This is a genomic window from uncultured Pseudokineococcus sp. (assembly GCF_947499845.1).
Lineage (GTDB): Bacteria > Actinomycetota > Actinomycetes > Actinomycetales > Quadrisphaeraceae > Pseudokineococcus.
This window is the reverse complement of record NZ_CANMPM010000001.1, coordinates 1-437029: the sequence shown is the minus strand read 5'-3', so window position 1 is coordinate 437029 and position 437029 is coordinate 1. Positions and strand designations below refer to the sequence as shown.

At 77.2% G+C, this 437029-nt stretch carries 402 protein-coding genes, 6 tRNA genes, 1 rRNA gene and 5 pseudogenes; 110 read left to right on the top strand and 304 right to left on the bottom strand.

Annotation, left to right across the window (positions count from 1 at the left end; all coding sequences use genetic code 11):
* The 17 genes and pseudogenes from Q0789_RS02065 to infC form a co-directional block, all read right to left on the bottom strand.
* A 16S ribosomal RNA gene (locus Q0789_RS02065) occupies positions 1-268 on the bottom strand; the annotation flags it as partial.
* Between the two features lie 598 nt (positions 269-866).
* On the bottom strand, positions 867-2132 hold the full coding sequence (gene tyrS / locus Q0789_RS02060; RefSeq protein ID WP_298801602.1) for a tyrosine--tRNA ligase: 1266 nt from the start codon (positions 2130-2132) through the stop codon (positions 867-869).
* Positions 2133-2265: 133 nt separating this feature from the next.
* A pseudogene (locus Q0789_RS02055) lies at positions 2266-2898 on the bottom strand (DNA-3-methyladenine glycosylase); the annotation flags it as partial.
* 53 nt (positions 2899-2951) lie between these two features.
* Positions 2952-4412, bottom strand: coding sequence for an argininosuccinate lyase (gene argH / locus Q0789_RS02050; RefSeq protein ID WP_298801598.1), 1461 nt, complete (start codon positions 4410-4412; stop codon positions 2952-2954).
* On the bottom strand, positions 4405-5607 hold the full coding sequence (locus Q0789_RS02045) for an argininosuccinate synthase (protein ID WP_171202099.1): 1203 nt from the start codon (positions 5605-5607) through the stop codon (positions 4405-4407). Before Q0789_RS02045 ends, argH begins: the two co-directional genes overlap by 8 nt.
* Before the next feature lie 77 nt (positions 5608-5684).
* Complete coding sequence (locus Q0789_RS02040; protein ID WP_298801595.1) at positions 5685-6251, bottom strand: arginine repressor; 567 nt, start codon at positions 6249-6251, stop codon at positions 5685-5687.
* Positions 6248-7450: an acetylornithine transaminase gene (locus Q0789_RS02035; RefSeq protein WP_366917605.1), complete on the bottom strand. Its 1203-nt coding sequence runs from the start codon at positions 7448-7450 to the stop codon at positions 6248-6250. Before Q0789_RS02035 ends, Q0789_RS02040 begins: the two co-directional genes overlap by 4 nt.
* A 53-nt stretch (positions 7451-7503) precedes the next feature.
* Positions 7504-8364, bottom strand: coding sequence for an acetylglutamate kinase (gene argB, locus Q0789_RS02030; RefSeq protein ID WP_344554034.1), 861 nt, complete (start codon positions 8362-8364; stop codon positions 7504-7506).
* Positions 8365-8465: 101 nt separating this feature from the next.
* Complete coding sequence (gene argJ / locus Q0789_RS02025) at positions 8466-9617, bottom strand: bifunctional glutamate N-acetyltransferase/amino-acid acetyltransferase ArgJ (protein ID WP_298801589.1); 1152 nt, start codon at positions 9615-9617, stop codon at positions 8466-8468.
* Positions 9618-9684: 67 nt separating this feature from the next.
* The gene (gene argC, locus Q0789_RS02020; protein WP_298801586.1) at positions 9685-10728 is read right to left on the bottom strand and encodes an N-acetyl-gamma-glutamyl-phosphate reductase; all 1044 of its coding nucleotides are present in this window, start codon (positions 10726-10728) and stop codon (positions 9685-9687) included.
* Positions 10729-10858: 130 nt separating this feature from the next.
* Positions 10859-13477, bottom strand: a complete 2619-nt coding sequence (gene pheT, locus Q0789_RS02015; RefSeq protein ID WP_298801584.1) for a phenylalanine--tRNA ligase subunit beta — start codon at positions 13475-13477, stop codon at positions 10859-10861.
* Positions 13477-14667 (bottom strand): phenylalanine--tRNA ligase subunit alpha, encoded by a 1191-nt coding sequence (pheS, locus tag Q0789_RS02010; RefSeq protein ID WP_298801583.1) that lies wholly within the window; start codon positions 14665-14667, stop codon positions 13477-13479. The genes pheT and pheS overlap by 1 nt, the downstream gene beginning before the upstream one ends.
* Before the next feature lie 83 nt (positions 14668-14750).
* Entirely contained in the window at positions 14751-15845 is a 1095-nt protein-coding gene (locus Q0789_RS02005; protein WP_366917604.1) for an ATP-binding protein, read from the bottom strand.
* Between the two features lie 8 nt (positions 15846-15853).
* Positions 15854-16762: an RNA methyltransferase gene (locus tag Q0789_RS02000; protein ID WP_298801579.1), complete on the bottom strand. Its 909-nt coding sequence runs from the start codon at positions 16760-16762 to the stop codon at positions 15854-15856.
* A 29-nt stretch (positions 16763-16791) separates the two neighbouring features.
* Positions 16792-17169, bottom strand: coding sequence for a 50S ribosomal protein L20 (gene rplT / locus Q0789_RS01995; protein WP_171202091.1), 378 nt, complete (start codon positions 17167-17169; stop codon positions 16792-16794).
* A 170-nt stretch (positions 17170-17339) separates the two neighbouring features.
* On the bottom strand, positions 17340-17534 hold the full coding sequence (rpmI, locus tag Q0789_RS01990) for a 50S ribosomal protein L35 (RefSeq protein WP_171202090.1): 195 nt from the start codon (positions 17532-17534) through the stop codon (positions 17340-17342).
* A gap of 88 nt (positions 17535-17622) precedes the next feature.
* On the bottom strand, positions 17623-18228 hold the full coding sequence (infC, locus tag Q0789_RS01985) for a translation initiation factor IF-3 (RefSeq protein WP_171202103.1): 606 nt from the start codon (positions 18226-18228) through the stop codon (positions 17623-17625).
* A 306-nt stretch (positions 18229-18534) separates the two neighbouring features.
* On the opposite strand from infC, the gene Q0789_RS01980 reads away from it, so the two are divergent.
* The 3 genes from Q0789_RS01980 (at position 18535) to Q0789_RS01970 (ending at position 21096) form a co-directional block, all read left to right on the top strand.
* Entirely contained in the window at positions 18535-18903 is a 369-nt protein-coding gene (locus Q0789_RS01980; RefSeq protein ID WP_298801575.1) for a DUF1844 domain-containing protein, read from the top strand.
* Between the two features lie 65 nt (positions 18904-18968).
* Positions 18969-19445, top strand: coding sequence for a Fur family transcriptional regulator (locus Q0789_RS01975; protein WP_298801573.1), 477 nt, complete (start codon positions 18969-18971; stop codon positions 19443-19445).
* 127 nt (positions 19446-19572) lie between these two features.
* A complete protein-coding gene (locus Q0789_RS01970) occupies positions 19573-21096 on the top strand; it encodes a catalase (RefSeq protein WP_298801571.1) in 1524 nt (507 codons plus the stop codon).
* Positions 21097-21187: 91 nt separating this feature from the next.
* Here the strand turns inward: Q0789_RS01970 and Q0789_RS01965 are convergent, their stop codons facing one another.
* The 3 genes from Q0789_RS01965 to Q0789_RS01955 are packed head-to-tail and all read right to left on the bottom strand — an operon-like array spanning position 21188 to position 23156.
* Positions 21188-21712 carry an isoprenylcysteine carboxylmethyltransferase family protein gene (locus Q0789_RS01965; protein ID WP_298801569.1) on the bottom strand — a complete coding sequence of 175 codons (525 nt, stop codon included), beginning with the start codon at positions 21710-21712 and terminating at the stop codon, positions 21188-21190.
* Complete coding sequence (locus tag Q0789_RS01960) at positions 21709-22962, bottom strand: 3-oxoacyl-[acyl-carrier-protein] synthase III C-terminal domain-containing protein (RefSeq protein WP_298801626.1); 1254 nt, start codon at positions 22960-22962, stop codon at positions 21709-21711. The genes Q0789_RS01965 and Q0789_RS01960 overlap by 4 nt, the downstream gene beginning before the upstream one ends.
* Positions 22959-23156 carry an RNA-binding S4 domain-containing protein gene (locus Q0789_RS01955; protein WP_363325969.1) on the bottom strand — a complete coding sequence of 66 codons (198 nt, stop codon included), beginning with the start codon at positions 23154-23156 and terminating at the stop codon, positions 22959-22961. The genes Q0789_RS01960 and Q0789_RS01955 overlap by 4 nt, the downstream gene beginning before the upstream one ends.
* Before the next feature lie 174 nt (positions 23157-23330).
* Between Q0789_RS01955 and Q0789_RS01950 the strand changes: the two genes are divergently transcribed.
* Entirely contained in the window at positions 23331-24392 is a 1062-nt protein-coding gene (locus Q0789_RS01950; RefSeq protein ID WP_298801568.1) for an MsnO8 family LLM class oxidoreductase, read from the top strand.
* A gap of 3 nt (positions 24393-24395) precedes the next feature.
* Here the strand turns inward: Q0789_RS01950 and Q0789_RS01945 are convergent, their stop codons facing one another.
* From Q0789_RS01945 to priA, 3 genes are all read right to left on the bottom strand, one after another.
* Positions 24396-25061 (bottom strand): SDR family oxidoreductase, encoded by a 666-nt coding sequence (locus Q0789_RS01945; RefSeq protein ID WP_298801566.1) that lies wholly within the window; start codon positions 25059-25061, stop codon positions 24396-24398.
* Positions 25062-25124: 63 nt separating this feature from the next.
* Positions 25125-25910, bottom strand: coding sequence for an SseB family protein (locus Q0789_RS01940; protein ID WP_298801564.1), 786 nt, complete (start codon positions 25908-25910; stop codon positions 25125-25127).
* Positions 25907-26680, bottom strand: a complete 774-nt coding sequence (gene priA / locus Q0789_RS01935; RefSeq protein ID WP_298801562.1) for a bifunctional 1-(5-phosphoribosyl)-5-((5-phosphoribosylamino)methylideneamino)imidazole-4-carboxamide isomerase/phosphoribosylanthranilate isomerase PriA — start codon at positions 26678-26680, stop codon at positions 25907-25909. The genes Q0789_RS01940 and priA overlap by 4 nt, the downstream gene beginning before the upstream one ends.
* Before the next feature lie 49 nt (positions 26681-26729).
* Here priA and Q0789_RS01930 point away from each other — a divergent pair, with 49 nt between their 5' ends.
* Positions 26730-27170 carry a VOC family protein gene (locus tag Q0789_RS01930; protein WP_298801560.1) on the top strand — a complete coding sequence of 147 codons (441 nt, stop codon included), beginning with the start codon at positions 26730-26732 and terminating at the stop codon, positions 27168-27170.
* Positions 27171-27210: 40 nt separating this feature from the next.
* Here Q0789_RS01930 and Q0789_RS01925 read toward each other — a convergent pair whose 3' ends face one another.
* Together Q0789_RS01925 and hisH are read right to left on the bottom strand one after the other, a co-directional pair.
* A complete protein-coding gene (locus Q0789_RS01925; protein WP_298801558.1) occupies positions 27211-27387 on the bottom strand; it encodes a hypothetical protein in 177 nt (58 codons plus the stop codon).
* Entirely contained in the window at positions 27384-28037 is a 654-nt protein-coding gene (gene hisH, locus Q0789_RS01920; protein ID WP_298801556.1) for an imidazole glycerol phosphate synthase subunit HisH, read from the bottom strand. The genes Q0789_RS01925 and hisH overlap by 4 nt, the downstream gene beginning before the upstream one ends.
* A 120-nt stretch (positions 28038-28157) precedes the next feature.
* On the opposite strand from hisH, the gene Q0789_RS01915 reads away from it, so the two are divergent.
* Complete coding sequence (locus tag Q0789_RS01915) at positions 28158-30584, top strand: excinuclease ABC subunit UvrA (RefSeq protein WP_298801554.1); 2427 nt, start codon at positions 28158-28160, stop codon at positions 30582-30584.
* Between the two features lie 50 nt (positions 30585-30634).
* Here the strand turns inward: Q0789_RS01915 and Q0789_RS01910 are convergent, their stop codons facing one another.
* The 4 genes from Q0789_RS01910 to hisD form a co-directional block, all read right to left on the bottom strand.
* Complete coding sequence (locus Q0789_RS01910) at positions 30635-31288, bottom strand: hypothetical protein (protein ID WP_298801552.1); 654 nt, start codon at positions 31286-31288, stop codon at positions 30635-30637.
* A gap of 110 nt (positions 31289-31398) precedes the next feature.
* A complete protein-coding gene (hisB, locus tag Q0789_RS01905) occupies positions 31399-32058 on the bottom strand; it encodes an imidazoleglycerol-phosphate dehydratase HisB (RefSeq protein ID WP_298801550.1) in 660 nt (219 codons plus the stop codon).
* On the bottom strand, positions 32055-33299 hold the full coding sequence (locus Q0789_RS01900; protein ID WP_298801548.1) for a histidinol-phosphate transaminase: 1245 nt from the start codon (positions 33297-33299) through the stop codon (positions 32055-32057). Before Q0789_RS01900 ends, hisB begins: the two co-directional genes overlap by 4 nt.
* A complete protein-coding gene (hisD, locus tag Q0789_RS01895; RefSeq protein ID WP_298801546.1) occupies positions 33296-34624 on the bottom strand; it encodes a histidinol dehydrogenase in 1329 nt (442 codons plus the stop codon). The genes Q0789_RS01900 and hisD overlap by 4 nt, the downstream gene beginning before the upstream one ends.
* Positions 34625-34784: 160 nt before the next feature.
* On the opposite strand from hisD, the gene Q0789_RS01890 reads away from it, so the two are divergent.
* Both Q0789_RS01890 and Q0789_RS01885 read left to right on the top strand, forming a co-directional pair.
* Positions 34785-35441, top strand: a complete 657-nt coding sequence (locus Q0789_RS01890; RefSeq protein WP_298801545.1) for an LON peptidase substrate-binding domain-containing protein — start codon at positions 34785-34787, stop codon at positions 35439-35441.
* Positions 35442-35578: 137 nt separating this feature from the next.
* Positions 35579-36016: an aminoacyl-tRNA deacylase gene (locus tag Q0789_RS01885; RefSeq protein WP_366917603.1), complete on the top strand. Its 438-nt coding sequence runs from the start codon at positions 35579-35581 to the stop codon at positions 36014-36016.
* Here Q0789_RS01885 and Q0789_RS01880 read toward each other — a convergent pair.
* Entirely contained in the window at positions 35983-36585 is a 603-nt protein-coding gene (locus Q0789_RS01880) for a hypothetical protein (RefSeq protein ID WP_298801540.1), read from the bottom strand. The two genes, Q0789_RS01885 and Q0789_RS01880, sit on opposite strands and share 34 nt — an antisense overlap.
* Before the next feature lie 22 nt (positions 36586-36607).
* Positions 36608-40174: a DNA polymerase III subunit alpha gene (gene dnaE / locus Q0789_RS01875; protein ID WP_298801538.1), complete on the bottom strand. Its 3567-nt coding sequence runs from the start codon at positions 40172-40174 to the stop codon at positions 36608-36610.
* Between the two features lie 300 nt (positions 40175-40474).
* On the opposite strand from dnaE, the gene Q0789_RS01870 reads away from it, so the two are divergent.
* Positions 40475-42142 carry an SLC13 family permease gene (locus Q0789_RS01870; protein ID WP_298801536.1) on the top strand — a complete coding sequence of 556 codons (1668 nt, stop codon included), beginning with the start codon at positions 40475-40477 and terminating at the stop codon, positions 42140-42142.
* 44 nt (positions 42143-42186) lie between these two features.
* Here the strand turns inward: Q0789_RS01870 and Q0789_RS01865 are convergent, their stop codons facing one another.
* From Q0789_RS01865 to mraZ, 20 genes are all read right to left on the bottom strand, one after another.
* A complete protein-coding gene (locus Q0789_RS01865; RefSeq protein WP_366917602.1) occupies positions 42187-43092 on the bottom strand; it encodes an RluA family pseudouridine synthase in 906 nt (301 codons plus the stop codon).
* A 10-nt stretch (positions 43093-43102) separates the two neighbouring features.
* Positions 43103-43681 carry a signal peptidase II gene (gene lspA, locus Q0789_RS01860; RefSeq protein ID WP_298801532.1) on the bottom strand — a complete coding sequence of 193 codons (579 nt, stop codon included), beginning with the start codon at positions 43679-43681 and terminating at the stop codon, positions 43103-43105.
* Between the two features lie 146 nt (positions 43682-43827).
* Entirely contained in the window at positions 43828-44529 is a 702-nt protein-coding gene (locus tag Q0789_RS01855) for a DivIVA domain-containing protein (protein WP_298801530.1), read from the bottom strand.
* Positions 44530-44627: 98 nt separating this feature from the next.
* Positions 44628-44927, bottom strand: a complete 300-nt coding sequence (locus Q0789_RS01850) for a YggT family protein (RefSeq protein ID WP_298801528.1) — start codon at positions 44925-44927, stop codon at positions 44628-44630.
* A gap of 7 nt (positions 44928-44934) precedes the next feature.
* On the bottom strand, positions 44935-45492 hold the full coding sequence (gene sepF / locus Q0789_RS01845) for a cell division protein SepF (RefSeq protein WP_298801526.1): 558 nt from the start codon (positions 45490-45492) through the stop codon (positions 44935-44937).
* A gap of 99 nt (positions 45493-45591) precedes the next feature.
* A complete protein-coding gene (locus tag Q0789_RS01840; protein ID WP_366917601.1) occupies positions 45592-46332 on the bottom strand; it encodes a YggS family pyridoxal phosphate-dependent enzyme in 741 nt (246 codons plus the stop codon).
* A gap of 41 nt (positions 46333-46373) precedes the next feature.
* Entirely contained in the window at positions 46374-47273 is a 900-nt protein-coding gene (locus Q0789_RS01835; protein ID WP_298801522.1) for a polyphenol oxidase family protein, read from the bottom strand.
* A gap of 2 nt (positions 47274-47275) precedes the next feature.
* Entirely contained in the window at positions 47276-48559 is a 1284-nt protein-coding gene (gene ftsZ, locus Q0789_RS01830) for a cell division protein FtsZ (protein WP_298801520.1), read from the bottom strand.
* Positions 48560-48822: 263 nt separating this feature from the next.
* Positions 48823-49638, bottom strand: a complete 816-nt coding sequence (locus Q0789_RS01825) for an FtsQ-type POTRA domain-containing protein (protein WP_298801518.1) — start codon at positions 49636-49638, stop codon at positions 48823-48825.
* A 356-nt stretch (positions 49639-49994) separates the two neighbouring features.
* Positions 49995-51545, bottom strand: coding sequence for a UDP-N-acetylmuramate--L-alanine ligase (gene murC, locus Q0789_RS01820; protein ID WP_298801516.1), 1551 nt, complete (start codon positions 51543-51545; stop codon positions 49995-49997).
* Positions 51542-52585, bottom strand: coding sequence for a UDP-N-acetylglucosamine--N-acetylmuramyl-(pentapeptide) pyrophosphoryl-undecaprenol N-acetylglucosamine transferase (locus Q0789_RS01815; protein WP_366917600.1), 1044 nt, complete (start codon positions 52583-52585; stop codon positions 51542-51544). The genes murC and Q0789_RS01815 overlap by 4 nt, the downstream gene beginning before the upstream one ends.
* A gap of 143 nt (positions 52586-52728) precedes the next feature.
* Positions 52729-54162 carry a putative lipid II flippase FtsW gene (ftsW, locus tag Q0789_RS01810; protein ID WP_298801512.1) on the bottom strand — a complete coding sequence of 478 codons (1434 nt, stop codon included), beginning with the start codon at positions 54160-54162 and terminating at the stop codon, positions 52729-52731.
* 2 nt (positions 54163-54164) lie between these two features.
* Positions 54165-55778: a UDP-N-acetylmuramoyl-L-alanine--D-glutamate ligase gene (gene murD, locus Q0789_RS01805; protein WP_298801510.1), complete on the bottom strand. Its 1614-nt coding sequence runs from the start codon at positions 55776-55778 to the stop codon at positions 54165-54167.
* Positions 55775-56866, bottom strand: coding sequence for a phospho-N-acetylmuramoyl-pentapeptide-transferase (gene mraY, locus Q0789_RS01800; RefSeq protein ID WP_171203780.1), 1092 nt, complete (start codon positions 56864-56866; stop codon positions 55775-55777). Before mraY ends, murD begins: the two co-directional genes overlap by 4 nt.
* Positions 56860-58479: a Mur ligase family protein gene (locus Q0789_RS01795; protein WP_298801505.1), complete on the bottom strand. Its 1620-nt coding sequence runs from the start codon at positions 58477-58479 to the stop codon at positions 56860-56862. Before Q0789_RS01795 ends, mraY begins: the two co-directional genes overlap by 7 nt.
* Positions 58476-60056 carry a UDP-N-acetylmuramoyl-L-alanyl-D-glutamate--2,6-diaminopimelate ligase gene (locus tag Q0789_RS01790; RefSeq protein ID WP_366917599.1) on the bottom strand — a complete coding sequence of 527 codons (1581 nt, stop codon included), beginning with the start codon at positions 60054-60056 and terminating at the stop codon, positions 58476-58478. Before Q0789_RS01790 ends, Q0789_RS01795 begins: the two co-directional genes overlap by 4 nt.
* A 277-nt stretch (positions 60057-60333) precedes the next feature.
* Positions 60334-62148, bottom strand: coding sequence for a penicillin-binding protein 2 (locus Q0789_RS01785; RefSeq protein ID WP_298801501.1), 1815 nt, complete (start codon positions 62146-62148; stop codon positions 60334-60336).
* Complete coding sequence (locus Q0789_RS01780) at positions 62148-62972, bottom strand: hypothetical protein (RefSeq protein ID WP_298801499.1); 825 nt, start codon at positions 62970-62972, stop codon at positions 62148-62150. The genes Q0789_RS01785 and Q0789_RS01780 overlap by 1 nt, the downstream gene beginning before the upstream one ends.
* On the bottom strand, positions 62969-64024 hold the full coding sequence (rsmH, locus tag Q0789_RS01775; RefSeq protein WP_298801497.1) for a 16S rRNA (cytosine(1402)-N(4))-methyltransferase RsmH: 1056 nt from the start codon (positions 64022-64024) through the stop codon (positions 62969-62971). The genes Q0789_RS01780 and rsmH overlap by 4 nt, the downstream gene beginning before the upstream one ends.
* Before the next feature lie 330 nt (positions 64025-64354).
* Positions 64355-64786, bottom strand: a complete 432-nt coding sequence (gene mraZ, locus Q0789_RS01770; RefSeq protein ID WP_171204286.1) for a division/cell wall cluster transcriptional repressor MraZ — start codon at positions 64784-64786, stop codon at positions 64355-64357.
* A 717-nt stretch (positions 64787-65503) separates the two neighbouring features.
* On the opposite strand from mraZ, the gene Q0789_RS01765 reads away from it, so the two are divergent.
* The 3 genes from Q0789_RS01765 to Q0789_RS01755 are packed head-to-tail and all read left to right on the top strand — an operon-like array spanning position 65504 to position 70500.
* A complete protein-coding gene (locus Q0789_RS01765; protein ID WP_363325974.1) occupies positions 65504-66424 on the top strand; it encodes an AAA family ATPase in 921 nt (306 codons plus the stop codon).
* A 6-nt stretch (positions 66425-66430) separates the two neighbouring features.
* Positions 66431-67936, top strand: a complete 1506-nt coding sequence (locus tag Q0789_RS01760) for a DUF58 domain-containing protein (protein WP_298801491.1) — start codon at positions 66431-66433, stop codon at positions 67934-67936.
* The gene (locus tag Q0789_RS01755) at positions 67933-70500 is read left to right on the top strand and encodes a transglutaminase domain-containing protein (RefSeq protein WP_298801488.1); all 2568 of its coding nucleotides are present in this window, start codon (positions 67933-67935) and stop codon (positions 70498-70500) included. The genes Q0789_RS01760 and Q0789_RS01755 overlap by 4 nt, the downstream gene beginning before the upstream one ends.
* Positions 70501-70845: 345 nt before the next feature.
* Here Q0789_RS01755 and Q0789_RS01750 read toward each other — a convergent pair whose 3' ends face one another.
* The 6 genes from Q0789_RS01750 to Q0789_RS01725 form a co-directional block, all read right to left on the bottom strand.
* Positions 70846-71274, bottom strand: coding sequence for a DUF3040 domain-containing protein (locus Q0789_RS01750; protein WP_298801486.1), 429 nt, complete (start codon positions 71272-71274; stop codon positions 70846-70848).
* A gap of 245 nt (positions 71275-71519) precedes the next feature.
* Positions 71520-72698 carry a DNA polymerase IV gene (dinB, locus tag Q0789_RS01745; protein ID WP_366917598.1) on the bottom strand — a complete coding sequence of 393 codons (1179 nt, stop codon included), beginning with the start codon at positions 72696-72698 and terminating at the stop codon, positions 71520-71522.
* A 286-nt stretch (positions 72699-72984) separates the two neighbouring features.
* The gene (locus Q0789_RS01740) at positions 72985-73866 is read right to left on the bottom strand and encodes a class I SAM-dependent methyltransferase (RefSeq protein WP_298801482.1); all 882 of its coding nucleotides are present in this window, start codon (positions 73864-73866) and stop codon (positions 72985-72987) included.
* Between the two features lie 164 nt (positions 73867-74030).
* Entirely contained in the window at positions 74031-78665 is a 4635-nt protein-coding gene (locus Q0789_RS01735) for a PHP domain-containing protein (protein ID WP_298801479.1), read from the bottom strand.
* Between the two features lie 3 nt (positions 78666-78668).
* Positions 78669-79130 carry an SAV_6107 family HEPN domain-containing protein gene (locus tag Q0789_RS01730; RefSeq protein ID WP_363325975.1) on the bottom strand — a complete coding sequence of 154 codons (462 nt, stop codon included), beginning with the start codon at positions 79128-79130 and terminating at the stop codon, positions 78669-78671.
* A gap of 132 nt (positions 79131-79262) precedes the next feature.
* Positions 79263-79658, bottom strand: coding sequence for a DUF6504 family protein (locus Q0789_RS01725; RefSeq protein WP_298801474.1), 396 nt, complete (start codon positions 79656-79658; stop codon positions 79263-79265).
* Positions 79659-79937: 279 nt separating this feature from the next.
* On the opposite strand from Q0789_RS01725, the gene Q0789_RS01720 reads away from it, so the two are divergent.
* Positions 79938-80687, top strand: coding sequence for a YbaK/EbsC family protein (locus Q0789_RS01720; protein ID WP_298801472.1), 750 nt, complete (start codon positions 79938-79940; stop codon positions 80685-80687).
* Positions 80688-80723: 36 nt separating this feature from the next.
* Here Q0789_RS01720 and Q0789_RS01715 read toward each other — a convergent pair whose 3' ends face one another.
* Both Q0789_RS01715 and Q0789_RS01710 read right to left on the bottom strand, forming a co-directional pair.
* On the bottom strand, positions 80724-81044 hold the full coding sequence (locus Q0789_RS01715; protein WP_298801470.1) for a hypothetical protein: 321 nt from the start codon (positions 81042-81044) through the stop codon (positions 80724-80726).
* Between the two features lie 153 nt (positions 81045-81197).
* Positions 81198-82532, bottom strand: a complete 1335-nt coding sequence (locus tag Q0789_RS01710; protein WP_298801468.1) for a thymidine phosphorylase — start codon at positions 82530-82532, stop codon at positions 81198-81200.
* Positions 82533-83044: 512 nt separating this feature from the next.
* On the opposite strand from Q0789_RS01710, the gene Q0789_RS01705 reads away from it, so the two are divergent.
* A complete protein-coding gene (locus Q0789_RS01705; RefSeq protein ID WP_298801466.1) occupies positions 83045-83626 on the top strand; it encodes a hypothetical protein in 582 nt (193 codons plus the stop codon).
* A 736-nt stretch (positions 83627-84362) separates the two neighbouring features.
* Positions 84363-84851, top strand: coding sequence for a hypothetical protein (locus tag Q0789_RS01700; protein ID WP_298801463.1), 489 nt, complete (start codon positions 84363-84365; stop codon positions 84849-84851).
* A gap of 101 nt (positions 84852-84952) precedes the next feature.
* Here the strand turns inward: Q0789_RS01700 and Q0789_RS01695 are convergent, their stop codons facing one another.
* Complete coding sequence (locus Q0789_RS01695; RefSeq protein ID WP_298801461.1) at positions 84953-86347, bottom strand: Cpe/LpqF family protein; 1395 nt, start codon at positions 86345-86347, stop codon at positions 84953-84955.
* Between the two features lie 123 nt (positions 86348-86470).
* Here Q0789_RS01695 and Q0789_RS01690 point away from each other — a divergent pair, with 123 nt between their 5' ends.
* On the top strand, positions 86471-87118 hold the full coding sequence (locus Q0789_RS01690; RefSeq protein WP_298801459.1) for a Mut7-C RNAse domain-containing protein: 648 nt from the start codon (positions 86471-86473) through the stop codon (positions 87116-87118).
* 68 nt (positions 87119-87186) lie between these two features.
* Here Q0789_RS01690 and Q0789_RS01685 read toward each other — a convergent pair whose 3' ends face one another.
* The 9 genes from Q0789_RS01685 to Q0789_RS01645 form a co-directional block, all read right to left on the bottom strand.
* The gene (locus Q0789_RS01685) at positions 87187-87615 is read right to left on the bottom strand and encodes a cytidine deaminase (protein ID WP_298801457.1); all 429 of its coding nucleotides are present in this window, start codon (positions 87613-87615) and stop codon (positions 87187-87189) included.
* Positions 87612-88907 (bottom strand): ABC transporter permease, encoded by a 1296-nt coding sequence (locus tag Q0789_RS01680; RefSeq protein ID WP_298801455.1) that lies wholly within the window; start codon positions 88905-88907, stop codon positions 87612-87614. Before Q0789_RS01680 ends, Q0789_RS01685 begins: the two co-directional genes overlap by 4 nt.
* The gene (locus Q0789_RS01675) at positions 88904-90142 is read right to left on the bottom strand and encodes an ABC transporter permease (RefSeq protein ID WP_298801454.1); all 1239 of its coding nucleotides are present in this window, start codon (positions 90140-90142) and stop codon (positions 88904-88906) included. The genes Q0789_RS01680 and Q0789_RS01675 overlap by 4 nt, the downstream gene beginning before the upstream one ends.
* Positions 90143-90176: 34 nt before the next feature.
* Positions 90177-91808: an ABC transporter ATP-binding protein gene (locus Q0789_RS01670; protein WP_298801453.1), complete on the bottom strand. Its 1632-nt coding sequence runs from the start codon at positions 91806-91808 to the stop codon at positions 90177-90179.
* 167 nt (positions 91809-91975) lie between these two features.
* The gene (locus Q0789_RS01665) at positions 91976-93070 is read right to left on the bottom strand and encodes a BMP family ABC transporter substrate-binding protein (RefSeq protein WP_298801451.1); all 1095 of its coding nucleotides are present in this window, start codon (positions 93068-93070) and stop codon (positions 91976-91978) included.
* A 157-nt stretch (positions 93071-93227) separates the two neighbouring features.
* Complete coding sequence (locus Q0789_RS01660; protein ID WP_298801450.1) at positions 93228-94532, bottom strand: amidohydrolase; 1305 nt, start codon at positions 94530-94532, stop codon at positions 93228-93230.
* Between the two features lie 77 nt (positions 94533-94609).
* On the bottom strand, positions 94610-95587 hold the full coding sequence (gene meaB, locus Q0789_RS01655) for a methylmalonyl Co-A mutase-associated GTPase MeaB (protein ID WP_363325976.1): 978 nt from the start codon (positions 95585-95587) through the stop codon (positions 94610-94612).
* A gap of 77 nt (positions 95588-95664) precedes the next feature.
* A complete protein-coding gene (scpA, locus tag Q0789_RS01650; protein WP_298801447.1) occupies positions 95665-99888 on the bottom strand; it encodes a methylmalonyl-CoA mutase in 4224 nt (1407 codons plus the stop codon).
* Positions 99889-99955: 67 nt separating this feature from the next.
* Positions 99956-101098 (bottom strand): mannose-1-phosphate guanylyltransferase, encoded by a 1143-nt coding sequence (locus Q0789_RS01645; RefSeq protein ID WP_298801444.1) that lies wholly within the window; start codon positions 101096-101098, stop codon positions 99956-99958.
* A 189-nt stretch (positions 101099-101287) separates the two neighbouring features.
* Between Q0789_RS01645 and sdhC the strand changes: the two genes are divergently transcribed.
* Genes sdhC through Q0789_RS01630 form a run of 3 tightly spaced genes read left to right on the top strand, consistent with a single transcriptional unit; the run spans position 101288 to position 103042 of the window.
* Positions 101288-101686 (top strand): succinate dehydrogenase, cytochrome b556 subunit, encoded by a 399-nt coding sequence (gene sdhC / locus Q0789_RS01640; RefSeq protein WP_298801442.1) that lies wholly within the window; start codon positions 101288-101290, stop codon positions 101684-101686.
* Positions 101683-102150, top strand: coding sequence for a succinate dehydrogenase, hydrophobic membrane anchor protein (gene sdhD / locus Q0789_RS01635; protein WP_363325978.1), 468 nt, complete (start codon positions 101683-101685; stop codon positions 102148-102150). The genes sdhC and sdhD overlap by 4 nt, the downstream gene beginning before the upstream one ends.
* A gap of 34 nt (positions 102151-102184) precedes the next feature.
* Positions 102185-103042, top strand: a complete 858-nt coding sequence (locus Q0789_RS01630) for a succinate dehydrogenase iron-sulfur subunit (RefSeq protein WP_171203526.1) — start codon at positions 102185-102187, stop codon at positions 103040-103042.
* A gap of 148 nt (positions 103043-103190) precedes the next feature.
* Here the strand turns inward: Q0789_RS01630 and Q0789_RS01625 are convergent, their stop codons facing one another.
* From Q0789_RS01625 to trpS, 3 genes are read right to left on the bottom strand one after another with little or no spacing between them, the layout of a single operon-like run.
* The gene (locus tag Q0789_RS01625; RefSeq protein ID WP_298801436.1) at positions 103191-104309 is read right to left on the bottom strand and encodes a YihY/virulence factor BrkB family protein; all 1119 of its coding nucleotides are present in this window, start codon (positions 104307-104309) and stop codon (positions 103191-103193) included.
* Positions 104306-104947 carry a 2'-5' RNA ligase family protein gene (locus Q0789_RS01620; protein WP_298801435.1) on the bottom strand — a complete coding sequence of 214 codons (642 nt, stop codon included), beginning with the start codon at positions 104945-104947 and terminating at the stop codon, positions 104306-104308. Before Q0789_RS01620 ends, Q0789_RS01625 begins: the two co-directional genes overlap by 4 nt.
* Positions 104944-106056 carry a tryptophan--tRNA ligase gene (gene trpS / locus Q0789_RS01615; protein WP_298801434.1) on the bottom strand — a complete coding sequence of 371 codons (1113 nt, stop codon included), beginning with the start codon at positions 106054-106056 and terminating at the stop codon, positions 104944-104946. The genes Q0789_RS01620 and trpS overlap by 4 nt, the downstream gene beginning before the upstream one ends.
* A gap of 189 nt (positions 106057-106245) precedes the next feature.
* Between trpS and Q0789_RS01610 the strand changes: the two genes are divergently transcribed.
* On the top strand, positions 106246-107763 hold the full coding sequence (locus Q0789_RS01610; RefSeq protein ID WP_298801433.1) for an NAD(P)/FAD-dependent oxidoreductase: 1518 nt from the start codon (positions 106246-106248) through the stop codon (positions 107761-107763).
* 43 nt (positions 107764-107806) lie between these two features.
* Here Q0789_RS01610 and Q0789_RS01605 read toward each other — a convergent pair whose 3' ends face one another.
* Positions 107807-108829 carry an endonuclease/exonuclease/phosphatase family protein gene (locus tag Q0789_RS01605; protein WP_298801432.1) on the bottom strand — a complete coding sequence of 341 codons (1023 nt, stop codon included), beginning with the start codon at positions 108827-108829 and terminating at the stop codon, positions 107807-107809.
* A gap of 22 nt (positions 108830-108851) precedes the next feature.
* Here Q0789_RS01605 and Q0789_RS01600 point away from each other — a divergent pair, with 22 nt between their 5' ends.
* Positions 108852-109682, top strand: a complete 831-nt coding sequence (locus tag Q0789_RS01600) for an SDR family oxidoreductase (RefSeq protein WP_298801431.1) — start codon at positions 108852-108854, stop codon at positions 109680-109682.
* A 131-nt stretch (positions 109683-109813) separates the two neighbouring features.
* On the opposite strand, the gene Q0789_RS01595 is transcribed toward Q0789_RS01600, so the two are convergent.
* Positions 109814-110716 carry a bifunctional methylenetetrahydrofolate dehydrogenase/methenyltetrahydrofolate cyclohydrolase gene (locus Q0789_RS01595; protein WP_298801430.1) on the bottom strand — a complete coding sequence of 301 codons (903 nt, stop codon included), beginning with the start codon at positions 110714-110716 and terminating at the stop codon, positions 109814-109816.
* On the bottom strand, positions 110713-112080 hold the full coding sequence (gene glyA, locus Q0789_RS01590; protein ID WP_298801429.1) for a serine hydroxymethyltransferase: 1368 nt from the start codon (positions 112078-112080) through the stop codon (positions 110713-110715). The genes Q0789_RS01595 and glyA overlap by 4 nt, the downstream gene beginning before the upstream one ends.
* A gap of 316 nt (positions 112081-112396) precedes the next feature.
* Here glyA and purU point away from each other — a divergent pair, with 316 nt between their 5' ends.
* Positions 112397-113269: a formyltetrahydrofolate deformylase gene (purU, locus tag Q0789_RS01585; protein WP_366917597.1), complete on the top strand. Its 873-nt coding sequence runs from the start codon at positions 112397-112399 to the stop codon at positions 113267-113269.
* A 98-nt stretch (positions 113270-113367) separates the two neighbouring features.
* Here purU and Q0789_RS01580 read toward each other — a convergent pair whose 3' ends face one another.
* Entirely contained in the window at positions 113368-114156 is a 789-nt protein-coding gene (locus Q0789_RS01580) for an SDR family oxidoreductase (protein WP_298801425.1), read from the bottom strand.
* A gap of 82 nt (positions 114157-114238) precedes the next feature.
* Between Q0789_RS01580 and Q0789_RS01575 the strand changes: the two genes are divergently transcribed.
* Entirely contained in the window at positions 114239-114880 is a 642-nt protein-coding gene (locus Q0789_RS01575) for a hypothetical protein (RefSeq protein WP_298801424.1), read from the top strand.
* Between the two features lie 48 nt (positions 114881-114928).
* Entirely contained in the window at positions 114929-115978 is a 1050-nt protein-coding gene (locus Q0789_RS01570) for a cation diffusion facilitator family transporter (RefSeq protein ID WP_298801422.1), read from the top strand.
* Positions 115979-116096: 118 nt separating this feature from the next.
* Here Q0789_RS01570 and Q0789_RS01565 read toward each other — a convergent pair whose 3' ends face one another.
* On the bottom strand, positions 116097-117311 hold the full coding sequence (locus tag Q0789_RS01565) for an NADP-dependent isocitrate dehydrogenase (RefSeq protein WP_298801420.1): 1215 nt from the start codon (positions 117309-117311) through the stop codon (positions 116097-116099).
* 182 nt (positions 117312-117493) lie between these two features.
* Here Q0789_RS01565 and Q0789_RS01560 point away from each other — a divergent pair, with 182 nt between their 5' ends.
* Positions 117494-118507 carry a malate dehydrogenase gene (locus Q0789_RS01560; protein ID WP_298801419.1) on the top strand — a complete coding sequence of 338 codons (1014 nt, stop codon included), beginning with the start codon at positions 117494-117496 and terminating at the stop codon, positions 118505-118507.
* 109 nt (positions 118508-118616) lie between these two features.
* Here the strand turns inward: Q0789_RS01560 and Q0789_RS01555 are convergent, their stop codons facing one another.
* From Q0789_RS01555 to purN, 3 genes are all read right to left on the bottom strand, one after another.
* Positions 118617-118979: a DUF3017 domain-containing protein gene (locus tag Q0789_RS01555; protein WP_298801418.1), complete on the bottom strand. Its 363-nt coding sequence runs from the start codon at positions 118977-118979 to the stop codon at positions 118617-118619.
* A gap of 5 nt (positions 118980-118984) precedes the next feature.
* Positions 118985-120613, bottom strand: coding sequence for a bifunctional phosphoribosylaminoimidazolecarboxamide formyltransferase/IMP cyclohydrolase (gene purH, locus Q0789_RS01550; RefSeq protein WP_366917596.1), 1629 nt, complete (start codon positions 120611-120613; stop codon positions 118985-118987).
* Between the two features lie 71 nt (positions 120614-120684).
* A complete protein-coding gene (purN, locus tag Q0789_RS01545) occupies positions 120685-121398 on the bottom strand; it encodes a phosphoribosylglycinamide formyltransferase (RefSeq protein ID WP_298801416.1) in 714 nt (237 codons plus the stop codon).
* A gap of 51 nt (positions 121399-121449) precedes the next feature.
* Between purN and Q0789_RS01540 the strand changes: the two genes are divergently transcribed.
* Positions 121450-121962, top strand: coding sequence for a hypothetical protein (locus tag Q0789_RS01540; protein WP_298801415.1), 513 nt, complete (start codon positions 121450-121452; stop codon positions 121960-121962).
* A 67-nt stretch (positions 121963-122029) separates the two neighbouring features.
* Here Q0789_RS01540 and Q0789_RS01535 read toward each other — a convergent pair whose 3' ends face one another.
* The 8 genes from Q0789_RS01535 to Q0789_RS01500 form a co-directional block, all read right to left on the bottom strand.
* Entirely contained in the window at positions 122030-123628 is a 1599-nt protein-coding gene (locus Q0789_RS01535) for a DUF6350 family protein (protein WP_298801414.1), read from the bottom strand.
* Between the two features lie 124 nt (positions 123629-123752).
* Positions 123753-124661: a succinate--CoA ligase subunit alpha gene (sucD, locus tag Q0789_RS01530; protein ID WP_298801413.1), complete on the bottom strand. Its 909-nt coding sequence runs from the start codon at positions 124659-124661 to the stop codon at positions 123753-123755.
* 13 nt (positions 124662-124674) lie between these two features.
* Positions 124675-125841 (bottom strand): ADP-forming succinate--CoA ligase subunit beta, encoded by a 1167-nt coding sequence (gene sucC, locus Q0789_RS01525; RefSeq protein WP_171203267.1) that lies wholly within the window; start codon positions 125839-125841, stop codon positions 124675-124677.
* A gap of 276 nt (positions 125842-126117) precedes the next feature.
* On the bottom strand, positions 126118-126285 hold the full coding sequence (locus Q0789_RS01520; RefSeq protein ID WP_298801412.1) for a hypothetical protein: 168 nt from the start codon (positions 126283-126285) through the stop codon (positions 126118-126120).
* Positions 126286-126310: 25 nt separating this feature from the next.
* Entirely contained in the window at positions 126311-127702 is a 1392-nt protein-coding gene (locus Q0789_RS01515; protein WP_298801411.1) for an OFA family MFS transporter, read from the bottom strand.
* 562 nt (positions 127703-128264) lie between these two features.
* Positions 128265-129146, bottom strand: a complete 882-nt coding sequence (locus tag Q0789_RS01510) for an endonuclease domain-containing protein (protein ID WP_298801410.1) — start codon at positions 129144-129146, stop codon at positions 128265-128267.
* Positions 129147-129470: 324 nt separating this feature from the next.
* The gene (gene pcrA / locus Q0789_RS01505; protein ID WP_298801409.1) at positions 129471-131978 is read right to left on the bottom strand and encodes a DNA helicase PcrA; all 2508 of its coding nucleotides are present in this window, start codon (positions 131976-131978) and stop codon (positions 129471-129473) included.
* Between the two features lie 57 nt (positions 131979-132035).
* Positions 132036-132500, bottom strand: a complete 465-nt coding sequence (locus Q0789_RS01500) for an NUDIX domain-containing protein (RefSeq protein ID WP_298801408.1) — start codon at positions 132498-132500, stop codon at positions 132036-132038.
* 56 nt (positions 132501-132556) lie between these two features.
* Between Q0789_RS01500 and Q0789_RS01495 the strand changes: the two genes are divergently transcribed.
* From Q0789_RS01495 to Q0789_RS01480, 4 genes are all read left to right on the top strand, one after another.
* Positions 132557-133120 carry an NUDIX domain-containing protein gene (locus Q0789_RS01495; RefSeq protein WP_298801407.1) on the top strand — a complete coding sequence of 188 codons (564 nt, stop codon included), beginning with the start codon at positions 132557-132559 and terminating at the stop codon, positions 133118-133120.
* A 5-nt stretch (positions 133121-133125) separates the two neighbouring features.
* Positions 133126-133986, top strand: coding sequence for a sugar phosphate nucleotidyltransferase (locus tag Q0789_RS01490; protein ID WP_298801406.1), 861 nt, complete (start codon positions 133126-133128; stop codon positions 133984-133986).
* 131 nt (positions 133987-134117) lie between these two features.
* Complete coding sequence (gene pta / locus Q0789_RS01485; RefSeq protein WP_298801405.1) at positions 134118-136286, top strand: phosphate acetyltransferase; 2169 nt, start codon at positions 134118-134120, stop codon at positions 136284-136286.
* Complete coding sequence (locus Q0789_RS01480; protein ID WP_298801404.1) at positions 136283-137485, top strand: acetate/propionate family kinase; 1203 nt, start codon at positions 136283-136285, stop codon at positions 137483-137485. Before pta ends, Q0789_RS01480 begins: the two co-directional genes overlap by 4 nt.
* A gap of 33 nt (positions 137486-137518) precedes the next feature.
* Here Q0789_RS01480 and Q0789_RS01475 read toward each other — a convergent pair whose 3' ends face one another.
* The 3 genes from Q0789_RS01475 to Q0789_RS01465 form a co-directional block, all read right to left on the bottom strand.
* The gene (locus Q0789_RS01475) at positions 137519-139000 is read right to left on the bottom strand and encodes a carboxyl transferase domain-containing protein (RefSeq protein WP_366917595.1); all 1482 of its coding nucleotides are present in this window, start codon (positions 138998-139000) and stop codon (positions 137519-137521) included.
* 77 nt (positions 139001-139077) lie between these two features.
* Positions 139078-140310 carry a CaiB/BaiF CoA-transferase family protein gene (locus tag Q0789_RS01470; protein WP_298801402.1) on the bottom strand — a complete coding sequence of 411 codons (1233 nt, stop codon included), beginning with the start codon at positions 140308-140310 and terminating at the stop codon, positions 139078-139080.
* A gap of 29 nt (positions 140311-140339) precedes the next feature.
* Positions 140340-141728, bottom strand: a complete 1389-nt coding sequence (locus Q0789_RS01465) for an SLC13 family permease (RefSeq protein ID WP_298801401.1) — start codon at positions 141726-141728, stop codon at positions 140340-140342.
* Between the two features lie 127 nt (positions 141729-141855).
* Here Q0789_RS01465 and Q0789_RS01460 point away from each other — a divergent pair, with 127 nt between their 5' ends.
* Positions 141856-142554: a FadR/GntR family transcriptional regulator gene (locus Q0789_RS01460; protein WP_298801400.1), complete on the top strand. Its 699-nt coding sequence runs from the start codon at positions 141856-141858 to the stop codon at positions 142552-142554.
* Between the two features lie 20 nt (positions 142555-142574).
* On the opposite strand, the gene Q0789_RS01455 is transcribed toward Q0789_RS01460, so the two are convergent.
* From Q0789_RS01455 to Q0789_RS01415, 9 genes are all read right to left on the bottom strand, one after another.
* Entirely contained in the window at positions 142575-143336 is a 762-nt protein-coding gene (locus tag Q0789_RS01455; RefSeq protein ID WP_298801399.1) for a mechanosensitive ion channel family protein, read from the bottom strand.
* Between the two features lie 72 nt (positions 143337-143408).
* Entirely contained in the window at positions 143409-145022 is a 1614-nt protein-coding gene (guaA, locus tag Q0789_RS01450; RefSeq protein ID WP_363325982.1) for a glutamine-hydrolyzing GMP synthase, read from the bottom strand.
* Between the two features lie 219 nt (positions 145023-145241).
* Positions 145242-145637 carry a DUF3817 domain-containing protein gene (locus Q0789_RS01445; RefSeq protein ID WP_298801397.1) on the bottom strand — a complete coding sequence of 132 codons (396 nt, stop codon included), beginning with the start codon at positions 145635-145637 and terminating at the stop codon, positions 145242-145244.
* A complete protein-coding gene (locus Q0789_RS01440) occupies positions 145634-146677 on the bottom strand; it encodes an SURF1 family protein (protein ID WP_298801396.1) in 1044 nt (347 codons plus the stop codon). Before Q0789_RS01440 ends, Q0789_RS01445 begins: the two co-directional genes overlap by 4 nt.
* An 89-nt stretch (positions 146678-146766) precedes the next feature.
* Positions 146767-147768: an oxidoreductase gene (locus tag Q0789_RS01435; protein ID WP_298801395.1), complete on the bottom strand. Its 1002-nt coding sequence runs from the start codon at positions 147766-147768 to the stop codon at positions 146767-146769.
* Positions 147769-147805: 37 nt separating this feature from the next.
* Complete coding sequence (locus tag Q0789_RS01430) at positions 147806-148927, bottom strand: GuaB3 family IMP dehydrogenase-related protein (protein ID WP_298801394.1); 1122 nt, start codon at positions 148925-148927, stop codon at positions 147806-147808.
* 91 nt (positions 148928-149018) lie between these two features.
* Positions 149019-150509, bottom strand: a complete 1491-nt coding sequence (gene guaB, locus Q0789_RS01425) for an IMP dehydrogenase (RefSeq protein ID WP_298801393.1) — start codon at positions 150507-150509, stop codon at positions 149019-149021.
* A gap of 216 nt (positions 150510-150725) precedes the next feature.
* Entirely contained in the window at positions 150726-151325 is a 600-nt protein-coding gene (locus tag Q0789_RS01420) for a response regulator transcription factor (protein ID WP_298801392.1), read from the bottom strand.
* A gap of 198 nt (positions 151326-151523) precedes the next feature.
* A complete protein-coding gene (locus Q0789_RS01415; protein ID WP_298801391.1) occupies positions 151524-152624 on the bottom strand; it encodes a MerR family transcriptional regulator in 1101 nt (366 codons plus the stop codon).
* Between the two features lie 364 nt (positions 152625-152988).
* Between Q0789_RS01415 and Q0789_RS01410 the strand changes: the two genes are divergently transcribed.
* Positions 152989-153297, top strand: a complete 309-nt coding sequence (locus tag Q0789_RS01410; RefSeq protein ID WP_171204460.1) for a WhiB family transcriptional regulator — start codon at positions 152989-152991, stop codon at positions 153295-153297.
* 277 nt (positions 153298-153574) lie between these two features.
* Here Q0789_RS01410 and groL read toward each other — a convergent pair whose 3' ends face one another.
* Both groL and groES read right to left on the bottom strand, forming a co-directional pair.
* A complete protein-coding gene (groL, locus tag Q0789_RS01405) occupies positions 153575-155191 on the bottom strand; it encodes a chaperonin GroEL (protein WP_298801390.1) in 1617 nt (538 codons plus the stop codon).
* A gap of 211 nt (positions 155192-155402) precedes the next feature.
* Positions 155403-155696: a co-chaperone GroES gene (gene groES / locus Q0789_RS01400; RefSeq protein WP_171203546.1), complete on the bottom strand. Its 294-nt coding sequence runs from the start codon at positions 155694-155696 to the stop codon at positions 155403-155405.
* Between the two features lie 257 nt (positions 155697-155953).
* Here groES and Q0789_RS01395 point away from each other — a divergent pair, with 257 nt between their 5' ends.
* On the top strand, positions 155954-157216 hold the full coding sequence (locus Q0789_RS01395) for a class I SAM-dependent methyltransferase (protein WP_298801389.1): 1263 nt from the start codon (positions 155954-155956) through the stop codon (positions 157214-157216).
* A 51-nt stretch (positions 157217-157267) separates the two neighbouring features.
* Here the strand turns inward: Q0789_RS01395 and tsaD are convergent, their stop codons facing one another.
* The 4 genes from tsaD to tsaB all read right to left on the bottom strand — a co-directional run bounded on the left by tsaD (position 157268) and on the right by tsaB (position 160486).
* Positions 157268-158314, bottom strand: a complete 1047-nt coding sequence (gene tsaD, locus Q0789_RS01390; protein ID WP_363325983.1) for a tRNA (adenosine(37)-N6)-threonylcarbamoyltransferase complex transferase subunit TsaD — start codon at positions 158312-158314, stop codon at positions 157268-157270.
* A 158-nt stretch (positions 158315-158472) separates the two neighbouring features.
* Positions 158473-159174 carry a DedA family protein gene (locus Q0789_RS01385; RefSeq protein WP_298801387.1) on the bottom strand — a complete coding sequence of 234 codons (702 nt, stop codon included), beginning with the start codon at positions 159172-159174 and terminating at the stop codon, positions 158473-158475.
* The gene (locus tag Q0789_RS01380; protein WP_298801386.1) at positions 159171-159734 is read right to left on the bottom strand and encodes an N-acetyltransferase; all 564 of its coding nucleotides are present in this window, start codon (positions 159732-159734) and stop codon (positions 159171-159173) included. Before Q0789_RS01380 ends, Q0789_RS01385 begins: the two co-directional genes overlap by 4 nt.
* Positions 159731-160486, bottom strand: a complete 756-nt coding sequence (gene tsaB / locus Q0789_RS01375; RefSeq protein ID WP_298801385.1) for a tRNA (adenosine(37)-N6)-threonylcarbamoyltransferase complex dimerization subunit type 1 TsaB — start codon at positions 160484-160486, stop codon at positions 159731-159733. Before tsaB ends, Q0789_RS01380 begins: the two co-directional genes overlap by 4 nt.
* 153 nt (positions 160487-160639) lie before the next feature.
* Between tsaB and Q0789_RS01370 the strand changes: the two genes are divergently transcribed.
* Entirely contained in the window at positions 160640-161569 is a 930-nt protein-coding gene (locus Q0789_RS01370) for a RibD family protein (RefSeq protein ID WP_298801384.1), read from the top strand.
* Here Q0789_RS01370 and Q0789_RS01365 read toward each other — a convergent pair.
* The 5 genes from Q0789_RS01365 to Q0789_RS01345 all read right to left on the bottom strand — a co-directional run bounded on the left by Q0789_RS01365 (position 161566) and on the right by Q0789_RS01345 (position 166345).
* Positions 161566-162525 (bottom strand): lysylphosphatidylglycerol synthase domain-containing protein, encoded by a 960-nt coding sequence (locus tag Q0789_RS01365; RefSeq protein WP_298801383.1) that lies wholly within the window; start codon positions 162523-162525, stop codon positions 161566-161568. The two genes, Q0789_RS01370 and Q0789_RS01365, sit on opposite strands and share 4 nt — an antisense overlap.
* A gap of 118 nt (positions 162526-162643) precedes the next feature.
* Positions 162644-163651 (bottom strand): class I SAM-dependent methyltransferase, encoded by a 1008-nt coding sequence (locus tag Q0789_RS01360; RefSeq protein WP_298801382.1) that lies wholly within the window; start codon positions 163649-163651, stop codon positions 162644-162646.
* On the bottom strand, positions 163648-164787 hold the full coding sequence (locus Q0789_RS01355; protein ID WP_298801381.1) for a glycosyltransferase: 1140 nt from the start codon (positions 164785-164787) through the stop codon (positions 163648-163650). Before Q0789_RS01355 ends, Q0789_RS01360 begins: the two co-directional genes overlap by 4 nt.
* Complete coding sequence (locus Q0789_RS01350) at positions 164784-165230, bottom strand: 6-carboxytetrahydropterin synthase (protein WP_298801380.1); 447 nt, start codon at positions 165228-165230, stop codon at positions 164784-164786. The genes Q0789_RS01355 and Q0789_RS01350 overlap by 4 nt, the downstream gene beginning before the upstream one ends.
* Entirely contained in the window at positions 165227-166345 is a 1119-nt protein-coding gene (locus Q0789_RS01345; protein WP_298801379.1) for a zinc-binding alcohol dehydrogenase, read from the bottom strand. Before Q0789_RS01345 ends, Q0789_RS01350 begins: the two co-directional genes overlap by 4 nt.
* Positions 166346-166414: 69 nt before the next feature.
* On the opposite strand from Q0789_RS01345, the gene Q0789_RS01340 reads away from it, so the two are divergent.
* Entirely contained in the window at positions 166415-167197 is a 783-nt protein-coding gene (locus Q0789_RS01340) for a CDP-alcohol phosphatidyltransferase family protein (protein WP_298801378.1), read from the top strand.
* A gap of 50 nt (positions 167198-167247) precedes the next feature.
* Here the strand turns inward: Q0789_RS01340 and tsaE are convergent, their stop codons facing one another.
* The 6 genes and pseudogenes from tsaE to glmS form a co-directional block, all read right to left on the bottom strand.
* Positions 167248-167817 carry a tRNA (adenosine(37)-N6)-threonylcarbamoyltransferase complex ATPase subunit type 1 TsaE gene (tsaE, locus tag Q0789_RS01335; RefSeq protein WP_298801377.1) on the bottom strand — a complete coding sequence of 190 codons (570 nt, stop codon included), beginning with the start codon at positions 167815-167817 and terminating at the stop codon, positions 167248-167250.
* Entirely contained in the window at positions 167814-168983 is a 1170-nt protein-coding gene (locus tag Q0789_RS01330) for an alpha/beta hydrolase (protein WP_298801376.1), read from the bottom strand. Before Q0789_RS01330 ends, tsaE begins: the two co-directional genes overlap by 4 nt.
* Positions 168980-170200 (bottom strand): alanine racemase, encoded by a 1221-nt coding sequence (gene alr / locus Q0789_RS01325; RefSeq protein ID WP_298801375.1) that lies wholly within the window; start codon positions 170198-170200, stop codon positions 168980-168982. The genes Q0789_RS01330 and alr overlap by 4 nt, the downstream gene beginning before the upstream one ends.
* Positions 170201-170332: 132 nt before the next feature.
* Entirely contained in the window at positions 170333-171946 is a 1614-nt protein-coding gene (locus tag Q0789_RS01320; protein ID WP_298801374.1) for a bifunctional ADP-dependent NAD(P)H-hydrate dehydratase/NAD(P)H-hydrate epimerase, read from the bottom strand.
* Between the two features lie 323 nt (positions 171947-172269).
* Positions 172270-172629: pseudogene (locus tag Q0789_RS16685) on the bottom strand (holo-ACP synthase); the annotation flags it as partial.
* A 55-nt stretch (positions 172630-172684) separates the two neighbouring features.
* Positions 172685-174571 (bottom strand): glutamine--fructose-6-phosphate transaminase (isomerizing), encoded by a 1887-nt coding sequence (glmS, locus tag Q0789_RS01310; protein WP_298801372.1) that lies wholly within the window; start codon positions 174569-174571, stop codon positions 172685-172687.
* 105 nt (positions 174572-174676) lie between these two features.
* Between glmS and coaA the strand changes: the two genes are divergently transcribed.
* Positions 174677-175618 (top strand): type I pantothenate kinase, encoded by a 942-nt coding sequence (gene coaA, locus Q0789_RS01305; protein ID WP_298801371.1) that lies wholly within the window; start codon positions 174677-174679, stop codon positions 175616-175618.
* A 153-nt stretch (positions 175619-175771) separates the two neighbouring features.
* On the opposite strand, the gene Q0789_RS01300 is transcribed toward coaA, so the two are convergent.
* The 52 genes from Q0789_RS01300 to Q0789_RS01045 all read right to left on the bottom strand — a co-directional run bounded on the left by Q0789_RS01300 (position 175772) and on the right by Q0789_RS01045 (position 220766).
* Positions 175772-177988: an HNH endonuclease signature motif containing protein gene (locus Q0789_RS01300; RefSeq protein ID WP_298801622.1), complete on the bottom strand. Its 2217-nt coding sequence runs from the start codon at positions 177986-177988 to the stop codon at positions 175772-175774.
* A gap of 159 nt (positions 177989-178147) precedes the next feature.
* Positions 178148-179287: a GNAT family N-acetyltransferase gene (locus Q0789_RS01295; protein WP_298801370.1), complete on the bottom strand. Its 1140-nt coding sequence runs from the start codon at positions 179285-179287 to the stop codon at positions 178148-178150.
* A 122-nt stretch (positions 179288-179409) separates the two neighbouring features.
* On the bottom strand, positions 179410-180765 hold the full coding sequence (gene glmM, locus Q0789_RS01290; RefSeq protein WP_298801369.1) for a phosphoglucosamine mutase: 1356 nt from the start codon (positions 180763-180765) through the stop codon (positions 179410-179412).
* 172 nt (positions 180766-180937) lie between these two features.
* A complete protein-coding gene (gene rpsI, locus Q0789_RS01285; RefSeq protein WP_366917579.1) occupies positions 180938-181450 on the bottom strand; it encodes a 30S ribosomal protein S9 in 513 nt (170 codons plus the stop codon).
* Positions 181451-181493: 43 nt separating this feature from the next.
* Entirely contained in the window at positions 181494-181937 is a 444-nt protein-coding gene (rplM, locus tag Q0789_RS01280) for a 50S ribosomal protein L13 (RefSeq protein WP_298801368.1), read from the bottom strand.
* A 198-nt stretch (positions 181938-182135) separates the two neighbouring features.
* A complete protein-coding gene (locus Q0789_RS01275) occupies positions 182136-183926 on the bottom strand; it encodes an ABC-F family ATP-binding cassette domain-containing protein (protein WP_298801367.1) in 1791 nt (596 codons plus the stop codon).
* Positions 183927-184028: 102 nt separating this feature from the next.
* Positions 184029-184607: a DUF5709 domain-containing protein gene (locus tag Q0789_RS01270; protein WP_298801366.1), complete on the bottom strand. Its 579-nt coding sequence runs from the start codon at positions 184605-184607 to the stop codon at positions 184029-184031.
* Positions 184591-185514: a tRNA pseudouridine synthase A gene (locus tag Q0789_RS01265; protein ID WP_363326065.1), complete on the bottom strand. Its 924-nt coding sequence runs from the start codon at positions 185512-185514 to the stop codon at positions 184591-184593. The genes Q0789_RS01270 and Q0789_RS01265 overlap by 17 nt, the downstream gene beginning before the upstream one ends.
* A gap of 71 nt (positions 185515-185585) precedes the next feature.
* Positions 185586-186311 carry a 50S ribosomal protein L17 gene (gene rplQ, locus Q0789_RS01260; protein WP_298801364.1) on the bottom strand — a complete coding sequence of 242 codons (726 nt, stop codon included), beginning with the start codon at positions 186309-186311 and terminating at the stop codon, positions 185586-185588.
* 66 nt (positions 186312-186377) lie between these two features.
* A complete protein-coding gene (locus tag Q0789_RS01255; protein WP_171201678.1) occupies positions 186378-187397 on the bottom strand; it encodes a DNA-directed RNA polymerase subunit alpha in 1020 nt (339 codons plus the stop codon).
* A gap of 175 nt (positions 187398-187572) precedes the next feature.
* On the bottom strand, positions 187573-188199 hold the full coding sequence (gene rpsD, locus Q0789_RS01250) for a 30S ribosomal protein S4 (RefSeq protein ID WP_298801362.1): 627 nt from the start codon (positions 188197-188199) through the stop codon (positions 187573-187575).
* A gap of 37 nt (positions 188200-188236) precedes the next feature.
* Positions 188237-188644 (bottom strand): 30S ribosomal protein S11, encoded by a 408-nt coding sequence (gene rpsK / locus Q0789_RS01245; protein WP_171201676.1) that lies wholly within the window; start codon positions 188642-188644, stop codon positions 188237-188239.
* A gap of 156 nt (positions 188645-188800) precedes the next feature.
* Positions 188801-189181 (bottom strand): 30S ribosomal protein S13, encoded by a 381-nt coding sequence (gene rpsM, locus Q0789_RS01240; protein WP_171201675.1) that lies wholly within the window; start codon positions 189179-189181, stop codon positions 188801-188803.
* Between the two features lie 173 nt (positions 189182-189354).
* Entirely contained in the window at positions 189355-189468 is a 114-nt protein-coding gene (rpmJ, locus tag Q0789_RS01235; RefSeq protein ID WP_030903823.1) for a 50S ribosomal protein L36, read from the bottom strand.
* Between the two features lie 175 nt (positions 189469-189643).
* Positions 189644-189865 carry a translation initiation factor IF-1 gene (gene infA, locus Q0789_RS01230; protein ID WP_123379890.1) on the bottom strand — a complete coding sequence of 74 codons (222 nt, stop codon included), beginning with the start codon at positions 189863-189865 and terminating at the stop codon, positions 189644-189646.
* A 236-nt stretch (positions 189866-190101) separates the two neighbouring features.
* A complete protein-coding gene (map, locus tag Q0789_RS01225) occupies positions 190102-190932 on the bottom strand; it encodes a type I methionyl aminopeptidase (RefSeq protein WP_298801359.1) in 831 nt (276 codons plus the stop codon).
* A gap of 3 nt (positions 190933-190935) precedes the next feature.
* Positions 190936-191505: an adenylate kinase gene (locus tag Q0789_RS01220; RefSeq protein WP_298801358.1), complete on the bottom strand. Its 570-nt coding sequence runs from the start codon at positions 191503-191505 to the stop codon at positions 190936-190938.
* The gene (gene secY, locus Q0789_RS01215; protein ID WP_298801357.1) at positions 191502-192797 is read right to left on the bottom strand and encodes a preprotein translocase subunit SecY; all 1296 of its coding nucleotides are present in this window, start codon (positions 192795-192797) and stop codon (positions 191502-191504) included. The genes Q0789_RS01220 and secY overlap by 4 nt, the downstream gene beginning before the upstream one ends.
* A gap of 258 nt (positions 192798-193055) precedes the next feature.
* On the bottom strand, positions 193056-193526 hold the full coding sequence (gene rplO, locus Q0789_RS01210) for a 50S ribosomal protein L15 (protein ID WP_171201672.1): 471 nt from the start codon (positions 193524-193526) through the stop codon (positions 193056-193058).
* A gap of 2 nt (positions 193527-193528) precedes the next feature.
* Positions 193529-193711: a 50S ribosomal protein L30 gene (rpmD, locus tag Q0789_RS01205; RefSeq protein WP_298801356.1), complete on the bottom strand. Its 183-nt coding sequence runs from the start codon at positions 193709-193711 to the stop codon at positions 193529-193531.
* Positions 193711-194328: a 30S ribosomal protein S5 gene (gene rpsE / locus Q0789_RS01200; protein ID WP_298801355.1), complete on the bottom strand. Its 618-nt coding sequence runs from the start codon at positions 194326-194328 to the stop codon at positions 193711-193713. Before rpsE ends, rpmD begins: the two co-directional genes overlap by 1 nt.
* Positions 194329-194391: 63 nt before the next feature.
* A complete protein-coding gene (rplR, locus tag Q0789_RS01195) occupies positions 194392-194787 on the bottom strand; it encodes a 50S ribosomal protein L18 (RefSeq protein ID WP_171201669.1) in 396 nt (131 codons plus the stop codon).
* Entirely contained in the window at positions 194787-195326 is a 540-nt protein-coding gene (gene rplF / locus Q0789_RS01190; protein ID WP_171201668.1) for a 50S ribosomal protein L6, read from the bottom strand. The genes rplR and rplF overlap by 1 nt, the downstream gene beginning before the upstream one ends.
* Before the next feature lie 16 nt (positions 195327-195342).
* Positions 195343-195741 carry a 30S ribosomal protein S8 gene (gene rpsH, locus Q0789_RS01185; protein ID WP_171201667.1) on the bottom strand — a complete coding sequence of 133 codons (399 nt, stop codon included), beginning with the start codon at positions 195739-195741 and terminating at the stop codon, positions 195343-195345.
* Between the two features lie 166 nt (positions 195742-195907).
* A complete protein-coding gene (locus Q0789_RS01180; protein WP_171201666.1) occupies positions 195908-196093 on the bottom strand; it encodes a type Z 30S ribosomal protein S14 in 186 nt (61 codons plus the stop codon).
* A 1-nt stretch (position 196094) separates the two neighbouring features.
* Entirely contained in the window at positions 196095-196691 is a 597-nt protein-coding gene (gene rplE / locus Q0789_RS01175; protein ID WP_171201665.1) for a 50S ribosomal protein L5, read from the bottom strand.
* Positions 196688-197050 carry a 50S ribosomal protein L24 gene (gene rplX, locus Q0789_RS01170; protein ID WP_298801354.1) on the bottom strand — a complete coding sequence of 121 codons (363 nt, stop codon included), beginning with the start codon at positions 197048-197050 and terminating at the stop codon, positions 196688-196690. The genes rplE and rplX overlap by 4 nt, the downstream gene beginning before the upstream one ends.
* 1 nt (position 197051) lies before the next feature.
* The gene (rplN, locus tag Q0789_RS01165; RefSeq protein WP_171201664.1) at positions 197052-197420 is read right to left on the bottom strand and encodes a 50S ribosomal protein L14; all 369 of its coding nucleotides are present in this window, start codon (positions 197418-197420) and stop codon (positions 197052-197054) included.
* Between the two features lie 124 nt (positions 197421-197544).
* Positions 197545-197841: a 30S ribosomal protein S17 gene (rpsQ, locus tag Q0789_RS01160; RefSeq protein ID WP_171201663.1), complete on the bottom strand. Its 297-nt coding sequence runs from the start codon at positions 197839-197841 to the stop codon at positions 197545-197547.
* Positions 197838-198086 carry a 50S ribosomal protein L29 gene (gene rpmC, locus Q0789_RS01155; protein WP_298801353.1) on the bottom strand — a complete coding sequence of 83 codons (249 nt, stop codon included), beginning with the start codon at positions 198084-198086 and terminating at the stop codon, positions 197838-197840. Before rpmC ends, rpsQ begins: the two co-directional genes overlap by 4 nt.
* Positions 198086-198505, bottom strand: coding sequence for a 50S ribosomal protein L16 (gene rplP, locus Q0789_RS01150; protein ID WP_171201661.1), 420 nt, complete (start codon positions 198503-198505; stop codon positions 198086-198088). The genes rpmC and rplP overlap by 1 nt, the downstream gene beginning before the upstream one ends.
* A gap of 3 nt (positions 198506-198508) precedes the next feature.
* The gene (gene rpsC, locus Q0789_RS01145) at positions 198509-199318 is read right to left on the bottom strand and encodes a 30S ribosomal protein S3 (RefSeq protein ID WP_171201660.1); all 810 of its coding nucleotides are present in this window, start codon (positions 199316-199318) and stop codon (positions 198509-198511) included.
* Complete coding sequence (gene rplV / locus Q0789_RS01140; RefSeq protein ID WP_171201659.1) at positions 199318-199710, bottom strand: 50S ribosomal protein L22; 393 nt, start codon at positions 199708-199710, stop codon at positions 199318-199320. The genes rpsC and rplV overlap by 1 nt, the downstream gene beginning before the upstream one ends.
* A 60-nt stretch (positions 199711-199770) precedes the next feature.
* Complete coding sequence (gene rpsS, locus Q0789_RS01135) at positions 199771-200052, bottom strand: 30S ribosomal protein S19 (RefSeq protein ID WP_119139906.1); 282 nt, start codon at positions 200050-200052, stop codon at positions 199771-199773.
* Between the two features lie 11 nt (positions 200053-200063).
* On the bottom strand, positions 200064-200900 hold the full coding sequence (gene rplB / locus Q0789_RS01130) for a 50S ribosomal protein L2 (protein ID WP_171201658.1): 837 nt from the start codon (positions 200898-200900) through the stop codon (positions 200064-200066).
* A 28-nt stretch (positions 200901-200928) separates the two neighbouring features.
* On the bottom strand, positions 200929-201252 hold the full coding sequence (rplW, locus tag Q0789_RS01125; RefSeq protein WP_171201680.1) for a 50S ribosomal protein L23: 324 nt from the start codon (positions 201250-201252) through the stop codon (positions 200929-200931).
* Positions 201253-201296: 44 nt separating this feature from the next.
* Entirely contained in the window at positions 201297-201995 is a 699-nt protein-coding gene (gene rplD, locus Q0789_RS01120; RefSeq protein WP_298801352.1) for a 50S ribosomal protein L4, read from the bottom strand.
* Between the two features lie 5 nt (positions 201996-202000).
* Positions 202001-202675, bottom strand: a complete 675-nt coding sequence (gene rplC / locus Q0789_RS01115) for a 50S ribosomal protein L3 (RefSeq protein ID WP_298801351.1) — start codon at positions 202673-202675, stop codon at positions 202001-202003.
* 14 nt (positions 202676-202689) lie between these two features.
* Positions 202690-202998: a 30S ribosomal protein S10 gene (gene rpsJ, locus Q0789_RS01110; RefSeq protein WP_123379910.1), complete on the bottom strand. Its 309-nt coding sequence runs from the start codon at positions 202996-202998 to the stop codon at positions 202690-202692.
* A 546-nt stretch (positions 202999-203544) separates the two neighbouring features.
* Entirely contained in the window at positions 203545-204738 is a 1194-nt protein-coding gene (gene tuf, locus Q0789_RS01105) for an elongation factor Tu (RefSeq protein WP_171201655.1), read from the bottom strand.
* A 123-nt stretch (positions 204739-204861) separates the two neighbouring features.
* Positions 204862-206970, bottom strand: coding sequence for an elongation factor G (fusA, locus tag Q0789_RS01100; RefSeq protein WP_298801350.1), 2109 nt, complete (start codon positions 206968-206970; stop codon positions 204862-204864).
* 114 nt (positions 206971-207084) lie between these two features.
* Positions 207085-207555 (bottom strand): 30S ribosomal protein S7, encoded by a 471-nt coding sequence (rpsG, locus tag Q0789_RS01095; RefSeq protein ID WP_171201653.1) that lies wholly within the window; start codon positions 207553-207555, stop codon positions 207085-207087.
* Entirely contained in the window at positions 207555-207929 is a 375-nt protein-coding gene (gene rpsL, locus Q0789_RS01090; RefSeq protein ID WP_123379914.1) for a 30S ribosomal protein S12, read from the bottom strand. Before rpsL ends, rpsG begins: the two co-directional genes overlap by 1 nt.
* Positions 207930-208322: 393 nt before the next feature.
* The gene (locus Q0789_RS01085; RefSeq protein ID WP_298801349.1) at positions 208323-212228 is read right to left on the bottom strand and encodes a DNA-directed RNA polymerase subunit beta'; all 3906 of its coding nucleotides are present in this window, start codon (positions 212226-212228) and stop codon (positions 208323-208325) included.
* A gap of 145 nt (positions 212229-212373) precedes the next feature.
* On the bottom strand, positions 212374-215859 hold the full coding sequence (gene rpoB, locus Q0789_RS01080) for a DNA-directed RNA polymerase subunit beta (RefSeq protein ID WP_298801348.1): 3486 nt from the start codon (positions 215857-215859) through the stop codon (positions 212374-212376).
* A gap of 439 nt (positions 215860-216298) precedes the next feature.
* Entirely contained in the window at positions 216299-216688 is a 390-nt protein-coding gene (gene rplL, locus Q0789_RS01075; protein ID WP_298801347.1) for a 50S ribosomal protein L7/L12, read from the bottom strand.
* A 171-nt stretch (positions 216689-216859) separates the two neighbouring features.
* Positions 216860-217432 (bottom strand): 50S ribosomal protein L10, encoded by a 573-nt coding sequence (rplJ, locus tag Q0789_RS01070; protein ID WP_171201649.1) that lies wholly within the window; start codon positions 217430-217432, stop codon positions 216860-216862.
* Positions 217433-217839: 407 nt separating this feature from the next.
* Entirely contained in the window at positions 217840-218553 is a 714-nt protein-coding gene (gene rplA / locus Q0789_RS01065) for a 50S ribosomal protein L1 (RefSeq protein ID WP_298801346.1), read from the bottom strand.
* Positions 218554-218713: 160 nt separating this feature from the next.
* The gene (gene rplK / locus Q0789_RS01060) at positions 218714-219145 is read right to left on the bottom strand and encodes a 50S ribosomal protein L11 (protein WP_298801345.1); all 432 of its coding nucleotides are present in this window, start codon (positions 219143-219145) and stop codon (positions 218714-218716) included.
* 153 nt (positions 219146-219298) lie between these two features.
* Positions 219299-220165 (bottom strand): transcription termination/antitermination protein NusG, encoded by an 867-nt coding sequence (gene nusG, locus Q0789_RS01055; RefSeq protein ID WP_298801344.1) that lies wholly within the window; start codon positions 220163-220165, stop codon positions 219299-219301.
* 82 nt (positions 220166-220247) lie between these two features.
* Entirely contained in the window at positions 220248-220550 is a 303-nt protein-coding gene (gene secE / locus Q0789_RS01050) for a preprotein translocase subunit SecE (protein WP_298801343.1), read from the bottom strand.
* Between the two features lie 143 nt (positions 220551-220693).
* A tRNA-Trp gene (locus Q0789_RS01045) sits at positions 220694-220766 on the bottom strand.
* A 227-nt stretch (positions 220767-220993) separates the two neighbouring features.
* On the opposite strand from Q0789_RS01045, the gene Q0789_RS01040 reads away from it, so the two are divergent.
* The gene (locus tag Q0789_RS01040) at positions 220994-222232 is read left to right on the top strand and encodes a pyridoxal phosphate-dependent aminotransferase (RefSeq protein ID WP_298801342.1); all 1239 of its coding nucleotides are present in this window, start codon (positions 220994-220996) and stop codon (positions 222230-222232) included.
* A gap of 46 nt (positions 222233-222278) precedes the next feature.
* Here the strand turns inward: Q0789_RS01040 and Q0789_RS01035 are convergent, their stop codons facing one another.
* Entirely contained in the window at positions 222279-223004 is a 726-nt protein-coding gene (locus Q0789_RS01035; protein ID WP_298801341.1) for a hypothetical protein, read from the bottom strand.
* A 205-nt stretch (positions 223005-223209) separates the two neighbouring features.
* Positions 223210-223800, bottom strand: a complete 591-nt coding sequence (locus tag Q0789_RS01030; RefSeq protein WP_298801340.1) for a hypothetical protein — start codon at positions 223798-223800, stop codon at positions 223210-223212.
* A 202-nt stretch (positions 223801-224002) separates the two neighbouring features.
* Between Q0789_RS01030 and Q0789_RS01025 the strand changes: the two genes are divergently transcribed.
* Entirely contained in the window at positions 224003-224809 is an 807-nt protein-coding gene (locus Q0789_RS01025) for a sirohydrochlorin chelatase (RefSeq protein WP_298801339.1), read from the top strand.
* Positions 224810-224828: 19 nt separating this feature from the next.
* Here Q0789_RS01025 and Q0789_RS01020 read toward each other — a convergent pair whose 3' ends face one another.
* Positions 224829-225962, bottom strand: coding sequence for a UDP-N-acetylmuramate dehydrogenase (locus Q0789_RS01020; RefSeq protein ID WP_298801338.1), 1134 nt, complete (start codon positions 225960-225962; stop codon positions 224829-224831).
* Between the two features lie 119 nt (positions 225963-226081).
* On the opposite strand from Q0789_RS01020, the gene Q0789_RS01015 reads away from it, so the two are divergent.
* Positions 226082-226681 carry a helix-turn-helix domain-containing protein gene (locus tag Q0789_RS01015; protein WP_298801337.1) on the top strand — a complete coding sequence of 200 codons (600 nt, stop codon included), beginning with the start codon at positions 226082-226084 and terminating at the stop codon, positions 226679-226681.
* Positions 226678-228084, top strand: coding sequence for an MFS transporter (locus Q0789_RS01010; protein WP_298801336.1), 1407 nt, complete (start codon positions 226678-226680; stop codon positions 228082-228084). The genes Q0789_RS01015 and Q0789_RS01010 overlap by 4 nt, the downstream gene beginning before the upstream one ends.
* Here Q0789_RS01010 and Q0789_RS01005 read toward each other — a convergent pair.
* The 6 genes from Q0789_RS01005 to Q0789_RS00980 form a co-directional block, all read right to left on the bottom strand.
* On the bottom strand, positions 228053-228514 hold the full coding sequence (locus tag Q0789_RS01005) for a MaoC/PaaZ C-terminal domain-containing protein (protein WP_366917594.1): 462 nt from the start codon (positions 228512-228514) through the stop codon (positions 228053-228055). The two genes, Q0789_RS01010 and Q0789_RS01005, sit on opposite strands and share 32 nt — an antisense overlap.
* A gap of 8 nt (positions 228515-228522) precedes the next feature.
* Positions 228523-229047: a MaoC family dehydratase N-terminal domain-containing protein gene (locus Q0789_RS01000; protein ID WP_298801334.1), complete on the bottom strand. Its 525-nt coding sequence runs from the start codon at positions 229045-229047 to the stop codon at positions 228523-228525.
* A 189-nt stretch (positions 229048-229236) separates the two neighbouring features.
* Positions 229237-229407 (bottom strand): 50S ribosomal protein L33, encoded by a 171-nt coding sequence (gene rpmG, locus Q0789_RS00995; RefSeq protein ID WP_171202547.1) that lies wholly within the window; start codon positions 229405-229407, stop codon positions 229237-229239.
* A gap of 151 nt (positions 229408-229558) precedes the next feature.
* Positions 229559-229630, bottom strand: a tRNA-Met gene (locus Q0789_RS00990).
* A 47-nt stretch (positions 229631-229677) separates the two neighbouring features.
* Positions 229678-229750: transfer RNA gene (locus tag Q0789_RS00985), tRNA-Thr, on the bottom strand.
* A 142-nt stretch (positions 229751-229892) separates the two neighbouring features.
* Positions 229893-229974 (bottom strand) — tRNA-Tyr (locus Q0789_RS00980).
* Positions 229975-230151: 177 nt separating this feature from the next.
* Here Q0789_RS00980 and Q0789_RS00975 point away from each other — a divergent pair.
* The 3 genes from Q0789_RS00975 to Q0789_RS00965 all read left to right on the top strand — a co-directional run bounded on the left by Q0789_RS00975 (position 230152) and on the right by Q0789_RS00965 (position 232584).
* A complete protein-coding gene (locus Q0789_RS00975; protein WP_298801333.1) occupies positions 230152-230643 on the top strand; it encodes a YajQ family cyclic di-GMP-binding protein in 492 nt (163 codons plus the stop codon).
* Positions 230640-231494 carry an alpha/beta hydrolase gene (locus Q0789_RS00970; RefSeq protein WP_298801332.1) on the top strand — a complete coding sequence of 285 codons (855 nt, stop codon included), beginning with the start codon at positions 230640-230642 and terminating at the stop codon, positions 231492-231494. The genes Q0789_RS00975 and Q0789_RS00970 overlap by 4 nt, the downstream gene beginning before the upstream one ends.
* 202 nt (positions 231495-231696) lie before the next feature.
* Positions 231697-232584: a hypothetical protein gene (locus Q0789_RS00965; protein ID WP_298801331.1), complete on the top strand. Its 888-nt coding sequence runs from the start codon at positions 231697-231699 to the stop codon at positions 232582-232584.
* Positions 232585-232744: 160 nt separating this feature from the next.
* Here the strand turns inward: Q0789_RS00965 and htpX are convergent, their stop codons facing one another.
* Positions 232745-233614: a zinc metalloprotease HtpX gene (gene htpX / locus Q0789_RS00960; protein ID WP_298801330.1), complete on the bottom strand. Its 870-nt coding sequence runs from the start codon at positions 233612-233614 to the stop codon at positions 232745-232747.
* 189 nt (positions 233615-233803) lie between these two features.
* On the opposite strand from htpX, the gene Q0789_RS00955 reads away from it, so the two are divergent.
* From Q0789_RS00955 to Q0789_RS00940, 4 genes are all read left to right on the top strand, one after another.
* Complete coding sequence (locus Q0789_RS00955) at positions 233804-235858, top strand: 2-oxoacid:acceptor oxidoreductase subunit alpha (protein ID WP_298801329.1); 2055 nt, start codon at positions 233804-233806, stop codon at positions 235856-235858.
* Positions 235855-236952, top strand: coding sequence for a 2-oxoacid:ferredoxin oxidoreductase subunit beta (locus Q0789_RS00950; RefSeq protein WP_298801328.1), 1098 nt, complete (start codon positions 235855-235857; stop codon positions 236950-236952). Before Q0789_RS00955 ends, Q0789_RS00950 begins: the two co-directional genes overlap by 4 nt.
* A gap of 83 nt (positions 236953-237035) precedes the next feature.
* The gene (gene rarD / locus Q0789_RS00945) at positions 237036-237932 is read left to right on the top strand and encodes an EamA family transporter RarD (protein ID WP_298801327.1); all 897 of its coding nucleotides are present in this window, start codon (positions 237036-237038) and stop codon (positions 237930-237932) included.
* Between the two features lie 23 nt (positions 237933-237955).
* The gene (locus Q0789_RS00940) at positions 237956-239356 is read left to right on the top strand and encodes a DUF2252 family protein (RefSeq protein WP_298801326.1); all 1401 of its coding nucleotides are present in this window, start codon (positions 237956-237958) and stop codon (positions 239354-239356) included.
* Positions 239357-239427: 71 nt separating this feature from the next.
* Here Q0789_RS00940 and Q0789_RS00935 read toward each other — a convergent pair whose 3' ends face one another.
* The 7 genes from Q0789_RS00935 to menD all read right to left on the bottom strand — a co-directional run bounded on the left by Q0789_RS00935 (position 239428) and on the right by menD (position 247378).
* Positions 239428-240534 (bottom strand): hypothetical protein, encoded by a 1107-nt coding sequence (locus Q0789_RS00935; RefSeq protein ID WP_298801325.1) that lies wholly within the window; start codon positions 240532-240534, stop codon positions 239428-239430.
* Between the two features lie 295 nt (positions 240535-240829).
* Positions 240830-241762 carry a polyprenyl synthetase family protein gene (locus Q0789_RS00930; protein ID WP_366917593.1) on the bottom strand — a complete coding sequence of 311 codons (933 nt, stop codon included), beginning with the start codon at positions 241760-241762 and terminating at the stop codon, positions 240830-240832.
* A gap of 145 nt (positions 241763-241907) precedes the next feature.
* A complete protein-coding gene (locus Q0789_RS00925) occupies positions 241908-243206 on the bottom strand; it encodes a geranylgeranyl reductase family protein (RefSeq protein ID WP_298801323.1) in 1299 nt (432 codons plus the stop codon).
* A gap of 215 nt (positions 243207-243421) precedes the next feature.
* Entirely contained in the window at positions 243422-243595 is a 174-nt protein-coding gene (locus Q0789_RS00920) for a CsbD family protein (RefSeq protein ID WP_298801322.1), read from the bottom strand.
* Positions 243596-243741: 146 nt separating this feature from the next.
* A complete protein-coding gene (locus Q0789_RS00915; RefSeq protein ID WP_298801321.1) occupies positions 243742-244443 on the bottom strand; it encodes a demethylmenaquinone methyltransferase in 702 nt (233 codons plus the stop codon).
* 39 nt (positions 244444-244482) lie between these two features.
* Complete coding sequence (locus Q0789_RS00910) at positions 244483-245361, bottom strand: formate/nitrite transporter family protein (RefSeq protein WP_298801320.1); 879 nt, start codon at positions 245359-245361, stop codon at positions 244483-244485.
* A gap of 121 nt (positions 245362-245482) precedes the next feature.
* A complete protein-coding gene (menD, locus tag Q0789_RS00905; RefSeq protein WP_298801319.1) occupies positions 245483-247378 on the bottom strand; it encodes a 2-succinyl-5-enolpyruvyl-6-hydroxy-3-cyclohexene-1-carboxylic-acid synthase in 1896 nt (631 codons plus the stop codon).
* Positions 247379-247407: 29 nt separating this feature from the next.
* Here menD and Q0789_RS00900 point away from each other — a divergent pair.
* Positions 247408-248574 (top strand): annotated as a pseudogene (locus Q0789_RS00900) (AbrB family transcriptional regulator); the annotation flags it as partial.
* 52 nt (positions 248575-248626) lie between these two features.
* Here the strand turns inward: Q0789_RS00900 and Q0789_RS00895 are convergent.
* Together Q0789_RS00895 and Q0789_RS00890 are read right to left on the bottom strand one after the other, a co-directional pair.
* Positions 248627-249652: an o-succinylbenzoate synthase gene (locus Q0789_RS00895; protein ID WP_366917592.1), complete on the bottom strand. Its 1026-nt coding sequence runs from the start codon at positions 249650-249652 to the stop codon at positions 248627-248629.
* Between the two features lie 94 nt (positions 249653-249746).
* Positions 249747-251198 carry a hemolysin family protein gene (locus Q0789_RS00890; RefSeq protein WP_298801317.1) on the bottom strand — a complete coding sequence of 484 codons (1452 nt, stop codon included), beginning with the start codon at positions 251196-251198 and terminating at the stop codon, positions 249747-249749.
* 81 nt (positions 251199-251279) lie between these two features.
* On the opposite strand from Q0789_RS00890, the gene Q0789_RS00885 reads away from it, so the two are divergent.
* Entirely contained in the window at positions 251280-252233 is a 954-nt protein-coding gene (locus tag Q0789_RS00885; protein ID WP_298801316.1) for a 1,4-dihydroxy-2-naphthoyl-CoA synthase, read from the top strand.
* A gap of 138 nt (positions 252234-252371) precedes the next feature.
* Here Q0789_RS00885 and Q0789_RS00880 read toward each other — a convergent pair whose 3' ends face one another.
* A complete protein-coding gene (locus Q0789_RS00880; RefSeq protein WP_298801315.1) occupies positions 252372-253736 on the bottom strand; it encodes an MFS transporter in 1365 nt (454 codons plus the stop codon).
* Between the two features lie 129 nt (positions 253737-253865).
* On the opposite strand from Q0789_RS00880, the gene Q0789_RS00875 reads away from it, so the two are divergent.
* The 3 genes from Q0789_RS00875 (at position 253866) to Q0789_RS00865 (ending at position 256679) form a co-directional block, all read left to right on the top strand.
* A complete protein-coding gene (locus Q0789_RS00875) occupies positions 253866-255386 on the top strand; it encodes an AMP-binding protein (RefSeq protein WP_298801314.1) in 1521 nt (506 codons plus the stop codon).
* Between the two features lie 11 nt (positions 255387-255397).
* The gene (locus Q0789_RS00870) at positions 255398-256279 is read left to right on the top strand and encodes a 1,4-dihydroxy-2-naphthoate polyprenyltransferase (protein ID WP_298801313.1); all 882 of its coding nucleotides are present in this window, start codon (positions 255398-255400) and stop codon (positions 256277-256279) included.
* Between the two features lie 82 nt (positions 256280-256361).
* Positions 256362-256679 carry a hypothetical protein gene (locus Q0789_RS00865; protein WP_298801312.1) on the top strand — a complete coding sequence of 106 codons (318 nt, stop codon included), beginning with the start codon at positions 256362-256364 and terminating at the stop codon, positions 256677-256679.
* Between the two features lie 25 nt (positions 256680-256704).
* Here the strand turns inward: Q0789_RS00865 and Q0789_RS00860 are convergent, their stop codons facing one another.
* Complete coding sequence (locus tag Q0789_RS00860; RefSeq protein ID WP_298801311.1) at positions 256705-257016, bottom strand: DUF4229 domain-containing protein; 312 nt, start codon at positions 257014-257016, stop codon at positions 256705-256707.
* Positions 257017-257141: 125 nt separating this feature from the next.
* Between Q0789_RS00860 and Q0789_RS00855 the strand changes: the two genes are divergently transcribed.
* Positions 257142-257429, top strand: a complete 288-nt coding sequence (locus Q0789_RS00855; RefSeq protein WP_171203000.1) for a PLD nuclease N-terminal domain-containing protein — start codon at positions 257142-257144, stop codon at positions 257427-257429.
* 98 nt (positions 257430-257527) lie between these two features.
* On the opposite strand, the gene ccsB is transcribed toward Q0789_RS00855, so the two are convergent.
* The 19 genes and pseudogenes from ccsB to Q0789_RS00760 form a co-directional block, all read right to left on the bottom strand.
* Positions 257528-258505, bottom strand: coding sequence for a c-type cytochrome biogenesis protein CcsB (ccsB, locus tag Q0789_RS00850; protein ID WP_298801310.1), 978 nt, complete (start codon positions 258503-258505; stop codon positions 257528-257530).
* A gap of 4 nt (positions 258506-258509) precedes the next feature.
* Positions 258510-260312, bottom strand: coding sequence for a cytochrome c biogenesis protein ResB (locus Q0789_RS00845; RefSeq protein WP_298801309.1), 1803 nt, complete (start codon positions 260310-260312; stop codon positions 258510-258512).
* Complete coding sequence (locus tag Q0789_RS00840; RefSeq protein WP_366917591.1) at positions 260309-261079, bottom strand: cytochrome c biogenesis protein CcdA; 771 nt, start codon at positions 261077-261079, stop codon at positions 260309-260311. Before Q0789_RS00840 ends, Q0789_RS00845 begins: the two co-directional genes overlap by 4 nt.
* Before the next feature lie 28 nt (positions 261080-261107).
* On the bottom strand, positions 261108-261728 hold the full coding sequence (locus tag Q0789_RS00835) for a TlpA disulfide reductase family protein (protein WP_298801307.1): 621 nt from the start codon (positions 261726-261728) through the stop codon (positions 261108-261110).
* Positions 261729-261806: 78 nt separating this feature from the next.
* Entirely contained in the window at positions 261807-262520 is a 714-nt protein-coding gene (locus Q0789_RS00830; protein WP_298801306.1) for a histidine phosphatase family protein, read from the bottom strand.
* A gap of 73 nt (positions 262521-262593) precedes the next feature.
* Positions 262594-263355, bottom strand: a complete 762-nt coding sequence (locus Q0789_RS00825; RefSeq protein WP_298801305.1) for an AAA family ATPase — start codon at positions 263353-263355, stop codon at positions 262594-262596.
* Positions 263356-263395: 40 nt separating this feature from the next.
* Positions 263396-264814, bottom strand: a complete 1419-nt coding sequence (gene hemL, locus Q0789_RS00820; protein WP_298801304.1) for a glutamate-1-semialdehyde 2,1-aminomutase — start codon at positions 264812-264814, stop codon at positions 263396-263398.
* A 94-nt stretch (positions 264815-264908) separates the two neighbouring features.
* Positions 264909-265412 carry a MarR family transcriptional regulator gene (locus tag Q0789_RS00815; protein WP_298801303.1) on the bottom strand — a complete coding sequence of 168 codons (504 nt, stop codon included), beginning with the start codon at positions 265410-265412 and terminating at the stop codon, positions 264909-264911.
* A 71-nt stretch (positions 265413-265483) separates the two neighbouring features.
* Complete coding sequence (gene hemB, locus Q0789_RS00810; RefSeq protein WP_298801302.1) at positions 265484-266476, bottom strand: porphobilinogen synthase; 993 nt, start codon at positions 266474-266476, stop codon at positions 265484-265486.
* Between the two features lie 103 nt (positions 266477-266579).
* Positions 266580-268181, bottom strand: coding sequence for a uroporphyrinogen-III synthase (locus Q0789_RS00805; protein ID WP_366917590.1), 1602 nt, complete (start codon positions 268179-268181; stop codon positions 266580-266582).
* Positions 268182-268753: 572 nt separating this feature from the next.
* Positions 268754-269689: pseudogene (hemC, locus tag Q0789_RS00800) on the bottom strand (hydroxymethylbilane synthase); the annotation flags it as partial.
* The gene (locus tag Q0789_RS00795; RefSeq protein ID WP_298801299.1) at positions 269686-271212 is read right to left on the bottom strand and encodes a glutamyl-tRNA reductase; all 1527 of its coding nucleotides are present in this window, start codon (positions 271210-271212) and stop codon (positions 269686-269688) included. The gene Q0789_RS00795 and the pseudogene hemC, both read right to left, overlap by 4 nt.
* Positions 271209-271925, bottom strand: coding sequence for a redox-sensing transcriptional repressor Rex (locus tag Q0789_RS00790; protein ID WP_363326070.1), 717 nt, complete (start codon positions 271923-271925; stop codon positions 271209-271211). Before Q0789_RS00790 ends, Q0789_RS00795 begins: the two co-directional genes overlap by 4 nt.
* A gap of 277 nt (positions 271926-272202) precedes the next feature.
* A complete protein-coding gene (locus Q0789_RS00785; protein WP_298801297.1) occupies positions 272203-272586 on the bottom strand; it encodes a glutaredoxin family protein in 384 nt (127 codons plus the stop codon).
* On the bottom strand, positions 272583-273656 hold the full coding sequence (locus Q0789_RS00780) for a lysophospholipid acyltransferase family protein (RefSeq protein WP_298801296.1): 1074 nt from the start codon (positions 273654-273656) through the stop codon (positions 272583-272585). The genes Q0789_RS00785 and Q0789_RS00780 overlap by 4 nt, the downstream gene beginning before the upstream one ends.
* 136 nt (positions 273657-273792) lie before the next feature.
* Positions 273793-274896, bottom strand: coding sequence for an NAD-dependent epimerase/dehydratase family protein (locus tag Q0789_RS00775; RefSeq protein WP_298801295.1), 1104 nt, complete (start codon positions 274894-274896; stop codon positions 273793-273795).
* 143 nt (positions 274897-275039) lie between these two features.
* Complete coding sequence (locus tag Q0789_RS00770; RefSeq protein ID WP_003792170.1) at positions 275040-275138, bottom strand: AURKAIP1/COX24 domain-containing protein; 99 nt, start codon at positions 275136-275138, stop codon at positions 275040-275042.
* Positions 275139-275224: 86 nt separating this feature from the next.
* Positions 275225-275527 (bottom strand): helix-turn-helix domain-containing protein, encoded by a 303-nt coding sequence (locus Q0789_RS00765; protein ID WP_298801294.1) that lies wholly within the window; start codon positions 275525-275527, stop codon positions 275225-275227.
* Between the two features lie 175 nt (positions 275528-275702).
* Complete coding sequence (locus Q0789_RS00760; RefSeq protein ID WP_171203654.1) at positions 275703-276911, bottom strand: acetoin utilization protein AcuC; 1209 nt, start codon at positions 276909-276911, stop codon at positions 275703-275705.
* Positions 276912-277047: 136 nt separating this feature from the next.
* On the opposite strand from Q0789_RS00760, the gene Q0789_RS00755 reads away from it, so the two are divergent.
* The 9 genes from Q0789_RS00755 (at position 277048) to Q0789_RS00715 (ending at position 285073) form a co-directional block, all read left to right on the top strand.
* The gene (locus tag Q0789_RS00755) at positions 277048-278436 is read left to right on the top strand and encodes a potassium transporter TrkG (protein ID WP_366917589.1); all 1389 of its coding nucleotides are present in this window, start codon (positions 277048-277050) and stop codon (positions 278434-278436) included.
* Positions 278429-279094, top strand: a complete 666-nt coding sequence (locus tag Q0789_RS00750; RefSeq protein ID WP_171203653.1) for a TrkA family potassium uptake protein — start codon at positions 278429-278431, stop codon at positions 279092-279094. Before Q0789_RS00755 ends, Q0789_RS00750 begins: the two co-directional genes overlap by 8 nt.
* Positions 279091-279402, top strand: a complete 312-nt coding sequence (locus Q0789_RS00745) for a hypothetical protein (protein ID WP_298801292.1) — start codon at positions 279091-279093, stop codon at positions 279400-279402. Before Q0789_RS00750 ends, Q0789_RS00745 begins: the two co-directional genes overlap by 4 nt.
* An 88-nt stretch (positions 279403-279490) precedes the next feature.
* On the top strand, positions 279491-280960 hold the full coding sequence (locus tag Q0789_RS00740; protein ID WP_298801291.1) for a phosphatase PAP2 family protein: 1470 nt from the start codon (positions 279491-279493) through the stop codon (positions 280958-280960).
* Positions 280961-280970: 10 nt separating this feature from the next.
* The gene (locus Q0789_RS00735; RefSeq protein ID WP_298801290.1) at positions 280971-281444 is read left to right on the top strand and encodes a hypothetical protein; all 474 of its coding nucleotides are present in this window, start codon (positions 280971-280973) and stop codon (positions 281442-281444) included.
* A 196-nt stretch (positions 281445-281640) separates the two neighbouring features.
* A complete protein-coding gene (locus tag Q0789_RS00730) occupies positions 281641-281910 on the top strand; it encodes a metal-sensitive transcriptional regulator (protein WP_298801289.1) in 270 nt (89 codons plus the stop codon).
* Between the two features lie 120 nt (positions 281911-282030).
* Positions 282031-283422, top strand: coding sequence for an MBL fold metallo-hydrolase (locus Q0789_RS00725; protein ID WP_366917588.1), 1392 nt, complete (start codon positions 282031-282033; stop codon positions 283420-283422).
* A gap of 138 nt (positions 283423-283560) precedes the next feature.
* A complete protein-coding gene (locus Q0789_RS00720; RefSeq protein ID WP_298801287.1) occupies positions 283561-284226 on the top strand; it encodes a rhodanese-like domain-containing protein in 666 nt (221 codons plus the stop codon).
* Between the two features lie 70 nt (positions 284227-284296).
* A complete protein-coding gene (locus tag Q0789_RS00715) occupies positions 284297-285073 on the top strand; it encodes a sulfite exporter TauE/SafE family protein (protein WP_298801286.1) in 777 nt (258 codons plus the stop codon).
* A 60-nt stretch (positions 285074-285133) separates the two neighbouring features.
* On the opposite strand, the gene proC is transcribed toward Q0789_RS00715, so the two are convergent.
* From proC to Q0789_RS00700, 3 genes are all read right to left on the bottom strand, one after another.
* On the bottom strand, positions 285134-285949 hold the full coding sequence (gene proC / locus Q0789_RS00710; protein WP_298801285.1) for a pyrroline-5-carboxylate reductase: 816 nt from the start codon (positions 285947-285949) through the stop codon (positions 285134-285136).
* A gap of 81 nt (positions 285950-286030) precedes the next feature.
* Complete coding sequence (locus Q0789_RS00705) at positions 286031-286837, bottom strand: sugar phosphate isomerase/epimerase (protein WP_298801284.1); 807 nt, start codon at positions 286835-286837, stop codon at positions 286031-286033.
* Positions 286838-286933: 96 nt separating this feature from the next.
* Positions 286934-287875 (bottom strand): Ppx/GppA family phosphatase, encoded by a 942-nt coding sequence (locus Q0789_RS00700; RefSeq protein WP_298801283.1) that lies wholly within the window; start codon positions 287873-287875, stop codon positions 286934-286936.
* A 35-nt stretch (positions 287876-287910) separates the two neighbouring features.
* On the opposite strand from Q0789_RS00700, the gene Q0789_RS00695 reads away from it, so the two are divergent.
* From Q0789_RS00695 to Q0789_RS00680, 4 genes are all read left to right on the top strand, one after another.
* Positions 287911-288828, top strand: coding sequence for a class I SAM-dependent methyltransferase (locus tag Q0789_RS00695; RefSeq protein WP_298801282.1), 918 nt, complete (start codon positions 287911-287913; stop codon positions 288826-288828).
* Between the two features lie 10 nt (positions 288829-288838).
* Complete coding sequence (radA, locus tag Q0789_RS00690; RefSeq protein ID WP_298801281.1) at positions 288839-290284, top strand: DNA repair protein RadA; 1446 nt, start codon at positions 288839-288841, stop codon at positions 290282-290284.
* A 246-nt stretch (positions 290285-290530) separates the two neighbouring features.
* Entirely contained in the window at positions 290531-291613 is a 1083-nt protein-coding gene (disA, locus tag Q0789_RS00685; RefSeq protein ID WP_298801280.1) for a DNA integrity scanning diadenylate cyclase DisA, read from the top strand.
* A 77-nt stretch (positions 291614-291690) separates the two neighbouring features.
* Positions 291691-292632, top strand: coding sequence for an A/G-specific adenine glycosylase (locus tag Q0789_RS00680; protein WP_298801279.1), 942 nt, complete (start codon positions 291691-291693; stop codon positions 292630-292632).
* On the opposite strand, the gene Q0789_RS00675 is transcribed toward Q0789_RS00680, so the two are convergent.
* The 3 genes from Q0789_RS00675 to Q0789_RS00665 all read right to left on the bottom strand — a co-directional run bounded on the left by Q0789_RS00675 (position 292548) and on the right by Q0789_RS00665 (position 295156).
* A complete protein-coding gene (locus Q0789_RS00675; protein WP_366917577.1) occupies positions 292548-293147 on the bottom strand; it encodes an amino-acid N-acetyltransferase in 600 nt (199 codons plus the stop codon). The genes Q0789_RS00680 and Q0789_RS00675 overlap by 85 nt on opposite strands.
* Entirely contained in the window at positions 293144-293473 is a 330-nt protein-coding gene (locus Q0789_RS00670; RefSeq protein ID WP_171203427.1) for a DUF2218 domain-containing protein, read from the bottom strand. Before Q0789_RS00670 ends, Q0789_RS00675 begins: the two co-directional genes overlap by 4 nt.
* Positions 293474-293635: 162 nt before the next feature.
* A complete protein-coding gene (locus tag Q0789_RS00665; RefSeq protein WP_298801277.1) occupies positions 293636-295156 on the bottom strand; it encodes a hypothetical protein in 1521 nt (506 codons plus the stop codon).
* Between the two features lie 190 nt (positions 295157-295346).
* On the opposite strand from Q0789_RS00665, the gene Q0789_RS00660 reads away from it, so the two are divergent.
* A complete protein-coding gene (locus Q0789_RS00660; protein ID WP_298801276.1) occupies positions 295347-296090 on the top strand; it encodes a DUF305 domain-containing protein in 744 nt (247 codons plus the stop codon).
* Positions 296091-296242: 152 nt separating this feature from the next.
* Here the strand turns inward: Q0789_RS00660 and Q0789_RS00655 are convergent, their stop codons facing one another.
* The 3 genes from Q0789_RS00655 to Q0789_RS00645 all read right to left on the bottom strand — a co-directional run bounded on the left by Q0789_RS00655 (position 296243) and on the right by Q0789_RS00645 (position 299608).
* Positions 296243-298741 (bottom strand): ATP-dependent Clp protease ATP-binding subunit, encoded by a 2499-nt coding sequence (locus Q0789_RS00655; protein WP_298801275.1) that lies wholly within the window; start codon positions 298739-298741, stop codon positions 296243-296245.
* 232 nt (positions 298742-298973) lie between these two features.
* Positions 298974-299249 (bottom strand): hypothetical protein, encoded by a 276-nt coding sequence (locus Q0789_RS00650; RefSeq protein WP_298801274.1) that lies wholly within the window; start codon positions 299247-299249, stop codon positions 298974-298976.
* Between the two features lie 5 nt (positions 299250-299254).
* Entirely contained in the window at positions 299255-299608 is a 354-nt protein-coding gene (locus Q0789_RS00645; protein WP_298801273.1) for a PRC-barrel domain-containing protein, read from the bottom strand.
* Positions 299609-299767: 159 nt separating this feature from the next.
* On the opposite strand from Q0789_RS00645, the gene Q0789_RS00640 reads away from it, so the two are divergent.
* Both Q0789_RS00640 and Q0789_RS00635 read left to right on the top strand, forming a co-directional pair.
* The gene (locus Q0789_RS00640) at positions 299768-300718 is read left to right on the top strand and encodes an aldose 1-epimerase family protein (protein WP_298801272.1); all 951 of its coding nucleotides are present in this window, start codon (positions 299768-299770) and stop codon (positions 300716-300718) included.
* Positions 300715-301593, top strand: a complete 879-nt coding sequence (locus Q0789_RS00635) for a hypothetical protein (RefSeq protein ID WP_298801271.1) — start codon at positions 300715-300717, stop codon at positions 301591-301593. Before Q0789_RS00640 ends, Q0789_RS00635 begins: the two co-directional genes overlap by 4 nt.
* A 91-nt stretch (positions 301594-301684) precedes the next feature.
* Here the strand turns inward: Q0789_RS00635 and Q0789_RS00630 are convergent, their stop codons facing one another.
* The 5 genes from Q0789_RS00630 to Q0789_RS00610 all read right to left on the bottom strand — a co-directional run bounded on the left by Q0789_RS00630 (position 301685) and on the right by Q0789_RS00610 (position 306192).
* Complete coding sequence (locus Q0789_RS00630) at positions 301685-302047, bottom strand: Lsr2 family protein (protein ID WP_298801270.1); 363 nt, start codon at positions 302045-302047, stop codon at positions 301685-301687.
* Positions 302048-302250: 203 nt separating this feature from the next.
* Positions 302251-302463 (bottom strand): hypothetical protein, encoded by a 213-nt coding sequence (locus Q0789_RS00625; protein WP_298801269.1) that lies wholly within the window; start codon positions 302461-302463, stop codon positions 302251-302253.
* A 61-nt stretch (positions 302464-302524) separates the two neighbouring features.
* Positions 302525-304102: a lysine--tRNA ligase gene (gene lysS, locus Q0789_RS00620; protein WP_298801268.1), complete on the bottom strand. Its 1578-nt coding sequence runs from the start codon at positions 304100-304102 to the stop codon at positions 302525-302527.
* 9 nt (positions 304103-304111) lie between these two features.
* Positions 304112-305089: a pantoate--beta-alanine ligase gene (gene panC, locus Q0789_RS00615; RefSeq protein ID WP_298801267.1), complete on the bottom strand. Its 978-nt coding sequence runs from the start codon at positions 305087-305089 to the stop codon at positions 304112-304114.
* A 104-nt stretch (positions 305090-305193) separates the two neighbouring features.
* Positions 305194-306192, bottom strand: a complete 999-nt coding sequence (locus Q0789_RS00610; RefSeq protein ID WP_298801266.1) for a DUF2520 domain-containing protein — start codon at positions 306190-306192, stop codon at positions 305194-305196.
* Between the two features lie 69 nt (positions 306193-306261).
* Between Q0789_RS00610 and Q0789_RS00605 the strand changes: the two genes are divergently transcribed.
* Positions 306262-306993 carry a methyltransferase domain-containing protein gene (locus Q0789_RS00605; RefSeq protein WP_298801265.1) on the top strand — a complete coding sequence of 244 codons (732 nt, stop codon included), beginning with the start codon at positions 306262-306264 and terminating at the stop codon, positions 306991-306993.
* Positions 306994-307028: 35 nt separating this feature from the next.
* On the opposite strand, the gene Q0789_RS00600 is transcribed toward Q0789_RS00605, so the two are convergent.
* The 8 genes from Q0789_RS00600 to Q0789_RS00565 form a co-directional block, all read right to left on the bottom strand.
* Complete coding sequence (locus tag Q0789_RS00600; RefSeq protein WP_298801264.1) at positions 307029-307520, bottom strand: SRPBCC family protein; 492 nt, start codon at positions 307518-307520, stop codon at positions 307029-307031.
* Complete coding sequence (locus Q0789_RS00595) at positions 307517-309289, bottom strand: PH domain-containing protein (protein ID WP_298801263.1); 1773 nt, start codon at positions 309287-309289, stop codon at positions 307517-307519. The genes Q0789_RS00600 and Q0789_RS00595 overlap by 4 nt, the downstream gene beginning before the upstream one ends.
* Positions 309286-309786, bottom strand: coding sequence for a PH domain-containing protein (locus tag Q0789_RS00590; RefSeq protein ID WP_298801262.1), 501 nt, complete (start codon positions 309784-309786; stop codon positions 309286-309288). The genes Q0789_RS00595 and Q0789_RS00590 overlap by 4 nt, the downstream gene beginning before the upstream one ends.
* Positions 309787-309931: 145 nt before the next feature.
* Positions 309932-311023 carry a hypothetical protein gene (locus tag Q0789_RS00585; protein ID WP_298801261.1) on the bottom strand — a complete coding sequence of 364 codons (1092 nt, stop codon included), beginning with the start codon at positions 311021-311023 and terminating at the stop codon, positions 309932-309934.
* A gap of 136 nt (positions 311024-311159) precedes the next feature.
* Entirely contained in the window at positions 311160-311831 is a 672-nt protein-coding gene (locus Q0789_RS00580) for a hypothetical protein (protein ID WP_298801260.1), read from the bottom strand.
* Positions 311828-312838: a glycine betaine ABC transporter substrate-binding protein gene (locus Q0789_RS00575; RefSeq protein ID WP_298801259.1), complete on the bottom strand. Its 1011-nt coding sequence runs from the start codon at positions 312836-312838 to the stop codon at positions 311828-311830. The genes Q0789_RS00580 and Q0789_RS00575 overlap by 4 nt, the downstream gene beginning before the upstream one ends.
* A gap of 173 nt (positions 312839-313011) precedes the next feature.
* Positions 313012-313743 carry an ABC transporter permease gene (locus Q0789_RS00570; protein ID WP_298801258.1) on the bottom strand — a complete coding sequence of 244 codons (732 nt, stop codon included), beginning with the start codon at positions 313741-313743 and terminating at the stop codon, positions 313012-313014.
* On the bottom strand, positions 313740-314444 hold the full coding sequence (locus tag Q0789_RS00565) for an ABC transporter permease (RefSeq protein WP_298801257.1): 705 nt from the start codon (positions 314442-314444) through the stop codon (positions 313740-313742). Before Q0789_RS00565 ends, Q0789_RS00570 begins: the two co-directional genes overlap by 4 nt.
* A gap of 24 nt (positions 314445-314468) precedes the next feature.
* Between Q0789_RS00565 and Q0789_RS00560 the strand changes: the two genes are divergently transcribed.
* The 4 genes from Q0789_RS00560 (at position 314469) to Q0789_RS00545 (ending at position 318300) form a co-directional block, all read left to right on the top strand.
* Complete coding sequence (locus Q0789_RS00560; RefSeq protein WP_298801256.1) at positions 314469-315629, top strand: ABC transporter ATP-binding protein; 1161 nt, start codon at positions 314469-314471, stop codon at positions 315627-315629.
* Between the two features lie 53 nt (positions 315630-315682).
* Positions 315683-316594, top strand: a complete 912-nt coding sequence (locus tag Q0789_RS00555) for a cation diffusion facilitator family transporter (protein ID WP_298801255.1) — start codon at positions 315683-315685, stop codon at positions 316592-316594.
* A 43-nt stretch (positions 316595-316637) separates the two neighbouring features.
* Complete coding sequence (locus Q0789_RS00550) at positions 316638-317513, top strand: NAD(P)-dependent oxidoreductase (protein ID WP_298801254.1); 876 nt, start codon at positions 316638-316640, stop codon at positions 317511-317513.
* 79 nt (positions 317514-317592) lie between these two features.
* Positions 317593-318300: a methyltransferase domain-containing protein gene (locus tag Q0789_RS00545; RefSeq protein WP_298801253.1), complete on the top strand. Its 708-nt coding sequence runs from the start codon at positions 317593-317595 to the stop codon at positions 318298-318300.
* Between the two features lie 30 nt (positions 318301-318330).
* Here the strand turns inward: Q0789_RS00545 and Q0789_RS00540 are convergent, their stop codons facing one another.
* Positions 318331-318681 carry a VOC family protein gene (locus Q0789_RS00540; RefSeq protein WP_298801252.1) on the bottom strand — a complete coding sequence of 117 codons (351 nt, stop codon included), beginning with the start codon at positions 318679-318681 and terminating at the stop codon, positions 318331-318333.
* Positions 318682-318834: 153 nt separating this feature from the next.
* On the opposite strand from Q0789_RS00540, the gene Q0789_RS00535 reads away from it, so the two are divergent.
* A complete protein-coding gene (locus Q0789_RS00535; RefSeq protein ID WP_298801251.1) occupies positions 318835-319227 on the top strand; it encodes a hypothetical protein in 393 nt (130 codons plus the stop codon).
* On the opposite strand, the gene Q0789_RS00530 is transcribed toward Q0789_RS00535, so the two are convergent.
* The 3 genes from Q0789_RS00530 to Q0789_RS00520 form a co-directional block, all read right to left on the bottom strand.
* Positions 319224-321146 carry a PP2C family protein-serine/threonine phosphatase gene (locus Q0789_RS00530; RefSeq protein WP_298801250.1) on the bottom strand — a complete coding sequence of 641 codons (1923 nt, stop codon included), beginning with the start codon at positions 321144-321146 and terminating at the stop codon, positions 319224-319226. The two genes, Q0789_RS00535 and Q0789_RS00530, sit on opposite strands and share 4 nt — an antisense overlap.
* Before the next feature lie 33 nt (positions 321147-321179).
* The gene (locus Q0789_RS00525) at positions 321180-321635 is read right to left on the bottom strand and encodes a MaoC family dehydratase (protein WP_298801249.1); all 456 of its coding nucleotides are present in this window, start codon (positions 321633-321635) and stop codon (positions 321180-321182) included.
* A gap of 129 nt (positions 321636-321764) precedes the next feature.
* On the bottom strand, positions 321765-322319 hold the full coding sequence (locus tag Q0789_RS00520) for a carbonic anhydrase (protein WP_363326036.1): 555 nt from the start codon (positions 322317-322319) through the stop codon (positions 321765-321767).
* A 45-nt stretch (positions 322320-322364) separates the two neighbouring features.
* On the opposite strand from Q0789_RS00520, the gene Q0789_RS00515 reads away from it, so the two are divergent.
* On the top strand, positions 322365-323069 hold the full coding sequence (locus Q0789_RS00515) for an HAD family hydrolase (protein ID WP_298801247.1): 705 nt from the start codon (positions 322365-322367) through the stop codon (positions 323067-323069).
* Between the two features lie 55 nt (positions 323070-323124).
* Here the strand turns inward: Q0789_RS00515 and Q0789_RS00510 are convergent, their stop codons facing one another.
* Together Q0789_RS00510 and Q0789_RS00505 are read right to left on the bottom strand one after the other, a co-directional pair.
* Positions 323125-324381, bottom strand: a complete 1257-nt coding sequence (locus Q0789_RS00510; RefSeq protein WP_298801246.1) for an acetyl-CoA C-acetyltransferase — start codon at positions 324379-324381, stop codon at positions 323125-323127.
* 72 nt (positions 324382-324453) lie between these two features.
* Positions 324454-324843, bottom strand: coding sequence for a hypothetical protein (locus Q0789_RS00505; protein ID WP_298801245.1), 390 nt, complete (start codon positions 324841-324843; stop codon positions 324454-324456).
* 120 nt (positions 324844-324963) lie between these two features.
* On the opposite strand from Q0789_RS00505, the gene Q0789_RS00500 reads away from it, so the two are divergent.
* On the top strand, positions 324964-325662 hold the full coding sequence (locus tag Q0789_RS00500; RefSeq protein ID WP_298801244.1) for a TRIC cation channel family protein: 699 nt from the start codon (positions 324964-324966) through the stop codon (positions 325660-325662).
* On the opposite strand, the gene Q0789_RS00495 is transcribed toward Q0789_RS00500, so the two are convergent.
* The 9 genes from Q0789_RS00495 to Q0789_RS00455 form a co-directional block, all read right to left on the bottom strand.
* The gene (locus tag Q0789_RS00495; protein ID WP_298801243.1) at positions 325635-326159 is read right to left on the bottom strand and encodes a DUF664 domain-containing protein; all 525 of its coding nucleotides are present in this window, start codon (positions 326157-326159) and stop codon (positions 325635-325637) included. The two genes, Q0789_RS00500 and Q0789_RS00495, sit on opposite strands and share 28 nt — an antisense overlap.
* 63 nt (positions 326160-326222) lie before the next feature.
* On the bottom strand, positions 326223-326399 hold the full coding sequence (locus tag Q0789_RS00490; protein WP_298801242.1) for a hypothetical protein: 177 nt from the start codon (positions 326397-326399) through the stop codon (positions 326223-326225).
* A gap of 180 nt (positions 326400-326579) precedes the next feature.
* On the bottom strand, positions 326580-327638 hold the full coding sequence (locus tag Q0789_RS00485) for a hypothetical protein (RefSeq protein WP_298801241.1): 1059 nt from the start codon (positions 327636-327638) through the stop codon (positions 326580-326582).
* A gap of 123 nt (positions 327639-327761) precedes the next feature.
* Positions 327762-329606, bottom strand: a complete 1845-nt coding sequence (locus tag Q0789_RS00480) for an alpha-glucosidase (protein ID WP_298801240.1) — start codon at positions 329604-329606, stop codon at positions 327762-327764.
* A 91-nt stretch (positions 329607-329697) separates the two neighbouring features.
* A complete protein-coding gene (locus Q0789_RS00475; RefSeq protein ID WP_298801239.1) occupies positions 329698-330642 on the bottom strand; it encodes an exopolyphosphatase in 945 nt (314 codons plus the stop codon).
* Positions 330643-330827: 185 nt separating this feature from the next.
* Entirely contained in the window at positions 330828-331721 is an 894-nt protein-coding gene (locus Q0789_RS00470; RefSeq protein ID WP_298801238.1) for an alpha/beta fold hydrolase, read from the bottom strand.
* Between the two features lie 58 nt (positions 331722-331779).
* Positions 331780-332541 (bottom strand): SDR family oxidoreductase, encoded by a 762-nt coding sequence (locus tag Q0789_RS00465; protein ID WP_298801237.1) that lies wholly within the window; start codon positions 332539-332541, stop codon positions 331780-331782.
* Positions 332538-333977 carry an FAD-dependent oxidoreductase gene (locus Q0789_RS00460; RefSeq protein ID WP_298801236.1) on the bottom strand — a complete coding sequence of 480 codons (1440 nt, stop codon included), beginning with the start codon at positions 333975-333977 and terminating at the stop codon, positions 332538-332540. Before Q0789_RS00460 ends, Q0789_RS00465 begins: the two co-directional genes overlap by 4 nt.
* Before the next feature lie 40 nt (positions 333978-334017).
* Positions 334018-334143, bottom strand: coding sequence for a hypothetical protein (locus Q0789_RS00455; RefSeq protein WP_281359492.1), 126 nt, complete (start codon positions 334141-334143; stop codon positions 334018-334020).
* Positions 334144-334461: 318 nt separating this feature from the next.
* On the opposite strand from Q0789_RS00455, the gene Q0789_RS00450 reads away from it, so the two are divergent.
* The 4 genes from Q0789_RS00450 to Q0789_RS00435 all read left to right on the top strand — a co-directional run bounded on the left by Q0789_RS00450 (position 334462) and on the right by Q0789_RS00435 (position 337644).
* Positions 334462-334677, top strand: coding sequence for a hypothetical protein (locus tag Q0789_RS00450; RefSeq protein ID WP_171204310.1), 216 nt, complete (start codon positions 334462-334464; stop codon positions 334675-334677).
* 136 nt (positions 334678-334813) lie between these two features.
* Positions 334814-335230, top strand: a complete 417-nt coding sequence (locus tag Q0789_RS00445) for an ATP-binding protein (RefSeq protein WP_298801235.1) — start codon at positions 334814-334816, stop codon at positions 335228-335230.
* 67 nt (positions 335231-335297) lie between these two features.
* The gene (locus Q0789_RS00440) at positions 335298-336575 is read left to right on the top strand and encodes an MFS transporter (RefSeq protein ID WP_298801234.1); all 1278 of its coding nucleotides are present in this window, start codon (positions 335298-335300) and stop codon (positions 336573-336575) included.
* Between the two features lie 124 nt (positions 336576-336699).
* The gene (locus Q0789_RS00435) at positions 336700-337644 is read left to right on the top strand and encodes a hypothetical protein (protein ID WP_298801233.1); all 945 of its coding nucleotides are present in this window, start codon (positions 336700-336702) and stop codon (positions 337642-337644) included.
* A 44-nt stretch (positions 337645-337688) separates the two neighbouring features.
* On the opposite strand, the gene Q0789_RS00430 is transcribed toward Q0789_RS00435, so the two are convergent.
* On the bottom strand, positions 337689-338822 hold the full coding sequence (locus tag Q0789_RS00430) for an alkene reductase (RefSeq protein ID WP_298801232.1): 1134 nt from the start codon (positions 338820-338822) through the stop codon (positions 337689-337691).
* A gap of 175 nt (positions 338823-338997) precedes the next feature.
* Between Q0789_RS00430 and Q0789_RS00425 the strand changes: the two genes are divergently transcribed.
* The 3 genes from Q0789_RS00425 (at position 338998) to Q0789_RS00415 (ending at position 342245) form a co-directional block, all read left to right on the top strand.
* Positions 338998-339783, top strand: coding sequence for an SDR family oxidoreductase (locus tag Q0789_RS00425; RefSeq protein WP_298801231.1), 786 nt, complete (start codon positions 338998-339000; stop codon positions 339781-339783).
* 31 nt (positions 339784-339814) lie between these two features.
* The gene (locus tag Q0789_RS00420) at positions 339815-340885 is read left to right on the top strand and encodes a Gfo/Idh/MocA family oxidoreductase (RefSeq protein ID WP_298801230.1); all 1071 of its coding nucleotides are present in this window, start codon (positions 339815-339817) and stop codon (positions 340883-340885) included.
* Between the two features lie 142 nt (positions 340886-341027).
* Complete coding sequence (locus tag Q0789_RS00415; protein ID WP_298801229.1) at positions 341028-342245, top strand: phytanoyl-CoA dioxygenase family protein; 1218 nt, start codon at positions 341028-341030, stop codon at positions 342243-342245.
* A gap of 7 nt (positions 342246-342252) precedes the next feature.
* Here the strand turns inward: Q0789_RS00415 and Q0789_RS00410 are convergent, their stop codons facing one another.
* The 6 genes from Q0789_RS00410 to Q0789_RS00385 all read right to left on the bottom strand — a co-directional run bounded on the left by Q0789_RS00410 (position 342253) and on the right by Q0789_RS00385 (position 350696).
* Positions 342253-343461: a uroporphyrinogen-III synthase gene (locus tag Q0789_RS00410; protein ID WP_298801228.1), complete on the bottom strand. Its 1209-nt coding sequence runs from the start codon at positions 343459-343461 to the stop codon at positions 342253-342255.
* A 78-nt stretch (positions 343462-343539) separates the two neighbouring features.
* Positions 343540-343941 carry a Rieske 2Fe-2S domain-containing protein gene (locus Q0789_RS00405; RefSeq protein WP_298801227.1) on the bottom strand — a complete coding sequence of 134 codons (402 nt, stop codon included), beginning with the start codon at positions 343939-343941 and terminating at the stop codon, positions 343540-343542.
* Complete coding sequence (gene nirB, locus Q0789_RS00400; RefSeq protein WP_298801226.1) at positions 343938-346634, bottom strand: nitrite reductase large subunit NirB; 2697 nt, start codon at positions 346632-346634, stop codon at positions 343938-343940. Before nirB ends, Q0789_RS00405 begins: the two co-directional genes overlap by 4 nt.
* Positions 346634-346981 (bottom strand): molybdopterin oxidoreductase, encoded by a 348-nt coding sequence (locus Q0789_RS00395; RefSeq protein ID WP_298801225.1) that lies wholly within the window; start codon positions 346979-346981, stop codon positions 346634-346636. Before Q0789_RS00395 ends, nirB begins: the two co-directional genes overlap by 1 nt.
* Positions 346978-349185: a molybdopterin oxidoreductase family protein gene (locus Q0789_RS00390; protein ID WP_366917587.1), complete on the bottom strand. Its 2208-nt coding sequence runs from the start codon at positions 349183-349185 to the stop codon at positions 346978-346980. Before Q0789_RS00390 ends, Q0789_RS00395 begins: the two co-directional genes overlap by 4 nt.
* A gap of 143 nt (positions 349186-349328) precedes the next feature.
* Positions 349329-350696 (bottom strand): MFS transporter, encoded by a 1368-nt coding sequence (locus tag Q0789_RS00385; protein ID WP_298801223.1) that lies wholly within the window; start codon positions 350694-350696, stop codon positions 349329-349331.
* A 211-nt stretch (positions 350697-350907) separates the two neighbouring features.
* On the opposite strand from Q0789_RS00385, the gene Q0789_RS00380 reads away from it, so the two are divergent.
* Both Q0789_RS00380 and Q0789_RS00375 read left to right on the top strand, forming a co-directional pair.
* Entirely contained in the window at positions 350908-351537 is a 630-nt protein-coding gene (locus Q0789_RS00380) for a hypothetical protein (RefSeq protein ID WP_298801222.1), read from the top strand.
* A 130-nt stretch (positions 351538-351667) separates the two neighbouring features.
* Positions 351668-353956, top strand: coding sequence for an HNH endonuclease signature motif containing protein (locus tag Q0789_RS00375; RefSeq protein WP_298801221.1), 2289 nt, complete (start codon positions 351668-351670; stop codon positions 353954-353956).
* A 46-nt stretch (positions 353957-354002) separates the two neighbouring features.
* Here Q0789_RS00375 and Q0789_RS00370 read toward each other — a convergent pair whose 3' ends face one another.
* The 6 genes from Q0789_RS00370 to Q0789_RS00345 all read right to left on the bottom strand — a co-directional run bounded on the left by Q0789_RS00370 (position 354003) and on the right by Q0789_RS00345 (position 359812).
* On the bottom strand, positions 354003-354872 hold the full coding sequence (locus Q0789_RS00370) for a carbohydrate ABC transporter permease (protein ID WP_298801220.1): 870 nt from the start codon (positions 354870-354872) through the stop codon (positions 354003-354005).
* Positions 354869-355834 carry a carbohydrate ABC transporter permease gene (locus tag Q0789_RS00365; RefSeq protein WP_298801219.1) on the bottom strand — a complete coding sequence of 322 codons (966 nt, stop codon included), beginning with the start codon at positions 355832-355834 and terminating at the stop codon, positions 354869-354871. Before Q0789_RS00365 ends, Q0789_RS00370 begins: the two co-directional genes overlap by 4 nt.
* Positions 355831-357135, bottom strand: coding sequence for a sugar ABC transporter substrate-binding protein (locus tag Q0789_RS00360; RefSeq protein ID WP_298801218.1), 1305 nt, complete (start codon positions 357133-357135; stop codon positions 355831-355833). The genes Q0789_RS00365 and Q0789_RS00360 overlap by 4 nt, the downstream gene beginning before the upstream one ends.
* A 185-nt stretch (positions 357136-357320) precedes the next feature.
* Entirely contained in the window at positions 357321-358253 is a 933-nt protein-coding gene (locus Q0789_RS00355) for an aldo/keto reductase family oxidoreductase (RefSeq protein ID WP_298801217.1), read from the bottom strand.
* 3 nt (positions 358254-358256) lie between these two features.
* Positions 358257-359117, bottom strand: a complete 861-nt coding sequence (locus tag Q0789_RS00350; RefSeq protein WP_298801216.1) for an aldo/keto reductase — start codon at positions 359115-359117, stop codon at positions 358257-358259.
* A gap of 68 nt (positions 359118-359185) precedes the next feature.
* On the bottom strand, positions 359186-359812 hold the full coding sequence (locus tag Q0789_RS00345; protein WP_298801215.1) for a TetR/AcrR family transcriptional regulator: 627 nt from the start codon (positions 359810-359812) through the stop codon (positions 359186-359188).
* A 96-nt stretch (positions 359813-359908) separates the two neighbouring features.
* Between Q0789_RS00345 and Q0789_RS00340 the strand changes: the two genes are divergently transcribed.
* From Q0789_RS00340 to Q0789_RS00330, 3 genes are all read left to right on the top strand, one after another.
* On the top strand, positions 359909-361516 hold the full coding sequence (locus Q0789_RS00340; protein ID WP_298801214.1) for an NAD(P)/FAD-dependent oxidoreductase: 1608 nt from the start codon (positions 359909-359911) through the stop codon (positions 361514-361516).
* Between the two features lie 80 nt (positions 361517-361596).
* Complete coding sequence (locus Q0789_RS00335) at positions 361597-362463, top strand: 3-hydroxyacyl-CoA dehydrogenase (RefSeq protein ID WP_298801213.1); 867 nt, start codon at positions 361597-361599, stop codon at positions 362461-362463.
* Positions 362464-362553: 90 nt separating this feature from the next.
* Complete coding sequence (locus Q0789_RS00330) at positions 362554-363513, top strand: alpha/beta hydrolase (protein ID WP_298801212.1); 960 nt, start codon at positions 362554-362556, stop codon at positions 363511-363513.
* Positions 363514-363916: 403 nt separating this feature from the next.
* On the opposite strand, the gene Q0789_RS00325 is transcribed toward Q0789_RS00330, so the two are convergent.
* Positions 363917-363989: transfer RNA gene (locus Q0789_RS00325), tRNA-Thr, on the bottom strand.
* Positions 363990-364036: 47 nt separating this feature from the next.
* On the opposite strand from Q0789_RS00325, the gene Q0789_RS00320 reads away from it, so the two are divergent.
* Positions 364037-364489 (top strand): HIT family protein, encoded by a 453-nt coding sequence (locus tag Q0789_RS00320; protein ID WP_298801211.1) that lies wholly within the window; start codon positions 364037-364039, stop codon positions 364487-364489.
* Positions 364490-364595: 106 nt separating this feature from the next.
* On the opposite strand, the gene Q0789_RS00315 is transcribed toward Q0789_RS00320, so the two are convergent.
* Positions 364596-365264 carry a hypothetical protein gene (locus Q0789_RS00315; protein WP_298801210.1) on the bottom strand — a complete coding sequence of 223 codons (669 nt, stop codon included), beginning with the start codon at positions 365262-365264 and terminating at the stop codon, positions 364596-364598.
* Between the two features lie 234 nt (positions 365265-365498).
* Here Q0789_RS00315 and Q0789_RS00310 point away from each other — a divergent pair, with 234 nt between their 5' ends.
* Together Q0789_RS00310 and cynS are read left to right on the top strand one after the other, a co-directional pair.
* Positions 365499-366443, top strand: coding sequence for a formate/nitrite transporter family protein (locus tag Q0789_RS00310; RefSeq protein WP_298801209.1), 945 nt, complete (start codon positions 365499-365501; stop codon positions 366441-366443).
* A gap of 102 nt (positions 366444-366545) precedes the next feature.
* Positions 366546-366983: a cyanase gene (cynS, locus tag Q0789_RS00305; RefSeq protein WP_366917586.1), complete on the top strand. Its 438-nt coding sequence runs from the start codon at positions 366546-366548 to the stop codon at positions 366981-366983.
* A gap of 31 nt (positions 366984-367014) precedes the next feature.
* Here the strand turns inward: cynS and Q0789_RS00300 are convergent, their stop codons facing one another.
* Positions 367015-368529, bottom strand: a complete 1515-nt coding sequence (locus tag Q0789_RS00300; protein WP_298801207.1) for a GntP family permease — start codon at positions 368527-368529, stop codon at positions 367015-367017.
* Between the two features lie 277 nt (positions 368530-368806).
* On the opposite strand from Q0789_RS00300, the gene Q0789_RS00295 reads away from it, so the two are divergent.
* A complete protein-coding gene (locus tag Q0789_RS00295; RefSeq protein ID WP_298801206.1) occupies positions 368807-369577 on the top strand; it encodes an SDR family oxidoreductase in 771 nt (256 codons plus the stop codon).
* Positions 369578-369653: 76 nt separating this feature from the next.
* Here the strand turns inward: Q0789_RS00295 and Q0789_RS16680 are convergent, their stop codons facing one another.
* From Q0789_RS16680 to Q0789_RS00270, 6 genes and pseudogenes are all read right to left on the bottom strand, one after another.
* A complete protein-coding gene (locus Q0789_RS16680; protein ID WP_366917585.1) occupies positions 369654-370691 on the bottom strand; it encodes a glycoside hydrolase family 76 protein in 1038 nt (345 codons plus the stop codon).
* 999 nt (positions 370692-371690) lie between these two features.
* Positions 371691-374006 (bottom strand): annotated as a pseudogene (locus Q0789_RS16675) (GH92 family glycosyl hydrolase); the annotation flags it as partial.
* 193 nt (positions 374007-374199) lie between these two features.
* Complete coding sequence (locus Q0789_RS00285; protein ID WP_298801204.1) at positions 374200-375120, bottom strand: NADP-dependent oxidoreductase; 921 nt, start codon at positions 375118-375120, stop codon at positions 374200-374202.
* Between the two features lie 112 nt (positions 375121-375232).
* Complete coding sequence (locus tag Q0789_RS00280; RefSeq protein ID WP_298801203.1) at positions 375233-376030, bottom strand: thioredoxin domain-containing protein; 798 nt, start codon at positions 376028-376030, stop codon at positions 375233-375235.
* A 110-nt stretch (positions 376031-376140) separates the two neighbouring features.
* Positions 376141-376485 carry a hypothetical protein gene (locus tag Q0789_RS00275; protein ID WP_298801202.1) on the bottom strand — a complete coding sequence of 115 codons (345 nt, stop codon included), beginning with the start codon at positions 376483-376485 and terminating at the stop codon, positions 376141-376143.
* 127 nt (positions 376486-376612) lie between these two features.
* On the bottom strand, positions 376613-378820 hold the full coding sequence (locus Q0789_RS00270; RefSeq protein ID WP_298801201.1) for a serine/threonine-protein kinase: 2208 nt from the start codon (positions 378818-378820) through the stop codon (positions 376613-376615).
* Between the two features lie 348 nt (positions 378821-379168).
* Between Q0789_RS00270 and Q0789_RS00265 the strand changes: the two genes are divergently transcribed.
* The 5 genes from Q0789_RS00265 to Q0789_RS00245 all read left to right on the top strand — a co-directional run bounded on the left by Q0789_RS00265 (position 379169) and on the right by Q0789_RS00245 (position 385256).
* Positions 379169-380668, top strand: a complete 1500-nt coding sequence (locus tag Q0789_RS00265) for a trehalose-6-phosphate synthase (protein ID WP_366917584.1) — start codon at positions 379169-379171, stop codon at positions 380666-380668.
* Positions 380665-381468 (top strand): trehalose-phosphatase, encoded by an 804-nt coding sequence (gene otsB / locus Q0789_RS00260; RefSeq protein ID WP_298801199.1) that lies wholly within the window; start codon positions 380665-380667, stop codon positions 381466-381468. The genes Q0789_RS00265 and otsB overlap by 4 nt, the downstream gene beginning before the upstream one ends.
* Positions 381469-381618: 150 nt before the next feature.
* The gene (locus tag Q0789_RS00255; RefSeq protein WP_298801198.1) at positions 381619-382458 is read left to right on the top strand and encodes an SDR family oxidoreductase; all 840 of its coding nucleotides are present in this window, start codon (positions 381619-381621) and stop codon (positions 382456-382458) included.
* Positions 382459-382777: 319 nt separating this feature from the next.
* Positions 382778-383851 (top strand): ABC transporter ATP-binding protein, encoded by a 1074-nt coding sequence (gene ugpC / locus Q0789_RS00250; protein WP_298801197.1) that lies wholly within the window; start codon positions 382778-382780, stop codon positions 383849-383851.
* 160 nt (positions 383852-384011) lie between these two features.
* On the top strand, positions 384012-385256 hold the full coding sequence (locus tag Q0789_RS00245) for a DUF4032 domain-containing protein (RefSeq protein ID WP_171202693.1): 1245 nt from the start codon (positions 384012-384014) through the stop codon (positions 385254-385256).
* A 70-nt stretch (positions 385257-385326) separates the two neighbouring features.
* Here the strand turns inward: Q0789_RS00245 and rlmB are convergent, their stop codons facing one another.
* Entirely contained in the window at positions 385327-386295 is a 969-nt protein-coding gene (gene rlmB / locus Q0789_RS00240; RefSeq protein WP_298801196.1) for a 23S rRNA (guanosine(2251)-2'-O)-methyltransferase RlmB, read from the bottom strand.
* Positions 386296-386417: 122 nt separating this feature from the next.
* Positions 386418-387842, bottom strand: a complete 1425-nt coding sequence (gene cysS / locus Q0789_RS00235; protein ID WP_298801195.1) for a cysteine--tRNA ligase — start codon at positions 387840-387842, stop codon at positions 386418-386420.
* A gap of 206 nt (positions 387843-388048) precedes the next feature.
* On the opposite strand from cysS, the gene Q0789_RS00230 reads away from it, so the two are divergent.
* From Q0789_RS00230 to Q0789_RS00210, 5 genes are all read left to right on the top strand, one after another.
* Positions 388049-389134 carry an S-(hydroxymethyl)mycothiol dehydrogenase gene (locus Q0789_RS00230; protein WP_363326037.1) on the top strand — a complete coding sequence of 362 codons (1086 nt, stop codon included), beginning with the start codon at positions 388049-388051 and terminating at the stop codon, positions 389132-389134.
* Positions 389134-389781, top strand: a complete 648-nt coding sequence (locus Q0789_RS00225; protein ID WP_298801193.1) for an MBL fold metallo-hydrolase — start codon at positions 389134-389136, stop codon at positions 389779-389781. The genes Q0789_RS00230 and Q0789_RS00225 overlap by 1 nt, the downstream gene beginning before the upstream one ends.
* A 170-nt stretch (positions 389782-389951) precedes the next feature.
* Positions 389952-390221: a hypothetical protein gene (locus Q0789_RS00220; protein ID WP_298801192.1), complete on the top strand. Its 270-nt coding sequence runs from the start codon at positions 389952-389954 to the stop codon at positions 390219-390221.
* Between the two features lie 115 nt (positions 390222-390336).
* Positions 390337-391563 (top strand): cupin domain-containing protein, encoded by a 1227-nt coding sequence (locus Q0789_RS00215; RefSeq protein ID WP_366917583.1) that lies wholly within the window; start codon positions 390337-390339, stop codon positions 391561-391563.
* Positions 391560-392636 (top strand): sucrase ferredoxin, encoded by a 1077-nt coding sequence (locus Q0789_RS00210; protein ID WP_298801190.1) that lies wholly within the window; start codon positions 391560-391562, stop codon positions 392634-392636. The genes Q0789_RS00215 and Q0789_RS00210 overlap by 4 nt, the downstream gene beginning before the upstream one ends.
* 67 nt (positions 392637-392703) lie before the next feature.
* Here Q0789_RS00210 and ispF read toward each other — a convergent pair whose 3' ends face one another.
* From ispF to Q0789_RS00195, 3 genes are all read right to left on the bottom strand, one after another.
* The gene (gene ispF / locus Q0789_RS00205; RefSeq protein ID WP_366917582.1) at positions 392704-393180 is read right to left on the bottom strand and encodes a 2-C-methyl-D-erythritol 2,4-cyclodiphosphate synthase; all 477 of its coding nucleotides are present in this window, start codon (positions 393178-393180) and stop codon (positions 392704-392706) included.
* Positions 393181-393278: 98 nt separating this feature from the next.
* Positions 393279-394097 (bottom strand): 2-C-methyl-D-erythritol 4-phosphate cytidylyltransferase, encoded by an 819-nt coding sequence (gene ispD / locus Q0789_RS00200; protein WP_298801188.1) that lies wholly within the window; start codon positions 394095-394097, stop codon positions 393279-393281.
* Between the two features lie 50 nt (positions 394098-394147).
* A complete protein-coding gene (locus Q0789_RS00195) occupies positions 394148-394630 on the bottom strand; it encodes a CarD family transcriptional regulator (protein ID WP_298801187.1) in 483 nt (160 codons plus the stop codon).
* A 250-nt stretch (positions 394631-394880) separates the two neighbouring features.
* On the opposite strand from Q0789_RS00195, the gene Q0789_RS00190 reads away from it, so the two are divergent.
* Entirely contained in the window at positions 394881-395606 is a 726-nt protein-coding gene (locus tag Q0789_RS00190) for a hypothetical protein (RefSeq protein WP_298801186.1), read from the top strand.
* Positions 395607-395691: 85 nt separating this feature from the next.
* Here the strand turns inward: Q0789_RS00190 and Q0789_RS00185 are convergent, their stop codons facing one another.
* The 4 genes from Q0789_RS00185 to Q0789_RS00170 all read right to left on the bottom strand — a co-directional run bounded on the left by Q0789_RS00185 (position 395692) and on the right by Q0789_RS00170 (position 398194).
* Complete coding sequence (locus Q0789_RS00185) at positions 395692-395985, bottom strand: hypothetical protein (protein ID WP_298801185.1); 294 nt, start codon at positions 395983-395985, stop codon at positions 395692-395694.
* A gap of 12 nt (positions 395986-395997) precedes the next feature.
* Positions 395998-396120: a hypothetical protein gene (locus Q0789_RS00180; RefSeq protein ID WP_298801184.1), complete on the bottom strand. Its 123-nt coding sequence runs from the start codon at positions 396118-396120 to the stop codon at positions 395998-396000.
* Between the two features lie 132 nt (positions 396121-396252).
* Positions 396253-396936: a response regulator transcription factor gene (locus tag Q0789_RS00175; RefSeq protein WP_171203483.1), complete on the bottom strand. Its 684-nt coding sequence runs from the start codon at positions 396934-396936 to the stop codon at positions 396253-396255.
* Between the two features lie 64 nt (positions 396937-397000).
* Positions 397001-398194, bottom strand: coding sequence for an ATP-binding protein (locus tag Q0789_RS00170; protein ID WP_298801183.1), 1194 nt, complete (start codon positions 398192-398194; stop codon positions 397001-397003).
* A gap of 122 nt (positions 398195-398316) precedes the next feature.
* Between Q0789_RS00170 and phoU the strand changes: the two genes are divergently transcribed.
* On the top strand, positions 398317-398982 hold the full coding sequence (gene phoU / locus Q0789_RS00165) for a phosphate signaling complex protein PhoU (protein WP_171203484.1): 666 nt from the start codon (positions 398317-398319) through the stop codon (positions 398980-398982).
* 90 nt (positions 398983-399072) lie between these two features.
* Here phoU and Q0789_RS00160 read toward each other — a convergent pair whose 3' ends face one another.
* Together Q0789_RS00160 and mshA are read right to left on the bottom strand one after the other, a co-directional pair.
* On the bottom strand, positions 399073-399849 hold the full coding sequence (locus Q0789_RS00160) for a phosphoglyceromutase (RefSeq protein WP_366917576.1): 777 nt from the start codon (positions 399847-399849) through the stop codon (positions 399073-399075).
* Between the two features lie 28 nt (positions 399850-399877).
* Positions 399878-401221, bottom strand: a complete 1344-nt coding sequence (mshA, locus tag Q0789_RS00155) for a D-inositol-3-phosphate glycosyltransferase (protein WP_298801182.1) — start codon at positions 401219-401221, stop codon at positions 399878-399880.
* Positions 401222-401274: 53 nt separating this feature from the next.
* Between mshA and Q0789_RS00150 the strand changes: the two genes are divergently transcribed.
* Positions 401275-402159, top strand: a complete 885-nt coding sequence (locus tag Q0789_RS00150) for a class I SAM-dependent methyltransferase (protein WP_298801181.1) — start codon at positions 401275-401277, stop codon at positions 402157-402159.
* Positions 402160-402337: 178 nt separating this feature from the next.
* Here the strand turns inward: Q0789_RS00150 and Q0789_RS00145 are convergent, their stop codons facing one another.
* The 3 genes from Q0789_RS00145 to Q0789_RS00135 form a co-directional block, all read right to left on the bottom strand.
* A complete protein-coding gene (locus tag Q0789_RS00145) occupies positions 402338-402649 on the bottom strand; it encodes a DUF2516 family protein (protein WP_298801180.1) in 312 nt (103 codons plus the stop codon).
* Between the two features lie 91 nt (positions 402650-402740).
* Complete coding sequence (gene dtd / locus Q0789_RS00140) at positions 402741-403175, bottom strand: D-aminoacyl-tRNA deacylase (RefSeq protein WP_366917575.1); 435 nt, start codon at positions 403173-403175, stop codon at positions 402741-402743.
* On the bottom strand, positions 403172-404188 hold the full coding sequence (locus Q0789_RS00135) for an asparaginase (RefSeq protein ID WP_298801178.1): 1017 nt from the start codon (positions 404186-404188) through the stop codon (positions 403172-403174). The genes dtd and Q0789_RS00135 overlap by 4 nt, the downstream gene beginning before the upstream one ends.
* 139 nt (positions 404189-404327) lie before the next feature.
* Between Q0789_RS00135 and Q0789_RS00130 the strand changes: the two genes are divergently transcribed.
* Positions 404328-405164, top strand: a complete 837-nt coding sequence (locus tag Q0789_RS00130; RefSeq protein ID WP_298801177.1) for an MOSC domain-containing protein — start codon at positions 404328-404330, stop codon at positions 405162-405164.
* 25 nt (positions 405165-405189) lie between these two features.
* Here Q0789_RS00130 and hrpA read toward each other — a convergent pair whose 3' ends face one another.
* The 13 genes from hrpA to dacB form a co-directional block, all read right to left on the bottom strand.
* Positions 405190-409614 (bottom strand): ATP-dependent RNA helicase HrpA, encoded by a 4425-nt coding sequence (hrpA, locus tag Q0789_RS00125; protein ID WP_298801176.1) that lies wholly within the window; start codon positions 409612-409614, stop codon positions 405190-405192.
* A 38-nt stretch (positions 409615-409652) separates the two neighbouring features.
* A complete protein-coding gene (locus tag Q0789_RS00120) occupies positions 409653-410108 on the bottom strand; it encodes a hypothetical protein (RefSeq protein ID WP_298801175.1) in 456 nt (151 codons plus the stop codon).
* Between the two features lie 64 nt (positions 410109-410172).
* Positions 410173-410991 (bottom strand): hypothetical protein, encoded by an 819-nt coding sequence (locus tag Q0789_RS00115; protein ID WP_298801174.1) that lies wholly within the window; start codon positions 410989-410991, stop codon positions 410173-410175.
* Positions 410992-411048: 57 nt separating this feature from the next.
* The gene (locus Q0789_RS00110) at positions 411049-411528 is read right to left on the bottom strand and encodes a DUF3180 family protein (protein WP_298801173.1); all 480 of its coding nucleotides are present in this window, start codon (positions 411526-411528) and stop codon (positions 411049-411051) included.
* Positions 411525-412538 carry a dihydroneopterin aldolase gene (folB, locus tag Q0789_RS00105; protein ID WP_298801172.1) on the bottom strand — a complete coding sequence of 338 codons (1014 nt, stop codon included), beginning with the start codon at positions 412536-412538 and terminating at the stop codon, positions 411525-411527. Before folB ends, Q0789_RS00110 begins: the two co-directional genes overlap by 4 nt.
* Complete coding sequence (gene folP, locus Q0789_RS00100) at positions 412535-413365, bottom strand: dihydropteroate synthase (RefSeq protein WP_363326046.1); 831 nt, start codon at positions 413363-413365, stop codon at positions 412535-412537. Before folP ends, folB begins: the two co-directional genes overlap by 4 nt.
* A 146-nt stretch (positions 413366-413511) precedes the next feature.
* Positions 413512-414096 (bottom strand): GTP cyclohydrolase I FolE, encoded by a 585-nt coding sequence (folE, locus tag Q0789_RS00095; RefSeq protein WP_212770902.1) that lies wholly within the window; start codon positions 414094-414096, stop codon positions 413512-413514.
* A gap of 68 nt (positions 414097-414164) precedes the next feature.
* Positions 414165-416258 (bottom strand): ATP-dependent zinc metalloprotease FtsH, encoded by a 2094-nt coding sequence (gene ftsH / locus Q0789_RS00090; protein ID WP_298801170.1) that lies wholly within the window; start codon positions 416256-416258, stop codon positions 414165-414167.
* Positions 416259-416418: 160 nt separating this feature from the next.
* Positions 416419-419538 carry an FAD-linked oxidase C-terminal domain-containing protein gene (locus tag Q0789_RS00085; protein ID WP_366917581.1) on the bottom strand — a complete coding sequence of 1040 codons (3120 nt, stop codon included), beginning with the start codon at positions 419536-419538 and terminating at the stop codon, positions 416419-416421.
* A gap of 137 nt (positions 419539-419675) precedes the next feature.
* Positions 419676-420230, bottom strand: a complete 555-nt coding sequence (hpt, locus tag Q0789_RS00080) for a hypoxanthine phosphoribosyltransferase (protein WP_298801168.1) — start codon at positions 420228-420230, stop codon at positions 419676-419678.
* Positions 420231-420343: 113 nt separating this feature from the next.
* Complete coding sequence (gene tilS / locus Q0789_RS00075; protein ID WP_366917580.1) at positions 420344-421480, bottom strand: tRNA lysidine(34) synthetase TilS; 1137 nt, start codon at positions 421478-421480, stop codon at positions 420344-420346.
* Between the two features lie 121 nt (positions 421481-421601).
* The gene (locus tag Q0789_RS00070) at positions 421602-422789 is read right to left on the bottom strand and encodes a zinc-dependent metalloprotease (protein WP_298801166.1); all 1188 of its coding nucleotides are present in this window, start codon (positions 422787-422789) and stop codon (positions 421602-421604) included.
* Between the two features lie 269 nt (positions 422790-423058).
* Positions 423059-424552: a D-alanyl-D-alanine carboxypeptidase/D-alanyl-D-alanine-endopeptidase gene (gene dacB, locus Q0789_RS00065; RefSeq protein WP_298801165.1), complete on the bottom strand. Its 1494-nt coding sequence runs from the start codon at positions 424550-424552 to the stop codon at positions 423059-423061.
* Positions 424553-424929: 377 nt separating this feature from the next.
* Between dacB and Q0789_RS00060 the strand changes: the two genes are divergently transcribed.
* Positions 424930-425421 (top strand): inorganic diphosphatase, encoded by a 492-nt coding sequence (locus Q0789_RS00060; RefSeq protein WP_171203933.1) that lies wholly within the window; start codon positions 424930-424932, stop codon positions 425419-425421.
* 100 nt (positions 425422-425521) lie between these two features.
* Here the strand turns inward: Q0789_RS00060 and Q0789_RS00055 are convergent, their stop codons facing one another.
* Complete coding sequence (locus tag Q0789_RS00055) at positions 425522-426010, bottom strand: MarR family transcriptional regulator (protein WP_298801164.1); 489 nt, start codon at positions 426008-426010, stop codon at positions 425522-425524.
* Positions 426011-426090: 80 nt separating this feature from the next.
* Complete coding sequence (locus Q0789_RS00050) at positions 426091-428403, bottom strand: HAD-IB family hydrolase (protein WP_298801163.1); 2313 nt, start codon at positions 428401-428403, stop codon at positions 426091-426093.
* Positions 428404-428676: 273 nt separating this feature from the next.
* Here Q0789_RS00050 and Q0789_RS00045 point away from each other — a divergent pair, with 273 nt between their 5' ends.
* Positions 428677-429231, top strand: coding sequence for a type 1 glutamine amidotransferase domain-containing protein (locus Q0789_RS00045; RefSeq protein ID WP_298801162.1), 555 nt, complete (start codon positions 428677-428679; stop codon positions 429229-429231).
* 98 nt (positions 429232-429329) lie between these two features.
* Here Q0789_RS00045 and Q0789_RS00040 read toward each other — a convergent pair whose 3' ends face one another.
* From Q0789_RS00040 to Q0789_RS00025, 4 genes are all read right to left on the bottom strand, one after another.
* A complete protein-coding gene (locus tag Q0789_RS00040) occupies positions 429330-429974 on the bottom strand; it encodes a hypothetical protein (RefSeq protein ID WP_298801161.1) in 645 nt (214 codons plus the stop codon).
* Positions 429971-431257, bottom strand: coding sequence for an MFS transporter (locus Q0789_RS00035; protein ID WP_298801160.1), 1287 nt, complete (start codon positions 431255-431257; stop codon positions 429971-429973). Before Q0789_RS00035 ends, Q0789_RS00040 begins: the two co-directional genes overlap by 4 nt.
* Positions 431258-431342: 85 nt before the next feature.
* The gene (locus Q0789_RS00030; protein WP_298801159.1) at positions 431343-431765 is read right to left on the bottom strand and encodes a hypothetical protein; all 423 of its coding nucleotides are present in this window, start codon (positions 431763-431765) and stop codon (positions 431343-431345) included.
* On the bottom strand, positions 431762-432571 hold the full coding sequence (locus Q0789_RS00025; protein WP_298801158.1) for an SOS response-associated peptidase: 810 nt from the start codon (positions 432569-432571) through the stop codon (positions 431762-431764). The genes Q0789_RS00030 and Q0789_RS00025 overlap by 4 nt, the downstream gene beginning before the upstream one ends.
* Positions 432572-432723: 152 nt before the next feature.
* On the opposite strand from Q0789_RS00025, the gene Q0789_RS00020 reads away from it, so the two are divergent.
* Positions 432724-433401, top strand: coding sequence for a PilZ domain-containing protein (locus Q0789_RS00020; protein WP_298801157.1), 678 nt, complete (start codon positions 432724-432726; stop codon positions 433399-433401).
* Between the two features lie 104 nt (positions 433402-433505).
* On the opposite strand, the gene Q0789_RS00015 is transcribed toward Q0789_RS00020, so the two are convergent.
* The 3 genes from Q0789_RS00015 to Q0789_RS00005 all read right to left on the bottom strand — a co-directional run bounded on the left by Q0789_RS00015 (position 433506) and on the right by Q0789_RS00005 (position 436702).
* Positions 433506-433579: transfer RNA gene (locus tag Q0789_RS00015), tRNA-Thr, on the bottom strand.
* 119 nt (positions 433580-433698) lie between these two features.
* Positions 433699-434175 carry a glutathione peroxidase gene (locus Q0789_RS00010; RefSeq protein WP_363326048.1) on the bottom strand — a complete coding sequence of 159 codons (477 nt, stop codon included), beginning with the start codon at positions 434173-434175 and terminating at the stop codon, positions 433699-433701.
* A gap of 79 nt (positions 434176-434254) precedes the next feature.
* Complete coding sequence (locus tag Q0789_RS00005; protein ID WP_298801155.1) at positions 434255-436702, bottom strand: EAL domain-containing protein; 2448 nt, start codon at positions 436700-436702, stop codon at positions 434255-434257.
* Positions 436703-437029: the final 327 nt, after the last annotated feature.

The following is a 437029-nucleotide window of genomic DNA, read 5'->3' as shown; positions in this document are numbered from 1 at the left end:
AGGCCATCACCCCACCAACAAGCTGATAGGCCGCGAGCCCATCCCCGACCGAAAAACTTTCCACCCCCCACCATGCGACAAGGGGTCATATCCGGTATTAGCCACCGTTTCCGGTGGTTATCCCAGAGTCAGGGGCAGGTTGCTCACGTGTTACTCACCCGTTCGCCACTGATCCGCACCCGGCAAGCCGGGCACATCACCGTTCGACTTGCATGTGTTAAGCACGCCGCCAGCGTTCGTCCTGAGCCAGGATCAAACTCTCCATCAATGCACAACAACCAACCACCAGATCCCGAAGAACCCCGCAGCCGGTCCTAATACACCTGGAACAACAGCACCCCACCCACTGGCGAGCAAGGCACCCGTTCGCCCCCCACCACCCCACACAGGGCAACAGGACACTTGACCAGCACCAGACAACACCGAGCCCACCACAACGGCAGACCCAGCACCACCAGCCCAGCCCACAAAAACGGCATTCGACTTCGGTACGCTGTTGAGTTCTCAAGAAGCAGACCCGCACACCAGACCACCCTGTGAAGGCGGCCCCCGCGTGAGGCGCTCCGCACCGTTCCCGGCGCGGCTCCGAAACACTAACCCAGATCCGCAGGCCCTCCGACCAACCCGATCCGGGCCCCACGCACACCCGACAGACCAGAACTCCCGAAAGGAGCACCGGCCTGACGCCCACGCGAGGTTGCCTCTCCCAGCGGGGACCGGCCACCGAGCTGGTGTCCGTTCCTCCCTCCCGGGCGGCGAGGAAGAACGTTAGGCCACCCCGGCGGCGCGCGCAAGCCCGCCCCCCGGCCGGCCCCGCGGGCGGTCGCCCGACGCCGGACGAGGCCGCGGGACGAGCGCCGGTCCGCTCAGCGCGGGCGGGCGTCCACCGCCGCCAGGGTGCGCTTGCCGCGGCGCAGGACCGCCCACCGCCCGTGCAGCAGCTGGGCGGGCGCGAGCTCGGCGTCCCCGTCGCGGACCGCGACGTTGTTGACGTACGCCCCGCCGTCAGCCACCGCACGACGGGCCGCCGAGCGGCTCGGGCTGAGGCCGCTGGCCGTCAGCAGCTCGACGACGGTCCGGGCCCCCTCCCCCACCGCCGTCTGCGGGAGCTCGGCGAGCGCCGCCGTCAGCGCCGGCTCGTCGAGGGCCTCGAGGTCCCCCCGCCCGAAGAGGGCGGCGGCGGCGGCCTCGGCGGACGCGACGGCGGCCTCCCCGTGCACGAGCGCCGTCACGTCGTGGGCCAGGGCGCGCTGCGCCTCCCGGGCGCCGGGGCGCTCCGCCGTCGCCGTGGCGAGCTGCTCGAGCTCCTCCCGGCTCCGGTCGGTGAACACCCTCAGGTACCCGTCCACCGTGGCGTCCTCGGCGCGCAGCCAGAACTGGTGGAAGGCGTACGGCGACGTCAGGGCGGGGTCGAGCCAGACCGTCCCGCTCTCGGTCTTGCCGAACTTCGTCCCGTCGGCCTTGGTCACCAGCGGCACCGTGAAGGCGTGCACCTGCGCCTGGGCCGCACGGTGCACGAGGTCCACGCCGGCGGTGATGTTGCCCCACTGGTCGCTCCCCCCGAACTGCAGCGTGCACCCGTGGCGCCGCCAGAGCTCGAGGTAGTCCATGCCCTGCAGCACCTGGTAGCTGAACTCGGTGAAGCTGATGCCCTCGTCGCTCGCCATCCGCGCGGCCACGGCGTCCTTGGCGAGCATCCGCCCCACGCGGAAGTGGCGGCCGACGTCGCGCAGGAGGTCGACGGCCGACAGGCGCGAGGTCCACTCCATGTTGTCGACCATGCGGGCCGGGTTCGGCCCGTCGAGGTCGACGAAGGGCTCGATCTGCCGCCGGACGCTGTCCACCCACCCGGCGACGACGTCGGCGTCGTTGAGCTGCCGCTCGGCCGTGGGCTTCGGGTCGCCGATGAGGCCCGTGGCCCCGCCGACGAGCAGGAGCGGGTGGTGCCCGGCCCGCTGCAGGCGCCGGGCGACGAGGATCTGCACGAGGCTGCCGATGTGCAGGCTGGGCGCCGTGGGGTCGAAGCCGACGTAGAAGGTGCACGGGCGGGCCAGCGCGGCCCGCAGGGCCTCCTCGTCCGTGGACTGGGCCACCAGCCCGCGCCAGCGCAGGTCCTCGAGCACGTCGCTCACGCCACACCTCTCACGACAGCCGCCGTCCCGGCGGGCCGTCCGGGGCGGGCGGCCGCTCCAGCCTGCCAGAGGCCGCCCCCTCGTCCCCGGCGCCGCCGCCCCCCGGACCGTCGAGCCCCGGACCGTCGAGCCCCCGTGACCGGCGCGGCGCGGCCCGCCGGTAGGGCGACACCGACGGCTCGCCGTCGAGGTGCAGCCGCCAGGGGAAGCGGGTCCCGTCGCCGCCCTCCCCCGAGACACCGGTCCGGGGACCGCGGCGGACGCGCCCGGGGTGGACCTCGTCGCCGCGACGGCGCCCGAGGAGCCACGGGGAGGCCCCCGAGAGCAGGTCGTGGCCGTCGGAGGCGCCGTCGAGGCCGAGGGCGACGGTCAGGCGGGCGGGGCCGCGGGCCAGGTCGCGGTCCTGGCGGGCCGTGGGGCGTCGGGCCCGGGCCAGCGCGCCGCCCGCGACGACCTCGCCGCCGCGCAGCAGCACCGCGGACGCCGTCCCGTCCGGACCGCAGACGACGTTGGCGCACCAGTGCAGGCCGTACGAGCGGTAGACGTAGAGGTGCCCGGGCGGCCCGAACATCACCGCGGTCCGCGGCGTGCGCCCCCGGGCGGCGTGGGACCCCGGGTCCCCCGGCCCCGCGTAGGCCTCCACCTCCGTGAGCCGGACGACGACCGCGCCGTCCGGCGTCGCGTGGACGACGTGGCAGCCGAGCAGGTCGGCGGCCACGTCGAGCACGGGCCGGGCGAGCGCCGCCCGGGTCAGCGGGGCCGGCAGCCCCCCGGGGAGGCCGCCGGTGACGCCGCCGACGAGGGGCCCGGGGTGCTCCGTCACGCCGGCGAGGACGCCCCGGGGGCCCGCTGCGCCCACGCCCGCAGCGCGGCGCTGCGCGAGCGCGCGGCGTCGAGCTGCTCGGCGACCCGCACGGGCGCCGTGCCGCCCACGGCGTCGCGGGAGGCGACGGAGCCCTCGACGGTGAGCACGTCGCGGACGGAGGGGTCCAGGTGCGGCGAGATCCCGGCCAGGTCGTCGTCGGTGAGGTCGACGAGCTCGACGCCGCGCTCCTCGCAGCGCCGCACGCAGGCGCCCGCCACCTCGTGGGCCTCCCGGAAGGGCGTGCCGCGGCGGACGAGCCAGTCGGCGACGTCGGTCGCCAGGGAGAAGCCCTGGGGGGCGAGCTCGGCCATCCGGTCGGTGCGGAAGCGCAGCGTCGCGACCATGCCGGTGACCGCCGGCAGGAGCACCTGCAGGGTGTCGACCGCGTCGAAGACCGGCTCCTTGTCCTCCTGGAGGTCGCGGTTGTAGGCGAGCGGCAGGCCCTTGAGCGTCGTCAGCAGGCCCGTGAGGTCGCCGACGAGGCGCCCCGCCTTGCCGCGGGCGAGCTCGGCCACGTCGGGGTTCTTCTTCTGCGGCATGATGCTCGACCCGGTCGAGAAGGCGTCGTCGAGCACGACGAAGGAGAACTCCTTCGTCGCCCACAGGACGACCTCCTCGGACAGCCGCGAGAGGTCCACGCCCGCCATCGCCAGCACGAAGCAGGCCTCGGCGACGACGTCGCGCGCCGCGGTGCCGTCGATGGAGTTCTCCACCGGACCGTCGAAGCCGAGCTCGGCCGCCACGGCCGCCGGGTCGAGCCCCAGCGAGGAGCCCGCGAGCGCGCCCGAGCCGTACGGCGAGCGCGCCGCCCGCGCGTCCCAGTCGTGCAGCCGCTCGACGTCGCGCAGAAGCGGCCACGCGTGCGCCAGCAGGTGGTGCGCGAGGAGCACCGGCTGGGCGTGCTGCAGGTGCGTGCGCCCGGGCATGGGGGCCGTCGGGTGCGCGGCCGCCTGCTCGGCCAGGGCGTCCACGAGGTCGAGGAGCAGCCCGCCGACCACGCGCAGCTCCTCGCGCAGGTACGAGCGCACCATCGTGGCGATCTGGTCGTTGCGGGAGCGGCCCGCGCGCAGGCGACCGCCCAGGTCGTCGCCCGCGCGCTCGAGGAGGCCGCGCTCCAGCGCCCCGTGCACGTCCTCGTCCGCCGCCGACGGCCCGAAGGCGCCGGACACGACGTCGGCCTCGAGGGCCTCGAGGGCGGCGAGCATGCCGTCGAGCTGCCCGTCGTCGAGCAGCCCCGCCCGGTGCAGCACCCGGGCGTGCGCCCGGGAGCCGGCGAGGTCGTGGCGGGCGAGGCGCCAGTCGAAGTGCGTGGAGCGGGACAGCTCGGTGAGCGCCTGCGCGCTCGTGCCGGCGAAGCGGCCGCCCCAGAGCCGCCCCTCGCCCGTCGCGCCCGCGCCCCCTGCGGCCTCAGCCACGGGTGCGCTGGTCCCGGCCCGAGGCGATCTTGCTCGGCAGGCCCCAGATGTCGACGAAGCCCTTGGCGAGCGACTGGTCGAAGGAGTCGCCCGAGTCGTACGTCGCGAGCGAGAAGTCGTAGAGGCTCGTCTCGCTGCGGCGCCCCGTGACGACGGCGCGCCCGGCGTGGAGCACCATCCGCACCTCGCCGGTGACGTGCTCCTGGCTCTCGGCGACGAAGACGTCGAGGGCGCGCTTCAGCGGGGAGAACCACAGGCCGTCGTAGACGAGCTCGGACCAGCGCTGGGACACCCCGCGCTTGAAGCGGGCGAGGTCGCGCTCGAGGGTGACGTTCTCGAGCTCCTCGTGCGCCGTCAGCAGCGCGATCGCCCCCGGCGCCTCGTACACCTCGCGGCTCTTGATGCCCACGAGGCGGTCCTCGACCATGTCGATCCGGCCGACCCCCTGCTCGCCGGCGCGGCGGTTGAGCTCCTCGATCGCCTGCAGCACCGTGACCGGGCGGCCGTCGAGGGCCACCGGCACCCCGCGCTCGAAGGCGACGACGACCTCGTCCGGCCCCGGGGACTGGCCCGGCTCCTGCGTGTAGCTGTAGACGTCCTTGGTCGGCGCGTTCCAGATGTCCTCGAGGAAGCCCGTCTCGACGGCGCGCCCCCAGACGTTCTGGTCGATCGAGAAGGGGTTGCTCTTCGTCGTCTCGATGGGCAGCTCGTGGGCCTGGGCGAACTCGATGGCCTTGTCGCGCGTCAGCGCGAGGTCGCGGACGGGCGCGATGCAGGACAGCTCCGGCGCGAGGCTCTGGATGCCGACCTCGAAGCGGACCTGGTCGTTGCCCTTGCCGGTGCAGCCGTGGGCGACGACGGACGCGCCGTGCTGCTGGGCCGCCGCGACGAGGTGCTTGACGATGACGGGCCGCGAGATCGCCGACACGAGCGGGTAGCGGTCCATGTAGAGGGCGCCCGCCTGCAGCGCGGGCAGGCAGTACTCGTCGGCGAACTCGTCGCGGGCGTCGGCGACCTCGGCCTCCACGGCGCCGCACGCCAGGGCGCGCTCGCGGATGGTCTGGAGGTCCTCGCCCCCCTGGCCGACGTCGACGGCGACGGCGACGACCTCAGCCCCCGTGCGCTCGGCGATCCAGCCGATGGCCACGGAGGTGTCGAGGCCTCCGGAGTAGGCGAGGACGACGCGGTCGGTCACAGGGTGCTCCTCAGGTGCTCTCGGGGGTGGTGCGTGCGGTGGTGGTGCGGTGGTCGTGCGGTGGTGCGGGGCCGGGCTCAGGCTCCCGTGCGCCCGGCGGCCAGGTCCAGCAGGCGGCGCGCCGTGGCGTCGCCGTCTGGGCCGCGCCCGATGACGAGGACGGTGTCGTCGCCCGCGATGGTGCCGAGCACCTCGGGCAGGACCGAGGTGTCGATGGCGGAGGCCAGGTACTGCGCCGCGCCGGGCGGCGTGCGCAGGACGACGAGGGACCCGGAGGCCTCCGCCGTGACGAGGAGCTCCTCGGCCAGGCGGGACAGCCGGGCCAGCGACGTCCCGGCCGCCCGCGCGGCGACCGGCGTGCGGTCGCCGCCCTCGCCCGGGACGGCGTAGACGAGCCCGTGCTCGGGGTCGCGGACCTTGGTGGCGCCGAGCTCGACGAGGTCGCGCGACAGCGTCGCCTGGGTGACCTCGACCCCCTCGGTCGCCAGCAGCTCGGCGAGCTCGGTCTGCGAGCGCACCGGCCACGAGCGCAGGAGGGCGACGACGCGGGCGTGGCGGGCCGCGCGGGTCGAGGGTCGCCCCGACCCCGACCCCGACCCCGACCCCGAGCTCGTGCCTGCGCCGGGAGCGGCCCCGGCGCTCACGCCTCCTCCTGCGCCGCGGCCGCGAGGACCCCCGGCAGGGCGGCGACGAAGGAGCCGGCCTGCTCGTCGGTGAGGACGAGCGGCGGGGCGAGGCGCACGGCCGACGGGGCGACGGCGTTGACGACGAAGCCCGCCTCGAGGGCGGCCCGCGCGACGGCCGGCGCGGCCGGGCGCGAGAGCTCCAGGGCCAGGAGCAGGCCCTCGCCGCGCACCCCCGCGAGCAGCCCGGTGGGGTCGTCGACGCCGGCGAGGTCGGCCTTCCAGCGGGCGCCCAGGTCGCGCGCGCGCTCGACGAGCCCGTCGCGCTCGAGCACGTGGAGGACGGCCAGGGCCGCGGCGGCGCAGACGGGGTTGCCCCCGAACGTCGTGCCGTGCTGGCCGGCCCCGAGCAGCGCGCCGGGCCCCTCGCCGAGGCCGACGACGGCGCCGACGGGCAGGCCGCCGCCGAGGCCCTTGGCGAGGGTGACGACGTCGGCGTCGACGCGGCCGTCGGGACCCGCTGAGGCGAACCACCGCCCGGTGCGCCCCACGCCGGTCTGCACCTCGTCGACGACGAGCAGCGCACCGGCCGCCGCGGTGAGCTCGCGCGCGGCGGCGAGGTAGCCGGGGGGCAGGGGGCGCACGCCGGCCTCCCCCTGCACGGGCTCGACGACCAGGGCGCCGACCCGACGGCCGGCGTCGCCGTCGAGCGCCGCCGCGAGCGCGTCGAGGTCGCCGAAGGGCAGGTGCCGCACGCCCCCGGGCAAGGGCTCGAAGGGCTCGCGGATCGCCTGCTTGGCGGTGAGGGCGAGCGCGCCCATGGACCGCCCGTGGAAGGCGCCCTCGAGGGCGAGCACCTCGGGGCGGCCGGTGCGCCGCGTCATCTTGAACGCGCCCTCGTTGGCCTCGGTCCCGCTGCTGCAGAGGAAGACCCGGCTGCCCTCGGGCGCCCCCAGGAGCTCGAGGAGCCGCTCGGCCAGGGCGACCTGCGGGCCCGTCGCGAAGAAGTTCGAGACGTGGCCGAGGGTCGCCATCTGCGCCGTCACCGCGGCGGTGAGGACGGGGTGCGCGTGGCCGAGGGCGTTGACCGCGATGCCGGCGAGCAGGTCGAGGTAGCGCCGGCCGTCGGCGTCCCACACCCAGGCGCCCTCGCCGCGGACGAGCACCCTCTGCGGCGCGCCGTAGGTGCCCATGAGGGCGCGCGCGTAGCGCTCGGCCACGGCGCCGCCGACGGCGTCGCCGACGCCCGGGACCTCCGCGACCGCTCCGGCGCTCACGGCAGCACCACCTGGGTGCCGACGCCCTCGGGCGTGAACACCTCGAGGAGCACGGCGTGCTCGACCCGGCCGTCGAGCACGGTGGCCTGCGGCACCCCGGCCCGGACGGCGCGCAGGCACGCCTCCATCTTGGGGATCATCCCGGCGTCCAGCCCCGGCAGGAGCGCCTCGAGGTCGTCGGCCGTGATCGAGCGGACGAGCGAGGAGCGGTCGGGCCAGTCGGCGTAGAGGCCCTCGACGTCGGTGAGGACGACGAGCTTGGCGGCGCCGAGCGCCGCGGCGATGGCCGCCGCGGCCGTGTCGGCGTTGACGTTGAGGACGGCCCCGGCCTCCACGGCGTCGCCGTCCGCCTCGGGCGCGACCGTGGCGACGACGGGGATGCGGCCCGCCTCGAGGAGGTCGAGGACGGCCGTGGGGTCGACGTCGACGACGTCCCCCACGAGGCCGACGTCCACGGGCTCCCCGTCGACGAGCGCCTCGCGGCGGACGGCGCGCAGGAGGCCCGCGTCCTCCCCGGACAGGCCGACGGCGAGGGGGCCGTGCGCGTTGAGGAGGCCGACGAGCTCGCGCCCGACCTGGCCCACGAGCACCATCCGGACGACGTCCATCGCCTCGGGCGTGGTCACCCGCAGCCCGCCGCGGAACTCGCTCTCGATGCCGAGGCGGCCGAGCATGCTCGAGATCTGCGGCCCGCCGCCGTGGACGACGACGGGGCGCACGCCGACGGAGCGCAGGAACACCATGTCCGCGGCGAAGGCGCGGCGCAGGCGGTCGTCGACCATGGCGTTGCCGCCGTACTTGACGACGACGACCTCGCCGGCGAAGCGCTGCAGCCACGGCAGCGCCTCGACGAGCACGGCGGCCTTGGCCCCGGCGTCGAGACCGGAGGTGGTGTCAGACGTCGGGGCGGCGGACGGCGCGGAGGTCGGGGCTCCGGCCGCGTCGGCGGCGGGCGCGCTCACGTCGAGTACGCCGAGTTCTCGTGCACGTAGGCGTGCGTGAGGTCGTTGGTCCACACCGTGGCCTCCTCGGGGCCGGCCTTGAGGTCGACGACCACCTCGACGTCGCGCGCCGAGAGGTCGACGAGGGAGCGGGGCTCGCCGACCGCGCCGTCGCGGCAGACGGCGACGCCGTTGAAGGCGACGTCGAGCACCGCCGGGTCGAAGGCGGCGGACGTCGTGCCGACGGCCGCCATGACGCGGCCCCAGTTCGGGTCCCGCCCGAAGACGGCGGCCTTGAAGAGGTTGCTGCGCGCCACGGAGCGGGCCACCTCCAGGGCGTCGGCCTCGGAGGCGGCGCCGCGGACGGTGATGGCGACGTCGTGCTCGCTGCCCTCGGCGTCCGACAGCAGCTGGGAGGCCAGGTCGGCGCACAGCGGCCGCAGCGCCGCCGCCAGCTCCTCCGCGCCGACGCGCACGCCGGAGGCCCCGCTCGCCAGCAGGGCGACGGTGTCGTTGGTCGACTGGCAGCCGTCGGAGTCGAGGCGGTCGAAGGTCGCGGCCGTCGCGGCGCGCAGGGCGGCGTCGGCGTCGGCCGGCTCGACGACGGCGTCCGTCGTCAGGACGACGAGCATCGTCGCGAGCGCGGGAGCGAGCATGCCCGCGCCCTTGGCCATCCCCCCGCACGACCAGCCGTCGCGCTCGACGACGGCCGTCTTCGGCACCGTGTCGGTCGTCATGACGGCCACGGCGGCGTCGTCCCCGCCCTCGGCCGACAGCGCGCCGGCGGCGGCGTCCACGCCCGCGAGGAGCCGGTCGGCGTCGAGCTGCTCGCCGATGAGGCCGGTCGAGCAGACGAGCACCTCGCCGGCGCCGCAGCCGAGGAGCTCGGCCGTGCGCTCGGCGGTGCGGTGGGTCGCCGCGAAGCCCTGGGGGCCCGTGTAGCAGTTGGCCCCGCCGGAGTTGAGGACGACGGCGCGGCCCCGCTCCGTGCGGGCGACGACCTCCGACCACAGCACCGGGTTCGCCTTGCAGCGGTTCGAGGTGAAGACGGCGGCCAGCACGTCGAGGGGCCCGTCGTTGACGACGAGCGCGACGTCGGGGCGGCCGCTGGGCTTGAGGCCGGCCGTCGCGCCGGCGGCGCGGAAGCCCGCGGGGGCGGTGGTGCTCACGAGGGCCTCCTGGCGGTGGTGCCGGCGGACGGTCGACGGGGGGCGGGGACGGCGGGGCGGCGGACGCTCACGGCGCCAGCCCGACGGCGCTGAGCCCCGCGCCCTCGGGGAGGCCGAGCGCGAGGTTGAGACCCTGCACCGCGGCGCCGGCGGTGCCCTTGACGAGGTTGTCGACGGCGGCGACGGCGACGACCCGGCCGACGCGCTCGTCGAGCGCGACCTGGAGGTGGACGGCGTTGGAACCGGCCACGTCCTTGGTCCGCGGCCAGCGGCCCTCGGGCAGGACGTGGACGAAGGCCTCGTCCGCGTAGGCGTCCTGCCAGGCGGCCCGGACCTGCGCGGCCGTCGTCCCCGGCCGCGCGCGGGCCGTCGCCGTGGCGAGGATGCCGCGCGGCATCGGCGCGAGCGTCGGGGTGAAGGACGCGCGGACCGGCTCGCCGGCGGCGGCGGCGAGCCCCTGCTCGACCTCCGGGGTGTGCCGGTGGACGCCCCCGACGCCGTAGGGCGACATCGAGCCCATGACCTCGGCGCCGAGCATCGCCACCTTCGCGGCGCGCCCGGCGCCCGAGGTGCCGGAGGCCGCCACGACGACCACGTCGTCGGCCTCGCACAGGCCGGCGGCCATGCCGGGGGCGAGGGCGAGGGTGCAGGCCGTGGGGTAGCAACCGGGGACGGCGAGGCGCCGGGCGCCGACGAGGGCCTCGCGCTGGCGGCCGCCGCCCGCCAGGGGCAGCTCGGGCAGGGCGTACGGCCACGTGCCGGCGTGGGGGCTGCCGTAGAAGGCCTCCCACGCGGCGGCGTCCGCGAGCCGGTGGTCGGCGGCGGCGTCGACGACGAGCACCTCGTCGCCGAGCTCGGCGGCGAGCGGGCCGGAGCTGCCGTGCGGCAGCGCCAGGACGACGACGTCGTGCCCGGCGAGCACCTCGGCGCTCGTGGGCTCGAGGACCCGGTCGGCCAGCGGCAGCAGGTGCGGGGCGTGCTGGCCGAGCGGGGTCCCGGCGCTCGAGGCCGCGGTGAGCGCCCCGACCTCGACGTCCGGGTGGCCGAGCAGGAGGCGCAGGACCTCCGCCCCCGCGTAGCCGCTGGCCCCCGCGACCGCCACCCTCACCATGCGCATGACCATACACATCCGTGGATGCTCATGCGAACGGCGTGACGTCCGTCCGGCCGGCGGACCGGCGGACCGGCGGACCGGCGGGCGCCCAGCCGCCGGTGCCGGCCGCTCGTGCCGGCCGCCGCCCTCAGCTGCCGCGCAGGACGGCGCCCGTCGCCTCCCCCGCCGCGGCCACCGCGGCCTCGCGCGCCTGCGCGACCTCGGCGCCGGTGAGCGTGCGGTCGGGGGCCCGGAAGCGCAGCGAGAAGGCCAGGGACCGGCGGCCCTCGCCCACCTGCTCGCCGGCGTAGACGTCGACGAGCCGGCAGTCCTCGAGCAGGAGCCCGGCGCCGCGCCGCAGCGCCTCCTCGACGTCGGCGGCGGGCACGGACGCGTCGACGACGAGGGCGACGTCCTGCTTGACCACGGGGTAGGTGGCGAGGGCGCCCGGTCGCGGCGGGCCGGGCAGCGCGCCCAGGAGCACGTCGAGGTCGAGCTCCAGCGCGACCGTGCGGGCCGGCACCTCGAGCGCCGCGACGGCCCGCGGGGCCAGCTCGCCGGCGTGGCCGACGACGGCGCCGGCGGCCGGCCCCCCGGCCACCCGCAGCGCCGCGCAGCGACCGGGGTGGAACGGCGGGCGGTCGGCCTCGGCCGCGGCCGTCAGCGGGACGCCGAGGACCTCGCCGACGAGGAGGGCGAGCTCGACGGCGTCACGGGCGTCGGCGCTGCGGCCCCGACCCTCCCAGTCGCGCGGGGTGCGCGCGCCGACGAGGAGCGCCGCCACGTGGAGGGGCTGGTGCGGCACCGACGCCCGGACGGCCGCCTCCTCCTCGGCGGTCGGCCGCCGGTCGACGCCCGGCCGGGGCGACGGCGCGCGGTCCGCCGCGGGCAGCGCCACCGAGCCCAGCTCGAACAGCGCCACGTCGTCGGCGCCCCGGCCGACGTTGCGGCGCAGGACGTCGACGAGGGTCGCGAGCAGGCTCGTGCGCAGGAGCGGCTCCTCCTCCCGCAGCGGGTTGGCCACGCGCAGGGCGCGGCGGCGCTCGTCCCCGTCGGGCAGCCCGAGGGCGTCGGCCCGCTCCGGCGAGACGAACGGGTAGCTGGCCACCTCGACGAGCCCCGCCTCGGCGAGCGCGCGGGCCAGGGAGCGCACCGCGCGGCGGCGCGCCGTCAGGCCACCGCCGGCGAGGACCCCGCCGGCCGTGCCGGGCACGGCCCGGGGCAGCACGGACGGGATGCGGTCGTAGCCGTCGAGGCGCGCGACCTCCTCCACGAGGTCGGCGGCCTGCCGCAGGTCCGGCCGCCAGGACGGCGGCTCGACCGACCAGGCGCCGACGCCCGCGCCCGCGGCGGCGGCGCCCGCGAGCGCGTCCGGGGCGCCGGGGCCGCCGGAGACCGCGCACCCGACCTGCTCGAGCAGCGCGCGCACGCGCTCGGGGGCGTAGTCGACGCCCACCAGCCGGGCGGGCTCGCCGACGGGCAGGGCGACGACCGGCCGCTCGGCCGGCCCGCCGACGTCGGTGAGGCCGTCCTCGGCGGTGCCGCCGCCGTGCTCGACGAGCAGGTCGACGGCCAGCTGGGAGGCGGCTGCGGCCATCGCGTCGTCGACGCCGCGCTCGAAGCGACGGCTCGCCTCGCTGGGGAGGCGGTGCCGCCGGGCCGTGCGCGCGACGGAGACGGGGTCGAAGCACGCCGCCTCGAGGACGACGTCGCGGGTCGCCGCGGTGACCTCGGTGCTCGCCCCGCCCATGACGCCGGCCAGGCCGACGGCGCGGGCCCCCTCCGCGCCGTCGGCGACGACGAGGTCCTCGGGGTGCAGGGCCCGCTCGACGCCGTCGAGCGTCGTCAGGCGCTCCCCCGCCCGGGCGCGGCGGACGACGAGGGCCCCGTCGAGGCGCGCGGCGTCGTAGGCGTGGAGCGGCTGGCCGACGAGGAGCATGACGTAGTTCGTCACGTCGACGGCGAGGGAGACCGGGCGCATGCCCGCCTGGACGAGCCGGCGGCGCAGCCACCACGGCGTCGGGCGGCTCGGGTCGACGCCGCGGACCGTGCGGGCGGTGAAGCGGCTCGCCCCGGGCCGCCCGTCCAGGGGCCCCTCGTCGGCGAGGACGACGTCGCGCTCGCCCGGCCCGCTCGGCACCCGGACGCCGGCCAGCGGGTCGCGGAAGGCCGTCGCGACGTCGAGGCCCCGCCCGTGGGCGTGCTCGCGCCCGAGCCCGCGGACGCTGAGGCAGTAGCCGCGGTCGGGGGTGACGTTGACCTCCACGACGCGGTCGTCCAGGCCGAGGAGGGCCGTGGCGTCGTCGCCCGGCGCGACGCCGTCCGCCGCGGCCCCGAGGAGCTCCCCGAGCACGACGATCCCGTCGGAGTCCTCCCCCAGCCCCAGCTCGGCGGTGGAGCAGATCATCCCGTCGGACACGTGCCCGTAGGTCTTCCGCGCGGCGATGGCGAAGCCGCCGGGCAGCACGGCGCCGGGCAGGCTGACGACGACGAGGTCGCCGGCGCCGAAGTTCTGCGCCCCGCACACGATGCCGCGCGGCTCCTCCTCGCCGACGTCGACCGAGCACCAGTGGATGGTCTTGCCGTTCTTCTGCGGCTCGGGCTCGGCCGACAGGACGCGGCCGACGACGACGGGGCCGCTGACGTCGCCGCCGTGCAGGCCCTCCTCCTCGAGGCCGACGCGCACGAGCACCGCGGCGACGTCCTCCGCGGTCGCGCCGTCCGCGACGTCCGTGACCTCCGCGAGCCAGCTCACCCCGACGCGCATCAGACCTCCACCCCGAAGCGCCGGCTGAACCGGGCGTCGCCATCGACCATGTCGCGCATGTCCTGCACGCCGTTGCGGAACATCAGCGTCCGCTCGATCCCCATCCCGAACGCGAAGCCGGAGAACCGCTCGGGGTCGACGCCGGCGGCCCGCAGGACGTGCGGGTTGACCATCCCGCAGCCGCCCCACTCGATCCATCCCGTGCCCCCGCAGGTGCGGCAGGGGGCGCCCTCGCCCGCGGGGTCGTCCGCGCGGGTCGAGGCCGCCTCCTCGGCGGCGGTCGCCGCCCCCTGCGCGCGGGCGCCCGCGCCGGGGGCGACGACGCCGGTGCCCGCGCACACGGGGCAGCGGACGTCGAGCTCGGCGCTCGGCTCGGTGAAGGGGAAGAAGGCCGGGCGCAGGCGCGTCACCGTGCCCTCCCCGAGCATCGCCACGACCAGGGCGTCCAGGGCGCCCCGCAGGTGCGCCATCGTCAGGTGCTCGTCGACGGCGAGCCCCTCGACCTGCGTGAAGACGGGCGTGTGCGTGGCGTCGAGCTCGTCGGTCCGGAACACGCGCCCGGGGACGGCGACGTAGAGCGGTGCGCCGTGGTCGAGCAGGGCGCGCGCCTGCACGGGCGAGGTGTGCGTGCGCAGCACCAGCCCGTCCTCCGGCGGGTCGACGAAGAAGGTGTCCTGCATCTGCCGCGCGGGGTGGTCGGGGCCGAAGTTGAGGGCGTCGAAGTTGAACCACTCCGCCTCGACCTCGGGACCCTCGAGCACGCTCCAGCCGAGCCCGGTGAAGAAGTCCTCCACGCGCTCGACGAGCAGCCCCAGCGGGTGCCGGGCCCCCCGGGGGCGCCGCGACGTCGGCTGCGTGAGGTCGAGCGCCTCGGTGACGAGGACGGCGGCGTCGCGCTCGGCCTCCAGGACGGCGCGGCGCTCGGCGACGGCGTCGGCGACCCGCCGCCGCGCCTGGCCCATCCGGCGGCCGGCGTCGGCCTTCGCCGACGGCGGCAGCGCCCCGATCTCCCGGTTGGCCAGCGCCAGCGGGCTCCGGTCGCCCCCGTGGGCGCGGGAGGCCGCCGCGAGCTCCTCGAGGTCGCCGGCCGCGGCGACGGCCGCGAGCGCGTCGGCCACGGCGCCCTCGACCTGCTCGGCGTCCAGCGGCGTCACCTGGACGGGGTCGAAGTCCTTGTTCGGGGCAGACACGGGGGATGAGTCTAGGGACCGCCCGCGGCCGGGCCGCCCGCCGTCCGCCGTCCGCCGTCCGCCCCCGAGGCCCGCCGCCGAGCTCAGACGTCGGGGTGCAGGTCCGCGGTGGGGTCGCCGGCGGGGAGGGTGAAGACGAAGCGGGCGCCGCCGAGGTCGGAGCGCCGCACGACGATGCGGCCGCCGTGCGCCTCCACGAGGCCGCGGACGACGTAGAGGCCGAGGCCGGTGCCCCCGCGGCTCTCGCCGCGCCAGAACTTGGTGAAGACGAGGGGGATGTGGGCCTCGGAGATGCCGGGACCGGCGTCCTCCACGCAGACGACGAGGGCTTCCGCGTCGCGCGAGGGGACGGGGTCGAGGGCCTCGGAGGCGACCGCGCCCGTCCCCAGGGACAGGCGCACCAGCCCGTCCCCGTGGCGGACCGCGTTCTCGACGAGGTTGGCGAGCACCTGGTCGAGGCGGTCCCGGTCGGCCCAGACCTCGGGGAGCGCCTCGGCGGGCGGCGCGTCGACGCGCACGCGGTCCGGGTCGAGCCCGGAGGCGACCGCCCGCTCGGCGTGGGCGCGCAGGACGGCGCCGAGGTCCACGGGCAGCGTGCGCACCTCGAGGCGGCCCACGTCGATGCGCGAGATGTCGAGGAGCTCGGTGATGAGGCGGGTGACGCGGTCGGCGTCGTGCTCGACGGTCCGCAGCATGAGCTGCTTCTGCTCGTCGGTGAAGCGCTCCCAGCGGCGCAGCAGCGTCGAGGTGAAGCCCTTGACGCTCGTCAGGGGCGAGCGCAGCTCGTGCGCCACGGTGGCGATGAGCGCGGCGTGGTCGGCCTCGGCGCGGCGGCGGGCGTCCGTCCCCCGCAGCGCGAGGACCACCCGGCTCACCGGCTCGCCGCGGCCCGGGCGCACGTAGCGGGCGGTGACGAGCACCTCGCGCCCGCCCGGGAGGACGAGCAGGCGCTCGCGGTGCCCGCGGCGGGTGGCGAGCCCCGACCACGGGTCGGTGCAGGCCCACCAGCGCCGCCCGGAGGTGTCCTGCAGGGCCAGCGCGTCGCGCACGTCGCGCCCCAGCAGGTCCGCGGCGCGCAGCCCCAGGCAGCGCTCGGCCTCCGGGGTGACGACGACGACGCGCGCGTCGGCGTCGGCGACGACGAGCCCGTCGGGCAGGTCGCCCGGGTCGAGGAGCATCTCCTCGCTCACGCCCGGGCCCCCGCGGCGCAGGACGTCCGGGGCCGGTGGGCCCGGGCGGCCGCGTAGAGGCAGACCGCCGCCGCCGTGGCGAGGTTGAGGCTCTCGGCGCGGCCGTGGAGCGGCACGCGGACCACGGCGTCGGCGAGCTCGCGGTCGGCCGGCGACAGGCCGTGGGCCTCGGTGCCGAAGACCCAGGCGACCGGCCCCGCCAGGGGGCCCCCGCCGTCGGCCGCCGCGTCCGCGAGGTCGTCGAGGTCGTCCTCCCCCTCGCCGTCGGCGGCCAGCACGGCCGCGCCCGCCGAGCGCAGGCCCGCCACCGCCTCGGCCAGCCCGACGCCCGTCACGACGTCGAGGTGGAAGAGGGAGCCCGCCGTCGAGCGGACGCACTTGGGGTTGTAGAGGTCGACGCTGCCGGAGGTGAGGACGACGGCGTCCGCCCCCGCGGCGTCGGCGGCCCGAAGCACCGTGCCGGCGTTGCCCGGGTCGCGGACCTCGGCGAGGACGGCGACGAGCCGGGGCCGACGGGCGAGCACGTCCGCGAGCGGGACGTCGACCGGCCGGCAGACGGCGAGCAGGCCCTGCGGCGCGACCGTGTCGGCCATCGCCGCGAGGACCTCGTCGGTGCACGGTCGCACGGTCGCGCCGCGGCGCGCGGCCTCCTCGACGAGCGCCCCGTGCCGCTCGAGGGCCTCCGGCGTGCCGTAGAGGTCGCGGACCGCCCCGGCCGGCACGGCCTCCCGCACCGCCTGCGGGCCCTCGGCGAGGAAGGCCCCGGCCCGCACGCGCGCGGGGCGCCCCGCCAGCCGGCTGACCGACCGCACCCGCTCGCTGCGGGGGTTGGCCAGCACGGCCGTGGCGGGACGCCCCGGGGGGTGCTGCTGGTGCTGGTCGTGCTGGGGGGCGGACGCGCTCATGCCGCCCGCCCGACCCGGCGTCGCTGCGCTCAGGCCGCCGCGCCGGCCTGAGCCGGCACGTTGGCGCGAGAGAGCTCGACGAGCGCCGCGAAGGCCGCCTCGTCGTTGACGGCCAGCTCGGCGAGCATGCGGCGGTCGACCTCGACACCCGCGGCCTTGAGGCCCTGGATGAAGCGGTTGTAGGTCATGCCGTTGGCGCGCGCGCCGGCGTTGATGCGCTGGATCCACAGGCGGCGGAAGTCGCCCTTGCGCGCCTTGCGGTCGCGGTAGGCGTAGACGAGGGAGTGGGTGACCTGCTCCTTCGCCTTGCGGTACAGCCGCGAGCGCTGGCCGCGGTAGCCGCTGGCGCGCTCGAGGGTCTCCCGGCGCTTCTTCTGGGCGTTGACCGCCCGCTTGACGCGTGCCACTGGGGTGCTCCTCGTCGTCTCGGCCCGGGGGCCGTGGGGCCCGGGCGGCCGGGGGCCGCCGCGGGCGTGTGCTCGGTGGGGTGCCCGACCCGCGAGCGGGGTCGGGGCGGTGGGGTCGCTCGCGCGACCGCCGGGGTGCCGGGGCGTCGGACGCCCGCCCCGGCGGGGGCTCAGCGCCCGAGGAGCCGGCGTGCCGTCTTGGCGTCGGCGCCGGAGACCTGGGCGTCGCCGGCGAGGCGGCGGGTCACGCGGGAGGACTTGCCCTCGAAGAGGTGGCGGCGGCCGGCGCGCTCGCGCATGACCTTGCCCGTGCCGGTCAGGCGCAGGCGCTTCTTGGCGCCGCTGTGAGTCTTGTTCTTCGGCATGGCGCCGGGTCTCCTCATGCTCGTGCGCGGGCCCCCGGGGTGAGCCCCGGGGGCGGTGGTGCGGGTGGTGCTGGGCGGGCCCGCCGCCTCAGGCCTGCTGGCCCTCGGCGGCCGCGGCCTCGGCCGGCGCCGCCTCGGCGGCGGGGGTGTCGCGGCGACGGCGCTGCTCGGCGCGCGCCTCGGCCTTCTTCCGGTGCGGGCCGATGACCATGACCATGTTGCGGCCGTCCTGCGTGGGGGCGCTCTCGACCGAGCCGAGCTCCTCCACGTCGGCCGCCATCCGCTGCAGGAGGCGGTAGCCCATCTCCGGGCGCGACTGCTCGCGACCGCGGAACATGATCATGACCTTGACCTTGTCCCCCGCGGAGAGGAACTTCTCGGCCTGGCCCTTCTTCGTCGCGTAGTCGTGCGGGTCGATCTTCAGGCGCAGGCGCACGGTCTTCAGCACCGTGTTGGCCTGGTTCTTGCGCGCCTCGCGCGCCTTCATGTCGGCCTCGTACTTGAACTTGCCGAAGTCCATGAGCTTGCAGACGGGGGGTCGCGCCTGCGGGGCGACCTCGACCAGGTCGAGGTCGGCCTCCTGGGCCAGGCGGAGGGCGTCCTCGACGCGGACGATCCCGACCTGCTCCCCGCCGGGACCGACGAGTCGGACCTCGGGGACGCGGATCCGGTCGTTGATGCGCGGTTCGCTGATGTGCTGCTCCCTAGTCGCGTGCGGGCGGCACCGCCGCAGCGAGGGTGGGCCCCGCGCCGCGGACGCGTCGACGTCGGCGCGCCCACCCGGGGCCGGTCACCCCCGCACCGCCTCTCGGGCGGCGCACGGGGGCGCACGCGGACCGGCCCGTCACGGGCCGACCGCGGACCGGACCCGGCCACCTCCGCCGGGACGGCGGGGTCGCTCTCGGGTGGGAGGCTCGGCCTCCGCTTGGCGTCCCGCTCCCGCGTGCCGCCGGGAGGCGGGCGCGCGGGAGCGGTCGGTCTGCGTGGAAGGGTAGCAGGCATGGCTGACCAGACCCCCGAGCTCGACCCCGCGGCCGAGGGAGCGCGCGAGCTGCGCGACATCGCCGAGGTGCCCTCCGTGGAGGTCATCACGACCGCGGCCGTGCACCTCATGAGCGCCGCAGCGGTGAAGTGCGGCCTCGCCGAGGGGCCCGAGGCGCGCGAGCACCTCGACCTGGCCGAGGCGCGCGTGCTCATCGGCGCCCTCGCCGGCCTCGTGACGGCCGCGGCGCCCGACATCGGCAACCAGCACGCCCGCGCGCTGCGCGACGGGCTCCGCTCCCTCCAGCTGGCCTTCCGGGAGGCCTCCGTCGTGCCCGACCCGCCGGGGCAGGGCCCCGGCGAGCGCCTCACCGGGCCCGTCCGCTGACCCGCCCCGCCACCGGGCGGCCCCCTTCGCTTGACGGGTTCCAGACTGGGTGGTCAGGTGAGCCGGTGAGCACCCCCGCCGGCCCGCCGACGGCGCCCGCCCAGGGCACCGCGCTGCTCCGCGGCGCCGGCCTGCGGGCGACCGCGCCGCGCGTCGCGGCCCTCGCCGTCCTGGCCGACCAGCCCCACGCCGACGCCGACGACGTCGCCCGCGGCGTCCGCGAGCGCATCGGCAGCGTCTCCGTGCAGGCGGTGTACGACGTCCTCGGCGCCCTGCACCGCGCCGGGCTCGTCCGGCGCATCGAGCCGGCGGGCTCCCCCGCGCGCTTCGAGCTGCGCGTGGACGACAACCACCACCACCTCGTGTGCCGGGGCTGCGGCGAGGTGCGCGACGTCGACTGCGCCACCGGGGCCGCGCCGTGCCTCGAGCCCGCGCGCCCCCGCGGCGCGGGCACCGGCGGCGGTGCCGCCCTGGACGGGTTCGTCGTCGACGAGGCCGAGGTCATCTACTGGGGCACCTGCTCGCGCTGCTCCGCCCGCTGAGCGCGGGCGGGGAGCCGGCTGGGAGGCGCCCTCCGGGGATGCGGGCCGGTCCCCCGCGGCGCACGGTGGTGGCGTGCAGGTCGTCGTCCCGGCGACCTCCCCCCGCAGACCACCAGGAGGACCCACCGTGACCGCCGAGGCGACCTGGACCACCAGCAACGCCGGCATCCCCGCCGGCAGCGACGAGCACTCGATGACGCAGGGCCCGGGCGGCGGGACGCTGCTCCAGGACCACTACCTCGTCGAGAAGATGGCGCAGTTCAACCGCGAGCGCGTGCCCGAGCGCGTCGTCCACGCCAAGGGCGGCGGCGCCTTCGGCACCTTCGAGGTCACCGGCGACGTGAGCCGGTACACCCGCGCCGCCCTCTTCCAGCCCGGCACGACCACCCGGATGCTGGCGCGCTTCTCGACGGTGGCCGGCGAGCAGGGGACGCCGGACACCTGGCGCGACCCCCGCGGCTTCGCGCTGAAGTTCTACACGAGCGAGGGCAACTACGACCTCGTCGGCAACAACACGCCGGTGTTCTTCGTCAAGGACGCCATGAAGTTCCAGGACTTCATCCGCTCGCAGAAGCGCCTGCCCGCGTCCGGCCTGCGCGACAACGACATGCAGTGGGACTTCTGGACCCTCTCCCCCGAGAGCGCTCACCAGGTCGTCGTCCTCATGGGTGACCGCGGCGTGCCGCGCACCTGGCGCCACATGAACGGCTACGGCTCGCACACGTTCCAGTGGGTCAACGCCGAGGGCGAGGCCTTCTGGGTCAAGTACCACCTCAAGACCGACCAGGGCAACGAGTTCCTCGAGCAGGACGAGGCCGACCGCATCGCCGGGGCGTCGCCCGACCACCACCGCCAGGACCTCTTCGCGAAGATCGCCGAGGGCGACTTCCCGAGCTGGACGATGCACGTCCAGGTCATCCCCGTCGACGAGGCGGAGTCCTACCGGCACAACATCTTCGACGTGACGAAGACCGTGTCGCAGAAGGACTACCCGTTGGTCGAGGTCGGCCGGATGACGCTGGACACGAACCCCGAGAACTTCCACGCGCAGATCGAGCAGGCCGCCTTCGACGTCAACAACATGGTGCCGGGCATCGGGCCGAGCCCCGACAAGATGCTCATGGGCCGGATGTTCAGCTACGCCGACGCGCACCGGTACCGCATCGGCACCAACTACACCCAGCTCCCGGTCAACGCGCCCGTGGCCCCGCTCGGCACGTACGCCAAGGAGGGGGCGATGGCGTACCGCTGGAACCCCCCGACGCAGCCCGTCTACCAGCCGAGCAGCGTCGGCGGACCGGTGGCCGACCCCCGGCGCGCCGGCGAGACGCCCGGGTGGACGGCCGGCGGCCCGACGGCGCGCACGGCCTACCTCGACCACGCCGAGGACGACGACTGGGGCCAGGCCGGCACGCTCGTCCGCGAGGTCATGGACGACGGCGCGCGCAGCCGCCTCGTGACCAACGTGTCGGGCCACCTGCTCAACGGCGTCTCCGAGCCGGTGCTCGAGCGCGCCTTCGCCTACTGGCGGAACATCGACAAGGAGACGGGCGACCGCATCGAGGAGGCCGTGCGCGAGCAGAAGCCGTCGTCGGCCCCCACGACGAGCGCCTCGCCCACGACGCCGGGCGACGAGGCCGAGAAGCGCTGACCGCTCGACCGCACGCACGAGGGGCCCGGGAGCACCTGCTCCCGGGCCCCTCGTGCGTCCGGTCCGCTGCTGCGGGCCCACTCACCGCGCCTCAGGAGGTGCGCAGGCGGGCCAGGGCCCGCTCCTCGGCCGGGATGCGCACGAGCAGCAGGAGCGCGGCGTCGAGCACCGTGAAGACGACGGCGGTGACCCACGCGGTGTGGACCAGCGGCAGGGCGACGCCCTCGACGGCGACGACGACGTAGTTGGGGTGGCTCAGCCAGCGGTAGGGGCCGCGGGTGACCCGGCGCAGGCCGGGCACGACGACGACCCGGGTGTTCCACTGCCGCCCCAGCGTGGCGATGACCCATGCGCGCGTCCCCTCGGTGAGGACGAGCAGCGCGAGCATCGTCCACCCGAGCGCCGGCACGAAGGGCCGGTCGGCCACGACGACCTCCACGAGGCAGGCCACGAGCAGGCCCGTGTGGAGGGCGACCATGACGGGGAAGTGGCCGCGCCCGGCCTCGAACCCGCCACGGCGCAGCGCCCACGCCAGGTTGCGGCGCGAGACGACGAGCTCGACCAGCCGCTCGACCGCGACGAGCAGGACGACGACGGCGTAGACCCCGACGCTCACGCCGCCACCGCGGCGCCGGCCCGGCCGTCGCCCGCCGCCGCGGCCTCGGGCCACCGGAGGAGGACCAGCTCGGCGCAGAAGCCGGGCCCCATGGCGAACATCAGCGCGTGGTCACCGTCGGCGGGCGGCTCGGCGAGCGTCGCGGCCAGGACGTGGAGCACCGAGACGGACGACATGTTGCCGTTGTCGGCGAGGTTCTCCCAGGAGCGGGCGAGGGCGTCGTCGGGCAGGTCGAGGACCTCGGTCACCGCGTCGAGCACCTTGGGCCCCCCCGGGTGGGCGACCCAGCGGGCGACGTCCCCCGTCGCGAGGTCGTGGGCGCCGAGGAAGCCGGTGACGTCGTCGGCCAGGTACTGCCGGACGACGTCGGTGACGCTCGTCGTGAGGACGATGCGGAACCCGCTGCCGCCGACGTCCCAGCCCATGACGCCCGCGGTGTCGGGGTAGAAGCGGCTGCGGGCGCCCACGACCTCGGGGCCGGGCAGCCCCAGCTCGGCGGCCCGCCGGTCGCCGAGGAGGACGACGGCCGCGGCGCCGTCGCCGAAGAGCCCGGAGGCCACGAGGTTGGCGGTGGACGTGTCGTCGCGCTGCACCGTGAGCGAGCAGAGCTCGACGCCGAGGAGCACGGCGACGGCGTCCGGGTCGCCGCGGAGGTGGTCGTGCACGCGGGCGACGCCCGCCGCGCCGGCCACGCAGCCGAGGCCGAAGAGCGGCATGCGCTTGACGTCCGGCCGGAGCCCCAGCGGCTCGACGAGGCGGGCGTCCAGCGACGGCGCCGCGACGCCCGTGGTGCTGGCCAGGACGAGGACGTCGACGTCCTGGGGCGTGAGGCCGACGCGCTCGAGGGCCTGCCGCACGGCGCGCTCCCCCAGCTCGAGCCCGACCCGCACGTAGGCGTCGTTGGCGGAGCGGAAGCCGTCGAGCTGCGGGTACTCCTCGAGCGGCAGGGCGAGGTGCCGCTGGCGGACCCCGGTGTTGCCGTGCAGGCGGTGCAGCAGGGCGCGACGGGGGCCGTCGAGCTCGCCGCCCGAGGCGATGACCTGGCTGAAGGCGTCGGTGATGTCCGCCTGGGCCGACGTGCGCGGCGGCACGGCGGTGCCGACGGAGACGATGCGGGTCATGGGGCTCCTTCGTGGCGCGCGCCGCCGCTGGGCTGCGCGGCGCCACCCATCCTGCGCCGCGCCCCGCCGGGTCGCGACGGCGGGCGCTCCACGGCCCCCGTGGCGGGGCGGCCCCGGGCCGACGCTCAGCCCACGCGGACGGCGCCGGCCCCGTCGACGGCGACGACGTCCCCGGGGGCCAGCTGGCGACCCCGGCGCACCTCGACCTCGCCGTTGACGCGCACGACGCCCGCCGCGAGCGCCTCCTTGGCGTCGGCGCCCGTGTCGACGAGGGAGGCGAGCTTGAGGAGCTGGCCCAGCCGGATCCCGCCCTCGACCGGCACGACCGCCGGCTCGGGGCCCGCCGGGTCGCCGTCTGCGGGGCCGGCGTCGGGCGTGCTGGCGTCGGGCGTGCTGGCGTCGGCGTCGTCCACGGCCGCCATCCTGCCGCCCCCGACGGCGGCGTCCGCCCGCGCGTCGCGGCGGAAGGGACACCGGGGCGGTGGCGTTCCGCGGAGGTGCTCGACGTCCCGCTGTCCCTGCTCGACCGCGCCCGCACGCGCACCGGCGAGCCCGACGCCCTCGCCCTGACGGGGGTCGTCGAGCGGTCGCGGCGCGCCGAGGCGCTCGGGCTCCGCCGCTTCTGGGTGGCCGAGCACCACGCCGTCCCGGGCGTCGCGGGCTCGGCGCCGGCGGTGCTCGCCGGCGCGGTGCTGGCGGCGACGGCGCACCTGCGGGTGGGCTCGGGCGGCGTCATGCTGCCCAACCACGCGCCCCTCGTCGTCGCGGAGCAGTTCGCGACGCTGGCGGCCCTGCACCCCGGGCGGGTGGACCTCGGCGTGGGGCGCTCCCCCGGCTTCACCGCCCCGGTGCGACGCGCGTTGCGGCGCGAGGGCGTCGCGGCGGACGACGACGCCTTCGCGCGGGACCTCGAGGAGCTGCGGGCCCACCTGGACGGCGGCGCGGAGGTCACCGCGCGTCCGCAGGGCGCCGACGTGCCGCTGCTCGTCCTCGCCACCGGCGCCGGCCTCGGCGTGGCGGCGCGGCTCGGGCTGCCCGTCGTCGTCGGCGGGCCGCTGCTGGCGCCGCTCCTCGACCCCGAGCGGGACGGGGACGGGGCGGCCGCGGCGCTGGAGGCCCTCGCCGGCTACCGCAGGGACTTCGTCCCCACCGCGCGCGAGCCACGACCCCGCGTGGTCGTGGCGCTGGACGTCCTCGTCGCCGACGACGCGCGCGCGGCGGCCGACCTGGCGCTCCCCGAGGCGTGGGCCATGGCCGAGGCCCGCACCCGGGGCGCCTTCCCGCCGCTGGAGCCGGTGGAGGCCCTGCGGCAGCGGCGCCCCACCGGCTCCGAGCGCCGGCACCTGGAGACCGCCGGGCGCACCACGGTCGCCGGCGCGCCCGACGAGGTGGAGCGGGTGCTGGCGCGCCTCGTCGACGCCACGGGGGCCGAGGAGGTCATGGCGACGTCGAGCACCACCGACCGCGCGGCGCTGGACGCCTCGGACGCGATGCTGGCCTCCCTCAGCGCGCCGGCGGTGGCGGCGGCCCGGGAGCGGGCCGCCGCCGGCCGGACCTGACGGTCAGTCGGCGCTGATCTGCAGCCGGAAGCGGTCGCGGCCCGTGTGGAGGTCCCACAGGTGGTCGGCGAGCACGCCCGGGTCCTTCTCGGGGTCGCCCTCGACGATCTGGCCGCCGATGACGAGCTGGGCGACGTGGATCCCCTCGTCGCGCAGCTCGTCGTGGAGGAGCTGGAGGTAGGCGGCCTGGCCGGCGAAGGCGACGCTCGTGCCGGTGACGGCGCGGCCGGGCGTGACGGCCGAGCCGCCGTTGACGAAGAGCAGGGTCCCCCTGCCCTCGCCGAGGAACCGCATGCCGGGCAGCACCTGGTGGACGGCGGCGACCGGGCCGTAGATCGAGAACTCGACCGGGCCGCGCAGGTCCTCGGCCGTCGTCTCGAGGACGGGCCGCATGAAGTCCTTCTGCGGCAGCGGGCTGTACTGCAGCACCTCGATCGGACCCAGCTCGGCGGTGGCCCGCTCGAGAGCCGCTGCGAGGGAGGCCGGGTCGCGGACGTCGGCGGCGAAGCCGCGGGCGTGCACGCCCTCCGCGCCGAGCTCGTCGGCGAGGGCGTCGACGCGGGACTGGTTGCGCGACAGGAGGGCCACGGAGAAGCCCTCGGAGCCGAAGCGGCGGGCGACGGCGCGGCCCAGGCCGCGGCCGGCGCCGATGACGGCGATGGTGGTCATGGGCCCTGCCAACCGGTGTCCCCCGGCGGCTGTTCCGCCCGCCCGGCCAGGGGACGCGGCGGGTCAGGACGCCGTGGTGAGCCGCACCTCGAGGGAGTCGACGGCCTCGGCGACGAGCGGCGAGGCGGCCAGGCGGGTCTGCACGCGCTCCAGCAGGGCGTCGAGGGCGGGGCGGTCGAGGCCCGGCGCCAGCGCGAGGACCACCGCCGCCTCCGCGCGCCGACCGCGCTCGACGACGGCGGAGGTCACCGCCGGCTCGACCTCCGCGGCGGCCCGGACGACCGCGGCGACGTCCTCGCGCTCCCACGACGGCCGCCACGCCCGCTGCTGGGCCAGCGCCTCGAGCGCGGGGCGCGGCACGACGAAGGGCCGCTCCGCCGCCGGGTCGACGACGAGCAGCGCGCAGCCCTCGTCAGCGGCGGACAGCGCGGCGCGCTCGACCTCGCTGGGCACGGGCCGAGCCGCGGCGTCCCAGGCGCTGAGCGCCGCCGTGGAGGTGAAGACGGGCATCGCCCGGCGCCCGTCCGGGGCCTGCAGGGTGACGACGGCCATGTCGGCGCCGGTGTCGGAGGTGACGCCGGTGAGGGGCGAGGCCTCCTCCCCCGCCGCGACGGCCACCACCGGCACGAAGACGCGCGTGCCCGCGAGCGCCGCCACGACCGCCGCGGGACCCGTGGCGTCGCGGTCCGCGAGGGCGGCGACCACGCCCTCGTCGGCCGCGCCGTCGTCGCCCGCGAAGGGGCTGGGGGTGAGGGTGCGACCGGCCCACGGGACGCCGCCGGAGTCGGCGCCCGCCCCGCGCGCTCCGTGGGCGTGTCCGTGGGGCGGGCCGGGGGCGGGCGTCGTCACGGCCGCCCGGCGACGTCGAGCGCCTCGCCGAGCGTGAACGCCTGCGCGTAGAGCGCCTTGCCGACGATGGCGCCCTCGACGCCGCTGGGCACGAGGGCGCGCAGGACGCGCAGGTCCTCGAGGCTCGAGACGCCGCCCGAGGCGACGACGGGTCGGTCGGTGGCGGCGCAGACCTGCTCCAGCAGAGCGGCGTTGGGCCCGCGCAGGGTGCCGTCCTTGGTGACGTCGGTGACGACGTAGCGGGCGCACCCGTCGGCGTCGAGCCGGGCGAGCACCTCCCAGAGGTCGCCGCCCTCCTGCGTCCAGCCCCGCGCGGCGAGGGTCGTCCCGCGGACGTCGAGGCCCACGGCGACGCGGTCGCCGTGCTCGGCGATGGCGCGGCGGGTCCACTCCGGGTCCTCGAGCGCGGCCGTGCCGAGGTTGACGCGACGGCAGCCGGTGGCGAGCGCCCGCTCCAGGGAGGCGTCGTCGCGGATGCCGCCCGACAGCTCGACGGCGACGTCGAGGCGACCGACGACGTCGGCGAGCAGCTCCGCGTTCGAGCCGCGGCCGAAGGCGGCGTCGAGGTCGACGAGGTGGATCCACTCGGCCCCGCCCTCCTGCCACGCGAGCGCCGCCTCGAGCGGGTCGCCGTAGCCGGTCTCGGAGCCGGCCTCGCCCTGGACGAGACGGACGGCCTGGCCGTCGGCGACGTCGACGGCGGGCAGCAGCTGCAGGCGCTCGGCGCCGTCGGGGGTCGGGTCGCTCGGCTTCTCGTCGCGGGAGGTCACCCGCTCATCCTGGCAGCCGCAGATCGGGCCCCGGCCCTAGCATCGCGCTGTGGCGGGGCCGGCGTGGACGCTCACCGTCGACTGCGCCGAGCCCGGGGTCATGGCGACCTTCTGGAAGGCGGCGCTCGGCTACGTCGACGCGCCGCCGCCCGACGGCTTCGCGAGCTGGCCGGCGTGGCTGACGGCGATGGGCGTCCCCCGTGCGGAGTGGGACGACGGCGCCGCGATCGTCGACCCGTCTGGTGACCGGCCGGCCGTGTCGCTGCTCCGGGTCCCGGAGGCGAAGCTGCAGAAGAACCGCTGGCACGTCGACCTGCCCGTCAGCGGAGGCCGCGCGCGCAGCGCCGAGGACCGCGAGCGGCTGGTCCGGGCGGAGGTCGTGCGGCTGAGCGCCCTCGGCGCGCGGGTCCTCGCGGAGCACCGGACGGCCCAGGGCCTCGACCACGTCGTCATGGCGGACCCGGAGGGCAACGAGTTCTGCGTCGTCTGACCCGCTCGGGCGCCCTGCCGCGAGGAGGCCCTGGCGCCCGTCAGCGGTCGAGCGCGTACGGCACGAGGTACAGCCCCGCCGCGACGAGGGCGAGCACGGCGAGCACCCCGGCGACCAGGGCGCCGCGGCGCAGGCCCTGACGCCCGAGCGACAGGGCCCCGCCGAGCAGGAAGGCGGCGAGGACGGCGAGGACCAGCCCGAGGACGAGCTGGCTCACCGCGCTCCCCCGTCGCCCAGCGCGGCGACCCAGCGCCGCAGCAGGCGCTGGCCGGCGTCGCCGGACTTCTCCGGGTGGAACTGCGTGGCCGACAGGGGCCCGTCCTCGACGGCGGCGACGAAGCGGGTGCCGTGCTCGGACCAGGTGACCCCCGCCGTGGACGGCCCGCGCCACTCCTGCACGGCGAAGGAGTGCACGAAGTAGTACCGCTCCTCGGGGTCGGGGTCCTCGCCGAAGAGCACGGACCCGGCCGGCGCCTCGACGGTGTTCCAGCCCATGTGCGGGACGACGGCGGCGGGCAGCCGGGCGACGTCGCCGGGCCAGAGCCCCAGCCCCTCGGCGGCGGAGGCGGGGTCGTCGGCGTGCTCCAGCCCTCGGCCGAAGAGCACCTGGAGGCCGACGCAGATCCCCAGCACGGGCCGACCGGCCGCCAGCCGCTCGGCCACGACCTCGTGGCCGCCGACGGCGCGCAGGTCCCGGGCCACGGACGCGAAGGCGCCGACGCCGGGGACGACGAGGCCGTCGGCGGCGACGGCGGCCGCACGGTCCCCCGTCAGGACGACGTCGGCGCCCGTCGCCTCGAGGGCGCGGACGGCGGAGCGGACGTTGCCCGAGCCGTGGTCGAGCACGACGACGCGCGGGGAGGTCACCGCACCAGCGTAGGTGCGGACGGCGTCCGGCCTCGCGCGCCCTTCCCGCCGTCGGAGGTGTGCGGTAGGAAGCCGACGGGCCGCCGCCGGGGCGGTCCGCACCCCTCGGAGGACCCCGCCATGGCCGTCGCCCCTGCTGGGCCCACCGCCGGGCCGACCGACGGGCCGGCCGCCGCCGGCCCCGTGCACCCCGCCGACGGCCACGACCTCATCCGCGTGCACGGCGCCCGTGAGAACACCCTGCGCGACGTCTCGGTCGAGCTGCCCAAGCGCCGGATCACCGTCGTCACGGGCGTCTCGGGGTCGGGCAAGAGCTCGCTCGTGTTCGGCACCATCGCCGCGGAGTCGCAGCGCCTCGTCGACGAGACCTACAGCGCCTTCCTCCAGGGCCTCATGCCCGGCCGGGCGCGCCCCGACGTCGACGTCCTCGACGGCCTGACGACGGCGATCGTCGTCGACCAGGAGCGGATGGGCGCGAACGCCCGCTCGACCGTCGGCACGGCCACCGACGCGAACGCGATGCTGCGCATCCTCTTCAGCCGGCTCGCCGAGCCGCACCTCGGCGGGCCGCAGGCCTACTCGTTCAACGTGGCGTCGGCGAGCGGCAGCGGAGCCGTGAGGGTCGGCGACGCGAAGGCGGTGCGCCGGAGCTTCACCGTGACGGGCGGCATGTGCCCGCGGTGCGAGGGCCTCGGCCGCGTCGACGACATCGACCTGACGGCCCTCTACGACGCCTCCCTGTCGCTGGACGAGGGCGCCATCACCGTGCCCGGCTACAGCACGGAGGGCTGGTACGCGCGCATCTTCCGGGGCTCGGGCTTCGTCGACCCGACCAAGCCCGTCGGCGAGTTCACCGACGCCGAGCTGCACGACCTGCTCCACAAGGAGCCGACGAAGGTCGTCGTCGACGGCGTCAACCTCACCTACGAGGGGCTCGTCCCCAAGATCCGCAGGTCCTTCCTGTCCAAGGACGTCGAGTCTCTGCAGCCGCACGTGCGCGCCTTCGTCGAGCGCGCCGCCACCTTCGCGCCCTGCCCCGCGTGCCACGGCACCCGGCTCTCCGAGGGCGCGCGCTCCTCGCGGGTGGCGGGCCGCTCCATCGCGGACGTCTGCGCGCTGCAGGTCACCGACGTCGCCGCCTGGCTCCGCGGGCTCGACGAGCCGTCCGTCGCCCCGCTGCTGGCGGCGCTGCAGGGGCTGCTCGACTCCTTCGTCGAGGTGGGGCTGGGCTACCTCACCCTCGACCGGGCCACCGGCACGCTGTCGGGCGGGGAGTCCCAGCGCACGAAGATGGTGCGCCACCTGGGCTCCTCGCTCACCGACGTCACCTACGTCTTCGACGAGCCGAGCAGCGGCCTGCACCCGCACGACGTGCAGCGGCTCACGGCGCTGCTGCGGCGCCTGCGCGACAAGGGCAACACCGTGCTCGTCGTCGAGCACAAGCCCGAGGTCGTCGCCGTGGCCGACCACGTCGTCGACCTCGGACCCGGCGCCGGCTCGGCCGGCGGCACCGTCTGCTTCGAGGGCACCGTCGACGAGCTGCGGGCGAGCGACACGCTCACGGGCCGCCACCTCGCGGACCGGACGCCGCTCAAGGAGCGCGTGCGCACGCCGACGGGCGTGCTCGAGGTGCGCGGGGCCACGCGGCACAACCTGCGCGACGTCGACGTCGACCTCCCGCTGGGCGTCCTCCTCGTCGTCACGGGCGTCGCCGGGTCGGGCAAGAGCTCGCTCGTCCACGGCTCGCTGCCCCGGGAGGTCGACGGGCGGCCCGTGGTGCGGGTCGACCAGACGCCCATCAAGGGCTCCCGGCGGAGCAACCCGGCGACGTGGACCGGGCTGCTCGAGCCGGTCCGCAAGGCCTTCGCGAGGGCGAACGGCGTGAAGCCGGCCCTCTTCAGCGCCAACTCGGCCGGGGCGTGCCCCGTGTGCGCCGGCGCGGGCGCCGTCTACGTCGACCTCGCCGTCGGCGGCGGGGTGTCGACGACGTGCGAGGCGTGCGAGGGCCGCCGCTTCGACGCCTCGGTGCTCGACCACCGCCTCGGGGGGAAGGACATCAGTGAGGTGCTCGAGATGCCGGTCGCCGAGGCCGTGACCTTCTTCGGCCCCGCCTCCGAGCACCGGGAGACCCGCGTGCCGGCCGCCCACGCCGTCCTCGCCCGCCTCGACGCCGTCGGGCTGGGCTACCTGCGGCTGGGGCAGCCGCTGACGACCCTGTCCGGCGGCGAGCGCCAGCGGCTGCGCCTCGCGACGGCGATGGCGTCCCCCGGCGGGGTCCTCGTCCTCGACGAGCCCACGACCGGCCTGCACCCCGCGGACGTCGAGCACCTCCTCGGCCTGCTGGACCGGCTCGTCGACGAGGGGACGTCGGTCGTCGTCGTCGAGCACCACCAGGCCGTCGTCGCGCACGCCGACCGCGTCGTCGACATGGGGCCCGGAGCGGGGCGCGACGGCGGCCGCGTCGTCTTCGAGGGCACGCCCGCCGAGCTCGTCGCCGACGGCTCCACGCTCACCGGGCAGCACCTCGCGGCCTACCTCGGCGGCTGACCCGGGCCGGGCCGGGCGTCGGGGCCGGGCGTCGGGGTCATTCGTCGGCGTCAGGCGTCGGCGTCGGACGAGCCCGCGCGGTCCTCCCGGGCGGCGGCGCGACGGCGCAGAGCGGCGGTCGCGCCGAGCACGACGCCGAGGAGGGCGACGGCTGCCACGAGCACGGACCCGCGCCCGGCGAGCAGCTGGGCCACCTCGAGGAGGAGGACGAGCAGGCCCGCGACGGCGAGCACCGCGGGCAGGACCGGCGAGGGCGGGCGCGGCGCCCCCGGACCGCCCTGCGCGCCGCCGGTGCGGCCGGCCGCAGCCCGGGCGGCGGCCACGCGCCCCAGCCCGGCGCTGCTCGTCGCCCCCGGCAGGTCGGCGACCTCCACGGCGCCGTGGACCACGCGCTCGGCGGCGTCGGGCAGCCCCGCCAGCACGAGGCCCGGCGAGCGGACGGCGTCCGCGCCTTCCTCCCGCCGGCCGCGGCGCCACTGCTCCGCCCGGACCGACCCGCCCGTCGCCGCGGTGACGTCCGAGCGCAGGACGACGACGGGCACCGGCCCGAGCGCGCGCGAGGCGCCGCGCACGACGGCGTCCGGATCACCGTCGCTCGGCGGCGCGACGAGGCACCCGCGCCCGTCGAGGGGCGCGACGACGGCGACCACCCGCGCGAGCGCGAGCGCACCGGCGAGGCGGCCGGCGTCGGCGACGGGCGCCACGACGACGACGCGCTCCGCCGGGCCCCCGACCGGCTCGTCCTCGACCCCGTCGCCCTGCCCGTCGAGGGGCCCGTCGGCGGGCCCGTCGAGGGGCTCGTCGGGCCCGCCGGTCAGAGCGCGCCCTTGGTGCTCGGGACGCCCGTGACCCGCGGGTCGTGCGCGAGGGCCGTCCGCAGCGCCCGGGCGACCGCCTTGAACTGCGTCTCGACGACGTGGTGCGCGTCGCGCCCCGCGAGGACCCGCACGTGCAGGCCGATGTGGGCGTGGAAGGCGAAGGACTCCAGGACGTGCCGGGTCAGCGAGCCGAGGTAGGGGGTGTTCCCCGGTCCACCGCCGATGAGCACGTGCTCCTGGCCGGCCGGCTCGCCGGAGTGCACGCAGTAGGGGCGCCCGGAGACGTCGACGACGGCCTGGACGAGCGCCTCGTCGAGCGGCACCGTCGCGTCGCCGAAGCGCACGAGGCCGCGCTTGTCGCCCATGGCCTGCCGGAAGGCCTGACCGAGGCAGATGGCGACGTCCTCGACGGTGTGGTGGGCGTCGATGTGCAGGTCGCCCTCGGCCTCGACGACGAGGTCGACGAGGCTGTGGCGCGCGAGCGCCGTGAGCATGTGGTCGTAGAAGCCCACGCCCGTGCTGATGCGCGACTCGCCCGTGCCGTCGAGGTCGACCTCGACGACGACGGAGGACTCGCTCGTGCGGCGCTCGACGCGCGCGCGGCGGGCCGGGCCCTCCAGGGGGGCCGGGCTCTGGACGGGGGCGGTCTCGCTCATCGGGTGCCCTCCGGGGCGTCGGGGCCGGACGCGCGGGCGCCGGCGGGGGTGGCGAGGACCTCGACGAGCGCGCCCTCGAAGGCGGCGGTCTCCTCCGGCGTCCCCACCGAGACGCGCAGCCACCCCTCGGGGCCCGTCTCCCGGACGAGCACCCCGCGGTCGAGCAGGCCCTGCCAGGTGGCGTGGCGGTCGGCGAGGCGGCCGAAGAGGACGAAGTTGGCGTCGCTGTCGGCCACCGCGAGCCCGAGGCCGCGCAGCCACGCGACGAGGGCGTCGCGCTCGGCGCGCAGCGCGTCGACGCCGCGGAGCAGCTCGGCGGAGTGCCGCAGGGCGACGCGGGCGACGGCCTGGGTGACGCCGGACAGGTGGTACGGCAGGCGGACGACGCGCAGCGCGTCGACGACGGCCCGCGACGACGCGAGGTAGCCCACGCGCGCGCCGGCGAGGCTGAAGGCCTTGCTCATCGTCCGGCTGACGGCCAGGCGCGGGTAGCGCTCGAGGAGCTCCAGGGCGCTCGGGACGCCCTCGCGGCGGAACTCGGCGTACGCCTCGTCGACGACGACCACGCCCGGCGCGGCGTCGCACACGGCCTCGACGACCTCGCGCGGCAGCGCGGTGCCCGTCGGGTTGTTCGGCGAGGCGAGCAGGACGACGGACGGCTGCTCCTGCTCGACGAGCGCCACCGCCGCCGCCGGGTCGACGGTGAAGTCGTCGCGCCGCCGGCCCACGACCCAGCGGGTGCCCGTGTCGCGGGCGTACTCCGGGTACATCGAGTAGGTCGGCGCGAAGGAGACCGCCGTGCGGCCCTCACCGCCGAAGGCCTGCAGCACCTGGAGCATGACCTCGTTGGAGCCGTTGGCGGCCCACAGCTGCTCGGCCGGCAGGCGGACCCCCGACTCGAGGGCCAGGAAGTCCGCGAGGTCGGCCCGCAGGTCGAGGAACTCGCGGTCGGGGTAGCGGTTGAGCCCGCGCGCGGCCGCGGCGACGGCCTCCCCCATCTCCCGGGCGACGAGCTCCGACGGCGGGACGGGGTTCTCGTTGACGTTGAGCAGCACCGGCACGTCGAGCTGCGGGGCGCCGTAGGGCTCGACGCCGCGCAGGACGTCGCGCAGCGGCAGGTCGGCGAGCGCGGCCGCACGCGCCGCGGCGCCCTCCCCCGCGCCCGCCGCCGCCCGCGCCGTCCCGACGCCGGCGACGGGGTCGGTCGTCGTCGTGCCGGCGGGGCCGGCGTCGCCGCTCACGCTCCGCTCCCGCGCAGGCGCGCCGTGACGGCCTGGCCGTGCGCGGGCAGGTCCTCGGCCTCGGCGAGCGCGACGACGTGCGGGGCGACGTCGGCGAGCGCCTGCGCCGAGTAGTCGACGACGTGGATGCCGCGCAGGAAGGTCTGCACCGACAGACCGCCGGAGAAGCAGGCGCAGCCGCCGGTCGGCAGGACGTGGTTGGAGCCCGCGCAGTAGTCGCCGAGGGAGACGGGGGCGTGCGGCCCCACGAAGATCGCGCCCGCGTTGCGCACCCGCGCCGCGAGCCCGGCGGCGTCGGCCGTCTGCACCTCGAGGTGCTCGGCGCCGTAGCCGTCGGCGACGGCGAGCAGCCCGGCCTCGTCGTCCACGAGCACGACGGCGGACTGGGGGCCGGCGAGCGCCGTCCGCACCCGCTCCGCGTGCTTGGTCGCGGGCACCTGGGTCTCGAGCTCGGCCTCGACGCCCGCGGCGAGGTCCTCCGACGTCGTGACGAGGACCGCGGCGGCCACCGCGTCGTGCTCGGCCTGGCTCACGAGGTCCGCGGCGACGAGCACGGGGTCGGCGGAGCCGTCGGCGAGGACCATCACCTCGGTGGGGCCGGCCTCGGCGTCGACGCCCACGACGCCGCGCAGGAGGCGCTTGGCGGCGGCGACGTAGCGGTTGCCCGGGCCCGTGACGATGTCGACGGGCGCGCACAGGCGCGAGCCGTCGTCCTCGCGGGCGCCGAGGGCGAGCATCGCGACGGCCTGGGCCCCGCCGACGGCGTAGACCTCGTCCACGCCGAGCAGCGCGCACGCCGCCAGGACCGTCGGGTGGGGCAGGCCGCCGTGGTCGCGCTGGGGAGGGCTCGCCACGGCGAGCGAGTCGACCCCGGCCTCCTGCGCCGGCACGACGTTCATGACGACGCTGCTGGGGTACACGGCCACGCCGCCGGGCACGTACAGGCCCACGCGCCCCACCGGCACCCACCGCTCGGTGACCGTGCCGCCGGGCACGACCTGCGTCGTCGTGTCGGTCCGCCGCTGGTCGGCGTGGACGAGCCGCGCGCGGCGCACCGACTCCTCGAGCGCGGCGCGCACGGCCGGGTCCAGGGCCGCGAGGGCCTCGGCGAGGGCGTCGGCCGGCACCCGCAGGTGCGGCGGGCGGACGCCGTCCAAGCGCTCGCCGAGGTCGCGCAGCGCCGCGGCGCCACGGGCGCGCACGTCCTCCACGATCGGGCGGACGACCTCGAGGGCCGACTCCACGTCCTGCTCGGCGCGGGGCAGGGTGCCGCGCAGCTCGCGCGCGTCGAGCGCGCGACCGCGCAGGTCCAGACGACGGATCACCGGTCGATGGTAGGGGCCCGGTGGCTCGCGGCCCCGCTCCCCTCCGGCCCGGCCCGACCCGACCCGCGCCCCCGACCCGCCCCGGCGCGTCGTCCCGCCTGCGCCCCGCTCGCGTGCGGCCCGCCCCGCTCGGCCGGCGGCGTCGCCGTACGCTCGGGCGGTGCAGCCCCTCCCGCTGTTCCCCCTCCCGTCGGTGCTGGTGCCCGGCCTGGTGCTGCCGCTCAACGTCTTCGAGCCGCGCTACCGCGCCCTCGCCCGCCACCTGCTCGACACGCCGCCCGAGCGCCGGGTCTTCGGCGTCGTCGCCCTGCGCCCAGGCCGGGACGTGCGCCAGGGCGCGGACGCCGTCCACGAGGTCGGCTGCACCGCGGTGGTCCGCGACATCACCGAGCTCGACGACGGCCGCTTCGAGATGGTCACCAGCGGCGCCCTGCGCTTCCGCCTCCACGGCCTCGACGACACGGCCGGCACCCCCTGGGCCACGGGCCTCGTGACCCCGCTCGAGGACCCCGAGGGCGACCCCGACGAGGCGGCCGCGCTGGGCGCGCGCGTCGCCGCCGCCTTCACCGCCTACCGGGCGCGCCTCGGCGGCGCCGAGGACGCGGTCGGGGTCACGTCGCCGCGCGTCCTGTCCCACCTCGTCACCGCCGGGATGGTCCTGCCGCTGCCCGAGCGCCAGGCCCTGCTCGAGCAGCCGGACGCCGTCGCCCGGCTGCGCTCCCAGCTGCGCCTGCTCGCCCGGGAGGAGGCGCTGCTCGACGCGACGGGCGCGCTGCCCCAGACCGGCCCCGACCTGTCCTTCGCCACGCCCAACTGACCCAGCCCCGCACCGCGCCCCGGCCCCGCACGGCGCCGGGCGCGCCACCCGCAGGACGGAGGAGCGCCGTGGCCCGCCGGCCCCCCGCCCCGACCGCCGCCGTGCGGGCCCTCGTCGCCGACGGGGCACCGCACGCGCTGCGGCCCTACGCGCACGACCCGCGCGCCGCGGCCGGGGAGGGCTCCGGGCTCGAGGCCGCCACCGCGCTCGGCGTCGAGCCGCACCGCGTGCTCAAGACGCTCGTCGCCCTCGTGGACGAGCAGCCCCTGCTCGCCGTAGTCCCGGTGACGGGCCGCCTCGACCTGCGGGCCCTGGCGGCCGCGCGGGGCGGCCGCCGCGCCGTCCTGGCCGAGCCGGCCGCGGCGGAGCGGCTCACCGGCGGCGTGGTGGGCGCCATCAGCCCCCTGGGCCTGCGCCGACCGCTCCCGGTCGTCGTCGACGCGAGCGCCGCCGCGCACGACGCCGTCCTCGTCAGCGCCGGGCGTCGGGGCCTCGACGTCGAGCTCGCGCCGGCCGACCTCCTGCGGCTCTGCGGGGGCGCCTACGCCGAGGTCGCCCGGCCGTCGTCCCGCTGAGCGGCGTCCCCCGGAGCGGCGTCCGCGGGAGCGGCGTCCCCGGAGTCGGCGGGGTACGGCTCCCGCCGCGCCGGGGCGCGCAGCATCCCCGCGATGAGGACGACCGTCACGAGGAGCGCGGCCGCCGTCGGTGCCACCGCGAGCGCGACGGTCGCCTGCAGCTGCAGACCGGCGGGGGCCACCTGGACGCCCTCGGCGAGCCGGGAGGCGACGTCCTCGGGCAGCGCCGGCCCGCGGCGCGGGCCGGCGACGAGACCGCCCAGGGCCCTGCCCAGCCACGACGTCGCGAGCGCCCCCGCGGCCGCCGCCACGAGGGCGACCACCGCGGCGGGCCCGCTGGGCCCGCGACGGGCGCGCAGGACCGCCGCGCCGGCGACGAGCCCCGCCACCGCGGTGACGAGGACGAAGACGCCGTCCTGCGCCGCCGCGAGCTCCGGCAGACCGGGCGAGACGCGCTGCGTCCCGTCGGTGACGACCTGCGGCTGCGGCGCCAGGAGCCACCACGCCAGCGCGGACGCCAGGACGAGACCCGCCCAGGCCGGCAGGAGCCTTGCCAGCCCGCCCCTCACGTGCAGGGCCCTCGCCGGCGCCTCACGCGAGGCACGAGGGCCCGAGGAGCGCCTTGAGGTCCCCGTACAGGGACGGCGACGGCGTCACCCCGAGCGCGGAGTCGAGGCGCATGAGGGTCGCCCGCTCCGGCGAGGTCCGCAGCCGCAGGTGCACCTCGGTGGGGCCCGCGTGCATGAGCAGCACGTCCTTGAGCCGCTCGACCCGCGGCGGCGTGCAGCGGCTCGTCGGCATCTCGATGACCAGCGGCCCGCCCGCCGCCTGGCTCGTGTCGGGGATCGACATCTCCGAGGCGTAGATCGTCGGGACGTCGTCGCGCCGGTTGACCCGGCCCCGCACGACGCAGACGAGGTCCTCACGCAGCTCGTGCATGACCTCGGCGTACGTCTTGGGGAAGAAGAGCACCTCGACCGAGCCCTCGAGGTCCTCGACCGTGGCGATGGCCCACGCGCTGCCCTGCTTGGTCATCTTGCGGGTGACCGTCGTGACCATCCCCGCGATGGTGATGGTCGAGCCGTCCTGGCGCCCCTCGTCGGCGACGAAGGCGGAGATCGAGCAGTCCGCCGCCGAGGCCAGCACGTGCTCGAGGCCGAAGAGCGGGTGGTCGGAGACGTACAGCCCGAGCATGGCCCGCTCGCTCGCGAGCAGCTCGCGCTTGTCCCACTCCCCGTCGCCCACCGGCGGCAGGGCCGCGAGCTGGACGGCGGACTCGTCCCCGAGCCCGCCGAACAGCGAGTCCTGGCCGATGGCCTCGGCCCGCTTCTCGACGACGACGGCGTCGACGTAGACCTCGTGGACCGCGGCCAGGCCCCGGCGGGTGTGTCCGAGGGAGTCGAAGGCGCCGGCCTTGATGAGCGACTCGATGGTCCGCTTGTTGCACACGACCGCGGGGACCTTGCGCAGGAAGTCCTCGAAGGACGTGAAGGCGCCCTTCTCCTCGCGCGCCGCCACGATCGCGTCGACGACGTTCTGCCCGACGTTGCGGATGGCGGCGAGCCCGAAGCGGATGTCCTGCCCGACGGCGGCGTACGTGCCGATCGAGGAGTTGACGTCGGGCGGCAGCACCGTGATGCGCATGCGCCGGCACTCGCCGAGGTAGAGCGCCGACTTGTCCTTGTCGTCGCGCACGCTCGTGAGCAGCGCCGCCATGTACTCGGCCGGGTGGTTGGCCTTGAGGTACGCCGTCCAGTACGAGACGACGCCGTACGCCGCCGAGTGCGCCTTGTTGAAGGCGTAGTCGGAGAACGGCAGGAGGATGTCCCACAGCGTCTTGACCGCGGCCTCGGAGTACCCGTTCGCCGCCATGCCGTCGCGGAAGCCGATGTACTCGGCGTCGAGCACCTCGCGCTTCTTCTTGCCCATGGCGCGGCGCAGCAGGTCCGCCTTGCCGAGCGAGTACCCGGCGAGCTTCTGCGCGATCGCCATGACCTGCTCCTGGTACACGATGAGCCCGTAGGTCTCGCCCAGGACGTCGGCCAGCGGCTCCGCCAGCTCGGGGTGGATCGGCGTGATCTCCTGCTGGCCGTTCTTGCGCAGCGCGTAGTTGGTGTGCGACCCCGCACCCATCGGGCCGGGGCGGTAGAGGGCGCCGACGGCGGAGATGTCGGCGAAGACGTCGGGCTTCATGAGCCGCAGCAGCGAGCGCATGGGCCCGCCGTCGAGCTGGAAGACGCCGAGGGTGTCGCCGCGCTGCAGCAGCTCGAACGTCTTCGGGTCGTCCAGCGTGAGCACGTCGAGGTCGACGGGCTCGCCGCCGTTGGTGACGATGTTCTTGAGGGCGTCGTCGAGGACCGTGAGGTTGCGCAGCCCCAGGAAATCCATCTTGATGAGGCCGAGGCCCTCGCAGGTCGGGTAGTCGAACTGCGTGATGATGGCGCCGTCCTGCTCGCGGCGCATGATCGGGATGATGTCGATGAGCGGCTCGCTCGACATGATGATCCCGGCCGCGTGCACGCCCCACTGGCGCTTGAGCCCCTCCAGGCCGCGCGCGGTGCCCACGACCTTCTGGGCGTCGGCGTCCTGGGCGTGCAGCTGGCGGAACTCCTCCGCCTCGGCGTACCGCTTGTGCTCGGGGTCGAAGATCCCCGACAGCGGGATGTCCTTGCCCATGACGGCGGGCGGCATGGCCTTCGTGAGCCGCTCGCCCATGGCGAAGGGGTAGCCGAGCACGCGCGAGGAGTCCTTGAGCGCCTGCTTGGCCTTGATGGTGCCGTAGGTGACGATCATCGCGACGCGGTCGTCGCCGTACTTCTCCGTGACGTAGCGGATGACCTCGCCGCGCCGGCGCTCGTCGAAGTCGACGTCGAAGTCGGGCATCGACACGCGCTCCGGGTTGAGGAAGCGCTCGAAGATGAGGCCGTGCTCGAGGGGGTCGAGGTCGGTGATCCGCATGGCGTAGGCGGCCATCGACCCGGCGCCGGAGCCGCGGCCCGGGCCGACGCGGATGCCGTTCTCCTTGGACCACGTGATGAAGTCGGCGACGACGAGGAAGTAGCCCGGGAAGCCCATCTGGGCGATGACCTGGCACTCGAAGTCGGCCTGCGCCTGGGACGCCTCGGGGATGCCGCCGGGGTAGCGGCGCTCGAGGCCCCGCTGCACCTCCTCGACGAACCACGACTCCTCCGTGTGCCCCTCCGGCACGGGGAAGCGCGGCATGTAGGTGCCGTTGCCCTCGGTGAAGGACACGTCGCAGCGCTCGGCGATGAGCAGGGTGTTGTCGCACGCCTCGGGCAGCTCGCGCCACGTGCGCCGCATCTCCGCGGCGCTCTTGAGGTAGAAGTCGTCCGCGTCGAACTTGAAGCGGTGCGGGTCGGCCAGGGTCGAGCCGGACTGCACGCACAGCAGCGCCGCGTGCGCCGTCGCGTCCTCCGCGCGGGTGTAGTGCAGGTCGTTGGTGGCGACCATCGGCAGCTGCAGGTCCTTGGCCAGGCGCAGCAGGTCGTCGCGCGTGCGGCGCTCGATGTCGAGGCCGTGGTCCATGAGCTCGAGGTAGTAGTTCTCCGCGCCGAAGATGTCGCGGTAGTCGCTCGCCGCCTGCAGCGCCTCGCGGTACTGCCCGAGCCGCAGCCGGGTCTGCACCTCCGAGGACGGGCAGCCCGTGGTGGCGATGAGGCCCTTCGCGTACCGGCTGAGGATCTCCCGGTCCATGCGCGGCTTGAAGTAGTGCCCCTCCATGGACGCCCGCGAGGCGAGCCGGAAGAGGTTGTGCATCCCCTCCGTGGTCTCGCTGAGCATCGTCATGTGCGTGAAGGCGCCGCCGCCGGAGACGTCGTCGCGGCTCGAGGTGCCCTGGGCGCCCCACTTCACCCGCGTGCGGTCGCCGCGGTGGGTGCCCGGCGCGACGTAGGCCTCGAGGCCGATGATCGGCTTGACGCCGTGCTTCTGGCCCGCGCGCCAGAAGTCGTGGGCGCCGAAGACGAACCCGTGGTCGGTCGTGGCGATGGCCGGCATCCCGAGCCGCGCCGCCTCGGCCATGAGGTCGTCCACCCGCGCCGCGCCGTCGAGCATCGAGTACTCGGTGTGCACGTGGAGGTGGACGAACTGGTCCTCCCCCGACCTGCTGGACGTCGACGTCGTCGCGGGCTGGGGCATCGTGCGGGCCTCCCGGGGGCGCCGCCGGGGCGGCGCGGTGGTGTCTGGGACCGTCCTCGCCTGGTGCTCCCGCACCCCCGCGGGGGGCGCGGCAGGAGGACCCGGCGAGTGTAGGTCGGGGCGCCGACAGCCCGGTGCAGGCGACGCCGCGCCGGGGCCCCGACCCGCCCCGTCCGCCTGCGGCGACGTGGCCGACCGCACACGCGCCGCCGGCACCTCCCGGGGCGCCGCTGTGGTTCGGTGGCCCGCGGGGCCGCGGACGCGCGAGGTGGCGCGGGCCTGCGACGCGAGGAGGCGCGCATGACGACGACGTCGAGCACCGGTGGCGGCCCGACCGGGGGCTCCCGGCCCGCTCGGGGCACCGGCCGCACCGCCGACCGGGCGAACGGCCCCGGGGACGACACCGAGGGCGGTCCCCACCGCTCCCCCGGACGCACGTGGGCGCTGCGCGGGCTGGGCGTGGTCCTCGCCCTGCTCGTCTACCTGCTCCTCGGCGGCGCCGAGGACCTCTCGCAGGAGGGCCGGTTCACGGCGGCCGTGGCCGTCCTCATGGCGACGTGGTGGATGACCGAGGCGCTGCCGCTGTCGGCCACCGCGCTCGTGCCGATCGTCGCGCTGCCCGTCCTCGGGGTCGTCGACGTGGCCGGCGCCACGGCGCCCTACGCCAACCCCATCGTCTTCCTCTTCCTCGGCGGCTTCCTCATCGCCATCGCCATGCAGCGGTGGGACCTGCACCGGCGCATCGCGCTCCGGACGCTGCGCGCCGTCGGCACGAGCCCGCGGCGCATCGTGCTGGGGATGATGGTCTCGACGGCCTTCCTGTCGATGTGGGTGTCCAACACCGCCACGACGCTGATGATGCTGCCCATCGCCCTCAGCGTCCTCACCCTCGTCGTGGACCGGGTCGGCGCCGGCTCGCAGGCCGAGCGCGCGGCCCAGCAGGACGCCGTCACCGACTCCACGACGACGATCGCCGACGCCGTCAGCGACCCCGCCGTGAAGACCTTCGGGGTCGGCCTGCTGCTGTCCGTGGCGTGGGCGGCCTCCATCGGCGGCCTCGGCACCCTGCTCGGCAGCCCGCCCAACGCCATCGTCGCCGGGTACGTCGCCGACGAGCTGGGCGGCGAGGTCGGCTTCCTCCAGTGGATGCTCCTCGGCGTCCCGCTCGTCGTCGTCTTCGTCGCGGTCGCGTGGCTGCTCATCACGCGCGTGCTCTTCCGCTCCGACCTGCCCGAGATCCCCGGCGGCCGTCAGATGCTCGACGAGCAGCTGGCCGAGATGGGCCCGATGAGCCGCGGCGAGCGGATGGTCGCCCTCGTCTTCGCGTCCGCCGCCTTCCTGTGGGTCGTCCCCGGCCTGCTCGCCGAGCTCCCGGTCGTCGGCGACGCGGCGCCCTGGCTGGGCGGCCTGAACGACACGGCTATCGCCATCGCCGCGGGCCTCGCGCTGTTCCTCATCCCCGCCGAGCGCGGCGGGCGCATGGTGCTCGTGTGGGAGGACGCCCAGAAGGGCCTTCCCTGGGGCGTGCTGCTCCTCTTCGGCGGCGGCCTCAGCCTCGCCGGCGCGGTGGCCGCGAGCGGCCTCGACGTCTGGATCGGCGAGCAGGTGGCGCCCCTCGGCGCCCTGCCGCTCATCCTCCTCGTCGCCGCGGTCGTGCTCCTCGTCCTGCTGCTGACCGAGGTGACGAGCAACACGGCCACGGCCGCGACCTTCATCCCCGTCCTCGGCGGGGTGGCGCTCGGGCTCGGCGTCGACTCCCTCACGCTGCTCATCCCCGCGGCCCTGGCCGCGACGTGCGCCTTCATGCTCCCCGTCGGCACGCCGCCCAACGCCATCGTCTTCGCGACGGGCAAGGTGACGATCGGCGAGATGGTGCGCGGCGGGGTCGTCCTCAACGTCACCGGCGTCGTGCTCATCACGCTCGCCGCCTACGGCCTGGGCGGGCTCGCCTTCGGCATGTCCTTCTGACGCGCTCGGGGCGGGGCTCCCGGGCGGGAGCCCGCCCCGAGCGGTCAGGCCCGCAGCCGCTCGAGGGCGGTGGCGAGGTCGTCGGGGTAGGTGCTCTCCACGACGAGGGGCAGTCCGGTGCCGGGGTGGGTGAAGCCGAGGCGCACCGCGTGCAGCCACTGGCGCCGCAGCCCGAGGCGGTCGGCCAGGCGCGGGTCGGCCCCGTAGGCCAGGTCGCCGACGCAGGGGTGGCGCAGCGCCGAGACGTGCACGCGGATCTGGTGCGTGCGCCCGGTCTCCAGGCGCACCTCGAGCAGGGACGCCGCCCGGTGCGCCTCGAGGGTCGTGTAGTGGGTCACGCTGTCGCGCCCGCCCTCGACGACCGCGAAGCGGTGGTCGGCGGTGGGGTGGCGGCCGATGGGGGCGTCGATCGTGCCCGCCGACGGGTCGGGGTGGCCCTGGACGAGTGCGTGGTAGGTCTTCTCGACCGTCCGCTCCCGGAAGGCCTGCTTGAGCGCCGAGTAGGCGCGCTCGCTCTTCGCGACGACCATGAGCCCCGAGGTGCCGACGTCGAGGCGGTGGACGACGCCCTGGCGCTCCGCCGCGCCCGACGTCGCGATGCGGTAGCCGGCGCCGGCCAGGCCCCCGACCACGGTCGGCCCCGTCCAGCCGGGGCTCGGGTGCGCCGCCACGCCGACGGGCTTGTCCACGACGACGAGGTCGTCGTCGTCGTGGACGACGCGCATGCCCGGCACCGGCTCGGCCACGACCGTCGGCGGTGCCGGCGGGTCGGGGAGCTCCACCTCGAGCCAGCCGCCCTCGGGCAGGCGCTCGGCCTTGACGACGTCGCGCCCGTCCACCCGCACGCCGCCCGACGCGACGACCTCGGCCGCGCGGGACCGCGAGAGGCCCAGCAGACGGGCGAGGGCGGCGTCGACCCGCTGGCCCGCCAGCCCGTCGGGGACGGGCATCGACCGGAGCTCACCCACGGCGGTCCTCCTCGGAGGGACTCGCGGACGGCTGCCCGGACGACTCCGACGGCTGCTCGGAGGACGGGCGGGCGTCAGCGGCCGCGTCCGCGCGCTCACGTCCACCGGGCTCCCGCCGACCGTCGACCCCCACGCCGCGGAAGCTGAGGACGACGACGAGGACGGCGGCCACGACGATGGCCGAGTCGGCGAGGTTGAAGACCGGCCAGCGCGGCAGGCGGAGGAAGTCGACGACGTGCCCCGTGCCGAAGCCCGGCTCGCGTAGCAGCCGGTCGGTGAGGTTGCCGAGCGCGCCGCCGAGCAGCAGCCCGAGGGCGTACGCCCAGGCCCGCGAGCCCAGGCGGCGCGCCATGAGGGCCACCGCCACGACGACGCCCACGGCGACGAGGGTCAGCACCCAGGTGAGCCCCGTGGCGAGCGAGAACGCCGCGCCGGGGTTGTAGAGCAGGTACAGGTCGAGCACGCCCGGGACGAGCTCGACCGGCTCGCCCTCGGTGAGGCGCGCGACGGCCAGCGCCTTCGTCAGCTGGTCCAGGCCCCACACGAGCGCGACGACGGAGACCAGCAGCACGAGCAGCCGACGCCGCCGGGCGGGCGGGACGGCGGGCTCGTCCGGCCCCGTGAGCGGGGCGTCGCCCGGCCCCTCGAGCGGGGCGCCGCCCGCCGGGCGCCCGGGGCGCTCGTCGTCGGCGCCGGACGGACCGGGGGGTCCAGCGGTCAGCTGGGGCTCCCCGTCGTCGCGGTGCCGTCCGAGCCCGGGACGACGGCCGCCGTGCCGTCGAGGTCGCGCAGCTGGCCCTCTAGGTAGGCGCGCAGGCGGCTGCGGTACTCGCGCTCGAAGCCGCGCAGCTCGTCGATCTTGCGCTCCAGCAGGGTGCGCTCGCGCTCGAGGGCGCCGAGCTCGCTCGTGCGCTGCTCCTCGAGCTGCTCCAGGGTCGTGCGGCGCTGCTCCTGCGCCTCGGTGACGAGGCGCTCGGCCTCGGCCGACGCGTCGCCGACGAGGCGGTCGCGCTGCTCCTCGCCCGCGCGCACGTGCTCGTCGTGCAGCCGCTGGGCGAGGGCGAGGACGCCCGCGGCGCTGCCCGCGGCCCCCGGGGCGGCGGAGCCGCCGGCGAGGCCCTCGTCCGCCATCGCGTCCTCGGGCGCCGTCGCCTGCGCCGGGACGGCGGGCGCGGGGACCGCCTCCTGCGCCGGGGCGTCGTGCTGCGCCGGGGCCTCGTCGCGGGCGGACGCGGCCTCCTCGGCGCGGCGCTCGGCGTCGGCGAGCTGCTCGCGCAGCCCGTCGTTCTCGCTGCGCAGGCGCGTGAGCTCGCCGACGACCTCGTCGAGGAAGTCGTCGACCTCCTCCACGGCGTAGCCGTGCCGGAACTGCGTCTGCGTGAACGTGCGCTCCGTCACGGCCTCGGGCGTCAGAACCATGAGCCTCCACCTTCGTCCTCGGGTCGGGCTCCGCCGTCGCCCGGGGAGCGGCACGACGGTAGCGGACCGGGCCGCCCGGTCCTCGCCGGCCGGTGCGGTCAGCGGGCGGCGAGCGCGAGGCCGCCGAGGAGGGAGCGCAGCAGCCCGAGCCCGAGGAAGAGGACGATGAAGGCGAGGTCGAGCTGCACCTGGCCGATGCGGATCGGCTTGATGACCCGGCGCAGCGCGCGCAGCGGCGGGTCGGTGAGGGAGTACACGCCCTCGGCCAGCACCAGCACGGGCCCCGTGGGGCGCCAGTCGCGCGAGAACACCTGGACCCAGTCGAGGACGAGGCGGCCGAGCAGCACGACGATGTAGAGGAGGACGACGAGGGAGAGCAGCTCGAGGACGACGGACACGGAGCCCCTAGCTCTGGTTGAAGAACGAGCTGGAGGTGCCCGTCCGCTGCGGGCTCGCCTGCTCGGCGGTGACCTCGACGTGCGCCGGGGAGAGCAGGAAGACCTTGCTCGTGACCCGCTCGATGGAGCCCCGCAGCCCGAAGACGAGCCCGGCGGAGAAGTCGACGAGGCGCTTGGCGTCCGCGTCGTCCATGTCGGTGAGGTTCATGATGACCGGCACCGACTCGCGGAAGCTCTCCCCGATGGCCTTGGCCTCGTTGTAGCTGCGCGGGTGGATGGTCGTGATGCGGCTGAGGTCGCCCCCCAGCGGCTCGGGCACGACGCGTGACATGGAGCGCTCCCGGGTGATCGGCGTGACGGCGGCCCGGTGCTCGGGCCTCTGCTCGGCCCGGGACTCGCCCCGGGGCTCGGGGTCGGCGGGACGCTCGGCGGAGCGGTGCGCCCCGCCGCGGCGCTCGTCGGCGTCGCGGCGCTCCTCGCCGTCGTAGCCGTCGAGCTCGTCCTCGCGGGGGTCCTCCTCCGCCAGGCCGAGGTAGACCATCGTCCTGCGCAGCGCGCCTGCCATGCCACTCCCTCGCCGTCCGCCGTGCGGTGCCCGCGGGCTCCCGCCCGTCCTCGCCGTCCGGCGCCGGGCCCCCTGCGGGCCGCGCCTCGGGGCGAGACGCTACCGGAGCGGCGGACGGCCGCCGAGGATGGCGCGCCCGACACGCAGGTGCGTGGCGCCCGCCGCGACGGCCTCCTCGAGGTCCTCGCTCATGCCGGCCGACAGGACGTCGGCGCCGGGGTGGTCGGCCCGCACCCGCGCCGCGAGGGCCGCCAGGGCGGCGAAGGCGGCCGCCGGGTCGGCCTCGCGGGGGGCCACGGCCATGAGGCCCGCCAGGCGCAGGCCGGGGACGCCGGCGACGTGGTCGGCGAGCGCGGGCACGGCGCCGGCGGGCGCGCCGCCGCGCGCCGCGTCGCCCTCCTCGCCGTCCAGGTCGACCTGCACGAGGACCGGCAGCTCGCGCCCGGCGCGCTCGGCCCCCCGGCCCAGGGCGTCGGCCAGCCGCGCGCTGTCGACCGAGTGCACGAGGTGGGCCCAGGCGGAGACGGCGCCCGCCTTGTTGCGCTGCAGCCGCCCGAGGAAGTGCCAGCGCAGCTCCTCCCCGCCTCCGGCGGCGAGGACCTCCTCCCGCTTGGCGCGGGCCTCCTGCTCGCGGGCCTCCCCGACGTCGCGGACGCCGAGCGCGGCGAGGTGCAGCACGTCGGTCGCGGGGAAGGTCTTCGTCGTCACGACGACGCGGACGGCGGCCGGGTCGCGCCCCGCCGCCGAGCAGGCGCCCCCGACCCGACGGCGCAGGTCGTCCAGCGCCGCGGCGAGGTCGGCGCGCCGCCCGGGCCCGCCCGACCCCTCGTGACCGCCCACCGCGTCGCGGCCCCCCGCACCCGGGGCCGGGGGGCCGACGCTCACGCCGGCACCCACGCGAGGCCGGCCGTGCGGCCGCTCGCCGCGCCGTCGCGGCGGTAGGACCAGAGGTCGGCGCGCTCGGCCGTGCACCCGGGCACCTGCTCCGCGCGGACGCCCGCGGCGGCGAGCTGCTCGAGCACGAGGGCCGCGACGTCGAGCGACGGGGCGCCCTCCCACGTCGTGCTCGCACCGACGGGGTGCTCGGCCGCCACCGCCGCGCGCAGGTCCGCCGGCACCTCGTAGCAGCGCGCGCAGATGCTGGGGCCGAGGACGGCGACCACGTCGCGGGCGCCGAGCCCGCGCATCGCCTCCACCGCGCGCACGGGCGCGCCGAGCAGCGCGCCGCGGCGCCCGGCGTGGGCCACGCCCACCACCCCGGCGACGGGGTCGGCCATCACCACGGGCACGCAGTCGGCGACGAGGACGGCGAGCGCCACCCCGGGGACGGCCGTGACGGCGGCGTCGACGGCCGGCGCGTCGGGGACCTCGTCGGCACCGCCCGGGCCCACCTCGTCGACGACGAGGACGTCGGCGCCGTGGACCTGCTGGAGGTAGCGCACCTCGCGGGCGCCGCGGCCCGCGAGCTCGTCGGCGAGCGCGCGCCGCGAGGCGCGCACGGCCGCCTCGTCGTCCCCGACGTGCAGGGCGAGGTCGAGGCCGTCGTAGGGCCCCGGTGGGACGCCGCCGGCCCCGGGGGGCGCCCACCCGGCGCCGGCGCGCGAGGTGAGCGCGAGCACCGCCCCGCGCGCGGCGCCGACGCCCGGGGGGGACCCGCTGCCGCCGCCCCGACCGGGGAGCGCCCGCGACCACGCGAGCAGCCCGCCGCCCCGCCCGGGAGCGGGCGGGGCGGCGGGCTGCGGCACGGGCGGGAGCGACGTCCGCCCGGCGGTGCCGTGCACGCTCAGCGCAGGAAGTCCGGGACGTCCAGGTCGTCGTCGGAGGAGCGCTGCCCGCGGCCCCAGGCCGGCCCCTGGTCGAGCGGCTGCGGCGAGGGCGCCTCCTCACGGCTCCCCTGGCGCTCCTCCGCCGGCGCCTCCTCCTGCTGCTGGCCCTGCTGCTGGCCCTGCTGCTGGGAGGAGCCCGACGCCTGGCCCGCGGTGGCGCCCGGCCACGGCGAGGTCGGGACGTCGTCGCCGCCCGGCGCCGGCTGCTGGCGCGGGGGGACGGCGCCGCGCGCAGGCTGGGGGCGCGCCGGGGCCGCCTGCGCGGCGCCGCGCTCGTCGCGGCGGCGCGACGGGGTGCCGCCGTCGAACCCGGCGGCGATGACGGTGACGCGGACCTCGTCGCCGAGGGCGTCGTCGATGACGGCGCCGAAGATGATGTTGGCCTCGGGGTGCGCCGCCTCCTGCACGAGGCGCGCGGCCTCGTTGATCTCGAAGAGGCCGAGGTCGGAGCCGCCCTGGATGGACAGCAGGACGCCGTGGGCGCCGTCGATGCTCGCCTCGAGCAGCGGCGAGGAGATGGCCGCCTCGGACGCGAGGACGGCGCGGTCGTCGCCCCGGGCCGAGCCGATGCCCATGAGGGCGCTGCCGGCGCCCTGCATGACGCTCTTGACGTCGGCGAAGTCGAGGTTGATGAGGCCCGGCGTCGTGATGAGGTCGGTGATGCCCTGCACGCCGGACAGGAGCACCTGGTCGGCGGAGCGGAAGGCGTCGAGCATGCTGACGGCGCGGTCGCTGATGGACAGCAGCCGGTCGTTGGGGATGACGATGAGGGTGTCGACCTCCTCGCGGAGGCTCTCGATGCCGCTGTCGGCCTGGTTGGCGCGCCGACGGCCCTCGAAGGTGAAGGGGCGCGTGACGACACCGATCGTCAGGGCCCCGAGCTCGCGCGCGATGCGGGCGACCACGGGCGCGCCGCCCGTGCCGGTGCCGCCGCCCTCGCCGGCCGTGACGAAGACCATGTCGGCCCCGCGCAGGGCCTCCTCGATCTCCTCCGCGTGGTCCTCGGCCGCCCTGCGGCCGACCTCGGGGTCCGCGCCCGCGCCGAGGCCGCGGGTGAGCTCGCGACCGACGTCGAGCTTGACGTCCGCGTCGGACATGAGGAGCGCCTGGGCGTCGGTGTTGACCGCGATGAACTCGACGCCCTTGAGGCCGACCTCGATCATCCGGTTCACGGCGTTGACCCCGCCGCCGCCGATGCCGACGACCTTGATGACGGCGAGGTAGTTCTGCGGTGATGCCACGAGGCGAGCCCTTCGCTGGAGTTCCTGGGTGCGGTGCCGGGGTGGACCCTCACCCTCAGGTTGAGGGTGATAGTTATGTCAGGTCCGTGCTGGGCTGAACGGTAGGTCCCCCGGGTCTGCGCTGTCGACCGCCGCGCCGGGACACGCCGCGACGCGCCGGTGCCGGAGGGGACGGGAGCGGTCCGAGGAGGCGCGCCCCGTGGAGCACGTCCGCGAGACGCGCGTCCCCGAGGAGGAGGGCGGCACGGGGCGACCCCGGCGGGTCAGCCCTCGCGCGTGACCGGCGCGGCCGGGGAGCTGACGTCGTAGACGCCCGCGGGCCGCTGCAGGAGCGCCAGCAGGACGTCGGCCTTGACGGGCGTCTCCTCGGCGCCGCCCCAGACGACGCGCGCGCCGGAGCGCAGCTGCAGCACGACGTCGTCGGGGCTCGTCCCGCCGGCGGTGGCCACCTGCTCGCGCAGCTCGGGCGGCAGCCCGTCGAGGACCTGGGTCACGGCCTCGACCGTGCCGGGCCGCGCGCTCACGAGGTCCACCGCCACGAGCGGGACGTCGGTCGGCACCTCCGCCTCGTGCAGCACGGTGAGGCCCGTGCGGTCGACAACGCTGTAGCCCCCTGCGGGGTCGGCGACGGCCGCCACGGGCACCCGCTCGACGACGCGCACCTCGAGGCCGGACGGCCACACGCGGGCCACGGTCGTCGTCTCGACGAGGGGCACCTGCTCGACCGCCTCCTCGAGCGCCGCGGTGTCGACGCGGGCCAGCGGCGTGCCGACGGCGGGCTCGACGAGGTCGGCGACGGCCGGGCGCTCGAGGCGCTCGAGGCCGACGACGCCGACCTCGCGCACGACGAGCAGGGGCGACCAGAGCAGGACGTACGCGAGCCCGGCCACCACGACGAGGACCGCGAGCACGGCCAGGAGGGGGCGCAGCGCGAGGCGTCGGCGCGCCCGTGCCCGCTCGGCGAAGCGCCGTGCCGTGTCCGTGGGCGGCGCCGCGGCCCGGCGGCGCCCGAGCACGGCGGCGGGGGCGGCGCCGGAGGGCGCCGCGGCCGAGGCCGCCGACGAGCGGCGCAGGTGCACCGGCCCGGGGCTCCCCGGCCGGGACGCCGGCGATGAGGGATCGCGGGACGCCGGCGAGGAGGAGCTGCGGGCGACCGGCGAGGACGAGGTGCGGGACACCGGCGACGACCCGCCGCGCGGGCGCGGCGGCAGGCCGCCCTGGGGCGGGCGGGGGCGGCCGTCCCGGCGCGCGGGGGCGCCGTCGAGGTCGTCGTCGTCGTCAGCGGAGGCGGCCGCACGGGTCCGCTCGTCGGCGTCGTCGAGGGGCTCGGGCGCCTCGACCCGACCGGGGCCACGGCCGGGGCCGGCCGGAGGGGCCTCCCCCTCCGGAGGGGCTTCGGCGGCCGGTCGGGCCCGCGGCGCCAGCGGTCGCCGGCTCACGCCGCGCCACCACCGGTCGTCGCGGCGGGCGAGCGGCGCTCGAGCTCCCCCAGCACCTCGCCCGCGACCATCGTCACGTCACCGGCTCCGATGGTCAGCACGAGGTCACCGGGCCGGGCGCGCCCCGCGGCCTCCCGCGCGGCGTCGCCCCACGAGGGCACGTACGCCACGCGCTCCGGGGGCAGCGGCACGGCGCGGGCGACGAGCCCGCCGGTCACCCCGGGCACCGGGTCCTCGCGCGCCGCGTAGACGTCCATGACGACGACCTCGTCGGCCGCCCCGAGCGCGGCGCCGAACTCGCCGGCGAAGTCCATGGTGCGGCTGTAGAGGTGGGGCTGGAAGACGGCGACGAGGCGCCCCTCCCCCGCCACCTGGCGGCCCGTGGCGACGGCCGCCGCGACCTTGGCCGGGTTGTGCGCGTAGTCGTCGTAGACGCGCACGCCGTCGGCGCGGCCGCGGTCCTCGAAGCGGCGCCGCGTGCCGGTGAAGGCCTCCAGGCCGGCCACGGCGGTGGCCGGGGGGACGCCCAGGCGCGTCGCGGCCGTGTAGGCGGCCGCGGCGTCGAGGGCGTTGTGCAGCCCGGGCACCTGCAGGTGGACCTCGCCCTCGCGGCGGCCCGCGTCGACGAGGGCGAACGACGTCCGCCCTCCCTCGGGCTCGAGGTCCTCCAGGCGCACGTCGGCGGCCGCGGACTGCCCGTAGGTGACCACCCGGGGCCAGGCGCCGGGCTCGCGCTCGTGCGCCCGCGCGACAGCCGCGGCGAGCCGGGCCGCGCCCGGGTCGTCCGCGCAGGCCACGAGGACGCCGCCGGGACGCACGCGCCCCGCGAAGGCGCCGAAGGCCCGCTCGACGGCCGCCGCCTCGCGGTAGTGGTCGAGGTGGTCGGGCTGGACGTTGGTGACGACGGACAGCTCGGGCTCGTAGACGAGGAAGGACGCGTCGGACTCGTCGGCCTCGGCGACGAAGAGGTCCCCCGTGCCCTCGTGGGCGTTGGTCCCGGCGCCGCGCAGCTCGCCGCCGACGGCGAAGGACGGGTTGAGGCCCGCGTGCTGCAGCGCGACGACGAGCATCGACGTCGTCGTCGTCTTGCCGTTGGTGCCCGCGACGGCGACCGCCCGGCGGTCGGCCATGAGGGCCTGCAGGCCCTGCGAGCGGTGCAGGACACGCAGGCCCCGCTCGCGGGCGGCGACGAGCTCGACGTTGTCGGCGCGGATGGCCGAGGAGGCGACCACGGTCCCGGCGCCGTCGAGGCGGGCCGCGTCGAAGCCGGCGGCGACGCGACCGCCGACGGCGCGCAGCGCCGCCAGGACGGGCACGTCCTTGGCGTCGCTGCCGCTCACGGGCAGCCCGCGGGCCAGCAGCACGCGCGCGATGCCCGACATGCCCACCCCCCCGACGCCGACGAGGTGCACGCCGCCGAGCTCGGCGGCCGGCGGGACGGGGGCGGCGACGTCGAAGGCCAGCGGCACGTCGCCGGACAGGAGGTCGGCGTCGGCGGCCGCGACGTCCCCGGAGGACGGGACCCCGGCGGTGGGCGCGGCGCTCACGAGCGGCCCGCCGCGGCGAGCACGAGGTCGGCGAGGCGCTCGTCGGCGTCCCGCACGGCGCTGGCCCAGGCGGCGGCCGCCATCGCCGCGAGCCGCGGGCGGTCGACGAGGAGCGGGAGGAGCTGCTCGCGCAGCCACGCCGCGTCGAGGTCGGCGTCGGCCACGAGCAGGGCCCCGCCGGCCTCGACGACGGGCTCGGCGTTGCGCCGCTGCTCGCCGTTGCCGATCGGCAGCGGGACGAAGGCCGCCGGGAGGCCGACCGCGCTGACCTCGCAGACCGTCCCGGCGCCGGAGCGGCACAGCGCCGCGTCGGCGGCGGCGTAGGCGAGGTCCATGCGGTCGGTGTACTCGAGGACCCGGTGGACGGGGCCGCCCGCCCGGTGCGCCGCCACGACGGCCTTGCCGGCGCCGGTGAGGTGGAGGACCTGGACGCCCGCCGCCTCGACGTCCGGCCACGCCGCGGCGACGGCCTCGTTGAGCCGCTGCGCCCCCAGCGACCCCCCGACGACGAGGAGGGTCGGGCGGTCGGGGTCGAGGTCGAAGTGCGCCACGGCCTCCCCCCGGAGGGCGGCGCGGTCGAGGTGCGCGAGCGCCGGGGCCATGGGCAGGCCGACGCGCACGGCCCCCCGCAGCGGCGTCCCCGGGAAGGTCGTCGCGACGTGGGGGGTGAGCCGGGCGCCGAGGCGGTTGGCGACGCCCGGGCGGGCGTTCTGCTCGTGGACGACGACGGGCACGCCGCGCCGTCGGGCGGCGAGGTAGGCGGGCACGGCCACGTAGCCGCCCATGCCCACGACGACGTCCGCGCCGTGCGGCCCGCAGGAGGCGAGCGCGCGGTCGGCCGCCGCGACGGCCGCGCGCAGGCGGCCGGGCAGCGAGAGCAGCTCGGCCGACGGGCGCCGCGGCAGCGGCACGCGGGGCACCAGCGCCAGCTCGTACCCGCGCGCCGGCACGAGACGGGACTCCAGCCCGGCCTCGGTGCCGAGGGCGAGGAGGGCGGCGTCGGGGTGGCGGCGCCGCAGGGCGTCCGCGAGCGCCAGCATCGGGTTGACGTGCCCGGCGGTGCCGCCGCCCGCGAGCAGCACCGAGGGCGGCCGGGTGGCGGCGTCCTCGCCCTGCCGCTCCGCGGCGGCGGAGGACGAGGAGGACGAGGAGGGCGCGGAGGACGACGCGGGGCGCGGGGCGGTCACCGGGCGGCCCCGCGCTCGGCTCGCCGGGGGCCTCGGCGCCCGCGGCCGGTCGGGCCGCCCGCCGAGCGCCGCGAGAGCGGGGCGGCGGCCACGACGAGCGAGCGCCGGACGACGCCGGCGCGGGTGGCGAGCAGCGCCGGCGCCCCGGGCTCGGTGCGCGCGAAGGAGAGCACCACCCCGAGGGCCAGCAGCGTCGCCACGAGGGCGGAGCCGCCCGCGCTGACGAGCGGCAGGGGCACGCCGATGACGGGGACGAGGCCCAGGACGACGGCCATGTTGACGAGGGCCTGGCCGACCACCCACGCCATGACGCCCGCGGTGACGACCTTGGCGAAGGGGTCCTCGTGCCGCTTGATGACGCGCATGCACCCCACCGCGAGCGCGCCGAAGAGGACGAGCACGAGCAGCGTCCCGAGCAGGCCCAGCTCCTCGCCGATGATGGAGAAGATGAAGTCGTTGTGGGCCTCGGGCAGGTAGGACCACTTCTCCCGGCTCGACCCGAGGCCGAGTCCCGTGACCCCGCCGCCGGCGAGCGCCATGAGCCCGTGCGCCGACTGGTAGCAGCCGCCCTGCGGGTCGCACTCCCCCGAGAGGAAGTCGCCGATGCGGGTCATCCGGTTGGGGCTCGTGAGCACCATGACGGCGGCGACCGCCGCGAGCGCCGCCGCCGGGAGCAGGAGGATCTTCGCGGGCACGCCCGCGACCCACAGCGCGGCCGCGATGACGAGCATGACGACCATGCCCGTGCCGAGGTCGTGGCCGAGCAGCACGAGCCCCAGCACGCCGCCGGCCACCGGCACGACCGGCACGGCGACGTGCTTCCAGTCCCGCAGCAGGGGCGCCTTGCGCACGAGGACGGCGCCGAGCCACACCGCGAGGGCGAGCTTGGCGAACTCCGAGGGCTGCAGCGAGAAGCCGCCGACGTAGATCCAGTTGCGGTTGCCCCCGACCTCGTCCCCCAGCGGGCTGAAGACGAGCAGCTGGAGGACCGCCGCGAGGCCGACCGCCGGCCACGCCAGCGCCTTCCAGACCCGGACCGGCACCCGTGAGGCGGCGTAGGCCAGCGGCAGCCCGAGCACGGCGAAGAGCAGCTGGCTCGTGAAGGCCGCGAACGGCGAGTCGCCCGCCTGCAGCGACTCCACGCTCGAGCTCGACAGGACCATGACGAGCCCGAGGACGACGAGGATCCCCGTGGTGGCGGACAGCAGGTAGAAGCTCGTCGCGGGCGTGTCCGCGCGCGCGACCCACGACGTCACCACGTCGCCCGCGCGCTCCAGGGCGCGGCGCGGCGCCCCGCGGCGGAGGTCGGGCGCCGGGTGGGCGCCGGCCCGGGGCGCCGCACCGGCGGGGCCGGGGCGGCGCGGAGCGCGCTGCTCGGGCGGGCGGGCGGTGCCCTGGTGCGGACGGGCGGGCGAGGTCCTCGAGGCCACGGTCAGCGCCCGCCGGGGCCGTCGGCGCCGCCGGTGCGGGCGAGGACCGCCGCGGCGAAGGCGTCACCGCGCGCGCCGTAGTCGGTGAACTGGTCCATGGATGCGCACGCCGGGGCGAGCAGGACGACGTCGCCCGGGCGGGCCAGGTCGCCGGCGAGCGCGACGGCGCGGTCCATGACCGCGCGTCCCGTCGGCGCCGCCGTCGGGGCCGTCGTCGGAGATGCCGCGAGCTGAGCCACCCCCGCATCCTGCGACTGCTCGACCTCCACGACGGGGACCTCGGGGGCGTGTCGTCGCAGGGCCGACCGCAGCGGCTCGCGGTCGAGCCCCACGAGCACCACGCCGCGCAGCCGGTGGGCGTGGCGGGCCACGAGCTCGTCGAAGGAGGCGCCCTTGGCGAGGCCCCCGGCGACCCACACCACCGGGTCGAAGGCCGTCAGCGAGGCCGACGCGGCGTGGGCGTTGGTGGCCTTGGAGTCGTCCACCCAGCGCACGCCGTCCTCCTCGGCGACGAGCGCGATGCGGTGGGCGTCGGGGCGGTACCCGCGCAGCGCGTCGCGCACCGCCGCGGGCGGCACGCCGTGGGAGCGCGCGAGCGCCGCGGCGGCCAGCGCGTCCTCGACGACGTGCGGAGCGGGCCCGGTGCCGCCCGAGGCGGCCAGGAGGTCCTCCAGCGTGCCGAGCTCGGCGGCCGAGCTGGACCGCTCGGCGACGAAGGCGCGGTCGGCGAGGACGTCCTCGACGACGCCGAGCATGCCCACGGAGGGGACGCCGAGCGTCACGCCCACCGCACGGGCGCCGTCGACGACGTCGGCCTCGCGCACGAGCCGCTCCGTCACCGGGTCGGCGACGTTGTAGACGCACGCGCGCTCGACGCCCTCGTAGACCCGGCCCTTGGCGGCCGCGTACGCCTCCATGCCGCCGTGCCAGTCCAGGTGGTCGGGCGCGAGGTTGAGCACGGCCGCGGACTGCGCGGCGACCGAGGAGCTCCAGTGCAGCTGGTAGCTCGAGAGCTCGACCGCGAGCACGTCGTACGGCTGCGGGTCGACGACGGCGTGCAGCACGGGCGTCCCCACGTTGCCGACCGCCGCGGTGCGCAGGCCGGCGGCGGAGAGCATCGCGGCGAGCATCCGCGTCGTCGTCGTCTTGCCGTTCGTCCCCGTGATCGCGAGCCACGGCGCGCGGCCGGGGCTGCCCGGCGGCGGCTGCAGCCGCCACGCCAGCTCGACGTCGCCCCAGACGGGGACGCCGGCCGCGGTCGCGGCCGCGAGCAGCGGCGCGGTGGGCCGCCACCCGGGCGAGGTGACGACGAGGTCGGGCGCCGCGCCGTCGACGCGCGGCAGGTCGCCGCCGAGCGCGGCCGCGGCGTCGTCGCCGAGGAGCGCCCGGACGTCCATGACGTCGAGGACGCGGACCTTCTCGCGCTCCTCCGCCCCGTCGCGCGCGTCGACGACGAGGACCCGGGCACCGCGCTGGGCGAGCGCGTCGGCGGCGGCGAACCCCGACGCGCCGACGCCGGCGACGACGACGCGCAGGCCCGCCCACTCCGCGCCGGCGTCGACGAGGGGCGCGGTGCGGGCGGTGACGGGCTGCTCCCCCGGGCCGAGGGGGCTCACAGGCCCGTCCCGACGACCCACTCGGCGTAGAAGATGCCGAGGCCGAGCGCCGCGAAGAGCACGGCGACGATCCAGAAGCGGATGACGATGGTCACCTCGGCCCACCCGGCGAGCTCGAAGTGGTGCTGCAGGGGCGCCATGCGGAACACCCGTCTCCCGGTGAGCTTGTACGAGCCGACCTGGATGACCACGGACAGCGTGATGATGACGAAGAGGCCGCCGAGGAGGACGAGCAGCAGCTCGGTGCGCGAGAGGATCGCGAGGCCGGCGAGCGCGCCGCCGAGGGCCAGCGACCCCGTGTCGCCCATGAAGATCTTGGCGGGCGAGGCGTTCCACCACAGGAAGCCGAAGCAGGCGCCCATGAGGGCGGCCGCGACCACGGCGAGGTCGCGCGGGTCGCGCACCTCGTAGCAGTTGGGCCCCGCCGTCGCGACGCTCTGGCAGCTCTGGTTGGACTGCCACACCCCGATGAGCAGGTAGGACCCGGCCACCGCCGTCGTCGCGCCCGTGGCGAGGCCGTCGAGGCCGTCGGTGAGGTTCACGCCGTTGCTGGCCCCGGCGACCATGAGCAGCGCCCAGACGACGAAGAGCACCGTCCCCAGCAGGGCCCCGGCGAAGGCCAGGTCGACGCCCGTGTCGCGGATGAAGCTGATGCTCGTCGACGCCGGCGTGCGGAACCGGTCGTTGGGGAACTGCAGCGCGAGGACGGCGAAGACGACCGCGACGCCGATCTGCCCCAGCAGCTTCGGCAGGCTCCGCAGCCCCAGGCTGCGCTGCTTGGAGATCTTGATGTAGTCGTCGAGGAAGCCGACGACGCCGAGGCCCGTCATGAGCAGGAGCACGAGCAGGCCCGAGGCGGTGGGCGCGTCGAGCGTGGCGAGGTGGGCGCCGAGGTAGGCGAGCACCGTCGCGGCGACGATGACGACGCCGCCCATCGTCGGCGTGCCGCGCTTGGTCTTGTGCGTCGTCGGGCCGTCGTCGCGGATGAACTGCCCGTACCCCTTGCGCACGAGCCAGCGGATGAAGACGGGCGTGCCGAGCAGCGACAGGACGAGCGCGAGGGCGGCGGCGACGAGGACGGTCAGCACGCGGCGCCCCCCTCCCCGGCCGCGGAGGACCGGTCGGAGGGCGGGGCGTCGGACGGCGGGGCGTCGGCGACGAGCTGCTCGCCGAGGGCCCGCAGGCCCGCGGCGTTGGAGGACTTCACGAGGACGACGTCGCCCGGGCGCAGCTCCGCGCGCAGCAGGGCGAGGGCCTCGTCGACGTCGGCGACGTGCACGGCCTCGTCGCCCCACGAGCCCTCGTGCTGGGCGCCGGAGTGCACCGCGCGGGCGCCCGGCCCGACGGCCACGAGGTGGGAGACGTTGAGGCGCACGGCGAGCCGGCCGACGAGGTCGTGCTCGACGGTGCTCGAGGCGCCCAGCTCGAGCATCTCCCCGAGCACGGCCCAGGTGCGGCGCTCGCGCCCGTCCGGGCCGCGGCGCATCGCGACGAGCGCCTTGAGCGCCGCGCGGACCGACTCCGGGTTGGCGTTGTAGGCGTCGTTGACGACGGTGACGCCGTCGGCGCGCTCGGTGACCTCCATGCGGGCCCGGCTCGCGGGGACGGCGCTGGAGAGCACCGCGGCCACCCGCTCGAGCGGCAGGCCGAGGTGCAGGGCCACCGCCGCCGCGGCGACGGCGTTCGCGACGTGGTGCTCGCCGACGAGGCGCAGCGCGACGCGCGCCTCCTGAGGGGCGCCGTCGCCGGGTCCTGCTCCCGTCCCCGGGCCCGCCCCTGCGCCCGCTCCTGTGCCCTCCCCTGCGCCCGCTCCCGGGCCGAGGCGCGAGAGGAGGCGGAAGACCGCGCGCCCGCCCGCGTCGAGGTCGACGTCCTGCGCCCACACGGCGGCGCCCTCGCCCGACCCGGCGGCCCGGACGGCGAGCACGCGGCCGCGGGTGCGCGCCGCCATGCGCGCCACCCGCTCGTCGTCGGCGTTGAGCACGGCCGCGCCGCCCTCGCCGAGCGCCTCGGGCAGCTCGCCCTTGGCGCGCTCGATGGCGTCCACCGAGCCGAACTCGCCCACGTGCGCGGAGCCGACGTTGAGGACGACGGCGACGTCCGGCGGCGCCACCCGGCACAGCGCGGCGACGTGGCCGACGCCCCGCGCCCCCATCTCGAGGACGAGGTGGCGGGTGCCCGGAGGCGCGGCCAGGACCGTCAGCGGGAGGCCGACCTCGCCGTTGTAGGACATCGGCGTGGCGGTGGTCGGGCCGAGCTCGGCGAGCAGGACGGCCAGGAGGTCCTTCGTCGACGTCTTGCCCGCGCTGCCGGTGATCCCGACGACGACGGCGCCCTCGGCGCGCAGCGCGTCGACGTGGTGGCGGGCGAGCGCCTCGAAGGCGGCCTGGACGTCGGGCACGACGACCTGGGGGCCCGCCAGGTCGCCGTCGGGCCCGGCACCGGGGTCCGTCACGGGGCGCGCGACGAGGCTCGCGGCGGCGCCGGCGGCGACGGCCGCGACGACGAAGTCGTGGCCGTCCGCGCTCTCCCCCGAGCGGGCGACGAAGAGGCCGCCCGGCTCGACCGACCGCGAGTCCGTCGCCGCGGGCGCGCTGACGTCCGGCCACCCGTCGGCGGCGGCCCCCTCGGGACCGTGGGCGGGCAGCCGCAGCTCACCCCCGACGACCTCGGCCAGGCGCTGCGGGGACAGGGGGATCATGCGCTCTCGCTCTCGTCGGGGCCGAGCAGCGCGTCCAGCGCCGCACGGACCTCGTCGCGGTCGTCGAAGGGGTGGACCACGCCCGCGACCTCCTGGCCGCGCTCGTGGCCCTTGCCGGCCACGAGGACGGTGCCGTCCTCGCCGGCGGCGTCCAGGGCCGCGCGGATGGCCGCGGCGCGTTCGGCGACCTCCAGGACCTGCGGGGCCGGCCGCGCGCCCCCGGGGGCGCCGCCGTCGGGCTCCGGCGCGGTGGCCCCGGCCAGGACGGCGGCCCGCACGGCCGCCGGGTCCTCCGAGCGGGGGTTGTCGTCGGTGACGACGACGACGTCGGCGTGCCGGGCGGCCGCGGCGCCCATGGGGCCGCGCTTGCCGCGGTCGCGGTCGCCGCCGGCGCCGAGGACGACGACGAGCCGCCCGCGCGCGCTGGGGCGCACCGCCTCCAGCGCCGCCGCCACCGCGTCCGGGGTGTGGGCGTAGTCCACGAGGACGCGCGGGACGCGGGGGCCCCCCGGCCCGCCGGCCGGGCGCGAGGGAGCCACGACCTGCAGGCGCCCGGGCACCCCGCCGGCGCGCGCGAGGCCGGCCGCCAGGGCGTCGGACGTCGTCGCGCCCGGCAGGAGCGGCGCCGCCTCGAGCAGCACGACGGCGGCGAGCGCCGTGTTGGCGACGTTGAAGGCGCCGGGCAGCGGCGCCCGCAGCGGCAGGCGCAGCCCCTCGGTCCCCGCCAGGACGAAGCGCGTGCCGGTGCTCTCCACCTGCGGGTCCAGCGCCACCCAGTCGGCGTCCTCGCCCGGCCGCGCCCCCGGCCGGGTCGTCACCGTCGTGACGGGCACCCCGGCCTCCCGCGCGAGGCGCTCGCCCCAGGCGTCGTCGACGACGACGACGCCCCGGCGGGAGCGCTCGGGGGTGAAGAGCGACGCCTTGGCGGCGAAGTAGTCCTCCATGCCGTCGTGGAAGTCGAGGTGGTCCTGCGAGAGGTTCGTGAAGGCCGCGACGTCGAGGACGACGCCGTCGACGCGGTGGAGCACGAGCGCGTGGCTCGAGACCTCGAGGGCGGCCACCTCGACGCCGGCGCGCTCCATCCGCCCCAGGAGCGCGTGGAGGTCGGGCGCCTCCGGCGTCGTGCGCGTGCTGGCCAGGACCTCGCCCGCGACGCGCGTCTCCACCGTGCCGACGAGGCCCGTGGTGCGGCCGAGCGCGGACAGGGCCCCCTCGAGGAGGTAGGCCGTCGTCGTCTTGCCGTTGGTGCCCGTGACGCCGAGGAGCACCGGGGCGCGCCCCGGGGTCGCGTGGACGCCCGTGCGGTGCACGCGCGCCGCGAGGTCGCCGAGGACGGCGCGCGGGTCGGGGACGACGAGCACGGGCGCCCCCGCGGCCGCCGCGCGAGCGGCCCCCGCGGGGTCGGTGAGCACGCAGGCCGCACCGGCGGCGACGGCCGCCGCCGCGAAGTCGGCGCCGTGCGCGCGCGCCCCGGGGAGGGCCGCGTAGAGGTCGCCGGGGCGCACCGCGCGGGAGTCGAGCGTCGCCCCGAGGACCCGCACGCCCGCGGCGTCGCCGTCGACCCGCGCGCCGGGCAGGGCCGCGACGAGGTCGGCCAGGTCGACGCCGGGGACCGCTCCCCCGCCCTGCTCGACGGCGTGCGCGCTCGTCGCGGCCTCCGGCCGCCCCTGGCTCGACGCGGCCTCCGGCCGCCCTGGGCTCACCGGGGCCTCCGGCCGACCGCCGCCGCGGGCGGCGTCGTCGGTCGGCTGGGGCACCCCGGGAGGCTACCGGCGCGCGGACGGGCCCCCCGCCGCGCCGCCGAGGGGGCGGGGGCGGGGCGGTGGAGGGCCGGCGCCGCCGGCTCCGGGCGGCTCACCAGGTCTGCGGGTAGAGGCGCGCCGGCTCCGAGGACGGCAGGTCGCCGCGGGCGGTGAGCGCGTAGGACATGACGTCCTTGAACACCGGCGCCGCCACCTGGCCGCCGTAGAAGCCGTTGGTCGGGCGCTGGACGATGACGGCGACGACGACCTGCGGGTCGTCGGCCGGGGCGTAGCCGATGAAGGAGCTCGTGTAGCCGGTGTAGCCCCCGCGGTCGTCCGGGGCCTCCGCCGTCCCGGTCTTCCCGGCCACGCGGTAGCCGGGGATCGCGGCGTTGTCACCGGTGCCCTCGGCGACGACGCCCTCGAGCATCGTCGAGACCTGCTGCGCCGTCCCGGGGCTGACGACGCGCACGCCGGGGGGCCGGTCCGCCGGGTGCTCCGTGCCGTCGGGGTCGACGGTGCCCTCGACGAGGCGCGGGGGGACCCGGACGCCGTCGTTGGCGATGGTGGCGTAGACCTCCGCCGCCTGCAGCGCGTTGACGGAGACGCCCTGGCCGAAGAGGACCGTGTACTGCTGGCGCCCGTCCCAGTCGTCCGCCGCGGCGAGGATGCCCGGCGTCTCGCCCGGCAGCTCGATCCCCGTGCGCTCGCCGAAGCCGAAGCGCCGCATGTAGTCGTGGCGCTGCTCCCGCGTGAGGCGCTCGCCCACGCGGACGGTCCCGGTGTTGGAGGACTCCCCGAGGATGCCGGCGAAGGTGAGCCTCTCGAGGTCGTGGTGGTGGGAGTCGCGGAAGGACTGGCCGTTCGCGGCCTCCCAGGTGTAGGGCACCTCGAACTGGTCCAGCGGCTCGACGACGCCCTCCTCGAGGGCCGCGGCCGCCGTGACGACCTTGCTCGTCGAGCCGGGCTCGAAGACGTCCGAGACGGCGCGGCTGCCCAGCGCGGCGGGGTCGGCCGAGGCGAAGTCGTTGGGGTCGACCGTCGGCGACTCGGCGAGGGCGAGGACGTGCCCGGTGCCCACCTCGAGCGCGACGACGCTGACCCACTCGGCGCCGGCCTGCTCGCGCATCGCGGTCGCCCGCTCCTGCGCCGTCCACTGCAGGTCGCGGTCGATGGTCAGGCGGACGTCGGAGCCGGGCACGGGCTCGACGCGCTGGCTCTCCCCCATGGGGATGGCCTGGCCCATGCGGCCGCGCTCGACGCGCTGGAAGCCGTCCGTGCCGGCCAGCTCGTCGTCCATGACCGCCTCGACGCCGCCCAGGCCGGCGTCGCCGTCCCCGCCCGTGTAGCCGAGGACGTTGCCGGCCAGGTCACCGCCCGGGTAGGTGCGGCTGAAGCGCGGCTCGGACGTGATGCCGGCGACGCCCAGGGCCTTCACCCGCGCCCACAGCTCCGGCGGGATGTCGCGGGCGACCACGCTCCAGCGGGTGCCGCCGCCCCGGGTCAGCGCGGCGCGGACGTCCGCCGGGTCGCGCCCGAGGAGCCCGGCGAGGTCGGCGACGGCGCCGTCCAGCCCCTCGGAGACGACCTCGCCGTCGGCGTCCTCGCGCTCGTAGCCCTCGGCGGCGATCTGCGGGTCGGCGATGACGTCGCGGCGCTCCACGCTCGCGGCGAGGACCTGGCCGCTGGCGTCGAGGATGCGCCCGCGCTGGGCCAGCAGCGGCTGCTCCATCCCCATGCGGTCGGCGAGCGCCTGCTGGGCGACCGCCTCGGCGTCGACGGCCTGCACCTGCACGAGGCGCCCGGCGAAGACGACGAGGAGCGCCAGCACGAGCGCCAGGATCAGCCGCGCGCGCCGCTCGTGGCGCACGAGCGGCCTCGCGGGGTGGTGGGGAGTGCGGTGCGGGCTGCGGTCGGGGCCGGGCATCAGGGCGCGCTCTCCTCGGCGGTGCTGTCGTCGGCGGTGCTGTCGGCGGCGGTGCTGTCGTCGGCGGGGGCCGCGTCCTCGGCCCGGTCGCGGGCGGTGCGGTCGCCCTCGGCCGCCACCTCGGCGGGCGGCGGCTCGTCGGCGGCGAGGTCCTCGACGCCGACGTCCGCCGGGGCGGGCGAGGCCGCGGCCGTCCCGGGCGCCGCCGCGCCCCCCTCACCGGCGGGCGGCGCGAGGGCGGGCGCGGGCGCGCCGACGACGACGCCCTCGGGGAGCCGCACGAAGCCCGTGGTGCCCGACGGCACCATCCCGAGGTCGGCGGCGCGACGGCCGAGCTCCTCGGGGGCCGCGCTGCGCTGGACCTCCTCGGTGAGCGCCTGGCGGCGCTCCCCCGCCTGCTGCTGGCGGGCCTGCACGTCGTGGAGCTCGTAGGCCCCGTGCGACAGCGAGATGTTGAGCAGGAGCACGGCGAGCAGGGACGCCAGGACGACGACCGCGCACAGGGCGCCGAAGGGCAGCCGCCGGCGCGAGGAGGCCGGCGGTGCGACGAGGCGCACGCGCGGCGCGGCGGCCTCACGACCGGCTCCCTCGCGACCGGCCCCCTGACGACCGGGCAGCGGCCGGGCCGGCGCCGCGGCGCGCGCCGTGGCGGCGGCCGCGCCGGCCGGGGGGCGGGGCGCGGGGCGGGAGCCGGGCCGGGCGCCCGCGCTGCGCGCCAGCGGGGACGCGGCCCGGGCGGACCGGCTGCGAGGCGGCCCGAGGGGGCGCGCGGGCCGGGCGGCGCCGGTGGCGCTGACGGCTCGAGCGGCGCTGGCGGCGCTCATGCGGCGCTCCTTCGGAGGCGGCCCCCGCGGACGCGCTCGGCGGCGCGCAGCCGCACCGACGCGGCTCGGGGGTTGCGGGCGGTCTCGGGCTCGGGCGCCGTCTCGGCGCCCCGGGTGAGCAGGCGCAGCAGCGGCGCGTGCTCGGGCAGCTCGACCGGGAGGTCGGGCGGTGAGGTGCTGGCCGCACCGGCGGCCAGCACCTGCTTGGCGATCCGGTCCTCGAGGGACTGGTAGCTCATGACGACGACGCGGCCGCCGACGGCGAGCGCGTCCACCGCCGCCGGGAGCGCGCGGCGCAGGGCGTCGAGCTCCCCGTTGACCTCCACGCGCAGCGCCTGGAAGGTCCGCTTGGCGGGGTTGCCGCCCGTGCGGCGCGTGGCCGCCGGCACGGCGTCGCGCACGAGGTCGGCGAGCTCCCGCGTCGTCCGCAGCGGCGCGGCCTCGCGCGCCGCGACGACGCGGTCGGCGATGCGGCGGGCGAAGCGCTCCTCGCCGTACTCCCGCAGGACGCGCGCCAGGTCGCCGGCCGGGTAGGTGGCGAGCACGTCCGCCGCCGTCGGGCCGCCGGTGGGGTCCATGCGCATGTCGAGAGGCGCGTCGCGGGCGTAGGAGAAGCCCCGGTCGACCTCGTCGAGCTGCAGCGACGAGACGCCGAGGTCGAGCAGCACGCCGCCCACCTCGCGCACGCCGAGGTCGGCCAGGGCGCGGGGCAGGCCGTCGAAGACCGTGCGGACGAGGTGGACCCGGTCGCCGAAGGGGGCCAGGCGCTCCCCCGCCAGAGCGAGCGCCTGCGGGTCCCGGTCGAGCCCGACGAGCACCGCGCCCGGGCAGCGGCGCAGCAGCGCCTCGGCGTGGCCGCCCATCCCCAGCGTCGCGTCGACGACGACGGCGCCCTCCGCCGCGAGCCCGGGGGCGAGGAGGTCGACGCACCGCTCGAGGAGGACGGGCACGTGGCGGTCGGCGGTGCCGCGCTCGGTCGCGGCGCCGCGAGGGGGCTCGTCGGGGAGGCGGTCTCCCGCCGGGGGCGCGACCGCGTCGGGCTGCTCGCCCATGCCCGCCCCCTCTCCCGCGGCCCGGGGGCCGCGCGTCCGCCGCGTCCCGCCGCCGGGACTGGTCCCCATCCGCTCCGGCCGGTCCCGGGGCCTGGCGCCGGGGAAGTGCGCCAGGACCTGGGGCGGCGGGAGCGGCTGGAGGCCGGACCGGGCGCCGGGTGGTGCTCGTGTGACTCGTGTGACTCGTGTGACTGCTGTGAACCGTGTGACCGGCTGTGCTGCCCGTCACGCTGTGCTGACCGATCGTGCAGGTCAGGGGCCCGCGGGCCGGGGAGGCGCGCGGCGCGTCGCCCCGGGGCCGTGCCGGTCGGACCGGCGCGGGACCCCCCCTCAGAAGAGGCCGGGCACGACCTCCTCGGCGGTGCTGGCGAAGGACTCCTCCTGCTCGGCCAGGTAGGCCTCCCAGGCGGCGGCGTCCCACACCTCGATGCGGGTGCCGGCCCCGATGACGACGACGTCGCGCTCGAGGCCCGCGTAGGTGCGCAGGGGCTGCGGCACCGTGATGCGCCCCTGCCGGTCCGGGACCTGGTCGAACGCCCCCGCGAGGAGGACGCGCGCGTAGTCCCGGGCCTGCTTGCTCGTCACGGGCGCCTGGCGGAGCTGCTCGTGCAGCTCCTCGAACGCCCGCTCCGGGAACACGTAGAGGCAGCGCTCCTGCCCCTTCGTGACCACCAGGCCGTCGGCCAGCTGGTCCCGGAACTTCGCCGGGAGGATCAGTCGGCCCTTGTCGTCGAGGCGCGGCGAGTGAGTGCCGAGGAACACCGGCCGCTCCTCCCCTGCGAGCCCCGACCACCCCTCCCCCGGTGCCCGGGAGGGCCGGTCGGCGCTCTCCCGCTCCGACGTCCCCCACCGTACTCCACTTCGCCCCACCGTCAACGCGCCGCGCGCCCGTCGGACCACCCGTCCGGAGCAGTGCGGTCGACGTCTGCGCAGGTCAGCGCGTCAAGACGGCAGACGGGCGGCGGTGGGGGGCGGTGGAGGGCCGGTGGGGGCGCGCGGCACCTCGAGGGGCGCCGTCGTCCGGCCGCCCGGCCGCAGAGCCCCGCTGGTGCCCTGCCGGTGCCCTGTCGGGGCCTCGGCAGGGGCGGGGAGGTCGCCCGCCGGGTGGCCGCGGAGCTCGGGTGGAGGGAAGTGGTGGGCGGGCCGGGCGCACGGTCGGGGACCGGTGGGGCGGCCGGTGGGGCGTCGGGTGGGGCGTCGGGTGGGGCGGCGGGTGGCGTCGGGTGGGGCGGCGGGTGGCGTCGGGTGGGGCGGCCGGTGGGGAACGGGCGGGGCGGCCGGTGGGGAGCGGGGGGGCTCCGAGCGCGCCCCGTCCGGGGGACGCCGCGGGAGGGCCTCGTGCCCGGGAGGGGGCTCACGTACCGTGCGCGGGTGACGTCGACGACCGCGCCACCGAGCGCCGGCACGGCGGGTGCGGCGTCGCCGCCCCCGCCCTCCCCCGAGGAGCTCGAGCAGGCGCGGCGGGTCGCCACTGCCGTCGTGGACGAGGTGCGGGCCGTCGTGCGCGGCAAGGACGAGGTCGTCCGCACCGCCGTCACGACGCTCGTCGCGGGCGGGCACCTCCTGCTCGAGGACGTCCCCGGCGTCGGCAAGACCGTCCTCGCGACGGCCCTCGCCCGCTCGGTGGACCTCAGCGTGCGGCGGATCCAGTTCACGCCGGACCTGCTGCCCAGCGACGTCACCGGCGTGAGCATCTGGGACCCGGGCGAGCGCCGCTTCACCTTCACCCCCGGCGCCGTCTTCGCCGGGCTCGTGGTCGCCGACGAGATCAACCGGGCCTCCCCCAAGACGCAGTCCGCGCTGCTGGAGTGCATGGCGGAGGGCCACGTCACCGTCGACGGCACGACCCACGCCCTGCCGACCCCCTTCTTCGTCGTCGCCACGCAGAACCCCGCCGACATGGAGGGCACCTACCCCCTCCCCGAGGCGCAGCGGGACCGCTTCCTCGCGCGCGTGTCGGTGGGCTACCCGGCTCCCGACGAGGAGGTGGCCGTGCTCCTCGCGCGCAGCGGCGGGGCCGCGGTCGACCCGCTGGACGCCGTCCGCCCCGTCGCGGACGCCGCCGACGTGCGGCGCCTGGTGGACCTGGCGGCCCGCGTGCACGCGGCGCCCGCGCTCGTGCGCTACGTCGTGGACCTCGCGGCCGCGACGCGCGAGCACCCCTCCGTGGTGCTCGGCGCCTCCCCCCGCGCGGCCCTGCACCTCCTGCGCGCCGCTCGCGCCCGGGCCCTGCTCGCCGGCCGGCCGCACGCGCTGCCCGACGACGTGCAGGCGCTCTGCGGCCCCGTGCTGTCCCACCGGCTCGTCACGGTGGACCGCGGCGACCTCCTCGCCGACGAGCGGGCCGCGCGGTCGGCGCTCGACGACGTCCTCGCCCGCACGCCGGTCCGGGGCGGCTGAGGAGCCGTGACCGGACGGGCGCGGGGTCGGCGGCGCGGGGCCGCCGCGCGCGCCCGCGCCTCCTGGGGCGCGCTCACGGCACGGGGGGCGGCGATCACCGCCACGGGCGTCGTCGCCGCCGCCCTCGGCGTCGCCCTGGGCCACCGCGACCTCGTGCGCCTGGCCGTCCTCCTGCTGGTCCTCCCCCTCGCCGCCTGGGTCGGGGCCCGCGCCGCGTCGCCGTCGCTCGTCGTCGACCGCGCCGTCTCCCCCGGCGTCGTCCCGGTCGGCGGGAGCGCCTCGGTGCGCCTCGACCTCCACGGCCGCGGCCGGGGCGGCCGCACCCTGCTGGCCGAGGACCTCGTGCCGCCGGCGCTGCGCGCCAGCCCCCGCTTCGTCGTCGAGGCGCTGCCCGAGGGGACGTCGGCCTCCGTGCGGTACGCCCTGCGGGGCGAGCGCCGGGGCCGCCACCCCGTGGGGCCGCTGCGGCTCGTGGTGCAGGACCCCTTCGGCCTCGTGGCGGTCACCCGCTCGACGACCGCCGTCGACCCCCTCCTCGTCGTGCCCGCGCTCGTGCCGCTGGCGCCGGTCGCCGTGCGCGGGGACTCCGCGGGCGCCTCGTCCGTGGACCCGGGCGCGGGCGAGGACGACGTCGTGCCGCGCGAGTACCGCCCCGGCGACGACCGGCGCCGGGTGCACTGGCGCACCAGCGCCCGCCGGGGCGAGCTCATGGTCCGGCGCGACGAGCGCCCGCGCCGCGCGGGCGCCTCGGTGCTGCTCGACCGCCGCGCCGGCGCGGTGACGGGCGCGGACGACGCCCGGGGCGTCGCGGCCTTCGAGCGCGCCGTCGCGGCGGCGGCCTCGGCCGCGGAGCGCCTGGCGCGCGACGGCCTCGCCGTCCGCCTCCTGCTCGGCGGCCCCGGGGACGCGGTGCGCGCGGACGCCCGCGGTCGCGCCGCCCGGCTCGAGCGCCTGGCCCTCGTGACGCCCGAGGCCGCTGCGGGCACGACGCCGCAGGCCGCTGCGGAGCGCGCCGACGAGGCGGGCGCACCGGACCCCGGTCGCCCGGGCGGCGGTGGGAGGGGCGAGGACGCGGCGGAGGCGGCGGTCAGGGAGCTCCGCGGCCGCCGGGAGGACCTGCTCGTCGTCGTCTGCGGCCCTCGGGAGGCGCGCGCCCTGGCCGCCGCGCCGGCGCGGCGACGGCTCGCGCTCGTCGTCGCGCGCGGGGACGAGGGCGCCGGGACGGGCGCCTCGGGCGGCGAGGAGCCGGCCCGGTCGTCCCCGGCCAGGAGCGGCGCCGCCGGCACGGGCACCGCCGAGGCGGGCGCGGACCAGGTCGGGGACGCCGTGCGCGCCCTCCGGGCCGCCGGCTGGGGCGCCGCGCGCCTCGGCCCGGACGACGACCTCTCCGGCGCCTGGGCCGCCGCGCTGCGCGGCGGCGGCGGAGCGGGCGCGCCGGACGACCGGCGCGCCGCCCCCTCCGCGAGCCGGGCGGCCCGGAGCCGTCCCGCGGGCGCGCGGGGCGCCGCGTGAGCGCCGAGCGCCGCCCCGGCGGGCGCGAGGGCGTGCCGCCGGGCGCCCCCTCGCTCCTCGCCGGCGTGGCCGTCCTCGCGGCGGCCCTCTCGGTCCTGCCGCTCGTCGACGGGCCCGGCTGGTTCGTCGACGCCGTCGTCGTCATCGTCGTGGTCGGCCTGGTCGGCGTCGTCCTCGACGCGCTGACGTCGTCGGCGCTCGTCCGCACCGGCGCGCAGGTCCTCGCGGCGCTCATGGTCCTGACCGCCCTCTACGCCCCCGGCAGCGGCGTCCTGGGGCTGCTGCCGGGCCCCGGCGCCGTCGCGTCGGGGCGCCTCCTCGTCGACGAGGGCATGGCCGTGGTCCGGTCCTCCCTGCCGCCCGTCGCCGACCCGCAGGGCCTGCGGCTGCTCGTCGTCGGGGGCGTCGGGGCCGTCGCGGTGGCGGTCGACCTGCTGGCCGTCCGCCTCGGGCGCGTGAGCGCCGCCGGCGCGCCGCTGCTGGCCCTCGTCGCCACCGCCGCCGCGCTGCAGCGCACCGGGCTGCCCGTGGCGGCCTTCGTCGTCGCCGCGGTGCCCTACCTCCTCCTCCTGCGCGCGGAGAGCCGCTGGCGCGAGGGGCGCTGGGGGCGCACGGCCACCCGGTGGCGCCGCGGCGGCGGACGGGCGACCCGCCCGCGCCCGCCGCTGGTGGCCGTCGCGGCGACGGCGGCGGTCGCCCTGCTCGCCGCCGTCGTCGTGCCCGCCCTCGGGCCGTGGGGCGGCACCGGCCTCCTCGGGGCGCAGGGCTGGGGCGGCGGGCCCGCCGGCAGCGGGCCGGGCGGGGCCCGCGTCAACCCGCTGCTGAGCCTGGCGGACGACCTCGGCGAGCGCTCGGACGCGACGGCCCTCACCTACCGCCTCGAGGGCGGCGGCCCGGCCACCGAGCCCCTGCGCCTCGTGACGGTCGACGTCTTCGACGGCGACACCTGGCGCCCCCGCGACGACGGCAGCCCCCTGCAGCCCCTCGAGGAGGGCGTGCCCGAGCCGCCCGGCCTCGACGTCGGGGCGGCCGTCGACGCGGGCGTCGCCGTGCCGCAGGTGCTGCAGGTCCAGGTGGCCGCGCTCCGGCAGGAGTACCTGCCCGCCCCCTACCCCGCCACCGCGGTGGAGCTGCAGCCGGACGCCGGCGACTGGGGGGTGCGCCCGGGCACGCTCGACCTCGTCGGCGAGGGCGGCACGACGACGACCGAGGGTCAGACCTACACCGTCCGCTCCCTGCGCCTCGTGCCGGATGCCGCCGACCTCGTCGAGGTGGGCGGCCCCCCGGCCTCGGTCCGGACCACGTGGACCGAGCTGCCGGACGACCTGCCGCCGGCGATCGGCGAGCTCGCCGAGCAGGTGGCGGGCGACGGCGAGCCCCTGCAGCGCGTGGCCCGCCTGCAGGCCTTCTTCCGCGACGACGGCGGCTTCACCTACAGCGAGGAGGCGCCGGGCGGCACCGGCGCCGGCTCGGTGGCGGCCTTCCTCGACCGCCGCTCCGGCTACTGCGTCCACTTCGCCTCGGCCATGGCGCTGATGGCGCGCTCCCTCGGGCTCCCCGCGCGCGTGTCCGTGGGCTTCCTGCCGGGGACGGCGCAGGCGGACGGCAGCTACCGCGTGCGCCTGAGCGACGCGCACGCCTGGCCCGAGGTGTACCTCGGCAGCGACGGCTGGGTGCGCTTCGAGCCGACGCCCGGCGTCCGCACCGGGGCGGCGCCGCGCTGGAGCACCGTCGACGCGGCGGACGCGGCGGTCGCGGCCCAGGAGGAGGCGCAGTCCCCCGCCCCCGCGCCCGCGCCTGCCCCCGCCGAGCCAGGACCGGTGGGCCAGGTGCCGGAGGCGGACGGCGCCGCCCCCGGGGCGTCGGACCCGGCGGCCGACGCCGGGGCCCCTGTCCTCGCCCTGTCCCTCCTCGCGGGTGCGCTGCTCCTGGTCGTCGCCCTCGGTCCCGCCGCCGCGGCCGGCGTGCTGCGGCGGCGCCGGTGGCGGGCGGCTCGGAGGGCGGCCGCGGCGGGCTCGCCCACCGCCCTCGTCGAGCGCGCCGAGGAGGACCTGCGGCGCGGCCTCGCCGACCTGGGCCTCGCCCCGCAGGCGTCCGACACCCCGCGCGCCGAGGAGCGGCGCCGCGCCCGGCTCGCCGGCGTGGAGCCGGACGACGGTGACGGGCACGGGGACCGGTCGCCCGTCCTCGCGGGCGTCGCCGCCCACGGCGCGGGCGAGGGCACCGGCTCCTCCCGCCCGACCGTGGCGGACCCGCGCCCCGCCTCGACCACGGCGCCGCTCCCTCAGGAGGCGGCGGAGGTGGAGGAGGCGGTCGGCGTCCGCGACCGGCTGCGGCGGCAGCGCGAGGCGCTCGAGGCCGCGCACTACGGCGTCCCTCAGCCTCAGGTCGAGATCGAGGTCGAGGGTCCGGGAGCGGTGGACGACCGCGGGCGGCGCGCGAGAGCTGCCGCCCGCGAGGCGCGGGTCGACGTCGACGTCGTGCTCGCCGCCGTCGCGGCCCGGTGCCCGCGCCGGCAGCGCTGGCGCGCCCGCTGGGTGCCGATGGCGCGGCTGCGGCGCTGACCCGGCCGGCGGGGCGGCGGCCCGCAGGGGGCGTCAGGACCGCACATCGCCCCAGGCCTCAGCACGCCTGCCTGGGCGGACAGAGCGACAGAGGTGCGCGTCGCCGCTCTCGGAGCCGGCCGTCGTACGGCTCGAGCTCGAGGACCGCGCCCGCTCCCGGCGGCGACCCCTCTCACCGCAGCCCTCCGAGGACGACGTCGCCCGGGCGCCGCAGCGGGACGGGCGCGCGCCGCGACGTCGGCGACCCGGTCGGTGACGGGCGCGCACGAACACCCAGAGGCACGACGTCGTGAGGGCCGGGCGGACCTCTCGGTCCTCCCGGCCCTCACGGGTGCCGTCGTGCGGTCAGCGACCGCCCTCGTCGCGGCGCTTCTGCCACCGCTCCTCCATGCGCTCCATGAAGGAGCCGGAGGACCCGGGAGCGCCCTTGCCGCCGCGGACGGTGCGGCCCGGCCGACGTGCGGTGCGGCCGTCGCCCTGGACCACGCCGACGGGCCCGGGCGCCGGCGCACGGCGCGGGCTCGAGATGGCGTAGGCGGCTCCGGCCAGCATGAGGACGAAGGCGACGACCCCGACCAGCACCTGCTGGGAGGCCACGCCCACGACGAGGAGGAGCAGACCCACGACGATGCCCGCGCCGCCGAGCAGCAGGCGGCCGGCCGAACCGCCGCGGCGGTGGGAGCCCTTCATCGCCGAGGCGAACTTCGGATCGTCGTTGAGGAGCTGCTGCTCCATCTGCGAGAGCAGGCGCTGCTCGTGCTCGGACAGCGGCACAGGACCTCCCCGGTGTGGCGGCGCGACCGCCACCAGCGGCGCGTCCGTGCACCAGAGTATGTCGCCGTCCGCGCCCTGGAAAGCCGGGTCTACCACGTCCTCCGGACGGCGTGGTCGAGCGTCGCTCGGCGAGTCGTCGACAGGTCCGCCCTGACCCCGCCCAGACCGTCCCCGAGCGCCCGCGCAGGCCCGTCGGTGCTCGTCGACCCCCTCCTGGGGGCACGCCGGGGCGGGAGGGGGACGGGTCAGCGCGGGCGTCCGCCTGGGTCGCCGCGGCCGCCCCGCAGGAGGCTCGCGGACGTCACGCTGCCGCCGCCGAAGCGCGCCGCGGCCCGGTCGGCGGCCCGGTCGGCCTCGCGCCAGCCGCGGTCGGGCTCGTCGAGCCGCATCTGGCGGTGGGCCGTGCCGGCGGGCGCCAGCCCCTCGACGCGCACGCCCACGAGGCGGATGCGGGCGCGGTCCAGCCGCAGGCCCTCCCAGAGCCGGCGCGCGGCCGCGTAGACCTCGCGGCTCACGTCGGTGCGCTCGTCGAGGGTGCGAGACCGCGTGATGGTCGTGAAGTCGGCGAAGCGGACCTTGAGCACGACCGTCCGCCCGACGGTGCCCGCGGCGCGCAGCCGGGCCGTGGTCAGCTCGGAGAGCCGCAGCACCTCCCGGAGGACCACCGCCTCGTCGTCGACGTCGGAGGAGAAGGTCTCCTCCGCCCCGACGCTCTTCTCCGGCGCGGACGGCACGACGGGCCGGGGGTCGCGCCCCCACGCGAGGGCGGCGAGGTGCGCGCCGCTCGCCTCCCCCAGGGCGCGCACGAGCGTGGCGCGCGGGGTGTGGGCGATGTCGCCGACGGTCCGCAGGCCGAGCCGCTCGAGCTGCTCCGCGGTGCGCTCGCCCACGCCCCACAGCGCCGACGCCGGCAGCGGGTGCAGGTAGTCGACGACGCGGTCGGCCGGGACCACGAGCAGCCCGTCGGGCTTGCAGCGGGAGGAGGCCAGCTTGGCGACGTGCTTGGTGGAGGCCACCCCCACCGAGCAGGTGACGCCCTGCTCGTCCTCGACGCGGCGACGCACCTGCTGGGCGATCTCCCGGGGGCTGCCGAGGCGCCGCAGGGCGCCGCTGACGTCGAGGAAGGCCTCGTCGAGGCTGAGGGGCTCCACGAGGGGGGTCACGGAGCGGAAGACCTCCATGACCCCGGCCGAGACCTCGGCGTACCGGCGGTGCTGCGGCGGCAGGACGACGGTGTGGGGCGCGAGGCGGCGGGCCCGCCCCATGGGCATGGCCGAGTGCACCCCGAGGGCGCGCGCCTCGTAGGTGGCGGACAGGACGACGCCGCGGGTGCCGGCGCCGCCCACGACGACCGGCTGCCCGACGAGCTCGGGGTGGTCCAGCAGGGAGACGGACGCGTAGAAGGCGTCCATGTCGACGTGCAGGACGGTGCAGCCCGTGTCGTCGGCGTCCGGGCCCGCGACGGGGGCGCCGCCGACCGGGTCGGCCCTCCCCGCCCCCGCGGTGCGGTCGAGCTGCGAGCGCCCCACGGGACCTCCTCTCGGCGACGTCCTGGTCCGACGGCCAGCCTGACGGCGGGGTCCGACGACGGGCCGCGACGACGGATCTCCGGTGCTGCGTCCGGGCCGCGGGGCGGCCGGGACCTCTCGGGCGGGGGCTCGGGCGAGTCTCTCCGGCGGATCTCTCGGGCAGTGCGCGCCGGTGACGGCGTCAGACGGGCGCGGCGTGCAGGTGGAGCTGCCCGGCCGCGCCGAGGAGGGCGGGGTCGGTGCCGGCGACCCTCTCGAGGTCCTCGAGCGCCTGGACGGCGGCGGGGTCGAGGGCCGACCCGCCGCGGGGGGCCAGCGCCGGCAGCACCCCGACGCCGTCGGCGCGCAGCACGGAGAAGCCCGCGCCGGCGAGGAGCCGGCGGGCGCCGTCGGCGTCGAAGCGGCGCAGCAGGGGGTCCTGCGCGCCCCAGCGCCCGTCGGGGTCGCGCTGGAGGGCCCGCGCCTGGCGCAGGTGGCCGGAGGCCACGCGGGCGAGGAGGGCTCCCCCGCGGGCGGCGACGAGCGCGCTGAGGCGGCCCGTCGGCCGCAGGGCCCGCCGGCACGCGACCAGCGCGCGCCCCGGGTCGTCGACGACCTCGAGCACCCCGTGGCACAGCAGGAGGTCGACGCTCCCGTCGGCGACGTGGTCGGGCAGGTCCTCCGCGTCCCCCTGCACGCCGGTCAACCGGGCGCCGACCCCCACGTCGTCGGCCCGCCGCGCGAGGGCGGCGAGCGCGTCCGGGCTGGGGTCGACGACGACGACCTCGTGCCCCGCGGCGGCGAGGCGGACGGCGAGCCCGCCGGTGCCGCCCCCGAGGTCGAGGACGCGGGCGGGGGCGCCGTCGCGGGGCGCCGCGGCGGCGAGCAGGTCGTCGACGCCCTCGAGCAGCAGCGACGGCGCGGCGGGCCGGGCGCCGCGGCGCTCGGCGCGCGCCTGCCCCGACGGCGGCGCGGCAGGGGCTCCGGACGGGGCTCCGGACGGGGACCCCGAGGGCGGCACGGGCTCGGTCACGGGATGGGCGTCGGGCCGGCGGTCGGCGCCGGCCGCTGCGTCAGCTGCCACGTCGGGGCCTCCTCCGGGTGGGCGCCCACCCACCCTAGTGAGGCCTCCCGGCACGGCGGAGCCCCGCGGACCGCGGACGGGCGCGACCGCTCCCCGCGGGCGGCGGACGGGCGCGGCCGCGCCCCGGTGGCCGCGGGCCGGCGCGGCGGCGGGCTCGTGCGCGCTCACCGGCCCGAGCTCCCGGAGCTGGAGTGCCAGAGCTTGCGGGGCGCCCCGGCCGCCCCCCGGTCCTGGGCTGCCCGGTCCTGGGCTGCCCGGTCCTGGGCTGCCCGGTCCTGGGCGGCGCGGTCGGAGCCGGCGGAGCCACGAGCGGCTCCGCCCGGACGGCCGCCGCGGGCCATCCCGCGGGTGTCGCGCACGTCGCCCCCGGGCGGCCCGACGTCGCTGTACGGCGACTGCCGGAAGCCGCTGGCGTGGACCAGGACGCGGCGCGCCCTCGGGGCCCCCTCGGTGCCCGTGGCCCCCGCCCCGAGCCCGGACGCGGCCGAGACGGCGGCCGCCTCCTCGGCCTCCTCCACGGCGGCGGCCGCGGCGGCCGAGCGCGACGCGACGGCCACGGCCCGGCGGAAGGCCGCGGCGGCCGAGCGCTCCGCCTCGGCGCCCGCCGCGCGGCTGGGCCCGTCGTCGCGCAGAGCGCCGTCGTCGCGCCCGGTGCCGACGGTGCGCCCGGTGCGCTGCTCCACGGCGATCCACCGGGCGGCGGGCGCCCCGAGGTGGCGCGCCCGGTCCGGGGCCCCGGCCGCCACCGGTCGGGGGGAGCGCGAGCCCGCCGCGCCGACCACGGCGGCCTCGTCGTAGGCGGTGGCCTCCCCGGGGCCGGGCAGGGCCGCGAGGGCCTCGCGCAGCGCCCGGTCCCCGCCCGCGGACCAGACCGCCCACAGCGCCGGGAGGTCCCAGGCGCCGGTGGCGCGCAGGGACACCCCGCGGGGGCCCGTGCGGCGCAGCACCCCCCGCACGACGAGCAGCCACGAGCCGAAGACCGTCGCGGCGCAGGGCCCCTGCACGTCCTCGAAGAACGTCGCGTCGACGGGGCCCGTCGAGTCGTCGAGGGTGAGGAACACCACCCGCCGCCCGGAGCGGATCGGCGGCGTCTGCGTGGCCACCTTGACCCCGGCCACGAGCACCTCGCTGCGCGCGCGCCGCCCCACCAGCTCGCGCGAGCCGGTGGTGGCGAGCGCCCGCAGCAGCGGGGCGTAGAAGTCGAGCACGTGAGCGCTCGCGTCCAGGCCCAGCACGTCGAGCTCGGCGCGCACCCGCTCGGCGCCCGTCATCTCCGGCAGGCCGGACGGGGGCGCCTCCCCCGGGCCACCGACGTCGAGCGCCAGCTGGACCTCGAGCGCGCCCGCGGCCGGGGCGGGCGCCGCCGCCCGCGACTGGCGGGCCGCGGCGGCGGCGACGTCCGGACCTCCCCACCGCCCCGGCCCGGTCGGCCCGCCCGCCCGCCCGGCGTCGCGGGACCCCGGCCGCGCGGGCAGCGGTGCGGACACCCGCCCCGCGGGCCCGGGGGGCGACACGGAGGACGACACGGACGGGCGCCCGCGCCGACCCCCGGCGCGGACGGCGGCCCGGTCGGCGCCGCGCGTCCACCGGTCGAGGTCGCCGAGCTGCAGCAGCAGGTCCCGGCGGGTGACGACGCCCCGGCGCCGCGCGGGCGCCCCGGGGCCCGTGCCGTGGACCGAGTCCAGCGCCCCCGCGAGCACGAGCCGCTCGGCGACGGGGCGGCTGGGCCGTGCCCGCTCCCACAGGTCCTGCAGGGAGGCGTAGGGCCGCCCCGCCACGATCCGCGCCACCTCGGCGTCGCTGATGCCCTTGACGTCGGCGAGGGAGAGCCGGATGCCGTACCCGCGGGCGTCCGGGACGGCCGCGTCGGTGCGCAGGGCGGCGCCCCGCCACGGCGGCTCGCCGTCCCGCCCCGGCACGGGGACGCGTGGCCCGTCGTCCGGCGCCGGCGGGTCGACGGCTCGCGCTCCGGGGCGGCGCGGGGCTGCGCGGCCCTCACCGGCTCCGTCCTCCTCTGCCCCGTCGCCCCCGTCCCGCTCGTCCCCGTCGCGTCCGACCTCGACCCGCTCGACCCGGTACACGGCGTCGGAGGCGTTGACGTCGAGGCCGAGCACGGCGATGCCGAGGTTGCGGGCGTCGTCGAGCACGAGCCGCTTGGGGTACATGCCGGGGTCGTGGGTGAGCACCCCGGCCAGGAAGGCCGCCGGGTGGTGGGTCTTGAGCCACGCGGACTGGTAGGTGGGCAGGGCGAAGGCGGCGGCGTGGGCCTTGCAGAACCCGAACGAGGCGAACGCGGCCAGCACCTCCCAGACCCGCTCGGCCTCGGCGCCGTCCAGCCCGCGGGCGGCCGCGAGGGGGAACCACTGCTCGCGCACCTCGGCCTGCCCCTCGCGGGTGCCGAGGCGCCGGCGGACCTCGTCGGCCTCGGCGAGGTCGACGCCCGTGGTGGAGGCCACGAGCCGGATGACCTGCTCGTGGAAGACGACGACCCCGCAGGTCTCCTCCAGCGCCGGGTCGACGAGGGGGTGCACCCGCTGCGGCGGGTCCCAGCCCTGCCGGGCGCGCAGGAAGGGGGTGATCATGTCGGACTTCACCGGTCCGGGCCGGAACAGCGAGATGTCGGTGACGAGGTCGGCGAAGTCCTGCGGCGCGAAACGGCCCACGAGCTCGCGCTGGCCGGGCGACTCGATCTGGAAGCAGCCGAGGGTGCGCGCGGAGCGCACGAGCCGGTAGGTGGGCTCGTCGTCGAGGGGGACGGCGTCGAGGTCGATCCGGCCGGTGGCCGGGTCGAGGTACGGCGCGTCCTCGCCGTGCCCGCCGGCCGCGGCCGCGGCCGGCCCGTCGACCCGCTCGACCTCGGCGACGGCGTGGGCCATGGCGGACTGCATGCGGATGCCGAGGACGTCGAGCTTGAGCAGCCCGAGGACCTCGACGTCGTCCTTGTCGAACTGGCTCATGGGGAAGCCCGCCCAGCTGGCCTCGACGGGCGTGCGGTCCCCGAGGCCCGCGTCGGACAGCAGCACCCCGCAGGGGTGCAGGGCCACGTGGCGGGGCAGGGCGTCGAGGTCCTCGACGAGGTCGAGCAGCAGGGACAGGCGCTCGTGGCCCAGCCCGGAGGCGCGCAGCTCGGGCAGCTCGGCGATCGCCGCCCGGGCGTCGCGCGCCCGCACGTGCGGGAAGGACGTGGCGATGGCGCCGACCTCGGACGGCGGCATGCCGAGCGCCGCCCCGACGTCGCGGACGGCGTGGCGCACCCGGTAGGTGTCCATCATCGAGACGGCGCTGACCCGCTCGCCGCCGAAGCGCTCGACGACGCGGGCGTAGACCTCCTCGCGGCGGGCGGACTCGACGTCGACGTCGATGTCGGGCAGCTGGGCCCGCTGCACGGTGCAGAAACGCTCCATGAGCAGGCCCTGGGACAGCGGCTCGACGCCGGAGACGCCGAGCAGGTGGTTGACGAGGCTCCCCGCGCCGGACCCGCGCGCGGCCACGCGCACCCCGAGGCCGCGGACCTCGTCGCAGACCTGCGCCACGGTGAGGAAGTACGACGGGTACCCGAGCCGGCGGATGACGGCGAGCTCCTCCTCCAGCCGGTCGGTGACGCGGCGCAGGTGCGCGGCCGACGCCCCCGGGTAGCGGGAGCCCACGGCGCCCTCGCACCGCAGCCGCAGGGCGAGGTCGAGGTCGCCCTCGACGCCGAGCACCGAGGCCTCCGGCAGGTGCACCCGGCCGATGCCGAGGTCGGCCGCCGGGTCCAGGCGGCACCGCTCGGCGAGGCGGTCCGTGCAGCGCAGGAGCCCCGGCCCGCCCGCCCCGCCCGCCCCGCGGGCGGTCCGCTCCCCCGCGGCGCCGGCGGCGTCCTCGACGCGGGCGGCGACGTCGCGCATCTCCGCCGTGCCGGTGAGGTGCGCCCGCGAGCTCGTGCGGTCCAGGTGGCGCAGGTCGAGCGGCACGAGGCGCCGGGTGGCGTCGAGCACGTCGGCCGTGCGCGCACCCTCGGGGCGGGCGTGGCGGACGGCGCCGGTGAGCACGGCGGGCAGCCCCGCGGCGCGGGCGAGGGCGAGCATGCGCCCGGCGTGGGCGAGGCTGCCCGCGCTGCCCGGGGGTCCGTCGTGGCAGACGACCTCGACGGCCAGCGAGCCCAGCGGCAGCGCGTCGTACCAGCGGGCGAGGACGGCGCGCGCGACGTCGTCGCGCCGGGCGAGGACGGCGCGGCCGAGCTCGGAGGCCGGGCCGAGCAGCACGGTGAGCGCGGGGGCCCCCGTGCGGGCGCCGGTGGCGTGCTCGGCGACGAGGTCGAGAGCGGTGACGGGCGCGCCGCGCTCGCCCCGCAGGTGGGTGGCCGAGACCAGCCGGCACAGCGCCGCCCACCCCTCGCCGGGGGCGAGCACCTCGGAGCCCGCCGGGGCCGACCGCCGGTGCCGACGCCCGTCGGCGTCGGTGCCGCCCGCGTGGGCGAGGACGGTCACGCGGGGCAGGCGGGGGTCGACCGCCGCGCCGCCCCGCGCCGGGCCCCCCGCCGCCGCGCGCTCGCGCACGGCCCGGGAGGGGTCGGCCCACGCGGGCAGCCCGTCGGCCAGCCCGGACGGCTCGACCGCGAGGTCGACCCCGAGGACCGGCGCCAGGCCCGCCTCCGAGCAGGCCGTGACGTGCTTGACGGCGCCGTACAGGCCGTCGCGGTCGGTGAGGGCGAGGGTGTCGAGCCCCAGCTCGGCGGCCCGGGCCACGAGCGCGTCGGGGCTCGAGACCCCGTGCCGCAGCGAGTACCCCGACGCGACGTGCAGGTGCGGGAAGGGCACGGCTCAGCCTCCGCCGGCGCCGGGCGCACCGACGCGTCCGGGCCGGGCGCCGGCCGCGACGAGCCCGACCGGCCCCGTCGGCACCGGGCGCGGCAGCCCGAGGACGTCGGCGACCACCCCGGTGAACGCCTCGGCGTCGCGCAGCAGGTCGTCCGCGTCGCGCGCGCTGACGACGCCGGTGCGGCCCGCCTCGACGGCGGCCCGGCGCGGCGCCCCGGCCGCGAACAGCAGCGCCCACTCGGCGAGCTCCGGGCAGACCCGCGGGAGCACCTGCCACACCCCGAGGACGGCGCCGCGCCGCGGGCGCCCCCGCACCGCGAGGACGGCGGCGGCGCTGCGCAGGGCCGCCAGGTGCGCGGCCACGTAGCGCTCGCCCGGGCTGCCGGCGGCGCGCGCGGCCCCGAGGCCGTCACGGGCGCGCGCCAGCAGGTCGGCCGCGGCGGCGGCCGGCCGGCCTGCGAGCACCGGCCCGGCCCCCCGGTCGGCGCTCCCGCCCCGACCCGTGGGCGCCGCGCCGCGCACCGCCGCGCCCGTCGTGCTCGTCCTGCCCGTCGTGCTCGTCCTGCTGGTCGTGCTCGTCGTCGTCACCGGGCCCCCTCAGTCGTCCACGCGGCGCAGGGTCCACCCGCCGGGCACGGCGGGGTCCTCGCGGCACAGCTCGTACACGCCGCTGCCGGCGGCCCGACCGGCGCTGGCCTCGACCTGCCAGACCTCCCGGTCCAGCGACGGCGCCCGGACGGCCCGCGAGGCCCTCGGCGCGGCCGACCCGGCGGCCACCAGCACGGGCGCCTCCTCCGCGCGCTGGGGGTCCTGCTCCCACCAGGCCCGGCGCTCGTACCACCGGCCGAGGACGGCGCGCACGACGTGCAGCCGGCCGTGCCAGACGAAGGCCGCGGGCTGCTCGGCGGCGGCGCCGTCCGCGGGCTCGCCCTCGGACGCCCCCGCCCGCGGTGCGGTGCGGACGTCGACCTCGTCGTCGTAGGTGCGTGCCACGCTGCCCCCTCCGGCCCGGGCCCCGCCGACGGAGGCCCACCTCGTGTCGAACACCTGTTCGACGCACAGGAGTGAAGCGCGGCCCACCGACAGCCGTCAAGACGAGCCGAGGACACGCCGCGGGCGTCCCGAGGACACGCCGGTGGGCCGGCGGAGGACGACCCGGCGAGGGCACGGGCGAGGGCACCGGGGCGCGGACCACGGGCGCACGGCGGGCACCGCGGCGCGTCGCGCCCGGGCGGTGGCGGCGCCGGGGCCCGGCCCCACTAGCCTCCGCGCATGTCGCCGCCCGAGGCCGTCGCCGCCGGGGCGCCGGGCGCCACGCCGCCCGAGGTCGCCGCCGGGGCGCCGGGCGCCACGCCGCCGACGCCGTCGACCGCTGCGGCCGCCGAGGGCCTCCCGGCCCGCGACGACGTCGTCGCGCTCGCGGACGCCGACCCCCGGACCACGCGGGTGCGCCAGGCGCTCGCCGACGCGGGGGCGGAGGCGGACGTCGTCGTCCTCGACCACGTGGCCCGCTCCCCCGAGGACCTCGCCGACGAGCTGGGGGTCCCCGTCGGGGCGCTCGTGCGCTGCCACCTGCTGCTCGTCGAGGAGGAGGACCCGTCCGCGCCGACCGCCACCCGGTACGGCGGGGAACCGGACGAGGGCCCGTGGCCGCCGCCCGCCGGCGGGGCCGAGCGCCGCGCCGCCGGTGACGCCGAGGTGCCGGCCGTCCTCGTCCTCGCGCCCCAGCGGCGGCGCGTGCGCGCGACGGACGTGGCGGGGGCGGCGTCCGGCCTCGGCGTCACCGCCGTCCGCGCCGCCGCCCCCCACGAGGTGCTGGCGCTCACCGGCTGCGCCCCGGAGGACCTCCCGCCGACGGGCCTGCCGACCGACGTCCTGCGGGTCGACGTCGTCCTCGTCGACACCGCCCTGGGCGACCACGCCGTCCTGTGGGCGCCCGCGGGCCGCCCGGGCACGGCGATGAGCACCAGCTACGAGGAGCTGCTGCGCATCACCCTCGGGCACCCGGTCGAGCTGTCCTGACGCCGGCGCCCGGGCCCCGGCCCGGCGCGGTGGGGGTCAGTAGCCGCCGCCCTGCTGGCCGTGGTGCTCGGGGCCGGTGTCACCGCTGACGGCCCCGTCGGTCGAGGGCGCGTCCTCGCCCGCGGTGACGCCCGCCAGCGGGTCGCCGCCCGCGGTGCCCGTGGAGTCCGGCAGGTGGGTGGTCTCGTCCTGGTCCTCGGGGACCGAGCCGCCGCCCGAGGAGCGGGAGACGTAGTTCGTCTGGTCCGCCTGGACGGTCTCGACCTCGGCGTTGTCGAAGACGTCGACGTCGCGCGGCTCCTCCGCGCGGTCCCCCTCGGTCCCGTCGGCCCCGGTGCTGCCCGTCTGCTCGCTCACGCGTCCTCCTGGTGTCCTCGGCGGGCGTCCGCCCGCACGCGCCCCACCCTGGGCGTCCCGCCCGAGGAGCGCGAGCCCGAGCAGGACGGGGTGAGCACGACGGGCGAGCAGGGCGGGGCGAGCACGACGGGGAGCCCGGGCCCCGCAGGGGCCTCAGCCGCCGACGCGGTCGAGCACGAGCTCCGGGACGTCGGGGCGGGAGCCCTCGGGGGCGACGTCCACGGCGCCCTCGAGCGCCTCGCGGGCGCGCCCGAAGCGCTCCGGGGTGTCGGTGTGCAGGGTCATCAGCGGCTGGCCGGCGCGGACGGCGTCGCCCGGCTTGGCGTGCAGCTCGACGCCGGCCCCCGCCTGCACCGGGTCCTCCCGCCGCGCGCGCCCGGCCCCGAGGCGCCAGGCGGCGACGCCGACGGCGAGCGCGTCGAGGCGCACGAGGACGCCGTCGGCGGGCGCGAGGACGACGTCCGTCTCGCGGGCGCGGGGCAGCTCGGCGCCCGGGTCCCCGCCCTGCGCGGCGACCATGCGCCGCCAGACGTCCATCGCCCGCCCGTCCGCGAGCGCGTCGGCCGGGTCCGTCCCGTCCACGCCCGCGGCCGCGAGCATCTCGCGGGCCAGCGCCAGGGTGAGGTCGACGACGTCGCGGGGGCCGCCGCCGGCGAGCACGTCGACGGACTCGCGCACCTCGAGGGCGTTGCCCGCCGTCAGCCCGAGCGGCGTCGACATGTCGGTGAGCAGCGCCACCGTGCGCACACCGGCGTCGGAGCCGAGCGCCACCATGGTCTCCGCGAGCTCGCGGGCGCGCTCGAGGTCCTTCATGAAGGCGCCGGAGCCGACCTTGACGTCGAGCACCAGGGCGTCGGTGCCCTCGGCGATCTTCTTGCTCATGATCGAGCTGGCGATGAGCGGCACCGACTCGACCGTGCCCGTGACGTCGCGCAGCGCGTAGAGGCGCTTGTCGGCCGGCGCGAGGTCGGCCCCCGCGGCGCACACGACGGCGCCGACGTCCTCGAGCTGGCGGCGCACCTCGTCGGTGGACAGCGACGCCCGCCAGCCGGGGATCGCCTCCATCTTGTCGAGCGTCCCGCCCGTGTGGCCGAGGCCGCGCCCGGACAGCTGGGGGACGGCCGCGCCGCAGGCGGCGACGAGGGGCGCCAGCGGGAGCGTGATCTTGTCGCCGACCCCGCCGGTGGAGTGCTTGTCCGCCGTGGGGCGCGACAGGCCCGAGGAGAGGTCGAGCCGCTCCCCCGAGGCGATCATCGCCGCCGTCCAGCGCGCCGTCTCGGCGCGGGTCATCCCGTTGAGCAGCACGGCCATGGCGAGCGCCGACATCTGCTCCTCGGCGACGACCTCGCGGGTGTAGGCGTCGACGACCCAGTCCACCTGGGCGTCGGTCAGCGCCCCGCCGTCGCGCTTGGCGCGGATGACGTCGACGGCGTCGAAGGGCTCGGGCTGGGCGGCGGGCTCGGGCTGGGCGGCGGGCTCGGTGCTCACGACGGGACCCTACGACCGCCGCGGCCCCCTCCTCCGTCCCGCCCGGCCCCGTCGCCCGCTGGTCCCCGCCGACCCGGTCAGCCCGCCTGCGCCAGGAGCCCCAGCGCGTCCTGCACCACCGCGAAGAACAGCGGCTGGTCCACGGCCCCGGCGTCCGCCGCCTGCGCGACGAGCACGAGCTGCTCGCCGTCGGCGCGCTCGAGGTACCACGACGCGGCGAGGACGCCGGGGCGCTTCTGCCGACCCCTCCTGAGCCTCGCGTCCGGCCACTGCTCGAGCGGGTCACGCGCGCTGCGGCGTCGTCGACCGACGGGTCCGGCGACGACGCGAGCGGGTGAGGAGGGTGACGACGACCCGGGAGCGGGCTCCGGCCGCAGGGCGCCCGAGCTGGCGTCCTCACCGACCGCGCCGGTGGGATGGTCGCGGCGCCTGCAGGTGCAGGCCGACGCCTGGACCTGATGACGCCCGGAGGAGGCCACGTGGTGCGGAGGAGCCGGTGCGCACGGCGAGCGATGACGCGAGCCGCCGCTCTCCTGGTCTCGACCGGTCTGATCGCCGCCTGCGGCTCTCCCGCGCCGCCGGACGGCTTCCCCTCCGGCGACGCGATGGGCGTGCAGGACCTGCAGGCTGTCGAGGAGGACTCCCTCGTCAGCACCGTCGGCTCGTGCCCCGTGGGAGCCGAGCCCTTCTCCTCCCTCAGCGCCACGAACGGCCGCCAGGTCCGGTACGTCTCCGAGCAGCGACCCGTCGTCGGCCTGTTCGAGCTGGGGGCGAGCCAGGTCGAGGACGTCGTCGCTGCTGCCCGTGCCGCTCCCGAGGTCTGCTCGACACGACGGACTCGACTGCAGCTCGACGAGGACGTGGCAGCGGCGATCGCCTCCGGAGCCGGCCTCGACGAGTCCGCGGTGGTCGTGCTGACCGGCGAGGACGGCACCTCCGGGCCGGTCTCGGTGTACCGGAGAGCGGCCGCCGACCTCGGTGACGGCCGGGTCGTCGTCGTCACGACCGGCGACGTGGCCGACGGCCTCCTGCAGCAGCAGGCTCTCGCAGCCGTCGAGAGCGCCCGCGAGGTCACCGGGGTGCCGAGACGCTGACGTCTGGGCGGCGGCCGTCGCCCGCGCCACCGGTCCGGGCAGCCCGCCCTCGACGCGCGCCCGGCCCGACGGCGTCCGTCCGGGTGACCGGCGGTGCAGCAGGGGTCCCCGGTCGTCGCCGTCCCACCTCGCCGAGCACCCCGTCCTCGTCGAGCTCGCCCTCGACGTGCTCGTCGACGACCCGCGCCTGCGCGAGTCGCCTGGCACGCCCGCCTCGCTCGACTGGGCCCTCCGGAGGGTCGACCGACGGCGGCGACGGACGACCCCGGGCGGACCGGAGGACCTCCGGCCGCTGCGCTGAAGGACGTCCCGCCCCGTCAGGAGACCGAACGCCCTGGGTCCTGCTGCGCGTGGAGCGCCCGCAGCGCTGACGCGGGCGAGCCCTTCGACGTCCTGCTCCTCGACCGACGGCCGTAGCGCCGACCCGGAGCCGGGGAGCAGCGGCGTGGCGAGACGTCGACGGACGACTCGACGGCGTGACGGTGCTACCTGACCGGTGACGAGCCGGCGGACTGCTCCCCGTCCCCCGCGAGCCCGGTAGCGTCGCGCCGGACCGGCGGAGGACCGGGAGCGGCGTCGCGACTGCCGCTCGCCTGCACGAGAGGTGGATCGCCGGGTGACCTTCCCACTGCGCAGGAACGCGGCGACCACCGTCGCAGCCGTCGCCCTGGTGAGCGGCTGCGCCTCCTCTCCGTCGCCGCCCGCGCCCCTCCTTCAGCCGGATGATCTCGACGGCGTGGACGTGCTCGAGATGGACGACGAGCTCCCGCTCGGCCGCTTCCTGCCGTGCGACCTCCTCACCGACCCCCAGCAGGAGCTCGCCGCGACGGGCGTGCACGCCGAGTACCGGGTGGAGGTCGACGACGAGGACGGCATCGTGGTGACCGGCGCCTTCGCCCCGCCGGCGGAGCTGACCACCGACCTCCTCGACTTCCTCGACAGCGCTCCCCGTGCCTGCGAGACGTCGGACCGCGAGGTGCTGCTCGACACGGATGCGGCGTCCGCTGCGGCCGCGGAGGCGGGGCTCGCCGCCGACGACGTCCGGCTGCTCCGGAAGGGACCCGAGGAGACACCGGGCTGGCGCGCCTACGCCGTCGTCGGCCGTGAGGTCGTGGTCGTCGGCGCCAGCGGCACGGCGGTGGTCGGAGCACTGGACACGGCGACGACGGTCGCCGACGCCGTGCAGCGCCTCCAGGACGACGACGGCTCGTCGCCCCCCGCCTGACGGCGGCAGGTGCCCAGCACGCCGACCGTCCAGCGCGGCGAGGGCTCACCTGCCCGACGACGAGGACGTCCGGCACCTCCACCGCGGGCGTCGGGGACGGCTCACACGCCCTCCGCGAGCAGCCCCAGCGCGTCCTGCACCACCGCGAAGAACAGCGGCTGGTCCACGGCCCCGCCGTCCGCCGCCTGTGCGACGAGCACGAGCTGCTCGCCGTCGGCGCGCTCGAGGTACCACGACGCCGCGAGGACGCCGGGCGCGCTGCCGCCCTTGAAGGCGGCGTAGTCCCAGACGTCCTCGTCGAGCGGGAGGCCGGGGTTCTCGGCGAGCACCTCGCGCACCGGCTCGAGGCCGGGCTGCGCGGCCAGCTCCTGCAGGCCGACGTGCGCGCGGCACACGTCCTCCGCCGAGGCCCGCCACCCGACGTCCCGCTGCCACACCGGCGTCGTGACGTCGGCGGCCTCGACCCCGCCGAGGTCCGGCGGCAGCTCGGCGAGGAGCTCGCGCCGCTCGGCGACGTCCGCGTCGGGCCACCGCTCGAGCAGCTCGGGCGCGCCCCACCCGAGGGTGAAGACCTCGCGCGTGGTCGGGAACGGCACGAGGCCCGAGGCGTCCTGGGCGCCGAGCGCCGTCACGGCCGCCTCGACGGCGGGGCGCCCCACCGTCGTCGCCAGCAGGTCCGCCGCCGTGTTGTCGCTGATGGCGATCATGCCGCCGGCCGCCTCGCGCACGCTGACGGCGGCGCCCTCCGGGGCGTCCTGCAGCTCCCCCGACGGGAGGCTCCGGACGTCGTCGGTCACCACGAGCTCGTCGTCCCACGCCAGCGACCCGTCCTCGACCGCGGCGGCGACGGCCCCGAGGACGTAGAGCTTGAACACCGAGCCCAGGGGCGCCGGCTCGTCGGCCGCGACGACGGCGGCCGGGTCGACCGGCACGCACGCGCCTTCCTCGACCCGGGCGGCCAGCAGGTGGGTCTCCTCGGCCAGGCCCGCCAGGTCGTCGGCGACCTCGCTCCACGAGGTCGCCGCCTCGCGCCCCGCGACGGTGTCCTCGGTGAAGAGGAGGCCGCCGATGACGCCGTCGGCATCGACGACCACCTGCATCCGGTAGGCCGTGCCCGAGCCGGTGGCCAGGGACACCAGGGCCTCGGTGTCCGAGCCGTCGAAGGCCGTCGGCGTCCACGGCCCCAGGGCCCGGAGCCCGTCGAAGACCTCGGCCACCGGCGTCGCGCCGAGCTGGTCGAGGAAGCCGGGCGAGAAGCGCTGCCGCGCCTCCTCGGGCGTCGGCCCCGCACCGGCCGCCAGCTGGTCGAGCACCCACCCGGCCGCCTCGCCGACGGGCGTGCCGGGCAGCGCCACCGCCGACGGGCTCGCCGCGGGCGGCGACGGCGCACCGGTCGCCCCGCTCCCCGGCTCCGACCCGCCCGTGCACCCCGCCGAGACCAGCGCCAGGAGCGCCACCGGTGCCGCCGCGCGCGTCACCCTCCCCGCTCGTGCCACGCCCCCACCGTCGCACGCCACGGGGCGCCACCCCACCGCCGACCTGGTCACCACTCCGGGTCGCGCACGGTCAGCGGAGACGAGCAGGTCGCCGCGACCGCGCTCGCGCCGCAGGCTGACGGGGTGCCCGGCACGGTCGTCGTCCTCCCGGACCCGTCGCTGCGCTGGCTGCTGCCGCCGCGCGACCGGGAGGACGGCCGCCGCCTGCGCCACGACCCCGACGCCACGGCGCGGCACGTCGTCGAGGCCGCCGGCGTCCCCCGCACCGAGGTCGGCGCGCTGCGCCGGCGCGGCGCCCCGCTCGACCCGGCGGCCCGGCTCGAGGACGGCGACGTCGTCGAGGTCGCCCCGCCCTCGCGCCCGCAGCCGCTGCCCGCCGGGGGCCTGCTGCTCGACGTCCACCTCGGGACCCTCGCCCGTCGGCTGCGCCTGCTGGGCCTCGACGCCGCCGACGACCCGGCCCTCGACGACGCCGGCCTCGTCGGGCGGGCGGCCGCCGAGGACCGCCTGCTGCTCACGCGCGACCGGGGCCTCCTGCGCCGTCGCGCCCTGCCCGCCGGCGCCCTCGTGCGCGGCGACGACCCCGACGACCAGCTCGCCGACGTCCTGGACCGCTTCGCCCCGCCGCTCGCCCCGATGACGCGGTGCACGCGCTGCGGCGGCCACCTCGAGCCCCTCGCGAAGGCCGACGTCGCCGACCGCCTGCCCGCGGGCACGCGGCGCAGCTACGACGCCTTCACGCGCTGCGCCCGCTGCGGCCACGTCTTCTGACGGGGCGCGCACGCCGAGCGCCTCGACGTCCTCCTGGCCCGGGCGGCGCCGTCCGCGCCGAGGAGCACCTAGCGCGTCTCGAGGTCGCTCGCACCGAAGGCCTGGGGCAGCACGTCGCTCATCGGCAGCACGCCCTCGGGCGTCTCGAGCAGGCAGTCGGGGCCGCCGTTCTCCCACAGCAGCTGCCGGCACCGCCCGCACGGCATGAGCGCCGTCCCCGACCGGTCGACGCACGCGACGGCGACGAGCCGCCCGCCGCCGGTGGCGTGCAGCGAGCTGACCATCCCGCACTCGGCGCACAGCGTGACGCCGTAGCCGGCGTTCTCCACGTTGCACCCGACGACGACGCGCCCGTCGTCGACGAGCCCGGCGACCCCCACGGGGAACCCCGAGTAGGGCGCGTACGCCCGCCGCATGACGTCGGTGGCCGCGGCGCGCAGGGCGTCCCAGTCGACCGCCGGGCCGGTCTCGGCCGAGGCGCCCACGTCGTCGCTCACTTCTCGTAGGGGACGCCGGCCGCGGCCGGTCCCCGCACGCGGCCGACGAGCCCGGCGACGGCGAAGATCGTCGCGAGGTAGGGCGCCATGAGCAGGAACTGGCTGGGGATCGGCGTGCCGATGACGGACAGCACGTTCTGCAGGTTCGAGGCGAACCCGAAGAGCAGGGCCGCCCCGAGCGCGCCCAGCGGGCTCCAGCGGCCGAAGATCATGGCGGCCAGGGCGATGTAGCCGCTGCCCGCCGTCATCTCGCGGTTGAAGGCCAGGCCCGCCGCGGACGCGCCGAGGGTGAACGACGCCCCGCCGAGGCCGGCGATGGCGCCGCCGAGGACGACGGCGCGGAACCGGGTGCGCGCCACGGGGATGCCCACCGTGTCGGCCGCCTTGGGGTGCTCGCCGACGGCCCGGAGCCGCAGGCCCCAGCGGCTGCGGAAGAGCATGACGTTGAGCACCGCGACGACGACGTACATGAGGTACACGAGGAGGTTCTGCGCGAAGAGCACCGGCCCGACGACGGGGATGGCCGAGAGCACGGGGATCGGCAGCTGCGGCAGCCCCGTCGGCGAGTTCCACCCCGCGTTGTCGCTGAGCACCGTCGAGTACAGGAAGCTCGTCAGCCCGATGGCGAAGACGTTGAGGACGACGCCGACGATGATCTGGTTGACGAGGTAGCGCACGGTGAAGACCGCGAGCAGCAGCCCGATGAGCATGCCGCCGACGGGCGCCGCGACGAGCCCGAGGTAGGCCGTCCCCGTGAGCGAGGCCACGACCGCGCCGAGGAAGGCGCCGAGCAGCAGCTGCCCCTCGATGGCGATGTTGACGACGCCCGAGCGCTCGCTGACGACGCCGGCCATGGCGCCGAAGACGAGCGGAGCCCCGAGCAGGAGCGTCCCGCCCAGCAGGCTCACGACGGAGACCCGTGAGCCGGTGACGACCCACACGAGGAAGGCGAGGACGAGCAGCACGCCGAAGACGGGCACCACCCAGCCGGGCGTGCGGCGCCCGGCGGCCGTCCGCGCGACGGCGAGCCCCGTGAGCGCGGCGCAGCCGACGAGCAGGACGGCGGAGGCCCACCGGCTGGGCAGCACGAGGTCGGGCAGCGAGACGACGTCGCGGCCGCTCGCGAGGGAGAGCGTGCTCGTGCCCCCGCTCGCGAGGAGGACGAAGACGAGCAGCCCGACGGCCGTGAGGACGGCCATGACGACGGACGCGCGCCGCGACGGGCGCGCCGCGTCGGCCCCGTCGGCGGACGCCGCCGTGGGGGCGGTGCTGGTGGCGGACGGCAGGCTCATGCCCGGGCTCCCCTCGCCTGCGGGTCGCGCAGTCGGAAGATCGCGCGCACGAGCGGCGGCGCGGCGATGAAGAGGACGATGAGGGACTGGACGACGAGGACGATGTCGATCGGCGTCCCGGTGCGCGCCTGCATCGACACCCCGCCGGCCTGCAGCGCGCCGAACAGGAGGCCGGCCAGCACGACCCCGCCCGGCCGCGAGCGGCCGAGCAGCGCCACGGTGATGGCGTCGAAGCCGAAGGACCCGGCGATGCCGGCCGTCAGCGAGTCCTCCGTGCCGAGCAGGTGGACGGCGCCCGCGAGGCCGGCCAGACCGCCGGACAGGAGCATCACCGTGACGTAGGAGCGCGGCACGGAGATGCCCGCGGTGCGGGCGGCCGCGGGGTTGGCCCCGACGGCGCGCAGGCCGAAGCCGACGGTGCTGCGCTCGAGGAGCCACCACACGCCCGCGGCCGCGAGGAGCACCAGCAGCAGCCCCGCGTGGAGGCGGAAGCCGGACCCGAGGAGCTGCGGCAGCTGCGCCGACGCCTCGACCGGCGGGCTGATGGGGTTGGCCTGCCCCTCGCGCTGGAAGGCGCCGAGGGTGAGGAGGAACTCCACGAGCCGCAGCGCGACGTAGTTGAGCATGATCGTGACGATGACCTCGTGGGCGCCCGTCCGGGCCTTGAGGCCACCGGCGATCCCGCCCCACAGCGCGCCGCCCACCACGCCCCCGACCAGCGCCAGCAGCAGGTGCAGGCCCACGGGGAGGTCGAGCGCGAAGCCGATCCAACCGGCGAGGACGGCGCCGAGGATGATCTGGCCCTGGGCGCCGATGTTGAACAGGCCCGCGCGGAAGCCCAGCGCCACGCCGAGGCCCGCGGCGATGAGCGGCGTCGCCACCGTGAGGGTCTCGGTGAGGGGCCGCACGACGCGGGTCGCCGACCCGGCCGTCCAGTCGAGGAAGGAGCCCTGCAGCAGCGCCGTGTAGGCGCCGCCGACCGCGCTGCCCACCGCGGCGAAGAAGTCGCTGGGGCGCGCCGTCAGGTAGGTGGCCGTCTCCTGCACGCGCGGGTCGGCGGCCGCGATGAGCACGGCGCCCACGACGAGGGCGAGCACGACGGCGAGCAGCGAGAGCAGCCCGGAGCCGTCGCGGACGGCGGCGAGCGCCGCGCCGAAGCGGCCGGGCTCGCGCCCGGACGGCGGCGCCTGCTGGTCGGGGTCGTCGGCGTGGGCCTCGGTCTGCTGGGCGCTCACCGGTGCGCCTGCTGGCGTCGGCCTGCGGGGGCGGTCACGGGCTCTCCTCCACGGTCTCCTGCGCGGGCGCCGTGCGCGGCTCCGCGGCGGCGCCCGTCCCGGCTCGGGGCTGCTGGGCGTCGGGGTGGTCGGTGCGGGTGGGGTGGTCCCCCGCCTGGCGGCGCGCCTCGTCCTCGGGGACGCCGGCCATCATGAGGCCGAGCACGTCGCGGTCGGTGTCGCCGTCGACGACGCCGACGACGCGGCCGCGGTACATCACCGCGATGCGGTCGGCGAGCTCGACGACCTCGTCGAGCTCGGTCGAGACGATGAGGACGGGCGTGCCGGCGTCGCGCTCGGCGACGATCCGCCGGTGCACGAACTCGATCGAGCCGACGTCGAGCCCGCGGGTCGGCTGGGAGGCGATGAAGAGCTCGAGGGGGCGGGAGAGCTCGCGCGCGAGCACGACCTTCTGCTGGTTGCCGCCGGACAGGGTGCCGACGGGGGCGTCGACGCCGGTCGTGCGGACGTCGAACTCCTCGACCCGCCGCTCGGCGTTCGCGCGGATGGCGTCGCGGCGCAGGCTCAGGCCGCGCCGGTACTCCGGGGAGCGGACGAGGTCGAGGACGAGGTTCTCCGCGACCGACAGCGACGCGACGACGCCGTCGGTCGAGCGGTCCTCGGGGACGAAGCCGACGCCGGCGTCGAGCACCTCGCGGGTGCTGAGGCCGAGGAGCTCCCGACCGCCGAGCCGCACGGAGCCGGACTCGGCGGGCACGAGCCCGACGACGGCCTCCGCGAGCTCGCTCTGGCCGTTGCCGTCGACGCCGGCGACGGCGAGGACCTCGCCGCGGGCGATGGACAGCGAGACGCCGTCGACGGCGCGGGCGCCGCGCGGGTCGCGCACCACGAGGCCCTCGACGACGAGGTGCTCCTCCCCCCGCTGCGGCGCCTCCTTGCCGACGCCGAGGCTCACGGACCGGCCGACCATGAGGGACGCGAGCTCGTTCTCGGAGGCGTCGGGGGTCGCGGTGCCGACGACCTTCCCGCGGCGGATGACCGTGATCCGGTCCGCGACGGCGCGGACCTCGCGGAGCTTGTGGGTGATGAAGACGACCGACGTCCCGCCCGCCTTGAGCTGGCGCATGATGTCGATGAGCTCGTCGGTCTCCTGCGGCGTGAGGACCGCGGTGGGCTCGTCGAGGATGAGGACCTTCGCGTCGCCGACGAGCGCCTTGATGATCTCGACGCGCTGCTGGACGCCGACGGGGAGGTCCTCGATCCGCGCGTCGGGGTCGACGCCGAAGCCGTAGCGGTCGGAGACCTCGCGCACCTGGGCGCGCGCGGCGTCGAGGTCGAGCAGCGGGCCCCGCGTGCGCTCGTGGCCCAGCACGACGGACTCGGCGACGGTGAAGACGGGCACGAGCATGAAGTGCTGGTGGACCATGCCGATGCCGGAGGCCATGGCCTCGCCGGGGCCGTCGAAGGTGACGGCCCGGTCGTCGAGGAGGAGCTCGCCCTCGTCGGGGGTGTAGAGGCCGTACAGCACGTTCATCAGCGTGCTCTTGCCGGCGCCGTTCTCCCCCAGGAGGCAGTGGATCTCCCCCGGCTCCACCACCAGGTCGATGGCGTCGTTGGCCACGAGCGGCCCGAACCGCTTCGTGATGCCGCGGAGCTCGAGCCTCACGTCGTCCTCCTGCTCGCCCTGGGGGCTCTCACGCCCCTCGTCGGGCGCCCCTCGTCGGGCGCGCCGTGGGTGGTGCCGGTCTCGCGGGCGCGCCCCGAGGTCGGGGCGCGCAGCGGCGCCGACCCGGGCCCGGGGGCTCGGGTCGGCGCCGCGGTGGGCCGGGCGGGTCAGCCGTCGGTGCTCGGCGAGGACGGCGACTCGACCGTCACCTCGCCGGAGACGATCTGCTCCTGCAGCTGCGTGATCTGGTCCTGCAGCTCCGCCGGGACCTGGTCCTCGAAGTCGTGGTACGGGGCCAGGGCGACGCCGCCGTTCTCCAGCGTGCCGACGTACGGCTCGCCGGAGAAGGTGCCGTCCACGCCCGCCGAGATGGAGTCCTGCACCGCGGCGCCGATCTCCTTCACGACGCTCGTGAGGATGATGTCGCCGTACTCGGTGGACTCGTAGCCGTCGGAGTCGACCCAGATGAGCTTGACGCCGTCGGCGCCCTGCGCGGCCGACGCCGCGCCGAGGCCGACCGGGCCCGCCACCGGCAGGACGATGTCGGCGCCCTGGTCGATGAAGTTCTGCGTCGTGTTGACGCCGTTGGTCTGGTTCTCGAAGTCGCCGGTGAAGGAGCCGGTCTGCGCCTCCGGGTCCCAGCCGAGGACCGTCGTGTCGGTGCCGTTCTGCTCGTCGTAGTACTCGGCGCCGCGGGCGAAGCCGTCCATGAAGACGGTGACCGAGGGGATCTGCAGGCCGCCGAAGGTGGCGATCGTGCCCGTCTCGGTGGTCCCGGCGGCGAGGTAGCCCGCGAGGAAGGACGCCTGCGCGGTGTCGAAGAGCAGCGGGCGCAGGTTGTCGTAGGACTGCTCCGTCGCCGCGTCCACGAGGGCGTAGCTGAGGTCCGGGTTCGCCTCGGCCGCCGCCGCGGTCGCGTCGGCGAGGAGGAAGCCGACGGAGATGGTCTGGTCGCAGCCGAGCTGGACCGTCTGCTGGACGTTCTGCTCGAAGTCCGAGGCGCTCTGGGACTCCAGCTCGCGCAGCTCCACGCCGAGCTCGTCGCGCGCGGCCTCGGCGCCCTCGCGCGCCGACTGGTTGAAGGACTGGTCGTCGAACCCGCCCTGGTCGGAGACGAGGCAGGCGAGGTAGTCGCTGCCGCCCTCGGGGGCGGCGGTGCCGCCCGACCCGCCGGCGTCGGTCTCCTCCGGGGCGTCGCCACAGGCGGTCAGCGCCAGCGCGATCGCGCCGACGAGCGCGGCTCCGCGCACGGTCTTCTTCACGTCGTCCTCCAGTGGGGCGCCGCCGGGCCCGTCCTCGGCGGTCGGTGGACTATAGGCAGCGCGCGGGGGTGCTCGAGCACGCCCGAGCCCGGGGAGACGAGACCGTTACCCGGTCTTGACGCCCGGCGCCACCCGGCCGGGTGGCGGCACCCCGCGATCAGCCCAGCAGCGCGACCGCCGCGAGGAGGCGCACGCCGACCTCGACGGCGCCCTCGTCGGCGACGAAGTCGCCCTGGTGCAGGTCGAAGGTGCGGCCGCCCGGGCTGCGGGTGCCGAGGCGCGCCAGGGCTCCCGGCGCGCCGTCCTGCAGGTACCAGCCGAAGTCCTCGCCCCCGAGGCTCTGCTCGGTGCGCGCCTCCGCGCCCTCGGGGAGCACGAGGCGGGCCGCGTGCTGGAGCACGCGCACGCTGTCCTCGTCGTTGTCGACGGGCGGGACGCTGGGCGTCACCTCGACGACGGCCTCGACGTCGTAGGGGGCGGCCACGGAGGCCACGACCTCCTGGAGCAGCTCGCCCGCCTCCTTCCACGCGGCGACGTCGAGCACGCGCAATGTCCCCTCGACGCACCCCTCGACCGGGATGGCGTTGGGGGCGCCGCCGGCCTCGACGCGGCCCCAGGTGAGGTTGACGCCGGTGCGCGGGTCCAGACGGCGCGACAGCACGGCGGGCAGCGCCGTGATGACCTGCCCCAGCGCGAAGACGAGGTCGCCCGTGAGGTGCGGGCGCGAGGTGTGCCCGCCCCGCCCCCGCAGCCGGACGCGCACGTGGTCCGACGCCGACGTGATGGGGCCGTGCCGCAGCCCGACCCGGCCGACGTCGAGGCGGGGGTCGCAGTGGACCGCGTAGAAGCGCTGGACCCCCTCGAGCACCCCCGTGGCCAGCACCTCGACCGCGCCGCCGGGCGTCACCTCCTCCGCCGGCTGGAAGAGCAGCCGGACGCGACCGGGCAGGAGCCCCCGGCGGTGGGCCTCGACGAGGACGAGGGCGGCGCCGAGCACGACGACCGTGTGCACGTCGTGGCCGCAGGCGTGGGTCGTGCCGGGCGCCGTGGAGGCGAAGGGCACCCCGCTCGTCTCGGTCACCGGCAGCGCGTCGATGTCCGCACGCAGGACGACGGGGGGCGCGTCCGGGTCGCCGACGTCGACGACGAGACCCGTGCCCGGCAGCAGCTGCGGCGCCAGACCGGCCGCCTCCAGCCGCTCGGCCAGCAGGCGGGTGGTCCGGTGCTCGTGGTGGCCCAGCTCGGGGTGGGCGTGGACGTCGCGCCGCACCGCGAGGAGCTCGGGGACCAGCTCGGGCACCGTCGCGTCGACGAGGGCCCGGACGTCGGCCTCCCGCAGCGCCGCCGCGGCCGCCTCGCCCGGGTCGGGCAGGGGCTCGGCCCCGGGGCCCGGCCCGGCCGGCGGACCGGCCACCGGGCCGACCATCGCGCCGGTCACCGGGTCCGGGGAGGAGCTCGTCACGGGCGTCGACGCTACCGCGCACCGGGCGGCGGCTCCCCGCGCGACCAGGGGCCGGGCGCGAGGGCGGCCCGCCGCGCTCACGACGCGTGCGGCGGGGCGCCGAGGGCGGCCAGCACCTCCCGGGCGGCCTGCGTGGCGGGCACCTCGCCCGACCGCACCCGCTCGGCGGCGGTCGCGAGCTCCTCCCGCGCGGCGGGCTCCTCCAGGCGCGCGAGGAGGGCGTCGCGCACGGCGGCGCGCATCCAGTCGACCTGCTGCTGCCCGCGCCGGCGCGCCAGCTCCCCGGCGCCCTCGAGCGTCCGGCGGTGCGCGAGCACGGCCTCCCACACCTCGGCGACGCCCCGGTCCTCGACCGAGCTGGCCTCGAGGACGGGCGGGTGCCACAGCGCGTCGGGCGGCGTCACGAGCCGCAGCGCCGAGCGCGCCTCGGACGCCGCGGCGCGGGCGTCGGCGGCGTGGGGCCCGTCGGCCTTGTGCACGACGAGGAGGTCGGCGAGCTCGAGCACCCCCTTCTTGATGCCCTGCAGCGAGTCCCCCGTCCGGGCGAGGACGAGCACGCAGAAGGTGTCGACCATCTGCGCGACGACGGCCTCGGACTGGCCCACGCCGACGGTCTCGACGACGACGACGTCGTGGCCCGCGGCCTCGAGGACCACGACGGCCTCCCGCGTGGCCCGGGCGACGCCGCCGAGGGTCCCCGCCGTCGGGGACGGGCGGACGAAGGCCGCGGGGTCGGTGGCCAGGCGCCCCATCCGCGTCTTGTCGCCGAGGATCGAACCGCCGGTGCGGCTCGAGCTCGGGTCGACGGCGAGGACCGCCACGCGGTGCCCCACCCCGGTGAGGCGGGTCCCCAGCGCCTCGACGAAGGTCGACTTGCCAACGCCCGGCACGCCCGTGACGCCGAGGCGCACCGCTCCCCCCGCGTGCGGCAGCAGAGCGGTGAGCAGCTCGCCGGCCCGCTCGCGGTGGTCCGGTCGGCGCGACTCGACGAGGGTCAGCGCCCGGGCGACGTCGCCCCGCCGCCCGGCGAGCACGCCCTCCGCGAGCGCCGGCACGTCGACCGGCGCCCGGCGCGGCGGCGCGGCTCCTCCCCCGTCGGCGGCCCCGCCCGCGGCCCCGCCGGCATCAGGCGTCACCGCCGCGCCCGCAGCTCGGCGAGGAGGTCGCGCGCCGCGGTCGCGACGACGGTGCCCGGCCCGAAGACCGCCGCGGCGCCCATCTCGAGGAGCCGCGGGACGTCGTCCGGCGGCACGACGCCGCCGACCACGACGACGACGTCCTGGCGTCCCTCCGCGGCCAGCGCCGCCCGCAGCTGCGGCACGAGGACGAGGTGCCCGGCCGCGAGCGACGAGACGCCGACCACGTGGACGTCCGCCTCGACGGCCTGGCGGGCGACCTCCTCGGGCGTCGAGAAGAGCGGGCCGACGTCGACGTCGAAGCCGAGGTCGGCGAAGGCGGTGGCGATGACCTTCTGCCCCCGGTCGTGGCCGTCCTGGCCCATCTTGGCGACGAGGATGCGCGGCCGGCGCCCCTCCTCGGCCTCGAAGGCCTCGACGTCCGCGGCGACCTCCTCCACGGCCCGGGCGCCCTCGTCGTCGGCCCCCGCCGCCTCCCGCCGGTAGACGCCCTGCACCGTGCTCACCGCTCCCGTGTGGCGCCCGAAGACCTCCTCGAGCGCGCTCGACATCTCGCCCACCGTCGCGCCGGCGCGCGCCGCCTCGACCGACAGGGCGAGGAGGTTGCCGTCCTCGGCGTCGGGGCCGCCGCGGCGGGTCCCGTCCGCGACCGAGCGCGCCGCCGCCGTCAGCCGGCCCAGCGACTGCGCGACCGCTCCCGCGTCCCGCTCGGCCCGCAGCCGCTCGAGCTTGGCGACCTGCTGGGCGCGCACCCCGGCCGCCTCGACGCGCCGCACCTCGACGACGTCCTGCTCCTCGCGCGGGACGGTGAAGACGTTGACGCCGACGACCTGCTGGCGCCGGGCGTCGATGCGCGCCTGGGTGCGCGCGGCCGCCTCCTCGATGCGCCGCTGCGGCACGCCCTCCTCGATGGCCCGCGCCATGCCGCCCGCCGCCTCCACCTCCGCGATGTGCGCCCGCGCCCGCGCGGCCAGGTCGCTCGTGAGCCGCTCCAGCGACGCCGACCCGCCCCAGGGGTCGACGACGGAGGTCGTGCCCGTCTCCTCCTGCAGCAGCAGCTGCGTCACCCGGGCGGTGCGCGCCGCCGCGTCCGAGGGCAGCGCCAGGGCCTCGTCGAGGGCGTTCGTGTGCAGCGACTGGGTCCCGCCCTGCGTCGCCGCCATCGCCTCGACGCAGGTGCGGACGACGTTGAGCTGCACGTCCTGCGCGGTGAGCGACCAGCCCGAGGTCTGGCAGTGCGCCCGCAGCGTCGAGGAGCGCGGGTCCCGCGGGCCGAACTGCTCGAGCAGCTCGGCCCACAGGACGCGGGCGGCCCGCAGCTTGGCGACCTCGGTGAGGAAGCTCGTGCCGACGGCCCAGAAGAAGGACAGCCGGGGCGCGAAGGCGTCGACGTCGAGGCCGGCCGCGACGCCGGCGCGCAGGTACTCGACGCCGTCCGCGAGCGTGTAGGCCAGCTCGAGGTCCGCCGTCGCCCCCGCCTCCTGCAGGTGGTACCCGGAGATGGAGATCGAGTTGAACCGCGGCATCCGCGCCGAGGTGTGCGCGAAGACGTCGGAGACGACCGCCATCGAGGGCCCCGGCGGGTAGATGTAGGTGTTGCGGACCATGAACTCCTTGAGGATGTCGTTCTGGATGGTCCCCGTGAGGCGCTCGCGCGGGACGCCCTGCTCCTCCCCCGCCGCGACGTAGAGCGCGAGCACCGGCAGCACGGCGCCGTTCATCGTCATCGAGACGCTCATCTCGCCGAGCGGGATGCCGTCGAAGAGCTCGCGCGCGTCGAGGAGGGAGTCGACGGCGACGCCCGCCATGCCCACGTCGCCCGCCACGCGCGGGTGGTCGGAGTCGTAGCCGCGGTGCGTCGCGAGGTCGAAGGCCACCGAGAGGCCGCGCTGGCCCGCCGCGAGCGCCCGCCGGTAGAAGGCGTTGGACTCCGCGGCCGTCGAGAAGCCCGCGTACTGGCGCACCGTCCACGGCTGGGTGGCGTACATCGTCGGGTACGGGCCCCGCAGGTGCGGCGCCAGGCCCGGGTAGCCGGCGACGGCCGCGCGGTCGGACGCCGGCAGCGCCGCCAGGTCGGCCGGCGCGGACAGCGGGGGGACGTCGAGGCCCTCCGGCGAGCGCCACGCCGGCGGGGAGGCGACGTCCTCGGCGTCGCCGCCCGGCCCCGCGTCCGCGGCGTCCCGGCCGGACCGCAGGGAGGCGTCGAGCAGCTCGGGACCCGCCGGGTCCGCGGCCGGCGGGGCGTCCGCGGCGGGCAGGGCGTCCACGGCGGGCAGGGCGTCCACGGCCGGGGCTCCGGCGGGCGGGGCGCCCAGCGCGTCGAGGAGGCGGTGCAGGACGGCGAGGAGGTCGTCGCCCTCGGCGACGACCTCGTCCGCGCCGTCGGCGAGGGCCTCGCCCGCGGCCCCGGTCCCCGCCGCGCGGAGCACCCAGCGCACCCCCCGGGCGCGCAGGGCCGCGGCGGCGGCGGCCACCGCGTCGGCGTCGTCCCCCACCACCACGGCGGCGGGCGCGTCGCCGACGGCGTCCGCGGGCTCCTCGCGGCCGACGAGGCCGCCGACGGCGAGGACGCCCGCGGCCCACGCCGCGGCGGCGCGCCCGGCGGAGGCGCCGCGGGGCCCCTCGTCGGGGGCGGCCGTGACGAGCGGCACCTCCGGCGGCGGCCCGTCGTCCCCGCGCAGGGCGTCGGTGCGCGCCCGCAGCGCGTCGACGTCCTGCGACCAGCGGTGCACGGGCCAGCCGCCCTCGCCCTCGGCGCGCGCCGCCGGGTCGGGGTCGCGCCGCAGCGGCCGGGCCGCCGGCTCGACGACCGTCGTCGTCCCCGTCAGCGGCCGGGCGCGGGTGGCCACCGCCCGGCGGCGCCGCTCGTGGGAGGCCGCCAGGTCGCGGGCGGCCGAGCCGTCGGCGAGCGCGCCGAGGGGGCCGCCGCGCCGCTCGAGGTCGACGAGGAGCTCCCACGCGCGCCCGGCGAGGGACCAGGTGCGCTCCTCGAGCGCGGGGGCGCCGCCCGCCGGGTCGACGACGCGCCCGAGGGAGGACTCGGCGAGCAGGATCGTCGACGTGCCGCGCGCGAGGCGGCGGGCGGACGGCGTGCTCGCCCCGGCCGCGGCGTCGTGGGGCAGCACGGTGACGGCCTCGGCCCCGCCCGTCCCGGCGGCGAGGGCCGCCACGGTGCCGCGCAGGACGTCGACGTGCGGGTCGCGCAGGCCGAGCGTCGCGCGGGCGGTGACGGCGTGCAGCCGCAGGCCCCGGTCCTCCGCCGGCACGCCGAGCAGCCCGGCCGCCCGGTCCCACAGCACCCGGGCTGCGCGCAGGGACGCCGTCGTCGTCCACTGGTCGGGCGTCGCGGGCAGCCGGAGCTCGAGCAGCCGCGCCGCGTCGGGCGGCGCGACGCCCGCCGCCAGGAGCCACCGCAGGTGCTGGACCGCTGCGCCGACGCCCCAGGCGAGGACCTGCGCGGGCGTCCCGCCGGCGTCGTGCGCCGGCAGCGCGTCGACCGCCAGGGCGCCGGGCGCGAGGGGGCGCGTCAGCGCCAGCCCGGCGAGCGCCAGGACGACGGTGCGCCCGCCCTCGCCGTCGGCGGCGGGGCGCCCGGTGCGGGCCGCCCGGGCGATCGGGTCGGCGCCGAGACCGAGGGCCACGGGCTCGCCTCCCGCGGGCGCCAGCGCCAGCAGGGCGCGCGCGGCGGCCACCGGGTCCTGCGCCGCCGCCGTGCGCAGGACGACGGGCGCGAGGTCGAGCAGCACGCCGTCCAGCGCGCGCCCGAGGTCGCCGGGCGCGACGCCGCCCGGACCGCCGACGTCGAGCCACAGCGACGTGGCGCCGCCCTCGAGCTCGGCGAGCGCGGCGCGGTGCACCTCCTCGGGGTCGGCGCCCGAGACGCGCTGCCGCACGTCCCAGCCGGCGGGCCGCTCGGCGTCGCGGCCCGTCGTCGGCGACCCGAGGGGCAGGGCCCCGCGGGCGAAGGGCGGGGCGCCGGGGCGCCCCGGGTCGGGGGCGCCGCAGGCGGCGAGCGTGCGGGCCGTGCCGAGCGCGGGGTGGCGCAGGCCGTCCTCGTCGACGGCGGCGAGCAGCTCCTCGGGGGCCTCGGGCGCCTCGTCGGCGCCGATGCGGCCGGAGCGCCGCAGCGCCCGGACCACCGCCCGGCGCCACTCCTCGAGCCCGTCCTCGTGCTCCTCCGGGGCGGGCGGGCGGGCGGTGGAGGAGGACGTCGGCGTCACGGCCGCCGATGCTAGGCGCCGCCGCCGACGGCGGGGCCGACCGGCGGCCGCGAGCCGGTCCCGGGCGTCAGAGCAGGTCGCCGCGCCCCTTGGCCCGCAGCGCCTCGACGACGCCCTTGACCTCCTGCGCGCGGGCGCGCGTCGTCACGAGCACGGCGTCGTCGGTGTCGACGACGACGACGTCGTCCAGGCCGATGACGGCGACGGTCCGCTGCCCCCGCGGCACCACGACGCCGGTCGAGTCCTGGACGACGACGGAGTCCAGGTCGCCGAGGACCCGCAGCGACGAGCCGTCGAGGTCGGGCACGAGCGAGGCGAGCGCGTCCCAGTCGCCGACGTCGTCCCAGGAGAAGGAGCCCTTGACCACGGCGACGCCCCCGGCGGCCGCCACGGGCTCGGCGATGGCGTGGTCGATGGCGATCTTCGTGAGGGTGGGCCACACCCGCTCGACGACGTCCGCCGCCTTGTGCGCGGGCAGGTCCTCGTGCGCCTCCGCCAGCTCGAGCAGGCCCGCGTGCAGCTGCGGCAGCTGCGCCTGCAGGTGCCCGAGCAGGACGTCCGCCCGGGCGACGAACATGCCCGCGTTCCACCGGTGGTCGCCGCCGGCGACGTAGCGCTCGGCCGTCGCGGCGTCCGGCTTCTCGGTGAAGCCGGTGGCCCGGACGGCGTCCGGGGCGCCCTCGACGTCGAGCGGCTCCCCCGTGCGGACGTAGCCGAAGCCGGTGGCCGCCGAGGTCGGCTGGATGCCGATGGTGACGACGTGGCCCTCCTGCGCGACGGCGACCGCCTGGCGCACGGCGCCGCCGAAGGCCCGCGCGTCGGGGATGAGGTGGTCGGCGGCGAAGGAGCCCACCACGGCCTCGGGGTCGCGGCGGGCCACCACGGCCGCCGCGAGGCCGATGGCCGCCATCGAGTCGCGCGGCGAGGGCTCGAGCAGGAGGTTGCCGCGCTCCAGCTGCGGCAGCTGCCCGCGGACGGCGCCCGCGTGCACCTCGCCGGTGACGAGCAGGAGCCGCTCGGGGGTGGCGAGGGGCACCAGCCGGTCCCACGTGGACTGCACGAGCGTGCGGCCCGAGGACGTGAGGTCGTGGAGGAACTTGGGCGCCCCGGCGCGCGAGAGCGGCCACAGCCGCGTGCCCGACCCGCCGGCGGGCACGACGGCCCAGAAGTGGTCCAGGGACGTGCCCTTGCTCGGTGCGGGGCTCGGCATGGGCTCACGATGGCACGGCGACGGGGAGCGGTGCGCCGCACCGGCCGGGTCCGCACCCGCCCGGGTGCCGCGCCACCCGGGCGGCTCCGTACGATGTGTCCCGGCTGGGTGGCGAGGAGGGCCTCGCGACACCGGCCCCCGGGGCGCCGCTCGGCTCCCCGCGCCGAGACGTCCTCCGAGGAGCCAGCCGTGGCGACCGAGACAAGCACCCGGTCGGTGGTGCCGCAGGGCACGCTGTACCGGGGCCGCGAGGGCATGTGGTCCTGGGTCGCCCACCGGATCACCGGCCTGCTCATCTTCGTCTTCCTGCTCGTGCACGTGCTCGACACCTCGCTCGTGCGCGTGGCCCCGGAGGCGTACAACGCGGTCATCGAGACCTACAAGAACCCCGTGGTCGGCCTCGGGGAGGCGGGCCTCGTGGGCGCCGTCCTCTTCCACGCCTTCAACGGCATCCGCGTGATGCTCGTCGACTTCTGGTCCCAGGGTCCGCGCTTCCACCGGCAGATGCTCTGGGCCGTCGGCGCCCTGTGGGTGCTGCTCATGGTGCCGTTCCTGGTCCGCCACCTCTCCAACGTCTTCGGAGGCTGACCGTGGCCGCTCCCTCGCTCGAGGCCCCGCGCTCGACGCCGTACCGGCGCTCGGCGTCCCGGCGGTCGAACTACGAGATGTACAGCTGGCTCTTCATGCGGCTGTCGGGCGCCGTGCTCGTCGTGCTCGTCATCGGGCACCTCTTCGTCAACCTCATGGTCGGCGACGGCATCAGCGGCCTCGACTTCGGCTTCGTCGCCGGCAAGTGGGCGAGCCCCTTCTGGCAGGTCTGGGACCTCGCCATGCTGTGGCTCGCGATGATCCACGGCAGCAACGGCGTCCGGACGATCATCAACGACTACGCGCAGCGCGACATGACGCGCATCGTGCTGAAGACGCTCGTGCTCGTGGCGCTCGTCTTCACCGTCGTCCTCGGCACGCTCGTCATCTTCACCTTCGAGCCGTGCCCGGTCGGCCCCGACGGCGCCTTCCTCGAGGGCGTCCCGTCCTTCTGCACGAGCTGACCCACCGCACCCGCCAGAGGAGACCCGCCGCCCCATGAGCAGCACCGACAGCGAGGCCGTCGAGGCCGCCGCGGACCGCAACGACGAGCAGGTCGACGGCGACGGCCGCCCGCACGGGAGGGCGGGCGAGAGCGCGTCCGCCGACGGCGGCCAGCTCGGCGCGATCCCCCGCTTCGACGTCACGCTGCGCATCCGCCGGTACAGCGCCGAGGACGCCGAGGACGGGAAGCCCGCCGAGGCCCGGTGGCAGGAGTTCACCGTCACCGTCAACGGCACCGACCGCGTGCTCGACGCCCTCCACAAGATCAAGTGGGAGCAGGACGGCTCGCTGACCTTCCGCCGCTCCTGCGCGCACGGCGTCTGCGGCTCCGACGCCATGCGGATCAACGGCGTCAATCGGCTCGCGTGCAAGGTCCTCGTCAAGGACGTCAACCCCGACAAGCCCATCACGGTCGAGCCCATCAAGGGCCTTCCCGTCGAGAAGGACCTCGTCGTGGACATGGAGCCGTTCTTCCAGTCCTACCGCGAGGTCATGCCCTTCCTCATCACCTCCGGCCACGAGCCGACGCGCGAGCGGAAGCAGAGCCAGGAGGAGCGCGCGCGCTTCGACGACACGACGAAGTGCATCCTCTGCGCCGCCTGCACGTCCTCGTGCCCGGTGTTCTGGACGGACGGCCAGTACTTCGGCCCCGCCGCCATCGTCAACGCGCACCGCTTCATCTTCGACAGCCGCGACGAGGGCGCCGACGTCCGCCTCGAGGTGCTCAACGACCGCGAGGGCGTGTGGCGCTGCCGCACCACCTTCAACTGCTCGGAGGCCTGCCCGCGCGGCATCCAGGTCACCAAGGCGATCCACGAGGTCAAGCGGGCGCTGCTGACGCGCAGCGTCTGACCGCTCGCCCGACGCACGACGGCCCGGTCCCCCGCGGGGGCCGGGCCGTCGTGCGTCGTGGCCCCTCCTGCCGTCCCGGGGCCGGAGGAGCGGCCGGGCCTGGGGCGCTCGGTGGGTGCTAGAGCGCCCGGTGCCAGGGCGGTCGTCGTCAGCCGCGGTCGCGCAGGCCGTGCACGACGGCGCGCACCGCGCCCGTCGTCATCGTCACGAGGCCGGCGCCCACGACCCCGAGCAGGGCGCCCGCCGCGAGCGTCGTGCGGTCCGTGGTGCGCTGGTCGAAGGCCACGGCTGCGCGCGGGCGCGGGCCGGCGGGGACGTCGAGGTCCTCCCGCGGCGCCTGCGCGCCGCGGGCGTCCTCGCGCCGCTCCAGGCGCACGCTCCCGGCGTCCTCGGCGGTCGTCGCGGCCCAGGCGGCGGCGACGAGGGTCACCCGGGACAGCAGGTTGAGCCACACGAGGATGGCCCCGAGGGTGGCGCTGGCCGCGACGACGGGGTTGTTCCCGCCGACCAGCTGGAGCAGCGCCCCGCCGATCGTCGTGATGAGCGCGAGGGCGACGCCGCCGACGACCGCGCCCTGGCGCACGTCGCGCACGGGGAGCCGCAGGTCGGACAGGACCCGGAACAGCAGGAGGAAGACGGCCGTGTCGAGGGCGGCGACGACGGCGAAGGTCGCCACGCGCAGCGCCACCGCCCCGACCGTCGAGCCCTGGAGCCCCACCGCCTGCAGGAGCGGCCCCGCCGCCGCGCCGACGACGACCGTGGCCGACCCGGAGACCAGCACGACCAGGCCGAGGGTGAGGAGGACGAGGAGGTCCCGGCCCTTCTTGGCGAGGAAGGGCCGGCGGTCCGGCGGCTCCGTGAACACCGACCGGATGCCCTCGCGCAGGGCGTCCAGCCACCCCAGCCCCGTCACGAGCGCCACGAGCAGCGCCACGCCGCCCGTGACGCTGAGGACGTCCGAGCGCAGCAGGCTGCTCGGGTCGAGCAGGCCGCTGTCGGGCCCGTCCAGCTGGAGGAGGTTCGGGACCGCGGCGTTGACCTGCGCGTAGACCTCGTCCTGAAGGGCCGGGCGCGACCCGAAGAGCAGCCCGAGGACGGACACGGCGACGACGAGGAGCGAGACGAGGGAGAACAGGCCGACGAAGGCGACCCCACCCGCCAGGACGTTGCCGCGGTTGGCGCTGTAGTGCAGGTAGGCGCGCACCGGGCGCACGTGGAGCACGCGCCCCACCACGCCCGGCTGCTGCTCGTCGGCGCCCGCGCTCACGCCGGTCCCCCGGCGAGGGCGAAGCGGCGGTCGGGGCGCCAGACGCCGTCGACGCCGTGCCGGTAGAGCCAGAACGCGTCCACGGGGAACACCACCTCGTAGTCGGACAGCTCGTCGAGGGCGCGGTCGAGGGACGCGGCGTCGACGTGGTGGGCGACGGTGACGTGCGGGTGGTAGGCGAACTCGACGTCCCGGGCCAGCGGCCCGCACCGGACGGCCGCCTCGAGGACCTCGCACGAGGAGACGCCCTCGGCCACCTGGACGAAGACGACCGGCGACACCGGGCGGAAGGTCCCCGCGCCGCGCAGGCGCATGGTGAAGGGCGCGGCGGACCTCGCCGCCCCCTCGAGGTGGGCGACGACGCCGCCGACGTCGGCGACCGGCACGGGGGTCGGCGGCAGCAGCGTCACGTGCGCGGGGACGGCGTCGGCCATCGGGTCGCCGAAGCCCCGCCGCCGCTCGCGCAGCTCCGCGGCGTGCGGCTCGGGCACGGCGACGGCGACGCCGACGGTCACGACGCCGTCGGACGCCGGCACGAGCGGCAGCCCCATCGTCGCGTCGGGGAGGACGCCGTCCTCACCCGCCCCGGGTCCGCCCGCCCTGTCCCCGCCCGCCCGGGGCCCGGACGCGGCGCTCACCCGGTCGTGGCCGGCGGCAGGAGGCCCAGCCGGTCGTGGGCGCGGGCCAGGACGTCGCCGGCGACGGCGCGGGCCCGCTCGGCCCCGCGCGCGAGCACGGCGTCGAGCTCGGCCGGGTCGTCGAGGAGCGCGAGGGTGCGCGTCCGCACGGGCGAGAGGGCCTCGACGACGACGTCCGCGACCTCCTTCTTGAGGTCGCCGTAGCCGCGGCCGGCGAAGCGCGCCTCGAGCTCGGGCACGTCGACGCCCGACAGGGCGCTGTGGACGGCGAGGAGGTTGGACACGCCCGGCTTGGCCGCCGGGTCGTAGACGACCTCCCGACCGGTGTCCGTGACCGCCGAGCGGATCTTCTTGGCGACGGCCTTCGGCTCGTCCAGCAGGTCGATGAGGCCGGCGGCGCTGGCGGCGCTCTTGCTCATCTTGGCCGTCGGGTCCTGCAGGTCGGCGATCCGCGCCGTCCGCGGCGGGATGTACGCCTGCGGGAGGGTGAAGGTGCGGCCGTAGCGGGCGTTGAAGCGGCCGGCCAGGTCGCGGGCCAGCTCGAGGTGCTGGCGCTGGTCGTCGCCGACGGGGACCTGGTCGGTGTCGTACAGGAGGATGTCGGCGGCCATGAGCACCGGGTAGGTGAAGAGGCCGACGTTCGCCGTCTCGGCGCCCGCGCGCTGGGACTTGTCCTTGAACTGCGTCATCCGGCTCGCCTCGCCGAAGCCGGTGAGGCACGACAGCACCCAGGCGAGCTGCGCGTGCTCCGGGACGTGGCTCTGCACGAAGAGCGAGGCCCGCTCGGGGTCGACGCCCGCGGCCAGGTACTGCGCCGCCGTGCGCCGGGTGCGCGCCCGCAGGGTCGCCGGGTCCACCTGGACCGTCAGCGCGTGCAGGTCCACGACGCAGTACAGCGCGTCGTGGGTCTCCTGCAGCGCCACCCACTGGCGCAGCGCCCCGAGGTAGTTGCCGAGGTGGAGCGAGTCCGACGTCGGCTGCATCCCCGAGAGGATCCGCGGGCGGTGCTGGGCCGCACCGGGCGCGGCGGTCTCGCCGGCGGCCCGGGTGCTGGCGGCGGGCCGGTCGGGCGCGGTGGTCGCGGCGGTCGCCGCGGGCGGAGCGGGCATGGCCGCCATCATGGCAGCCCCGCTCCGCGCCCCGGCGGAGGACCGTCCGCCCGGTCCGCGGCGGACCGCGGCGGGTGCGCCGCGCACCGGCGCCCGCCCTCGCGGCTCCGGCCGCCGCTCCCGCTGCCGGGCGTGCCGCCCCTCTCCCCCGGGCGTGCCGCTGGGCGCCGCGGCCCGCAGGATCGGGGCATGACGACCGAGACCGCGCCGTCCCCGACCTCCTCCGACTCCTCCCACCCGCACGGCGAGCCCCGCGTCGTCGACGTCCTCGTCGTCGGCGGCGGCTCCGCCTCGGAGACGGCCGGGCCGCGCGCGGCCGCGGCGGGCCTGTCCGTCGCCGTCGTGGAGGGCTCCCTCGTCGGCGGCGAGTGCCCCTTCTGGGCCTGCGTGCCGAGCAAGGCGATGCTGCTGGCGGCCCACGGGCACCGCCGCAGCGGCTCCGACGACCACGACGCCGCCTGGGCGTGGGCCCTGCAGCGCCGCACCGACGCCACGGCGGGCCGCGACGACAGCGGCAAGGCCGACGGCCTGCGCGAGGCGGGGGTCGAGCTCGTGCGCGGGTGGGCGGCCGTCGAGCGCGACGACGCCGGCGGCGGCCTCGCGCGGGTGCGCCGCGGCGGGGGCTCCCCGGACGACCCGGGCGAGCTCGTCGACGTCCTGCGCTGGCGCACGCTCGTCCTCGCCACCGGCAGCGCCCCCGCGGCGCCCCCGGTCGACGGGCTGGACGACGTGCCGACGTGGACGAGCGACGAGGCCCTCTCCAGCGACCACCGGCCGGCCAGCCTGCTCGTGCTCGGCGGCGGGGCCGTCGGCTGCGAGCTCGCGCAGGTCTACGCGTCCTTCGGCGTCCGCACGACCCTCGTCGAGACGGCGCCGCGCCTCCTGGCCGGCGAGAACCCGTCCGTCGGCGAGGCCGTGGCGCAGGCCCTCACGGGTGCGGGCGTGGACGTCCGCACCGGGGTGACGGCGTCGCGGGCGCGCGCCGACGGCGAGGGCGTCGTCCTCGAGCTCGACGACGGGAGCGAGGTCACGGGCGAGCGGGTGCTCCTCGCGAGCGGGCGGAAGCCGCGCCTGGAGTGCGTGCAGACCCTCGGCTTCGACACGACGGACGCCGGCGCGCTCGCCGTGGACGACCGCTACCGCGTCCTCGCGGCCGGGCGGCCCCTCGACGACGTCTACGCCGTCGGGGACGTCAACGGGCGGGCGCCCTACACGCACGGCGCCAACTACCAGGCCCGGGTCGTCGCGGACGCCCTCGTCGGCCGCCCCCGGGAGGGCGACGAGACGGGGATGCCGCGCGCCGTCTACGTGGACCCGCCCGTGCTCGCCACGGGGCTCAGCGCGGACGGCGCCCGGGAGGCGGGGCACGACGTCGTCGTCGCGACGCAGGCGAGCCACGACACCGGGCGCGCGCACGTCGAGCGCTACGACGGGCCCGGCACGGTGGAGCTCGTCGTCGACGCCGCGTCCGGCGTCCTGCTCGGCGCCAGCGTCGTCGGCCCGGAGGCCGACAGCTGGGGCGGCGAGCTCGTCCTCGCCGTCCGCGGCCGCCTCGACGTCGAGCTGCTCGCCGAGGTCGTGCACCCCTTCCCCGCGTGGGGCGAGCTGCTGCTGCCGGCGGCCGAGGACGCGCGCGACCAGGTGCGCGCCCGCCGGGGCGACGAGCGGCCGGGCCGCGGCGCCGAGCAGCCGGCGCACACCGCCTGAGCTCTCCCCCGCGGCGGGGGCCCCCCGCCGCGGGGGCCGATGGTCAGAGGGCGTAGGTGGCGACGACAGGCGCGTGGTCGCTCCAGCGCTCGGCGTAGGACGGCGCCCGGTCGACCTCGCAACGGCGCGCGGCGGCGCCGAGGGCGGGGGTGGCCACCTGGTAGTCGATGCGCCAGCCCGTGTCGTTGTCGAAGGCCTGCCCGCGCCAGGACCACCAGGAGTAGGGGCCGTCGACCTCGCCCGCGAGCGCCCGGGCGACGTCGGTCCACCCGAGGCCGGGCCCGTCGGCGTCGGCGGCGCCCTCCCCGCCGGCGCCGACCCCGAGGTCGTCGGGCGCCCGGAACCACCGGTCGAGGGCGGCGCGCTCCTCGGGCAGGAAGCCGGCCTTCTTCCGGTTGCCCTTCCAGTTCTTGATGTCGAGCTCGCGATGACCGACGTTGAGGTCGCCCGTGACGACGGCGAGCGCCCCGTCGTCGGCGCCGAGCGCGGCCATGCGCTCGGTCGCCGCGGCCAAGAACGCCATCTTGCCGTCCTGCTGCGGCGTGCCGACCTCGCCGGAGTGGACGTAGGCGCTGACGGCCGTGAGCGTCCGCCCGTCCGGCAGGGCCACGTCGGCCTCGAGCCACCGCCCGGCGCCGGCGAAGCGGCCGCCCGCGTCGGCGTCGCCGAGGTCCTCGCGCACCGCGGCGAGCGGGAGCCGGCTCACGACGGCGACGCCCGCGCGGCCCTTCGTGCCGGCGTCCGTCGGCTCGACGTGGGCGACGTGCCAGCCGGCGACGACGTCGCCCTGCGCGGCGCCCTTGGCCGGTGCGTCCTCCCCGGCCATCTCGGCGATCACCCGGCGCAGGGTGTCGTCGTCGGCGCGGACCTCCTGGAGGCAGAGCACGTCGACGCCGCGGCCGGCGAGCCAGGCGCCCATGCCGCGGCGGGCGGCCGCCCGGACGCCGTTGACGTTGGCGGTCGCGACGACGAGCGGGCGCCCAGAGAAGGTCGACGGGTCGCCGGTGGACGGGTCGGCGTCGGCGGAGCGGGCGGCGGTGGGCTGGGCGGGGGCTGCGTCGGGCACCGGGGGATGCTAGGCAGCACCCATGGCCGCCGACGAACCGCGCTCCCCCGCCGCAGGACCCCCCGCCCCCCAGCCCGCCGCCCAGCCCACCTCGGGCTCCTCCGGAGGGGCCGGCGGGCGCCGCACCGCCGTCGTCACGGGGGCGAGCAGCGGGATCGGCGCGGCCACCGCGCGCCGCCTCGCCGCCGACGGCTTCGACGTCGTCCTCGCCGCCCGTCGCGAGGACCGGCTCCGCGCCCTCGCCGAGGAGGTGGGCGGGCGCGCCGTCGTCTGCGACGTCACCGACGACGCGTCCGTCGCCGCGCTGGCCCGCGAGGTCGGCGAGTGCGCCGTCCTCGTCGCCAACGCCGGCGGCGCGGTCGGCGTGGACGCCGTCGTCGACGCCGACGTCGAGGAGTGGCGCTGGATGTACGAGGTCAACGTCCTCGGCGTCCTGCGGGTGGTCAAGGCGCTCATGCCGGCCCTCGTGGCGAGCGGGGCGGGGCACGTGGTCGTCATGTCCTCGACGGCGGGGCACGTCGTCTACGAGGGCGGCGGCGGGTACACCGCCGCCAAGCACGGGACGACGGCGCTCGCCGGCACCCTGCGCCTGGAGCTGCTGGGGCGGCCGGTGCGCGTGAGCGAGATCGCCCCGGGCATGGTCGCCACGGACGAGTTCTCCACCAACCGCTTCCGCGGCGACGCCGACGCCGCCGCGAAGGTCTACGAGGGCGTCGCCGCGCCGCTGGTCGCCGAGGACGTCGCCGACTGCGTCTCCTGGGTCGTCACCCGCCCCCCGCACGTCGACGTCGACCTGCTCGTCGTCCGGCCCCTCGCCCAGGCCGCCCAGCACCGGGTGCACCGGGAGGGCTGACCACGCGCTCACGACCCCCCAGGCACGACGCGGGGCGCGACGAAGGGGCACGACGCCGACGGGGCGCGGACCGGGCGAGGGCCCGGGTCCGCGCCCCGTCGGCGTCGGTCGTCCCCGCAGGTCGTCGGGCGTCAGCCGGCCGCGCGCTCCGCGGCCTCGACGACGTTGGCGAGCAGCAGCGCCCGCGTCATGGGCCCGACGCCGCCGGGGTTGGGCGAGAGCCAGCCCGCGACCTCCTCGACGCCGGGGGCGACGTCGCCCGCGAGACGGGCGGTCCCCTCGGTGTCGACGACGCGGCTCACGCCGACGTCGAGGACCGCGGCACCGGGCTTGACGTCCTCGGGGCGCACGATCCCCGGCACGCCGGCCGCCGCGACGACGACGTCCGCCCGGCGCAGGTGCGCCGCGAGGTCGCGGGTCCCGGTGTGGCACAGCGTGACCGTGGCGTTGACGTCGCGCCGGGTCAGCAGCAGGCCGATGCTGCGGCCCACCGTCGTGCCGCGCCCGACGACGACGACCTCGGCGCCGTCCAGCGGCACCTCGTGCCGCTGGAGCAGGTCGATGACGCCGCGCGGCGTGCACGGCAGGGGCGAGGTGACCTCCTCGCGCACCCGCAGGACGAGGCGCCCGAGGTTGGTCGGGTGCAGGCCGTCGGCGTCCTTCGCCGGGTCGACCAGCTCGAGGAGGCGGTTGGCGTCCATCCCCGCCGGCAGCGGCAGCTGGACGATGTAGCCCGTGCACGCCGGGTCGGCGTTGAGCCGCTCCACCTGCTCCTCGACCTCCGCCTGCGTGACGTCGGCCGGCAGGTCGACGCGGATCGAGGCGATGCCGACCTCGGCGCAGTCGCGGTGCTTGCCCCGCACGTACGTCGCGCTGCCCGGGTCGTCGCCGACGAGCACCGTGCCGAGGCCGGGGACCACGCCGCGCTCGCGCAGCGCCGCCACCCGCTGCGCCAGGTCGGCCTTCACGGCCGCGGCCGCCGCCCTCCCGTCGAGGACGACCGCCCGCCCGCCCGTGGTCGCGGGGGCGCTCACCACTCCTCGAGGCCGGGGTAGAGCGGGAAGCGCTCGGCGAGGTCGGCCACACGGGCGCGCAGGCCGGCGACGTCGCACTCCGGCTGCAGGGCGGCGGCGATGACGTCGCCGACCTCGGCGAACTCGGCGTCGTCGAACCCGCGGGTGGCGAGCGCCGGCGTCCCGATCCGCAGGCCCGAGGTGACCATCGGGGGCCGCGGGTCGAAGGGGACGGCGTTGCGGTTGACCGTGATCCCCGCCTCGTGGAGCCGGTCCTCGGCCTGCTGGCCGTCGAGCGCGGACTCGCGCAGGTCGGCGAGCACGAGGTGGACGTCCGTGCCGCCCGTGATGACGTTGACGCCGGCCGCGCGGGCGGCGTCCGTCGTCAGGGCGGCGGCGACGGCCTTCGCGCCGCGCAGCGTGCGCTCCTGGCGCTCGCGGAACTCGGCGCTCGCGGCGATCTTGAACGCGACCGCCTTGGCCGCCACGGCGTGCATGAGCGGTCCGCCCTGCTGGCCGGGGAAGACCGCCGAGTCGATCTTCTTCGCGTGCTCGGCGCGGCAGAGGATGACGCCGCTGCGCGGGCCCGCGAGCGTCTTGTGCACCGTCGAGGTGACGACGTCGGCGTAGGGCACGGGCGAGGGGTGCAGGCCCGCGGCGACGAGGCCGGCGAAGTGCGCCATGTCGACCATGAGCAGCGCGCCGACCTCGTCGGCGACCGCCCGGAACGCGGCGAAGTCGAGGTGGCGGGCGTAGGCCGACCAGCCGGCGATGATGAGCTTCGGCCTCCGCTCGAGCGCGGTCTCGCGGACGCGGTCCATGTCGACGAGGTGGGTGCGCTCGTCGACGCCGTACGTCGCGACGTCGAAGAGGCGCCCGGAGAAGTTGATCTTCATGCCGTGCGTGAGGTGGCCGCCGTGCGCCAGCTCGAGACCCATGATCGTGTCGCCCGGGCGGATGAGGGCGTGCATGACAGCGGCGTTGGCCTGCGCGCCCGCGTGCGGCTGCACGTTGACGTGCTCGGCGCCGAAGAGGGCCTTCGCGCGCTCGCGGGCCAGCTCCTCGGCGACGTCGACGAACTCGCAGCCGCCGTAGTAGCGGCGCCCCGGGTAGCCCTCGGCGTACTTGTTCGTGAGGACCGAGCCCTGCGCCTCGAGGACCGCGCGGGGGGCGAAGTTCTCGCTGGCGATCATCTCGAGGGTGCCGCGCTGGCGGCCCAGCTCGCGCTCGAGGACCTCGGCGATCTCGGGGTCGACCTCGGCGAGGGGGCGGTCGGTGACGCCCCCCTCGACCGGCGTGCGGGAGGCCCCCGGAGCGGGCGCGCCCGGCGGGTCCTCGTGCACCTGCTCGGGGCTCATGGGCTGGACGGGCTCGACCGTCGTCATCGCGTCTCCTCGTGGCTGGCGGGCACGGGCCGGTGGCACGGACGGCAGGCGGCCCAGGCGGACGACCGCGCTGCCCGGGCGCGCCCGGTGGCGGCGCCCGACCTCGCTCGCCGCTCCCCGGTGGTGTCCCACCCTCGCCAGTCGCGGCGGGGCCAGGGTAGACGCACGGCGGTCCGCCGTGGGGGCGCGCCCGCGCCCTGCGCCCGAGCCCTGCGCCCGAGCCCTGTGCCCGAGCCCTGCGCCCGAGCCCTGTGCCCGACGAGGGGCCCGGCGCTGGCTAGCCTCCTCGACCGTGACCTCCCCCGACGCCGCGCCGCTGCGCACGGACGAGGGCGCCGCCCCGGCGACGCCGTCGTACGTGCTGGTGCTCACCTGCCCCGACGGCCCCGGCATCGTGCACGCCGTCAGCGGCGTCCTGGCCGGGGCGGGCGGCAACATCACCGAGAGCCAGCAGTACGGCGACCCCGGCACCGGGCGCTTCCACCTCCGCGTGCAGGTCGAGGTGCCGCTCGCGCGCGAGGAGCTGGCGGCGCTGCTCGCCCCCGTCGCCGAGCGCTTCGGCATGGACTGGTCCCTCGACGTCCTCGGTCGCCCGCTGCGGACGCTCGTGCTCGTCTCGCGCGCCGGCCACTGCCTCAACGACCTGCTCTTCCGGCAGCGCTCGGGCCGCCTGCCCGTCGACGTCGTCGGCGTCGTCGGCAACCACCGCGACCTCGAGCCGATGGCCGCCGCGGCCGGCGTCCCCTTCACGCACGTGCCCGTGGAGGCCGGCGGCAAGGACGCGGCGGAGGCCCGGCTCCTCGCGATGGTGCGGGAGCACGACGTCGAGCTCGTCGTCCTCGCGCGCTACATGCAGGTGCTCTCGGACGACCTGTGCCGCGCCCTGCACGGCCGGGTCATCAACATCCACCACTCGTTCCTGCCGAGCTTCAAGGGCGCCCGCCCCTACGCCCAGGCCCACGGCCGCGGCGTCAAGCTCATCGGCGCGACGGCGCACTACGTGACGGCCGACCTCGACGAGGGGCCGATCATCGAGCAGGACGTCCACCGCGTGGACCACGCCTCCACCGAGGCGGACATGGTCGGCATCGGCCAGGACGTCGAGGCGCAGGTGCTCGCCCGCGCGGTGCGGTGGCACGCCGAGCACCGCGTGCTGCTCGACGGGCACCGCACCGTCGTCTTCCGCTGAGCCGCAGCGGCACCCGCCCCGTCCGTCGGAGCGCCCCGTCGTGGGAGCGCCCCGTCGTGGGAGCGCCCCGTCGTGGGAGCGCCCCGTCGTGGGAGCGCTCAGTCGTCGAAGCGCCGGCCGCTCGGGTAGCCCTGCGCGCCGTCGACGACGACGTCGGTGCCCGACACCCACGACGCGCGGTCCGAGAGCAGGAAGGCGACGACCCCGGCGACCTCCTCGGGGCGCCCGAGGCGGCCGAGGGGGAACTCCCGCTCGACGAAGTCGGCGTAGCGCTCGGGGTGGGAGGCCTCGAAGGACTCCCAGCCGCCGCCGGGAAAGCGGATCGAGCCGGGGCTCACGGAGTTCACGCGCGTGCCCTGGACGGCGAGCTCGCGCCCGAGCGTCGCGGCCAGGTGGGTCTCCCCCGCCTTGGCCGCCGCGTACGCGGTGCGCGGCGCCGGTCGCTGCCCGGTGACGGAGGAGACGACGACGGCCGCCCCGCCGCCGGCCGCCGCCAGGTGCGGCGCGGCCGCGCCGAGCAGCGCGACGGCGTGGCCGACGTTGAGCGCGTAGGTGTCGACGAACTCCTGCGCGGTCCCGGTGAGGAGGTTGCCGCCGCCGACCGTCCCGCCCGCGTTGGCGACGACGCGCGAGAGCCCGCCGAGCGCCTCCGCGGCGGCGTCGACCTCGCGCGCCAGCGCGGCGAAGTCGGTGACGTCGACGGCCGCCGTGACGACGCGCGTCCCGTGCCGGCCGACCTGCTCCGCCGCCGCGGCGAGGCCCTCGGCGCCCCGGGCCAGCAGGGCGACGTCGGCGCCCTCCGCGGCCAGGGCGTCGGCCACCGCCAGCCCGATCCCCCGGCTCGCGCCGGTCACGAGCGCCTGCGTCCCCGCCAGTCCCAGGTCCATGCGGCGCACCCTAGGGGCCGGGGCGCCGGGTGCCGCCGGGTCGCAGACCCGGCGGTGGGGACCCGGCGCTAGCGTCACGGCCGTGCCGACGCCGACCGAGCCTCCCGGTGGCCCCGCCCCCTCGGACGCACCCCCGGACGTCTCCTCGAGCGCGGAGGCCCTCCTGCGCGACCTCCTCGCCGGCACCGGCGGGTGGTGGTCCACGGCGCGCCTGGCCCTCCGCCGTGCGGACGGCCTGCTGCCGGCGGGGGCGGGGCGACTGCTGCTGCGCCGCCCGCTCATGGGCGTGCCCGCGGGCGTGCGCGTCGAGGACGCCGGCGGGCGCGTGCTCGCCGTCGGCCTGGGCGCCGACCTCGACGACGACCTGCGGGCGCTGCTCGACCCGCTCGCCCTGGCGACCGGTCTGCCGCCCGCCGTCGGGGCCCTCCCGTCGCCGGAGCGACGCGCGGTCGTGGCGGGGCTCGTCGTCGAGCACGCGCGGGAGGTCGTCGTCGACGGCGTCGCGGCGGTCTCCGGGCTCCTGTCCGGCGGGGGGCCGAGCGGCGGGGGGCTGCGCCGCCCGGCGCCGACGGACCGCCACGGCGACGTCGACCCCACGGACGTCGTCCTCGAGCGCGCCAGCGGCCTGCCGCTGTCGGTGGGGAGCAGCGGGGCTCTCCCCCGCCTGGTGCTCGCGGTCGAGGAGCTCGACGCCCGGCTGGAGGACGACGTCTTCGGCGGATGACGGGACGCCCGCGTCGCCCGTGCGGCGCAGGTGTGCTCCCCTCAGCGCATGACGACACCCGGGGCAACCACCCGTGAGGGCGACGAGGCTTCTGAGGACCACGAGACCCGCGAGGGCGGCGGAGGCCACGAGGGGTCCGCCAGCGGCGGCCACGCCGGCTCGCGCACCGCGATCTTCGCCGCCCTCGCCGCCAACGTGGGCATCGCGGTGACGAAGTTCGTCGCGTACCTGCTCACGTCCTCCTCGGCCATGCTCGCCGAGTCGATCCACTCCCTCGCCGACTCCGGCAACCAGGTGCTCCTGCTCGTCGGCGGGGCGCGCTCGCGCCGCGCGGCCACGCCGGAGCACCCCTTCGGCTTCGGCCACGAGCGCTACGTCTACGGCTTCGTCGTCGCCGTCGTCCTCTTCACCCTCGGCGGGCTCTTCGCGCTCTACGAGGCCTACGAGAAGTTCCAGGAGCCGGAGCCCATCACCGCATGGCGCTGGGTGCCCGTCGTCGTCCTGCTCGTGGCGGGCGTCATGGAGGGCCTGAGCCTGCGCACGGCCGTGCGGGAGGCCGGGGAGGTGAGGGGCGAGCAGAGCCTGCCCCGCTTCGTCCGCACGGCCCGCGCCCCCGAGCTGCCCGTCGTCCTCCTCGAGGACAGCGCCGCCCTCCTCGGCATCCTCTTCGCCCTCACCGGCGTGGGGCTGACCCTCCTCACCGGGGACGGGCGCTGGGACGCCGCGGGGACCGCCGCCATCGGGCTGCTGCTCACCGCCGTCGCCGTCGTCCTCGCCGTGGAGATGAAGTCACTCCTCGTCGGCGAGGGCGCCCGCCCCGCGCAGGTGCGGGCCATCGAGGAGGCGCTGCCGGGCGACGGGGTCACGGGCGTCATCCACCTGCGGACGCTGCACCTCGGCCCGGAGGAGCTCCTCGTGGGCGCCAAGATCGCCGTGCCCGACGCCATCACCGCCGCCGAGGTGGCGCACGCCATCGACGCCGCCGAGCGCCGCGTGCGCGCCGCGGTGCCCATCGCCCGGGTCATCTACCTCGAGCCCGACCTGCCGCGGGAGCCCCCGGCCGACGGCGACCGGCCGGACGCGCCCGTCGCCGGGTAGGCCCTGGACGCGACGAGGGCCAGGACGCGACGAGGGCCAGGACGCGACGAGGGCCAGGACGCGACGAGGGCCCGCCACCGCGTCGGCGGTGGCGGGCCCTCGTCGTCGGGCGGGGCGGTCAGCCCAGGCGGGCCGAGAGGTTCTCGTCGAGCGCCGCGAGGAACTCCTCGGTGGTGAGCCAGCCCTGGTCGGGGCCGACGAGCATCGCGAGGTCCTTCGTCATCTTGCCGCTCTCGACGGTCTTGACGACGACGTCCTCGAGCGTCTCCGCGAACTCGGTGACGGCCGGCGTGCCGTCGAGGCGCCCGCGGTGCGCGAGGCCCCGCGTCCAGGCGTAGATCGACGCGATGGGGTTGGTCGACGTCGGCTTGCCCTGCTGGTGCTGGCGGTAGTGGCGCGTCACCGTGCCGTGGGCCGCCTCCGCCTCGACCGTGCGGCCGTCGGGCGAGGTGAGGACCGACGTCATGAGGCCGAGCGAGCCGAAGCCCTGCGCGACGGTGTCGGACTGCACGTCGCCGTCGTAGTTCTTGCAGGCCCAGACGTAGCCGCCCTCCCACTTGAGGGAGGCGGCGACCATGTCGTCGATGAGGCGGTGCTCGTAGGTGATGCCCGCCGCCTCGAACTTCTCCTTGAACTCGGCCTCGAAGACCTCGGCGAAGATGTCCTTGAAGCGCCCGTCGTAGGCCTTCATGATCGTGTTCTTCGTCGACAGGTAGACCGGGTAGCCGCGGTCGAGCCCGTAGTTCATCGAGCTGCGCGCGAAGTCGCGGATCGACTCGTCGAGGTTGTACATCGCCACGGCGACGCCGGCGCCGGGCGCCTGGAAGACCTCGTGCTCGATGGGCTCGGAGCCGTCCGCCGGCTGGAAGGACACGGTGAGCGTGCCCTCGCCCGGGAAGCGGAAGTCGGTGGCGCGGTACTGGTCGCCGAAGGCGTGGCGGCCGACGATGATCGGCTTGGTCCAGCCCGGCACCAGGCGGGGGATGTTCGAGATGACGATGGGCTCGCGGAAGATGACGCCGCCGAGGATGTTGCGGATCGTCCCGTTGGGCGAGCGCCACATCTTCTTCAGCCCGAACTCCTCGACGCGGGCCTCGTCGGGCGTGATGGTGGCGCACTTGACGCCCACGCCGTGCTTCTTGATGGCGTTCGCCGCGTCGACCGTCACCTGGTCGTCGGTCGCGTCGCGGTGCTCCATCCCGAGGTCGTAGTACTCGAGGTCGACGTCGAGGTACGGGTGGATGAGGCGGTCCTTGATGAACTGCCAGATGATCCGCGTCATCTCGTCGCCGTCGAGCTCGACGACGGTCCCCTCGACCTTGATCTTGGCCATGCGGTAGCACTCTCCTCGTCGCGAGCGGTGGGTGTCTCGACGTCAAACTACCGGTCGGCGCGGTCGCGGCGCCCCCGCCGGCCGCCCGCCCCGCGCCGCGACCCCGGTGCCGATAGCGTCGCGGTGCCCGGGGACGCCCCCGTCCCCCGCAGGACCCCCGCAGACCCTCGAAGGAGCGCAGCGTGACCTCCAGCACCGCCGAGACCGGCAGCCGCCGTCCCGTCACCGTCGCCGTCACCGGCGGCGCGGGGCAGATCTGCTACAGCCTGCTCTTCCGCATCGCGAGCGGGGCACTGCTGGGGCCGGACGTGCCCGTGCGCCTGCGCGTCCTCGAGATCACCCCGGCGCTGGGCGCGGCCGAGGGCGTGGCCATGGAGCTCGACGACTGCGCCTTCCCGCTGCTGCAGTCGGTGGACATCTCCGACGACGCCGCCACGGCCTTCGACGGCGCCAGCGTCGCGATGCTCGTCGGGTCCCGCCCCCGCACCAAGGGCATGGAGCGCGGTGACCTCCTCGAGGCCAACGGCGCCATCTTCACCGGCCAGGGCCGGGCGCTGGCGCAGTCCGCGGCCGACGACCTGCGCGTCCTCGTCGTCGGCAACCCCGCCAACACCAACTGCCTCATCGCCATGAACAACGCCGCGGGCGTGCCCGCCGAGCGCTTCTCCGCGATGACGCGCCTGGACCACAACCGCGCCGTCGCCCAGCTCGCGAAGAAGGCCGGCGCGCCGGTGGCCGACGTCGAGCGCGTCGCCATCTGGGGCAACCACTCGGCGACGCAGTACCCCGACCTCACGCACGCGGTCGTGGGCGGCCGCCCGGCGCTCGAGGTCGTCGACCAGCCGTGGGTCGAGTCCGACTTCATCCCCACCGTGCAGAAGCGCGGCGCGGCCATCATCGAGGCGCGGGGCTCCTCCTCCGCGGCGTCCGCGGCCAACGCCGCCATCGACCACGTCCGCACCTGGCTCACGGGCACCCCGGAGGGCGGCTGGACGTCCATGGCGGTGCGCTCCGACGGCTCCTACGGCGTGCCCGAGGGCCTCGTGTCGAGCTTCCCCGTGACGACGCGCGACGGCTCCTACGAGATCGTCCAGGGGCTCGACGTCGACGACTTCTCGCGCTCGCGCATCGACGCCTCCGTCGCCGAGCTCGGCGAGGAGCGCGACGCCGTGGCGGGCATGGGCCTGCTCGGCTGACCCACCGCGACCGCGACGGCCCGCGACCGACCCGCAGGGGTCGGTCGCGGGCCGTCGTCGTCCGCGGGTCCGGACGGCCCCCCGGTCGGATGCGGGGTCGGACGCGGGGTCAGACGCGGGGCTCCCCGCCGGGCGTCAGCAGCGAGAGCACGACGAGGGCGGCCGCCAGCACGAGGACGACGGCGGCGTCCACCGCCCGCGAGCGCACCGCCAGCGGCCCCGCGGCGCGGGTGGACCCCGTCAGGCGCACCACCGCGACGACGACGAGGCCCGCGCCGAGGACGAGTCCCGTGGCCCGGAAGCCGAGGACCACGCCGGCGACCAGGGCGCCCGCGACGAGCGCCGCCACCGCCAGGAGCACGGCGCTCCCCCGCCGCCCCGCCGTCGTGTCGACCTCCGACGCCCGTCCCCGGACCTCGGGGACGTCGGGCACCGCGCCCTCGGCCCCGTCCGGGGGCCCCTCCTCCGGCACGGGGCTCAGTGCGTGAAGTGGCGGGCGCCGGTGAGGTACAGCGCCGCCCCGGCGGCCTGCGCCGCGGCCACGACCTCCTCGTCCCGCACGGACCCGCCCGGCTGGACGACGGCGCGCACGCCGGCCGACAGGAGCACCTGCAGGCCGTCGGCGAAGGGGAAGAAGGCGTCGGAGGCGGCCACCGACCCGGCGGCGCGCTCGCCGGCGCGCGCGACGGCGAGCCGCGCCGAGTCGACGCGGTTGACCTGACCCATGCCGACGCCCGTGGTGGCGCGCCCGGACGCCAGGAGGATGGCGTTGGAGCGCACGGCGCGCACCGCGCGCCAGGCGAAGGCCAGGTCGGCGAGCACGTCGGGCCCCACGGGCGCCCCGGCCGCCAGCGTCCACCCGCCCGGGTCGTCGCCGGGCGCCTGGAGCCGGTCGGCGGTCTGGACCAGGAGACCGCCGTCGACGGGCTTGACCTCCAGCCGGTCGCCGCCCGCGGGGGCGTCGGCGCGCAGGAGCCGCACGTTCTTCTTGCGGGTGAGCACCTCGAGGGCGTCGGCGTCGAACGCCGGGGCGACGACGACCTCGGTGAAGACCTCGGCGACCTGCTCGGCCATGGCCGCGGTGACCGGCCGGTTGACGGCGATGACGCCGCCGAACGCCGACACGGGGTCGCAGGCGTGCGCCGCGCGGTGCGCCGTCGCCACGTCGGCGGCCACGGCGATGCCGCAGGGGTTGGCGTGCTTGATGATCGCCACGCACGGCTCGTCGTGGTCGTGGGCGGCCCGCCAGGCGGCGTCGGCGTCCGTCCAGTTGTTGAAGCTCATCTCCTTGCCGTGCAGCTGCTCGGCCCCGGCGAGCCCGGCCGCCGCCGCGGACCCCGCGGCCGCCACGGGGCGGTACAGCGCCGCACGCTGGTGCGGGTTCTCCCCGTACCGCAGGGACGCCGTCCGCGCGTAGGAGAGCTCGAGCCGCTCGGGCGGAGCGCCCTGCTCGTTCACGTCACCGCTGCCGTCGCCGGCCGCCCCCGCGGGGCCGCCCTCGGCCGTCGGCGCCTCCCCCGTCGTCGACGGCACGAGCACGTCGCGCGTCCACGCGGCGACGGCGTCGTCGTAGGCGGCGGTGGCCGCGAAGGCACGCGCGGCCAGCCGCGCGCGGGCCGCCAGGTCGAAGCCCCCGCCGGCGGCGGCCGCGAGGACCTCGTCGTAGGCGTCCGGGCTCGTGACGACGGCCACGCTCGGGTGGTTCTTCGCGGCGGCCCGGACCATCGAGGGGCCGCCGATGTCGATCTGCTCGACGCACTCGTCCACGCCGGCGCCGCTCGCGACCGTCCGCTCGAAGGGGTACAGGTTCACGACCACGAGGTCGAAGGGCTCGACGCCGAGGTCGGCGAGCTGGGCCTCGTGCTCCGGCCGCCGGCGGTCGGCGAGGATCCCGGCGTGCACGCGGGGGTGCAGGGTCTTGACCCGGCCGTCGAGGCACTCGGGGAAGCCCGTGAGGTCCTCCACCGCCGTCACGGGGACGCCCGCGGCCGCGATGCGGGACGCCGTCGAGCCGGTCGAGACGAGGGCCACGCCCGCGTCGTGCAGCCCCCGGGCCAGGTCCTCCAGGCCCGTCTTGTCCCAGACGGAGACGAGGGCCCGGCGCAGCGGCCGCCGGCCGCCGGCCTCGGTGCTGGTGGGGGCGGCGGACGGCGAGGCGTCGGCGGTGGTCGGGGAGCTCACGGGAGGTGCACCTTCCGGGGGTCGTCGGGCGAGGTGGTCCAGCCGCCGCGGGCCATGCGCCCGACGACGTCGACGAGCAGGGGCCGCTCGGCGGCCTTGATGCGCTCGTGGAGGGTCGCGACGTCGTCGTCCTCCAGCACGGGGACCGCCACCTGGGCGAGCACCGCACCGGTGTCGACGCCCTCGTCGACGAGCAGCACGGTGGCGCCGGTGACCTTGACGCCGTAGGCGAGCGCGTCCGCGGGGGCGCGGGTGCCGGGGAAGGACGGCGACAGCGCCGGGTGGGTGTTGACGACGCGCCCGCCGAGGCGGGCGAGGAAGGCGGGCCCGACGAGCTTCATGAAGCCGGCGAGCACGACGAGGTCGGGCTCGAGCGCCGTGACCGCGCGGGTCAGCGCGACGTCCCAGGCGGCGCGGTCGGGGTGGTCGCGCAGGGCGACGACCTCGGCGGGCAGCCCGGCCGCGCGGGCCCGGTGCAGCGCCGGCGCGTCCGCGCGGTCCGCGACCACGCCGACGACCTCGGCGCCCCAGCCGGGCCGGCCGGAGGCCTCGAGCAGGGCCCCGAGGTTCGTGCCCGCCCCCGAGACGAGGACGACGACGCGGGACCGGCGGGCCGACCCGCCCCGGCGCGCCGGGGGCCCCCCGGGACGACCTCCTGCGGGGTCGGGCGCCGACGGCTCCCCGGGTGCCGCGGTGCCGCCTGCCGTCACGGTCGGAGACCATAGCGGCACGCCCGGCGACCGCCGGAGCGCGACGAGCCCATGGAGGACACCGTGGCCGCCCCCGGCAGCACCCCGCCCCGCCGCTCCCCCGGTGGCCCCGGTGGCCCCGACGGCCGGGGCGGGCCCGGCGAGCCCGGTGGACGGCGCGACGCCCCGGAGCGGGGCCCGGCCGCCGACGCGGTGCGGCGCTCGCTCCTCTTCTCGCTGCTGCTCCTCGGGGCGCTGCTCGCCGAGCGCCTCCCCTTCCCGTGGTCGGGCGTCGGCCTGCTCTTCACGGCCGGCGCGCTCGTCGCGGGCGGCCTCGCCCTCGCCGACGCGGTGCGCGCCCGGCGCAGCGGAACCCTCGTGGTGCTGGCGGGCGGGCTGGTGCTGGCGCTCTTCGTCCTCGTGGCGCAGGTGGTCGCGCTGGTCGTGTGGCCGCTCCAGGACGGCCTGCGGGACTGCCTCGCCGGCGCCGTCACGGAGCAGGCGCAGGCGGCCTGCCAGCAGCAGTCCGTCGAGGACCTGACCCGCTGGGCGGAGGGGCTGCGGGGCCTCACGTCCGGCGGCTGAGCGCCGGCTCCCGGCTCCCACAGGTGCGCCGGCGGCCCGCCCGCCGCCTCCCCGGGCGGCCTCGGCCTCAGCCCTCGCCGCTGCGCGCCCGCCCCGCCCGCCGCGGGCCGACGCCCGCCGGCACGAGCAGCACCGCGGCGGCGCCCAGGGCCACGAGGAGCCCGACGGCCCCCCCGGTCTCCCAGGCGACGGGTCCCACGCGCCCCAGGGCCCCCGGCCCCACCGGGCCCGACGACAGGGCGGCGAGGAGGGCGGCGCTGGCCCCGGCGACCGCGCCCGTCCCCGCGGCGCGCAGCAGCGCGGGGAGGGCGCGCCGGGCCAGCTCGCGCCGCAGGTGCCGCGCCGCGCCGGCGTCCTCCTCGCCCCCGTCGCCGTCGACGTCGGACCCGGCGGGGGCGGGGTGGGGGGCGGCCAGCGGCGCGAGCAGCCGCAGCCGCGCCGCGGCGACGGCGCCCGCGGCCACCGGCAGGACGACGACCACCCACAGCCACCCCCCGCCGGTGCCCTGCTGCGGCAGTCCGCCGAGGAGGGGCAGCGCCGGCAGCAGCCCGAGGTCGGTGCCCCCCGGGGTCACCGACGTGCCCGCGCCGACGGCGAAGCCGGGGCCCGCCGTCCACGACAGCGCCCACACGAGCGCCGTCGGCAGCAGGAGGAGCTGGCCGAGCACGAGCACGGCACCGCCGACCACCCCCGCGTCGAGGGCGCGGTGCAGGTCGAGCACCTGGGGGGCGCCCGCGGCCAGGGACACGACGAGGCAGGCGCCCGCCCCGACGAGGCACCAGGCCAGGGCGCGGCCACCGGCCGCGGCCACCGGCCGGGCGGCGAGCGGGACGCGCAGGAGGTCCGCCAGCGCGGGCAGCAGGCGCGGGGCCGGGACGGCGCGCCGGCGCGGGCCCGCGGCGGACAGGCGCAGGCGGGCCGCCGCCATGGCGGCGCCCGCGGACGCGCCCGCCACGACGAGCGCGCCGAGGGCGGCCGACCCCGGACCGGGCCGCACGACCGGTGAGCCGGCGACGAGGGCCACGGCCGTCGTCAGCACGACGTAGGAGGCGACGACGCCCGCCATCGCCACGGCGAGCGCGCCGTCCAGGCCCGAGCGGGCCGACCGGGACGCCGGGTGCGTGGCCTCGAGCGCCACCGCGGTCCGGCGGCCGGCGGAGACGCACCACGCCACGGGCAGCAGGGCGAGGCCCAGGGGCCACAGCGCGAGGCTGCCGCCGGGGACGGCGAGCGCGGTGCCGTGCGCGAGCAGCCACCCGTCGGCGGCGACGCGCAGCGCGCCGTCCCACGTGGCGCCCGTCCGCGACGCCACGAGCCAGACGGCCATGACCGGGGCCACGACGCAGAGCAGCGACCCGAGCACCGCCTGGGCGCCCGCGAGCAGGCCGATGAGCATCGGCGAGCGCAGGAGCGCCCCGCCCGGCGCGGCCGGGACGACGACGTCGGCGCTCGCGCGCGCCGACGACGGGGGCGTGTCCCCGGGCGCACCGGGCCCCACCGCGTCCCCCTCGAGCCCCTGCTCGAGCTCCTCCTCCTCGAGCACCTCCTGCTGGGGCGCCTCCGCCGGCGAGACCGCGTCGAGCGGCTCGCCCTCGACGCGCGGGTGCGCCGCGGCGTCGTCGGCGGGCGGCGCGGCAGGAGGTCGGGGCGGGCGCGGCGTGGACATCCCGGCCATGGTCCCCGACGCGAGCCCGGGCGACGGAGAGCGCCACGCCGCCGCGGCCCGCACCGGGACGCACGAGCGCCCGCCACCCCGCGGGGGTGACGGGCGCTCGCCGGGACGGGGCCGCTCAGGCGGGGAGCACCTCGCGCAGCAGCCGCGCCGTCTCCGAGGGGGTCTTGCCCACCTTGACGCCGGCGGCCTCGAGGGCCTCCTTCTTCGCCTGGGCGGTGCCGGCGGAGCCGGACACGATGGCGCCCGCGTGGCCCATCGTCTTGCCCTCCGGGGCGGTGAACCCGGCGACGTAGCCGACGACCGGCTTCGTCACGTGGTCGCGGATGTACGCGGCCGCGCGCTCCTCGGCGTCCCCGCCGATCTCACCGATCATGACGACGGCGTCGGTCTCGGGGTCGGCCTCGAAGGCCGCGAGGGCGTCGATGTGCGTCGTCCCGATGACCGGGTCGCCGCCGATGCCCACGGCGGTGGAGAAGCCGAGGTCCCGCAGCTCGTACATCATCTGGTACGTCAGCGTGCCCGACTTCGAGACCAGGCCGATGCGTCCGGGGCCCGTGATGTCGGCCGGGATGATGCCGGCGTTGGCCTTGCCGGGGCTGATGACGCCCGGGCAGTTCGGGCCGACCAGGCGGGTGGTGCCCTTCTCGGCCGCGTAGGCGTAGAACTCGGCCGTGTCCTTCACCGGCACGCCCTCGGTGATGACGATGGCCAGCGGGATGCCCGCGTCCACGGCCTCCACCACGGCGGCCCGCGTGAAGGCGGGCGGCACGAAGAGCACCGAGGTGTTCGCCCCGGTCTGCTCCATGGCCTCGGCCACGGAGCCGAAGACGGGCACGGAGGCGGTGCGCTCCTCGCCGTCGGCCGTCGTGAAGGTGAAGTCCTGCGACGTGCCGGCCTTGCGGGGGTTGACGCCGCCGACGACCTGCGTGCCCGAGGCGAGCATGCGCGTCGTGTGCTTGGTGCCCTCGGAGCCGGTCATGCCCTGGACGAGGACCTTGCTGCTGTCGTCGAGGAAGATCGCCATGTCAGTGCCGTCCTTACTTCGCAGCCGCGAGCTCGGCCGCCTTCGCGGCGGCCCCGTCCATGGTGTCGACGAGGGTCACGAGCGGGTGGGCCGCCTCGTCGAGGATGCGCCGCCCCTCGACGACGTTGTTGCCGTCGAGGCGCACGACGAGGGGCTTGGTGGCGGAGTCGCCGAGGATCTCCAGCGCCGACACGATGCCGTTCGCCACGGCGTCGCAGGCGGTGATGCCGCCGAAGACGTTGACGAAGACGCTGCGCACCTGCTCGTCGCCGAGGATGACGTCGAGGCCGTCGGCCATCACCTGCGCCGAGGCGCCGCCGCCGATGTCGAGGAAGTTCGCCGGCTTCACGCCGTGCGCCTCGCCGGCGTAGGCGACGACGTCGAGCGTGCTCATGACGAGGCCCGCGCCGTTGCCGATGATGCCGACCTCGCCGTCGAGCTTGACGTAGTTGAGGCCCTTGGCCGCGGCCTTCGCCTCGAGCGGGTCGGCCGCCGCGGCGTCCTCCAGCTCGGCGTGGTCCTCGTGGCGGAAGGAGGCGTTCTCGTCGAGCGTCACCTTGCCGTCGAGGGCGATGACGTCGCCGCCCTCGGTGCGCACGAGCGGGTTCACCTCGACGAGCGTGGCGTCCTCCTCGCGGTAGACGTCCCACAGCTTCTGGAAGGCCTCGACGACCTGCTCGCGCACGTCGGCGCCGAAGCCGGCGGCGTCCGCGATCTCCTCGGCCTTGGCGCGGTCGACGCCCGTGCGGGCGTCGACGGGCACCCGGGCGAGGGCCTCGGGGCGCTCGACCGCGAGCTGCTCGATCTCGACGCCGCCCTCGACGGACGCCATGGCCAGCAGCCGGCGCTCCGAGCGGTCGAGGAGGATGGAGAAGTAGTACTCCTCGGCGATGGCGGCGCCCTCGGCGACCATCACGCGGTGCACGACGTGGCCCTTGATGTCCATGCCGAGGATCGCCTCGGCGTGCGCCTGCGCCTCCTCGGGGCCCTTCGCGACCTTGACGCCGCCGGCCTTGCCGCGGCCGCCCGTCTTGACCTGGGCCTTGACGACGACCACGCCGCCGCCCAGCTGCTCCGCCGCGTCGCGCGCCTCCTGCGGCGTCGTCGCGACGACCCCGCGCAGCACGGGGACGCCGTGCCGCTCGAAGACGTCCCGGGCCTGGTACTCGAAGAGGTCCACCAGCGATCCTCACCTCGGGGTCTGCCGCCGCCGGTCGGCGGCACCGCGGGCGACCCTATCGGCGCTGCGCCGGCCCGCCCGACGCGGCGGCGGCCGGCCGCGGCCCCGGGGCCCCGTCCGGCTCGCCCGGCTCGTCCCCTCGCCCCCTCGCCCCCGCCCGACGACGGCGGGGCACGACCGCGGCCGGTGGACGACAGCGGCTGGTGGACGAGGGCGGGCACGACGACGGCGGGCCGCCCCCGCAGGGGCGACCCGCCGTCGCGGGAGGTGCGGCGCTCAGCCGGTGAAGAGCGTCACCACGCGGCGCAGGGTCTGGACGAGCCCGTAGACGAGCGGGACGCCGACGAGCGTCCACCCGACCCCGAGCAGGACCTTCTGGACGCCCGCGGACGGGTCGTTGCGGCCGGCGCTCTCGCGCTCCGGCTCGGCGGCGGTGCTGGACATGGCGGTCTCCTGGTGGCGGTCTGGGTCAGCGGGCGGCGGCCGGCGCGGGCGCCGCCTGGTCGGACGGCTCGTGGAAGCGCTCGGCCACGGGCTTGATGAGGAGGTTGGCCACGAAGCCGATGACGAGCAGCACGACCATCGTCAGCAGCGCGGGCCGGTAGTCCGCGGCCACGAGTTCGCCCGGCGTGCCCTGGGCGTCGAGGAAGCCGTTGACGATGAGCGGCCCGGCCACGCCGGCCGCCGACCACGCGGTGAGCACGCGGCCGTGGATGGCGCCGACCTCGTAGGTGCCGAAGAGGTCGCGCAGGTAGGCCGGCATCGTCGCGAAGCCGCCGCCGTAGAAGGAGATGATGACGAGCGCCAGCAGGACGAAGAGCGCCGTCGCCGTCTGCCCGACGAGGGCCAGCAGGACGTAGAGGACGGCGCCGACGCCGAGGTACACCATGTAGATCCGCTTGCGGCCGATGACGTCGGACGTCGAGGACCAGACGAAGCGGCCGGCCATGTTGCCCAGGGAGAGCAGCCCGACGAAGCCGCCGGCGGCGACCGCGGAGATCGCGGTGGTGCTGCCGTCGCGGAAGAAGTCCTGGATCATCGGGGCGGCCTGCTCGAGGATGCCGATGCCCGCGGTGACGTTGCAGAAGAGCAGGACCCACAGCAGCCAGAACTGCGGGGTCTTGATGGCGTTGTTCGCCGAGACCGACGCCGTCGTCACCAGCGCGGACTGCTTCTTGGTCGACGGGTCCCAGCCGGGGGGCGCGTAGCCGGGGGGCGCGACGCGGATGGTGAAGGCGCCGTACATCATGGCGATGAAGTAGACGATCCCGAGCGTGACGAAGAGCTGCGCCACCGCGGAGCCGCTGGCCACGGAGCCGGCCGTCCCGTCGAAGTTCGAGTCGTACGCCCGCAGGAGCTGGTTCGAGAGCGGGCTCGCGATGAGCGCGCCGCCGCCGAAGCCCATGATCGCCATGCCGGTGGCGAGGCCCGGGCGGTCGGGGAACCACTTGATGAGCGTCGAGACCGGCGAGATGTAGCCGATGCCGAGGCCGATACCGCCCAGGACGCCGTAGCCCAGGTACACGAGCCACAGCTGCGTCGTCGAGATGCCGAGCGCCGCGACGAGGAAGCCGGCGGCCCAGAAGCAGGCGGCGGTGAACATGGCCTTGCGGGGGCCGCCGTGGTCGACCCACTTGCCGAGGACGGCGGCCGACAGGCCGAGCATGACGATGGCGATGGAGAAGATGACGCCGATCGACGTCAGGCTCGAGCCGAAGGTCTCGACGAGCGAGGACTTGTAGACGCTGGTCGCGTACACCTGCCCGATCGAGAGGTGGACGGCGAGCGCGGCGGGCGGGATGAGCCACCGCGAGTACCCCGGTCCCGCGACGGTGCGGGACCTGTCGAGGAAGCTGGCCATGGACACGGACTCCTTCGTCGGTCGAGGCGCCAGCTCGGGGGAGGCGGCACCGACCGGGACGCTACAACGGTCAAGCAGCCCCGGCGGTTCCCGCGGACGGCGACACCCCGACCGTGACCGGTCCGTCACCGGCGCCACCCGTCCGGGTGCGCGTGACCCACCCCGCAGGGCGACGTGCGGCCATGTCGCCCCCGAGCCCCGCCCCCGCGGGGCGACGTGTGGCCATATCGCCCCCCGACCCGCCCCTGCCAGGCGACGTGTGGCCATATCGCCCCCCGACCCCACCCTTGCCAGGCGACGTGTGGCCATATCGCCCCCCGACCCCACCCTTGCCAGGCGACGTGTGGCCATATCGCCCCGAGCCCCGCCCCCGCGGGGCGACGCGTGGCCATATCGCCCCCCGACCCCACCCCTGCCAGGCGACGTGTGGCCATATCGCCCTCGAGGCAGCCCCTGCAGGAGGACGTGTGGCCCATCTCGCCCGCCGCTCGAGTCCCTCCGGAGCCGGGAACCGCCAGGCCCCGGAGAGCCGCACGACGTCGGCGGAGCGGTGACGGACCGCTCAGCGGGACGAGCGTCGACCACGCTGGACGGCGCTGCGGACGGCGGCGACGACCAGCGCGGGTTCGCGGAGCGTGTCCGCGGTCACGTGCACGACGCTCCAGCCGACGCCCTGGAGCGCGTTGGACCGCGCCCTGTCCCGGGCGAGCTGCTCCGGGTGCCCATGCCAGGCGCCGTCGTACTCGACGGCCACCCGCGTGCCGTCGACGGCGAGGTCGACGCGCGCGACGAAGGCTCCCTCCGCCGTCCGCACGACCACCTGCGGGGTGACGTCCAGACCGGCGTCCTGCAGCACCAGCCTCAGACGGGTCTCGGGCGGTGACGCGGCGCGGGCGTCCGCCAGGTCGGCGGCCGCTCGAGCGGCCACCACTCCCCGCTCGCGGTGGACGGCGAGACCTCGACGCACCTCGTCGAGGTCGACCAGTCCGGCGTGCGCCACCGCGTCGAGCCGCACCACCGCCTCGTCCCGAGGCAGACCGAGGGAGAGGTCGAGCGCCATCCGCAGCGGGGGGGCGCACGGCGTCGACCCGACAGATCCCTCCGGGGCGGCGAGGGGGACGACCACCCGGCGCTGCCGCACCCCCCTCACCCGGCAGCGGTACGCCGACTCGGGGAGCACGACCTCGACGTCGTCGTCGGGGAGCAGGAGAGGCAGCCCACGGACCGTGGCCAGTGACGCGCCGGTGATCATGGCCGCGGGAGGCAGGACCAGAGCGGCCGCCTCGCACCTCAGCTGGTGCGTGCGCGGCACCTCGGCGAGGGCGTAGACGCCGGGCAGCAGTCGCTGCACGAGGGGTCCGCGCAGCTGCTTCGGCGTCGCCCACCCCTCCCGGACGGCGTCGGCGCCCTTGAAGACGCGCGGGACTCGTCGTCGCTGCAGCACGGGTCGAGGGTCACCACCGCTCCGGCGCCCGTGGGCCTCCCGCGCCTGCCGGTGGACGGCGGGACCTCCGAGGGCGGCTGTGGACGACGTGCGGACACGACCGCCGCGTCCACGGCCCCCAGGCCGCCCGCACGCCGGGGACGACATGGCCACACATCGCCCCAAGGCGCGACGCGAGAGGGCGACATGGCCACACATCGCCCCCAGGCACGACGCGAGAGGGCGACATGGCCACACATCGCCCCCAGGCACGACGCGAGAGGGCGACATGGCCACACATCGCCCTGCGTGAGCGGGGCGGGATCGGGCGGCGGACCGCCCGCGTCAGAGCTTCTCGACCGGCGCGTACCGCAGCAGGAGGCGCTTGACGCCCTGGTCGCCGAAGTCGACGTGCGCCACGGCCTTGTCGCCCGAGCCGTCGACCCGCACGACCGTCCCGAGCCCGAAGGCGTCGTGCGTGACGCGGTCACCGCCCTCGAGGTGGACCACCTCGCGGTTGCCGGGCGAGCGCACGCCGGGCCGCTGCGCGAGGCGCGCGACCGCGGGCGTCGAGGACGGCGCGACGGCGCTCGAGGCCCCGCGGCGCCACTGCAGGAGGTCGGGGGGCACGTCGTCGAGGAAGCGGCTCGCCGGGTTGTACTGCGGCTGGCCCCACGCCGTCCGGACCGCGGCGCGCGAGAGGTAGAGCCGCTCCCGAGCGCGCGTGAGCCCGACGTAGGCGAGCCGGCGCTCCTCGGCGAGCTCGGTCGGGTCCGCCAGCGAGCGCTGGTGGGGGAAGACGCCCTCCTCCATGCCCGTGAGGAAGACGACGGGGAACTCCAGCCCCTTCGCCGTGTGCAGCGTCATGAGCGTGACGACGCCCTGCTCGGCGGCCTCGCGCGCCGCGGCGACGTCGTCCGGGTGCGCCCCCTCCCCCGGCTCGTCGGGGATCTCGTCGGCGTCGGCCACGAGGGAGACCTGCTCGAGGAAGTCGCCGAGCGAGCCCTCGGGGTTCGCCGTCTCGTACTCGCCCGCGACGGCGACGAGCTCGGCGAGGTTCTCCACGCGCGACTCGTCCTGCGGGTCGCCGCTGCGCCGCAGCTCGTCCACGTAGCCCGTGCGGTCGAGCACCGCCTCGAGGACGGCGGCCGGCCCGGCGCCGCCCTCGACGACGGTCCGCAGCTCCTCGAGCAGCTCCCGGAAGCGCGTGACGGCGGTGAGGCTCCGCGTGGCGATGCCGGGGGCGTCCTCGGCGCGGCCGAGCGCGGCGGCGAAGGGGATGCGCTCTCGCTCGGCGAGCGCGGCGATCGTCGCCTCGGCGCGCTCGCCGATGCCCCGCTTCGGGACGTTGATGATGCGGCGCAGGTTGACCGTGTCGGTGGGGTTGGCGAGCACCCGCAGGTAGGCGAGCGCGTCCTTGACCTCGCGGCGCTCGTAGAAGCGGGTGCCGCCGACGACCTTGTACGGGACGCCGGTGCGGACCAGCACCTCCTCGAGAGCCCGGGACTGCGCGTTGGTGCGGTAGAAGACCGCCACGTCGCCGTAGCGGACGCCGGCCTCGTCGTGGAGCCGGTCCACCTCCTCGGCGATGAAGGCCGCCTCGTCGTGCTCGGTGTCCGCGACGTACCCGACGACGGGCTCGCCCTGCCCGGACGCCGTCCAGAGGTTCTTGGGCCGGCGGTCGGGGTTGCGCGCGATGACGGTGTTGGCCGCGGTGAGGATCGTCTGGGTCGAGCGGTAGTTCTGCTCGAGCAGGATCGTCGTCGCGTCGGGGTAGTCGCTCTCAAACTCCTCGATGTTGCGGATCGAGGCGCCGCGGAAGGCGTAGATCGACTGGTCGGCGTCGCCGACGACCGTCAGCTCCGACGGCGGGAGCGCGGCGTCGGAGCCGTCCCCGCCCCGGCCCTCCGCGCGCTCGGCGTCGGCCCCGTGCACCGCCCCGCCGACGAGCTCGCGCACGAGGACGTACTGGGCGTGGTTGGTGTCCTGGTACTCGTCGACGAGCACGTGCCGGAAGCGCCGCCGGTAGGCCTGCGCGACGTCCGGGAAGGCCTGCAGCACGTTGACGGTGAGCATGATGATGTCGTCGAAGTCGAGGGCGTTGGCCTGGCGCAGCCGGGCCGTGTAGAGCCGGTACGCCTCGGCGAGCACCTTCTCGGCGGGCGTGCCCTCGGCCGCGACGCGGGAGGCGTACGTCTCGTCGTCGACCAGCTCGTTCTTGAGGTTGGACACCTGCGCGGTGAAGGACCGTGGGGGGTGCCGCTTGGGGTCCAGGTCGAGCTCGCGGCACACGAGCGCCATGAGCCGCTGGCTGTCGGCGGCGTCGTAGATGGAGAAGCTGCTGCGCAGGCCGACCGCCTGCGCCTCGCGCCGCAGGATGCGCACGCACGCGGAGTGGAAGGTCGAGACCCACATGGCCCGCGCGGCCGGCCCGACGAGCGCCTCGACCCGCTCGCGCATCTCCGCGGCGGCCTTGTTGGTGAAGGTGATGGCGAGCACCTCGCCGGGCCGCACCCCCCGCGCGGCGAGCAGGTGCGCGATCCGGTGCGTGAGCACGCGCGTCTTGCCCGACCCGGCGCCGGCGACGAGCAGCAGCGGGCCGCCGGAGTGCAGCACGGCCTCCCGCTGCGGCGGGTTGAGCCCCTCGAGCAGCGCCAGCGCGCGGGCCGAGCCCGGGCCGGTGCCCCGATCCGTGCCGGGCGTCCCGTCGCCGTCCGACGGGCTCGCGGGGGCGCCGGAGCGGCCCGCGAGCAGCCGCTCGCGCACGCCGCCGGCCGCCGTGGCGGCGCCGGGCGGGGTGCTCCCCCGCGGTCGCAGGCCCGGCAGGGGCAGGTCGTCGAAGAGGGTGCTCATGGCGCTCCCGAGGGTACGCACCGGAGCCGACGGCGGTGCTCCCCCGCAGCCGCGCCGTCAGCCCGCGGCGAGCGCCAGCCGCACGACCTCGGTGACGCCGACCACGCCGCTCGCGAGGTCGGCCAGGGGCACCCACGCCGCCGCGTCCGAGGTGCCGCCGACGTCGAGGACGACGGGCTCGCGCTCGTCGTCGGTCTCGCCGGCGAAGACGAGCGAGATGCCGTGGAAGTCCTCGAGGCGCCCGTCGGGGGCCCGGCCGGTGAAGTGCGAGGAGCCGACGTCGAGGACGTCCCCGACGACGACGTCGAGGCCCGTCTCCTCGTGCGCCTCGCGGCGCGCGCCCTCGCGCGGGTGCTCGCCGTGCTCGAGCCCGCCGCCGGGCAGCGACCACAGGCCCGGGCGGGGCGTCCCCGGCGACAGCCGAGACAGCAGGACCGCCTCCCCGCGCCGGCACAGCACGTAGGCCGCCACGCGCTGGCGGCGCACGGCCTCCTCGTCGGTCCGCCCGCCCGCCCCGTCCACGGCCCGGGACGCTACGCCAGGGGCGGGACGTCGTGCCCGGCACCTACGCTCGCCGCATGGCTCCCGAGCACGTGACGGCGTCCGCCCCCGCCCGGCTGCGGCGCCGCGCGTACCCGCTCCTGCTCGGCGTCTTCCGGCGCCTGCCCGCCCCGCTGCGCCGCGGGCTCGTCCGCGCCGGCACGCCCGGCTTCACCGTGGGCGCGGTCGTCGCGATCGAGCACGACGGCGCGGTCCTCTTCCTGCGCCAGCCGCACCGCCAGGGCCTCACCCTCCCCGGCGGCCTGCTCGACCGCGGCGAGCGCCCGGCCGAGGGGGTCGAGCGCGAGGTCCGCGAGGAGACGGGGCTGCGCGTGCGGGTGGGCCTGCCCGTGGCCACGCAGGTCAACGCCCGCGTCCGCCGGGTCGACGTCATCTACCGCCTGCGCGTCGACGAGCGGCCGCAGGTGCGGGTCGGCGGCGAGGCCCAGGACCACCGCTGGGTCGCCCTGGCCGACCTCGGGGAGGCGGACGACTCCACCCGCGAGATCGTCGACCTCCTGCGCCGCGCCGAGCAGCCCGGCTGCTACGACGGCGAGGTGCTGGCGGGCGCCGGGGAGCCCGGGCGCCCGCACCGGGGCTGACCCCCGTGGTGGCCGAGCGGGCCGGGGTCGTGCTGGCCGCCGGGGCGGGCACGCGCCTGCGGCCGCTCACCGACCTGCGGCCCAAGGCCCTGTGCCCCGTCGGCGGGCGACCGCTGCTCGAGCACGCCCTCGACCGGCTGGCCGACGCGCTGCCCGCCGCGGGGGCCCCGCAGGAGCACCTTGGCGTCAACGCCCACGCCCACGCCGACCAGGTGGAGACCTTCGTGGCGCGCGGCCCCGGCGGGCCGAGGGCGCACCTGGCCCGCGAGGCGCCCGAGGCCCTCGGGACGGCCGGGGCGCTGGGCGCCCTGCGCGGCTGGCTCGACGGGCGCGACGTCGTCCTCACCAACGCCGACGCCTGGCTGCCCGCGGGCCTCGACGGCCTCCTCGACGGGTGGGACGGCGAGCGCTGCCGGCTCCTCGTCGTCCCCGCCGGCCCGACCGGCACCACCTCTGCCGCCGGGCCCGGCCCGACGGGCGACCCCCTGCGCCGCGCCGGCGAGGAGGGCCCCGCCGTCCGGTACGTCGGCGCCTGCGCGCTCCCGTGGCACCTCGTGCGCGACCTCGCGCCCCGCCCGAGCGGCCTCTTCGAGGTGCTGTGGCGCGCCGAGCGCGACGCCGGACGCCTCGAGCTGCATGCCACCGACCAGGCCGCCGTCGACTGCGGCACGCCCCGGCGCTACCTCGCCGCGAACCTCGCGGCCTCCGGCGGGCGCAGCGTCGTGGGGGCGGGCGCCCGCGTCGAGGGCGAGCTCGTCCGGTCCGTGGTCTGGGACGGCGCCGTGGTCGACGCCGGCGAGGTCCTCGTCGACTGCGTCCGTGCCGGCGGCCCCGACCACCGGCTGACCGTCGGCGCCGGGGGCTGACCGCCCGCACGGCGGGCCCGCCGTCCGGGCCCGCCGTCCGGGCGCGCCGTGCGGGCGCGCCGGGGTCGCCCGCGCCCCGACCGACCCCGCTGCGCCTGCAGCCCCGCGGCCGACCCCCTAGCGTCGGGCGGGTGGGCAGCCTCTACATCGCCTCCGTCGAGGGCGAGACGCGCAAGTCGACCGTCGCGCTCGGCGTGCTGGCCGCCCTGCGCGCCCGCCCGGGGCGCCGCGTCGGCGTCTTCCGCCCGCTCGTGCGCGCCGAGGGCGGCCGCGACGACGTCCTCGACGTCCTGCTGTCGGAGCTCGCCGACGGCGGGGAGGTCGACGACGAGACGTACGCCGCCAGCGTCGGCGTGGGCTACGAGGACGTCCGCGACGACGGGGACGCCGCGCTCGACGAGGTCGTGGCGCGCTACCGGGCTCTGGCCGCCCGCTGCGACGAGGTCATGGTGCTCGGCAGCGACTACACCGACGTCGCCGGCCCCACGGAGCTCGCGCTCAACGCGCGCCTGGCCGCCGACCTCGGCACCCCGGTGCTGCTCGTCGTCAAGGCGCTCGGCCGCAGCCCGCGCGAGGTGCGCGCCGTCGCCGACGTCGCCCGCGACGAGGTCGTCGCCCAGCACGCCCAGGTGCTCGGCGTCGTCGCCTCCCGCGCGGACCCCGACGGCCTCGCCGACGTCGTCGCCGCGCTCGAGCAGCCCGGCCGGCGCGACGGCCCGCCGCTGGTGCCCGCCTTCGCCGTTCCCGAGGACCGCCTCCTGACGTCGGTGGGCGTGCGCGAGCTCGTCGAGGCCTGCGACGGGCGCCTCGTGCTCGGCCCGGACGCGGCCCTGGACGAGCGCGCCGGCGGCCTCGTCGTCGCGGCCATGTCCATGCCCCACGCGCTCGAGCACCTCGAGGAGCGGGCCGTCGTCATCGTGCCCGGGGACCGCAGCGAGGTCGTCCTCGGCCTCATGGCGGCCCACGCCTCGTCGACCTTCCCGCGCCTCGCGGGCGTCGTGCTCACCGGCGGCTTCGCGCTGCCCCCCGTCGTCACCGCGCTGCTCGAGGGCCTCCTCGAGGGTCGGGGCGCGGACCTGCCCGTCGCGAGCACCGACCTCGGCACCGTCGAGACCGCCGCCCGGCTGCTCGCCGTGCGCGGACGGCTCTCGCGCGGCACCGAGCGCGCCCGCGAGCAGGTGCGCGCCGCGCGCGACCTCTTCGCCGCCCACGTCGACGGCGCCCGCCTCGTCGCGCTCGCCGACGAGGCGGTCGTCGACGTCGTCACCCCCCGGGCCTTCGCCGCCGAGCTGCTCGAGCGGGCCCGCAGCGCCCGCGTGCGCGTTGTGCTGCCCGAGGGGCTCGAGCCGCGGGTGCTCCTGGCCGCCGCCGAGCTGCTGCGGGACGGCGTCGTCGACCTCGTGCTGCTGGGCCCCGAGGAGGAGGTGCGCTCCCTCGCCGAGGAGGTCGGCGCCGACGTCGCGGGCGCACGGGTCGTGGACCCGCGGACCTCCCCCGACCGCACCCGCTACGCCCACGAGTACGCGCGGCTGCGGGCCCACAAGGGCGTCACGCCGGAGGCGGCCGAGGAGCTCCTCACCGACGTCACCCGCTTCGGCACGCTGATGGTCCACCTCGGCGACGCCGACGGGATGGTCTCCGGCGCCGTGCACACGACGGCCGAGACGCTGCGGCCCGCCTTCGAGGTCATCAAGACGGCCCGCGGGCGTGACGTCGTGTCGAGCGTCTTCCTCATGTGCCTGCCGGACCGCGTGCTCGTCTACGGCGACTGCGCCGTCAACCCGGACCCCGACGCGGACGCGCTGGCGGACATCGCCGCCAGCAGCGCCGACACCGCCGAGGCCTTCGGCGTCGAGCCGCGGGTGGCGATGATGAGCTACTCGACGGGCGGGTCGGGCTCGGGCGCCGGCGTCGAGAAGGTGCGCCGCGCCACCGCGCTCGTGCGGGAGCGGCGCCCCGACCTCTCGGTGGAGGGGCCCATCCAGTACGACGCCGCCGTGGACGTCGGCGTGGCCCGCACCAAGCTGCCGGACTCGGCGGTCGCCGGGCGAGCGACGGTCTTCGTCTTCCCCGACCTCAACACGGGCAACACGACGTACAAGGCGGTCCAGCGCAGCGCGGGGGCCGTGGCGATCGGCCCGGTGCTGCAGGGGCTGCGGCGCCCCGTCAACGACCTCTCCCGGGGGGCGCTCGTGCGCGACATCGTCAGCACGGTCGTCATCACGGCCGTGCAGGCCCAGGTGCAGGCCCAGCAGGAGAGGGAGCAGCAGGAGGACGAGCAGCAGGAGGTGGGCGCGTGAGCGGCGTGGTGCTCGTCCTCAACTCGGGGTCCTCGAGCGTCAAGTACGAGCTCGTCGAGGTCGCGGACGACGGCTCGGGCCGCTCCCTCGCGTCGGGCCTCGTGGAGCGCATCGGCGCGGGCGGCGGGCGCCTGCGCCACGACGGCCCGGGCGGCCGCGTCGAGACGGGCGTCGACGTGCCCGACCACACCGCCGCGCTCGACGCCGTGGTCGCCGCCTTCTCCGAGCACGGCCCCGACCTGGCCGGTGCGGGCCTCGCGGCCGTCGGCCACCGCGTCGTCCACGGCGGGGACCGCTTCTCCGCGCCGGCGCTCGTCGACGACGACCTCGAGCGGGCGGTCGACGAGCTGTCCTCGCTCGCGCCCCTGCACAACCCGGCCAACCTCGAGGGCATCCGCGTGGCGCGCCGCGCCGTGCCGGACGTGCCGCACGTCGCGGTCTTCGACACGGCCTTCCACGCCACCGTGCCGCCCGCGGCCCACACCTACGCCCTCGACCGCGACCTGGCCCGGCGCACCGGCGTGCGCCGCTACGGCTTCCACGGCACGTCGGTCGCCTCGGTCGTCCCCCGCGCCGCCGAGCTGCTCGGACGCCCCGCCGAGGACGTCGCCATGGTCGTCCTCCACCTCGGCAACGGGGCGTCGGCGACGGCCGTCCTCGGCGGGCGCAGCGTGGAGACGTCGATGGGCCTCACCCCGCTCGAGGGCCTCGTCATGGGCACGCGACCCGGCGACGTGGACCCGGGCGCGCTGCTCCACCTGCTCCGCGAGGGCGGCCTGTCGGTCGACGAGCTCGACCGGACGCTCAACCGCGGCAGCGGACTGCAGGGGCTGACGGGCGCCTCGGACGTCCGCGAGGTCGTCGAGCGCGCCGCCGGCGGGGACGCCGACGCCGACCTCGCCCTCGACGTCCTGGCGCACCGGGTCCGGCACTACCTCGGGGCGTACGCCTTCGCGATGGGCCGCCTCGACGCCGTCGTGCTCACCGCCGGCGTCGGCGAGAACAGCGCCGAGGTGCGCCGCCGGGCGCTCACGGGGCTCGAGGGCTTCGGCGTCGTCCTCGACGAGGAGCGCAACGCGACCCGCTCCGGGGACGCGCGGCGCATCTCCCCGGACTGGTCGCCGGTCACGGTGCTCGTCGTCCCCACCGCCGAGGAGCTGCAGATCGCCCGCGAGGCGCTCGCCGTCGTCGGCGCCTGAGGCAGCCGGCCCCCGGGCGCGGGCGCGCCCGCGTCACGCCCGGGCGCGCCCCAGCCGCCGGTAGCGCTCGTGGCGCGCGGCCAGGCGCTCCTCGACGGGCACGCGGGCGAGCCGGTCGATCTCGGCCTCCACGACCCGCGCCACCCGCCGGCAGAACTCCTCGGGCTCCGCGCCGGCGTGCGGCCGCTCGGGCACGACGACGTCGACGACGCCGTCGCGCACGAGGTCGGCCGCGCGCACCCCCTGCTGCTCGGCCATCTCTGCGGCGTGGTCGACGTCGCGGTGGACGATGGCGCTCGCGCCCTCGGGCGGCAGCGGGGAGAGCCAGGCGTGCTGGGCGGCGACGACCCGGTCCGCCGGCACGAGCGCGAGCGCCCCTCCCCCGGTGCCCTGCCCGAGCAGCACGCTGACGACGGGCGCCCGGAGCGTGACGAGCTCGGCGAGGCACCGAGCGATCTCGCCGGCGAGGCCGCCCTCCTCGGCCTCCACCGACAGCGCCGCGCCGGGGGTGTCGATGACGGTCACGAGCGGCAGGTCCAGCTGGTCGGCGAGGGCCATGCCGCGCCGGGCGGCCCGCAGCGCCGCCGGGCCGAGCGGCGCGTCGAGGGTCTGCCCGCGGCGGTCCTGGCCGAGGAGCACGCAGGCCGCGCCGCCGAGGCGGGCGAGCGCGAGCAGCAGGCCGGGGTCGCTCTCCCCGGCGCCCGTGCCGTGCAGCGGGACGACGTCGCGGGCGCCGTAGCGCAGCAGGCGCCGGATGCCGGGGCGGTCGCCGCGCCGCGACAGGACCACCGACTCCCAGGCGGGCACGTCGGGCAGCCGCGCCACCTCGGCGGCCGGCACGGCGTCGTCCTCCTCGAGGACCGGCGCGTCGGTGGGCGCCGGGGCCTGGAGCACGCTGAGCGCTCGGTCCGCCACGTCGGCGAGCCGCTCGTGGGGGACGACGGCGTCGACGAGGCCGTGCGCGTGGAGGTTCTCGGCCGTCTGCACGCCCGCGGGGAAGGGCTGGTCGTACAGCGCCTCGTACACCCGCGGCCCGAGGAAGCCGACGAGGGCGCCGGGCTCGGCGACCGTCACGTGCGCCTGGCTGCCCCACGAGGCGAAGACCCCGCCGGTCGTGGGGTGGCGCAGGTAGGCGAGGTAGGGCAGGCCGGCGGCCTTGTGCGCCGCCACGGCGGCGGAGATCTTCACCATGGCGAGGAAGGCGACCGTGCCCTCCTGCATGCGCGTGCCCCCCGACGAGGGCGCGGCGAGCAGCGGCAGGCCCTCGACCGTGGCCCGCTCGACGGCCTCGACGAGCCGGTCGGCCGCCGCGACGCCGATGGAGCCGGCGAGGTAGCCGAACTCGCCGGCGACGACGGCGACCCGCCGCCCGCGCAGGCGCCCCTCGCCCGTGACGACGGCCTCGTCGACGCCCGAGCGCTCGGCGGCGCGGGCGCGCTCGGCGTCGTAGGCGGGGGTGCTGCGCGGCTGCGCCGGCGGGGCGTCCCACGAGCGGTAGGTGCCCTCGTCGAGCACGAGCTCGAGGAGCTCGCGCCCGCCGCGCCGCGGGGGCCGGGCGTCGGCGCCCGGCCGGTCGGTGCCCCCGGCTGGGCTCACGCGCCCTGCTCGCGGTGCGCGTCGCCGTCGAGGCTCTCCCCGTTCAACCAGGCCCGGACGGCGTCGCCGTCGCCGTCGAGCAGCGGCGGCGCGCGGTGCTCGCGCCGGGTCGTCTCCGCGCCGTCGGCGTCGAAGAAGCGCAGCGGCGGGCCGGGGAGCGTGACCGTGCCCAGCGTCGCGTGGTCGACGTCGACGAGCAGCCCCTGGCTGGCGGTCTGCTCCCAGGTGTAGACCTCGTCCATCGTGCGGACCTTCCCGGCGGGGACGCCGATCTCGGCGAGCCGCGCCAGCAGGTCGGGCGCCGACCAGGACGCGAAGAGCTCCTCGACGAGCGTGACGACCTCCTCGCGGCGGGCCACCCGCTCGGGGTTCGTCGCGAAGCCCTCGAGCGCCGGGTCGAGGCCGAAGCCGTCGCAGAAGCGCTTCCAGAGGCCCTCGCTGCCGACGGCGATCTGCACCGAGCCGTCCGCGCAGCGGAACAGCCCGTAGGGGCTGATGGACGGGTGGTGGTTGCCCTGCGCGCGCCCCACCTCGCCCGCGACCGTCCACTTCGTGCCCTGGAAGGCGTGGACGCCGACGACCGAGGCGAGCAGCGACGTCCGCACCACCTGGCCGCGCCCGGTGCGCTCGCGCTCGAGCAGCGCGGCGAGGACGCCGTGCACGCCGGTCATGCCGGCGAGGAGGTCGGCGATCGGGGTGCCGACGCGCTGGGGGTCGTCCGGGCCGGACCCGGTGATCGACATGAGCCCGGCCTCGCCCTGGGCGATCTGGTCGTAGCCGGCGCGCCCGCCCTCGGGCCCGTCGTGGCCGAAGCCCGTGATGGAGAGCACGACGAGCCGGGGGTTGAGCTCGAGGAGGCGCTCGGTGCCGAAGCCCAGCCGGTCGAGCACACCGGTGCGGAAGTTCTCCAGCAGCACGTCGGCCCGCTCCACGAGCGCGGTGAGGTAGCGCCGGCCGTCGTCGGACTTGAGGTCGAGCGCGACGGACTCCTTGCCGCGGTTGCACGACATGAAGTACGTCGACTGCCGGTCGCTCCCGTCACCGGGGCCGCCCTCCGGCTCGACGAAGGGCGGCCCCCAGCCGCGGGTGTCGTCGCCGCCGCCGGGGGTCTCGACCTTGACGACGCGGGCGCCGAGGTCGGCCAGCACCATGCCGGCGTGCGGCCCGGCGAGCGCGCGGGTGAGGTCGACGACGAGGGTCCCGGCGAGGGGGCCGGCGGGGTCGGGCACGGGGTCCTCCGGGAGGTGGCGGGTGGTGGTCAGGACGTCGGGACGATGAGCACGAGCCACGTCACGAGCGGCGCGACGACGACGAGGCCCATGCCCAGCACCATGAGCGAGCGGAAGATCTTGTCGCGCATGGCCGGCTCGGAGTTCGCGACGACGAGCGCGCCGTTCGTCGAGAAGGGGCTGCAGTCGACGACCGAGCTCGAGATGGCGAGGGCGACGACGAGGCCGACCGTGCCGACCTCGCCGGCGAGCAGGAACGGCACGGACAGCGGGATGAGCGTGCCGAGGATGCCGGTCGTCGAGGCGAAGGCCGACACGACCGCGCCGATGAAGCAGATGATGAGCGCCGCCAGCAGGGGCGTGCCGAAGCCCGCCACGGAGTCGCCGAAGCGGTCGATGGTGCCCTGCTCGTCGAGCAGGTTGACGTAGGTGACGATGCCGCCGATGAGCAGGACGGTGCCCCAGCTCACCTTGTCCACCGCGCCCGTGGCCGACCCGGGGAAGACCAGCGTGAGCACCACCGCGACGGCGAGGGCGGTGAAGCCGACGTCGAGCCGGAAGGCGAGCGCGAGGACGGCGAGGAGCACGAGGCCCGCGAGGGTGAGGCCCCGCTGGGCGTCGAGCTGGGGCGCCGGGGTGTCGTCGGCGACGGCGTCGGCCTCGTCGCGGCGCCCGCCGCTGGAGCGCAGCCGCTCGCCGCGCTCGACGAGCGCCTGCGGCGTGCCGGTCACCGGGGTGCGCGTCGCGGCGCCGCTCGCCGCCATGGCCGAGGAGGACAGGTCCGCCTGGACCGCCGAGCGGTCCAGGCGACCGCCGTCGAGGTCCCGGTTGCGGTAGACGACGTAGGCGATGACGCACATGACGACGGCCGTGACGAGGCTGCCGAGGAAGAGCTGCAGCGGGAAGGGCTCGAAGTCGTTGTTCCGGACGACGCCGTTGGTGATGACGCCGAAGACGCCGATGGGGCTGAAGCTCCCGGCGGTGGCGCCCTGGACGACCATGAAGCCCATGAGCACCGGGTTGATCCGGTTGCGCACGGCGAACGACATGGCGACCGGCGCGATGATCGCCACGGCGGCCGGGGTGACGGCGCCGATGGCCGTGATCGCCCCCGCGACGACGAACATCGCCCACGGGATGAGGGAGACGCGGCCGCCCACGGCGCGCACCGCGGCGTGGACGAGCCAGTCGACCGTGCCGTTGTTCTTCGCCAGCGCGAAGAGGTAGGTGACGCCGACGAGGATGACGAAGAGGCTCGCCGGGAAGCCGCCGAGCACCCCGTCGGCGTCCACGCCGAAGACGGTCGTGCCGACGACGAAGGCGGCCACGAGCGCCAGGGCGCCCATGTTGATGGGCCGGATCGTGGCCACGAGGAAGACGGCGGCCAGCACGAGCAGGCCGATGAGGTCAGCGGACACGGGCAGAGCACCTCGGTTCGACGGTGAACGACGGTGGGTGGATCACGCCCTCCGGGGTGGCGCAGTGGCCTAGCCTCTTGTCCAGCGATGCTGGTGTCAACGACCGGCGCTCCCCGAGGAGGTGCTCGTGGCACCCGAGGACGGCCCCGCTCCCGGACGCCCCCGCGCGGCCCGAGCCCCCGCGGCGGCGCTCTCCCGTCTGCGGCGCCCGCGGCTGTACGAGCAGCTCGCCGACCACATCACCGCCTTCATCGAGGCCCAGGGCCTCTCGCCCGGCGAGCGGCTGCCGCCCGAGCGGCTCCTCGCGGAGCAGCTCGGCGTGAGCCGCGCGACGCTGGCGCAGGCGCTCGTCGCGCTCGAGGTCCGGGGCGTCGTCGACGTCCGGCACGGCGAGGGCGCCGTCCTGCGGGAGGCCAGCGCGGCCTCCGAGCTCGACGCGGCCCTCGCCGCCCACGGCCCCGACGAGCGCGACCTGGCGGACGCGCGGGCCGCCGTCCTCGGCGCCGTCGCCGCGCTCGCCGCCGAGCGGGCGGGCGCCGACCAGCGCGCCGCGCTGGCGGGGGCCCTCGAGGGGGTCGGCTCGCAGGGCGTGCCGGCGACGGCGGCGGCGCTCGTCGTGGAGGCGGCCGACTCACCGACCCTGGCGCGCCTGGCCCTGGCGCTGGCGCCGGGCGAGGCCCCCTTCGGGCCGGGCCTGGAGGGCGTGCTGCGCGCCGTCGTCGCCGCCGACCCGGTGGCCGCCCGCCGGGCGGCGGTCGGCGTCGGGGGCGAGCCGGACACGCCGGCGGCGTCCCCCTCGCCCGACGTCCCCGGCCGGCGCGGCTAGCTCCCCGCACCGGCAGCGGCTCACCGGTGCAGCCGCTGCTCCTGCGCGTCCGGCGGCTCCCCGTCCGCCGACCCCTCGTCGCCCCCGCGCGCGGTCCCGCGGGCCACCGGGTCGTCGACGGGCGGCAGCGGGCCGTCCGGGGCCGACGGCCCGATGACCGCGCCGAGGACACCGGCGTTGGGCACGCGCACCACGCCCTCGGGCGTGCGCAGCACGAGGTGGGTGAGCGTGGCGCCGACGACGCGGCCCTCGAGCAGGCCGCCCGTCGTCCCGCCGCGCAGCCGCAGGAGGTCGCCGGTGCCGTAGGGCCGCGTGAGCAGGAGCACGAGCCCGGCGAAGACGTTGCCGAGCACCTGCTGCAGCGCGACGCCCAGGACGACGCCCGTGAGGGCGCCGCCGAGCAGCAGCGCGCGCAGCGGCACCTGCAGCGCGTCGAGCACGAGCAGGACGGAGAGCACCGCGCCGACGACGAGCACCGCGTTCTGCACGGGCACCGCCGCGGCCTCCCCGCCGCGACGGCCCGCCGCCGCGGACAGCCCGGCGGACGCCGCCCGCACGAGGGCCACCAGGGCGAGGGCCAGCACGACGGCGCAGGCCACCTGCACGGTGCGCTGCACGCCCGTGCCCTGCAGGTCCCCCGCGGCGGCCGCGACCACCTCGGCGGCCACGGCGACGGCGGCGGGCACGACGTAGCGCCACGCCCGGGGCGCCCGGCGGGGCGCCGCCGGGGGCTCCGCGAGCGGCTCGTCCGGGACGTCGGCCGCCGCCGGGACGGGCCTCACCGGCACGAGCGGACCCCTCCCACCGGCACCGGCACCGGCACCGGCGCCCCCGCCCTGCTCGTCACCGGGAGGTCACTCCCACTCGATGGTGCCCGGCGGCTTGCTCGTGACGTCGAGCACCACGCGGTTGACCTCGTCGACCTCGTTGGTGATGCGCGTGGAGACGCGCGCGAGCAGGTCGTGCGGCAGCCGCGACCAGTCGGCGGTCATGGCGTCGTCGGAGCTCACGGGCCGCAGCACGACGGGGTGGCCGTAGGTGCGCCCGTCCCCCTGGACGCCGACGGAGCGCACGTCGGCGAGCAGGACGACGGGGCACTGCCAGATCGAGCGGTCCAGGCCGGCCTCGGTGAGCTCCTCGCGCACGATCGCGTCCGCCGCGCGCAGCGTCTCGAGCCGCTCGCGCGTGACCTCGCCGATGATGCGGATGCCGAGGCCCGGGCCCGGGAAGGGCTGGCGCCACACGATGGCCTCGGGCAGCCCCAGCTCGGCGCCGACGGCGCGCACCTCGTCCTTGAAGAGGGTCCGCAGCGGCTCGACGAGCTCGAACTGCAGGTCGTCGGGCAGCCCGCCGACGTTGTGGTGGCTCTTGATGGTCGCGGTCGAGCTCGTGCCGCTGTGGACCGCGCCGCCGGACTCGACGACGTCGGGGTAGAGCGTGCCCTGGACGAGGAAGCGCACCTCCTCGCCCTGCTCGCCGGCGCGGGCGACGAGGTCGGCGGCCGCGCCCTCGAAGGCGCGGATGAACTCGCGGCCGATGGCCTTGCGCTTCTCCTCCGGGTCGGTGACCCCGGCGAGCGCGCGCAGGAAGGCGTCGGCGGCGTCGACGACGACGAGGTCGATGCCGGTGGCCTCGACGTAGTCGCGCTCGACCTGCTCGGCCTCGCCGGCGCGCAGCAGGCCGTGGTCGACGAAGACGCACGTGAGCTGGTCGCCGACGGCGCGGTGCACGAGGGCGGCGGCCACGGCCGAGTCGACCCCGCCGGACAGGCCGCAGACGACGCGGGCGGAGCCGACCTGGGCGCGGATGCGCTCGACCTGCTCGTCGATGACGCCCTCGGTCGTCCAGTCGGCCGGCACGTCGACGCCGCGCAGGAAGTTCTCGATGACCTGCTGGCCGAAGGTCGAGTGCTTGACCTCGGGGTGCCACTGGACGCCGTAGAGGCGGCGCTCGTGGTCCTCGAAGGCCGCGACGGGGGCGCCGGGCGTCGAGGCGGTGACGGTGAAGCCGGGCGGGGCGCTGCGGACGGCGTCCCCGTGGCTCATCCACACGCTCTGCGTGGCCGGCTGGCCGTCGAGCAGGACGCTGCGGCGGGCGGCGGCGGTCTCCTCGACGGGCTCCAGCGCGGCGTCGGTGCCGCCGTACTCGCGCAGGCCGGTGCGCGCGACGTCGCCGCCGAGCGCCTTGGCCATGGCCTGGAACCCGTAGCAGATGCCGAGGACGGGCACGCCCGCCTCGAAGAGGCCGGCGTCGACGAGCGGGGCGCCCTCGGCGTACACCGACGCCGGCCCGCCGGACAGGACGATGGCCGCGGGGTCGCGGGCGAGCAGCTCCTCGACGCTCGAGGACGCCGGCACGACCTCGGAGTAGGAGTCGGCCTCGCGCACGCGGCGGGCGATGAGCTGGGCGTACTGGGCGCCGTAGTCGACGACGAGCACGGGGCGGGCGGTGCGCTCCCCCGCCGGCAGGCCGTCCGGGGGCGCGCCGGCGGCGACGGGCGCGCCCTGCTCGGGCGTGCCGGCCGGCGCCAGCGGCTCGGCCTGCTGCGCGCTGGGGGCGTCGTCGGGGCCCGGGGCGCCCGGGTCGGCGGCGCTCGGGTCGCCGGTGGCCTCACGGGTGGGCTCGCTCACGCGCGCCAGGCTAGTGGCCGGGCGCGACGGCGCCGCCGCCGCTGCACCCCGTGCCGGTCAGGCGCCGTCGCGCTGCTCGGCCAGCTGGCGCAGCAGGGCGCGGACCTCGCGCGTGACGCGGTGCTCGACGACGAAGGAGACGAAGGGCACGACGCCCGCCAGCACGAGCCCCGCCAGGCGGGCCGGCCCCCACCGCAGGCGCGACCACATGTCGACGACCGTCACGAGGTAGACGATGTAGATCCAGCCGTGGGCGATGGCCACCCAGCTGCCGAGGATCTCCGGCCCGAAGACCTCGCGGACCACGAGCTGCACGGTGACGACGAGGAGGAAGACGCCGGTGATGATCGCCATGACCCGGTAGCGCGTGAGCGCCGGGCCGAGGCTCGCCTCGCGCAGGCGGCGGGCGCGGGCGCCGGTGGGGGCGGGCGGGGTGGGTCGTCCGGTGCTCACCGGGAGGCCTCCTGGGCGCGGCGGTCGGCGGGGTGGTCGTCGGCGGGGTGGTCGTCGGCGGGATGGTCGACGTCGCCGGGGTCGAGGGCGCTGCTCGGCTCGTGAGCGCCCCCCGGGTCGGGGCCGCCCTCCGGGTCGGCGGCGCCGCCGGTGGCTCCCGGCAGCGGGGCCCTCCGCTCCTCGGCCTCGTCCTCCGCGCGCTCGAGCGCTCGGCGGTGGACGTCGTGGACGACGCGCAGCCACATGAGCACGGCGAAGGCGGCGAAGACCCACCACTGGAAGGCGTACGAGACGTTCTGCAGGTTGGTGCCGCTCTCCCGCTCCGGCGGCGGGACGACCTGCGCACCCGGCGCCGACGCGTCCTGGGCCTGGGTGTCCGGCACGAGGTAGCCGGCGTAGACGCGCCCGTCCCAGACGTTGAGGAGGTCCGCCGAGCTGGCCGCGGCCAGCCGGCCCACGGGCAGCCCGGCGAGGCCCCGCGGGTCCTCGGAGACGGCGAGCTCGCCGACGAGGTCGGCGGCGCCCGTCGGCGCGGGCGGCACGCCCGCGGCGTCGTCGGGGTCGGGCACCCATCCGCGGACGACGGGCAGCAGGGCGCCGCCGTCCCCCGTCGCCGCTGCCCGCTGCCCGGCGGCGGGGTCGGCGGCATCGGCGTCGACAGGTGCGGTGTCGACAGGTGCGGTGTCGACGTCCGGGACCTCGACCGCGGCGAGGACCCAGGCGCCGTCACCCGGCGACCCGTCGGCCGCGCGGCCGACGACGAGCTGCTGCGGCACGTCCGCCCACGTGCCGCGGACGGCGACGGGCCCGGCCACGGCCTCGGCGGACAGGGCCTCCTGGGGGGCGAGCACCTGCTGCAGCGGCACCACCGCGCGCTCGGGCGGTGCCTGCTGCCCGGTGCGCGCCCGGCCGAGCTGCCAGGACCCCAGCTCGGCGAAGACGACCGCGAGCCCCAGCGCGAGGGCCAGCAGGGCGAGCATCCGGAGGCGCAGGGCCGTCCGCACGACGCCCGCGGGTCCGCGGGTCTCGGTCGGGCGCACCCCACCACGGTACGGCGCCCGGCTGGGCGCCGGCCGGGAGGCCGTGACGGGGTCGGGCACAGCCCGGCGCCCCTGAGGGGCCGCCCGGCTCAGGCGGGGTCGAGCTCGTGGAAGCCGACGCCGGTGAGGCGCACGGCCTCCTCCCACAGCCAGCGGGCCACGTCGACGTCCTGCGCGCCCGCGGACGTGCCGACGCGCACGGGCGGGCCGCTGCGCTCCCCGGCCCCGGCGGGCCCGTAGTACTCCCCGCCGACGACGTCGGGCGCCGTCGCCGCGCGCAGCACCGGCCAGGCGCCCGCCTCCGGGCTCTGCATGACGAGCTCGCCGACGCGCCCGAGCGCGGAGCGCACCGGCGAGGGCAGCCGCCCGAGGGGGCCGCCGGTGAAGAGGTTGGTGGCCGAGATGCCCGGGTGGGCGGCGACGCTGACGAGCTCGCGCCCGGCCCGCTCGGCGCGCCGGTCCAGCTCGAGCGCGAACATGAGGTCGGCCAGCTTGGACTGCCCGTAGGCGCTCCACGCCCCGTAGCGCTTCTCGCGCATGAGGTCGTCGGGCGTGATCCGCCCGAAGCGGTGCGCCATGCTCGACAGGCTGACGACGCGCGGCCGCCGGCCCGCGGACTCGCTCTGCAGGAGCGGGCCGAGCAGGCGCCCGGTGAGGGCGAAGTGGCCGAGGAAGTTCGTGCCGAGCTGCAGCTCGAACCCGTCCTCGGTGGTCGAGCGGGGCACCGCCATGACGCCGGCGTTGTTGACGAGCAGGTCGAGCCCGTGGGCCCCCAGGCTCGCCGTCATGCGGGTCGCGAGGTCGGCGACGCTGCGCAGCGACGCCAGGTCGAGCAGCTGGAGCTCGACCTGCGCGCCCGGCGCGCGGCGCCGAACCTGCTCCAGGGCGGCGTCCCCCTTCTCCCGGGACCGCGCCGTCATGACGACGCGGGCGCCCGCGGCGGCGAGGACGGCCGACACCTCGAGCCCCAGGCCGCTGTTGGCGCCCGTGACGAGGGCCGTGCGCCCGGACTGGTCGCCGACCCGGTCGGGCGACCAGCCGCCGGACGGGCCGGCCGGGGAGGTGGGGGCGTCGTCACCAGCGCTGCTCATGCGGCCAGCCTGCCAGCCCGCTCGCGCCGACCCGCGGTCAGCCCGGCTGGTAGGGGCTGACGACGACCTCGCAGCGCTGCATCTCCTTGAGGTCGGAGTACCCCGTGGTCGCCATGGCGCGTCGCAGGGCACCGACGAGGTTGGTGGTGCCGTCGGCGGTGCGCCCCGGCCCGGAGAGGATCTCGGCCAGCGGCGCGGCCGTGCCCACGCGCACCCGCTCGCCGCGCGGCAGCTCGCTGTGGTGGGCCTCCGGGCCCCAGTGCCAGCCGCGGCCCGGGGCCTCCTCGGCGCGCGCGAGCGCGGCGCCGAGCATGACGGCGTCCGCGCCGCAGGCGATGGCCTTGACGAGGTCGCCCGAGCGGCCGACGCCGCCGTCGGCGATGACGTGGACGTACCGGCCGCCGGACTCGTCGAGGTAGTCGCGGCGCGCGCCCGCGACGTCGGCGACGGCGCTGGCCATGGGCGGGTGGATGCCCAGGGTGGTGCGGGTGGTGCTGGCCGCTCCCCCGCCGAAGCCGACGAGGACGCCCGCGGCGCCCGTGCGCATGAGGTGCAGCGCGGCGGTGTGCGAGGCGGCGCCGCCCACGACGACGGGCACGTCGAGCTCGTAGATGAACTTCTTGAGGTTGAGCGGCTCGCTGCGCGAGGAGACGTGCTCGGCCGAGACCGTGGTGCCGCGGATGACGAAGAGGTCGACGCCGGCGTCGACGACGGTCTTCCACAGCTGCTGCGTGCGCTGGGGGCTCAGGGCCCCGGCGACGGTGACGCCCGCCTCGCGGACCTCGCGCAGGCGCTGGGCGACGAGGTCGGGGTCGATGTCGCGGGAGTAGAGCTCCTGCATCCGCCGCGTGGCGTCGCCGTCGGCCAGCGAGGCGATCTCCTCGAGCAGCGGCTCCGGGTCCGCGTAGCGGGTCCACAGGCCCTCGAGGTCGAGCACGCCGAGGCCCCCCAGGCGCCCCAGCGCCACGGCCGTCGCGGGCGAGGTGACCGAGTCCATCGGCGCCGACAGCACCGGGACCTCGAAGGCGTAGGCGTCGATCTGCCAGGACGTCGAGACGTCCTCCGGGTCGCGCGTGCGCCGGCTCGGGACGACGGCCACGTCGTCGAAGGAGTAGGTGCGCCGCGCCCGCTTGCCGCGTCCGATCTCGATCTCAGCCACCCGCGCAGGCTAGTGGCGACCGCCGACGGCCGACGACGACGCCGCCCGGCCCTCGCGGGCCGGCCTGCGCGGCCCGCGGTGGGCGAGGTCCTCAGCGGCGCCCGTAGTTGGGCGCCTCGACCGTCATCTGCACGTCGTGCGGGTGGCTCTCCTTGAGGCCCGCGGGCGTGATGCGGGTGAAGCGGCCGCGGGCGCGCAGCTCCGGCACGGACCGGGCGCCCGTGTAGAACATCGACTGCCGCAGGCCGCCGACGAGCTGGTGCGCCACGGCCGACAGCGGGCCGCGGTAGGGCACCTGCCCCTCGATGCCCTCGGGGATGAAGGCGTCGTCGTCGACGTCGCCCTGGAAGTAGCGGTCCTTGGAGTACGAGCGCGCGCGCCCGCGCTTCTGCGCCGCCCCGAGCGAGCCCATGCCGCGGTAGCCCTTGTACTGCTTGCCGCCGATGAAGACGAGGTCGCCCGGGCTCTCGTCGCAGCCGGCCAGGAGCGAGCCGAGCATGACGGCGTCGGCGCCCGCGACGAGGGCCTTGGCGATGTCGCCGGAGTGCTGCAGGCCGCCGTCGCCGATGAGGGGCACGCCCGCGGGGCGGCACGCCTGGGCCGCCTCCCAGATGGCGCTGACCTGCGGGACGCCGACGCCCGCGACGACGCGGGTGGTGCAGATGGAGCCGGGGCCCACGCCGACCTTGACGCCGTCGGCGCCGGCGTCGACGAGGGCCTGGGCGCCCTCGCGCGTCGCGACGTTGCCGCCGACGACGTCGACGTGCGCCGCGGCGGGCTCGGCCTTGAGGCGGGCCACCATGTCGGCGACCCCGCGGCTGTGCCCGTGGGCGGTGTCCACGACGAGGACGTCCACGCCGGCGTCGACCAGCGCCATGGAGCGCTGCCAGGCGTCGTCGAAGAAGCCGACGGCCGCGGCCACGCGCAGGCGCCCGCGCTCGTCCTTGGTGGCGAGGGGGTACTGCTCGGCCTTGGTGAAGTCCTTGACGGTGATGAGCCCGCGCAGGCGGCCGTCGGCGTCGACGATCGGCAGCTTCTCCACCTTGTGCTCGCGCAGCAGCCGCATCGCGGTCTCGCGGTCGGCGCCGACGGGCGCCGTGACGAGCGGCATCGGCGTCATGACGTCGGCGACGGCGCGGCTGTGGTCGGGCTCCCAGCGCAGGTCGCGGTTGGTGACGATGCCGACGAGCACGCCGGCGTCGTCGACGACCGGCAGGCCCGAGACGCGGTAGCGCGCGCACGCCGTGTCCACCTCGGCGAGCGTCGCGCCGGGCGACGTCGTCACCGGCTTGGTGATCATCCCGGCCTCGGAGCGCTTGACGAGGTCGACCTGGTCGGCCTGGTCCTCGATCGAGAGGTTGCGGTGCAGCACGCCGAGGCCGCCCTGGCGGGCCATGGCGATCGCCATCCGCGCCTCGGTCACCGTGTCCATCGCCGACGACAGCAGCGGCACCCGGACCTCGACCCGCCGCGACACCCGCGTGGTCGTGTCGGCCTCGCTGGGGATGACGTCGCTCTCCGCGGGCAGGAGCAGCACGTCGTCGTAGGTGAGGCCCGTGCGGGCGAAGGGGTCGGCGGGCATGTCCGGCACGGCGGGGGCTCCCTGGGGACGGGGACGGCTGCGGACGCGACGCTGCGTGCAGCGATCGTACGACCGTCAGCGCCCCTCCCCGACGCCCCTCGCCAGCGCCCCTGCCGGCGCCTCCCCCGGCGCTCTCCTGCACGCACCTCCGGGACGCCCTCGCCCCGTGCACGAGCCCCGCCCCCGCGAGCCCCCTGCGCCCGCGGGAGACCGGGCTCAGCGCACGAGGCCGGCGCGGAAGCCGATGGCGACCGCGTGCGCGCGGTCCGCGGCGCCGAGCTTGCGGAACAGCCGGCGCGCGTGGGTCTTGACCGTGTCCTCCGAGAGGAAGAGCTCCTTGCCGATCTCGCCGTTGCTGCGGCCGCGGCTCATGCCGGCGAGGACCTGCTGCTCGCGCTCGGTGAGGACCGGCACGTCCTCCTGGGCCGTCGCGGCGACGGCCGCCCGGCGGGCGTCGCTCACCGACATGGCGTGGTGGAGCACGGCCGTCAGCTCGGGCGTGCTGGGCTCGCGGACGAGGACGGCGCACGCGCCGGCGGCCATGGCGGCGCCCGCCGTGTCGCCGTCGCCCGGGGCGACGACCGCGATGACGGCCGTCTGGGGCCGGGCCTGCATCCAGGAGCGGATGTGCTCGGCCGCCCGCGGGTGCGAGCAGGACATGAGGACGACGTCCGGCGGCCCGCCGGGTGCGGTCCGGGCGGCGGCGCCGCCACCGGCGGCACCGGCCGTCCGGGTGACGCCCGGCACGGAGCCGACCTGGCGGCGCAGCGACTCCCGCACGGGCAGGACGTCGTCGCAGACGAGCACGGTGGACACGCTGAACCTCCGGGTGGTCTGACCGCGGGTGTGCGGCCGCTTCGCCCTGGTGATCGGCACGGGAGCGCCGTCTCCTGAGGGAACCTCGTGCACCGCGCCTCCCGCTGTCGTCGTCCACAGCGTTCGGCGCCGGCGCGCCGCCGGACTGGTCCCGGCGCGTCCGGGTCGCCCGGGCGGGCCCGGTGACGGCCCGGGAGGTCAGGGGAGCGCGGTCGCGGCGACGTCGCCGAGGTCCGCCACAACGGGCGCGGGCAGCGGGGCGGCCCACCCGCGCCCGGCCAGGACGACGCGCGCGCCCGCGGGGTCGACCAGGCGGGCCGTCTCCTCGGCGGCGGCCGCGTCGACGGCGGTGTCCGCCACCACCACGAGGACGGCCGCGTCGAGCTGCTCGCCCACGGCGGCGACGCGCTCGGCGGCGTGGGCGCCCGGCAGCACCGCCGCCGCCGCGCCCTCCTCGCGGAGGGCGGCGGCGACGACGTGCGACAGCAGGTCGCCCGTGGCGCCGCCCCCGGAGGCCCCGCCACCGCCACCCCCGGGGGCGCACGGCCGCAGGACGAGCACCGCGGGGCCCCCCGCCGGCTCCCCCTCGACGGCGGCGCGCAGGGCGGCGAGGAGGGCCGCCTCCAGCAGCGCGACGGGCGAGCGGCCCGGGGCCACGGCGCCGACCCGGTCGGACAGGGCCTCGAGCACCGGGCGCACGAGCGCGGTCCAGGCCTCGACGACGCCCCCCACGGCCATGTGCGCCTCGAGGAGCCGCTGGCACTCCCCCGCCTGCAGCGCCATCGCCGCGCGCGCCAGGGAGCGCACCGACGGGGTGGCGCCCCGCGGGGCCGGCGCCTCGCCGGGGGCTCGCGCCGGAGGACGTGAGGGCTCGTGCGCGAGGGACGCGTCGAGGGGACGCGGAGCGGCCTGCGAGGGGGCCTGCGGGGACGCCTGGGCGGGGGCGGAGGACGACGGGTCGTGCGCGGACGCCACGGCCGACGTCGCGCGGGCGCTCTGGACGGCCACGCGGGCGGCCTCCGCCGGCGAGTAGCCCTCCAGCGTCATGCGCCGCATGACCATGAGCCGCTCGAGGTCCTCGAGGCTGTACTGGCGGTGGGCGCCCGCCGTGTGCGCGGAGGGCCCGAGGTCGTAGCGACGGGCCCACGTGCGCAGCGTCGCGGGGGCGACGCCGAGGCGGCGCGCCACGGCCGCGACCTTGAGCGTCGGGGCCGCGACCGCCGCCGGGTCTGCTGCGGGGTCCGTCCCCGCGCCCGTCGAGGGCTCGCCCTGCTCGTCGTGCCCGGGGCGCCGGTCCACCGGTCCCTCGTCGTCGCGGGCAGGCACCGCCTGGACCCCCTCCCGTCGAGCCGGTGCGGGAGCGCCCCCGCCGCCCGCGCCGTCGTCACCGGGCGCCCGCCGGTCGCGGGCCGGGACGGGGGCGTGGGAGGGCACGTGCTCACTCTGGCCGCGCGCGCCCCGCCGAGCCAGTCGGCACGCCCTCCCGGCGCGCTCCTGGACGACCGCTGGCCGTCGGGTGAACAACTCCCGTGCGGCGCGAACAGGTCCTTGAACAACTTCTGGATCGGTTGTAGCGTCCACGCCATCGACATCGCGCCACGGTCGGCCCAGCACGGAGCCACCACGGCAGCCCCCTCGGGGGCACGACACCCCAGGAGCTCCCATGGCTGAGATCTCGCGCCTCCCCGGCCCCGTCGCCGACCTCTGGGAGTGGCAGATGCAGGGCGCGTGCCGCGAGGCCGACGACACCCTGTTCTTCCACCCCGAGGGCGAGCGCGGCCCGAGCCGCCGCAACCGCGACAACGCCGCCAAGGCGATCTGCGCCGCCTGCCCCGTGGTGCAGCAGTGCAAGGAGCACGCCCTCGCCGTCCGCGAGCCCTACGGCGTCTGGGGCGGCATGACCGAGGACGAGCGCGAGGCCGAGTACGCGCGCCGCCGCGGCGCCACGCGGGTCCTGCCCCTCGCCAGCTGAACCCGGCCCGGCCCCCGGCGCGACGCGACGAGAGCCCCGCACCCGATGGGTGCGGGGCTCTCGCGCGTCCGGGGCCGCTGCCGTGGCGGGGCGGCAGCGCCGCGACCCCGCGGCGGACCCGCGGGCAGCAGACCCACGGGCAGCAGACGCGCGGGCAGCAGACGCGCGACGGCCCCGGGCGGATCGCCCGGGGCCCTCGTGCGCCGCGAGGGCGGCGCGTCCGCCGGTGGGCGGACGGGGTGGCGCTCGTCAGCGCCAGCTGCTCACGGCGAGCCGGTCAGTGACCGTGCCCGTGGCCGTGCCCGACGGCCTCCTCGACCGGCTCCTTCTTCTCCACGACGAGCGTCTCGGTGGTGAGGACCATCGAGGCGATCGACGCGGCGTTGACGAGCGCCGAGCGGGTGACCTTCACCGGGTCGATGACGCCGGCGGGCACGAGGTCTTCGTACTCGCCCGTCGCCGCGTTGAGGCCCTGCCCGCCCCCGAGGGTGCGGACGCGGTCGACGACGACGTAGCCGTTCATGCCGGCGTTCTCGGCGATCCAGCGCAGCGGCTGGTCGACGGCGCGCCGGACGATGCGGACGCCCACGGCCTCGTCGCCCGTGCGGCCGAGGTCGCCCTCGAGCACGGACGCCGCCTGGACGAGGGCGGAGCCGCCGCCGGCGACGATGCCCTCCTCGATGGCCGCGCGGGTCGCCGAGACGGCGTCCTCGATGCGGTGCTTCTTCTCCTTGAGCTCGACCTCGGTGGCCGCGCCGACCTTGATGACGCAGACGCCGCCGCCGAGCTTGGCGAGCCGCTCCTGCAGCTTCTCGCGGTCCCAGTCGGAGTCGGTGCGCTCGATCTCGGACCGGATCTGGCCGGCGCGCGCGTCGATGTCCTCGCGCGAGCCGCCGCCGTCGACGATCGTCGTGTCGTCCTTCGTGACGACGACGCGGCGGGCCGTGCCGAGCACCTCGAGGCCGACCTGGTCGAGCTTGAGGCCGACGTCGGGGGTGACGACCTGGGCGCCGGTGAGGACGGCGAGGTCCTCGAGCATCGCCTTGCGGCGGTCGCCGAAGCCGGGGGCCTTGATGGCCGCGGCCGTGAAGGTGCCGCGGATCTTGTTGACGACGAGGGTCGAGAGGGCCTCGCCGTCGACGTCCTCGGCCACGACGAAGAGCGGCTTGGACGTCTCCAGCACCTTCTCGAGCAGCGGCAGGAGGTCCTGGACCGCGCTGATCTTGCCGGTGTGGACGAGCACGTGGGCGTCCTCGAGGACGGCCTCCATGCGCTCGTTGTCCGTGACGAAGTACGGCGAGATGTAGCCCTTGTCGAGCTGCATGCCCTCGGTGAACTCGAGGTCCATCGCCGCGGTGGTCGACTCCTCGACGGTGATGACGCCGTCCTTGCCGACCTTGTCGAACGCCTCGGCGATGAGCTCGCCGATGGTGCGGTCCTGGCTGGAGATCGCGGCGACGTGGGCGATCTCGTCCTTGCCCTCGACGTCGCGGGCGGCTCCGCGGAGGGCGTCGCCGACGGCCGTGACCGCGGCGTCCATGCCCCGCTTGAGGGCGCCGGGCGCCGCACCGGCGGCCACGTTGCGCAGGCCCTCGTGCACGAGCGCCTGCGCGAGGACCGTCGCCGTCGTCGTGCCGTCGCCGGCGACGTCGTTGGTCTTGGTGGCGACCTCCTTGGCGAGCTGGGCGCCGAGGTTCTCGTACGGGTCCTCGAGCTCCACCTCGCGGGCGATCGTCACGCCGTCGTTGGTGATGGTGGGTGCGCCCCACTGCTTGTCGATGACGACGTTGCGGCCGCGGGGGCCGAGCGTCACCTTCACGGCGTCGGCGAGGGCGTCGACGCCGCGCTCGAGCGCGCGGCGGGCCTCGTCGTCGAACTGCAGGGTCTTGGCCATGGTGCTCCGTCCTGGTCGGGGCTCGCGCTGGAGCCCGCGGGAGAGTCGTGCGGTGCGGCGCGGTCGCGCTCGGGGCCCGTCGCTCGTCGGCTGTCGTGCGGGGCCCCGGACGCACGTCGCCCCGGGGACCGGCGGGCCGGTCCGCCGGGGCGGTCGTGCGGGCGCGCGGCCCGAGCGGGGCCGCGGTGCGCCGTCGTGCCGGGGGCTGGTGTCAGCCGACGACGGCGAGGACGTCGCGCGCGGAGAGGATGAGCAGGTCCTCGCCGCCGTACTTGACCTCGGTGCCGCCGTACTTGGAGTAGATGACCTTCTCGCCGACCTTGACGTCGACCGGCACGCGCTGGCCGTTGTCGTCGACGCGGCCCGGGCCCACCGCGAGGACCTCGCCCTCCTGGGGCTTCTCCTTCGCGGTGTCCGGGATGACCAGACCCGACGCGGTCGTCTGCTCGGCCTCGACGGCCTTGACGACGATGCGGTCCTCGAGCGGCTTGATGGAGACCGACACTGTGCGGACCTCTCCTTCGTGGTGGTTCACGTGACGGGGGCAGGCGGTGCGGGCTGGAGCCGTCCGCCGTCGCGGGGGTCGGCCGGTCCTGCCGTCTCGCCGACCGCGACTCTAGGGCGGGGTTAGCACTCGGTCAATCCGAGTGCCAGCCCCGGAGCCGACCCGAGGGGCGGCCCCGGAGCCGACCCCGGTGGCCGCCCGGTGGGAGCGCCGCGGCACCGGTCGGCCCGTCGTCCGCCCGTGCCACCATCGCCGCCGTGGACGACCCCGCCGTCGCCGGCCTCGCGGCGGTGCTCTCCCCCGCCGGCCAGGCCCTCCTGGCCTCCCTGCCGCCCTACGACGACGAGGGCGCCCTCGCGCTGGGGCAGCGGCTGCGGGCGGCCGGCCACGACCCCGTGCTGGTGGCGGGCGCCCTCACCCAGAGCCGCCTGCGGGCTCGGGCGCGCGCCAAGTTCGGGCCCTTCGCCGACGACATGCTCTTCACGGCAGCCGGTCTCGAGCAGGCGACGCGGCTCGAGGTGGCCGCCCGGCACGCGCGCCGATTCGCCGCGGCCGGCGTGCGCCGCGTGGCCGACCTCGGCTGCGGCGTCGGCGGGGACGCCCTGGCGCTGGCCGGGCTCGGGGTCGACGTCCTCGCGGTCGACCGCGACGAGCCCACGGCCGCGGTGGCGGCGGCCAACCTGCGGCGCTTCCCCGGCAGCGAGGTGCGCTGCGAGGACGTCGCGGCCACCGACCTCACGGGCGTCGACGGCGCCTGGCTCGACCCGGCGCGGCGCGACGACGCCGGGCGCCGGGTCCTCGACCCGCGGCGGGCGAGCCCGCCGCTGTCCTTCGCCGTCGAGCTGGCGCATCGCCTGCCCGTCGGGGTGAAGACGGCGCCGGGCATCGACCACGACCTCGTCCCCGGGGCGGTCGGGAGCCCGGTCGGCGGCCCGGTCGGCGGCCCGGTCGCGTCCGCTCCCTGGGAGTGCCAGTGGACGTCGGTCGACGGCGACGTCGTCGAGGCGGCCCTGTGGTCGCCGGCTCTGGCCCGCCCGGGCGTGCGCCGCAGCGCCGTCGTCGTCCGCGGCGGCGTCGCGGCCGTCGTCGACGACGTGCACGACCCCTTCGCCGCCGGCGCCCCGCCCGTCGGCCCCGTGGGCGGGTACCTCTACGAGCCCGACGGAGCCGTCGTGCGGGCCGGGCTCGTCGGCGCCGTCGTGGCGGCCCTCGACGGCCGGCTGGTCGACCCCTCGATCGCCTACGTGACGGCCGACCGGCACCTCGAGCTGCCGTCGGCGACGGGCTACGCCGTCGACGAGGTGCTCCCCTTCGGCCTCAAGCCGCTGCGGGCGCGCCTGCGCGAGCGGGGCGTCGGCCGCCTCGTCGTCAAGAAGCGCGGCACCGCCGTGGAGCCCGAGGAGCTGCGCCGCCGCCTCGGCCGGCTGGAGGGCCCGCACGAGGCCGTCGTCGTGCTCACCCGGGTGGCGGGGCGCCAGAGCGCGCTGCTGTGCCGGGCGCTGCCCCGCCCCGCCCCCTGAGCCCCGGCCCGCCGCCTGGGCCCCGCCCCCGGCCCGCTCCGGAGGAGGCGGTCAGCCCGCGACGAGCACCGTCCCGACCGGCAGCGAGGAGTCCCCGCCCAGCCCCGGCCCCGACGGCGGGAGCCCGCGCGCGACGACCTGCGCCCCGAGGGCGGCGACCATGGCGCCGTTGTCGGTGCACAGCCGCAGCCGGGGCACGCGCAGCGCGACGCCGGCCTCCGCGCACCGCTCGGCGAGCAGCTCGCGCAGCCGCCCGTTGGCCGAGACCCCGCCGCCCAGCAGCAGCGTCTCGAGGCCGTGGGCGCGGCACGCGTCGACGGCCTTGCGGGTGAGGACGTCGCAGACGGCCTCCTGGAAGGAGGCCGCGACGTCGGCCACCGGCACCGGGCGGCCCGACGCCTCGCAGGCCCGCACCCAGCGGGCGACGGCGGTCTTGAGGCCGGAGAAGGAGAAGTCGAAGCGGTGGCGCTCGAGGTCGCGGGCCGACGTCAGGCCCCGCGGGAAGGCGATGGCCCGCGGGTCCCCGTCCGCCGCGGCCGCGCTGATGGCCGGTCCGCCCGGGTACGGCAGCCCCAGCAGGCGGGCGGTCTTGTCGAAGGCCTCCCCCGCCGCGTCGTCGACCGTCTCGCCGAGCAGGCGCACGTCGCTCGCGACGTCGACGACGTGGAGCAGGGACGTGTGCCCGCCGGAGACGAGCAGCGCGCCGCACGGCGTCGGCAGCGGCCCGCCGTCGAGGGCGCACACCGCGACGTGGGCGTCGAGGTGGTTGACGCCGTAGAGGGGCACGTCGAGCGCCCAGGCGAGGGCCTTGGCGGCGCCGACGCCGACGAGGAGGGCGCCGGCGAGCCCGGGCCCGGCCGTCACCGCGACGGCGTCCACGTCCGCGAGCGCGACGCCGGCGTCCTCGCAGGCGCGGCGGAGCGTCGGGACCATGGCCTCGAGGTGCGCCCGGCTCGCGACCTCGGGCACGACGCCGCCGAAGCGGGCGTGCTCCTCGACGCTGCTCGCGACGGCGTCGGCGAGCAGCGTCGTGCCGCGCACGAGGCCGACGCCCGTCTCGTCGCAGGAGGTCTCGATCCCGAGGACGAGCGGCTCCACCCCGGGCGCCGGTGGGCGGCCGGGCTGCAGCAGACGGGCCCGGGGTGCGGTGCCTCCGACCTCGGCGCCCACCGTTCCCGCCGGGCCCGCCGTCCCTCCTCCGCCCACGACTCCTCCTCCACGCACCGTCCCTCGCCCGCTCACCGTCCCCCTCTCGCTCACAGGGCCTCCTTCACGTCGCCGCGGGCGCGAGCGCGCCGCACGCGGCTGCGGACGAACAGGGCGAGCAGGACGACGAGCACGGCGATGAAGGCGTGGTCGAGGTACTGGGCGTACTCCTCGACGCGCTCGAACTGCGAGCCCAGGGCGTAGCCCCCGCCGACGAGGAGGGCGTTCCACAGCAGGGAGCCCGCGCCGGTGAGGAGGCAGAAGCGCAGCAGCGGCATGCGCGTGGTCCCGGCGGGGATCGAGACGAGGCTGCGCACGCCCGGCACGAGACGGCCGAAGAACACCGACGCGCCGCCGTGGCGGTGGAACCAGCCGACGGCGTGCTCGACCTCCTCGCGGTCGACGAACGGGATGCGGGCCATGACGGCGACGGCGCGCTGCTCGCCGAGCGCCCGGCCGGCGGCGTAGAGCGCGAGCGCCCCCACGAGCGAGCCGAGCGTGGCGGCCACGAGCGCGAGCACGAGGTCCATGCCGCCCTGGGCGGCGATGAAGCCGGCCAGCGGCAGGGTGACCTCGCTCGGCACGGGGGGCACGACCGTCTCGAGGACGGTGGCGACGAAGACGCCGGGCTCGCCGATGGCGGCGATGAAGCGCGCCAGCGCGCCGGACAGCCCCGTGAGGCCGCCGACGGCGTCGTCGACCGACGTGGTGGCCAGGACGGCGGGGGCCGCGTCGAGGAGGGCGGGGCTCATGCGGGGCGGCCTCCGGGATCGGTGTCGTCGGTGGGGCCGGGCCCGTCGCCGGCGTCGGGCTCGCCGGTGGCGTCGCCGGGAGGGGGCGGCGGGCCCGTCCGGCGGCGCAGCACGAGGGCGTCGGCGCCGGGGCCGTAGTAGTCGCGGCGCCGGGCCAGCTGCTCGAAGCCGTGCCGCGCGTACAGGCGCCGCGCCGGGGCGTTCCCGGCGTCGACCTCGAGCAGCAGCGCGGTCGCGCCGAGGGCGGCCGCGTGCTGCTCGCACGCCGCGAGGAGGGCGTCACCGAGCCCGCGGCCGCGCGCCCACGGGGCGGTGGCGATCGTCTGCACGTCCGCGTCCGCGCCGGCGGCGGCCGCGACCGCGTAGCCGGCGAGCGCCCCGTCGGCCGTGCGGGCCACCCAGGCGCCGCGGCCGGGGGCCGCCAGCTCGGACCAGAACAGCTCGGCGCTCCAGGCCGTCGGCCCGAACAGCTCGGCCTCGAGGGCCGCGACGTCCGCGACGTCCCACCAGCGCAGGCGCGCCAGGCGGACGGGGGCGGGGGGCGCCGTGGTGGGGCTCACCGCGCCGCGCCGGCGGCGGTCGGCGGACGGCCCGGGGACGGCGCCGGACGGTCGGCCGTGGCGACGGCGTCGGGGCGGCGCAGGTAGAGCGGCTCCACGGGCACGAGGCCGAGGTGGCCGCGCCCGGCGAGCGCGTCGGCGGCCACGAGGCCGAGGGCCGCGGCCGCGGGGTCGAGGAGCTCCTCGACGCCCGGCAGGGCCGTCAGGTGCTCGCCGTAGAGGTGGACGCCGCGTCCCGCCCAGGCGGGGGCGCGCCCCGCGACGTCGGCCGCGGCGCCGACGCCCGGGCCGTCCACGAGGCGCAGCGCCGTCGCGTCCCTCCCGGGGTCCTGCTGCCCGTCCCCGCCGGTCGTCTCGTAGACGGCCCAGTGGACCTCGCGGCGGCGGGCGTCCGTCGCGACGCCGAAGCGGGCGGGCAGGGCGCGACCGGCCGCGACGAGGGCGTCGGCGCAGGCCCGGGCCAGCGCGTCGGGGCTGCGGACGCCGTGCACGGGCAGGCCGAGGGCGAGACCGAGCACCTGGGCGGCGGCCAGGCCGACGCGGAGCCCCGTGTAGGGGCCGGGCCCCACGCCGACGGCCACGCCCGCGAGGTCCCGCCGCGACGCGCCGGCCTCGGCGAGGACCTGCTCGACCATGGGCTGCAGGAGCTCGGCGTGCCGCCGTGCGTCGCCGGAGGTGCGGGCCGCCAGCACCCGCCCGTCCGCCAGCACCGCCGCGCTCGCGACGGCGGAGGTGTCGAGGGCCAGCAGCACGCCTCCAGGGTAGGTGGCCGGGCCGGGAGGACCGGACCTCGCGCCGGGAGCCCGCCGGGGCGACCCGGGAGGCGGGGCCGGGGAGGCGCGGGGCCGGGAGGCGCGGGGTCGACGCCGAGGGGGCGCGCGGGCCCGGCGGCTAGGGTCCGGGCCGTGCCCGAGGCGACGACGCCGGTGGAGACCACCGCCGGTGCCCAGAGCTTCCGCCCGACGACCGGCGTCGGCGCCGCCGTGCCCGACGAGGACGACGCCGCGCCCGAGGACGACGCCTCGTTCGTGGCTGGGGAGAACGCCGCGCCCACGCGCGACGAGGGCGACGGCGGGACCGTGTGGCGCGCCCTGCTGGACGGCCGCGTGCCTCCCGCGGAGGTCGCCCGCGGCGGGGAGGGCGCCGAGCTGCTGGCGCGCTACGGCCCCCTCGTCGCGGCCGGCCCGCGGCTGGTGCTGGCCCAGCTCGGGCAGAGCCTCGACGGCTTCGTCGCGGCGCGCACCGGGGACGCCCGGCACGTCACCGGCGAGGAGGACCGGCGCCACCTGCACCGGCTGCGGGCGCTCGTCGACGCCGTCGTCGTGGGCGTGTCGACCGTGGCGGCCGACGACTGCCTGCTCACCGTCCGGAGCGTCGGCGGCCCCTCGCCCGTGCGCGTCGTCCTCGACCCGCGGGCCCGCGCGCCGCGCACGGCCCGCCTGCTCGCGGAGGGGCCGCCGGTCCTGTGGTGCGTCGCCGGGGGCGCCGACGAGCCGGCGCTGCCGCCGCACGTGGAGGTGGTGAGCCTGCCCGCCCCGAGCGGCGCCTTCGCCCCCGCGGACGTGCTGGCGGCCCTCGCGGCCCGCGGCCTGGGCCGCGTCCTCGTCGAGGGCGGGGGGCGCACCGTCTCCGCGTTCCTCGCCGCCGGCGTCCTCGACCGGCTCCTCGTGACGACGGCGCCCCTGCTCGTGGGCGACGGCGTGCCGGGGCTGCGCTTCGCCGGCGCGGACCGGCTCGCGGACGCCCTGCGACCGCCCGCCCGCCGCTTCGCGCTGGGCGAGGACTCCTGCCTCGAGCTCGACCTGGCGGCGGCGCGAGCGGCTCGGCACCCCTAGGAGGGCTCAGGGCCCCGGGACGGCTCAGCGCTCCGGGACGGCTCAGCGCTCCGCGGCGGCTCAGCGCTCCAGGAGGACTGAGGGCGTCCGCGGGTCGCACGCCCCGCGGTGACGACGTCCACGCCGAGGAGGACGGCGCCGGGCGCGGCCGCGACGAGGACGAGGAGGCCGTAGGCGAGGGCCGCCGTCGCGCCGTCGGCGGCGGGCAGGCCGGCGAGCGCGGCCGCCGACGCCGTCGCCGCCTCCCGCGGCCCGAAGCCGCCGACGCCCGCGGGCACGGCCATGCCGGCGAGCGCCGCGGTGGCGAGCAGGAGGAGCGCCCCCACCCCCCGGTGCGGCAGCACCTCGTCGGTGGAGTGCGGCAGCGCCTCGTCGGTGAGGTGCGGCAGCACCTCGCCGGCGGCGAGGACGAAGAGCAGCAGCAGCGGGGCGAGGCCCAGCACGGACCACCCGACGACGACCGCCCCGGCGCGCGGGCCCAGCCGGCGCAGCGCCGGCGCGGCGACGGCGAGGGCCACGGCGGCGACGACGGCGGCCAGGAGCGCGGCGGCGGCGTCCCGGGTCGCGAGCGCGGCAGCCCCCGCGGCCAGGAGCACCCCGACGCCGACCGCCCGCTCGCTGACGACGGCCGCGGCGCTGGCCCGCATCCCTCCGGAGCCGCTCCCGCGCCCGCGCACCGCGCGGGCGGCGCTGCCGGCGACGCCGCCCGGCACGAGGACGTCGAGGGCCTGCGCCCGCAGGTACTCGGCGACCGCGCGGCGGCGCGCGGGGACGGGCGCGCCGGGGAAGGCGCGCGCCACGGCGCGCCAGCGCAGGGCCTGCGCCGTCGTGGCGGCGAGGCCCAGGGCGAGCGCGGCCGGCACGAGCGGGGGGCGCAGGACGCGGACGGCCTCCGCGGCGGGCTCGCGGCCGACGACGAGCAGGACCGCCGCGAGGAGCGCGGCGCCGAGGGCCACCCGCGCGAGCGCCCGGAGCGCCGGCCGGCCGGCCGGGCGGCGAGCGGTCCGCCCGCCGGGGCCCGGACCGACGCGGAGCTGCGGGTCGTCCGGCGGGCGACCCGGCGCGGACGCCACGTCAGCCGCCGCGCGTCACGCCGGGCAGCGCGAGGAGGTCCACGTGGCCGACGACGGCGCCGAGCGCGCCCGCCCGCGCCTGCTCCTCCCGGGCGCGCGACCACCGCGCCGCCGGAGCGGCGAGGGCTCCGTCGTGCTCGACGGCGGCCTCCGCCCGCCCGCGCGCCCAGGCGGCGAGCAGGTCGGCGTCACCCCCGCCGCCCGACGGCGAGGCCGTCCCGAGCCGCCACGGCGAGGGTGCGGTGAGGACCTGCAGGCCCGCGGACCCCAGCCGCTCGACCACGGGCGCGACGGCGTCCGGACCGAGGCGCCCGCCCCGGCGCTGGTGGGCGTCGAAGGCCGCGGCCAGCTCGGCGTCCAGCGGGTCCGGCGGGTCGAGCCGCACCTCGCCGGTCACGCTCAGCGCCACGAGCAGCGGCACGCCCGCGTCGACGACCGCCCCCGCGAGCACCTCGACCTCGGCGGGGCGCAGCAGGTCCAGCAGCGCCGTCGCCGTCGCGAGGTCGGGCCGTCCGGGCCCGTCGGTCGCGCCATCGCCCGGCGCGCCCGTCCCGCGCAGGAGGGCGGCGGCGCGGGACAGGTCGCCCAGCACGCGGCGCGCCCCGCGACCGGTCGCGCCCGGCGCGGCGCCCGCGCGCGCGAGGAGGTCCGCGTCGTGGTCGAGCAGCGTCCACCGCGCCTCGCGCCCCAGGCGCGCGCGCAGGCGGGGCGCGAGCCAGCGGGCGCCCGCTCCGGTGCCCGCCCCGACGTCGAGCACGTGCGGCCCGCCCGCACCCGGCGGCCGAGGGGCCCGGTCCCCGCCCTGCGGGCCGGCGCGCTCGGCCAGCGCCGCGGCGAGCGGTCCGAGCAGGGCGTCGGCGGCCTCGTCGCGCGCGCGCACGTCCGCCGTCTCGCGCAGCGCCAGCCAGTCCGCGGGCACGGGCCGCTCGAGCGGCGCCCCGCCCGCGGAATCGTCGGCGCCACCCGCGGGGGCGTCGGCGCCGCCCGCACCGCCCTCGCCGCTCGTCACGGCGCCAGACCCAGCCCGTCGACGACGGCGCGGGCCGTCGCCTCCCAGCCCGGCAGCTCGGCCCCTCGTCGACGAGCCGCCGCGCGGGCGCGCCCCAGCGGTCCCGCCGGGTCGTCGGCGCCGGTGAGGAGGCGGCGCAGGGCGTGCTCGAGGGCGACGGCGTCGCCCGCCGGGACGAGGGCGCCGGGCGGGTCGGCGGTCTCGTCGGCGCCCTCCTCGCCGGCGCCCCCCTCGCCGGCGCCCCCCTCGCCGACGCCCAGCACCTCGGCGGACCCCGTGCCCGCGGCGACGACGGCCGGCACGCCGCGGGCGAGCCCCTCCGCGACGGCCATGCCCCAGGGCTCGGCCCGGCTGGGCAGGAGGACGAGGTCGGCGGCGTGCCGCACCGCGTCCAGGGCCGCACCCCCCACGGCTCCCGTGACGGCGACCCGGTCGGCCAGGCCGTGCGCCTCGACGGCGGCCTGCACGCGGGCCGTGTACGCCGGGTCGCGCCGGTCGTCGCCGACGAGCCCGGCGGTCCACGGGAGGTCGGTCAGGCGGGCCAGCGCGGCGACGACGACGTCCTGGGCCTTGCGCGGCACCACCGCCGCCAGGTGCAGCAGGAACGGCGGGCTCGACCCGGCGGCGGGCGCGGCGGCGTCCGTCCCCGGCCGGGCGACGACGACGGGAGGTGCGGCGCCGCCCGCCGCCCGCGGCAGGCGGGCGGCGAGCCAGGCGCTGGGCGCGACGACGCCGGCGACGGCCGCGAGCGCCCGCGCCTCCAGCCCCGCGAGGTGCTCGGCGCGGGCGGGCGCGAGGCCCGTCTCCTCGTGCAGGGGCAGGTGCACGAGCAGGTGCGCGCGCACCCCGGCGTCCCGCGCCCGCTCGAGCACGTCGGGGGCACCGGAGCCCACGAGCCCGTCGACGAGGACGACGCCCTCCGCCGAGGCGTCGAGCACGGCCGCGAGGAGGCGCTCGCGGTCCTCCGCCCCGCCCTCGGGCCAGTCCCCCGGCACCGGGACGAGGCGCGCGTCGACGCCGAGGTCGCCGAGGGCGTCGACGAGCCGGCGGTCGTAGGCGCTGCCGCCGCTCTCGGCCGCGGCTCCGCGTTCCGCGCCGCCCCCGGGTGCGGGGGCCACGAGCCGCAGGCCCCTCACGCCGCTCCCCCGGCGCGACGGGCCACGAGGTCGACGCTGACGCCCGCGGCCGCCCGGGGCGTCTCGCGCAGCACGACGTCGAGCCGCAGGAGGTCCTCGACGTGCGGCGCCAGGGCCGGGGCCGCCAGGAGAGCCTCGGCGACGTGGCGCGCCACCACCTCGGTGGTCGTGAGCAGCCCCGCGAAGGCCGGGTGCTCGTCGAGGTCGCGGTAGTCGAGGTCGGCGAGGACCGCGCGCAGCGCGGCCGTCGCGGCCCCGATGTCGAGCACGACGCCGGTGGCGTCGAGCCCGTCGCGCCAGAAGGTGGCGGCGACGTCGTACGTCGCGCCGTGCTTGCCCTGCGCCGGGCCGAAGGCCGGGTGCGGCAGGGAGTGGGCGACCATGACGTGGTCCTCGACGACGACCGAGAACGTCGTCCCGGGGCTCTGCGGGGGCGGGGTCATGCCGGTCGGTCCTCCGGGTCGGCGAGAGGGGGGTCGGCGAGAGGCGGGTCGGCGAGGGGGTGGTCGACGACGAGGCACGGCGCGTCCAGCTCCCCGGCCGCCAGGGCGACGAGGGCGGCCGGCAGCTCCGCGAGCGGCACCGAGACCGGCACGAGGGCGTCGAGCGCGTCGTCGCGCAGCAGCTCGAGGGCCAGCGCGAGCCGCTCGCGGGTCGTGCGGCGCGCGCGGCGGGACGCCGAGACCGCGCCGACCTGGCTGGCGCGCACGACGAGGCGGCGGGCGTGGAAGTCGGCGCCGAGGGCGACGGAGACGTCGCGGTCGCCGTACCAGGACAGCTCCACGAGCTCGCCCTCGTCGCCGAGCAGCTCGAGGCCGCGCGACAGCCCGGCGCCGGTGGCCGAGCAGTGCAGGACGAGGTCGCAGCCGTCGGCGGCGTCGTCGGGCGCGACGACGTTGACGCCGAGCGAGGCGGCCACCGCCGCGCGCGCGGGGTCGGGCTCGAGGACCTGAAGCCGCCCGAGCGGGAACGAGCGCAGCAGCGCCGCCACCGAGCAGCCGATCATCCCGGCGCCGACGACGGCGACGCGGTCCCCGAGGCGCGGGGCGGCGTCCCAGAGGGCGTTGAGGGCGGTCTCGACCGCACCGGCGAGGACGGCGCGGCGGGGCGGGACGCCGTCCGGCACCGGCACGAGCGCGGCGGCCGGCACGACGAAGCGGTCCTGGTGCGGGTGGAGGCCGAAGACGGTGCGCCCGAGCAGGTCCGGCGGCCCCTCGGCGACGACGCCGACGGCCAGGTACCCGTACTTGACGGGCGCCTCGGGCGTCGGCGCCCGCAGGTCACCGACGCCGAAGGGCGCGCGCATGAGGTCCGCCACCCGCGCGGGCACCCCGCCGCGGTGGACGAGCAGCTCGCTGCCCCGGCTGACGCCCGTGTGCAACGTCTCCACGAGCGCCTCGCCGTCGCCCGGAGCGCGCAGCGGCTCGCTGCGGAGCTCGCCCGTGCCCGGGCCGGTGGTCCAGTACGCCGTCGCGACGCCCCGCGCACCGGGCGGCGGGGACGACCCCCCGGTCGCGCGCCCGTCCGCCCGGCCCGGCGCCTCGCCCTCGGCGGGCACGGAGGGTGACGCCGCCCCGGCCCCGCCGGGGTCTGGCGCCGGGGCGTGACCGGACGTGACCATGGTGCGGTGACCCTACGCGGGAGCTCCCCCGGCGCCCAGGGCCGCGGCACGGCGAGGCGCGACCACCCCCACGGCCGGGGCGGCGCCCCGGCGACCGCGGTGCGCGACGGCGCCCTGGCCACGGCGGTCTCGGTCGTGCTGTGCACCGGGCTGGTCGTCCTCGGCGGCATGGCCGCGAGCGCCCACCTCGCCGTGCTGGCGGGCGTGGGCCTGGTGGGCGCCGCGGCGGTGGCGGTCGGCTCGCGGCGCGACCGCTGGAGCGGGCCGGCGGACCGGGTCACCCTCGGCCGCACCGTCCTCGTCGGCGGGAGCGCGACCGTCGTCGTCCTGGCGCTGCTCGGCGACCTGCCGCCGCGGTCGTGGTGGCTGCTGGCGCTCGCGGCCCCGGCGGCGCTGCTCGACGCCGTCGACGGCGCGGTGGCCCGCCGCACCGGCACGGCCACCGCCGCGGGCGCCCGGCTCGACATGGAGGTCGACGCCGCGCTGCTGCTCGTCCTGTCCGTGGCGCTCGGCCCGGTCGTGGGGTGGTGGGTCCTCGGCGTCGGCCTGATGCGCTACGCGTTCGTCGTCGCCGGTCGGCTGCGACCCCGCCTGCGACAGCCCTTGCCGTACAGCCTCTTCCGTCGCGCCGTGGCGGCCGCGCAGGCGGCGGTGCTCGTCACCGCGCTCGTGCCGGTCGTGCCCGTGCCGCTGGCGGCGACGGCGTGCGCGGCGGCGCTGGCGCTGCTCGCCGTCTCGTTCGGGCGGGACGTCGCGGCGCTGGAGCGGCGCGGGCGCGCCGGCGGCTGACGGACGGACGCCGTCGTCGTCGTCGGGGAGCGGGCGGGGCGCCCGGACGCTCAGGAGCCGCTGAGCCGGTCGGCGAGCGCGCCCCAGCGCGGCCCGACCCCGCGCAGCACGGCGGTGCGGTGCTCGTCGACCTCCCCGGCCCCGTCGACCCCGGCCCCCTCGACCCCGGCCCCCTCGACCCCGGCCCTGTCGACCCCGGCCCCTGAGACCCCGGCCGCCGCGTCGGCGTCCTCGCGGTGGAGGTCGACCTCGAGCCGGTCCCCGGCGAGGTGCTCGACGAGGCCGCGCCCCCACTCGACGACGACGACGGACGCCTCGAGGTCGGCCTCGAGGTCGAGGTCGTCGAGCTCGAGGGCGTCGCCGAGGCGGTAGGCGTCGACGTGGACGAGCGCGGGACCGCCGACGAGCGAGGGGTGGACGCGGGCGATGACGAAGGTCGGCGACGTCACCGGTCCCCGGACTCCGAGGCCCTCGGCCAGCGCCTGGGTGAGCGTCGTCTTGCCCGCCCCGAGGTCGCCGGAGAGCACGAGGAGGTCGCCGCCGCGCACGAGCGCGCCGAGCCGGCGGCCGAGGGCGCGCGTCTCCTGCGCCGTGCCCAGCTCGACGCGGACCTCGCTCACGCGCCCTCCGCCGCCGGCGGCACGAGGGCCGCCGGCTGCGCGCGGTCGTGCGCCACCACGCGGGCGGCGCGCGCCAGCAGGTGCTCGACGGCGTCCTGCACCACCTCGGGGTGCTCGAGCGGCACGAGGTGGCCGGCGTCGCGGACGACGACGTGCTCGGCGCCGGGCAGCCGCCGGACGATCTCGTCGCTGTGGGAGGGCGGCGTCAGCAGGTCGTGGTCGCCGACGAGGACGAGCACCTCCCCGCCGGCCAGCGCGCTGAGCGCCTCGGCCTTGTCGTGGCGGTCGAAGGCGGGGAAGAAGTCGTCGATGACCTCGACGCTCGTGCCGGCGATCATCTGCGCGGTGAAGTCGACGACGTCCTGGGGGACGTCGGAGGCGTAGGACCAGTGCCGCACCAGCAGCGTCTCGAGGTCGCCGCCGAGGGTGCGCGTCCGCTCGACGAGGCCGGACCGCCGCGCCAGCAGCCCGAGCGCCGTGGGCGCGACGCGGCGCAGGGCCGGTGCGAGGGCCGCGAACCCGTAGTCGTTGGCGGACATGCCGCCGGCGCTCGTGCTGATGAGCGCCGTCCCGACGACGCGCTCCGCGACGAGCTCGGGCGACCGGGCGGCGAGCGCCATGACGGCCATGCCGCCCATCGAGTGCCCGAGCAGCACGAGCGGCCCCTCGGGGCAGGTGGCGGCGAGGACGTCGGCGAGGTCCTCGCCGACCTGGTCGATCGTCGCGGAGCCGCGGGGGCCGCGCTCGGAGCGCCCGTGGCCGCGCTGGTCCCACAGGACGAGCCGGTACCGGCCGCGCAGGGCGAGGCGCTGCACGTGCCAGAAGTCGAGGTTGAGCCCGTACCCGTGGCTGAGGACGACGGTGGGCCGGTGCTCGGCGGCCGCCGCGGCCCGCTCCTCCTCGGGGAGCTCGTCGACCTCGACGTGCAGCTCGGTCCCGTCGCCGGCGCGCACGACGAGGGGGCGGCCGGTCAGCGAGCCGAGCGGCACCTCGCGCCGCGGGGGCCGGGCGCCGGGCAGGGGCAGGAGGGGGCGCCCGACGACGAGGCGCTCGGCGCCGAGCCCGAGGGCCGCGCCCGCGCCCGCGGCCGCGAGACCGGCCCCGAGGGCGAGCAGGCGCAGCCCTCCCGCCGCACCGGCCGCGCCGGGCAGGCTCAGGGGGCTCACGCGAGGCCCTCGGTCACGACGACGCCGGCGGTGCCGACGTGCACCCTCGGGACCCGGGCGCCGATGCGGGTAACGACCTCGTAGGCGATGGTGCCGGCGGCGTCGGCCCAGTCCTGCGCGGTGGGGCCGCCGTCCGCGCCCGTGCCGAAGACCTCGACCTCGTCGCCGGCACGGGCCACCCGGGCGGCCTCGTCGTCGCCGAGGTCGAGGACGACCTGGTCCATGCAGACGCGGCCCGCGACGGCGTACCGGCGCCCGCGCAAGGCGACCGGGCCCCGCCCGCTGGCGTGGCGGGGCAGACCGTCGCCGTAGCCGAGCGGCACGAGCGCGAGGCGCGTGCGGCCCGCCGTCACGTGGTGGTGGCCGTAGGAGACGCCCTCCCCCGGGCCGACCTCCTTGACCAGGGCGAGCCGCGCGCGCAGCGACATCGCGGGCACGAGCCCGAGGTCGGCGGACGAGAAGCGCTCCGGGGCGGGCGAGACGCCGTAGACGGCGACGCCGGGGCGGACGAGGTCGAGGCGCGCCGAGGGGTGGGCGAGCAGCCCCGAGGACGCCGCGAGGTGGCGCAGCGGGGGGCGGACGCCGAGGCGCGCCGCCACGTCGACCGCGGCGTGGAGGCGATCCACCTGCGCGAGCGTCAGCGCGTCGGAGGCCTCGTCGTCGGCGGAGGCCAGGTGGGACCACACGGCGACGACCTCGAGGGCGCCCTCGGCCTGGGCGGCCGCGGCGGCGCGCACGACGTCGGGCCAGTCCCGAGCCGTCGCCCCGCCCCGGGACAGCCCGGTGTCGACCTTGAGGTGGACCCGCGCGGTCCGCCCGGTGCGGCGCGCCGCGTCGACGAGGGCCTCCACCGCCCAGACGGCCGAGGCCGAGAGGTCGACGCCGGCCGCGACCGCGGGCGCGAGGTCCTGCCCGGGCACGACGAGCCAGGCGAGGACGGGGGCGGTGACACCGGCGGCGCGCAGCTCGAGGGCCTCCGCCAGGTGGGCGACGCCGAGCCACGTGGCCCCCCCGGCCAGGGCGGCGCGGGCGCACGGCACCATCCCGTGCCCGTAGCCGTCGGCCTTGACGACGGCCATGACGGCCGCCCCCGCGGCGCGCTCCCGCAGGACATCCGCGTTGGCGGCGACGGCGTCGAGGTCGACGACCGCGCGCGCGGGCAGGACGTCGCCGAGGTCGTCGGCCGGCGCGGTCGCAGCGGCAGCGGGGGTCGTCATCACCGGCCAGTCTCGCACCGCGCGGCCCGCCCGCCCGGCAGGCGCCGGGGGCCGGCGTCGGGGACGGGGCGCCCGGCGGGATCACTCGGCAGGGGTCACACGGCAGGGGCCGGAGCTCAGGGCACCGGCGCCTCAGTCCCGCGGCACGTCGACGAGGAGCGCGGTGAGGACCTCGGGCAGCGCGTGCAGCACCGCTTCGGCGTGGAGGGGGCCGCCCCCGGACGCGGCGTGCGCCGCGAGCCCGTGGACGGCGGCGCCGACCGCCCCGGCGTCGCGGGGCGCCAGCCCGAGCGCGGCGAGCGCGCCGACGACGCCCGCCAGCACGTCGCCGCTGCCGGCCGTCGCGAGCCACGGCGTGCCGTCGGCCTGCGCCCGCACCGGCGGGCGCGGGTCCCCGCCCTCCCCCTCCGGGTCGACGACGAGCGTCGTGGAGCCCTTGAGCAGCACCACGACGCCGGACGCGTCCGCCGCGCGCCGGGCGTGCTCGAGGGGACGCTCCTGCACGTCCGCCCGCGTGCAGTCGTGCCCGAGGAGGCCGAGGAGGCGCGCGAGCTCCCCCGCGTGCGGGACGACGAGCGTGCCCCCGCTCCCCCGCTCCCCCTCGTCGAGGGCGGTGACGAGCGCGGGCAGCGCGCCTGCGTCGACGACGCACGGGACGTCCTGGGCGAGCGCCTCGCGGACGTGCTCGCCCTGGCCCTCGTCGTCGGGGTCCACGCCGGGGCCGAGCAGCCAGGCCTGCACGCGGCCGGGGCCGGGCACGACCTCGGGCCAGCGGGAGCGGACGAGGTCGGTCGGAGGGGTCGGGCCGAGGTAGCGCACCATGCCCGCGCCGGCGCGCACGGCGGCGCCCGTCGAGAGCACCGCCGCGCCGGTGAAGGTCGCGCCGCCCGCGACGACCCCGAGCACGCCGCGGGAGTACTTGTCGCTCTCCCCGTCCGGGCGCGGCCAGAGGTCGGCGAGCTCGCGCGCCCCCAGGCGCTCGACGACGGGGTCGCCCAGGTCGCCGAGGCCGATCGGCGCGACGACGACGCGCCCGGCGAAGGCCGACGCCGGGGGCAGCAGGAGGGCGGGCTTGGCCGTGCCGAAGGTGACGGTGACGTCGGCGCGGACCGCCGCGGCCGTCCCGGCCCCCTCCCCCCCGGTCGCAGACACAGGCCCAGCCCCCGACGCAGACCCAGACCCAGACCCAGACCCAGACGCGGACGCGGACGGCAGGGCTCCGGTGGTGACGTCGACGCCGCTGGGCACGTCGACCGCGACCACGCGCGCGGAGGAGCGGGCCACCGCCCCGGCGAGCGCCGCTGCGGCCCCGCGCAGGCCGGGACGGCCGCCGACGCCGAGCAGCCCGTCGACGACGACGTCCGCCGCCGCGACGGCGGCCAGGCCCACCTCGCCCGCGCCGTCCTCGACGACGCGCCCGCCCGCGGCACGCAGGGCGGCGAGGCCGGGTCCGTGGGCGCGCGGTTCGTGGGACGAGTCCGCCGCGAGCAGCGCCGTCACGGAAGCGCCGCGGCGCGCCAGGAGGGCCCCCGCGTGCAGCGCGTCGCCGCCGTTGGTCCCCGAGCCGACGAGGAGCACCGCGCGGGAGCCGTAGACCCGCCCGGCCACGGCGCGCAGCTCGGAGCCGACGACGCCGGCCAGCGCCGCGGAGGCGCGCTCGACGAGGGTCGCGAGCCCTCCGGGGAGGCTGGCGGCGGCCGCCTGCTCGGCGGCGCGGACCGCCTCGACGTCGTGGGCGCTGGTCATCGGGGCTCCTGCGGGTCGACGGCGGGACGGGCGAGGACGGGACTGGCGAGGGCGAGGCGGGGACGGGACCGGCGAGGGCGGGGCGAGGGCGGGGCGAGGGCGCGGCTGCTGCTGGGCCCCGCCGCTCAGGACGGGTGCGTCGGGTCCGGGTGGCTCGGGTCCGGGTGGCTCGGGTCCGGGTGGCTCGGGTCCGGGTGGCTCGGGTCCGGGCGCGTCGGGTCAGCACGCGTCGGGTCCGGGTACGTCGGGCCCGGGCGGGGCGGCGCCGTCCGGGGAGGCAGGACGTCCGGCGTCGGGGGGAGGCGGGGCGGGGCGCCGAGGACGCGCTCGGCGACGACGAAGGCCGTCGCGATGCCGGCGTCGTGGGAGAGGGACACGTGCACGGCCCCGACCCCCAGGGCGGCCGCCCGCTCGGCGACGGTGCCGCGCATCTCCACCCACGGCGCGCCGTGCTCGCCGCGGTGCACGCGCGCGTCCCGCCAGCGCATCCCCGGCGGCGCGCCGAGGGCCTTGGCGAGAGCCTCCTTGGCGGCGAAGCGCGCGGCCAGCGAGCGCGCGGGCAGGTCGGCCTCGTCGGGGTCGAAGAGGCGCGCGCGCAGCGCGGCGCCCCCGCGGTCGAGCACCGCGGTGAAGCGCTCGACGCCGACGACGTCGACGCCCACCCCCACGACGGCCCCGCCGATCGGTCCGGCGCCGGCGGCACCGCCGAGGGGGAGGCCGCCCGCCGTCACGACCGGCTCACTCGACGGTGACGGACTTGGCCAGGTTGCGCGGCTGGTCGACGTCGAGCCCCTTGGCCGCGGCCAGCTCGGCGGCGAAGACCTGCAGCGGCACGACGGTCAGCAGCGGCATGAGCAGCGGCGGGCACGCCGGGACGCGGATGACCTCCTCCGCGAAGGGGACGACGCCCTCGTCGCCCTCCTCGGCGATGACGAGGGTGCGGGCGCCGCGCGCCCGGATCTCCTGGATGTTGGAGACGACCTTGCCGTGGAGGCCGTGCGGGCTGCTCGGCGGCGGGACGACGACGAAGACGGGCTGCCCGGCGTCGATGAGCGCGATGGGGCCGTGCTTGAGCTCTCCCGCGGCGAAGCCCTCGGCGTGGATGTACGCCAGCTCCTTGAGCTTGAGGGCGCCCTCGAGCGCCACCGGGTAGCCGACGTGGCGCCCGAGGAAGAGGACGGACCGGGAGTCGGCCATGAAGCGGGCGATCTCGCGGACGCGCTCGAGCCCGTCGAGGACCTCCTGCACCTTCGCCGGCATGGCGTGGAGGTCCTCGAGGACCTCCTTGACCAGCTCGGGCGACGCCGTACCGCGCAGCGCGCCGAGGTAGAGGCCCAGCAGGTAGCACGCCGTGATCTGGGCGAGGAAGGCCTTCGTCGAGGCGACGGCGATCTCCGGGCCCGCGTGCGTGTAGAGGACGGCGTCGGACTCGCGCGGGATGGTCGAGCCGTTGGTGTTGCAGATCGACACCGTGCGCGCACCGAGCTCGCGGGCGTGGCGCACGGCCATGAGCGTGTCCATGGTCTCGCCCGACTGGGAGATGGAGACGACGAGTGTCCGCTCGTCCACGACGGGGTCGCGGTAGCGGAACTCGTGGGCGTACTCCACCTCCACGGGGATCCGGCACCAGTGCTCGACGGCGTACTTGGCGACCTGCCCCGCGTACGAGGAGGTGCCGCAGGAGATGACGACGACCTTGTCGACCGCGGCCAGCTCCTCGGTCGAGATGCGGACCTCGTCGAGGACGAGCCGACCCTCGGCGTCGCTGCGGCCGAGGAGGGTGTCGGCGACGGCGCGGGGCTGCTCGTCGATCTCCTTGGCCATGAAGGAGGAGTAGCCGCCCTTCTCGGCGGCCTCGACGTCCCAGTCGACGTGGAAGGGCGAGCCCTCGACGGGTTCGCCGTCGAAGGTCGTGATCGTCGCCCCCTCCGCCGTGATGGTGACGACCTCGTCCTGCCCGAGGGCGAGGGCGTCGCGCGTGCGGCCGATGAAGGCGGCGACGTCGGAGCCGAGGAAGGTCTCGCCCTCGCCGAGGCCGACGACGAGCGGGGAGCTCCGCCGGGCGCCCACGACGGTGCTCGGGTCGCCGGAGCGGACGGCGAGGAGGGTGAACGCCCCCTCGAGGCGGCGGCACGTGCGGCGCAGCGCCTCCGCGAGGGCCTCGCCGCCGTCGAGGCCCTCGCCGCGCACGGCGGCGACGTGACCGGCGAGGACGTGGGCGGCGACCTCGGTGTCGGTCTCGGAGGCCAGCTCGACGCCCTTCGCCTCGAGCTCGGCGCGCAGCGCGGCGAAGTTCTCGATGATGCCGTTGTGGATGACGGCGACCTCGTCGTCGCCGCTGCCCGCGAGGTGGGGGTGGGCGTTGGCGTCGGTGGGACCGCCGTGGGTGGCCCACCGGGTGTGGCCGATGCCCGTGGACGCCGGCTCCAGCGGGGCGGCCTCGAGCAGGGCCCGGAGGTTGGCCAGCTTGCCGGCCTTCTTGCGCGTGGCGAGCCCGCCCGGCCCGGCCAGCGCGACGCCCGCCGAGTCGTAGCCGCGGTACTCCAGCCGCGCGAGGCCGTCGACGACGACGTCCAGCGCCCCCCCGCTGCCCGGCGCTCCGACGTAGCCCACGATCCCGCACATGGCCGCCAGCGTAGGTGCGCCCGCCCGTCGCCCCGGCGCCCGACGCACCCGGGTGACCGGTGCGCGTGCGGGGAGGGCCGGCCCCGGCTGGCACCATCGGCGCCCGTGGCCGCCGACTCCTCCCCCTACGTCGAGCTCGACCGGGACGCCTGGAGCGCCCTCGCGCCGGCCACCCCCCTGCGGCTGACGCAGGAGGACCTCGAGAGCCTGCGGGGCCTCGGCGAGCCGATCGACCTCGCCGAGGTGGAGGAGGTCTACCTGCCCCTGTCGCGGCTCGTGCAGCTGTACGTGGGCGCGGCGCGCTCCCTGCACGCGGCGCGGGCCGAGTTCCTCGGCGAGCGCACGGCCCCGACGCCCTTCGTCGTGGGGGTCGCCGGCTCGGTGGCGGTCGGGAAGTCGACGACGGCGCGCGTCCTGCGCGAGCTCCTCGCCCGGTGGCCGGGGACCCCGCGCGTCGAGCTCGTCACCACCGACGGCTTCCTGCACCCCAACGCCGAGCTGGAGCGGCGGGGGCTGCTGCAGCGCAAGGGCTTTCCGGAGTCCTACGACCGCCGGGCGCTCCTGCGGTTCGTCCAGGCCGTGAAGTCGGGGGCGGAGGAGGTCCGGGCCCCGCTCTACAGCCACCTCGTCTACGACATCGTGCCCGGCGCCGAGGTCGTCGTCCGCCGGCCGGACGTGCTCCTCGTCGAGGGGCTCAACGTCCTGCAGCCGGCCCGCCCCCGCGCCGACGGCCGGCAGGGGCTCGCCGTCAGCGACTTCTTCGACTTCACCATCTACGTCGACGCCCGCACCACCGACGTCCGCAGCTGGTACGTCCAGCGCTTCCTGCGCCTGCGGGAGACGGCCTTCAGCCGGCCCGAGTCCTACTTCCGCCGCTTCGCGGGACTCTCCGACGAGCAGGCGGAGGCCCTCGCCCTGGAGATCTGGGGCGCCGTCAACGAGCCGAACCTCGTCGAGAACGTGCTCCCGACGCGCGGGCGCGCCTCGCTCGTCCTCACCAAGGACGCCGACCACACCGTGCGGCGGGTGAGGCTCCGCAAGGTCTGAACCAGGCTCGGACGCCGACCTCGTCGCGCCCCTCCGAGGCGGCAGGCCTGGTCGGCCCGGCGCCGGGGCGGCCCGGCACCGGGGTCGGGCCAGTACGCGAGTCGGCCCAGCACCCGGGTCGAGCCAGCACCCGGGGCGGCCCCGCGCCGCTGATCAGAAGGGCGGGGCGCCGTCGTCGGCCCAGCCCCCTCTCTCGCCCGCCCCGTCGGCGGCGCCTCCTGAGCCGTCAGCGGGGGCATCCGGGACGCCGGTGGGACCTCCCCGGCCGTCGACGGACCGACCGTCGCCTCGCTGGACGTGCCCCACGTCGTCTCGGTCGAGCTCGTGCAGCTGGCGGGCGAGCTCGGCGTGCACCCGGTCGAGGTCGTGGGCGGCGCTGTCTCTGCAGGGGTAGCGCTCGGGGCCCAGGAGCCGCTCCTCCAGCTCGGGGGCGGCCTCGGCCTCGGCCCTGGCCGCGGCGCGGGCGGCGTCGGCGAGGGCAGGTGCGGGGCGGGGCAGCAGCGGCTGCGCGGGGACGTGGACGACCTGCCCGAGCGGGGTGGTCCAGGTGAGGGACGGGTCAGCGGGGTCATCGGTGGTCGGGACCGCCACCCATCCGAAGTGGTGCTTGGCGAGGTGGTGGCGCCGGCAGAGGACGTCGAGGTTGCAGGGGCACGTCGGTCCGCCGGTGGCGTGGGAGGTGCGGTGGTCGAGGTCGCAGCGGGTCGCGGGCATGCGGCAGCCGGGGGCCTGGCAGCGGGGTGAGCGGGTGCGCACCCAGCGGGCGCAGGCGTCGGTGGGTGTGTACGGGCCCGGTCCGCCCGCGGCGGCGGCGTAGGAGCAGCCGGACCGCCGTGATGCACGGCGCAGGGAGGTGTGCCGCGACGTGCGGGCAGTCTCCTGTTGGGTCGAGGGTGGTGGCGCGTCGACGCGCACGGTGATCGACGCGCTCCGCTCTCGGCGGGCTGCCGCCGCTCTCTTGCCGGTCTCGGGTGGTCCGGACGTCGGGCCGGGCAGGCCAGCGGCCTGTGCCGGCGGGTCGGTGGCCATGAGGTGGCCGTCGAGGCCGACGAGGTGGCCGGTGACCGGTGCGGTCAGAGCGCGGCGGAAGCGGTGCCCGGCGGCGAGGAGCTCGGCGACGGCCACCGCGGGGACGGGTCCGAGGGTGGGGTGCTGGGCGGGGTCGTCGTCCAGGCCGAGAAGGCTGGACAGGGCCACGGTGACCTGCGGGCCGTGCGGGCTGCGCGTCCGGGACGTGCTCGTGGTCGCTGCCGCAGCCAGGTTCGTGCCGGCGGCCGCGCTGGCGGGCAGGTCGGTGGTGGCGGGCAGGTCGGTGGTGGCGGGCAGGTCGGTGGTGGTGGCGAGGTCGACGAGGGCGTCGAAGCGGCGCGCGTCGATGCCCCGGCGGTCCGGCAGCCCCGCGGCGGCACCGTCGCCCAGGTTGAGGGGGTCCAGGCCCGCGGTGGTCGCGGCGTGCGGGTCGAGGCGCCCGTGCTCCCCGGCGCGGGCCCGGGCGGTGGTGGTCAGGCGCTCGAACACGCAGGCCAGGTCCAGCACCGGGCCCGTGGCGACCAGCTGGGCCATCCCGTCGTCCACGGGGAACAGGCGGACCCCGCGGGCGCAGGTCGCGCGCCGCACCCGCCGGCGCACCGCCTCGGGGTCGGTCGTCGCCACGAGGTGACGCACCCGCGCCCGCAGCGCGGGGACGGTGAGCGGGCCGAGGTCGTCGGCCAGGGCCGCGTCGACCTTCGCGGCGTGCACCGGGGACAGGGCGACGGTTTCCTCGGCGACCAGGCGGGAGCGCTGGGGGTCGATCCGCCCCGCGTCCAGCGCGACCAGGGTGACCGGCAGCCGCGTGGTCACCGCGAGGGCCTCGGCGACCAGGTCCTGCGCCCGGCGCAAGGGCACGACCAGCGCGACCGCCAGCTCGGCCGCGGCGGCCTCGAACGCCAGCCCCGCGTCCCGCCCCGACCCCGATCCCGGCGACCGTGCCGCGTCGGAGGCGGCACCGGCGCCGGCACCCCTGTCCGCGATCGCGATCACACCGGTGCGACTGTGGCCGGTGCTGTCGCCGTCGCCGTCGCCGTCGGCCACCGGTGCCGTCGGCCCGCCCGACGCGCCCATCTCGTCGACCAGCGCGGCGACATGCCGCAGCAGCACCGCCCACGCCACCGACCGCGCCGCCTCCAACGCGACCACCGCCTGCACCCGACCCAGCGCGCCCGCCCGCACCGCCGACCGCACCCGACCGGCCTCGCCCACCAGCTCGGCGGCGCCGCCGTCCTGGTCCCCGGCAGCAGCACTCACCTCAGGGAGGCCGGCGCCACGAGCGGCGCGAGGCGAGGCGGACGGCAGGACGGCGTCGTCCCCCTCGCTCCCGCCCACGCCCATCTCGAACACGTGTACGAGGCTAGGGATGGGGTCCGACAGCGCCGCGACAGCCCCGAGGTCTGTGGAGGACGCCCCCACACCGCCAGCCTGTGCGCAGCCACCCGACACCGCCCGTGGCGATCGCCTCGGCGCCTGCGCCCGCCGAGCCGCCCGAGCCCGTCAGGACCCGTCGGCCACCGCAGCCACGGCGGCGGCGGTCGCCGCCGGCCCCCCTCCAGGAGCGGCGGCTCCCGCGAGCCGTGCGTCGAGCGCCGCGCGGACGGCGGAGACCTCGGCCTGCATCTCGTGGAGCAGCTCGACGGGGCGGAAGCCCATCTCCTCGTTGACCGCGACCATCGGCCCGTTGCTCGCCGCGTTGTACGTCCGCACCGCGCGCAGCGAGCCCGCCCACCCCTCCTCGCGCCCGTCGGCGAGCGCGGCGGCGAGGCAGTCGATCTTGAGCAGCAGGCCGAGGCGGTGCCCGCGGTGCTCCGGCAGCACGAGGGTGTCCCACTGGTGGAGGACGTCGGGCTCGTGCTCGCTGCGGACGAGCATCGAGTACCCGGCCGTCGCACCGTCGTCGCTGCGCGCCAGCGCCACCCAGCGCGTCCGCCCCAGCGCCACCGACCGCTGGTGCTCGGCCAGGACGCGCTCGGCGTCCACGTCCTCCGCCTCGACGACGAGGTCGTCCTGCGGGGCCTCGGTGAGCATGCGCGAGGAGAGCTCGGCCATGGCCGCCGCGTCCTCGGGCTCGGGGGCTCCGCGCAGCACCTCCCAGCGGTACCCCGTCGACCGCGGGAGCGCCGCGGCGCGGAGGGCGTCGAGGTGGCCCTGGTCGGCCGGCAGCGGCAGCTCGCGCCGTACGTCGGCCACCCCCAGCGAGAAACCCGTGGCCGCGGCGAACGCCGTGCCGGGCCACCGGTCGACGTCGGCCTCCAGGGGCACGGCCACCTCGGTGAGCAGCCGGGGGCGCCCCTGCTCGTCCGCCAGGTCGCAGACGGCCCGCAGGAGGGCCGAGGCCACCCCGCGGCGCCGCGCGGAAGCCGGCACCGCGACCTCGCAGTACAGGAGGTCCCGGTTGTCGCGCTGCGGCGCCTCGACGCGCGCGGCCCCGACGACCTCGCCGTCGTCCACCGCCGACAGCACGACGACGGGCTCCCACGGGACCGGGTGGGCGAGCTCGGCCCGCGCCTCCTCCCGCGGCCACGGGGCCGCCGTCGGCAGGCCGTGCCGACGCCCGGCCTCCTCGGCCGCGTGCCAGGCCTCGAAGCCCTCGGCGAGGAAGGCGGGGTCGTCACCGGGGCTGGTCGTCACGCGCACGGCGGCAGGATCGACCGCCTCGCCCGCAGCGGTCCAGCGATTTCAGATCTGCCGGCGCCCGAAGGCCGCAGCCCCCGAGCCCGAGCCCGAGGTCACACGCCCACCAGCCCGGGAAGCGGGGCTCACTCCTCCCGGAGGGCCAGCCGCTGGCGCACGACGCCCGCGAGCCGGTCGGCGACCTCCTGGGCCGTCTCGGCGCTCGGCGCCTCGACCATGACGCGCACGAGCGGCTCCGTCCCGGAGGGGCGCAGGAGCACCCGGCCCGTGTCGCCGAGCTCGGCCTCCGCCGCGGCGACGGCGTCGCGCACCCCCGGGTCGGTGCCGGCGCCCGCGCGGTCGACGCCCGGCACGTTGACGAGGACCTGCGGCAGCCGCGGGATGCCGGCGGCCAGGTCCGCCAGGGTGCGCCCGCTCTCGGCCACCCGGGCGAGCAGGTGCAGCGACGTCAGCACGCCGTCCCCCGTCGTCGCGTGGTCGAGCAGCAGCACGTGGCCCGACTGCTCGCCGCCCAGCGCGTAGCCGCCCCGACGCATCTCCTCGAGGACGTACCGGTCCCCCACCGCCGTGCGCGCGCAGCGGATGCCGGCCGCCTCCATGGCGAGCACGAGGCCCAGGTTGCTCATGACCGTCGTCACGAGGACGTCGTGCCGCAGCTCGCCCCGCTCGGCCAGGGCCAGCGCGAGGACGCCCATGATCTGGTCCCCGTCGACGAGCGCCCCGGTGGCGTCGACGGCGAGGCAGCGGTCGGCGTCGCCGTCGTAGGCGACGCCCGCGTCGGCGCCGTGCTCGAGCACGGCGGCCTGCAGCACCTCGGGGTGCGTGGAGCCCACGCCGTCGTTGATGTTGACGCCGTCCGGCGCCGCCCCGACGACCACGACGTCCGCGCCGGCCGTCGCGAGGGCCAGGGGGCCGAGCTCGCTCGCGGCCCCGTGGGCGCAGTCGACGACGACCTTCAGGCCGTCGAGCCGGTGGGGCGCCGACGCGCCGAGGGCCTGCGCCCACGCCGGGCCCGCCTCGTCGTCGCGCCGCACGCGGCCCACACCGGCCCCCGTGGGCCGGGCCCACTCCTCGCCCGAGCGCCGCTCGATGGCGTCCTCCACGTCGTCGGGCAGCTTGTGCCCGCCGCGCGCGAAGAACTTGATGCCGTTGTCGGCCATCGGGTTGTGCGAGGCGGAGAGGACGACGCCGAGGTCGGCGCCCGAGGCGGCGACGATGGACGCCACGGCGGGGGTCGGCACGACGCCGACGTCGTCGACGTCCACGCCCGCGCTGGCGAGGCCCGCCACGACCGCGGCCGAGAGGAACTCGCCCGACGCGCGCGGGTCCCGCCCCACGACGGCGCGTGGTCGGTGCCCGGCGAAGGCGCCCCGGTCGGCCAGGACGTGCGCCGCCGCGACCGAGAGGTCCAGCGCGAGCTCGGCGGTGACGGCGACGTTCGCGACGCCCCGCACCCCGTCGGTGCCGAAGAGCCTGGCCACTGGTCCTCCGTGGTGGTCGGTCGGTGCTGGCAGGTCGGTCGGTGATGGCAGGCCGGTCGGTGCTGGCAGGCCGGTCGCTGCTGGAAGGCCGGCCCCGGACGCACCGAAGCCCCGGGGCGCAGGCCCCGGGGCTTCGGTGCGGCGCTCCGCGGCGGGCAGGTGCCCGCCGGGGTCAGCGCTTGGAGTACTGGGGCGCCTTGCGGGCCTTCTTGAGCCCGGCCTTCTTGCGCTCCTTGACGCGCGCGTCGCGCGTGAGGAAGCCGGCCTTCTTCAGCACCGCGCGGTTGGCCTCGACGTCGACCGCGTTGAGCGCGCGGGCGATGCCCAGGCGCAGCGCGCCGGCCTGGCCCGAGGGGCCGCCGCCGTCGATGCGGGCGATGACGTCGAAGCGGCCCTGCAGCTCGGTGACCGTGAACGGGTCGTTGACGAGCTGCTGGTGGACCTTGTTCGGGAAGTAGGCGGCGAGCTCGCGCCCGTTCACCGAGTACTGGCCCGAGCCGGGGACGATGCGCACCCGGGCGACGGCCTCTTTGCGGCGGCCGGTCGCCATGGCCGGGGCCACGATGCTCCGCCCGGAGCCCGCGACGGACGAGGACTCGCTGGTGTAGCTGCTGGGGGCGTCGGTCTCGACGGTGGTGTCGAGCCCGCCGTCCTGGTAGTCGGTGCTGTCGGTCTGGACGGTCACAGGTTCTCCTCGGGAGCGGGTGCGGGGGCCGGGCGCGAGGGGACTACTGCGCGACCTGGGTGATCTGGAAGGACTGCGGCTGCTGGGCGCCGTGGGGGTGCGACGGGCCCGAGTAGACCTTGAGCTTCTTGATCATCGCCCGGCCGAGGCTGTTCTTCGGGAGCATGCCGCGGACGGCCTTCTCCACGGCCTTCTCGGGGTTCTTCTCGAGGAGCTCGGTGTAGGAGGTCGCCTTGAGGCCGCCCGGGTAGCCCGAGTGGCGGTAGGCGATCTTCTGGTCGCGCTTGCTGCCCGTGAGGGCCACCTTGTCGGCGTTGACGATGACGACGAAGTCACCGGTGTCGATGTGCGGCGCGAAGACCGTCTTGTGCTTGCCCCGCAGCAGCGAGGCGGTGTGGGTCGCGAGGCGGCCGAGCACGACGTCGCTGGCGTCGATGACGTGCCAGCGGCGCTCGACGTCGGCGGGCTTGGGGGAGAACGTGCGCACGGTCGTTGCCTTCGTCCTGTCGGGGTCGTCCACGGCCTCCGGACCGGCTGGTCCGGGCTGCTTCGTCCGGGGCTCTTCGCACGCTCTGCCGCGCTGGGGTGCAGCGCGGCCGACGTCCGACGAGGCGGACGCGGCCGGCGCAGGGCATGGCACGTCCCGGAACTCGCGGACGACTGTACGAGACCCCCGGCGCGCCGGTCAAAGCGGCTCGGGAGCCGGCCGCCGCCGGCCCCCGTCCGCCGCCGGCGGCGGCGCGGCCTCCCACACCGGCTCGGGCACCTCGACGAGCCGCCCGTCCGCGCCCAGGACGAGGAAGCGGTCGAAGCCGCGCGCGAACCAGCGGTCGTGCGTGACGGCGACGACGGTCCCCGAGAAGTCCGCCAGCGCCCGCTCCAGGGCCTCGGCCGACTCGAGGTCGAGGTCGTCCGTCGGCTCGTCGAGGAGCAGGAGCGTCGCCCCCGACAGCTCGAGGAGCAGCACGCGGAAGCGGGCGCGCTGCCCGCCCGAGAGCTGGTCGGTGCTCTGCTCGGCCGCGCGGGCGAGCCCGTACCGGTCGAGCGCGCGCGCCGCCTCCTCGCGGCCCATCCCCGCCCGGGCCCCGTCCCCGCGGTGCAGCACCTCGAGCAGCGTCGGCAGGCGGTCCCCCGACCTCCGGCCACCCGCCCCCTCCCCCGCGCCGTCCCCGGCTCCCCCCGGGTCCGCCCCGTGGGCGCTGCCGCGCTCGCGCTGGGAGAACCAGCCCGGGCGCACGCGCGCGCCGAGCCGTGCGCGGCCGCTGTGGGCCACCGGGTCGACCGGGACGTCGCTCGTGGCGGGCGCGTGCTCGGGCTCGGGGTCGGTGCCGCCCGCGGCCAGCAGGCGCAGGAGGTGGGACTTGCCCGACCCGTTGGGCCCGAGGAGCGCCACCCGGTCGCCGTACCAGACCTCGGCGTCGGCGGGCTCGAGCAGCCCGGGGATCGCGACCTGCTCGAGGACGACCGCCCGGCGCCCGGTGCGCCCCCCGGCGAGCCGCAGCCGCAGCGGGCGGTGCTGCGGGGCCTCCGGCGGCGGCCCCTCCTCCTCGAAGCGCGCCAGGCGCGTCAGCGCGGCCTGGTAGCGCGACGACATGCCGTCGTTGAAGGTCGCCTTCTGGCGCAGCGCCACGACGAGCGCCCGCAGCTGGGCGTGCTCCTCGTCCCAGCGCCGCCGCAGCTCCTCCAGGCGCGCGGTGCGCGCCGCCCGCGCCTCGTGCCAGGTGGCGAAGCCGCCCCCGTGGGTCCAGGCGCGGGCCCCGCCCGGGCCCGGCTCGAGGGTGACGACGGACGTCGCCGTCCGGGCGAGCAGCTCCCGGTCGTGGCTGACGAACAGGACGCTCTTCGGCGTCTCGCGCAGGACCCCCTCGAGCCACCTCTTGGCCGGCACGTCGAGGGAGTTGTCGGGCTCGTCGAGGACGAGCACCTCCGCGGGGCCCCGCAGCAGGGCCTCGACCGCCAGGCGCTTGGCCTGGCCCCCGGACAGGCTCGACAGGGCGCGCCAGCGGCAGCGCTCGTACGGCAGGCCGAGGGCCGAGCGCGTGACGGCGTCCCAGTGCACCTCGACGTCGTAGGACCCGGCGTCCCCCGCGTCGACGAGGGCCTGCGCGTAGCGCATCTGGGCGGCCTCGTCGTCGACCTCCATGACGGCGAGCTCCGCGGCGTCGAGCTCGAGGAGGGCGTCGCGCAGCCGGGGCGGCGAGGTGGCCACGAGCAGGTCCCGCACGGCGCGCTCGTCGCCCGGGCCGCCGCGCCCGACGCGCTGGTCGAGCACGGCCACGCCGCCGGAGCTCGTCACCGCGCCCGAGGTCGGCACGACCTCGCCCGTCACGAGCCGCAGCAGCGTCGTCTTGCCGGCACCGTTGGGGCCGACGAGCGCCGTCGTCGACCGGTCCCCGACGCGCAGCGACACCTCGCGCAGCAGGGGCCGGCCGTCCGGCAGCGCGAGGGAGACCCGGTTCAGCTCGACGTGCCCCACGCGCGGCAGTGTCCCCGGAGCCGGGGCTCCGGGGACACCGGGTTCTCAGGGCGGGCCCCGCCGCGCCGGGCGGGCCTCAGGCAGGTGCCGGGCAGGTGCCGGTCAGGCGCGGTCCTCGTCGACGACGTGGACGGCCGCCTCCTCGGCCCCCGCGGCGCCGCCGGCGATGCCGACGTCCTGCGCGACCTCGTCCTTCTCGGCGTCCGGGCCGATGCCCCCCGACGGGTCGACGAGGCGGCCGGCGCGGACGTCGCCCACCTGGTCGTCGAGGAGCTCCCCGTCGGTGTCGAGGTCGGCCTCGGTGCCCGGTGCCGGCGGCTCGGCGACGTCGTCGGCGTCACCGGTCGACATCTCCGCGTCGTGGCGCACGGGGCCCGGGTCCTCGGCGAGGGGGTCGGGCACCTCCATGGCGGGGTCGGGGACCTCCTCGGCCAGGCGCTCGTCGAGGCTCTCGCCCTCGCGCTGCTCCTCGAGCGTCGTGCCGTGGCGGCCGAGCTCGCGCGGGCGCTCCGGCGGGGAGTAGCCCTGGTCGAGGGCCTCGTCCTGCGAGAGCGTCCCCAGGCTGTTCTCGTCGTCGTAGTCGCGGACGTCGGGGTCCACCGCGGCGTCGTCGACGCCGCCCGCGTCGGGCTGGTAGACGTCGTCGCCGACGGCGCTGGACTCGTCAGGTGTCGTGCTCATGCCCCGACCCTGCCACCGGCCGCGGGACCTCGCGCGCGGTGCCGGCGCCCTGCTCCGGAGCGACCGGCCCCCGGTACGAGCGCGCCCGCACCGCCTGCGCCGCGAGCTCCTCGTCCGGCGGGTAGACGACCTCCTCGAGCACGAGGCCGTGCGCGGGCACGACGGCGACCGCGGGGTCGCGCACGCCGGCGGCGAGCACCCGCGCGGGCCAGCCCTCGTCGCGGCGCCCCTCCCCCACGGCCAGGCACGCCCCGACGAGCGAGCGGACCATGTGGTGGCAGAACGCGTCGGCCTCGACGTCCGCGACGACGACGCCGTCCGGCGCCCGGGACCAGCCGAGGCGCAGGAGCGTCCGCACGGTGCTCGCGCCCGCGCGGGGACGGCAGTAGGGCAGCCAGTCGTGCTCGCCGAGCAGCGGCGACGCCGCCCGCGCCATCGCCGCCACGTCGAGGGGTCGGCGCACGACGAGCACCTCGCCGCGGCGCAGCGGGTCGCGGGCGGCCGGGTCGTCGACCACCCGGTAGGCGTAGCGGCGCCGCAGCGCCCCGAAGCGCGCGTCGAAGCCCGGCGGCGCCGGTCGGGCGCCGCGCACGACGACGTCCGCCGGCAGCACCCCCGCCAGCCGGCGGAGCAGCGCCCGCCCCGGCGACGGCGCGCCGGGGCTCCCGGCGGCGCGGCCGGGCAGCGCCGTCCAGGAGGCCTCCTCGACGTCGACGTGGACGACCTGGCCGCGCGCCGACACGCCGGCGTCGGTGCGCCCGGCGACGACCAACCGCGGGGCGGGGCGCCGCAGCACCCGGCCGAGGGAGCGCGAGAGCTCGTCCTCGACCGTCCGCAGGCCCGGCTGAGCCGCCCACCCCGCGAAGCCCGCGCCGTCGTAGGCGACGTCGAGCCGCACGCGCACCAGGGCCGCCCCCGCAGACGGCGCGAGCCCGCCGCCCCCGGCGGGGGCGGCGGGCTCGGCGGGGCCGTGCTCGGTCAGCTGCGGCTGTCCTTCTCGGCGTCCTCGGCCGCCGTGGTGACCTCGTCGGCGGCGTCGGCCGCCGCGTCGGCGTCCTCGGCGTCGGACGAGCCCGGCGCGAGGACGTCGGCGTCGCCGGCCGCCGTCTCGGCGTCGGCCGTGGCGTCGCCGGCGGCCTCGGTGTCGGCGCGGCCCGCCGCGTCCTCGGCCTCGGTGGCCGAGTCCTCGGCGCGGGCCTCGGACAGGGCGGCCGCGTCGGCGTCGTCGACCTGCTCGACCGGCACGTCCGCCGCCTCGGCCGCGCTGGCGCGGGCCTCGTCGCGGTCGCGGGACGCGCGACCGGTGGCCGCCGTCGCCTCGCGGACGACGTCCTGGCGCGCCGACACGGGCTCGGTGACGAGCTCGATGACGACCATGGGGGCGTTGTCGCCCTTGCGCGGGCCGATCTTCGTCGTGCGGGTGTAGCCGCCGTCGCGCTGGGCCATCTGCGGGGCGATGTCCGTGAACAGCTCGTGCACGACCGTCTTGTCGCGGACGACGGTCATCACGCGCCGGCGCGCGGCGAGGTCGCCCCGCTTGGCGAAGGTGATGAGCCGCTCGGCGAACGGCCGCAGCCGCTTCGCCTTCGCCTGCGTCGTCGTGATGCTGCGGTGCTCGAACAGCTGGGTGGCCAGGTTGGCCAGGATCAGGCGCTCGTGCGCCGGACCGCCGCCGAGCCGCGGGCCCTTGGTGGGGGTGGGCATGGTGTCTCCTCGGGTGGGCCGTGCGTCAGCCCGGGCACCGCCCGGACGTCAGCACTGGGCGGGTGGTCAGTACTGCTCGTCCTCGGCGAACGACGCGTCGTCGTCGTCGCCCTCGTAGGCCTCGAGGGCCGCGCTCGGGTCGAACCCGGGCGGGCTGTCCTTCAGCTGCAGGCCCATGGTGCCCAGCTTGACCTTGACCTCGTCGATGGACTTCGCGCCGAAGTTGCGGATGTCCAGCAGGTCGGCCTCGCTGCGGGCGACGAGCTCGCCGACCGAGTGGATGCCCTCCCGCTTGAGGCAGTTGTAGCTGCGGACCGTGAGGTCGAGGTCCTCGATGGGCAGCGCGAGGTCGGCGGCCATGGCCGCGTCCGTGGGCGAGGGGCCCATGTCGATGCCCTCGGCCTCGACGTTGAGCTCGCGCGCCAGGCCGAAGAGCTCGACGAGCGTCTTGCCGGCCGAGGCCATGGCGTCGGCGGGCACGGTCGAGGGCTTGGTCTCGACGTCCACGACGAGCCGGTCGAAGTCCGTGCGCTGCTCGACGCGCGTGGCCTCGACCTTGTAGGTGACCTTGAGCACCGGGGAGTAGATCGAGTCGACGGGGATCCGGCCGATCTCGGCGTCGCCCGACTTGTTCTGGGCGGCGGAGACGTAGCCGCGGCCGCGCTCGACGGTCAGCTCCATCTCGAGCCGGCCGTTCTCGTTGAGCGTGGCGATGTGCAGCCCGGTGTCCGCGACCTCCACGCCGGCGGGCGGCGCGATGTCGGCGGCGGTGACCTCGCCGGGGCCCTGCTTGCGCAGGTACATCGTCACGGGCTCGTCGTGCTCGCTGGAGACGACGAGGCCCTTGACGTTGAGGATGATCTCGGTGACGTCCTCCTTGACCCCGGGGATCGTGGAGAACTCGTGGAGCACGCCGTCGATGCGGATGCTCGTGACCGCCGCGCCGGGGATCGACGAGAGCAGCGTGCGGCGGAGGCTGTTGCCGAGGGTGTAGCCGAAGCCGGGCTCGAGCGGCTCGATGGTGAAGCGCGAGCGGCGCTCGGCGACGCGGTCCTCGGTGAGGGTGGGGCGCTGTGCGATGAGCACGGGCAGGTGTCCTTCCGGGCGCGGGGTCCGCCATATGACCCCAGGGGGCGCGTGCGGCCGCGGGCGCGCGAGAACCCGCCGGCCTCCCGCGCGGTCGCGGTCGACCGGCGCGGGTGCGGGCCGGCCCCCGCCGCTGGCGGGGACCGGCCCTGGTGGTCCTAGAGGACCGGAGGCGTCACTTCGAGTAGTACTCGACGATGAGCTGCTCCTGGACCTGGACGTCGATGGCCGCTCGGGCCGGGACGCCGTGGACCAGGGCGCGCATGCGGTCGGCCTGGACCTCGAGCCACGCGGGCGTCGTCTTGCCCTCGAGCTCGGCCTTGGCGACGACGAACGGCGTCATCTCGAGCGACTTCTCGCGCACCTCGATGATGTCGTTGGGCGACACGCGGGCGCTGGGGATGTCGACCTTCTGGCCGTTGACCCGGATGTGGCCGTGGCGGACCGCCTGGCGGGCCGCGTCGCGGGACTTGGCGAAGCCCGCGCGGTACACGACGTTGTCGAGCCGGAGCTCGAGGATCTCGAGGAGGGTCTCGCCGGTGCGCCCGGCGCGGCCCTGGGCCTCCTCGTAGTAGCCGCGGAACTGCTTCTCGAGGACGCCGTAGATGCGCGCGCACTTCTGCTTCTCGCGCATCTGGAGCAGGTACTCGCTGTCCTTCGTGCGGCCGCGGCCGTGCTCGCCCGGCGGGTAGGGGCGGATCTCGATCGGGCACTTGCCCGAGTCGCACTTCGCGCCCTTCAGGTAGAGCTTCTGCTTCTCACGCCGGCAGCGCTTGCAGTCGGGCCCGGTGTAACGCGCCATGGGGGTCTCTCGTCTCCTTCGTCTCGCTGCAGCCGGGTCAGACGCGCCGGCGCTTGGGCGGGCGGCAGCCGTTGTGGGCCTGCGGCGTCACGTCCTGGATGGTGCCCACCTCCAGGCCGGTGGCCTGCAGCGAGCGGATGGCGGTCTCGCGGCCGGAGCCGGGGCCCTTGACGAAGACGTCCACCTTGCGCATGCCGTGCTCCTGGGCGCGGCGGGCGGCGGCCTCGGCAGCCATCTGCGCGGCGAAGGGCGTCGACTTGCGCGAGCCCTTGAAGCCGACCTGGCCGGCGGAGGCCCAGGAGATCACCGCACCCGTGGGGTCCGTGATCGAGACGATGGTGTTGTTGAAGGTGCTCTTGATGTGCGCCTGGCCGGCGGAGACGTTCTTCTTCTCCTTGCGGCGCGTGCGGCGCGCGCCACCGGGGGTGCGGGTCTTGGGGGGCATGGGCTGGTTCTCTCCTGGACGTGGGGCGAGCTGACCGGCGGCGGGGCGCTGGGCCCGCGCCGGCCGGCGGCGGTCTGGGAGCCGTTCCCCGCACGCCGCGCCGGGCGCGGCGGTGGCGGGGCGGGTCGGCCCGACGGGCGGGCCGACCGGGACGGCCTACTTGCGGCCGACCTTCTTCTTGCCGGCGACCGTGCGCTTCGGGCCCTTGCGGGTGCGCGCGTTGGTCTTGGTGCGCTGGCCGCGCACCGGCAGGCCCCGGCGGTGCCGCAGCCCCTCGTAGCAGCCGATCTCGACCTTGCGGCGGATGTCGGCGGCCACCTCGCGGCGGAGGTCGCCCTCCACCTGGTAGGCCTGCTCGATGTGGTCGCGGATCTTGACCTGGTCGTCCTCGGTCATGTCCTTGACGCGCAGGTCAGGGCTGATGCCCGTCGCCGTGAGCGTCTCCATGGCGCGGGTGCGCCCGACGCCGAAGATGTACGTGAGCGCGACCTCGAGCCGCTTGTCGCGGGGGAGGTCGACGCCGACGATGCGTGCCATCGCGGACTCCTGGTGTGCGGTGCGGAGGTGTGGGGCAGCACCGTCCCGCGGGGCCCGGGGGCTCCTCGCGGGTCCCCCGCCTCCGGGCGGGGGGTGACGTCCCGTCCTCGCGGGGAGGAGGGGGTCGGGTGCTGCTCGCCGGCGTGCACCGGGTCGGTGCGCGCCGGGTGCGATCAGCCCTGGCGCTGCTTGTGGCGCAGGTTGTCGCAGATGACCATGACCCGGCCGTTGCGGCGGATCACCTTGCACTTGTCGCAGATCTTCTTGACGCTCGGCTTGACCTTCATCGCTGTCCTCCACCGCCGGGACCGCGCCGGGTCCGTCGGTGCTCGTGGGGCTCGGTGGTCCGACCCGGTGCCGCCGTCGGGCGACCGGGACGTCCCGCGGGACGGTGCGCCCCTCCGGCCGGCGACAGGCGCGGCGGGTGGGCGGGCGTGCGGTGCTGCTGGTGGTGCCGCCGGATCACTTGTAGCGGTAGACGATGCGGCCGCGGGTCAGGTCGTACGGGCTGAGCTCCACCACCACGCGGTCCTCGGGGAGGATCCGGATGTAGTGCTGGCGCATCTTCCCCGAGATGTGCGCGAGGACCTTGTGGCCGTTGCTCAGCTCCACGCGGAACATGGCGTTCGGCAGCGCCTCCACCACAGCGCCCTCGATCTCGATGACCCCGTCCTTCTTGGCCATTGCCCTCCGCTCGTCGCGGGCGCGCCTGAGCCGCCCGTCGCAGTCGTCACCGGTCGTCGGTGCAGCGCGCGTGACGGGCCCGACCCGCCAGGACGAGAGGTCGTCCGGCGGGACGTCGTCGCCGAACCAGCCGCGGGGCGAGGACGTGGGCGTGCGAGCGCGCTCGTGCACCGACGCAGCAGCGTACGCGAGCGCGGCCCCAGCGCGAAATCGCCGGGAGGGGCCCTCCCCCGCCCTCAGGCCAGGGGGGCCACGGCGACGCCGTGGCGGGCGAGGCCCGCGGCCCCCCCGTCGGGCGCCGTGAGGACCCAGAGGCCGCCCTCGAGAACCGCGACGGTGTTCTCCCAGTGGGCGGCGCGCGCGCCGTCCGCGGTCACGACCGTCCAGTCGTCGGCGAGCACCTCGGTCTCCGCGGTGCCGCGGACCACCATCGGCTCCACGGCCACGCAGAGCCCCGGGCGCACCTTCGCGCCCCGGTCGCGCGACCGGTGGTTGAGCACCTCGGGCGGCTGGTGCATGGCCGTGCCGATGCCGTGGCCGACGTAACCCTCGACGATCCCGTAGCGCCCCGCCAGGGAGTCCTCGACGGCGGCTCCCACCGCACCCAGCCGCTCGGCGCCGGCCAGGGCGGCCAGGCCCGCCCACATGGCGGCCTCGGTGGCCTCGACGAGCGCCACGTCCTCGGGGTCCACCGCTCCCCCGCCGCCGTCGACGACGGCGCTGAACGCCGCGTCGCCGTGCCAGCCGTCCACGACCGCCCCGCAGTCCACGGACACCAGGTCGCCGTCCCGCAGGACCCGCTCCCCGGGGATGCCGTGGACGACCTCCTCGTTGACGGAGACGCACAGGGAGGCGGGGAAGCCCTGGTACCCGAGGAAGGACGGCACCGCCCCGGCTCCCCGGACGACCCCCTCGGCCACGCGGTCGAGCTCGGCGGTCGTCACCCCCGGGACGAGGGCGCCGCGGACGGCCTCGAGGGCGTCCGCCACGACGAGGCCGGCCCGGCGCATGAGGAGCACCTGCTCGGGCGTCTTCCACTCCACGCGCTCGCGCCGCAGGAGCCCCACGCCTCAGCCCCGGCCGAGCGCCGCGAGGACGCGCGCGGTGACGTCGGGCACCGCGCCCATCCCGTCCACGCGACGCAGCAGGCCGCGCCGGTCGTACACGTCGACGAGCGGCGCCGTCTGCGCCTCGTACACCTCGAGCCGGTGCCGCTGGACGGCCTCGCCGTCGTCCGAGCGGTGCTGCTCCGTCGAGCGCTGCGCGAGGCGCTTGACGACCTCCTCGGTGTCGACCGTGAGGAGGACGACCGCCTCGACGCCCTCGACCCCGGTGCCGCTGAGCATCGCGTCGAGCTCGCGGACCTGCGCGGTCGTCCGGGGGTAGCCGTCGAGGAGGAAGCCGTCGGCGGCGTCGTCGGCCTGCAGCCGCTCGCGCACCATGGCGTTCGTGACCTCGTCGGGCACGTACTCCCCCTCGTCCATGTAGGACTTGGCGGTGCGCCCGAGCTCGGTGCCCTCGCTGACGTTGGCGCGGAAGATGTCGCCGGTCGAGATGGCCGGCACGTCCAGCTCGACGGCGAGGCGGGCGGCCTGGGTGCCCTTGCCCGCTCCGGGCGGGCCCAGGAGGACGAGCCTCATCGGAGGAACCCCTCGTAGTTGCGCTGCTGGAGCTGGCTCTCGATCTGCTTCACCGTCTCGAGCCCGACGCCGACGACGATGAGGATCGACGTGCCACCGAACGGGAAGTTCTGCGTGGCGCCGACCAGCACGAGCGCGATGAGCGGGATGAGGGCGACGAAGCCGAGGTAGATGGCCCCGGGCAGCGTGATGCGGGTGAGGACGTAGTCGAGGTACTCGGCCGTGGGTCGGCCCGCGCGGACGCCGGGGATGAAGCCGCCGACGCGCTTGATGTTGTCGCTGACCTCGTCGGGGTTGAACGTGATCCCGACGTAGAAGTACGTGAAGAAGATGATGAGGGCGATGTAGGCGACGATGTAGACGGCGCTGTCGCCCTGGACCAGGTTGGCGTTCACCCACTGCACCCACCCGGACTGCGGGTCGTTGAACTGCGCGACCAGCGCGGGCAGGTACAGCAGCGACGAGGCGAAGATGACCGGGATGACGCCGGCCATGTTGACCTTGATGGGGATGTAGGTGCTCGTCCCGCCGTACATCCGGCGGCCCACCATGCGCTTGGCGTACTGGACGGGCACGCGCCGCTGGGACTGCTCGACGAAGACGACGAGCGCCACGATGACGAGCCCGACGGCGATGACGACGGCCATGACGCCGAAGCCCTGGCTCTGCCCGATGCTCCACAGCTGCCCGGGGAAGGTGGCGGCGATCGAGGTGAAGATGAGCAGCGACATGCCGTTGCCGACGCCCCGCTCGGTGATGAGCTCGCCCATCCACATGATGAGCCCGGTGCCCGCGGTCATCGTGATGACCATGAGCACGATGGTGACCACGGAGTCGTCCGGGATGATGTCGGCGGTGCAGCCGGGGAACAGCTGACCGGCGCGCGCCACCGCGATGTAGGTGGAGGACTGGAGGACGGCCAGGGCGATCGTCAGGTAGCGCGTGTACTGCGTGAGCTTCGCCTGCCCGGACTGCCCCTCCTTCTTCAGCTCCTCGAAGCGGGGGATCACGACCGTCAGCAGCTGCGTGATGATGCTCGCGGTGATGTACGGCATGATCCCGAGCGCGAAGACCGACAGCTGGAGCAGCGCTCCACCGCTGAAGAGGTTGACCAGCCCCAGCAGGTCGTTGGAGGACGCCGACGTCGACAGGCACTGCTGGACGTTGGCGTAGCTGACCCCCGGGACCGGGACGAACGAGCCCAGCCGGAAGATCGCCATGATCCCCGCGGTGAAGAGCAGCTTGCGCCGCAGGTCGGGCGTGCGGAACGCCCGCACGAATGCGCTGAGCACGTGTCCTCCAGATCGCCCGGCTCGGGCGGTCGCCGCGCCGGCGGCCTGCCGGCGGAGCGGTGCGGGTGCGGGCAGGTGGGCGGTCAGGTGGGCGGTCGGGTGGGCCGCCGCCCGTCATCGGGCGGGGCGCCGGGAGCCGACCCTACCCGCGTCGGCGCGCCGGTCGGGGACGGCTCCGGTGCGGCGCCGTCCGGCGCCGGGCGGGGCGGGGAGCACGACGCCCCGCCGCCCGGAGGGGCGGCGGGGCGTCAGCAGGGCTCAGAGCGTGGTGGTGCTGCCGCCCGCGGCGGCGATCTTCTCGACCGCGGAGGCCGAGAAGGCGTGGGCCGTGACCTGCAGCGCGACGTCCGCGCTGCCCTGGCCCAGGACCTTCACCTTCTGGTCCTTGCGGACCGCCCCGGCCGCGACCATCTCGTCGACGCCCACGGCCCCGCCCTGCGGGAAGAGCTCGGAGAGCCGGTCGAGGTTGACGACCTGGTAGGTCGTCCGGAACGGGTTGGTGAACCCGCGCAGCTTCGGCAGCCGCATGTGCAGCGGGGTCTGGCCGCCCTCGAAGGCCGCGGACACCTGGTAGCGGGCCTTGGTGCCCTTGGTGCCGCGCCCGGCGGTCTTGCCCTTGCTGGCCTCACCGCGCCCGACGCGGGTGCGCGCCGTCTTCGCGCCCGGGGCCGGGCGCAGGTGGTGGACCTTGAGCGTGCGGCCCTGCGGGCCCGTCGTCTCGTCGGCCATGGTCAGTCGACCTCCTCGAGCGTCACGAGGTGCGCCACCGTGGTGATCATCCCGCGGATCTCCGGGCGGTCGTCCTTGACGACGACGTCGCCGATCCGCTTGAGGCCGAGGCTGCGCACCGTGTCGCGCTGGTTCTGCTTCCCGCCGATGGTGGAGCGGGTCTGGGTCACCTTGAGCCGCGCCATCAGGACGCCGTCCCTGACATGGCCCGGACCAGGGCCGCCGGGGCGACCTCGTCGAGCGTCTTGCCGCGGCGGGCCGCGACGGACTCGGGGCGCTCGAGGCCCTTGAGGGCCGCCACCGTCGCGTGGACGATGTTGATGGCGTTGCTCGAGCCGAGCGACTTCGTCAGCACGTCGTGCACGCCGGCGCACTCGAGGACGGCGCGCACCGGGCCGCCCGCGATGACGCCGGTACCCGGCGACGCCGGGCGCAGCAGCACGACGCCGGCCGCGTCCTCGCCCGTGACGGGGTGCGGGATCGTCCCCTGGGCGCGGGGCACGCGGAAGAAGGCCTTCTTGGCCTCCTCGACGCCCTTGGCGATCGCCGCGGGCACCTCCTTGGCCTTGCCGTAGCCGACGCCGACGGTGCCGTCGCCGTCGCCCACCACGACGAGCGCGGTGAAGCTGAAGCGGCGACCGCCCTTGACGACCTTGGAGACGCGGTTGATCGTCACCACGCGCTCGAGGAACTGGCTGCGGTCCGCGGAGTCGCCCCGGCGGCCGTCACGGCGGTCGCGGCGGTCGTTGCCGCCGGGCCCGCCCGTGCCGGCGCCGGCGCCGCGGCGCTGGGGTCCAGGCATGTCTGGTCTCTTCTCTCTCTCGTCTCTCGCGTCAGTCGCCTGTGCCGAAGCCCGGGGGCCGGCTCAGACGGCGAGCCCGCCCTCGCGGGCGCCGTCGGCCACAGCGGCCACGCGGCCGTGGTAGCGGTTGCCGCCGCGGTCGAAGACCACGGCCTCGATGCCCGCGGCGCGGGCGCGCTCGGCCACCAGCTCGCCCACGCGGCGGGCCTTGGCGGTCTTGTCGCCGTCCAGCGCGCGCAGGTCGGCCTCCATCGTGGAGGCCGAGGCCAGCGTGCGGCCGACGGTGTCGTCGACGACCTGCACGAAGACGTGGCGGGTGGAGCGGTTGACCACGAGGCGCGGTCGGGCCGGCGTGCCGGAGACCTTCTTGCGCACCCGCAGGTGGCGACGGCCGCGGGCCGCCGTCGTGCCGGTGCCCCGGACGGCGGTGACGCCCCGGTAGGAGGACCTGCGTGCCATCACTTACCTGCCTTCCCGACCTTGCGCCGGACCTGCTCGCCCGCGTAGCGGACGCCCTTGCCCTTGTACGGGTCGGGCTTGCGCAGCTTGCGGATGTTGGCGGAGACCTCGCCCACGAGCTGCTTGTCGATGCCCTGCACCGAGAAGCGGGTGGGGGCCTCGACCGCGAACGTGATGCCCTCGGGCGCCGGGATGACGACCGGGTGGCTGAAGCCGAGCGCGAACTCCAGGGAGCCGCCCCGGGCCTGCACGCGGTAGCCGGTGCCGACGATCTCGAGCTTCTTCTCGTAGCCCGTGGTGACGCCCGTGACCATGTTCGCGAGCAGCGAGCGGGTCAGGCCGTGCAGCGAGCGGTTGGTGCGCTCGTCGTCCGGGCGGACGACGTGGAGCGCCCCGGACTCGCCGCGCTCGACCGAGATGGGCGCGGCGACCGTGTGCGCGAGCGTGCCGCGCGGGCCCTTGACGACGACCTCCTGGCCGTCGATGGAGACGTCGACCCCGGCGGGGACGTCGATGGGCAGCCTTCCGATGCGGGACATGCTTCCTCCTCCGCCCTTACCAGACGTAGGCGAGGACTTCCCCGCCCACGCCCTGCTTCGTGGCCTGCCGGTCCGTGAGGAGGCCGGAGGACGTGGACAGGATCGCCACGCCGAGGCCGCCGAGGACGCGGGGCAGGTTGGTCGACTTCGCGTACACGCGCAGGCCCGGCTTGCTGACCCGCCGGACGCCGGCGATGGAGCGCTCGCGGTTGGGGCCGAACTTCAGCTCCAGGGTGAGCTTGCGGCCCACCTCGGCGTCCTCCACCGACCAGCCGGCGATGTAGCCCTCCGCCTGGAGGATCTCGGCGATGCGCTGCTTGAGCTTGCTGTAGGGCATGGTCACGTCGTCGTGGTACGCCGAGTTGGCGTTCCGCAGGCGCGTGAGCATGTCCGCGATCGGGTCGGTCATCGTCATCGGGCTCGTCCGCCCTTCCTCACCTCGGTTTCCGCTCCCCGGCGGGCGGGGGCGGACCTGAGGCGTCCGTGCCGGACGCGGTGGTCCGGCGGTGCTTCTGGGACTCGTGCTGCCGAGCGGGCCTCGCCCGCTCGTGCCCCCGGCGCTGCGAGCCGGGGGCGGGGGCTCACCAGGAGCTCTTCGTGATGCCCGGGAGCTCGCCCCGGTGGGCCATCTCGCGGAGGCACACGCGGCAGAGGCCGAACTTGCGGTAGACCGAGTGCGGCCGGCCGCAGCGCTGGCAGCGCGTGTAGGCCCGGACGCCGAACTTGGGCTTGCGCGCGGCCTTGGTGACCAGGGCGGTCTTCGCCATGTCAGTCCTCCTTGAAGGGGAAGCCGAGCTGGCGCAGCAGCGCCCGGCCCTCGTCGTCGTTGCGTGCCGACGTCACGACCGTGACGTCCATGCCGCGCACGCGGTCGATGCGGTCCTGGTCGATCTCGTGGAACATCGACTGCTCCGTGAGGCCGAACGTGTAGTTGCCGCGCCCGTCGAACTGCTTCGGCGAGAGGCCGCGGAAGTCGCGGATGCGGGGCAGCGCCAGCGACACGAGGCGGTCGAGGAACTCCCACATGCGGTCCCCGCGCAGCGTCGTGTGGCAGCCGATCGGCATGCCCTCGCGCAGCTTGAACTGCGCGATCGACTTGCGGGCCCGCGTCACCTGCGGCTTCTGGCCGGTGATGGTGGTGAGGTCGCGGACGGCGCCGTCGATGAGCTTCGAGTCGCGCGCGGCGTCGCCCACGCCCATGTTCACCACGACCTTGACCAGGCCGGGGATCTGCATGACGTTGGCGTAGCCGAACTGCTCGCGCAGCGCCGGCGCGATCTCGGAGCGGTAGCGCGCCTTGAGGCGCGGCTGCGGCGCGCCGCTCGCCTCGGTCACGGCGGCGGGCGAGGTGGTCGTCTCACTCATGCGATGTCCTTGCCGGAGCGCTTGGCCACGCGGACGCGGGTGGTCACGGTCCGCCCGTCGCGCTCGGTCGTCTCGGTGCGCACGCCGACCCGCGTGGGCCGACCGGTCTCCGGGTCCACGACCTGCACGTTGCTGATGTGGATCGGCGCCTCGACGGTCTCGCGACCGCCCGAGCCGCGCCCGGCCGCCCCGGCCTTGACGTGCTTGGTGATGCGGTTGACGCCCTCGACCAGCACGCGCTGGCGCTCGGGGAACACCGCGATGACGCGACCCTGCTTGCCGCGGTCGCCGCCGCGCGCCTGCGTGGCGCCGGAGATGACCTGGACCAGGTCGCCCTTCTTGATCTTCAGCTTCGGCATCTCAGAGCACCTCCGGGGCCAGCGAGACGATCCGCATGAAGCGCTTGTCGCGCAGCTCGCGCCCCACGGGGCCGAAGATGCGGGTGCCCCGCGGGTCGCCGTCCGCCTTGAGGATGACGGCCGCGTTCTCGTCGAAGCGGATGTAGGAGCCGTCCGGACGACGGCGCTCCTTGCGGGTGCGGACGACGACCGCCTTGACGACGTCGCCCCTCTTGACGTTGCCGCCGGGGATGGCGTCCTTGACGGTCGCCACGATGACGTCCCCGATGCCGGCGTACCGGCGGCCTGAGCCGCCGAGGACGCGGATGCAGAGGATCTCCTTGGCACCCGTGTTGTCGGCGACCTTGAGCCGCGACTCCTGCTGGATCACTGTTCGACACTCCTGTCGTCGCGCCGGTTCTCGTCGCGAGCCTGGCGGAACGGACTCTTCCGTGGTGGTGCGGGGGTGCCGGCTCCCCTCCCCCGCGGGAGGGGGCCGGCGGGGCCCGGAGGCCTCAGACGGCCTTCTCGAGCACCTCGACGACGCGCCAGCGCTTGGTGGCCGACAGCGGCCGCGTCTCGGCGATGCGCACGCGGTCGCCGACGCCGCAGGCGTTGGTCTCGTCGTGCGCCTTGACCTTGCTCGTGCGCCGGATGACCTTGCCGTAGAGCGCGTGCTTGACGCGGTCCTCGACGACGACGACGACGGTCTTGTCCATCTTGTCGCTGGCCACGACGCCGATGCGGTTCTTGCGGTACCCGCGCTGCTCGGCGGCGGCGGTGGTGTCCGTGCTCACTGCGTCCTCGCTCACTTCTCGCTCCCCCCGGCGGCCGGGGCGCTGATGATGCCGAGCTCCTGCTCGCGCATCACCGTGTAGATGCGCGCGATGTCGCGGCGCACGGCGCGCAGCCGCGTGTGGTTCTCCAGCTGGCCGGTGGCCGACTGGAAGCGGAGGTTGAAGAGCTCCTCCTTCGCGCGGCGCAGCTCCTCGACCAGCTGGTCGGCGTCCTTCTCGCGGAGCTTCGCGGGCGCCACGTCCTCGCTGCCGACGGCCATCAGACCTCACTCCCCTCGCGCGCGACGAAGCGGCACTTCATCGGCAGCTTGTGGATGGCGAGCCGCATGGCCTCGCGGGCCACGGGCTCGGCCACGCCGGAGATCTCGAACATCATCCGGCCCGGCTTGACGTTGGCGACCCACCACTCGGGCGAGCCCTTGCCGGAGCCCATGCGGGTCTCGGCGGGCTTCTTCGTGATGGGGCGGTCCGGGTAGATGTTGATCCAGACCTTCCCGCCACGCTTCATGTAGCGGGTCATGGCGATGCGCGCGGACTCGATCTGCCGGTTGGTGACGTACGCCGGCTCGAGGGCCTGGATGCCGTAGTCGCCGAAGGCGATCGTGGTGCCGCCCTTGGCGGCCCCGGTGCGCTTGGGGTGGTGCTGCTTGCGGTGCTTCAGCCTGCGCGGGACGAGCACGTCTCAGCCCTCCGTTCCGGGGTTCGCGACGGCCTGCGGGGCGACGCCGGCCTCGGTGGCCGGGGCCTGCGCCTGCGGGGCGTCACCGGCGGGACGACGACCGCGCGTCGGACGCTCGGCCCGGGGGCCGCGCGGGCCGCGGGGCGCGTTCGCCTGCTGCTGCGCGAGCTCGCGGCTCGTCAGGTCGCCCTTGTAGACCCAGACCTTCACGCCGATGCGGCCGAACGTCGTCTTGGCCTCGTAGAAGCCGTAGTCGATGTTCGCGCGGAGCGTGTGCAGCGGGACGCGACCCTCGCGGTAGAACTCCGAGCGGCTCATCTCGGCGCCGCCCAGGCGGCCCGAGCACTGCACGCGGATGCCCTTGGCACCGGCGCGGGAGGCCGTCTGCATGCCCTTGCGCATCGCGCGGCGCCACGCCACGCGGCTCGCGAGCTGCTCGGCGATGCCCTGGGCGACCAGCTGCGCGTCCGTCTCGGGGTTCTTGACCTCGAGGATGTTGAGCTGGACCTGCTTGCCCGTGAGCTTCTCGAGCTCGCCGCGCAGGCGGTCGGCCTCGGCGCCGCGGCGGCCGATGACGATGCCCGGGCGCGCCGTGTGGATGTCGACGCGCACGCGGTCGCGGGTGCGCTCGATGTCGACCTTGGCGATGCCGGCGCGCTCCATGCCCGTGGACATGAGCTTGCGGATCGAGACGTCCTCGCCCACGTAGTCGCGGTAGCGCTGGCCGGACTTCGTCGAGTCGGCGAACCACCGGGAGCGGTGCTCGGTGGTGATGCCCAGCCGGAAGCCGTGCGGGTTGACCTTCTGGCCCACTAGGAGCTCCTCCCCGTCGTCGAGGTCGTCGCGGCGGCGCGCGCCGGCACGGGCGCGACCACCACCGTGATGTGGCTGGTGCGCTTGTTGATGCGCGCCGCGCGGCCCTGGGCCCGCGGGCGGAACCGCTTCATCGTCGGGCCCTCGTCCACGAACGCCGCGGACACGACCATCTCGCGCTCGTCGAAGGCCTCACCGGCCTGGTCGGCCTTCACGCGGGCGTTCGCGATCGCGCTCTGCACGACCTTGCGCACGGGCTCGCTCGCCGCCTGCGGCGCGAACTCGAGCACCGCGAGGGCGTCGCCCGCCCGCTTGCCACGGACGAGGTCGACGACGCGCCGGGCCTTCTGGGGCGTGACGCGCACGTAGCGCGCCTTCGCCATGGCTTCCATCGCTGTCCTGCCTTCTCTTCCTTCGGTCTTCCCGGAGGTCTCGTCGCTGCTGACCCGAGGTCAGCGGCGACGGCCCTTCCGGTCGTCCTTCACGTGGCCGCGGAAGGTCCGCGTGGGGGCGAACTCCCCCAGCTTGTGGCCGACCATCGCCTCGGTGACGAACACCGGGACGTGCTTGCGGCCGTCGTGCACCGCGAAGGTGTGGCCCAGGAAGTCCGGGGTGACGACGGAGCGCCGGGACCAGGTCTTGATGACGTTCTTCGTGCCCTTCTCGTTCTGCACGTCCACCTTCTTCTGGAGGTGGTCGTCGACGAAGGGGCCCTTCTTCAGGCTGCGCGGCATGTCCGGTCTCCTCAGCGCTTCTTGCCGGTGCGGCGCCGGCGGACGATCTGCTTGTCGCTGGGCTTGCCCGGACGACGCGTGCGGCCCTCGGGCTGGCCCCAGGGGCTCACCGGGTGGCGACCGCCGGAGGTCTTGCCCTCACCACCGCCGTGCGGGTGGTCGATCGGGTTCATCGCGACACCGCGGACGGTGGGACGACGGCCCTTCCAGCGCATGCGGCCGGCCTTGCCCCAGCTGATGTTCGACTGCTCGGCGTTGCCGACCTCGCCGACCGTGGCGCGGCAGCGCACGTCGACGTTGCGGATCTCGCCCGAGGGCATGCGCAGCTGGGCGTTGCCGCCCTCGCGCGCCACGAGCTGCACCGAGGTGCCCGCCGAGCGGGCGATCTTGGCGCCGCCGCCGGGACGCAGCTCGATGGCGTGCACCACCGTGCCGACCGGGATGTTGCGCAGCGGCAGGTTGTTGCCGGGGCGGATGTCGGCGCCGGGGCCGTTCTCCACGACGTCGCCCTGCTTCAGGCGGGTCGGCGCGATGATGTAGCGCTTCTCGCCGTCGACGTAGTGCAGCAGCGCGATACGCGCGGTGCGGTTGGGGTCGTACTCGATGTGAGCGACCGTGGCCGGCACGCCGTCCTTGTCGTGGCGCCGGAAGTCGACCACCCGGTAGGCGCGCTTGTGGCCGCCGCCCTGGTGGCGCGTCGTGATGCGCCCGCTGCTGTTGCGCCCGCCCTTCTTGGGCAGGGGGCGCACCAGCGACTTCTCCGGCGTGGACCGCGTGATCTCGACGAAGTCGGCGACGGACGAGCCGCGGCGGCCCGGCGTCGTCGGCTTGTACTTGCGGATTCCCATGCTCTCAGTCCTCTTCTGTGGCGCCGGCTCAGGCCGTGGTGCCGAAGATGTCGATGGAGTCGCCCTCGCGGAGGGTGACGATGGCGCGCTTGGTGTCCTTGCGACGCCCCGTCCCGCCCCGCGTGCGGCGAGCCTTGCCCTGGCGGTTGAGCGTGTTGACGCCCGTGACCTTCACGCCGAAGACGCGCTCGACCGCGATGCGGATCTCGGTCTTGTTGGCCCGCGGGTCGACGAGGAACGTGTACTTGCCCTCGTCGAGGAGCGAGTAGCTCTTCTCGGAGACCACCGGCGCGAGCAGCACGTCGCGCGGGTCCTTGCCGAAGCGCGCCGAGAGGGTGCCGGCCGAGGCCAGGTCCTTCTCGACGGCGCCGTCGGCCGTCGTCGTGCCTGCCTCGCTCACGCCTCGCCCTCGCTCTCGGCCGTGGCGGCCTCCCGGCCGCCGAGGAACGCCCGCAGGGCTGCCGTCGTGAAGACGACGTCGTCGCTGCAGAGCACGTCGTAGGTGTTCAGCTGGTCGGCCCGCAGCAGGTGCACCTCGGGCGCGTTGCGCAGGCTGAGCCAGGTGTTCTCGTCGGCGCGGTCGACGACGACGAGGAAGCTCGCCCGGCCCTCGAGGCCCGGGAGCGCACGCAGCGCCGCGAGGCCCGCGCGGGTGGACGGCGCCTCGGCGAAGGGGCCCTCGACGACGTGGACGCGGCCGTAGCGGGCGCGGTCCGAGAGCGCGCCGCGCAGCGCGGCCGCCTTCATCTTCTTGGGCGTCCGCTGGCTGTAGTCGCGCGGCTGCGGGCCGTGGACCGTGCCACCGCCGGCGAACTGCGGCGCGCGGGTCGAGCCCTGGCGGGCGCGACCGGTGCCCTTCTGGCGGAAGGGCTTCTTGCCGCCGCCGCGCACGTCGCCGCGCGTCTTGGTGGCGTGCGTGCCCTGGCGGGCCGCCGCGAGCTGCGCGACGACGACCTGGTGGATGAGCGGCACGTTGGCGACGACGTCGAAGACGTCGCCCGGCAGCTCGGCGGAGCCGGTGACGGCACCGCTCACGTCGTGCACGTCGACCGTGCGCGTCGTCGGCTGCGCGCCGACCGTGGTGGTCGTGGTCATGGGGCTCAGGCCTCCTTCGCGATCGCCTTGGCCGGCGTGCGCACGAGGACCACGCCGTTCTTCGGGCCGGGGACCGCGCCCTTGATGAGGATGAGGCCCTTCTCGACGTCGACCGAGTGGACCGTGAGGTTCTGCGTCGTCTGGCGCACGTGGCCCATGCGGCCCGCCATGCGCATGCCCTTGAAGACGCGGCCCGGGGTCGCGCACCCGCCGATGGAGCCGGGCTTGCGGTGGTTGCGGTGCGCGCCGTGCGAGGCGCCGACGCCGTGGAAGCCGTGGCGCTTCATGACGCCGGCGGTGCCCTTGCCCTTGGTCGTGCCGACGACGTCGACGACCTGGCCGGCCGAGAAGACCTCCGCGGAGACCTCCTGGCCGGGGGTGAAGCCCGCGGCGTCGGCCGTGCGGATCTCGACGACGTGGCGACGGGGCGTCACGCCGGCCTTGGCGAAGTGGCCCGTGAGCGGCTTGGTCACGCGACGGGGGTCGACGGCGCCGGCGGCGAGCTGGACGGCCGAGTAGCCGTCCTTCTCGGGCGTGCGCACCTGGGTGACGACGTTCGGCGAGGCCTGCACGACGGTCACGGGGACGAGGCGCCCCTCGGCGTCCCAGACCTGGGTCATCCCCAGCTTGGACCCCAGCAGACCGGCGACGACGCGCTGGTCGGGAGTGGTGGTGGTCATGGCGTCAGCAGTCCTCAGAGCTTGATCTCGATGTTCACGTCAGCCGGCAGGTCGAGCCGCATGAGCGAGTCGACCGCCTTCGGCGTGGGGTCGATGATGTCGATGAGCCGCTTGTGCGTGCGCATCTCGAAGTGCTCGCGGCTGTCCTTGTACTTGTGCGGGGAGCGGATCACGCAGAACGTGTTCTTCTCCGTCGGCAGCGGCACCGGGCCCACGACCGTCGCACCAGCGCGGGTCACCGTGTCGACGATCTTGCGCGCCGAGCTGTCGATGACCTCGTGGTCGTAGGACTTGAGCCGGATGCGGATCTTCTGTCCCGCCATGGCGTCGCGATCTCTCTCTCCGTCGTACCGCTGAGGTCCTGCGGGCCGCCCCACGGGGGCGCGGCCCGCCGTGCTCGCCCCGGGCCGCCGACCCCCGAGGTCGGGAGTGTCGCGCTGGCCTCGTGCGAGCGGGCCCCCCTCCCCCACCACCCCGGGGGGCGGCGCGGGCGGGACCCGGCGAGTGCGTGTCGTGCCGTCGTGCGTGGTGCTGTCCGGGGCGTCCCCGGCGCCGCTCCTGCGGCAGCCGACCAGCCCGGCGGACCGGGCGGCGGCGCGCGGGCGTGCGCCTGCGCGGATCAACTGGTGCAGTCTGCCAGAGGGTCCCGCCGGTTGGCCAATCGCCCCCGGTCGTCGCCGTGCGCTCCCCCGCCCGGCCCCGGCGCACCGGAGGCTCGGAGGGACCTGCCCCCGCCGGAGCAGGGACCCGCACCCGGCAGGGCCCGGACGCAGCAGGAGCCCGGACGGCGGGCGTCCGGGCTCCTGCTGCCGGCCGCGGCCCGACCCGGAGGTCGAGCCGCGGCGCGGTCCGCCCCGAGGGGCGGGGTGTCACTGGGTGATGCTGGTCACCTGGCCGGCGCCGACGGTGCGGCCGCCCTCGCGGATGGTGAAGCGCAGGCCCTGCTCCATGGCCACCGGCTGGATGAGGTTGACCTTCATGTCGGTGTTGTCGCCCGGCATGACCATCTCGGTGCCCTCGGGCAGCTCGATGACGCCCGTCACGTCCGTCGTGCGGAAGTAGAACTGCGGGCGGTAGTTCGAGTAGAAGGGGTTGTGCCGGCCGCCCTCGTCCTTGGACAGGATGTAGACCGACGCCTCGAACTGGGTGTGCGGCACGATCGATCCCGGCTTGCAGATGACCTGCCCGCGCTCGACGTCCTCGCGCTTGATGCCGCGCAGCAGGAGGCCGACGTTCTCGCCCGCGCGCGCCTCGTCGAGGAGCTTGCGGAACATCTCGACGCCCGTGACGGTCGTCTTGGTCTTGGTCTCCTTGATGCCGACGATCTCGACGTCCTCGTTCACGTTGAGCTTGCCGCGCTCGACGCGACCGGTGACGACGGTGCCGCGACCGGTGATGGTGAAGACGTCCTCGACCGGCATGAGGAACGGCTGGTCGATGTCGCGCTCGGGCTCGGGGATCGCCGTGTCGACGGCGTTCATGAGCTCCATGAGCTTGTCGCTCCACTCGGCGTCGCCCTCGAGCGCCTTCAGCGCCGAGACGCGGACGACGGGGACGTCGTCGCCGGGGAACTCGTAGGAGGTCAGCAGCTCGCGGACCTCCATCTCGACGAGCTCGAGGATCTCCTCGTCCTCCACCATGTCGGCCTTGTTGAGGGCGACGACGATGTAGGGGACGTTGACCTGGCGGGCGAGGAGCACGTGCTCGCGGGTCTGGGGCATCGGGCCGTCGGTGGCGGCGACGACGAGGATCGCGCCGTCCATCTGCGCCGCGCCGGTGATCATGTTCTTGATGTAGTCGGCGTGACCGGGGCAGTCGACGTGGGCGTAGTGGCGCGCCTCCGTCTGGTACTCGACGTGCGCGATGGAGATCGTGATGCCGCGGGCCTTCTCCTCGGGCGCCTTGTCGATCATGTCGAAGGCGGACGCCTGGTTGAGGTCCGGGTACTTGTCGTGCAGCACCTTGGTGATCGCCGCGGTCAGCGTCGTCTTGCCGTGGTCGATGTGACCGATGGTGCCGATGTTGACGTGCGGCTTGGTGCGCTCGAACTTGGCCTTCGCCACTGGGTCCTCCTGGGATGTCTCTGGCGTGGTCTTCGGTGGTGCTGGCTGCCGCCCCGCGGCGGGGGCGCCGGTGCCGGTCGGGCCGGCGGTGCGTCCGTCAGGACGCGGAGGGCGACCGGGTGGTCACTCCCCGCGGACCTTCTTGACGATCTCCTCGGCCACGGCGCGCGGGACCTCGGCGTAGCTGTCGAACGACATGGAGTACACCGCACGGCCCTGCGTCTTGCTCCGCAGGTCCCCGACGTACCCGAACATCTCCGACAGCGGCACCTGGGCGCGGACGACCTTGGCACCGCTCGCGTCCTCCATGGCCTGGATGAGGCCGCGGCGGGAGTTGATGTCGCCGATGACGTCGCCCATGTACTCCTCGGGCGTGCGCACCTCGACGGCCATGACCGGCTCGAGGAGGACCGGGTCCGCGCGGCGGACGGCCTCCTTGAGGACCTGGGAGCCGGCGATCTTGAACGCCATCTCCGAGGAGTCGACGTCGTGGTAGGCGCCGTCCAGCAGCGTCGCCTTGATGCCGACCATCGGGTAGCCCGCGACGACGCCGAGCGCCATCGCGTCCTGGATGCCGGCGTCGACGCTGGGGATGTACTCGCGGGGCACGCGGCCACCGGTCACCTTGTTGGAGAACTCGTACATCGGCGCGTCGGCCTCGGTGGTGTCGAGCGGCTCGATCGACACCTGCACCTTGGCGAACTGGCCGGACCCGCCGGTCTGCTTCTTGTGCGTGTAGTCGACCTTCTCGACCGACCGGCGGATGGTCTCGCGGTAGGCCACCTGCGGCTTGCCGACGTTCGCCTCGACGCGGAACTCGCGGCGCATGCGGTCCACGAGGATGTCGAGGTGGAGCTCGCCCATCCCGCGGATGATCGTCTGGCCGGTCTCCTCGTCGAGCTGGACCTGGAAGGTCGGGTCCTCCTCGGCGAGCTTCTGGATGGCCGTGCTGAGCTTCTCCTGGTCGCCCTTGGTCTTGGGCTCGATGGCCACGGAGATGACCGGCTCGGGGAAGGTCATCGACTCCAGGACGACCTGGTCCTGCGGGTCGCAGAGCGTGTCGCCGGTGGTCGTGTCCTTGAGGCCGATCATCGCGTAGATGTGGCCGGCGCGGGCCTCGTCGACCGGGTTCTCCTTGTTGGAGTGCATCTGGAAGAGCTTCCCGATGCGCTCCTTCTTGCCCTTGGTCGAGTTGGCGACCGGCGAGCCCGCCGCGACCCGGCCCGAGTAGACCCGGACGTAGGTCAGCTTGCCGAAGAAGGGGTGCGAGGCCACCTTGAACGCCAGCGCCGAGAAGGGCTCGGTGACGTCCGCGTGGCGGACGATCTCCTTCTCCTCGTCGCGCACGTCGTGGCCGTGCACCGACTCCACGTCGAGCGGGGTCGGCAGGTAGTCGAGCACCGCGTCGAGCATGGGCTGGACGCCCTTGTTCTTGAACGCCGAGCCGCACAGGACGGGGTACTGCTCGCTCGCGACCGTGACCTTGCGCACCGCGGCCTTGATCTCCTCGGGGGAGATCTCCTCGCCGCCGAGGTACTTCTCCATCAGCGACTCGTCGGTGTCCGCGATGGCCTCGAGGAGCTTGTCGCGGTACTCCGCGGCCGTCTCGGCGAGGTCGGCCGGGATCTCCTCGACCTCGTAGGCCTCGCCCTTGCCCGTCTCGCCGCGCCAGGTCAGCGCGCGCATGTAGACGAGGTCGACGACGCCCACGAAGTCGTTCTCCGCGCCGATCGGGATCTGCAGCACGAGCGGCGTGGCGCCGAGGCGGTCCTGGATGGTGCGGACGGTGAAGAAGAAGTCCGCGCCGAGCTTGTCCATCTTGTTGACGAAGCAGATGCGCGGGACGTCGTACTTGTCGGCCTGGCGCCACACCGTCTCGGACTGGGGCTCGACGCCCTCCTTGCCGTCGAACACCGCGACGGCGCCGTCGAGCACGCGCAGGGACCGCTCCACCTCGACGGTGAAGTCGACGTGCCCCGGCGTGTCGATGATGTTGATCTGGGTGCCCTCCCAGAAGCAGGTGGTGGCCGCGGAGGTGATGGTGATCCCCCGCTCCTGCTCCTGCTCCATCCAGTCCATGGTGGCCGCGCCGTCGTGGACCTCACCGATCTTGTAGTTGATCCCGGTGTAGAACAGGATCCGCTCGGTGGTGGTGGTCTTGCCGGCGTCGATGTGCGCCATGATCCCGATGTTGCGGACCTTCGTGAGGTCCGTCAGGACGTCCTGTGCCACGGCTCTAGCAGCCTCTTCCCTGGGCTCGTCGGTGGCCCCGTCGTGCACTGGCGTGCAGGGCCGGCGTGCGCGGTGCGCGCCGCGCGGGCGAGGAGCTCGCCCGCGCGGTCGGCGTCACCAGCGGTAGTGCGCGAAGGCCTTGTTGGACTCGGCCATCTTGTGCGTGTCCTCGCGACGCTTCACCGCGGCGCCGAGGCCGTTGCTCGCGTCGAGGATCTCGTTCATGAGGCGCTCGGTCATCGTCTTCTCGCGACGCGCCTTGGAGTAGCCCACGAGCCAGCGCAGGGCCAGGGTCGTGGAGCGGCCCGCGCGGACCTCGACCGGCACCTGGTAGGTCGCGCCGCCGACGCGGCGGCTGCGGACCTCGAGGGCCGGCTTGACGTTGTCGAGCGCGCGCTTGAGCGCGATGACCGGGTCGTTGCCGGTCTTCGTCCGGGCGCCCTCGAGCGCGCCGTAGACGATGCGCTCGGCGGTGGACTTCTTGCCGTCGACGAGCACCTTGTTCACCAGCTGGGTGACCAGCGGCGAGCCGTAGACGGGGTCGACGACGAGCGGCCTCTTCGGGGCCGGTCCCTTGCGCGGCATCAGCGCTTCTCCTTCTTCGCTCCGTAGCGGCTGCGCGCCTGCTTGCGGTTCTTCACGCCCTGCGTGTCGAGCGAGCCGCGGACGATCTTGTAGCGGACGCCGGGCAGGTCCTTCACGCGGCCGCCGCGCACGAGCACGATCGAGTGCTCCTGCAGGTTGTGGCCCACGCCGGGGATGTACGCCGTGACCTCGATGCCGCTGGAGAGCCGCACGCGCGCGACCTTGCGCAGCGCCGAGTTCGGCTTCTTGGGCGTCGTGGTGTACACGCGGGTGCACACGCCGCGGCGCTGGGGGCTCCCCTTGAGGGCCGGGGTCTTCTGCTTCCCGACCTTGTCCTGCCGGCCCTTGCGGACCAGCTGCTGGATCGTGGGCACCGGTGCTCCTGAACTCTCATCGTCTGTGCGGGCCGCCGCCCTCGGCAGGCGGCTCTCGTGCGGGTGCCGCGCTCGCGCGCGGGCCCCGTGCTGCGAGGAGGGCCTCAGCCCACCCCCGCGCTCGGGCGTGTCTGCCAGCGTGGTGCCTGGCGGTGCGGGACCGGTCAGCCGGCCCGGCGCCCGTGGCGCCGGCCCGGAGGGCCACCGCCGTGCGCCACCGGTCGCGGGGCGCGCGCGAGCACCCGGGTCACCGGACGTCCTGACGAGGATAGGCGCACGCCCCGGCACCGTCAAAGACGGCCGCCGGGAGCCGGGCGCCCGGCCGGTGCCGGGGCCGGACCCGCGGGTGGGGCCGCGCCACCGTCGACGACGGCGGCGCGACCCCTGAGGACCTCAGCGGTAGTCGCCGCCGAAGTCGTACTCCTCGAGCGGCACGGCCTGGCCCGAGCCCAGCCCGAAGTGGTCGTAGTCGACCTCCTCGTAGCCCGGCATCGAGTACATCGCCGCCTTCGCCTCCTCCGTCGGCTCGACGACCACGTCGCGGTAGCGCGACAGGCCCGTGCCGGCCGGGATCAGCTTGCCCAGGATGACGTTCTCCTTGAGGCCCAGCAGCGGGTCGCTGCGGCCCGCGAGGGCGGCCTCGGTGAGCACCTTGGTCGTCTCCTGGAAGGACGCCGCCGACAGCCACGAGTCGGTGGCCAGCGACGCCTTGGTGATGCCCATGAGCTCCGGGCGCCCGGCCGCCGGGCTGCCGCCCTCGGCCACGACCCGGCGGTTCTCCTCCTCGAAGCGGGCCCGCTCGGCGAGCTCGCCCGGGAGGAGCCCCGCGTCACCGGCGTCGATGATCGTCACCCGGCGCAGCATCTGCCGGACGATGACCTCGATGTGCTTGTCGTGGATGCCCACGCCCTGGCTGCGGTAGACCTCCTGGACCTCGTCCACGAGGTGCTGCTGCACCTTGCGCGGGCCGAGGATGCGGAGCACCTGCTTGGGGTCGACGGCGCCCTGGACGAGCTGGTCGCCCACCTCGACGTGCTGCCCGTCGCCCACGAGCAGGCGCGAGCGCTTGGTGAGCGGGTAGGCGATCTCCTCGCCCCCGTCGTCCGGGGTCACGACGAGGCGGCGCGCGCGCTCCGTCTCGTCGATGCTCACCCGGCCGGCGACCTCGCTGATCGGGGCCACGCCCTTGGGGGTGCGGGCCTCGAAGAGCTCCTGCACGCGCGGGAGGCCGTGGGTGATGTCGTCACCCGCGACGCCGCCCGTGTGGAAGGTGCGCATCGTCAGCTGGGTGCCCGGCTCGCCGATGGACTGGGCGGCGATGATGCCGACCGCCTCGCCGATGTCGACGAGCTTGCCGGTGGCCAGCGAGCGGCCGTAGCAGCGGGCGCAGGTGCCGACGCGGGACTCGCAGGTGAGCACCGAGCGGACCTTGATCTCCCGCACCCCCTGCGCGACGAGGGCGTCGATGAGCACGTCGCCCACGTCGCTGCCCGCCGGGGCGAGCACCTCGCCGCTCTCGGAGGTCGCGTCGGAGGCCAGCGTGCGCGAGTAGACGCTCGTCTCGACGTGCTCCCCGCGGCGCAGGCCGCTCCCGTCGGCGGCGTCGTCCGCGATGGGCAGGACGAGGCCGCGGCGGGTCCCGCAGTCCTCCTCGCGGACGATGACGTCCTGGGAGACGTCGACGAGGCGGCGGGTCAGGTAGCCCGAGTCCGCCGTCCGCAGCGCGGTGTCGGCGAGCCCCTTGCGGGCGCCGTGGCTGGAGATGAAGTACTCCAGGACGGAGAAGCCCTCGCGGAAGTTCGACTTCACCGGGCGCGGGATGATCTCGCCCTTCGGGTTGGCCACGAGGCCGCGCATGCCGGCGATCTGGCGGACCTGCATCCAGTTGCCTCGCGCCCCGGAGGTGACCATCCGGTACACCGAGTTGCGCGTGGCGTTGGCGTCGAGGTTGTCCTGCATGTCCTTGGCGACGACGTTGGTCGCCTCGGTCCAGATCTCGATGAGCTCCTGGCGGCGCTCGTCGTCGGTGATGAGGCCCATCTCGTACTGCTGCTGGACCTTCTCCGCCTTGGCCTCGTAGCGCTCGAGGATCTCCTGCTTGTTCGGCGGCGTGAGCACGTCGGCGATGGAGATCGTCGTCCCCGAGCGGGTCGCCCAGTGGAAGCCGGTCTCCTTGAGCGCGTCGAGCGTCGCGGCGACCTGGCCCTTGTCGTAGCGCTCGGCGAGGTCGTTGACGATCGTCGACAGGCGCTTCTTGTCCACGCCCTCGTTGACGAAGGCGTAGTCCACCGGGAGCGTCTCGTTGAACAGCGCCCGGCCGAGGGTCGTCTCGAGCACGAGCGGCTGCCCGGGCTCCCAGCCCTCCGGCAGCGCCGTCCCCGCCGGGGGCACGACGCCGTCGAGGCGCAGCTTGACGGGCGAGCCGACCTCGAGCTCGCGGGCGTCGTGCGCCATGAGCGCCTCGGCGACCGACCCGAAGGAGCGGCCCTCCCCCGCGCCGCCCTCGCGCAGGGCGGTGAGGTGGAAGAGCCCGATGATCATGTCCTGGCTGGGCATGGTCACGGGACGGCCGTCGGCCGGCTTGAGGATGTTGTTGCTGCTCAGCATGAGGATGCGGGCCTCGGCCTGCGCCTCGGTGGACAGCGGCAGGTGGACGGCCATCTGGTCGCCGTCGAAGTCGGCGTTGAACGCCGTGCAGACGAGCGGGTGGATCTGGATGGCCTTGCCCTCGACGAGCTGCGGCTCGAAGGCCTGGATGCCGAGGCGGTGCAGCGTGGGCGCGCGGTTGAGGAGCACCGGGTGCTCGGTGATGACCTCCTCGAGGACGTCCCACACGTGGCCGTAGCGGGCGCCGGAGCCGCCGGCGCGCTCGACCATGCGCTTGGCCGACTTGATGTTCTGCGCGTGGTTGAGGTCCACGAGCCGCTTCATGACGAAGGGCTTGAAGAGCTCGAGCGCCATCTGCTTGGGCAGGCCGCACTGGTGCAGCTTGAGCTGCGGGCCGACGACGATGACCGAGCGGCCGGAGTAGTCGACGCGCTTGCCGAGCAGGTTCTGGCGGAAGCGCCCCTGCTTGCCCTTGAGCAGGTCGGAGAGCGACTTCAGCGGCCGGTTGCCCGGGCCGGTGACCGGACGGCCGCGGCGGCCGTTGTCGAACAGCGAGTCCACGGCCTCCTGGAGCATCCGCTTCTCGTTGTTGACGATGATCTCGGGCGCGCCGAGGTCGAGGAGCCGCTTGAGGCGGTTGTTCCGGTTGATGACGCGCCGGTAGAGGTCGTTGAGGTCGCTCGTCGCGAAGCGGCCGCCGTCGAGCTGCACCATCGGGCGCAGGTCCGGCGGGATGACCGGGACGCAGTCGAGCACCATGCCCATCGGCGAGTTGCTCGTCGTGAGGAAGTTCGAGACGACCTTGAGCCGCTTGAGGGCGCGGGTCTTCTTCTGGCCCTTGCCCGTGCGGATGATCTCCCGCAGCGACTCGGCCTCGGCCTCGAGGTCGAAGGACTCCAGGCGCTTCTGGATCGCGTTCGCGCCCATGCTGCCCTCGAAGTACAGGCCGTAGCGGTCGCGCAGCTCGCGGTAGAGCACCTCGTCGCCCTCGAGGTCGGAGACCTTGAGCTTGGAGAAGCGGTCCCAGACCTGCGTGAGGCGGTCGACCTCGGCGTCCGCCCGGCGGCGGATCTGGTTCATCTCGCGCTCGGCGCTCTCGCGGACCTTGCGACGGGCGTCGGACTTGGCGCCCTCGGCCTCGAGCTCGGCGATGTCGGACTCCAGGCGCTTGGCCCGGGCCTCGACGTCGGCGTCACGCCGGTCGGCGACCTGCTTCTTCTCGACCTCGATGCCGGCCTGCAGCGAGGGCAGGTCGCGGTGCCGGGACTCCTCGTCCACCCACGTGATCATGTAGGCGGCGAAGTAGATGACCTTCTCGAGGTCCTTGGGGGCGAGGTCGAGCAGGTAGCCGAGCCGGCTCGGGACGCCCTTGAAGTACCAGATGTGGGTGACGGGGGCGGCGAGCTCGATGTGGCCCATCCGCTCGCGGCGCACCTTGGCGCGCGTCACCTCGACGCCGCAGCGCTCGCAGATGATGCCCTTGAAGCGCACGCGCTTGTACTTGCCGCAGTAGCACTCCCAGTCCCGCGTGGGACCGAAGATCTTCTCGCAGAAGAGACCGTCCTTCTCCGGCTTCAGCGTCCGGTAGTTGATGGTCTCGGGCTTCTTGACCTCGCCGAAGCTCCAGTCGCGGATGCTGTCCGCGGTGGCCAGGCCGATGCGCAGGTCGTCGAAGAGGTTGCCGTCGAGCAAGGGGTGTCCTTCTCTCGCGTGAAGGGTGGTGGATCAGGGGACGCCGCTCCCCCGGCGGCCCGCTCCCGCCGGGGCGGGGACGGGGCCGCGGGGACGGCGCACGGGGTGACCGGCGCGCGCCCGCGGGCGCGCGCCGGTCACCGGCTCAGACCTCCTCGACGCTGCTCGGCTCGCGCCGGGACAGGTCGATGCCGAGCTCCTCGGCGGCGCGGAACACGTCGTCGTCCGAGTCGCGCATCTCGATCATCGTGCCGTCGGCCGAGAGCACCTCGACGTTCAGGCAGAGCGACTGCATCTCCTTGATGAGCACCTTGAAGGACTCGGGGATGCCGGGCTCGGGGATGTTCTCCCCCTTGACGATGGCCTCGTAGACCTTCACGCGGCCCAGGACGTCGTCGGACTTGATCGTCAGCAGCTCCTGGAGCGCGTAGGCGGCGCCGTAGGCCTCGAGGGCCCACACCTCCATCTCGCCGAACCGCTGGCCGCCGAACTGGGCCTTACCGCCCAGGGGCTGCTGCGTGATCATCGAGTAGGGGCCCGTGGAGCGGGCGTGGATCTTGTCGTCGACGAGGTGGTGGAGCTTGAGGATGTACTGGTAGCCCACCGACACCGGCTCGGGGAACGGCTCGCCGGAGCGGCCGTCGAAGAGCCGGGCCTTGCCCGTGCCGTCGACGAGGCGGACCCCGTCGCGGTTCGGCGTCGTCGAGCCGAGCAGCCCGGTGATCTCGTCCTCCGAGGCGCCGTCGAAGACCGGCGACGCGACGTTGGTGCGGGGCTCGGCGCTCCAGGCCGCCTCGGGCAGCGAGGCCGCCCAGTCCGGCGTGCCCTCGACCTGCCAGCCGCGGGAGGCGATCCACCCGAGGTGCAGCTCGAGCACCTGGCCGACGTTCATGCGGCCCGGCACGCCGAGCGGGTTGAGCACGATGTCGACCGGGGTGCCGTCCTCGAGGAAGGGCATGTCCTCGACGGGGAGGATCTTCGAGATGACGCCCTTGTTGCCGTGGCGGCCGGCCAGCTTGTCGCCGTCCGTGATCTTGCGGCGCTGGGCCGTGTAGACGCGGACGAGCTGGTTGACGCCCGGCGGCAGCTCGTCGCCCTCGTCGCGGTCGAAGACCTTGACGCCGATGACGGTGCCGGTCTCGCCGTGAGGCACCTTGAGCGAGGTGTCGCGCACCTCGCGCGCCTTCTCGCCGAAGATCGCGCGCAGCAGCCGCTCCTCGGGGGTCAGCTCGGTCTCGCCCTTGGGCGTGACCTTGCCGACGAGGACGTCGCCGGGGACGACCTCGGCGCCGATGCGGATGATGCCCCGCTCGTCGAGGTCGGCGAGGACCTCCTCGGAGACGTTGGGGATGTCGCGCGTGATCTCCTCGGCGCCCAGCTTGGTGTCGCGGGCGTCGACCTCGTGCTCCTCGATGTGGATCGAGGACAGGACGTCGTCCTGCACGATCCGCTGCGACAGGATGATCGCGTCCTCGAAGTTGTGGCCCTCCCAGGACATGAAGGCCACGAGCAGGTTCTTGCCGAGCGCCAGCTCGCCGTTGTCCGTCGACGGGCCGTCGGCGAGGACGTCGCCGACCTCGACGTGCACGCCCTCGTCGACGACGACGCGCTGGTTGTACGACGTGCCCTGGTTGGAGCGCGTGAACTTCGCCAGCCGGTACGTCGAGGAGCTGCCGTCGTCGTTGCTGACGACCACCGCGTCCGCGGAGACCTCGGTGACCGCGCCCGCCTTCGTCGCGACGACGACGTCGCCGGCGTCGACCGCCGCGTGGCGCTCCATGCCGGTGCCCACGAGCGGGGCCTCGGCCTTGACGAGCGGCACGGCCTGGCGCTGCATGTTCGAGCCCATGAGCGCGCGGTTGACGTCGTCGTGCTCGAGGAACGGGATCATCGCCGTCGCGACGGACACCATCTGCCGCGGCGAGACGTCCATGTAGTCGACCTCGTCGGCCGGCACGAACTCCGCCTCGCCGCCCTTGCTGCGCACGAGAACGCGGGCCTCGGCGAAGCGGTGGTCGTCGGTCAGCGGCGCGTTGGCCTGGGCGATGACGACGTCGTCCTCGTCGTCCGCCGTGAGGTACACGACCTCGTCGGACACCACGCCGTCCGCGATGGTGCGGTACGGGGTCTCGACGAACCCGAAGGCGTTGATGCGCCCGTAGCTCGACAGCGACCCGATGAGGCCGATGTTCGGGCCCTCCGGGGTCTCGATCGGGCACATGCGGCCGTAGTGCGACGGGTGGACGTCGCGGACGTCCATGCCGGCGCGGTCGCGGGACAGACCACCGGGGCCGAGCGCCGAGAGGCGGCGCTTGTGGGTCAGGCCCGCGAGCGGGTTGGTCTGGTCCATGAACTGGCTCAGCTGGCTCGTCCCGAAGAACTCCTTGATGGAGGCCACGACGGGGCGGATGTTGATGAGCGTCTGGGGCGTGATGGCCTCGACGTCCTGCGTCGTCATGCGCTCGCGCACGACGCGCTCCATCCGGGACAGGCCCGTGCGGACCTGGTTCTGGATGAGCTCGCCGACGCTGCGCAGGCGGCGGTTGCCGAAGTGGTCGATGTCGTCGACCTCGACGCGCACGTCGGTCGGCTGCCCGTCCTCGTCGACGCCCGGCATCGTCGTCCCGCCGGCGTGGAGGGTGACGAGCAGGCGCACCGTGGCGGCGATGTCGTCGACCGAGAGCACGCCCTCGGACAGCGGCTCGGACATGCCGAGCTTCTTGTTGAGCTTGTAGCGGCCGACCTTGGCGAGGTCGTAGCGCTTGGGGTTGAAGTACAGGTTCTCGAGCAGCGTCTGCGCGGCCTCGCGCGTGGGCGGCTCGCCCGGGCGCAGCTTGCGGTACAGGTCCAGCAGCGCGTCGTCGGTGCTCTGGGCGCCGTCCTTCTCGAGGGTCGTGCGGATCGACTCGAAGTCGCCGAACTCCTCGAGGATCTTCGCCTCGCTCCACCCGAGCGCCTTGAGCAGGACCGTGACCGACTGCTTGCGCTTGCGGTCGACGCGCACGCCCACGGTGTCGCGCTTGTCGACCTCGAACTCGAGCCACGCGCCGCGCGAGGGGATGACCTTGGCGGTGTAGACGTCCTTGTCGGACAGCTTGTCGACCGAGCGCTCGAAGTAGACGCCCGGCGAGCGGACGAGCTGCGAGACGACGACGCGCTCGGTGCCGTTGATGACGAAGGTGCCGCGGTCGGTCATGAGCGGGAAGTCGCCCATGAAGACCGTCTGGCTCTTGATCTCGCCCGTGGTGGCGTTCATGAACTCGGCCGTGACGAAAAGCGGCGCGGCGTAGGTCATGTCGCGCTCCTTGCACTCCTCGAGGGAGTACTTCGGAGGCTCGAAGCGGTGGTCGCGGAAGGACAGCGACATGGAGCCGCTGAAGTCCTCGATCGGCGAGATCTCCTCGAAGATCTCCTCGAGGCCGGAGCTCGTGGGCACGTCCTGGCGGCCCTGCTCGAGCGCGTCGGCCACGCGGGCCTGCCAGCGCTCGTTGCCCAGCAGCCAGTCGAAGTTCTCGGTCTGGAGGGCGAGGAGGTCGGGGACGTCGAGCGGCTCGTCGATCTTGGCGAAGGAGATGCGGCGTGCGGCGGAGCTGGGGGTGGTGGAGTCAGACGCTGTGCGCGAGACGGCCAAGGAGGGTCCTTCCACGTGCCTGCGGGCGGATCGGTCGCCGTCCTGGGGGGCGCTGCCGGACACCCCCCACCGGCGCGTCGTCACGGGACGCGGGCATCTGAGGGGTCGGCGCAGGACAGGGCGAAGTCGCGAGCGTAGTCGCAGGCAGGCTCGCGTGTCCAACCGGCGGCGGCGACGTCGTCGTCGGGGCCGCGGGCCGCCGCGGGTGACCCGGCGGCCGGGCTGGTGCGTGGGAACTCTCGCCCAGGGGGCGCCCCCGGTCAAGCCGGGCGCGCCGGACGGATGCCGTCGGACCACGTCGGACCCGGCCGAGCCGTCGGAGCCCGAGGGGTCGGCGCCCGCGGTGAGGGGCGGGGGTCGCGGCTCGTGCCGCGACCCCCGCCCCTCGGCGGTGGTGCTCTCCGCCGTCCGCCGCGTCAGCGGCGGGCGGCGGAGGTCGTCACTTGACGGTGACGGTGGCGCCGGCGCCCTCGAGCTGCGCCTTCGCGGCGTCGGCCGCGTCCTTGGCCACGCCCTCGAGGACGTTCTTGGGGGCGCCGTCCACGAGGTCCTTGGCCTCCTTCAGGCCGAGGCTCGTGAGGGCGCGCACCTCCTTGATGACCTGGATCTTCTTGTCGCCGGCGGCCTCGAGGACGACGTCGAACTCCGTCTTCTCCTCCTCGGCCTCGGCGGGCGCGCCGCCGCCGGCGGCGGCGCCGCCGGCCACGGCCACGGGGGCGGCGGCGGTGACGTCGAAGGTCTCCTCGAACTTCTTCACGAAGTCGGAGAGCTCGATGAGCGTGAGCTCCTTGAACGCGTCGAGCAGCTCGTCGGTGCTGAGCTTCGCCATGGGGGCGGTCCTCTCTGGTCGGTCCCTCGTGGGGGTGCCCGTCACCGGTCCCCGGTCACCAGGGGGTCACCGGGCGGTGCGGGCGGGTTCGTCGGGCGGTGCGGTGCGGTGCGGCGCCCGCGGGCGGGCGCGTGCGGGCGGCCGGGGCCGCGCGCGGGTGGGTGGTGCGGCTCAGGCGTCCGCGGTGGCGGGCTCGGCCGCCTCGGCGGCGTCGGCGGACCCGCCGCCCTGGGCCTCGCGCTCGACGCGCAGCGCCTCGACGGTCCGGACCGCCTTGGACAGCGGCGCGGCGAGGACGAAGGCGCCCCGCGACAGGGTCGCCTTCATGGCGCCCGCGGCCTTGGCGAGCAGGACCTCGCGGGACTCGAGGTCGGCGAGCTGCGTGACCTCGGCCGCGCTCACGGCGCGGCCGTCGAGCAGGCCGGCCTTGATGACGAGCTGCGGGTTGTCGCGCGCGAAGTCGCGCAGGCCCTTCGCCGCCTCCACCGGGTCGCCGGTGACGAACGCGATGGCCGTGGGGCCGTTGAGGTCGGCGTCGAAGGCCTCGACGCCGGCCTGGCGGGCCGCGATCTTCGTCAGCGTGTTCTTCGAGACGGAGTACGTCGCGTTCTCGCCCAGCGCGCGCCGCAGCCGCTTGAGCTGGGCGACGGTGAGCCCGCGGTACTCGGTGAGCACGGCGGCGTTCGAGCCGCGGAACTTCTCCGCCAGCTCGGCGACCGCCGCTTCCTTCTCAGGGTTCGCCATGGCCCTCCTTCCGGGGTGGGTGGGTGGTCACCACCGCCGGCGGGGCGCCCGGGGGCGGCCCGCCGGGTCGGCCCCGAGGACGACGAGAGCCCCGGCGCGAGGCGCACGGGGCTCGGGGCGACGCGCACCCGGGGGGTCCGCGTCGGAGCTGCTGGCACCTGCGCCGGCACCCGCGTCGAGCGCGGGACCTTGGCGCCGTCCGCGGGCGGACGGCGACCGGCGGTCTACGGTCGTGGAGAGAGTAGGCGGCCGGAGCGCCTCGCTCCAAATCGCCGCCCCCGGCGCGGTCACCTCCCCCGGCGCGGGCGACCCCCGGGCGCGCGAGAGCCCCCGCCCGGGAGGGGCGGGGGCTCTGGCGCTGCAGCGGGCCGGGCCGGGGTGCCGATCGGCCCCCGGCGCGGTGGCGGTCAGATCGCCGGGGTCTCCTCGAGGAGGCCGCGGGTGCGCGAGGCGTCGAGCGGGATGCCCGGGCCCATCGTCGTCGTCATCGTCGCCTTGCTGATGTAGCGGCCCTTGGACGCCGACGGCTTGAGCCGCAGCACCTCGTCGAGGGCGGCGCCGTAGTTCTCCACGAGCTGGGTGTCCGTGAAGGACGTCTTGCCCACGACGAAGTGGAGGTTGGAGTGCTTGTCGACCCGGAACTCGATCCGGCCGCCCTTGATGTCGGACACGGCCTTGGCGACGTCCATCGTGACGGTGCCGGTGCGCGGGTTCGGCATGAGGCCGCGGGGGCCGAGCACGCGACCCAGGCGACCGACCTTGCCCATGAGGTCGGGCGTGGCGACCGCCGCGTCGAAGTCCAGGAAGCCGCCCTGGACGCGCTCGATGAGCTCGTCGCCGCCGACGACGTCGGCGCCGGCGGCCTCGGCCTGCGCGGCGCGCTCGCCCGTCGCGAAGACGAGCACGCGGGCGGTCTTGCCCGTGCCGTGCGGCAGGTTGACCGTGCCGCGGACGATCTGGTCCGCCTTGCGCGGGTCGACGCCGAGGCGCATGGCGACCTCGACCGTGGCGTCGTAGGAGGTCGTCGACGTCTCGCGGGCCAGGCGCACGGCGTCGAGCGGCGCGTAGAGGCGCGTGTCGTCGATCTTCTCGGCGGAGGCGCGGTACTTCTTGCTGCGCATGTCAGCTCCTCGTGGTCGCGGCGGTGCGCCGCGGTGGGGTGGGTGGAGTCGTGGTCGGCGGGCCAGCGCGGGCCCTGCCACTGGTGGTGCGGGTCCTGCGGGTCCCCGGCGGGCCGGGGGGCGCCGGCCGGAGGTCCGGCCGGCGGTGCGCGCGCGGGGCTCAGCCCTGGACGGTGATGCCCATCGACCGGGCGGTGCCCGCGATGATCTTGCTGGCGGCGTCCACGTCGTTGGCGTTGAGGTCCTCGAGCTTCTGCTCCGCGATGGCGCGGACCTGCTCGGCGGTGAGGTTCGCGACCTTCGTCGTGTGCGGCGTCGGGGAGCCCTTGTCGACGCCCGCGGCCTTCTTGATGAGCTCTGCGGCCGGCGGGGTCTTGGTGATGAAGGTGAAGGAGCGGTCCTCGTAGACCGTGATCTCCACCGGGACCACGTTGCCGCGCTGGGACTCCGTGGCGGCGTTGTAGGCCTTGCAGAACTCCATGATGTTCACGCCGTGCTGGCCCAGCGCGGGACCGATCGGCGGGGCCGGCGTCGCGGCGCCGGCCTTGATCTGGAGCTTGATGAGCCCGGAGACCCTCTTCTTGGGGGGCATGGCACGTCCTCGTCTCTCGTGTCGCAGGTCCCGCTGGCGCGGGCCGGGGCGCCGACGGGCGCCCCGGGGCCGGCGGCGCTGACTCGCCGCCGGTGGTCGGGGGGCGGGCGGCCGGCCCCGCGCGCGGCGGGGCGGCGGCCGCCCGGTGGGCGCCTAGAGCTTGGCGACCTGGGTGAAGGCGAGCTCGACCGGCGTCTCGCGGCCGAAGATCGACACGAGGACCTTGAGCTTCTGGGCGTCCGCGTTGATCTCGGTGATGGTCGCCGGGAGCGTCTCGAACGGCGGCTCCATGACGGTGACGGACTCGCCGACCTCGAAGTCGACCTCGGTGGGGCGCGACGGCTGCTGGCCGCCACCGCCGCCGCCGCCGGCGCCCTGGCGCTGCTCGCGGGGGGCGATCGTCGGGGCCAGCATGGAGAAGACCTCGTCGTGGCTCAGCGGCACGGGCTGGTGGGTGTGCCCCACGAACCCGGTGACGCCCGGGGTGTGGCGGACGGCGCCCCACGACTCGTCGGTGAGGTCCATGCGCACGAGGACGTAGCCGGGGATCCGGACGCGGCGCACGAGCTTGCGCTGGCCGTTCTTGATCTCCGTCACCTCCTCCATGGGGACCTCGACCCCGTAGATGTAGTCCTCCATGTTGAGGCTGGTGATGCGGTTCTCGAGGTTCGCCTTCACGCGGTTCTCGTAGCCCGCGTAGGAGTGGATGACGTACCAGTCGCCGGGCTCGCGCCGCAGGGCGGCCTTGAACTCCTCGACCGGGTCGCCCTCGTCGTCGGAGGCGTCGACGTCGACCGGGCCGACGGCGCCGTCGCCCGGGGCCGCCTCGGCCGCGGGGGCGTCGTCGGAGGAGGCGGTGTCCTCGGCGGAGGAGGCGCCCTCGGCCGCCAGCTCGCGGTCCAGGGCGTCCTCGACCGCGGGGTCCGCCTGGTCGTCGTCCACGTGCTGCACCTGCTCGTCCTGGAGCTGCTCGTCCTGGGCCTGCTCGTCGTGGGCCTGCTCGGCCTGCTGCTCGGTCACGGGGGTGGGCCTGCCTTCCGGCGTGCTGGGCGGTGGGGGCGCGCGTCCACCGCGAGGTGGGGGGTCGGGTCGGGAGGGCGGCTCAGCCGCCGCCGAAGACCCACAGGACGGCTCGCCCGAAGACGTAGTCCAGGCCCGAGACGTAGAGCATGACGACGGCCACGAAGACGAGCACGACCGAGGTGTAGGTGAGGAGCTCGCGGCGCGTGGGGCGCACGACCTTGCGGAGCTCGGCCAGCACCTCGCGCAGGAAGCGGACGAGCCGCGCCCCGGGCCCCGGGCGCTCGGCCTCGGCGCCGCGACGCCGGGCCGGCGAGGAGCCGCCGCCCTCGCCGGAGGCGTCCCCTCCGGGACGGGGGGCGTCGGCCGCGTCGGCGTGCGTCACAGGGGCTCCTGCCTGGGGCGTCGGTCGGAGGTCTCGGCGGGGTCCGCCCGCCACGGTCGGACCCGCGCGACGGCGCCCGCCTGGGCGCCCCCCGCGCCGGTCCGCTCGGCTGCCACGCCGGCTCCCGGAGGAGCCGACGTCCGCAGGGCAGGAGGGACTCGAACCCACAACCGCCGGTTTTGGAGACCGGTGCGCTACCAATTGCGCCACTGCCCTTCGGCCGCGCGGCCGCCGACCGCGCCCGGGGGCGGCGGACGGCGCACCTGTGCAGCCGACCGTCACTGTACGCGGCGACCGCCGCCGGAGTCGAACCGCCGAGCCCCGCCGCGCCCGCCGGCCTCCGTCGACCCCGGCGCGCCGGTCCCGCCCCCGCGCCCGGGACGCCGCGGTCCAGCGGCCGGTCCTCCCCGCCCGCGGGAGGCCCGCGGTGGGAGGATCGCGGCGTGAGCCCCCAGACGGACGCCCCCGCCCCCGCCCCGTCGCGCCCCCGGGTGTCCGCCCGGGTCGGCGGCATCGCCGAGTCGGCCACCCTGGCCGTCGACGCCCGCGCCAAGGCCCTCAAGGCCGAGGGCCGCCCCGTCATCGGCTTCGGCGCGGGCGAGCCCGACTTCCCCACGCCCGCCCCGGTGGTCGAGGCGGCGGTCGCCGCGGCGCGGCGGCCGGAGAATCACCGGTACACCCCCGCCGCCGGGCTGCCCGAGCTGCGCCGGGCGATCGCCGCCAAGACGGCGCGCGACTCCGGGCTCGAGCTCGACCCGTCGCAGGTCCTCGTCACCAACGGCGGCAAGCAGGCGGTCTACACGGCCTTCGCGACCCTCCTCGACCCGGGCGACGAGGTGCTCCTGCCGGCTCCCTACTGGACGACCTACCCCGAGGCCGTGCGCCTGGCGGGCGGCGTCCCCGTCGAGGTGTTCGCCGGGGAGGACGCCGACTACCTCGTGACCGTCGAGCAGCTCGAGGCGGCGCGCACGCCGCGCACGAAGGTGCTGCTCTTCTGCTCGCCCTCGAACCCCACGGGCGCCGTCTACCCGCGCGAGCAGGTGGAGGCCATCGGCCGCTGGGCGCTGGAGCACGGCGTCTGGGTCGTCACCGACGAGATCTACGAGCACCTCGTCTACGACGGCGCGCAGGCGGCGTCGATGCCCGTCGTCGTGCCCGAGCTGGCGAGCACGTGCGTCGTCCTCAACGGCGTCGCCAAGACCTACGCCATGACCGGGTGGCGGGTCGGCTGGCTGGCCGGGCCCGCCGACGTCGTCCGCGCCGCCACGAACCTGCAGTCGCACCTCACGTCCAACGTGGCCAACGTCTCCCAGCGAGCGGCCGTGGCCGCCCTCGAGAGCGACCTGTCGGCCGTCGCCGCCATGCGGGAGGCCTTCGACCGCCGCCGCCGGACGATGGTCTCGATGCTGCGCGAGGTGGACGGCGTCGTCTGCCCGATGCCGCAGGGCGCCTTCTACGCCTACCCGAGCGTGCAGGGCCTGCTCGGTCGCGAGCTGCGCGGGCGCACGCCCACCACCTCGGCCGAGCTCGCCGAGCTGGTCCTCGCCGAGGCCGAGGTCGCGGTGGTCCCCGGGGAGGCGTTCGGCCCCAGCGGCTACCTGCGCCTGTCCTACGCGCTCGGCGACGACGACCTCGTCGAGGGCGTCGGCCGGCTGCAGCGCCTGCTCGCCGAGGCCCGCTGACGACTGCCCCCGGAGATGCGCCGTCGGGAGGCGCCTCCGGGGGGCCTCAGGCCACCGGCGCGACGTCGTCCGCGGCGAGCGCGGCGGCGAGCTGCTCCGCCAGGGGGCCCGGCAGCCGGTCGGCCAGCTGCCGGGACAGGGCGCCCTCGAGCGCGGCGAGGTCGACGACGTCGGCCGCGGCGCCGTCGAGGCGCTCGCTGAGCGCGTCCGCGCCCGGCGAGGCGACGACGAGCCGGCCCCGCTCGGCGAGGTCGGCGAAGATCCCGTCGTTGCTCATGACGACGACGCGCAGCGGCTCGGCGGACGCGGGCACGGCCGCGGCGACCGCCAGCAGCTCGTGGTCGGCGAGGTCGCTGCCGTCGTCCACGGCGCGCACCGCGCCCGCCCACTCGCCGAGGTGGGGGGCGGCCCGCCCGGCGGCGCCGTGCTGGCCGGAGATGCCGACGACGTCGGCCTGGCGGGCCAGCCGGACGACGACCGACATGCGCGCCCGCCAGCGCACGGGGCCGGCGCGCAGGTTGTCGAGGTCGGCGAGGAGGACCTTCGCGCCCTCGCCCTCCCCCCACAGCGGGTCCTGGTCCAGCCAGGCGCCGACGGCGTCGCCCAGCGGGTCGGGCTCGGCCGCCGCGACCGGCGGGACGGGCTCGCCGACGGGCTCCGGGGCGACCGCCCGGCGGCGCGCGGGCCGGCGGGGCTCCGGCGCGGCGGGCAGGTCGTCGAGCCGGAACCACTCGTAGTCGGCCCACTCGCCCGGCGCTCCACCCAGTCCCACGTCGCGCATGCTCCCACCTGCCGGGCCGTGGGGCGGCGCGGCCGCGGCGCGCGTCCGGCGGCGCCGACGACCAGGGCCGGAGGGCGAGGGCGCCGGACGACGAGGGCCCCGGACGACGAGGGCCCCGGACGACGAGGGCCCCGGACGACGAGGGCCCCGCGACCGGCGGTCGCGGGGCCCTCGTCGAGCGGGGAGGCGGGTGGGCTCAGGCGCAGCCGAAGCCCTGCAGCGGCAGGCCCTGCTCCTGGGAGGTGATGGTGGCGATGTCGACGGGGTCGGCCGACAGCACCCACACCGACAGGAGCCAGACGACGACGACGAGGACGCCGACCACGACGCCCGCGACGCCGACGGCCCCGCCCCAGCGCGAGGAGCGGGACAGCGCGATGCCGACGGCGGAGAGGACCACCGCGACGACGGCGAGCAGGAGCGCCGTGAGGTACCCGTCGACGCCGGTGGCCACCGCGCCCACCGGGTCGGGCGTGCACTCGCGGACGGCGGACTCGGTGCCCGCGAAGAAGAGGGCGAGGAGGCCGGTGAGGAGGCCCGCCAGCGCGAGGCCAGGGCCCGCGGACCCTCCGCCGGACGGCTCGTCCTCGACGACGAGGACGTCGCCGTCCTCTTCCGCGCCGTCGACGACGCCGTCGCCGTCCAGGTCGGTCGCCGTGCCGGCGGGGCGGGACGCCGCGCCCGTGGTCGGGCCGGTCGCCGTCGCGCCGCTCGTGGCGGTGTCGGGGACGGCGAGGTCGGTCGGGTCGGCGGGCGTCCGCCGGGTGCTGTCGTCAGGGGTGCTCATGGGGCGATCCTCGCAGCCGCGGACCGCGGCGCCCCCGTGGGCGCGCCCGCCGGGAGCAGGTCCGCAGGCGGCGCCCAGGAGCCGCCCAGCGGCGGAGGACGTCCCGGGCCGAGGTGCCGCCGCCCCGCCCGCCGCGTCGCCGCACCGTCCGACGGGGGGCGCCGGGGGACCGCCGCCGCGCCGCGGGTGCCACCATCGGCGGGTGGACCCCCTCCCCCGCGACGCCGGCCGGGACGACGAGGAGCCCGTGCTCGTCCTCTGCGCCCACGGCACGCGCGGCCCGCTCGGCCGGCGCACCGTCGGCGCGCTCGTGGGCGCCCTCGGGCGCCAGCGCCCCGGCACGGCCGTCCGCGCCGCCTTCGTCGACGTCCAGCCGCCCGCCGTCGCCGACGTCGTGGCGGGGCTCGCGGGCGGGCGCGACGTCGTCGTCGTGCCCGTGCTGCTGTCCGCCGGGTACCACGTGGGCTCCGACGTCGCGCGGGCCGTCGCGCCGTGGCCGCGCGCCGTCTCGGCGGGACCGCTGGGGCCGCACCCGCTGCTCGACGCCGTCCTCGCCGACCGCCTCGCGGAGGCGGGAGCGGCCCCCGCCGACCCCGTTGTCCTCGCGGTCGCCGGCTCGGGCGACCCCCGCTCGGCGCGCGACACCGAGCGCGTCGCGGCGGCGCTGCGGGGGCGGCGGGAGGGTGCGGTCGTCGTCGGGTACGGGGCGGCGGCGGACCCGCGCGTGCCCGAGGCGGTGGCCGCCCTGCGCGCGGCGTCCCCCGCCGGTTCGCGCGTCGTCGTGGCCTCCTACCTGCTGGGGCCCGGCCACTTCCACGACCGCCTGGCCGCGGCCGGCGCCGACGCCGTCGCCGCGCCGCTGCTCACCGCCCCGGGGGGCGGCCTGGAGCCGAGGGTCCTCGCCGCGGTCTGGTCGCGCTACGACGACGCGGTGGCGGGGCGGGGTCCGGAGCGCCTGCCGGGGACGTCGCCGGAGCGCGAGCCGGCGGCCGGGGCGGGCGGCCGGTAGCCCCGGCCCAGCGGGCGGCTCAGCCGAGCGAGCAGCCCACGAGCCGGGGCTCCGGCTCCAGGCGCACGCCGAAGCGCTCGGCGACGCCGTCGCGGACCTCGCGGGCCAGGGCGAGGACGTCCCGCGCGCTCGCCCCGCCGCGGTTGGTGACGGCGAGGGTGTGCTTGGTGGACAGCGCCGCCGGGCCGGGCAGGCCGTGGCCCCGCTCGAAGCCCGCGGCCGCGATGAGCCAGGCGGCGCTCGTCTTGACGCCGCCGTCCGCCGGGTAGCGGGGGGCGCCCTCGGGCAGTGCGTCGGCCTTCGCCGCGCCCAGGACCGGGTTGGTGAAGAAGGAGCCCGCGCTCCAGGTGTCGTGGTCGACGACGCCGGCCGCGGGGTCGTCGAGCACCATCCCCTTGCCGCGCCGCAGCGCGAGCACCGCCTCGCGGACGTCGGCCGCGGGCGCCCGCCCGCCGACCGGCACGCCGAGGCGGTCGGCGAGCTCGGCGTAGCGCACCTGCCCGCCGAGCTCCCCCTCCCGCAGCTGGAAGGTGACGTCGAGGACGACGAAGCGGTCGGGGTCCTCCTTGAGCAGCGAGGTGCGGTAGCCGAGCCGCAGGTCGCCGACGGCGAGGGTGCGCAGGCGCCCCTCCCGGCGGTCCCACGTGCGCACCTGGGCCAGCGTCCCGGCGACGTCGGCGCCGTACGCGCCGACGTTCTGGACGGGCGTCGCGCCCGTCGACCCGGGGATGCCGGACAGGGCCTCCAGCCCGAGCCAGCCGTTCGCCGTCGTCTCGGCGACGAGGTCCTCCCAGGGGTGCCCCGCCTCGGCCGTGACCCACACGCCCCCGCAGGCGTCGACCGGCTCGCGCCGCAGCCCGTGGGAGGCGACGACGACCGCTGTCACCGGCAGGTCGCCGTCGGCCACGAGCAGGTTCGAGCCCCCCGCGACGAGCAGCACCTCCTCGCCGCGCGCGTCCGCGCCGCGGACGGCGTCCACGAGCTCGGCCTGGGTGCGGGCCACGACCTCGCGCGCCGGCCGGCCGCCGACGCGCAGCGTCGTCCGGGTCGCCAGCGGCGCGCCGGGAGCCGTGCTCGCGCCTGCGCCGGTCCCGCCGGCACCGGCGTCGGCGTCGGCGTCGCGGTCGGCGGGCGCCTGCTCCTGGGTGCTCACCGGGCCCAGGGTAGGCGGGCCCCGCCACCCCCGACGAGGCCGCGCCCGGGTCGCCGCAGGGGGGCGTCGTTCCACAACGGGTCTTGCACGAGGTCTCTTGCAGTTCTAGCGTCCCGGCCGTGACCACCGAGGACGCCGCGCCCCCGCCGCCGGAGCTGCCCACGGGCTCCACCCGCGTCACCGACCCCCGCGCCATGCGGGCGCTCGCGCACCCCGTCCGCCTGCGGCTCCTCGGCGAGCTGCGCGTCCGCGGCCCCCAGAGCGTCGGCATGCTCGGCGATCTCCTCGACGAGCCGCCGGGCTCCGTGAGCTACCACGTCGGCGTGCTGGCGCGGCACGGCTTCGTCCTCGAGGCCCCGGAGCGGGCGCGCGACCGGCGCGAGCGCTGGTGGCGGGCCGCCGCCCGGACGACGAGCTTCGACCCGGCCGAGGCCCACGACGACCCCGAGCGGCGGCTGGCGGTGGACGGGCTCCGGCGCGCCGTCCACGACCGGTACGCGGCCCTGCTCGACGAGCACCTCGCCGCCGAGCCGGCGCTGCCGCGGGAGTGGGTGGCGGCGTCGACCAGCGGCGACGAGCAGCTCTCCCTCACGCTCGACCAGCTCGTCGAGCTGCGGCGCGAGCTGCACGACCTCGCGCACCGCTGGGCCGCGCGCAGCGACCCGGCGGCGCCGGGAGCCCGGCGCGTCTCGCTCGTCTACCACGGGCTCCCCTGGTGACGGCGCCCGCCGGCCCACCCGTCGGCCCGGCCGTCGCCCCCGGCCGGACGCCCCTGGGCGCGGACGCCGCCCGACGGCGCTACGTGGCGCTCACCGCCCTCCGGTGGTTCCCCACGGGGCTGCTCGTGCCCGTCCTCGTGCTCCTCGCCGTCGACCGGGGCCTGTCGCTCGCCGAGGTGGGCCTCGTCGCCGCCGCCCAGGGCGTCGTCGTGCTGCTCCTGGAGCTGCCGACCGGGGGGCTGGCGGACGCGCTGGGGCGCCGGCCGCTGCTCGTCGTCGCGGGGCTCGTCGGCACGGCGGCCCTCGCGGTCCTCCTCGTCGCCGGCTCCCCCGCCGGGTACGCCGCCGCCTTCGCCCTCATGGGGGTCTGGCGGGCGCTCGACTCCGGCCCGCTGCAGTCCTGGTACGTCGACGCGGCCCTCGCGGCGGACACCGACCCGCGCGGGGCGGGCAGCGGGCCCGGCGGTGCTCCCGGTGGGGCGCAGGAGCGCGTCGAGGCGGGCGTGGCCCGGGGCGCCGTGGCGCTCAACGCGTCCGTGGGCGCCGGGGCGCTCGTCTCCGGCGGCCTCGTCGCGGCGGCCCCCGCGCTGGGGTGGCCGGGCGCGCCCCTGGCCCTGCCGGTCGCCGTCGCCCTCGTCGTCAGCGCGGCGGGCGTGCTGGCGGTGGCCCTCCTCGTGCGCGAGCCCCCGCGACGGGCCGACGGCGCCCGCGGGCGCCGCGCGCTCACCGGGGCGGTGCGCGACGTGCCGCGGACCGTCGTCGGGGGCCTGCGGGTCGCGCGGCGCTCGCGGGTGCTGGTCGCGCTCCTCGCCGTGGAGGCGTGCTGGGGGTTCGGCATGGTCGCCTTCGAGACGCTGACGCCCCCGCGGCTGGCGGAGGTGCTCGCGGGGTCGGTGGCGGCGGGCACCGAGCGCGCCGGGCAGCTCATGGGGCCCGTCAGCGCGGCCGGCTGGCTCGCGGCCGCCGTCGGGGCGACGGCGGCGGCGGGACTGGCACGACGCTTCGGCACCGCCGTCGTCGCTGGGGCGCTCCGGGTGGTGCAGGGGGCCACCGTCGTCGGGCTCGCCCTCCTGGCCGGGCCGGTGGGCGTCGTGACGGCGTACCTCGCCTGCTACGCCGTGCACGGGGCGAGCAACCCGCTGCACGCGGCGCTGCTGCACCGGCAGGCGACGCGCGAGAACCGCACGGTGGTGCTGTCGATGAACTCGATGGTCGCCCAGCCCGCCGCCGCCCTCGGGGCGGTGGTGCTGGGCGCCCTCGCGGACGGCGCCTCGCTGGGCGCCGCGATGCTCGTCGGGGCGGTCGTCCTCGCGCTCGCGGCGCCCCTCTACCTGCCCGCCCGCCGCCAGGAGCGCGAGCGCGCCGACGTCCTCAGCGCCGCACGACCGCCCGCGCCCGCGTGAGCACGGAGACGCCGGCGCACGTCGCGGTGAGGTCGAGGCGGACCGTCGCGGGCCGGGCCGGGGCGTCCCCCTCGGCCGGGGCCCCCTCGTCGAGCGCGCCGACGACGGCGACGACCTCGACCTCGGTGCCCTCCTCGGGCACGACGACCGGCTTGGTGAAGCGCACGCCGAAGCTGCTGACGCGACCCGGGTCGCCGCCGCACCAGTCCTGCACGACACGGCCGGCCAGCGCCATGGTGAACATGCCGTGGGCGATGACGCCGGGGAGCCCCACGCCCACCGCCGTGCGCTCGCTCCAGTGGATGGGGTTGAAGTCGCCGCTCGCGCCCGCGTAGCGCACGAGGTCGGCCCGGTGCACCCCGAAGGTGCGGCGGGCGACCTCCTGCCCGACCTCGAGCCGCTGGTCGCCCCCTGCCTCCTGACTGCCCACCGTCGCGCTCACGCGCCGTCCTCCTGGGTCCGCGGCGCCGGGGTCTCGGGAGCCCGGACGACGAGCACCGACGTGGCCGTGCAGACCGGCTCGCCGCCCTCGGTGGCGATCTCGTTGCGCGTCGTCACGATGGCGTTGCCCGCGGCGACGCGGACGCCGTCGACGTGCAGCGTCGTCACGAGCCGGTCGCCGACGACGACGGGCCGGTGGTGGGTGAAGGACTGCTCGCCGTGGACGACCCGGCTGAAGTCCACCCCGGCCGCCGGGTCGGCGAGGAAGCGGGCGTCGCTGCGCTGGGCCAGCACGACGGCGAAGGTCGGCGGCGCGACGACGTCCGCGTGGCCGAGGGCCCGGGCTGCGGCGGCGTCGGTGTGGACGGCGGGCACGTCGGCGGTGGCCAGCGGTCCCCCGAGCACCGTCGCGGAGCCGGCACCGGCGACGGCGCTCGCGAACTCGCGGACCTTCTCCGCGCTCACCTCGTAGACGTCCTCGGGCGGGTAGGTCCGCCCGACGAAGCTCTGGTCGACGGCCACGTCGCTCCTCCGCTGCAGCTGGGCCGGCGCCCTCGCGCGGGCTGGCGTGCGAGGGCTGACCGGTGGGACGACGACGGCGGGGCCGCCGGGGGCGGCCCCGCCGTCCGGGGTCGTGCTGGGGCTCCGCGGGCCGTCGTCGGCCCCGTGCCCGGGGCCCTCAGGTGGTCCGGGGGCCTGGGGTGGTGGTGCTCAGCGCGTCTCCCGGTGCGCGGTGTGGTTGCCGCAGCGCGGGCAGAACTTCGCCAGCTCGATCCGGTCGGGGTCGTTGCGGCGGTTCTTCTTGGTGATGTAGTTGCGCTCCTTGCACACGGTGCAGGCGAGCGTGATCTTCGGTCGGACGTCAGCGGTCTTGCTGGCCACGGCGGGAGCCTCTCGGTGGGTCGTCGGTGCGGGCGGTGCTCGTCGGCGGTGCCGCCCGTCCCCTCGCAGGAGGTGCAACACCCGAGCGGCTGGCGCCCTTCCGGCGGCGGCCCGGGCCGGGCCCGGCGCCGTCGGCGGCGAGCCGCAGGCGTAGCGAGGGCGGGGATCGAACCCGCGACACAACGATTATGAGCCGTTTGCTCTACCACTGAGCTACCTCGCCGAGCGCTCCGCCCGACGGGCCCCGGAGGGCGCCGGGCGGAGCCGCAGAGCCCCAGTAGGGAATCGAACCCTAGACCTTCTCCTTACCATGGAGACGCTCTGCCGACTGAGCTACTGGGGCGGCACCCGCGAGCGGGCACGGTCGAGGAGCGTACACGGCTCCCCCGTCGACGCCGAAACCGACGGCCGCACCGGTCGGGCACGAGCGCCGCGACGCACGAGAGGGCGTCCCGGAGCTCCGGGACGCCCTCTCGCGAGCGACGTGGCAGGTGCAGGATTCGAACCTGCGAAGGCTGTGCCGGCTGATTTACAGTCAGCTCCCTTTGGCCGCTCGGGCAACCTGCCTCGCGAGCACCGCCGGGCGCGGGGCCCGGTGTGCGTGGGCGACGATAGCAAGGACCGGACGTGCCGACGCACGCCTCGCGTCCGTCGCCCGCCGCCGCCGCGCGGCACCCGCCCCGCCCCGTCGCGCGGGGCCGGACGCCCGCCCGCACCGCCACCGCCACCCCCAGGAGGAGCCCCATGGCCGCCGACTCGTCCTTCGACGTCGTGAGCAAGGTCGACCGCCAGGAGGTCGACAACGCGATCAACCAGGCCGCGAAGGAGATCTCCCAGCGGTACGACTTCAAGGGCACGGACGCGAGCGTCGCCTGGAGCGGCGAGCGCGTCGTGCTCGTGGCCAACAGCGAGGAGCGCGTCGCGGCCGTCCTGGACGTGCTGCAGACCAAGCTCATCCGGCGCGGGGTGTCCCTCAAGGCTCTGGACCTCGGCGACGTGCGCGCCTCCGGCAAGGAGCACCGGCAGGAGGCCACCCTCAAGGAGGGGCTGTCCTCGGAGGACGCCAAGAAGATCTCCAAGATCATCCGGGACGAGGGCCCCAAGGGCGTCAAGCCGCAGATCACCGGCGACGAGCTGCGCGTCAGCGCGAAGAGCCGCGACGACCTCCAGGCGGTCATCGCCCTCCTCAAGGGCGCCGACCTCGACGTCGCGCTGCAGTTCACCAACTACCGGTGAGCGGTACGGCGGGGACCACCCCGGCGGCGCCCGTCCCCCCGGTGCTGCCGGGCGGTGACGGCGCCCCGTCGGCGCACCGCTGCGGGGCGGCCCCGCGGCAGGTCGCCGAGCTGCACCTGCCGGCGCGGCGCCGCACGGACGGCGTCGCCGTCCTGGTGCACGGGGGCTTCTGGCGCCCCGGCGCCGCGGACGGGTCGCTCGCCTACGACCGGCGCCTCGAGGACCACGTGGCCGCGGACCTCCTCGCGGCGGGCGTGCCGGTGTGGCTCGTCGACTACCGCGCCGTCGGGGACGGCGGCGGCTGGCCCGCCACCCTCGAGGACGCGGCGACGGCCCTCGACCTCCTCGTCGACGTCGCGCCGGCGGCGGGGCTCGACGCGGGGCGCGCCGTCGTCGTCGGGCACTCGGCGGGCGGGCACCTGGCCGCCTGGGCGGCCTCGCGCCACCGGCTGCCCGCGGGCGCCCCGGGGGCGGGGCCGCGGCTCCGGCCCCTCGCCGTCGTCAGCCAGGCGGGCGTGCTCGACCTCGCGGCCGCCCACGCCGACGACCTCGGCCGCGGCGCCGTCGCCGCGCTGCTCGGCGGCGCGCCGGGCGACGTGCCGGAACGCTACGCCACGAGCTCTCCCGCCGCGCTCGCGCCGTGCGGCGTCCCCGTCCTGTGCCTGACCGGCGACCTCGACGACGTCGTCCCGCCCGACCAGGCCGACCGCTACGCCGCCGCGGCGCGGGCGGCCGGGGACGACGTGCGCGTCGAGCTCGTGCCCGGCGAGGACCACCAGGCCCACCTCGACCCGCGCAGCCGGTGCTGGGCGCTCGCCCGCGCGGAGGTGCTCGCCCGGCTGGGGGTCTGACCCAGGCCTGCCCACGTCAGGGCAAGTCGTCGCCCGTTCGCCCCTCATCAGGCCCAGGAGAGGGCAAGTCGTCGCCGCATCGCCCCCTCAGGCCGGACTCGGGGCGAGTCGCCCACTGCTCGCCCACCCGCTCCGCACGGCGACGACACGAGCCTGTGGACGACGGCCGTCAGGCCGTGCTCGTCGACCTCACCCTCACGGGGTGACCTCGAGCGCGACCGGCTTCCCCCGGGTCTTCGTCGGCAGCCACGCCGTCGCCGAGGGCGCCCTGACGCCGAAGCAGCTGCGCGGCCCGTCCTTCGTGCGCGTCGTCCCCGGGGTGTACGCCCCGGCGGACGTCCCGCGCGACCACGCCCTCCGGGTGGAGGGTGCGGGTCTCGTGCTCCCCGCCGAGGCGCTCGTGACCGGCGCCTCTGCAGCCACCGTGCTGGGCGTCCCTCTCCTGGGGTGGAGCGACCGGGTCGAGCTGGTCGTCCCCGAGGAGGGCGGCCGGCATCCTGTCGGTCGCGACGTGCGCGTCCGTCGGTCGCGCAGCACCTCGGGGCCGGGCCGCCCCTGGCGGACGACGCGGCTCGCGCCACCCGAGCGCATGGCGTTCGACGCCGCCGCCCGGGAGTCACTGCCCTCTGCGACGGCCCGCCTCGACGGGCTGGCGCGAGCGGGGCTGGTGCACCTGCCCCGGCTGGGTCGGTGGCTGGAGGGACGCCGCGACCACGGCGTCGTCCGTGTCCGAGCAGCGCTCGCGCTCGCCGACCCGCGCGCCGAGTCGCCACCGGAGTCGGTCCTCCGGGTGGTCCTCGTGCTGGCCGGTGTCGACGTCGACGTCCAGCTCGACATCTGCGACGAGCGCGGCGTCTTCATCCTCCGAGCAGACCTCGCCGTCGTCGGCGTCCGGCTCGCCGTCTTCTACGACGGCGCCTGGCACGCGCTGCGACTGCAGCAGGAGAAGGACCGACGGCAGGACCACGCGCTCACCGCTGCGGGATGGGTGTCGCTGAGGATCACGGCGGCCGACCTCGCGGAGCCAGGCCGCGCCGTGGCGCTCGTCCGAGCAGCTGCGGCACGAGCCTCCTCTCGCCCTCGCCCTTGACCCCGGTGCCCGCGTGACGGGCGAACAGGCGACGACTCGCCCCCCGAAGACCCCACCGAGGGGCGAACAGGCGACGACTCGCCCCCGGGAGGCGACGGGCCGGGCATGACGCACGAGGGCCCCGGACCGTGCGGTCCGGGGCCCTCGAGGTGGGACGGCGTCAGCCGCGGTAGCCGGCCATCGCCTCGAGGCGGGCGACGCGCTGGTCCATCGGCGGATGGGTCGAGAAGAGCGACCGCGCGTCCTTCGCCCGGAACGGGTTGGCGATCATCATGTGGCTCGAGTTCACGAGGTCCCGCTCCGGCGGCAGCGGGGCCGCCTTCGTGCCCCGCTCGAGCTTGCGGAGCGCGCTCGCCAGGGCGAGCGGGTCGCCCGTCAGGCGGGCGCCGTCCTCGTCGGCGTCGTACTCGCGGGTCCGGCTGATGCCCATCTGGATGAGGCCGGCGGCCAGCGGGCCGAGGAAGAGGAGCAGCATCCCGGCGACGGGGTTGCCGCCGCCGTTCTCGCGGTTCCCGCCGCCGAAGAGCAGCGCCGCGTAGCCGAGGAAGGTGATGACGCTCGCCATCGCCGCGGCCAGCGACGACGTGAGGATGTCGCGGTTGTAGACGTGCATGAGCTCGTGGCCGAGGACTCCGCGCAGCTCCCGCTCGTCGAGCAGCTCGAGGATGCCCTCGGTGCAGCACACGGCCGAGTTCTCGGGGTTGCGGCCCGTCGCGAAGGCGTTGGGTGCACGGGTGGGCGACACGTACAGGCGCGGCATCGGCTTGCCCGCCGCGACGGACAGCTCGCGGACGATCCGGTGCATCGCCGGCTGCTCCGCCTCGCTCACGGGGCGCGCGCGCATGGCCTTGATGGCGAGCGTGTCGCTCTTCCAGTACGAGATGCCGTTGACGAGGAGCGCGAGCACGAGGCCGATGAGGAGCCCCTGCGTGCTGCCCCCGAAGACGAGCCAGGACGCGCCGAGGACGAGCGCGCCGAAGGCGCCGAACAGGACGGCGGTCTTGACGCCGTTGAAGTGCTGGTGGCCCATGGACGACCCGTGCTCCTCCTGCCGAGGTGACCTGGCACGACGGCGGACCCGGGACGGGTGCCGTCTCACGTGCCACAACGCCGTCCGGCGGGTCCGCGTTCCCCGCCTACGATGACCGGGCCCCCAGTCCCGCGCCCCGCTCCGCGCCCGCTCGAGAAGTCTCCCGAGCGGATCGGTCGAGAAGCCGGGATGGACCCCGACCCCCGAGGTGTTGCCGCCGTCATGCGTCTCGAGTCGCCCACGCCCGACGCCCCCACCGCCCCCCGCGTCGAGGACGGCGCCCCGGCCCCGTCGGCCCCCGGGTCGACGCCCGTGCAGAAGGTGGCCGGCGTCGTCATCCGCTTCGCGGGCGACTCCGGCGACGGCATGCAGCTCACCGGCGACCGCTTCACCGCGGAGACGGCGTCGCTCGGCAACGCGCTGGCGACCCTGCCGAACTTCCCCGCCGAGATCCGCGCCCCCCAGGGCACCCTCCCGGGCGTCTCGAGCTTCCAGCTGCAGTTCGCCGACCACGTCGTGCTCACGCCCGGCGACGCCCCCGACGTCCTCGTGGCGATGAACCCGGCCGCCCTGCGCGCCAACATCGCCGACCTGCCGCGCGGCGGCGTGATCATCGCCGACGCCGACGAGTTCACGAGGCGCAGCCTCCAGAAGGTCGGCTACACCGTGAGCCCGCTCGAGGACGGGAGCCTGGAGTCCTACCAGGTGCACGCCCTGCCGCTGACGTCGATGACCGTCGAGGCCCTCAAGGACTCGGGCCTGTCCCGCAAGGACTCCGAGCGGGCGAAGAACATGTTCGCCCTCGGGATGCTCTCGTGGCTCTACGACCGCCCGACCGAGGCGACCGAGCGCTTCCTCGAGACGAAGTTCGCGAAGAAGCCGCAGATCCGCGACGCCAACCTCACGGCGTTCCGGGCCGGCTGGGCGTTCGGCGAGACGACCGAGGGCTTCGCCGTCCGCTACCAGGTGGCGCCGGCGGAGCACCCGGCCGGCACCTACCGCAACATCACGGGCAGCACCGCCCTCGCCTACGGCCTCGCGACGGCCGCCCACAAGGCGGGGCTGCCGCTCGTGCTCGGCTCGTACCCCATCACCCCGGCGAGCGACATCCTCCACGCGCTGTCGGGCATGAAGCGCTTCGGCGTGACGACCCTGCAGGCCGAGGACGAGATCGCCGGCGTCGGCATCGCCCTGGGCGCGTCCTTCGGCGGCTCCCTCGGCGTGACGACGACGTCGGGCCCCGGCCTGGCCCTCAAGGCCGAGACCATCGGCCTCGCCGTCATGCTCGAGCTGCCGCTCGTCGTCGTCGACGTCCAGCGCGGGGGGCCGTCCACGGGCCTGCCGACGAAGACCGAGCAGGCCGACCTCCTGCAGGCGATGTACGGCCGCAACGGCGAGTCGCCGCTGCCCGTCGTCGCCGCGTCCTCTCCCACCGACTGCTTCACGGCGGCGATGGAGGCCGTGCGCATCGCGGTGACCTACCGGACGCCGGTCATCCTGCTGTCGGACGGCTACCTCGCCAACGGCTCGGAGCCCTGGGCGCTGCCGAGCGTGGCGGACCTGCCGGCCATCGACCCGGCGCAGGCGACCGGCCCGAACGGCGCGGGCGACGACGGCCGCCCCGCCTTCCGCCCGTACCTGCGCGACCCCGAGACCCTCGCCCGCCCGTGGGCCGTCCCCGGCACGCCGGGCCTGGAGCACCGGATCGGCGGCCTGGAGAAGGCCGACGTCACCGGCGAGATCTCCTACGAGCCCGAGAACCACGAGCGCATGACGGGCCTGCGCCAGGCCAAGGTCGACGGCGTCGCGGTGCCGCCGCTGGAGGTCGACGACCCCGTCGCCCCCGACGGCACGCGTGCCCGCGTCCTCGTGCTCGGGTGGGGCTCGACCTACGGCCCCATCGCCGCGGCCGTCCGCGACGCCCGCGCCGAGGGCCTGCAGGTGGCGCGGGCGCACCTGCGCCACCTCAACCCCTTCCCGCCCGGCCTCGGCGACGCGCTGCGCGCCTACGACCGGGTCGTCCTGCCGGAGATGAACGGCGGCCAGCTGGCCCTGCTGCTGCGCGCCCGCTACCTCGTCGACGTGCAGAGCCACGGCCGCGTCCGCGGCCGCCCCTTCAGCGCCGGCGAGCTGCTCGACGTCGTCCGCGACGCCGTCGCCGCCCTGCCCGACACCGACTCCGCCGCCGCGGCCTCCCCCGCCGCGGGCGCCGTCGCCGAGAGCCCCCAGGAGGCCCGTCGATGAGCACGACCACCACCCCGCTCGGCCTGCCCGGCGTCCGCAGCGGCACCGAGGACGTCCCGCGCCTGCCCGAGGGCACGACCCTGTCGAAGAAGGACTTCACCGCCGCCAACGAGGTGCGCTGGTGCCCCGGGTGCGGCGACTACGCCGTCCTCGCGGCCGTGCAGGGCTTCATGCCCGAGCTCGGGCTCCGGAAGGAGAACATCGTCTGCATCTCCGGGATCGGGTGCTCCTCCCGCTTCCCGTACTACCTCGACACCTACGGGATGCACTCGATCCACGGCCGCGCCCCGGCCATCGCGACGGGGCTCGCCGCCTCGCGGCCCGACCTGTCGGTCTGGGTCGTCACGGGCGACGGCGACGCGCTGTCGATCGGCGGCAACCACCTCGTCCACGCGATGCGCCGCAACGTCAACATGACGATCCTGCTCTTCAACAACCGGATCTACGGGCTGACGAAGGGCCAGTACTCCCCCACCTCCGAGGTCGGGAAGGTCACCAAGTCGACGCCGGCCGGGTCGGTGGACGCCCCCTTCAACCCGGTGTCGCTGGCGCTCGGCGCCGAGGCGACCTTCGTGGCGCGCACGCTGGACTCCGACCGCAAGCACCTCACCTCGGTGCTGCGCGCGGCCGCCGAGCACCGCGGCACCTCGCTGGTGGAGATCTACCAGAACTGCCCGATCTTCAACGACGGCGCCTTCGACGTCCTCAAGGACTCGGGCGAGGCCCAGGCGCGCCTCGTGCGCCTCGAGCACGGCGAGGAGGTGCGCTTCGGGCGCGAGGACGACCAGAAGGTCGTCGTCACCGCACCGGGCGGCGGCGTCGAGGTCGTCCCGGCGGCGGAGGCCGCCGGCCGCGACGTCGTCGTGCACGACGCCGCCGCGGCGGACCCGACGCGCGCCTTCGCGCTCTCGCGCCTCGACGGCCCGTCGATGGCGCACGTGCCCGTCGGCGTCTTCCGCGCCGTCGCGCGGCCGACCTACGACGACCTCGTGCGCGACCAGGTGGACTCCGCTCGCGCGGAGGCCGGCGGCCCCGCGAGCGACGCCGACCTCGACGCCCTCATCGCGGGCGGCGACACCTGGGTGGTCCGCTGAGCACCGCTCCCGCGCCGGCCACCGGGAGCGCCCCTGGCGCCGGCGCGGGGGCCGACCCCGCCGACGTCCGCCGCGGCACCCTCATGGGTGTCGCGGCGTACGCGCTCTGGGGCTCCTTCCCGCTGTACTTCTCGGCGCTCGCCCCCGCGGGCTCGGTCGAGGTCCTCGTGCACCGGGTCCTGTGGTCGCTGCTCCTGTGCGCCGTCCTCCTCGCCGTGCTGCGCGGCCTCGGCGACCTGCGCGCGCTGCTGGCGGACCGCACCCGGACGGGATGGCTGGGCCTCGCCGCGGTGACCATCGCGGCGAACTGGGGCGTCTACATCTACGGCGTGCAGTCGGGCAACGTCATCGAGGCGTCGCTGGGCTACTTCGTCAACCCGCTCGTCACCGTGCTGCTCGGCGTCCTGCTGCTGCGCGAGCGGCTGCGTCCGGCGCAGTGGGCGGCGGTCGGCATCGGTGTCGTGGCCGTGGGCGTGATCACGGTCGACTACGGGCGCGTGCCCTGGATCGCGCTCGTGCTCGCGCTCACCTTCGGCTCCTACGGGCTGGCGAAGAACCGCGTGGGCCGGGGCACCCCCGCCCTCGTGTCACTGACGGGCGAGACGCTGCTCCTCGCGCCCTTCGCGCTGGCGGCCCTCGTCGTGCTGGAGGTCGCGGGCGAGGGCACCTTCACGAGCGCGGGGCCCGTGCACACGGCGCTGCTCGTCTCCACGGGCGTGGCGACGACCGTGCCCCTGCTGCTCTTCGGGGCGGCCGCTCGTCGGGTGCCGCTGACGACCATCGGTCTCCTGCAGTACCTCACGCCCGTGCTGCAGCTGCTGTGCGGCGTCCTGCTCCTCGGCGAGGAGATGCCGCCGACGCGCTGGGTGGGCTTCGCGCTGGTGTGGCTGGCGCTCGTCGTCCTCACGACCGACACGCTGCGCGCGGCGCGGCGGCGGGCCGTCCTCGCGCGCTCCGCGCTCGCCGCCGCGCGCGGCTGAGCCGCCGAGGTCACCATCGGGGCGTGCCCTCCGACGCCCGCCCCGCGCACCCGTCCTACCGGTCCGACGCGAGCACGCCCGGGCCGCCGGACGACGAGCGCGGCGAGACCATCGTCCGGGTCCTCGACGACGCCTTCGCCCCGATGATGGAGTCGTCGCCGGCCGGCTTCCGCACCCGCTTCCGCAAGATGGCGCGCGACCCCTTCGCCTTCTACCGCGGCAGCGCCGCGCTCTTCTACGACGACCTCGCGCACCTCTCCGCGGGCGTCGACGACGACTGGGTCGACGAGGGCACCTCGCGCATCTGGCTGCAGGGCGACCTCCACGCCGAGAACTTCGGGACCCACCTCGACGCCGACGGCCGCCTCGTCTTCGACGTCAACGACTTCGACGAGGCCTACCTCGGCCACTGGACCTGGGACCTGCGGCGCTTCACGGCGAGCCTGGCGCTGCTGTCCTGGCAGAAGGCCCTGCCCGACGAGGCCATCGACGACCTCGTCGGCGGCTACGTCCGCGCCTACCTCGACCAGGTCGACCGCTACCGCACCTCGCCCGAGGCCGACCGCTGGGCCCTGACCCTCGACAACGCCGACGGCCCCGTGCTGCGCTCGCTGCAGTCGGCGAAGCTCGCGTCCCGGCACCGCTTCCTCGACGCCCGCACCACCGTGGAGGACCACCGGCGGCGCTTCACGGAGCGCAGCGGCGTCCGCCTGCTCGACGACGAGGAGCGCGAGCGCGTCGTCGAGGCCTTCGGGGCCTACCGCGAGACGCTGCGCGAGGGTCTGCGGGGGCACCGGCCCACCCTCGAGGTGCTCGACGTCGTCGGGCGCTCCGGCTTCGGCATCGGCAGCGCCGGCCTGCCCGCCTACACCGTCCTCGTCGAAGGGCGCAGCCAGGCCGTCGACGACGACCTGCTCCTGTCGGTGAAGCAGGGCGACGTCGCCTGCCCGAGCCGCGTCGTGGAGGACGAGCGCGTGGCCCGGGCCTTCGAGCACCACTGCCACCGGACCGCCCTGTCCCAGCGGGCCCTGCAGACCGACGCCGCGCCGCTCGTCGGCTGGACGCGGCTGCCCGGCACCGGCGACCGGGTCCACGGCTTCGTCGTCACCGAGGTCTCGCCGCACGAGGCGGACCTCGACTGGGACGACGTGGACGAGCCCGACGAGATGCGGGGCCTCGTGGACGCCCTGGGACGCGCCACGGCCAAGATCCACTGCGCGGGCGGCGGCGACCCGGCGGGCGAGCTCGTGGGCGTGGTGGTCGAGGACGAGGTCAGCCGCGTCGTCGACGGCCGCGTCGACGCCCTCGTCGACCACCTCGTCGACTGGGCCCACGCCTGCTCGGCGCGCACGCGGGCCGACCACCGGCTGTTCGTCGACGCCTTCCGCTCGGGCGCCTGGGAGCGGGTGGCGCCGACGAGCTGAGACGCCCCGTCGCCCCGACGACCACGGCCCCCACCCCGGAGCGGGTGGGGGCCGTGGCGTCGAAGGGGTGCTCAGCGTGCGGAGCGGCGACGGGTCGCGAGCACGGTGGCACCCGCGGCCGCGACGAGCGCGGCCCCGCCCCCGACGAGCAGCGCGTCGCGGTCGGAGCCGTCCGTCGCGGCCTCGACACCCGTGTTGGAGCGCAGACCCGGGTTCGCAGCCGGGCGCGTCGGGGCGGTCGTCGGCTGCACCGTCGGCGGGGTCGTCGGCTGCCCGGTCGGCTCGGGCGACGGCGAGGGCGCCGGGGCCGCGGTCACCTCGAAGAGGAGTGACGTGGCGCTCGCCCGCTGCGCCAGCACCGCGCCGGTCCCGTCCGCGACGGGCAGGAGGACGGCGGCCCGGTAGTCGCCGGGCGCCGTCGACGCGCCGAGCGACACGAGGACGGCGTCCTCGGAGGCGGCGACGGTCGGCGACGGCGGAGCCTCGTCCCGGCCGAGGTCGTCGAGGACCACCACGACGTCCTCCAGCGACCGGACGCCGGCCTCGCGCAGCGGCGACCCGTCCGGCAGGGAGAGCTCGAGCGACCCACCGGCCTGGACGGCCGGGGCCTCCAGGTAGCTCGTCGTCAGCAGCACGGGCGCCAGGTCGACCGAGGGCGCTGCGACGTCGGTCCCCAGATCGAGGTCGTAGAAGGCCTCCTCGGCGGCGAGACCGGGCACGTCCCCGGCGACGGGGTAGGTGAGCACCCCCTCCGTCTCGTCCTCGAGCGCCAGGTCCGCCTCGGGCGGGACGACGACGACGAGCTCGCCGTCGACGGCCTCGGCGGTCAGGGCGCTGCTGCCGTCGGCGGTGAAGGTGAGGCTCTCGGACCCGTCGAGGGGCGGGTCGTCGATGTCGGCCATGCGCAGAGTCACGGCGCTCGGGTCCGGGACCTCCAGCCCTTCGGGGAGGGTGATCCGCACCTCGCCTCCGGGGTCGAGGGGGACCGCCGTGTAGGCGTCCGTGCCGACCACGTCGGTCAGCTCGAGCCCGGGGAGGTTCTCCACCGGGAGGACCAGGCTGCTCACGACGTCGGCCGCGGGCGCCAGGGGCACCGCCACGACGTCGCCCTCGGTGCTCGCCGTCGCGGCGGCCGCCGACCCGAGGAGCAGCGCCAGCGCCCCGCCGCACGCGCCCACCGGACGCAGCCTCGCGCTCGCCCACCGACCACCTCCCGCGGTCCGCCGCCGGCCCCCCGTGCTGGTGCTGCTGCCCATCGCCGTCCTCTCGATCGCGCGGCGCCCCACCGGCACCGCCGCCCGCGGACGCTACCGGCGCGCGCTCCCTGGGAGCGGGTGATGACGGGGCTGTGGCCGAGTCGTCACCGGTGGCGCCACGGCGCCACCCGAGGGAGTGACGCGGCTCGCCCGTCCGGTGCGGCCCACCCTCCCGGGCCGAGGCTCCGGCGCTCCGGATCTCGCGGGGCCTCGCTCGTCAGCGGGTGCGGTCGGCGATGGCGGCGGCGAAGGCGGCCATGGCCTCCTTCGCCTCCCCGTCGGGCAGCGGCGCGAGCGCGTCGACGGCCTCCTGCGCGCAGTGCTGCGCGCGGGCGCGCGCCACGTCGGTCGACGGCAGCGCCCGCAGGGCCGCGACCGCGCGCGCGAGCTCGTCGTCGGCGTCGAGCGGGCCGTCGACGAGGGCCACGGCGGCGGCCGCACGCTCGTCGCCCCGCGCCGCGGCGTCGCGGGCCAGGAGCACGGGCAGCGTGGGCACCCGCTCGCGCAGGTCCGTGCCGGCGCGCTTGCCGCTGTCGTCGCCGAGGAGGTCGAGCACGTCGTCGGCGAGCTGGAAGGCGACCCCCACCCGCTCGCCGTAGGCGACGACGACGTCGCGCACCCGCTGCCCGCAACCGCCGAACATGGCGCCGAACAGCGCCGACGTCGCGATGAGGGACCCCGTCTTGTCCGAGAGCACCTGGAGGTAGTGCGCGACCGGGTCCTCGCCCTCGTCGGGGCCGACCGTCTCGTGGAGCTGGCCGAGGCACAGGCGCTCGAAGGTAGCCGCCTGGATCTCCACCGCCTCGGGTCCCAGCGCCGCCACGAGGCGGGAGGCGCGGGCGAAGAGCAGGTCCCCGGTGAGGATGGCCACGTTGTTGCCCCACACCTGCTGGGCGGCCGGGGCCCCGCGGCGCAGCGGCGCCGAGTCCATGACGTCGTCGTGGTAGAGCGTCGCGAGGTGGGTGAGCTCGACGACCACGGCCGCCTCGACGACCTCGAGCGCCGCGCCGTCGCCGAGCTCGCCCGCGAGGAGCACGAGCAGGGGCCGCACGCGCTTGCCGCCCGCCTCGACGAGGTGGCGGGAGGTGCTGTCCGCCAGCCGGTCGGAGTGCGCGACGGCGGCGCGCAGCTGCGCCTCGACCGCCTCCATCCGCGCCCCCACGCGCTCGGCCAGCGCACCGGAGGGCCCCGGGACCCCCCAGCCGGCACCGGCCGGCGGCGTGCTCTGGAGGGGTCTGCGGGGGCTCACGCCCCCCAGTGTCCCGGACGCGGCCGGCGCCCCGTGCACGGCCACCTCAGGCCGCCGGGGCCAGGCGCTGCAGCCCGTTGACGACGCGGTCCAGCGCGTCGCCCCCGCGCGGGTCGGTGAGGTTGGCGAGCAGCTTGACGACGAGGCGCATGACCACCGGGCGCGGCAGGCCGTGCCGCGTGGCCGCCTCCATGACGGCCGGGTGGCCGATCATCTTGACGAACACGGCCCCGAGCGTGAAGTAGCCGCCCCAGGCGGACCGGACGGCGGCCGGGTACGCGTCCAGCGCCCGCAGCCGCGAGGCCGCGTCGGGGCGCCCGAGGGCCTGCACGGTCACGTCGGCGGCGATGCGCGCGGACTCCATGGCGTAGGCGATGCCCTCCCCGTTGAAGGGGTTGACCATGCCGCCGGAGTCACCGAGCAGCAGCATCCCGGCGTGGTGGTGCGGCGTCCGGTTGAAGCCCATGGGGAGGGCCGCGCCGCGCACCGGGCCCTCGCGGTGCTCCTCGTCGAACTGCCAGTCGGCCGGCATCGTCGCCGTCCACCGCCGCAGGAGGTCGCGGTAGTCGACCTTGCCGTAGGCGCTGGAGGAGTTGAGGACGCCGAGGCCCACGTTGCTCGTGCCGTCCCCGACGCCGAAGACCCAGCCGTAGCCGGGGAGCAGGCGCGAGCGTCCCGGCTCGCCGTCCCACAGCTCGAGCCAGCTCTCCATCCAGTCGTCGTCGTGGCGCGGGGAGCGGTAGTACGTGCGCACCGCGACGCCCATGGGCCGGTCCTCACGACGGGCGAGGCCGACGGACAGGGCCAGCCGGGCGGAGACGCCGTCCGCGGCGAGGACGACCCGGGCCCGGTGCTCGACGTCCTCCCCCGCGCGGCGGCCCCGCTCGTCGACGGGGTGGGCGCGGACGCCGACGACCCGGCCGGTGGCCTCGTCGACCAGGGCGCCGGTGACGCTCGTCCGCTCCTGCACGCGGGCCCCGGCCGCGCGGGCGTGCTCGACGAGCAGGTGGTCCATGTCCAGGCGGGTGCGCACGAGCCCGTGGTCGGGGAAGGACGCGAGCTCGGGCCACGGCAGCTCGACGCGCATGCCGCCGCCGATGATCCGCAGGCCCTTGTTGCGCACCCAGCCGGCCTCCGGGGAGAGGTCGAGCCCCAGGGCCAGCAGCTCGCGGACCGCCCGGGGCGTCAGCCCGTCGCCGCAGACCTTCTCCCGCGGGAAGGAGGTCTTCTCCAGCACGAGGACGTCGACCCCGGCCGCGGCGAGGTGGCGGGCCGCCGTGGCGCCGGCGGGTCCGGCGCCGACCACGAGGACGTCGGCGGAGCGCTCAGCGGCTGGGGAGGGCACGTCGCCTCGCAGGGTCGGGAGGGGTGGCGGGGTCGCACGGGCGCACGGCCCGGGCCGGACGGGTCTTCCCCCGACCGTGGTCCTCATGGTACGGAGCCCGGATGACCCGACGCCCGGCGGGTCGCGCTCCGGGCGGACTCGCCGGGCGCGCGACGGGCCCCGTCGCGCGCGGCGACGGGGCCCGGGGAGGCGGAGCAGTGAGGGAGAGCGGAGGCTCAGCCCTTGAACGCGTCCTTGACGTGCTCGCCGCGCTGCTTGACGTCGGCCGAGGCCTGGTCCTTCTGGCCCTCGGCGCGCATCGCGTCGTCGTCCTTGGCGCCGCCCACGGCCTCCTTCGCCCGGCCGGAGAGGTCCTGGGCGGCGTTCTTGATCTTGTCGGCGGCGCTCATGGGAGGCTCCTCGTCTCGGGGTCGGTGCTTACGCCGTCAACTGAAGCACCGGCCCACCGACTGCGCACCTCGACCGCAGGCGCCTCTCCCACGTCGGACGCGACCCACCTGCCGCGGGCACCGCCCTCACGCCGCGGGCGCAGGCCTCACCCCGCGGGCGCGGGCCTCACCGCGCGGTGCAGGGCGACGACGCCGCCCGTGAGGTCGCGCCAGGCGACGTCGCCCCACCCGGCCGCGGTGATGCGCTGGGCCAGCGCCCGCTGGTCGGGCCACGCGCGGATGGACTCGGCGAGGTAGACGTAGGCGTCGGGGTTGGAGCTCGTGCGCCGCGCGACCGGCGGCAGCGCGCGCATGAGGTACTCGGTGTAGACGGTGCGGAAGGGCCGCCACGTCGGGGCCGAGAACTCGCAGACGACGAGGCGTCCGCCGGGCCGGACGACGCGCAGCATCTCCCGCAGCGCCGCGGCGGTGTCGGTGACGTTCCGCAGGCCGAAGGAGATGGTGACGGCGTCGAAGGCGCCGTCGGCGAAGGGCAGGCGGGTGGCGTCGCCCGCGGCGAAGGGCAGGGCGCGGCGCGCGGCGCCGGCGCGGAGCATGCCCAGGGAGAAGTCGCAGGCGACGACGTGCGCGCCCAGGGCGGCGAGCGGCGCGCTGCTCGTGCCCGTCCCCGCGGCGAGGTCGAGCACCCGCTCCCCCGGCCGCACGTCGAGGGCGCGCACCACGGCGCGGCGCCACCGGCGGTCCTGGCCGAGGGACAGGACGTCGTTCGTGACGTCGTAGCGGCGGGCCACGGCGTCGAACATCGCCGCCACCTCGGAGGGCTGCTTGTCGAGGTCGGCGCGCGTCACGACCGGGGAGTCTGCCAGCCGCCGCCGAGCGCCCCGGCGTCAGGAGCGCCCCTGCTCGACCTCCTCGCGCTCCTCGTCGATGGCGACCTTGCTCCGCAGCAGCCGCAGGGCGGTCACGAGGACGAGACCGCCGACCATGTTGAGCGCCGCCGTCGGCACGAACCAGGCCAGCCAGTCGAGCCAGCCGAAGGGGGCGCCCACGAGCAGGGCCCCGAAGGCGAGCAGCGAGTCGAGGATGGAGTGGACCATCTGCAGCCCGGCGAGGAGGAAGCCGCCGGCGAAGGCCGCCGCCACCTTGCCGGTCTCGGAGTCCGCGCCGTGCTGCATGCGCGTCATGAGCGTGATGGTGCTGCCGGCGAGGACGGCGAGCATGACCGTCTCCGCGGACCACCCGGCGTCGACGAAGTGCGCGCCCATCTCCACGGTCGTCGACCGCAGCGACGGGAAGGCGGTCATCGCGATGGCCATGAAGACGAGGCCCCCGAGGAGGTTCGTCACGAGGGTGCCGCCCCACAGCCGGACGAGCTGGCGCCAGGAGGCGTTCTTGGCGGCGACGGCCGTCACGGGGACGAGGAAGCCCTCGGTGAAGAGCTCGCTGTGGGCGAGCATCAGCGCGAGGAAGCCGATGCTGAAGGCGAGCCCGGCCAGCAGGTGGCTCCCGGTGGCCTCGTAGACGGCGACGAGCGCGAGCACCCCGAGCCCCACCTCCAGCCCCCCGAAGAAGCCGGTGACGAGCAGCTCGGTCCACGTGCGGTGCAGCCGCTGCGCCCCCTCGTCGACGATCTCGTCGACCTCCTCGTCGAGCTCCTCCTCGAGCGGCGCGTCGTTGTCGCCGAGCCGGGACCGCGCCTCGGGGTCGGTGGCGCTGCCCGGGTCGGGGGCCCCGCGTCCCGGTTCGTCCTGCGTGCGCTCGTTCACGGGCGTGCTCCCCTGCTCGGTGCGGGGCCGACGGAGGCCGGCTCCTCGTGTGGTGGTGGTCCCCCGGCGCGGGAGGCCGCGCGGCTCCCCCGCCGCCGCGGCGGGCGGGGCCGCGGCGTCCTCACGCGGCGTCGTCGAGCACGGTCGTCACGGCGGCGCGCAGGCGGGCGTGGAGCCCCCGCAGCCCGGCGCGGTCGGCGGGCACGACGAGCACCTCCAGCCCGGGCCCGTCGGGCGGCACGGGCGCGCGCAGGGCCGCGCGCAGGTCGGCCAGGTCCTCGACCCGGCGGGCGCCGGCGCCGAGGCCGCGCGCCAGGGCGACGAGGTCGACCCCGGGCGGTGTGCCGAAGAGGCGCTCGACGTCGCCCGCGCGCGCCGGCTCGGCGTCGGCCAGCGCGCCGTGCTCGAGCAGCCCGAAGATGCCGCCGCCGCCGTCGTCGAGGACGACGACCTGCACCTGCGGGGGCGACGACCACGCCGTCCGGCGCCCGCGCTCGTCCACCGGCAGCGCCAGGCCGGCGACGTCGTGCAGCGCGGCGAGGTCGCCGACGAGGACCCGGGTGCGCCGCCCCGTGGCGAGGGCGGCGCCGACGGCGCCCGACAGCGTGCCGTCGATGCCGGCCAGTCCGCGCCCGGCGAGGACGAGGCGCACGTCCGCGGGCACGTTCAGCGGAGGGGCCGGGACCGCGCGCTGGGCGTCGAGGGCCGGCTCGTCGACGGGCGCGGCGGCGAGGTCGGCGTCGCGGACGGCGTTCGAGGCCGCGAGCACGAGGAGGTCCTCGGGCGCCGTGGCCGCGACGACCTCCCGCGCCAGCAGGGGGCCGGTGAGCGCGGGCCCCGACGCACCCGCAGGCTCGTCCAGCACGGCGTCGAGCGCCCGGGCCGCCGCCCGGCCCGCGCGCTGCCAGGCGGCGAGCCAGGCGTCCGGCGCGAGGGCGCGCTCGGCGTGCCACCCGGCGACGGGTCCGGCCGCGGAGCGCTCGAGGAGGGCGGCCGGCACGGCCGTCCCCACGACGCGGCGCAGCCCGGGCCGCGGGGCCGGGCCGGGGTCGTCGGCGTGCTCGACGACCTGGACGACCTCCACGGCGGGGTCGGCCAGCAGCGCGGCCACGGGCCGCGACAGCGTGGGGCGGCCGACGACGACGGCCCGCTCGACCCGGCCGCCGAGCTCGGGCCGCTCGAGGAGCAGGCGGTAGGGGCCCACGGCGCAGGGGCCCGAGCGCGCCCCGGAGCTCGGCTCGGCGAGCAGGGGCCACCCGCCCGCCTCGGCGAGCCAGCGCGCGCCCCAGCCCGTGCGCGCCGGGGCGTCCCCCGCGACGACGACGGTGCGGGGGCCGTCCTCCAGCACGTGCACCTCGCCGCCGCGCGGCGGCGGGGCCAGACGGCGCGCAGGCACGGGCGGGCGAGCGGCGTCGCCCTCCGGGACGAGGGGGTCGGCGAGGGCGAGGTCGACGTGGGCCGGTCCCGGCCGCCCGGGCGGCCTCGCGGGCCCGCCGTCCTCGCCCAGCGGGGCCAGGCCGCGGGCGGCGTCGGCCGCGGCGGCCACGGCGCGGGCCCACCCGGCGGCGTGCGCGGCGAGGTCCTCACCCGGCGGCGGCGCCGGGAGGTCCACCGCCAGGCGCACCGCCGCCCCGAAGAGCCCGGCCTGCAGCTCGCTCGTCTGGTTGGCCCACGTGCCCCGCAGCGTGTGCGGACGGTCCGCCGTCAGGACGAGGAGGGGGACGCCGCCGTGGTGGGCCTCGAGCACCGCGGGGTGGAGGTTCGCGACGGCCGTGCCCGACGTCGTCACCACGGCCGCGGGGACGCCGGTGGCCCGCCCGGCGCCGAGGGCCGTGAAGGCGGCGGCCCGCTCGTCGGTGCGGACGTGGACCGCGAGGTCGCCCGCCCGCTCGGCGTCGGCGAGCGCGTACGCCAGCGGCGCCGAGCGCGACCCCGGGCACAGGACGACGTGCCGCACGCCCCGGGCGACCAGCGCAGCCACGACGGCGACGGCGCAGGTCTGGGCGGGGTGGGGCATCGCCCCATCCTGGGCGCTCGGCGACCGCGGTGCCGCCCGGGACCGCCCCGGGCCGACCCCGGGCCGCCCCCGGGCCGCCCCCGGGCCGCCCTCGGGCCGCCCGGAGACCGGCGGGCTGCGAGCATCGGCGCGTGCGCGCTGCGTCGGGAGGAGAGCGGGACGCCCCCCGCGCACCCGGTCGCGGGGGCGCCGTCGGGCGCGCGGCCCGGGCCGTCCGTGCGGTGCCCTGGTGGCGCTGGGCCGCCGTCGCGGGGCTGACCGCCGCGGCGGGCGGGGCGCTGGAGCTCGTGGGCGTGCCCTCGGGCGTCCTGTTCGCGGGCCTCGTCGTCGGCGTCGTGGCCGCCCTGTCGGGCCTCGCGGGTGACCACCCCCGCGGCCCGCGCGCGGTGCCCCGGCCGCTCGCGCTGGCCGCGCAGGCGGTCCTCGGGGTGCTCATCGGGACCCTGGTGCAGCCGGAGACCCTCACGGGACTGGCGGCGGACTGGCTGCCCGTCCTCGTCGTCACGGTGCTCACGCTCGTCGTCAGCCTGGCGGCCGGTCTGCTGCTGGGCCGCCACCGCGACGTCGACCCGCTGACCGGCACCTTCGCCCTGACGGCCGGCGGGGCCTCGGGCCTCGTCGCCATCGCCGGCGACCTCGGCGCGGACCAGCGGCTCGTCGCCGTCGTGCAGTACCTGCGCGTCCTCGTCATCACGGGGTCCCTGCCCCTCGTGCTGCTCGTGACCGGCGTCGGCACCGGCTCCGGGCGCGGCGCGCTCGACGCGGCGGACGGGCCCTGGTGGGCCGGGCTGCTGCTCGTGGCCGTCGTCGGACCGGTCGGCACGCTCCTGGGCCGGGTGTCCCGGGTGCCGGCGGGCACCCTGCTGGGCCCGCTCGTGCTGGCGGCCGTCGTCGGCGGGCTCGGGCTCTCCGCAGGGGCGCAGGTGCCCGGGGTGCTCGTGCAGGTGGCCTACGGCGCCATCGGGCTGCAGGCCGGCCTGTCCTTCACCCGCGGGACGGTGGCCGTCGTCCGCCGGGTGCTGCCCGCGGCGCTGCTCCTCATCGTCGCCGTCATCGCGGCGTGCGCCGGGCTGGGCGTCCTGCTCTCGGCCCTGACGGGGGCGAGCCTGCTCGACGGCTACCTCGCGACGACGCCGGGCGGGCTGTACGCCGTCCTCGCGGCGTCCCTGTCCACCGGCTCGGACGTGACGTTCGTCCTCGCCGTCCAGGTGGCCCGGCTGCTCGTCATGCTCGTGGCGGCGCCCGCGATCAGCCGCGGGCTGGCGCGGCGGCGGACGCCAGGAGGGCGTGGGCCCGCCGCAGGCGCTCGCGCCACCAGCGGGCCCGCTCCGGCGGCGCCGCCGTCGCCGCGAGGTCGTCGGGGTCAGGGCCGGCCAGGACGCGGTCGGCCTCGGCGACGGGCAGCGACCCGGCGCTGACGCGCAGCGGCGGGGCGACGTCGCGCGCCAGCAGGCTGCCCGTCGCGAGCCCGCAGGCGTGGCGCAGGCCCGGCACCGCGGCGGCCGCCCGCACGCCCGCGGCGATGCCCACGGCCGTGTCCAGCGCGCTCGAGACGACGACGGGCACGCCGTGCTCGCGCTCCAGCCGCTCCGCGAGCGCGACGACGGCCCGCCCGCCGCCGAGCGGGGGCACCTTGAGGACGGCGACGTCCGCGGCACCGGCCCGCACGACGGCGAGGGGGTCCTGCGCCCGCCGGACGCTCTCGTCCGCGGCGACGGGCACGTCGACGCCCGCGGCCGCGAGGCGGGCGCGCAGGTCGACGAGGCCGGCGACGTCGGCGCACGGCTGCTCGGCGTACTCCAGCGGCCCCTGCCCGCGCAGGGCGGCGAGGGCGCGCTCGGCCTCGGCCGGGGACCAGGCGCCGTTGGCGTCGACCCGTACCCGCCCACCGGCCCCGAGGGCGGCGCGGGCGGCGGCGACCCGCTCGAGGTCCTGCACGAACGCGAGGTCCGCGGGGACGCCGGGCTCGGCGACCTTCACCTTGGCCGTCCGCGCGCCGGGCGTGCGGGCGACGACCTCGGCCACCTCCTCGGCGGGGACGGCGGGGACCGTCGCGTTGACGGGGACGGCGTCGCGGACCGGCGGCGGGGGGCCGAGCCAGGCCGCCTCGACGGCGGCGGCCAGCCACCACGCCGCCTCGGCGTCGTCGTACTCGGCGAAGGGCGCGAACTCCGCCCTCCCGGCCGGGCCGCGGAGCAGCACGGCCTCGCGCTCGTGGAGCCCGCGGAAGCGCGTCCGCAGCGGCAGGACGACGACGGACGCGCCGGCCAGCAGCTCCTCCGCCGCGGGGAGGCGGGCGCCCTCCGCGCCCGGCGGGGGCCACGGCGCGGGCGACCGGGTCCCGCCCGTCCAGGCGCTCACGCGCGCCTCAGTCCCGCCCCGGACCGCCGCTCGCCCCGCCGGCGCCGTCCGCTCCGCCGCTGGCGCCGGCCGTCACGCCCGTGCCGACCTCGCCGCTGCCGGCCCTCCCGTGGGGCTCGCGGCCGGCGCCGGACGAGCCTGCCTCGCCGTCCTCCGCGCCGTCGCCCTCCTCGTCGTCGCCGCCGAGCCGCTCGACGCACACCCGGTCGGCGCGACGGCCGTCGAGGCGCAGGACGGTGAAGCGGTGGCCGAGGGCCTCGACGGAGTCCCCCTCGGCGGGCACGCGGCCGAGCTCGGCCATGACGAAGCCGCCGAGCGTCTCGAAGCTCCCCTCCGGCAGCTGGACCCCCGTCTCGTCGGCGACCTCGTCACGGTGGAGGAGGCCGGACACCTCGACCTGGCCGCGCACCGCCGCGCCCGCGTCCGCCTCGGCCCTGTCGTGCTCGTCCTGGATGTCGCCGACGAGCTCCTCGACGAGGTCCTCGAGGGTGACGATGCCGTCGGTGCCGCCGTACTCGTCGACGACGACGGCGATGTGGCGGCGGGTGCGGCGCATCTCCGACAGGGCGGGCAGCACCGCCTGGGTGCCGGTGACGAGGCTCACCGGTCGCATGACCGTCGTCAGGCGGCTCGCCGGGTCCTGGTGGCGCAGGGCCGTGAGGACGTCGCGGACGTGGACGAAGCCGATGATGTCGTCGACGCCCTCGCCGGTGATCGGGTAGCGCGAGTGCGCCTGGTGCTCGATCTCGCCGGCGGCCTCCTCGAGGGTGAGGCCGCCGTCGAGGAACTCGACCTCCGTGCGCGGGATCATCACCTCGGCGACGCGGCGGTCGGCGGCGGCGAAGACGTCGTCGATGAGGCGGCGCTCGTCGTCGTCGAGGTCCTCGTGCGTCGAGACCATCTCGCGCAGCTCCTCCTCGCTGACCTCGTCGCGCTCCTCCCCCGGGTCCATGCCGAGGAGGCGGACCACGAGGTTCGTCGACTTGTCGAGCAGCCAGATGACCGGCGTCGCGAGCTTGGCGATGCGGTCGAGCATCGGCGCGACGAGCCGCGAGACGGTGTCGGGCTTCTGCAGCGCGATGCGCTTGGGCACGAGCTCGCCGAGGACGAGCGACACGTAGGAGACCAGCGCCGTGATGACGACGAGCGAGACGGTGCCGGCGAGGCCGCTCGGCACGCCCCAGCCCTCGAGCACGGGGGTGAGCCGGCCGGCGATGGTCGCCCCGCCGTACGCCGAGGCGAAGAAGCCGGCCGCCGTGACGCCGATCTGGACGGCGGACAGGAAGCGGTTGGTCGAGGCGCGCAGCCGCTCGACCGCCGCGGCACCGCGCAGGCGCTCGCCGACCATGGCGCGGACCTGGCCGTCGCGCAGCGACACGAGCGCGAGCTCGGACATCGCGAAGACACCGCCCACGAGCACGAAGACGAGCACGAGGAGGATCTCCCAGCCGAGCGACATGGGCCCATCCTCGCCGGTCCCGGGCGGTCCCCGCGCCTCCGGGGCCCCGGTCGGGCCCGCGCCGCGTGCCATCCTCCGCGGGTGAGCACCACCCACGAGCCGCCCGCCCCCGTCTCCGAGCTCTTCGACGCGAGCGCCTGGGCACCGGTGCCCGGCTTCGAGGACCTCGTCGACACGACGTACCACCGGTGCGTGCGCCCGGGCCCCGAGCGCGGCACGGTGCGCGTCGCGATCGACCGCCCCGAGGTCCGCAACGCCTTCCGCCCCGGCACGGTGGACGAGCTGCTCCGCGTGCTCGACCACGCCCGCCGCACGCCGGACGTGGGCTGCGTGCTCCTCACGGGCAACGGCCCCAGCCCCCGCGACGGCGGCTGGGCGTTCTGCTCCGGCGGCGACCAGCGGGTCCGGGGCCGGTCGGGCTACCAGTACGCCGACGGCGAGACGGCGGACACCGTCGACGCGGCGCGCGTGCGCGCCGAGGGCGGGCGCCTGCACGTGCTCGAGGTGCAGCGGATGATCCGGACGATGCCGAAGGTCGTCGTCGCCGTCGTGCCCGGGTGGGCCGCGGGCGGCGGGCACAGCCTCCACGTCGTCTGCGACCTGACCGTCGCCAGCCGCGAGCACGCCCGCTTCAAGCAGACGGACGCCGACGTCGGCAGCTTCGACGCCGGCTACGGGTCGGCGTACCTCGCGCGGATGGTCGGGCAGAAGCACGCCCGCGAGATCTTCTTCCTCGGGCGCACCTACGACGCCGAGGCCATGCACCGGATGGGCGCGGTGAACCTCGTCGTCGACCACGCCCGCCTCGAGGAGGAGGCGCTCGTCGTCGCCGCCGAGGTCAACGGCAAGTCGCCGACGGCGCAGCGGATGCTCAAGTACGCCATGAACCTCCCCGACGACGGCCTCGTGGGCCAGCAGCTCTTCGCCGGCGAGGCCACGCGGCTCGCGTACATGACCGACGAGGCCGTCGAGGGCCGCGACTCCTTCCTCGAGAAGCGCTCCCCCGACTGGTCAGCCTTCCCCTGGTACTACTGAGCCCCCGGTCCTGCTGAGCGGCCCTTCGGCAGAGCTGTGCGCGCACGTCGCGGTGCACCGCGACGTGGGCGCACAGCCCTCGTCACAGCGGCGGACGGACGGCGCGGCTGACCGCGTCCTGCGTCCACCGCTGGTGCCTCAGGCCGTCGGCGGCGGCAGGGGCCGGCGGGTCGCGGCGGCGACGAGGACGAGCAGGAGCAGGACGACCGCGGCGACGACGCCGACGCCGAAGCCCGCGGACGGTCCGACGCGCTCGGCGGCCTGGCCGGCCAGCGCCGAACCGGTGGCGACGCCGAGGACGATGCCGCTCGTCAGCAGCGTGAGGGCCAGCCCGGCGCCGCCCTCGGGGGCGAGGCGGCCCGCGACGTCGGTGATCGTCACGAGCAGGGGGCCGACGGCGAAGCCCGCGAGGACCGTCGTCAGCACGAGCAACGGGATGCCGGGCGCGGCCCAGAGCATGAGCGCCGCACCGACGACGAGGACGACCGCCGACCCGGCCCACCGCCGCCAGGGTCCGAGCGAGGCGGGTAGGGCGACGACGGCGAGCGCCGTCGTCGCGGAGCCGACGGCCATCGCGGCGGCGAGCAGCCCGCCCGCCGTCGGCACGCCCGCGTCGGCCGCGGCCGCCGTCAGGGCGGTGTTGCTGCCGCCGAAGAAGGTGCCGATGGCGAGCATGCCGACGAGCGGGACGGCGACGAGGGGCTCGCGGCGGCGGCGCGTCGCGGCGGCCCGCCGATCCTCGCGCTCGCGGGCGCGCTCCTCCCGCGAGCGCACCGGCACGGCGTCCGCCGACGGGTGCAGGGCGAAGGCCGTCACGAGGCCCACGACGAGGACGGCCGCGACGACGACGGGCGCCGACCCGCCGACGAGCGTCGCGGTGATCCCGACGACCGCGGGCCCGAGCGCGAAGCCCACCTCGTCGGCGGTCCCCTCGAAGGCGAAGGCCGTGCGGACGTGCCGCGGGGACATCGCCATCCACCGCACGCGGGAGAGCGGGCCGATCTGCGGCACCGTCAGCCCCACGCCCGCGGCGGCGGCCACGAGCGCCACCGGGTCGGCGCTCGCCGCGGCGACGAGCAGCGAGACCAGGGCGAGCACGTGCAGCCCCGCGACGACGAGGAGCACGCGCCGCTGCCCGAGGCGGTCGGCGAGCGCCCCGCTCGTGGGGGCGCCCACGGCCTCGCCGATGGCGGCGCCGGCGGCCGCGGCCCCCGCGATCGCGGACGACCCCGTCGACACCTCGCCGAGGGTGAGGACGCCGACGGGCACCATCGTGATGGGCAGGCGGGCGCCGAAGGTGATGGGCAGGTACGACCGGCCGGCGACCGCGGGCAGCACCCGGTACTGGGCGAAGGAGCCCGTGAAGGTCCGCCACCGCCCGCGCACCACGGCGCCCGGGGAGGACGCCGAGCCGGGCGTCACCGGTGGGGGCGGGCTGGCGCCCTCGCGGGTCGCGTCGTGGGGGGCGGGGCCGCCCGCCCGCTGCTCGGGCCGGGTGCTCATGCGGGTGCGCTCCAGTGCTCGCGCGCCTCCCCACCACAGGCGTCGCCGGTTCCCTGGAGCCCGGTGCCCGGGCCCGTCGGGGCCACGGTATCCCGGCGCCCCCCGACGGCGCTGCGTACCGTGCCGCCGGTGACCGGCCCGCGTCCCTCCCCGGCGACCGCGCGGCCCCCCGCGCCCCGCGTGGAGGAGGTGGCCGTCGACGCGGCCGCGCCGGGGGGCGCCCGCGAGGACCCCGACGCGTGGGCGGCCGCCCGCGCCCGGCAGCTCGCCGAGCGCCTCCCGCTCCCGGCCCTCTCCGGCGGCTCCGCCGCCCCCGCCCTCCCCGGCGGCTCCGCCGCCCCAGCCCCCTCCGGCGGCTCCGCCGCCGCCGCCCCTCCCGCGGCCCCGGCACCGCTCCTCCCCCTGCCCGGCGGCCCGGCCGACGACGCCCTGCGCGCGCTCGTCGTCGCCGCCCCCGCATCCGGGACGACCGACGTCGCGGGCGCGGCGCTGCTCCTGCCGACGTCGGGCAGCACGGGCGCGCCGCGCCTCGTCGTCCTCGACGGCGCGGCCGTCGTCGCGAGCGCCCGGGGCGGCGAGCAGCGGCTGGGCGGGCCGGCCCACTGGCTGCTGGCCCTGCCGCTCGCCCACGTCGCGGGGTGGAACGTGCTCGCGCGCGGCGCGGTCGCGGGCACCGCCCCGACGGCGCTGCCGCCCGGCGCCCCCTTCACCGCGGGCGCCTTCTGCGCCGGCGCGGAGCGGCTGCTGCGGCGCGCGGACGGCGGCCCGGCGCGCACCGCCCTCGTGCCGACGCAGCTCGTGCGGCTGCTCGAGGACGCGGACGGCGCGGCGGCCCTGGCCGCCCTCGACGCCGTCCTCCTGGGCGGCGCCGCCGCCCCGCGGGCCCTGCTCGACCGGGCCGCCGCCGCCGGCGTGCGCGTCGTGACGACGTACGGGTCGACGGAGACCTGCGGCGGCTGCGTCTACGACGGCGCCCCGCTGCCGGGAGCCCGTGTGCGGCTCGAGGGCGCCGGGCCCGACGACGCAGACCCCGACGGCGCCGGGTCCGACGGTGCCGGCCGAGCACCTGCGCGGGTCCTGCTCGGCGGCGCCGTGCTCGCGCGCGGGCTCGTCGGCGAGGCCCCCTTCGCCGCCGACGCCGACGGCGTCCGCTGGGTCGCGACGGCCGACGCCGGCGTGCTCGAGGCCGCCGTCGACGGACCCCGCCTGCGGGTGCTCGGCCGCCTCGACGACGTCGTCGTCACCGGCGGGGAGAAGGTGGTGCCCGCCGCGGTCGAGGAGGCGCTCGCGGGGGTCGACGGCGTCGCGGAGGTCCTCGTCGTCGGCGTGCCGGACCCGCGCTGGGGGTCGGCGGTCGTGGCCGTCGTCCGGGCGGGGCCTCCGGCGCCGCCCGCGCTGGAGGCCCTGCGCGCCGCGGCCTCGGCCGCGCTCGGCCGGGCCGCCGCCCCGCGGGCGCTCGTCCTCGTCGACGACCTGCCCCGCCGGGCGCTCGGCAAGCCGGACCGGCGGGCGGCCGCCGCCCTGGCCCAGCGGCGCCTCGGCGCGGGGCCGGGCAGTGACCCGGACGGTGACCCGGACGAGGCGTCGCCCGAGGGGCCGGACGGGGCGCCGCCCGAGGGGCCGGGCGGGAGCACGGGCACCGGCCGGTAGGTTCGCCGCTCGTGGCGACGCGGGCTCAGTGGGTGGAGGGCGCGCGCCCCAGGACGCTGCCGGCGGCGGTCTCGCCGGTCCTGGCCGGGACGGGTGTCGCGGCCTCCCTCGACGCGGTGCACCTCGGGCGGGCGCTGCTGGCGCTCGTCGTCGCGCTGGCGCTGCAGGTGGCGGTCAACTACGCCAACGACTACTCCGACGGCGTGCGGGGCACCGACGCCGACCGCGTGGGCCCCCTGCGGCTCGTCGGCTCGGGGGCCGCGGAGCCCGGGGCCGTCCGCCGGGCCGCCTTCGCCGCCTTCGCCGTCGCCGGGGTCGCGGGGGTGCTGCTCGTCGCCGTCAGCGGCGCCTGGTGGTTCCTCCTCGTCGGCGCCGCGTCCGTCGTCGCCGCCTGGACCTACACCGGCGGCAAGCGGCCGTACGGCTACCTCGGGCTCGGCGAGGTGTTCGTCTTCGTCTTCTTCGGGCTCGTCGCCGTGCTCGGCACGACGTACGTGCAGGCGGAGCGGCTCGACCTCGTCGCGGTCCTGGCCGCGGTCGGCGTCGGCCTGCACGCGTGCGCCATCCTCGTCGCCAACAACCTGCGCGACGTGCCCACCGACGCCGTCGCCGGCAAGCGCACGCTGGCGGTGCGCCTGGGCGCCCCCCGCACCCGCCGCCTCTACGCCGTCCTCGTGCTCGCGCCCCCGCTGCTCTCGGCCCTCACGGCCGCGCTGCTGGCCTCGGCCTGGCCCCTGCTCGCGCTCCTCGCGCTGGCGCTCGCCGTCCCTCCCGCGAGGCGGGTCGCGGGCGGCGCCGCGGGTCGAGCGCTCGTGCCCGTGCTGCGCGACACGGGCCGCCTCGAGCTCGTCCACGCGGCGCTCCTGGCCCTGGGGCTGGCGCTCGCCGCCTGACCCCGGACGACCGGTCGAGGCGCGGCGCCCGTCCCGGGCGCGTCCCGCCGCGCGTCCGCCGACGGCCTGCGACGATCCGCCCATGACGGACGTGGACGTGCGCGCGGACGGCGAGGGCGTCTACCTCGTCGCGGTGTCGGCGGAGGCGGGCGCCGACGCGCTTGCCGAGCCGGGCGAGCCGGGCGCGGGCGACCGGCGGGTGCGCCTGCTGCTGCCGGAGGAGCTGCTCGAGCGGCTGGACCTGCGCGCCGCCGACGGCCCCGTGCTCGCCCGGGCGGCCGCCGACGTGCTCGTCGAGGACGGCACGTGGCGCGGCCTCGCGGACGAGGTGTCCCTCGCCGAGCTGGACCGGGAGCGACCCGGCTTCCTCGAGCGCGTCCGCGAGCTCTCGGGCCGCTGACGCCGCCCGCGACCGCCCGGCGGGCTCAGCCGCGCGGGCCCTCGCGGCGCCGGTCGTCGTCGGCGTCCTCGGCCGCGGCGTCGTCGTCGAGGCCGCGCGAGAACCGCCCCCCACCGCTGCTGGGGCCACCGCCCTGCGCCCGCTGCTGCTGGCGGTCGAGGATGGCCTGCGTCATCTGCTCGCGGGGGCCGCGCAGCAGCACGAAGGACAGCAGGATCGACACGACCGCCGTCACGAGCAGCCACCAGACGCCCCGGAGGCCGACGGCGTAGGCGAGCAGGCCCACCGCGGCGAGCAGGGACAGCCGCAGGAGCGTGTAGCGCAGCACGACGGGCACGGCGTCCAGGGTAGGCGCCGTGCGGAGCCCCCCGTCCCGGCGCCGTCCTGGCCGCCGTCGTGGCCGCCCGGCGGACGGCGCCGTCCCGCCCTGCCGGGCCGCCGCGCGGTCCGTACCATCGGACGATGTTGCGCGCTCTGCTCGTCCTCCTCGCCGTCGGTCTCGCGGTCTACGCCGTCCTCGACGTGCTGCGCAGCCGCGACGACGAGATCTCGGTGCTCGGCCGCACCGCCTGGGTCGTCATCTCCATCGTGCTGCCCGTGCTCGGCCCCGTGCTGTGGATCACGGTGGGCCGCCAGCGCGCCGAGGGCGGCGGTGGCGGCGGCGGGGGCGGCAGCCGCCCGCGCGGGCCCCTCGGCCCGGACGACGACCCCGGCTTCCTGCGCGACCTGCACGGACCCCGCCGCGGCTGACCCCCTCTCGGCCGCCCCGGCGCGAGGCGCCGGACGACGCAGGCCCCGCTCCCTCATGGGAGCGGGGCCTGCTGCGTCCTGCGAGCTCGACGGCTGGGTCAGCCGATCCCGGCGTAGGAGTGGTTGCCGGGGAAGAAGACGTTCACCACGCCCCAGTTCACGAGGATGCAGGCGAAGCCCGCGATGGCGAGGTAGGCGGCGCGGCGCCCGTCCCAGCCGCGCGTGGCGCGGGCGTGCAGGTAGGCGGCGTAGACGACCCAGATGACGAAGGTCCAGACCTCCTTGGGGTCCCACCCCCAGTAGCGGCCCCACGCCCGCTCGGCCCAGATGGCGCCGGCGACGAGCGTGAAGGACCACAGCGGGAAGGACACGGCGATGAGACGGTAGGCGGCCCGCTCGAGCTCCACCGAGCCGGGCAGGCGGTCCATGAAGCGGCCGCGGGCGGGGCGGCCGGCCGCGAGGGCGTGCTCGCGGCGGTCCTGCACGAGCTGCAGCACGTTGGCCGAGAAGGCGATGACGAAGAGCGCCGAGCTGACCGTCGCGACGGAGACGTGGATGACGAGCCAGTAGCTCTGCAGCGCCGGCACGAGCTGCGCCGACTCGGTGTAGAGGACCGAGAGGGCGATGCCGAGGGTGAGCAGGACGGGCCCGACGACGAAGACGCCCAGGTAGCGCAGGTCCCGGCGCAGCAGCACGACGCAGTAGACGGCGGTGACGACGAAGGCCCCCGTCAGCGTGAACTCGTACATGTTGCCCCAGGGCACGCGGCCCGCGGAGAGCCCGCGGGTGACCACCGCGGCGCCGTGGAGGGCCATCGCCAGCCACGTCGTCGTGACGCCGACGGCCGCGGCGCGGCGGCGCACCCCCGCGTCGGGGTCCTCGGCCCCGGCCCCGGTGGAGGCCGCTCCCCCGGCGGCTCGCGCGCCGGCGCCCACGAGCGCCTCCTGCCGGGCGGGCGCCACGGCGGTGCGGCCCCGGCCCGAGAGGTCGAGCGCGAAGGCGACGAGCGCGACGGCGTAGACCGTCATCGACGAGTAGACGAGCAGGTTGCTCGTCGCGGCGAGCGACTCGCCCATGTCCTCAGCTCCTGGATCGGGATCGGGATCGGATGCGGGGGGCGGCAGCGGGCTCCCCGGCGGTGGTCGGCGTCCCCGGGCCCGAGGCCCGCGGTGGTGGTGGGGCCGGTGGCGGTGGGGCCGACGGCTGCGGCGGGCCGGGAGGTGCGCCTCCGCCGAGGGTACGCGCGAGCCCGTCGACCTCCGCGGCCAGCCCGGCGTCCTCCCCGCGCGCGAGCCCGCCCACCTCGGTGCGCAGGCCGCCGCCCGCGGCGGGGCCGCCGGAGACGCGGACGAACACGCGGCGACGCGGGGTGAAGAGCGAGGCCACCAGCCCGAGCATCGCCAGCACGGAGAACACGAGGGCCGGCAGGCGGCCCGGGTCGTGCCGCACGGTGAGCCCCGCGAAGCGCGGCAGCGGGTCCCCGGCGCCGGAAGCGGCCGCGACGTCGTCGGCCGCCGCCGCGTCGGGCGGGTAGCCGAAGCGCAGCGTGCCGAGGCCGGAGGGGAGCTCGACGGCGTCGCCGGGGCGCAGCGCCACCGACCAGGGGGCGCCGTCGCCCGTCTCGAGCTGCTGCATCGAGCGGGTGTCGAGCTCGTAGACGTTGACGGGCAGGCCGTCGTTGACCGCGCCGAGGTCGCCGCGGTAGCCCGTGAGCAGCAGCAGCGGGTCGCGCGCGTCGGGGAAGACCGAGCGCGGGCCGCGCTGGTCCACGACGGCCGTCGGCAGGAAGGCGCCGGTGAACCCGAGCTGGTCCGGCTGCGCGCCGAGGACCTTGACGACGCCGGTGGAGCTGTAGAAGCCGTCCTGCGCGAGGAAGGGCGTGGGCTCCGAGTAGACGAGCCGGCCGTCGGCGTCCGTCACCGAGATGACGGGCGCGTAGCCGTTGCCCGCCAGGTACACCTCGGCGCCGGCCGCGTGCAGCGGCTCGTTGACGCGGATGACGTCCTCGCGCGGCTCCTCCCCCGGAGCGAGGACGTCGACCTGCGCCTCGAAGTCGCGCGGCTGGCCGAGCTGGCCGCCGGTCGTCTCCTCGAACTCGACGTCGAGGCCCTGCAGCCCGACGGCGAAGGGCGGCAGGTCGTCGTCCGAGACCCAGGCGCCCGGGTCGAAGGTGTCGTAGCGGGCGACCGTGTTGGAGAAGCCCTGGCCCACCGGCACGACCACCTGGGCGCGGTAGCTGAGCAGGCTCGAGGCGGCGAGCGCCAGCAGCAGCCCGACGAGCGAGAGGTGGAAGACGAGGTTGCCGGTCTCGCGCAGGTGGCCCTTCTCGGCGGCCACCGATCCCGTCGCCGCCCCCGGGGCGTCGGGCCGGACGTCGACGCGGTAGCGGCGCCGCCGCAGCTCCGCCGCCGCCGCGGCCAGGGGCTCCGCGCCCGCAGCACCCTCGCCGCCGCCGACGTCGACGACCCGGTGCTCGGGCAGCCGCTCGAGGCGCGAGGGCGTGCGCGGCGGCTTCGAGCGCCACGCCGTCCACTGCTGGCGGCTGCGGGGCAGCACGCAGCCGACGAGCGAGACGAACAGGAGCAGGTAGACGGCGGAGAACCACGGCGAGGCGTAGACGTCGAAGAAGCCGAGCCGGTCGAGCCACGGGGCGAGCGCCGGGTGCTCGTCGCGGAAGGTGACGACGGCCGCCGGGTCGACGTCCTGCTGCGGCACGACGGAGCCCGGCACGGCCCCGACCGCGAGGAGCAGCAGCAGGAGCAGGGCGGTGCGCATGCTCGTGAGCTGGCGCCACACGAAGCGCACCGTGCCCACGGCGCCGAGCCGGGGCTGGACGGGGGTCCCGTCCGCGGTGCCGCGGGCGCGCTCGGCCGCGCGGCTCACAGCAGCGCCCACTCGGAGAAGCGCGCGCCCACGGCGCTCGTCCACTGCGTCCAGACGCCGGTGACGAGGAGCAGGCCGACGACGACGAGGAGCGCCCCGCCGGCGCGCGAGAGGGCGACGCGGTGGCGGCGCAGCACCTCGAGGCCGCGGGCGCCGCGGCTGGCCGCGAGCGCCACGAGCACGAAGGGCACGCCGAGGCCGAGGCAGTAGGCGACCGCGAGGACGACGCTGCGCGGCCCGGAGCCCGACACGAAGGCGAGCGAGGAGATGGCCGCCAGCGTGGGCCCCATGCACGGGGTCCACCCGAGGCCGAAGACGACGCCGAGGAGCGGCGCGCCCGCCAGGCCGGGGCGGGGACGGCGGCGCACGGCCACCTCGCGCCGCAGCCCGGGCAGCAGGCCGGCGAAGGACAGGCCGAGCAGGACGACGACGACGCCGAGCACGCGCGCCACCTCGTCGCCCCACTGCTGCAGCAGCCCGCCGAGCACGCCCGCGGTGAAGCCGACGACGACGAAGACGGCGCTGAAGCCGAGGACGAAGAGGACGGCCCCGAGCAGCACCCGCGCGCGGCGCTGCCGCTCGAGGGCCACGCCGGTGAGGCCCGTGACGTAGCCGAGGTAGCCCGGCACGAGCGGGAGCACGCAGGGGGAGGCGAAGGAGACGAGCCCGGCGAGGGCGGCCACGGGGACGGCGAGCAGCACGGGGCCGGAGAAGGCCACCGCGCCGAAGGTGTCCGGGGCGCTCGCGGCGAGCAGGGGGACGGGCAGGGCGCTCACGCCCGTGCCGGGGCGGGGCTCACGCCGCCTCCGCCGCCGCGTCGTCGATGACGGTCCGCAGCGTGGACGGGTCCACGGGGCCGAGGAACCGCGCCGCGACGCGGCCCTGCGGGTCGAGGACGAGCGTCGTCGGGGTGGCCGACGGCGGCAGCTGGCCGCGCAGCGCGAGGACGCCCTCGCCGTCGCGGTCGAGCAGCGAGGGGTAGGTGATGCCGAACTCCTCCTCGAAGGCGACGCCCTGCGCCTCGCCGTCCCGGGTGTTGATCCCGAGGAAGCGCACGCCCTCGTCGGCGGTGTCCTCGGACACCTCCGCCAGGTCGGGCGCCTCGAGGCGGCAGGGCCCGCAGGCGGCGTACCACGTGTTGAGGACCACGGGCGCGCCGCGCCAGTCGGCGACGTCGACCGCCTCGCCCTGCAGCGTCGTGCCCGCGAGCTCGACCGGCTCGCCGCGCTCGTCCGGCGGGAGCTGGACGAGGCTGCCGTCGCCTGCGACGTAGCCCTGGTCGACGACCGAGGGCCGGGCGTCGCTCGTCGTGCACCCCGCGAGACCGGCCGCGCCGACGAGCGCGGCGGCCGCGAGAGCGCCCCGGGCCGCGCGCCCCGCGCGCGCCCGGCTGCCCGTGCTGGCCTGTGCTCCCACAACCTCCAGGGTTCCACACCGAGCCTGGCAGGAGGCTGGGAGCCGGACGCGGCCCGTGGACAGGTGGTGGAGCCCTGCTCAGGCCCCCGGGACGGGGTTCGCCCCCGGCAGCAGGTCGGCGGCCGGCTCGCGGTAGGTGACGCCCTCGAGGCGGTGGCCCACGAAGTGCAGCGACGTGAGGCTCGCGAGCGAGCACTCGCGACGGCGGGGGTCGTGGACGTAGCGGCGCCCCTCGACGGACAGCCGGGCGACCCAGATGGGCAGCTGGTGGCTGACGAGGAGCGCGTGGCGGCCCTCCGCGCGCACCCGGGCCTCGTCGGCGGCGGCGCGCATGCGGGCCGCCTGCTCGACGTACGGCTCGCCCCAGCTGGGCGTCAGGGGGTTGCGCAGCTTCCACCAGTGCTCGGGCCGGCGCAGGGCGCCGTCCCCGACGCCCACGGTGAGGCCCTGGAACTGGTTGCCGGCCTCGACGAGCCGCTCGTCGACGCCGACCTCGAGGCCGAGGGCGTCCGCCGAGGCGCGCGCCGTCTCCTGCGCCCGCTCCAGCGGCGAGGCGACGACGAGGGCGATGTCGTGGCCCGCGTCGACGAGGTGCTCGGCGACCCGCTGCGCCATCGCCCGCCCGCGCTCGGACAGGTGGTAGCCCGGCAGCCGTCCGTAGAGCACGCCCTCGGGGTTGTGGACCTCGCCGTGGCGCAGGAGGTGCACCACCGTCCGCACCGACGGGTCGGGCAGGCGGGCGGGGTCGCGGGGCCCGGGCGAGGACGCGGAGGACGACGAGGACGAGGCCATGCCCGCATCCTGCCCGAGACGGCCGGCCGCTCCGCGCAGCGGCGTCGGCGCCGGCCGCGCGAGGACGGGCGCCTCAGGACGGGCGCACGTGCCGCAGGTAGCGCTCCGGCGCGTCGAGGAAGGAGCGCCAGTGCGCGACGACGTCGAGGTCGTCCCACGCCCGCTCGACGAGGCCGTCCTCCGACAGCTCGAGCACCCTGGCGCCGGGCAGCGCCGCCACGAGCGGAGAGTGCGTGGCCACGACCACCTGCGCCCGGCCGCCCGCCACCTGCGCGGCGAGGACACCGACGAGCGCGAGCTGGCCGGAGAAGGACAGCGCCGACTCGGGCTCGTCGAGCACGAAGAGGCCGGAGTCGTCGAAGTGGTCCTCGAGGACGGACAGGTAGGACTCGCCGTGGGACTGGGCGAGGCGGTCGGGGCTGCGCTCCACCCGCTCCAGCAGGGCCTCGAAGGTGGCGTGCATCGTCTCGGCGCGCAGGAAGTAGCCCCACCGCGAGGCGCCGGCGCCGCGGACGAGCCTCAGGTGCCCGGGCAGCGGCGAGGCGTCGCGGGCGCCGTGCCCCCAGTGGGCGGTGTGGGTCGTCCCGCCCTGGGACGAGAGCCCGAAGAGCGCGGCGAGGGCCTCGACCACCGTGGACTTGCCGGACCCGTTCTCCCCGACGAGCACGGTCGCCGGCCCGAGGTCCAGGCCCTCGTCGAGCAGCTGGCGCACCGGCGCGAGGGTGGCCGGCCACGCCGTCCGGTCGGCCGGGCGGTCGGGCCGCTCCTCGACCCGGCGGACCGGCAGGCCCCACGTCGGGGCGTCGCCCCCTCCTCCCGCCCGCCGACGTCCCACGGCCCGCTCCCCCGTCGCCCCTTCCCGTCGCCCCGGCGGCTCAGGTGCCGGTCTGGCCGGCGACGCTGCTCTGGGCCCGCGCCGCCGCCTGCGCCGCGCGCGGCAGGGCCTCGAGGACGCGGCCGACGGCCTCGTCGTCGAGCGCCGCGGAGACGAACCAGGCCTCGAACGCGCTCGGCGGCAGGTGGACGCCGGAGGCGAGCATCGACTGGAAGAAGGCTGCGTAGGCCTGCACGTCCTGGCTGCGGGCGCCCGCGTAGTCGTGGACGACGTCGGGGCCGAAGAAGACGGTGAACATCGACCCGGCGTTCGAGACGGTGTGCGGCACACCGGCGTCGGCCAGGGCCGCGGACGCCGCGGACGACAGGCGCTCAGCCGTGGCGTCGAGGTGGGCGTAGACCTCGGGGGTGCAGCGCTGGAGCGTGGCGAGCCCCGCCGCCGTCGCCACGGGGTTCCCCGACAGCGTGCCCGCCTGGTAGACGGGGCCGTTCGGGGCGAGCTGGGCCATGACGTCGGCGCGGCCGCCGAAGGCCGCGGCCGGGAAGCCGCCGCCCATGACCTTGCCGAAGGTCATGAGGTCCGGGGCGCCGGCGTGGACGCCCTCGGCGCCGTCGGCCCCCTGGGGGCCCTCGAGCCCGTACCAGCCCGCCGCGGTGAGGCGGAAGCCCGTCATCACCTCGTCGCTGACGAGCAGGGCGCCGTGCTCGCGCGTGAGCCGGCGCATGAGCGCGGTGAAGCCGGGGCGCGGCGGGACGACGCCCATGTTGCCGGCGGCGGCCTCGGTGACGAGGGCGGCGACGCGGTCGCCGTGCTCGGCGAAGACGGCCTCGAGCGCCTCCGGGTCGTTGTAGGGCACGACGAGCGTGTCGGCGGTGGTCGCGCCGGTGACGCCCGGGGTGTCGGGCAGCGCGAAGGTGGCGAGTCCCGAGCCCGCCGAGGCCAGCAGCGCGTCGACGTGGCCGTGGTAGTGGCCGGCGAACTTCACGACGAGCGGCCGCCCGGTCGCGCCGCGGGCCAGCCGGACGGCGCTCATGACGGCCTCGGTGCCCGAGCTGACGAGCCGCACCTGCTCCACGGGCTCGACGCGGCGCACGATCTCCTCGGCGAGCTCGACCTCGCGCGGGGTGGGCGTGCCGTAGGAGAAGCCCTGCGCCGCCGCCGCGGTGACGGCCTCGAGGACCTCCGGGTGGGCGTGCCCGAGGATCATCGGCCCCCACGAGCAGACGAGGTCGACGTACTCGCGGCCGTCGGCGTCGACGAGGTAGGGCCCGCGGGCCGACGTCATGAAGCGCGGCGTGCCGCCGACGGCGCCGAAGGCGCGCACGGGCGAGTTGACGCCGCCGGGCGTGACGGCGCGGGCCCGGGCGAAGAGCTCCTCGGACGCCGGGGCCTCGAAGGGGTAGGGCGTCCGGGGGCGGTCCGTGGCGGGGACGTGGGGCGGCGTCGCGGCAGTGCTCATGCCGCCATCCTGCCGCCCGGCGCGCGCGGCAGCCCGAGGGGGACGGCGGCGGCCCTCCGCGGCCGGGAGGAGCGACGGAGCAGCGCCGTCCGCCTCAGCCGCGGAGGTTCGCGGCGACCTTCTCGAGCGCGCTGCCCAGGGCGTCCACCTCGGCGGGCTCGAGGAGGTCGAAGAGCGCGGCCCGGACGCTCGCGACGTGCGCGGGCGCGTGCCGCTCGAGGGCCGCCCGCCCCTCGTCGGTGACGACGCACAGGACGCCGCGGCCGTCGTCGGGGCAGGCGCGCCGCTCGACGAGCCCGCGGGCCTCCATGCGCCCCACCGTGTGCGTGAGGCGGCTGCGGGAGTGCACGAGGGCGTGCGCGAGCTCGGACATCCGCAGGGAGCCGCCGGGCGTCTCCGAGAGGCGCACGAGGACCTCGTACTCCTGGAGCGGCACGTCCCCGTCGGCGTCGAGGACGGCGCCCAGGTGCTCCCAGAGCCGCTGCGTGCCCTCGAGGTAGCTGCGCCAGACCCGCTGCTCGTGCGCGTCGAGCCAGGGCGCGCCCCCGGGGCGGTCGTCCCGCGCCGGTCCCCCGTCGACGTCGGCAGGTGCAGACATGCCCGGACCCTACTGCGCGTGCACGCCCGCCACGGTCCGTCCGGCCCGTCGGCCACCCGGTCGGCGGCCGCTCAGCCCTCGCGCAGCCAGCGGGCCGCCTCGACGGCCCAGTAGGTGAGGACGGCGTCGGCGCCGGCGCGCTGCACCGACGCCAGCGTCTCGAGGATCGTCCGCTCCCGGTCCAGCCACCCGCGGGCGGCCGCGGCCTCGACCATCGCCAGCTCGCCGGAGACCTGGTAGGCCCACACCGGCACGTCGACCGCCTGCGCGACGTCGGACAGGACGTCGAGGTAGGGCAGCGCCGGCTTGACCATGACGACGTCGGCGCCCTCCTCGACGTCGAGACGGACCTCCCGCAGCGCCTCGCGGCGGTTGGCCGGGTCCTGCTGGTAGGCGCGCCGGTCCCCGACGAGCGTGGACTCGACGGCCTCGCGGAAGGGCCCGTAGAAGGCCGAGGCGTACTTCGCCGCGTAGGCGAGGAGCACGACGTCGTCGCGGCCCGCCTCGTCGAGGGCGGCGCGCACGACGCCGACCTGGCCGTCCATCATCCCCGAGAGTCCCAGCACGGTGGCCCCCGCCTCGGCCTGGGCCAGCGCCATGGAGGTGTAGCGGGCGAGCGTGGCGTCGTTGTCGACCGTCCCGGCGCGGGGCCCGTCGGGGACGAGGACGCCGCAGTGGCCGTGGTCGGTGAACTCGTCGAGGCACAGGTCGGCCATGACGACGGTCCGGTCCCCCACCGCCTCCGCGAGGTCGCGCAGCCCGAGGTTGAGGATCCCGTCGGGGTCGTCGGCGCCGCTGCCCCGCGCGTCCCGCTCGGCCGGGACGCCGAAGAGCATGAGACCGCCGACGCCCGCCTCGACGGCCTCGTGGGCGGCGTCGACGAGCGAGGCCCGCGAGTGCTGGACGACGCCGGGCAGGCTCGTCACCTCGCGCGGGGCGTCGAGGCCCTCCTTGACGAACATCGGCAGCACGAGCTGCGAGGGGTGCAGGCGCTGCTCGCGCACCAGCGCGCGCAGGGCGGGGGTGGCGCGCAGGCGGCGCGGGCGCTCGATCGGGAAGGGCACGGCGGGTCCTCTCGGGCGGGCCCGCCGACGCACGGCCGGGCGGGCCCTCGACGCGTCGGCCGGCCCTCCCCGCAGGGGCGGCCGGCCGACGGCGGTGGGTGGGTCAGCGCGCCCGTCGGCGCGCCGGGACGCGGCGCTCGCTCGGGCGCTGGAGCGGCTCGCCGGCCTCGGCGGCCGCCGCGGCGAGCGCCGCGCCGTGGTCGGCGAGCGCCGCCACGAGCGAGGCCGCGCTGGGCTCGGGGGCCAGCACGTCGACGCGCAGCCCGTGCTCGACGGCCGTCTGCGCCGTCGCCGGGCCGATGCACGCCACGACGGTGCTCGGGTTCGGCTTGCCGGCGATCCCGACGAGGTTGCGGACCGTGGAGGACGACGTGAAGACGACGGCGTCGAAGGCGCCGTTCTTGATGGCGTCCCGCACGTCGGCGGCCGGCGGCGCGGCCCGGACGGTGCGGTAGGCCGTGACGTCGTCCACCTCCCAGCCGAGCTCGGTGAGCCCCGCGACGAGGGTGTCCGTGGCGATGTCGGCGCGCGGGAGCAGGACCCTGTTGATCGGGTCCAGCACGTCGTCGTAGGCCGGCCAGTCGGCGAGCAGCCCCTTGGCGGACTCCTCGCCGGTGGGCACGAGGTCGGGCTCGATGCCCCAGTCGCGCAGGGCCTGCGCCGTCACGCCGCCGACCGCGGCCACCTTGAGCCCCGCGAAGGCGCGGGCGTCGAGCCCGTACTCGGCGAACTTCTCGCGGACGGCCCGCACCGCGTTGGCGGACGTGAAGCCGATCCACTCGTAGCGGCCGGTGACGAGGCCGGTGACGGCCTTCTCCATCTGGTGCGGGGTCCGCGGCGGCTCCACGGAGATCGTCGGGACGACCTCGCCGGTGGCGCCCGCCTCGGCGAGCAGGGCGCTCATGCCCCCCGCCTGCGCCTGCGTGCGCGGCACGAGCACCCGCCAGCCGAACAGCGGCCGGTTCTCGTACCAGGAGGTGCGCTCGCGCAGCGCGACGCCGGGGCCGGTGACGGCCACGAGCGGGCTCGGCCAGGCGTCCTCCCCGCTGCTCTCGAGGAGGCCGGGCAGCTCGGCGAGCGAGGCCGTGGCGGTGCGCTGGGACGTCGTCGTGCCGCCGGAGGTGACGGCGACGGGCGACGAGGCGCTGCGCCCCGCCGCGACGAGGGCCCGCGCGGCGGCCGCGAGGCCCTCGCGCCCGCCGAGGAGCACGACGGTCTCCTTGGCCGCGGCGAGGCCCGCCGCGTCCGGGGGCTCTGTCGTCGTGTCGACGACGTGCACCCGGTCGACGCCCGCCGTCGTGACGGGCACGCCCGCGTAGACGGGGACGGCGACGGCCGGTGAGACCCCGGGGACGACCTCGAAGGGCACCGACGCGCGGTGGCACGCCAGCAGCTCCTCCGCCAGCCCCTCGAACGTCGCCGCGTCGCCCGGCAGCACGCGCACGACGCGGCGCCCGGCCCGCGCGGCGCGCGTGATCAGCCGGGTGGTGGCCCGCGCCCGCGCCGACGGCGTCGGGTCGCTGGCCTCCTGGACCGCCCGGGCGTCGAGCACCTCGGCGCCGCCGGGCGAGAGCCGGCCGACGAGCGCGGCGCCGACCGGGCCGTCGACGACGACGACCTCGGCCCGGTCGACCAGCTCGGCGGCGCGGACGGTGAGGAGCCCCGGGTCGCCCGGGCCGGCGCCCACGAAGGACACCGAGCCCAGGGGTGCGGCGGGGCGGCGGCGGGAGCCCGCGCCGGCGGCGGGGGCCTCCCCCGCGCGGGGGGAGGCCGGGCACGCGTCGGGCAGGCCGGCGTCGGGAAGGGCGCCGTCGGGAAGGGCGCCGTCGGGAAGAGCGCTGTCGGGCAGGGCCGTGCCGTCGACGGGAGCGGTGGTGTCCACCCCGCCCGCGGCGGGGCGCTCGTCGAGCTGGAGGTCGGTGCGCGCGGTCACGCTTCACTCTCCTGGGAGCTGGCCGGCCGCCGGTGGGCGGACGGACCGGTCGATGCGGTCACGGGGGACGTCCGGACGTCCTCGGACGGCTGCGCCCCGGGCGTGGGCCCCGCGCCGTGCGCGGGACGGTCCGAGGACGGGGAGCCGGCGGGGGGCAGGGCCGGGGACGGCGCCGGGGTCGACGCGGTGGGATCCGGGAGGTCGTCGGGCAGGGGGCTCGACGGGGAGCCCGTGGACGGGGTCGAGGAGGAGGACGCGGCGCCCGGCCCGGTGGGGTCGGCGCCGGGCAGGGGCAGCTGCTCGTCGCGCGCGCCCGCGCCGGGGGCGGCGGGGCCGACGTCCGCGAGGTCGGCCGCCCCCTGCGCCAGGAGGTCGGCCGCGAGGCGGCGCCCCAGGCCGACGGGGTCGGCGTCGTCGCCGCGGGCGGAGCAGCGCAGCACCCGCGAGCCGTCGTGCGAGGCCGCGACGGCGGTCAGCACCATCTCGCCCCCGCCCTCGCCGCCGTCGGTCCGCGCGAGCGCCCCGACGGGGGCGCTGCACCCGGCCTCGAGGGCGCCGAGGAGGGCGCGCTCGGCCGTGGTGGCCGACCGGGCCAGCGGGTCGTCGAGCGCCGCGCAGGCCAGCGCCGTCGCCTCGTCGTCGGCGCGGCACTCGAGCGCGAGCGCCCCCTGCGCGGGGGCGGGCAGCACCTGCTCGACGTCGAGGACGTCGGTGACCTCGCCGGAGCGGCCCAGGCGGGCGAGCCCGGCCGCCGCGAGCACGACGGCGTCGAGGCGCCCGGAGGTGACCATGCCGACGCGGGTGTCCACGTTGCCGCGGACGTCGACGACGTCGAGCCCGAGCCCGAGGGCCCGCAGCTGCGCGGCCCGGCGCGGCGACCCGGTGCCCACCCGCGCGCCGGGCGGGAGGTCGGCGAGACCCGCTCCCCCGGCGGCCACGAGGACGTCGCGCGGGTCCTCGCGCGGGGGGACCGCCGCGAGGACGAGCCCGTCGGCGGGGGCGGTGGGCAGGTCCTTCATCGAGTGCACGGCGAGGTCGACGCGGCCCTCGAGCAGGGCCTCGCGCAGGGCGGTGACGAACACGCCGGTGCCGCCGATCTGCCGCAGCGGGGCGCGGTCGACGTCGCCGCGGGTGGTGACCTCGACGAGGACGACCTCGCGCCCGCTCGTCTCCCGCAGCCGCTCGGCGACCATCTCGGACTGAGCACGCGCCAGGGCGCTGCGGCGGGTCCCCAGGCGCAGCGGGGTCGCGCCGACGGCCGGCGCCGCGACGGCGCTCACCGCGGGCCCCCGTCGTCGTGGCCCGCCGCGGGGTCCGGGAGGGGGCCCGGGAGAGGGCCCGGGAGGGGGCTCGGCACGGCCCGGGGCGCGCCCGCGAGCAGCGCGCGCAGGGCGTCCGCCCCCGCGCGCTCGGGCGCCGCCTCGGCGCGCGCCTCGGGGACAGCGCGCAGCGCCTGCGCCGCGGCGCCGGGCTCGCGGGTGCCGGCGGCGTCGAGGTCGAAGAGCTCGCGCACCGCCTCGACGTAGGCGGGACCGCTCGAGGCGTCGGCCGCCAGGTGCTTCATGCGGACGGTCGGCGTGTGGAGGAGCGTGGAGACGACGCGGTGGAGGGTCTGGGCCACCTCGGCCCCCACGCGCTCGTCCATCGCCGGGCCGAGGCGGTGGCGCAGCCGCGCGAGCTCGGCGTCCGCGACCTCTCGGGCCTGGGTGCGCAGGGCCACCACGGTGGGGGCCACGGCGGCGGCGCGCCGCTCGGCGAGGTAGGACGACGCCTCCTCCGCGACGATGGCCCGCGCGTCGCGCAGGTCGGCGGCGACGCCGGTGCCCGCGCCGTCGGCCTCGGCGGCCAGCTGGGCGCCGAGCTCGGCGAGGCCGAGGACGACGACGCCGGGCAGGCGGCCCACCTCGGGCGCCACGTCGCGGGGCAGGGCCAGGTCGACGACGAGCTGGGGCGCGGCGGCGCCGGAGCAGCCCGGGGCGCCGCCGCCGCGGACGGCGCGCGCGGCGCCGACGGTCGCGGCGTCGACGACGTGCCCGACGGCGCCGGTGCAGGACAGCACGACGTCGGCCTCGGCGAGGGCGCGCTCGAGGGCGCCCTCCTCGCCGAGCGCGCCCCAGCTCCCGCCGACCGCCTCGGCGAGGCGCTGGGCGCGCGCCCGCGTGCGGTTGAGCACGGTGATGTCGCGGGCGCCGAGCCGGTGGGCGGTCGTCGCCGCGAGCGCGCTCATCGCGCCGGCGCCGACGACGAGCACGCGCGCGCCGGCCAGCGGCCCGACGACCTCGTCGGCGTGCGCGAGGCCCGCCTCCACGAGGGAGTGCCCGGCGTGGTCGAGGCCCGTCTCGGAGTGGGCGCGCTTGCCGACCCGCAGGGCGCGCTGCAGCAGCCCGTCGAGGGCGGTGCCGACGCTGCCGTCCTCCTGGCCGCGGCGCAGCGCCGAGCGCACCTGCCCGAGCACCTGCGACTCCCCCACGGCCATGGAGTCGAGGCCGCAGACGACGGTGAAGAGGTGCTCGACGGCCCGGTCCGCGTAGTGCACGTAGAGGTGGTCGGTGAGCTCGACGAGCGGCACGCCGGTGGCCTCGACGAGCGCCGCGCCCACCTGGGCGAGCCCGCCGTGGAAGGTGGCGACCTCGCTGTAGACCTCGAGCCGGTTGCACGTCGAGAGCACGACGGCCTCAGCGACGTCGTCCGCCCCGCACGCGCGGACGGCGAGGGCGCGGGCGGCGCTGCCGTCGAGGGTCGCGCGCTCGAGGACGGCGAGGGGTGCGGTGCGGTGGGACAGGCCCACGACGAGGGCGGTCACCGGGCCGCCCCCACCCGGCGGCGCGCGGGCCGGGCGACGGCGCGCGCGCCCCCGCCCGACGGCGCGGCGGCGCGGACGGCGTCGGCCGCCTTGCGCTGCTCGTGGAACGCCAGGATCTGCAGCTCGCTGGCCAGGTCGACCTTGCGCACGTCCACTCCCTCGGGCACCGACAGCACGGCCGGCGCGAACGTCAGGACCCCGGTCACGCCGGCGGCGACGAGCTCGTCGCAGGCGCCCTGGGCGGCGGCCGCCGGAGTGGCGAGGACGCCGATGACGACCCCCTCGGCTCGCACCACCGCGGCGAGCTCGGACATCGGGCGGACCACGAGGCCCGCCACCTCGCGGCCGACGACGGCGGGGTCGGCGTCGAAGAGGGCCGCCACGCCCATGCCGCGCTCGGCGAAGCCGCCGTAGCTGGCGAGCGCCCGCCCGAGGTTGCCGAGGCCCACGATGACGACGCGCCACGCCTGGGTCAGGCCGAGCTCGCGCGAGATGTGCGCCACGAGCGGGCTGACCTCGTAGCCGACGCCGCGGACGCCGTAGGAGCCCAGGTGGCTGAGGTCCTTGCGCAGCTTCGCCGACCCGACGCCCGCCGCGGCCGCGAGCTCCTCGGAGGAGACGGTGGGGACGCCGCGCTCGACGAGGGCCGTGAGCACCCGGAGGTAGACGGGCAGCCGGCCGACGGTCGCCTCGGGGATGCCGCGCTCGGAGATGAGCCGCTCGGCCGCGGGGCCCGGGTCGCCGGCCGGCCCGGTCGCCACGAGCGGGTCGCCCACCGGGCGCGCGGAGCCTGAGGCGCGCTCGGGCGCGTGGCCCGGGGGGCGCCCGGTGTCGTGTCGGGAGGTGCTCACGGCGTCAGCCGGCTCCTTCGCGTGCGACGGCGGTGGGTGCGCGCGCGGGGGCCAGGGCGCTGCGAACAGACCCCAGCGTAGGCGCTTGTGAAGGCGCGCACAAAGTCGAGCGGCCCGCCCCCGCGGCCGGCGCGGGCCCTCAGGCGGGCGGTCGGCGCAGGGCCGCCTCGAGGCGCGCCGCGTCCACGTGGTAGACGGCGTGCTGGACGCCGTCGACGACGACGACCGGGACGAGCTCGCCGTAGCGCTCGGCGAGGGCGCCGGGGCGCCCGCCGGGCTCGTCGGCCGGGTCGGGCGCGTCGACGTCGACCTCCCGCACGCCGGCGCCGACGCGGTCGGCGACGACCGTGACGACGGCGCGGGCGTCCGCGCACAGGTGGCAGCCGGCCCGTCCGTAGAGGACGACCCGCTCCTCGCCGGGGCCGGGCGCACCGGGGCCGGTCGGGGCCTCCTCGCGGGCGCCGCGCCCGCCGAGGGCGCGCAGGAGCCCTCGCGCCCTCCCCCGTGACACCCGCCGGCTCACCGCCACACCGACCGCCGGTGCAGCAGGAGCTCGTGGAGGCTCGCCTGGATGGTCTCGCGCACCTGGTCGGCGAGGTCGAGGACGGCGGCGGGGTCGTCGGCCGTGGCGGGCGGCGCGAGGTCGGTCCGCACGGGCTCGCCGAGCTCGACGACCCAGCGGCTCGGCAGCGGCACGAGACCGAGGGGCCCGAGCAGGGGGAAGAAGGGCGTCACCGGCACGTAGGGCAGGCCGAGGAGGCGGGCGAGCGGGGCGACGTCGCCGATCTTGGGGTAGACCTCCTCGGCGCCGACGATGGCGCACGGCACGATCGGCACGCCGGCGCGCAGGGCCGAGGCCACGAAGCCCCCGCGGCCGAAGCGCTGCAGGCGGTAGCGGTCGCGGAAGTGCTTGCCGACGCCCTTGTAGCCCTCGGGCCAGACCCCGACGAGCTCGCCGGCCCGCAGGAGCCGCTCGGCGTCGTCGGGCGAGGCCAGCGTGATGCCGGCGCGGCGCGCCAGGTCGCCGAGCACGGGCGCGGCGAGCACGAGGTCGGCGGCGAGGACGCGCAGGTGGCGCCCGCCCGGGGCGTCGTCGTGGACGGCGACCATCGTCATGAGGGCGTCGATGCCCACCGTCCCGGAGTGATTGGCCACGAGGAGGGCGCCGCCCCGCCGCGGCAGGTGCTCGGCGCCGCGCAGCTCGACCCGGAACCACCGCCGGTGCAGCGGGCGGAGGAGGTCGAGGAGGACGGCCTCGGTGAGCTCGCGGTCGAAGCCGAGCTCGTCGACCTCGTAGTCCCCGGTGACGCGGCGCGCGAGGACGTCGGTGGCGCGGCGGGCCCGCCGGCCGAGGTCGGCCGCGGGGCCCCGTGCCGCGCGGGCGGCGTCCCGGGCGGCTCGCGCCGCAGCCCGGGCGGCGGCGAGGGCGGCGTCCCGGGCGGGCGACGCCGCCTCGGCGCGGTCCTCGCCCGTCGCGGCACCCCCTTCGCCAGAGCCCCCCGGCGCGGGCCCGGCAGTGGACTCGGGAGGGCGCCCGGGCCGGCGCAGCGGCACGACGACGCCGACCTCCCGCGCCGCTCCCCCGCCGCTCACGTCCGCCTCCGCACCGCTCGCCCGCCCTGCCGCCCGCCCGACCTGCTCCCCGCCGGACCGGTCACGCCGTCGCCCGCCCGGTCCAGTGTGCCGCCGGTCGCGGTGCACCGGGAGGCCCGCTGCTCACCACCGGCGCTCACGGCGCCACGAGGCCGCGCAGCTGCTGCCACGCCCCGGCCGCCGTCCCCGCGACGGCGCGGCGCACGTCGGGCGAGAGCGGACCGACGAGGCCGCGGCCGCGCGCCAGGTCCTCGACGGCGGCCCGGCTCGACCACCGCGGCTCGAGGCCGAGCTCCTCGCGCATGCGGCGCAGGTCGACCACGCGGCCGGAGCGCAGGACGCGGTCGGCGTCGCCCCACGGCGCCGCGACGGCACGGCCGACGAGGGCCCGCGCGCTGGCCCCGAGGGCGGCCGCCGGCACGGGCAGCAGCGGGCGCCCGCAGAGGGCGGCCGCCTGCGAGAGGGCGAGCACCCCGTCGCCCGCCACGTTGACGACCCCCTCGGCGCGGCCCCGGGCGGCGAGCAGCAGCGCGGCGACGGCGTCGTCGGCGTGCAGCACCTGCAGGCGCGGGTCGTGGCCCCACAGGCAGGGCACAGCGGGCAGCTCGAGCCAGTCGCCGAGGGGCGTGCGCAGCCCGGGACCGACGACCTCGGCGAGGCGCAGGACGAGCGTGGCGACGTCCTCCCGGCGGCGGGCGAGCGCCCGCACGGCGGCCTCGGCCTCGGCGGCGGCCCGCTCGGCCCCGCCGGCGGGCGTCGCCAGCTCCGAGCCCTCGGTGCGGACCGACGGCGCCCGCGGGCTGGCGCCGTAGACCCCCGTCGAGCTGGCGAGCACGAGCCGCCGGACGGCCGGGCAGCGCTGCACGGCGGAGGCGACGTCGAGCGACGCCGGCGGCCCGGCGTCGCGCCCCGGTCGGGCCCCGGCGAGGGGCCCGCCCGGCAGGAGGGTGCCGTCGACGACGACCCGCACGCCCTCGGCCGCGAGCACGCGCGCCAGCGAGGGGCCGCGCAGGTCGACCCGCACCCGGCGCGCGGCGCCGAGGTCCTCGGCGGGCGTGCGCGGGTCCAGGGCCAGCACGAGCGGCGGCTCCGGGCGTCCGCCGTCGCCCACCCCCTCCTCGGCCCCCTCCTCGCCCGCGGCCAGACGGCGGGCGAGCGCGGCGGCCAGCGGGTGGGCCGCGCCGACGACGGCGACGACGTCGCGGCCCGGTGCCGGCACCGCGCCGGGGCCGTCCGTCACGGCGGCGTCCCGTGCGGCAGGTCGCCCCGGGACGCACGACGCCCGCCACCGCGGGGCGGGGCGGGCGTCGCGGGGCGGTCGGTGCCGGCGCGGGGCGCACGGGACCGGCCGCCGGTGCTCATGTGCTCAGCGGTCCTGCTGGGTCACTTCTTGTTGCGGCGCTGGTGGCGCGTCTTGCGGAGGAGCTTGCGGTGCTTCTTCTTCGCCATCCGCTTGCGGCGCTTCTTGATGACCGAACCCATGGGGCCTGCCTGTCGTCTCGGGTGCTGCGACCGCGTCCGGTGCGAGCCGACGTGGTCCTGGTCCGGGGGTGAGCCTACCGGGGCGCTCAGGCGCCGTCGGCTCGCCGCTGCTCGGCGGCCGCGGGAGGCGCGGTGCGCGCCGCGGCGAGGAAGGCCGACGCGGCGCCCTCGGGCACCCGGTAGGAGCGCCCGACGCGCACGGCGGGCAGCTCGCCGGAGTGCACGAGGCGGTAGACGGTCATGCGCGAGACGCGCAGCGCCTCGGCGACCTCGGCGACCGTGAGCAGGCGCCCGTCGGTGAGCCCGCCGCCCGCGGCGCCCGCACCGGACCCGCCGCTCCCGGCGTCCCCGCCGGCCGCGTCCGCCGCTGCTCGCCCGTCCGTCGGCACGCCGGCCCCCTCGTCGTGGTGGCGGCCCAGCGGCCGCCGCGTCGGGCGCTGCGGCCCCTCGGGGCAGACCCTAGGGGAACCAGGGCCCCCGCGTCCCTGCCCTCGCCCGGCCGGACCACCGGTCCCCCGGGGCCCGGTCCCAGTCGAACCACTGGTCTCAGTCGAAGCAGGGGTCTCAGTCGAACCAGGGGTCGAGGCCCTGCGCGGGGAAGACGGCGCTGCGGGTGGCGAGCACGGCGCGGTCGACGGCGTCCTCGGGGTCGTGGCCGCTGGACCAGGGGCGGTACCAGGGCGGGCGGTCGCCCTCCGGCTCTCCGGGCCCGGCGTCGCCCATGAGCAGCGGCGCCTCGCGGCGGTAGGTGCGGCGCACGTGGTCGCGCCACGGCTCGGGCACCGGCGTCGACGGTCGGATGGGCGCGTGCGCCGCGACGGCGACGACGTGGGACCAGGTGCGCGGGACGACGTCGACGACGGCGTACCCGCCGCCGCCCGTGGCGAGCCACCGGCCGTCGCAGACCTCGTGCGCCAGCTCGTGGAGGCTGTCCGCGGCGGCGCGCTGGGCGTCGACGGAGACGGCGAGGTCGGCCAGCGGGTCGAGCTGGTGGCTGTCGCAGCCGTGCTGGGTGACGAGGACGTCTGGCTCGAAGGCCCGCACGAGGGGGTGCGCCACGGCGTGCAGCGCCCGCAGCCAGGCGGCGTCTCGCGTGCCGGGCGGCAGCGCGACGTTGGCGGCGGAGCCCTCGGCGCCCGGCCCGCCGACCTCGTCGGGGAAGCCGGTGCCGGGGAAGAGGGTCCGGCCGCTCTGGTGGAGGGAGACGGTGAGGACGCGCGGGTCGTCCCAGAAGGCGGCCTGGACGCCGTCGCCGTGGTGGACGTCCACGTCGACGTAGGCGACCCGCCGGGCGCCGGCGTCGAGCAGGCGGCGGATCGCGGCGGCGACGTCGTTGTAGACGCAGAAGCCGCTGGCGCGCCCGGCCATGGCGTGGTGGAGGCCGCCGGTGAAGTTGACGGCGTGGGCGGCGTCGCCGCGCCAGACCTCCTCGGCGCACTCGACGCTGGCCGCGAGGATGCGCGCGCTCGCCTCGTGCATGCCGGCGAAGGCCGGGTCGTCCTCGGTGCCGAGGCCGCGCTCGACGTCGACGCGCCGGGGGTCCTCCGAGACGCGGCGGACGGCCTCGACGTACTCGGGCAGGTGGACGGTGTGCAGGAGGGCGTCGTCGGCGACGCCGGAGCCGCGCACGTCGAGGCCCGGGCGGTCGAGGACGCCGAGCTCGCGCAGGAGACGCACCGTCAGCTCAAGGCGCATCGGGCTCATCGGGTGGTCCGGGCCGAAGTCGTACGCCGTGAAGACCGGGTCCCACACGACCCGGGTGCTGCTGGTCATGCCGCGACGCTAGCGTCCCCCCTGCGCCGCCCGGTCGGGCGCGCAGGCCGGCGCCCCCGCCGGGCCGCCCCGCCGGGGGGCGCCGGGGCCCGGCGGACCGGGAGCCGTACCCGGTCCGGGAGGGCGCGCGGTGGACCTGGAGACGCCCCCGCGCACGCGGGGAGCCGTCCGCGGCGGCCTCGCCGGCTTCGTCCGCCGCTCCCCCGCCCGGCTCGCCGTCCTGGCCTTCGTGTCGGTGATCGGCGTCTTCACGGCGCTCCTCAGCCTGCCGGGGGCCACGAGCTCGGGCGAGAGGGCGCCGTTCGCCGACGCCCTCTTCACCGCCGTCTCCGCGGTGTGCGTGACGGGCCTCGTGACGGTGGACACGGCGACCTACTGGTCCGACCTCGGCGAGGCGATCATCCTCGCGGGCATCGCCGTGGGCGGCTTCGGCGTGCTCGTCCTCGCGAGCCTCCTCGGCCTGCTCGTGTCCCGGCGGCTCGGGCTGTCCCAGCGCCTGCTCGCCCAGAACGAGACGAAGGCGCTGCGGCTCGGCGAGGTGGGCCTGCTGGTCCGCACCGTCATCCTCGCGTCGGTGGCCGTCGAGGTGGTCATCGCCCTCGTCCTGCTGCCCCGCTTTCTCGTCGCGGGCGAGTCGCTGCCCGCCGCGGCCTGGCACGCCCTCTTCTACGGCGTCTCGTCCTTCAACAACGCCGGCTTCGTCTCGCACGCCGGCGGCCTGCCCGCGCTGGACGGGACCTCTCCCGCCGGCGACTGGTGGCTCTGCCTGCCGATCATGGTCGGCGTCGTCCTCGGCAGCCTCGGCTTTCCCGTCCTCCTCGTGCTGCGCGACCGCTGGCGCCACCCGCGCCGGTGGGGCCTGCACGCGCAGATGACCGTGGCCGGCACGGCCGTGCTGCTCGTCGTCGGAGCCGTGCTCATCGGGGCGATGGAGTGGGGCAACGCGCGCACGCTCGGCGCCCTGCCGTGGCCCGACCGCCTCCTCGCCACGGGCTTCGCGTCGGTGATGCCGCGCTCGGGCGGCTTCTCGACGCTCGACCTCACGGAGATGTCGACGGCGACCTGGCTCGTGCAGGACGCGCTCATGTTCGTCGGCGGCGGCAGCGCGTCGACGGCCGGCGGCATCCGCGTGACCACGCTGCTCGTCCTCGTCTTGGCCGTCGTCGCCGAGGCCCGCGGGGACCGCGACGCCGAGGTGTTCGGGCGCCGCGTGCCGCAGGCCTCGTTGCGCCTCGCCGTCGCCGTCGGGCTCGTCGGCACCTCGACCGTCCTCGTCGGCACGGTGGCGATGCTCGCCATCACCGGTGACAGCCTCGACGTCGTGCTCTTCGAGGTGGTCTCGGCGTTCGCGACCGTCGGGCTGTCCGTCGGCGGCACCGCCGACCTGCCCGACGCCGGCAAGTACGTCCTCTCGGCGCTCATGGTCGTCGGGCGCACGGGCACCATGACCCTGGCCGCCGCCCTCGCCCTGCGCGAGAGCGGCCGGCTGTTCCGTCTCCCGGAGGAGAGGCCCATCGTTGGCTGACAGGACACGCGACGACGCCGTGCTCGTCATCGGGCTCGGCCGCTTCGGCAGCGCCATGGCCGCGGGCCTGGACCGCATGGGCCACGACGTGCTCGCCGTCGAGCGCGACCCCGAGCTCGTGCAGGAGTGGTCCGGCCGCCTCACGCACGTCGTCGAGGCCGACGCGACCAACGGCGACGCCCTCGCCCAGCTCGGCGCCCAGGACTTCCGCGTCGCGGTCGTCGGCATCGGCACCTCGCTCGAGGCGAGCGTGCTCACGACGTCGACCCTCGTGGACATGGGTGTGCCGCAGATCTGGGCGAAGGCCATCACGCCCTCCCACGGGCGGATCCTCACGCGCCTGGGCGCCCACCACGTCGTCTACCCGGAGGCGGACGCCGGCGAGCGCGTCGCCCACCTCGTCGGCGGGCGGCTGCTGGACTTCATCGAGTTCGACGACGGCTTCGCCATCGTCAAGATGCGCCCGCCGCGCGAGTGCCAGGGCTTCACCCTCGGGCAGAGCAAGGTGCGCGAGAAGTACGGCGTCACCGTCGTCGGCGTGAAGAGCCCCGGCGAGGACTTCCACTACGCCCAGCCCGACACGCGGGTGCGCGAGCGCGACCTCCTCATCGTCTCGGGGCGCACGAGCCTCATCGAGAAGTTCGCGGGGCGGCCGTGAGCGAGGGCGCCCCTGACCGGGCGACCGACCGGGCGACCGAGCGCGAGCTCGGCTACATCGCCATGCGCCTGCACGTGCTCGAGGCGCTCGCCCTCGCGGTCGAGCGGCGCGCCGAGCTCGTCGACCTCGTGGCCGACGCCCCCGACGTGGCCGCGGCCGCCGCCGCGCTGGGCGCGTGGGGGCTGGACGACGCCCAGGCGCGCGCGGTGCTCGACCTCCAGGTCCGCCGCCTCGCCGGGCGCGAGCGCGAGCGGCTGGACGCCGAGCGCGAGCGGCTGGTGACGCGGCGCGCCGAGCTGGGCGGCTGAGACCCGCCGTCCTCGCCCCGCGTCGCCGTCGGCGCTCCCGGGCCGCTGCGCCGTTGCACCCACTGGCCGGGTCCGGTACCGAGGGAGCATGGCCCCCTCCGCCGTCGGCGGTCGACCGGCCGGCGCCAGCAGCACGGCGGGCGCCGGCCGCTTCGGCGTCCGGGCGCTCCTCAGCGGGGCGGCGCTGCTCCTGGGGGCCGTGCCGTTCCTCCTGCTGTGGCTCCTGGTCCAGCGCTCCTGGTCCCCGCTGGCGGCCCTGGACGGCGACGTCGCCGCGGACCTCAACGCCGCCGTCAGCGGGTCCCCCGCCGCGGTGGCGGCGCTGCGTGCGGTCACCAGACTCGGTGACACCGGCACGGTCGTCCTCGCCCTCGTCCTGGCGACGGTCTTCCTGCTGGTCCGGCAGCAGCGGCGGCTCGCCGTCTTCACCGCGACCACCGGCCTCGGCCTGACCGTGCTCGTCCCGCTGACCAAGGCGGTCGTCGACCGGGCGCGACCGGTCGTGGACTCCCCCGTGGTCCAGACCCCGTCGAACGCCAGCTTCCCCAGCGGGCACGCCATGGGCTCGCTCGTCACCGCCACGGTCCTGCTCGTCCTGGTCCTGCCCGCAGCGCGCCGTCGCCTGCGGCCGTGGCTGGTGGCGGCCACCGCGCTCGTCGTCGTGGCCGTCGGGGCCTCGCGCCTGGCGCTCGGCGTGCACTACGTCTCCGACGTGCTCGCCGGCTGGGCGCTCGGGGCGTCGTGGGTGGCCCTGACGGCAGCGGCCTTCCGCGGCTGGCAGCACGACCGCGGCGTCGCGGCGCAGGAGCCGCTCGACCCGCTGGCCGTGGCACCGGACCGGGCCCCGCGCGCAGCCCCGAGCGGCGAACCGGTGCTGCCGCAGGGGCGCGCGACGGCGCTGCGCCTGCTCGGCGCCGCGGTCGCGCTGGCGGCCGCGCTCTCCGCCACCGGGCTGCTCGTCACCGGGGCGCTCGGCGGGACCTGGCTCGGCCGGCTCGACCGCAGCGCCACCGCCTGGGCGCTCGAGGCCCGCAGCCCCGCCCTGACGGCGGCGGCGGACGCGGTCGGCCGCCTCTCGGGCACCCCCGCGGTGGTCGGGCTCGGGCTGTCGCTCGCCGTCCTCGCCCTCGCCGTCACGCGCTCCTGGCGGCCGGTCGCCTTCGTCGTGCTCGCCCTCGGCGGGGAGGTGCTCCTCTACCTCCTCACCTCGCAGCTGGTGGGCCGGGCCCGCCCGGAGGTGCCCGACCTCACCACCGGGCTGCCCGTGGCGGCGGCCTGGCCCTCCGGTCACGCCGCGGCCGCGGCCGCCCTCTACGGGGCCGTCGCCGCGGTCCACCGGGCCTACGGGCGCGGCCGCGGTCGGTGGCTCGTCCTCGTCCTCCCCCTCGTGCTCGCGCCCGCGGTCGGCGCCTCCCGCGTCTACGTGGCGGCGCACCACCTCACCGACGTCCTCGCCGGGCTGGCGCTCGGGGGCCTGTGGGTGCTGGCGTGCGCGCTCGTCCTGCTGCCCCGGGCCCACGGGCGGCGGCTCGGAGGGAGCGGCCAGGCCGCTCCGTAGCCTGGCGCCGGTGGAGCGGGTGCTGGTCCTCGGCCGCGGCGGAGCCGGGAAGTCGACCCTGGCGCGAGCCCTGGGCGAGACCACCGGGCTGCCGGTCGTCGAGCTCGACCAGCACTTCTGGGTCGACGGCGCTCGGCCGCTGAACGCCGCCGAGTGGACCTCCGTGCAGGAGCGCCTGGCCGGGCGCGAGCGGTGGGTCATGGACGGCGACCTCGGGCCCCACGACGCACCGGCGCCCCGGCTGCGCCGAGCCGACACGGTCGTCGCCCTCGACCTGCCCCTGGCCCTCTGCGCCTGGCGCGCCCTGCGGCGGTCCCACGAGCGGGTCGGCTTCTGGTGGTGGGTCATCACCTGGCGACGGCGCAGCCGGCCCCGGGTGCTGGAGGCCGTCGCCGCCCACGCACCTCGCGCGCACGTGCACCGGCTGCGCAGCCGGGCGCAGGTGCGCCGCTTCCTCGCGGCCGTCCCGCCCGACGCCCGCTGACGAGCCGACCGACCCGTTGTCCTCGGAGGTCACGGCGATCCCGTGGCGCTCGGTGACCTCGGGCCCGCTCCTGCTCCGACCGGGGCAGCCACCGAGGTCCACGACACGTGCGCGCCGGTGGCGCGGGAACATCCGGCTACGCTGCTCGTTGTACCCCCCGGGGTATCCAGACCTCAGCACCGCGGAGGAGACGACCATGGACGTGGACACCAGCCAGCTGACCGACGTGCTGGCGCGCCTGAAGAGGGCGCAGGGCCAGATCGGCGGCATCGTGCGGATGATCGAGGAGGGCCGCGACTGCGCCGACGTCGTCACCCAGCTCGCCGCGGTCTCCCGCGCCCTCGACCGGGCCGGCTTCAAGGTCATCGCCACGGGCATGCGCCAGTGCATGGTCGCCGAGCGGGACGGCACCGAGCGCCCCCTCAGCGACGCCGAGCTGGAGAAGCTCTTCCTCTCCCTCGCCTGACCCGCCGGCCGCCTGCCACGGGCACCGGTCCGGGGCGGGCGGCCCAGCCGCAGCAGGCACCACCGACCGCACCGCAGTGTCGACACCGCATACCCTACGGGGTAGGGAAGGACCGTCATGATCGACGTCGTCACCATCGAGACCACGAGCCTCGGCGACCGCAGCTACCTGGCCACCGACGGCACCACCGCCGTCGTCGTCGACCCGCAGCGCGACGTCGACCGGGTCCTCGACCTCGTCGAGCGCCTCGGCGTGCAGGTCTCCCTCGTGCTCGAGACCCACGTCCACAACGACTACGTCACCGGCGGGCTCGAGCTCGCGCGCACCACCGGCGCCCGCTACGTGCTGCCCGCCGGCAGCCACGTCGAGTTCGACCACACCCCGGCCGACGACGGCGACGTCCTGCGGGCCGGCGCCCTCGCCGTCCGGGCGATCCGCACGCCCGGGCACACCCACCACCACACCTCCTACGCCCTGCTGGGCGCCGAGGACGCCGTCGAGGCCGTCTTCACGGGCGGCTCCCTGCTCTTCGGCTCGACCGGTCGCACCGACCTCGTCTCCCCCGAGGACACCGTCGGGCTGACCCACGACCAGTACCGCTCCGCGCGGCGCCTGGCCGAGGAGCTGCCCGCCGATACGGCCGTCTACCCCACCCACGGCTTCGGCAGCTTCTGCTCGGCCACCCCCACCACGGGGGACTCCTCCACCATCGGCGAGCAGGCCGCCACCAACCCGGCGCTGACGCAGGCCGAGGACGACTACGTCCGCGCGCTGCTCGACGGCCTCAGCGCCTACCCCGCCTACTACGCGCACATGGGCCCGGCCAACCGCCGCGGGCCCGCACCGGTCGACCTGTCGATGCCCGTCCCCGTCGAGCCCGACGAGGTCCGCCGGCGCATCACCGACGGCCAGTGGGTCGTCGACCTGCGCGCCCGGACCGCCTTCGCCGCCGGACACCTGGCCGGCTCCTACGGCTTCGAGCTGTCCGGCAGCTTCGTGACCTACCTCGGGTGGCTCTACCACTACGGCACCCCGCTGACCCTCATCGGCGAGACCGAGGACCAGGTCCTGGCCGCCCGCCGCGAGCTGGTGCGCATCGGCGTCGACCACCTCGCCGGCGCCGTCACCGGCGACATCGAGACCGTCGCCGGCGGGTCCGTCGCCGACGGGGCGCTGCGCTCCTACCGGGTCAGCGACTTCGCCGGCCTCGCCCGACGCCTCGCCGACGCCGAGGGCAGCGGCGCTCCGCTGACGGTGCTCGACGCCCGTCGTCGCGACGAGCGCGCCGGCGGCGGGGTCCGCGGCTCCGTGCACCTCCCCCTCCACGAGCTCGCCGACCGGATCGAGGAGGTCCCGGGCGGCGAGGTGTGGGTCTACTGCGGCTCGGGGTACCGCGCCTCGGTCGCCGCCTCGGTGCTGGACCGCCCCGGCCGCGACGTCGTCCTCGTCGACGACGCCTTCTCCGCCGCGGCCGACGCCGGCCTCGTAGTCGACCACCCCGACGCGGCCTGACGACGCGAGGGCCTCGGACCGCGGGCTCCGACCCGCCCACCGCAGGGCCCGTCACGTCCCCTCGCCCGGCCGGAGCCGGCGCAGCGGCCGCACCGGCCGCTGCGCCGGGCGGCCTCACCCCCCTCGACAGGAGGACCCATGAGCACCGCCCCCGCACCCACCGCGCCCGTCTCGGCCGCAGCGAGCGGCCGCGTCGACGCCGCCACCGCGGCCGCCTGGGCCGCCGAGCAGGACGTCGTCGTCGTCGACGTCCGCAGCCCCGGCGAGCACGCCGGCACCCGCGTCACCGGCTCCACCAACATCCCGGTGGACCTGCTGGAGGCCCACCCCGAGCGGACCGCGGCCGCCCTGGCCGCCACCGGCGCCCCCGTCCTGCTGGTCTGCCGATCCGGGGCCCGCTCGGCCCGTGCGCTGGAGCGCCTGCAGGCCGTCGGGCTGGACCGCGTGCACGCCCTGGACGGCGGGGTGCCCGCCTACGCCGCCGCCGGCGGCCCCGTCGAGACGGGCTCGACCGGGACGAGCGGAGGGGGCCGCCCCCGGTGGGCCATGGACCGCCAGGTCCGCCTGACCGCCGGGTCCCTCGTCCTGGCCTCCGTGCTGGCGAGCCTCGCCGCCCCGCGCGCCCGCTTCCTCGCCGGCGCCGTCGGCGCCGGGCTGACCTGGTCGGCGGTCTCCGACACCTGCGCCATGGCCCGCGCCCTCTGCGCCCTGCCGTACAACCGGGACCCGCAGGCCCCCGGGATCGACGAGGCCCTCGGCCGGCTGCCCACCGGCAGCCGCGCCGCCGGCGGCACCGGCTCGTGAGCGCCGCCGCGCGCCGACCCGCGACCAGCACGCGGGCCCGACCGCCGCGCGCCCGCCGGGGCGGCGCGCGGTGACCGCCCTGCTCGTCGTCCTCGGCCTGGCCGTCGGGGTCCTGCTGGGCCTGCTCGGCAGCGGGGGGTCGATCCTCGCCGTCCCGGTCCTCGTGTACGTCGCCGGGCTCCCCCTGTCCCAGGCGATCCCCGTCTCCCTGGTCGTCGTCGGCGCCGCCTCGGCCACCGCCGTGCTGCCCCGGCTGCGACGGGTGCAGTGGCGCATCGCCGCGGTGATGGGCGTCGCCGGCGCCGGCGCCGCTTACGGCGGCACCGCGCTCGGGCGCCTGCTGCCCGAGATCGCCGTCCTCCTCGGCTTCGCCGCCGTCATGGTCGCCGCCGGCGCCCGGATGCTGCGGAGCACCGACGAGCACGCCGGGGGTTCGTGCGCCCTGCCCGGCGGCGGCGTCGACTGGCGCCACTGCCTCGTCCGCGCCGTCGGCGCCGGCGCGGCCGTCGGCTTCCTCACCGGGCTCTTCGGCGTCGGCGGCGGCTTCCTCCTCGTCCCCGCCCTCACCCTGCTGCTCGGCCTGCCGATGGCCGCCGCCGTGCCGACGTCCCTCGTCGTCGTCCTGCTCAACGCCGTCGTCGGCTTCGCCGCCCACGCCGGCGGCACCGACGTCGACTGGACCCGTGCCGCCGTCTTCGCCGGCGCCGCCGTGGCCGGGTCCCTCGCCGCCGGGCGGCTCGCCCCCCGGGTGGACGGCTCGCGCCTGCGGCGGGCCTTCGCCGTCGTGGTCCTCCTCGTCGCCGTCGCCGTGGCCCTCAGCTCCGTCCTCGCGGTGACGGCCGCCTGAGGCTGCTCGGCGGGCGTCCGGGGTCGACGCCGCCACGGCTCCGCGGACGGGGTGCCGGGCTCAGGCCCCCAGCGCGCGCGCCCGGTCGCGCGCGGCCTCGACGGCGTCGAGCAGCGCGGCGCGCAGCCCTCGCTCCTCGAGCCGGCGCAGCCCGGCGGCCGTCGTGCCGCCGGGCGAGGTGACGCGCTCGCGCAGCAGCGAGGGGTGCTCGCCGCTCTCGCGGACGAGCGCCGCCGTGCCGACGAGCGTCCCCGTCGCCAGGCGCGAGGACGTCGCCCGCGGCAGGCCCGCGTGGACGCCCGCCTCGACGAGCGACTCGAGCAGCAGCAGCACGTAGGCGGGCCCCGAGCCGGAGACGGCCGTCGCGGCGTCCTGCAGCGCCTCGGGCAGCACGACGACGTCGCCGGTGCCCTGCAGCAGCTCGCCGACGAGCGCCATCCGCTCCTCGTCCGCGCCGGGCCCCGCCGACACCGCGGTGGTGCCGGCGCCGACGAGGGCGGGCGTGTTGGGCATCGCCCGGACGACGGCGACGCCCTCCGGCAGAGCGGCGGCGAGGCGCGCCGTCGGCACGCCCGCCGCGACCGAGAGCACGAGCGCCCCGGGGCGCACGTGCGGCGCGGCGGAGGCGAACAGGTCGTCGAGCTGCTGCGGCTTCACGGCGACGACGAGGACGTCGCGGGCGGCCCCCTCGGCGAGCGGCACGGACCGGACGCCGTACCGGTCGGCCAGCTCGGCGGCGCGCTCGTCGCGGCGCACGACGGCGACGACGTCGTCGGGCGCCCAGCCCGAGCGCAGCACGCCCGCGAGGACGGCCTCGCCCATGGTGCCGACCCCGAGGACGGCGACGGAGGGGCGGCTCGGCGCGGCGGTGCTCATGGGCCGACCCTAGGACGGCCCACCCGCCCCACCGCTCCACGCGGCGAGGCCGGGCGGAGCGGGGTCAGGGGCGGTGCGGCGTCAAGGACGGCGCAGGTGCTGGCGGGCGAAGGCGAGGGTCTCGGCGAGGTCGCGCTCGCGCTCCCCTGGAGCCCGCGAGCGGCGGGTGTTGATTTCGGCGACGACGTGGCCAATGAAGCCGCCGACCGCCAGGTCGGCGAGGAGCTCGGCGACCGGCTGCGAGCCCCGGCCGGGGACGAGGTGCTCGTCCTTGGCCGACCCGCTGCCGTCGGTGAGGTGGATGTGGCGCAGGCGGTCGGCGAGCTTGCGCGCCAGCTCCTGGGAGTCGCTGCCCGACGTCGCCGCGTGCGAGACGTCGAGGGTCACCTGGTCGTAGTCCTCGTCGACGACGTCCCAGCCCGGCGCGTAGGCCACGACCTCACGGGAGCCCGCCCGCCAGGGGAACATGTTCTCCACCGCCAGCGTGGTGCCCGTCCGCTGGGAGATCTCGCGCACCCCCTCGACGAAGCGGGCCGCGTAGGAGCGCTGCCAGCGGAACGGCGGGTGCACGACGACGACGTCGGCGCCGAGGTCCTGCGCCAGCTCGACGGACAGCTCGAGCTTCGTCCACGGGTCGCGCCCCCAGACGCCCTGCGTCAGCAGGAGCGTCGGCGCGTGCACCGACAGGACGGGGACGCCGTAGTGGTCGGCGAGCCGGCGCAGCGCCACCGCGTCGCGGCTCACCGGGTCGGTCCAGACCATGACCTCGACGCCGTCGTAGCCCAGGCGCGCCGCCGTCTCGAAGGCGTCCGCGCAGGAGCCGGGGTAGACGGAGCTGGTCGAGAGGGTGACGGCGGGCCCCTGGCGGGCCGTCCCGTTCTCGCTCACGCCCCCCACAGTAGGCCCGCGCCGCGCCGACGTCCCCGCGGGGCGCGCCCGCCCTACCCTGCCCGGGCGGTCGCACCGGTCGGCCCCGACGGGCCGTCAGCGCCCGAGGAGCGGCGCGAGGGCGTCGAGCCGCCGGAGGATGACGCCCTCCCGGAGCGCCCAGGGGCTGAGCTGCAGCCGCTCGACGTCGAGGACCCGCATCGCCTCCAGCGCGACGACGGCGCCGGCCACGACCTGCCCGGCGCGCGCCTCGGAGACGCCGGGCAGGCGGCGCCGGCCCGCGGGGCCGAGCGAGGCCAGGCGCGGCACGAGCTCGGCCAGCGCGTCGCGCTCCAGGGAGCGCGGCACGTGGGCGCCCTCGCGCGCCGGGGCCGCGCCGGTGAGGCGCCCGAGCGTCCGGAAGGTCTTGCTCGAGCCCACGGCGAGGTCGCAGGCGCCCTGCGCGCGCAGGCGCCCGGTCGAGGCCTCGAGCACCGCACGGGCGTGCTCGCGCAGCGGCGCGACGTCGCGCGGTCGCGCCGCCCCGCCCGCGAGGTGCGAGCGCGTCGTGCGCCCCGCGCCGAGCGGCACGCTGAGCGCGACGTCGGCGTCCTCGTCGCGGCCGACGGCCATCTCGAGCGAGCCGCCGCCGATGTCGAAGACCATCAGCCGCCCGGCCGACCACCCGAACCAGCGCCGCACCGCGAAGAAGGTGAGCCGCGCCTCGGCGCCGCCGCTGAGCACCTCGAGCGCGACCCCGGTCTCCCGGCGGACCCGCTCGAGGACCTCCGCGCCGTTGGGCGCCTCCCGCAGCGCGCTGGTGGCGAAGCCCATGAGCTCCTCGACGCCCTCGGCGGTGGCCGCCTCCCGCGCCGCGCGGACGGCGTCGAGCAGGTCCGCCACGCCCTCCTCGCGGACGGCGCCCTCGGCGTCCAGCCGCTCGGCGAGCCGCAGCACGCGCCGGTGGGAGGCCGTGGGCACGGGCGAGGCGCCGGGGTGGGCGTCGACGACGAGCAGGTGCACGGTGTTCGACCCGACGTCGAGGACCCCCAGGCGCATGGGCGGAGAACCTAGCGCCGCCTACGCTCCGCGACGTGCCGCCCCTCCCCCTTCCCGACGAGGCCCGCCCCGGTGCAGACCTCGACGGGACGGCCCCTGACGGCACTGCCCCCGAGGGGGCGGCCGGGAAGGACGTCCTGCCGGGCGTCAGGCCCAGCCCGAACGCCTGGTACCACCCCGACGCGTACGCGCTGGAGAACACCCACGTGGACCCGGACCGCCGCGTGGACGCCGTCCTGCGCGAGGTGGCGGGCTGGGCGGGGCTCGACGTCGTCGACGTCGGCTGCGGGCTCGGCGTCATGCTCGGGCGGCTCGTCGGGCTCGACCCGGGGCCGGGCGAGGACGAGGCCGCCGCGGCGCGCGGCGCCGCCCGCTCGGTCGTCGGCGTCGAGCCGCACCCGCCGCTGCGCGAGAGGGCGCAGCGGCGGGCGCGGGAGCTCGAGCCCGCGGGGACGCGGGTCCGCGTCGTCGCGGGGACGGCGCAGGCGCTGCCGCTGCCGGACGCCTCCGTCGACGTCGTGCTCGCCCGCTGGGCCTACTTCTTCGGGCCCGGCTGCGAGCCGGGCCTCGCCGAGGCGGAGCGGGTGCTGCGCCCGGGCGGCGCCGTGGTCGTCGTCGACACCGACCCGAGCCGCTCGACCTTCGGCGGGTGGTTCGCCCGGGCCCGCCCCCGCCACGACGCCGCGGCCGTGCGCCGGTTCTGGCGGCGGCAGGGGTTCTGCGAGCGCGGCGTCGACGTGCGGTGGGCGTTCCCCGACCGCGCCTCCTTCGAGGCGGTCGTCCGCGTCGAGCTGCCGCCCGCCCTGGCCGACGAGGTGCTCGCCGCCCACCCGGGCACCGCGCTCGACGACGCCGTCGCGGTGCGCTGGCGGCGCACCCCCGGGCGGCCGGGCAGCCGGACAGACGACCCGGCCGACGACCCGGCGGGGGCCGCTGTCGGTGGGCGCGCCTAGCGTCCCCGCCATGGCCGCCAAGAGCTCCGCCCCCCGCGCCCCGCGCCCCGCCTACCGCTGCGCGGACTGCGGCTGGACCACGGCCAAGTGGGTCGGCCGCTGCGGGGAGTGCCAGGCGTGGGGCACCGTCGAGGAGGTCGCCGCGCCCTCGGGCCCGCGCACCGCGCCCGCCCGGGCCGTGCGGCGCGCCGCCCAGCCCATCGCCGAGGTCGACGCGCAGGAGGCCTCGGCGGCCCCCACCGGCGTCGACGAGCTCGACCGCGTTCTCGGCGGCGGCGTCGTGCCGGGCGCCGTCGTCCTCATGGCCGGCGAGCCCGGGGTGGGCAAGTCGACCCTCCTGCTCGAGGTCGCGGCCCGCACCGCCACCACCGGGAAGACCGTGCTCTACGTCACCGGCGAGGAGACGGCGGCCCAGGTGCGCCTGCGCGCCGAGCGCATCGGGGCGCTGCGCCCCCGGCTCTTCCTCGCGGCCGAGAACGACCTCGCGGCCGTCCTCGCCCACGTCGAGACCGTCTCCCCCGACCTCCTCGTCGTCGACTCCGTGCAGACGGTCGCGTCCGCCGCCGTCGAGGGGGCCGCCGGCGGCGTCACCCAGGTGCGGGAGGTGGCGGCCTCCGTCATCGCGACGGCCAAGGAGCGCGGCATGGCCACGCTGCTCGTCGGCCACGTCACCAAGGACGGGTCCGTCGCGGGCCCCCGCGTGCTCGAGCACCTCGTCGACGTCGTCTGCACCTTCGAGGGCGACCGCCACTCGCGCCTGCGCATGGTGCGGGCCGTGAAGAACCGCTACGGCCCGACCGACGAGGTCGGCTGCTTCGACCTGTCCGAGGGCGGGATCACGGGGCTCGTCGACCCGAGCGAGCTCTTCTTCTCGCGGACCACGACGCCCGTGCCCGGGACCTGCGCCGCGGTGGCCCTCGAGGGGCGCCGCCCGCTGGTGCTCGAGGTGCAGGCGCTCGTCGCGCCGGCCGCGGGCGGCAGCCCGAAGACCCGCTCGACGGGGCTCGACGCCAGCCGCGTGGCCCTGGCCGTCGCCGTCCTCCAGGCGCGCGCCGGGCTGCTGCGCACGCCGAGCGACGTCTTCACGGCGACCGTCGGCGGCGTCCGCACTACCGAGCCCGGCGTCGACCTGGCCCTCGCCGTCGCCCTCGCCGGGGCCTGCTTCGACAGCGCGCTGCCGCCGGGCACGGTCGCCATCGGCGAGGTGGGGCTCTCCGGCGACGTGCGCGCCGTCCCCGGCACCGAGCGGCGGCTCGCCGAGGCCGCCCGGGTGGGCATGCAGCGCGCCGTCGTCCCCCGCGGCGCCCTCGGCGTGCAGCCGCCCGGCGCCACCCCGCCGTGGGGGTCGATGCGCGTCCTCGAGGTCGACGACGTCCGCTCCTGCGTGCTTCAGCTCTTCGCCGCCCACGACGGCGACCCGGGCCGGGGCCACCGGCCTCCCCCCGGCGAGCTGTGACCGGTGAGCCCGGACGACGAGCCCGATCGGTGAGAGCTCCGAGCGTGAGCCCCGAGCGGTGAGCTGCACGGCGCCGGCGGCGGGAGCCGGCGGTGACGGGCGACGAGCGGGGTGCGGGCGCCGTGACGCCGCGGGTCACGGCTCGGCGACGACCGCCGTCGGCGGCTCGGCGGCGGGCGAGCCGCCGGTAGCCTTCGCTGCGGCTCGCCGACCGGCGCGCCGCACCGCGCGGGGCTGAGGGAGACGATGGTCGAGCGCTCGCCCGAGGAGCTGCTCCTCGCGACCCTGGCCGCCGTCGCCCCCGGCACGGAGCTGCGCGACGGGCTCGAGCGCATCCTGCGGGGCCGCACCGGCGCGCTCGTCGTGCTGGGGCACGACAAGGTCGTCGAGTCCCTGTGCAGCGGCGGTTTCACCCTCGACGTCGACTTCTCGGCCACCCGGCTGCGCGAGCTGGCCAAGATGGACGGCGCCATCGTGCTCGACGCGGGCGCCAGCAAGATCCTGCGCGCGGCCGTGCAGCTCGTGCCCGACCCGACGATCGAGACCTCCGAGTCCGGCACCCGGCACCGCACGGCGGAGCGGGTGGCCAAGCAGACCCGCATGCCGGTGATCTCCGTGAGCGCCTCGATGCGCATCGTGGCGCTGTACGTCGCCGACCGGCGCTTCGTCCTCGAGGGCTCGGCGGCCATCCTCGGCCGCGCGGAGCAGGCCCTCGCGACGCTCGAGCGCTACAAGTCCCGCCTCGACGAGGTCGCGGGCACGCTGTCCGCGCTGGAGATCGAGGACCTCGTCACCGTCCGCGACGTCGCCGCCGTGGTCCAGCGCCAGGAGATGGTGCGGCGCATCTCCGAGGAGATCGCCGGGTACGTCGTCGAGCTCGGCTCCGACGGGCGCCTGCTGTCCCTGCAGCTCGAGGAGCTCATCGGCGGCATCGGCCCCGACCAGGAGCTCGTGCTGCGCGACTACACCGACCCCGAGCGCCTGGGGGCGTCCGTGCCGGAGGTGCTCGCCGACCTCGCGCGGCTCGAGTCCACCGAGCTCGTCGACCTCGCGCACGTCTCGCGGGCGCTGTCGCTCACGGGCGGCGGCGGGGAGAACCTCGACAGCGCCATCAGCCCCCGGGGCTTCCGCCTGCTGCACAAGATCCCCCGCCTGCCGGGCGCCATCGTCGAGCGCCTCGTCCAGCACTTCGACGGGCTGCAGCAGCTGCTCGCCGCGGGCATCGACGACCTCATGGCCGTCGAGGGCGTCGGCGACCAGCGGGCGCGCGCCGTCCGCGAGGGCCTGTCCCGCCTGGCCGAGTCCAGCATCCTCGAGCGGTACGTCTGAGCGCCGACGTCCGACGCCCGGAGCAAGGCGGCACCGGGGACGGGGCCACCGGAGGCGGGGCCAGCGAGCCCGTCACGGTGGCGCCGGAGGAGCTCCACGGGCGGGTGCTCGCCTGGTACGACGTCGCCGCGCGGGACCTGCCGTGGCGCGCGGCGGACCGGGACGCCTGGGGCGTCCTCGTCAGCGAGGTCATGCTCCAGCAGACGCCGGTGGCCCGGGTCCTGCCCGCCTGGCGGCGCTGGCTCGAGCGCTGGCCCACCCCGGCGGCCCTCGCCGCCGACCCGCCCGGGGAGGCCGTGCGGGCGTGGGACCGGCTGGGCTACCCGCGGCGGGCGCTGCGCCTGCACGCCGCCGCGGTGGCCCTCGTCGAGCGGCACGGCGGCGAGGTGCCCGTCGAGCTGGACGACCTGCTCGGGCTGCCCGGCGTCGGCGCCTACACGGCGGCCGCGGTCGCGAGCTTCGCCCACGGGCGCCGCCACGCCGTCGTCGACACCAACGTGCGCCGCGTGCACGCCCGCCTCGTCGGCGGAGCGGCGCGGCCGGCCCCGGCGCTGACGGCGGCGGAGCACGCCCGCGCGGTGGGCCTGCTGCCGGAGGGCGACGCGGAGGCCGCGCGCTGGGCCGTGGCCGTCATGGAGCTGGGCGCCCTGGTGTGCACGGCGCGGGCGCCGCGCTGCCCCGAGTGCCCGGTGGCCGACCTCTGCGCCTGGCGCCTCGCCGGGTCGCCGCCGGACGACGGTCCGCCCCGTCGCGCGCAGCGCTGGGAGGGCACCGACCGCCAGGTCCGCGGCCGCCTGCTGGCCGTGCTGCGCGACGCCGGGGGCGCCGTGGGCGCCGACGACCTCGCCGCGGCCTGGCCGCAGGACGAGCAGCGGGAGCGCTGCCTCGCCTCGCTGCTCGACGACGGCCTGGTCGTCCCGGCCGCCGGCGACGCCTACGCGCTGCCAGGAGCCGCCGTGGCGGGCCCGGGGCCGGCGCCGCGCGCCGCGTCGAGCGCGCGCGCCGACTCCTCGAGGTAGCGGATCATGCGGGTGTTGCCGAGCGTGTTGGGCTTCACCCGGGCGAGGTCGAGGAACTCGGCCACGCCGTCGTCGTGCGAGCGCAGCAGCTCGGCGAAGACCTCGGGCGCCACGGGGGTGCCCTCGATCTCCTCGAAGCCGTGCGCGGCGAAGAAGCGGGTCTCGAAGGTGAGGCAGAAGACGCGGGCGACGCCCACGTCGCGGGCCCGCCGCAGCAGCTCGGCGAGCACGAGCCCGCCGACGCCGGTGCCGCGCGCGTCGTCCGCGACGGCGAGGGTGCGGACCTCGGCGAGGTCCTCCCAGAAGACGTGCAGCGCCCCGCAGCCGACGACGCGCCCGTCCAGCTCGGCCACGACGAGCTCGGGCAGGCCCTCGTAGTAGGCGACGGCCTCCTTGGCCACGAGCACCCGGCGCTCGGCGAGGGGCGCCGTGAGCGCGCGCACGGCGCGGACGTCGGAGGTCCTGGCCGGGCGGACGAGGACGGCGGCCGGGCGGGAGCCCTCGGGCGGCGTCACTCGTGCCGGCGCCAGACGACGGCGTCCGCGGCCGCCTGGTCCACGGTGCGCAGGCGCGTCGTCAGCAGGTCCTCGACGCGGGAGAGCTCCTCGCTGTCGGGGGCGGTGCAGTCGACGACGACCGTCTCGGCGCCCGCCTGCAGGTGCGCCGACCCCACCGGGCCGTCCCCGACGGGCGAGGCGGGCGGCGGGAAGACGAGCGTGGTCCGGTCCTCGTTCGAGGCCACTTCCGCCGCGCCGTGCAGCGCCTGGACGAGCCGCTGGACGAGGACGTCGGGCGCGAGCGGGCTGGAGGAGGAGATGGTCGTCTGCGAGGTCGTGCCCATGGGCCGACCGTAGTGCGAGGCCCGGGCCGCCGCCCGGCGCCCGTGGCCCTCCTCGGCCCTCCGCGCGGACCCCCGAGCGCAGCGCCGCCCCGGACCCCGCGCGCGCAGCGCCGCCCCGGACCCAGCGTGCGGTCCGGGGCGGCGTCGTGCGGGCGGGACGGGTCAGCCGCGGCGGCTGTCCCGCCAGGACGTGTACGCGCCCTGCATCTGCGGGTTCAGCTGCCCGAGCTCGACGAGGCGCGCCTGGCTGAAGGCCGACCCCCGCAGCCGCAGGACGTCGAAGCCCTGCTGGATGTCGTTGGAGTAGATGCGGCCGTCGTAGAAGTACGCCGACCACGAGCCACCGATGACCGGCGTCTCGGTCGACAGCGGGCCCCGGTCGAACCAGGCCACCTCGCGGGGCTCCGACGAGTCGGTGAAGTCGAAGACCGAGATCCCGCCCTGGTACCAGGCCTGGACCATGACGTCGCGCCCCTCGACGGGCAGGAGCGAGCCGTTGTGGGCGACGCAGTTCTCCGTCGGCGTCTGGTGGCGCGGGATCTTGTAGTAGCTCGCGAACTCGAGCTGGCCGTCCACGAGGTCGTAGATGGCGTTGGCGCCCCGCTCCGGGCCGATCTCCGCCGTGCACGTCGGCGCGCCGCCGCCGCCGAGCTCGTCGGTGAAGACGACCTTCGTCCCGTCGTTGTTGAAGGTCGCCGAGTGCCAGAAGGCGAAGTTCTCGTCCTGCACCCGCTCGGTGACGACGGGCGCCCGGGGGTCGCTGATGTCGAAGATGACGCCGTCGCCCATGCAGGCGCCGGCGGCGATGCCGAGCTCGACGAAGGACGTGATGTCGTGGCACCCGCTCGTCGGGCGCCGGACCGTGCCCTCGACGCCCGCGAAGCCGCCGTCGGGGAAGATCACCGGGACGTCGACGACGGCGGCGTCCTCCATGGCGTCCAGCGGGATGTCGACGATCGAGATGGCGTCGTGCGGGGGCTGGCAGTTGGGCGCGGCCGCGCTGGGCCCGTAGCTGCTGACGTAGACGAGGAGCGAGCCGCTCTCCTCGTCGGGCACGAGCGTGTTGGTGTGCGAGCCGCACGTCGTCTTCACGGCGGCCACGTACTCCGGCGCCAGCGGGTCGCTGATGTCGAAGATCTTCAGCCCCTCCCAGACGTCGGCCGAGGCCGCCGGGACGGAGGTCGACTCGCAGGAGGCGTCGCTGCGCACGGAGTCGGTCGAGAGGACGAGCACGTCGCCGTAGACGGAGACGTCGTTCTGCGAGCCCAGGCACGTCACCTGGGTGACGAGCTCCGGGGCGTCCGGGCGGGAGAGGTCGTAGACGGCGAAGCCGTTGTAGTTGCCCGCGTAGGCGTACTGCCCCTGGAAGGCGAGGTCGCTGTTGAGGGCGCTCGCCGAGGCGAAGCTGCCCTGCTTGGGGACGTTGGCCGTCAGGCGCAGGTTGGCGCTGGACGCCGTCTCCCCCACCCCGGTGGGCGCCTCGCCCGCCGGCACGGACGGCGCCGCCGGCGCCTGGTCGGGCGCGGCCAGGGCCGTCGCCGCCGACCCGGCGACGAGCGCCGCCGCGGCCGCCCCGGCCACCACCGCCCGCCCGGCCACCGACCCGGCCGCACGCCCCGCCGTGAGCCCCGTCGCGCGCCCGGCGCCTCGTCGTCGACCTGTGCTCGTGCGCCTCGCTGCCATGCCCGCCCTCGCCCTCCCGACCCTCACCCGGGTCGCTCTCCGACGGGCGTACCCCTCACGCCGCGTCACTCCTGACCACCAGGAGTGGGCGAGCATGCCACCGGAGACGGACATCGTGGGAGGATCCGCCGCAACTCGGCGGGACGACGACATCCCGCGGACGCCGCCCGACGAGAGCCCCGGAGGTCCCGTGCTCGCTCCCGACGCCACCCGCCGGCGGCGCGCCGCCCTCGCGGCCGCAGCCCTCGCCGTCGCCCTCGGCGCGTCGGCCTGCAGCGCCGGCGACGAGGCGACGCCGGCGCCGTACGCGCCGCCCACGGCGGAGGCCTCCGTGCCGGTCCTGCAGCCGGGGCTCCCCGGGGAGCCGGCACGGACGGTCGCGCCGGAGGACGCCGCGCCGCCGACCGACGGCGACCGCTACGCCGCGGCCGACGTCGAGTTCGTGCAGGGGATGGTGACCCACCACCGCCAGGCCGTGGAGATGAGCGGCCTGGCCCCCGGGCGCGCCGGCGACCCCGGCGTCGCCGCCCTCGCCGAGCGCATCCGCCTCGGCCAGGCGCCCGAGGTCGACGTCATGGTGGCCTGGCTCGAGCGGCGCGGCGCCGACGTGCCTCCGGAGCGCTCGTGGCTGAGCGGCCGGGGCGAGGTCACCGGCGGTGGTGAGGACGCCTCCGCCGACCACCACGGCGGCGGTGCGGGCGGAGGAGCCGGCATGGCGAGCGCCGCGGAGGTCCGGGCGCTGGCCGCCGCCGACGGCGACGCCTTCGACGCCCTCTTCGTCGAGCTCATGGTCCGCCACCACCGCGGTGCGCTCGCGATGGTCGACGAGCACGCCGCCGGCGGGGTCGACCTGCAGGTGCGGGAGATGGCCGACGAGATGACGGCGGTCCAGACCGCGGAGATCGCCCACCTCGAGGGCCTGCGCCCGGCCTGAGCCCTGCGCGCGCACGTCGGCCCCCGCTGGACCGTCGCGCCCGGGAGCGGGCCGGGCCCGGACGCGCCGGAGGGCGGGACGCGCGCGGCGTCCCGCCCTCCGGCGGTGGTGCGGTCCGGGCGCCCGACGGGTGGTCGGGCGCCCGGTGCGGGTCACTCGGTGCTGGCGGCCTCGACCACCGGCGCGTCGGGGACCTCGCCCTTCGGCGAGCCCGAGAAGGTCAGCGTCGCCGCCGGCCCTTCGCCCTCGGCGTCCACGAGGATGATCTCCCCCGAGGCGATCTCCCCGTAGAGGATCTTCTCGGACAGGACGTCCTCGATGTCGCGCTGGATCGTGCGGCGCAGCGGCCGGGCGCCCAGCACGGGGTCGTACCCGCGGGTGGCGAGCAGCTGCTTCGCCGCGGGGGTGAGCTCGATGGCCATGTCCTGGTCGCGCAGGCGCCCGTCCAGGCGGGCCAGCATGAGGTCGACGATCTGGATGATCTCGTCCTGCGTGAGCTGCGGGAAGACGACCGTGTCGTCGACGCGGTTGAGGAACTCGGGGCGGAAGTGCTGCTTGAGCTCCTCCCCCACCTTGCGCTTCATCCGGTCGTAGTCGGTGGACAGGTCGCCGCCGGCCTGGAAGCCCATCTGCAGGCCCTTGGCGATGTCCCGTGTGCCGAGGTTCGTCGTCATGATGATCACGGTGTTCTTGAAGTCCACCGTGCGGCCCTGGCTGTCGGTGAGGCGGCCGTCCTCGAGGATCTGCAGCAGCGAGTTGAAGATGTCGGCGTGCGCCTTCTCCACCTCGTCGAACAGGACGACGGAGAACGGGCGGCGACGGACCTTCTCGGTGAGCTGGCCGCCCTCCTCGTAGCCCACGTACCCGGGGGGCGAGCCGAAGAGCCGCGAGACGGTGTGCTTCTCGGAGAACTCGCTCATGTCGAGCTGGATGAGCGCGTCCTCGTCGCCGAAGAGGAACTCCGCGAGGGCCTTGGCGAGCTCGGTCTTCCCGACGCCCGTGGGCCCCGCGAAGATGAACGAGCCGCCGGGGCGCTTCGGGTCCTTGAGGCCGGCGCGGGTGCGCCGGATCGCCTGGGAGAGCGCCTTGATGGCGTCCTCCTGGCCGATGACACGCTTGTGGAGCTCGTCCTCCATGTGGAGCAGCCGGCTGGACTCCTCCTCGGTGAGCTTGACGATCGGGATGCCCGTGGCGATGGCCAGCACCTCGGCGACGAGCTCCTCGTCCACCTCGGCGACGACGTCCATGTCACCGGCCTTCCACTGCTTCTCCCGCTCGGCGCGGGCGGCGAGCAGCTTCTTCTCGTCGTCGCGCAGGGACGCCGCCTTCTCGAAGTCCTGCGCGTCGATCGCGGACTCCTTCTCCCGGCGGACGCCGGCGATCTTCTCGTCGAAGTCGCGCAGGTCCGGCGGCGCCGTCATCCGGCGGATGCGCAGTCGCGCCCCCGCCTCGTCGATGAGGTCGATCGCCTTGTCGGGCAGGAAGCGGTCGTTGACGTAGCGGTCGGCGAGGTTCGCCGCCGCGACGAGCGCGCCGTCGGTGATGGACACCCGGTGGTGCGCCTCGTAGCGGTCCCGCAGGCCCTTGAGGATCTCGATGGCCTGCGACAGCGTCGGCTCGGCCACCTGGATCGGCTGGAAGCGGCGCTCGAGCGCCGAGTCCTTCTCGATGTGCTTGCGGTACTCGTCGAGCGTCGTGGCGCCGATGGTCTGCAGCTCGCCGCGCGCCAGCATCGGCTTGAGGATGCTCGCCGCGTCGATGGCGCCCTCGGCCGCGCCCGCCCCGACGAGGGTGTGGATCTCGTCGATGAACAGGACGATGTCGCCGCGGGTGCGGATCTCCTTGAGCACCTTCTTCAGGCGTTCCTCGAAGTCACCGCGGTAGCGGCTGCCCGCGACGAGGGCCCCCAGGTCGAGCGTGTAGAGCTGCTTGTCCTTGAGGGTCTCCGGGACCTCGCCCTTGTGGACGGCCTGCGCCAGGCCCTCCACGACGGCGGTCTTGCCGACGCCCGGCTCGCCGATGAGGACGGGGTTGTTCTTCGTGCGGCGCGACAGCACCTGCATGACGCGCTCGATCTCCTTGGCGCGCCCGATGACGGGGTCGAGCTTGCCCTCGCGCGCCGCCTGCGTGAGGTTGCGCCCGAACTGGTCGAGGACCAGCGAGCCCGACGGCGTGCCCTCGGCGGGGCCGCCGGCCGCGGCCGGCTCCTTGCCCTGGTAGCCGGACAGCAGCTGCAGCACCTGCTGGCGGACGCGGTTGAGGTCGGCGCCCAGCTTCACGAGGACCTGGGCGGCGACGCCCTCGCCCTCGCGGATGAGGCCGAGCAGGATGTGCTCGGTGCCGATGTAGTTGTGGCCCAGCTGCAGCGCCTCGCGCAGGCTCAACTCGAGGACCTTCTTCGCGCGCGGCGTGAAGGGGATGTGGCCCGAGGGCGCCTGCTGGCCCTGGCCGATGATCTCCTGCACCTGCTCGCGGACGGAGTCCAGCGAGATGCCCAGCGACTCGAGGGCCTTGGCGGCGACGCCCTCGCCCTCGTGGATGAGGCCCAGGAGGATGTGCTCGGTGCCGATGTAGTTGTGGTTGAGCATCCGGGCCTCTTCCTGGGCCAGGACGACGACTCGACGAGCTCGGTCGGTGAACCTCTCGAACATGCAGCGCTCCTCGCGGACGATCTGGCGGCGGAGGGCGGTCCCCCTGCGAGTCGCTCGATGCTATCCCCGCAGCCCCCGCGGCGGTCGGCCACTCCGGTCGACCACCTGGGCGGGGCGCCCGCCCCGGACGGGCGCCCTCCTGCCGACGTGCCCAACGCCCCGCGGAGCCGGGGGTGTTCCGCCGCCGGCGTTCGCCGACGGCGGACGGGCCCGCTGGCCCGGACGGGTGACCTCAGCGGCCCTCGTCGGCGCCGCCTCCGGCGGCGCCCCCGCCCCCGCCGCCGCCCCGCGGATCAGCGGACCGCGCCCGCACGTAGCGCCGCCCGCTGGAGTCGACGACGACCTCGAACGCCGCGGCGTGCGCGTCCCGGTGCGCCTGCGCCGCCCGCCGTCGCTCGGCGTCCGGCTCGTCGGACCGGCCGAGCTGGGCCGGCCCGACGAGCCGCCGGAGCTGCCCCTCGAGGCGGCCGAGCCAGGAGCCGCGCCGCTCCCGAGCGCCCCGCCCCACGCCGCTCAGCGGCGCGCGAGGCGGCGGCCGGAGCCGTCGCCCGCGGGCTTGCCGTAGTGGGCGAAGACGGCGGGCTCGTCCTCGGCCTTGAGCTCCCCGTCGGTGTCGATGGACGGGGCCTCCTTCACGAGGGTCTTCGAGTACGCGACCTTGACGTAGTCGGGCCCGACGGTCGCGCCGTCGAAGGGCACGAAGACGAGGCGCTTGCCCCCCAGGAGGCCGCCCAGCGTGATGGTGCCGAAGGCCGGCTGGTCGGTCGCCGTGTCGACGTAGACGGCCTCGAGCTCGCCGATCTTGTCGCCGTCGGCGTCGACGACCCTGTGACCCCGGTACTCGCGGATGTCGTCTGCCTCGAACACGCTCGCTCCTCGGGTGGCGGTCGGCGCGCAGGCGCCGTCCTGGTGGCGGGACGGCCGTGCTGACCGCCTCCCGGGGAGCCTAGGGAGGACGGGCCCGCCGCGCCCGCCGCGCCCGCCGAGGAGGGGCCCGGGCGGGGCGGCCCGCTAGCCTCGCGCGTCGTGCACCCCAGCGGCGAGCAGCACGTCCTCGAGCACGGCCCCCTGCGAGCGGTCGTCACGGAGGTGGGGGCGAGCCTGCGCTCCCTCACCGACGACGGTCGCGACCTGGTGGTGCCCTTCGGCGCCGACGAGGTGCGCCCCGTCTACCGGGGCGCGGTGCTGGCGCCGTGGCCGAACCGCGTGGTGGACGGCCGCTGGCGCCTCGACGGCGTCGGCGCCGCCTCGGGCGCGGAGCAGCAGCTCGCGCTCACCGAGCCCCCGCGCGGGCACGCCCTGCACGGGCTGCTCGTCTGGGAGCGCTACGCCCGCACCGGCGGGTCGAGCACGGCCGAAGCCGCCGAGCTGGAGCTCTCGGCCCGCGTGGTGCCCCAGGCCGGCTACCCCTTCGCCGTCGACGTCGTCGTGGCCTACCGCCTCGACGACGCCGGCCTGACGACGACGGTCACGGGCACCGGGCTCGGCGACGACCCGGCGCCCTGGGGCTGCGCGGCCCACCCGTACCTGAGCGCCGGCACCGGCCGCGTGGACGACTGGACGGCCGCCGTCGACGCGTCCTCCTACCTCGAGGCCCTGGGGGCGCGGATGCTGCCGGGCGAGGTCCGCGCCGTGGACGGCACGCCGCGGGACCTCCGCGGCGGCCGCCCCCTGGCGGGCGTCGAGCTCGACGACGCGCTCACGGGGCTGGCGGCCGGCGAGGACGGCCTCGTCCGCTTCACGGTGGTCGACGCGCGCGGCACCGGCGCCGCCGTCGCGTGGGACCCGGCCGTGCTGCCGTGGGTGCAGGTCCACACCGCCGACCGGCCCGAGCCCGAGCTCGACCGGGCCGGCCTCGCCGTCGAGCCCATGACGTGCCCGCCCGACGCCTTCAACAGCGGCGCGGACGTCGTCCGCCTGGCCCGCGGCGAGAGCGCCTCCGCCTCCTGGACGATCTCCCCGCTGCGGGGCGCGTGAGCCCGTCGCCCCGCACGGCGGCCGACCCGCTCACGGGGTCGGCGCCGGTGGGCGGCGGGGCGGGCACGTCGCTGGCGGACGCCCTGGACGGCGTCGCCGTCGCCGCGGGGCTCCGCGCCGTGCGGGTGCTCGACGGGGTGCCCGGCCCGGCGTCGGGGTGGACGACGCTCGCCGCGGCCCTGGCGCCCGGAGCCGTCGAGCGGTGGGTCGCCACGACGGACGCCGGCCTGGCGGCCTGGCGCGGCGGCCGCCCCGCGCCCCGCCAGGTGGCCCCGACCTACGTCCTCGGCTGGGTGCTCGACGCCCTCGCGCAGGCGGGCGGGACGCCCTACGGCCTCCTGCGCCGGGCGCCGGCGCTCGACCTCGGGCGCGTCGCCGTCCGCCGCGCCCGTCCGCTCGGCCAGCCGGCCGCCGTCGCCCTCGTCGGAGCCGGCGCGCGCTGCCTGCCCGGGGACGCCGCGGCCGTGCGCGCCGGCGACCGGCCGGCCGACGACGCGGACCACCTGGCGGCGCTGCTCGGCGCGGACCTCGTCGCCTGCGCCCGGCGCGTCGAGGCGCTCTGGGCGCCCCGCGTGCGCGTGGGCTCGCTCCAGCGCTGGGGGCCGCTGGCGGACGCGCTCGATTCCGTGCTGGCCTCGGCCGGGGCCGCCCGCGGCGACGTGCCCGGGGGCCTGCGGGACGCCGCGCGGGTGCTCGCGCTCGCCCCCGAGCCGCTGGGCCGCCCCGCGCGCGCCCGCCCCGACGCGACGCCGGGCGGGCCGGGCTGGACCCGCGACCGGCGCTCCTGCTGCTTCGCGCACGCCGTCGACCCCGCGCTCGTGTGCCGGACGTGCCCGCGCCTGTCCGCGCCGCGAGCGCCGGCGACGGCTCCCTGACGCGCCCCCTCCCCCGACGCGCCCCTCCCCCGACGCGCCCCGGCCCCGACGCGGAGGTGCCGGGGCCCTCGTGCGTCGGCCGGAGGAGCGCTCAGCCCTGCGCGGCCTTGTAGGCCTCGAGGACGGCGCCGGAGATGCGGCCGCGCTCGCTCACGGTGTGCCCGTTCTCGCGCGCCCACTCGCGCACGGCGGCCGTGTCGACGCCGCCCGCGGAGGAGGACGAGGAGGAGGACGACCCCGAGGAGCGGGTCGAGCGGCGGGCGCCGCCGGAGGAGCGGCCGCCGGCCTTGCGGGCGTGGCCGACCCACGGGGCCAGCGCGTCGCGCAGCTGGGCCGCGCGCTCGCTCGTGAGGTCGATCTCGTAGCTGACGCCGTCGAGGGCGAAGGTCACGGTCTCGTCCGCCTCACCGCCCTCGACGTCGTCGATGAGGATGACCTTCGTCTTCTGCGCCATGTCGTCCACTCCTGGAGAGCTCGGCCCGGCAGGCCCGGGGAGGCGTTCCGCGGATTTCCCGCGAGAGCTCGCGCAGGCCGCGCGCCGCTCTTCCGTTCGGCACGGATGATGGCAGCAGGAATGGCGCGCGTCAAAAGCGGCCGGCATTGTCGACCGGTGCCCCGACATCCTTTCCCGGGCGAAGAGGGGAAAGCGCGACCACTTCAGCGGGAGTCGTCGGCCGGGCGCTCGCCGTCGCCGTCGACCGTCGGACCAGCCGCACCCTCGCGGGCGGCGCGCCGCTCGGCCGCCTCGAGGCGCGCCTGCGCGGCGCGCTCGTCGCGGTCGGCGGAGATCATCTTGCGCACCACGACGACGAAGAGGGCGCAGACGGCGGCCGACGGCAGCAGGGCGCCCAGCACGGGCAGGAGGTCCACGCGTCCAGGGTAGGACGGCGCCCCGCCCGGACGTCCCGCTCCCCGCGCCGGCCCGGGCGGGTCAGCGCCCGGGGCGCACCAGCGGGAAGAGGACCGTCTCGCGGATCCCGAGGCCCGTGAGCGCCATGAGCAGCCGGTCGACGCCCATGCCCACGCCACCGGTGGGGGGCATGCCCGTCTCCATGGCGGCGAGGAAGTCCTCGTCGAGCTGCATGGCCTCGTCGTCGCCCGCCGCGGCGAGGCGGGCCTGCTCGACGAAGCGATCGCGCTGCACGACCGGGTCGACGAGCTCGGAGTACCCCGTGGCGAGCTCGAAGCCCCGCACGTACAGGTCCCACTTCTCGACGACGCCGGGCTCGCTGCGGTGGGCGCGCACGAGGGGGGAGGTCTCGACCGGGAAGTCGCGCACGAAGGTCGGGCCGGAGAGCGTCGGGACGACGAGGTGCTCCCACAGGTGCTCGACGAGCTTGCCGTGCCCGCGGTCGCCGGCGTCGTCGCCGACGGCCATGCCCACCCGCTCCGCGAGGGCGAGCAGCTCCTCCGCCGGGGTCCGCGGCGTGACGACGGCGCCCGCCGCCGCCGACAACGACCCGTACATCGACACCTGCGACCAGGGGGCCAGCAGCTCGTCCGCCTCCGGGAGCAGCAGGTCCGGCGCCGTCTCCCGGACGGCGCGCACGGACGCCTGCACGAGGTCGCGGGTGAGCTCGGCCATCGAGTCGTAGTCGCCGTAGGCCTCGTACATCTCGAGCATGGCGAACTCGGGGCTGTGGGTGGAGTCGGCGCCCTCGTTGCGGAAGTTGCGGTTGATCTCGAAGACCTTCTCGAGCCCGCCGACGACGCAGCGCTTGAGGAAGAGCTCGGGGGCGATGCGCAGGAAGAGCTCCATGTCGAAGGCGTTGCTGCGCGTCGAGAAGGGCCGTGCGCTCGCGCCGCCGTGCAGCGTCTGGAGCATCGGCGTCTCGACCTCGAGGAAGCCGCGCCCGCCGAGCACCGAGCGCAGGGCGCCGACGACGGCGGCGCGGGCGCGCACCACCTGGCGGGCCTGGTCGCGCACGACGAGGTCGACGTACCGGGCGCGCACGCGCGCCTCCTCGGACATCTCCGCGCCCTCGTAGAGGTTGGGCAGCGGCCGCAGCGCCTTCGACGCGAGCGCCCAGGAGGCCGCCAGCACGCTGAGCTCCCCCGTGCCGCTCGTGACGACGCGCCCCGTGACCGAGACGTGGTCCCCGAGGTCGACGTCGGACTTCCAGGCGGCCAGGGCGTCGGCGCCGACGCCGACCGGCAGGCCGCGGTCGGGCCGCGCCTCCTGGGCGAGCATGACCTGCAGGCGCGTGCCGTCGCCCTCCTGCAGCACCGCGAAGAAGAGCTTGCCGCGACCGCGCTGGAAGACCACGCGACCCGTGACGGACACCTCGTCGTCGGTCACCGCCTGCGCGCCGAGGCCGGCGTGGCGCTCGCGGACGGCCGCGAGCGTCGTCGTGCGCGGCACGCTCACGGGGTAGGGGTCGCCACCGCCCTCGAGGATCCGGGCCCGCTTGTCGAGGCGGACCCGCTCCTGCTCCGAGCGCTCCGCCCCCGTCTCGCGGGGGGCGCCGGCGGCCGGGGTCGAGGGGTCGGTCGCGGGTGCGTCGCTCACCCGGCGAGGCTACCGGCGCCCCACCGCTCCCCCGGCCGGCGCCTCGGCCGCACCGCCGTCCCGCGGCCCGAGGACGACGGGCGCGTTGTCGATGAGGCGGACGGCGCCGACGCGCGCCGCCACGGCCAGCAGGGCCGGGCCCCGGTGGTCCTCGGGGACCTCCGCGAGGTCGTCGGGGTCCACGAGCGCCAGGTAGTCGACGTCGGCGCCCGGCTCCTCCGCGAGCGCGGCCGCGGCCGCGGCGCGCACGGCGGCCGCCCCCTCGGCGGCCCGCTCCTCGCCGCGCCGCAGCGCCCGGGAGAGCACCGCGGCGCGGGCGCGCCCGTCGGCGTCGAGGCGCGCGTTGCGGCTCGACCGGGCCAGGCCGTCGTCCTCCCGCGCCGTCGGCGCGGCCACGACCTCGACGTCGAAGGACAGGTCGGCGACCATCCGCCGCACGAGGAGCAGCTGCTGGGCGTCCTTCTGCCCGAAGAGCACCACGTCGGGCCGGGTGAGGTGCAGGAGCTTGGTGACGACGGTGAGCACGCCGTCGAAGTGCCCCGGCCGGCTCGCGCCCTCGAGCACCTCCCCGAGCGGCCCGGCGGCGACGCGCACCTGCGGCGGCCCGCCGGGGTAGACCTCCTCCACCGCGGGCGCGAAGACGACGTCGACACCCTCCCGGCCCAGCAGCGCCAGGTCCCCCTCGAGGTCACGCGGGTAGGACTCGAGGTCGAGCGACTCGCCGAACTGCAGCGGGTTGACGAAGACGGTCGCCACCACCGAGCGGCCGCGCCCGCGCGCGGCGCGCACGAGGCCGGCGTGCCCCTCGTGGAGCGCCCCCATCGTCATGACGACGGCCACGGGGCCCTCCAGCACGGCCCGGGCGCGCGCCAGCTCGGCGCGGGTGCGCACGAGCAGCGGCCGCCCCTCCGACCCGGCGGCCGGTGCGGTCCTGTCGGTCGGGTCCTGCGGGGCGGTCGCGGCGGCGTCGGGACCGGTGCTGCGCATGGCCGCCGGAACGGCCCTCGCGCCCCCGCTCTTCCCCGTGCGCGTCGCCGGGCTCTCCGTCGGGCTCGCCTCGGGGCGGTCGTCCGGGCGCCCCGTCGGAGCGCTCACGTCCGCGGCGGCGGGTCGGCCAGCAGCTCGAGGACGCGCGCGGCGTCCTCCGCGGCCAGCCGTCCGCGCGCGAGCGCGCGCAGCGCCGTCGCCCGCGCCATGGCGCGGTGGGCGTCCGGCACCTCGGTCGAGCCCGACCGGGCCGCGTGCTCGGCCAGGGCGGCGCGGTGGGCGGCGAGGGTGCCGGCGTCGGCCCGGGCGACGGGGCCGGTGAGCGCGTCGTCGCCCGCGCGCACGGCGCCGTCGAGGCTCGCGTGCAGCAGGGGTCCGAGCACCCGCGCGGGCTCGTCCACGCCGGCGGCGGCGAGCAGCTCGCGGGCCTGGGCCACGAGCGTGACGAGGTGGTTCGCGCCGTGGGAGAGGGCCGCGTGGTAGAGCGGGCGGTCGGCCTCGGCGACGACCACCGGGTCGCCGCCCATCTCGACGACGAGCGCCTGCGCCACGGGGAGCACGGGCCCCGGGGCGGTGACGGCGAAGCTGCAGTCGACGAGCCGGGCCAGGTCGAGCGACGTGCCCGTGAAGGTCATGGCCGGGTGCACGGCGAGGGGGATGGCCCCCGCGGCGCGGGCCGGGGCGAGGACCTCGACGCCGTAGCGCCCGGCGGTGTGGACGACGAGCTGGCCCGCCTGCCAGCCGCCGGTGGCCGCGACGCCGGCGACGAGGTCGGCGAGGGCGTCGTCGGGCACGGCGAGCAGCACGAGCTCGGCCCGGCGCACGACCTCCGGCACCTCGAGCAGCGGCACGCCCGGCAGGAGGGCGCCGACGCGCTCGCGGGTGCGCTCGGAGACGCCGCTGGCGCCGACGACGGCGTGGCCGGCGGCGCGCAGAGAGGCGCCGAGGACGGCGCCGACCCGCCCGCCGCTGACGACGCCGACGCCGAGCCGACCCGGGCGCGAGGCGGGATCCGCGCCACCGGCGGGAGCCGTCCTCCCGGGAGCGGGCCCACCGGGGAGCGGGTCACCGGGGAGGGGGGCTCCGGGGGGCGGCTCGACCACGCGGCGGATCCTCGCACGCGCCGGAGGGGCGTCCCCGGCGCCGACCGGGTCGGCGCCTACTGTCGCCGCGTGGGCAGGCACGAGCGGGTGGCGGCGCTGGTCGGGGAGGACCTCGCGGGGCTCGAGGTCGCCGACCTCGGCTGCGGGCCGGGACGCACCGTGCGCGCCCTGCTCGCCGCGGGGCCCCGCCGCGTGCACGCCCTGGACCGCACCTCGGGCCTCGACGACGACGTGCTCGCCGACGCCCGGGTGCGCAGCCGGCTGGCCGACCTCGACGAGGGCGTGCCCCTGGCGGACGGGAGCCTCGACGCCGCGGTGTCCCTCAACGTCGTCGAGCACCTCGGCTCACCCGTGGACCACCTCGTCGACTGCCACCGCGCCGTCGCGCCGGGCGGACGGCTCGTGCTCGCGCACAGCGACTGGGACACCGCCCTCTTCACGAGCTCCGACGACGGGCTCACCCGAGCCCTCGTCGACCGCTTCGTCGCCGCGGCCCACGGCCCGGCGCCGCGCTCGGACGGCTTCATGGGGCGCAAGCTGCTCGCGCTCTCGGACGCCTCCGGCGCGCGCGGCGCGCCCTGGGAGGTGGAGGGCGTGGAGGTCTGGGCCGACGGGCACCGGCGCTTCGACGACGGCTCGGTGGCCTGGAAGGTGGCCACCGCCGTGCTGGCGGCCGCGGGCGACGAGCCCGCGCTCGCGGCGCGGGCCGCGGGCTGGGTCGAGGACCTGCGCGCCCTCGCGGACGCCGGCCAGTTCCTCTTCGCCGTCACCGACGTCGCGGTGGTCCTGCGCCGGGCGTGACGCCGCACGGGCGCCGGGACCGGCGTCGCACCGGCCTACTCGCGGGCGCGGCCCGCGACGTCGTCGTCCTCCTCGTCGGGCGAGCGCCGGCCGGTGCGGCCGAGCACGAGCTGCTCGAGGCGGTTGAGGCACTCGCGCTGCCGCGGGCCGAGCAGGAGGGCGCGCAGCGGCTGGGGAACGAGGAGCATGACGCCCGTGATGACGTCCTCCCACATGACGACGCGCGTGCCGCCGCCGGGCGCCTGCTCGAGGCGGATGTCGATGCGGGCCTGGCCCCACGGCCAGCCGCGCGCGGTCAGCACGATCCGGTCGGGCAGGTCGGAGGCCAGGACGGTCGTGTGGTCGTCCAGGTGCAGCGGCCAGGGCCCCGTGGAGTGGTGCAGCCGCTGGCCCTCGGCCGGCCAGCGGCCCTCGACCGCACGGATGCGCGTGGCGCCGACGACCCACAGGCCGTAGAGCCACCCGTCGGATAGCACGTCGACGACGTCCTCGCGCGGGCAGGGCATGGTGCGCTCCACGGTGGTCACGGCGCATCCTCCCGCCCCGGGGCGGGAGGGCGCGCGACGACGTCCGGCCGGGCGTCCTCCACCGGGGACGGCCCGGTGCCGCCCGCGTCCGGCGCGGCGCCCTCCCGCGTCCCGCCCGTGGCGCCCGCCGCGCCCCGCGAGGCGGCGGCGAGGTCCTCCATCCAGCGCTCGGGGCCGGCGCTGCTGCGGGCGGCGCGGGCACGGGCGGCCTGCTCGGCGAGGAGCCGGGCGGCGTCGGGCGCGGCCAGGTGCTCGGCGCGCGGGCGGACCGGGCCGGGGGTCGCGTGGGCGGTCACGGTGGCGAGCCCGAGCCGGCGCTGCAGCGGCCCCTGCTCCAGGCCGAGGCTCTGCGTGCGCTCGTGGGGGACGACGTCGAGCTGGCGCACGAGGCGGCCGCTGCGCACGAGGAGGGCCGTGCCGGTGGTGCGGTAGCCGCGCCGCCGCCAGGCCACCGGGTCCAGCCAGCGCGCCGAGCGCGGGGCGTCGACCCAGCCGTGCGTGCGGCCGGTGCCCTCGAGCCCGGCCCCCAGGACGCCCGCCGGGTCCTCGCAGCCTGGGTCGGGCAGGAGGAGGGAGAGGACCTCGACGGCCTGCGCGCGCGTGCCGACGGGCAGGAGCACCGTCTCCTTGCCGGCGTCGTCGGCGCCGCCGCCCGCGTACCCGGCCACGTCCATCTCCATGGCCCACCAGTCGGGGCCGCGCCACAGCAGCGGCTGCCGCAGCCGCACGGCCTGCACCCGCCCCGGGGGCACGGTCTGCGCGCGCGTCTCCGTGAGGCCGTGGCGCAGGCGCAGCCCGTCCGGCGACGCGGCGATGCGGAAGCCGAAGCCCCGCGAGAAGGCGCCCCAGACCCCGGTGGCCACGCCGAGCGCCGCGGGGACGAGGCCGAAGGCGATGCCGGGCTCGCCCGTCACCACCACGACGACGACGAGCACGACGAGGGCGACGGCGCCGATCACGGGCCAGACGGAGCGCAGCATGCTCAGCAGGAGCCGGTCGACCGGGACCTGCAGCACCTCCCGCTCGGGCGCCTCGGGCGCCTCGCCGGTCTCGTCCACCTGCACGCCGGCGGCCCGCGCCAGCAGCGTGCGGCGCAGGCGCTGGGCGTCGGCCGAGCGCAGGTAGGCCAGCGACACGTCGGAGCCGCTGCCGCCCGCCACCTCGAGCTTGAGCTCGGACAGGCCCGTCAGCCGCGCCACGAGCGGCTGGACGACGTCGACGGCCTGCAGGCGGTCGAGGCGGACGCGCCGGTGCTGGCGGAAGAGGACGCCGGTGCGCAGCTCGACGACCTCCTCCCCCACCCGGAAGCGGGTGAACCGCCAGGTCACGTACGCCCACGCGGCGACGACGAGCGCGCCGACGCCGACGAGGCCGAGGGTGAAGAGGAGCTGGAAGCGCCCGAAGGCGTCGCCGCCGCCGCCGTCGCCGGGCGAGAAGGCGCGCTCGCCGCGCTGCTGGACGACGAAGAAGAGGAGGACGGCGAGCACCGCCCACCCCCGCACCAGCGGGGTGACGGGGTGCATGCGCTTCCACGTGCCGTCGGCCTCGGGCGCCGGCTCGGGGTCGCGGACGCCGGTGGCCGCCGCGGCGGCGACGTCGTCCGGCGGGTCCGCAGGGCCGCCCGGGTCCGCAGGGCCGCCCGGGTCCGAGGTGCTCGGGTCCGAGGTGCTCGGGTCCGAGGTGCTCGGGTCCGGGGTGCCGAGGTCGGGAGCGCCCGGGCGGTCGGGCTCCGCGACGTCGCCGGGCCCGGGCGGCGGCGCTGCCGTCACAGGCCCGCCATCCGGGCCTCGCCGCGGGAGGCGAGGCGGTCGCGCAGCCGCTCGGCCTCGGCGGGCGGCAGCCCGGGGATGCTCGCGTCGGTGCCGGCCGAGGCGGTGTGGAGCTGGACGGTGGCGATGCCCGCCCAGCGGTCGACCGGCCCGGCGGTGACGTCGACGTACTGCATGCGGCCGTAGGGCACGACGACGAGGGTCCGGAAGAGGAGGCCCTGGCGGACGAGGAGGTCGTCGTCGCGCTCGGCGTAGCCGATGGCGGCGACCTGGCGCCCGATGACGACCTGGCGCAGGACCCCGACGGCGGCGAAGGGCAGCCAGAGAAGGAGGATCCACCACCGGTCGAGGAGGACGGCGAGGAGCACCGCCGGCACCAGCGGCACCAGCGTCCCGATGGCGCTGCCCACCCGCCGGACCGTCGCCAGCCGCGGCGACACCCGGGTCCAGCTCACGCCCTCGGGGTCGAAGACCCCGTCGTCCGCCCTCGCTGCCATGTCTCCCCGCCGCGCGCTCGTCCTGGTCGTCCGGGACCCCCCGGACGTGGCTCGAGGGTGGCACGCGCCCGTGGGCTCGTCCGCCCGGCGCGCCCGGCGGCACCCCACCCGGGGCGTCCTCCGGGCGCCGCACCAGGAGGAGCGGTCAGCCGTCCCGGAGCACGAGCGACTGCACCTCGGCCACGGGCAGCCCGAAGGTGCTCGAGCGCGTCTCGAGCCCGAGACCGCCCCCCTGCAGCGGACCCCCGGCGGTCCGTCCCTCCCAGCTCGTGGCGTAGGAGGTCGTCACGACGACCGGCCAGCCGGCGGGGTCGCCGCTCGCGGCGCTCGAGCGCTCGGGCACGAGGAGGCAGGCCGCGTCCTCGGACGCGCTCGCCGTCCACGCCGTGCGCGCCGAGTCCGCGGAGCAGGTGGCGTCCCCCGTCGCCGAGGTGGCCGTGAAGCGCTCCGGCGCGGCGCGGACGGTGGCTGAGCTCGCCCCGGCGGTGGCGGTGACCTCGACGGGCGCGAAGCCGTCCGCGGCCGAGGGGCCGTCCTCCAGCCACAGCCAGCTCGGGAGCCGCACGTACCCGCGGCCCACCGGGTTGGTGGCCACCTCGGGGTCGGGGATGGTCATGGCCTCCTCGGCCACCTCGCGCAGCTCCTCGGCCGTCAGGACGGGCGGCGGCGGAGCCGGCGGCGCGGTGCCCGTCGGCAGGAACAGCCACTCGGACCCGGGGCCGCCCGTGGCGCCGGCGCCGAGCGCCGCGCGGCAGTCGTCCGCCGCGTCGGTGTAGTCGAACAGCCGGCCGGGTGTGCCGGCGAGGTCGTCACCGGACGTCGACCGACCGGTGAGCAGGAACCACCCGCCGTCCTCCTCCGCGAGCGCGTCGACGTCGGCGACCGGCGGGAGGCGCAGCGCCTCGGCGCCCACCGCGCGGTAGCGGGCGTCGTTCTTGGCGTCGCGGAACTCGGCCGCGTCGTAGAGCGGCCCGTCCCACCAGCAGGCCGGTGGCTTGCGCACGACGCGCGTGGCGGCCCCGCCTCCGACTCCCCCGTCGGCGACGCCGTTGCCGGTGAGCTGCACGCGCACCTCGACCGCCCGGGCGCTGAGGCCGGAGTCGTCGGCGCCCGCACCCACCTGCGAGCCCACCTGGCCGCCCGGGCCCGGAGCGGCGGAGGCGGGGGCGCTGACGAGGGCGGCGAGGAGGGCCACGGCTCCGCCGGCCGCCAGGCCCGTGGTGGTCGTGCGTCGCACGCGCGCCCCTCCCCTCCCACCGCGACGGGCGCCGCGGCGACGGCCGCACGTTAGACCCGGCGAGGGCTGACCGGCCGCTCGAGGGCCCGGTGGCACCCGTCCGTGGCGTCGGTGCGCCCCGCGCGGGCCCGTGGGCTCAGGGGGCGTCGCCCTGGCAGAGCGCGGCGTCCGCCGGCTGCACGTCGGCGACGACCCAGGGGCCGTCGAGCCGGCGCATCGCCACCTGCACGGCCACCCGGTCCCCCGCGGACGCGGGGTCCGCCTCGCCGCTCGCGGCGTCCACGGCGAGGAGCCCGCTGTCGTCCAGGCAGTCCGCGACCACGGCGTCGTCGCCCGCCCGCCCGACGACCCGGGGGTCGACGACCACCTCACCGCTGGCGCGCAGGCCGGCGTCGCGCTGGCCCGCCACGTAGTCCGTCGTCCGCCGCAGCTGGGGGTCGACCGCCAGCGCGGAGAGCCGGTCGAGCGGTCGCCCAGGGTCGGCCAGCACGGCGACGTCCTCGCGCCAGAAGGCCGTGTAGGCGTCGAGGACGCGCTGGTCCTCCTCGTCCTCCGGCCGCTCGCCGAGCACCCGCAGGGAGGCGGGCCCGTCCGCCCCGGTCGGCGAGGACGGGCCCGCCTCCCCGGAGGGGGCCGGCCCGGTGGACGGCGCTCCGCCGCTCGTCGCGGGGTCCGCGCCCCGCGACGGCGAGCCCGGGGCCGACGGCGCCCCGCTGGGCACCTCGACCTCCGGAGCGCCGCCCTCGCCGCTGCAGGCCGGCACGGCCGCCGCGAGGACGAGCGCCGCCACCAGGGCCGTGGTCCTCACCCCTCGATGAGGCCCTTCTCGACGAGGTAGTCGCGGGCGACGTCCTCGGGCAGGAGCCGCTCCTGGTCGACCTGGGCGTTGAGCTGGCCGAGGTCCTCGGTCGTGAGCACGGGCGCCAGGGCGTTGAGCGCCTCCAGCGCGTCGTCCGGCAGGCCCTCGGCGTTGCCGACCGGGACGATGTTGTTGGCGGGCTGCACCGCCATGTCGTCCTCGAGGAGCACGAGACCGAGATCACCGAGCGTCGCGTCCGTCGAGCCGGTGATGCCGATCGGCACCTGCCCGTCGGCGACCTTCTGCTTGCCCGTCACGCTGCCGAACTCGTCGCCGGTGACACCGCTGAACTGGATGCCGTAGCGGTCCTCCAGGACGGCGGCGCAGAAGGGCTGCTGCTCGGGGTCGAGGCACTCCTGGGCGGCCGCGATCTCGACGGGGCCGGTCTGCGCGGCCGCGAAGTCCGAGAGCGTGGTGACCCCCTCGGCGTCGGAGTACTCCTGCGTCACGTAGAAGGCGTTGTCGCTGCTCGCCTCCGTCGGCTCGCCCACGACGAGACCGGCCTGGTCGGCGAGGTCGGTGAGGGCGGCGAGCGTCTCGTCGACGTCAGCCGCCTGGACGACGCCGCCGCCCTGGTCGGCGCTCAGCCAGTTGGCCATGGAGGCCGCGTACTCGGGGATGACGTCGACCTGGCCGTCGATGAGCGCCGGCGCGTACGTGGCGCGCTCGGCGGTGGCCGTGATCTCGACGTCGTACCCGGCGTCCTCGAGGAGGGCCGCGTACATGTTCTCCATCACCGTCATCTCGGTGAAGGTCGCGCCGCCGACGACGAGCTGCTCGCCGCCGCCGGAGCCGCCGGCGGCGTCCGTGGACCCGCCCTCCCCGCCGAGCTGGTCGCCGCCGCCGCAGGCGGAGAGGGCCAGCGCACCGGCGAGGGAGAGGGCGACGGCGGCGCTGCGGCGCAGGCCGGGCCGGGCCCCGGCTGTGGTGACGGGCGTGGTCGAGGACGTGCTCATGGGTGGTCTCGCCTTCTGTGTCCCGCGGCTGTCGCCGCGCGTGTCCGGCGGACCGGTCGCGGTCCGCGGGAGGAGTAAACGACGCGGGGCCCCGGCTCCGCGAACGCGGGAGGCCCCGCTGGCGTCACGATGCCGTCACGGCTGTCCCCGACCGCCCGGCGGTCGACCACGGCTCACCCCGCCGAGGAGGTCGAGGCGGCCAGCCTCCCGGCGCGACGCCCGCGGCGCGGCGGGGTCGAGCGCCGGCGGCTCGCCCCGCCGACGCGGCGCTCGAGCGCCGCGAGGGCGAGCTCGACGACGACGGCGACTGCCGCGACGAGCAGCGCGCCGGCGATGACGCGCGGCTGGTCCTGCGTCGCGATGCCCCCGCGGATCGCCGCGCCCAGCGTCCGGGTGCTGACGAGCCCGACGACCGTCGTGGTCGCCACGACCTGCACGGCCGCGATGCGCAGGCCGACCATGAGCAGCGGCGTCGCGAGCGGCAGCTCGACGCGCACCAGCATCTGCCACGGGCTCATGCCGAGGCCGCGGGCGGCGTCGACGGCCGAGCGGTCGACCTCGCGCATGCCCGTGTAGGTGTTCGTCAGCAGCGGCGGGATCGAGAAGAGCGCGAGCGCCAGGACGAAGCTCGCCGTGTTCGCGCCGAAGGGCTGCGGGAGCAGCACGAAGATGACGAGGACGGCGAAGGTCGGGACGGCTCGGCCGATGTTGCTGATGTTGATGGCGAGCGCCCCGCCGCGACCGGTGTGGCCGAGGACGAGGCCGACGGGGACGGCCACCAGGGTCGCCACGAGGAGGGAGAGGGCGGCGAGCCCGAGGTGGTCGACCAGCTGCTCGCCGAGGCCGTCACGGGTCCAGCTCGCGGGGTCGAAGAGGTAGGACAGCGAGTCCACGAGCCAGCTCACGCCGCCACCCCCCGGCGCCAGGGGGTGAGCGCTCGCTGGAGACCCAGCAGCAGCAGGTCGACGGCGAAGGCGAGCAGCACGGTCAGCACCGAGGCGGTGAGCACCTGCGCGAAGAACCGCGTGCTCAGCGCGTCGAAGAGGAGGTTCCCCAGGCCCCCGTGCGCCACGACCGCCCCGACCGTCGTCAGCGCGACCGTGGAGACGCCCGCGACGCGCAGCGAGGCGATGAGGGAGGGCAGGGCCAGCGGCACCTGCACCTGCCACAGCAGGCGTCGCGGCCCGTAGCCGACGCCGCGGGCGGCGTCCTCGACGGAGGAGGGCACGCCCTCGAGGCCGGCGACGACGCCGCGCACGATGATGGTCAGCGAGTACAGGCCCAGCGCCAGGACCACGGTCGTCACCGTGAGGCCGGTGTACGGCAGCACGAGGACGAAGAGGGCCAGCGACGGGACCGTGTAGACGATGGTCGCGGCCCCCAGGACGAGGCTCTTGAGCCACGGCGTCCGGCGGGCGAGCAGCGCCAGCGGGAAGCCCACGAGCAGCCCGATGGCGAGGCTCAGCACGAGGATGAGCAGGTGCTCGCGCAGGGCCTCGAGCAGGATCTCGGAGCGGGTCTGCAGGTACAGCGGGCAGATCCAGTCGTTGCGGACCAGGCAGTTGTCCGCGACGCTCCCGGAGTGGACCACGGAGATGAGCGGCACCGGCGCGACGCTAGTGGAGACGCGATGATCCGGCTCGACGGCCTGGGGAAGCGCTACACCGACGGCACCGTCGCGGTCGACTCCCTCGACATGGAGGTCAGCCGCGGCGAGCTGGTCGCCCTCGTCGGCCCCTCGGGGTGCGGCAAGTCGACGACGCTGCGGATGGTCAACCGGCTCATCGAGCCGACGAGCGGGCGCATCGTCCTCGACGGCGACGACGTCACCGACGTCAGCGCGGTCGAGCTGCGCCGCCGCATCGGCTACGTCATCCAGCAGGTGGGCCTCTTCCCCCACCTCACCGTCGGCGACAACGTCGCGACGGTCCCCCGGCTGCTCGGGTGGGACAAGCGGCGCCGCAAGGACCGCACCGCCGAGATGATGGACCTCGTGGGCCTGCCGGCCGCGAAGTACGCCGACCGGTACCCGCACGAGCTCTCCGGCGGCCAGCAGCAGCGCGTCGGCGTCGCGCGCGGCCTGGCGGCCGACCCCGACGTCCTCCTCATGGACGAGCCGTTCGGCGCCGTCGACCCCATCGCCCGCGACCGCCTGCAGGGCGAGTTCCGGCGCATCCAGTCCGAGCTCCACAAGACCGTGCTCTTCGTCACCCACGACATCGACGAGGCCGTCCGGCTGGCCGACCGCATCGCCGTCTTCAGCGAGGGCGGCCGGCTCGAGCAGCTCGCCGAGCCCGCCACCGTCCTCGGGGCGCCGGCCAACCAGTTCGTCGCCGACTTCGTCGGCAGCGACCGCGGCCTGCGCCGCCTCGCGGTGCAGCCGGTGGAGGAGGACGACCTCGTGCACCCGCCCGTCGTCCGGCTCGCCGACCGCGCGGCCGACGCCCGCCGGACCATCGACGGCGCCCCGGAGCCGTACGCCGTCGTCGTCGACGACGCCGGCCACCTGCGCGGGTGGGTGGGCGCGCGGACGCTCGAGGAGTGCCCGCCCGACGCGCTGGTCGAGGAGGTGGCGCGCCGCTTCGACGAGACGGTCCAGATCGGCGACTTCCTGCGCCGCGCCCTCTCCGAGCTCGTCCAGCACGACGCGGGCTGGCTGCCCGTCCTCGACGGCGACCGGTTCCTCGGCGTCCTCACGCCCGACGCCGTCTACGCGGCGCTGCGCCGCACGGTGCCGGGCGACGGCGGCGTGGACGCCGAGCACGAGGCGCCGCTCCTGCGCGCCGTCTGACCCGGCGGGCCGCCGCCCCGCGGCCGGGGCGGCCCGTCGGCCACCATGGGGGCATGGGGCACGACCACGGGCACGCGACGGCGACCGGACGGCACCGCGGGCGGCTGACGGCCGTCCTCGTCATGACGCTCGTCGTCATGGTCGCCGAGGTCGTCGGCGCGCTCGTGTCCGGGTCGCTCGCGCTGCTGGCCGACGCGGGGCACATGCTCACCGACGCCTCGGGCCTCGGGCTCGCGCTCGTGGCGTCCGTGCTGGCCGCCCGCCCCGCCACCGGGCGGCGCTCCTTCGGGCTGGCGCGCGCCGAGGTCCTGGCCGCCGCCGCCAACGCGCTGCTGCTCCTCGGGGTGGCGGCCTTCGTCCTCGTCGAGGGCGTGCGCCGGCTCGTCGACCCCCAGCCCGTCGCGGCGGGGCCGATGCTCGTCGTCGCCCTCGCCGGGCTCGTCGTCAACGTCGTGGGGCTGCGGCTCCTGCACGCCGGCTCCGGCGAGAGCCTCAACGTGCGCGGCGCCTACCTCGAGGTCCTGGCGGACCTGCTGGGCTCGGTCGCCGTCGTCGTGGCCGCCCTCGTCGTCGCGCTCACGGGCTGGGTGCGCGCCGACGCCGTCGTCTCGCTCGGCATCGGGCTCCTCGTCGTCCCCCGGGCCCTGGCCCTCCTGCGGGACACCCTCGACGTCCTGCTCGAGTCGACGCCGCGGGGCGTGGACCTCGAGGACGTCCGCGCGCACGTCCTGTCGGCCGAGGGCGTGCTCGACGTCCACGACGTCCACGTGTGGACCCTCACCGGCGGCCTGCCCGTCATGTCGGCGCACGTCGTCGTCGCCGAGGACGCCCTGGACCGCGCGGGCTCGGGGCGGGTCCTCGACGCCCTCGGCGCGTGCCTGGCCGACCACTTCGACGTCGAGCACTCGACCTTCCAGCTCGAGCCGGCGGGGCACGCCGCCCACGAGGGCGCCCGGCACGCCTGAGGCACCGGGGGCGCCGGCTCCCGGCGGGGGCGAGGATCGGGGCATGAGCGAAGCCGCCCCCTCCCCCGCACCCGTCGCCGTCCTGGGCGCCGGGCTCCTCGGCGCCGCCATGGCCGCGCGCCTCGGCGAGAAGGGCCACGACGTCCGGCTGTGGAACCGCTCCCCGGAACGCGCCGCGCGGACGGCCGACGGCGCGGACGGGGTCAGGGCCGTGGCGGACCTGGCGGAGGCCGTGGACGGCGCTGCGGTGGTGCTGACCGTCCTGCGCGACGGGGACGCGGTCGCCGACGTCGCCGGCCGGTTCCTGCCGCTGCTCGGCGACGGGCCCGTGTGGGTGCAGGCCAGCACGGTCGGCCCGCGCGCCGCCGGGGAGCTGCGCGCGCAGGCGGACGCGGCCGGCGCCGCCTTCCTCGACGCCCCGGTGTCGGGCAGCACGGACCCGGCCCGTCGCGGCGCCCTGACGTGGCTCGTGGCCGGCGACGCCGCGGTGCTCGACCGGGCGCGCCCCGTGCTCGACGACCTCGGCCAGCGCGTGCAGCACGTCGGCGAGGCTGAGGAGGCGAGCGCGCTGAAACTCGTCGTCAACGCGTGGATGACGGGGGCGACGGCCGTCATGGCCGACGCCCTGGCGCTGGCCGAGCGGCTCGGCACCGACCCCGGGGCGCTGCGCGAGGTCCTCGACGGCGGCCCCCTCGGCATGCCCTACGCCCTCGGCAAGGCCGCGATGATGACGAGCGGCGAGTACCCGGCGGGCTTCCCCGCCGAGCTGGCTCTCAAGGACCTCGACCTCGCCGCGGACGGCGGCGCGCTGCCCGGCGCCCTCGAGCCGGTCCGCGAGCGTCTGCGCGCCGTGGCCGACGGCGGGCGGGGGCGCGAGGACGTCGCCGTCCTCGCCGAGGCGCCTCCGGCGCAGGGGTGAGGGGCGCGCGGTCGAGGGGCTCAGGGTCGAGGGGCGCGCCGTTGAGGGGCGCACGGGTCGGGGCGGGCGGCGGCAGCGCGTGAGCGCCCCCGACGCCGACGCCCCGGACGTCGAGGCCTTCGGCGACTACCTCGTCAGCTCGCGCGACGCCGAGGAGTACCGGGCGATGTTCGCCCTCTCGGACGCCGACCTGGCGGGCGGCGTCCTCGACTGCCCGGGGGGCGGGTCGAGCTTCACGGCCACGGCCCGCGCCGCGGGGGTCGACGCCCGCGCCGTCGACCCGGTCTACGCCCTGCCCGTCGACGACCTCGCGGCGCAGCTGCGCGAGGAGCTGGAGAGGGGCCGGGCCTGGATGACCGCCCGCTCCGACGCCTACCGCTGGGACGACCACGGCGACCCCGAGGTCCTCACGCGCCGCCGCGCCGCGTCCGCGGCCGCCTTCGTCGCCCACCGCCGCGCCGAGCCGGACCGCTACGTGGCCGCGTCCCTGCCGCAACTGCCGATGGCCGACGGCGAGGTCGACCTCGTGCTCTCCTCGCACCTCCTCTTCACGTACGCCGACCGCCTCGACGCCGCGGCCCACCTCGCGGCGCTGCGCGAGATGCTCCGCGTCGCCCGCCGCCAGGTGCGCGTCTACCCGCTGCTCGACGCGAGCGGGCACGCGCTGCCCGATCTGCTCGCGGGCGTGGTCGCCGACCTCCGGCGCGACGGCGTCCGCGCGCGGGTGCAGGCCGTCGCCCACGAGTTCCAGCGCGGGGCCGGACGCATGCTCGTCCTGGAGCGGTAGGACGCGGAGCGCCGACGCCGCGCGGCGGGCTCAGGCGGGTCCGTCCTCCTCGAGGTACACCAGCTCGTTGCCGTCCGGGTCCTCGAAGTGGAACATCGGCGGCACGCCGTCCCAGCGCAGCACCTCCGGGTTGTGGAGCACCACGCCCGGCGTGCCGGCGAGACGGGCGTGCGCCGCGGCGGCGTCCGTCGTGCCGAGACGGACGGCCATCGGCAGCGGGCTGTCGGGGGGCAGCAGCACCAGTCCCACCGAGGAGCCCGGGGGCACCACCTCGACGTAGCGCGCCCCCGGCCACGCCTCCTCGTCGACGCGCACCTCGCAGCCCAGCACCTCGGTGAAGAAGGCCAGCGCCCGGTCCTGGTCCGCCACCGGCAGGGACACGCTGAGCACTCTCGTCGTCATCGCCATGCCCGTGCAGACCGCCGCGGCGGCGAGGGCTCATCGGCTCCGGTCTCATCGGCCCCGGGCTCATCGGTCTCGGGCTCACCGGCCCGAGGACCAGCGGCTGTCGGTGCCCTGCGGCACGCTCGGCACGTGCCGACGCCGACGCTCCGCCTGGTGGAGGACGCCGTCCGCACGTCGTGGGGCGCGGACACCACGTACGCGAGCGATGACTACCTGCGCCGGGGCGCGGGCCACCCCGCCCGCGGCCAGTGCGGCCCGACGGCGCTCGTGGTCTACGACCTGCTGGGGGGCGAGCTGGTGGTCGCCGACCTCGAGCACGCGGGCGTCGTGGACGCCGTGCACTACTGGAACGCCCTGCCCGACGGGACGGAGGTGGACCTCACGCGGGACCAGCTGGTCGAGGGGGAGCGCCTCCTGCGCCCGCGCCGGGTCGTGGTGCCGGCCGTACGCTCCTCGCCGGGCGAGGTGCCGTACCGGGTGCTCCGGTCGCGCGTGGCCCGGCTCCTGCGCCCGGAGGGCTAGAGCACGCGCACGGCCACCAGCGCCACGTCGTCCTCCCGCGGGCCGGGCGCGCAGGCCTCCAGCACGACGTCGCAGAGCCGCTGGGCGGAGCCGCGGACGTCGGCCGGGAGGGCCGAGAGCGCGTCCAGCAGCCGCGCCTGCCCGACGTCGAGGCCCTGGTCGCGCCGCTCGAGGAGCCCGTCGGTGCACAGGACGAGGACGTCGCCGGGGGCGAGGACGGTCGAGACCGGGTTGCGCTGCGTCGTCGGCCGGACGCCGAGGAGCAGGTCGTGGGTCGTCGCGGGGACCTCGGCGCGCCCGTCCGCGCGGAGCACGACGGGCGGGGGGTGGCCGGCGTTGGACCACACGAGCCGCCACCCGCGCGGCCCGAGGTCGTCGAGGCGCCCGACCAGCGCGGTCGCCGTCGTGGCGAGGCCCAGGCCCGCCATCGCGGCGTCGGTCCGGGTGAGGACGGCGTCCGGCGGCTCGTCCGTCGTGTACGCGATCCCCCGCAGCAGGCTGCGCAGCTGGCCCATCGCGGCCGCGGCCTCGACGTCGTGGCCCATGACGTCGCCGATGACGACGACCGGCGAGCCCGTGGGCTGGACGAGGACGTCGTACCAGTCCCCGCCCACCTCGGCGCGGCGCGCCGACGGCTCGTAGCGCACCGCCACCTCGAGCCGCTCCAGGCGCGGCGGCGGGGTGAGCATGCTGCGCTGCAGGCCCTCCGCCAGCCGCTTCTGCGCGCGGAAGAGCGCCGCCGCGTCGAGGGCCGCCCCCGCGCGGCGCGCCACCTCGGTCGCCGTCTCCACCTCGGCAGCGGTGTGCGGCCCCCGGTCGCCGGTCGTCACCAGGAGCATCGACCCGACGGTGCGCCCGCGGACGCCGAGCGGCAGCACGACGGTGCCGTGCGGCTCCAGCGCGCGGAAGGCCGCGGCGGTGGCCGCGTCGGGCAGGGCGGCCCGCAGCACCTCCTCCGTCATCTGCTCGACGACGACCGGGCGACGCGTGCGCACCGGGTCGCTCAGGGCCGCCCCGACACCGCTGCCCCGGACGGTGGCGCGGCCCAGGGCGGCCACCTCGCCGGAGCGGGCGGGGTCGCGGTGGGCCGCACCGCCCTCGCGCCAGCGACCGTGCTCGTCCACGAGCAGCACGAGGCACCAGTCGGCGAGCGCGGGGACGACGAGGCGCGCCAGCTCGCCCACCGAGCGGTCCACGGCGGCGGTCTCGAGGACCTCGGAGTCGGTCAGCACGGCGTCCGTCGCCGCCGTCGTCCACACCGCTGTCGTCCCCGCCGCCGGTCTCTCGCCGCCGGTGCTCGTGGCGGCGGCCAGGACGCGCCCGACCTCGGACAGGACGCCGAGGCGCGCCCGCGCGTCCTCGACCTCCGCGAGCGCCCGGTCGCGCTGCTCGTCGGCCGCCACGCGGGCGAGCGCCTGCGCGGCCAGGGCGCCGAGCGCCTCGAGGAGCACGGCGGCCTCGTCGGGCGGCGGGGCGGTCCAGGTGGCCCGCAGCGCCCCCAGGACCGCTCCCCGCACCCGCAGCGGGACGGCAGCCAGGGCCCCCTCGCCGGCGACGCGGGGGAAGCGGCGGGCGACCTCGGCCGCGGTCACGGCCGCGACGACCCGACCGGTGCGCGCGCTGGCGCACTCGGGCAGGTCGCCGTCCGGCGGCGGGGCGCCACCGACGTGGAGAGCCTCGGGCGCGAGGCCGGGCGTCGACCACCGCAGCGCGGGCGCCCCCTCCCCCGGCCCGCCCAGCAGCACGGCGCCGCCCGTGGCCCCGGTCGTCGGCAGCCCGGCCCGCAGGACCCGCTCCACCACCTCGGCGCGGGTCGTCGCCCCCACCAGCGCGGTGGCGACGTCGAGCAGCGCCCACGACGGCGGCGGCCCCGCGGCGTCGGCGGGACCCCCGGGGCGCCCCGGCACCGGCGGCGTCATGGCGCGGACGGCGGCGTCACGGGCCTCGGCGCCTCAGGCCAGGTGGCGGAAGACGACGTCCGCGGCGAGGACGGGCCGCTCGCCGCCCTCGCGCTCCCCGAGCAGGGACAGGACGACCTGCACCCCGCCGGCCACCTCGGACGCCGAGGCGAGCGTGCCGGTGAGCCGCAGGCGGGACCCGACGGGGAGCGGGGCGGGGAAGCGGACCCGGTCGAGGCCGTAGTTGAGGACCATGGAGGAGCGCTCGACCCGCAGCAGGTCGTGGCTCAGCGGCACGACGAGCGAGAGGGTCATGTAGCCGTGGACGATCGTCGTCCCGAAGGGACCCGCCGCCGCCCGCTCGGCGTCGACGTGGATCCACTGCTCGTCGTGGGTGGCGCGGGCGAAGGCGTCGACCTCCGGCTGCACCACCTCGTGCCACCGGCTCGCGCCGAGGTCCTCCCCCACGTGCTGCAGGAGGTCGGCCGGGGTCTTCACGACGAGCGCCACGGGGACAGGTCTACCCCAGGGGGCGCTCCCCGCGCGCCCCTCCGGGCCAGACCGTGACCTCGGCCGCCCGCGCGGCCCAGCGGGCTGGTCCGACGGGGGCGCGGGCGGCCCGTGGGCGGGGGCGTCCGATCAGACCTCGGGGACGAGGACGTCCAGCCGGCCGGAGCGGACGTCGTAGACGCACCCGGCGACGGGCAGCCCCGCCGGCAGGTAGGGCGAGCTGCGGATGCGCTGGACGTCGTGCTCGAGCGTCGCCCGCTGGTCGGGGATGGTGCGGAACTCGAGGCTGCGGGTGTCGAGCCCGGCGCTCTCGGCGATGGTCGCGTGCACCTGCTCGTCGGTGGCCTTCGTCATGCGGCAGTCGGTGTGCGCGACGACGAGGACCCGCTCCACCCCGAGCAGGTGGGTGGCGAGGACGAGCGTGCGCAGCACGTCGCCCGTCACGCGGGCGCCGGCGTTGCGGAGGATCTTCGCGTCGCCGGGCTGCAGGCCGAGCATGTCCAGCGGCGAGATGCGCGAGTCCATGCACATCACGAGGCCGAGGCCCCGGGCCGCGCGCCCGGCCATGCCGGTGTCCGTGTAGGTGCGTGCGTGCTCGGCGTTCGCGGCGAGCACGTCGTCGAAGGAGGTCACGGCAGGGCATCCCACCAGGTCGCGGCCCGGCGCGGTGCGGCGGCCCGGCATCCGGGCGCCTGGAGGAGGGCCGCGGCGGGGCGGCAGGCTGCGCCGGTGGCGCACCCCCTCGTCCTCCTCGACCTCGACGGCACGCTGCTCGACCACCGCGGGTCGGTCGAGCGGGCGCTGCGGGCCTGGACCGCACGCCTGGCGCCCCCGCGGACGCCTGTGGACCTGCTCGGGGCGTGGCTCGCCGCCGAGCGCCGGCACCTCCCCGCCTGGCGTGACGGGACGGCGTCCTTCGCCGAGCAGCGCCGTCGCCGGCTGCGCGACGTGCTGCCGCTGCTCGGGCTGCCCGTCGGCGACGACGACGCCCTCGACGCCGTCTTCGCGGGCTACCTCGAGGCGTACGAGGCGGCCTGGAGGGCCTTCGACGACGTCGGGGACGCCCTGGCCGAGCTCGCCGGCGCCGGGCTGGCGACGGCCGTGCTGACCAACGGCGTCGAGGAGCAGCAGCGGGCGAAGCTGGCCCGCCTGGGGCTCTCCGGACGCGTGGGCCCCCTGCTCACCGCGGAGTCCCTGGGCGTCGCCAAGCCGGACCCCCGCGTCTTCACCCTCGCCTGCGAACGCCTCGGACGGCCTCCGGCGCAGGTCGTCTCGGTCGGCGACGACCACGCCCTCGACGTCGTGGCCGCCCGCGCGGCGGGCCTGCGGGCGGTCCACCTCGACCGTCTCGGCGAGAGCCCTTCCGGCGAGCGGGCGCGGACGACGACGCTGCGCGGGCTCGCCGCGCTCGTGCGGGACGCCGGGCCCGTCTGATCCGCGCCCGCCCGACCCGGGCCCCACCGCCCGGGCCGGGAGGGGCGAGCGGGTCTCAGGACAGGCGCTCGAGCACCATCGCCATGCCCTGGCCGCCGCCGACGCACATCGTCTCGAGGCCGAGGGTCCCGTCCCGCTCCTGCAGCCCGTGGACGAGCGTCGAGGTCATCCGCGCGCCGGTCATGCCGAACGGGTGGCCGACGGCGATGGCCCCGCCGTGGACGTTGAGGCGGTCCTCGTCGACGCCCAGCTCGCGGGCGGCGGGCACCACCTGGGCCGCGAAGGCCTCGTTGAGCTCGACGAGGTCGAGGTCGCCCACCGAGAGGCCCGCGAGGGCCAGCGCGCGGCGGCTGGCCTCGACCGGGCCCATGCCCATGACCTCGGGCGACAGCGCCGAGACCCCGGTCGAGACCACGCGCGCCAGCGGCGTGACGCCCAGCTCGCGCGCCCGGACGTCGCTCATGACGACGAGGGCGGCCGCGCCGTCGTTGAGGGGGCAGCAGTTGCCGGCCGTGACGGTGCCGTCGGGGCGGAAGACCGGCTGCAGCCCGGCGAGCGCCTCCGCCGTCGTCCCCGGCCGCGGGGACTCGTCGGCCTCCATGACCGAGCCGTCGGGCAGCACGACGGGCGTGGTGTCGCGCGCCCAGAAGCCGGAGGCCGTGGCGGCGGCCGCGCGCTGCTGCGAGCGCAGCGCGTAGGCGTCCTGCTCCTCGCGGCTGACCCCCCAGCGCTGGGCGACGTTCTCGGCCGTGTGCCCCATGGCGACGTACGCGTCCGGCAGCAGGCCGTCCTCGCGGGGGTCGCGCCACGTCGGCGCCCCGCCGGCGGCGCGCTCGGCGGTGCGCGCTCGGGCCTCCTCGAACCGCGGGTTGGTCCACGGGTTCGCCCCGCCGGGCGTCGCCGCGGGCGCGTCGGCGGGGGGCGCGTCGCTCGAGCCGCGGCCGAAGCGGCTGACGACCTCGACGCCCGCCGAGACCACGACGTCGGCCTCGCCGGCGCGGATCGCGTGCATCGCCATCCGCGTCGTCTGCAGGCTCGAGGAGCAGTAGCGCGTCACCGTCGCGCCGGGGACCTCGTCGAGGCCGAGGAGGACGGCGACGACGCGGGCGAGGTTGAAGCCCTGCTCGCCGCCGGGCATGCCGCAGCCCACGAGGAGGTCGTCGACCGAGCCGGGGTCGAGCTGCGGCACCGCCTCCAGGGCTGCGCGCACCACCTGGGCGGTGAGGTCGTCGGCCCGCGTCCCCGCCAGGGCGCCCTTGCCGGCGCGGCCGATGGGAGAGCGGGCCAGGGAGACGATGACGGCGTCGGGCACTTCGGGCTCCTCGGCGGTGAGGACGGGTGGGGTGCTGGTGCTGGTGGTGCGGGGCCTCTCGAGGAGGGCTCCTCAGGACGCGGGCTCGCAGGTGACGTCGGGCGCCACGTCGACCTCGATGTCGCCCTCGGCGATCGACGACTCCTCGACGGCCTGCTCGCCCTGGGCCCACTCGGCCGTGGCGACCTGCTCCCCGCTGCCCGCGCAGAGCACGGTGAGCATGTAGACCCCGTCGTCGGTGCGGTCCTCCTGCAGGTCCGCGACGAGGGACTGGACGCCGAGCTCGACGGGCGTCTCCGGCACCTCGACGGTGATGTCCGTGCCGTCCTCCTCGACCACGTCGTAGTCGGGGGCCTGGGCGATGAGCTCGGGGTCGGTCTCCGTCCCGGTCTCGGTGGACGCGCTGCACGCGGCGAGCAGGAGCAGCAGCGGTGCGGCGGGGGCGAGGTGGCGGACGCGCATGCCAGGGACAGTGCCACGGCCCCCGCGGGGGCGCACCGCGGGCGCGGGCGGCCCGGCGGCGCCGGGCGGGCGCCCGGGCGACGACACCGGGACGCGGAGCGGGGCCCCTAGCCTCGCGGCGTGGACGCGACCGTGCTCTCGCTCGTCCTCGACCTGTCGGGCGTCTTCGTGTTCGCCCTCGCCGGCGCGCTGGCCGCCGTCCGCGCCCGCTTCGACGTCATCGGCCTCGTCGTCGTCGCGATGGTCTCCTCGATCGGCGGCGGGCTCGTGCGCGACGTCCTCCTGGGCACGGAACCGCCTCTGGCGCTGCAGGACTGGAAGTACCTCGCGGTGCCGACGGCGGCCGCGGGCCTCGCCTGGTGGCTGCACCCCCGGCTGGCCCGGCTGCGGCGATCGGTGCGCGTGGCGGACGCCTTCGGCCTCGGCTTCTTCTCCGTCTCGGGGACGGCGACGGCCCTCGCGGCCGGCCTGGCGCCACCGTCCGCGTGCCTGCTCGGGGTGCTGACGGGCGTGGGCGGGGGCGTCATCCGCGACGTCCTGCTCCGCGAGGTGCCGCTCGTGCTCTCCGACGGGCAGTTCTACGCGCTGGCGGCCCTGGCCGGGGCGCTCCTCGTCGCCGTCACCTGGCACCTGCAGGTCTACGGGCTCGTGGCCGCGGGGGCCGGCGTCGCCCTCGTCGTGGCGCTGCGCCTGCTGACCCTGCGGCTGCGGTGGCAGCTGCCCGTCCCCGCCGACCGCCGGCCCGGGCGGCCTGAGCGGGCCGGGCGATCTGGACGGGCGCGACCTCGCCGTCAGCGGCCGAGGAGGCCCCGCACGTAGGAGGCCTGCCCGAGGTGCTGCAGGCAGTCGGAGGCGACGCTGGCCAGGCGCACGCCGTAGGTGACGGGCGGGTCCCACGCCTCGTCCACCACGCGGTCGAGGTCCTGCTCGCCCAGCCCGGCGACGACGGCGTCGGCGCGCTCCCCCACGGCGCGGGCGTAGCCGGCCAGGTCCTCCGCGCTCGCCCGGACCCGGGCGACCTCGTCGGCGGTGTGGCCGTAGCCGGTGTCCTCGCGGGGCAGGTCCAGCGCCAGCCGGTCGGCCCAGGTCCGCCCGCCGTCCCCGTCCGTCGGCGTGGTCCAGACCTGCTCGAGGCCGGCGGCGTCCGCGAGGTGGTCGTCCATGACGCGCGCCTGGTGCCACACCAGCCAGGCGACGGTGTTGGCCCCCGGCTGCGGCGCCCGCGCCAGGTCCTCCTCGGAGAGACCGTCGACGACCGTGGGCGCGAGGGCGCTCGCGCGGCCCAGCACCTCCTGCAGCAGCTGGCTGACGTCCATGGCCGCCACGCTAGGCACGGCGCCGCGCGGGCGCCCGCGGGCGCCGGGGGCGGACCCGGCGGGTCAGGGACGGGCGGCCGGGCCGACGGCCGCCAGGCGCTCGTCGAGGAGCCGGTCGATGACGTCGGCCAGCACCCGCGCGGCCCGCGGCCGGGCGAGCTGGTCGGCCCGCGCGTGGGCGATGAGCGCGTCGAGCACGTGGGGCTCCCGGGGGCTCGGGATCCGGGCGGGTGCGGTCACGTCGACCTCCGACGGGTGGGGCGGGGCCGTCCCCCGCGTGCACGCTGCGTCGACGGGCGCCAGGGCCGCCTGCAGCGCTCACCCGTCCGGCGCCCCCCGCCTCACCCGTCCGGACCAGCGCGTGGCCCGCACCAGCGCAGCGCTCGGCCCGTCCGGCGCCCGCCGCGCCGCGGCGGGGGGTCAGCGGGCGCGGACGGCGGCGTCCAGGCGCCGGCGCACGCTCGGCCAGGAGTCGCCGTGGGCGGCGACGAGCGCGGGCGTCGCCCAGCGCAGCACCCCGCCCTCCGCCGAGGCGTCGGTGCCGCCGACGAGCTCGACGTGGCCGCCCGGGCGGCGGTCGGCCCGCACGACGGGCGGCGCGCCCGAGCCGTCGAGCCGGGCCCCACGACCGGCGGAGGACGCCATGGCCCACAGCTCGAGGGCGAGGCTCCCCGCGGTCTGCACGACGACGGCGTCGCCCCCGCGCCCGGTCGTCGCGGGAGCCCCGGCGCTGGGCCGCAGCGACCGCTCGGGGCGCAGGCGGCCCCCGACGTCGACGAGGACCTGGCGCCCCGCCGCGGGGACGGGCAGGCGCAGGTGCAGGCCGCGCAGCCGCACCGCGGAGCCGGGCAGCACGCGGGCGGTCGCACCGAGGTGGAGCACCCCGACGGCGTCGAGCCCCAGCACCACCTCGACGGCCACCCCGAGCACCGGGTCCTCCGAGCTCACGACGAGCCGCTGCGACCCGTCACCGGCGACGCCCAGCGACGCGGAGCGCCGCACGGGGGCCGGCTCCCGCTCCGCCGGGACCACGCGCAGGCCCCCGCCGACGTCCGGGCCCGCACCGACGTCCGGGCCGACGTCCGGGCCGACGTCCGGGCCGAGCTCCGGGCCGAGCTCCGGGCCGGGGTCCACGGCGGCGGGGCCCGTGGCGCCCGCCGGCCCGGCGGCGAGGAGGACGGGCGAGCCCGGCGGGTGCCCGTCGGCCCGGTCGGCGGAGGCCGCGAGCGCCAGCGCCTCGGTCTCGTCGACGGACAGGTCGCCCAGGTCCCCGCCCCAGTGCAGCACCCGCGGCGCGCCGGGGGCGTCCGCGAGCAGCAGGAGGCTCGCACCCGCGGCGCGCAGGTGGACGACCGACGGGACGCCCCAGGGGTCGTCCACGCCGTCCGGGCCGCCCCGGGGACCGCCCGCGCCCTCCGCGCCCGGGCGGCGCCCGTCGTCGCGCCCGCCGGCCGCGTCGCCGGGTGGCCTGCTCGCCATGCCCCCGATGCTGCCAGCCGCGCCGCCCCGAGGCGCGGGAGTCCGCCGGACCGGGTGCCGAGCCGCCGTCCGAGCCGTCGTCAGGGATCAGCCCGGGCGCAGGGATCAGCCCGGGCGCAGGGATCAGCCCCGGCGCAGGACGCGGGCCTCCCAGGGGGCGAGCACGGGGTCGGCGGCGACGTCGGCGTCGCCGCCACCTCCGTCGGCGGGCACGGTGCCGAGGACGAGCTCGAGGTCGCGCCCCGGCCCGGCGACGGCCTCGGGGAGGAGGTCGGCCAGGTCCACCGGTGAGGACCCGACGTTGGCGACGACGAGGAGCTCGTCGAGCGCCGGAGCCCCGTCCGCGCCCTCCCCCGCGAGGCGGCGGGTGAAGGCGTACACCTGCTCGTGCTCGGGCACGAGCATCGTGAAGTCGCCGAGCGCGACCACGGGCCAGTCGTGGCGCAGCGCCACCAGGCGCCGGTAGTGCGCCAGCACCGACGTCGGGTCGTCGGCCTGGTCGGCGACGGTCCACCCGTGGGCGTGGTCGGGGTTGACCGCGATCCACGGCTCGCCGGTCGTGAAGCCCGCCGACGGCGAGGCGTCCCACTGCACGGGCGTCCGCGCGTTGTCCCGGCTGGAGACGGCCACGCGGGAGAGCACCTCGGCCGGGTCGCCGCCGTGGCCCACCTCCTCGGCGAGGTGGTTGACGCTCTCGATGTCGCGCAGCTGCTCGGCCGAGGCCCACGGGAAGTTCGCCATCCCGATCTCCTCGCCCTGGTAGACGTACGGCGTCCCCCGGTGCAGGTGCAGCAGCGTGCCCAGGCACCTGGCCGACGCCGCCCGGTGCTCCGGGGAGTCGTCGCCCCACCGCGACACGATCCGGGGCTGGTCGTGGTTGTTCCAGTACAGGCTGTTCCACCCCCGCGCGGCCAGGCCCGCCTGCCAGCGCCCGAAGGAGGCCTTGAGCGCGAGCAGGTCCAGGGGCACGGGGTGCCACTTGCTGCCGTCGTGGTCGAGGTCGACGTGCTCGAACTGGAAGACCATGTCGACCTCCGCGCTCGCGGGGTCGGTGAAGCGCTGCGCGTCGGCGACCGTCACGCCGGGCATCTCGCCCACCGTCAGCAGCGCCTCCGGGCGCCCGGCGAGGACCTCGGCGTGCATCTCGGCGAGGTAGTCGTGGATGCGCGGCCCGCAGAGGTAGTGCTCGCCGCCCCCGGCCAGGCCCGTGCGGGGGTCGATGTCGCGCCCGTCCGGCAGCGAGCCGTCCGCCGCGACGTCCTTGCTCACCATGTTGATGACGTCCATGCGGAAGCCGTCGACCCCGCGGTCGAGCCACCACCGCATCATCTCGTGCACCGCCGCCCGCACGTCCGGGTTCTCCCAGTTGAGGTCCGGCTGCTTGCGGGAGAAGAGGTGCAGGTAGTACTCGCCGCTGGCCTCGTCGAGGCTCCACGCCGGGCCGGAGAACGCCGACCGCCAGTTCGTCGGCTCGGCGCCCGGGGCGCCGGCCTCCATGCCCTCGCGCGGGCCGCGCCACCAGTACCAGTCGCGCTTCGCGCTCGACGGCGAGCTGCGGGACTCGACGAACCACGGGTGCTCGTCGCTCGTGTGGTTGACCACGAGGTCCATGACGAGCTTCATGCCCCGCGCGTGGAGGGCGTCGGTGAGCTCCTCGAGGTCCTCCAGCGTCCCGAAGGTCGGGTCGACCGCCCGGTAGTCGCTGATGTCGTAGCCGTTGTCGTCCTGCGGCGAGGCGTAGACGGGCGAGAGCCACACGACGTCGACGCCGAGGTCGGCGAGGTGGTCCAGGCGGGAGGTGATGCCCCGCAGGTCCCCGACCCCGTCGCCGTCGGAGTCCGCGAAGGACCGCGGGTACACCTGGTAGACGACGGCGCTCGCCCACCACGGCGCCGGACCGGGGCCGGGGCCGGCGCCGTCGGGGGCCGTCGTGACCCGGGGCTGCAGGGGCGTCGTGCTCGCGCTCATGGGCGCGGATCCTGCCAGCGCGCGCGGGCGCGACGGAGGCGGCCGTCGTCGGGCCGCCGCCGGCGGCCCGGAGCCCGCCGCGCGGGCGGCGTCAGCCGGCGACGAGCGCCCCCCGCTCGGTGCTGACGGCGTCGACGACCTCGGCGAGCACGCGCTCGGCGTCCTCGTGCGCCACCTGGCAGGTGCCGGCGGCCTGGTGGCCGCCGCCGCCGTGGAGCAGGCAGACCGCGCCGACGTCGACGGGCGAGGTGCGGTCGACGATCGACTTGCCCACCGCCAGGACGGTGTTGAGCTTCTCGCGGCCCCACAGCACGTGGACCGAGACCCGCGCCGTCGGGAAGAGGGCGTAGACGACGAAGCGGTTGCCGGCGTGGATGACGTCCTCGCCGCGCAGGTCGACGACGACGACGTCGCCGCGCTGGGTGCTGCAGCGGCGCAGCTGGTCCTCGAAGAGCGCGGACTGGGCGTGGTACAGCTCGACGCGCTCGGTGACGTCGGGCAGGGCCAGGATCTCCTCGACGTCCTGGTGGGCGCTGCAGGCGTCGACGAGCTGCATCATCAGCTGGTAGTTGGAGACGCGGAACTCGCGGAAGCGGCCGAGCCCGGTGCGGCTGTCCATGAGGACGTTGAGCAGCGTCCAGCCGCGGGGGTCGAGCACCTCCTCGATGCCGTAGGCCGCTGAGTCGGCGCGGTCGACGGCGTCCATGAGCTCGGGCGAGACGTCGGGGAAGCGCTCGGCGCCGCCGAAGTGGTCGTAGACGACGCGCGCGGCCGAGGGGGCGCCCGCGTCGATGACGTGGTTGGCGCGCTCGCCGTCCAGGCGCAAGGTCTCGGAGTGGTGGTGGTCGAAGACGAGGTGCGCGCGGGGGGCGTACGGCAGGTTCGTCAGGACGTCGCGCTCGGTGATCTCGACGACGCCGTCCTGCACGTCCTTCGGGTGGACGAAGGTGATCTCGTCGACGAGGCCGATCTGGCGCAGCAGGACCGCGCAGACGAGGCCGTCGAAGTCGCTGCGGGTCACGAGGCGGTGCGGCACGGGGGCTCCTGCGGGGTCGGCGGGGCGCCCCGGGGCGCGGGGCGGTGGCTCGTCCTCTCCCGTCGGCGCCCGCGCCCGCGACTTGAGCGACGGCGCGTCCTCTCCTCCGCCCGCCCCGCCCTCGCGCGCCCTCGCCCGCGCCCCCTCCCCTCGCCTGCCCCCACCCGCCCCGCCCGCGCGCCCGCCTACCCCTGCGCCGCGGCGCGCTGCTGCAGCCAGTCGACGACGAGGGCCGTCGTCGCGTCGCGGTCGGTCTCGTTGAGGACCTCGTGCCGGGCGCCGTGGCGCAGCTCGAGGGTGACGTCGCGCAGGCCGGCGTCGCGGTAGCGCTCCGCCAGGCGGCGGACGAGCGCCCCGCCGGGCCCGCCGACCGGGTCCTCGTCGCCGCTGACGACGAGGACGGGGAGGTCGTCGCGGACGCCGGCGAGCGCCTCGGGGTCCGACGTCCGGCCCGCCGTCGCGAGCACGCCGCCGAGGACGGCGTCCTCGGTGGCGAAGCCGCACAGGGGGTCGGCCACGTACGCGTCCACCTCGGCCTCGTCGCGGCTCAGCCACTCGAAGCCGGTGCGGTAGGGGAAGGGCGCGTTGAAGCCCTCGAGGCCGGCGTCCGGCGGCAGGGCGCTGACGACGTCGACGAGCCCGTCGATGGCGGTCGAGCCGGACAGCACCACCCCCGCCCACAGGTCGTCGTGGTCGAGGAGGGCGTTCTGCGCGGCCATCGAGCCCAGGGAGTGGCCGAGGAGGAAGCGCGGCAGGTCGGGGTGCTCGTCCCGCAGCAGCTCCCCGAGCCGCACGACGTCGCCCAGGAAGCCCGCGGCGCCCGCCGCGCCGAAGGAGCCGAGCGGCACCTGCTCCGACGTCGAGGCGCCGTGCCCGCGGTGGTCGCACGCCACGACGACGAAGCCGGCGTCGGCGAGGGCCCCGGCGAGGCGCGCGTAGCGGCGCCCGTGCTCGGCGAGCCCGTGCGCGACCTGCACGACGCCCCGCACCGGGCCGTCCGCGGGCTCCCAGCGGTAGGTCGCGACGGCCAGCCCGTCGGAGGGCGAGGAGAAGCTGCCGGTGCGGGGCTCGGCGGTCATGGCGTCCTCCGGGGGTCGGGTCGGGTCGGGCCGGCGGGCAGCGCGACCGTGGGGCTGCTCACGCCGGCACCCACGCGTCGAGCAGCCAGCTGTCGAAGGTGGTGGGCGTCAGGACGGCGCCGGGGCCGGGCAGCAGGACCTCGCCGGCGGCCTCGACGCCGAAGGGCGTGCCGCGCCAGCTCGCGCGCAGCTCGAGGGGCTCGCGCCGCGCCGACAGGGTCCTCCGCGCCATGTCGACGAGGTCCTCGGTGCGCGGGCCCGCCACCTCGAGCAGGCCCCGCGGCGGGCCGACGGCGACGCGGGCGAGCTCGGCGGCGAGGTCCGCGACGGCGAGCGGCTGCACGAGCAGCGGGGGCACGACGGCGCCGTCCCCCTCGCGGGTGAGCGCGGCGACGTCGGCGCCGGCCTCGTGGGGCGGCGTCGCCCGGACGACGGTCGTGCGCAGGGGCGCGCGGCGCGCTCGCTCCTCCTGGGCGCGCTTGCCCGCCAGCAGCGGCGGGCCGGACAGGCGGTCGACGCCGACGGCCGAGAGCACCACGAGGTGCTGCGCGCCGCCGCGGGCGGCGGCGTCGCCGACGCGGTCGGCGGCCGCGGCGAAGAAGCCCTCGAGGTCGCGGGCCCGGCGGGTGGACAGCCACGACGGACCGCTGGCGTCGACGACCGCCGCGCAGCCCCGCAGCGCCCCGTCGAGGCCCCGGCCCGTGACGACGTCCGCGCCCGTGGAGCGCGCCGCGACGACGACGTCGTGCCCGCCCCGGCGCAGCGCCTCGACGAGGGGCCGCCCGACGCGCCCGGTGCCGCCGACGACCGCCACCCTCACGAGGGCTCCCCTCCCGCCGGTCCGCCCGCGGCGCTCCCCGGCGCCCCTCCTCGGGCGGCCGCGAGCATGTCCTCGCGGCTGACGAGCTTGACCCGTGGGCGCCCGGCGTCGGCACCGGCGCGCAGCTCCGCCGCGTCGACGCTGCGCCAGCCGTCGAGGTCGACGACGTGCAGCCCGCCGGCGCGCAGGCGCTCGACGAGGTCGAGGGGGTCGGCGGGCGGGGCCGCGGCCGCCGGCTCGCGGGCGACGTCCTCCAGCAGGCTCGCGACGGTGGCGCGCGCGTCCTTGCGGGTGTGGCCGACGAGGCCGACGGGCCCGGTCTTCAGCCAGCCGACGACGTAGAGGCCGCGCTCGGGCTCGCCGTCGGCGATGAGCACCCGCCCGTCCACGTTGGGCACGACGCCGCGCCGGTCGTCGAAGGGGGCGCCGGCGACGGGCCGGCTGCGGTAGCCGACGGCGCGGTACACCGCCTGGACCGGGAGGTCCTCGACGACGCCCGCCGCGCCCGCGTGCGCCCGGCGGGTCCGCAGGCCGGTGACGCGTCCGGCGTCGCGGCCCAGCACCTCGACGGGCGTGCGCGCGAAGCGCAGGTGCACCCGGCGCGGGGCGCCGGTCGTGCCCCGCTCGGCGAACGAGGCGAGGGCGTCCACGACCTGCCGGGCGCGGCGGTCGCCGGCGAGGTGCTCGACGGCCTCGGGCGCCAGGACGAGGTCGGCGGGGTCGACGACGACGTCGACGCCGGGGACCGCGCCGAGCTCGCGCAGCTCCAGCGGCGAGAAGCGCGCGTGCTCGGGCCCCCGTCGGCCGACGACGTGGACGTCGGTGAGGCGGGAGGCCGCCAGGTCGGCGTGCACGGCGGCCGGGACCTCCGTGGCGAGGAGGTCCTCGGCCGGGCGGGCGAGCACGCGGGCGACGTCGAGCGCGACGTTGCCGACGCCGAGCACGGCCACCTCGCGGGCCGAGAGGTCCCAGTGGCGCGGAGCCTCGGGGTGCCCCTGGTACCAGGCGACGACCTCGCTCGCGCCCCAGCACCCGGGCAGGTCGGCACCGGGGAGGTCCAGCGGGGCGTCGGTGCTCGAGCCGGTGGCGAGCACGACGGCGTCGTAGGCCGCCCGCAGCTCCTCGAGGGTGACGTCGCGGCCGACCTCCACGTTGGCCACGAGCCGGACGTCGGGGTGGTCGAGGACCTCGGCCAGCGTCGCCGTGACCGCCTTCATGTCGGGGTGGTCCGGCGAGACGCCGTAGCGGACGAGGCCGAAGGGCACCGGGAGCCGCTCGAGGACGTCGACGCGCACCCCGCGCTCGAGACCGGCGGCCACGAGGGCGCCGGCGGTGTGGACGCCCGCCGGCCCCGACCCCACCACCGCGACGCGCAGGGGCGGGCGGTCCGGGCCCGCGGCGGGCACCCCGGGGCGGGTCGCGGCGTCGCTGCTCACGCCGTCGATCCTGCCACCGGGGGCCCCGCCGCGGGGCGGGTCAGCGACCCGGTCGCGCCGGCTTCCTGATGGAGGAGACCGCCGAGTCGAGCGCCTTCTCGGCGGTCGCCTTCGGCTTCTCCTGCTTGGGCTTGCGGGCCTCGCGGCCACCCTTGTTCTTGCTCATCGCTGCTCCTCGGCGAGGGGCCCGCCCGGGGCGGGCCGGTGCGCCGCGCGGTGGGCGCGGCGGCGTGCGCGGCCGCGGTGGGGCGTCGCCCCGGCGGCTCGCTGACGGGCGACGGCGCCGGAGGCGCCGCGCGGACCCGCACCGCCGGCCCGAGCGCGCGCTCGTCCCCTGACCTCGTCGTCGGCCGGCCCCACGAGTGTGGCACGCGGCGCCCGTCCGCCCTCCGCGGCGCCGGCGGCCGGGCTCGCGCCGGTCACCGCCCGCAGCGGTGCGTGCGCGATGTCCCCGACTCCGCCGGATCGGGGTGACACTGGGTGCATGGCCAACTCCGCGCCCCGGCGCCACCTCAGGACGAGCCCCTTCGCGGAGCGCGTCGCGGCGCCGGTCGAGACCTACGCGGTCGACGACCGGGTGAACCACGACGTCCACGGCATCGGACGGGTGGTCTCGACCGAGGGCGACGTCGCCGTCACCGTCCGCTTCGCGCAGGGTCCCGTGCGCGTCGGCAACGACCGGCGGCTCTCCAAGATCTGAACCGCCGCGCCCTCCGCCGGGCGCTCACCCGGCCGGACCAGCGCCCGGTGCGCCCCCATCCACGGCGCCGTCGGCCGCGAAGACCCCCTGCGAGCGGGGTGCTCGCCGGAGGGGACCGCGAGGTCGGGGGGACGCCGTGGCGCACGCAGCACCTGTGCGGGAGGTCGTCGTCCGCTGCCCGCCGGTGGACGTCCGCGGGGCGCGGCGGGTCGTCGTGGGCTGCTGCGGCGGTGCGGGCTGGCACGAGGACGTCGCCGACGTCGCCGAGCTGCTCGTCAGCGAGCTCGTCACCAACGCCCTGGTCCACGGCGGCGGCGCCGCGTCGATGGCCGTGGTCGTCGCCCCCGGCGGCGTCCGCGTCGAGGTGGCCGACGACCTGCCGGACGAGCTCGAGCCGGTGGTGCGGCGGGCGTCGGCGTCCGCCACCGGCGGTCGCGGCCTCGCCCTCGTGGAGGCGCTCGCCACCGCCTGGGGCGTCCGGCGGGCGCCCGGGGGCAAGGTCGTGTGGTTCCACCTCGACGCCCGCCCGGGCGAGGGCCCCGCGCAGGGCTGAGACGGGGGCTCCGGGGCGGCGCGGCGACGCGCGCGGGCGCCGCCCGCGGACCTCGTAGGGTCGGCGGGTGACGAGCGGTGCCGGGGGCCTCGGGGCCTACCTCGAGGTCCTGCGCACCGGCTCCGCCGTGCGGCCCTTCGCCGCCGCCGTGGTGGCCCGGCTGCCGATCTCCATGGTGCCGTTCGGGACGCTGCTGCTCGTCGAGGAGACGCGGGGGTCGTTCTCCGCCGCGGGCCTCGTCACCGCCGGCTACGCCATCGGCATCGGTGTCGGCTCGCCGATGTGGGGCCGCCTGATCGACCGCCACGGCCAGGCGCGCCTCGTCGCCCCGACCGTCCTCGTCAGCGCGGCGCTGCTCGCCGCCTTCGCGCTCGCGGCCGAGGCCCTCGCCCCGCTCGCCCTGCTGCTCGTGCTCGTCGTCGTCGCCGGCGCCACCGCCCCGCCCATCAGCTCGGCCATGCGGCTGTCGTGGCGGTCGGTCCTGCCGGAGCGGCTGTGGCGCACCGGCTACGCGCTCGACGCGTCGGCCGTGGAGGCCGTCTTCGTCGGCGGCCCCCTGCTGCTGTCGCTGCTGCTGCACCTGCCGCCCGCCGGGCCGCTCCTCGTCACCGCCGTCGTCCACGCCGTCGGCGGTCTCACGTACGCCGCGAGCGAGCCCGCCCGCCGCCCGCCGGAGCGCACCGCCGCCCTGGACGGCGCGCTGGGGGCGGTGGTGGACGCCGACCCGCTGCGGCGGGCCTCGCGCGTCCTCACCCCGCCGCTCGTCGCCGTGCTCGCCGTCGGGCTCGCCATGGCGGTGGCCTTCGGCTTCGTGGACACCTCGATGGCCGCGACGGCGCGCGCCGTCCTCGGCGACGAGTCGCGGCTCGGGGTGCTGCTGGCCTCGATCGCCGGCGGCAGCGTCCTCGGGGGCCTGCTGTACGGCCTGCTGCCCCACTCCGGCGACGAGCGGCGGCGCCTCCCGGCGCTGCTCGCGGCCTTCACCGCCGGCCTGGCGGGCGTGGCCGTCGTCGTCGGCGCCGGGGCGCCGCTGCCCCTGCTGCTGCCGGTCCTCTTCCTCACGGGCCTGTGCATCGCCCCCGCGCTCATCGTCCAGCAGGCCCTCGTGGACTCGGTCGCCCCCGAGGGGCGGCGCGGGGAGAGCCAGGCGTGGCTGGCCACCGCCGTCGTGACCGGGGGCGCCGGCGGCACCGCCGCCGCCGGCCTGCTCGTGGACCTCGGCGGGCCACCGCTCTCCCTGGCCGCCGGCTCCGCCGCCCTTTCCGTGGCGACGGCGCTGGCCCTCGGGGCCCAGCCGGGCTGGTCGCGCAGCGCACGGCGCGCCGCGGCGCTCGACGCCGGCTGACGGCCGGGCGCTCCCTCGCGGGAAGACGTCCACGAGGGTGACCGTGGACGGTCACGCTCGTGGACGACTTCCGCTGTCCACAGCCCCTCAGCGCGGGCCTCGCCGTCCCGGGCAGCCTCGCGGGGTGCGGATGGACGCCCTGCCCGGCCCTCTCGCCGAGCTCGCGCGGGTGCAGGAGGGCTGCCTCGGCCGGTCGCAGCTGCGGCGCCACGGCGTCGGGCCCGACGTCGTGAGGCGGCGCGTCGGGGGCGGGCGGTGGCAGCGGGTCGGGCCGCGCGTCGTCGCGCTGCACGCCGGGCCGCTGCCCGCACCGGCGCAGCGGTGGGCTGCGCTGCTCCACGCCGGTCCCGGCGCCTGCCTCGGGGCGTGGACGGCGCTGGCGGTCCACGGGCTCGAAGGCTGGGACCGCGACGACGTCCACGTCGTCGTCGCGCGAGGCCGGTCGCGCGGTGAGCCGCTGGCGGGGTCCGCGCTGCACCTCAGCCACCGCTGGCGCGAGGAGGACGTCACCGAGCGCGGCGGCGTGCGGCTGCACCGCGTCGAGCGCGCCGCCGTGGACGCCGCGGCGTGGTCCGCGGGCGAGCGGACGGCGTGCGGCCTCCTCGCCGCCGTCGTCCAGCAGCGGCTGACGACGCCGGCGCGACTGGCCGCCGCGCTCGAGGGCGTGGGCCCCGTCCGCCACCGCGGCGCGCTCGTCGCCGTCCTGGCGGACCTGGCCGGCGGGTCGCAGGCGATGTCCGAGGTCGACCTCGCGGCGCTCTGCCGGCGGCACCGGCTGCCCCCGCCCGTGCGCCAGGCCGTGCGCGTGGACGGCGTCGGGCGGCGGCGCTACCTCGACGCCGAGTGGCAGCTCGCCGACGGCCGGCGGGTGCTCCTGGAGGTCGACGGCGTCGGCCACCTCGACCCGCGCCGCTGGTACGACGACCTGCTGCGCGCCGCCGAGGTCAGCCGGCCCGGCGAGACGGTCCTGCGCCTGCCGGCACTCGCGCTGCGGCTCGACGAGGCGCGCGTCGTCGCGCTCCTGCGCGCCCACCTGGACCCCGACAGCGGGAGTCGTCCACGAGCGTGACCGTGCACGGTCACGCTCGTGGACGACTTCCGAGCCGCCTCCCGTCAGGCGGTGAGGCGCGGGTAGTCCGTGTAGCCCTCGGCGGTCGTGCCGTAGAAGGTCGAGGGGTCGGGCTCGTTCTCGCCGGCCCCGGCGCGCCAGCGCTCGACGAGGTCGGGGTTGGCGATGAGCGCGCGCCCGACGGCGACGGCGTCGGCGTGGGTCGCGTCCACGAGGGCGGACGCCGACTCGCGCGTCGTCGGCGTGCTGAACCCGCGGTTCGCGACGAGAGGCATCCCGGAGCGGCGGCGCAGGTCCTGCGTGAGCTCGTCGGTGGGGTCGGCCCGCAGGACGCTCAGGTAGGCGAGGCCGAGCGGGGCGAGGCCGTCGACGAGCGCGCCGTAGGTCGCGGCGACGTCGTCGGCGTCCGCCTCGGGGATCCCCTGGACGCCGTGCGCCGGCGAGATGCGGATGCCGACGCGACCCGGGCCCACCTCGGCGGCGACCGCCCGGGCGACCTCGACGACGAGCCGGGCGCGCGCCTGCGGGCTGCCGCCGTAGGCGTCGGTGCGGTGGTTGGTGTCGGGCGCGAGGAACTCGTGGAGCAGGTAGCCGTTGGCGCTGTGCAGCTCGACGCCGTCAAGGCCGGCGTCGACGGCGCGGCGCGCGGCGGCCACGTGGTCGGCGACGACCTGCTGGACCTCCTCGGTCGTCAGCGCGTGCGGCTCGGCGTAGGCCACCTTGCCCTGCGGGGTGTGCGCCTCCCCCTCGAGCACGACGGCGCTCGGGGCGACGACGCGGTCGGTGCCGGTCGTGGCCGGGTGCGCCACGCGCCCCGCGTGCATGACCTGCATGACGAGGAGCCCGCCCCGCGCGTGGACGGCGTCCGCGACGCGGCGCCAGCCGGCGGCCTGCTCGTCGGTGACGATCCCGGGCTGGCCCGGGTAGCCGCGGCCCTCCCGGGTCGGGTAGGTGCCCTCGGTGATGATGAGCCCGGCGCTGGCGCGCTGGGCGTAGTGCTCGACGAGGAGGTCGCCCGGCACGCCGTCCTCCCCCGCGCGGGTGCGCGTGAGCGGCGCCATGACGACGCGGTTGCGCAGGTGCAGGTCCCCCAGGACCACCGGGGTGAAGAGCTGGCGGGGGTCGGTGCCGGAGGCGTCGTCGGCCGGTGCCTGCGGGGTGTCGGTGCGGGTGCTCACGGGGCTGCCTCTCGCGTCGCGGGCCGGGCCTCGCCCGGCGGTACGCCGGGGCAACCGCGCGCCGCGCCCCGCTGTTCCAGCGTTCAACCGGCCGGAGGTGCACCCGGACGCCGCGGCGGGGCAGCATCCGCGGCGACGCCGGCGCCCGGGGCCGGTCGCGGAGGGAGGAGCGCTCGTGGGGCTGCTGGACGGCAAGGTCGTGCTCGTGAGCGGCGGCACGCAGGGCGTGGGCGCCGGGGTCGCGCTGGCCGCGGCGCGCGAGGGGGCGGACGTCGTCGTCACCGGGCGCCGCCCGGACGTCGGCGCAGCGCTGCTGCCCCGGCTGCGCGAGCACCTCTCCCCCGGGCGGTCCGCGGAGTACGTGCGCGCCGACGTGGCGGACGTCGCCAGCGCGCAGGCGTCCGTGGCCGCCGTCGTCGAGCGCTTCGGACGCGTCGACTGCCTGTGCAACGCCGCCGGCCTCACGAGCCGGGGCACGCTGCTCGGGACGACGCCCGAGCTCTTCGACGAGCACGTGGCCGTGAACCTCCGCGGCCCCTTCTTCACCATGCAGGCCGCGGTGGCCGACATGGTGCGCCGCGGGGCGCCCGGCACCGTCGTCAACGTGACGAGCACCTCGGCGCACGGCGGGCAGCCCTACCTGGCGCCGTACGTGGCGACGAAGGCGGGCCTCGTCGGCGCGACGCGCAACGCCGCGCACGCGCACCGGGTCGACCGGGTGCGGGTCAACGCGCTCAACATCGGCTGGACCGACACCGAGGGCGAGGACGCGACCCAGCGCGCCTTCCACGGCGCGGGGGACGACTGGCGCGAGCGCGCGGCGAGCGCCCTGCCGATGGGGCGGCTCGGCCGCGTCGACGAGATCGCCGACCTCGTCGTGCTCCTGCTCTCCGACCGCAGCGGCGTCGTCACCGGCTCGGTCGTCGACTGGGACCAGAACGTCCTCGGCGGGTTGGACTGAGGCGCCCGCGCCGGCGGGACAGGATGGCGCGGTGACCCCCGCGCCCGAGCCCACGACCTCCGGCCCCCTGAGCACGGCCGGCGCGCCCCTGCGCCTCGGCGTGCTCGGCGCCGCCCGCATCACCGAGGAGGCCCTCACCGAGCCTGCGCGGCGCACGGGGCACCGGCTCGTCGCCGTCGCCGCGCGCGACCGGGCGCGCGCGCAGGGCCTGGCCGACCGCGCGGGCGTCGAGCGCGTGCACGGCTCCTACGCGGAGCTGCTCGCCGACGACGACGTCGAGGTCGTCTACGACCCGCTGCCCAACGCCCTGCACGGCACCTGGAACCTCGCGGCCGTGCGCGCGGGCCGGCACGTGCTCACGGAGAAGCCGTCGACCGCGTGCGCGGCCGACGCGCGCGCCGTCCGCGACGCCGCGGCCGCCGCGGGCGTCCATGTGGTCGAGGCCTTCCACCACCTGCACCACCCCGTGCACCGGCGCCTCGTCGAGCTGCTGGCCTCGGGCGAGCTCGGGGAGCTGCGGCGCGTGGAGGTCGACATGCTCGTGCCGGCGCCCGGCGACGACGACCCCCGCTGGTCGCTCGAGCTCGGCGGCGGGGCGCTCATGGACCTCGGCTGCTACGGCCTGCGGACGCTGCGGGAGCTCGCGCCGCTCGTCGGCGGCGAGCCGGTCGTCACGGGAGCCCGCGCCGTCGAGCACCCCGACCACCCGGGCGTCGACGCCGAGCTCGTCGCCGACCTCGCCCTCCCCTCCGGCGCCACGGCGGTCGTGCGCAGCCGCATGGGCGGCGACGACGTCGTCTTCTCCTGCCGCCTCGTCGGCAGCCGCGGCGAGGCCACGGCGCCCTGCTTCGTCAAGCCGCAGTGGGACGACCGGGTCGTCGTCCGCGTCGGCGACGACGAGCGCACCGAGCACCTCGGGACGCGCTCGTCCTACGACCACCAGCTCGACGCGCTGACGCGGCTGCTGCGGCAGGGCCCCTCCGCGCAGGGCCCCTCCCCGCAGGACCCCGACCTCGGCGCCGACGACGCCGTGGCGACGATGGAGCTCGTCGACGCCTGCTACGCGGCGGCGGGGCTCGGCGCCCGGCCGGCCGTGCTCTGACGCGGGCCACCGCCACGAGCCCCCGTCCCCGTCCCCCGCGCCCGACCGGCCTCGTCGTCCGGGGCGCCCGGGGCGGGGCTACCGTCCTCCCGTCGCGCCAGGACGACGTCCCGGCCCGGGCCGCACGAGAGGACACCCCGCCATGAGCGCTCCCACCACCACCTCCTCCGGCGCCGCGTCGCCCGACCGCGCCCCGCGCCCGGTGTGGTTCACCGCGGACGACTGCCGCCTCGAGGACTTCCGGGCCCTCGTCGAGGTCGAGACCGACCTGGGCGCCTACCCGTACGCCGACGCCGTCGAGCAGGGAGTGCTCGTCTACGGGCCGCGGCTGGCCGAGCACGTGGGCACGCCGGAGGGCCGCCGCGACGTGCAGGCCGAGCTGGCGCGGGCGCTCTCGGAGGGGCCCGGGATCGTCGTCCTGCGCGGCGCCGTGGCCCCGGACGTCGTCGACCGGGCCACCGAGGTCTTCACGGCGATGATCGCCGACCAGCACGCGGCCGGCGTCGCGGGCGGCGACCACTTCGCCAAGCCCGGCGCCAACGACCGCGTGTGGGGCGCCGCGGACAAGCTCGCCGTCCGCGACCCCGAGGTCTTCGCCGACTACTACGCGAGCGACGCCCTCGCGCTCGTGTGCGAGGCCTGGCTCGGCCGCGGCTACCAGGTGACGAGCCAGGTCAACGTCGTGAACCCCGGCGGGCAGGCGCAGACGGCGCACCGCGACTACCACCTCGGCTTCATGTCGCAGGAGCAGGCGCTGGCCTACCCCGCGCACGTGCACGCCCTGTCGCCGCTCATGACGCTGCAGGGCGCCGTCGCCCACTGCGACATGCCCGTCGAGACGGGTCCGACGCTCTACCTCCCGCACTCCCACCAGCACCCGGCCGGCTACGTGGCGTTCCACCAGCCGGATTTCCGCGCGTACTTCGACGACCACCGCGTGCAGCTGCCGCTGGAGAAGGGCGACGCGGCCTTCTTCAACCCGGCGGTCTTCCACGGCGCCGGCACCAACCGGACGACCGACGTGCGGCGCATGGCGAACCTGCTGCAGGTCTCCTCCGCCTTCGGGCGGGCCATGGAGTCGGTGGACCGCACGGCCATGAGCGAGGCGCTCTTCCCCGTGCTGGTGCGCCGCTGGGCCGAGGGGGACGACGAGCGCGCGCTGCGCAACGTCGTCGCGGCGTCCTCGGAGGGCTACGCCTTCCCCACGAACCTCGACGCCGACCAGCCGGTGGGCGGCATGGCGCCGCAGAGCCAGGCCGGGCTCGTGCTCCAGGCCCTCGAGGAGGGCTGGGACGTCGAGCGGGTCGTCGAGGCGCTGCGCGCGCAGGAGGCCCGGCGGCCCTCGCGCCCCCGCGGCTGAGGGGGCGTCAGGCCGCCTGGACGCGGTAGCCGCGCTTGACGACGGTGCGGACGACGCCGTCGGGCAGGACGGCGCGCACCCGGCCGACGGCCACGTCGACGGCGTGGTCGTCCGTGGCGGACGGCAGGGCCGCGAGGAGGTCGGCGCGCGGCACGACGCCGCCGCCCGCCGCCGCGAGGCGGGCGAGGACGGCGAGGGGCCCCGGCGCCATCTCGAGCACGCGGCCGTCGAGCACGGCGGCGCGAGCGCGGACGACGAGCTCGCCCGCGGGCGTCGTCACACGGGCCCGCGGCTCGGTGACGAGGTGGTCGGAGAGCTCCCGCATGAGCGCCCCGAGGCGCCAGCGCGCGGGCACCAGCGGCTCGACGCCGGCGGCGCGCAGCGGCGCGGCCGTGACGTCGCCCACGGCGCAGGCGAGGACGCCGCCCTCCCGGGCGCCGGGCCGACCGGCCGCGAGCGCGGCGACGACCTCGTCCCGCACCCCCCGGGCCGCGGCGGCGTCGAGGAGCGCGACCGCCGCGGGGGCCGCGGTGAACGTCACGGCGTCGAGCGAGCGGGCGACGACGGCGTCGACGAGCCGGTCGACGGCGGCGGGGTCGCGCGGGGCGCGCCAGTGGTAGGGCGTCACCGTCCGCACGAGGGCACCGGCGTCGACGAGCGGCTGCAACTCCCCGAGGTCGGCGGCGCCGTGCATCTGCACGAGGACGGAGCGGCCCTCCACCCCCTCGGCGACGAGGTGCTCGACGGCCTCCGCCGTCTGCTCGCTGGCGGCGGTCCAGTGCTCGGGCAGCCCGGCCGCGCGCAGGGCACCGCGGGCCTTCGGCCCCCGCGCCACGACGTGCGCGCCCTGCAGCGCCGCGAGGAGGTCGTCGGCGAGCCCCGCCGCGTCGGCCGCCTCGACCCACGCGCGCATGCCGATCCCCGTGGTGGCCAGCAGGACCTGGGGCGGGTCCGCGACCGCCGACCGCGTGCCGGCGAGCAGGTCGTCGTCCTCGGTCACCGGGACGATGCGCATGGTCGGCGCGTGGACGACCTGCGCGCCGCGGCGGGTGAAGGTGCCGATGAGCTCGTCCGACCGGCGGTCGCTCGTCACCCCGACGGTCACGCCCACGAGCTGGGCCCGGTCGAGCCCGGGCCGCTCGAGACCGCTCCGCTCGAGCCCTTCCCGGTCGGAACGGGCCTCCGACGTGGCGGGATCGGGGTCGGACGGGCTCATGGCGGACCTCCGGCGTCGGTGCGCTCCGGTCGGTGACCGGTGCGCTCGGCGTGCCCGGCCATCATGACCGGCCCGGCGCTACCGCGGTGCCGCGCCGGCCAGGTCCGGGCGACCGCCGCCGAGCACGACGCGCACGCGCCCGTCGGCGACGACAGCGACGTGCGCGGCGACGTCGCGCTGGCCGCTGCACGAGCGGCCGGTCGCGAGCTCGAAGACGTTGAGGTGCAAGGGGCACACGACGACGCGGTCGTCCATCTGCCCGTCGGCCAGCGGCCCGCCGGAGTGGGGGCACACCGCGTCGAGCGCGGACAGGCGCCCGTCGCGGTGGCGGAAGACGGCGACCTGCCGCCCCTGGACGACGACGGCGCGCCCCTCCCCCACGGCGAAGTCCTCCAGCGGGCCGACGTCGACGCCCGCGGCGCCCGGCGCGCTCGTGGTGGACCTCGGAGCCGCCGTCGTCACGCCCGTCGCGGCGCTCACGCGTCGGCCCCCGCCGGGACGGGCTCTGCCGCGACGGGGACGGCCGCCGAGCTGCTGTGCGCGTCGGCCTGCAGCCCGCCCGGCGCGCCGGTCGGGCGGGACGGCACGAGCGGGAGCGGGACGAGCGGCAGCGCCGTGCGGAACTGCCCCGGCGTCCGGGGCTCGGCGCCCTCCGCCCACGGGTCGCGGTAGGCGCCCACGGACTCCTCCAGCGCCGCGTCGAGCTCGGCGACGAGGCCGTCGGAGTCCTCGAGCAGCACGGCCTGCAGCCGCTCGAGCCCCATGCGCGGCACGAAGTCGTACGTGCGCTCCAGCCAGTTGCCCCACTCGCGGTAGAGCTGCACGAAGCGGCCGGTCACCGTCATCACCTCGGCGGGGGACGACACAGTCGCCAGCAGGTCGCCCTTGCGCACGCTCGCGCCCGCGGCCCCGCCGACGTACACCTCCCAGCGCCCGGACCCGACGGCGACGACGCCGACGTCCTTGACGTAGGCCTCCGCGCAGTTCCGCGGGCACCCGACGACCGCCATCTTCAGCTTGGCGGGCGTCTCCAGGCCCTGGAAGCGGCTCTCCATGTCGATGCCCAGCTGGGTCGAGTCCCCCAGGCCGAAGCGGCAGAAGTCGGTGCCCACGCACGTCTTCACCGTGCGCATCGACTTGCCGTAGGCGTACCCCGACGGCATCCCGAGGTCGGCCCACACCGCGGGCAGGTCCTCCTTGCGGATGCCGAGGAGGTCGATGCGCTGGCCGCCGGTGACCTTGATCATGCCGACCTCGTACTTCTCGGCGACGTCCGCGATCTTCCGCAGCTGCTCGGGCGTCGTGACGCCGCCCTTCATCTGCGGGACGACGGAGAAGGTGCCGTCGCGCTGGATGTTCGCGTGGACGCGGTCGTTGATGAAGCGGCCGCCGCGCTCGTCGACGAACTCGTCGGGCCACAGCGTCCGCAGCAGCGAGGTGAGCCCCATGGTGCTCTTCGCGTCGTGCTCGCCGCCGGGCGCCAGCGCCGCGAAGACGGCGGAGACGCTCGTGAGGTGCTGCTCACGGATGGCGGCGACCAGCTCGTGCTTGCGCAGGGGGACGCCGGGCACGTACCAGTGCACCGAGGGGTCCTCCACGAGGGCGCCGTCCGCGGCCAGCTCGACGAGCTGGCCCACGAGCCCCTTGCAGGAGCCGCAGCCCTTGCCGGCGCGCGTGGCGTCCATGACGCCCTTGACGCTCGTGCAGCCGCCCGCGACGGCGCCCGTGATGGCGCCCTTGCTCACGCCGTTGCAGTTGCAGACCTGGGCGTCGTCGGGGAGCTCGGCGGCGCCCTGCTCCTCCCCGGCCGCGCCGAGGTCGAAGAGGAGCCGCAGCCGCTCCTCGGGCAGCGGCAGCTGGCGGTCGAAGGCCTGCTGCAGCACCGGCGTCCTGCGGACGTCGCCGACGAGCGTCGCGCCGACGAGGCGCCCGTCCCGGACGACGACCGACTGGTAGACGCCCTTGGAGGACTCGGAGAAGACGATGAGCTCGTCCTCGGCGCGCTCGGGCTCCGACAGGCCCATGGCCGCGACGTCCACGCCCGCGACCTTGAGCTTCGTGCACGTGCGCGAGCCGTGGTACTCGGCGCGGGGGTCCGCGCCGGTGAGCACGTCGGCCAGGACGGTCGCCTGCTCCCACAGCGGGGCGACGAGGCCGTAGACGACGCCGCGGTGCTGCACGCACTCGCCGACGGCGTAGACGCCGTCGGGTGCGCCACCGGCGGCCCCGCCGACCCCCGCGGCGCCCTCGGCGAGACCCGTGTCGACGCAGCGCATCTGGTCGTCGACGACGACCGCGCGCTCGACCGTGAGCCCGGCGCGCAGGGCGAGCTCGGCGTTGGGCGTGATCCCCGCGGTGAGCACGACCACGTCCGCCGGGACGTGGGTGCCGTCGGTGAGGACGACGCCGGTCGCCCGCTCGTCGCCCGTCACCGCGGTGGTGCGGGTCCCGGTGAGCACCGTGACGCCGAGCCCCTCGATCGAGCGGCGGAGCACGGCGCCGCCGGCCGCGTCGAGCTGCTGGTTCATGAGGTGCGCGGCGGAGTGGACCACCGTCACCTCGAGCCCGTGCTCGCGCAGGCCGTAGGCCGCCTCGAGGCCCAGCAGCCCGCCGCCGACGACGACGGCGCGCCGGTGGGCGCGGGCGTCGGCCAGCAGCTGCCGGGTGTCGTCGAGCCCCCGGAAGCCCTGGACGCCCGGCAGCAGGCTCCCGTCCGGGCGGCGGACGCCGTCCATGGGCGGGATCCGCGGCGAGCTGCCCGTCGCGAGCACGAGGACGTCGTAGGCCGTCGTCGCGCCGGTCGCGTCGACGACCTCCTTGGCGTGCACGTCGACGGAGGTGACGCGGACGCCGCAGCGCAGGTCGATCCCGTTGTCGGAGTACCACTCGCGCGGGTTGAGGACGATGCCCTCCTCGTCGTCCTCCCCCGCGAGGACGTGGCTGAGCATGATCCGGTTGTAGTTGCCGTACGGCTCGTCGCCGAAGACGGTGATGTCGAAGAGCTCACCGCCGCCGCGCTCGAGCAGCTCCTCGAGCGTGCGCGCGCCGGCCATGCCGTTGCCCACGACGACGAGGCGCCGCTTCCCGGGCGCTCCCCCGCGCCGGGGCGCCGGGACGTCGCCGAGCGCCGGGACGGCCGTCGCACCGGTGGTCGTCGTACGCTGCGGCGCCATCAGACCTCCACCAGCCCGAGGTCGAGGACGACCGAGCCGCTCACGCCCTCGGGCGCCGCCACCTGCAGCTCGAGCGTCTCGCCCGACTCGACGTCCTCGACGACCCGCAGCGGCACGTGGACGTCGCCCCGCGCCCCGACGGGGAAGTAGCGCATGGGCACGCCGTCGCGCAGCAGCACGACGACGACGAGCTCCCCGCTGGAGTTGCCGCCGCGGAAGTAGAGCACCTGGGCGCGCACGCCGTCCGGGACGACGTACGTGAGCGAGGCGTCGAGGGCCGAGGGCTTCTCGAGCCCGGACCCGGCGAAGGCGTGCACGCCCTGCAGGAAGCGGAAGGTGGAGCTCATGGGGTTCCCCCGTCGGTAGGGCTGGCTGAGGCGGTGGTACCGGCTGAGGCGGTGGTGCCGGCCGCGGCGGCGGTGCGGGTCGCGGCCGCGGCGGAGGTGCCGGGTGGTGGTTCGGCCCAGAGGTCGAGGTCGTCGGGCCCGCCGACGCGCTCGAGCCGGACGGCGCAGGCCTTGAACTCGGGCATCCGCGACGTCGGGTCGAGCCGGTGGTCGGTGAGGCTGTTGGCGCCCGAGAGCCCGGCCCAGTGGAAGGGGACGAAGATCGTGCCCCGCACGACCGCCTCGGTGACCCGCGCGCGGAAGACCGCTCTGCCACGCCGGGTCTCGAGCGCGACCAGGTCCCCGTCGGCGACGCCGTGACGGGCGGCGACGTCCGGGTGCAGCTCCGCCCGCGCGTCGGGGTCCGTGAGGAGCAGCTGGCGCACCCGGCGGGTCTGCGTGCCGGACTGGTACTGGCTCATGGTCCGGCCGGTGGTGAGCACGTACGGGTGGGCGTGGTCGGGCTGCTCGGCGCGCGGCCGGAAGTCGACGTGGACGAAGCGCGCCCGGCCGTCCGGCGTGGGGAAGCCGTCGAGGAACACCCGCGGCGTGCCGGGGTGCGGCGCGGTGTCGGGGTCGTCGCCGGCCGGCGCCGGGCAGGGCCAGAAGACGCCCTGCTCGGCGTCGAGGCGCTCGTAGGTGATGCCCGAGTAGTCGGCCCGTCCTCCGGCGCTGGCGCGGCGCAGCTCGGCGAAGACCTCCTCCGGGTCGGTGGGGAACCCGCGCTCGACGCCGAGCCGGTCGGCCAGCGCGCGCAGGATCACGAGGTCGTCGAGGACGCCCTCGGGCGGGTCGAGCGCTTTGCGGCGCAGGATGACCCGGCCCTCGAGGTTGGTCATCGTGCCGCCCTCCTCGGCCCACTGGGCCGTGGGGAGGACGACGTCGGCCAGCGCCGCCGTCTCGGAGAGGAAGAAGTCGACGACGACGAGCGCGTCGAGGGCGGCGAGCCGCGCGCGGACCCGGTCCCGGTCCGGCGCCGAGACGGCGACGTTCGAGGCGAGCACCAGCAGCGTGCGGACGCCGCCCTCGGTGCCGCAGCGGTCGAGCATCTCGAAGGCCGACAGGCCGGGCGCGGGGAGGTCGTCGGGATCGACGCCCCAGACCCCCGCGACGTGGGCCCGCGCGGCGGGGTCGGCGAGCATCCGGTACCCCGGCAGCTGGTCGGCCTTCATGCCGTGCTCCCGGCCGCCCTGGCCGTTGCCCTGGCCGGTCGTCGTCCCGAAGCCCGAGCCCGGCCGTCCCGGGAGGCCCAGCGCGAGCGCGAGGTTCGAGAAGCCCAGGACGGTGTCGGTGCCGCCGGCGTGCTGCTCGGCGCCGCGCGCCGACAGGATCACGGCGCGCTCGGCCCCGGCCAGGAGGTGGACGGCGCGCTCGAGGTCGGCCACCGGGACGCCGGTGGTCCGCTCGACCCGGTCGGGCCACCACCGGTTCGCCGCGGCCACCGCCGCGGCGAACCCCGTCGTCCGCTCGGCGACGTAGGCCTCGTCCACGAGGCCGTCGCGCCGCGCCACGTGGAGCATGCCCAGGGCCAGCGCGAGGTCCGTGCCGGGCACGGGGGCCAGGTGCAGGGTCGCGCCGGCCGCCGTCGCGGTGCGCCGCGGGTCGACGACGACGAGCGCGGCCCCGCGGGCGCGGGCGGCGTCGAGGTGCTGCATCGCCGGCGGCATGGTCGCCGCCGGGTTGCCGCCCACGAGCAGGAGCGCGTCCGCCTCCGCGAGGTCGGCGATCGGGAAGGGCAGCCCGCGGTCGACGCCGTAGGCCTGGTTCAGCGCGCCGGCGGCCGACGACATGCAGAAGCGGCCGTTGTAGTCGATGGCCGACGTCCGCAGCGCGACCCGGGCGAACTTGCCCAGCGCGTAGGCCTTCTCGTTGGTCATGCCGCCGCCGCCGAAGCAGCCGACGGCGTCGCGGCCGTACCGCTCCTGGCTGTCGCGGACCGCGGCGACGACGCGGTCGAGCGCCTCGTCCCAGGACGCCGGGCGCAGGGCGCTGGTGCGGTCCTCCGGCACCCCCCGCACGAGCGGGGTCAGCAGCCGGTCGGGGTGGTCGAGCAGCTCGGCCGCCGTCCAGCCCTTGGAGCACAGGCCGCCGCGGTTGGTCGGGAAGTCGTCGGGCTCGAGCTCCGCCGGACGACCGCCCGCCGTGAGGCGGATCCCGCACTGCAGGGAGCAGTACGGGCAGTGGGTCCGGGTCGTGCGGCGGACCTCCTCGGACCGCGCGCCGCCGGCCGGGCCGGTGCCCGCGAGGGGCAGCGCGGTCCGGCCGGCGGGCGAGGCGCCGGTGGTGACGAGGGTGGGGGCGGCCACGGTCAGATGCGCTCGCTGGTGCCCAGGGCGCCGCGACGGGCGTACACGGCCCAGGTCACGGCGATGCAGAGGACGTAGAAGCCGACGAAGGCCCACAGCGCCGGCTGCAGCGAGCCGAAGGCCTTCGAGGACTCGGCGAAGCCCCGGTTGATGAGGAAGCCGCCGTACGCCCCGATGCCCGCGGCGACGCCGATGCAGGCCGCGGTGATGCGCCGCTCGTAGAGGCCGGCCCCGACGTCCCCGTCGGCCACCCCGCGGCGGAAGACCGCCGGGATCATCCGGTAGACCGACCCGTTGCCGACGCCGCTCGCGACGAACAGCACCATGAAGGCGAGGAAGAAGAGGGTGACGCTGGCCATCCGCAGCGCGACGACGGCGCCGACGGCCCCGAGGGCGAGGACGGCGAAGGCGACGATGGACACGCGGGCGCCGCCGACGCGGTCCGAGAGGCGGCCGCCCCACGGGCGGGCCAGCGAGCCGATGAGGGCGCCGAGGAAGGCGATCGTCAGGGTGACGTCGGGGAACTGGCTCTTGAGCAGCGTCGGGAAGGCGGCGGCGTAGCCGATGAAGGAGCCGAAGGTCCCGATGTAGAGGAACGAGATGAGCCAGGTGTGCCGGTCGCTCAGCGCGGCGCGCCAGGCGGCGCCGTCCGAGCGGGCCTCCGCCAGGTTGTCCATGAACCGCCACGCACCGAGGGCGGCGAGGACGGCGAGCGGGATGATGAAGATCGCCGGCCGGGCCGTGGTGGCGGCGATCCCGGCGACGACGACGAAGGGCGTGACGGCCTGGATGACGGCCACGCCGATGTTGCCGCCCGCGGCGTTGAGCCCGAGGGCGGCGCCCTTCTCCCGCTGCGGGAAGAAGAAGTGGATGTTGCTCATCGACGACGCGAAGTTGCCACCGCCGACCCCGGCGGTCGCCGCGATGAGCAGCATGGCCCAGAAGGGCGTGCCGGGGTTGTAGGCCACGTAGGCCAGCCCGAGGCAGGGGACGACGAGCAGCAGCGCCGAGATGATGGTCCAGTTCCGGCCGCCGAAGCGGCCGACGGCGAAGGAGTACGGGAACCTCAGCGTCGCGCCCACGAGCACGGGCACCGCCGTCAGCCAGAGCTGCTGGTCCAGGGCGATGGCGTACCCCGCGGCCACGAGCACCGGCGTCGCGATGGACCAGAGCTGCCACACGGTGAAGCCGAGGAACTCCGCGCCGATGGACCACCACAGGTTCCGCCGCGCCATCCGCCGTCCACCGGCGGCCCACTGGGCCTGGTCCTCCGGGTCGAAGACGTCGACCCACCGCCCCGCGCGCGGGGCGTCGATGGTCCCGACGGGCCCACGGGGCTCCTGCTCGGTGCTCGGCGTCTGCACAGCCATGCCGGCCTCCTCGTCCTCGGCCGACCGGGTGACGGGCGAGCGCCGGTCACCCGGCCCCGGCGCCAGTGGGGAGGACGCTAGGAACGCCGTGTTGCGGTGGCGTCGCGCTGTGTGACGAGCGAGACAACTCGGTCTCACAGCCGCCGAGAGGGACGGAGAGGTCGCCGTGCACCGGCCGCACCTCCGTCCAGGCTGCGACTACCGTCGGGCCGTGCGCCCTCCCGTCACGCTCGACCTCTTCGCCGAGGTGGCCCAGCAGGCCCTCGAGGCCGACGACCCCCTGGCGGCCGCCTCCCGCCTCACGGCCTGGGCCGAGGACCCCCACCCGGACGACGAGGTGAGCACCCGCGAGCTGCTCTCCACGGCGGGGACCCTGCAGGGGGCGGGCGGTGACGTCGACGGCGGCGTCGCGCTCCTGCACCGGGCGATCGCGACCGACGGCCCGGCGGAGACGGACCCGCGGGGAGGCCTCTACGGCCTCCTGCTGCGCGCCGGGAGGCAGGAGGAGGCCGACCGTCTCGCCCAGGAGCTCCGCCGGGAGCGCCCGACGCCCGCGGAGGCGCTCGGCGACGTCGCCCTCTCGCTGTGGGAGCACGGCCGGCTCGAGGACGCGCACCGCTGGTACACGCTCGCGGCCTCCCGTGTGCTGCGCGACACCGAGACCGACCCGGGGAGCCCCGGGGTCGACGCGCTGCCCGGGCTGCTGGCGGACCGCGCCGAGCTGCGCGCGGAGCTCGACCTGCCCGCCGACGAGCTCGACGAGCTGGGCGGGCAGCTGGACCTCGAGGACCACGACCACGAGGATCTGGACGACGTGGGCGGTCTCGACCCCCGCACCTGAGCCGCTCGACGACGGGCGGCGACCGCCGCGGCCCTCCTCGGGCTGCGCACAGGGGCGAGCCCAGCCAGCCCCGTCCACAGGCAGCGCTGACGTGGACCCGTTGTCGGACCTCGCCTCTAGTCTCGTACACATGTTCGAGATGGGGCGACGGGATGGCGACGGGGACGTCGCGCCGCTGTCCTCGCCCGTCCACGCCGGCCCGACCTCCAGCGCCGACCACGGCGCCGCAGACCTGGTGCACGAGACGGGGAGGGTGCGGTCGGCGGTGCGGGCGGGCGCTCTGAGCCGGGTGCAGGCGGTGGTCGCGTTGGAGGCGGCGCGGTCGAGCGCGTGGGCGGGGCTGCTGCGGCAGGTCGCGGCCCTGGTGGACGAGGTGTCGGTGACGGGCGGGCCGGCGGCGCCGCTGGCCGACTGCGACGGGTCTGGCGTCGGCGACCGCGGGAAGGGCGCGGTCGGTGTCGCGGTGCGGGATGGGGGCTCCGACCCGTGGTCTGGCCCCGGGTCTGACCCGGGGTCGGCGCCCGGGCCGACGTCGGGGGCCGGCCGGGACGCTGGTCTGGCGTTCGAGGCCGCCGCGGCCGCGCTAGCCGTCGCGCTGGTCGTGCCGCTGCGGCGGGCGCAGGACCTCGTCGCCGAGGCCCTGGCGGTGACGACCCGCCTGCCGGTGACCCTGGCCGCGCTGGAGGCCGGGCGGATCGACCCCCAGCGCTCCCGCCTGGTGGCCGAGGAAACCGTCGCCCTGTCCCCGGTGCACGCCGCGAAGGTCGACGCGGCCCTGGCCGACGACCTCGGCCCGCTCACCGTCCCCGCGCTGCGGGCCCGGGTACGTCACCTCGTCACGACGACCGACCCCGAGGCGGTACGCCGGCGGGTGCGGCGCGCGACCTGCGCCCGCGGGGTCCGCCTGTTCCCCGTCGAGGACGGGATGGCCCAGCTGGTCGCCACGGGCCCGGTGCTGGACCTGGCCTGCGTGTTCGAGCGCCTGACCACCACCGCCCGGGCCCGCGCAGGGGAGCACGGGCGCCTCGACCCGCACGCCGCGACCACCGCGGGCCTGGACCCCCTGGCCCTGGGTGACGGTGCCGCCGGGGGGCTGCCGGACCGGCGGGGCATCGACGCGCGCCGCTTCGACGCCCTCGTCGACCTCGCCACCACCACCGACCTACCCACCGGCACGCACGCCGCCGCCTTTGCCACGCGAGCGGACGCGAACGCCAGCGCGGGCACAGCCCCGGCGGGCGCCACGGTCACGCCCCGGGCGCGCAGCCCGCACGGCCCGCAGGTCACCGTGGCTCTGACCAGCCTCCTCGGCCTGGACGACGACCCCGCCCAGCACCCCACCCTCGGACCCGTCCCGGCCGTGGCCGTCGCCGAGCTCCTCGCCGCAGGTCACCGCTTCCGCCGCGCCCTGACCGCACCGGCAACCGGCCACCTCGTCGGCCTCGACGGACACCTCCTGACCTTCGACCCCACCACCACGACCACGAAGACGGCGTCGACGTCGACGACGACGGCGACGTCGCCGCCCGACCCACCGCGGGAGGGCCGGCGGGCGGCACCCGCCCGACGCGGCCGCACCACGGCGATCACCGTGCGCGTCGACACCCCCGACGACCCCACGCCGTCGCCACCGACATCACCAGCGCCTGAAGTGTCTCCCGCCGCCGCAGCGCCGTCGCTGCCGTCACCGTCACCGTCACCGTCTCCGTCTCCGTCGGAGCCGGTGACGGGGTCCTCGTCGACCTCGCGGCACACCTCGCTGCGCCACGCGGCCCGACGGTCCGCCTGCTCCTACGCCGCCGCGACCGGCGGACCCGGCCCCTACACGCCCACCGAGGCCTGCGCCCGCTGGGTGAGAGCCCGCTCACCCCGCTGCCAGGCCCCCGGCTGCCGGATGCCCGCCACCCGCTGCGACCTCGACCACCGCACCCCCCACGCCACCGGCGGACCGACGTGCCCGTGCAACCTCGACGTCCTCTGCCGGCGCCACCACCTCGCCAAGCACCACTTCGGATGGGTCGCCGTCCCGACCTCCGACGACCCCACCGACCCCTCCCTCACCTGGACCACCCCGCTCGGCCAGGTCGTGGACGTCCCGGCGCAGCCCCTGCTGCCGCGACCCGCGCCCCGCGTCGACGACGACACCTGGGAGCAGACCACGGCCGCTGACGCGGCCGCCGCCGCCCTCGAGGACCACCTCCTCGGCGGACCCCGCTACCCCCACCGCGACAACGCCGCCCACGACCTCGACCGGGTGCACGCCGAGCTCGCCCGCCATCAGCACGAGGTCACCCAGCCCCCGTCCGGACCAGGGGGCGGGAGGTCCGTGCTCGACGAGGCGACCACCGGAGAGCCCGGCGCGACGGCCCGGACCGATGTCACCCGCGGATGGAACGACGCCGGCCCACCGCCCTTCTGACGCTGACGTCCTCGGCGGACCAGCTCGACCCGGTGCAGCGAGGTCGTCAGCGGATGCCGCTGCGCGCGAAGCCCTGCACGAAGTAGCGCTGGAAGACGAGGAAGAGCACGACCATGGGCGTCACGCTGATGAGGGCGAAGGCCATGGTCCCGCCGTAGTCGGCGCCGAACTGGCCCTGCAGGTAGAGCAGGCCGATCGGCAGGGTGAAGAGCTCGTTCTGGCGCAGCGCGATGAGGGGCCACGCGAAGTCGTTCCACGTCTGCAGCAGGCTCATGAAGAAGAGCACCGCGACGAGCGGCCGGCACAGCGGCAGCACCACCTGGAGGAACACCCGGAGGTGGCCGGCGCCGTCGATGCGCGCCGCCTCCACGAGCTCGCGCGGGATGCCGAGGATGAACTGGCGCGCGAGGAAGACCCCGAAGGCCGACGCCGCCGTCGGCAGGATCACCGCCCAGTAGCTGCCGTAGATCCCCAGCTCGGTGACGAGGCGGAACAGCGCCACCATGATCACCTGCACGGGCAGCATGAGGGTGGACAGCGCGACGAGGAAGAGCGCCGTCGAGCCGCGGAACCGGAGCTGGGCGAAGGCGTAGCCGGCCAGCAGGTTCACCGCCACGGTGATGAGCGACGTCACGAGCGCGATGGCGACGGAGTTGCCGAACCACGTGACCACGGGGAATGCCGTGAGGACGCGCTCGACGTTGGCGAGGGTCAGCTCGCGGGGCCACAGCCGCAGCTGCCCGCCGAGCAGCTCGGCGCGCGTGGACAGCGCCACGACGACCATCCAGTACAGCGGCGCCAAGGTGATGAGGGCGACGACCACGGCCGCCCCCGTCCGCAGCGCGCGCACCCGACGCTCGCGGCGACGGCGCAGGGCGCCCGGCGCCGACGTCACCACCTGCTCGGCGGCGCTCACTCGACGAGGTCCCTCGTGCGGCTGGTGCGCCAGCGCACCGCGGTCACGGCCAGCGTGAGCAGGAGGAGCACGACGCCGATGGCGGCGGCGTAGCCCTGGTCGCGCGTCACGAACCCGGTCTCGTAGGCGTACGTCACGAGCACGGACGTCGCGTCCCGCGGCCCTCCCCCGGTCATGACGAAGACGATGTCGAAGACCTGGAACGAGTAGATGACGTTCATGACGAGGAGGAAGAAGCTCGCCGGTCCCACCATGGGCACGGTGACGTAGCGGAAGCGCTGCCACGCCGAGGCGCCGTCGAGCGTCGCGGCCTCGTAGAGGTGCGCCCCCACGCCCTGCAGGGCCGCCAGGTAGATGAGCATGTTGAAGCCCACGCGCCACCACAGCGTCACGAGGACGACGGACGTGAAGGCCGCCGCCCCGCCGCTCTGCCAGGCCACCCCCGGCAGCCCGAGCGCCCGGATGATCCCGTCGAGGACGCCGCTGTTCTCGTCGAAGACGAGCACCCCGATGAGCGCCGTCGCGACCCCGGACACCGCCATGGGGAGGATCAGCACCGAGCGGAAGAACCCGCGCGCCGGCAGCGCGCCGTCGAGGAGCACGGCCGCGCCGAGGCCCAGGGCCATCGACGCGGGCGTGACGATCGCCGTGAAGAGCGTCGTGTTGACCACCGACCGCCAGAACGTGCCGTCGGAGAGCAGCCGGGCGTAGTTGTCGGCCCCGACGAACGTCCCCGCGCCGAAGCCGTCGGTGTCCTGGGTGCTGATCCACACCGCCCACGCCAGCGGCAGCAGGACGAAGAGGCCCAGCAGCACGAGGTTCGGCGCCAGGAAGGTGTACGCCGCCAGCGCCTCCCCCGGCGAGCCCCGCCGGGCCCGCCCGGGCGAGGGCCCGCGCTCGTCCGCCGCGGGCGCGGCGACGTCGACCGGGGCTCCCGCCGGCGCCGCGGAGGGGCTGGTCACCGCACCGCGTCGGCGATGCCGTCGGACAGGCCCTGCGCCGTCGTCGCCACGTCCTGGCCGCCGACGAAGGCCTCCTCCAGCTGGTCCTGCAGCACCGTGATGATCGAGGCCATGTCCGGCGAGGCGACCTGCGCCGAGTCCTGCGCCCGGACGACGGAGGCCTGGCCGAGGAAGACGGGCGCCAGGTCCGGGCGGACGTCGAAGGTGATGCCCTGCTCCACGAGGTCGGCCCGCGTCGGGAGCAGCGAGGCGCCCTCGCAGAACTGCCGCATCGACTCCTCCTCGGTGACCGACGCCAGCAGCGCCGCCGCGAGCTCGGGGTTCGCCGTCCCCGCCGTCGCGACGAGGGCGTTGCCGCCGAAGTCGCCGCCGCCGCGGACCCGCTGCGGCGCGAAGGTGGCGCCCCACTCGAAGTCGAGCGTGGACTCGGCGTCCGGGATGGAGAAGGCGCCGGACCAGACCATCGGCACCGTCTGGGCGTACCAGGTGTCCTGGGCGTAGGTCGAGGAGGTGACGGTGTCGTTGGGCGGCACCCACCCCTGCGTGAAGAACGACTGCGTGAACTCGACGGCCGCCCGCCCGGCCTCGGAGTCGATGGCGGGGCCGGAGAGGTCCTCGGTGAGGAAGCGCCCGTCGGCCTGGAAGAGCCAGCTGAGCCAGCGCGTGACGCCGTTGCCCTGCCAGTTGTAGGCGAAGGGGTACTGGTCGTCCGGCAGGGAGGCCCGCAGCGTCGTCGCGACGGCCGCGAGGTCGTCCCAGGACCAGGCGTCCTCGAGCCGCGTCGGGATGTCGGTGACGCCCGCCGCCTCGAGCGCGGGCAGGTTGAGCAGGATCGCCGAGGTGTCCGTGTGGTGCGGCACCCCGTAGGGCGAGCCGCCGTTCTGCACGGCCGCCCACGCCTGGGGGGTGAAGCGGTCGGCGAAGCCGCTCTCGAGGTGCGGCGACAGGTCGAGCAGCTGGCCGGCCCCCGCGTAGCTGCCGAAGGTGTAGTACGGGACGCGGAAGACGTCGGGCGGGTTGCCCGCCTGGATCTGCGCGTCGATGTTGCTGAACATCTGCTCGTACGGCACCACGTTGAGCGACACCGTGGCACCCGAGCTCTCCTCGAAGCGGCTCACCGCGGCCCGCAGGCCGGCGATCTCGGCGTCCGTCCCCCACGTCGTGAAGGTGAGCGTGTCGGCGCTGCCGCTCGCGCCGCCGGACGAGCCGTCCGAGGTCGAGAACCCGCCGCACCCGGCGAGGGCTGCGGGCAGCCCGAGGGCGCCGGCCGCCCCGAGCAGCTGTCGTCTGGTGAGGTCCACGGTTCTCCCTGGGTCTGCGCGCACGTCCTGCGTGGGCGGCCCGGGGGCAGGGGGTCACCGGCGCGCCGACCCCGGTCGGGCCCTGCGCGCGAGCAGGACCGTACTCCCGGGCCCCGCGGTTCGCGGGACCCGGGAGCAGGGCCGGAGAGCACGACCGGAGAGGAGGGCCGGTCAGGAGAGCAGGGTCAGGGCACCGTGTACCCGGCCGCGCGGAAGAGCTCGTACCACTCGGCGCGCGTCAGCGGCAGGTCGGAGCCCTGCGCCGCGGCGCGCACGCGCTCGGGGCTCGTCGTCCCCAGCACCACCTGCATCTGCGCGGGGTGCCGCGTGATCCAGGCCGTGGCCACGGCCAGCTTCGGCACGTCGTACTGGGCCGCGAGGCGGTCCAGCACCGCGTTGAGCTCGGGGTAGCGGTCGTCGTCGAGGAAGACGCCCGAGAAGAAACCCGCCTGGAACGGCGACCACGCCTGCACGGTGATGTCCTTCAGCCGGCAGTAGTCGAGCGTGCCCGTGTCGCGGGCGACCGACTGGTCGAGCGCCTGCATGTTCGAGGCGACGCCCTGCGCCACGAGCGGCGCGTGCGTGATGGACAGCTGCAGCTGGTTCGCCACGAGCGGCTGGCGCACCGACCGCTGGAGCAGCTCGACCTGCCCCGGCGTGTGGTTGGAGACGCCGAAGTGCAGGACCTTCCCGGAGCTCTGCAGCTCGTCGAAGGCGCGCGCCACCTCGTCGGGCTCGACGAGCGCGTCGGGGCGGTGCAGGAGCAGCACGTCGATGCGGTCGGTGCCGAGGGCCCGCAGGGACCCCTCGACGGACTCGGTGATCCGCTCGTAGGAGAAGTCGAAGTACGGCCCGTCGGGGACGATGCCGCACTTCGTCTGCACCGTCACGGCGTCGCGCTCGGACGGCGAGAGCTGCACCGCCTCGGTGAAGCGCTCCTCGCAGCGGTGCATCGACCCGCCGTAGACGTCGGCGTGGTCGAGGAAGGTGACGCCGGCGTCGCGGGCCGCGGCCCACCACTCCCGGATCTCCTCGTCGGTCTTGTCGGCGACGCGCATGACGCCGAGGACGACGTTGGGGACCTGCAGGCCGCTCGTGCCCAGGGGGACGGTCCTCACGGCTCAGGCCTCCGACAGCCGGGCGACCTCGTCCGCGGACAGCTGCAGCTCGGCAGCCCGCGCGGAGTCGGTGGTGGACTGCGGGCGCGACGAGCCCGGGATGGGGATGACGACGTCGGCGAGCGCCAGCTCCCACGCCAGCGTCACCTGGTGCGGGCTCACGCCGTGCGCGTCGGCGACGTCCTGGAACGCCGAGTGCTCGCTCCCGAGGTCGGAGGCCTTCGCGATGCCGCCGAGCGGGCTCCACGGGAGGAAGGCGACGCCCAGCGAGGCGCAGTGCTGCAGCTCGCCGAGGCTGGAGCGGAAGGCCGGCGAGAACTGGTTCTGCACGGACGCGAGGCGCCCGCCGAGGACGGCGTTCGCCTCGTCGATCTGGGCGACGTCGGCGTTGGAGATGCCGGCCATCTGGATGACGCCCTCGTCGAGGAGCTCGACGAGCGCGCCGACCGAGTCGGCGTAGGGGACGTCCGGGTCCGGGCGGTGGAACTGGTAGAGGCCGATGGCCTCCACGCCGAGGCGTCGGGCGGACTCCTTGGCCGCCGCCTTGAGGTGCTCGGGGCGCCCGTCCTGGGTCCACGAGCCGTCACCGGGGCGCAGGTGGCCGCCCTTGGTGGCGACGAGGACGCCGGAGGTGTCGCCGCCGTAGCTGCGCAGGGCCTCGGCCACGAGCTCCTCGTTGTGGCCGACCTCCCCCGCGTCGCGGTGGTAGGCGTCGGCGGTGTCGACGAGGGTCACGCCCGCGTCGAGCGCGGCGTGGATCGTGGCGACGCTGCGGTCGCGGTCGGGGCGCCCCTCGATGGACATCGGCATGGCGCCGAGCCCGATCGCGGAGACGGAGCGGGGTCCGAGGGTCCTGGTCTGCATGGCTCCGACCCTGGCCCCCGCACGACCGGACCGCCACCGCGCGGTGGCGCTCGGCGGCGGGACGCCCGTCAGGGGTCGGGCGTGCCGTACACGGCGGTGCACCACAGGTCGGTCAGGGCGTCGAGCACCGAGCCCGGCGGCAGCGACGGCTCCTCCCCCGCGAGCGACGCGGCGATCGCGCGCTCGTTCATCGTGTTGAGCAGCACGCTCGTGGCGCGCGGGTCGACGACCGCGCCGGCCCGTCCGCGCCGCTGCTCCGCCGTGATGGTCGCCGTCGTCAGGTCGACCCACCCGGCCAGGCGGCGCGACCACTCCTCGCGCAGCTCCGGCACTGTGGCGCGCGCCTCGGCCAGCGACAGGGAGACGGCCCGGTGCGCGCCGAAGACGTCGACGAAGACGGCCAGGCACGAGCGCCACCAGTCGCGGGACGGCTCGTCGGGCAGCGGGAGGGCCGCGAGTCGCGCGTCGACCTCGGCGACCATGCGGTCGAGCAGCTCGAGCAGCACGGCCTGCTTGGACCCGAAGTAGAAGTAGAAGGCGCTCCGCGACAGGCCGGCGGCCGCGGCCACCTCGTCGATCGAGATCTCCGCCAGCGGCCGCGTGCGCAGCAGGTCCTCGACGGCGTCGACGATGGCGCGCTGGCGGTCCTCGCCCGAGGGGCGGGGGGCCCGGCGGGCCCGCTGGGGCGTGCTCACCCTCCCGAGCGTAGGCGGCGGCCCCGTGGGCGCAGCCCCGCTCGACGCCGTGTCGATGCTCTCGACAGCCTGTCGAGGTCGTCGTAGCCTCCTCGCATGGGGTCGACGACGACCGGCACCGCCGGCAGCACCGCGCGCACCACCGACCACGAGCCGGAGCACCTCGACGTCGTCGTCGTGGGCGCCGGCCTCTCGGGCGTCGGCGCGGCGGCGACGCTGCTGCGGCGCCACCCCCACCTCGACCTCGCCGTGCTGGAGTCGCGCGACGTCATCGGCGGCACGTGGGACCTGTTCCGCTACCCCGGCGTCCGCTCCGACTCGGACATGTACACGCTCGGGTACGCCGCGCGCCCCTGGGCCGGCGAGAAGGCGCTGGCCGACGGCGACGACATCCGCACCTACGTGCAGGAGACCGCGACGGAGACCGGCGTCGCGCAGCGCGTCCGGTACCGGCAGCGGGTCGTCTCCGCGTCCTGGCGCAGCGAGGACTCCCGGTGGGTGCTCACCGTCCTGCACCGCACCCCCGGCGAGGGCGGCGCGGGCGCCGAGTGGCGCGAGGGCGAGGACGGGGCGACGTCGACCATCACCTGCTCCTTCCTCCTCGCCTGCACCGGCTACTACCGCTACGACGAGGGCCACCGACCCGAGATCCCCGGGCTCGAGGACTTCGCGGGCGACGTCGTGCACCCCCAGCACTGGCCCGCCGACCTCGACGTCGAGGGCCGGCGGGTCGTCGTCGTCGGCAGCGGCGCCACCGCCGTGACGCTCGTGCCCGCGCTGGCGCGCCGCGGCGCGCAGGTGACGATGCTGCAGCGCTCGCCCACCTACGTGGCAGCGGTGCCCTCGCGCGACCGGCTGGCGGTGCGGCTGCGCGGCCGCGTGCCCGAGCCCGTCGCCCAGAAGGCGGTGCGCGCCAAGCACATCGCCGGCTCGATGCTGCTCTACCAGTACGCGCGGCGGCGCCCCGCGGCCATGCGCGCTCTGCTCGAGCGCTCGGCGGCCGAGAAGCTGCCCGAGGGCTACGACGTCGCCACGCACTTCCGGCCCCGCTACGAGCCCTGGGACCAGCGGCTGTGCGCCGCCCCCGGGGGCGACCTCTTCCGCGCCATCTCGTCGGGGGCCGCGGAGGTCGTCACCGACGCCATCGAGCGGGTCGACGCCGGGGGCGTCCGCCTGGCCTCGGGCGGCCGCGTCGACGCCGACGTCCTCGTGACGGCGACCGGCCTGTCCGTGCTCGTGCTGGGCGGCATGCGGCTCGACGTCGACGGCCGCCCCGTCGAGCCCGGGGGCCGTCTCGCGTGGAAGGGCATGATGCTCGAGGGGCTCCCGAACCTCGCCTACACGATCGGGTACGTGAACTCGTCCTGGACGCTGCGCGCCGACCTCGTGGCGGGGGCCGTCGCCGACCTCCTCGGGACGATGCGGCGGCGCGGCGCGGGCGCCGTCGTGGCGCAGGCCCCGGCCGGCACGGAGGGCTCGCGCCCCGTCATCGACCTCGCGGCCGGCTACGTGCGCCGCGGTCTCGCCCAGCTGCCGCGCCAGAGCGAGCGGGCGCCGTGGCGCGTGCACCAGAACTACCTGCTGGACCTGGTCTCCCTGCGGCTCGACCGCCGCGGCCGCGACCTGCGGTTCCTCCCCGCGGGCACCCGGCCCGACGGCTCCCCCGCCGTCGGCGCACCACCCGAGGTCGTCCCGGCCGCCTGATCCGGCCTTCCTGACCGGTGGCCCCACGAGCACCGGCCCCACCGCCCACCCGGCCCCCACCGCACGACGACAGGAGCCCCATGCCCGCCTCCACGCCCGCGTCGCCCTACGCCCGCGTCACCGTCCTCGGGCTCGGCGTCCTCGGCGCGCAGATCGCGCTCCAGACGGCCGCGCACGGCGTCGACGTCACCGCCTACGACGTGGACGACGACGCGCTGAGCGCCGGCCGGCAGCGCCTGGAGCGCTTCGCGGGCGCCGCGGCGCACGACCTGCCGGACCTCGCCGACGCTTACGGAGCCGCCCCGGGGCGCATCCGCCTCACGAGCGACCTCGCCGACGCGGTGGGCGCCGCCGACCTCGTCGTGGAGGCCGTGCCCGAGCGCCTGGAGCTCAAGCGCGACGTCTGGGCGCGCGTCGGGGCGGCCGCGCCGCCGTCCGCCGTCCTGGCGACGAACTCCTCGAGCCTGCTGCCCAGCGCCATGGCGGACGCGACCGGCCGGCCCGAGCGCTTCCTCGCGCTGCACTTCGCCAACCGCATCTGGGCCCAGAACACCGCCGAGGTGATGGGCCACGCGGGCACCGACCCGGCCGTCGCCGACCAGGTGGAGGTCTTCGCCGCCGCCATCGGCATGGAGCCGATCCGGCTGCACCGCGAGCAGCCCGCCTACGTCCTCAACTCGCTGCTCATCCCGCTCCTCGGCGCGGCGGCCGAGCTGCTCCTCAAGGGCGTGGCCGACGTCGAGACCATCGACCGCACCTGGCGGACGGCCACCGGGGCGCCGGCCGGGCCCTTCCAGGTCTACGACGTCGTCGGCCTGCGGACCGCGCACGCCATCGCGAGCGCCGACCCGGCCTCCCAGGCCTGGGCCGACTACCTGCAGGAGAACTACCTCGACCGCGGGCGCTTCGGCGTCGAGTCCGGCGAGGGCTTCTACACCTACCGCTGACCCTGGCCCGCCCGCCCCGTTGGCCCCGGCCCGCACGGCCCCCCACGCCCGTCACCCACGTCCCGTCGCCCACGCCCTCCGGAGGACGCCATGCCCCTCGACCCCGGCACCGCCGCGATGCTCGCCGAGCTCGAGCGCCTGGGCCGCCCCGGCCCCGCCGACTCCGACGTCCCCGGGGCGAGGGCGGGGCTGCGCGCCTTCGCGGGCGTCGGTCGCACCGACCCGGCGGCGCTGCCGCCGGTGGCGTCCGTCGTCGACGGCGAGGCGGGCGGCGTCCGCACCCGGACCTACCGCCCGGTGGGGCTCGAGCCGGGCTCGCCCGCGCCGACCGTCGTCTTCCTCCACGGCGGGGGCTTCGTCGTCGGCGACCTCGACACGCACGACGTCCCGTGCCGCCTCCTGGCGGGCGACCTCGGCGCCGTCGTCGTGAGCGTGGACTACGGGCTCGCGCCCGAGCACCCCTTCCCGGAGGGCCTCGAGGACTGCTGGCGGGCGCTGCGCGCCGTCGCCGACGACGTGGACGACCTCGGCGGCGACCCGGCGCGGCTCGTCGTCGCCGGCGACAGCGCCGGCGGGAACCTGGCCGCGGTCTGCGCGCTCCGGGCCCGCGACGAGGGCGTGCCGCTGGCCGCCCAGCTGCTGCTGTACCCCGTGGTGGACCCGGCCGGCGACCACCCCTCCCGCGAGGAGAACGCGGAGGGCTACTTCCTCACCGCCCGCGACATGACGTGGTTCACCGGCCACTACCTGGGCGTCGACCCGACGACGGAGGAGGGCGCCCGCGCCGCCGCCGAGGTCGCCCGCGACGTCCGGGTCTCGCCGCTGCACGCCGACCTCGCCGGCGTCGCCCCGGCCGTCGTCGTGACCGCGGAGTACGACCCCCTGCGCGACGAGGGCGTCGCCTACGCGCGGGCCCTCGAGGCCGCCGGCGTCCGCGTCTCCCACCGGACGGTGCCGGGGCTCGTCCACGGCTTCTACGGGACCCCCCTGCCGGCGGCGCTGCGGGCGACCCACGAGGCGCACGCCGCGCTCGCCGAGCTGCTGCGCTGAGGGAGTGGCCTGCGCGGCCCCCACCGCCGGACCTCGTAGCCCTTCTGCGTCCCAGGGCGCCTGGGGAGAGGAGTTCGTAGCCTTCCTCCGCGCCAGGCTGCCCCTCGGGGAGACTTCGTAGCCTTCCTCCGTCTCGTGGGAGGGCAGAGGGGGACAGCCGGAGCGAGCCAGCAGCGGGACCAGACCGGCAACCGCCCGATGACACGTCGGGGGCGCACGGCAGAGCCCACCTCGGCCCACCTCGGGAGCCAGCAGCGGGACTCGAACCCGCGGGCCGCCCGATGACACGTCGGGTGCGCACGGCAGAGCCCACCTCGGAGCCCACCTCGGGAGCCAGCAGCGGGACTCGAACCCGCGGGCCGCCCGATGACACGTCGGGGGTGTACAGCAGCCCTCGGGAGCGAGCCAGCAGCGGGACTCGAACCCGCAACCGCCCGATTACAAGTCGGGTGCGCTACCAGTTGCGCCATGCTGGCGGTCGGCGCCGCGGCGGCGCCGAGGGCGAGGGTAGCGAGGAGGCGCCGTGCCCCAGGCCTTCAGCCCGCGGGGGTCGGACGCCCCGTGCGCCTTCTGCGCCGTCGTCGCCGGGGACGCCCCGGCCGAGGTGGTGCACCGCGACGACCGGCTCGTCGCCTTCCTCGACGCCCAGCCGCTGTTCCCCGGCCACGTCCTCCTCGTGCCCGCGCAGCACGTGCAGACCTACGACGAGCTGCCGGCCGACCTGGCGGGGCCCTGGCTCGCGACGGGGCAGGCGCTGCAGCGGGCGATCGAGGCCGCGACGGGCGCCGAGGGCGCGCTGCTGCTCGTCAACAACGTCGTGAGCCAGAGCGTCCCCCACCTCCACCAGCACGTCGTGCCGCGCTCGCGGGGCGACGGCCTGCGCTTCTTCCTCGGCCCCCGCCACCGGTACGCGCCGGGGGAGGCGGCGCAGGTGGCCGCCCGCGTCCGCGACCACCTCTCGGCGGCCCGGACCTGACGGACGCGCGGGGCCGACAGGACCTGCGGGGCTGATGGGACCTGCGGGGCTGACGGGGCGCACGTGGCGGACGGCGCGCCCGGTGCTGACGGGGCGGGCGCGGCCCTCAGCGCTGCGTGCGCCGTCGCACGCGCTCGGGCAGGTCGACGGCGAGGTCGGGCCAGTCCGCGACGGGTCGGGGCCGCGAGCCGGGGTGGCGGCGGTCGGGCCGTCCGTGCGGGTGGTCGGCCCACCGGGAGACGCCGTCGTCGGCGACGACGACCTCGCAGCGGTCGCCCACCTCGGCGACGTCGACGTGGGCGACGGGCTCGCACACGGCCCAGACGCCGCCGCCGGCCGCGACCGCGGCCCCGTCCGCGAGGCGGGCCTCCTCCCCGCCGCGCAGCCGGACGGCGCCCGTCGTCTCGTCGACCCACCCGAGGCGCTCCCCCGCCGCCCGCAGCGTCGCGTCGGGCCACAGCACGTAGCGGCCGAGGTCCCAGCCCGTCCCGACGACGACGAGGACGTCGTCGCGCAGCAGCCGACGGCGCCGGGCCAGGTGAGTGACGTCGTGCGGCACGGCGGCCGCCGTGAGCGCGGCGACGGCGTCGCGGCAGAGGGCGTCGACGCGGGCCCGCGAGGCGGCCGTGCGGGCGGTCGCCCCCAGCGGCGGCGCCGCGCGGCGCCCCGCCCGCCGAGGACCGCGACCGGCCGCCCCGGCCCCGCTCGCCCCGGCCGCGCTCGGCGCGACCTCGCTCGCCCCTGCTCCGCCTCCACCGACCCCGTGCTCCCCCATGCCTCCAGCATGCGCCCTCGCGCACGGGGCCCTCCCCGCCCTCGGTCGAGGGCGAGCGGCCCGCTCCCGACCGGTCGTCGCGCCATGGCCTCCGAGCGCCTCTCAGCGCGCGCCGGCAGCCGTGAGGTCATGGAGCGCTGGGCGTAACGGGACGGAAACCACGGGCGCGGGCCGTGCCCCGATGGTCGGGGCACGCGCTCGTCGGACCCCCGCACGCGGACCCCAGGAGGCCCCATGTCCTACGTCAGCCCGCCCGACTTCGTCACCAAGATGGTGGATGCCGGGCACGCCAAGGTCCTCATGAGCACGCGGGACACCCTCATCCGCGCGTACATGGCCGGGGCGATCCTCGCCCTCGCGGCCGCCTTCGCCGTCACGGTCACGGTCCAGACGGGGCAGGCCATCATCGGGGCCCTGCTGTTCCCCGTGGGCTTCTCGCTGCTGTACCTCATGGGCTTCGACCTGCTCACCGGCGTCTTCACGCTCGTCCCGCTGGCGCTCCTCGACAAGCGCCGCGGCGTCACCGTCCGCTCGATGTTCCGGAACTGGGGGCTCGTCTTCCTCGGCAACCTCGGGGGCGCCGTGACGGTGGCGCTCATGATGGGCGTCATCGTCACGACGGGCTTCGCCGTCGAGCCGAACGAGGTCGGCCAGCGGCTCGGGGAGATCGGCGAGGCGCGCACCGTCGGCTACGCCGAGTTCGGCGCCGCCGGGATGCTGACGCTCTTCATCCGCGCGGTGCTGTGCAACTGGATGGTCTCCACCGGCGTCGTCGCGGCCATGATGTCGACGAGCGTCTCGGGCAAGGTCATCGCGATGTGGATGCCCATCCTGCTGTTCTTCTACATGGGCTTCGAGCACTCGATCGTCAACATGTTCCTGTTCCCCTCCGGCCTGCTGCTCGGCGGCGACTTCTCGCTCGGCGACTACCTCGTCTGGAACGAGATCCCCACGGTCCTCGGCAACCTCGTCGGCGGCCTCACCTTCGTCGGGCTGACGCTCTACGCCACCCACGGGCGCACCCGCACGAGCCGCCGCGCCCAGCAGGTGGCCGAGGCGGAGCGGGCGGAGAGGGGGCGGGCCGAGGCGCAGCTCGCCGAGGCCGGCCAGGCCGCGAAGGCGGCCGTCGCCGCGCCCACGAGCGAGGCCCCGGTCCCGGCTGCCGCCGGCACCCGCTGAGCAGCGCCCCGTCCTGCAGCCGCGACGACCACCGCCCCTCCCCGGACGACGACAGGAGCACCCGTGACCACGACGACGACCGCCCCGACCACCACCCCGCTCATGAGCCGGCGCGACGCCGCGGCGCTCGTGCGCACCGCCCGCGTGCGGCAGGGCCTCACCTGGGCCGCCATCGCCCAGGCCCTCGACGCCCCCCTGGTGCGGACGACGGCGGCGCTGCTCGGGCAGCACCCCATGAGCGCCGAGCAGGCCGAGACCGCCTGCGCCCTCCTCGGGCTCGAGGACGCCGTGGCCGAGGCGCTGCAGCAGCAGCCGGCGCGCGGCATCGACCCCGAGCTGCTGCAGGACCCGACGATCTACCGCTTCTCCGAGGCGCTGGCCGTCTACGGCCCGGCGCTGAAGGAGCTGATCCACGAGGAGTTCGGCGACGGCATCATGAGCGCCATCAACTTCAAGGTCGACATCTCCCGGCGGGCGCACCCGGACGGCGACCGCGTCGTCGTCACCTTCGACGGCAAGTTCCTCGACTACCGCTGGTGAGCCGCCTCGGGGCCGTGGCGGGCGCCGTCGCTCAGAGGACGGCGCCCGCGACGAGCACCAGAGGGATCGAGCCGGCCCACACCGCCGTCGTGATGCCGGACCACCCCTGCAGCGCCGCCGTGCCCTCGAGGCCGGTGAAGCGCGTGACGACCCAGAAGTAGGAGTCGTTGAAGTAGCTGAGCACCATCGAGCCCGCGCAGCAGGCGAGCGCGGCGGCCAGGGGCGCGAGCCCGAGGTCGTCCACGAGCGGGGCCGACACGGACGCCGCCGTGATCATGGCGACGGTGCCGGAGCCCTGCGCCAGCCGGACGAGCGTCGCGATGAGGAAGGGCACGAGCACCCCGGGCAGGGCGAGGGAGGCGACGGCGTCCGCGAGCTCCTGGCCGACGCCCGAGTCGCGCAGCACCTGGCCGAGCGCCCCGCCGGCGCCGGTGATGAGGATGATGAGCCCGGCCGAGGCCGCGGCCCGGGCGAGCCAGCCGCTCACCTGGTCGCGCGTCGTCCACCGCGGCAGCAGCCCGTAGACGGCGATGACCACGCCGATGATGAGCGCCACCACGGGGTTGCCGAGGAAGGCGAGGACCGCGACCGGGCCGGACGGGTCGTACCCCTCGTCGCCCGAGAGCACGCCCTGCGCGTTGCGGTCGACGGCGGTGGCCACGGTGTTGGCGACGATGAGGGCCAGCGGCACGAGCAGCGGCAGGAAGGCGCGCAGCGTGCCCACGCGGTGCGGCCCGGCGCCGGCGGGCGGCTCGCCGAGCGCGGCGGCCGGGTCCTCCTCCGCCGCCGCGTCGTCCCGCTCACCCCCGCGTCGGTCGCTCGCCGCGCCCCTCGGCCCGTCCTCCTCGAGCACCGCGGCGCCCGCGCCCGCGCCCGCGCCGGCACCGGCAGCCCGTCCGTAGACGGCCTCGCGCACCTCCGAGGTCACGCGGCCCTCGAGCCGCGGGCCGACCCACCGCGCGTACGCGACGACGACGGGCAGCAGGACGAGCGTGAAGACGAGGCCGACGAGGATGAAGCCGCCGAGGTCGGCGCCGACGATCCCCGCGACGGCGAGGGGCCCCGGCGTCGGCGGCACGAGGTGGTGGGTCAGCGTCATGCCGCACCCGAGCGCGAGGGCCAGGGTCACGTAGCCGCCCCGCCGGCGGCGGGCGATGGAGCGCGCCAGCGGGTTCATGATCACGTAGCCGGAGTCGCAGAAGACGGGGATCGAGACGAGGGCCCCGGTGCCGCCCATGGCCCAGGGCTCGCGCCCGCGGCCGAGGGCGCGGACGAAGGCCCTCGCGAGCGCGTCCGCGGCGCCCGAGACCTCGAGGATCTTGCCGACCGCGACGCCGAGGCCGATGACGATCCCGATGGACCCGAGCGTGCTGCCGAAGCCGGCGACGATCGAGTCGAGGGTGTCCGTGGGCGCCGAGCCGGCCACGGTGCCGGTGAGGAGGGCGGCCACGAGCAGCGCCACGAAGGCGTCGAGCCGCGTCCGCAGGACGAGCACGACGATCGTCGCGATGCCGAGCACGAGGGCGAGGAGCAGCTGCAGGTCCACGAGCGGCCTCGTGGTGGACGTCGTCGTCCCGGCGGGTGCGCCGTCGCGCCCGCCCGTGCGCCGGGATGCCCGGTGCGTGCGCGATGCCTACCGTCTGCCGCACCCCGGGGCCACCCGAGAGACCCGCCCGGGGCACCCAGGACGACGCCGGCGTCGCCCGGGGGCGCAGCCAGCGCCTCCCCGCGACGCCGCACGCCGACGACGCAGCCCCCCGACGACGCAGCACCCCGACGACGCAGCACCCCGACGACGCAGCACCGAGCAGCAGGAGGCCCCCGTGAGCACCCCGCCCTTCCCCGACCAGCGCACCGCCGTCGTCACGGGCGCGGGCTCGCCCCGCGGCATCGGCCGCGCCCTGGCCGCCCGCCTCGCGCGCGAGGGCTGGGCGGTCGCCGTCATGGACCTCGACGAGGGCGCCGTCGCCGACGTCGCTGCCGGCATCGCCGAGGCGGGAGGTCGCGCCCTCGGGGTGGGCGTCGACGTCTCCGACCCCGCCTCGGTGGACGCCGCGGCCGCCCGCGTCGAGGCCGAGCTGCCCCCCGTCGTCGGCCTGGCCAACATCGCCGGGATCAGCTCCCCGACGGCCTTCTTCGACACGACGCCGCAGGAGTGGGACCGCGTCATGGCGGTCAACGCCCGCGGCGTCTTCCTCGCCACCCAGCGGTTCGGCCGCGGGATGGCCGACCGCGGCCTGGGGCGCGTCGTGTCGATCTCCTCGGTGTCCGCGCAGCGCGGCGGCGGCACCTTCTCGAAGTCCGCCTACAGCGCCTCCAAGGGCGCCGTCGTCAGCCTCATGCGGGCGGTCGCGCGCGAGCTGAGCCCCCTCGGCGTGACGGCCAACTGCGTGAGCCCCGGGCCCGTCGACACCGACATCATGGGCGGCCCCCTCGACGACGAGCGGCGCGCCGACATGGCCGCCGCCGGCCTCGTGGGGCGCGTGGGCACGGTCGACGACGTCGCCGCGCTCATGGCCTTCCTCCTCGGCCCGGACGCGGGCAACATCACCGGCGCCACGTACGACGTCAACGGCGGCCTGCACATGTCCTGACGCGCGACCGCCCGCCCCCGTGAGCGGGGGCGGGCGGCAGGACGCGGCGGCGCCCGGGTCGGCAGCGGTGCCGGGCTCAGTACAGGAGCCGCACCCGCTCCTGCGGCCACGCCAGGACGGCGAGCACCTGGGTGACCGCGGCCTGGTCCAGCAGCTCCGTGGTGCCGTCGTCGCCGGCGTACAGGCCGGTCGACGCGTCGAGGTCGCCGTCGTGCTGGCGCTGCGCCCACGCGGTGACCGCGTCGCGGTAGCGGGTGCCGCCCGTCGTCGCCTCGAGGAGCAGGAGGTTCTTCGCCCAGATGGCGACGAAGGCGCGGGGCTGGTCGTCCAGGCGCCCCTCGACGACGTAGTGCTGGTAGGAGGCCTCGGCGACCTCCTGCGCGTGCTGGAGGTACCGCTGCTCCCCCGTCGCCTCGAAGAGGAGGGCGTAGGTGCCCACGGGGACGCCCTGGTTGTAGGCCCACCGGGTCTGCTCGACCGTCCCGTCGAGGGACAGGTGGTCCGCGTACAGCCCGTCGGCCCCCAGCAGGTGCTCGTCGGTCCACCCGGCCATCCGCAGCGCCCAGTCCAGGTAGCGCTGCTCCCCGGTGATCATGTGCAGCCGCACCGCCAGCTGGGCCGCCGGCATCGTCGAGACGGTGTTCCGGTCGCGGTTCCCGGCCTGCTGCGTCCAGAACACGCCGCCCGGCGCCGCGTGCGTCGGGTCGTCGTCCCAGCCCGAGACGGCGAGCTCGAAGACCTGCTGCGCCCGCTCCAGCGCCGCCTCGTCGCCGGTCATGAGGTGCTGCTGCACCATCGCGAGACCGACCCAGAGGTTGTCGTCGTAGAAGAGGTCCCCGCCGTCGCCATACGGGGCGTGCGGGTATGAGTCGTAGCCGGGCAGTCCCGTCGCGCTGCCGGAGGCGTCCCAGTAGAGCTCCTGCGCCTCCCCGTGCCGCGCGAGGTCGTCGGCGTACGCCTCGCCGGCCTCCCCCGGCAGCCCGGTGAGGTCGAGCGCCGCGACGTGCGCCTGGGAGAACGGCCACTCGAAGGAGTACGGGCGGTCACCGGCGCGCGCCGGCACGCGCTCGGCGTACAGGCCCGACCGGTCGCCCGCGAGCAGGTGCTCCTGCATCGCCGCGTACGCCTCCTGCGCGTCCGCCGCCGGGTCCACGGGCTCCCCGGCGGCCGCGGGCGTGCGGGCGCTGATCGCCATGACCTTGAGGCGGCTCTCGTCGGGCAGCCGCAGCGACACGGCCTCGCGGGCCGGGTCCACGGCCAGGACGTCGTGCCACACGTGCACCGTGAGGCCGTCCCCACCTCCGTCGCGGTAGTACCGCCCCTGCGCCGTGAGCGCCGTCTCCTCGCCCAGTCGCGGGCCGCTCGCGGCCCAGTCGGTGGCGGTGAGGCGCGCCGTCGACGTCGACCCGTCGGCGTAGGTGACGACGGCGTCGCCGGCGAAGTCGCCGTTGTGGGCCGAGAGCAGGACGTCGAGGGCGGCGTACGAGCTCGGCTCGAACGCGATCTCCTGGCCGCGGGCGGCGACGAAGTTCGGTGCCGTGCCGGACGTCTCGGGCAGGACGTAGGTGCGGCCGCCCACGAGCCGCTCCCCGGGGGCGGGCAGCTCCTCGGCGGGGAAGCTCCAGCCGCCGCCGTCGAAGTCGCCCTCGGCGCGGGCGTCCGACGTCGCGACGCCGTCGACGTCGTAGGCGCCCGACAGGTCCACCGGGCACGACCCGCCCGGCTCGCCGCAGCGCGGGACCACCGTGACGACGGCGGTCCGCTCGACGACGTCGCCGGCGCGGTCGCGCGCGGAGAGGCGCACGTCGTAGGAGCCCGGCGCCGTCCCAGCCGGCACGACGACCTGCAGCGGCAGCTCCTGCGTCGTCGGCAGCCCCGCGGAGCGGACCCGCAGGACGTCGCGGTCGAGCTCGGCCCGCAGCGGCTCGTCGGCCGTCAGGTCGAGGCGCACCGTCGGGCGGCCCGGGTCGGTGACGACGAGCGTCGCCGTGAGGTCGACGACCTGGTCCTCGTCGCTGCCGAGGAGGTCGGTGCGCCCGGGCACGAGGCCGGCCGCGAGGTCGCTGCGGCGCACGCGACCGTCGACGAGCGGCTCGGGGGCCAGGTCGACGTCGGTGCCCCAGCGCGAGGGCTCGGGGCCCACCTGGAACGCCACGTCGCGGCCGGCGCGGATGTCGTCGCCCGTGATCCACGTGCGCGGCGAGGTGCGGCCGCCGACGCGCACGGACTGCACGTAGCGGTCGGTCTCCGACGTGCCGGGCGCGGTGATGGTGAAGGAGCCCTCCGGGTACCACTGCGGGTCGAGGGTGAGGGTCACCCGGTCGAAGACCGGCGTCGACAGCGACCACACCTCGGTGCCGGGCACCGAGGGGTAGATGCCCATGGCGGACAGGACCTGCCACGACGACATCGTCCCGAGGTCGTCGTTGCCCGTGATGCCCTGCGGGCCGTCGGTGAAGAGGGTCAGCGCGGCGTGGACGACGTCGGTCGTCTTCCACGGCTGGCCCGTCCAGCCGTAGACGTACGGCGCGTGGAGGTCGGGCTCGTTCTGGGGGTTGTAGGTGCTGAACCCGTAGTAGTCGTAGGCGCTGTTGACCCACACCTCACGGGCGGTGCGCTCGGGGTCCTCGAGCAGCTGGTCGTAGGCGAAGAAGCCGTCCAGCCGGGCGTTCGCGGCGTCCTCGCCGCCGAGGAGGTCGACGAGCTGCTGGAGGTCCTGCTGGACCAGCCACGTGTACTGCGACGACGTGCCCTCGTGGAAGCCGACGGCGTCCGCCGGGTCCTCCGGGCCGACGAAGAGGCCCTGGGCGTCCCGGGCGCGGAACGATCCGGTGCGCGGGTCGAAGAGGTTCCGGAAGCTCTGCCCCCGCAGGGCGAGCCGGCGGGCGTCGTCGTCGTGGCCGAGCGCGGCGGCCATCGTCGAGAGCGTCGCGTCGGCGAGCGCGTACTCGAGGGTCGCCGAGGCGCCGTGCTGGAGGTCGTAGTCGCCCGGCTTCCCCGAGAGCTGCGGCTCGTGCGGCACGTAGCCGTGCTCGAGGTAGTGCTCGTTGCCCGCGCGGCCGTTGTACTGGCTGCTGGCCGGCGGCACGCCGTCGGCGTTCTCGAGCAGGGCCTCGTAGGCCTCCTCCTCGTGGCCCGCGAGCAGGCCCTGGCGCCAGGCGGAGACGAGGAAGGGCGTCACCGGGTCCCCGGTCATGATGTTCGTCTCGACCGTGGCGTACGCCCACCGCGGCAGCCAGCCGCCCTGGTCCTCCACCACGAGGAGGGACAGCGCCATGTCCCGCGACTCCTGCGGGGCCAGCAGGGAGAGCAGCTGCTGCTGGGTCCGGTAGGTGTCCCACAGCGAGAAGGTCTGGTAGTAGGTGAAGCCGTCGGCCTCGTGGACCTGCTGGTCCCAGCCCGTGTAGCGGCCGTCGACGTCGGTGGCGACGCTCGGCGTCAGCAGGGAGCGGTAGAGCGACGAGTAGAAGGTCCGGCGCTGCTCGGGGGTCCCGCCCTCGGCGCGCACCTGGCCCAGGCGCTGCTCCCACGTCGCGTCGGCCGCGGCGCGGACCTCGTCGAAGCTCCGGCCGCCCTCGGCCGCGAGGTTGGCGCGCGCGCCGTCGGCGTCGACCCACGACAGCGCTGTCGTCTGCTCGACGGTGCGGTCCTCGCGGGCGTCGAAGCGCACGTAGGCGCCCTGGCGGTCGGTGCCCGACGTCGCGGTGCTGCCCGCGGTGACCTCGTCGCCCGACCAGGTGCCCACCTCGACGAAGGGGCGGTCGAAGGTGGTGGTGAAGTGCATCGTGTACGGACGGGTGCCCTGGCAGAAGCCGCTGCCGACGACGGTCGTCTCGATCGTGCGGTCCCCCACGACCCGCACGTCGCTGGACTCGACCCGGTGCAGCGCCTGGCCGGCGTTGACGAGGACCGTCGCCTCGTCCGTCTCCGGGAAGGTGTAGCGCGAGACGCCGGTGCGCGTCGTCGCCGTCAGCTCCGCCGTGATCGTCCCCGCGGGCGCCTCGAGCGGCACGGTGTAGTAGCCGGGCGAGGCGCTCTCGCCGTCGTGCGAGAAGGGCAGCGCGTACTGCGCGTAGTCCGTCGAGGTCACCTCGCCGGTCGTGGGCAGCACGGGGAGGTCACCGCCCAGGCCGCACCCGACGCCCGAGATGTGCGTCGCGCTGAAGCCGCGGATGCGGTCGCGCGTGTAGTCGTACCCCGTGGTGTGCCCGTCGTCCGGCGACAGCTGAACCATCCCGAACGGCAGGGACGCCCCGGGGAAGGTGTTTCCCTCGTCCTGGGTCCCGATGAACGGGTTGACGAGGTCGGTGAGCGACCCCTCGTCCGGTGGCGGTGGCGCCGGTACGGCCGAGGCGCCCGGCGCGACGAGGAGGCCCGCCACCAGCGCGGCGGCGGCGGTGAGCAGGGCGGGGCGGCGGGCGTTCAGCACGGCGGATCTCCCTGGGCGTCGATGACCAGCAGGGCCGGCTCCGAGGACGAAGCGGGCGAAGTGAGCCAACTCTCCTGTGACATCGATGTCAAGAGAGCCCTCGGCGTCCGGGTCCGTCATCGATCAGGGGAGACGCCGACGGGCGCGGCCCCTCAGGGCCGCGCCCGTCGGCGCACCAGGTGGTCGACCGCTGTCAGCGGGGAGTGACCAGGAGCTTGCCGCGCACGTGGCCGCCGGCGCTCTCCTCGTAGGCGGCGACGGCGTCCTCCAGCGGGTAGGTGCGGGCCACCGGCACGAGCACGACGCCCTGCGCCGCGAGGTCGACGACCTCGCGGAGCCGGCGCGCGCGCTGGTCGTCGCCCGTGCTGACGACGACGCCGAGGTCGCCGGCGGAGAAGTCGGCGATGGTGACGACGCGCCCCGGGTCGCCCACCAGCTCGACGAGGTCGCGGGCCGACCCCTTGCCGGCGGCGTCGAGCGCGGCGTCGACGCCCTCGGGCGCGAGGGCCCGCACGCGCTCGACGAGGCCCTCGCCGTACGTGGTGGGGACGGCCCCGAGCTGCCGCAGGAAGTCCTGGTTGGCCTCCGACGCCGTCGCGACGACGGTCAGCCCGCGGGACAGGGCGATCTGCGTGGTGGCGATGCCGACGGCGCCGGACCCGCCGTCGACGAGCAGGGTCTGGCCCTCGCCGACGTCGAGCAGCTCGAGCACGCGCAGCGCCGTCTCCCCCGGCACCGGCAGCGTGGCGGCCTGCTCCGTCGCCACGGCCTCGGGCAGCCGGGCGAAGTCCTCGAGGACGGCGTGCTCGGCCAGCGCGCCGGACGCGGCCCAGCCGACGACGCGGTCGCCCACCGCGACGTCGCCGACGCCGTCGCCGACCTCGTCGACGACGCCCGCCACGTCCATGCCGGGCGTCCTCGCGCCTCCCGGCACGGGGTCGCCCGGGGAGGCGCCCGCCATGGCGCCGCGGACGGCCTTCCAGTCGACCGGGTTGACGCCCGCCGCGCCGACGACGACGCGGACGGCGCCCGGCCCGGCGTGGGGCTCGTCGACGTCGACGACCTCGAGGGCGTCGGCCGGGTCTCCGAAGGTGCGGTGCTGGACGGCGCGCATGGGGTCCTCCCGTGGTGCAGCGGCTCGGACGGTCGTCGTGGCGAACGAGCGGGGGCCGGGGCGTATGCCCCGACCCCCGCTCCCCGGTCGCCGCGCGAGCGGCCCGCTCGCGTCAGGAGGTGGCGGTCCCCGCGGTAGCGCCGTCGGTGGCGCCGCCGGTGGCGCCCCCGCCGGCCAGGGCCTGCTCCACGGCCGCCTGGAACTGGTCGGGGTTCGGGAGCACCTGGTCGTCGACGAGGACCGTCGGGGTCCCCTGCACGCGCTCGTCGCGGTCGTCGGTCACCTGGCTCACCCAGTCCGTGTAGCGACCGCTCGTGATGCAGGCGTCGACGTCGTCCGGCACCCCGGCGTCCGACGCGACGGCCGCGATCTGCCGGTCCGTCAGCCCGCCGGCGCCCTCCTGGGGCTGGTTCTCGTAGAGGGCGTCGTTGAAGGCGCCGAACTGCTCGGGCGCCTCCTCGGCCACGCACACCGCTGCGCTGGCCGCGCGGGCCGAGTAGTCGCCGAGGCGGCGCAGCAGGTCGAGGGGGTAGTAGGTCACGGAGATGTCGCCGGCCTCGCGCGCCTGCTCGATGAAGTCGCTGTTCGCGGCCTCGAACTGGGCGCAGAACGGGCACTGGTAGTCCTGGTAGATGCTCACCGAGACGGGCGCGTCCGCGTCGCCCGTGGTGTAGCCGCCGGACTCCGAGAAGGAGGCCGGGACGGCCTGGGGGGCGTCGTCCTCCCCGCCCGAGGCGATGGCGACGACGACGACGGCCACGACGGCCGCCGCGACGAGCCCCGCGATGGTTACCAGCGCCGCGCGGCGCCGCTTCTCCGCGCGCTCCCGCTGCTCGCGCATGGCGCGGGACCGGGCGCGCGCGTCGCTCTGGCGCTCCGCCTTCGTCGGCTTGCGGGGATCGGGGCTCATGCGGTGCCTCCTGCGGGCGGTGCTGCGGTCGGTCGGTGGCGTCGGGCGGTCGGTCGCACGGACCGGTCGGGGCGGGCCGGCGGGGCCTCCCCCCGGTGAGGACGGTCGGGCTAGAGCCGACGTTCCTCGGACCGGCGCCGCAGGACGGCGCTCACGGCCGCCGCCGCGACGAGGAGCAGCACCACGGCGACGGTCCCGAGCAGCGGCACGACGATCCCCGTGCCCGTCTCGTCGCGGACGACGCGCTGCACCGACGGGTCCGACGCGGTGCCGGACGGCGCGGTGGCGGACGGGGCGGTGGCGGACGGCGCGGCCGCCGGGAGCGACGAGGAGGACGCGGCGGTCACGGCAGAGGGCGCGGCGCTCGCGGGGGCGGCGGCCGCGGCCGTGGGCCCGGCGAGCAGCGCGGCCACGACGAGGAGCCGCGCGCGGCGCGCGGACGGGCGGAGGAGCACGGGGCGAGGCTACGTCGCCGCCCGCGACGGCCACCCCGGGCCCGTCGTCGCCGGGGACGCCACCCGCGGAGCGGGCACCCGAGGACGGCGAGCGGGCGAGGCCCCGCGTCGTCAGAAGCTGGCGTCGTCAGAAGCCGGGGGGCGGCGAGGGCAGCGGCCCCCAGTCGGGCGCCGCCCCGCCGACGGCGAGCCAGGCGCCCGCCACGACGACGAGCAGGCCGAGGACGACGAGCACGGCGCCGCCCGCACCCGTCGGCGCGGCCCGGCTCACGAGGCCGGCGCCCCGCCGCAGGCGCCCGCCGCCGGGCCCCCACCAGGCGGTGACGACACCCGCCGTCGCCCCGGCGGCCAGGGTCACCGGGTCGCCCGGGACCACGGCGGCCCCCTCGAGGAGCACCCCGGCGAGGAAGACGACGGCGGCGGCCACGGCGAGGGGGAGCACCAGCTGCGCCGCCGCGGGCACCAGCGCGCCGAGCAGCGGCAGGGGCGAGCGCAGGACCGCCAGCGGGACGTCGCCGCGCCGGGGCCCGACGAGCTCGCGCCGCCGGGACACCCAGCGCTGGCTGCGCTCGACCACCCTCGCCACGACGACGACGACAGCGGCGACGAGGACGCCCACGGCCGGCAGGAGCGCCGTGACGGCGACGAGCGCCGCGGCCCAGGCGGCCCGCAGGCCCGGTCGGTCAGGGAGCCGGACCGGCGGCTCGCCCAGCGGCGGCAGGGAGGCGGGGGCGCCCGCCCCGTCGTAGCCCCGGTCGTGCCCCCGGTCGTACGACCGGTCGTGCCCCCAGTCGTACGACCGCTCGTACCCGTGGTCGTGCGCCCTCCCGTGCCCGGCACCCGGGCCGCGGTCGGGCGGCCACGCCGCGGGCGACGCCCACGGGTCGTCAGCCGGTGCCCGCACCGCCGGGGGCCGGTCCGCCCCGGTCCAGGGCGCCTCGCCCCAGGCCTCACGGGTCCGGGCCGCCTCGTAGCGGGCCGGCTCGTCGGGGGCCGACCGGTAGGGGGCCGCCCCGGTCCGGCCCGCTCCCACGGGACCCGGGCCCCAGGGGTCGGGACGCCCCACCGGGGCCGGCTCCGCGGTGCTCGAGCGGGGCAGCGCGCTCGTCGCGCGCGCGCTCATCGCCGCGGTGCGGTCGTCCGCCTCCCCGCTCCCCCGCGGCGTGCCGGCGGAGCCCGGACCCGCGGCCGGGAGGGCCGTCGTGCTGACGTCGTCCTGCGCGACGAGCTCCTCGTCGTCCTCGTCCCAGGGCCCCTCCTCCTCGCCGACGGGCGGCGGGGCGGGCACGGCCGTCGTGGCCGCCGAGCGGGGGTCGACGCCGCGGGCGCCGCCCGCGGGCGCTGCCTCGTCGGGGTCGTCGTCGGGGTCGGCCCCCGACGCGGCACCGGCGCCCGGGTCGGCCGCGGCGAGGGGCGCGCCACCGGCCAGGCCCACGAGGGCCGAGGTGGCCGCCGCGTCCCCCGCCGAGGGCCCCGCCCCGCCGGGGTCCCCGCGGCGGGCGGCCTCCGCCAGCTCCTCCACGGCGCGGCGCAGCCAGCCCTCGCGCGGCCGCTCCTCCACGCGCGGGGAGAGCGCGGCGGCCAGCGCGGGCACGAGCGGCTCGGGGACGCCGTCGAGGTCCGCGGCGCCCCGCCGCACCCGGTCGAGGACGACGGGCCAAGGGCCGCGCCCGAACGGCGGGCGCCCCGTCGCGGCGAAGGCCGTCGTCGCCGCCCACCCCCACCAGTCCGCGGCGGGGCCGGCCTCGGCGCCGTCCGCCAGCTCGGGGGCGAGGTAGCCCGGCGTGCCCATGACGAGGTCCACGCTGGTCAGCCGCACGTCGTCGGCGACCTTGGCGATGCCGAAGTCGATGACGACCGGGTCCCCGTCGAGCATGAGGACGTTGGCGGGCTTGAGGTCGCGGTGGACGACGCCCGCGTCGTGCACGGCGGCGAGCGCCTGCCCGAGGCCGTCGGCGAGGCGGGCCAGGGCGGCCGGGGCGAGCGGCCCCTCCTCCTGCACGTGCTGCTCGAGGCTGCGCCCGGGGACGAACTGGGTGACGACGTACGGCTGCGGCCCGTCGGGGTCGGCGTCGAGGACCTCCGCGACGAGACGGTGGCGCACCCGGCGCAGGACGGCGACCTCGCGCCGCAGCCGCTCGCGGGCCGACGGGTCGCCGGCGACGTGCGGCCGCAGCACCTTGAGGGCCACGGCCCGGTCGGCGGGGTCCAGGGCCAGGTGGACGACGCCCATGCCGCCCTCGCCGACCTGGTGCACCAGGCGGTAGGGCCCCAGGCGCCGCCCGACCGGGGGTCCTCCTGCGCCGGGGCGCGCCCCCGGACCCCGCTGCTCCACGCGCCCTCCCGCTCCGTCCGCGACCGGTGGTCGCCACGCCCTCGCCGTCCGCCACGGTACGGCGTCCCGGCCGAGCCCCGGGCCGCCGCCGGACGCCGCCGAGGGGCTCGCCGCGGCGTGCGGCCCCGCCGTGGTCGCCACTACGTTCGGGTCGCAGGGGGCCGGCCGCGCCGCGCCCCGCCCCGGCGCCCTCTGCGCCGACCGACCCCGAGGAGGCGCCCGGTGCCCGGCACGCACACGGACGAGCACGAGCCCGCGACCGCCGGCGCCGGCCTGCCGCAGGGCCTGCCCGAGGAGACGCCCGCGCCCGCCGCGCAGGACCTGCCCACCCCGGCGGAGCGGACGCGGGTGCCGGCGGAGGGCGAGGGGTACGACGTCGTCGTCGTCGCCAACCGCTTGGCCGTGGACCGGGACGGCACCGACAAGGACGGGCAGCCGCGCTGGAAGCGCTCGCCCGGCGGCCTCGTGACGGCGCTCGAGCCCGTCATGCAGTCCCAGGAGGGCGCCTGGGTCGGCTGGCCCGGCAGCCCGGGCGACGCCGAGGACGCCGTCAGCGAGCCCTTCGACTGGGGCGGCATGCACCTCGTGCCGGTCTCGCTCTCCGCGGAGGAGGTGCAGGGCTTCTACGAGGGCTTCTCCAACGGCACCCTCTGGCCGCTGTACCACGACGTCATCGTGGCCCCCGAGTACCACCGGCAGTGGTGGGAGGACTACGTCGCCGTCAACGAGCGCTTCGCGGCAGCGGCCGCCGAGGTGGCGGCCGAGGGCGCCGTCGTGTGGGTGCAGGACTACCAGCTGCAGCTCGTGCCGGCGATGCTCCGGGCGGCGCGTCCGGACCTGTCCATCGGCTTCTTCAACCACATCCCCTTCCCGCCCTACGAGATCTTCGCCCAGCTGCCCTGGCGCCGGCAGGTCCTCGAGGGCCTCCTCGGCGCCGACCTGCTCGGCTTCCAGCGGCCCGGCGACGCGCAGAACTTCCTCCGCGCCTGCCGCCGGTCGCTGCAGCTCGTCCCGCGCCAGCAGGCCGTCGAGGTGCCGGCCGCGGACGGGGGGCGGCGCAAGGTGACCGCGCGCGCCTTCCCGATCTCCATCGACGCCGCGGCCATGGACGAGCTCGCGCGCTCCCCCGAGGTCCGCGAGCGGGCCCGCCAGATCCGCGCCGACCTCGGCGACCCCGACACGGTCGTCCTGGGCGTCGACCGCCTCGACTACACCAAGGGCATCGGCCACCGCATCAAGGCCTTCGCCGAGCTCCTCGACGACGGGCTGCTGCGCGCCGACGAGACGATCCTCGTCCAGGTGGCGACGCCCAGCCGCGAGCGCGTCGAGCAGTACCGGCTCCTGCGCGAGGACATCGAGCTGCAGGTCGGCCGGGTGAACGGCGCCCACGGCACCCTCGGCCACCAGGTCGTGCAGTACCTGCACCACAGCTACGGGCGCGAGGAGATGGCGGCGCTGTTCCAGGTCGCCGACGTCATGCTCGTCACGAGCCTGCGCGACGGCATGAACCTCGTCGCCAAGGAGTACGTCGCCGCCCGCCACGACGAGCGGGGCGCCCTCGTGCTCTCGGAGTTCACCGGGGCCGCCGACGAGCTCGGCCAGGCCCTGCACGTCAACCCCCACGACATCGACGGCCTGAAGTCGGCGGTCGTGCAGGCCGTCGTCATGGGCCCGCGCGAGCAGCGCCGGCGGATGCGGTCCCTGCGGCGGCGCGTCTTCGAGCACGACGTCCAGCGGTGGGCGCGCGACTTCCTCGCGGCGCTGCGCCCGGACGTCGGGGCGGACGTCGGCGCCGAGGCGGTCGAGGGCGGCACGAGCGGCTCCGGCGAGCACGGGAGCCGGTCGTGACCGCCCACGACGGCGCGGCCGGGCGCCTCGACGACGGGCTCCAGGAGGCTCTCGCCGCCCTCGCGGCCTCGCCGCGGCCGCTCGTGGCGCTCGACTTCGACGGCGTCCTCGCGCCGCTCGTCGACGACCGCGACGCCGCCCGGCCGCTGGAGCGCTCCTCCGCCGCCCTGGCGGCGCTCGCCGCCCTGGAGGGCGAGCGCGCCGTCGCCCTCGCCCTCGTCTCCGGCCGCCCTCTCGCCTCCCTCGTGCCGCTGGCCGCCCCGCCCGCCGCGGCGGCGCTCGTCGGCAGCCACGGCGCGGAGGTGCGCATGCCCGGCGACGAGGAGCCGAGCGCCCCCCTCGACGCGTGGCAGGAGGCCCTCCTCGGCGACGTCGTGGCGCGGGCCATCGACGTGGTGGCCGACCACCCCGGCACCGACCTCGAGGTCAAGCCCGCGGGCGCCGTGCTGCACACCCGGACCGCGGACGTCGCCACCGCCTCGGCCGCCCAGCAGGCCCTCGTCGACGGCCCGGGGCGCCTCCCCGGCGTCACGGTTCTCCGCGGCAAGGACGTCGTCGAGCTCGCCGTCCTCGACGTCGACAAGGGCCGCTCGCTGGCGGCGCTGCGCGAGGACCTCGGCGCCACGGCCGTGCTCTACGCGGGCGACGACGTCACCGACGAGCACGCCTTCGCGGTGCTGCTCGACGGCGACGTGGGCGTCAAGGTCGGCGACGGCGGCACGGCGGCGCGCCACCGCGTCGGCGGGCCCGAGGACGTCGCCCTGCTCCTCGAGCGGGTCCTGGCGCTGCGCTCGGCCTGATCCGCGTCCTCGCGCCGGCGGCGCTCGCCCGCCGGTCGAGCGCGCCGACGACGCGGGCGGGCCCGGCGTGCGCGCGGACGGCCCGCCCCCGAGGGTGGAGGGCCGGTCGAGCCCGCGGCCGCCGCCCCCGCCCGTCCGCAGGAGGACACCGTGAGCCAGCCCCCCCAGCAGCAGACGCCCCCGGGGTCGACGGCCGCCCTCGACCCGCAGCCCGACCACGGCGAGCAGAGCTACCGCGGCTCCGGGCGCCTCGAGGGGAAGGTCGCGCTCGTCACGGGCGCCGACAGCGGCATCGGCCGCGCCGTCGCCCTCGCGTACGCCCGGGAGGGCGCCGACGTCGCCGTCTCCTACCTCGACGAGCACGACGACGCCCGCGAGACCGCCCGCTGGGTCGAGGAGGCCGGCCGCCGGGTGCTCCTGCTGCCCGGCGACCTGGCGGACCCGCAGCACTGCCGCGACCTCGTGGCCCGGACCGTCGCAGAGCTCGGGCGCCTCGACGTCCTCGTCAGCAACGCGGCCTTCCAGATGTCGCGCGAGAGCGTCGAGGACGTCCCCGACGAGGAGTGGGACCACACCCTCGCGGTCAACCTCAGCGCCCTCTTCCACCTCACCAAGGCGGCGGTGCCGCACCTGGGCCCCGGCGCCTCGATCATCACCAGCTCGTCGGTCAACTCCGACCAGCCGCCGCCCTCGCTGCTCGCCTACTCGGCGACCAAGGCGGCGATCGCCAACATGTCGGCCGGCCTCGCGCAGTCCCTGGGCGCGCGGGGCGTCCGCGTCAACAGCGTCGCGCCCGGGCCGGTGTGGACGCCGCTCATCCCCTCGACGATGCCGGTCGAGGCCGTCGAGTCCTTCGGCGGGCAGACGCCGCTCGGCCGCCCCGGCCAGCCCGCCGAGCTGGCCCCCGTCTACGTCATGCTCGCGAGCGACGAGGCGAGCTACGTCTCGGGCGCGCGCATCGCCGTCACCGGGGGCACGCCGGTCCTGTAGCCCGCGCCCCGCACCGCGGCGCTCCCCGCCCCCGCACGGGTCCCGACCCGCCCGCGGCGGCCCCGGGGGCGCCGCGGTGGTGCATGATGTGCCCGCACGGCGACGTCGCCGTCCCCCAGGGGCACGGCACGACGCTGCGCCCGCCCGGTGAGCGGCCTCGAGGCAGAGGCCGCGCCCCGGTCGGCCGCGGTCGCGCGCTCGGAGCAGAGCCGCACGCCCGCACCGCAGTCGCACGCCCGGCACCGAGGGCTCCCCCCTCGACCGCCGCCACCCCTACGACGGATCGTCCGGCACGTACCTGCCGGTGGGAGGACACACCATGGCAACGGTCACCTACGACAAGGCCTCGCGCATCTACCCGGGCGGCGACAAGCCGGCCGTCGACGCGCTGGACCTGCACATCGAGGACGGCGAGTTCCTCGTCCTCGTCGGCCCCTCGGGCTGCGGCAAGTCCACCTCGCTGCGCATGCTCGCCGGCCTGGAGGACATCAACGCGGGCCGCATCATGATCGGCGACCGCGACGTCACCGACGTCCAGCCGAAGGACCGGGACATCGCGATGGTGTTCCAGAACTACGCGCTGTACCCGCACATGACGGTCGCCGACAACATGGGCTTCGCCCTGAAGATCGCCGGCGTCAACAAGGGCGAGATCCGCACCCGCGTCGAGGAGGCCGCCAAGATCCTCGACCTCACCCAGTACCTCGACCGCAAGCCGAAGGCCCTCTCCGGCGGCCAGCGCCAGCGCGTCGCCATGGGCCGCGCGATCGTGCGCCAGCCGCAGGTCTTCCTCATGGACGAGCCGCTGTCGAACCTCGACGCCAAGCTCCGCGTCCAGACCCGCACGCAGATCGCGCAGCTGCAGCGCCGCCTCGGCGTCACCACGGTCTACGTCACGCACGACCAGGTCGAGGCCATGACGATGGGTGACCGCGTCGCCGTCCTCAAGGACGGCCTGCTCCAGCAGGTCGCCACGCCGCGCGAGATGTACGACCGCCCGAAGAACGTCTTCGTCGCGGGCTTCATCGGCTCCCCGGCCATGAACCTCGTCGAGGTGCCCGTCACCGACGGCGGCGTCGCCTTCGGCGACTACACCTACCCCGTGCCCCGCGAGCTCCTCGCCGGGGCCGGCAGCCGGGTCGTCGTGGGCGTCCGCCCCGAGGACCTCGACATCTCCGAGCACGGCCTGCAGGTCGAGGTCGACGTCGTCGAGGAGCTCGGCGCCGACGCCTACATCTACGGCCGCGCGCGCCTCGACGGCACCGAGGGCGAGATCATCGCCCGCGTCGACGGCCGCCGTCCCCCGGAGAAGGGCTCCACGATCCACCTGGCGCCCAAGTCCGACCACGTGCACCTCTTCTCGGCCACGGACGGCCACCGCCTCGAGGCCTGAGCCCCGCGGCGCAGACGCGCGAGCACGCGCAGGAGGGCCGGTCCGCTCGTCGGGCCGGCCCTCCGGCGCGTCCGGCCCGCGCCCCGTCGGGCGGGCCCCCCGGGCGCGCACGCGCCCGGCGCCACCTCGTCCCGACCCCGGCAGTGGGAGGATCACCAGCATGGCCGGTCTGCAGATCACCGCGGCGGCGCCCGACCCGGCGTTGCTCGACCTCCCGTGGGAGCTCCCGCTCGAGGAGTGGCCGGCCAGCCGCATCGCGGCCCTCCCCCGGGGCATCTCGCGCCACATCGTGCGCTTCGTGCGGATGTCCGACCAGGTCATCGCCATCAAGGAGATCGCCGAGGGCACCGCCCGGCGCGAGTACCAGATGCTGCGGATGCTCGGCCGCCTCGACGTGCCGTCGGTGCACCCGGTGGCCGTCATCTCCGGCCGCGAGGGCCGCGACGGCGAGCCGCTGGAGGCCGCGCTCGTCACGAGCCACCTGCAGTTCTCCCTGCCCTACCGCGCGCTGTTCAGCCAGGTGCTGCGGCCCGACACCGCGACGCGCGCCATCGACGCCCTCGCCGTGCTGCTCGTGCGGCTGCACCTCACGGGCTTCTACTGGGGCGACGTCTCCCTCTCCAACACGCTGTTCCGGCGCGACGCGGGCGCCTTCGCGGCCTACCTCGTCGACGCCGAGACGGGCGAGCTGCACCAGGAGCTCTCGACCGGTCAGCGCGAGTACGACCTCGAGGTCGCGCGGGTCAACATCGCCGGCGAGCTCATGGACCTGCAGGCCGGCGAGCTCCTCGAGATCGACGTCGACCCGCTGTCGATCAGCGAGCACATCATGAGCCGCTACCGCTCCCTGTGGGCCGAGCTCACCGAGACGGAGTCCTTCGAGGCCGGCGACCGCTGGCGCGTGGCGGCGCGCATCGAGCGCCTCAACGACCTGGGCTTCGACGTCGACGAGCTGTCCATCTCGACCGACCTCGACGGCACCCGGGTGAGCATCCAGCCGAAGGTCGTGGACGCCGGCCACCACAGCCGCCGCCTGCTGCGCCTCACGGGCATCGACGCGCAGGAGAACCAGGCCCGACGCCTCCTCAACGACCTCGACCGCTACGGCGCCGAGAGCGACCAGCAGAACGAGGACGAGGAGATCGTCGCCCACGAGTGGGTGAGCCAGGTCTTCGAGCCCGTCGTCCGCGCCGTCCCGCGCGACCTGCGCCGCAAGCTCGAGCCCGCCGAGGTCTTCCACGAGGTGCTCGAGCACCGGTGGTTCATGAGCGAGCAGCAGCGCCGCGACGTCCCGCTGCTCGAGGCCGTGGGCGCCTACGTCGCCGGGGTGCTCGTGCACCGCCGCGACGAGGCGGCGTTCCTCGGGCAGGACACGAGCCCGCTGGACGCCGTCGAGAGCCTGTAGGGCTCGTGGGGCACCGCAGGGGTGGGGCACCGCCCCTGACGGCGTCCCACCCCCGGCCCGGCGGTGCGGCTCAGCCGCGGCGGCGCGCCACCTCGTAGAGCGCGACGCCGGCGGCGACGCCCGCGTTGAGGGACTCCGTCTCCGCGCCCATGGGGATCGAGACGACCTGGTCGCAGGTCTCGCGCACGAGGCGGCCGAGGCCCTTGCCCTCGGACCCGACGACGAGGACGACGGGCCCGGTGGCGAGCTCGAGCTCGGGCAGCACGACGTCGCCCTCCGCGTCGAGGCCGACGACGAAGAGGCCCGCCGCCTTCAGCTGCTCGAGCGCGCGCACGAGGTTGCCGACGCGCGCCACGGGCACGCGGGCGGCCGCGCCGGCCGACGTCTTCCACGCCGAGGCCGTGACCCCGGCCGACCGGCGCTCGGGCAGCAGGACGCCGTGCCCGCCGAAGGCCGCCGTCGAGCGGAGGACGGCGCCGAGGTTGCGGGGGTCGGTGATGCCGTCCAGCGCGACGACGAGCGCGGGCCGGTCGCTGCCCGCGGCGACCTCGAGGAGGTCGTCGACGTCGGCGTACTGGTACGGGGGGACCTGCAGGGCCAGCCCCTGGTGGACGGCCCCGTCGGTGAGCCGGTCGAGGTCGGTCCGCGAGGCCTCGAGCAGCGGCACGCCCCGGTCGGCGGCCGTCTTGATGGCCTCGCGGGTGCGGTCGTCGGACTCCGTGCGCGCCGCCACGTAGAGCGCCGTCGCGGGGATGCCGGCGCGGAGGGCCTCGACGACCGAGTTGCGGCCCGCGACGACCTCGGTCGAGCCCGCGCCGCCGCGGCGGCGCGACTGACCGGCCTGGCGCCCGGCCGAGCCGCCGCGCCCCGCCGCGGCCTGCGCCCGCTTGTGGGCCACGTGGTAGACGCGGTCCTCCGCCTTGGGCGTGGGCCCGCGGCCCTCGAGGGCCTTGCGACCGCGGCCGCCGCTGCCGACGACCGCGCCCTTCTTCGACCCGGCGCGGCGCACGGCGCCGCGCCGCTGGCTGTTGCCGGCCACTGGTGCTCCTGACTGCTCGGGGTGCTGCTCGGGTGACGTGCTGACGAGTGCTGACGGTGACGGTGCGGTGCTGCGGGTCCGGCGCCGCGGGCCCGGCGCCGCGGGCCTCGTCCCCGGGGGCCTCAGGCGTCCTCGGCCCAGGACCAGCGGGCGCCGTCGGGGGTGTCCTCCACGGCGATGCCGAGCCCGGCGAGCCGGTCGCGCACGCCGTCCGCCGTCGCGAAGTCGCGCTGCTCGCGCGCCGCCTGGCGGCGCACGAGCTCCGCGGCGACGAGCTGGTCCAGCGCCTGCTCGGCCCGGCCCGACGCGCCCGCGGCGGCGTCCCACTGCGGGTCGAGGGGGTTGAGCCCGAGGACGTCGAGCATCGCGACGACGCGCTGGGCCGCCGCCTGCGCGGCGGCGCCGTCACCGGCGTCCAGCGCGGTGTTGCCCGCCCGCACGGTCTCGTGGACGACCGCGACGGCCGCCGGGACGTTGAGGTCGTCGTCGAGCGCCGTGCGGAAGGCCGCCGGGAACTCCATGGTGAAGGCCGCGTCGGCCGCCCCCGGCGCCTGCCGGGCGCGGCGGAGGAAGCCCTCGACGCGCTCCAGCGCCCGGCCGGCCTCGACGAGGTGCTCCGGCGAGTACTCGATCATCGAGCGGTAGTGCGCCGTCCCCAGCGCGTACCGCAGCGCGAGCGGGCGCGCGCCCGAGGCGAGCACCGCGTCGACGACGAGGGAGTTGCCGAGCGACTTGCTCATCTTCTCCCCGCCCACGGTGACCCAGCCGTTGTGGAGCCAGGTCGTGGCGAAGGCGTCGCCCGCGGCGCGGGACTGGGCCTGCTCGTTCTCGTGGTGCGGGAAGCGCAGGTCGAGGCCGCCGGCGTGGACGTCGAAGGCCCGGCCCAGGTAGCGCCGGGCCATCGCCGAGCACTCGAGGTGCCAGCCCGGGCGGCCGCGGCCCCAGCGCGAGGGCCAGCTGGCCGCCTCGCCCTCCTTGGCACCCTTCCACAGCGCGAAGTCGCGGGGGTCCCGCTTCCCCCGCGGGTCGGCGTCGGCGGCCGGCTCCATGTCCGCGAGCGACTGGTGCGTCAGCGACCCGTAGTCCGGCCACGAGCGGACGTCGAAGTAGACGTCGCCGCTGCCGTCGGGCGCCGGGTAGGCGTGCCCGGCCGCCACGATCTCGTCGACCATCTCGAGCATCTCGGTGACGTGCCCCGTGGCGCGCGGCTCGTACGTCGGGCGACGGACGCCGAGGGCGTCGTAGGCCCGCGTGAAGGCCTGCTCGTGGCGCGAGGCCCACGCCCACCAGGGCACGCCCGCCGCGGCGGACTTGTCGAGGATCTTGTCGTCGACGTCCGTGACGTTGCGGATGAAGACCACCCGCAGGCCGTGCCCGGCCTCGAGCCAGCGCGCGAGGACGTCGAAGGCGATGCCGGACCGGACGTGGCCGATGTGCGGGGGCGCCTGCACCGTGGCCCCGCAGAGGTAGACGGAGACCTCACCGGGCACCAGGGGGGAGAGCTCGCGCAGCTCCCCGGAGGCGGTGTCGTGCAGGCGCAGGCTCACCCCGCGAGGCTACCGGCGCCACCGCCCCGCTCGGCCCGCCCGCTCGGCCGGCCACTCGGCCCGCGCCACTCGGCCCCGCACCTCTCGCCCGCACCTCTCGCCCGCACCGGGCGCCGCAGCGCCCGGCTGGCTAGGGTCGGCCCCTCGGGGTCGGCGCTGACCGCCGGCCCTGCCGCACGCACGCCGCCGCAGGATCGGAGATCGGAATGCCGCACACCGTCCAGGGGGTGGTCTCCCGCGCGAAGGGGGCCCCCGTCGAGCTCGTGGACGTCGTCGTCCCCGACCCGGGGCCGGGCGACGCCGTCGTCGACGTCCAGGCGTGCGGCGTCTGCCACACCGACCTGCACTACCGCGACGGCGGCATCGGCGACGACTACCCCTACCTCCTCGGCCACGAGGCCGCCGGGCGCGTGTCGGCCGTCGGCGAGGGCGTCGTCGGGCTCGAGGTCGGCGACTACGTCGTCCTCAACTGGCGCGCCGTCTGCGGCGTCTGCCGCGCCTGCGCCGCCGGGAAGCCCTGGTACTGCTTCGACACCCGCAACGCCAGCACGCCGATGACGCTGGCCGACGGCACCCCGCTGTCGCCCGCGCTCGGCATCGGCGCCTTCGCGAGCAAGACGCTCGTCGCGGCCGGGCAGTGCACGAAGGTCGACGAGCGGCTGCCCGCCGAGCAGGCGGGCCTGCTCGGCTGCGGCGTCATGGCCGGCTTCGGCGCGGCCGTCAACACCGGCGGCGTCACCCGCGGGCAGTCCGTGGCCGTCATCGGCTGCGGCGGCGTCGGGGACGCGGCGATCGCCGGTGCCCGCCTCGCCGGGGCGACGACCGTGGTCGCGGTCGACGTCGAGGACCGCAAGCTCGAGTGGGCGAAGGGCTTCGGCGCGACGCACACCGTGAACAGCCGGTCCGAGGACGTCGTCGCCCGCGTGCAGGAGATCTGCGGCGGCGTGGGCGCCGACCTCGTCGTCGACGCCGTGGGCCGCCCGGAGACCTACCGCCAGGCCTTCGAGGCCCGCGACCTCGCCGGCACCGTCGTCCTCGTCGGGGTGCCGAACCCCCAGCACACCGTCGAGCTGCCGATGGGCGACGTCTTCGGCCGCGGCGGCGCGCTGAAGTCGTCCTGGTACGGCGACTGCCTGCCGAGCCGCGACTTCCCGATGCTCGCCGACCTGGCGCTGCAGGGCCGCTTCCCCCTCGCCGACTTCGTCTCCGAGACGGTCGGGATCGGCGACGTCGAGGACGCCTTCGCGAAGATGCAGCGCGGCGACGTCCTGCGCTCGGTCGTGGTGCTCTGATGGCCCCCTCCGGCTCCGGCGGCGTGCGCGTCGAGCACCTCACGACCTCGGGCACCTTCAGCCTCGACGGCGGCACGTGGGACGTCGACAACAACGTGTGGCTGCTCGGGGACGACGAGGAGGTGCTCGTCGTCGACGCCCCGCACGCGCTCGCGCCCATCGCCGAGGCGGTCGGCACGCGCCGCGTCGTGGCCGTCGTCTGCACCCACGCCCACGACGACCACGTCACCGTCGCCCCCGACCTCGGCGAGCGCTTCGCCGCGCCCGTCCTGCTGCACCCCGGCGACATGGGCCTGTGGTCGATGGCGCACCCGACCCGCGCCCCCAGCGGGGCGCTGGCCGACGGCGAGGTCATCACCGTCGCGGGGGTCGACGTCCACGTCCTCCACACCCCGGGCCACTCCCCCGGCTCGGTGTGCTTCCACGTGCCCGAGCTCGGCGTCGTCTTCACCGGCGACACGCTCTTCGCCGGCGGGCCGGGGGCCACGGGCCGCTCCTACAGCGACTTCCCGACGATCATCACCTCGATCCGGGAGCAGCTGCTCGCGCTCCCGCCGGAGACGGAGGTCCGCACGGGCCACGGCGACGGCACGACGATCGGCGACGAGGCGCCCCACCTGCAGGAGTGGGTCGACCGGGGGCACTGATGCCGGTCCTCCCCCGACGCCGCTCGAGCCCGACGGCGCCTCCCGACGGCCGGACCCGGCTGGCGGGCGGGCGCCGGGCGTCGTAGGGATGGGGGGTGCGCCCGGCGCACCGCTCGACCGCAGCACCCAGCACCACCAAGCACCGACGACACCGACTCCTTGGAGGAGCCATGAGCACGAGCTCTGACGACATCGAGGGCCCCGCGGACAGCGGCGCGGGCGAGGGCGTCCCCGGCCAGCACGACGGCGGCGCGGACGGCGGCGCCGAGGGTCCCGCGGACTCCGGCGCGGGCGACGGCACGCCCGGCCAGCACGACGGCGGCGCCGACGGGGGTGCCGACGGCGGCGCCGAGGACGCGGTCGAGGGCCCCGCGGACGCGGGCGCCGGCGAGACCGGGATCCCCGGCCACCACGACGGCGGCGCGGACGGCAGCGCCTGACGTGACGGCCCTGCACGAGGACCGGGTGGCCGGGCGCGAGCCCGGCCACCCGGACCGGCACGACGGTCCCGTCCCCGACGGGGCGACCGGCGAGGACGCACCGCGCCTCGCCGCGCTGCGACGACTGGTCGGCGCGGCGGCGGACGGCTTCGGCGCCACCTGGGGCGAGCGCCCCCTGCTCACGCGGGCCGAGGACCTGCCGCGGGGCTTCGAGGACCTCCTGTCCGCCGGGGCCGTGGACGAGCTCGTCTCCACGCGGGGGCTGCGGACGCCGTTCCTGCGCGTGGCCAAGCAGGGCACCACGCTGCCCGACCGCTCGTTCACCGCGGGCGGCGGCGTCGGCGCGACCGTGGGCGACCAGGTGAGCGACGACAAGCTCGTCCGGCTCTTCGCCGACGGGTCGACCATGGTCCTGCAGGGCCTGCACCGGACGTGGCCCGCGCTCGTCGACTTCTCCCAGGCGCTGGCGGCCGACCTCGGCCACCCCGTGCAGGTCAACGCCTACGTCACGCCCCCGCAGTCGCGGGGCTTCGACGACCACTACGACGTCCACGACGTCTTCGTCCTCCAGGTGGAGGGCGAGAAGCGCTGGCGGCTGCACGAGCCCGTGCACCCCAGCCCGCTGCGCGACCAGCCCTGGACGGCGCGGCGCGCCGCGGTCGAGGCCGAGGCCGCCCGCGAGCCGCTGCTCGACGCCGTCCTGCGCCCCGGCGACTGCCTGTACCTGCCGCGCGGCTACCTGCACGCGGCGACGGCCCTCGGCGACGTCAGCACCCACCTCACCATCGGCGTGCACCCCTGGACGCGCCACGGCCTCGCCGAGCAGCTCCTGCGGGCCGCCCTGGCCGACCTGGGCGACGACGCCGAGGTGCGCGCCTCCCTCCCCCTCGGCGTGAGCGTCGACGACCCGTCGTCGACCGCCGACGACCTCGAGCTCGTGCGCGAGCGGCTCCTCGCCGCCGTCCGGGCCGTCGACGCCGAGCGCCTCGCCCGCCCGCTCGCCGGTCAGGTGCGTGCCAACCAGCGCGCCGAGCCGGTGGGCCCCCTCGCCCAGCTGCGCGCGGCGCAGGAGGTCGAGCGGACCGGCGACGCGTCGGGGCTCGTGCTCCGCCGGCACCTCGCCGCCGTGCTCGAGGAGCGCGAGGACGGCGCGGTCCTGCGCAGCCGCGCGGGCGACGTCGTGCTCGGCGCGGACGACGTCGACGCGGTGCGGGCGCTCCTCGCCGCGGGGGACGGCGGCTCTCCCGGCGCGGCCCCTACCGACGCGGCCCTCCTCGACGCACCTGCGCCCGCCGACCTCGCGCGCCGCCTCGTGCTCGCGGGGGTCCTCGTCCCCCGGTGAGCGCGCCACCGTCCCCCGGGCGCCCGGGCGTCGTCGTCCCCGCGCAGGTCGACCCGGGCAGCGCGGACGCCCCGCAGCGGCGCCGCGACCTGCCGCGGTGCTCCGACGACGCGCGCCGCCGGTGCGACCCCCTCGGCGCGACCGCGGCGTGGACGCGCCGCTGGCTGCTGGTCGAGCACCCCGGTCCCTGGGCGCCGGACGCGCTGGGCGGGTCGGGGCTGCCCGCCGCGCTCCAGCAGCGGCTGCGCGACGCCGCCGCGGCCGCGGGCGGGCGGGTCCTGCTCGTGCGGCGGCCCGCCGTGCGGGGCGCCGCCGCGCCGGGTCAGGGCCCCGGCGCCCCCTCCCCCGCGACGCGGGCCTGGGCCGTCGTCGACGAGCCGACGGGCCTCGTGCGGTGGGGCGCCTGGGACGCCGGCGCGGCGCACCCCGACGCGCTCGGCGCGGACGCGGCGGAGCGCGGTCGTCTCGACGCCGGCCTCGAGGAGGCCGCCCGCGCCCTCGGCCAGCCCCTCGTCGAGGGCGCGGGCGCCGGGCGCGACCCGCTGCTGCTCGTCTGCGCCCACGGGCGGCACGACGCGTGCTGCGCCGTCCGGGGGCGCCCGGTGGCTGCGGCCCTCGCCGCCCGCTGGCCGGCGGCGACGTGGGAGTGCTCGCACGTCGGCGGCGACCGCTTCGCCCCCAACCTCCTCGTGCTGCCCGACGGCGCCTACTACGGCGACCTCGACCCGGCGTCCGCCGAGGGCGTGGTCGAGGACCACCTGGCCGGGCGGGTCTCGACGCGCCACCTGCGCGGCACGAGCAGCGGCCCGCCCGCCGTCCAGGCCGCCGTCATCGGCGTCCTGGACCGCTACGGGCCCGCGTCCGTGCGCGACGCCCGCGGCGGGCGGCCCGTGCCGGTGGGCCGCGACCGGTGGGAGGTCGAGGTCCGGGGCACCGGCCCGCTGCCGGCCCTCAGCGTCGTCACGGTCGAGCGGACCCGCCGCCCCCCGGCGCGGCTCACCTGCCGCGCGCCCGGCGAGGCCGTGGCCGCCGTCCACGAGGCCGTCGACGTGCGGGTCGCCGAGGTCGGCTGAGGCCGGGCCGCGGCCGCTACTGGTCCCCTGGCCGGAGGCTCCTCGCAGGCGCCCCTGGCGAGGGGTCTCAGCGGGGGACGACGAGCGCCGTCGCGACCGCCGCGAGGCCCTCGCCCCGGCCGGTGAGCCCGAGCCCGTCCGTCGTCGTCGCGGAGACCGCGACGGGGGCGCCCACCGCCCGCGAGAGCGCCTCCTGCGCCTCGGCGCGCCGGGGCGAGAAGCGCGGCCGGTTGCCGAGCAGCTGCACGGAGACGTTGCCGACCTCGAAGCCCGCCTCCCGCACCCGGCGGGCCGTCTCCGCGAGGAGGGTCGCGCCGGACGCCCCGGCCCACTGCGGCTCGGCCGTGCCGAAGTGCTGCCCGAGGTCGCCGATCCCCGCGGCGGCCAGCAGGGCGTCGCAAGCCGCGTGCGCGACGACGTCGGCGTCGGAGTGCCCGTCGAGGCCGCGTTCGCCCGGCCACCGCAGGCCGGCGACCCACAGCTCGCGGTCGGAGCCCTCCGGCGCGAAGGCGTGCACGTCGACGCCCGTGCCCACCCGCGGCACACCGGCGGTCGGCCCGGCGGTCGGCCCGGCGGTCGGCCCGGCGGTCGACGAGAGGGGGTGCTCGGACGGCACGGCCCCGTCGTCGTCGGCGGCGGCGCTCACGCCGTCGCCCCGCCGACAGGCCCCCGCGCGGCCGACGACGGCGCGCCCGAGGACGAGGTCGAGAGCGGGCCCGCCGCGCGCCGCGCGAGCACGGCTTCGGCGAGCAGGAGGTCGAGCGGGCCGGTGACCTTGAACGCCTCGGCGTCGCCCTCGACGAGGTGCACGCGCGAGCCCGCCGCCTCGGCCAGGCCGGCGTCGTCGGTGGCGCCCTCCCCCACGGCCGCCGCGACGTGCGCCCGGCGCAGGACGTCGGCGGTGAAGCCCTGCGGCGTCTGCACCGCCCGCAGGCGTGAACGGTCGACGACGCCGCCCGAGACGTCGCGCAGCGTGTCGGAGACGGGCACCGCGGGCACGACGACCTCGTGGCCGCCCGGGCGGACCGCCGCGACCACGCGCCGCACGAGGTCGGCCGGGGCCAGGGCCCGCGCCGCGTCGTGGACGAGGACGACGTCGGCGCCCGCGGGGAGGGCGCCGAGGCCCGCCGCCACCGACGCCTGCCGGCTGGGGCCGCCCTCGACGACGTCCGTCGGGGGCATCCCCGGCACCTCCGCCAGCAGGCGGCGCGCCTCGTCCTCCAGCCCGGCGGGGACGACGACGACCACCCGGTCGAGGGCGCCCGAGGCCGCGAGGCCCGCGGCCGCGTGGACGAGCAGCGGGGCGCCGCCCACGGCGACGAAGGCCTTCGGCCGCCCCGCGGCCAGGCGGGTGCCGCTCCCGGCGGCGACGAGGACGCACGCGGCGGCGCCCTCGCCGCCTGGGCCACCACTACCTGGGCCACCACCGCCTGGGCCACCACCCGGGCCCCCGGCACGCACGGAGCCCGTCGCCCCCCGGGGGGCGACGGGCTCCGTCTGCGGTGCGGTGCTCAGGACGCGAGGACCTCGTCGAGGATGGCCTCGGCCCTCGTCTCCTCGGTCTTCTCCGCGAGCGCGAGCTCGGAGACGAGGATCTGGCGGGCCTTGGCGAGCATGCGCTTCTCGCCGGCCGACAGGCCGCGGTCCTGGTCGCGGCGCCACAGGTCGCGCACGACCTCGGCGACCTTGATGACGTCGCCGGAGGCGAGCTTCTCGAGGTTCGCCTTGTAGCGGCGCGACCAGTTGGTCGGCTCCTCGGTGTAGGGGGCGCGCAGGACCTCGAACACGCGGTCGAGGCCCTCCTTGCCGACGACGTCGCGGACGCCGACCAGGTCGCAGTTCTCCGCGGGGACCTCGATGGTCAGGTCTCCCTGGGGGACCTTGAGGCGGAGGTAGAGCTTCTCCTCCCCCTTGATCATCCGGGTCTTGATCTCCTCGATCAGGGCCGCCCCGTGATGGGGGTACACGACAGTCTCGCCGACAGTGAAAGCCATCTGCTCTATTCCCCTTTCGTGACCTCGAGGTTACCACGGCGAAGCAGTGCCCCCGGGCGCTCGAGCGAGCATCGTCGCAGGTCAGAGGCTCGTAGAGCCCGAGAACGGCGTCCCGCAGGCCTTGACAGCGGCCCCCGCGGCGTGCTGCGGCACCCCCTCGGACGACGGCCCGGCGAGCCCGCGGGCGCTGTCGCGACCCGCCACGGCTACGCTCCGCCCCAGACGTCGCGACCGACCCGAGGAGACGCCCGTGCCCCGCCCGACACGTCCCGCAGCGCGCCGCGCGGCCGCCGTGGTCCTCGCCGCCGCCGCGGTCTCGGCCAGCGCGGGGTGCGCCGTCTCGCCCGTCGTCAACCAGTTCTCGACGGAGCTGCAGTACGCGCCCTCCGACGGCGTCCAGGCGTACTTCCCGCTCTCGGAGACGGACGCCGACGGCCCGGGCACAGCGCTGCTCGTGCGCAACCTCCTGCTCATCGGCCCGGAGGCCGACGGCCCGGCGCGCCTGTACGGCGTCCTCGTCAACGACAGCCTCGACGAGGTCGTCGTCGAGGTCTCCGGCCCGGGCGGCCTGTCCGGCGAGGTGACCGTCCCGGCGCGCAGCAGCGTCCCCCTCGGCGAGCAGCAGACGGAGGACCTCGGCAGCCAGGAGCTCCCCGAGGGCGCCGAGGTCTCGGGCGACCTCGTCGCCGACCCGGTCGGCGCCGTCCCCGGCGAGCTCGTGCCCGTCACGATGGTGCTCGAAGGCGCGGTCCTCGAGGTCGAGACCCCGCTGCTCGACGGCTCGCTGCCCGAGTACCAGACCCTGGTCCCCACGCAGGCCCCCACCCCGACCCCGGGCGGCGCGACGGCCACCCTCGCCGGCGAGCCCGAGGGCAGCCCCGTCGGCGTCGGCGACGACCCCGAGTCCGGCGGCGGGTCCGGTGCCGAGTCCGCGGGCGACGACACCCTCACCGAGCCCGGCAGCAGCGACGGCTGACGCAGCGCCGCCGCCGCACCGGGAGGGCCCCGGACCGGACCGCCGAGCGGTCCGGTCCGGGGCCCTCCCGCCGTGCGGGGGTCGGTCAGCCCGCGGCGGCCGCCCCGTCGACGTCGACGAGCCAGCTGACGCCCCAGCGGTCGCGCAGCGAGCCGAAGAGGCTGCCCCAGGGCGAGGGCTCCAGCGGCGCGAACACCTCGGCGCCCTCGGCGAGGACGTCCCAGGCCCGTCGGAGCGCCGGCTCGTCGTCGCCGAAGAGGCACGCGACGCCCGCGGGCTCGTCCGCCCCCGGGGGCAGGTCGGAGACCATGAGCGGGCCTCCCAGCTCCGTGCGGGGCACCGCGTTGGCCACCATGTCGCGCACGGCGGGGTCGTCCATCCCCAGCGAGCCTTACGTCGTCGTCGCCGGCTCCGCACCGCCGAGGGCGCGCCGGTAGGCCGCGAGCGCCTCCCGCACGCTCCCCCGGGGGTGCAGGTACGGGCACATCTCGGTCGTCATGGCGCCTCCGCTCACGGGGCCGACCACCGGCCCTCCCCCGTGACGACCGGCCCGGGCGGCCGGGCTCATCGTTCCCGCGTATCGAGCCCCGGGACCTGGTCCCGGGGCCGCCCCCGCCGCCCGGCCGCGCGGCGGGGGCCGTCGCCCTCAGCCCTCGAGCTTGTAGCCCAGCCCGCGGACGGTGACGAGACGCCGCGGCGAGGCCGGGTCCTCCTCGATCTTCGCGCGCAGCCGCTTGACGTGGACGTCGAGGGTCTTGGTGTCCCCCACGTAGTCGGCGCCCCACACCCGGTCGATGAGCTGGCCGCGGGTGAGCACGCGGCCGGCGTTGCGCAGGAGCACCTCGAGCAGCTCGAACTCCTTGAGCGGCAGGGCCACCGGCTCGCCGTCGAGCGTCACGACGTGGCGCTCGACGTCCATGCGCACCGGGCCGGCGGCGAGGGCGCCGGCGTCGTCGTCCTCCTCCGGCTCGCCGCGGCGGCGCAGCACCGCCCGGATGCGCGCGAGGAGCTCGCGCGAGGAGTACGGCTTCGTCACGTAGTCGTCGGCCCCGAGCTCGAGGCCCACGACGACGTCGACCTCGCTGTCCTTGGCCGTCAGCATGATGACGGGGACGGCGCTGCGGGCCCGCAGCTGCCGGCACACCTCGGTGCCGGGCAGCCCCGGGAGCATGAGGTCGAGGAGCACGAGGTCGGCTCCCGCGCGGTCGAACTCGGCCACCGCCGAGGGGCCGTCGGCGGCCACGGCCACCTCGTACCCCTCGCGGCCGAGCTGGTAGGAGAGGGGGTCGCTGAGGGACTCCTCGTCCTCGACGAGCAGGATGCGGGTCACGCGGGGTCCTCCCGGGTCGACGGTGGGCGCCGCACGGGTGCGCGGGCGCCGGCGAGCAGGTGGGTCAGGTGCCGTCCCCGTCGTCCTCTTCGCGGCGCAGGGGGAAGCGGAGCGTGAAGGTCGACCCCTCGCCGGGGCTGCTCCACACGCCCACCTCGCCGCCGTGGGTGGCGGCGACGTGCTTGACGATCGACAGCCCGAGGCCCGTGCCGCCGGTGGCCCGCGAACGAGCCGGGTCGAGGCGGTAGAAGCGCTCGAAGACGCGCCCGACCTCGGACTCGGGGATGCCGATGCCCTGGTCGCTGACGACGACCTCGACGCGCTCGTCGACCACCGTGACGACGACGGCCACGCGGGTGCCCGCGTCCGAGTAGGAGACGCCGTTGTCGACGAGGTTGCGCACGGCGGTGACGACGAGCTCGCGGTCCCCCCAGACCTCCGCCGGCGGGGCGCCGCCGGGGCCGCCGCCGTCGCCCTCGCGGGCCAGGCGCGTGGTGATGCGGACGCCGCGGCCGTCGGCGACGAGCCGGGTGCGGTCGACCGCCTCGAGGACGGCCTCGTCGACGTCGACCGGCACCGGCTGGTGGCGGGAGTCGGCGTCCTGCAGGCGCGACAGCTGGACGATCTCCTGCACGAGCGCCGACAGGCGCTGGGACTCCCGGGTCATCCGCTGCGCGAAGCGTCGGACCGCGGTCGGGTCCTCGGCGGCGTCGTCCATCGTCTCGGCGAGCAGGGCGATGGCGCTGACCGGTGTCTTCAGCTCGTGGCTGACGTTGGCGACGAAGTCGCGGCGCACCTCCTCCAGGCGCTTGGCCTGCGTGCGGTCCTCGACGAGGACGAGCACGTGGAGGGAGCCGAGGGGGGCCACGCGCACGCCGACGACGAGGACGCCCGCGCCGTCGGCGCCCGGCGCCACGAAGGGCCCGCGCGGCAGCGACATCTCGGCGTCGCGGATCTCCCCGTCGCGGCGCACGCGCGTGACGAGACCGGCCAGCTCGGGGTGCACGAGCTCGCGGTCGCGCACCAGCCCGAAGGCGTGCGCGGCGGCGCTGGCCCGCACGACGACGTCCGCCACGTCCACGACGACGACCGCCGAGGACAGCACCGCCAGCACGTCGGCGGCGCCCGTCGGCAGGTCGTCCTCCGGGGGCGGCTCCGGCTCCGGCCGGCGGGCGCCCCACCGGGGCGCGAGCACGCCGACGACCCCCACGAGCACCCCGACGAGGCCCGCGAGCGCAGGAGTCCAGGAGCCGTCCACGGCCCGCAGCGTAGGACCGGCCGCGGGGCGCCCGGAGCCCGCGGCGCGACCGGCACCGCCCGGTCGCCCGGCGTTCACCGGCGGGGTCGACTCCGTTCATCGACCGGTGCGACGCTTCGGCCATGCGAGAGGTCTTCCACGACGAGCTGCGGTCCCTGGCCGAGCAGCTCACCCAGATGAGCGGTCTCGTCAGCGCGGCGATGGCGAACGCGACGCAGGCGCTGCTGGAGGGCGACCTCGCGCTGGCCGAGAGCGTCATCTCCGCCGACGCCCAGATCGACGCCCAGCAGCGCCACCTCGACGACCGGGCCGTCGCCCTCCTGGCGCGCGAGTCGCCCGTCGCCACCGACCTGCGGGTCGTCGTGTCGGCGCTGCGGATGTCGACGTCCATCGAGCGCATGGGTGATCTGGCGCGCCACGTCGCGAGCCAGGCGCGGCTGCGCCACCCGCACCTCGTCGTCCCCGAGTCGCTCGTGCCGACCATCTCCGCCATGGGCGACGCCGCGGCGAGCATCGCGACGACCGCCGGCACCGTCATCGCCACGCGCGACCTGGAGCTCGCCGCGCAGGTCGAGCGCGACGACGACCGCCTCGACGAGCTGCACCGCTCGGTCTTCGCCGCGATGCAGGCGCCGGAGTGGCAGGAGAGCGCCGAGCGCACCATCGACATCACGCTGTGCAGCCGCTACTTCGAGCGCTACGGCGACCACGCCGTCTCCGTCGTCCGCCGCGTCGGCTTCCTCGTGACGGGCGACTGGATGAAGCCGGTCCAGCCCGTCGCGAGCTGACGCCGCGCCGACGACTGCACCTCGCACGACGACCGAGGGCCCCCACCGCTGGAGCGGTGCGGGCCCTCGGTCGTCAGGAGCGGTGCTGGGTCAGCTCTTGCGGCCCTGCGCCGCGACGGCGGCGGCCGCCTCGGCCGCGGCGTCGGGGTCGAGGTAGCGCCCGCCCGGGGTGGTGGGGTTCAGGTCCTCGTCGAGCTCGTAGAGCAGCGGGATGCCGGTGGGGATGTTGAGGCCGGCGATGTCGTCGTCGCTGATCCCGTCGAGGTGCTTGACGAGCGCGCGCAGCGAGTTGCCGTGCGCCGCCACGAGGACGGTGCGGCCCGCCCGCAGGTCGGGGACGATCGCCGAGTCCCAGTACGGGAGCATCCGGCCGACGACGTCCTGCAGGCACTCGGTGCGCGGCATGTCGTCGCCCAGGTCGGCGTAGCGGGGGTCGCCGGCCTGGCTGAACTCGTCGCCCGCGTCGATCTCGGGGGGCGGCGTGCTGTACGAGCGGCGCCAGAGCATGAACTGCTCCTCGCCGTACGTCTCCAGCGTCTGGGCCTTGTCCTTGCCCTGCAGCGCGCCGTAGTGGCGCTCGTTGAGGCGCCACGAGCGCGTGACGGGTACCCAGTGCCGGTCGGCCGCGTCGAGGGCGAGGTTGGCGGTGGTGATCGCGCGGCGCAGGAGCGAGGTGTGCACGAGGTCGGGCAGGAGGCCCTCGGCGGCCAGCAGCTCGCCGCCGCGGCGGGCCTCCGCCTCGCCCTTCTCCGACAGGGGCACGTCGACCCAGCCGGTGAAGAGGTTCTTCGCGTTCCACTCGCTCTCGCCGTGGCGGAGCAGCACCAGGGTCATCGACGCGCCGCGCGCGCCCGTGGTGGTCGACATGCCGCCAACCCTAGGGGCGGCGCCGCGGTCAGCCGCAGGTGACGCGGGCGCGGGGGCGCCCCGCGGCGCCGCCCGCGCGCCGGGCCGCGGCGGCGCCGTAGAGGTCGAGCGTGCGCTCCGCCGTCCGCGCCCAGCTGAAGCCGGCCGCGTGCACGGCGGCGGCCTCTCCGAGGCTCCGCCGCCGCGGCTCGTCGTCGAGGAGCGCGCCGAGCGCCGCCGCCCACCGGCGCGGGTCGGCGTCCGGGACGAGCAGCCCCGTGCGCCCGTCCGCCACCGCCGTCCGCAGGCCGCCGGTCGCCGTCGCGACGACGGGGGTGCCGCAGGCCTGCGCCTCGAGCGCCACGAGCCCGAAGGACTCCGTGCGCGAGGGGACGGCGACGACGTCGGCCGCGCGGTACCAGCGGGCCAGCTCGGGCGCCGGCAGCGGGTCGACGAGCCGCAGCACGTCGCCGCCCGGGCCGCCCACGAGCCCCAGCCCGGCGGCGAGCGAGCGCAGGTCCTCCCGCGCGCTGCGGCCCGCGCCGCGGCCGGAGGGGCCCCCGACGACCACGACGACGAGGCGGCCGACCCCGGCCGGGCCGCCCGCAGTGCGGTCCGCCGCGATGAGCTCCGCCGCCGCGCGCAGGAGGACGTCGGGCCCCTTGAGCGGCTGGAGGCGGCCGGCGAAGAGCAGGACACGGTCGGCGGGCGCGAGGCCGAGGCCCTCCCGCTCGGCCGTCCGCGCCGCGGCGTCCGCCGGCGGGCCGAAGGCGGACAGGGCGACCCCGGGCGGCACGACGGCGACGCGGGCCGGGTCCGCGCCGTAGAGCTCCACGAGCTCGCGGGCCTCGTCGGCCGTGCTCGCGACGAGGCCGTCGGCCGCCGCGACGAGGCCCCGCTCGCCGCGGACGCGCTCCGCCGGCTCGAGGGGCTGGCCGGGCCCGCGGTGGGCGTCCTTGACCAGCGCCATCGTGTGCATGCTGTGGACCAGCGGCGCGCCCCAGGCGCCCGCGGCGCGACGGCCGACCTCGCCGGAGAGCCAGTAGTGGGTGTGGACGACGTCGTAGCCCCCGGGCGGCGCCGCGGCGACGAGGGCCTCGGCCATCTCGCCCACGAGCGCCGGGAGCTCCTCCTTGTCGACCTCGCGCGGCGGGCCCGCGGCGAGGTGGACGACGCGCACGCCCGGGGACGCCGCGTGCACCGGCGGCTGGTCGGGCGCCGTGGCGCGCGTGACGACGTCGACCTCCGCGCCCCGGGCGGCGAGCCCGCGCGCGAGGCCGACGACGTAGGTGTTGAGGCCGCCCGCGTCCCCCGTGCCCGCCTGCGCCAGGGGTGAGGTGTGCGCCGAGACCAGCGCGACCCGGCGCGGCCCCCGCGGCGAGCTCGCGTCCACGGGGACGAACCTACGCCCTCACGCCCCTGCGCCCGAGCCGCGAGGATGGGCGCGTGCCCGCGCCGTCCTCCGCCGCCGTCCCCGCGGGCGCGCTCGCCGCGGGGCGCCGGGGCCGCGCGCAGGGCCCCCTCGGCGTGCCGACGCGCGGCACCACGGGCGTGGACCGGCTGCGCCGCACCGACCGCTGGCTGGCGGGGCCGGGGGCGGCCCTCCTGCGGGGGGCCGCGGACCCCCTCGTCGTCGACCTCGGCTTCGGGTCGTCGGCGGTGACGACGCTGCACCTGGCGCGCGCGCTGCGCCGAGTCCGCCCCGACGTGGAGGTCGTGGGCCTCGAGGTCGACCCGGCCCGCGCCGCGCACGCCGCCGCCTCGCTGCGGGCGGTGCCGGCCGACCGGGCGCGCGGGGTGTCCTTCGGCGTCGGCGGCTTCGAGCTGGGCGGCCCCGTGGCGGGACGCCGCCCGGTGCTCGTGCGCGCCGCCAACGTGCTGCGCCAGTACGCCGCGGCGGACGTGCCCGCCGCCTGGGCCGTCGTCACGGGTCGCCTCGCTACCGGCGGGCTGCTCCTCGACGCGACGTGCGACGAGCTGGGGCGGCGCGCGGCGTGGGCGGTCGTCGGCACCGCGGGGCCGGAGCAGCTCGTCGTGTCGGTGCGCCTGGCCGACCTGACCCGGCCGTCCGAGGTGGCCGAGCGCCTGCCGAAGGCGCTCATCCACGACAACGTGCCCGGCTCGCGCGTGCACGCCTTGCTGGCGGCCCTCGACGCCGCCTGGGCCCGGGCCGCCCCGCTGGCCCCCTGGGGCCCGCGGCAGCGGTGGCTCGCCACCTGCCGCGGCCTGCGCGACGCCGGGTGGCCCGTCCTCGACCGCGCCCCCGGGGGCGGGCCGCGGCGCTGGCGCCTCGGGGAGCTCGCCGTGGCCTGGTCGGCCGTCGCCGGCTGAGGAGGACTCCGGAGGGATCGCTCGGGCAGGAGGACGGGGCGCGCGGTCGGGTCCGCGTCCGGCGGCGCGGCGCTCCGGGCACTGGCTCGGCGCGACGTGGTCGCCTCGCGCTGGGGGCGGGGCGCCGGCCTGACGTGCCTCTCCGCGCCACCCCGCCGGACGCTCGCGAGGACCGGGGCTACCAGCCGACCGGGCCCGAGCCGCCACTGCGGCCGCCGCCCACCGAGCGCAGCGCGGGGCGGACGTCGGCGAGGTAGACACCCGCCGCGACGAGGGAGATGACGATGAGGCCGAGGCCGCCGAGCCCGGCGAAGCTGATGAGCGAGGCCACGGCGAGGATGGCGACCCACTTGGTCTTCGTGAGCTTGCCCGCCGCCGCGAAGGCGCCCGCCGGTCGGCGGACGGCGTCGACGAGGGCGAAGACGCACACCGCCAGCACCGCCAGCCCGAGGAGGAGCGTGACGTACCCCTGGGCCGCGAAGAAGCTCATGGGAGGAGCGTAGGCGGGCGTACGGGCGGGCGGCCCCCCGCCCGCCGAGGCGTCCACCGACCGGCCCCTCCCCCGGTCGGTCGCCGACCACTCAGACGTCGAGCACGAGCGTGACGGGCCCGTCGTTCACGAGCTCGACCGCCATGTCGGCGCCGAAGCGCCCGGTGGCCACCTCGAGGCCGCGCTCGCGCAGGCCCGCGACGACGGCGTCGACGAGCGGCTCCGCGACGTCCCCCGGCGCGGCCGCCGACCAGCTGGGCCGGCGCCCCTTGCGGGTGTCGCCCTGGAGCGTGAACTGGCTGACGACGAGGACGGGCGCCCCGACGTCCACCGCGGAGGCATCCCCGCGCAGCACGCGCAGCTCCGATGCCTTCCGCACGAGCGCGGCCACCTGCTCCGGGCCGTCGTCGCGCGCGACGCCGACCAGGAGCACGAGCGCCTGCCCGCCCGGCGGGTCGACGGCGCCGACGACCTCCCCGTCGACGACGACGCGCGCCCGGCTGGCGCGCTGGAGCACCGCCCTCACGGCAGCAGCGGGACGTCGACGCCGCGGACCTCGCCCACCGGCTCGCCGTGCCCGAGCACCGGCGCGGTCGCCTGCTCCGCGACGACGTGGGCGTCGACGCCGAGCGCCCGCAGGGCCGCGGCCATGGCGACGGGGCGGGCACGGTCCCCGCCGTCGAGCACCTTGAGGGCGACGGCGCGCCCGTCGGGGAGCGCCGCGGCGTAGACCGCCTCCGCGCCGTCCTTGGCGATGAGCCCGGGGACGCCCCGCAGGAGCGCCGTGACGTCGCGGTGCGTGCCGCCGACCCACACGGGGAAGTCGCGGACGGCCTTCGCCAGGGCCTGCTCGGACGTGCCGCGCTCCGCCGTCGCGAGGCGCGAGAAGGCCCGCGCGAGGCCGGAGAGCGGGACGGCGGGCAGCGGCGTGCCGCAGCCGTCCGTCGTCAGCAGCTCGCCCGTACCGGCGGCGTCCGCCCCCGCCATCTCCCGGACGGCGTCGAGGACAGCCCGCTGCAGCGGGTGGCCGGGGTCCAGGTAGTCCTCGGTCGACCACCCGGCGGCGACGCAGGTGGCGAGCATCGCCGCGTGCTTGCCCGAGCAGTTCTGGGCGAGGCGCTCCGGCGCGCGCCCCTCCGCCTGCCAGCGGGCGCGCAGCTCGGGGTCGGAGGGCAGGTCGGGGGTGTTCCGCAGCGCCCCCTCGTCGAGGCCGACCGAGGCGAGGACGCGCCGGGCGCCCTCGCGGTGGAAGTCCTCGCCGCTGTGGCTCGCCGTCGCCAGCGCCAGCAGGTCGCCGCCGAGGCGCAGGCCCGAGCGCAGCATCGCGAGGGCCTGGACGGGCTTGAGGGAGGAGCGGGGCAGCACGAGGGCGTCCGGGTCGCCGAGGCCGCCGAGCACTGCGCCGTCGGGACCGACGAGGACGACGTGCCCGAGGTGGGCGGACTCGACGACGCCGCCGCGCCGCACCGTCGCGATCGGGACGGCGCCCGCGAGGGGTCCGGGCGCGGCGGTGGGGCGGTCGGCAGGAGGCGTCGGCACGCGCCCGAGGGTAGGCCGGGGGCCGGCCCCGCCGAGGACGGCGCCGCCGCGGCAGCGGTGGACGCAGGACGCCGTCCACCGCGTCGTGCGTCCACCGCTGCCGAGGGAGGCGTCGGCCGCGCGGTCTATCGTCGCCGGCGTGGAGGGACGCGTGGTCCGGCTGGGGCTCACCCCGCTCAAGGGGGCGGCGCACGTCCGCCCCGCGCGGGTCGACGTCGCCGGGCACGGGGCCGTCGGCGACCGCGGCTGGTGCTGCGTCGAGCGGGAGCCGTCCGACCGCGGAGAGGCCGGCCGCGGGGCGGGCGAGGGCGGCGCCGAGCGGTGGCTGGTGGCGCGCACGGTGCGGACGCCGGCGCTCCTGCGGGTGCGCGCCGCGCCGCTGCCGGGCGGCGGGCTCCGCCTGGGGCTGCCCGAGGGCGCCTGGGACGTGCCCGGCCCCACCCCTGACGGCGGAACGACGCTCGTCGCCGACTACTGGGGCCGGCCCGCCCCCGTGGCGCTCGCGCCGGGGCCCTGGGACGCCGCCCTGTCGGACCTCGTCGGGCGCCCCGTGGCGCTGGCGCGGGTGCTGCGGCCGGGCGCCGTCGTCTACGCCGACCCCGTGGTCCTCCTCACGACGTCGACGCTGCGCGAGCTCGCCCGGCGCACGGGCGCGGAGGTGGACGACGAGCGCTTCCGCTCCCTCGTCCTCGTGGACACCCGTGGGGCCGAGCCCTTCGTCGAGGACGCCTGGCACGGGCGCGCCCTCGACGTGGGCGGCGCCCGCCTCGAGGTCACGGGGGGCGTGGCGCGCTGCGCCGTCGTCCAGCGGACGCCGGGCACGGGCGAGCGGGCGGCCGACGACCTCCTCGGCGCGCTCGCCCGCGACCGGGTGGTCGAGGGGCCGGCCGGGCGGGAGGTCGTCCTCGGCGTCGGGGCGCGCGTGCTGCGGCCCGGCCCGGTCGCCGTCGGGGACCCGGTGGTCCTGCGGACGTGAGCCGCGGGACGCCGGACCGGCGGCCTCAGACCTCGACGAGGGGCAGCTTCGCGAGGGCGCGCGCGACCCGCTGCGGCGAGGCCGACCCGCGCGTCGCGACGGCGCCCTGCGTGAAGAGGCTGACGCGCAGCTCCTCGAGCATCCAGCGGACCTCGCGGACGTCGTCGTCGCCGCGGCGCACGGGCGGCAGGGCGGCGACGGCGCGCGCGTAGTCGGCGCTCGCGCGCTCGACGACGCCGGTGCGGTCGCGGTCGCGCGCGGCGTCGGCCGGCAGGGCGGCCAGGCGGCGCAGCAGCGCCTGCAGGTAGCGCTGCAGGTCGGGCAGGCGCTCGCGCCCCGTCGCCGTGACGAAGCCGGGGTGGACGAGGCCGGCCAGCTGGGCGCGGGCGTCCTCGAGCGCCGGGCGCACCGCCAGGGCCTGCAGCCCGGACCCGCCGGAGGAGGCGAGCCGGTCGAGGGCCGCCTCCGCCTCGCCGGCGCTGCGCAGGACGCGCACGACGACGGCGACGACGTCGGCCACGGCCGCGGGCCCCTCGGCGCGGGCGCGCTCGCGCAGGGCGGCGTGGCCCTCGGGGTCGGTCGGCGGGCCGCCCGCGCGGCGCACGAGGTCGTCGAGGACGGCGTCCCAGCAGTCGTCGATCAGTGCCGCGGTGCTGCCGTGGGGGCTGCGGGCCAGCACGAGGAGGTCGGCGTTCGACAGCCGCCGCACGACGTCCTTCCCGGGCGTCGGCAGCTCGAGGCGCAGGAGCCGGCGGGTGCCGGCGCGCTGGGCGACCCGGGCCTCCGCCGCGGTGGGGTGCACCCGGACGGCCACGGCGTCACCCTCGTCGGTCAGCGCGGGGAAGCCGGCCACGCCGGCCGTGGAGACCTCCGGCGGGAGGGCGCCGCCCGCGAAGGCGGCCCCGGCGTCGCGGGCGCCGCCGCGCTCGAGGTCGGAGGCGGCCGCCGAGACGGCCCGCCGGACGTCGGCGACGAGCGCGCGGCGCAGCGCGAGGAGGTCGCGGCCGGCGCCGAGCACCGGGGACCCCTCGCGGCCGTCGTCGTCGCCGTCGTGGACGGCGAAGCGGACGCGCAGGTGGTCGGGCAGGGCGCCCGGGTCCCAGTCCTCCAGGGGCACCGCGGTGCCCGTGAGCCGCTCGAGCTCGCGGGAGAGCACGGGCAGCAGGGGACCGTCCTGCGGGCCGGCGACGGCGAGGACGGCGTCCGCGCGGTCGGGCGCCGGCGCGAGGTGGCGCCGCACCGCCTTGGGCAGCCCGCGCACGAGCGCCGTGACGAGCTCGTGCCGCAGCCCGGGCACCTGCCAGGCGAAGGGCTCCGGGTCCAGCTGCGCGAGCGCCCGGATCGGCACGTGGACCGTGGCGCCGTCGTCGTCCTCCCCCGGGGCGAAGCGGTAGGAGACGCGCAGGTCGAGGTCCCCGACCCGCCAGACGAGCGGGTAGTCGTCGACCTGCACCCCCGAGGCGGCGTCGGCGAGCAGCGCCGCCGGGTCGAAGGTCAGCAGGTCCGGGTGCCGGCGGCGCTCGCCCTTCCACCAGCGGTCGAAGTGCGCGCCGGAGACGACGTCGGCGGGCACCCGGGCGTCGTAGAAGGCGACGAGCGCCTCCTCGTCGACGACGAGGCCGCGCGTGCGGGTGCGGTGCTCGAGGTCCTCGGCCTCCTCGAGCAGCGCGCGGTTGTCCTCGAGGAAGCGGTGGTGGTTCACCCAGTCCCCCTCGACGAGCGCGTGGCGGATGAACAGGTCGCGGCTGGTCACGGGGTCGACGCGCCCGTACGCCACCGTGCGCGCGGCCACGAGCGGCAGGCCGTGGAGCAGCACGCGCTCGGAGGCGACGACGGACGCCCGCTTCTTGCTCCAGTGCGGCTCGGAGTACGTGCGGCGGACGAGGTGGCCCGCCAGCGCCTCGACCCACTCGGGCTGGATGGCGGCGACGCCGCGGGCCCACAGCCGCGAGGTCTCGACGAGCTCGGCCGCCATGACCCACGCCGGCGGCTTGCGCGCCAGCACCGAGCCCGGCCACAGCGCGAAGCGGGCGCCCCGCGCGCCGAGGTACTCGACGCCCCGGCGGTCGCGGCGCTCCGGCCGCCCCTCGCCGCCCGGCCGCTGCTGCCCGCGCGGGTCCTTCGCGCGCTCCTCGCGCATCCCGATGCTCGACAGGAAGCCCGCGAGGACGCTGGCGTGGACGCGGTCGGCGTCGACCTGCTGCTCGCTCCCGGGCAGCGCGTCGTCCGCGCTCCCGCCCGGTCCGTCGTCGTCGGCCTCGCCGAGGGTGTCGGCCCCGTCGTCGGTCGAGACGTCGTCCGGGGTGGAGGACGCGCTGGAGGACGCGTCGACCCCGAGGGAGCGCGTGAGCTGCCGCAGCTGGCGGTGGACGTCCTGCCACTCGCGCACCCGGAGCCAGGAGAGGAACTCGCGCTTGCACATCCGCCGGAAGGCGCTGCTGGACAAGGTGTCCTGCTGGGCGTGCAGGTAGCGCCACAGGGCCAGCAGGGTGAGGAGGTCCGAGCGCTCGTCGCGGAAGCGGGCGTGCGCGGCGTCCGCCGCCTGCTGGTGCTCGACGGGGCGATCGCGGGGGTCCTGCACCGACAGGGCGGCGGCGATGACGAGGACCTCAGCGACGCAGCTGTTCCGGTCGGCCTCGAGGACCATGCGGGCCAGGCGCGGGTCGAGCGGCAGGCGCGCCAGGCGGCGGCCGACCGGGGTGAGCCGCAGCTGCCGCTGCTCCGCGGGGCCGCGCTCGCGCCGGTCCCCGCCGTCGGCGCGCCCGACCGCCGCCAGGTCGTCCTCGATGGCGCCCAGCTCGGTGAGCAGGGAGAGCCCGTCGGCGACCTGGCGGCGGTCGGGCGGGTCGACGAAGGGGAAGTCCTCGACGCGGCCGAGGCCGAGCGCGGCCATCTGGAGGATGACCGAGGCGAGCGACGTCCGGAGGACCTCGGGGTCGGTGAAGCGCGGTCGGCCGTCGTAGTCGGCCTCGCTGTAGAGGCGGATCGCGACGCCCTCGGCGACGCGGCCGCACCGGCCCGACCGCTGGTCCGCGCTGGCGCGGCTGACGGGCTCGACCGGCAGCCGCTGGACCTTCAGCCGGGCGCTGTAGCGCGAGACCCGGGCGAGCCCGGCGTCGACGACGTACCGGATGCCCGGGACGGTCAGCGACGTCTCGGCGACGTTGGTGGACAGGACGACCCGCCGCTGGACGCCTGGCCCGTGCGCGGAGAAGACCCGGTGCTGCTCGGCGCCCGACAGGCGGGCGTACAGCGGCAGCACCTCGGTGCCGCGCAGCTGCATCCGCGCGACGGCGTCGGACGCCTCGCGGATCTCCCGCTCGCCGGGCAGGAAGACGAGCACGTCGCCCGGGCCCGTGGCGGCGAGCTCGCGGACGGCGTCGCAGACGCCCTGGACCGGGTCCTTCGCCGCCCGCGCCGGCCGACCGCCGGACCGGTCGTCGTCCCGGCCGCCCCCCGCGTCGTCGTCCTCGTCCTCGTCCTCGTCGTCCTCGTCGACGTCCTCGACGAGGGGCCGGTAGCGGACCTCGACGGGGTAGGTGCGCCCGGAGACCTCGATGACCGGGACCTCGCCGGCGACGTCGGCGAAGTGGTCGGCGAAGCGCTGCGGGTCGATGGTCGCCGAGGTGATGACGAGCTTGAGGTCGGGCCGCCGGGGCAGCAGCCGGTGGAGGATGCCGAGCAGGAAGTCGATGTTGAGCGAGCGCTCGTGCGCCTCGTCGATGATGACGGTGTCGTAGCGCGAGAGCAGCGGGTCGCGCTGCACCTCGGCCAGCAGGATGCCGTCGGTGACGACGGACACGAGCGTGCGGTCGCTGACCCGGTCGGTGAAGCGGACGGCGTAGCCGACCTGCTCCCCCAGCGGCACCGACAGCTCCTCGGCCACGCGCTCGGCGACCGCGCGCGCGGCGATCCGCCGGGGCTGGGTGTGCCCGACCATCCCGCGCGCCCCGCGCCCGAGCTCGAGGCAGATCTTCGGCAGCTGGGTCGTCTTGCCGGAGCCGGTCTCCCCGGCGACGACGACGACCTGGTGGTCGCGGATGGCGGCGGCGATCTCCTCGCGCGCCCCGGACACGGGCAGCTCGGGCGGGTAGGACAGCGCCGGGACGGACGCGCGGCGGACGGCCAGGCGCGCTCGGGCCGCCTCGACCTCGGGCTCGAGCCGGTCGAGCGCCGGGTCGCGCTCGGGGCCCGGACGGCGCAGCGCGCCGTCGAGGCGCCGCTCGAGGCGCTGGGCGTCGGCGACGCCGACCTCCGCGAGCGCGGCCCGCAGCGCCGCGCTGCGCGGGGTGTCCTGGGGCGGTGGGGCGCCCGGGCGCTGCCCCAGGGGCTCGCCGCGACCACCCTGACCGCGACCGGCCTGGCCGCCACGACCCCTCTCACCCTGACGAGGGGGTCGGCCCGGCCCGCGGCGGGAGCCGCTCCGGGCGGAGGTGCGCTGGTCAGCCATGTCGGCGTCCAGGGTAGGCCTCCCCCGGCCCGGCGCCCTCAGCCCGGCGGCGGGGCCGCGCGCCGGACGAGCTCGCGCAGGCGCTCCCGCACGGCGTCGTCGACGTCGACGACCGCGAACGACGTCGCCCACATCGGCCCGTCGTCGAGGGCTGCGCCCTGCTGGAACCCGACGGTGCCGTAGCGGGTGCCGAACTTCGACGCCGGCTGGTAGAAGACGACGACCTCGCCGTCGTGGGCGTAGGAGGGGAACCCGTACCAGGTCTTCGGCGCCAGGTGCGGCGCCTCCTCGGTGACGACGCGGTGCAGCTCCGTCGCCACGAGCCGGTCGGTCCCCTCCAGCGCGTCGACGGCCTCGAGGCACGCCTCGAGCTCCTTGGCGAGCCGCGCGGCCCCCTTGAGCCCCTTCGTGCTCCGCAGCTCCTCGGCGCGCTGGCGCACCGCCGCGCGCTCGTCGTCGCTGAACCCGCCCGCTGCCGCGTCCTCGCCGGCCATGCGCCCTCCCTCGTCCGTCGGCACATCGTGCACCCCGCGGACGCGCTGGACGCCGCGGACGACGTCAGCCGTCGAGGGCCTGCAGCGACGGGTGCTCGGCGACGGCGTCGAGCCCCAAGGTCGCCATCGTCGTGATGACCGCCGCCGCCGGCACGGGGGCGCCGCTGAGGGCGAGCGGCGCCGCGCCGTCGAACTGGCAGACGAGCGACCACTCGCGGACGCCCGGATGGACGGCGGTCATCCCGCCGTACCAGAAGCTCAGCCACCGTCCTCCGGCGAAGCACAGGAGGCGCTGGTTCGAGACGACGAGGCGGCATGTCTGGTGCTCGCGCCACCGCTCCTGCGCCTCCCGCTCGGCCGCGGAGCGACGGCGGGCGTTCCCCACGGCCGTCAGCCCCATGCCGGCCAGGACGAAGGCGGGCGGGCCGAGGTAGAAGCCCGACGCCTGCGTGTACGCCACGTCCTGCCCGTAGTACCGGGAGTACACGGCGGGGGCGTCCAGGAAGAAGACCTCCCCCTCCGCCGGCACCAGGTCCCAGACCCGTACCTGAGCGGGCGGTTCTCGGCGCAGCAGCGCGCGCCGCACCTCCCCCGCCCCCGCCCACGCCCGGTGGAAGCGCTCGTCGCGGTGGCGCTGGGCCACCTCCTCCGGCGGGAGGTGGCCGTTGCGGCGACGCCACGCGCCGTACGTCCGCCAGCCGCCGCGGACGGCGAGCCCGAGGGCGACGAGAGGGGCGACGACGGCGACGAGGAGGACCGCCAGCCGGGCGAGCGCGGGGCCGAGGGCGGTGGGCTCGGGCAGCAGCTCGACCACCGCGAGCGGCAGGAGGAACACCACCGGGACCAGGACGAGCGGGACGAGCCACGAGCCATGACGCCTCACGCGGCGGACGCTAGCGGGAGGCGCCGACGACGAGGTCCGCCCGGCACTCGCGCCGGCTCACCGCGAGCTCGCGGCCCCCGGAGGCGTGTCGTCGTCCTCGTCGTCGGGCAGTCGGCACCAGCGCTCGACGACGAGGCCGGCGACGAGCAGCAGCGCCGCGGCGCCGGCCGCCACGAGCAGCGCGACCACGGACTGGCGGGGCAGCGGGTAGGCGACGTCGGGCAGGAGGTGGACGACCTGCCCCAGGTACCAGCCGAGCAGCGCCGCCCCGGCGAGCGCCGAGGCCTGCCCGAGCACCGCGGTGCGCGCCGCGCGCAGCGGGTCCAGCGGGCGGTCGCGGTGCCCGCGGTTCCACCGGCGCACCGGCCAGCCCAGGACGAGCACGACGGCGGCGAGGAGCAGCACGGCCGCGACCGCCGTCCACGGCAGGCGCGTGAGGGTCAGCCCGAGCATCTCGAGCGGGCCGACGAGGGCGAAGCCGACGACGGCGGTGACGAGGGCGACCCCCACCGGGGTGGTCCAGCGGGTGGGCGTCACGGCGCTCCCCCGCCGGCGGCGGCGACGCCGAGGACGGGCGGGGGCAGCGGCAGGTCGACGTCGCGGCGGACGACGACGGCGCCCGGCTCGGCGGCGTCGAGCGCCGCAGCCAGCTCCGCCACGGCACCGCCGCCGGGCCCGGCCAGGTGGGCGTCCGGGGCGACGAGCGACCACGGCACGAGGACGAAGGCGCGCTCGTGGGCGCGCGGGTGCGGCAGCAGGAGCCGCTCGTCGTCGCGCGCCACCGCCCCGCCGAGGTCGACCACGTCGACGTCGAGCGTGCGCGGCCCCCACCGCTCGCGGCGCACGCGCCCGTGCCCGGCCTCGACCCGGTGGCACGCGGCGAGGAGGTCGAGCGGGGCGAGCGTCGTGCGCCCGACGACGACGGCGTTGAGGAAGGGCTGCTGGTCCTCGTCCGGCGCCTCGGCCGCCTCCGTGCCCGGCAGGCGGACGGGGGCGGACTCGACGACGGGCGAGACGCCGGTCAGCACGAGGCCGGGGACGCGCGCCAGGGAGGCCACCGCCGAGCGCAGCACCTCGGCGCGGTCGCCGAGGTCGGAGCCGAGGGCCAGCACCACCGGGGTCCCCCCCGGCCCGCCGTCGCCGCCGTCGGCCCCGCGCGCGGGCGCCTCGCGGCGGACGCGGACGACGACGTCGTCGAAGGCCACGCCGATGGGCGCCTGGGGCTTGTGCACGGCCACCTCGACGGCGAGCACGCGCTCCCGGGCGAGGACGACGTGGGCCACCCGCTGCGCGAGGCGCTCGAGCAGAGCCACGGGATCGCCGGCGACGACGGCGGCGACGTCGTCGGCCACCTCGCCGTAGTGCACGGTGTCGACGACGTCGTCGCTGGCCGCCGCGTCGCGGATGTCGAGCTCGAGGACGAGGTCGACGACGAAGACCTGCCCCAGCTCCCGCTCGGCGGCCAGCACCCCGTGGCGCCCGCGGACGCGCAGGCCGGAGAGCTCGATGCGGTCGACGGCGGCCTCTCCGCCCGCCCCCTCCGTCACCGGGAGCCCTCCCCGTGGCGGGCGGTCGTCACGCGGGCCGAGGCGACGCGCGCGGCGACGCGGACGGCGTCGGCGCTCGGACGCACGGCGTGGACGCGCACGCACCAGGCGCCCGCGGCGGCGGCCAGGGCGGTCAGGGCCGTCGTCGCGTCGTCGCGCTGCCCGGCCGGGCGCGGGGCGCCGTCGTCGCCGGCGAGCAGCGCGCCGAGCATCCCCTTGCGCGAGGCCCCCACGAGCAGCGGGCGGCCGAGGCCGACGAGGGCGTCCAGGCCGGCGAGCAGCTCCCAGCCCTGCTCGGCCGTCTTGGCGAAGCCGAGGCCGGGGTCGAGCACGAGGCGGTCCTCGCGGACCCCGGCCGCCAGGAGGGCGTCGACCCGGCGCGCGAGCTCGTCACGGACCTCCGCGACGACGTCGGCGTAGTCGGCGAGGCCGGTCATCACGTCGGCGTGGCCACGCCAGTGCATCGCCACGAACGGCACCCCGCGCTCGGCCACGAGCGGCGCCATCGCCGGGTCGGCGAGGCCGCCGCTGACGTCGTTGACGAGGGCGGCGCCGGCCTCGAGCGCCGCCGCGGCCGTCGAGGCCCGCATCGTGTCGACGCTGACGGCCACGCCCTCGTCGGCGAGCGCACGCACCACGGGCAGCACGCGCCGCTGCTCCTCCTCGGGCTCGACGCGTGCGGCGCCGGGCCGGGTGGACTCCCCGCCGACGTCGACGAGGTCGGCGCCGTGGGCGGCCATCGCGAGGCCGTGCAGGACGGCCGCGGCCGGGTCCAACCAGGAGCCGCCGTCGCTGAAGGAGTCGGGCGTGGTGTTGAGCACGCCCATGACGAGCGCGCGGCCGGCCGGCGGGCCGGTGAGGCCGGGCACGGGCGGCGGGTCGACGGCCGCGAGCGGGACGTCGGTCGCGCGGACGGCGGCGGCCCGGACGGCGCCGGGAGCCGGCGGCACGGGGGCGGGCCCGCTCACGGCGGTCACCGGCCGTGGATGAGCGAGAGGGCCTCGGCGCGCGTCGCCGGGTCGCGCAGCTGGCCGCGCATCGCCGAGGTGATGGTGCGCGCCCCTGCCTTGCGGACGCCGCGCATCGACATGCACAGGTGCTCGCACTCGACGACGACGATGACGCCGCGCGGCTGCAGGTGGGCCACGAGCGCGTCGGCCACCTGCGTCGTCAGCCGCTCCTGCACCTGGGGGCGGCGCGCGAAGACGTCGACGAGCCGCGCCAGCTTGGACAGGCCGGTGATGCGGCCGTCCGCCGCCGGCACGTAGCCGACGTGCGCGACGCCGTGGAAGGGCACGAGGTGGTGCTCGCAGAGCGAGTGGACCTCGATGTCGCGCACGAGGACGAGCTCGTCGTGCCCCAGGTCGAAGGACGTCGAGAGGACGTCGGCGGCGTCCTCGTGGAGGCCGCCGAGCACCTCGGCGTACATCCGCGCCACCCGGGCGGGCGTGTCGCGCAGGCCGTCCCGCTCCGGGTCCTCCCCCACCGCGGCGAGGAGCTCGCGCACGGCCGCCTCGGCCCGCGCGGCGTCGAAGGGCCGCGGCGACGGCGCCGTCAGCGCCTCCGTCTCGAGGCGGCCGATGCGGGACCCGCTCGCCCCGGGCCCCTCGCCGCGCTCGCCGACGCTCAGCCCTGCGCCCCGGGGTCGACCTGACCGCCCTCGGGCACCTCGCCGACGCCCTGCGCCGGGTGCTCGGGGCGGGCCCCCGCGGCCTGGTCCTGCGGCGCCGGCGCGCCGTGGCCGTTGCTCCCGCTCCGGCCGTTGCCGTTGAACGAGCCGTTGGCCGACCCGTTGAGGCGGCGCCGCTCGGCCGGAGTGAGGATCGGCGGCTGGTCGGAGACGGCGCGGCGCTCGCTGGAGAGCCACACCGGCCGCAGCGGCCGCTTCTGCACGGGGGCGAAGACCTCGGCCAGCTCCTCGCGGTCGAGGGTCTCCTTCTCGAGCAGGCGGCGGACGAGCTCGTCGAGCACCGGGCGGTGCTCGACGATGACCTCCCACGCCTCGTCGTGGGCCGCCTCGACGAGCCGCCGGACCTCGTCGTCGACGACCGAGGCCAGGCCCTCGCCGTAGCCGCGGTCGTGGCCCATGTCCCGGCCCATGAAGGGCTCGCCGGCGCCGGAGCCGAGCTTGATGGCGCCCACGCGCTCGCTCATGCCGTACTCGGTGACCATCTTGCGGGCCATGCCGGTGGCCATCTCGATGTCGTTGCTCGCGCCCGTCGTCGGGTCGTGGAAGACCATCTCCTCGGCGACGCGACCGCCCAGGGCGTAGGCCAGCTGGTCGAGCAGCTCGTTGCGCGTCGTCGAGTACTTGTCCTCGCTCGGCATGACCATCGTGTAGCCCAGCGCCCGGCCGCGCGGGAGGATCGTCACCTTCGTCACCGGGTCGGTGTGCCGCATGGCGGCGGCCACGAGGGCGTGCCCGCCCTCGTGGTACGCGGTGATCTTCTTCTCGCCGTCGTTCATCAGCCGGGTCCGCTTCTGCGGGCCCGCGATGACGCGGTCGATCGCCTCGTCGAGCGCGGCGCTGTCGATGACCTTGGCGTGGGTGCGCGCCGTGAGCAGCGCGGCCTCGTTGAGGACGTTCGCGAGGTCGGCGCCGCTGAAGCCGGGGGTGCGGCGGGCGACGGCGAGGAGGTCGACGTCGGGCGCGAGCGGCTTGCCCTTGCCGTGGACCTGGAGGATCCGCTCGCGGCCCTTCATGTCCGGCGGCTCGACGGCGATCTGCCGGTCGAAGCGGCCGGGGCGCAGCAGGGCGGGGTCGAGGATGTCGGGGCGGTTGGTCGCCGCGATGAGGATGACGTTGGTCTTGACGTCGAAGCCGTCCATCTCGACGAGCAGCTGGTTGAGCGTCTGCTCGCGCTCGTCGTGGCCGCCGCCCATGCCGGCGCCGCGGTGGCGGCCGACGGCGTCGATCTCGTCGACGAAGATGATGGCCGGGGAGTTGTTCTTGGCCTGCTCGAAGAGGTCGCGGACGCGGCTGGCGCCGACGCCGACGAACATCTCGACGAAGTCCGAGCCGGAGATGGAGAAGAAGGGGACGCCCGCCTCGCCCGCGACGGCGCGGGCGAGCAGCGTCTTGCCGGTGCCGGGCGAGCCGTAGAGCAGGACGCCCTTGGGGATCTTCGCGCCGACCTCCTGGAAGCGGGTCGGGTCGGCGAGGAAGTCCTTGATCTCCTCGAGCTCCTCGACGGCCTCGTCGGCGCCCGCGACGTCGGCGAAGGTGACCTTCGGGGTCTCCTTGGAGACCATCTTGGCCTTCGACTTGCCGAACTGGGCGATGCGCCCGCCGCCGCCCTGCATGCGGGACAGGACGAACCAGAAGATCGCGACGAGGAGGATGAGCGGCAGCAGCGTCGACAGCAGCGACCCGAGGAAGGACGGCTGGGGCACCTCGTCGTCGACCGAGGCGATCTGCGCGTCGCTCAGCGCCTGCACGACCTCGTCGCCCCGCGGGGTGACGTAGTAGAACTCCACCTGCCGGGTCTCGGTGCCGCCGGCCTCCGGCTGGTAGGGCTCGGACAGGCCCAGCTGCACCCGCTGCTCGCCGTCGACGACCTGGGCGTTGTCGACCGTGCCGCCGCCGATGAGCGCGAGGCCCTCGGAGGTGCTGATCTTCGTCGCCCCGCCGGGGCTGAGGAGCTGCGTCGCGAGCAGCAGGATGGCGAGCGCGAGGACGACCCAGAGGATCGGCCCGCGGGCGAGTCGTTTGAGGTTCATCGGTGTGCGAGGGGCTCGCGCCCCGTCCCTCCTGGTCGCAGAAGCCGTGGATCGACGGTACACCGGGGCTCCCGGCGGCCTGCGGCCGTCGCCTCCCCCGTCCCGCCCGCTGAACGGGCGGCGCGCGGGCGCTGTTCCGGCGCCGCGGCGGCGTTCGCCGTCAGCGGACCCGGTGGTCCGCCGCTGCCTCGTCCGCGCCCGGCAGCCCGCGGGCGAGGAGCTCGGCGAGGTGGAGGCCGCGGCGGTCGGCGAGCTCGGCGAGCTGGGTCCGGCAGGAGAAGCCGTCGGCGAGGACGACGGCGTCCGGCGGGGCCGCCTCGACCGCCGGCAGGAGCGCCGTCCGGGCCACGGCGACGGAGACGTCGTAGTGCCCCTCCTCCACGCCGAAGTTGCCGGCGAGCCCGCAGCACCCGCCCAACGCCTTCACCGCGACGCCGTTGCCCTGCAGCAGCTCGAGGTCGGCCTCGAAGCCGAGGACGGCGTGCTGGTGGCAGTGCGGCTGTGCCACGGCCTCGAGGCCGGACAGGTGCGGCCAGTGCACCTCCGAGGCGTACGCCGCGAGGACCTCCGCGAGCGTCCGGGAGCGCGCCGCGAGGTCGGTGACGAGCCCCTGGGGGACGGCGTCATCACCCGAGAGCAGCGCTGACGCGTCGTGCCGGAGCACGGCGAGGCACGAGGGCTCGAGGACGACGAGCGGCACCGGCGGCTCGCCCGGCCCGCCCGCCGTCACGGCGGCGAGGCGACGCACCGTCCGGCGCAGCTGGCGCCGCGCGAGGTCGAGCTGGCCGGTGGAGACGAGCGTGAGCCCGCAGCAGACGTCCCGCGGCGCGAGCTCGACGTCGAAGCCGGCGTGCTCGAGGACCCGGACGGCCGCGTGGCCGACCTCGGGCGAGAAGTGCTCGGTGAAGCTGTCGGCCCACAGGACGACCTTCTGCCCGCCCGCGCCCGCCCGAGCGCCCGCCCCGGGGCGCGCGCCCTCGTCGGCGCGGCGCCCGGCGTCCCGCCGGGCGCCGGCGAGCACCGCCGGCGCCGACGCGCTGAAGCGCCGCCGGGCGAAGCGGGGCAGCGCGCGGCGCTGGTCGATGCCGCCCACCCGCTTGAGCAGCCGGGCCAGCGGGCCGATCGACAGCGAGCCGTTGGCCAGGCGCGGCACGAGGCTCGCGACGCGCGACAGGTACGGCAGCCAGCCGAGGACGTAGTGGTTCATCGGCCGCAGCCGGCCCTTGTACGCCTGGTGGGTCGCCTCGGCCTTGTAGGTCGCCATGTCGACGCCCGTGGGGCAGTCCGACAGGCAGCCCTTGCACGACAGGCACAGGTCGAGCGCCTCGTGGACCTCCGGCGAGCGCCAGCCGCGGTCGACGGTCGTCGGGGCGCCGAGGGAGCCCGCCACCATCTCCTGCAGGACCCGCGAGCGACCGCGCGTGGAGTCCTTCTCGTCCTTCGTCGCGAGGTAGGAGGGGCACATGACGCCGCCGGAGCCCGTCATGTCGGCGCGGCACTTGCCGACGCCCACGCAGCGGTGCACGGCCGCGGCGAAGCTGCCGCCGTCGGCGCGGTAGCCGAAGGCCAGCGGCGTCGGGCCCGGGCCGCGACCGGCGGGCCGGCCGGCCTCACCGGACCCGTCGGGACGCCCGACCGGCACGGGCAGCCCCTTCCCCCGGGAGGTGGCGCGCCCCTGGCCCGTCCGCTCCGGCGCGGGCCACGGCTGCGGCCGCAGGTCGGCGTCGAGGGCCCGCGGCCGCACGAGCACGCCGGGGTTGAGCACGTCGAGCGGGTCGAAGACGCCCTTGACCTGCGCGAAGAGGTCGAGGACGCGAGGGGAGTACATGTGGTGCAGCAGCTCGCTGCGGGCGCGGCCGTCCCCGTGCTCGCCCGACATCGAGCCGCCGTGCGAGGCGACGAGCGCCGCCGCGGCCTCGACGAACTCCCGGTAGACGCCCTCGCGGCCCGGCTGCTCCAGGGGGTAGTCGATGCGCACGTGCAGGCAGCCGTCGCCGAAGTGCCCGTAGGGGATGGCGGTGAGGCCGTAGGAGTCCATGAGCGCGTCGAAGTCCCGCAGGTAGGCGGCCAGGCGCTCCGGCGGGACGGCGGTGTCCTCCCACCCGGCGTGCCCGGGCCGGCCGGAGGGGGCGCGCGTGGCCAGGCCGGCGCCGTCCTCGCGGATGCGCCACAGCGTGCGCGCCTCCGCCGGGTCCTCGACGAGGCGCGTCGCGCTCGTCCCGGCGTCCGCGACGACCGCGCGGGCCCGGGCGGCGAGGTCGGCGAGCCCGTCCGGCGTCGCCCCGCGCTCGTCGGTGCCGAGCTCCACGAGCAGCCAGCCGCCGCCCGCGGGCAGCTGCGGGACGGGCGAGCGAAGGCGCTGCTCGACGGCGTCGACGAGCCGCGCGTCGAGGCCCTCGCAGGCGACCGGGCCGTGCCGCAGGATCGCGGGGACCGCCTCGGCGGCCTCGACCATGTCGCGGTAGCCGAGGACGACGAGGACCGTGCGCTCCGGGGACCGCACGAGCCGCAGCTCGGCCCGGGTGAGCAGCGCGAGGGTGCCCTCGCTGCCGACGAGCAGGCGGGCGGCGTCGAAGCCCTTCTCCGGCAGCAGGTGCTCCAGCGCGTACCCCGACACCTGGCGGCCGAAGCGGCCCATCTCGGTGCGGATGGTCCCGAGGTCCCCGGCGACGACGTCGCGCAGCCGCGCGAGGACGGGCGAGGTCTCGGGCGTCGAGAGGGCCGGCGTGGTCTGCGGGCGGTCGGGCGCCTCGCCGCCGCGGCTGCGCAGGACGAGCCGCTCCCCCGTGCCCGTGACGGCGTGGACGCCGAGGACGTTGGCGTCGGTGCGGCCGTAGCCGAGGGCGCGCGACCCGCAGGCGTTGTTGCCGATCATGCCGCCGATCGCCGCGCGGCTGCCCGAGGACGGGTCGGGGCCGAAGCGCAGCCCGTGCGGGGCCAGCCGGCGCTGCAGGTCGCCGAGGACGAGGCCCGGCTCGACCACCGCGGTGCGCGCCTCCGGGTCCACCTCGAGCAGCCGGTCGAGGTGCCGGGAGGTGTCGAGCACGACGCCGGTGCTGACGGCGTTGCCCGCGATCGACGTCCCCCCGCCCCGGGCGACGACGGGCACCCCGGTCTCGCGGGCGACCTCGACCGCGGCCGCCACCTCGTCGGCCGAGCGCGGGAACGCCACGACCTGGGGCAGCACGCGGTACAGCGAGGCGTCGGTGGAGTACTCCGCGCGGCGGCGCGGGGAGTCGTCGACGTCCGTCAGGCCGGCGCGGCGCAGCGCCTCCGCCACGTCGCGCGGCGAGGGGGCGCCGGGGGCCGGGTTGGGCGTGGGAGGGGGTGCGGTGGTGGTCACGGGGGCGCTCCCTGGGCGGCGGGCGGTCGCGGCACCGGCCCGGGCGGGGCCTCAGGGCCCGGGCGGCTCGCGCCTCAGCTGCGGTAGACGTGCGGCGCGAGCGTGCCCACGAAGGGCAGCCCGCGGTAGCGCTCGGCGAAGTCGAGGCCGTAGCCCACGACGAACTCGTTGGGGATCTCGAAGCCCGTGTAGCGCACGTCCACGTGCACCTTGGCGGCCTCGGGCTTGCGCAGCAGCGTGAGGATCTCGACCGACGCGGCGCCGCGGCTGCTGAGGTTGGCCACGAGCCAGGACAGGGTCAGGCCCGAGTCGATGATGTCCTCGACGATGAGCACGTGCCGGCCCGTGATGTCGGTGTCGAGGTCCTTGACGATGCGCACGACGCCGGAGGACTTGGTGCCCGACCCGTAGCTCGAGATGGCCATCCAGTCCATCTGCGCCGGGACGTGCAGCGCCCGCACGAAGTCAGACATGACGAGTGCCGCGCCCTTGAGCACGCCGAGCAGGAGCACGTCCTTGCCCGCGTAGTCCTCGTCCACGCGCGCGGCCAGCTCGGCGAGCTTGTCGCGGATCTCGTCGGCGCTGATGAGGACCTTCTCGAGGTCCGCTCCCATGTCGGCGGCGTCCACGCGGGTGGTGCTCCTTCCGGCGCTCGCGCCGCGGCCGGGGGCCGGCGCGGGGCTGCGGTGGTGCGGGTCGCGGGCCGGTGGGACCCCTCCGGGGGACTGCCGGGCCGCGGGCCTCAGCGGGGGGCTGGCGCCAGGAGCAGCCTGCCACAGGCGCGGCGTCCCTCGACCGCGCCGGGGAGCCGGACGGGTCCCTGGCCGCGCCAGGCGGTGACGAGGGCGTCGAGCGCCGCGGCGTGCGCCGCGGAGACGTCGCCCGCGGGCGCGCCGGCCCGCACCGCGGCCGCCCGCAGCGCCCGCCGCCGCAGCGCCGCCGGGGCCGCCGCGAGCACGCCGGCGTCGAGGGCGACGGAGGCGGGGTCGGCGGAGCGGGGGTCGACGGCGGCGCGGTCGACGCCCGGGTCCGCGGGCGCCCCGTCGGCGCCGTCGCGTGCGGGGGCTCCGGCCGGAGGGACGTCGGGAGGGGACCGGACGGCGCGCGCGAGCAGCTCGTCGGCGAGGTGCTCGAGGAGGTCGGCGTCCTCGCGCAGCAGGTCGGCGGAGCGGGCGAGCGCCGCCGCGACGCCCGGCCCGAGGTCGGCCTCCAGGGCGGGCAGCAGGTGCGCCCGCACCAGGGCCCGGCGCTGGTGGCCGGTCCCCCCGCCCGACCCGTCACCCGGCCCACCACCCGGCCCCGGGCGCCCGCCGTCCCGCGGGTCCGCGTTCGTCGGGTCGTGCCAGGGCTCCAGGCCGAGGGCCGCGCAGGCGGCGAGCGTCGTCGCGCGCGGCAGGCCCAGCAGCGGCCGGCGCAGCAGTCCCCGGCGGGGCGGGATGCCCGCGAGCGAGCGGGCCCCCGAGCCGCGGGCGAGCGCCAGGAGCACCTGCTCGGCCTGGTCGTCGCGCGTGTGCCCGAGCAGCACGGCCACGGCGCCCTCCGCCGCGGCGCCCTCGAGGAGGGCGGCGTGCCGCCCGTCCCGCGCGCGGGCCTCGGGTCCGCCGCCCCCGCGCGCGGGGCCGGGGGCGAGCGTCGCCACCCGCACCGGGTCGAGGCCCAGGGCGCGGCAGGCGTCCGCGGCGCGCGCGGCCGCGGCGTCGCTGCCGGGCTGCAGGCCGTGGTCGACGACGAGCGCCCCGCCGCGCCCGCGCGGGCCCCCGCGGCGTCCGGGCCGGGCCCACCAGGCGAGGCCGGCGGCGAGCGCGAGGGAGTCCGGGCCGCCGCTGCAGCCCACGAGCACGAGCACCCCCGGGGGCACGTCGGCGAGGGCGGCCTCCACCGCGCGGCGGACGTCGGCGACCGCCGGGTCGGGGCCACGGCGTCGGGGGCCCGCCGACGGGGGGCCCGCGACGGCCGCCGAGGCGTCGGCGGAGGCGGCGCCCGGGTCGCCCACGACGGCCCTAGCCGTGCACCCGGCGCACCCAGGCGCGCGGGTCGGCGATCTCCGCGGGCCGCGGCAGCTGCTCCGGTCCCGTCCAGACGGCGTTGAGGCCGTCGACCCCGACGTCGGCGAGGACGCCGCGAACGAAGGCCGCGCCGTCGCGGTACTGGCGCATCTTCGCGTCGAGGCCGAGGAGTCGGCGGACCACCCGGTCGAGGCCCGGCCGCCCGCCGCGGCGGGCGGTGAAGCGCTCACGGATGGTCGCCACGCTCGGCACGACCGACGGGCCGACCTCGTCCATGACGACGTCGGCGTGCCCCTCGAGGAGCGACATGACGGCGGTCACCTCGGCCACGACCGCCTGCTGCTCGGGCGTCGCCATGATGCCGACGAGGCCGTCGCCGCCCTCGGAGACGGCGTCGGGCAGGCGCTGGGCGGCGGCCCGCAGCCGCGCCAGGAGCTGCCCCGGCTCGCCCACGACGTCGCCGACCAGCCCCTCGGTGCGGGCGCGCAGGTGCCCGGCCAGCCACGGCGCCGCGGTGAACTGCACCCGGTGGGTCTCCTCGTGGAGGCACACCCACAGGCGGAAGTCGCGCGGCCGCAGCCGCAGCTCGCGCTCGACCGCCACGACGTTCGGGGCGACGAGCAGCAGGCGCCCCGGCTCCCCCGGCGCCAGGGCGGCGGCGGCCCCCGCCGGGTCGGGGCCGAAGGGGTCGTACTGGCCGAGGACGCGCGGCGCCAGGTAGGCCAGCAGCGCCCCCACCTCCGCGCCCGTCGCGCGCCGCCCCAGGGCGACGGCGGCCGCGGAGCCCGGGCCGTCCTCGCGGCGGCGCCGGCCGTCGCGCTCGTCCTTCTCCCGCCGCGCGTCGCGGGCGCGCACGACCGGCGCCTCCAGCAGCGCGCGGAAGGCGGCGGCGTTGGCGCGCGCCCACCCGGTGCGGTCCACGACGACGGCGCCCGTGTCCGGCGGCACGTCGAGGCCCGTCGTCTCGGCCACGTGCCCCGTGGCCCGCTCGGCGAGGCGTCGCAGCTGGCTGACCGCCCGGTCGGCCTCCGCCCGCGTGACCTGCGGCCCGGGGGGCGCGAGGCGGCCGGCGACGCGCACGGCCAGCTCCCAGTCGACGAGCTGGTCGACGAGCGGGACCCCGCCCGGCCTCGTCGCCCCGCCCGACGTCGTCCCGGCCGGCCCCGCCTGCGTGGTGCTCACGCCGCCACCGTAGGCGGCGTCCCCGGCACCGACCCGGTGCCTCCTCCCCACCCCGGGGCTTCCCCGACGTAGAGGTGACGCCCCCTTCACTCCCTGAGGCCCTCCGCACGCGAAGGTGACGCCCCCTTCACCCCCTGAGGCCCTCCGCACGCGAAGGTGACGCCTCCTTCACCTCAGGGCGACGTGAAGACACGAACGTGACGCCTCCTTCACTTCTGAGACCCTCCGCACGCGGGGGTGACGCCCCCTCCACCCCGAGGGCCCCGGGGTCAGCGGCAGCCGCAGGCGGCGAGGGCGGCGGCGACGTCGTCGACGGCGGCGCGCGCCGGCTCGGTGGCCGGGACGGCGTCGGCGAGCACGGCGAAGGCGAGCAGGCGCCCGTCGGCGTCCACGACGACGCCCGCGAGCGACGTGACGCCGGTGAGCGTGCCCGTCTTGGCGCGCACGACCCCGCGGGCGGCGGGCTCGTCGCCGAGCCGGGCGGCGAGCGAGCCCGTGAGCCCGGCCACGGGCAGGCCCTCGAGGAGCGGGCGCAGCTCCTCCTCGCGCGCGGCCCGGCCGAGGACGTCCACGAGCGCCCGTGCGGTGAGCGCGCTGCCGTCGCCGAGGCCGCTGGAGTCCGTCAGCGCGACGCCGTCGACGGCGACGCCCCGCTCCGCCACGGCGTCGCGCACGGCCGACGTCGCGCCCTCCGGCGTCACCGGGGCGCCGCTCGCGCGCGCCACGAGGAGCCCGAGGACCTCCGCCCCGGTGTTGTCGCTGACGCGCAGGACGTGCTCGACGACGTCGGCCACGGGCGCCGAGCGCACCTCGCCGAGGACGGGCGCGCCCGCGGGCACGAGCGCCGGGTCGGTGCGTCGGGCCTCCCCGACGACGTCCACGCCCCTCGCGCGCAGCAGGTCGGCCAGCGCGTCGGCGGCGGCGAGCGCGGGGTCCGGGGCGCGGGGGGCGTACTCGTCCGGCGTGAGCCGCCCCGCGTCGACGGCGACGCCGGTGACGTCCGCGGCGAACCCGAGGGCGACGTCGCCCGGCGTCCACGTCGGCGGGCGCACCGGGCCGGTGGGCGCGAGGGGGTCGGCCACGCGCAGGCGCACCGCCGGCGCTCCGGCCGTGCCTCCGTCCGCGCCGCCCGCGAGCGACGCCGCGACCTCGTCGGCGAGGTCGGCGAGCCCCGCGCGCCCCACGACGGCGGCGGGGTCGCCGGCGCCCGCCCCGAGCAGCACGTCCCCGCCCGCCACCAGGACGACCACGGGCGCGGCGCCCCCGTCACCGCCGCCCTCCGCGTCCTCCGGCTCGCCCTCCGGAGCGCCGAGGACGACCGACGTCGGCAGGGTCGATGCGCCGCCGAGGACGGACAGGGCGGCCGCGGCCGTGAGCAGCTTCGCCGTCGAGGCCGGCTGGTGCGGCTCGCCCGCGCGCTCGTCGAGCAGCACCTCCCCCGTCAGGGCGTCCGCGACGACGGCCGACCGGGACGGCCCCAGGGCGGGGGCCGCGAGCAGCGGACCGAGGACCTCGCGCAGCCGCCCCGGCTCCGGGGCGGGGGCCTGCCGGCCGGCGGCGGGCAGGACGGGACCGGGCGGCGACGCGGGCACGAGCGCGCCGGGGGCGTCGGGCCACGGGTCGGCGACCGGCGGCGGCGCCGTGGTGAGGGGGCCCGGGACGACGTCGGCGGCGTCGGCCGCCGCGTAGCCGCCGGCGAGCGCCAGCACGAGCACCGTCGCCCCCGCCGCCCGGCGGGCGCGACGAGGGCCACGGCGGGGCACGGGCCCAGAGGTCGGCCCGGACGTCGGCGCAGAGGTCGGCCCGGACGTCGGCGCAGAGGTCGGCCTGGAGCCCGGCTCGCCCCCGGAGGCGCTGCGACGACCTGCCACCGGACCTCCGCCCCGCCCTCTCGCCGCGGCGCGCCGCGTCCCGTCCGCCACCCGTCCGGCACCGGCTCCGGCCCGGGCACGACGAGGTCCGGCGCGGGGTGGCGCCCCGGCGCCGGGGACCGGCTCGGCCACCCGGGCGGACGCCGACCGACGGGCCCGGCCCTCGCGTGCGCCACACTACGCAGCGGAGCACCAGCACACGACGACCGCGGGACCGGCGCACGCGCCGGTCGCCCGGCGCGCCGGACCTGCCGATGGAGGGCATGCACGTGGAGTTCGACGTCACGATCGAGATCCCCAAGGGGAACCGCAACAAGTACGAGGTGGACCACGAGACGGGGCGGATCCGGCTGGACCGCACGCTCTTCACGGCCACGCGGTACCCCGCGGACTACGGCTTCATCGACGGCACGCTCGGTGACGACGGCGACCCGCTCGACGCGCTCGTCATGCTCGACGAGCCCACCTTCCCGGGCTGCGTCGTGCGCGCCCGCGCGGTCGGCATGTTCCACATGCGCGACGAGGCGGGCGGCGACGACAAGGTCCTCTGCGTGCCCGCGGGCGACCCGCGCCTCGAGCACATCCAGGACCTGGGCGACGTCGGCGAGTTCTACCGGCAGGAGATCGACCACTTCTTCCGGATCTACAAGGACCTCGAGCCCGGCAAGTCCGTCGAGGGCTCCCACTGGGTCGGCCGGGCGGACGCCGAGAAGGAGATCGAGGCCTCCCGCGAGCGCCTCGCGGAGTCGGGCGGGCACTGATCCCCGCGCTCGGCGAGCACTGACGACGAGAGCCCCGCACCGCCTGGCCGTGCGGGGCTCTCGTCGTCGGCGGGCACGGGGCGCCCAGCCCGCCGGGCGCTCAGGCGTCGGTGCGGTCCTGCTGCGCGTCGGGGCGCCCGGCGCCCAGGTCGTTGAAGCGCTCGAGCAGGCGGGCGAGCGACTCGACGTCCTCGTCCGCCCACGGCGCGAGCTGCCGGCGCAGGTTGGCCCGGCGGTCCTCGCGGACCCGGGCGAAGCGCCGGGACCCGTCGGCCGTCAGCCGCACGAGGGAGGCCCGCCCGTCCGTCGGGTCGCTCGTGCGCTCCACGAGCCCCAGCTCGACGAGCTGGGAGAGCTGGCGCGACGTCGTCGGCTTGCCCACGCCGAGGAAGGAGGCCAGGTCGGTGGTGCGCTCCGCGCCCACCGTGGCCAGGCGCTGGAGGATCCCGTAGGCCGAGTGGTCGAGGTCGGGGTGCACCTCGGCGGCCACCGACGTCGAGAAGGCCCGCGCTCGGCGCACGAGGAGACCGATCTGGGTCTCGAGCGCGGCGACCGCCCGCTCGTGGGAGTCCTGCGCGTCGTCGCTCATCGGGTCTCCTCCCGCCACGTCGTGGTCCACCTCCTCGTCCCCCGCCCAGGGGTCCCCGCCGGGGGCGACCCCGCCCGACGTCACGCCGTCACCGCCCGCGGGGTGCGCAGCCGGCGCGGCAGCGTGGTGCGCGCCGCCCACACCTCGACGGGCCACCCGGCGCCGCGGGCCGCGCGCAGCAGCGGCACGTCGGGCGAGACGGCCGTCGGCAGGCCGACGGCCCGCAGCAGCGGCAGGTCGGAGTGGCTGTCGGCGTAGGCGTAGCTCTTCGCCAGGTCGAAGCCGTGGACCTCGGCGTACCGCACGACCCAGGCCGCGCGGCCCTCGCCCACGAGCGGCGGGGCGGTGAGGTGCCCGGTCGCCCGGCCGTCGGCGTCGACGGCGAGCCGCGCCGTGACGACCTCGTCGAACAGCGGCGCGAGCGGGCGGGCCAGCTGCTCGACGGCGCCCGACAGGAGCACCGTGCGGTGCCCCGCCGCGCGGTGGGCCGCGACGCGCTGCAGGGCGGCGTCGCTCGCGCGCTCCAGCAGCGCGGGGGCCAGCACGGTGTCCGCGAGCTCGTCGAGGAGCCGCAGGTCGGCCCCGCGGTAGCGCCGGTACACCTGGCGCAGGAAGTCCCCGCGGTCGCGGCGCTCGGTGAGGAGCATCGAGGGCAGGCTCCGCGCCAGGGACAGGACCTCGCGGGCCTGCCCGGCCGTGCCGAGCCCGGGCAGCCGGGTCCACAGGTAGGTCTCGACGACGTTCGCCGTCAGCAGGGTGCCGTCGAGGTCGAAGACGGCCAGCACGTCCGAGGGCTCGGCGCCCGGCTCGGCGGGCACCAGGGGGCGGCGCACGCCCGCGGGGCCGCGGCGCGCCCGCATCCGCCGCAGCTCATCCTGCTTGCGCACCGGCCTGGTCACGCTGGGGGCGTGCACGTCCCGGATGTAGTGCGGCCAGTCGACGACGGCCGTGTCGAAGCCGAGGGCCGGCACGTCCTGCGGGTCGAGCGCCCGGTGCAGCGCGAGGGTCGCGTCGTCGACGAAGTGCAGCTCGGACTGCGTGTACGGCTGGTACAGGTCGGAGTACTGGCGCAGCAGCGCGAGCCGGCGGCCCAGGCGGTCGAGGTCGCGGCTCCAGCCGCGCACCCGCTCCGAGCGCGGCACGTACGTGAGCGCGCGCTCCGCGGTGGCGTGCACGCGCTCGCCGAGCGCCAGCCGGCGCTCGACCGGGGCGGCGCCCGGGAAGTCCCACACCGGCAGGTCCACCGGGCCCTCGCCGGTGTCGAAGGGGTGGGCGAGGAAGTGCTCGCGGACGAGCTCGTACAGCCGCCGGAAGGTGAGCGGGTTGCGCGCCCCGGACGAGACGTGGAAGTACTGCGGCGAGCCGGGCTCCGGCGTCGTCGCGCACACGGCGACGAGCGCGTTGACGACGTGGTCGACGGGCACGATGTCGATGGTCGAGTCGGGCGCCGCTGGCACCTCGGGGAGCTCGCCGCGCCCGTAGGCCATGATCAGCGGCTCGGCCATCTTGAAGCCCTCGATCCACCCGGGGTGCGGGTGCTCGAGGGCGGACTCGACGATGGACGGGCGCACGACGCTGACGGGCAGCGGCGCGCCAACCTCCTCGACGACGCGCTCGCCCAGGGCCTTGGTGAACGTGTAGACGTCGGTCCACCCCAGGCTGTGGCCGCGCTGGCGCCCGGCCTCGCGCTGCTCGGCGAGCACCCACTCGCGGCGGCGGCGCTCGGCGTCGGCCGCGGCGGTCAGGGGCCCGGCCCGGCCGTGGAGGGCCTGCGCCTCGGCGTTGAAGCGGGCGAGGACCTCGGGCGTGCGCGAGTCCTCCTCGATGCGAGCGGCGAGGCGGACGGCGGCGTCGAGCTCCGCGCGCCAGTCGACGGCGTGCTCGACGGACGCCTCGGGCACGGGCCCGCGGCGGCGGCCGCCGACGTAGGCCGTGGACACGTGCACGTAGTGGACGGGTCCGCGCCCGCCCCGGTCGGGGCCGGGCGCGCTCGCCTCGAGGACCCGCTCGAGGAGGTGACGGGTGCCGACGACGTTGACGGCGAAGGCCTCCTGCAGCGGCGGGGCGAAGCCGACCTCGCCCGCGCAGTGGACGACGACGTCGAGGTCGCGCGGCAGGGCGGGCACGTCCTCGAGGTCGCCCTCGACCACCTCGACGCGCTCGAGCAGCCGCTCGGGCCCGCCCGCGAACTCGGCGGCCGGGGCGAAGGTGCGGCGGCGCAGCAGCCGGGCGACGCGGTCCACGGCCGGCTGGCCGGCCTTGGGCCGCACGAGCACCACCGGGCGGACCTGCGGCGCCTCGACGAGCAGGGTCCGCAGCAGCGCCTCGCCGATGAAGCCCGTGACCCCCGTCACGAGCACGCGGCGGTCCGCCAGGGCCTCCCTCAGCCGCACCTGTCCAGCACCTCCGGCCTCCTCCCGCCGCGGGCGACCACCGCCCGGGCCCGAACCCGCCGCGAGCGGCGACGGCCCCGCGCACCCGCGCGGGACCCGATCGGTCGGCGCCGACCCTACGGGAGCCGCCGAGCCGGGCGGCCCGCGCTCACCGCGCGGGCCGCCGGGGCGGTGCCTAGCGTGGCGGGACGAGGGCCCGCGCCCCGCCGCCCGGCGGGAGCGCCCGCGGGCCCCGGCGCCGCGCGCGGCGCACCCCGATCCGAGGAGGACCCCATGGCAGGCAGGCTGGACGGACTCACCGTCGCGTTCCTCGCGGCCGACGGCGTCGAGCAGGTGGAGTACGTGGAGCCGCGGAAGGCCCTGGAGGCGGAGGGCGCGAGCGTGCACCTCCTCTCCCCCGGCACCGACCCGATCCAGGCGATGAACGGCGACATCGAGCCCGCCGACACCTTCACCCCCGACAAGGCCGTCGGCTCCGTCGACGGGGCCGACTACGACGCGCTCGTGCTGCCCGGCGGCACCGTGAACCCCGACAAGCTGCGCGTCGACGACGGCGCCGTCTCCTTCGTGCGCGACTTCGTCGCCTCGGGCAAGCCCGTCGGCGCCATCTGCCACGGGCCCTGGACCCTCGTCGAGGCCGACGTCGTCCGCGGCCGCACGCTGACGTCCTTCCCGAGCCTCACCACGGACATCCGCAACGCGGGCGGGCACCGGGTGGACGAGGAGGTCGTCGTCGACAGCGGCCTCGTGACGAGCCGCAACCCCGGGGACCTCGACGTCTTCTGCTCGACGCTCGTCGACGTCTTCGCGGGGGCCCGCCGGCACTGAGGCCCCTCCCGCCGGCCCGGCGACGCCGGACCGACGACCCGACCGACGACGGCGCGCCACCCCCGAGGGGTGGCGCGCCGTCGTCGTCGGACGTCCTCTCAGGCGTCGGGCGCCTCGACGGTCGAGACGACGCGCACGAGGGAGGGCGCGGGCGGGGTGGAGCCGAACCCGAAGCGCACCGGGGGCTCGACGGGCACGAGCGGGCCGAGGTCGCGGCCGTCCCAGGAGGTCGTCGCGCCGACGAGCGCGCGGACGTCGCGGGCGCCGTACCACTCGCGGCGTCCGCCGCCGGCGCTGCCGCGGGTGCTCACGCCCCGCAGGACCCGCCGGGCCACCGGGTCGACCGCCGTCGCCCACGCCGGCGCGGACGCCACGGGCCCGGGCACGAGGCGCAGCAGCGCGCCGAGGGGGGTGCGGCGCCCGACGGCGAGGCGCAGGCGCAGCGGCCCCGCCTCGACCTCCCAGACCGCCCCGGGGCGCACGGGCGGCGTGCGCAGGCGCACGTCGACGACGCGGACCTCGTCGAAGCGGTAGACCCCGCTGACGTACTCGCCGACCTCGTCGGTGGGCGCGAGCAGCACCCGGTGCCCGTCCGCCCGCTCGACCATCGCGTCGGTGAAGGCGCCCGCGGCGCCCTCGCCGAAGGGCGAGCGCCGCCAGTGGCCGAGGACGACGCGCGTGCCCTCCGCCGTCCCCACGCCCGCGATGGCGCCCTCGAAGCGCTCCCGGCGCCGCGCGCTCACGGCACGCCCCCCACGGCGGCGGGTCCGGGCGGGAGCAGCGACCGCGTGCGGCGCAGCAGCAGCGCCACGACGAGCGCTGCGGCGGTGCTCGCGGTGACGAGGACGACGACGCCCGGCCACCGGGCGGCGCCCCAGGCCGCCCCCGCGAGCGTCCCGCCCACGGACGAGCCCGCGTAGTAGGCCACGAGGTAGGCTGACGCGGCCTGCGCGGTGGCCCGCCCGCCGGCGCCGGCCCGGGCGGCCACCCAGCCGCTCGCGACGCCGTGCGCGGCGAAGAAGCCCGCCGTGAGCACGGCCAGGCCCGCGACCACCGCCCACAGGGGCTGCGCCAGCGTGGACGCCGCGCCGACGAGCACGACGAGGACCGCGACGGGCACCACGCCGCGCCGCCCGACGGCGTCCGCGAGCCGGCCCGCCGTCGTCGAGGAGACCGACCCCAGCGCGTAGACGAGGAAGACGAGCCCCGCGAGGCCCGGGCCGAGGCCGTAGGGCGCGGCGGCGAGCCGGAAGCCCATGGCGTTGTAGACGGCCACGAAGGCGCCCATGAGGAGGAAGGCCAGCGCGTAGAGCGCCAGCAGCGCCAGGTCCGTGAGCACCCCGCGCGTGCGCCGGGCCAGCTGGCGCAGCCCCGCGGGCGCCGGCACGAAGCGGCGCGAGGCGGGCAGGAGCCGCCGCACGGCCACCGTCGCCGCGAGGGCGAGGACCGCGGTGGCGCTCGCGGCGAGCCGCCAGCCGCCGAGCTCGGCGAGGCCCGCCGCGACGAGGCGCCCCACCATCCCGCCGACGGCGTTGCCGCCCACGTAGAGGCCGGTCGCCCAGCCGGCCGCGCTCGGATGCACCTCCTCGCGCAGGTAGGCCACCGCGACCGCCGGCAGGCCCGACAGCGCCAGCCCCTGCAGGGCGCGCAGGGCGACGAGCGCGGGCCACGACGGCACGAGCGCCCACGCGAGGCCGAGCACCGCCGAGGCGAGCAGGGACGTGTGCACGAGGCGGGTCCGGCCGACGCGCTCGGACAGCGGCGCGGCCACGAGCAGGCCCACCGCGAGCCCCGCCGTGGCGGCGGAGACCGCGAGCGTGGACGCCCCGGCCGAGACGCCGACGTCCTCGGCGAGCAGCGGCAGCAGCGGCTGGGGCGCGTACAGCAGGGCGAAGGTGACGAGACCGGCGAGGAAGAGGGCCACCGAGGCCCGCCGCAGCCCCGGCTCGCCGGAGCGGTAGCCCTCCGGCAGCACCGGGGACTCCGTGGCCGGGCCCCCGCGCGCGGCGGCGTCGCGGCTCGGCATGGCGCGACGCTATCCCCAGCGCGCCGCCGTCACCCGGTCGGGCGGTCGGGGCGCCCGGGACCCCGGTGTGGGCGCTCCGCCGGCGCTAGGAGCCGGCGCGGTCGGCGCGGGCTCGGGCGGCCCGCGCCTGGCCGCCCACCCGCACGAGCGCCAGGACGGCGGCGAGCCCCGCGAAGCCGGGGCCGGCCCACGCCGTTCCCAGCAGGGCCGAGACGAGCACGAGCGCGGCCACCGCGACGAGCGCCGTCGTGACGACCACGGGCAGCGGCCGGACGCCCGCGGGCGACTCCAGCTGCGCCGCGAGCAGCCGACCGCCGACCGCCCCGGTGGCCGACCCCACGGCGGCCGACAGCAGGACGGCGGCGGCGACGAGGAGCAGGGCGCCGGACCCGCCACCGCCGAGCAGCAGCAGGGCCAGGCCGCTGACGAGCCCGGCCACGAGGCCGAGCACCGCGCCCGAGCGGGCGCCCAGGACGACGAGCCGCGCCCGCTCTGCGGCGGCGCTCACGCCGGGCCCCCCGTCCCGGCGACGGGGTCCTGCTCTCCGTCGCCCTGCTCGCCGTCGTCCTGCTCTCCGTCTCCAGGGGGGCGGGGCTCGACGAGGTGCGGGCCGTCCTGGCGGACGTCGCCGACCTCGGGGCCGACGACGTGGGGCACCAGGTGCGGCTCCGGCAGCGAGGCGACGAGCGCCCGCACCTCCTCGAGCTCCGTCGTGGTGGTGCTGAGCCAGTCGGCCCGGGCGCCCGACGGCACGACGAGCGGCGTGCGGTCGTGGATCTCCCCCAGCGCGTCGTGCGCCGCGGTCGTGACGACCGCGACCGACCACACCCAGCGGCCCGGGTCGTCGTCGCCGCGCGACCGGTCGCGCCAGAGCTCGTAGACCCCGGCGAAGGTGAGGAGGGCGCCGTCCCCGTCGCGCAGGAACCACGGCGTCTTCCGCCGCTGCCCCGGCACGGCCTGCCACTCGTAGTAGCCGTCCGCCGGCACGAGGCACCGGCGCCGCGCGGCGGCCACCCGGAACGCCGAGCGCTCCGTGAGCGTCTCCGACCGGGCGTTGATCATCCGGGCGCCCGTGGAGAGGTCCTTCGACCACGACGGCACGAGGCCCCAGCGGGCGGTGCGCAACTGGCGGGAGGGGGCGGCCGCGGCGGCCTCCCCGCCGTCGTCCCGCTGCGGGCGGTCGAGCACGACGCGCACGTCGTCGGTGGGGGCGACGTTCCACGACGGCGGGAGCTCCTCCCCCACCACCTCGTCGACGTCCAGCAGGTCGACGACCTCGGCGTCGCGCACCGAGCTCGCGTAGCGGCCGCACATGCCGACCAGTGTGCCGGTCCCCGGAGGGGGCGGGCGCGCCGACCGGACGCGGCCCCGGGGCGCCCGGTCGCGGCGGCGGAGCGGCTCAGGTCGGGCCCCGCGCGGTCGATGAGGGACCTGGAGCCCGCGCGGCGCGGGCGCGAGGAGGTCCCGTGGCCGGCACGTCGAGCACCGCGCGCGCCCTCCTGCCCGCCGACGAGGCGCCGCCGACCGGGTCGCTCGTCGACGTGGCCCCCCACCGCGCCCACGTCCCCCTCACCGCCCGCGTCGTCGCCGTCGGGGCCGACCGGCTCGTCCTCGAGCGCCCCGCCGACCTGCTCGGCGCCGCCTCGCGGCTCGTCGAGGACGAGGCCGTCGACCTCGTCTGGAGCGAGGCCGGCTCCGTCGTCGGGGTGCCGGTCCTCGTGCGGGACCTCTCCGACGACGGCTGGACCGCCGTCGTGACCGGGGCGCCGCAGCGCGTCCAGCGCCGCGAGGCCGTGAGGGCTCCCGTGGACCTGCGCGGGCGCATCGGCCGCGCGGCGGACGCGCCCGGCGGGGGGCGGGTGCTGGAGGTCGTCGTCGAGGACCTCAGCGAGAGCGGCGCGCGGTGCCTCGTCGACCCCGTGGAGCTGCGGCTCGAGCAGGACGAGCTCGTGCACCTGGACCTGCCGCTCGAGGGCCTGCCCGGGCCCCTCGCGGCCCGGGTGGTGCACCGCCGCTACCGCCACGGGACGCGAGCCACCCTCGTGGGTCTGCGCTTCGAGGCGACGAGCGCCGCGGACGCCGACGCGGTGCGGCGCCACGTCTTCGCGCGCCTGCGGGAGCTGCGCCGTCGCGGCGCGCTCTGAGCCGGGCCCCTGGTGGGTCGGGCCCCTACGGGTCGGGCCCCTCTGCATCGGGCCCCTGGGACGAGCGAGGCCCCCGGGCGCCGGAGCGCCGGGGGCCTCTGCCGAGCCGCCTGTGGGAGTCGAACCCACGACCTACGCATTACGAGTGCGTCGCTCTAGCCGACTGAGCTAAGGCGGCGTGCGCGCCGGAGCGCGACGGGGCCAGACCATACCGGTCCCCGGCCCGTGCTCTCGACCCGACCGGCCGCACGAGCGCCCTCGGGCGCCCGTGCAGCCCGGCCGCGCGGACCGGCGCCGTCAGCCGGCGGGAGGCAGGTGCGCCTCGAGCGCCTGCACCACCCGCGGGTCCTCCGGCTCGACGCCGGGGCGGAAGCGGGCGACCGGCTCGCCGCCCGGGGCGAGGAGGAACTTCTCGAAGTTCCACTGGACGTCGCCCGCCTCGCCGTCGGCGTCGGGCGTCGGGACGAGCGCGTCGTACAGGGGGTGGCGGTCGTCGCCGTTGACGTCGACCTTCTCGGTGAGGGGGAAGCTGACGCCGTACGTCGCCGAGCAGAACTCGGCGATCTCCTCCGCCGTCCCCGGCTCCTGGCCGCGGAACTGGTTGCACGGCACCCCGAGGACGACGAGGCCCCGGTCGGCGTAGCGGCGGGCGAGCCGCTCGAGGCCCTCGTACTGGGGCGTCAGGCCGCAGCGAGAGGCCACGTTGACGACGAGGACGGCGCGCCCCTCCAGCGCCGCGAGGTCCAGCGGGGTGCCGTCGAGGGCGGCGGGCAGGGTGTCGAGGGCGCTCACGAGCGCACCCTAGGCGCGCCCCCGCGGCTCCGCCGCGCACGAGGACGCACCGGGCGCGGGCTCACCCGCGCAGCGGCTCCGGGGTGCGCCCCGCCACCCACCCGGGCACCTGGTCGCCCGGCATCGGCCGGGCGACCACGAACCCCTGGACGAGCTCGCAGCCCAGCGCCTGGACCCGCTGGCGGGCGACGTCGCTCTCGACGCCCTCGGCGACCACGCGCATGCCGAGGTCGTGGGCGAGCAGGACGATCGAGCGGACGACGGTGGAGTCCGTCGCCTCGAGCTCGAGGCGCTTGACGAAGGACTGGTCGATCTTCACCTCGTTGACGGGCAGCCGCTCGAGGTAGGCGAGGGAGGAGTGCCCGGTCCCGAAGTCGTCGACGCTCACCCCGACGCCGAGGCGGTGCAGGGCCGCGAGGACCTCCAGGCTGCGCTCCGGGTCGCTCATGACGCCGCTCTCGGTGATCTCCAGCACGAGGGCCGCCGGCGGCGTCCCGGTCGCCGCGAGGAGCGCGCCCACGGCGCCCGGCAGCGACAGGTCGGAGATGTCGCGCGCCGTGACGTTGACGGAGATGTCGAGCTCGTACCCCGCCCGCGCCCACTCCGAGCGCAGCCGCAGCGACTCGGCGAGCACGGCCAGCGTGAGGCGCCCGAGGAGGCCGGTGCGCTCGGCGATGGCGACGACCTCGGTCGGCGGGACCCAGCCGTAGGACGGGTGCCACCACCGCAGGAGCGCCTCGACGCCCGTGACGACGCCCGTGCGCGCATCGGTCTGGGGCTGGCACCACACCTCGAAGCCCCGGTGCTCGATGGCCGTCGGCAGCTCGCCGGCGAGGGCGAGGCGCCGGTGCACCGCGTCGGTGTCCTCGGGGACGTAGGGGGACACCCCGGCGCCGGAGGCCTTGGCCGCGTACATCGCGACGTCGGCGTGGACCAGCAGCTCGTCGCTGTCGCGGGCGTCGGGCGGGATGGGGGCGACGCCGATGCTCGCCGTCGTCGTCAGCGTGATGTCCTGCATGGGCACGGGGGCCGTGACCGACGCCAGGATGTCGCGGGCGCGCAGCACGGCGGCGTCCGGGCCCACCCCTGGCAGGAGGACGGCGAACTCGTCGCCGCCGAGGCGCGCCACGGTGCCGGCGCCCGCGCCGCCGGTCGGGTCGTCCGCCACGAGGGCGCTCAGCCGCCGCCCCGTCACCTGCAGCAGCTCGTCCCCGGCGCGGTGGCCCAGCGTGTCGTTGACGTCCTTGAAGTCGTCGAGGTCCATGAGCAGCACGGCGCCGCCGACGCCGGCGCCCAGCGTCCGGGCCACGGCCTCGTTGAAGGCGCGGCGGTTCGGCAGACCGGTCAGGGCGTCGTGCAGCGCGTCGTGCTCGCGCTCGGCGGCCACGCGCCGCAGCCGGTCGACGAGCCGGGCCTTCTCGAGCGTCACCGCGGCGTGGGCGCCGAGCGTCTCGAAGAGCTGGAGGTCCCGGGCGTCGAAGGTCTCCTTCTCGAAGGAGCGCTCGGCGACGAGGAAGACGCCGCGGAAGCCCGGCGACTCCAACGGCACGGCGAGCCCGTCGCGCGGGGTGTCGGCCGTACGGCCCTGCCGCGTCTCGCTCGCGAGGAGGACCGGCGAGCCCTCCGCCGCCGGCGCCCACCACGCCGACCGCAGGTCGGCCGGGGAGAGGGCCCCGCTCATCAAGCCTTCGCGCGGGCACAGGGAGTGGCGCGTCCCCGCCCCCGCCGGACCGCCGATGATGACGAGCTCGGCCCTCTCGGCGCGGAGCAGGTCGCTGGCTTCGGCGAGGACGGCCTCCACCGCCTCGTCGACGTCCGCCGCTCGACCGGTCGAGCCGACGAAGCGGTACAGGGTCTGCAGCTGGGCGTACCCGGTGCCGAGCTTGACGTAGGCCCGGTAGGCGACGAGGAGGAGGCCGACCACCACGGCCAGGAGCGGGAGCGCCGCTGGGCGGACGTCGATGAGGATGATGATGACGAGCGCCGCGCAGGTGTCGATGAGGGCGGCCGGCAGTCCCGTGACGACGATCTCGCGCAGCAGGGACGTCTCGAGCCGACCCTCGGCGAGCGAGATGGCCGCCGCGACAGCCGCAGCGGAGATGAGGTCGGTGAGCAGCACGGCGACCAGCGCCGCCAGCCAGCCGCGGAGGTCGGTCGCCTCTGCCCCGCCGAGGACGAGGCGGTAGGCGAGGAGCCCGATGCTCGCCTCGAAGGCGAACAGCGCGACGTTGAAGGCCAGCTTGAGCCCCCTCTGCCGGGACCAGATCACGAGCGTGACCAACGAGCCGGCGAGGTAGGCGGTGACGTACTGCTCAGGGGGGAGGAAGGCGAGGCCGAGCACGGCCGGGATCTCCCGCAGGGAGAACGTGTGCGAGTTGCGGTTGGCGGGCAGGTAGACGACGAGGCCCTCGCAGACGGCGAAGACGGCCACGACTGCCAGCCAGGCGAACGACGGAGCGGCGGCGGCCGGGTCAGCGAGGAGCGACGGGAGCGTCAGCGCTGCAGCCACGAGAGCCATGACCACGGCGAGCGTCGCGATCCACGAGCTCGAGCGTGTCCTGGCTCGCCCCCGCGCGCGCCGGCTCGGCGGCGCTACCGACGACCCGACCATCGCCACCCCTCCGACCAAGGACCTCGCGCGGCGTACGACACCCCCTCCCGCCCCCGGACACGAGGTCCTGGCAGCGGAGGGTGGCTGCCGTCAGATGTCCGAAGCATCCCATCGGAAGGCGTCCCACCGGAACGCGTCACCACGAGCGCCGCCCTTGGCGTCCCACCGGAACGCGTCACCACGAGCCCCGCCCTTGGCGTCCCACCGGAACGCGTCACCACGAGC

Bases quoted from the DNA above. Each gene is read 5' to 3' on its own strand.
- Q0789_RS00220 (WP_298801192.1), top strand. From the start codon at position 389,952: ATGAGCACGAGCTCTGACGACATCGAGGGCCCCGCGGACAGCGGCGCG.
- Q0789_RS00630 (WP_298801270.1), bottom strand. From the start codon at position 302,047: ATGGCGCAGAAGACGAAGGTCATCCTCATCGACGACGTCGAGGGCGGT.
- groL (WP_298801390.1), bottom strand. From the start codon at position 155,191: ATGGCCAAGACCCTGCAGTTCGACGACGAGGCCCGCCGCGCGCTCGAG.
- rpsJ (WP_123379910.1), bottom strand. From the start codon at position 202,998: ATGGCGGGACAGAAGATCCGCATCCGGCTCAAGTCCTACGACCACGAG.
- Q0789_RS00530 (WP_298801250.1), bottom strand. From the start codon at position 321,146: ATGACGCCGCCGGTGCCGGGGCGCCCCGGGGGTCCCGCCGACGCCGCG.
- Q0789_RS00655 (WP_298801275.1), bottom strand. From the start codon at position 298,741: ATGTTCGAGAGGTTCACCGACCGAGCTCGTCGAGTCGTCGTCCTGGCC.
- Q0789_RS01870 (WP_298801536.1), top strand. From the start codon at position 40,475: ATGACGACGACGTCGAGCACCGGTGGCGGCCCGACCGGGGGCTCCCGG.
- Q0789_RS00665 (WP_298801277.1), bottom strand. From the start codon at position 295,156: ATGGCAGCGAGGCGCACGAGCACAGGTCGACGACGAGGCGCCGGGCGC.
- Q0789_RS01495 (WP_298801407.1), top strand. From the start codon at position 132,557: ATGGCTCCCGAGCACGTGACGGCGTCCGCCCCCGCCCGGCTGCGGCGC.
- Q0789_RS00855 (WP_171203000.1), top strand. From the start codon at position 257,142: ATGTTGCGCGCTCTGCTCGTCCTCCTCGCCGTCGGTCTCGCGGTCTAC.
- Q0789_RS01600 (WP_298801431.1), top strand. From the start codon at position 108,852: ATGGCCGCCGACGAACCGCGCTCCCCCGCCGCAGGACCCCCCGCCCCC.
- Q0789_RS01385 (WP_298801387.1), bottom strand. From the start codon at position 159,174: ATGAGCCCCGCCCTCCTCGACGCGGCCCCCGCCGTCCTGGCCACCACG.
- Q0789_RS00230 (WP_363326037.1), top strand. From the start codon at position 388,049: ATGCCGCACACCGTCCAGGGGGTGGTCTCCCGCGCGAAGGGGGCCCCC.
- pcrA (WP_298801409.1), bottom strand. From the start codon at position 131,978: ATGAGCACCCTCTTCGACGACCTGCCCCTGCCGGGCCTGCGACCGCGG.
- Q0789_RS00395 (WP_298801225.1), bottom strand. From the start codon at position 346,981: ATGAGCTCCACCTTCCGCTTCCTGCAGGGCGTGCACGCCTTCGCCGGG.
- Q0789_RS01915 (WP_298801554.1), top strand. From the start codon at position 28,158: ATGGCCGTCGCCCCTGCTGGGCCCACCGCCGGGCCGACCGACGGGCCG.
- Q0789_RS01180 (WP_171201666.1), bottom strand. From the start codon at position 196,093: ATGGCGAAGACCGCCCTGGTCACCAAGGCCGCGCGCAAGCCCAAGTTC.
- Q0789_RS01865 (WP_366917602.1), bottom strand. From the start codon at position 43,092: ATGCCCGTCCCCGACGGGCTGGCGGGCCAGCGGGTCGACGCCGCCCTC.
- Q0789_RS00670 (WP_171203427.1), bottom strand. From the start codon at position 293,473: ATGGGCACGACCTCGCAGACGACCATCTCCTCCTCCAGCCCGCTCGCG.
- Q0789_RS01795 (WP_298801505.1), bottom strand. From the start codon at position 58,479: ATGATCCCCCTGTCCCCGCAGCGCCTGGCCGAGGTCGTCGGGGGTGAG.
- rarD (WP_298801327.1), top strand. From the start codon at position 237,036: ATGGGTGTCGCGGCGTACGCGCTCTGGGGCTCCTTCCCGCTGTACTTC.
- folP (WP_363326046.1), bottom strand. From the start codon at position 413,365: ATGGGCGTGCTCAACACCACGCCCGACTCCTTCAGCGACGGCGGCTCC.
- Q0789_RS01785 (WP_298801501.1), bottom strand. From the start codon at position 62,148: ATGCCCGGCCCCGACCGCAGCCCGCACCGCACTCCCCACCACCCCGCG.
- Q0789_RS00035 (WP_298801160.1), bottom strand. From the start codon at position 431,257: ATGCCGAGCCGCGACGCCGCCGCGCGCGGGGGCCCGGCCACGGAGTCC.
- Q0789_RS16680 (WP_366917585.1), bottom strand. From the start codon at position 370,691: ATGCAGGAGCACCTGCTCGCGGGCGACCGGTCGGGCCTGTACGCCGAG.
- rpmI (WP_171202090.1), bottom strand. From the start codon at position 17,534: ATGCCGAAGAACAAGACTCACAGCGGCGCCAAGAAGCGCCTGCGCCTG.
- Q0789_RS02000 (WP_298801579.1), bottom strand. From the start codon at position 16,762: ATGAGCGCGTCCGCCCCCCAGCACGACCAGCACCAGCAGCACCCCCCG.
- Q0789_RS00470 (WP_298801238.1), bottom strand. From the start codon at position 331,721: ATGACCGCCGAGCCCCGCACCGGCAGCTTCTCCTCGCCCTCCGACGGG.
- Q0789_RS00285 (WP_298801204.1), bottom strand. From the start codon at position 375,120: ATGCGCGCCGTCCAGCACCGCACCTTCGGAGACCCGGCCGACGCCCTC.
- Q0789_RS00770 (WP_003792170.1), bottom strand. From the start codon at position 275,138: ATGGGTTCGGTCATCAAGAAGCGCCGCAAGCGGATGGCGAAGAAGAAG.
- Q0789_RS00330 (WP_298801212.1), top strand. From the start codon at position 362,554: ATGCCCCTCGACCCCGGCACCGCCGCGATGCTCGCCGAGCTCGAGCGC.
- Q0789_RS00740 (WP_298801291.1), top strand. From the start codon at position 279,491: ATGGCCCCCTCCGCCGTCGGCGGTCGACCGGCCGGCGCCAGCAGCACG.
- rplQ (WP_298801364.1), bottom strand. From the start codon at position 186,311: ATGCCCACCCCCACCAAGGGCCCGCGGCTCGGCGGCGGTCCGGCGCAC.
- Q0789_RS00730 (WP_298801289.1), top strand. From the start codon at position 281,641: ATGGACGTGGACACCAGCCAGCTGACCGACGTGCTGGCGCGCCTGAAG.
- Q0789_RS00385 (WP_298801223.1), bottom strand. From the start codon at position 350,696: ATGGCTGTGCAGACGCCGAGCACCGAGCAGGAGCCCCGTGGGCCCGTC.
- trpS (WP_298801434.1), bottom strand. From the start codon at position 106,056: ATGCCCGCTCCGCCCGCGGCGACCGCCGCGACCACCGCGCCCGACCGG.
- Q0789_RS00225 (WP_298801193.1), top strand. From the start codon at position 389,134: ATGGCCCCCTCCGGCTCCGGCGGCGTGCGCGTCGAGCACCTCACGACC.
- panC (WP_298801267.1), bottom strand. From the start codon at position 305,089: ATGCGCAGCACCGGTCCCGACGCCGCCGCGACCGCCCCGCAGGACCCG.
- Q0789_RS01705 (WP_298801466.1), top strand. From the start codon at position 83,045: ATGACGCGAGCCGCCGCTCTCCTGGTCTCGACCGGTCTGATCGCCGCC.
- rpsE (WP_298801355.1), bottom strand. From the start codon at position 194,328: ATGCCTGGACCCCAGCGCCGCGGCGCCGGCGCCGGCACGGGCGGGCCC.
- Q0789_RS00815 (WP_298801303.1), bottom strand. From the start codon at position 265,412: ATGTCTGCACCTGCCGACGTCGACGGGGGACCGGCGCGGGACGACCGC.
- Q0789_RS01270 (WP_298801366.1), bottom strand. From the start codon at position 184,607: ATGAGCACGACACCTGACGAGTCCAGCGCCGTCGGCGACGACGTCTAC.
- Q0789_RS00025 (WP_298801158.1), bottom strand. From the start codon at position 432,571: ATGTGCGGCCGCTACGCGAGCTCGGTGCGCGACGCCGAGGTCGTCGAC.
- Q0789_RS00120 (WP_298801175.1), bottom strand. From the start codon at position 410,108: ATGGCCGGCGAGGACGCGGCAGCGGGCGGGTTCAGCGACGACGAGCGC.
- Q0789_RS01815 (WP_366917600.1), bottom strand. From the start codon at position 52,585: ATGCTGGCGCTCGCGGACGCCCTGCGGCGCCGCCACCCCGACGCCGCC.
- nirB (WP_298801226.1), bottom strand. From the start codon at position 346,634: ATGGCGCCGCAGCGTACGACGACCACCGGTGCGACGGCCGTCCCGGCG.
- Q0789_RS00955 (WP_298801329.1), top strand. From the start codon at position 233,804: ATGGACCCCGACCCCCGAGGTGTTGCCGCCGTCATGCGTCTCGAGTCG.
- rpsD (WP_298801362.1), bottom strand. From the start codon at position 188,199: ATGGCGCGTTACACCGGGCCCGACTGCAAGCGCTGCCGGCGTGAGAAG.
- infA (WP_123379890.1), bottom strand. From the start codon at position 189,865: ATGGCCAAGAAGGACGGGGTCATCGAGATCGAGGGCGCTGTGGTGGAG.
- Q0789_RS01350 (WP_298801380.1), bottom strand. From the start codon at position 165,230: ATGACCCCGCCCCCGCAGAGCCCCGGGACGACGTTCTCGGTCGTCGTC.
- hrpA (WP_298801176.1), bottom strand. From the start codon at position 409,614: ATGGCTGACCAGCGCACCTCCGCCCGGAGCGGCTCCCGCCGCGGGCCG.
- ugpC (WP_298801197.1), top strand. From the start codon at position 382,778: ATGGCAACGGTCACCTACGACAAGGCCTCGCGCATCTACCCGGGCGGC.
- Q0789_RS00560 (WP_298801256.1), top strand. From the start codon at position 314,469: ATGATCCGGCTCGACGGCCTGGGGAAGCGCTACACCGACGGCACCGTC.
- Q0789_RS00950 (WP_298801328.1), top strand. From the start codon at position 235,855: ATGAGCACGACCACCACCCCGCTCGGCCTGCCCGGCGTCCGCAGCGGC.
- rpmC (WP_298801353.1), bottom strand. From the start codon at position 198,086: ATGGCCGTCGGCAGCGAGGACGTGGCGCCCGCGAAGCTCCGCGAGAAG.
- Q0789_RS00415 (WP_298801229.1), top strand. From the start codon at position 341,028: ATGAGCGCTCCCACCACCACCTCCTCCGGCGCCGCGTCGCCCGACCGC.
- rplO (WP_171201672.1), bottom strand. From the start codon at position 193,526: ATGGCCGACGAGACGACGGGCCCGCAGGGCCGCACGCTCAAGGTCCAC.
- Q0789_RS00575 (WP_298801259.1), bottom strand. From the start codon at position 312,838: ATGAGCACGTCCTCGACCACGCCCGTCACCACAGCCGGGGCCCGGCCC.
- rplF (WP_171201668.1), bottom strand. From the start codon at position 195,326: ATGTCCCGCATCGGAAGGCTGCCCATCGACGTCCCCGCCGGGGTCGAC.
- Q0789_RS00375 (WP_298801221.1), top strand. From the start codon at position 351,668: ATGTTCGAGATGGGGCGACGGGATGGCGACGGGGACGTCGCGCCGCTG.
- rplC (WP_298801351.1), bottom strand. From the start codon at position 202,675: ATGACCACCACCACTCCCGACCAGCGCGTCGTCGCCGGTCTGCTGGGG.
- rpsK (WP_171201676.1), bottom strand. From the start codon at position 188,644: ATGCCCCCCAAGACCCGCACCCCCGGTGGCGCGCGCCGCACGCGCCGC.
- rplR (WP_171201669.1), bottom strand. From the start codon at position 194,787: ATGGCACGCAGGTCCTCCTACCGGGGCGTCACCGCCGTCCGGGGCACC.
- rpmJ (WP_030903823.1), bottom strand. From the start codon at position 189,468: ATGAAGGTCAAGCCGAGCGTCAAGAAGATCTGCGACAAGTGCAAGGTG.
- Q0789_RS00880 (WP_298801315.1), bottom strand. From the start codon at position 253,736: ATGAGCACCCGGCCCGAGCAGCGGGCGGGCGGCCCCGCCCCCCACGAC.
- Q0789_RS01320 (WP_298801374.1), bottom strand. From the start codon at position 171,946: ATGACCAGCGCCCACGACGTCGAGGCGGTCCGCGCCGCCGAGCAGGCG.
- Q0789_RS00890 (WP_298801317.1), bottom strand. From the start codon at position 251,198: ATGTCGCTCGGCTGGGAGATCCTCCTCGTGCTCGTCTTCGTGCTCGTG.
- Q0789_RS00195 (WP_298801187.1), bottom strand. From the start codon at position 394,630: ATGGCTTTCACTGTCGGCGAGACTGTCGTGTACCCCCATCACGGGGCG.
- argC (WP_298801586.1), bottom strand. From the start codon at position 10,728: ATGGTGAGGGTGGCGGTCGCGGGGGCCAGCGGCTACGCGGGGGCGGAG.
- hemL (WP_298801304.1), bottom strand. From the start codon at position 264,814: ATGAGCACTGCCGCGACGCCGCCCCACGTCCCCGCCACGGACCGCCCC.
- Q0789_RS01780 (WP_298801499.1), bottom strand. From the start codon at position 62,972: ATGAGCGCCGCCAGCGCCGCTCGAGCCGTCAGCGCCACCGGCGCCGCC.
- Q0789_RS01580 (WP_298801425.1), bottom strand. From the start codon at position 114,156: ATGGACCTGGGACTGGCGGGGACGCAGGCGCTCGTGACCGGCGCGAGC.
- rpmD (WP_298801356.1), bottom strand. From the start codon at position 193,711: ATGGCGCGGCTCAAGGTGACCCAGACCCGCTCCACCATCGGCGGGAAG.
- Q0789_RS00505 (WP_298801245.1), bottom strand. From the start codon at position 324,843: ATGCGCGTCCGCCACCTCGCCCCCGCCGCACCGCTGCTGCTCCTGCTC.
- rpsG (WP_171201653.1), bottom strand. From the start codon at position 207,555: ATGCCGCGCAAGGGACCGGCCCCGAAGAGGCCGCTCGTCGTCGACCCC.
- Q0789_RS00145 (WP_298801180.1), bottom strand. From the start codon at position 402,649: ATGAGCTTCTTCGCGGCCCAGGGGTACGTCACGCTCCTCCTCGGGCTG.
- rplX (WP_298801354.1), bottom strand. From the start codon at position 197,050: ATGCCGAAGCTGAAGATCAAGAAGGGCGACCTGGTCCAGGTCATCTCC.
- alr (WP_298801375.1), bottom strand. From the start codon at position 170,200: ATGACGACCCCCGCTGCCGCTGCGACCGCGCCGGCCGACGACCTCGGC.
- Q0789_RS00700 (WP_298801283.1), bottom strand. From the start codon at position 287,875: ATGCGCCTGGGGGTCCTCGACGTCGGGTCGAACACCGTGCACCTGCTC.
- Q0789_RS00455 (WP_281359492.1), bottom strand. From the start codon at position 334,143: ATGAGCAAGAACAAGGGTGGCCGCGAGGCCCGCAAGCCCAAGCAGGAG.
- Q0789_RS00495 (WP_298801243.1), bottom strand. From the start codon at position 326,159: ATGGACGTCAGCCAGCTGCTGCAGGAGGTGCTGGGCCGCGCGAGCGCC.
- Q0789_RS01220 (WP_298801358.1), bottom strand. From the start codon at position 191,505: ATGAGGCTCGTCCTCCTGGGCCCGCCCGGAGCGGGCAAGGGCACCCAG.
- dnaE (WP_298801538.1), bottom strand. From the start codon at position 40,174: ATGCCCCAGCCCGCGACGACGTCGACGTCCAGCAGGTCGGGGGAGGAC.
- sepF (WP_298801526.1), bottom strand. From the start codon at position 45,492: ATGGCAGGCGCGCTGCGCAGGACGATGGTCTACCTCGGCCTGGCGGAG.
- Q0789_RS00055 (WP_298801164.1), bottom strand. From the start codon at position 426,010: ATGAGCGACGACGCGCAGGACTCCCACGAGCGGGCGGTCGCCGCGCTC.
- Q0789_RS00350 (WP_298801216.1), bottom strand. From the start codon at position 359,117: ATGCAGACCAGGACCCTCGGACCCCGCTCCGTCTCCGCGATCGGGCTC.
- rplA (WP_298801346.1), bottom strand. From the start codon at position 218,553: ATGCGCAGCAAGAAGTACCGCGCCTCCGCCGAGAAGATCGACGACACG.
- Q0789_RS01300 (WP_298801622.1), bottom strand. From the start codon at position 177,988: ATGGGCGTGGGCGGGAGCGAGGGGGACGACGCCGTCCTGCCGTCCGCC.
- Q0789_RS00830 (WP_298801306.1), bottom strand. From the start codon at position 262,520: ATGGCCTCGTCCTCGTCGTCCTCCGCGTCCTCGCCCGGGCCCCGCGAC.
- Q0789_RS00520 (WP_363326036.1), bottom strand. From the start codon at position 322,319: ATGCCGGGCCGCCGCACCGCGCCGGGCCGCGACCTGGTGGGATGCCCT.
- Q0789_RS01030 (WP_298801340.1), bottom strand. From the start codon at position 223,800: ATGAGCACCCCTGACGACAGCACCCGGCGGACGCCCGCCGACCCGACC.
- rpsS (WP_119139906.1), bottom strand. From the start codon at position 200,052: ATGCCGCGCAGCCTGAAGAAGGGCCCCTTCGTCGACGACCACCTCCAG.
- Q0789_RS00485 (WP_298801241.1), bottom strand. From the start codon at position 327,638: ATGGCGAGCAGGCCACCCGGCGACGCGGCCGGCGGGCGCGACGACGGG.
- Q0789_RS00450 (WP_171204310.1), top strand. From the start codon at position 334,462: ATGGCCAACTCCGCGCCCCGGCGCCACCTCAGGACGAGCCCCTTCGCG.
- Q0789_RS02005 (WP_366917604.1), bottom strand. From the start codon at position 15,845: ATGCTCCTCGACCCGGGCGACCTGCCCGACGGGCTCGTCGTCGCCGAC.
- Q0789_RS00045 (WP_298801162.1), top strand. From the start codon at position 428,677: ATGGCAGGCAGGCTGGACGGACTCACCGTCGCGTTCCTCGCGGCCGAC.
- Q0789_RS00310 (WP_298801209.1), top strand. From the start codon at position 365,499: ATGTCCTACGTCAGCCCGCCCGACTTCGTCACCAAGATGGTGGATGCC.
- rsmH (WP_298801497.1), bottom strand. From the start codon at position 64,024: ATGGGCGAGCAGCCCGACGCGGTCGCGCCCCCGGCGGGAGACCGCCTC.
- Q0789_RS00550 (WP_298801254.1), top strand. From the start codon at position 316,638: ATGAGCGAAGCCGCCCCCTCCCCCGCACCCGTCGCCGTCCTGGGCGCC.
- Q0789_RS01435 (WP_298801395.1), bottom strand. From the start codon at position 147,768: ATGAGCAGCGCTGGTGACGACGCCCCCACCTCCCCGGCCGGCCCGTCC.
- rpsM (WP_171201675.1), bottom strand. From the start codon at position 189,181: ATGGCACGCATCGTCGGCGTCGACCTCCCCCGCGACAAGCGGCTCGAG.
- Q0789_RS01565 (WP_298801420.1), bottom strand. From the start codon at position 117,311: ATGGCCAAGATCAAGGTCGAGGGGACCGTCGTCGAGCTCGACGGCGAC.
- Q0789_RS01570 (WP_298801422.1), top strand. From the start codon at position 114,929: ATGACGACACCCGGGGCAACCACCCGTGAGGGCGACGAGGCTTCTGAG.
- Q0789_RS00280 (WP_298801203.1), bottom strand. From the start codon at position 376,030: ATGAGCCCCGATCCCCGCAAGCCGACGAAGGCGGAGCGCCAGAGCGAC.
- hisB (WP_298801550.1), bottom strand. From the start codon at position 32,058: ATGAGCGAGACCGCCCCCGTCCAGAGCCCGGCCCCCCTGGAGGGCCCG.
- Q0789_RS01410 (WP_171204460.1), top strand. From the start codon at position 152,989: ATGGCTGAGATCTCGCGCCTCCCCGGCCCCGTCGCCGACCTCTGGGAG.
- Q0789_RS00720 (WP_298801287.1), top strand. From the start codon at position 283,561: ATGAGCACCGCCCCCGCACCCACCGCGCCCGTCTCGGCCGCAGCGAGC.
- glmS (WP_298801372.1), bottom strand. From the start codon at position 174,571: ATGTGCGGGATCGTGGGCTACGTCGGAGCGCCGGGCAGCGGGGGGGCG.
- Q0789_RS00160 (WP_366917576.1), bottom strand. From the start codon at position 399,849: ATGTCGACCACCACGGGCGCGCGCGGCGCGTCGATGACCCTGGTGCTG.
- Q0789_RS01855 (WP_298801530.1), bottom strand. From the start codon at position 44,529: ATGGTTCTGACGCCCGAGGCCGTGACGGAGCGCACGTTCACGCAGACG.
- Q0789_RS01945 (WP_298801566.1), bottom strand. From the start codon at position 25,061: ATGACCACCATCGCCGTCATCGGCGCCGGCCGCGGCCTGGGCCGCGCC.
- rplV (WP_171201659.1), bottom strand. From the start codon at position 199,710: ATGGAAGCCATGGCGAAGGCGCGCTACGTGCGCGTCACGCCCCAGAAG.
- Q0789_RS00590 (WP_298801262.1), bottom strand. From the start codon at position 309,786: ATGGCAGCGAGGGCGGACGACGGGGTCTTCGACCCCGAGGGCGTGAGC.
- Q0789_RS01630 (WP_171203526.1), top strand. From the start codon at position 102,185: ATGAGCAGCACCGACAGCGAGGCCGTCGAGGCCGCCGCGGACCGCAAC.
- ftsH (WP_298801170.1), bottom strand. From the start codon at position 416,258: ATGAACCTCAAACGACTCGCCCGCGGGCCGATCCTCTGGGTCGTCCTC.
- Q0789_RS00410 (WP_298801228.1), bottom strand. From the start codon at position 343,461: ATGAGCCCGTCCGACCCCGATCCCGCCACGTCGGAGGCCCGTTCCGAC.
- sucD (WP_298801413.1), bottom strand. From the start codon at position 124,661: ATGGCGATCTTCCTCGACGACAGCAGCAAGGTCCTCGTCCAGGGCATG.
- rplL (WP_298801347.1), bottom strand. From the start codon at position 216,688: ATGGCGAAGCTCAGCACCGACGAGCTGCTCGACGCGTTCAAGGAGCTC.
- rplD (WP_298801352.1), bottom strand. From the start codon at position 201,995: ATGACCACGACCACCACGGTCGGCGCGCAGCCGACGACGCGCACGGTC.
- rplJ (WP_171201649.1), bottom strand. From the start codon at position 217,432: ATGGCGAACCCTGAGAAGGAAGCGGCGGTCGCCGAGCTGGCGGAGAAG.
- rplB (WP_171201658.1), bottom strand. From the start codon at position 200,900: ATGGGAATCCGCAAGTACAAGCCGACGACGCCGGGCCGCCGCGGCTCG.
- Q0789_RS01680 (WP_298801455.1), bottom strand. From the start codon at position 88,907: ATGAGCCTGCCGTCCGCCACCAGCACCGCCCCCACGGCGGCGTCCGCC.
- rplK (WP_298801345.1), bottom strand. From the start codon at position 219,145: ATGCCCCCCAAGAAGAGGGTCTCCGGGCTCATCAAGCTCCAGATCAAG.
- Q0789_RS01535 (WP_298801414.1), bottom strand. From the start codon at position 123,628: ATGTCCACGCCGCGCCCGCCCCGACCTCCTGCCGCGCCGCCCGCCGAC.
- rpsH (WP_171201667.1), bottom strand. From the start codon at position 195,741: ATGACGATGACCGACCCGATCGCGGACATGCTCACGCGCCTGCGGAAC.
- Q0789_RS00185 (WP_298801185.1), bottom strand. From the start codon at position 395,985: ATGGACGACCCCGCCGTGCGCGACATGGTGGCCAACGCGGTGCCCCGC.
- Q0789_RS00920 (WP_298801322.1), bottom strand. From the start codon at position 243,595: ATGAGCGCCGCCGACAAGATCAAGAACGCCGCCCAGGACCTCTCCGGC.
- Q0789_RS01645 (WP_298801444.1), bottom strand. From the start codon at position 101,098: ATGCCGAGCCCCGCACCGAGCAAGGGCACGTCCCTGGACCACTTCTGG.
- Q0789_RS01520 (WP_298801412.1), bottom strand. From the start codon at position 126,285: ATGTCCAGCACCGCCGCCGAGCCGGAGCGCGAGAGCGCCGGCCGCAAC.
- Q0789_RS01720 (WP_298801472.1), top strand. From the start codon at position 79,938: ATGTCGCCGCCCGAGGCCGTCGCCGCCGGGGCGCCGGGCGCCACGCCG.
- ccsB (WP_298801310.1), bottom strand. From the start codon at position 258,505: ATGGGCGAGTCGCTCGCCGCGACGAGCAACCTGCTCGTCTACTCGTCG.
- disA (WP_298801280.1), top strand. From the start codon at position 290,531: ATGGTCGAGCGCTCGCCCGAGGAGCTGCTCCTCGCGACCCTGGCCGCC.
- guaB (WP_298801393.1), bottom strand. From the start codon at position 150,509: ATGCCCGCCGACCCCTTCGCCCGCACGGGCCTCACCTACGACGACGTG.
- Q0789_RS01980 (WP_298801575.1), top strand. From the start codon at position 18,535: ATGGCTGACCAGACCCCCGAGCTCGACCCCGCGGCCGAGGGAGCGCGC.
- phoU (WP_171203484.1), top strand. From the start codon at position 398,317: ATGCGAGAGGTCTTCCACGACGAGCTGCGGTCCCTGGCCGAGCAGCTC.
- Q0789_RS00245 (WP_171202693.1), top strand. From the start codon at position 384,012: ATGGCCGGTCTGCAGATCACCGCGGCGGCGCCCGACCCGGCGTTGCTC.
- Q0789_RS00480 (WP_298801240.1), bottom strand. From the start codon at position 329,606: ATGAGCGCGAGCACGACGCCCCTGCAGCCCCGGGTCACGACGGCCCCC.
- htpX (WP_298801330.1), bottom strand. From the start codon at position 233,614: ATGGGCCACCAGCACTTCAACGGCGTCAAGACCGCCGTCCTGTTCGGC.
- proC (WP_298801285.1), bottom strand. From the start codon at position 285,949: ATGAGCACCGCCGCGCCGAGCCGCCCCTCCGTCGCCGTCCTCGGGGTC.
- Q0789_RS00865 (WP_298801312.1), top strand. From the start codon at position 256,362: ATGACGGACGTGGACGTGCGCGCGGACGGCGAGGGCGTCTACCTCGTC.
- Q0789_RS00760 (WP_171203654.1), bottom strand. From the start codon at position 276,911: ATGACCAGCAGCACCCGGGTCGTGTGGGACCCGGTCTTCACGGCGTAC.
- menD (WP_298801319.1), bottom strand. From the start codon at position 247,378: ATGCCCCACCCCGCCCAGACCTGCGCCGTCGCCGTCGTGGCTGCGCTG.
- pheT (WP_298801584.1), bottom strand. From the start codon at position 13,477: ATGCGCGTCGGGGTGAGCTGGCTCGCGGAGGTCACGGACGTCGCGGAC.
- Q0789_RS01515 (WP_298801411.1), bottom strand. From the start codon at position 127,702: ATGGCCAGCTTCCTCGACAGGTCCCGCACCGTCGCGGGACCGGGGTAC.
- Q0789_RS00315 (WP_298801210.1), bottom strand. From the start codon at position 365,264: ATGGGGGAGCACGGGGTCGGTGGAGGCGGAGCAGGGGCGAGCGAGGTC.
- Q0789_RS00335 (WP_298801213.1), top strand. From the start codon at position 361,597: ATGCCCGCCTCCACGCCCGCGTCGCCCTACGCCCGCGTCACCGTCCTC.
- Q0789_RS00555 (WP_298801255.1), top strand. From the start codon at position 315,683: ATGGGGCACGACCACGGGCACGCGACGGCGACCGGACGGCACCGCGGG.
- Q0789_RS00340 (WP_298801214.1), top strand. From the start codon at position 359,909: ATGGGGTCGACGACGACCGGCACCGCCGGCAGCACCGCGCGCACCACC.
- Q0789_RS01610 (WP_298801433.1), top strand. From the start codon at position 106,246: ATGACGACCGAGACCGCGCCGTCCCCGACCTCCTCCGACTCCTCCCAC.
- rplE (WP_171201665.1), bottom strand. From the start codon at position 196,691: ATGAGTGAGACGACCACCTCGCCCGCCGCCGTGACCGAGGCGAGCGGC.
- cynS (WP_366917586.1), top strand. From the start codon at position 366,546: ATGAGCCGGCGCGACGCCGCGGCGCTCGTGCGCACCGCCCGCGTGCGG.
- Q0789_RS01540 (WP_298801415.1), top strand. From the start codon at position 121,450: ATGGAGGACACCGTGGCCGCCCCCGGCAGCACCCCGCCCCGCCGCTCC.
- radA (WP_298801281.1), top strand. From the start codon at position 288,839: ATGGCCGCCAAGAGCTCCGCCCCCCGCGCCCCGCGCCCCGCCTACCGC.
- Q0789_RS00930 (WP_366917593.1), bottom strand. From the start codon at position 241,762: ATGGAGGCGGTCGAGGCGCAGCTGCGCGCCGCCGTCGCGCACTCCGAC.
- Q0789_RS00975 (WP_298801333.1), top strand. From the start codon at position 230,152: ATGGCCGCCGACTCGTCCTTCGACGTCGTGAGCAAGGTCGACCGCCAG.
- glyA (WP_298801429.1), bottom strand. From the start codon at position 112,080: ATGACGACGGTCGAGCCCGTCCAGCCCATGAGCCCCGAGCAGGTGCAC.